This is a genomic window from Coprococcus aceti (assembly GCF_025567285.1).
Lineage (GTDB): Bacteria > Bacillota > Clostridia > Lachnospirales > Lachnospiraceae > Coprococcus > Coprococcus aceti.
In genome coordinates this window covers 57,672-519,044 of sequence record NZ_JAOQJT010000001.1, presented here as the reverse complement: position 1 = coordinate 519,044, position 461,373 = coordinate 57,672, and the positions used below count along the sequence as shown (strand labels likewise).

Genomic DNA, 461,373 nt, shown 5'->3' with positions numbered 1-461,373 from the left:
TTCTATGCCTGTCGCGTCTCATACAGAATTCATTGCACACAAGCAGTTCGATTATATTTCTCATAACACAATTGGCGCATCCGGGTCCCTCTGGGACATATGGCGGTTCCTCGTACGAAGCTTCACCTGCCGAAGCCATTCCTGCATAACAATCCTCCGATATCTGCCCACTTTCGCTCAGATCATCGTACACCCTTCGCGCAACACGGCGCATCTCTTCTCTGTCAGGATATTGAACAAGCATCGGACTGCCCTCATACTCGAGCTTGTCACACTCCTCCTCCACGGCCATGCTGACCTTTCGGAGTTCTTCCGGGTACATCTCCTTCATGTACTCAATATCCCTCATCATTTCATCTGTTCCATCATCACAGTCAGGAAGCATGATTCCTGTCGAACTCATACTGTATCCACCAGTCTCACCCATACCGGGTATCACAGGTGTCTTGATATTATAGACATTTCCATCCCTTATAAGCCCCCTGAGGTTTTCATCGTCCGGGCTGTAAGGAATATACTTAAATTCTTCACTCATACAAATCTCCCTATCTGCATTGTTGTATGTCTATTACATAGATATGCAAATGGGGAGAATGTGTGAATATCTCTGTTACTTTTTTCAGAGCTTACTTTATCTGTCTCCGAATGAGATTCCAAGTGTTCTTGCCTCGCTGATGATGTCGTCATCAGGAGATACGTATTTGAGCTTTCCTGCACTCTCTGAGAGTGGGATAGCTGTAACCTTGTTGTCAAGGAATACAACAAGCTTTCCAAAATCCTTTGCCTTTATGAGCTCTGCTGCCTTTGCTCCAAATCTTGATGATATGACTCTGTCATATGCATCCGGACTTCCACCTCTCTGGGTATGTCCAGGTATTGCTATTCTTATATCCTGTGTTGTGTACGCCTTGAGCTTATCAGCCAGCTCATACGCAACTGATGGATATGGATTGTTGGCTATCGCTTCTTTTCTCTTCTTCTTTGGAAGCTCTGCGATCTCCTTCGGAATAGCACCTTCGGCAACTGCAACTATCGTGAAGCCCTTGTTGTCCTTTGTTCTCTTGTCTATAGCCTTATATACCTTATCGATATCGTATGGGATCTCCGGGAGCAGGATCACATCTGCGCCACCGGCGATTCCGGCGTGGAGAGTTATCCAGCCAACCTTGTGGCCCATAATCTCAACGATAAAGATTCTGTTATGCGATGCAGCGGTTGTGTGGATACAGTCTATTGTCTGGGTCGCTATATCAACAGCACTCTGGAAACCAAATGTCATGTCAGTTCCCCACAGATCATTGTCTATGGTCTTTGGCAGACCGATGACATTGAGTCCCTCCTCACTGAGGAGATTTGCGGTCTTCTGTGAACCATTTCCACCTAAAACGCACAGGCAATCCAGCTTCAGCTTCTTATAGGTATCCTTCATGGACTTTACCTTGTCAAGACCATCCTCAGTTGGCTCTCCCATGAGCTTGAATGGCTGTCTTGAACTGCCGAGGATCGTTCCACCCTTGTTGATAATACCTGAGAAATCAGCCGGCTTCATCTTGATATAGTTGCCTCTAATGAGTCCCTTGTAACCCTCAAGGAATCCATAGATCTCAACCTCGTCAAACAATTCATACAAACCCTTTGCGATTCCGCGCATAGTTGCATTTAATGCCTGACAGTCACCACCACTAGTCAAAAAGCCTACTCTTAACATACTCTGCACCTCTTTCTTTTATTTTTCTTATGTACACAGACTGTCTGTATACATTATAAGTATACTCTTCCCTCAAGAGCCCTCAGAAGCGTAACCTCATCTATACACTCCAGATCTCCGCCTACAGGCACACCGCTTGCTATACGGCTGACCTTGATACCGGCCGGCTTCACAAGCTTTGATATATACATCGCAGTCGCCTCACCCTCCGGGCCTGAACCTGTAGCGATTATGAGCTCATCCACATCTTCATTCTGAAGCCTTCTCATGAGCTCGGATATCCTGATATCCGCCGGGCCGATACCCAGGGCAGGATTTATAACTCCGTGGAGCACATGATAAACGCCATCAAACTGTCCTGTTCTCTCATATGCCGCCAGATCCCTCGGGGTCTCCACCACCATTATCACCTTGTGATTCCTATTTGGTGAACTGCATATAGGACATACCTCCCTGTCAGTTATCGTATAGCAACAACTGCAGTATTTTATGTTCTTCTTTGCATTCACAATGGCATCGGATAACGCCAGCGCCCTCTCCTCAGGCATACTGATTATGTGAAACGCCAGTCTCTGAGCCGTCTTGGAGCCTATTCCCGGGAGTCTTCCCAGCTCTTCTATAAGTCTGTTTACTTCTCCTCCATAAACTTCCATTAGAACGGCAATCCTCCAAGTCCCATTCCACCTGAGATCTTGCCCATACTGCTATTGTAGTCATCCTCCTGTGCTCTCAGTGCCTCGTTCACAGCCGATATGATAAGATCCTCAAGTGTCTCTATATCATCAGGATCAACAACCTCAGGATCAAGCTTGATCTCCATGAGTTCCTTCTTACCTGACACCTTTGCAGTGACAACTCCTCCACCTACAGATGACTCATACACCTTATCCTCAAGTGTCTTAGTTGTCTCCTCCATCTGCTTCTGCATCTTCTGTGCCTGCTTCATAAGATTGTTCATATTACCAGGCATCATACCTCCTGGGAAACCGCCTCTCTTAGCCATTACAATAGTCCTCCTTATTCTGATTAAATAATTTATAATATGATATCATCATTTCTTATCTATTGGAAAGTTGATCTTGTTCAGGTTCAGTATATTCTCCGTCTCAAGCCTTCCATTATCACTGTGGGAATTCCTTGTACAAAGTATCTCAAATTCAATCTCTCTTCCAAGATATTCCTCGATCACACTCTTCACATGCTCCACATTCTCAGGCTTGTCAAAGTATAACTTCGGCATATCGTCATCCGTCAGCGGGATCATGAGCAGAAGTCTTCTGTGATCATCGGACAGTATGAGCTTCGTCCTTATGGCCGGATCAGCATCATTTCTCTTGAGATATCTTCTCGCAGGAACCGACAGCTTCTCCAGTATATCATTCCAGTTCTCCGCAGCTCTCTGCAGATCCTCGAACTCTGCCTTTGGAAGCTCCATTGCCAGCTTGTCCTGATATTCCTTCATGCCCTTCTGATCTATCACATCGTCAGCCGGGCTTACGGGGGCAGCACTTTGAACCGGCGCAGCCTGTATGCCATTTGCCTCAAGGTCATCAAGCTTCTTCTCAAGCATCCTTACCCTCTCAATCAGACTTGTGGTATCAACCTCCATCTGTGGTCTGCACAGCTTTATGACAGCCATCTCAAGCACTATCCTCTTCTGTGAGGAATACTTGATGCTGGCGGCTGTATCCGAGAACACGTTTATATATCTTACTATGGTGCTCTCCTCCATATGACCGGATATCTCTCTTATGCGTTCCAAATTCTCCTTGGTCATATCCAATCTGTCGCCCTCCGCCGAGGACAGCTTGACAACGAGTATGTTCCTGAGAAACCATGTAAATTCATTTACGAAACGGCCAAGCTCACGTCCCTGCCACACAACTTCGTCAACCACATCTATTGCATGTTCAACATCAGATTCCAGCACGCACTCCAGAAGTCTTGCAAATGTATCTATGTCCACAGCTCCTATGGTCTCAAGCACATTATCATATGTAAGCTTCTGTCCGAGATTGAATGCAACGCACTGATCCAGAATAGATAAGGCATCTCTCATGGAACCATCGCCGGATTTTGCGATATAATCTATCGCCTTCTTATCCGCATCAAGTCCCTCCCTGTTCATAAGCTCCTCCAGTCGATCCGAGATGACATCCACCGGGATACGTCTGAAGTCGTACTTCTGACACCTTGACGATATGGTTATAGGTATCTTGTGGGACTCCGTGGTAGCCAGTATGAATATTACATATGATGGCGGCTCCTCGAGAGTCTTTAACAGAGCGTTGAACGCTCCCGGAGACAACATATGAACCTCATCTATGATGTATACCTTATACTTGCCCTCAGTAGGAGGATATGCTACCTCCTCCCTTATCTGCCTTATATTGTCAACACCATTGTTGGAGGCCGCATCTATCTCAATGACATTAAGCGATGATCCATCCGATATGGCTCTGCAGCTTGCACATTCATTACATGGGCTTCCGTCCACCGGATGCTCACAGTTACATGCCTTGGCAAATATCTTGGCGATCGAAGTCTTACCTGTTCCTCTTGTACCGCAAAATAAAAAGGCATGACCAAGTCTATCATTCTTAATCTGGTTTCTAAGAGTGGTAACTATATGATCCTGCCCCTTTACCTCGTCAAAAGTATCAGGTCTCCATTTTCTATATAAAGCTACATACGACATCACCAATACCTACCTTTGTATCATAAAACTCACACAGACTATTATATCTGAATTTACATTTTATATCAATCAGATAAGCAATATTTGAATATGGTATTGCCTGGTGCCTATACACAGAACATCTCTGTCCGCAAGCTGCCAGCTCCTGCCCGCCGGAAGCCTGATCCCATTTATGACAGTTCCATTTGTGGAATCAAGATCTTCGACATAGATCTTCTCTGCATCCTCGTATATCCTTATGTGCCTTCTACTGACGCTGATATCCTCTATAACCTGATCCGCCTGTCGTCTGTCCCGCCCCAATACAACTCCCTCCGGCGTCACCGGGAATTCAGTAGCCACAATGCCTCCGTCTTCGATCAGTCTCACAGACAGTCTCTGCTCCTGTGCGGACTCTCTGCCATCGAGATTATGCTGTGTAAGCAGGGTTGTACAGTCATCCTCCGAGCCAAGCACCGTGGTATCGCCAGGTATTTCGTCAGCCAGACTTACATGTTCCAATGCATCAACATTCTGTTTTTTAGGTCTTCTGTTTTCATCTTCCTCCGCATATCGCAGCTCTGAGCACTCCACGCCCTCCTGTCCCCGCCGTTCATCCTCAGCAGCAGACAGCTTCCTCTTCATCTCCACATAGACAAATAACTCCACGGACAGCACGATGAGTGCCAGCATTATAAATCTCACATCCGCCGCATGCCCCTGTATATAAAATTGAACAGCCGCTATTCCCGTAAATGCCACCACAGTAAATCCTATGAGTATGAAAAATATCCTATCATATTTGTTTTTCTCCATTGTCGGTATCGTCAACGCCGCCGCACTGCTTTGATCCGTTCCGAACACCTCATCCATCAAAAGCTCCTGCTCACGGGCCGCAGCCAAAGATTCCACATTTCTTTTTCTATTGCCGGAGCAGCATTTTTCCTGCTCACGGGCAGAAACCTCATCCACATATTTCTGCATCCGCTCCATGTCATAATTTGCCGACACCACCATGTCATATATCTCATACATAAAATCCACAAGCTCAGTGTCCCTGTGATCTACCCTCTTTATGATCTTCTCCACAAGATTCTTTATTCCCATTCTGACATCCGTTCCCTGTCCCGGCACATACACGTATCTGAAACTCTTCTCTGCATCCGAGTAAAATATCTTGTCGGATTCTATCAGAAGATTGTCCGGCTCAAGCATGTATTCTCCCGTCTCCATGACCACACTGCACAACGATCTTATGAGAGCAACAGCCTGCTCCATGGACATTATCCCCCTGTCAGATATATCGTCCAGGCTCTTCATGCCATTTATTTTGCAGTATATGAACATATCTCCGTTGATGGCCCTGAATTCCGGCTGTATTATTCCCTCGACAAAATTATTGTACAGCATGTCCGTCTCATAGGAATTTATGGCCGCTGCACTGACCTCCACCACAAAAAAAGTGTTAATTCCCTCTACCTGGCAATAACTTACCATATTCCTGCCACCTCCTAAGTTCATTTCCTACATCCCTTATCTCCTGTCTGGCCGCAGTCTTTCTGTCACATCTGCCGTCATCTATCAATATCTGTATCCCCGGAAATGACTCTCTGTAAGTTATCTCCGCAACCAGATTCTTCCCATTCATGGCCATTTCCGCATTCACACCATCGGCACATATCACGGTCTCGGATACATTTGTGGACATCGCTTTCTCTGCACTGTCCGTATCCCCCTCACCACTCTCATTGATCCTGTATTCCTCTCGGTTGTACAGTACCAGATATGCCTCCCCCGATGCCGCCGCATGGTTAAACGCTATAAACAACATGTTCATCACCACAAACACGGCACACACAAGTATCGGTGTTATCAGGCACATCTCCAGAACTATAGATCCATTGTCATCCATATATCTGACTCCTCCTGTCTTTTCTTCTCTTCTCCTATCTTTTCCCGCACTCAGAGCACTGAGGAAGTCCCCCGCACTCTGACTTTTTCTTTCTGTATATCGTCCGCTTCAAGCCGGAGCAGCCCAGCGAATAGTGATATTTGTCTCCCTGTTCAGTGACATAGATCACACCATTGCTTTTATATCTTCCACAGATCCTGCACGCCGAAAGCCCGGAATATCTGTCATCCAGAACCTCCCCACTCACGCTTCTCACAGATATCCTGATATGGTAACAGCTCCGCGAGTTGTGGTACACCGAACCATTCTCAGCCACATACACATACTCATCATCATCGTCATCATCCTGCGACCTGTCATATCCCAGGTACGCCCTCTGTCTTATCCTGTCCACGCACCCCACGGTGGATCCTCCGGCAAATGGCAGATTGATCTTCAGCATATATCTGACCTTGAGGCACACAAATCCGTCATCCGACAGCTCTGCATTTATCACCTTAACCCCGGACATTCCGCCGTCGACATATGTGTTCACCGTGCCTTTGTCATCTATGTACTCCCTGATCTTCCTGTTCGCCAGCACGAGCGACACACCATCTGCCATACCTTCAGCATACGGCCCCATGTCCGCGCCCTTTTCGGCTAGCTCATACGCATAGCTGTATTCCGCAAGATACGCAGCCGTCTCATGTAAGCCCTCATATATCACAGTCCGTGTCCGTATACATCCGGCCATGGCAAACACAGTCAGCATGGCAAATATAAACACTGGCAGCACCAGCGATGCCTCCACACTGGCACTACCACGGTCACATCCCAAAGGAGCTGTCTTATATATTCTCCTGCCATACCTGATCCGAACAAAATCTATAGTAATATGCGCTTGGAGAGGCGATTTATCTTTCATATATTTACTTTTCAACATACAACAAGAGAACATATAACACCCCCCTTCAGGATATTTTCATATCTCAATAACTCACACACTGCCTGAAGCTGTACCTGTACAGTCCGTCATCTATCTTCGATACGCCCTCGTGATCTTCTATAAACGATGCAAATTTCCTGTCCTGACTGACCTCAACATCAAATGTCAGAGAATACATCATATTCTTCATCTCAAACGACTCATCCGTCTGTCTGAAATTAAGCTGTATAAGATCCGCCATCCTGTAATACATGCCTCCTTTATTCTCTATCAGAAGTATCGCCAGATAATCCCTGTAGCTCACAGCATCCACGCCTTCATAGTCCACGGAATCCAGATTCATCAGCTTGTCAAGATTGTTGATGTCCGTCACCCAGTATTCGTCTGTCTTCATAAACTGAACGCTTTTGCCGTCAAGCAGCAGCCTTATATCAACAATTGTCTCAGCATAAGCCCAGCATCCGAGCAGCAGATATTTCGCCGCCCCATAGGTGACCCCCGGCACAAGAGCCAGCACCGCAGCTATGGATGACACCTCGGCCATCTTTGCGCTGTCTGAGAGCAGATATGCCAGATTGAGCGGCAGTCTGTGAAGCACTATCCTGTTCACGACCCCCTGCAGATTGTCATGGTCATTATCCTTTCCGGCGATAATGTATTCCACCTCACACTCAAATGGTCTGTCCTGTTTCCTGTCGGTAAATGTATTGAAATTCGCCAATGCATACCCGACACCATATATGTCATCCACTATTCCGGTCTGTGATCTCTCTCCATCCGCCATGAGCTGCCTCTGGAATTTATCCAGATCGTCAAATTCTATGTCCTCCCACTGTCTCGTATCCTCCGCCTGTCCGTCTGACGGAAAGCCATCCAGATCGTATGCCTGATCTGACACCACCCGCCCGGATGGCGTGACAACATTCAGAAGTCCACCTGTCAGGATGCTTTTCAGCGCTTTTCTAGGATCCGTACCGCTCCAACTGCTCTCATCCTGATTCGACTCATTCTTACCATTTTCCACAGCTCCAGAAGCATCCTCCATGGCCTTATCACCGGATGTTATCATCTCAAGAATGTCTTCTATTCCCTTCTCCTCCATGTACACCTTCATATGGTCGGTTATCTGCAGCTTCATATTCTCGCAGTCATTCTCCAGAAGTCCCCTGCACTCTGCCAGCGCTACATCTTCAACGCTCATATTGTCGCCCTGACCATTTTCCAGAGTATATTCCAGATAATCCTGCGCCATCTGCTCAAGCTTTCCCTCACCGTGTCCGCCAAATGTGCTGTCGACCGCCAGCAGATGATACTCCTCAAACAACTCCTTGTCGTACGCCGCCTTCACATCACAGGCTGCGCCCTCGGCCGCCATTGCGGCCTTGGCACTACCCATTCTTATCCGCGCCATCTCAAGCACGGAGAGCCCCAGAAGCAGCATGGAGATCAGGATTATACTCAGAAAAACCGTTACATGTCCCTGATTTCTCATACAGCTCCCCCTTAATATATCTTCTTTGCACTCTTGTTGATCGAGTTCCATATGTTGTTCACCAGAGAAGTTATCTGCTGCTTGAATATGACGCACATCGCGATCAAGACCACCATTATAAGGATTATTTCGACCACTCCCATACCTGACTCATCTTCCATAAAATCTTCCCATCTCTTCATACATTTTTCCTCCTTAAAAACTTATTATCTTAAAAATTTATTATTGCGGGCAGCATGACTATTACCATGACCACTCCCAGCAGAACCACCATCGGAAGAAGCAGCTTTGTCCCGGCTTCCTCCCCCTTTCTCTTCGCCATCTCCTTTCTGGTCTGCATTGCGTTCTGCTCCTCGCCCGCCATCATGATCAATATATCTCTCGTGCCTTTCTTCACATTCTGTGACAAAAGCGACATGAGCTTTATATACATCGGCAGATTTATCCTGTGCCCCATGTTGTAGTAAGCCTCACTCTCGGATACTCCTGCCTGGATCTCATTTAGCGTATAAATCAGTTCCCTGGTCAGGACACTCCCGCCCTGATCCGTACCGGCACAATCTTCCCTGCCACTCTTCACTATCCTTGCAAATGCACCTCTGACCGTGACTCCTGCTCCAAGATAGAGCGTCAGCTTATCCACAAGCTCCGGGTACTCCGACATGAGCTCATCGGATCTCTTTTTTTCCATTCCCCGGATCTTCGACCTGTTTCCACCCCATATACAAATGGCTGCGAAACCACCGAGAAACAGTATCATAAGACCACTTCCGCCTCCCGAGGTGGGCCTGACCGCATATCCGTTTATCTGCTCCGGCAGCGCCACCTCGCTCGAATCTCCACTTCCCGCCTGTATCTCCCTGATGCCTTCCCTTATATCCTTCAGAGCCTTTTCCCTGCCTGTCTCTTCCCTTCCGCACACGCGTATCTGATATGTTCTCTCCGCGCTCAGCTCCCTGTATGTAAGAACAGCCGTGATGGACACTATTCTGCCTTCTCCCTCCGCTATATCGCCGATACGTCCATCGGACGACACCAGCTCGTTGTCCTCGCTTATCCACTGCACATCGAGTCCGAGCGCATCCAGGTGATCCACAAGCTCCAGATCATATATCACTTCGTCGGGGGATTCATTTTCCCCAAGATACAAGGTCTTCAATCTCACCAAATCCCTGCTCAAACACAGCTTCCATATCGTCAGGATCATATTCCAGCGGCATGACATCCACATCAAAATCAGTCTTTTCTCCATCTATGTCAGTCTCCAGAGTGACGGTGGACACATCCCCTCCGTACCCATCTCTGGTGAGCACCACCTGATGAGGCGCAAATGCTTCCTTTGCCACAAGGATCACCGCCAGAATACATGTCACCAAAAGCGCCAGCAGGATCTTCGCAATAATGTCTGTGTACATCTCCGCACATTTATCCCTCGCCGCGGCATCCGTACATATGTATACCCTCTTTATCTTCGTGAGCATCTTGTCATTGTCCATATGCGGTTCTATCCAACCGTATATTTTTCCCGCAGCCCTTTTCAGCATATCCATCCTCCTTTCACATATGTATATCTGTGATCTTTCTGCCCCATATCACCGTCGCCGCCGTGATCACCAGACACGCACTCATGGCAGCTATCCCCAGAGCATTGCCATACAGCGCATCCATATATCCAGGATTACACACCCTCAGATACAGAATGATGACAAATGGCATGGCAGACATGATATTCTGCTCCAGCCGTTTTGACGTTATCATCGTGTCTATCTCTTCCTCCACTTCCAGACGCCTGTCAATATTTTCAACCATCTTCTTCATCATCCTGATGAGATTTCCCCCGGAGCCCTTTGCAACTGCGACCACATGAGCAAATTCCTTCACATCCTGAAGTCCTGACCTGTCCGCCATATCCCTCAAAAGACTTTCAACATCAGAGCTCATCTCAAGGCCGTTTATTATGAGCAGCATTTCCTGTCTGATATAAGATTTCCCCTGATACATTCCTTCCAACTCGTGACAAGCTGGAACAAACGCTTTTTCCAATGAATATCCCGCCGCCATATTTGCGGACAGGGACAGTAGCATTTCCTTAAATTCATTATTAAGTTTATTCTTTCTCTGCCGGCATTTACCATCGGCAATTTTCCTGAGAAATACCAGAATCCCCGGCGTGAACACCAGGCACGGTATAAGACTGTCAAAGAAGAGCACCGACACCATCACCGCTATGACTGAATACACAGCGATACCGGTTACGTTTTCCCTGACACTTAGTTTATAAGAATCATAATCTATACCCTGTCTCAGCACACATCCCTCCTTGAATCACTGCTCTCATTAACGCTTATAAGTCCAGCCGCCACGAGCTTTGATGTGTTGTGAAGATCATTTATCTTTCTAAGCATTCCTTCCACTCGCCCCCTGTCCTTTCCCATATTGCTCTCATGAAATTCATACAATTTATTCATGACAAATTCACCTCCTTCCAGCCCTGTGACCTCGCTTATCTCTATACATCTTCGGGATCTGTCCCTCAGTCTTCCAAGCTGGACAACTATGTCCACCGCCGACGCTATCTGCTGCCTTATCGCCAGAACAGGCATATCCGCACCCATCAGAACCATGGTCTCAAGCCTCGTCAGCATGTCCCGGGCAGAGTTTGCATGTCCTGTTGACAGGCTTCCATCGTGTCCTGTGTTCATGGCAGTAAGCATATCTATCGCCGCCGCATCCCTGACCTCACCCACTATTATCCGTGAAGGTCTCATTCTGAGGCTCGTCTTGATAAGATCCCTTATGCTCACCGCATTTTCGCCCTCGACATTTGCACTTCTCGCCTCAAGGCTCACCAGATTGTCGATGCCCGCAAGCTGAAGCTCCGCCGAATCCTCTATCGTGACAATTCTCTCATCCGCCGGTATATACCCTGACAGGGCATTCAGAAATGTCGTCTTGCCCGCGCCGGTTCCTCCCGAGATGATTATGTTGTAGCCCGCCACGACCAGATTCTTCAGGAAATCAGCAACCTCCATGGTGACTGATCCGATCTCCACCAGCTTGTCCATGGTCATCTTGTCCTTCGGAAACTTTCTTATGGTCATCACGCTGCCGCTCAGGCTCACCGGCGGCAGCACCACATTCACTCTCGAACCATCCTTAAGCCTTGCATCCACTATCGGCGATGCCTCATTTACTATCCTGTTGCACTCCGCTACGATGCTCTGGATTATGGTCTTGAGCCGTTCCTCGCTCTCAAATGCCTTGTCATACCTGTACATCCTTCCTGCCCGCTCGACAAATATATTGCTGCAGCCATTTATCATTATCTCAGTCACCGCTTCATCGTCGAGAAGCTCTGACAATATATCAAGCCTCCTCAGACTGTTGAACAGTTCCTTCTTCAGCGCAAGCTTATCCCTCACGCTCAGCACATTCCCGGACTCAGATTCGAGAATACACCTGTCGATCATATCGCTGACCTGCTCATCTCCTATGTCACCCGACATATCTATACTCTGCATGACCTTGCTTCGTATCAACTGTCTGTCATCCTGTTTCATCTTCTGCTTCCTATTTCACTTTCTATAAATCTCAGCATCTCCGCACTTCCCGGAACCGCCAGCGGCACGTTCAACCTGTGCAGCCTCCGAGCAATCTTGCCGAGCTCCCTTCTCTCCAGAACCCTCTCGAACATCCCAAGCTTGTCCTGGGACAATTCATCCTTAAGCTCAGGAACCATTATCTCGTCAAATGCCCCAAGTATCGCCAGATCCTTGAGAACCGCCTGTCCCATATCAAACACAACCGTTGTATATCTGCCCCATCTGCGGAACTCGTCTATGAGCCACACCATATCCTCCGTGTCCAGCTCCAGTGCATCTATGTACGATCCCAGATATCCAAGCACGCTGTATTCCTCAAGCTCCACGATATTTTGCTCCATATATCCGGTCAGATCCGGTGACCTCTGTTTCACCAGATATATCACATTCGCCAGAACGTCCTCATGGTCGTGAAATGCACTGTACTCCTCCATGCCCACATACAGGCCGCCCCGCACCTCATCATTCATGCACAGGCTGACCGCAAGGTTTGTCTTACCACACCTCCCTATGGGTGATATAACTGCATACGACCTGAACAGCTTTCTTCTGCGGTCCGTATCGTCTATATTCATATATCTGAGGATCTCTGAAGAAATGTTCCGTACCCTGGAATATTTGAATATCCTGTTATGGCTGATCTCTTCTGATCCATCGACTCTATCCCTCGTCATAAATATCATCCGGCAGGCCACCGGCACTTTGCTCTCATCCAGAGGAATATTCTCATCCATCAGCAGAACATCCAGAGTCTTAGTCTCAAGATACCCATACAGTTCTCCCTCCGATGAAAATGCAAGCGCAAACAGCGGATTGTCCCTGTCCGAATTGATATGGTTCATAAGACTTATCATGTAAGCCCTGTCACCATCCAGTATTCCAATCTTGTACTGCTGAATTTTGTCACCTCCACTCTATAGTGCACACGTAATACATGACTCCGCCCATTATGGCAGCAGAGAAATGTACCCTGGACTTCATCAGATTCCTATAAAATTGTTTTGTTGAAATTTCTTTACGATTCGTAACTGACATTAAAACTTCTTTTAAAAGAAAAAATAAAGATATAACTCCTCCGGCCAAAAAGGAGTAAACAATCACCCGGATCACATCGGTTCCTACAAATGTGCCAGCCGTCGCCAGCAGCTTGATATCACCTGCCCCCAAGGCTTTTTTATGAAATAATACAAACAAGATCACCACAGGAATAACACAGCCTGCCACACTGCTCAGAAGTCCATCACACGGTCCTCTGACAACTGCCGACATCAGGAATCCCTGTATCATGCCAACTGCGATAAGCCTGTTCGGAATCCTCCAGTCTCTGAAGTCCGATACCACCGCCATGCTCACAGTTGCGATCAATGGTATTACATAATATATGATCTCTGTCCTCCCTTCTCTCTGAGTTGTAAGCACACCTTACACCCTCTCTCAGCCTTTGTAAAGGGGGGATTTCATAAAGAAAATTTTATAAATTGCGACTATATACAGGCTGTATATTGCCCAATTTCAATATACAAAAAGCCCGTCCTGTTACGAACGGGCTTCTGATTTTACAGCATGTATATATAATTTTTTTTACTAAAATTGTCCATTTCCCATGTTCTGATTGTTATTTGGGTTCTGGTTATAGTTCTGGTTAGGACTCTGATTAGGATTCATATCAGCCTGCTTCCTTGCCGCCATGGCATTATCAATGTTCTGTATCTCGCTCCTGCTTATGGCTATACTGTCCTGAAGAACCTTTACATTGTTGAAATACTGGAGCAGCTCCTGAGGTGGATTCTCCTTGTTCCGCTCGTAGAAATACTTGCCAATCTCAACCATGTTCCTGTCGATCATCTGCACCTCATTTGATATCTTGTTGTTGAGCTTTGCCTTCTGCGCTGCGTCCTTCGTCTCATCCACCGCATTATTTGCAAACTTCTTGGTCTTGTTGAACACATCCTGGAAAAAATCTGACATATCATATACCTCCATGTAATATAGATCTTTCTTTATCTGCCTTAATATATCCATGTAAAACTAAAAAAACCGGGAATATGGGTGTTGATTCCATAATCCCCGATTTTTTATTTGACTTTGTTTCTCACTATGTCATGTATACTTATGACCTTTCACATCAGTCGTCTATGTACTTATTCAGTGTATCAACCACATCATTGAGATTATAAGGCTTTGCGATATAATCATCAAGCTGGTTCTCAAGGATCCTCTCCTTGTCACCGAACATGGCTCTCGCCGTAACCGCAATGATCGGAAGTCTCTTTCTCTTCTCCTTGCGCTCTATCTCCCTGATCTCCTGTGTAGCTGCTATACCATCCATAACTGGCATCTGTACGTCAAACAGTGCCGCATCGTATATCTTGGTCTTGAACAGCTCAACAGCCTTCTGACCATTCTCAGCTATATCGTATGAGAATCCTGCCATACCGAGAAGCTTACCGATAACCTGCTGGTTGACCGGCTCATCCTCTGCAACAAGTATCCTTGCCTTGCTGTGTGCATTGATGGAGAATACTGCAGGCTCCTCCTTCTCTTTGAGGAACTCATCTGCTGCATCTGCCGCTTTGATAACCTTGAGTGGTATCTCGACGATGAATGTTGAACCTATATCTTCCTTACTCTGAACTGTTATGTTACCACCCATCAGCTCAACGATCTGCTTGGTGATGACAAGTCCCAGACCTGAACCACCGTACTTTCTTGTATCTGATGCATCTACCTGGCTGAATCTTATGAACAGCTTGCTCATGTTAGCCTCTGAGATACCTATACCGGTATCTGCAACTGCCATTCTGATCTTAATCTTGTTGTCCCCATCATCCATGGATGCTATCTTGACTCTTACGCTTCCCTCGGATGTAAACTTGATAGCATTTGAAAGCAGGCAGTTGAGAACCTGCTGGATTCTCTGTCCATCACCGCGGACAAGCTTTGGAATATTGCTTCCAAATGAACAGTCGAGCTGCAGTCCCTTGTTGGTTGCGATCGGAACCTGTGCAGCAACTGTGTCCTCAATGGCAGTCCTGATGTCAAATGTCTCTTCCTTGATCTTGTACTTACCAGCCTCAAGCTTGCTTATATCAAGAATATCATTGATAAGTCTGAGCAGTGTGTCTGCACAGTTCTTAGCTGTGATAAGGTTATCTCTGTAATCAGCCTGAAGATCCTCAGCCATAAGTGTGAGCTGGAGCATACCGAGAATACCGTTTATAGGTGTTCTTATCTCGTGGCTCATGTTTGCAAGGAACTCGGCCTGTGTCTTGTATGCTGCATTCGCATCCACGATGGCCTTGCTGAGCTTCTCCTCAGTCTCCTTCTGCTTGGTCACATCTATGACTACCATGTTGATGTAATCAGCCTCAGACTTATACATAACCGTGTTGAACACCTTCTGAAGTGACTCCATGGTGATCTCAACATCCATCAGATCTCCCTCTTTGGTGCCGGAGTTGTTATAAGCTGTGAACCATGCATTGATATCCTGAAGTACCTCTATCTTGCTCTCCTTCAGTATCTTGTCCTTGTAGTCAGACACATCGAGCTTGAAATACTCCCCAAATATCTCATTGGCGTCTACTATCTCGTAGTTTGTTCCGTTGACAGGATCATTAACGATCCTCGCCTGTGCAAATCCTATAGGAAGGTTCATGAAAAGTTTCTTATACTTATCAGACTTTCCTGCTGATCCCATGTTGCCATCTCCGAATACCAGTAATACCAGAACAGCAACGACCGCTGCCAGGACGCCACATATAATAGCTCCCACACCTATACCGGCGACTCCCAGCACTCCCGCCAGCAAAGCCAGAACAGCCATGGCCAGTGCAAGCGGCTTAATCCCAATTTCCTTAATTTTGTCCATTAATGCACCTCTGTTTCTATAAATATTGCGTTTGCCACATAGACACTCCTATGCATATCCACATGGATACATTATATTATAAATAATTATTAAGGTCAACGCTCATATAGTTTTTTATGCTGAATAATGTACAAATTTTCTCTGTTATTTTGTACATATTGGACTACTTTTTATGGTCTCCCAGCCATTCTACCTCGTTATTATGCATATTTTATCTATCAACAGATCTGCATTACTCTATCGCTGCTTCATCATCTGTCCGATCCTCATCCTCTGGCTTCCCCTTTTTGCTGCCGCGCTTCTCCTTGATGGTCTTCGCATTCATAAGCAGTGCAAACACAAGCCATCCGGCAAATGTGAATATCAGGCCGCTCTTGAGTCCTCTAGGGAAATACTTGAACTCTATCACATGGTCTCCCTTCTCAAGATCCAGTGCGATAAATGCTCCCGCAACAGTCTGTATATCGGTCTTTCTGCCATCAACATAGGCAGTCCAGCCCGAATCATATGGTATGGATGTGAACATCAGGCCAGCCTCATCGACTGATATATGTCCCTTCACATATCCATCCTCAAATTTGTTGATATTTAACTGATTGTCAGCCCATCCCTCATACGCCTGGTCAAATGCAGCACCGTTGAGAGTGGCTATCGTAAGTCTTGCAGATGTATTGTCAGGTACACCCGCAGAGAAATAATACTCGACCTCCACGTTGGTTCCCTTTATCAGATGTCCCACATGGTATGTCTGGTACTGAAGTCTCTCGTAATTCTGCTCCTCACCGTTCACATATATCCTTATCTTGGTGATTCCATTGCAGTTCGCTATGATGTACAGATCATTCTGTTCCTCTGTTATGTCAAAGCTGAGTCCAAAGCTCACGATACCCGGTGTGATATCGGAAAGTCCAAAGTATTCACTGTACGGATTGTCATGTGTTATCGTGATGTCATTTGAAGAGCCAGTTACCTCCGGATATATCTGGCTGAACGTACCAGCCACCCCAGTCGACTTTTCCACGAAATTATTTATACTGTCAAACATATTCGATGCGTCAGAAGTCCAGTCTTTCAGCTCGTTATTCACCATGAAGCCCAGCTTGAGCGCCCGGCTGTTCTGGTATACATCAACGCCATCCACTGTATCCACATAGTCCATATCGTAGGACATATGCTCATCCTGTCTCCTGAACAAATATCTTATGCCCAGAACCGAACTTGACACCGGATTTGCTCCGTCAAACAGGAACTCATTGGCACCTGTGTAGAAACCAAGTCCGTGCATGGCATTCACAAGGTCATTTGAAACCGTCGAACCAAACAGGCTGACTCCCTGCATATTGTAATAGGTAGATTCATCCACCACCTTTGTGTTGTTGAGCTCCGTTCTATACGGAAAATGGCCTGTCTTAACAGAATCTATAGCGGCCTGCACACTAGCAGCATCGCCATAGTAATCCGGTATGTTCACCGTTCCGTTGCTCTCGTATCCCTTTGCCGCGCTGAACACGATCTCAGTCAGACACAACACTGAAAGTATAGCTGCCACTGCGAATCTGCCTTTGCCGCGGACAAGTCCCAGCACCAGGATTCCCGCCGAGTACACAGCAAACAGCACCCATGTGAGGATAATTACCGTCCTGTCCATATCAATATTCTTGTCTGCATAAACCAGGAAACCGAACGCCACGATGATTCCCAGGGCTATTCCCGGTATCTGCTTCTTGTCTGTATTTGCAATGGCCTCGTATCCCATGCTCAGCAGAATGAAGATGAACAGGAATGAAAATCTGTTCGGGATTCCGTACTGATCATGGAAGCCGTGCCATATATAGTTGAGCAGCGTATTGTTGAAGCTCATCATGAGAAATACGATCAGTATCACATTCTTAAGCTTCTCGTACCATTTGATCTTTGTATTGAAAATATATATTCCTATCAGCAGTATGGCAAATGTACCGCAGTACAGGTTCACACCGCCGTCAAACTGCTGGCTCTTTATCGGCTCAGTCAAGACAAACATCTGCTTTATCATATCCCATATGCTTCCGTACCACTCCCATTTAGGAAAATGTCTGGTGGCAGACGCCGTGGTGTTAAGCCCGATATAAGCTGGGATCAGCAGAAACGCAGACATAGCCGCAGCCATGACAGATGTTCCCGCAAATCTCAAAGTGTCCTCTGCGCCCTTGTATATGTTCTTGTGATTGGTGAGTATAAACTGGAGAACCAGGAACACACATATCATGAAACATATATAGTAGTTACACAGAAGTCCATAGAACAGACTGAGTGTGTACAGTCTGTAGTTGCTGCCGTCCTCCATCATCTGCTCGAAGCCCTGCATGATAAGCGGAAGTATCAGTATACAGTCCATCCACATGAGATTCCATGAATATCCTATGACATAGTTGCTGAGTGCATATGCCACAGCAAATGGAATGATTAGCAGGTTGTTCTTGTTCCTGCACTTGTATCCAAGATAGCTCGCCATGGTCATACCGGACAGAGCTATCTTGATACTTATGAGCAGGCACATCGCTATGTACAGATGCTCCCTACTGAACAGCACGATTATAAAGTTCAGAGGACAAGCCATATAGTAGGCGATTATGTCAAGCAGATTGCTTCCCATGCCTATGTCCCATGTATAGAACAGGCTTCCCTCGTTCACCAGTTTGTCATGATAATCAGAGAAGAATGGCAGATACTGGTGAAGACTGTCCACCATGGTAAGGCTGTGTCCGCCAAATGGTCCTATCTCCGCCACCACCCACAGCACGAACATAAATATAGCCGGGATGATAAAAGCGATTATCATGATATAGTTGTCAGCCAATATATCCTTTACAGGCTTTTTATCCTTCTTAAATACGAAGCATTTGCTGAATATATAGTTTATTACAAGTACAACTACCTGAATTATTATCTTTGATATAAACTCATTGTATCTGAAGGAGTCGCACAGCAGGTTGGTTCCAACGACCTCCACCACCATGGCAAACAGACGCATGCCCACAAATGATATGAACTCCCTTATGATCCGGCCTACACTCTTCCTCTGCTCCGACCTGAACACGTAAAATCCATTTGCAAAGTAGGCAAATAATATGGCAAGCATTATCGCTATGATATTCGCCGCACTTCGCGACAGATCCGTCACAAGTCTCAACACAAAGAATGATACAAGATTCACAGCCGTGGTCATTCCTCCGGCTATAACATATCTGACCATCTCTTTCTCCATAAGCTTTTTTATTTTGTCTACATATTCATTCATATTTCCATACCGATTCCTTACATGATATTCAATAGTTATATCAAATATGATGTACTAATTATAGTTACATATTCTTAAATATTTGCTACTTGAAGTTCGCAAGAAGATATACAAGAGGTGAATTCCAGTAGATCGTTACCTCATTACATGAATAACTCTGTGCGTTGTCGACATAGCATCTCTCCTTTGGAATCTTTGCAAGAACAGCCTTCGCATATGGATCCTCAAGGTTTCCATCGGCACCGCCCACAAGCATTCCAGGCATTGCCTTGCCCAGTGCCTCTGAAGGTCTGTGGTGTGGATTCTCAGGAGTCTGTGAACCATATCCTGTCACATAACAGTAGCTGACTGCATTTCTTCCAAGTATATAGTTGAGCTGGTCTGCCGCATAGTCCACATATGAATCGTCGCCCAGAACCTTTGATGCCATGAGCAGAAGGATTCCGTTATCCGCAACGACCATGTTGCTTCCCCATACATAAGAGCCGCCTGTTGTTGAACCGAAGCCGCTGCCGGCATAGTTATCTACAAGCTTGTCAGCACCCTTCTTAAGTATCTCCTTCTCTGCTGCGCAGTCCTTTACATTTACACAGTAGTCATATATTCCATAATATCCGACATCCGCCCATCCAAGGCCGTACTTAACGCTTCCCTCGATGGCTGTCTTCACATAATCATTGTAGCTCTCATCACCTGTTGCGATATACAGCTCCGCTGCTGCCCACAGGTACTCATCGCTGTCATTGCTGTCAGGATACTCACCTGTAACTATGCTTCCAACGTTCTTAAAGCCTGCATCTCCCTGATGCTGCTCAAGATACTTCCATGCCTTCTGAGCTGCAGCAAGACATGAATCTGCAAATGCTGCATCGTACTTTCTGTATACAACTGAAGCCTTTGCCATAACAGCCGCAAAATCGCCTGTTGCTGTGTTGGATATAGGTGAGAGTATCATCTGTGCAGTCTCCTCAACAGCAGCCACCATCTCAGGGAACACCTCTCCGGTAACCTTGTGATAAACTCCGCCGCTGGTCTCATCCTGCATCTTGAGCATCCAGTCAAGCTCGTATCTGACCTCATCCAGAACGTCAGGAACACCGTTGCCGCTCTCAGGTATTCCGATAGCGTCGTCCTTTGCCGCATACTCTGAATCCTCATATGTAAGGAGCAGATCCTGTACCGCCTTTGCGCCCGGAACAACATATCTTCCGTAGTCTCCGGCATCATGCCATCCGCCGGTCACATCCTTTGCAACATCTGAGCCGTACACTATGGCAGTTCCCGTGTGACATGCAGCGTGTGCAAAATCACCGGCTATGGCTGAATCAAGCTCTGTTCCACATCTCTGGTCATAGAACATGAGCACTGACGCCTTGTATATATCGTCATACACGCCATCCCCAACAGGGAACTCGTATGATTCTGCTCCGGTGTCGAGAACTATCTTGTATGTACCCTGATCCTTGACATCAGAGAAATCTATAACCGCACATTTGTCGCCCACAGCAGGATCGTAATCCCAGCCAGATACGTCACCCTTGCTGACTACCTTGTCATCAGCGACGCTCTTTACCTCGTAGCTCTTGGCGTCTCTGTCAGTCACTGTGGCAAGCTTCTTCGCATCCTTGCCGTAACCCATCTGGTTGATGCCAACCAGCTTTGGATCAGGAATACCCTCAACGCTCTGTGCGCTTGAGGCGTCAACTACAGTGAGCTTGATATTGTCAAAGTATACCTTGTGAGGCACGCTGTCATCACCAACGCCCTCGAAATGTCCCAGATTCATACACATTCTAGGTGCCGGATCCGATGCCTCGCTCATGGTGAACTGGTTGGATATGTGCTGTGTCTCAGTGCCTATCGTTATGTCATCCATCACATAAGCGTGGTAATCACCGCCATTTATCTGAAGTCTGTACTGAATTCCTCTCTCAATGGTGCTGTGCACGTCAAATGACAGCTCATACACACAGTCCTGGTTGAGCTCAAATCCGTCATAGTATATCTGGTTCGCATAATCTAGGCTTCCTGTTCCGGTTATATCCAGACACAGTTCTCCGTTCTCTGCTCCGAGTACGGCCTGTCCGCCATTTGAATATGTATGGCACTCGTCCGTGTCATTGTCATCAAAGTTCAGGTCTATCAGGACATCCCCTGCCTTGACCTCTGTCTTCTCCTGTTCAGCCTCCTCCGAAGCAGCCTCCTCTGTCTTCTCCTCCGAGGTCGCAGCCTCGCTGGTCTCCGCCTGGCTTGTCGCCTCTGTCACATCGTCCTTGCCCTGACCTCCGCAGCCAGCCAGCATGGACATACCCATAGCCGCAGCCATCGCAATGGCCAGTACCTTCTTCATCTTTGCCATGTTAACCCTCCATAAACCTTATAATCTCCTGAAACGCCATATGTCCCCCAAAGATATCCAGTGCACTCCCTATGGTCACGTCTATCCTGTTCCTTCCGAGACTTCTGAGCTGTTCCAGATCGTCAAATGATGCCACACCTCCGGCATATGTCATCGGCAGCTTTCCCCATCTTCCAAGCATGTCCGCAACATGGGTCTCTATGCCTGACGCCTTGCCCTCCACATCCACCGCATGAACGAGATACTCGTCGCAGTATTCTGAGAGCCGGTCAAGCGTTGCCTCCTCCACCTTTACATTTGTAAATTTCTGCCATCTGTCAGTGACAATATAATACTCTCCGTCCCTCTTCCGGCAGGACAGATCCAGCACCAGATGTTCTCTGCCCACAGCCTTCTCAAGTGCCTTCAGGTTGTCGTAGTTGATCTCTCCATCCCTGAACACAAATGATGTGGCTATGACATGTGACGCACCCATATCTATGAACCGCTGTGCATTGTCAGCATTTATTCCCCCGCCTATCTGCAGTCCTCCCGGATATGCAGCCAGAGCGAGCTGTGCCTGTCTTACATCGGCGTCATAGTATTCGCTGGACGCAGGATTGAGAAGTATGATATGACCACCCTTAAGTCCATAGCTTTTGTACAGTTCAGCAAAGAAGTCTCCGTCCTTCTGTGATACAAAGTTTTCATCTGCTCTGTCACCCTCATCACAGAGACTGCCTCCAACTATCTGCTTTACCTGTCCATTGTGTATGTCTATGCATGGTCTGAATCTCATATCGTCTGTCTCCTGTCGCGTTTGTCACCTTTTGGTGTAAATTTTGCTCATATAACTGCTATTTTATCATACAAAATACAAATATGACACAATAAATGGATTAACCAGGCAAAACTTTATTTGATTACATGGGCCAAAGGCTTTACAATAGATACAATTATGTGCTTTATGGAAAGGATGGGGAACAACTTATGAATTACTCACTAAAAGCCGAACTGGACAACTGCTATTCCTATGCCGATTCGCTGGACAACGACGGCTACGGTGCGCGCCAGAAGACAGGACTCAAGACAAGAGAGATGCTTCAGTTTGACCTGCTTCAGTTTCTTGCATATCTGTCCAGCTCCGACCAGGCAGAACTTACCCTGGAGATAAAATTTGTCCGCGAATACCTGAACCAGCACTTTACAACAGACAAATTCCGCACATTCAAATATGAGAGAACAACCGGGGATTTTGCCGTGACACCACCTAGATCCCTTACATATTTTGTACAGGGCGATCTGGCCCGGGCAAAGGTAAATCCCAGATCAGTATACCGTTCCAGAGATTACGTCAGAATGTTCAAGCTCATGGGTCAGGAATTCATCGCCTGCAACAACATGACTGACGACAACGAGATAGCAAGGCTCACAGGCTACTGCCTCATGCTCGACAAATATCTCAAGTCCATGAACCTGTACGCCATAGATCCAAGCCCACTGCTCGACAAGTACAACGCACTCCCAAAGAGTGCTTCCCCAGTCTCACAGACTCCGGCTAAGTCGACAGCTTCCGAAAGGGCTGAACCCGTCAAGGATGTGGACACTCTTCTCGAGGAACTGAATTCCATGACCGGACTCGAGAGCGTGAAGAAGGACATCACCAACCTCGTAAACCTTCTGAAGATCAAGAAGCTCCGCGAGGAAAACGGCATGAAACAACCGTCCGTATCTCTCCACCTTGTATTCTCCGGCAATCCGGGAACAGGAAAGACCACGGTAGCAAGACTTCTTGCAAATGTCTATAAGGGTCTGGGCATACTGTCAAGAGGACAGCTTGTCGAGGTCGACAGAGGCGGACTTGTTGTGGGATATATTGGTCAGACAGCCGTCAAGACAACCGAGGTCATAGAATCAGCCCTCGGCGGGATCTTATTTATAGATGAGGCTTATACTCTCACCGCAGGCAAAGGTGAGAATGATTTCGGCCAGGAGGCAGTGGACACGCTGCTCAAAGCTATGGAGGATCACAGAGATGATCTCATAGTCATAGTTGCCGGCTACCCGGATCTCATGGAACGGTTCCTGAGCTCCAACCCGGGACTTCGTTCCAGATTCAACAAATTCATCACATTTGAGGATTACACCGGGGACGAGCTTATGTCCATCTTCGAGAGCATGTGTTCCAAGCAGGAATACAAGCTGGACGATGATGCCCGCGCATACGCCTCAGAATACTGGCACGACAAAGCCGCACATCACGACGATACATTTGCCAACGCCCGTGAAGTCCGTAACTTTATGGAATCCGCCATATCCAGGCAGGCCACCAGAATAGTTTCCATGGACAACATTGACGTAGCCACACTTGAGACCCTTACAAAGGAAGATCTGATGGCTTAGGCTTGTAATATTTTTTGGATAAAGAAAGAGAGGTATTTTATTTTGAACAGATCATTATCGACAGATAATCCTATCATGTATTTTCTAACCATAGTGTGCGATATAGTAATATTGCATTTTCTGTGGCTGCTGACTTCCTTGCCAATCCTCACGATAGGTGCATCGACCACAGCACTCTACTACACCACCATGAAATGCATCAGAAACGGTCAGGGCGGCGTGGTCAAGCTGTTCTTCAAGAGCTTCAGGGAGAATTTCAAACAGGCCACAGGGATAGGAGTTCTGGCTCTGCTTGCCGGTGTCCTGTGTGCATTTGACATGTGGTTCGCCGTGAGCAGGAACATCAAGAGTATGCTGGTCATATTCACCATCATGTCACTTATCTACCTGTTCACTGTACTGTATGTATTCCCACTTCAGGCGCAGTTTGAGAACACAGTCAAAGCGACCATCAAGAACGCATTCCTCATGTCCATCAAGAATCTTCCATGGACACTTCTCATGGTTGCGATAACGGCAGCGATCGCAGCGGGATGCTATTTCAGCTCCACCGTGCTCGGTCTTATGCTCATATGTGTCGCAGGACTTCACGCTTATCTGTGCTCACTGGTATTTGTACACATCTTCAACGAGTACATGCCGGAGGAGGAAGAGAAGAGCGACGAGGACTTCCATATAGTTGACGATACAGACGAGGACTAACACCCCTTGCCAACACATACAGATGAATAATATACATGGCGTGCGCCGGCTTTCTTCAGAAGGCCGGCGCACACGTCTATGGTGACACCGGTTGTATATATGTCATCCACAAGCAGGATATTTCTGTACTCCGGGTACACTCTGCCTATGTCCATGGATGTCTTTATGTTGTTTGCCCTCTCCAGGTTGTCCAATTTCTTCTGCGGTGTGGTGTACTTTCTTCTCACCAGCATATCCTCACAGAATGGAAGCCCCAGTTCATCAGCGACAACCTTCGCCAGTACAGCCGCCTGATTGTAGCCGCGCTGTCTCTGCTTTCTCCTGTGCAAAGGTACACAGGTGACCGCATCTATTCCATACCTTCTGACATACGGGCGCACCTTCTCCGCCATCTGAGCTCCGTAGAAATCACAATATTCTTTTTTGTTATGGTATTTTATCGCCAGAACACTGGCTTTGACGGGTTCCATGTAATTAAATACGGGGAAACCTCTTTCGAAATTTCTTGAATGTTTTTCACAGTCCAGACAGAGCTCCCGCTCTTCACTGTCGACCTCCTTGCCGCACACCATACATGACGGAGGCTTCACATAGGGAAGGCTGTTATGCCCTCTGCATATCAGCCCTTCTCCCATCGGAAGCACCTCGTCACATATCGCACACCGGCGGGGATACAGGAGATCCGTGAGCAGTCGTCCGAACCCGAACTTATCTGCGCATCGTTTCATCTTCTCTCCATCTCCCTGAGTCTCAGTGCAAATGAGGTGTATCTCTTCTGTTCATCCTCATTGTCTATCATCGTATTTACCAGTCCTATATTGCCCACTATGACCACGCTTCTTCTGGCTCTCGTCACCGCCGTATACAGCAGGTTTCTGTTCAAAAGCTTAGGTGGGCATCTGAGAAGCGGGATCACAACCACGGGATACTCACTTCCCTGCGACTTATGTATGGTTATCGCAAATGCATGCTCAAGCTCCTCAAGCTGGTTGTATGGATACTCAGTCTGTCTTCCATCGTCAAATTCCACCACGATCCTCTGCTCGTAGTCGTCAACAGCCTTTACAAATCCAATATCGCCGTTGAACACTCCGACTCCTTCCTCCTTGGCAAATCTGCCCGACGGATCCAGTATCTTCCACTCCTGCTTGTAATTGTTCTTGACCTGCATGACCTTATCGCCCTGTCTGAACACCACATCGCCCCGGTCATGCTCGGGTTTTCCATGTCCCTCCGGATTGAGGACATCCTGAAGCTGCTTGTTGAGGTTCTCAACACCCATATCATACTTACGCATAGGTGTCAGCACCTGTATATCCGATTTATCCACACCAAAATATGATGGAAGCTGCTTTGTCAGAAGCACCTTGAGCTCTGCCACGATCTCATTGTAGCCATTCCTTGGAACAAAGAAGAAATCCCTGCTCTTGTTCTTGATCTCCACATGCTCTCCATCCTTTATCCTGTGGGCATTGCCTATGATATCGCTGTCCTCGCCCTGTCTGTATATCCTGTCCAGCACCGACACGCTGAACACACCGGACGCTATGATATCCTTGAGCACATTTCCCGGGCCAACTGACGGAAGCTGATCCGAATCACCCACAAGCACAAGTCTTGTGCCCGGAGCCACAGCCTTGAGCAGACTGTAGAAAATGCTGCTGTCAACCATGGACATCTCATCTATTATGATAACATCGGCCTCAAGTGGATTGCTCTCATTCCGCATAAATGTATACGCAGAAGTCTCTTCTCCTTCCACTCCGCCCGTAAGCTCGAGCATTCTGTGTATGGTCTGTGCTCCGTATCCTGTGGCCTCTGTTATCCTCTTGGCTGCACGTCCTGTAGGCGCAGCGAGAACTATCTTCATCCTGAAGCTCTCGTATATCTTGATAAGTACATTTATGATCGTTGTCTTTCCGGTTCCAGGGCCTCCGGTTATGACCGCAACGCCGTGATCCACGGCATTTCTTATGGCAAGTCTCTGGGCATCAGCCAGCTTCATATTCTCTGACTTTTCTACCGTCTCAACAACCTTGTCTATCTTGAGCTTTGCCTTTGAGAAATCTATGTTGAGCTCACACAGAAGTCTTGCCGAATTGAGCTCCATATAATAATTAGGTGCTGCATACACGGCATTTGTCACGTTTGACTCTGACTCCGTATCCAGCAAATCCATGTCTATGTCAGCCACCGGATCATCAAGGCTCACATCTGGGAGCTCCCCTGAATCTGGATCGTCCTTCAACTCCTTTATGATTATCTTGCCGGCAACGCTGAGCTCAAGTATCTGATTGCATATAGACATCTCAAGCTCCGGATCATATGGCATGTACTCATTCATCAGCAATGAATATGTCTTGTCTACCAGCATCTTCTGGGGAATATACATATGGCCAAGTCCATTTGCACCGGATAGGGCATACATAATAGCGGCTCTTACCCTGAAATCCGAATCTCTTCCGATACCAAGTCTGTCCGCAATCTCGTCCGCTGTCCTGAATCCAACGCCCGTTATATCCTCTGCTATCTTATAGGGATTTGTCCTCACTATGTCGTACACTTCGTCACCGTATTCATTGTAGATCTTTACAGCGAGGTTCACCGGGATATTGAGACCGGTCAGGAACATGAGCGCATCCTGCATCTCTTTCTTCTCGTTGTATGACACGGCAATGTCTCTGGCCTTCCTCTCTGATATTCCACGTATCTCCGCAAGGCGCTCCGGCTCTTCCTCGATTATCCTGAGTGAGTCCATGCGAAACTTCTTCACTATACGTTTTGCCAGAGCCTCTCCGACACCCTTTATGATGCCCGAACCGAGGTACTTCTCAATACTGAGCACATCATCCGGCATCTTGATCTCACATGAGGTGAATTTGAACTGCAAATCATAAGTTGGATGCTCTACATAATCCCCCTCCGCCGATACATAGATTCCCTCTGCAACGCCGTGAAGATTCCCCACAAAAATATCTTCGCCGTCCTCGCCCTCAACGGCGAAGACGGCGTACCCATTGTCTTCATTCTTATATATAACTTTCTCTACGTAACCTTCTCTTACCAAGTTTTCTCTCCTCTGAAGACTGAGTCCTCAGCTCCTGTCTTAATTGTTCTTCTCGCTGAGAAGCTCGATGTACTTTCCTGTACCAATGGCCACCGCTCTGAGTGGATCCTCCGCTGTCATGGTGGTTATTCCTGTCTTCTCCTCAAGCAGCTCCTCAAGTCCGTGGAGCAGCGCACCACCACCAGTCAGAACTATACCACGATCTGCAATATCAGCAGCAAGCTCAGGAGGAGTTCTCTCCAGAACTGAATGAACAGCTTCACATATCTGGGACGCAGGCTCACGAAGTGCCTCCTCCGTCTCATCCGATGTGACCGTAACAGTCTTCGGAAGACCGGTTACAAGGTTTCTGCCTCGTATATCCAACGTTATATTCTCAGGTCTTCTGTAACATGTACCTATCTTGATCTTGATCTCCTCGGCGGTTCTCTCTCCTATGAGAAGGTTATGCTTCTTTCTCATGAATCTGACAACTGCCTCATCAAAATCATCTCCGGCCACCTTAATGGATGCACTGACAACAGGACCTCCGAGAGAGATGACTGCTATATCGGCAGTTCCACCACCTATATCAACTATCATGTTACCACATGGTCTGTATATATCTATTCCTGCGCCAATGGCTGCTGCCACAGGCTCCTCAATTATGGACACATCCCTGGCACCGGCCGCATAAGTTGCATCCTCAACTGCCTTCTTCTCAACCTCTGTAACCTGAGAAGGTACACATACGCTGATCCTAGGTCGTCTTCCAAAATAACTCCTTCCGACAGCCTTCTGTATGAAATACTTGAGCATCTTCTCTGTTATCGTATAATCAGAGATTACGCCCTGCCTGAGAGGTCTGATGGCCACTATATTACCCGGAGTTCTTCCAAGCATAAGTCTCGCCTCTTCACCAATAGCCACTATCTTATTAGTATCCCTGTCGTATGCAACTACTGAAGGCTCCTTGAGTACGACTCCTTTGCCTTTCACATACACCAGTATACTGGCTGTACCTAAATCTATACCAATATCTGCGCTTGCCATCACAAGTCTCCCTTCTATTCGTTCACGTCCCTTAATATTACAAGAGATGCATTGCTGCCGTCAAGCCATTTCATGCTAACTTCAGTCAAATCCATGATCTTGTCGAGACTTCTTATATAGCTTCTCCAGTTGACCTCCTTGCTGTCCGTAGCCAGATGCTGATCCGGACCTCCCATGAGCTTGTACTTATCTCTGAGATTCTCTATAAGGAGCTTACTGTCCTTGTCTGTAAAATCATATCCAAGCATATCGTTCAGAGTCCTGTTCGAGAACAGCACTCTTCCAGTATCAACTTCTCTAATAAATATACCCTCATCAATATAGTTATATGTATCGAGGAGAACACTGTTTATGCGTTTAACACTGTCATCGCTCTCTATCTTCTCAAGGGCACTTCTGAGTACATCACCTGTCTGCTTTACAAATTCAATCTCCTCTGTGGTCCACAATTTGTTGATAGAGGTATTCGCCAGCACAAATACCGCTCCATAATTGCCATTGACATACACAGGAACTGCGGTAAAGCTCTTAACAGGCCCCCCTGACATGATCTTCTTAGCTGCTTCATCCATATGCTTTGCATCTATCACAAGGTATCCCTTGTCCACCAGCTTGCCCGAGCCCTGACCATTCTGCCATGATCTGAACTTCATGTTGGCGCGCTGCCACTCTGTCACATACTCCTCCGCAGACATGCTCTGATTCTTGGACCAGATATACTGGCAATCCAGATCTCCCTGCTTGTCCTTCACATACAGGGCTGCCACGTCAGCATTTAAGACCTCGCCCACCTGTGCTATCACGTCATTGATAACCTGCTGGGAGCTCTTATCTGAAGTGTTCAGGGCATCAAGCAGAATCTTCTGCCACTGCAGCTTGTTCTCCATTATGACCTCCTCTGATTTGGCACGGATCGCCTCCTTTGCCAGGATCTGAGAGCTGAATGCGTATTCGGAGAAAATGCGTCCAAGCTGCCACTGCACCTTGTATACACTCTCCATTTTCTTCGCATCCTCGTCATCATATGAGCAGCATATCCATGTTGCCACATGCTTGCCATCTATCATGATCGGTGCACCACAGATCATACTTCCCGTGATGTCATCGTCCATCTCCATCATAACCGGAACATTGTTCCTGAGAACTACCTCATTTAACTTCATATATATCTGCTTATACTGAGGCTTCTCAAACATATCATAGAAATAACCCATATGCTTCTGAGGGCCGGCCGGCTCAACCATCTTCTTGCCCACAGGATCTATGATAGTTGTATAAAGTCCTGTGAGTGCAGAGAACGCCTTCGTTATCAGAGTCCACTTCTCGGTATCTATCTGATTCCTTTCCTCATCCGACTGGGTATTTGTCTTCATAATGTATGAGAGCTTGTCATCGAACTCCTTCTTAGCGCGCTCAACACTGTTCTCAAGAGCCTTCTTGTCCGTAATATCAGATATAAAATACTCAACCGTGTATGTGTTATCAGCCGCCTGTGTCACAGAGCTCTGGGACTTCACCCAGATAACCTCGCCTCTGTCGTTGACTATCCTGAACTCTTCCTCGTAGTCCTTGTCCTCGCGCTTCGTGGCGTTTCTGACATTCGCCATAACCCTGCTTCTGTCCTTCGGATGGATATAATCCTCTATGAGTCTGTCACCAAGCTTGATGGCATCCACATTTATTCCCATCTGCTTGGCGTTCGGGGTTATATACTTGAAGATCGGTCTGCCATTCTCGTACTGCTGTACCATGACAAAGCTCTTGATCTTAGACATGGCAGATAATATATACGCCGCCTGATCCTCATTGTATCCGGTCTCCTTGTCCTTTATGAACAGGAGCTCTATTCCATCCATGTCGCCATCTGTGGTTCTCACGATGTGACACTTAAGTCTCATCTTATTTATATCTCTGTGAGCTGATACGATCCTAGTCTCCATCTCAAAATCATCCACTCCGGTATTCTGAACCTTGTAGAGCTGTCCGATCAGAAGGTCATAATCACTCTTAGGGAGCAGGTCGCTGAGTCCCACCAGCCCACTGTAGAAATTGCCATCTGTATATCCATACTCAGATATGTTCTTAGATACGTATCTCGTTCTCCATACACCCTCCGGCTTATACAGATACAGAGCTATAACGCCTATATGGTTTATGATCCTCTCAAGACTCACGCTTCCTATCGTAACGTCTGATCGAAGCTCAAACAATACCATATACGCCTTCTTGTCACCATATTCAAACTGGTTGACAAATCCACTGACTACATATCTGTCCTTGTCGTTAACTATAAGTCCAAGTCTGTGCCATATGATAGCCTTCTTGTCGTCAAGTGTCGGCCAGAACTCATCGCTGACCATAAACTTATCCGGCTCCATGGCAATGGATTCAACATCCGAACCCACGATCTTAACTGCGGCATTGTTTATGCTGAGGACTTCACCATCCTCGCAGAACACAACCGCAGGATATTCAACTATTCCCAGAAAATCTGAATAACCACTAAGTCTGTTTATCTCCATAAATATCTCTCCATATATCCACTGCACAAGTGCAGTTTTATCCCATTATTATACACCCCGTATATTATTTACCCCTTAATGCACATAAAACTTTCCTATGTCCCATCACATAGAAAAGTTTCATGTTACCATATATCATATATTACTACTGTGCATCCTCAGCATCACTAACCATAGCAGTTGCCTCGCTCTTCAGTCCGGTAAATGCCTTGTCGGCAACATCCTTTGTTGAAGCACATGCAGAAATAACATTGTCCAGTGATGACAGAAGATCTGACATATATCTGCTTACGCTCTCGCACTCCTTCTTCACATTGTTGCGAAGTCTGGTTGCATCATCTGTGGCTGCATTTCTTGTATTGGCAGCATCCTTCTGAGCTTCCTCTCTCATAACCTTGCACTCGTAATCTGTCTTTGCCGACAGAGCCTCTGCATCTGCGTGAGATTTATTTCTTGTCTTCTCTGCCTCTGAGTATGCCTCATCCTTCATGCTGTTGCACTTTGCCTCGGTCTGATCATACATCTGCTGGCACTGTATCTCTGTATCTGTCTGGAGCTTTGTGCATCTCTCCTTGACATCTGTCTCGTATGCCTCGAGCTCTGCAGTTATAGTATTCTTCTTGTCTGTGCACTCCTTCTCAGTCTGTGCGATCAGTGCGTCTGCGCTCTCACGGGCCTCAAGAAGTGTTCTTGATATTGACTCGTATCTTCCTGCATTCTCAAGCTCTCTCTGCTTGTATGCATTGATCTGCTCCTTGAGTGACTCTATCTCGCTCTCCTGCTCTGAATTGGTCTTCTTGAGAGTCTCTATGGTCTTGGAAGACTCTGTCATATTGACCTCTCTCATGGTCTTGAGACTCAGAACAGCCTCGCTGAGCTTGTTGACGTTCGCCTTAAGCTCCTCTACTTCTTTATTGTGCTTTTCCTTAAGTTCATCAATATAGTAATCAACGGATGCCTTATCATATCCACCAAACTTCACTGTCTTCAGTGATTCTACTCTATCGTCAGTTACAACATCTTCTACCTGTTTTGCCATGACCTTACCTCCGAAAAACTAATCCTATTGTAGATACTCCGTAATTATAGCACACATAATTCTGTAAGCAAAGTATTTTTACCTTTTATGATTACAAACCACTTTTTTTATGCTATATTGTAACTGCTCATTGAATTTAAATTTTACGGAGGATCATATAGATGAAACACCATTCAAAACTTGTCATATTAGGTCTCGCGGCAACCCTCGTGATGACATCACTCACAGGCTGTCTTCACCGCAAGAAGACCACCTATCAGACATACATGCAGAACATTCTCGACGTCAACTACAAAGGAAGCTTTGACGGATACGTGAAGGACAACGACGGCTCCGAGGAGGACGCCTCAGCCATGTACAGCGACAGCATAGATTATCTGGCCGGCCAGCTCATCAATCATTACTCACTGAACAACGCAGAGACAGACGAGGTGGATGCTATATTTGACGAGACCGCAAAGGTCATCTACTCCAAGGCCAAATACGAGGTGTCAAGAGCCTATAAGAGCGGAAGCGACTACTATGTGGACGTGACCGTATATCCTATGGACATTCTCAATCAGGCATTTGACGATGTGTTCGCATATATCGATGACTATAACAAGAAGATCAGCGCCGGCGATTTCAACAACACCACAAAGGAAGATTACGAGAAAGAATTTGCCCAGGGCGTGTCGGATATCCTTCAGAATAAAGCCGCAGACATGGATTACCGCAGTCCTGTTGTGGTCTCTGTGAAGATAACCGATGACGGCGACTATTACTGTGCTGACCCGGCGGGGCTGTCCCAGGTTGATGCATCCATGCTTGCAATAGAGGGTTCCCAGCAGAGCTCAGGCTCTGACAGCTCTGACAGCTCAAGCGAGGACAGTTCAGACGAAGGCGATATCTCCTCGGGTGGCGAGACCGCCGAGTAACTATATACATTAAGAATGTGTCTTAAGAATATACATTAAGAAAAGCTCAGCCTGTGTGATTTCTACTGAATCCATCACACAGGCTGAGCTTTATATATATGTTATCTCCGGCTACTTTCTCACCCTGACTGACTTTGTCTTGCTCCATGCTGAGTAGCATCTTGTGCCAAACTTGTTCGAAAAGCTTCTAACCCTTACATAATATGTTTTTCCGCCTTTAATCCGCTGCTTTGCTCCAAGACTCGCAGTCGTCTTGCTTCCACCGCTTAACACCGTGAATGCATATGTACCCTTTTTAAAGTTTGATGTTGTTGAATACTGGATCTGATAGCCATCTGCGCAGCTTATCTTTCCCCACTTTAATCTTACAGACTTAGCCGATGGGCTCTTTATCTGGCTTATACCTGGTATCTTCGGGCTGACAGTAACAGGTATTATCTTCTTCACCTTCACATGATTCGAATCTCCAGCATATACGGTGATGTTTGCCTTGCCTATATACCGGGCTGCGATCGTTATTGTTCCAGCAGAGTCTACCTTTACAGCTTTTTTATCCGAGCTGTAGCTGAGCTTTCCGGCACGTGCGCTCACGCTCTGTGAAATAGATATTCTCTTCGAGCTGGTTGACATCTCTATTCTGTAGCTGCGCTTTTTCAGCGTTATGCTGTTCGGCGCCTTTTTGATCGTAAAATTGATCGTCTTCTGTCCCTGATATGTGCCAGCGCCTATAATTACAGCCTCTGCTGTTCCGGCTGCTTTGTTCTTATTGTATGAAACCGTATAATCTGTATCCTTCTCCAGCGTTTTGTCGCCAAGCTTTACTGTTACAGCCGGCTTCTTCGAATTACCATCATATGTATATTCTGTCTTGTTAAGTGTAACCTTTGCTGACGATATGCTCTTACGCGTGAGCTTTGAGCCATACGCATAGCTAGTCTCACCCTTTTCTCCACAGTATACACATGCATAGTAATACTCTGCCGGAGAATCATAATCTGCTGCCTTCTTCAGATATCGTGCAGTTGTTTTCTTTGCTGTGTAGCTGTGATCGACTGGGTCTGTTGCTGTACCGGTTTCAAAAATCTCACCACACATGCTGCAGACAACATCTCCTGTATATCCGCCGCCCATACAAGTAGCTTTCTTCTCTCCTACAAGCGTTCTATCATGGTCTGTCTTTGGAAGAATCTCAGTAGTCCTGCTGAGTTCTGCCTTGCACATGGTGCAGTATATAACCTTGTCTCGGCTGCCTTCAGCCTGACATGTAGCCAGATTTACATTCTCATACACAGCCTTTCCCTGGGTATGTCCGAGTGGCTCTGTCTTCTCATCCTTTGTCTTTTGGCATCGCTCACATGTGTATCTGATCAGACCTTCTGCTGCACACAAAGCTTTTTTCTTAACCACGCCTGAATCCCATCTATGTCCCAATGCACCAATGGCTATCTTCTTGGTACTCTGATAACTCTTGCCATTCAGCGTGCATTTTGCTGTACACACCTTTGCACCATCGTTCTCGCAGGATGCCTGCGTTATCTTGCTTGTTACAGTCATCGGTTCACTGATCACATGACTCGAATCTCTGGTACAGGTGAGAACCAGCTTGCAAGTGTTGCCATTTGCTGACCACTCATACTTTGGGGCGTAATCATGCCCCAGGCTATCCCCGTGTATAAATGTCTTTTTGCGATTCACTCTTCCACAGTTATCACAGGAATAATAATATTTCGCAGCAGTTGTACAGGTCGCAGCCTGTGCAAGAGTTTCATCATTTACTATTTCCGCAGTGTATGAATGTCCGCCTATCTCTGTTATATCAAGTTCATACTCAGCCTTCACCCACGGATTATATTTACTGGCAACCGTAATCGTTACAACGCCGTTGCCGATTGCCGAAAGTGATGCCGCAGTCCTAGACACTTCATTCACCTTTACAACAGTCTCATCCGACGATGTAACCGCATACTCATGTATGTCCGCTCTCGTTGGCCAATCCATTATATTTATACTCAGTTCCGCTCCAATTTCATACTCACTTGGTGAAGTAGTCCTGTTATCGCTGTCCTTCTCCTGCCAATACACATATCTGATACTGGTAGGAAGTGACACGATCTTCTCATATCCGCACTTTGAACACGTCTCTACTGTCTGGCTTTCACCCTCATCTGCCTCTGATATGACATACTCATGTCCCCCCTGATCTGCCACATTGAACGTGTATTCCTGACAAATTGAGCTGTCATATTTATGAACTATTCTTATGGTTACATCACCTGTTCCGACCGCCGTAAGCTTAGCATCATATCTTCTATAAGAAGATTCCGGATCACTCACTTTTACAATACCTTCATCCGATGATGTAACTATAAACTCAGAGTTGTCGACCTTCGTTGGTGCATAATCTACTTCCAGATTGATCTCATCACCTACTTCCACATCAGCAGGCTTGTAATATCCATTACTATCACTCCACCATACAGTACGTGTTATCGCCGTCGGGATTGTCACCGTTTTTGTCGTCCCGCACTTTGAACAAATTTTTTCTGTCTCTCCAGATCCCGGTTCTGCCTGACTTATTACATAGTCATGACCACCCACATCTGTTACCGACACAGTGATTACCCTCTTCATATCCGGATTCACGACCGGATATACAGTCACCGTTGTCTCTCCTATCTTGTTCATATGGAATGTTCCAGCATAGTTAGACGAAGGGGTATACGAAATAATAGACGGGTCTGCTATATCAAACACGAATTTGTCATCGGATTTGCTATCTGATGCCGTTGAGAAAGATATGTATGTCTCTATATCCTTTCCTACTTCGAACTCCTGATCATATGTGGCTGATGAAGCAGTTTCCGATAATCTCCAGTACACGTACATCGTCTTTGGTCCTGTTACTTTACATCTCGTACATACGCCATCTGTAAAGCTATGCCCAAGAGCCGGAACCTCATCCTCTATCTTTTTGTAGCCACATTTAGCGCATGTGTATACTGTTCCACCTGTCTCTGTACATGTGGCCTCTTTTTTCACACCTTCACCATACACATGCTCCGTGCATGCATCATACCGCTGTCCAAGCAGCTTATCCAGCTTGGCCTGCGCTGCATCCACCTTTTTCTGCCACTTCTCCGGATCTACAGTCTCATAATATTCATCAAACAGCTTCTCAAATTCAGCTATTGTGTACACCTCATATTTGCTAGTATAGTTTGAAAGCTTGCTTGCATTGAAGCATGAAGTATTGCCATACCTGCCATAGAGTGTGAATCCGACTCCCATCACCTGATCTGCTGCCCAGAACATATTGGTATAATGTCCAACCGTGACTCCCTCCGAATCCGCCTTTTGTTCAACAGCTGTAAGCTGACTCTGCGAAGTTATGGATGAATATCCCAGCTCATCCCTTATCTTGTTAAAAGATGCCTTCTCACTGTTCCATCCTGCCGCCGGATCAGTATATCCAAACGCCAGATTCTCACATGACACCTGAAGAAGTGAATGATTTGTGAGTCCTGCACCTCTGTCCGCGCCTGACTGTGCCACCGCCATGAAATAGAAATTAGTCTTAGCCGCATTCCTCTTCATTGCCCCGACATAGTTTTCGTCTGTGTCCCTTAACGAATTAATTTTATTCAATACCGCAAATGTCGCCTTTGTGTTTTCAAGCGATATGGCGTCTTTCTTATCTCCGGTAACAACAACCTTGTTATTTCTCGATTCCGGAAGACCTGTATTATTTCCTCCCGCCCACTTGGAGAAATCTTCCTCACATGCCTCCTGCAGGACAGTCTTGGCCCGATTCAGATCATATTTCTGTTTTGTTGTCAGGTTGCTTTTCGCAAGCATCCAGTCTACAAAACCTATAGAGCCCTGATCATATACGGTCATCACTTCACTCTGATCTTTCTTCACCTGTTCCAACCCACTCTGAGCCTCTTCTATCTGCTGGTCAAGGGTACTGGCCTTAACAGTCTGAATACCTGTCGTCTGAATACCTGCCGTCAGCATCAGCACTGCACACATTACCACTGTTGCTGCTTTTTTACACAGTGTCCTTCCCGATAAGCTTCCTTTTCTTTTCATAATCTTTGATACTCCCCCTTTTTTCACATTCTATTTATATTACCCCTTTACCCACATGTACTCCGGCGCGCCTATGCAGGGGATTTATTATAAAATAAGGAGACTCATTATAATAATAAACAAGTCTCCTTATCCAGTATAATATACTATTTTATTTCTCCTTGAAGGTGAACTCCTCGTTCGCAAGCTTGAATCTGATACCATCTATGAGCATCATATCCGTTCCGCTGCTTATGATCTTGCCACCAAGGTAAGTGTGGTTGGTCGACTTGTTATCTCTCAGATAGTACACGCCGTTGACATTGATAATGTAAGCATGGCGGCGGCTGACTGAATTGTTGTCAGTTACCTGATAGTCAACTCCCTGTGTAGACTTACCGATACAGAATATCGGCTTGTCAATCCTTATCCTCTCACCTGTTCTGGTTCTTATGATGACAGGGCCGCTCTTGCCACGGTTGTTGGCTGTGAGAACTGTTGTCGAACCGTCATCGTTGTCATCAAATCCAATATCATTTGATGAGAAATCCTTAACTTCCTTTGCAAGCTTGAATGAAGAAGTTGTAACATGAGGAGTCTCAGGAACCTCTACCTTAGCCACATTGACCGGGCTGACTCCCGCTGACTTCATAAGCTCCTGCTCATCCTCAGGATGTGCTATATTGTCATTCTTCAGGTCTGTTATAAACTTATAAAATTCTGACAGATAAAATGTAGGATTGTGATCAAAGTATTTGATAAGCTCATATCCGGCATCGGATGCCTTCTTATTCGCAAACTTCATATTGCCCATAAGATCCCTTATAAACTTCTCCATATTACATCTGTCCATAGGCTTATCTATAGGCAGGAATATGAGCTGAACAGCCATATTCTGGAAGTCTATATACATATATCCCTTATTCAGTATAACCTTTCCAATGGACAGATCATTCGCCTTGAGATACATGAGCTGATCTGCAATACTGAATATCAGATCAACCAGCTCATCCTTGTGTATCTTCTTCTCAAGGAACTGATTCATGGTAGTCATGGCTGGAATAGAATATGTCAGAGCTCTCTGACCATCTATATATTCCTCATGGCAGAACGCATTATTGCCCACAAACTGAGCATTGTACAGCTCTACCTCATTGTGAAGAACCTCTACATCGTCTTCAATCTTAAAGTACAATTTGTACTCATCACACAAATACATCTTATCACTCATATAAAACCCTCCGATATTTATCGCACGATATCCATGTAAGTCCCGGAGTCAATTATTCTACTGTAACTGACTTTGCCAGATTACGTGGCTTATCTACGTCCAACCCCTTTGCATCGGACGTGTAATACGCTATAAGCTGCAGGATGACAGCAGCCGAAAATACCGTGAACAATCCATCCTGCTTTGGTATGGATATGTGTTTGTCACATACATCTTTATCATTGTACTCTTCATCCATGCTGACAAGAATGACGTATGCGCCTCTTGCCTTAACCTCGCGTATATTGGAAATCATCTTTCCGTATACAGATTCCTGTGTAGCCAAAGCTATGACCGGAACGTTCTCAGTTATGAGTGCTATCGTTCCATGTTTTAACTCCCCTGCCGCATAAGCCTCAGCGTGAACATAAGAAATCTCTTTCAGCTTCAGTGCACCTTCCAGTGACAGTGTATAATCCAGTCCTCTTCCTATGAAGAATGCATCCGGAGCCATCTTTATATAGTTTGCAACTGTCTTTACTTCATCTGCCTGCTTGAGTGTCTCCTCTATCACCGGGATAACGCCCTGAAGCTGTCTGATGAATGCCTTTGCCCTGTCCTCAGAGTATATACCCTTGACATAGCCAAGTCTGCATCCAATGAGATACATTGCAGCCATCTGTACCGAATATGCCTTGGTACTTGCAACTGCGATCTCAGGACCGGCATGTGTATAAAGGACGTAATCGCTCTCTCTGGCGATGGTCGATCCCTTTACATTGACTATGGACAGAACCTTTGATCCACATCTCTTGGCAAGTCTGAGTGCCTCGAGTGTGTCAATAGTCTCTCCTGACTGTGATGTAACTATTACGAGAGTCTTTTCATTTATGAGTGGTTCCTTGTATCTGAATTCTGATGCTATCTCAACATTAACAGGAATCTTTAACTCCTTCTCAATCATGGCCTTGCCGACTATTCCGGCGTGCATAGCTGTTCCGCATGCAACCACTGTGATGTTCTCAAGATTCTTAAACACCTCATCATCGATGCCGTCCTCAGTGAAATCAGGAAGCTCATTCACTATACGAGGAGTTATCGTGTTTCTCAGTGCCTCTGGCTGCTCATAGATCTCCTTCAGCATAAAGTGCGGATATCCACCCTTCTGAGCTGCCGTTATGTCCCATGTTATCTTGAGCATCTCCGGCTCTACCATGTTCCCCTTCATGTCTTCTACTTTGATGCCTGTGCTTGAGAGTGTCAGTATATGATACTCCGGCACAACAAAGTATTCCTTTGAAAATGATATTATCGCTGTGAGGTCTGATGCAATGATCGATCCCTCATCTGTGTATGAAGCGATCATCGGACTTACATTTCTCACTGCGTATATCTTGCCCGGTCTGTCTGCAAACATAATGCAGAGTGCAAATGAACCGGCTATAGCCTTAACAGCCTTTCTGATAGTCTCGATGGGATTGCCATCGTACAGTGTGTCCAGAAGTGCTGCTACTACCTCTGTGTCCGTCTCGGATACCAACCTGTCGGCCAGTCCGTATTCTCTCACAATGTCGTTATAGTTCTCTATAATTCCATTATGTATAAGTGCCACATCTCCGCACCTATGTGGATGTGCATTCACATCCGTAACTCCGCCGTGAGTAGCCCATCTCGTATGGCCTATTCCACAGGTTGATCTGTACACAGGACTGTCGTCGCTGCACATCTCCCTGAGGTCTTCCACTCTGCCGGCTTTCTTCTTGATCGTCAGTGTATCATCATCATTAAGCAGTGCTATTCCCGCACTGTCATATCCCCTGTACTCGAGCTTTGCCAGTCCGTCAATAAGAATGTCCTTGGCTGGTTTCTTTCCTACATATCCTATGATTCCACACATATTAAATTAATCTCCTTTCGGCTTATAACCACGCTGTATACTGATAATATTATAATATGGCGCACTTAAAAAAGGTGAAGCCACCATACATAACAGCTATGGGTGTCCGGTCATGATTCTTTGTTTTGGAGTTACCCCCATATTTGGATATCATGTGCGCATCCAGACTCTGCGTGAAGGCATCCGCCGAATATTCGATAACCTTCAACCTCGTTATCCCTGAAAGCCAAAGCCCAGGGGTCATGGCGCTAAGATTTCTAAATCTTTCCAAAGGCACACTCCTCCTGTCCGTGCACCTAACAAAATTCTATCATGAAACATCTAATAAATCAATGCAGAAAGGCCTCTGCGTATAATCTTTGTAACATAAAATTTACTTCAGCTTTATAAATAAAAACAGGGAAACACCACGGATCCCGGCCGTGTGCCCAGCCTGTGATGCTTCCCTCATTATATCCACTATTTTATATCTTAGCTTATAAAGCATCCACCTGGGAAGTCCTTCTCGGTGGTCAGGAGTGACAGATTACCCTCAGGATCCTCTGCGCACAGAAGCATACCCTCTGATACGACTCCGGCAAGCTTGCATGGCTTGAGGTTTACTATAGCCACAACCTTCTTGCCAACCATATCCTCAGCGGAATATGTACCCTTGATTCCGGACACAATCTGCTTCACATTGTTCTTGCCAAAGCTTACCTGTGAACAGAGAAGCTTTCTGGAGTTTGGAACCTCCTCACAGGAAACGATCTCGCCGATCATGAGCTGCATCTTCTGGAACTCCTCAATGCTTATCTCCTGCTTGTCAACTACATCAGGATTGGCCTTGAGTGCCTGAACCTTTGCCTCTGCGATCTTGATCTTCTTGGTCTCAGCAGAATTCTCCTTCTCTTCCTTCTGCTTCTTGGCCTGCTCGTACATGGACTCCTTCTCCACTGGAGCGAACTCGGCAACCTTAGCCATAACTTCCTTCACGTCAAGACGTGCGAATAGGATCTCAGGCTGCTCTGTTACCTTTGTTCCTGACTTGTACAGACCAAACTTTCCAAGCTCTGTGACCTTTCTCTTCTCGGTATTGAGCTGTGCCATGATCTTCTCAGTTGTCTCAGGCATATATGGCTCAAGGAGTGTTGCACCTATAACGATGCTCTCGACAAGGTTGTACAGAACTGTGTTCAGTCTGTCCTTCTTGTCCTCCTCCTTTGCGAGTGCCCAAGGCATTGTCTCATCTATGTACTTGTTGCATCTCTTGAACAGTGCAAATATCTCTGTGATCGCATCTGCAACCTTGAGCTTATCCATGCACTCTGCAACCTTGTATCTGCAGTCCATAACGACCTTCTTAAGATCCTCATCGACAGGCTCTGTGACGTTGGTATTTGTCACAATGCCACCGAAATACTTGTTTGACATCGATATGGTTCTGTTGACCAGGTTGCCAAGTGTATTCGCCAGCTCTGAGTTAAGTCTCTCAACCATGAGCTCCCATGAGATAACTCCATCATTCTCAAATGGCATCTCGTGAAGAACAAAGAATCTGACAGCATCCACGCCAAATATATTGACCATATCGTCAGCGTACATTACGTTGCCCTTCGACTTACTCATCTTGCCATCACTCTGGAGGAGCCAAGGATGACCGAATACCTGCTTTGGAAGCGGAAGTCCGAGTGCCATCAGCATGATAGGCCAGTAAATGGTATGGAATCTCAGGATATCCTTGCCGATCAAGTGAAGATCTGCCGGCCAGTATTTATAAAACTTCTCATCGCTCTTTCCATCTACGTCATATCCAAGTCCAGTTATGTAGTTTGAAAGCGCATCAACCCATACATATACAACATGTTTTGGATCAAAGTCTACCGGAATTCCCCACTTGAATGATGTTCTTGAAACACACAGATCCTGAAGTCCCGGCTTTAAGAAGTTGTTGACCATCTCGTTACGTCTTGACTCAGGCTGTATAAACTCAGGATGCTGCTCTATATGCTTCATGAGCTTGTCCTGATACTTGCTCATCTTGAAGAAGTATGCCTCCTCCTTGGCCTCCTGAACAGGTCTTCCACAGTCCGGGCACTTGCCATCTATGAGCTGTCCATCTGTAAAGAACGACTCACATGGTGTACAGTATTTTCCTACATAATGTCCCTTATATATATCACCCTGATCGTACAGCTTCTTAAATATCTTCTGTACCTGCTTCTCATGGTAATCGTCTGTTGTACGGATAAACTTGTCATATGAAGTATTCATGAGATCCCATATTCTCTTGATCTCACCTGATGTCTCATCAACGAATTCCTTTGGGGTCTGCATGTTCTCAAAAGCCTTGTTCTCGATCTTCTGTCCATGCTCATCTGTTCCTGTCATGAATCTTACATCATAACCTGCGAATCTCTTGTACCTTGCAATGCTGTCAGCCAACACGATCTCGTAGGTGTTGCCTATATGAGGTTTACCTGATGCATATGCAATGGCGGTTGTAATATAATACGGTTTTTTTGCCATTTCAAAAACCCTCCCTGAAAAAATACTACAAGCACAAATGAAATGCTTGTGCAACTTTACCGAAAAACTCCTCGGTAATTGTAAATTATATGCCTTTTTATTATTTATTGTCAAGAAGATGGGATATTAAATAAGTCTGTTACGATAGTCATTCTATAACACTGCCAATAAACTTGTCATCGTCTCTCTCTCAAAAGCGCATCACATTCCTGAGAACGGCAAACATCACCGCCCCGGCAATACATATAAATATAAGTATATTGTCAAATCGCGATAATTTTCTGTTTCCATATCTTACGAATACATAATCGTTTTTTACAATTATGTATGCCAACGCCGGAAGAGCTATAAACATAAATTGATTATAAGCAAATGCCTTTGCAAGATCCAGCCTTACGGCCGCAAGGATAGCCCGTGTTATCCCGCATCCTGGGCATAAAAATCCGGTTATCTTTCTGAATATACATGGTATGGCAAGTCCTGTCACTCTTATGAATATATAATAGAGGATGCCTATCCCCACGAGGATGGCATCCCTTTTAATTATCGCATTTCTTCTTGATTTCTGTATCTGATCCATGCTCTGTATTTCTTTGTCTCCGCCGACTACTGCTGGCTGTTATCACTGCCTGAAGCATCTGCTGATGTGTTAATATTCTGATCTGACTGCTGGCCAAATGTATTCTGGTCTAAACCGGCCTGCTGACCATATCCCTGCTGATTGTATGTATTCTGATCATATCCCTGCTGGCTGTATGGCTGCTGTCCGTATGCCTGCTGGTTATATGCATTCTGGTCATATCCCTGCTGACCATATGGCTGCTGTCCGTATGGCTGCTGTCCGTATGGCTGCTGTCCGTATGCATTCTGATTATACTGCTGCTGACCATACGCATTCTGGTTGTATGCGTTCTGATCATATCCCTGCTGACCATACGCATTCTGGTTATACTGCTGCTGGCCGTATGCATTCTGATCATATCCCTGCTGCTGACCATACGCATTCTGGTTGTATGTGTTCTGATTATAACCCTGCTGACCATATCCTGTATTCATCTGAGGTATAGCCTCTGCATATTTGTTTGCAGTGTCCTGCATAAGCGCATATGCAATAATTCCAAGTCCAAATACCTGAAGAAGGACGTATAAGATGCCTGAGTTGCTTGATGGTACACCGTTCTTATTCTTTATGATATCAACTTTCTCACCCATCTTATATGCCCAGAACCATCCATAGATGTTACATGTAACGATAGTGAGCAAAAGCGACATTCCACCACTTGTTGCATCTGTCTCTCCTGACTCCTGATTGATATCGTCTGTCAGCACAACAAACCAATACAATCCATATATTCCGCATGTCACAATTGAAAGCAGAATACATATTCCAATATTCCTCTGTTTGATCATAATTGATGATCCTCCTTAAACTTAAATCCTTAATTGAATTATGTAGGACTTGTGTATGACTGCAATTATTCCACTCATATGTAAACCACTGCATAACTGCAATAAAAATAACAGAATAGCCCCGCAGACACAACTCAGTCTACGGGACTATTTTCTCATACATTTTGTCTGTATGCAACTGCATCTATACATTTTTCAATGTATATTTGTATGCAATTTGATTCATTACGCATTTTTATTGATGGTATCCTGCATAATAGCATATGATACAATTCCAAGTCCACATAACTGGAGCAGAAGGAAAAGTATGCTTGAATTTCCTGCTGACTGACCATTCTTTGTCTTTATTGCGTCAATCTTCTCGCCCATCTTGTATGCCCAGAACCATCCATAGATATTACATGTAACGATAGTAAGCAACAATGCTACCCCACCGCTTGTTGCATCTGTCTGTCCAGATTCCTGATTAGCATCGTTTGTAAGGCAAACGAACCAATACAGTGCATAAATTCCAAATGTAATGATTGAAAATACTATGCACAAAGCAATGTTCCTCTGTTTGATCATAAAATGTCCTCCCTTGATTAATTATAAATTTTTTATAAAAATTTTATAAAATATATAAAACCATATCTATACATCTTTGTCAATAAAAATCAAAAAATTAAGCTGTTTTTTGCTTTATTATCTATATTTTATTATCTATATTTTTTTATAATCAGGCATAAATCTTCAAATATTTACATTCATAATTTATGTGATGTCGTAAACTGTTTTACTTTTGAAACCATGTGCTATATAATAAAATTTCAGGCAGACATATCTCAACACCCGTATCCTAAATATATTGCCAGGATTCACAGATTATGTTTGTCCGTATTGCAAACAATTTATAATTCTAGAGAAAAGAGGACATTTGTTATGAAAAACATGCTTAACTTCAAGAATTTCACAGCTGATGAGCTGATGGATATTCTCAATCTGGCACTTGACATGAAGAAGAACCCTGATAAGTACGCTCACGCTCTTGAGGGCAAGAAACTCTACACTCTTTTTGAGAAGACTTCCACAAGAACATTTCTTTCATTTACAACAGGTATAACTGAGCTCGGCGGCACATATTACAACCAGCTCTGGAAGGATTCCAACTTTACACTCGGTGAGCCTGTATCAGAGATTAAGTATGTATGCAGGAATGTAGATATCATCATGGCACGTCTTGTAAAGAATGAGACAGTCGAGCTGTTCGGCAACAATGTTACCGTTCCATTTATCAACGGATGTGACAGTTCTTATCATCCATGCCAGATCCTGGCAGATGCCCTCACTATTATAGAAAAGTTTGGCAGTCTCGATGTAAAACTTATGTACATCGGTGCCAAGAATAATGTATTCAACTCTCTTGTTGAGTTCTTCGCAAAGATGAAGAAGGGAACTATCTACGGACTCACGCCACTTGTGAACAACACCGTATGCGGCGATGACTTCTTTGAGGCAGCAAAGGCTACAGGTCACTATATTGAGCTCGATCCTACCATGAGCATGGAGGAGGCCAAGAAGTACGCCAAGGACATGGATATCCTCTACACAGATACATGGGTAGACATGGAGTTCTTCAACAACCCTGCATACAAGCAGCAGAAGGAGGAGACTCTTGCAAAGATGATGCCTTACCAGCTCAACGAGGAGTTCACAGAGGGCAGCAAGGCTATAGTATTCCACGACATGCCTATGCACCAGGGATTTGAGATCTCACAGGGCGTTATCGACAAGAACCTCAACCACATTTTGGATGAGGCTGAGAACAGACGTCACGCTGAGAAGGCTGTTATGTATACCCTTCTTAATTCTTAAAATATTCATTCTGATAACCTAAGGAGGATCATGTCAAATGAGACATTTAATAGACCCAATGGACCTGTCAGTTGAGGAGGTTGACCACCTTCTCGTGCTGGCACAGGACATCATCGACAATAAAGAGAAATACAGCGAAGTCTGTAAGGGCAAAAAGCTTGCAACTCTGTTCTTTGAACCAAGCACACGCACAAGACTTAGCTTCGAGGCTGCCATGATGGAACTTGGCGGAAACGTTCTCGGATTTTCATCTGCGAGCTCCTCATCTTCAACAAAAGGTGAGAGTGTGGGCGATACCGTCAAGATCGTCAGCTGTTATGCCGATATTATAGCTATGAGACATTATAAAGAGGGTGCCCCGATGCTGGCTTCCATGAAATCAGATGTTCCTATTATTAATGCTGGTGACGGCGGTCACAATCACCCTACGCAGACATTGGCCGATCTTCTCACAATAAAGAGAGAGAAGGGCAGACTAAACAATATGACCATAGGTTTCTGCGGAGATCTTATGTTTGGTCGTACGGTTCATTCACTTATAAAGGCCATGTCACGATACGAAGGCATAAAATTTATTCTCATATCACCGGATGAATTAAAATTACCTGATTATATAAGAACAGAAGTCATCGAAAAGAATAATATACCATATGAGGAGATTTCCTCTCTTGAGGATGCTATCGGATCTCTGGACGTTCTCTATATGACAAGAGTCCAGAAAGAACGTTTCTTCAACGAGGCGGACTACATAAGACTGAAAGATACCTATATTCTTGACAAGTCAAAGCTGGCTCTCGCTAGGCCTGACCTGTCGATCCTTCACCCGCTTCCTCGTGTAAATGAGATATCTGTTGAGGTGGATGACGATCCGAGAGCATGTTATTTCCGACAAGCACTCAACGGCAAATATGTCCGAATGGCACTCATCATGGACCTTCTCGGACTCGACAAGGATTTTAAGGCATAGGAGGAATGATCATGAATATTGACAGTATTCAGAATGGTATTGTACTTGACCATATAACAGCAGGCAAAGCCCTGCAGATATACAACGATCTTCATCTTGATAAGCTGGATTGCTCCGTTGCTATAATCAAGAATGTTAAAAGCGAGAAGATGGGAAGAAAGGACATTCTTAAGATAGATCAGGATATCGACATAAACCTTGATGTTCTGGGGTATATCGACCCGGATATATCCGTCAACATCATCAAGGACGGCAAGCTCGTTGAAAAACGTAAGATCGAACTGCCTGAGAGACTGGTTGGAATAAAGAAATGTACCAATCCAAGATGCATTACGACCACAGAGCAGGGAATAACCCATATATTCAAACTCACAGACAGAGAAAAGCGAATTTACAGATGTATATACTGTGAAGCAGACAAGTAACTGTTTACTTTTCAGTTTTATGTGCTATAATCTATAAAGTTGCGATAATCCGAGAATTATCTAAGAGGTGAAATATGGAACAGTATGTTATCAAGGGAGGTCGTCCTCTGGAGGGCGAAGTTACCATTGCGGGTGCTAAGAATGCCGCACTTGGAATACTTGCCGCTGCAGTCATGACCGACCAGGAAGTCACAATAGAAAACGTACCGAACGTCAGAGATACAAGAGTCCTTCTTCAGGCCATTCAGGGTATCGGCGCAAGGGTCCGTTACATAGACGAGCACACGGTTGCTATATGTGGTGGAACCATCAATCCGAATACCGATCTCTGTGTCGACGACGAATATATCAGAAAGATCAGAGCATCCTACTATCTGCTCGGCGCACTGCTTGGCAAATATAACCATTCACAGGTCGCTCTTCCAGGCGGATGCGACATCGGAGCCCGTCCGATAGATCTGCACATAAAAGGTTTTGAAGCACTTGGAGCCCACGTTGATATAGCAAACGGTATGATATCCGTTGAGGCTGATGAGCTGATCGGAAGCCACATTTACATGGATGTGATCTCAGTAGGTGCCACCATCAATGTCATGATGGCCGCCGTAATGGCAAACGGCAAGACTACCATAGAGAACGCAGCCAAGGAGCCACATATCGTTGATGTTGCCAATTTCCTCAACAGTATGGGTGCTAACATCAAGGGTGCCGGAACTGATGTCATCCGTATCCGTGGCGTAAAGTCACTTCACGGAACTACATATTCCATCATTCCGGATCAGATCGAGGCAGGAACCTTCATGGTTGCAGCAGCAGCCACCAGAGGCAACGTCCTCATCAAGAACGTAATTCCTAAGCATCTTGAGGCTATAACCTCAAAGCTTACAGATATAGGTGCCACTGTCATCGAGTACGATGATTCAGTGAGAGTAATGTGCAACAAGAGACTCAAAGCTACCAACATCAAGACTCTGCCATATCCGGGATTCCCGACAGATATGCAGCCACAGATGGCGGTTACACTTGCACTGTCCAACGGAACAAGCATCGTCACCGAGAGCATATTTGAGAACAGATTCAAGTATGTCGCAGAGCTTTCAAGAATGGGCGCACACATCAGAGTCGAGGGCAACACCGCTATTCTCGATGGTGTGGAGACATTCACCGGTGCAAATGTTGCAGCACCTGACCTGAGAGCAGGCGCAGCACTTGTAATTGCGGCACTTGTGGCCAACGACTTCTCTACTGTATGTGATATCAAGTATATCCAGAGAGGCTACGAGAAGTTCGACGAAAAGCTTCGCGGACTTGGTGCTCTCATCGAGAAGGTAGAGACGGACAAAGAGATCCAGAAATTCAAGCTCAAAGTAGGTTAATATATACGACATAAGGCGAAAAGCTTTTGCCGGTCAGCACTTGTCTGACCGGCAAAAGCTTTTTTATTGCAATTTTATTACTTTTTTATAACTTTTTTCACAAAAATGGTGCTCATTTGCAATAATTATGGTAAACTTAGACTGATGTAATTTTGTCATAAATACTATTTTATATATAGATTTGTTTTATGAAAAATGGAGGTTACTATGGATATCAATACTAAACGAACCCGGACTACTATTTCTATCGTAATGCTTATTTGGGCGGTCGTCTGCATCGCGGTGACCGGACTGTATGTGGGAAACAATCACGCAGAAGCCGCGACCACGGGAACTCTCACGTCTGACTACGTGTATTTCCGCAAATCACCAAACGGCACGCCTATAAAATATAACGGCTCGGCCATACTCCTAAGGAAGGGTCAGAAGATGACCGTACTGAGCACTTCCAACAAGACATGGTACAAGGTCAAGCTTACATACAAGAAGAAGAGCTACACCGGTTATGTGTACTCCGCATTTATCAAGGTAACAAGGACAACCTCCAAGAAGGCTCACCTTCGAAAAAATGAAAACTATGTATATTTCCGAAAAACGCCAAACGGCACGCCGCTGAAGTATAACGGATCGCCGATCATGCTCATGGGCGGTCAGAGCATGACCGTACTGAGCACTTCCAACAAGACATGGTACAAGGTCAAGCTTACATATAAGAAGAAGCGCTACACCGGTTATGTATATTCCAAGTTCATCGTGATCGACTCCACTTCAGCCACAACAAAGGCCACGACCAAGGCTACTACACAGCAGCCTACCACAGCGGCTCAGGCAGCCAAGAGCGGTTACGTGAATGAAGACTATGTATACTTCCGCCAGACGGCAGCGGGTACACCTATAACCTACAACGGAAGCGCGATCATGCTCATGAAGGGACAGGCACTCTCCGTGACTGATACATCCAACAAGTCATGGTACAAGGTCAACCTCACATACAGCAGCAAGAAGTATACAGGATTTATCTCCTCATCGCTCATCACAATGGGAACATACAAGGAACCTGACGGTAACCAGACATCGGATGCAGCATTTGAAAAGCAATTATCCGCCCAGAACTTCCCTGAGAGCTACAAGGTGCTTCTCAGAAAGCTCCATGCGGAGCACCCAAACTGGATATTCAAGGCGGTACACACCAACCTTAACTGGAACGACGTGGTCAAGAACGAGGTCAACGTACAGGGACGTGTCAACAACCTTGTAAACTGTACATCTTACAGTCCTAACTACGGCTGGAGATCACAGACCGTTGGATACAACTACAAGACAGACTCCTACTCATCATATGATGGTTCAACATGGTTTGCAGCCTCGGACGATCTTGTAAAGTATTACCTCGATCCGAGAACATATATGTCATCCGCAAGCTCCATGTTCGCATTTGAAAAGCTGTCATACGACTCATCACAGACAAAGTCAGGAGTTGAGGCTATATTATCTGGTTCGTTTATGCACAATGCGCACCCAACCGGTTCGACCACCACATATTCGTCCATGATAATCACCGCAGCACAGAAATCCGGCGTCAGCCCTTACCACATTGCTTCACGTATCAAGCAGGAGGTCGGAGGCTCGATAACCTCGGGAACAAACGGTAAGAATGCCACATATCCCGGCATATATAACTTCTACAATATCGGTGCATTTGAGAGTGCATCGGGTAACGCTATAACAAACGGTCTGAGATGGGCTTCATCGGGCACATCGTACAACAGGCCATGGACAACACCTGCCAAATCAATAATCGGCGGTGCGATGTATATCGGAGAGTCCTACATCAACAAGGGTCAGAACACTCTGTATACTCAGAAGTTCAACGTAACCTACACAGACTGCCTGTACTGGCATCAGTACATGGGAAATGTACAGGCCCCTACAACAGAGGCATGGAAGGTATATGATGCCTACAAGTCTTCAGGAGCACTCAACAAGGCCATAACATTTGCCATACCTGTTTACAAGAATATGCCAAGCACAGCAATGAAGATGCCTGCGGCTAATCCGGGCAACCAGAACAACTACCTGAAAACACTCTCTGTAAGCGGCAAGAAGCTGTCACCTACATTTGCAATAAACAGCACTACACAGTACACGGTAAATGTGCGCTCATCTGTATCAAGTGTGAAAATAAACGCTTCACCTGTAAGCAGCTACTCCACAGTGAGCGGAAAGGGAACAAAAACCCTGAAATCAGGAAAGAATACATTTAAGATAGTATGTAAATCCCAGAGTAAAGCTACACGTACTTACACCATAATAATTAACAGAGGATAAGGAGGACTCGGTGGATAACCGTATATGAATATTATGAGGACTACAAGATTTAGCTTTAGAACGTTTATGACAGAAGTTGCATGTGTGTTGACTATGATGCTTTTCATGCTTCATACCACTTATGCCGCTACAGTCGCATTTAGTGTTGAGGTTCCATCCACCACGGTCGTTGTTGGCGATACCGTGGAGATCAAGGTAAGTATAAACGCAGCCGATCAGGCTTTATCAAGCTACAGCTACAATATCACATATGATTCCACATTGCTCAAGGCTGTGAGCGGCGGCACCGTGGAATCTGAGGGCACCGTAAGCTACTCCCAGGCAAATGTAAAGCCTGGAGATGCAATGACAGCAACATTTACATTTACCGCCATTGCAAGCGGAACTGCCAGCATAGAGACATCAGCAGTTGAGGTCATCTCCGACACAGAAGAGTCGATAGACATGACACCGTCATACAACTCGGTAACCATCAGCGACAAGTCAGCCGCCGCTTCCACCGAAGCAGCTTCATCTACTGTCAGCGATACCGGTTCAGAAGCCGAGCCTGCAACACCTCTTGCATTGATCGACAGCGAGACCAAGCCTGTTGTTACTGAGGATGAGGTAGGAACACTCACAGAGGCAGATCAGAACGCATCCGCACCTGCAGATACCCTTGTAAGCGTTCACTCAAACAACAACACTTATAACATCATTCCAAAGCCTAATTCAGTCTCAGTGCCAACCGGATATCTTCCAGTGAAGATCAACCTGAACGACACGGACATCAGAGCTTATATGAAGGGAAGCAGTTCCAACACCGTTCTCCTCTACGCAGCAACAAACGACGGACACCAGGGCTGGTATTTCTTCAATCCAAATGAAGGAACTTTCCTTGACGCAACGGATCTCATCGAGGAGACGGATTCGCTGTCCAGCTTCATAGACAAGCACAAGTTCGTAATAATGCTCATAGCCATCATAGTTCTTGTGATACTGGTCGTTGTCATCATCATCCTTGCTGTCTCACTCAAGGGTCTCATCGCTGATTACGAGGCTCAGATAGACAAGCTGAAGAAGGACAACGAGGAGAAGGAAAGCACAGCAAATGAAACATCAGAAGCTGCCGAGCCTTCCGCAAAAGCCGCTGAACACGTCAGAATGCCTCACCACGACAATAGCGAGGTGCCCACCATCAACAACAAGGCGCTCTTCCCTGGGGACGACGAGGTTATCCACGAGAGTTACGCAGACTCCGATTACGACAATCAGGTATCTCCTGATGAGGACGATGTCATCCACACTGACGACTATGACGACACTGCATTTGAGGATGTCGCCGATGACAGCGAGCCTATAGATTCAGCATTTGACGTCAAAGAGGATACGGAGAGTACGGAGAGCAAGATCCAGGCATCCCTCGACGAGATAGATGCGGCACTTGAATCCGCAAAGAAATACAAAGATTAATACTCACGGAATAACGTGATATACAAAAAGCACATGTATCAGTTTCAATCTGATACATGTGCTTTTATATTTGTCTGAATTTTTTTAATCTGCTTATAAGTATGCTTTCAGCACATCCACCTTGTCCAGCTTCTCCCATGGGAGATCAAGATCTGTTCTTCCGAAGTGTCCGTAAGCTGCTGTCTGCTTGTAGATAGGTCTTCTGAGGTCAAGCATCTTGATGATACCTGCTGGTCTTAAGTCAAAGTGCTCTCTAATGATCTCGACAAGCTTATCATCTGAAAGCTTTCCTGTGCCAAATGTGTCTACCATGATGGATGTAGGTCTTGCAACACCGATAGCGTATGAGAGCTGTATCTCACACTTGTCAGCCAGACCTGCTGCAACTATGTTTTTAGCCACGTAGCGGGCCGCATAAGCCGCTGAACGGTCTACCTTGGTACAATCCTTGCCTGAGAAGGCTCCGCCGCCGTGACGGGCATATCCGCCGTATGTGTCAACGATGATCTTACGTCCTGTGAGACCACTGTCACCATTTGGTCCACCTATTACGAATCTTCCTGTTGGATTGATGAAGAACTTGGTCTTCTCATCGATGAGCTCCTGTGGAAGAACCTCGTCGAATATATACTTCTTAACGTCAGCGTGGATCTGCTCCTGGCTGACTTCCTCTCCGTGCTGTGTTGAGAGAACGACTGCATCAAGTCTTACAGGCTTGTCATTCTCATCGTACTCAACTGTTACCTGTGTCTTACCGTCCGGTCTTAAGTATGGGAGTGTTCCGTTCTTTCTTACCTCTGTGAGCTTTCTTGCAAGCTTGTGGGCAAGTGCTATTGGATATGGCATGTACTCAGGTGTCTCATTTGTTGCAAATCCAAACATCATACCCTGATCTCCGGCACCGATCGCCTCGATATCATCCTCGCTCATGAGGTGTTCCTTTGCCTCGAGTGCCTTGTCAACTCCCATGGCAATATCTGATGACTGCTCGTCTATGGCTGTGATAACGCCGCATGTATCGCAGTCAAATCCGTACTTTGCTCTGTCGTATCCGATCTCTCTGATCGTCTCACGAACGATCTTCTGAATATCCACATAAGCGTTGGTTGTGATCTCTCCCATGACAAGCACAAGACCTGTCGTGATGGATGTCTCACATGCCACACGGCTCATTGGATCCTGCTCCATCAGCGCGTCAAGCACTGCATCTGATATCTGGTCACAGATTTTGTCAGGATGTCCTTCTGTTACTGATTCCGATGTAAATAATCTTCTTTCCATACTACTTCCTTTCCTTTTTGTACATAAGAAAAACCGCTTCGTATGAGCGGTTTGATCGTGTCTGTCAAGCCTCTCATTGTTCGAGCACAGGTCTTGTATCACCTACATATCTGCGTCGCTCAGGTCGGCACCTTCCGAATCTGACATCGGGGTTGCCATGGCTTCTTCGTCCCTTCTGACTCCACCATTCTGAATAAGAGCGTTTTTCTAATATCTATAAATGCAATCATTACTCTATAGCATTGAGAGTTATTAGTCAACATATTTTTGGGGGAAATGATGCTTAATGAGTTTTTTTATATATAATGGGCAAAGGAGATGTGGCTATCCCCTTTGCCCATACCAATAACTTAGTTATTATCCTTCTTTTTCTTTCTTACAAGGAATATAACTATTCCCGCAATAATCAATACCACAATAACTATGATCAGTATAATGATCCATGAGATGCTGCCAGCCTCAGCCATAGCCGTCTGAATAGCATTACTCGATACAGTAAATGTTATTTCTGAACCATTATCCGATGCGCCATTACCTGCTGCATCAAAACATTCCACAACTATTGTGTGCTTCTTTGCAGATGCCTTTATATCGTCAAGCTTAACCTCTCCGCCGAGCTTCTCAATGTCCTTAGCTTCATATCTCGTCTTGACTCCGTCAACCGTGATGTCCACATATCCCAGCGCAAGATTATCATGGAATGAAACCGATGCACTTACAGAATCCGTATTCTCATACACAGCACCATTTTCAACACCAGCTACATGATACTCCGGTGCTGTTCTATCTATACAGAACTTAACCGCAGCATTCTTTACTTCATTATCTGTTTCTTTTCCCGCTGCATCCTTGGTATGGATAACTATACTGTACACACCCTCGTCCTTGAAGGTATCAGCAGGAATTGTAAATGAACGCTTGTTCCATCCATTTGACGGCTTGTCTTCCTTGACTGTATACTCATTGCTCTCAAGGTTTACTACCTTGTCGCCAACTGTATAGTACACATCAGAATCCGCAAAACCGGCAACATTATACTCATCTATAACTATGTCACCATCGCTCAGATTCGTATAATATCTGTCGACGCTTGCCTTTGCAGCCTTTCCAAGTACGAAATAAGATCCAAATCTATCTACCTTAAATCCTATTTCCTGACTTGTTTCATTTCCAGCCATATCCTTAGCAGTCACAACCAGAGTATAATTGTCATCAACATTCTCGCTCTGTTTAAAGTTAGAATATGAATATTTCTCACCATTTGAAACCGTCTCGGCGCTGTATGCCACATCATCACTGCCAGCTTCGCCTCTTGTGCCGGTCACACTTATTGATATGCCATCCTTGTTATAGTTTGTATCCGTTACAGATATAACCGGCGATACCTCATCTGTGTATACTCCATCCTTTTCTACCTGCGATATGCTAATCTCAGGAGCAGTCATATCAATGGTAAATGAATCATCAACTGTATTTGATGCAGTATTTCCCGCACTGTCTGTTGCGCTTACCCTTATACGGAACTTTCCATCTGCAGAGAAATTGACTGTCGCAACGTGCGTATCACCATTTGATGTAAATCCACTTGCTCCCGGAGCTGCGGATGTTCCATCCTCCGATGTTACAGCTATATTAACTCGTGAAGCATCAAAGTTATGCTCCTCAACCCTTATTGTAGCCGTTCTGGATGCATTGTAATATGTGCCATTCTGAGCACTGTTATTATCGTACGAAACCTCCAATACAGGTGCTGTCGCATCCACTGTGAACTTTCCTGACGAATAATCATTTGCCTTATTATCAGCCTTATCTCGACATGTAACTGTAAGAATATAATCTGCATCGTCTGAGAATACATAGTCCATTACATATGTATTACCATCCTTACTGAAGTTATTCTTAAGCTTAGTCACAACACCATTCTTAGACACTGACACAGTAACCTTTTCAGGATCAAAATTCACTTCATCAATTCTGATATGTGCCGTTCTTGCCCTGTTGTAGAAGTTTGAGTCATTATTTGAATCATATGTACAGCTTATAACTGGAGCTATGGTATCAATCACATATCTGCGATATACACCAGATGTAATTACGTTTCCCGCATTATCAGTGAGCGTTGCCATCACACGGTGCTCTCCCTCGTTTTCTTCTGCGGAACCTATCGTGTATGATCCACTGAACTTTGTCTTAATGGATGTTTTATCAGTATTATCACATAGAGTCTGAACGTTTCCATTGTCCTTAAGCACAACATTCTTTATTCCCGAGAAATCATCATTTGCCTTTATTGACAGGCTTACATTCTCATCCTTGCCATAATAATATACGTTACCATATTTTGTTGCAATTGAACTGTTCTCAGTGATATCCACAGATGACGTTCTCTCATGAAGATTACTGTCCTCTCTGACTACACCAAAATACTTTGTCACATCCTCTTTGCTCTGATATGCCTTATTGCCTGCAACATCATATACAGTTATGTTTATTTTACCCTTAAAGTTCTTGTCTATAAGCTTGGTAAACGCCTTAGTTAGCTTCTCTCCTGATCCGCATGTCCATACCTCAGAATCAATTGTGTCACTGTTCTTTTTATCTGCCGATTCAAAATCAATGACAACCTTTCCTACTCCACTGACATCATCATTTGCACTGAATGATAACTGGATTGCTCCATTGGAGAAGGACTTATAATCCTCGTATTTTGTATCGTCAGACATCGGCTTAACAGAAAAACCGGATATATTGGCTGATGTCTTGTCATAATAAAATCTCATAGACAGCCTGCATATGTTACCCACAACATCTTCAGCCTTAAGATTTACTGTATACTTTGCCTCAGCAGGAATCTTGCAGCTTCCGGTACTGTATGTGCCATCATTGTTCTTGACAAACTGTGTGGCCTGACCCGGATATGTAAATGTATCTGTTACGATCTTCTTGATATCCTCTGCGCTCTTTGATGAGTCGCCAACATTAGCAATATCAACGCTCTCTACACTTATACTTTTAAGATTGTTCTCAACAGCCTTTACTCCCCATGCGCTATTACTTGATGCGTTAAGATATGTATAGCTGCTGTCTCCAAACTCCTTGTTCGCAGTCAGTACAGGAGCAGTGTTATCTACTGTAAAATGTGCATGAAGCATATTATCCAGCTTATTTCCTGCAGCATCCTGAACATCCATATACACATCGTATACGCCATCAGCATCACTACCCTTAGGTATATCAAATGTTCCTGTTACGTCATATGCTCCCTGCTCTGTATTTTCTGATACACTTATATTATCTATTGCAATCTTGTTGTTCTGATTTCCAGCCTTAACGTAATAGAACTTGATATAAGCTGTATCTGAGCCATACTCCTTATCCACATCTGTTTCATATATTCCAAATGAACCATTTACTGTGAAATAAACACTGTTTCCAGCCTTTGTAAAACCATCCTTAAGCTCATTTTTATACTTGACTGCGCCACCCTTTATCTGTGGAAGTGCACCAATATCACAGGTGATCATAGTACAGTTTCCGGATTTGTCAAATGTATAGAAATAATACGTATTCCGAGCGTCATTGCTTGGATTCTTATCTGCAGTAACTGTAAGCTCTGCTCTTCCTGAATTGACGGATATTGTCTGATTACTGTACTTACTCAATATCTTATTTACACTGTCCGTAGTCGTATTATTTACATCGATATCTGTCAGCTCGTGATCCGAATACACAACCTTGTCAACAAGGCCTGACTCTGGATCGGATATGTCAAGTGTCACAACCTTCTTATATGCCTCAGGTATTTTCTCAGATGCATTGTCTATCTGAATTTCTGTTGAGTTCTTTGCATAAAATTTCATGTATGAAACCTTTGCTTCAGGAGCATTGAGATCAACATATACAGGGACTTCATCCTTCTTATACTTGAAATTATTCTTATCCGTAGAGGAATCCTGATTTTTGTTATCACCTATTGCTTTGGTTGTAATATTTACTTTAGTTTCCTTTTCAAAATAGCTGTTACTGTCGTCTGCATATATATCTTTCTGAGATGAGTCTCCTATTGATGTATATGCGCCATCATTTACCTTATAGGATACAACCTTATCAGTATCAAAGCCCAGTCGGAGGAATACCGGCCTATTCATCCACACATAGCTGTTGTCAACCATTGTCGGGTAAGTGGTGTTGTTTTTATCTACATATACATAATTGAAATTGTCAAACTGACCATACTTCACCGTTCCCTTGATAGAAACCGTCTTCTCAGTATCACATATTTTGTATGTTGCCTTAATCTCAAATGTAGAATTCTCCTGAGCATCCTCCGCAATTGTGAATACTCCGGTTTTTGCATTGATCGACTCTATTGCAGCAGAGTCAGAGCTAAATTTCACGCTATACTCATCTATTGCATTCTCCGGTTTCACGTTTCTCGTTGTGAAAAATGCAGTATATTTATATGTAGGATAGAACTCGTTACTCTTTATATTCTTTGCAAAGGACAATACTCCCTCGCCCTGTGCATCGGAAGTCTCAATCTGAACTTCATGATTATTTCCATCAAAAGCTATATCTACGCTCGTCTGAGAATACACCGTGCTGTCAGATTTGCCAGAAGCTGTTGAAGTAAATGCCAGGTTATTTCCATTGTCAGTTATACTGCTTATAATTGGCTTTGGTGAATTTGCCTTTATTTTTAATGTTATCTTCTGATTTTTTAAAAGAGTATATCTGCCATCTATAGCTGTCTGGTCATTTTTTCCGCTGACAGCTAAAATCTCTACATTGTCAGGATACTTAACCGTAAGATATGTCGAATTCGTCACAACTTTTGTAGTTACCTCTGCCAATGCGTTTCCATAAGCATCTATACCGGATACTTTCACATAGAAATTCTTTTCCGAGATATTCTTTACAATTGAACTGAGCTCTATTTCACTTGTTCCATCTGATGTAACAAGCTCATATGGCTGTCCCGCAAGAGACTTTCCATCATCTGTTCCAATTATATCTACACTGTATTTTCTTTTGCCCTCAAAGCTTGTGTTTATATTAAGCTTATAGCTGCCGTTATCCTCAGATACATATGCTCTGTCAATTCCATGTATTATATTTATATCTGAATCAACATTGCCGGTCCATGCAGTAAAATCACCCTGAAACGGATAGAATCTGACACTCAGCTCATCCCCGGCTTTCAACTGGGAACCCAATAAATCAAAATCATAATATTCTTCATCCACATAATCTTTAGTGTGAATACAGCTTGCACATATAGACCCTATCCAGAACTCCACCTTATCAACACTATTCTTGAATTCTTCTCCATTGTCTATGGCTACCCTCAAGCCCGTTGTAACCTGTCCAAGCCCGCTTTTGATCTCATTCTGTATAAATGTGATATCACCGACTCCTGCCGGTTTTTTAAATTCTTCTGAAGCAGGCTCTTTGAGCTGATCCTTCTGGCTCTGCCCATCCTGTCCGTCCTGAGATACAGGTGTGCTCTCTACTGCTCTTGATGTAAGTACACTTCCTGCATTTGCGGTTATCATAATCACAACCAGTGTCCATGCCATCAACGCTTTAAAAAACCTTGATTTTCTCATTTCTCTTTGCTCCTCTCTTATACTTATATGATTTCTTCTGTATTAATCAGAATTATCTGCTGCGTTATATTGAACACACTGCTTCTTGTTGACTTCTCCGGCTTTGCTTTGGCAACCAGAACATCAGTCGCCCCTGCACCACCGCCATTGTTTGATAACAATACAGTGTTTTCAGAATTTGCCAGCTTGACAGTCGAATCAATGTTACTCGAATTCTGCCCCGCCAGCATTGTCGTCTGCATTTGTCCGGCATTCATCTGGTATGCACTATTCTGCTGAACACCAGGTGGCTCAGGCTGTACAGTTTTTCTTTTCTGTACCGACTTATGCCGTGCAGTCTGTGCCTCTGTTCCGACATTCTCCGTGATCTCCTTGATCTGGCGTTTTCTCTCAATACCTGTGAGGTTCATGAACACCCTTGGAATACGAAACACAATAAACAATACAACCGCTGCAACAAGAAATACACATGCCGCTATCATACACACAAGCCACGCTGTATGATATGTATTCATGGTACGTTCTATCTCATCTACACTAAGTGACATTACTTCTCACCCCCAGTCTTACCTGATCCGGTGACTGCACTGTTCACCTTTCCCCGCGCTGTATCTATAAGGCTGTCAAATACTCCATCATAGCTGTTACCGACAACCTCCACCAAAGCACCCTTTACCTGTGTCTCTATGTTGTCTATCATTTCATACATTTGGGACGCATCTATATAACCGTTATATTCCCTTGCCTTTGCAACAATCTGGTTAAGAATAAGCTGATATGTATACGCTTTGAATTTATCATCAGTATAATTGTCATCCTGTGATATCGTGAGGTCATACAAGCTTACCAGATCATCCCACTCGGCAGAATAATCTACATCCTCATCAAATATATCCACTCCGCTTCCACCTGAAGAATTCACATATCCTCCAAGCCTTATGAAAAGTTTTGCATTTGACGCATTCTTATTGTTGTTTTTATTTCCATCCGAATATGGTTCAACCTTGCTAAACCACGCTATTGCGTCGGAGCTTCCGTTATTCATATATGCCCACAAATTAAGTCCGAGATTGTAACAGAAATTGTAATATTCAAGAGGATCTGCTTTTTTGAAATTATCCAGATGTCCATCCTTTTCAATCAGTTCCTTTATACTGTTGAGCTCATTGAATGTTATCGATTTATCCCCAGAACCCTGAGGCTGTCCATTCTCAAAATATTCAAGATACTTAGTACGTATAAGATCATATGTCTCAGGTGAAGTATCATCCAGGCTTAAAGCATTGCTAACCATGTCTTTAAACTCCGATTCCGATGTCGCCGTACCCGCATATGTATAATACGTATCAAAGTTCTGACTCTTGTAAGATTTCTCTTTGTAATTCATATATCCTGCTGTACCAAAGAGCGCCGCCGACAACACAACCGCCGTTGCGAATCCGAACATTTTTCTTTTCTGTGATTTCTTATATGTAATGTCCAGCTCGTTGTAATGCTCCAACGCATACATCAATTCACTACATGACTGATATCTATCATCAGGGTTCTTTCTGGTACATTTTAGAATTATCTCTTCAAGTCCTGATGAAAGCTTCGGATTCCACTGTCTTATCGGATACATCTCATATGGAGGTTTAGCCGGATTATGACCAGTAACCAGATGATACATAGTTGCTCCCAGGCAATAAATATCCGTTCTGGCATCAGTCTGACCATGCCCTCCAAACTGCTCCGGAGCCGCATATCCCTGAGTTCCAAGACAGGTTGTATCCTCCACCATGTTCTTATTTTTGTATTCTCTGGCAGTACCAAAATCAATAAGCATAACATTGCCGTCAGGCTTTAGCATTACATTGGACGGCTTCATATCTCGATAAATAATAGCCGGTGTTCTGCTGTGAAGATATCCAAGCACATCACACAACTGTTTTGCCCAATCGATCACGTCCTCCTGCGACTGGGCTCCCTGTTCATTGACCAGAACATTTAAAGGATTACCTTCGATATAATCCATAACTATAAGGAAGGTACCATCTCCATCTATAACATCGACTATACTCGGCAAATGCGGATGCTTTAGCCTTTTAAGCATGTCCGTCTCTACAACAAGCCCCTGCCGTATTACGTCAAAGTCCTTCTTGCCATCTTTTCGGACCTCCTTAATCGCCCACTGCTTATTTGCCTTCTCGTTCATGGCAAGGTATACAACACTCATACCGCCCTGTCCGATTTTGTTCAGGATCTTATATTTTCCATCTACAAGAGAACCTATCTCAAGCATAGCGCTCCCCTCCTATGATACTATTCTCGCCATTGCAACTGATATATTGTCCGTCTCTGCCCTGTATTTATTGAGCTCTGTGAGATATTCCATATTATTCTTCATTCTCACCTCATCCGGAGTCATTCCGGCGTTCAGGTATTTATATATCTCGTTCATGCCTATTTTGTGTCTGAAACCGTCGGAGCACAGAACAAAGCTGTCACCAGGACTGGTAGTTCCTGAAAAGAAATCGGGAAATATATCATCCGAAGCACCTATACACTGCAATATTACGCTTCGCTGAGGACTTACCTCTGCTTCCGCCTCTGTCATTCTTCCCGCATCTATCTCTCTCTGAACATATGAATGGTCTTTTGTTATAAGCTCTATTCCATTGCTCAATCTGTATGCTCTGGAATCCCCCAGATTGCATATGATATACCGGTTACCGTAAAATAATGCAGCCACAATCGTAGTACCCAGACTTATTCCATTTACTGCTCCATATGCTTTTATTATTTCATTCTGTTTTTTTAACAGATCATTCCATTCCCTGCGCACACCGTCATCGCTGAATCCGCTGCCAACCAGATAGGTTAATCTGTTGGCAAACCAGTCATTTAAGGCTCTTATAACCGTGGCAGATGCCAATTCTCCTTTAGCAAATCCACCCATTCCATCACATACGGCAATCAGTGAAATTTCACCCATATCCGTATCAGCCTTAACAGCGAGAACCGAATCCTGATTGGTACTCTTTTTTATTCCGATATCACTATGTACAACTAATAAGCAACTCATAAACCCTCTCCTCCATTTCGGCAGATTTAGTCGTATCTAAGTTCAAATTCCTCATCGCCCAGCTTCACTCTTGAACCTACACGAACCATTGTTTTACAGTTACTTGTTATCTGCTGATCATCAACAAATGTTCCATTTGTTGAATTAAGATCCTCTATGTAGCAGGCATCATCAACTCTATAGAAAATTGCATGACATCTGCTGATCGCCGGATTTCCATCTATGCATATGTCTACAACCTCTCTATTTTTACCGATTCTGTTTGTTTTCTTATCTAAGTATATCTTTCGGCCATTCTTGACCTGATACAAATATGGATGTCTCTCAACCTTTGTTGCCGCATTGAGCACCGTTGTTCCAGCATCATCCGTATTACCAGTATTTTTTATAAGCGTTGTCTGATCATAGTCATCCTGCATTCCGCCCATCTCTGGCATCTGTGGTGCCGGATATGGATTGTTCATAACTGGTGCCTGTGGCTGTGCCGGTGCTGTCTGATATGGACTGTTCATAGCCGGTGCCTGTGGCTGTGCTGGCGCCGCCTGATATGGATTTGCCATTGCTGGTGCCTGTGGCTGTACCGGCGCTGTCTGATATGGATTTGCCATTGCTGGTGCCTGTGGCTGTGCCGGCGCCGCCTGATATGGATTTGCCATTGCTGGTGCCTGTGGCTGTACCGGTGCTGCCTGATATGGGTTATTCATTACTGGTGCCTGTGGCTGTGCTGGCGCCGCCTGATATGGATTGCTGACAGGCGGTTGCTGAACTGCTGATGCTGCCATCGGCTTGATCACTGACGCCTGCTTCTTAGCAACAGGAGCCTCTGTAGCTGTGTTCCCTGACTTCTTTCTCTCCTTTGCCGCTTTATATTTTTCTTTATTTTCTTTGCTGTAATGCTGCATCAGATAAAACAATGAGATGTCATCCTCTGATGAACCGCTATTCTTCTTTCCCTTAGAAGCTTTCTTTGCCGGCACTGCAGGTGCTGCTGCTTTCGGCTTACTTGCGTACTGGTTTGTACTCATACCTGGAACTGCAAATCCCATATCAACATTCTCCGGTGCTATAGGATTCTTTGCCATCTCTCTGGCTCTTTCTTCTTCCTGCTGTTTGAGCATTTCCTCTCTTTTTGCCAGTTTTATATCCTTTGCACTCGCCCCAGAGGATACATATACATTCTGTATAGCAGGTTCCTGGCCAATATCTGTCGGTCTGTTCTGTGGCTGTACAGGTGGAACCGGCTGCTGCATAACAGCAGGTTTCATATTCATCTGCGGCTGTGCCGGAGCTCCCGCAGGAGTCTGCTGATAAGGATTGTTCTGCGTGTAAGGAGCACCCATGGCAGGCTGTACATTCTGCATACCGACCGCAGGCTGCTCTGACATAAGCCCCTCAAGCATCTTCTTGAAATCCTGAAGCTGGAAGAGCTCAACACTATTCAAATAAGCAAGTATCCTTGCCACATAGTCTCCGTTCTCATTTGCCGCAAAGCTGACAGAGAAAATAATGTTTTTAAAGAATTCCCTCTCATCTATAGGAGCAAACTCATCTACAACAGGCACGCATATCATAGATACGTCTGATGTCGACGCATCCACATATATGTAGTCTCTGTCCAGCATGATTGTTCTTCTATCGAGCATATACGCATCAAGCATCTGCATTGCATCCACAATATTGACGAATGTCTTAAGGAGACGCATCTTGCGGACATCTCCCATAAAGAGCTTACTGAGCGTTACATGTGACGACACATTGTACTTGATGAATTTCTGATTATCTATCTCTGTATATATAGCCGGAGCAAACCCCTTTATCTTATTGTTGGTCAGCATACCAAGAGCCATTGTATCTATCGGTCTGTCGTCAAACTGATATACAAGATATGTATTCTGTCCCTGATTTTCATAAGTAAATCCCTGCATGTGTGTTCTCTCCTTTACTAATTCTCGTATCTAAGCAGTTTTATCATCTGCCATGTTCCACAGTCCTCTACAAGGGCGTTTCCTGCATCATTAAAGTCTCTGGCATCACTAAATATATTTTCAATGACCATTTCATCATTTTTATCTATATAGCCCCATTTACCATTTTTCTTTACTGCTGCCACTCCATTTGCAAAGCTTCTGGCATCCTCATATTCAGGTTCAATTACCTGTTTTCCAGAGGCATCAACAAAGCCCCATTTGCCATTGATCATGACTGCGGCATAATCGCTTCCCGGATTAAATAATCTTGCATTATCAAACACACCATCACCAATAACATTTCCATCTATGTCATACATACGATATTTGCCATTTTGCTTTGCAAAATAACTATTTCTATATGCTATGCCTTTATCGTCAACAACTATATCTGTATATACCTGATCAGTTACACCTTCCCCTTTCTCATTTATGAGTTGCCATGAATTACCTTTCCTAACTGCTGCATAGCCATTTGCCATGGCCATAGCTTCGTCATAGCCCTCGCATATAAGTTTCTGATCATCTGTATAATAAGCCCACACTTCTCCGTTAAAAACCGGAATAGCGTCACACACATATCCAATACCTTTTACATTGTCTAGTTTATTAAGTACCTTTTTCTTATTTCCTTCCATATCAATGAAATACCAGATATTGTTTACAGTCTCTACAGGTGCAATATCATTGATAAATGGACCAGCATATTTGTATTTACAATCTATTACCTTTTTTCCTGTACTATTTATATATCCCCATGTACCATCACCATCTTCCCCCATGGTGATCGCACACAAACCATTTGCAAAGGTATCAACCTCTCCATACTGATTTCCGAGTTCATACAACCACTCTATATCCGAATATATTTCCTCTAAACCCTCATCGTAGAGCTCTTTGTTCTTATATTTCTTATAAAGTGTATATATCTCTGAATATTCCTCATAATTCATATATATCTGCGCACTCAAGGTATATGCCTGACCCTCATATGGAAATGTATTCACCATAGTTTTAGCTATATCCTGTGCCTCATTTTCCTTATTATCAGCCATATAAACTTCTGCCAGCTCATTGTATATTTCAAGGCTTTTATTCATCTTTAAGGCTTCAAGATAATCCGCTTCAGCATCTACATATATTTCATAAGCCGCTGCATCTCGCGCCTGTTTTATATAATCGTTATACTTGTTATCTGATTCCGTATTATTTTTCATTGTTGAAAACACAGATATTATCAATAATCCTGTTAATGCCGGTGGAAACAATGCTCTATATTTCATAATTATCCTCTCCTGTGTTAATTAGATTCCTGTCAAAAATATTGACAAATAAGTTCCTATTAAAATTGCCGGTGCAAATGGGATATTATCCTTTCTCTTCACCTTTTTAGTTATCAATGAAAATACCGCAATAAAGAACGATACTACCAATGCACAGAATATTGCTGTCCAAATTCCCTCTAAACCAAGGTATAGCGCCATAACACCAAAAAGCTTAACATCCCCCATTCCTATTGCCCCTTTAACAATCAGGCAACACAGAATACAGGCCACTAGCACAGCAACAGTTGCAATCAACATAGAAAACAATCTATGTGCCACATTACCAAGAAGTATAAGCTCTGGCACAAGGATAATCGCTCTGGCTATCAACATAATTTTTAAAATGTCATTAGGAATTTTCTTCTTTTTAAAATCGATATATGCAATCGGCCACATCATAGACACGAGAATCATAAGTTTAACATTTATAACAACCGATCCACTATAAATATAGATAATTAGATTAGCCAGTAAAATATTCATCATAAACATGGCAACTACAAATGCCTTATTTACTGAATGTTCCACCTTCTCTTTCTTTTCATCTTTACTGTGCTCATATCTAAACAGATATAGATTTAGAATATTTACCAATATTGTGATTATATTGATCAATACATAAGAACTAATTTTCATAACAATTTCCCCTACTCATCTTTCTTGGATCCAATTCCAGTATTACTTCTTCTTCCATTAGTCCAAAGATATGAGATAGTTCCACTGTGGAATTGAAATTTCACATCAACGTTTAGAAGTTTTATTACATTAACTTCATAATAAACCCCGGCTACCAGAACATCATTTCCTGTTACCACGGCATGTACTGTTGGTTCTCCATCCATTTTTAGCCACTTTGCCAGTCCGCTTGAGCTTCCATTTTTAGACAATTTAAATTCTCGTTCAAAAAGATTTTTTATTGCCAGCGTTGATACCGTATTACTTATGATTCCAGATAAACTTGTCTGTCCAATCATCTCAGACATTTCACTAAGTGTTGAATTATTAACTCCCCATTCCTTCATAGCATCATTTAATTCCGTACTAATTTGTTGAGCAGTAGCAGACGATTTACCACCAGTTGGGCTTCCAGTTTCTGCAATTCCCCCAGCATATGCAACATATGTCATTTCAGAAAATTGTCTTACTGCAGAATTAAGTGCAACCTGAACCTTAGCTTGCGCATAACATATATTCACTATTGATAAAATTGTGAATATTACAAAAACATATACCGGCAATGCAATAGATGCCTCAACAACTATTGCTCCTTTATCTCTGTTGTTCCTCATAACCTCAACCCTCTCTTTATTTTTAGAGTTATAAACTCTATTTCATTTTAGTTTTTGTGTCATATTTTGTCAACAATTAAACCTTTAAATATATTAATAACATTCTTAGAGTTATTTGCTCTACGACAATGCTAAATAAAAGGATGCTATTAAAACCATCCTTCTCTAACCCTGTCAGCATTATTTTGCTGCTATAAAATCAGATACGGCATTTGAACCAAATACATCCTCCAATGTTCCATACGTTATTGGCACATAGCTTATAGTCACATCTTGAATATTTACCCTCAATGAGCCCGCACCCGAATCACTGGTCTCTGAAACAATTATTACAATTCCATAGTCTTCAAACTGCCAGCCAATATAAGTACTATATGCAGTCACTGATCCAATCCCATAATTCTCAGGGTCTTCCATTCGATTCACGTATTCCTCTGCATCATATATTGCACCAGTTCTCGTATTATTGTCATCACTACAAAAACAGCCAATATAATTTGGTGTACCCAACAAGTAATATAATTTGTCCATCAACAAATAGATTTATTTCTAAAAAAGGCTTATATTTCTCATTATCTGTAACACTTTTTCGAAATATCCACGCCTCTTCATCATTTCCCTTTTTGTCTTTTTCAGAATCATCAACAGGTTATGGCGAACCGCAACCGATCTCCTTTGTTAAATCGGAGTAGCTTATTCCACAACCTGTAAATAGCATAACCGATATAACAAACATGCATGTTAATACTCTCTTTTTCATTAGTTTCCCCCCATTTCTCAATAATGCACTAGAGTATGTTATTGAAAAAGGATGGCTTAAGTTAAGCCATCCTAAAAACCAAATAAATCTTACGTATTACTTAGCCGCCAGAAAATCAGATATTGCATTTGTACCAAACACATCCTCCAATGTTCCATAGGTTGACGGCACATAGCTTATACTCACATCATGAACATTTGCTCTCAATGTTCCTGAACTTGAGTTACTTGTCTCTGAAACATATATTGCAATTCCATAATCAGCAAACTGCCAACCAATATAAGTACTATACGCTGTTACTGAGTCACTTCCATAATTCTCAGGATTTCTCATATTACCAATATATTCTTTTGCATCATATGTTTCTCCTGGTCTTGTCTGATTATCCTCATCGCAAAACCAGCCAATATAGTTTGGAGTTCCAAGCATATCATATAACTTATCCATCAACAGATATTTGCCATCTTCGTCTGGATTGTCATTACACATATTGTTATATTCATCCTCTGTAAGTCCCAGAGTATCATAATACATAGCCGAAGGTCCTAACATCCAATTACCATCAGAAATAGCCTGCTTGATATTTGTCTCATTGCTGTCATCTTCTTTGCCCAATAACAGATCCGGCATATACGAGTATATTGTGCCTGTCTTATCTAATATCATAAAATCCAAGCTTGTAAAACTATCTGTATAACTATCAACTATAGATGAAAGAGTTCCCTGATCTACTCCACCAGCTAATACCTGATAGTCCATAAGGCTATCTATATTGATTGGTAATGTCAGTTTATCTGGAAACAGTGCAGCACCAGATGGTTCATCTAACACGGCTTTATCTGTAACCTCTTTTCTGAGCACCCAGGCTCCAGTACTATCATCTGAAACAATATTTTTTTCCTCCGTTGCATTCTCATCAGAGGATTCTGTTTCCTGAACAGTGCTCTGTTCTTTTGTACTCTGAGTATCTCCACTACCAACTGTATCCTTTCCACATCCTACAAGCATTGCTGAAAGTGCAACGCACATCGCTCCACAAACTAACTTTTTACGCATAATAATCCTCCTAGCAACTAGTTATTTTTCTACATTTTAACTTATCTAATACCCTCTAGTGACTTCTATAGTATACCTGTTCCAACTGCCATCCGCAAGGGAATCTTTATAATCACTCGCAAGAGGTTGATCCATCATAAGTGGTGACACATCTATCTCAGATGTCAACGTAAATAATGTCTTTGACTGCTTTAACGAAAATTGTGGATGATCTTTATCAACCTTTTGCATATTTGCTTCTATCAAGCGGCCTAATCTGCAATACGCTTTATTCGTTTTATCATCACCGCTTTGGAACATTGAATACAGGAATATAAACAAATAGTCACTGTATTGCATGCAAATACCTTCTCCCTTCTTTGGACTTTTGGGATCAGATATCCCTACATCATCTTTTGAATCCCCTTTCTTATTTATACTGTACGACCACTGCTCATCGCTAACCTTATATACCTCCAGTGGGATTCCCTTATTCAGTATCTTCATATCCTGTATACTTTCAAGGGCTGCAAGCAACGCTATAAGCACGGCCTTTGTAACTGGAGCAGGAATAATGTGCCTGGTTATTTCCGCTATCAAGTCTGCCGCACCATTTATTACATCGGCAGTTGTATTCTTTCCGGCAGACCAGAAATTCAAGTATCCAGATGCAAGATTAAGCGCCAGCCTTATCTCATATATGTTTGCATATGCCGACTTAAGATTTTCTTCATTTGTTGAACCATATAATACGTACTCAACCTCTGCATTGAATGCAGCATTATTTGCATTATTTATCATATGGTTGGTGAGGGATTTATTGTATGTATACGTCGCCTTCTCATCAGCCCAATTTGAGCTCACTGTTTTATATTTCTCTTCACAATTCTCATATGTTATTTCATCACCGTAACTATCCGTATAATCATCATACTTCCCCTCATACACGTATGTTCTATAGCTAAACATATTCATGGTATATAAAGTAGCATAAAGAGAATCTCTAACATTGGGACCCTTCTGATTCGCAAAATTCTCTATAGTCTGAGCAAACCCTTTAAGTAATGTTCCCGCACCAAATTTCGATCCTTCATACTCTCCAACATTGACATTAGAAGAATTCTTTATCTCATCTGAACCACTCTTATCCTTCTTGGTATCTTCGGAATTCTCTGCATCCTCTTTCTGTTTCTTAAAATCATCTATTTTTCCATCTTTTTCATCCACATCTTTTTTCAAGTCCTTAAGACTCTTGCCATCACTCTCATATCCCCGGGTAAGCAGGAAGTCATAATATGTATCATCGCCTTTTTCCAGTATCAATTTACACTCAGGGACAGGAATAAGCGCCTCCGTTTTCTGAGGTGTAAGCAGTTTATAATAGATATCATGACCATCTATATCTATCCTTGAATTTCTTATAGGTTCTGTCGGATTTGTAAACTTGTTCTTAAACTGTGAATAAAATGTATCAAAATTCTTTATATCTGTCAGTTTTTTGCTGCCATACTTAATCGAATCTATCGCATCAACTATAGATTGGAGTGCCTCACGTTCTTTTATGAGCTTGTTTTTAAACTCTACAACATCATCACCATCTACATCTCTCTTCTCTTTTTCATATGTGCCAACTTCTGTCCTCTGCTCAGTTCCCAGAGATGTTTTACTTTCTGTCGCATTTCCTTTCCAGTCATTATAATCACTGTAGTATTCCCACACCAGATCACTCAGTTCATCAAGGCTTAAAAGCTCATGTTTTTTCGTGATTTTATGCTTATTACCATCGCCCTCTATCACCAGACTCAGGGCATCTATATACGACTGTATTTTTTCCCTATAAGCTGCCAAATTTGTTGCAATGTCATTCAACTTACTTGAAACGCCGGAAGTATCATATTCCGAAAGAACTCCGCCATTATATATGTCCACCAGCGCATTTTTTACAGTCATGTATTTCCCACCATGTCCATTAAGCCCACTATCAGGAAAATCGCCATTAAATATGGTATGAACATCTGCTTTGATTTCATCGCTGTAAGCTCGCTCGTCTTTTTTCCAATCAGATGGAAATGTCGAATCATCCGGATCAGCTTCACAGTCAAGCATAGCCGTATACGTTACCCACGCCTTTGCCAGAGCATCTCCCTTACTATTAACATCTTTTATGCTGTCCTTTGCTGCGTTATATGCAAAATAATACCACTGTGCCTTATTCGCCTGATCATCACCTGTACCATAATTCTTATCTGCATATTTTGAGACTGCTTTATCAGCGTTATCTAATGCCGTTTCAAGCTCGGCAAGCTTATTCGCAACCTCTTGTTTTTGGTTTTCAACTTTTGACCATTTTATATAATACTTCTTGTCTTTTTCGAAGCTTTTTACATCTTTGGCAACTTTTTTCTCGTTGTATCCGCCTGTTCCAGTTGCAAGATTTTTAACAATACCATCATTCCCCTCGGTACTGGATAAACCGATATAATATTTATTCACCGATGATGGTTTTCCTGCTTTTGATATCCACAGCTTTCCAACAGTCGTTTTCGTTATATCCTCATAATCCTTTATCGATTGTTCCACATACTGTCTTATCTCAGTAATTTCATTTTTTGATGGTCCACTACTATTTTCACTTCCATCGCCTCTCGCATACTGCTGATAATAGTAATAAGTATAAAATTCTGCTTTACTGAGTGCTCCCTCTGTCTCAGAAAAATCTTCTCTGGACTGAGCCAGCTCGCTATCTTCAGAAGAATTTTTCAAATCATTCTTCAACGTATCTCCGTCCTTTACCAGCTTGTCATATATTGACTCTACTGCCATCTCAGGCGCACGGTATTTCATAAACTCCACAACACCTTCTTTGACCAGAGCTGGATTCTCGCCAATACCTGATCCTGCTACAGCATACAAATTTTCAGTTCCTGATACCAACTGCCCTTGCAACAGATCACTGTAATCTCCGCCACCCTGTATTTGTGAAAATACCCATGACACAATCTCGTTACTTTGGCTATCTGATACACCATTTGCCTCAAGAGTCTTTTTAAAGAATTCCTTACTCTTGTCGCAAAAATCGTCAATATTCTGAACCGAAGCAACCAAGCCATAATAATCGCTAAGAACCGTATCATAATTAGCCATAAGCGAATTAAGTGTTGTATCCGCTGTTGATTCTACCGAACTCTTGGACAACTCTATCCTGCTCAAATCCACATACAAAAAACATAAAACAAGGCATGGAACCAATATTATAATTAGGAAAACCGATATAGCTCCGCCTGGCCTAAACAACTTCATCATAACTTTTTACCCCCATCAATTTGCAAATTGTCTGAATTTTGTTATATACTCACTGGCTTTTTCCATTACTCCACTGGCTGTTTCATTCCTATCTATAATATCTCTAACCATGTTAACATTTCTCACTATCTCTGAACCCTCCATAGCCGGGACTTCTATATACTCCTGAAATTCCACTTTAGATGCTTCTTCCTGTCCCAAAAGCTTTACAGGCATTGTAATACTGTAACTCATCTCTGCTTCAACCTTTGCATACACACCATAAGTTTTATAATCAACGGACACCGCTGTATTCTGTACTCCCATGCCGGAAAATAAGCCAGTACCCATATTTTTCAATCCTTTTTTTATTTCTCCTTCTACCTTTGCAGTTCCGGTATCTCCCCAGAAATTCAGATACCTGTATGGTTTAAAATCATTTCCTGAACTTAACGAAACTACTGCACCATCATCTATGTATTTTGCCAGCATGGGATTACTCTCCTTTGCCGCATATTCAATAACCGATTCCGTAAAAACTGCCTGTGCCTTACTTCTCTGATAATACAGATTCCCCACAAACAACAAAAATATAACAACCAGAAATGTCACAGGAAACACGATAGTTGCTTCAACTATCAACGATCCTCTTTCGTCTTTCATTCTCTTCTTCATAAAGTCACCATTCCCTTTATACATCTGTCAAACCGCCATTATTTACTTATACATAAATAATGACGGTTCTCTCAGAAACTGTTCTCCCCAGATCAAGTCGACTGTGAATGACAATTATTATTTCATCGCCTCATTTGACTTTGTCTCTATATTCTTAAGAAGATTTGTTACTATTGTTGTAATCTGTGTCTTAAACAGAAGTGCAAGCACAACTGCTATACCTATAAGGATTACGATAGATACAACATTTACATCTCCATCTTCTTTCGTAACAAAGTCAACAAACTTCTCCTTTGCCTTGAATCCGAGATACTTTGCCTTTGCTATAGCCATGCCAGCCACATCGTCAATTCTCTCTATCATCCCGTTTTCCTCCTTCCTTCCCATTTTTCATTAGTTATTGTATTTACACACCAATATTCGCAAATATCGGTATTAATACCATGATCAATATTCCTGCAAACATTATCATCATCGGAATAAGCAGCTTACTGGATGCTTTTTCTCCATCTCTCATAGCTATATTCTTCTTGAGATTCCAGGACTCCTGTGACTGCTCACTGAGCATTTTTACAAGCTCCTTATTTCCTTTTTCCATACCCTGTATCATGGTCGATACAGCCTTTTTTACCTCTGCCAGAACGCATCTGGTACCAAAACTATGAAATGCCTCTACTTCCGACACTCCATTATGCATGTCCTCCACAGATCTTTGCATTTCCTTATAAATTGTTGTGTCTCCATTAAAAGCAACTTTTTCCCATGCCTCTCTGAGTATCATTCCTGCATTTGTAAGAAGCGCAAGTTTTGAAATAACCTCAGAAAAATCACGAAGCATCTCATCCTCTCTCTTACTTATTTTTTCAAGCATTAGTGTTCCGAAGTAGTAATATGCAGTAAACGAGAATATACCAAATACCAGAAGTATTCCCATCTCAGATGTAAATCCATAAAGAATAAATCCCACCAAAAGCAAAGTGAACGACAGAGATATCTTCTGTGCATATGCAAGTCTTACATAATACTCAGCGTATTTTTTCTCATACAATATTGCTGCACTCTGTCTGAGTTTTCTATCGGACTTGCTTTTGTACTGATAATGAAAAGTTTCCATCATTCCATAGCCTATAAAATATATATCCTTCAGCGGATACTCTTTCTCATCAAGGCCATCAAACAGTTCCGCATATTTCTTCCCCTTAAAATAGAAAAACAACCATGCAATGAGTAATAATCCTGATATGGAAAACACTATAATGTTAGCTGTTGTCAGCATACCTTTACCCTCCTATAATTTGATATCCAGTATTTTTCGTCCCACATAATATGCAGCCACAAAACATACAATACCGAGAGTAGTTGCTATTACACCTGCAGCCGTTGCATAGTTATCTCCGAAATCGGGACTCATCATCTTGATTACGCCTATAAGTCCCACCGGCATAACTATCATCAGATTCTGTTCCATCTTATTCGATGCAACCATGGTCTCTATCTCCTCCATGATCTCCATCTTGTCACTTATGATGGAGTGGGTGTTGTTGATTACATCTCGGAGATTTCCACCCTTTCTGTAACATATCTCGTACACACTGGCGAAACTCTTGATATCATCTATTCCGCTTCTCTCACCGAAGTCCTTCAGCACAGTTTCTATATCTATATTGTTTCTGTTTGAAACCAATATGACATTCAGCTCTTTCAATATGAAAGCATCCTCCTCATACTGAACACGGAGATCTCTGTACGCTGATTCAAATGAATCTATGGCATTATTTCCTGCACCGAGTGAGGTGTTTACAGCTTCAAGCATACTTCTGAACTGCTCTTTGAGCTTTCTCTGATTTTTGTCTATGATGCTCTTTGTTCTGATTGGAACAAACATCCTACCTGCTATGATTCCAACCACCAGCATTATCACTATATTGCTGATCCAGGTAGCTGTTGTGGCATTTCCATATTCATCCTTAAACAAGCCTCCATAGAACAGATATGCCACTGCCGCTCCTATCACAAACGCCAGCATAAATGTAAGTATTTTTTCCACTTTACCCATGTGATATACCTTATAATTCATGACCGGCATCTGCACTCTGGACATATAATACTGTGGTTCTTCAGGTTTCTTTTCCTTTTTACTTATTCCTAACATACCTATATCTCTTCCCTTATTCCCGTAAGCTGCAGTTTGAATACATTCTGCATCTTATTATCTGTTCTCTTTAATCTTCCAGACACTCTGTCGAGCGTTGAATTCTCATCCTCTTCAAATACATACAATGGATTTAACTGTATCTCTCCATCCTTCATACCCAGAACCTCCGTTATCTCCATCGTCTTTCTGGATTTGTCACGAAGTCTGGACAAATGTATTATTATGTCTATAGCCGATGCTATCTGCTGTCTTATAGCCTCAAGAGGTAATCCCTCTGCCCCCTGAAGAACCATTGTCTCCAAACGGGAGAGCATATCATGAGTTGAGTTAGCATGTCCTGTAGATAAGCTTCCATCATGACCTGTATTCATGGCCTGCAGCATATCAAGTGCCTCACCACCACGAACCTCTCCAACTACTATTCTTTCAGGTCTCATTCGGAGTGAGGATTTGATAAGATCCCTTATAGTTATTGCTCCAGCTCCTGACGCATTTGCATTTCTGGTCTCCAGACTTACAAGATTATCTACTCCGACTATCTGAAGCTCTGCTGAATCCTCAATGGTAATTACTCGCTCGTCCTTCGGTATGTAATTTGACAAAGCGTTGAGGAACGTTGTCTTACCAGAACCAGTACCTCCACATATAAATATGTTGTATTTTGCCCTTACCAGAAGCTCAAGCTTATGCGCTATCTCCTCAGTTATTGAACCGTATTTTATAAGCTTCTCTATTGTCATTGGTTCCTTTGAGAACTTTCGAATAGTTACCGTTGGTCCACACAGGGCTATAGGTGGAAGCACGACATTAACTCGAGAGCCATCCTGAAGTCTTGTATCAACAATAGGATTAGCCTGATTGACCTCTCTACCTGCCATTCCAACAATTCGCTGAATTATATCTTCCAGTCGCCTGTCCGTCTCAAAAAACTTGTCCAGTCGTTTTACTCGTCCATTCTGCTCTATGAATATATTGTCTTTTCCATTTATCATGACCTCTGTTATGGTATCGTCTGTCATGATACTGTCCAGCAGTCCCAGCCCACGGATTGAGCTGTATACCTGTTTTACTATGGACAATCTCTGTTCAACTGTGCAATACTGACCATCCAGCTTACTGTTAACAACATTTTCTATCTCTTCCTCGAGGTCCTCATCACTCAGTCTATTAAGTTCCAGATTATTGGACACATAGAATTTGGCTGCCGCCACAAATTCCTGTTCTTCATCAAATGTCATAATTCACACCCTAATATAATTTCAAAAATTCCTGATTGTTAGCAAGTATATCTACTATCTGCCTGAATGTTGTTCCCTGAACAGCACCGGACTTTGTTATAACTTTGCACGTAGACCAATCAAACTTTGCAGCTTCTTCTTTGTTAATAATGAAGCTTGCTGTCCTGATGAAATCTTCATTGTTGACAAATACCTTCATAAGTTCATTCATTCTGTCAACCTTATGTGCGGATCTCTCATCGTCATTCACAACTATCACTGTCTTATCTGAACAATCTATAATCTTTTTGAATGTTGGAGTGATATTGAAATCAGCATCGATTACTATGAAATCATAAAGTCCCATGGACTTGAGCTCTGATATAAGCAATTCCACATCCTCATCATTCATTTCATGAAGATCCATCGGATTCTTAGGCGCAGCAAAATAGTCTACATTTGCTGAATCTGTAATGGCAAAGCTTTCAAGCTTCATTGAAAGATTTGACCTCTTACTCTTCACTGCATACACCACGTCAGTAAGTGTATATTTTCCTTCACCATCAAAAATAATATCTGTAGTCGGAATATTCTCCATACTCAGATACAATGCACTTTTATTATTAAGGGAACAATTTAAGGCGAATGCCGCTGCCATGGATGTCACTCCGCTGCCGCATGCCGGTGAGGTAAAAGTGATGACTTCTGCAAGCTCACCACTTCTCTTGCGCTTGGTAATTCTAGAACTGTACTCAGAGTATAACGCAAGTATATCCTTATATATAAGCTCTACTTTCTGGAACTTACATATCGCTTTTTTTCCTTCTATCTTGTCTATGTCAGGAGACTCTACAAAATATGCCATGCAACAATTTCTGTATTCGTTCACCTGTAACGTCTCATCCACTATAACTATGTCAAGCCTTTGATTTTCAACGCTTTCATTGGCCACTTTAACATCCGTGTATGAATAAATTTCAAGCTTATCACTATAATATCTGTTAAGGGTTGACACCAGTCTTTCTATATATATTTTATCCGAAATAATAAAACCCACACGTATTTTCATAAACTCCACCTCCCTCGCTGTCTTAGAGTTTATAACTCTACATTAGCATTTTTATTTTAGAGTTTATGGCTCTTTTTGTCAATATATAAATTTTCTCAAATTATACTAATCGTAAACTAAAGGAGGTATGCTAATGCGCTATAACGAAAGGATACGTGAGATCAGGGAAGACAACTCTTTGACACAGCAAAAAGTTGCCGATTTGTTACATGTAGGTCAACGTACCTACGCTGATTATGAAAGCGGTAAAACACGGATTCCTGTTGACAGTCTCCTTATTCTTGCTAGGTATTACAATGTATCTGTCGACTATATCAGCGGGGCAAGTAACGTAAAGACAAAATATCCACAAAAGTAAAAAAGAGGAATGTAGATTTTCGACATCTACATTCCTTTTACGATTTCCCATATAAGCAGCAAATGCAGGGGATAAAACAGGTAGAAAAAATACTTGAGCTTCATCCTTCCTCTCTCTCCGCTGTACATATTCACAGGTATCATCGCCAGCAGAGCGTATAGCTGATTCATGCCCAGGCAGAGAATGTATACCAGCGAACTGAGCACTACGATCTCAATGTTCTGCTTCTTATTGAAATATGCCAGAGTATAAGCATCCGCTCCACTCCGCTCCTTCTCGATCAGATAGAACATGACTATGATTCCCACTCCCGCCATGCCGTAGTCGAATCTCAGGAACTCCGCCAGAAGTGCTGCGGCCAGTGCGATCTCGACCTTCCATCTTCCGATTGGCCCCCGGCTATCCATGGCGTATATGGCAAACAGTCCGGCTGTCAGGGTGAAGAATATGTTCTGAGCCCCCGGATACCAGATCGTATCGTGCATTGCCAGATCAAATGGTATCTCTGACACCACCGCAAATATTCCAAGTCTCAGAAGATACCTCCTCACGTCGGATGTACGCAGAAGCCCCTGTACAAGCAGGAATGCAAATACAGGAAATGCCAGACGCCCCACAGCGCGCATTATGTAGTTGTTATCCATGAATACTATGCCTATGTGATCTACGGCCATACACACACAGGCTGTCAGCTTGAGCGCATTTGACGACAGCCGCCTCAGCCCTCTTTCCTCAGTTTCTTCATTATACTCCATATACAGTCCTTTCCTACCGCCTGCTCTTTCTATCAGTAACACCGTAACAGAAAAACAGCACATGACTTATGTTCATCATGTGCTGCTCTTCTCACAAAACCTTATATATCTATCTTCAATCGTCTAGATTCTCTTTCTGAGAGCCTTAGACAATGCTGACAGCTCCTCTGTATCAGCCTTACCCGGTATCCAGGTCATAGTCACGTTGTCCTTGATGTATCTTGGAACAAGGTGCATATGGAAGTGGAATACAGTCTGACCTGCTGCCTCGCCGTTGTTCTGAAGGATATTCAGTCCGTCCGGATTCAGCTCAGCCTTCTGTGCCTTTGCCACCTCTGTAGCTATAGTAAATATCTTGGCTGCTGTCTCAGCATCCATGCTGTATATATTGTCAAAATGTTCTTTCGGGATAATAAGCGCATGGCCCTTGTTAGCAGGATTCACATCAAGTATTACTCTGCAGATACTATCCTCATAAACTGTCGCTGATGGAATCTCACCGTTGGCTATCTTACAAAAAATGCAATCGTCCTTATTCATATAAGTTTTACCTCCTCATTGCCTCTATCCATTGTAAACCATCTGACAAAATATTACAAGCACCAAAGAGAACACCAGTTTTATACACCAGTCAAATAATTCTATAATATTGACATGTAAAATTCATTTTTCCTGTCCCTGCCCTGCGGAAATGTCTTTCTGGCACCGGCTATGACCGCAGGATCCAGCTCCGCAACGAGCAGTCTGTCGCTCACCCTCTCCGCCATCTCGTTGCCGTAGACATCATATATATGTGAGCTCGGGACATATCTCTCCCTTTTACCCATGCCCACTCTGTTCACGCCTATCACATATGCCTGATTCTCAATGGCCCTCGCCCTGAGCAGCGCTTCCCACTGGGCAACTCTCTCCTCAGGCCAGTTGGCTATCACAAGTATGGCATCGTAAGAATCCCTCGCCGCCGAAAATATCTCCGGGAATCTGAGATCATAGCATATGTATCCGCCCAGCCTCAGATCCTTGACATTCGCCTGACAAATGCGGCTGCCTGCCCGGTACACCCTGTCCTCACCGCTGAACGAAAAAGGATGTATCTTTGCGTAATCCATGATCACCTCATCACCGCTGACGATCGCCAGCTTATTTTCAAATACCTTTCTTCTGCTCTCATCAAACTCGCCGCTTCCATCAGCCATGAAAGCTTCTATATAACCAAATGCCATGGCCATATCGTATTTCCTGCTGTTCTCCATGAAAAACGAAACGCTCTCCGGTATCTCACCATTCCTGTACGCCTCCCACATGCAAGCGGGCATCATGGTAAATCCCGTCAGCGTCATCTCAGGAAACACCAAGAGCTCAACGCCATTCTCATATGCCTCCTGCATGACCTCAAGACAGTGCTCCCTGGCATACTCCTTATCCTCGTATCCAATATCGATCTCCGTGATTCCGACCTTTATCATATCCCGCCTCCTGTGTATACACTCTGTATATCGTTCGAATTCTATATTAAGTATTTTACACAATAACGTGTGTTTTGCAAATGTTAACCTGTGTTTAAAATTTATGGTTGACATTCCTCCCATGTGTATATATAATGTCAACCATAGCCCTTGTGTATAGGTTAACAAATCCAGGCAGTATTCGTCATCAGCCCGTCGAAACTACCTGGATTTGTTGTGAATAAGCTGTACACAGGCATTACAATCATTGGAGGATTATTACAAATGAAAAAAGCATTTACCACTGTAGAGCTGGTCATGATGGCCATGTTCACTGCAATTCTGTGTGCATCCGCTTACCTGAGCATTCCAACACCGCTCCCTAACGCAGCACACATCACATTACTCAACTTTATGATAATTCTGATAGCTCTCGTATTTGAGCTCAGAGACTCAACGATCATAATAGCACTTTGGATGATCATGGGTGCCATCGGCGTTCCTGTATTCATCGGCGGAGGCGCAGGCCTTGGATATCTGTTCGGAGTATTCGGTGGATACACCTTCTCATTCATCATTGCATCAATCGTAGTCGGTCTCATCAAAGGCAAAAAGTACAAGAGACTTAAGTATACCATCGTTGCGATCATAGGTGTCGTGATCATTGATATCGTGGGAATGATCTGGTGGAAGTTCAACGGTAACCTCACATGGAAGGTTGCATTCTTATCAGGTTTCGTGGCATTCATTCCACTCGACCTCGTTAAGGCTGTCATCGCCGCACAGCTCGTTCCACTGTTCAAGAGACTTCTCCCTGAGAAGGACGACAAAGAGGCCAATGAACAGGCAAAAGAAGCCTGATTAATGGAAATACACAAACTTAAGTGCAATTATAGCTGTCGGCTATGATTGCACTTTTTTGTTACCATCTCGTTTAGTAAACATATTTACTAAAATTAAAAGGGTCACAAACCCGTATGTTATCATTTTTGCGGGTGATCGAATGCAGTATATGGAATTTAGCAAGGATAAAAAGTATATAGAAAGAATCCGTGGACTGCGGGAAGATCATGACTTTACACAACAATATGTTGCCCGCTATCTGAACACCTCACAAACCATGTACGCACGTTATGAAAGGGGCGCAAGCGCGCTGCCAATCCATCACCTTATATATCTCACCGAGTTATATAACGTGTCATCCGATTACATTCTTGGAATCACCAACAACCCTGTTCCATACGAAGAATATTACAGAGAAGCCGCTGTCACCGACCAGGATCCCAGATCACCGGGAAAATACGATATACACTGGAAGGGCAACAGCTAATTCTTTCCCGCACATTTGACCACTATCAACCTGTCACCGGCTTTCACGTCATCCCCCTCAAGTCTGTTGAGCTTTCTTATGGAATCAAGACTGGAATAATACTGTTTTGCGATCGACCATATGCTGTCACCGTCACGCACAACATAGCCCACTATACCTGGCGCCACCGCTTTCTTCTTCATATCGACCGGAGCCACCGTCATGTCATCGATAAGCTCTATCTCTTTCCGGGTAAATATGGTCATTCCCATATCCACTATGGCTTTTATCTCCACCTCGTCATTGCCCGGCAGCGCCGCCGTGATCTGATTGAGTGCAGGGGTAATCCTGATGGAATCCTGAGTTCTGAGCGGAACAGTCTCCACCCTGTATGAAAATGGAGCTACCACCTCCATCTGACACAGAGGTCTGCTGTCATCCGATGACACATAAAGAACTGCCGCCTTCACAGCACCCTCGACGACCACGGCGTCATCCGCCGGCCTGACATCGTCTATATCCACACTGCCCGTCACATTTACGATCTGGAGAATGGACGGCTGGCTGCTCTTGAGCCTCTCCTTCTTCACGACCCTCGTCTTTGCATTGTTTCTCATGAGAAGGTTCTCGTAGCTGAATCTGCTCCTGACGGGATCGACCTGCGCAGAATATGAGAACATATCCTTGAGAAGGTCTGCCTCCACGTCCTCGTACACCTTGATGTCCACATTGAGGCTGCTCTCCACCTGGAGTATCCTGTCCTCACCGCCGTCATTTGCACGCACGGACACCGAACCGCGGGATGCGGTTATCATATCGTCCAGTATCATATCCTCGTCTATTCCATCGCAGTTCACAGTGTCCTGGAACTCCCTCGTGGCGCTGACATACTGCACCGGAGCCACCTCGTCATCCGGCTTGTATATGACAAATATGTCCATCTTGCCGCTTATATGTACCCCCACGTCCGTGGCACGGCTCTCTATCTCCGAGAAGTTCACCTGATCCCACAGCACACGTCCGATATTCGGCTTATTTGCCGGGATCTCTATGTCCTCCTTTATCTTCATTATGTCTCTGGAAGACGCCGCAAGATTTGTAAAGCTTACCTTCTCCGTCATGCACTCTATACCAGAGCCGTTTGCTATGCCCACGGCGCCCTCTGCGGTGATCTGCTGGCACGCCCAGAGCTTCACGCCCACAAGCCCTCTCACCTCGTATTTTCTGGAATTTATCACGGTCACGTACAGATCCTCCAGCACACCCTGTACGGAAACCTTATCTCCCAGCGACAGTTCATCCGCATTTATCGTCTCCTCAAATGGCAGTTCTCCGTCATGGCTCTCAAATGAATCCCCCTCCCGGTCAGTCTGGTATAGGATGGCGTAGCTCACAGTTCCTGTGATGCGCGCCTTGCCCTCCATGACGTCTATGTTTTCTATCGTCACCTGTCCTTTGCTGGCTATCTGTCTGTCTATATCCCCCTTCACATCAGGGACATTGAAATCGTCATCCACGGTAAACTCAACGTATTTTGCCGCCTTAAGATTCGTCGTTGTGATTCTGTTCTTAGTAAGCTCCATATTTTCCCCACCTTATTTTTTATGATATACCGTTCTACTTGAATACAACCGGAAGATCCATCTTCACTATCCTGACCACCATATAAGGAAATGATACATTGTCCCCCTTCACGCCATCCGTCGGAGTCGCCACCTGCCTTAAAACTCCCTTGATGTAAATGGCATTGTCGTCCTTGTACATCTCCTCCAGAGTCACCCCAACGTCATCCCTCTCCTGCATGCCCGCAGCGATGACTATATATGTATATGTGCTGTTTGAATATACGAGATTAAATGGGTTTTCCTTCTTTTTGTCTATGATGGTAACCAGTTCATCCGGCAGCATGGTCTCATCGCACACGTCATAGAGCAGCGGCTCACCACTGTCCGACACCTCAAACCTTGCACATCCAACGCAGAATATCATGAGCTCCAGTGCAACCACCAGCAGGAAGGTAAGTCTGCCCCACATTCTCCCTCTTAGAAACTCTTTTTCATTTTCCACATGTATCACCTCCGCCATTTGCTTTTTAAGGTGTCTGGCTGTCATTTTAAGCCACTTAACACACTTTGGTATAGTATATGTACCCCATTTGCTCTTTATGTCTGTAAACGCAAAAAAGAGGCGGGATATCCTGTTTGATATCCCGCCTCCGTATCAGAAGCTCGTCCTTCTGTATATTATTCTGTCATTCTACTCTGCGTCTGCAGGTGCGCTCTTCTCAGCCTCGATCTCGGCCTCAGCCTCTGGTGTGACCTCGATTCCAAGCTCAGCGAGCTGCTTGTCGTCTACATAGTCAGGCGCATTTGTCATGAGACATGATGCATCCTTTACCTTAGGGAATGCGATTACGTCACGGATAGAATCCTGCTTTGCCATGAGCATGACCAGACGGTCAAGACCATAGGCAAGTCCTGCGTGAGGTGGTACTCCGTACTTGAACGCATCCAGAAGGAATCCGAATCTCTCGTGAGCCTCGGCCTTTGTAAAGCCAAGGCACTCGAACATCTTCTCCTGAATGTCATCCTGATGGATTCTGACTGAACCTCCACCGATCTCATTTCCGTTTAATACTATATCATAAGCCTTTGCACGAACCCTGCCCGGATCAGAATCGATGTACTGAAGATCCTCCTCCATAGGCATGGTAAATGGATGGTGCATAGCTGTGAATCTGTTCTCCTCGTCTGACCACTCAAGAAGTGGGAACTCTGTGATCCACACGAATCTGTATACATTCTTGTCCACAAGTCCCATGAGCTCTGCCAGATGGCATCTCAGTGCGCCGAGGACTGTCCATACGATCTTTGTCTTGTCCGCTGCGAACAGAAGCAGGTCGCCAGGCTTTCCATCCATGGCTGCCACAAGGGCGTTCATCTGCTCCTCTGTCATGAACTTGGCAAATGATGACTTGTAGCTTCCATCCTCGTTGATAACTATATATGCAAGTCCCTTTGCGCCGTATGTCTTTGCATACTCAATAAGGGCATCTATCTTCTTTCTAGGCATGCTTCCCTGTCCCTCGGCATTGATACCGCGGACTGTTCCGCCATTTGCAAGGGCACCTGTGAATACTCCGAACTCACAGTCCTTGACAACATCGCTGACATCCTTGAGCTCGAGTCCAAATCTGAGGTCAGGCTTATCTGAACCAAATCTGTCCATTGCCTCCTGCCATGTCATTCTCTGAATTGGAAGCTGGATGTCGAGATCAAGTATCTCCTTGAAGAGCTTTGCAAGAAGACGCTCATTTACATCGATTACATCGTCAACGTCAACAAATGAGAGCTCCATATCCATCTGGGTGAACTCCGGCTGTCTGTCTGCACGGAGATCCTCGTCACGGAAGCATCTTGCGATCTGGAAATATCTGTCGTAACCAGAGCACATAAGAAGCTGCTTGAAGAGCTGTGGTGACTGTGGCAGAGCGTAGAATGTACCAGGGTGTACACGGCTTGGCACAAGGTAATCTCTTGCTCCCTCTGGTGTTGACTTGGTCAGCATAGGTGTCTCTATCTCAAGGAATCCCTCATCTGCCATGAACTGTCTGGCGATGGTGGCTACCTTACTCTTCATGATAAGATTTCTCTGGAGATCAGGACGTCTGAGGTCGAGATATCTGTACTTGAGCCTTATCTCCTCCTTGGTCTTGCTGTTCTCCTCTATAGGGAATGGAGGTGTCTCTGCCTCTGACAGTATACGGAGGCTGCTTGCAACGACCTCGATGTCTCCTGTTGCAAGGTTCTCATTCACTGCACCCGCACGCTTGCACACTGTTCCCTCGATGGCTGCAACGAACTCTGAACGGAGCTTTCCTGCCTTCTCGAAGCACTCTGCGCCACACTGTGACTCCTCAAATATAACCTGTAATATTCCACTTCTATCTCGAAGATCTACAAAGATTATTCCACCTTTATTTCTGCTCTTCTGAACCCAGCCCATCACGGTAACTTTCTCACCTATGTTGGCACTGCTAACCTCTGTACATCTGTGGCTTCTCTTAAGCCCCTGCATAGATTCTGCCATCTTACGCTATCCTCCTAAAATTAAAAACTTTCCTTATGTCACTATACACTTTTTTCATTTTTCGTCAAGACCTGGAATATCGCCGTGAAGCACCTGATCCACCCTGCTCATGATGTCTGTGGTGTTGATCAGCCGCTGGAACGCCAGGAACGCCCTCATGTCGAAGTGTCTCACCTCATCTATCACCATTCCAAATGCCGTATCCGCGTCAAATGCCTTCCTGTATGGTCTGTCGCTGACCAGTGCACTGAACACATCGCACACTCTGATAAGTCTTGCGCCGAGTGGTATCTCCTCGCCCCGCATCCTGTACGGATATCCCGAGCCGTCATAGTTCTCATGGTGATAGTGCACCATATCCACTATGTCCTGATCGTAGCCCTCACGCTTAAGTATCTCCGCGCCAAGCTTGGCATGCAGCCTGACGTATCTCATCTCCTCGATCTTCATCGCACCCTGCCGCCGTCCATATATGTAAGGACTCACCTGCAGCTTGCCCACATCGTGCAGCATTCCCGCCACGGCAACCTTGTGTATGAATTCCTCATCACAGCCCAGCTCCCTCGCCAGCTCAGATGCCAGTACACTCACACACATTCCATGGCGCACCGCATCATTCATATCAACTGAATAGCATTCTTCTGCATCCTTCTCCAATGCTAATCCCATATAAATCCCGCTTTCTTACGCTCGATCATCTCATCTATTCGAGCTATATAATCGTCTACACTCTTACAATTCTCTATTCTGTCTATACGTGTCCCCTCTGTCACTCCGTCATGTCCTGGTCTCACCACAAGCTTCGATGAACTTCCGGCACCGAGACCGATGATGTCAGTCCTCTCCTCCATGATGAGTATATTGTACAGGCACTCAAGCCCCGGCTTCGAGTAACCCACGTTCTCCAGATTGCCGGTCATGTTCTTCTGTCTGTACAGATAGTATGGATCAAGCCCCATCTCAGCCGCCGCCCTCGTAACAGCACCGAGCTGGCTGTCTATATCCGACTTCAGGGTGTCACGGTATTTGTCCATCTCTATGTTCAGATTCGCCGCCCTCTTGATGGCAAGGGTGTGAACCGTCAGGCTTTCAGGGGAAAGCTCCTTCACCTGTCTCAGCGTGTTCTCCACACTGTCCGTGTCCTCTCCCGGAAGTCCCACTATCAGATCCATGTTGATGTTGTCAAAGCCCGCTCTCCGGGCATTCTCCATGGCTATGACCGTCTGCTCCGGCGTATGTGCCCTGCCTATGGTCCTTAATGTCTCCTCGTTCATGGTCTGTGGATTTATGCTTATACGCGTCACTCCGTGGCGCTTCATGACCTCAAGCTTGTCAAATGTGGTACTGTCCGGTCTGCCCGCTTCTATGGTGAACTCCCTCACCTGTGACAGGTCAAATGACTTCTCTATCATGCTGCAGAGTCTGTCCATATGCTCCGCAGATATGGATGACGGCGTTCCGCCTCCCACATATATTGATATGAGCCGTTTTCCGGAATATGCCTCCGCAACGTATGCCATCTCTTTTTCGACTGCGTCCAGATATGCATCCACCTTATTCTTATATACCGCGATCGGATATGAGGTAAATGAACAGTACAAACATCTTGTCGGACAGAACGGTATGCCTATATACAGACAGTATTCGTCCTCCTCCGCCACAGAGTCTATGATTTTCTTCTCCCTGTCAGCCACCGCCACTGCCAGCTCGGCTTTCTCACGGGAGGTTCCATATATCTCCTGGTAGTTTCCTATTATATCCTCTGAGGTCATCCCGGCTTCCATATAAGACACAGCTATCTTCGTAGGTCTGATACCCGTCAGTGAGCCCCACGGAAGTCTGCGGTCTGTATACTCCGAAAGCATGTTGTATATCGCCAGCTTTAACGGATTCCTCACGGTACTCTTATCCCGGCAGTCGCCATCCACAGGGATCTGTGTGCTGCACGCCAAAGTCCGCTCTCCTCCGTCTGCTACAGAATACAGCTCTATATTTATTCTATTGTCATCTATATCCGCCACAAGCTCCTTGTCTATCTCCGCCTTAAGCTCCGGCTTTTTGTCAAATATCTCCGGGACCACTATTCTTTCACCGCCGTAGAAGGCCTGGAGACTCACCCGGAGATCATTGTTGTAATCTTCTATATTCTGTATCAGTAATATCATATTTCCACCATGATCCGCCCATCAGAAGAACGGATTCATCTTCTTCTCTTTTCTTATAAGTGTTGTCTCCCCGTGTCCAGGGTACACCACGGTATCATCAGGAAGCACAAACAGCTTCTCTCTTATGTTCTCGAGCAGCGCATGCTCATCACCTGTAGGGAAATCCGATCTTCCCACACTGTATTTGAACAGCGTATCCCCTGAGAACAGTATATTCTCTGACTCGAAGTAATAGCACATTCCGCCTCTGGTATGTCCCGGCACACTGATGCAGCTCATCTCAGTGCCAAGCAGCTTCTTCACACTGCCGTCGCTCAGATAGTGATCCGTCTCAGTCTCTATCACCTTTTCAAATACACTGGTCATCATCGCCGACAGGTTCACCCTGCTGTTGCCGAGAACTTCCTTCTCGTCCTCCGAAGCATATGTATCCGCGCCTGTGAGCTTCTTCAGATCTCCCATCGCCGCCATGTGATCCACATGACCGTGGGTGAGATAAATGCCAACGCAGGTATACTCATTATTCTTCAGTGTGTTGTATATATAATTCGCATTCCATGAAGGATCAATGACTATCGCCTCCCCGGTCTGCTCATTTGCCACTATATAACAATTCGTCTGGAATCCTCCCAGCTCACTTCTGATAACTTTTAATTCCGCCATATAAACCTTTCCGGCCATCAGCCCGTAGTTCTCTCTATATCAATTATATTATCAACATTCCTTATCTTGGCAATTATCGTATTCAACTGTTCCTTCGACTTGATCGCAAATGAGATCGTGATCGTAGCCTTGCCCTGCTTGCTTGTACGGCTGTTGATACTGTTTACGTTTATATTTGCCTCGCTGAGGATCTTGGTTATGTCAAATAATATGCCGTTTCTGTCATCTGCATATATATTTATCTCGGTCATGTATGTGTTCGATGCAACAGCGTCATCCTTCCACTCAGCCTCGATGACTCTGGCTCTGTCCGCCTCGCTCATGCACAACACATTTACACAGTCGGTACGGTGTATGGACACACCTCGTCCTCTGGTGATAAATCCTATGATCTCATCCCCCGGAACAGGTGAACAGCACTTGGAGAATCTCACGGCAACGTCATCTATGCCGTTTACGATTATTCCACCCTTGCCGGTATGGTTGCCATGGTTCTTCTTCACCGAATACTCGTCCAGAACCTCAGCGTTCGTGGCAGACTGTGGCTTGTGCTCCTTGTTGTACTCATCAATCAGACGGTTTACTATCTGACCTTCCTTGATTCCGCCATGTCCAACGGCGGCAACTATGGAGTCCCAATCCTGGAAATTGTACTTCTTGTATATCTTCTCCTGATACTCAGGCTTTGAGTACATGGAGTAGTCTATTCCCTTTGATTTGCAGTAGTTCAGTATGAGCTCTCTTCCGCGGCTGATATTCTCATCCTTGAGCTGATGCTTAAACCACTGGTTGATCTTTGTCCTCGCCTGTGTACTCTTGACTATATTCAGCCAGTCACGGCTTGGTCCTGTGGAGTTCTGTGAGGTTATGATCTCCACACGATCTCCGTTGTTAAGCTTGGTATCTATAGGAACCTGTCGTCCGTTGATCCTTGCACCGACCATCTTGTTGCCCACCGCCGTGTGAATGGCATAGGCAAAATCTATAGGTGTGGATCCGCTAGGAAGGTTCTTAACATCTCCGGCAGGAGTAAAGCAGTATACCTGTTCAGCAAAGAGATCAAGGTCAGTCTTGACAAAGCTCATGAACTCCTTGTTGTCATCGGTATCCCTCTGCCACTCAAGGATCTGACGGAGCCAGGAGAGCTTTTCCTCCTCCTTCTGCATGACCGTACCGGTTATGTTCTCCTTGTACTTCCAGTGTGCAGCGATACCATACTCAGCCGTTCTGTGCATCTCGTAGGTTCTTATCTGTATCTCAAATGGCTGTCCCTCAGGTCCGATCAGTGTGGTGTGAAGGGACTGGTACATGTTGGACTTAGGCATGGCTATGTAGTCCTTGAATCTTCCCGGAATAGGCTTGTACATCTCATGAATGATACCCAGTGCTGAGTAACAGTCCCTGACCGTATTCACCTTGATACGTACCGCAAATATATCGTATATCTGATCCAGAGTCTTGTTCTGGTTCTTCATCTTCTTATATATACTGAAGAAATGCTTTACTCTTCCGTCTATCTCAGCCTCAAGTCCGGCATTATCGATATGCTTCTTGACATCGGCAACGACCCTCTTGATATAAGCATCCCTCTCGGTAAGCTTCTCATCTATCTGCGCCTTGAGATCCTTGTACACATCCGGCATGAGGTACATCATGGACAGGTCATCCAGCTCGACCTTGATCTTGCTGATACCAAGTCTGTGTGCGATAGGCGCATATATATCCATGGTCTCCCTGGCCTTCTCTATCTGCTTCTCCGGTGACTGATACTGGAGGGTTCTCAGATTGTGGAGTCTGTCCGCCAGCTTTATCAGTATGACTCTGATATCCTTCGCCATGGAGAGGAACATCTTACGCAGATTCTCCGCCTGAACCTCTATCTTGTCCGTGGTCATCTTGAGCTGTGTCAGCTTCGTAACTCCATCCACAAGGAAAGCAACCTCCTCGGAGAACTCCGCTGCTATCTCCTCAGATGTCATGACTGTATCCTCAACGACATCGTGAAGTATTCCAGCCACTATCGTCTCCTTGTCAAGCTCGAGCTCTGCCAGGATTATGGCCACATTCAGAGGGTGCATGATATAAGGCTCCCCGGACTTTCTGAGCTGTCCCTTGTGGGCAGCGTCCGCCACCTTATATGCCTTCTCTATCATAGTGATGTCGGCAGATGGGTGATATGTGAGTATCCTTGAGATAAGCTCCTTATACAATTCCTCCGGCGGTGTAAAATCTGCCGGTGTGGACAGATCTATCTCTCTCTTCGCCTTCATCTGCTTATTCGCCTGCTCCTCCAGCTTTATAAGTTCATTCTGAGGAACATTCTTGCCAGACGCAAGAGCCTTCTCGATGGCTGCTATTCCATCCTTCGTGGCCTGCTCCGAGGTGATAACACCTGCTTCCGCAGCCCTCTTTGTCTCCTGAGCTATTATATTGTCCTGTGTCTTATCCAATGTCTCTCCCATATGCTCACCACACTTCCTGTTTTATTCTGCCCTGATCATTCGCCCTCAAACTGTACTACTGAAGCCACGTCATATTTGGAAAGTCTCTCTCTTCCCTTCAGGTCTGTCAGCTCTATGAGGAATACCATCTTGACTACTATTCCGCCAAGGCTCTCTATAAGCTTAGCCGCAGCCTCTATGGTTCCACCTGTTGCAATAAGATCATCCACCAGCACAACCTTCTCACCCGGCTTGATGGAATCCTTATGTATCTCTATAGTAGCCTGTCCATACTCAAGATCGTAAGACATCTCCACGGTCTCTCTTGGAAGCTTGCCCTTCTTTCTCACGAGAACAAGTCCTTTGCCGTTCTTGTAGGCCAGCGGTGCTCCAAATATAAATCCTCTGGACTCTGCTCCGGCGATGACATCGTAATCTACTCCCTCCAGCAGCTTATCCATCTCATCGATGGCCAGCTTCATGCCCTCAGGATCCTCAGTTACACTTGTCACATCCCTGAATATGATTCCCGGCTGTGGAAAATCAGGAATACTCTTGATATACTTTTCTACCTCACTCATCTTACGTCCTCCTGTATGATATATATTACAAATGTACTTAATAATATTCTCATCAAAGTCAGCTTATATTCCCTTGTTATAGGCCTCCATCTTCATCTGGAGTGAACGTCTTCCCATATATTCATTGATGGTCGGATAGTATGCTACATCTATCACTACGGCGTTCGGCTGACCATTTAACATTTTAACACATTCATCCTCTCCAAACCACTGTTTTATGTTATTCACAAATGTATCCGGATCAAAATCTATGGCATCCACGCACCTTCCGTACCCGGTATCAAGCTGGAGCTTCAGAAGATTTTTGTTTCTTCCAAGTATCTGCGCCCTTCGCACCGGTACTGCCGCCTGTGCAAACAGCGGTTTCCTGTTACCCTTTCCGTATGGTTCAAGCCTCTCGATCTGTTCCGTCAGCTCTATGCTGTTGTACGCCAGCGGCATGGCCACATCTATCATCAGCTTAGGTGTTATATCTTCATCCGTCAGCACCGCCGCTTCATTGAGCTTCCGCCTCAGCTCGTCAAGCCTCTCCTTCTCTATGGAAAAGCCCGCCGCCATGGCATGTCCGCCAAATGCAGTGAACATCTCCCGGAACCGGTTCAGCTCCTCGAACATGTTGTAGCTGTCTATGGATCTTCCCGATCCTTTCAGTATCCCCGGCGTCTCTGCGTCCGTGAACACCATCGCAGGTCTTGTGTATGCCTCCTTGAGCCTGCTGGCGATTATTCCCACAACGCTCTCATGTACAGCCGGTATATACACCACAAGCACCTTGTCAGCAAGGGTAGCCGCCTGTCCGAACTCTCCGTTCACAGTGGCTGTCTCAAGCATATCTGTGATATGCCGGGCTCCGGCCTCCGTCATGCTCTTTCTCTCATTGTTGACAGCCAGCAGTTCCCTAGCCCTTGCCTCGGCGACATTTGGATCTCTCTCAAGCAAGAACTCAAGGCTCTGTTTCGCATCCCCCAGTCTTCCCGCCGCATTGATGCACGGCCCTATCAGAAATCCCAGATCATACGTTGATATCTTCTTCTCATTTCTGCCGCTGAGCCTCATGAGGGCATTCAGACCCGGATTGCGGCTGTCCTTCAGACTTTCAAGGGCATATTTTACATAGATTCTGTTCTCATCCACCAGATCCATCATGTCACAGTTGGTAGCCAGCCCCAGGATCTCCATGAATTCATTTACCTCGCTCTCGGCTATCCCGCATATCCTGTACATGTACTGGATGAGCTTGAACGCAACGCCGGCCCCGCACAGCCCCTTGAATGGATATTCACAGTCCTGCCTCTGATTGTCTATGACCGCATCCGCCCGGGGCAGCATATATACCCGCTCGCCGCCATCACTCTCCTCAAATGGGATCTGATGGTGATCCGTGACGATGACCGTAAGCCCGCGCTCCTTCGCATATCTCACCTGTTCTATCGCCGCTATTCCATTGTCGCAGGTTATGATAGTATCAACACCATCCGCTATGGCGGCATCTATAAGTCTTTTATTTATTCCGTATCCATCATGCACTCGATGTGGAATGTCGTAATCCACCACGGTGCAGTCATCAGCGCAGCTTCCGTGCAGCGCCGCCCATGTTCTCCGAAGACCGAGAAGCAATATATAATTGGAGGTAACTCCGTCCACGTCGTAGTCCGAGATTATCCTTATCCTCCTGTTATCGCTGAGCTTTTCCTTTATTATCTCACCGGCTTCCACCATATCCTTCATCAGTGCCGGATCGTGCATGGAATCCCAGTCGCCATCAAGGTACATAGCTATGGCTTTCTCCCCGGTGACTCCTCTGTTCGTGATAACCCTCGCCACAACAGGACTCACACCGAACCTCTCGCCTATGGCATTAAAGTCCGCTCTTTTGCCCGCCACTCTCCACTCTGGCTTCTTCACATATTTATCTATTATATCCTTCTGCTCCGGTGTCAATGTCATCTTCTGTTCTCCGTATCATTTTAATCGCAGGGACATATCCGCATCCCTGCTGTATCCATCCACATATTTTAGCAGACGCATTATGGTATTACCAGTGTAAATGCCACCATTTTGCCTGTAAATGTTGACATTTCACCTGTTATGTCTATTTGCTTTTTATTGTACAAATGTTATAATAAATATACATTTTTAATATATCTTTTGTGCATTTTGATGGCAGTATCTGGAAGTTCTATCACAAATGCGCAGTGCAAAGGAGGAGATATTTTTATGGCAAACAGATTCGTACTCAATGAAACCTCTTACCACGGAGCGGGTGCCATCGCTGAGATCGCCACAGAGGCAGTCGGCAGAGGCTTCGCCAAGGCTCTTGTGTGCTCAGATCCTGATCTGATCAAGTTCGGTGTGACCAAGAAGGTCACCGATGTTCTGAACGGTGCAGGACTTGCATACGAGATCTATTCCAACATCAAGCCAAACCCTACTATAGAGAACGTGCAGCAGGGTGTGGCCGCATTTAAGGCTGCTGAGGCAGATTACATCATCGCCATAGGCGGCGGATCATCCATGGACACTGCCAAGGGTATCGGCATAGTTATTGCCAACCCTGATTTTGCAGACATCAGAAGTCTGGAGGGTGTTGCACCTACAAAGAATAAATCAGTTCCTATATTTGCAGTTCCAACTACAGCCGGAACCGCAGCAGAGGTAACTATCAACTACGTCATCACAGATGTTGAGAAGAACCGCAAGATGGTATGTGTTGATCCTAAGGACATTCCTGTTGTGGCATTTGTCGATCCTGAGATGATGAGCTCCATGCCAAAGGGACTCACAGCAGCCACAGGTATGGATGCATTGACACACGCAATCGAGGGTTACATCACCGCAGCCGCATGGGAGCTGTCAGACATGTTCCACCTCAAGGCAATCGAGATCATCAGCCGTTCGCTCAGAGGGGCTGTTGCCAATACACCTGAGGGCCGTGCAGATATGGCTCTTGGCCAGTATGTTGCAGGCATGGGCTTCTCAAATGTAGGTCTTGGAATCGTTCATTCCATGGCTCATCCACTGGGAGCTCTGTATGACACACCTCACGGTGTTGCCAACGCGATTATCCTGCCTACTGTAATGGAATACAATGCAGAAGCAACAGGAGAAAAGTATCGTGAGATAGCAAGAGCCATGGGCGTCAAGGGCGTAGACGACATGACCCAGGAAGAATACAGAAAAGCTGCAGTTGACGCAGTACGCCAGTTGTCCATCGATGTAGGCATTCCTACAGACCTTAAAGACATTGTAAAGCCAGAGGATATTCCATTCCTGGCACAGTCAGCCTACGATGACGCATGTCGTCCGGGCAATCCAAAGGAGACTAGCGTGGAGGATATCACCAAGCTCTACGAGTCATTGATCTAACTGACCCATTAGATCAAAATATGTCAGTCCTTTGCCGGGACTTACATATTATATATGGGACCTCACCAGTCCCCTTAAACCCCTAAAAACTAACTAAAAGAACTCCTGTTACAGAGATTTTGCTCTCTCTGCATCAGGAGTCCTTTTTTTGTTCGTCGGATCCATCTGTCATGCTCTGATGGACTCAAGAATATACTCTTGAAACTCATTCATATTCTTAAATATAAAATCTGCCTTATCCCTCATCTCATCATCCGGCTGCACGAGGTCCGGGATCATGGCAATCTTCATCCCTGCCGCATATGCTGCTCTGACTCCGTTGTATGAGTCCTCCACCGCCCATGCACTCTCCGACTCAACTCCAAGCTCTTCACAGGCCTTCAGGAATATATCCGGTGCGGGTTTGCTCCGATCTACCATGTCTCCACATACAAGCTTGTCGAAGTAATCTATCACCCCGAGGTTGATGAGCTCCATGGTGACTACCTCTTTTCTGGTGGATGTGGCAAGGGCACATGGTATGCAATTATCCCTGAGCATCTTCAGCATGTCCGTAACTCCCGGCTTCAGCACAAGCTCTCCCTCTGCCGCTGCCCGGTGGAATTCCGCCGCCATCTCACCCTTGAGGCTCTCATATCTCTCCTCATCCAATGTATCCTGTCCTTCACCACATCTTCCTTTGTACATCTGCACGAACAGCTTCTTCGCCGCCTCACGGTTGAGTCCAAGGGCAGCCATACAGAAGCTCTCTATGTCCTCTATGCCATATTTGTCCGCTGTCTTCTGCCAGCTCTTGACAACCAATTGTTCTGAATCGAGGATGACTCCATCCATATCAAACACAACTGCTTTACAATTCATATCTCTTCCATCTCCCAATAATACAACAGGCTTCCACAGCATCTCTGCCATGGAAGCCTGTTATCATCTGTCATCTGACATCCGTCCGATAACTTTATTCTATTAAGCATCTTTTTCTGTCTTACCAAGCTTTGTCTTCATGTAGTACCAGAGTGGTCCTGTGATACATACTGAAGAGTAAGCACCGATAACTACACCAGCCATAAGTGTGAGAGCGAACTCCTTGATAGAAGCTACACCCATGATATACAGAACGAATATTGTCACAAATGTTGTGAGTGATGTATATATTGTTCTGCTGAAGGTCTGGTTGATACTCAGGTTGACTATATCCTTGTATGTGGCCTTCTTAGGCTTCATAACACCTATATTCTCTCTTACACGGTCGAATATGATGATAGTCGCATTGATCGAGTAACCCACTATGGTAAGCAGACATGCGATACATGTGTTACCAACTGTAAGTCTCAGTATAATATACAGACAGAATACCATCGCAACATCGTGGAGAAGTGCGATAACTGCACTTGCACCAAACTTCACATCATGGAATCTGATAGCAATGTATATAAGCATCAGGATAGCTGCAAGGATGACTGAAAATATAGCGTTCTTGGACATCTCGCTGCTGACTGATCCACTTATTACGTTTGCCTCCTTGACATCTGCGCCAAGCTTGTCTGTGAGTGCGCTGCGCACCTTGGACATCTGTGAGTCATCTGTTCCGTCATCTGAAAGCTCAGGCATCTTGAACACGATCTCATTTGTACCTGATACTGTCTGTACTGATATTCCCGCTTCACCGATACCGGCTGCCTCTGCAATGACAGGAACTATATCTTTCTCAGCCTCGCTAAGTGAGTACTCTTTGTCAAAACCTACTGTAAGGCTTGTACCGCCTGCAAACTCAACACTGAAGTTAAGTGGTGAACCCTTTGACTTATTATTAACAGGCATCATACAGAAGCATGCGATGATCACAATGAGTGATCCGAGCATACAGAACTTACCTGCCTTCACGAAGTTTGTCTTCTTTGGCTCTCTTGCAACGCCGAAATACTTGGCATCTGTAACGCCGAGATTTACAAGCGCTGTGAGCAGTGACTGGCTGACTGCCAGAGCTGTGAATACTGAAAGAACAACACCGATAGCCAGTGTGATCGCAAATCCCTTGATAGTACCTGTTCCGAATATTCCAAGTACAAGAGCTGCTATAAGTGTTGTAACGTTACCATCTATGATGGCTGACAGGGCATTGTGGAAACCACCCTTTACAGCCTGCTTTACGGACTTGCCATCCGCCAGCTCCTCTTTGATACGCGTGAATATGATTACGTTGGCATCGACCGCCATACCTACTGACAGGATAACACCAGCTATACCAGGAAGTGTCAGTGTTACGTTGAACAGATTGAGTACCAGCAGATCAAGTATTGTGTAGAATGCCAGAGCAAATGATGCCACAAGACCTGGGATCCTGAATACTATGATCATGATAAGAAATACAAGTGCAATACCGATCGCACCTGCCTTAAGGCTTGTGCTGATGGCATCTGATCCAAGTGTAGCACCTACTATATTGGAACGAACCTGCTTAAGTGTAAGAGGAAGTGCACCGATACGGATAGTAGTAGCAAGCTGCTCGGCCTCCTCGTAGCTTCCGATCTTGTTGATTTCTGCGCTTCCGCCTGTTATGGCTGACTGTACTGTTGGTGCACTTACGACCTTGTTGTCATATATAATGTATACTATATTTCCAACATTTGCCGCGGTAACATCAGCGAACTTCTGAGCTCCCTCATCGGTGAATGCAAGCTGTACCACATTGTCATTGCCGTTATCTGAGTCAATTCCGGCTGTGGCATTCTTGATGTCATCTCCTGTAAGAGCAGCCTCATACTCCTGTCCCTGTGACCACTTTGTATAATTGTCCGGATCAAGAAACTCAAGCTTTCCCTCAATATTCAGAGCATTAAGTATCTCATCTGCATTTGTTACACCCGGGATCTCTGCTGTGATCTTCTTGTCTCCATCTTCATAGACTGAGTACTCATTGGTGTAGGCCTCTACACGCTGCTCAATCTTATACTTGGTATCCTCGAGATCCTTGTCGCTGTAATCATCCTCCTGAATCTCGTAAGTTACACTCAGACCACCCTTAAGGTCAAGTCCAAGCTTGATGTACTCGACTTTACCTCTGTCTGCAACACCGAATATTGCTGTATATATAGCAACACCCAGTATAAGCAGAAAGGCAATGATGACGAGCACAGCGTTTCTCTTTGTCTTCTTCATCGTCTTCTCCTTTTACCCTTTTTATTCCTCTTCTGCCTCATCGGCCATAGCCGCCTTCAGCATGATTGCACATTCTATACGCTTCTTCTGAAGCTCACAACCTATGTCATATGCATCAAGTATATTGCCGTGGAACTTGTATGAGTTGGCCGCACAGCCACCGCTGCAATAGAATCTTGCAAAGCAGTCCTTACACTTATCCTTGGCATATACATTGCACAGCTTGAATTCATTGACTATATCCTGATTCTTGATTCCATCGAATACATTTCCTATACAGAAATCATCCTCACCAACAAACTGATGGCAAGGATAAAGGTCTCCCCAAGGAGTGACCGCCATGTACTCTGTACCTGAACCACAACCGGAAAGTCTCTTGGCTACGCAAGGTCCACCCTCAAGATCTATCATGAAGTGGAAGAAATTGAAGCCTCTTCCCTCCTTATGTCTCTTGATCATCTCCTTAGCCAGGATATCGTACTGCTCAAGCAGTACCGGTATATCCTCTTCCTTTATAGCATATGGCTCGTCCGGAAGTGATACAACAGGCTCAACGGATATCTGGTCAAATCCCAGATCCGCCATATGAAGCACGTCCTGTGAGAAATCAAGATTGTTATGAGTGTAAGTACCTCTTACGTAGTAGCTCTTGCCTGCTCTCTTCTTGGCAAATTCCTGGAACTTGGATAGTATCACATCATAACTTCCCTTGCCATTCCTGGTAGGTCTCATGTAGTCGTGAACTTCCTTCCTTCCATCTATGCTGAGCACCACGTTCGCCATCTCTCTGTTGGCAAATTCCATGATCTCGTCATTCAGAAGCACTCCGTTGGTAGTAAGTGTGAATCTGAACTTCTTGTCATACTTCTCCTCAAGGCTTCTTCCGTATTCCACAGTCTTCTTGACTACATCCCAGTTCATAAGCGGCTCACCGCCGAAGAAATCCACCTCGAGATTTCTTCTTAAACCGGAATTCGCAACCAGAAAATCCAGGGATTTCTTTGCCACCTCAAGTGACATAAGCGCCCTGTCTCCCTTATATTCTCCCTCACCGGCAAAGCAGTATCTGCAGGCAAGGTTACAGTCATGGGCGATATGCAGACACAACGCCTTGACAACTGTCTTTCTCTTCTTGAAATCTATAATATAATCTTTGTATACGTCATCTGTAAATAATGTTCCGTCCTCTACCAGTTGGGCTACCTCGTCATAAGCCTCGGAAACATCTGCGCTGTCATACTGTGACAGTGCCTTTATAATCTGCTCTTTATCATTCTCCTCATATAAAGAAATAATATCATAGACAAGATCGTCTACGACATGTACAGAACCACTACAGACATCAAGCACTATATTATAACCATTGTTCTTGTACTGATGAACCATAATTCTCCTTCAATATATTCCATCGGATCTATCCGTGAAATTCTAATTCAAGGCGCCACACACGGCACCCTTATACACGCACTAAAGAGGACTGTCATCATAAACGACGGTCCCCTTTAGCTGATCAAATACAAACCTGTTACAAATTACTTGTTGTTAACATTCTCACAGCTCTGATTACCAACTGTGCATGATGTCTTACAAGCTGACTGGCATGATGTCTGGCACTCGCCACATCCACCCTTGACCATTGTATTCTTCATAGTCCTGTTTGTGAGTGTTTTAATTCTCTTCATTCTGGATACACCTCTCTTTTTATGTCATATATCGGGATTATAACACAAAGATATATAAAGTAAAAGTTTTTTTTAACTGAGCATAGCCCCCAGCATCCCGCCTGCAACGCACATAATACACTTGGTTATAACTGCTATTCCCTCTCTGTCGCCTGAACCTGTAAACAGCACCGACACGGTCAATGCGACCGATATGTAAGTCAGGCCATACACCATCCCCCACAGGAAACGCTTCTCCCTGACTTTTCTGCCCGTAACAAAGCCCCCGGCAAATGTGGCCACTATGTATATCACAACAACCAGTATACCGAGCACCTTATCGCTTATCCCCACTTTGTATACGACCACCGCCGTTATAAACAGCATGATTATCGTGAGCAGATAGGACAGGATCAGTCCCTTTACAACTCCCATAAATTTCTGACTTGCAGACATACTACCACCATATTCTTTACTCTTTACATTATTATGATGTTCCTCCTCATTTTATTAATAAAAATACAGCCTGTTTACTCAAACAGGCTGCATATATCTTCTATATCATAAAAGGTTTTGTATGCACGCTCGCGCGTGATACCATTTGGTTTTATCAGATCCACCACCATGACCGTACATAGCCCTGCCCGGCTGGCAGATATGATACCATTCACAGAGTCCTCAACGGCCACCGCTTCGTCCGGGTTTACGCCCAGCTTCCCGCAGGCCTTCAGATATATATCAGGCTCCGGCTTTCCGTGGGTGATCTCGTCTCCGCATACCTTTTCATCGAAGTATCCGGCTATTCCAACGCTATCAAGTCTCTGCTGCGCCCTCGTCCTCGCAGTGGAGGTTGCAAGTGCTATCTTCACGCCGTGTTCTTTTAAGAATCTCAGCGTGTCCTCGACATGTGGCTTTATGTCTATTCCATACTTTTCCACATGATCATCGAACAGATCCATTGTTCTCTGTCTGAACGCAAGATAATCAAAATCTTCGCCCATTATTTCCTTAAATACCCGGGCGTTGGAGGTCTTGTTGCCTCCAGCCACCCGGTCACATACATTTTCCATCTGTGCCTCAGGAATCCCTATGCTCATGCCGTTTTCCTTCCAGCACTTCCTGTATATCTTCTCCGTGTCTACCAACACGCCGTCCATATCAAATACAACTGCCCTGTACATAGCACTTTCTCCTACATTAAGCAGCGGCGTTTTTCTTTCTTCTTCTGCCAGCTATGATGATGAATGCAAGCAATGCAAGAAGCAGGATCGCTGCGATTATTATTATGATCAGCACAACCGGTGACATCTTTTCGCTGAGCTTGAAGGTGAATACCTCTCCGGTCTCTCTGTCATATGTTGTCGCTATATTACCGGCCTTATCCTGGGCTGTTACCTCAACCGTGTATGTATCATACTGATCTACCTGCATCTCATACTTGTTATCTGCCTGATAGCTTGCAGGATCTATGGTATTGCCATTTATAACGATGGATGTGATCTCGTCTTCCTCATTCTCAAGACCTATCGTCATGTTGAATGGCTCTCTGAGAGTCTCTCCATCCTCAACACCTGTTATGATGATTCGTGGTGCAGTACCATCATACGTATAATCAAATTCCTGTGTTGCCGTGTGTCCAACCTTGTCAGTTACTGTAAGTGTTATCTTGTGATATCCGTCTGTCATATCTGAGAAATCGATAAGATTTACTCCGTCTATCTTGGCGTCAACCGAGAAGTCTGAAGTATCACTTACATCCCACAGTGCTTCGTAGCCCTTGTCTCGTATATCAGCAAAATCTGATGCATTGAGAAGCAGTGTTCCGTCATCGCTTGCAATGCTCTTGCTCATGAATCCGGCAAGTGTCGATGTAGCCTTGAGCTCAGGTGGTGTGTTATCGACTGTGAATACCAGGCTGTAATCATCAGCCTTATTTCCCAGTTCATCCTGCGCTGTTATTGACACCTCGTATACACCATCCTCAGAGAATCTCTGGCTTCCTGTGCTGAGCTCTGAAGAATTGCTGTAATTTGTAAAGTATGATGATGACACATCCTTGCTGTCCTTCTTCACGGTTATCTTCACATCATCTGTCGAGAAGAATGACTCCTGAACGCTCAGTGACATATCAACATAGTTCGGTGCGGAAGAATCCATACTTCCTATTGGGTCGTAATTCTTTACTTCCTTGTTGTTCTTATCCACTGCGCTCACCTTTACAACAGGTGCCTTTGAGTCAACCTTGAAGGTCTTGGTCTGGCTGGCTGCCACATTTCCTGCAAGATCTCTTGCATTTGCTGTGATCGTGTACTCGCCATCCTCTGTAAAGTTGTAAGTTGCGGTATGTGGATTGCTTCCTGAGAAGCTGCTTGTTCCCAGCGTAGCGATATTCGATGCCGCTGTTCCGTCCGTCTTTCTAGTTATTGTCACGTTAAATGCATCTGCGGCAAGATTGTTGTTCTCATATGCAAATGAGAATGCCTCATCTATGCTGATGGTTGCATTTACCGCCGTTGTCTGTCTGTCGTTCATTCCTGAAATCGATATAACCGGTGCAGTCTTATCGATTCTGAACTTCACTATTCTGGTCACAGCCTTGTTGCCCGCCTTATCCTCTGCGGACACGGTGACTGTGTAATCGCCCTGGGCGTCAAATGTCACACCGCTGAGTACCTCTCTGACTGTGCTGACTCCATCGCCCTTTGTTCCCCAGGTAACATTCTTTCTGATATCTCTGTTCTCTACAACAGATCCACCCTCATTTGTTCTGACTACATGAATGGTGTACTTTCCACCTCTCATGTTATCTGTAAGTGTTACAGGGACTGTCACATCGCTGTTGTTTATAGTGTTGACATTTCCAAGCTGTATCTCAGGCTTGTGCTTGTCTATGTAGAAATGGGTTCCTGTTGTTCCTTCATTTCCACACTTGTCGGTAACGGTCATGGTGAGATCATACTCACCTTCCTTATCATATGTGTACTTCTTGCCCCATGTTCCGCCGTTACTCTTTATATAGAAGTATTGCGGATTCTCATCCACTGCTACATTTCCATCATTCTCTGTGATAATAGTGTTCTGAAGCGACTTGAACTGTTCCTCCACACCAACTCTGAATGATATTGAAGTCTTGAAGTAATTGTTATTATCCAGTCTGTACTCAGGATCATCGTCCACATACACAAGTGGCTCTGTGGTGTCGACGTAATAATTCTTTGTCTTGAGAGCACTTGTGCCCTCCTGAACACCGAACGCCTCGTCTGATGCCGGCTTCAGTGCATTGCCGGAATTATCGGCTCCCTCAACTGTGAAATAATATACAGTTGCCTTGCCGCCCTTGGCTGTCATCTTATATGCTGCAGTGGTCTTGCCATCTGCTGTCTGGAACGGAACTGTGGTCTCTGACCAGTTTGAATCACTGTAGGTCTTGTAGTACACCTTAAGCGTCGCATTCTGTGTATCCATTCCATAATCGTCTTCTATGCCAAATGTAATAGTTCTGCTCCTGTTAAGGAATCTGCTGCTTCCACCGGACACAACTGATATCTCAGGGCTCTTCTTATCTATTACAAATGAAGTTGTTGCCTTACCCGACTCATTGCCAACCTCATCGACAGCAACGATCGTGATATTATAAAGTCCAGGCTCTCTGAATGTTGTGGACTTTGCTGCATTTGCAGTGTAATCCGCATCCAGCTCATACTTGCTTATGCTCTTGCCATCGCGTGTTCCTGTCACAACGAACTTCTCCACGAAGTAATTGTCAGTTCCCCTTGCTGTTATGGTCACATTGCTGTTATTCCAGTAATTTATCAGCTTTCCGCCGGCAGTTCCATCTATTGACACTGATGGCTTGACGGTATCAACTATCAGGTGTATCTCCTGACTGGCCTTGCTCTCGTTTCCTGCTCTGTCCTTCAGCTTAACAGTCATCGTGTACTCTGTATTTTCATCTGTTATGCCAAGGGCCTTTGCATCCAGTGTCTTTTCTATATCATTTCCTGATACATTAATGCTTCCTGTAATGTCCTGTGATCCGGCTGTGCTGCTTCTGCCTACTGTATATGTAACCTTGCCATTGCTGTCATCGTTATCGGAACCAGAGACCTTGATCTTCACGTCACTCTTTGATCTGTAATAGAATGTCGATCCTGATTTGTATTTCTGGTTTGCACACTCCAGCTTCACATTTGCCGGTGCAGTCTTATCATAGTAAACCTTTATGCTCTGTACTTCTTTGAACTTCGTGTCAGCATTGTTCGGATCGTGTATTCTCGCCATGAGTGAGATCTCGTACACACCCTCATCTGGAAGCTCGTAGGATATGTTGACCGTATTCTTGTCATATGCAGCGGCAACTGTACCCTTTACCTCAACTGCCTTATCCTTCTTTCCTGCAAATGATGTTCTGGTGATCACCAGCTTTGCGTCATCTGCTGCAAGCTGGAAGCCTGATACTGCACCCTCTACAGTCAGAGTATCATCATTTCTCCAGAATATAGCGCCGTTGTCAGCATCTGTACCGTTCGCAGATAACTTCTCTCCTGAAAGGCCATCCACATTGACATACACATATGTGTTCGTCTCTGTCTTATTTCCAGCCTCGTCAGTTACCACAACTGTCAGGACATAACTTCCTGAACCATCTATGCTTATCTCTTTTCCGCTCTGCAGGCCATTGTCACCTGTAGATGTTGAATACCAGTTCTTGACTGATGTATATGATCCATTTGCATCTGCCTTCTTGAGTGAAGCGACCGCCGATGCAACACCTGATGTGGCATCGCTGTACTTTATATTAAGAACAGCTTCCTTTGCGTCTGTGACCGTGTACTGCTGATCATTGTTTGTCCTGTCTGTTCCGGCGTTGTCCGTAACCTTTACAACAGGTGCTGTATTATCCACCTTGACTACAGTCTCTATCCTGCCATCTATTCCGGCGAAGTCCTTTGCCGCAAATGTGATGGTATGCTCTCCATCAGCCAGATATATGTCTGACTTTGTTGAATCCTGTACATCTCCACCGCTCACACGGACATCGCTGCTGTATGTGAACTTGTTTCCTTTTTCAAGGATCGTTTCCTTCTTGCCATCCACGCTGTATGACACGGTGTCTATGTAAGAATACTCTCCAGTTGCCTTCACTGTCAGCTTTGTGGATTTCACATAGCTTGTGGAACCGCCTGTAACTGTGAGTTCAGGCTTTCCTTCCTTTACAAATACAATGTCGCCATCCTCATCTGCGCCGACTGAGTTATTGCCAAACTCGTTCTCCTTGGCGTAAATGACAAGCTTCTTTGCATTGTCTGCATTGTCCTTCTTGAACCACTGTGCACTTATCTCGAATTCATATTCATATCCGCCGGACACAGCCTTTTTGCCTGTGCACTCCACCGCTGAAGCTGCACCCGTAAGCTTGTAGTACAGGCTCACGTCATCTATCTCAGTGTTATCACTGCCGGCTGTAACCTTCTTCACCTGTACAGTGAACTTATAAGCATCATCTACCTTGAGCTGAGGGAATCTGTAATCCACTCCGTTCTTCTGTATGATCTCAGGGGTAACACTTGTTATGACAGGAGCTTCGTTGAGCTTCTTGACGATAACACTGGTCTCCTCTGACTTGTTTCCTGCAACATCGACCGCTCTGAACTTGTATGTTCCACTCTTATCAGGTGCAACAAACTGGGATGTGCTCTCAGTCTTGCTCCAGGTCTTTCCATTGTCTGATGAATACTCCACATAGTCTATTCCTGTGGCATTTTCCTCTGCTGCATCTGTGGTATCCTTGGCGTCTATCACAAATGTTCTGTCGGCATCACTGCTTGTGAGGTTCAGGAGATAATAGCCATCGCTCACCTTGTTGTGAAGATTGTAGTTATCATCAGCCTCAACCGATATTGTAGGTGCCTGCTTATCCACGGCAACCTTTATGGTTCCAAGCAGCTCGAAATCACCGCTCTCATCAGTACCTGTATAATAGTAAATAGCTATCTTCTGTACTGCTGTGTCATTCTTCAGCTCATACACATTATCAAATGTGACAAGCTTTCCTGCTGCATCTGTGGCTGTAGCGATCTTATCGTCCGCTGTAGCTCCTTTGTAAACAGCCACTCCCAACTTGCTGCTGTCGATTCCGTCAACTTTGTCGGACTTGATCTTGAACTTTATTGCCTTGTCAAAATCCTTGAAGCCATACACCATATCCGCCTTATCGCCCTTTACAATGGCCGTTACATCTATGGTCTGTGTATCTTCCTCCTCCGCAAACAAATGAAAATGTGAATCGATCGCCACAAGAGTGAGTGTCATAACTACCGCCATCGTAAGCGCGATCAGTCGATGCAAAAGTGATTTATTCTGCATAACCTTTTTCATGTCCCTCTCCTCCTATATCTCTTCATCGGAATGTACTATAATTACATTCTTTATCATTCTTACCGAGCTCGCTGCGCGTCCTCCCTGAAGAACGGCTGTGGAATCATCTGCGTCATCGCTTCTAAGTACGTCCGTTGCTTCCTCGTCTGCGTCATCGCTTCTGAGTATGTCCGTTGCTTCCTCGTCCGCCTCATCACTTCTGAGTATGTCCGTTGCTTCCTCGTCCGCCTCATCACTTCTGAGTATGTCCGTTGCTTCCTCGTCTGCCTCGTCATTTCTGAGTACATCCGTTGCTTCCTCATCCGCATCTTCTCTGAGGATGTCTGTCGCCTCCTCAAAGCTGCTGCCATTGATGTCAAGATTCTCTTCGTCTTCCCTCAGAATATCTGTTGCCTCCTCGGCATCATCGCGGAGAATATCAGTTGCAGTCTCGCCTTCATCCTCCAGTCTCTTTTTCCCGAGATCAGCTATCGCTTTCTCGTAATTTGCCATTCCCTTCTCAGAATGTTTTTCGGCTGCAGTTGACTTTACATCCCTTACCGAAATTCTGGATGTATGGTTCTTGATCGCCTCCTGTTTGGAGGCACCGCCTCCCTGTACACTCTCATAGCCCTTCTCCTTGATCTCATCGATCTTCTTACGGGCTGTTGAGCCTGTGGCAATTCCCACCGCCTTCGGTATCTTTAACACGAAGAACAGTACCACCGCCACAATAGCGAATACGATCGCAAGTGCCAGGCCGCCATATAACATTACATTATAAACTGTTGCCATAACCTTTCACTCCTCCCTTACTCGCTCGTTGACCTTGAACTGCCATTTACTATGCTCTTAACTGTCAGGTCATTGGATAACGACTGCCATCCCTGCTTAAGACCATTTGCAAGTGCCGGAACTTTGTTACCGTTCTCGTACACTTTCCTCACAGCCCTTGTGGCACTGGCATTCCATGCTGCCGAATCGCTTCCAAATTTATTCGAATATCTATCGACCAGATAACTCAGATGGCTTACGTACACGACCGCTGCGTTGTCATCGGTTCCAAGTGTAGTCTCAGCGTTGCCATATATTCTCTCTGCCTCATCATAGTAGCTGTCATCGCCGCTGTTCTCTGCCATCTTGATATAAGTCTCAGCCTCGTTCACCGAGTATTCTGAATATGCTTTCTTGGATGTCTCTGTCGCATTCTCGCCCTCTATATCCAGACTGTTCAGATAAAGCGCTGCACTGTTCGCCGCAGAGTTGTAATAATGTAACTGCTGGCCCGCATCATCCGCATTCTCGGCAAGTTCTGTGTATACCGAGTACATAACTCCTGAATACTGGCCATTGTAGTATTTTACGCCTCTGTCCGCCGGGAACTGGCTGTTCAACACCTCTGCGTTGTCGTCCAGGTTCTTCATCGCCTCATCCATCAGCACCTCTATTCTGTTCGCAAGCTCCAGATTATTGGATATCTCGCCAAGATATATGTAAGCTATGTTGAGGTAATTGGTGTATTTGTCAGGATTGGTGTCATCTATGTTGTCACTGTTGTAATCCTGGAATGCAAATATATTTTCCTTGTTCGTATCAAAGCTTGCAGACTTGTTTATCTTGCTGTCACATATCGCAGCGTAATACTTTGCCTGCTTTGCCTGATCCGGGAAGTCCTTGCTCTCATCAACCATATTGAAATATTTCTTGGCCGCACTGTAGTCCTTGACCTCGTCGTAATACAACATGGCTATCTTGAACTTTACGTCGTCCTTTATCTCGTCCTTGTTCTTAAGCGCAAGTCTTATTCCCTTTTCTGCCGCCGTCTCGGTGTTGGCCGAAGTGTTTCCATCGTCCTCTGTATAATAGTAAGCATATGTCTCCATGTAGCCTATATAGGCATCCGATGCGGTTGGGTCTATGTCGACAGCCGCCTTATAGCACTCAAATGCCTTGTTGTAATCGCCCTCGTCGACTGCATCCCTCGCCTCGTTGACCTTGTTGTTGTAATCAAGATCCTTGAGCTGGCCTTTCTTTACTCCACCTATCACAGCACAACACGCCGAGAGTATCGATAATCCCGCAACCACTGAGAACGCTGCTATCTTATGCTTTGCCTTTGCCTTGTATGCATCGTCTAGCTCGTTGTAGTGATCCAGCGCATACAGCAGTTCTGAACAAGACTGATATCTGTCCTCAGGACTCGGCTGACAGCACGTCTGTATAATTCTCTCAAATCCTGATGAGAGCATCGGATTCCACTGTCTGATAGGCTTTATCTCGTAAGGAGGCTCACATGGATTCTTGCCGGTAACAAGGTGATAGAGCGTTGCTCCCAGATTGTAAATATCTGTTCTTGCATCCGTGTTGTAGATTCCATGTCCCTGCGCATCACCGAACTGCTCCGGTGCCGCATAGCCTCTTGTTCCAAGAGCCGTGGTATCCGCATTGTTCTCCACTATGTATTCCTTAGCCGTTCCAAAGTCGATAAGCTTTACCGAGCCATCCGGCTTCAGCATGACATTTGAAGGCTTCATATCTCTGTATATGATCGGCGGATTCATGGAATGCAGGTAGTCAAGTGCACTGGCAAGCGCCCTGCCCCATTCGATTACCTTTTCCTGTGGCTGTGCTCCCTCCGCCTTGAGCACATCGCTGAGTGGACGTCCTTCTACGAAGTCCATGACAACGTAGATCGTGCCATTCTCATTGATGATATCAACGATTCGTGGCAGTACCGGATGATCCACATCCTTGAGGATATTTGCTTCTCGCTCCAATCCCTTTAAGAGTGTGGCTGTACTCTTGGAGCCATCATTCTTGATCTCCTTTACAGCCCACTGTTTATTAAGTCGGTTATCCATGGCAAGATAAACTATTGACATACCACCCTGGCCGACTTTTTTAAGTATTTCGTATTTTCCGTCTAATACCGTTCCTAACTCTGTCATATATCGATCCCCATTACTCCGATTTAATAAGCACTACTGTTACATTATCCGTTTCTTTTCTGTACTTCACAAGCTCTGTGAGGAACTCACAGCCCTCCTTCATCTTCGCCTCGTCGACGCATGTTCCCGGGCCAAGTCTCTCTATCATCTCCTGAGGCGTTATCTTATGTCTGAATCCATCAGAACACAGCATGTAATGCGCTCCGGGAGCTGCCTGCCCAACTACGAAATCCGGTTCCACCACAGGTGAAGCTCCGATACACTGGAGAAGCACGCTTCGTCTGCTGTCCGTCTCCGCCTGCTCCGGTGTAAGTCTTCCCGCTGCGATCTCCCTTGCAACAAGCGTCTGATCTGCGGTGAGCTGCCTTATCACTGAAGTGATCTCATACACTCGGCTGTCTCCAACATGGAGAATGTAGTACATTTCTCTGTATATGAGGATCGCAGAAATGGTCGTACCAAGCATAAATCCATTCTGCTCGCCATACGCCTTAATCTTCTCATTCTGCTCCACGGCAAGTCTTATCCACTGGTATCTCAGCAGCTCTTCACTAAAGCTGTTGTTGTCAACCATCTCAACAAACTGTGTGTCAAACCAGTTGCAGAAAGCTGTTATGACTTCCTTGCTGGCAACCTCTCCCTTTGCCAGACCTCCCATGCCATCACATACGAGGGAGAACACGACCTGTCCATTTGGAGTATCCGCTATCTTGATCGCCAGCGAATCCTGATTTGTCTTTTTCTTTATTCCTACGTCTGTATTGTATACTGCGCTAAACCCCATATACATTCCTCCCAATATTTATGTCTCAACTCTCGTTGCGGATATTCTATCTAATGTGATAGACAAGCTCCTCGTCCCCGAGTATAACGATCGCATTGTTCGTCAGGAACTTTTCTTCGCCCGCCTTCAATTCCTCTCCGTTCACAAATGTACCATTTGTAGACTTGTTATCGCTGATGAAGCACACGCCATTTCTCTTGGTGATAACACAATGAACTCTGCTTATAGCTGAATTGTCAGTAATCGCATAGTCCACAAGTCTTGCCTTATGTCCGATCTTGAACTCTGCCTTGTCCAAGCTTATTCTCTCGCCCGTCTTCACCCTAAGGAAATATGGTGCCGGTGCTCCATCAAATGGATTGCCCTGCACTGGCTGTGCCTGTGGCATCGGCGGTGTCTGTGGCATTGGTGGTACCGGCTGCATCTGTGGCATTGGCGGTACCGGCTGCATCTGTGGGTTCTGCGGCATCTCTGGCATCTGGTGTGCCTGTGGCATTGGTGGCATTGGCGGAATCGGTCTTCCTCCAAATGGGTTGCCCTGCATTGGAGGTATTGGCTTTATCTCCTGTGGCTGTGTTTCAACCGGCTCTGCTGGCTCAGGCTTGACATCCTGTGCTTCTGTCTCAGCCGGCTCTACTGCCTCTGGCTTGACATCCTGCGGCTCTGCCTCAACAGGAGGCTCTACAATCTCCGGCTTGGCATCCTGTGCTTCTGCTTCAACCGTCTCAACATTCTCCGGTTTATCCCCCTGCGGCTGTGCTCCAGCCATCTCAGGCTTAACCGGCTCCTCCATCGGCGGCACGCCTACCGGTGGCATTCCATTTGATCCCATTGGACCGTTTGGTATTGGGCCATTCGGTCCCATTGGCGGCATGCCCATCGGTGGCATTCCGTTTGGTGCCTGGCCATTCGGTCCCATTGGCGGCATGCCCATCGGTGGCATTCCGTTTGGCACCTGGCCATTCGGTCCCATTGGCGGCATGCCCATCGGTGGCATTCCGTTCGGAACCTGGCCATTCGGCATCTGACCATTTGATCCCATCGGGCCGTTCGGTCCCATCGGTGGCATTCCCATCGGTGGCATTCCGTTTGGCATCTGGCCGTTTGATCCCATCGGGCCGTTCGGTCCCATCGGTGGCATGCCCATCGATGGCATTCCGTTTGGCATCTGGCCGTTTGGTCCCATCGGCTGTGCATATCCATTCATTCTCGCATTATTTCTCATAACCTCGAGTCTGCTCACCTTAGGTGACTCACCTCGAAGTATGTGGCTGTTGCCACCCTTTGGAGCATTTGTGGAAAGCTCCTTCATCCTGTCTATCTCAGCAGCGTCTATGCCTGCTTCTGCAAGCATCGCCTTAACCTCGTTCTTCATGTCCGAGTTTGAAAATGTACCTCTCATATTCGCACAGTTTATAAGGCGTGCTACGTAATTGTCATTGTCATTCTCTGAGTATCTCGCATCAACTATCACCGACTTCACAAATGCTCTGACATCGTTGAGATCTGTCACTTCCTTCTGTACCGGAGCGACAATAAAGCAGACATCGTATGTCTCAGGCGATACAAACACACACTGCTCGTCCCTTGCAACATAGCTGAGCGAAACCATATTCTTACCAAACATCTCCAGTGCATGCAGAATGTTGTACAGAAGTGTGAGTATCTCCTTCTTGTTCATCTCCTGTCTCAGTATCTCCGCAAGAGGCTTCTTGTCATCGATCTGATAATTGAACACCCTGACTCCGGCATTCTCCTGCATGTCACACGGTGCCATCTCAGGCATAGATCCGCTTCTGCTCATATCATACACTTTAGCATCTATCACATCACTGATATCCAGACTGTAACTCACTCTGTAAGTTTCCCCCGCCGGAACTACAACAACCTTTTCTCTGTTCATTTTTTCAATCCCTTTCGTCTAAATCCGCATATTTTCCGTCAAAAATTATTTCTTCATTCAAACACCAAAAGCAGGTATTGCTACCTGCTCTTGTCCCACATCGTGGGTGGTGTATATTAACTTAATTTGAAGATAAAGTCCTCTCCACCGATGCTTATCATGGCATCGTTTGAAAGCTTCTGCTCTGCATTCTCATCCAGGCGCGCTCCGTTGAGATATGTGCCATTTGTCGCCTTGTTATCCTTCAGATAACATCCATCCTCTCTCTGGTAGATGATGACATGTACCTTGCTGATGGCCCCATTACCACCGACATGGTAATCAACACCTCTTGCCGCCTTTCCTATCTTGAACACAGCCTTGTTGACCATAACTCGCTCGCCTGTGTTGACACGGACTATATATGGCATAGCCTTTGGAGCGTTCCTGTTAACCGCTGCCTTCTCAGGTTCGGTATCCTTAACTACGTTCATTCCTCCGGTCAGCTCAACAGTGCTTCCTGTGCCCTTCTGCTCAGGCTCCTCTGCCTTCTCCTTCACCGGATCCATATTCGTCTCAGGCTCCGGCTGGTCACCGTCCATGAACTGTGGTGCAACTATCTGTTCTGTAGGGTTATCTATCTGAGCTTCCTCTGTCTCAGCAACCGCCTTCTGTATGATCTTCGCACGGTTGATCTTGATATTCTTAACAACAGGTGGATTATCCATAAGCTCGTCCGTAGATATCAGAACCGGCTTCTGCTCATCCTTCTTGTCAAGCTCAACCTCCGTAACTCCATCGGCAGCCTTTGCAACCTCTGTAAGTCCTGATGGCTCATGTACTGCCATATCTGATGTGAGAGCCTCTGTCATGCCCTCCTCGTCATCCTCTTCTTCCTCATCAAGGCTCTCATCTAACTCGAGCTCCTCAAGAACGCTGTCATCAAATACCGACATATCTATCTCGCTTGATACATTCTCTTTCTTCGTCTCATCCGAATCAAGATCAAGATCCTTGAATATCGCATTCGCTGCGGCCGCCTCGTCACTGATCTCCTCTACCTCATCAAGCTCGTCTTCCTCATCATCGCCAAATGACACGTCCTCAAACTCAGGCAGATCATCCATACTTGTATCAGATGCCGCCGTGTCAACTGAAGACTGTGAAACCGACATATCTGAGCCTATATCAACGAAGTTCTCCTCCACCTGCATTCCTGCAGACTCCATAAGCTCTGTGAGCTGTGCATAGAAGTTTCTCACTGTGAACTTATCCGCATTCAACAGATTGAGAAGCTTTGCCACATAGTTGCAATCCTCACTGTCATCATAAATAACGCTCGTCAGCAAGTCCTTTGCGAACATCCTGAATTCGGCATTGATATTGGCTTCTGACTCAACTGGAACACATAACATTCCAACATCGTATGTAACCGGATTAACATATGTAAACTCCTTGTGAAGAACCACATATGATGCCGGTATTCCAAGATCACGTAAATTAACTATACCAGAAGCTACCCCTCTGATTATCCCCAATATCTTCTCAGCATTTACCGTATTCGAAAGGAGTGCGTCAACCGTTGTCCTGCCTGTAACGTTATATGTAAGATAATCGTTCTCATCATCCTCTTCATAAATGATATCAATGAGCTCAGGAATCCGGTTCTCCTCCAGATAATCCAATAACTCCTCGTCAAACTCACAATCATCATTCAGAATATATGACAAATATTTCTCAGAGCCGATATTTCTTACCTTGAAACTTATTTTCCTCATCAAATATTCCTCCTATCGCACCTCCATAAGCGCATAACTAGATGCATAAAAACCCAAAAGGGTACATACTCCTTTATTATATATAAAAAGTCTATATATCGCAAGCAGTTTATACCCTTTTAGATAATTTTCGCTATATAATTTTGTCTATATTTTTTTACTCTGAATCAGTGCTTTCATCGGAGCCATCTTCTGATCCATCACCCTCTGCAGCTTCCTTTTCCGCCTTGGCTGCATCAGCCTTTTCTATGTCAGCAAGATGTCCCTCGTATGTCTTATTAAAGATACATGCTCCCTGGCTCTCATCTGATGTCAGGTAGTAGTAGTAATCATGCTTAACCGCATTCAGGACACCCTCTATGGATGCCTCGCCCGGATTACATATAGGGCCGACAGGAAGTCCTGTGTACTTGTAGGTATTGTACGGTGAATCAACCTCCAGATCATCATATGACAGTTCTGCCTGATTGTACTGACCGTCAGTCACAACATAGAGAACAGATGGATCTACCTGAAGAGGCATGTCATCATTCAATCTGTTGATAAATACTCCCGCAACCATCGCTCTGTCTGAATCCAGCTTACACTCCTTCTCAACTATGGAAGCCATGGTGAGAACCTCAAAATCTGTATATCCAAGCTCCTCTGCCTTCTTCCTGAAGTCATCTGTGTAAATGCTGTTAAACTTGTCTATCATGTCCTGTATGAGCTCCTTTGGAGTCATATCTGCATATATGTCGTAAGTAGCAGGGAACAGGAAGCCCTGTAATGCGTACTTGACTTCCGATGAAGGTATCTCAAACGGATACTCAAACTCTCCCGACTTGCACGCCTCAAGAAACTCCTTTGCAGAGCAGAAGCCCAGCTCCTCGCATCTGTCAGCGATCTGTTCAACCGTAAATCCCTCAGGAACTGTCAGTGTATATTTTACCTCTCTGGTCGACTCCACGTAACACAGAGTCTTTATCATATCCAATGTCGACATACCTGTTGTGAGTGTGTAAGTACCCGGCTGAAGACTGTGGCTGTACTGCGAGCCGGTCATTCTGAGCTGGAATGCAAGCTTATACTTTATAAGCCCCGCATCTTTAAGTATAGATGCTGCCTCCTTGACAGATGTATCCTCAGGTATGGTAACCTCGATCTTCTCTCCGCCGCCGGCACTGTAGGTGCCCTCATATTCCTGCATAAATCCGGTATACGTCTCCTTAACCTTGTATACCCCGAACAGCACCAGACATACCGCCAGCGCTATTATAATAACGGGTCTTGCTATGTTTCTCCAATCCATCTCTTTCTCCTTCTGTATCTGCAAATTTCATTTGCCTGTTCTGTTAACTGATGTTATCATTACCCTATCTTATACCAAGAAAGGAATGATATACATGGCAAATCCAATAGTTACTATCACTATGGAAAATGGCGATGTCATGAAAGCAGAACTCTATCCTGACATTGCTCCAAACACTGTAAACAACTTCATCTCACTGATCAAGAAAGGCTTCTATGACGGAATAATCTTCCATCGTGTAATAAAAGGCTTCATGATACAGGGTGGAGACCCTCAGGGAATCGGCATCGGCGGTCCTGGATACTCAATCAAAGGTGAATTCTCACAGAACGGATTCAAGAACGATCTGGCCCACACTCCCGGAGTGCTGTCAATGGCCCGTTCCATGATGCCTGACTCAGCAGGTTCACAGTTCTTTATCATGCATAAGACATCTCCTCATCTGGACGGTGCTTACGCTGCCTTCGGTAAGGTTATCGAGGGACTTGACATCGTAGACAAGATTGCAAATGTGCCAACTGACTACAATGACAAGCCTCGTCAGGAACAGAAGATGAAGACTGTAACAGTCGAGACCTTCGGTGTTGATTATCCTGAACCTGTAAAGGCTTAATCGAAAGTATTATAACCCATATAGCAGTTTTTGAAAACACTTATAATTCTTCTTACAAAAAAATAAACATCTGCCCTGCGATCCCAGGTATACAGGAGTTCGCAGCAGATGTTTTTTTATGTTCATTTATTGTACTATCCTTCCATCCTTCATCTCATATATCTCATCGCACAGATATTCCAGCTCCTCCCTGTCGTGGCAGGCAGTGATTATAAGACTTCCTCCATCACGCAGCTTCAGCAGCTCCTTCTTTATGTTATCTACAGACTCTTCATCAAGTGCGTTGATAGGTTCATCCAGCACTATGACATCCGGCTCTCCCATGATTGCATTTGCTATGCCAAGCTTCTGCTTCATTCCAAGGGAATACTTTCTGTATACCCTCTTATCATCCGGATCAAGACCTGTCCTCTCTATGGCATATCTGACATCGTCATCACTGATCCCTCCCATGAGCTTTGCCAGAAGCCTGAGGTTCCTGAAGCCTGTGTACTGAGGCAGAAATGACGGATTCTCTATCAGAGCACCTATACTCCGTGGAAACTTTATGTCCCTGTGGAGCTCCTCATCATCTATATATATGTGTCCTCCATCAGGTATGAGCAGACCACATATAGCTCTCATAAGCATTGTCTTGCCACAGCCATTCTTTCCACGGAGTCCATATATCCTGCCCGGAGTCATGGTCAGACTGATATCATTAAGTATAACTGAACCCTTTATCTTCTTATTCAGATTTTCTATCCTTATCTCGCTCATATGTATTCTCCTTTTTTCTCAAATGATATCTCGTCCATCAAAATAGATTCTGCCCACTATATATGATATTGCAATTATAGTAATAGAAAATATAATACCTCCAACAGGATACACCCCGTTTTCGTCTACATACGAGCTTCGTATCCACATCGTATAGCTTCCACACAAATACCACACTGTATAATAAGCTGATATAACATATACCGAACACGTAACTGCGAAACTTATCACAGGATCGATCAAAAAACTCAGCATCATCTGCATTGCTGCCGATGCTAATGTCACAATAAATGGCAGTATAAATAACACCAATATAATATCCGCATGTGTCATACTAAAAACATTAGGACTGAACTGTGCTGTTACGAATTCCTGAGTAACCGCAAACATCATACTTGCACCTTTCAGCCACGCCATCACCACCACACTTATATAAGCCACCACAAAATAAAAAAGTACCATGATGTTACACCATAAACACTTGGCCAGCCACCATGATTTTCTTTCTCCTAGCGCAACAAATACAGCCCTACCATTTTTCTTAAAATCATCAAATGCATAATATGCAACAATATAAAATGCACCCATCTGAAATATAAACCAATATATTGGAATAGAGAAATACTCTGTCGGATTAAATTTATACACGCTCATTCCCTGCATAGCAAACATAATATAATCAATCACAGTTCCGTATGTGTACATTTGCCCATCATCTATCATGCTGTCTATAATCGAAGCACACTGAATACCACGGCACACGCCAAAAGCAATTGGTAAAAATACTAAATACCATTTTGTCAATGCTCCTGATCTTATATCTCTTATCAACAGTCTACCAATTTTCACTATTAACTCCTCCGGTCTTCACCACTACGAGCTTACAATATATCTCTCTTTTTTGAGTAAATTATGGTTATTATTACGCTCACCATTATAACTGCCATAAATACCAGGATCGGCTGATACCATAACACCAAAGCATTCTGTATGGGATTGACAATTCCATATAGAGACCAACCACCTAAATCCTGCTCAGAAAGCACGACGCCAACCACCACATACAATACGAAAGGTACCATAATTGCTGAAAATCTGCTGTCCACCCATCTTGATATACATACCGCCACCATCCCCAACAGTCCACCCATAATTCCATCTATCAATATGTAAATCAGACAATATATAACAGGATGACATTGGAATAAATATGGGAACATATTACAGTCTATTACCCCTGCAACCATAAAAGTCAGTCTCTCGGGACTGTTATCAGGATAAAAACCAGCCGCCAAAAACAGATTAAACAAGAGTGGAACTGTAACTGCTATAAATGACGAAAGATATACAGCTATCATTTTTGAACACATATATTGGATTCTGGTTGACCGTATACATATATTTTTGTCATAACCATTATTCATATCCGAATAATATGTTCCTGCATACGGCATACAGGCAATAATCGGAAACAATATATAAAACAATGAATTATAAGCAAATTTATAATCCGTCCCTATCCAGGCCTGTATAAGACTTGATGTACCATCCGTTTTATAAATGCTGTGAAATAAACAAAGATCTAAGGTTCCTATAAACACACCTATTAAAATACTAATATAAATCCATATGCTTCTCATTGCTCTTTCTATCTCGAATCGGATACTTTTCACGTCCATCAATCCTCCACCAAATCTAATTTCACCTTTATTTTATCTGGAGTTATACAAAAGACATAATAATAATCCATGTCATATATATTTTTCCATGTTTTTTCTTTAAAAGACGCCTCAGTCATCACCGTTCCAAACCATATCTCCTGTCTTTGCCCAGCCTTGAACAATTCAGAATCAAAAATATTCATTTGTCTTTCCACTGATGGACTTATTGAGCTTGCCCATGTATCCGTCTGAAATCCACAATTGAACAGTTCCATAACCTCATCCCAACCAATATCAGCTCCTGTGTTATTCGTAACAGTAAAACCTGCACACAACACTCTGACACTTTCTATATACGGAATCTCAGCATTAAACCTTTGCTCAAATTCCTTCTTACCATAAATATGTGCCTCTTTCAAAACCAATTTATAACCTTGAAATTCTATCTCATCATAGTTATATGTAATGTCAGTCTTTCGCTGCATGAGATTTACACTATATATTCGTCCACTCCAAAACACAATTATACAGGCAGCTATTACACAGACTATTCTTTTTATCATACTTGAAAGCCTCCATCTGACTGCTGTTTATTTCATCGTTCTCTCGGTATATTGTCAAGCTTCACAAGATCCGGGTATGAATCAGGATCAAATAATTCATCAGTTAATGGCGGCTCTCCAATATACAGAGTTACGCTTCCGTTATAACTGTCACTAACCTCAAACCCTAATGTGCACTCCAGAACCTCCGCAGGCTCAAGCGTTCTTAAGAAAAACCAGTCTGCCCTGTCATCTCCTACCATATGAATTGATTTATCAAAATACACCTGGTTGTCTACATTCCACATCTGCGATTTATTTGACAAAACAAATTGCGTATAAAAGCTTAGAACCTTATCTACAGCTTCCTCATTTTCATTCGTTATCCTGCATTTAACAAAATAATATCTGGTCTTCGGATGTATATACTTTGTATTTTCTTCCAGCAAATCCTTGTACTTTTCCTGCATTTCACGGAGCTTATTCATATCATCTTCATTTTCCACTGGAGAATTATATAATTTTTCATAATCGGGAGCCTGCTCAAATACGGCTTCCATATCTGTAATTTTTTCAATAAAATCTGGATCCGGTAATTCACCAGTCTTAAAACATTCTGCAGAATACTTTGTCTGTTTCACAATATCAGTATCCTCAACCACATCAACAGACAGACATTCTACTTTTACTCCGTCACTATTAAATATATTATCTCCCGCAGTATTCTTCCAATTCTTTTCTTCATCGTTATTCCCAACATCTCCTGAAACGATAGATATCTTTTTAGATTCTTCGGTTGTTGGTTCGCTATCAGTCTGATCATCAGTTTCAGATATAGTTTCACTTGTATCACTATTTTCTGTATTTCTTTCATATGGTTTTTTCTTATTTTTTTCAAGATTGTTATTGACAAAAGCCAACCCCAGCAAGACAATACAGATTCCTGCTGCAACCAGCACTGTTTTTTTACTATTCATACACATTACCTCTAATCAAGCTGTGCCTGTAGCAACAGGCACAGCCAACACATTTTTTCTCATCTATTTAGGATATACTGTATATACCTTCGTAGAATCTGGACTCCACCATCCCGATGTAATTTTACCTGTTACTGTTGATCTTCTCGTCATGCGAAGTCTGGCGTAATTCTCGTCGTTTTCATATACATAATTCGTTACACTTGCCTCTACGCCTCTTGGTATGGTCACGTATGCAGATCTATAATTAGCCGTGCCTGTAACTCCAGCCTTTCCCTGTACTCTATAGTCCACTACAGGCCCTGTAGTCGGATATATATATACCTTTGTGGCATTTTCTTTATCTCTCCATCTGCTTATTCCAGCTGGCGAATTACTGTTATATTTAAACTCATCATTTGTTGTATTACCCGCCTTAGCCGGTGCTGCAATTCCCACTGTTCCTGACACCGCCATTGCGCCTGCGACAGCAAACATCGCAAGCTTTGTTTTCATTGACTTCTTCATAACCTTTTGTCCCTCCTAATTAATTATCTACGGTATTTACTCCACTTTTGCCACTTTTAACAATTTTGCTATTGTACTTTTCTGTGTCTGATAGTACAATCCGCTTATCAAGATTTTTCCAGCAAATGATTGTCTTGATATTTCTAATATCCTGAAGCTCAACTCTTCAGGATATTTTACTTTTTCTCTTTCTGCGAATCGATATTCCTGAGACACTCTGGGAGTTCTATCTCTCCCCAATGATTCTGGCATCCAGTCAATTTAATTATGTCTCCAGCCAAATCTTCTAGTATGTCACCAAGCACTGCTCTTACCTTGCTACCAGACATTTTTCTCGCCTCCCTTCTTAATATCTGGCAATATTGATTTCTTACATACAACCAAGATTGCCTCTATTATCTCAAGCAGCAAAATACATGTTATCGTACTGCTATAAGATTTCATAATTACGCTCAAAACAGCCGAGACCATCAATCCAGCTATACATCTTATTTTTATATTTATACGTTTCTTCCCTATATATTTGGGACGTTGTTCTGATGGTAACGGTGCATATAAAATAACCATAAGCACACATAACAAAATACTTGCACTCTGCATAAGTAAACTGAAATGAAATATTTTTCCGCCTATTATCGCTAAAGAATACACCATAGTTGTCATCATCGTACATCCAAACCAGGTTGTCATATGCATTCCACCCATAAATTTCCTTGTTAAAGATATTACCAACATACAAACCAGAGCTTCTTTGGTTGTATCAAATATTATTGATATCAGAATAATGATAAGAAACTTTTCTATATCATCTATTATTTTCTGTAACGAATATCCTATCTTTGCTGTCCTGTCGGACTCGGAATCGTACTCATCGCCTTCAATTGCCTTTACCAAATACCTGCTCAATCTTTTATTTAGATTCTCTATTCGACCACCTCCACTTTTCTTTTATCATACAACTACTTAGATTGCAATATATTTTACTTAATTTGTCATAAACGGTATCTATCATGTCATAAACGACAATTGACTAAGCTTTTTTACTCTCATATAATGTTTTAAAATCTCTTATTATTTGCGGGAAAGCGAGCGTGAAAATATGCCTGACATAATTATTGAACAGCTTTGTTTTTTGTTAGAACTTATTTGTTATCTTACTCTTATATCCTCTCTCTCAGGTATACCAATAAAGAAAATGCGTCATCCCTTTATTGCTCTATCCAGTAATTTTTTTATATGCTCTGTGCTCTCATATATTTTTTCTAACGCCTTAGGCTGGATTATTCTGTGTTTATGCTGCTTTATCACTTTTTCTTACATACTACATGTATCATTTTTCAAATCATCAATAGCATATGTTTTATCCTATGCCTTGCTTAGCCTTATTCAGGATATAGTTGTTATGGCTTTTAACCGATTCAGCATTCAGGATAAGGCTTTTTCATCTTTTCTTGGATCTGCAATATCTACTATTTTAATTTTAATATTGTGTCGTTTCATCAATCTGAATAAATGGTTTTTACTGTTAATGGAAGGATCTCTGTACCCTAAATATCTCATATTGCATTTATATGTTCTCTATATGGTAGAAATAGGACTGTCAAAGTACAGTGCAATTAATATCAATGCACTTATCCCCCTCATCTCATTTTTCACCGTGATAGTCCTCATCACCGACATAGTAATCCTCAGCCAGCAACAGATCATCAGCAAGCAGCAGCACGATCTGGCAAATTACAACGTCTATCAGCCTATGATGGATGATCTGATTGAGGACGTCACGGGAAGGCAGCATGACTTTGACAATATATTGACCGGTATTCGAATGCTTCCATATACACACACCGACTACAGTTCATTAAAGGAGGCTCTTATCAGCAGTTCAGATGAGGTTATATCCGAATACAGAACCACCGAGCTTCTGAAAATCAACATGTTCGTGATCGCCGGGTTTATATACAGCAAACAAAAGCAGGCAGAAAAGGCGCACAAAAAGCTGAATATTGTCGTTCACAGCTATCTGCTCGAGAGCCGGATGCCTGAATATGAGCTGGTCAGGGTTCTGGGAATACTCATCGACAATGCACTGGAGGCCATATCTGAGCACGATAGTATGACTCTGCACCTAGATAGCCGGGACGGCAGGATCATCATCACCACTCTGAACAAAGGTCCTCTGCTAACACCCGAGATCAGAGCAAAGCTTTTCACGGCAGGCTATACCACCAAGACCTGTGATCGTCAGAAGCACGGTCTTGGTCTTTACAATCTCAGGCGTCTGGTATTTAAATATAATGGAAAAATATATCTGGAAAACGATTATCTTCTGGATGATACTCTGGTGCGTTTTGAAGTAATGGTTTAAAATACAACACATAGAAGGAAGGAGTCTTTTATAATGAGAGCTTTGGTAGTTGAAGACAATGTGGCACAATTAAATGGTCTGGCAGAAATAATAGAAGAAAGCTTCCCCGACATAGAATGTCTGAAGGCCGCCTGTTATGATGATGCTCTGGCTCTGGCAGATTCGCACAGCATCCAGCTTTTTCTGCTGGATATACAGCTTGGCGCCGACCCGGATAAGGACGGAATAACGCTGGGAGAACAATTGCGGAGGAATCCGCGTTATCAGACAACTCCTATTTTGTACGTGACAGCTCTTGTAAACGAAGCTCCCAGAGCGATCCACAAGACCAACTGCTACGATTATCTGGTCAAGCCCTACTCACAGCAGGATCTGATAGAATCTGTCTCCAAGCTCCTGAACCTTTCTCTGATCAGGGAGGAACCAATAGAGCTTACCGACAGAGATGGTGTACTTGCCAGGATCAGACCAGACAATATACTATACATTAAATCCGAGCTGCGAAACATGCATGTCCACACAACCACCGGACTATTTATATCCACAGGAACACGACTCTCTGTATTTGCGGACTCTCTTCCATCGTATTTTGCGCGCTGCCACAAGAGCTTTATCGTAAACCTTCATCATGTGGATACCTACGACAAGGTTACCGCCATGGTATCGCTTGACACACCGGACTATCAATGGATACCGGTTGGCCGCAAATATGCCACAGAGTTTGGTCACAGACTTAAGGCTTCCACAACTGCGCACAAACACGTTGAACAGGCTTAGCAATGATAAGGAGTATTTGAAATGCCGAATTCTATAATTGATCTCCTATGCTTTACATTGGAAACAATGAAGGATGTTATTTTTATATCTGCCCTCATCGGAAGAAAATTCCGGGATATGCGCCACCCAATTATTGGAATGGCTGCTTACCTTATACTCGGGAATGCAGTTTCCTTAATTTTCCCAAATGCATTTGGATGGCTGGCATTATGCCTGCTGTCCTATCTCATGCTGTTGTATATTATGAAGACCAGATATTTTTATGTATTGATGGCGTATATTCTTGAATATCTGTATGCGGCTTTTCTTGAGGATATCATCATCATGGGTATGACACGTCTGGGTGTGAACAAAGAGATATACCTGTCCATTTCCTGTGCTGTATTTTCATTTCTGATCTCAGTGGCTCTGTGCAGATATGCGCCTATGAACCGTGTGTTCCAAACCTTCATGGGCGGCAGTGGAATTATCAAATTCCTGTCTATTCATTTGTATGTTGTGTATATGATCGAGACCGGGCTATACAAATTCAGTTTCATCGACACTTCGGTGTATATACCTGTGATATCATGCTTTGCGGTTGTGGTCATTCTCTCGGATATCATCATTCTGGGACAGCAGCGAACCATAGGAAAGCAGCAGCACGACCTGGAATGCTTTAAAACCTATCAGCCTATGATGGCTGATCTGATAAAGGATCTGCGAAGCAAACAGCACGACTTTGATAACCATCTGACGGCAGTCAGAATGCTTCCATACACCTATAGGGATTATGAGTCTCTGAAAAATGCCCTGATAAACTATTCGGACAATATGGTATCTGAATACCGTGAGTCTGAGCTGCTTCGCATCAATCTGTCTGTTGTCGCCGGTTTTATATATAGCAAGATGATCAATGCCGAAAAGAACGGAAAGACTCTGAATGTGATAGTCAGACAGCATACGTTGAAAAGCTGTATGCCCGAATATGAGATTATACGTATACTTGGAATATTAATAGACAATGCTCTGGAGGCTGTAGATGCTCCGGGATCTGCCACCCTGTCTCTTGACAGCAGTCAGAACCAGATCATCATAAGCACCATGAACAAAGGTCCTGTGTTGAGCTCTGATCTTAGAAGAAATATGTTTACCTACGGCTACACAACCAAGACCATCGACAAGCAGCATCACGGATATGGTCTTCCGAACATGAAAAAGCTTGTGGATGAATATGAGGGAAAGATATGTCTGGATAACCGAACCATATCCGGACAGAATTATATTTGCTTCGAGGTGACAGTGTAACGCAGCTCATGCACATAGAAAACCGGCAGTATACAGTTGGACTTCAACTCATATACTGCCGGTTTTCTATGCTTATCTATGGTCTGCCTGTTACAGCTCTACATTCCAGAAATCCTTGATGGTTGCGAAGTAATCCTCAGGTGTCTCTGCACGGCGGATAAGCTTAAATGAGCCGTCCGGTCTGAGCAGAACCTCTGCTGACTTCAGCTTGCCGTTGTAGTTGTAGCCCATGGCAAAGCCGTGTGCTCCTGTGTCGTGGATGACAAGGATATCTCCCATGTCGATCTTTGGAAGCATTCTGTCTATAGCGAACTTATCATTGTTCTCGCACAACGAGCCTGTCACATCATACTTGTGATCGCATGGCTCATTCTCCTTGCCGAGAACTGTGATATGATGGTATGCACCGTACATGGCAGGTCTCATGAGGTTGACTGCACATGCGTCCACTCCGATGTACTCCTTGTGTGTGTGCTTCTCATGAATGGCTGTTGTAACCAGGTGCCCGTAAGGTGCCAGCATGAAACGTCCGAGCTCTGTGAAGATAGCTACATCACCCATGCCTGCCGGTACAAGCACTTCCTCATATACCTTTCTGACACCCTCGCCGATGACCATGATGTCATTTGGCTCTTTGTCCGGTGTATATGGGATTCCAACTCCGCCTGACAGGTTGATGAAGTCAAGCTTCACTCCGGTCTTCTCCTTGATCTCAACTGCTGTCTCAAACAGAATCTTTGCAAGTGTTGGATAATATTCATTTGTCACTGTATTGCTGGCAAGGAATGCATGCATTCCGAATCTCTTCACGCCCTTTGCCTTGAGGATCTTGTATGCCTCGATGATCTGATCCTTTGTCATACCATACTTTGCATCACCAGGGTTGTCCATGATGGTGGTTGATATGGAGAACTTTCCGCCCGGATTGAATCTACAGCAGATCTTCTCTGGAATTCCTGCTGCCTTCTCCAGGAAATCAATGTGTGTGAAATCGTCAAGATTGATGGTTGCGTTCAGCTTCTTTGCAAGCACGAATTCTTCGGCAGGGGTGTCATTGGACGAGAACATGATCTCATCGCCCTTAAATCCCATCTTGTCTGACATCATAAGCTCTGTCAGTGATGAACAGTCTGTTCCGCAGCCCTCTTCCTTGAGGATCTTGAGTATTGTTGGGTTCGGAGTAGCCTTTACAGCGAAATACTCCTTGAATCCTTTATTCCATGAAAACGCCTTGTAAAGCTTTCGCGCATTCTCTCTGATTCCTTCTTCATCGTAAATGTGAAATGGTGTAGGGATCTCCTTGATGATCTCTTCTGCCTTTGCCTTTGTAATAAATGGTGTCTTCATCTTTTTTGTCCTTTCTGTGCTGTATTACGGCAAGTATCTCACTATGCGTTGTTTTCTGCCGCTACCAGGTTCTCACTATTGTGCATCTTACGGAGAAGTGGCTTTTCTATCTTACCTGTAGCATTTCTCGGAACGTGCTCAAATATGATCTTCCTTGGTCTCTTATATCTTGGAAGTTCTTTACAGAACTCGTTGATCTCTTCCTCTGTACAGGTCATGCCATCCTTTACCTCTATGATAGCCGCTGTGATCTCTCCGAGACGGGCATCTGCGATACCGATGACCGCAACGTCCTTGATCTTCTCGTATTTGCTGAGGAAGTTCTCTATCTGTACAGGGTAGATATTCTCTCCACCACTGATTATAACATCTTTCTTTCTATCTACAAGATAAATAAATCCATCTTCGTCCTGCATAGCCATATCTCCTGTGTACAGCCAGCCGTCCTTCAGGCACTCCTCTGTCGCCTTCGGATTCTTGTAGTAGCAGGTCATGACACCAGGTCCCTTGAGGATAAGCTCGCCGACTGCGCCTTGCTCAACCTCTGTTCCGTCCTCATTCACGATCTTTGCCTGCCAGCCGTAGCCCGGCACACCGATGGCTCCGACCTTATGTATGTTCTCTACTCCCAGATGTACAGCACCCGGTCCGATGGACTCTGAAAGTCCATAGTTCGTGTCGTACTGATGGTTAGGGAATATCTCTTTCCATTTCTTTATAAGACTCTGTGGCACTGGCTGTGCTCCGATGTGCATCAGTCTCCACTGTGACAGCTCGTAATCCTCCAGATGTACATCTCCGTTCTCTATGGCAAGCAGTATGTCCTGAGCCCATGGCACCAGAAGCCATACTATAGTACACTTCTCGTCGCTTACAGTCTGAAGTATAGTCTTGGCGCTTACTCCCTTGAGCAGAACTGCCTTTCCGCCCACTATCAGACTTCCAAACCAGTGCATCTTGGCACCTGTGTGGTACAGTGGCGGAATACACAGGAACACATCATCCTTTGTCTGTCCGTGATGTACATTCTCGACCTTTGCCGCATGCATCAGGCTCTCATGGTTGTGCAGAATAGCCTTTGGGAATCCTGTTGTTCCAGATGAGAAATATATAGCCGCATCATCACTGTCCTTGATGTCTCTCTTCTCGAACACGCTTGAGCAGTTGGATGTCAGCTTGTCATAGTCCTCTGCAAATGTAGGACAATTGCCGCCCACATAGAAGAGGATTCTCTTCTCAGCTATCTCGTCAACGACAGCCTCTATACGTCCGATGAACTCAGGGCCAAATACAAGCACGTCAACATCTGCAAGCTCTACACAGTATTTGATCTCCTCCGCATCGTATCTGAAGTTGAACGGAACCACTATGGCTCCCGTCTTCAACACTCCGAAATATATTGGAAGCCACTCAAGGCAGTTCATCATGAGGATACCTACCTTGTCTCCCTTCTGGATTCCACGTGACACCAGAAGATTGGCAAATCTGTTTGCCTTCTCGTTGAACACGCTCCATGTTATCTCTCTTCTGTACTGACATGTAGGATTAGACTCTATGAGTTCATACTCTCTCCATGTAACCCTTCTCGTCTCCTGCACATCAGGATTTATCTCTACCAGAGCGACATCATTTCCATATTCTCTGGCATTTCTCTCTAAGTAATCTGTGATTGGCATAATCGTAACTCCTAACCTCTCTTAATAATTGCTCTTCTTTCTCAATTAAAAGCTTTAACGCGTTAAATTGCACGCTCTTTACAGTATATCCCTCACATGGAAAATATACAATAGGCAATTACATTTGAATACTATCATAAAAAATAGTGCTGATGTATAAGTTTTTTATCACTTATACACCAGCACTATTTCTTTTTCATGGATTCATCACTCTACGCGTAGAATGATGCCTTGATCATATTGATATAGCTGTTCATCATCTGTGATCCCACAAATGTCGCAATCATCAGGCCAACGCTGAGCGCCGGGCCAAATGCGAAATGATCGTCCTTGCCTTTCTTACGCCTTGCAAGAAGTATCACGCCCTGGCATCCACCAATGATAAGTCCGATGAAGAATGCTATGACGGTTGCCTTCCAGCCAAGGAAGAATCCTGCGGCAAACATGAGCTTGATATCTCCTCCGCCAAATCCATCCGGAATGACCAGCACTATCAGGAACAGTGGAAGACTCACACATATCATTCCTATGAGCCTGCTCACAAGTGAGAGATCACCGCCTGTCAGAGAAAATCCGCCTCTTGTAAAGATGGATGCAACTCCAAGCACCAGTATGCATACATTCAGCACAAATGGTATCTCCATGGTGTCCGCGTCTATGAATGTGATGATAGTCAGCAGTCCAAAGAACAGGAATACCGTGACCGCCTCAAGGCTCACATCAAACTGCCACACCATAAGCACTCCGAACACTCCACCAAGGATCTGTATGAACAGACATCTCGGAGAAAACTTCTCAAAACTCTTCGGCTTTCCCTTGAAGATATTCTCATTGTTCGGCAGTTTGAGTATGATCTCATTCGCCAGAGTGAAAAGCACCACCCCAAGTAAAAACGCAACTATACAAGCTGCTATATTGATTGAATTCATAAATATAATATCCCTTCTAAAAATATCACTGCTCACGATGGTCGATGACACGCTGTGTCTTCTTCTCACTTCTAGGCAGTGTTCCAACAGGGACAACAGTGATCTTCGGTGTAACTCCGATCCTTGACTTGAACAGATCTCTGATCTGACGTCCTGTCTGCTCAAAATCTACACGTCCCTCGGCCTCAACTGTAACCAGCATGATATCCTTATTGGCAGGCTCATCATGGGCTATATTTATGGTGTACTCACTTGGAACTCCATCCACGAGTGCAAGCAGCTCCTCAACCTGACTTGGGAACATATTTACGCCGTGTACCTTGAACATATCGTCACTTCTGCCCTTGATGATATCCAGTCTGGGATGCTTTCTTCCGCATGGACACTCACCCGGAATGATCCTTGATATATCGTGTGTCCTGAAACGGATGAGCGGAGCTCCCTCCTTCACCAGAGTAGTGATGACGATCTCACCCTCCTCGCCGTCCGGAAGAGTCTTGCCGGTCTTCGGATCTATTATCTCTATATAAACATAGTCATCCCAATAGTGCATTCCATTCTGGGCATCACAGCTTATTCCGATACCAGGTCCATAGATCTCTGTAAGTCCATATATATCATACAGCTCTATTCCAAGCTTCTCTTTTATATACTTTCTCTTCTTCTCACTCCAGCGCTCCGAGCCAAATACACCCTTCTTCAAATGTATCTTATCCTTAAGCCCTCTCTTATCTATCTCCTCGGCAAGAAGAAGTGCGTATGATGATGTTGCTGTGAGAACTGTACTTTCAAGATCGATCATCATCTGTAACTGTTTGTCAGTATTTCCAGGGCCCATAGGAATCACCATGGCACCAAGCTTCTCCGCGCCTGCCTGAAATCCTATTCCGGCTGTCCACAGACCATATCCCGGAGTGATATGTACTCGGTCTTTCTTTGTCACTCCGGCTGTCTCGTAGCATCTTGCGAACATGATCGCCCAATCATCGACATCCTTTGCTGTGTAAGGTATGATGACCGGCTTTCCTGTTGTTCCTGAAGATGAATGGATACGTACCACTTCCTCATCCGGAACAGCCTGTATTCCCAGCGGGTAAGCATTTCTCAGGTCATCCTTGCTTGAAAACGGAAGCTCCTCAAACGCCTCCTGACTTGCCACCTCTGTTATACCAAGCTCTCTGTACTTCTTACCATAATAGCTGTCAGTCTTTACAAGTCTCTTTATCTGAGCATCCACCTGACTGAGCTGTGTGTCATTTAACTTCATAATTTTTACTCTCCTTTTCCCTTTTGTCAGCCCATCGCCAACTACATCTTCATCGCATATTCAAATACTTTCTTGTTCACCTCTACAAACTTCGGATTCACTCCATTCTCAATGGCTGATATGATGTCTGCCTCGTCTAGTCCCAGTCTGCCGCTGGCTGCTGCAACTCCAAGAAGTGCTATGTTGTAGAACTTTGCCGAACCAAATTCACGGCTTATCGCCGCGCCATCCATGACTATGCAGTCACATTTGTCCTTCAGGTAGTCAAGCATCGGCTGTGCCTCGTAGCCTGAATTCATGAGCGAGTCAGTCGCCGGCTTCACCGGGACGTTGTTGGTGATGACGATTCCTCCCTTTTTCAGATAAGCCAGATTGCGCACCGCCTCTGCAGGCTCAAACGCAAGTATAATGTCAGCACCGCCCTGGGCTATCAGTGGTGAATACGCCTCACCAATCCTCACATGGCTCGTGACACTTCCGCCTCTCTGTGCCATACCTATAGTCTCCGCCGAATGTACCGTCTCGCCCTTTGCCATATACGCCGATGCGATGAGCTTGGACGCAAGAACCGTTCCCTGTCCGCCTACACCGCAGACCAGAATATCCTTATTCATTGCTAGCACCTCCTATCGCACCCACCGGACAGATCTGTGAGCACAGACCGCATCCCGTACACAGGCTTTCATCTATCGCCACCTTGCCATCCTTCAGGATGATTGCAGGACAGCCTATCTCTCTGATACATTTCTTACACTGTATGCACTTTTCGGATATCTCCATCTTGCCCGACGGCTTGGTGATGGCTATACAAGGCGACTTGAAAATGATCGCCTTAACTCCTCTGATATCCGCACACTCTTTGACTGCTGCCACGCTGGCCTCAAAATCAAGCGGATCAACAGTGACTATCTTCTTCACTCCGATTCCCTCAAGTACCTTCTGTATGCTCACCTTGTCCACGAACTGGCCCATCATATTGCGTCCTGTTCCCGGATGTGGCTGGTGTCCCGTCATGGCTGTGGTCGAGTTGTCGAGCACACACAGGATCATATTCGCATCATTGTAAACTGCATTTACCACTCCTGTCATACCTGATGCAAAGAATGTGGAATCTCCCACAAATGCAAAGCACACGCCGTCTTCATCCACCCAGTGGAAGCCCTGCGCCATGGTGATTCCGGCTCCCATGCACAGACAGGTATCCACCATGTCAAGCGGCATGGCATTTCCAAGTGTATAGCATCCTATATCTCCGCAGAAGTAGCTCTTTCTGCCAGCCATCGCTTTCTTTACCGCGTAAAATGACGCTCTGTGAGGGCATCCTGCACACAGCACCGGAGGTCTCACAGGAAGCTCTGGTGCATCTGACACATCCACCTGGGAAGTCTTCTCAAGGTCAAGGAAATCGCACAGGATATCCGCAGCCTTGTTGGTAGAAAGCTCTCCGCTCGCCGGCACATCCCCGGTCTGCTTGCCTCTGACATCTATATCCATATGATATTTGCCTGCAAGGCGTAATATCTGATTCTCTATGTATGGGCTGAGCTCTTCAAGACACATGACCTCCGTCACTCCGTCCAGCACATTCTTCACGAACTGCTCAGGGAACGGATGTGGAGTTGCTATACGGACCAGCTTCACATCAGGCACATTCTTTAGTGTCTCCTTTGCATAGCAGTAGCTGATTCCCGATGCGAATACCGCCTTGCTGCCGCTGCCCTCCACCGTGTTCATGGAGTAGCTGCCGAAGTCGTCCCCAATCTCTACATTTCTTTTTTCTATCATGGCATGATTGGCAAATGACAATCTCGGGAAGATGACCCATTTCTTTGAATCCTTTACAAATCCCTCATATTCCTTTGCCTTCCACTCGTCTTTTACCTCTATGGATGCGTATGCATGACACACTCTTGTTGTCGGTCTGAACAGAACCGGTGTCTTGTATTTCTCCGAGTAGTCAAATGCATCCTGTATCATCTGATATGCCTCCTCAGGAGTCGACGGGTCAAATACCGGGATCCTGCAGAAGTCTGCAAACATCCTTGTATCCTGCTCCGTCTGTGACGATATCGGTCCCGGATCGTCCGCAGACACGATGACCATTCCGCCCTTTATCCCGACATACGCCAGCGACATAAGCGGATCCGATGCCACATTGAGACCCACCTGTTTCATGGTCACAAGTGTCCTCGCTCCACTGTATGATGCACTGGCGGCAACCTCCATAGCCGCTTTCTCATTTACCGACCACTCCACATGGACTCCGTCATGCGGGTATTTTGCTACTGTCTCCAGTATCTCCGAAGACGGGGTTCCCGGATATCCCGCCACAAGGTTCAGACCCGCCGCAAGTGCACCGAGGGCTATGGCCCCGTTACCCATAACATATTCTTTTCTCATAACAATACTACCTTCCAAGTCATTTATAAATTCTCTTATATTTCGATATTATACCCTCCACGGCTTTCAATGACAACAAATATTCGGGACAGCACCACTTTACTGTTATAAAGTGGTGCTGTCCCGAATATTTTCTGCTATATATCTCTATACAATTTGCATGCACTGTATGAGCAGCAGCCACGCAAGTCCATAGTATGTGATAACCGCCACAAGATCATTTACCGTGGTGATGAGCGGGCCGGATGCCACTGCCGGATCAACCTTGATCTTGTGAAAGAACATAGGTACAAGGGTTCCAACCAGACTTGATATTACCATTGCCACTAGCAGTGATACACCAACACAGCCAGATATCATAAACGCTTTTCCCATAGTGAAACCTTTGAACACACCGATATATACCCCAAGGAAGATCAATGACAACGCTCCTAGGATCAGGCCGTTTCCAAATCCAACTCTCATCTCCTTGACCACGAGCGACATTTTTTCCTTTCCTGTCAGATTCTCATCCATGAGCACACGGATCGTCACCGCAAGGGACTGTGTGCCGACATTGCCCGCCATATCCAGAATCAGAGACTGAAAACACATGACGATCGGCAACACCGCCACCACACCTTCAAATGCTCCGACAACCGTGGACACTCCCATGCCCAGAAACAGCAGTATGATGAGCCACGGCATGCGCTTTTTCATGCTTTCAAATGTTGTCTCCTTCAGATCTTCCTCCGCAGTCAGACCTGCCAGCTTGGCATAGTCATCACCCATTTCATCGTCCACTGCCTCTATGACATCCTGTGCAGTAAGGATACCGATTATCTTTTTTTCGCCGTTCAGCACAGGGAGGGAATCCTCCGCATAATCTTTGATATCTTCTATGCACTCCGATATCTTCTCATGATCTATCAGATACGGATAGGAATCAATGATTATATCGTCCAGCTCATCATGCTCTCTGGCAATTATGAGATCCTTCAGATCTATGGCGCCGCAGAACCTTCCCTCGTCGTCAACCACGTAGAGTGTTGATATATTGTCTTTTTCTCCCGCCTGCTGTACAAGCTCGTGCATGGCCTGACGTATGGTCAGATTTCTCGATATGCTTATATAATTGTTGGTTATAAGACTTCCTATCTCATCATCATCGTAGGAATTTATGAGACGGATATCCGCCTTCAGATCCTCGTCAAGTATCGGACGCAGCTGATTCTTGACTTTCTCATCCACATCCTCCAGAAGATCGACAGCGTCGTCCGAATCCATCTCATTTATGACTTCTGCCAGCCTGCCTATACCCAGCTCCTGTATATACTCCTCCGGTTCCTCTATATATGAAAAAATGTTGGATATCCATTCCGGATCAAGACTGTCATACAGGGATTTTCTCTCCTCATTTGTCAGCAGCTCCAGACTCTGTGCAATGTCCTTCTCGTGGTAATCCTTCAGCCTGTCAACAAGCTGTTCCCGGTCATAACCACTTCTTATTATCGTTACGATATCCTGCGCAAATGTTGATTCCTTTAATATCTCTTTCGTCATTCTAAGCCTCCATTCTCCCTAAAAAGGGCATAAAAAACCATCGTAGCAAATGCTACGCAAACTCTACTGCTTTGTTGCGACATTCTTTAACGATGGACAGACTTAGACCATATATAAAAAGCGCTTATACAGACACCTGAAGATAATCCGGGTCTGTTTCATCGTTATATGTACTTCGACCATGACTATCACAACTGTCCATATTTTTCGCCTCCTTTGTTTTTTCCTTTTAGGTATAATAACATGACACCAAACAGAAATAAACATAAGCTTTGTAAAATATATATTCTGCGTGGCTTTTGACAACATCATAACACACATGTTGACTCATTCAACAAATAAAAATATAATTACATGGTTACTATAATTTGACAGTTGTAAAACAGGAGAATAACTATGAATAACAGACCATTTGCAGGAAGAACTGCAGCCGTTATAGATCTGGCAAAGCTCAGGAGCAATATTGCCAACATAAAATCAAGACTGAAACCGGGTGTTGAATTTATCGCAGTCATGAAGGGCGATGGATACCGCCACGGCATTGCAGGACTTTACCCGACACTCAAGGAATGTGGCATAGACAGCTACGCCGTTGCCATCTGGGAAGAGGGAAAGATGCTCAGGGACGCGGGGGCCACAGAGTCTATCCTTATCCTCGGCGATACAGCAGATGACATGCTGGACGAGGCCGCAAAGTACGACCTTGATCTCACTGTCTTTTCAATGGAGGGTGCTGAGAACATGGCTGCCGCTGCAAGAAGAGCCGGCAAGAAACAGAATGTCCAGATAAAGCTGAACACCGGTATGAACCGAATAGGATTCCCGGTATGTCAGGAATCATTTGACACTATAAAGAAAATCTGCGAGATGGACGACCTGAACGTAACAGGTATATTTACACATTTTGCAAGGGCAGATGAGGGGGATCACACAAGTGCAAGAAAGCAACTTGACCTATACCTCCACGCCGTAAATGAACTTGAGAAAATGGGGGTTGTCATACCAAAGCACCACGTAGCCAACAGCCCTGCCATACTGATGTTGCCTGAGGCACAGCTCGACGCAGTCAGATGCGGTGATATCCTCTATGGTCTCACTCCTTCTGATGATTTTGACTGGAAGAATTCAGGACTTCAGGAGATCCTCAGCTGGTACACATACGTTGCCATGGTGAAGGAGGTTCCTGCCGGATCTGAGATTGGATACGGCGGAACTTTTGTCACTGAAAGACCTACAAAGATCGCCACACTTCCGGTAGGATTTGCAGACGGCTACAGCCGTTACCTGTCCAACAAGGGCAAGGTCATCATAAATGGTCATGAGGCGCCGATCATCGGACGCGTATGTATGGATCAGTGCATGGCGGACGTCACAGACATCCCGGATGTACAGCGCGGCGACACTGTAACCCTTCTCGGTGAGGGCATGTCCATCGAGGACATGGCAAATATGCTTGACACGAATGTGGATGTGATCGTGTGCAACATATCGGTAAGGGTTCCGAGGGTGTATATAAATGGGGATATCTGATCGGCAGTATTGGGGAAAGGGAGATTTGTAAATGTTTCATTTGAACGACATATTAATATTTTTATTTTTCGGTATAGTCGCATTTGTTATACCCGGAACTTTAACAGTCTGGAATATTTACAATTGTTTTTCTGCCAAACCAAAAAAGGAAAAGCTTATCTCAACCGTAACCGTTCTGGTTGGCGGCCTGTTATATCTGATGCTGTTTGCGATAACGTATGATACAGCCGGCGACTGGTATGAACAGGTTAATACTATGCAATTTCACTATGTGATTTCTTCCGGGTATTGGGGAATTTCCTGGGTTGCTTTATTAGGATTTGCTGCATATTTTGTGTTGTTATACATAAATGCAGACCGACTGCCGCCATTAGTATCCGCGGCTGCAATTTCCTTTATTATCCTGCTTAATATATTGCAGATTACGTTTGCTGTTCAGTTATCTAAAAATATCAATAATCCCTTAGAATTGTCATTTTATGTTTATCATTTCAACATATTGCTGTTATCTGCAAGAGCAATTCAGAGGCATATGCTGCAACAGGTAGAAATCTTTAAAAACAGAGCAGCAGCACAGGATAACAATATACGTTTCAAGAAATTTTACGATATCATTAACAGCTTATCCAGGTACACCTTTGTAATTTTTGTTGCACTGTTTCTGGTTGTGGCAATTATCGAGATTATATTTGTCCTAATTGGTCAGGGACTGGATGCTCCGATTAAGGCATTTACAGATACTGCAGATTGGACATTTTCAAAGCAGACACCACCACCGCCATCAGATTACGAAGGACATTATCTTTGTACGGTAGCCGCCGGTGGGCACAAAAAAGTTGTGAAACCGCTTAGATTTGGAAGCAGGAGAGGTGCAACGATCATTGTAAACAGGCAATTATGTATTGCCAACGCATTTGAAGAAGTGATTCAGATAAAATTTCCAAGTTTTCACAGGATGGTTCGCCACATATATGATACATACGGCTATCCGCTGTCGAAACTCATAACAAATCCTCTTAGAGCGGATGTTGTTTATATTATAATGAAACCATTGGAATGGATATTTTTATTATTCTTATATCTGGTTGATGTCAGACCGGAACAGAGAATAAGAAACCAGTATGTTTTACAATTCAAAAGATAAGGTGTGAATATGGGGAGTGTTATTTCCATCATGTCTATTATTATCTCCATCATTTATTGATAAAATGATGGAGATAAATCTGAAATGAAGGAGATTTTTAAGCAAGAAGTGTCAGGTACAGATAATCTTTTGTTTATCCGCACCTGACACCAATCTACCTCCGTTTTCTATTTCATCACCGCATTATACACATCCCTCTTAGGGACTCCGCGGTCTACAGCTGCCTGCTTGATCGCATCCTTCTTGGACATACCCTGATCAACGTACATCTGGACATGTTCCTCCACGGACATAGCCTCGAACGAGCTCTTCTTCTCCTCCTCAAGCTTCTTCACATCAAGCCCTTCTATCACTATGACGAATTCTCCTCTCGGATCTTCCCCCTCGTAACGAGCTATCGCCTGAGAGAGCATCATAGGCTCTATGGTTTCATGTTTCTTGGTGATCTCTCTGGCAAGCGTGATATGCCTGTCACCTAGTGTCTCCATGAGTTCCACCAAAGTCTTCTTAAGCTTGTGGGGCGCCTCATACATCACCATGGTCCTAGTCTCTCGCTTCATCTCCTCAAGAACCCTCGCCCTGTCCTTCTTGTCATACGGCAGAAACGCCTCAAATGCAAATCTTCTGGTCGAAAGTCCTGAGCTGATGAGCGCCGATATACATGCACACGCCCCCGGCACCGGTGTAACCTCAAGCCCTGCGGCAAGAGCCTGTCTCACAAGCTCCTCCCCGGGATCAGATATACCCGGAGTTCCGGCATCAGTGATAACTGCAACGCTTTGTCCCTGCTGCATCTTCTCAACGAGAACCTTCGCCTTATCGTATTTGTTGTATTCATGATAGCTTGTCATCGGAGTCTTGATCTCGAAATGATTGAGCAGCTTGATACTGTTTCTTGTATCCTCAGCCGCTATCACATCCACCTCTTCAAGAACCCTGACAGCCCTGTATGTCATATCCTCAAGATTACCTATAGGTGTCGCCACCAGATATAATTTGCCTGCCATATATAAACCTCACTATCTGTAATATGTACATTAGGGTGTTTACAACATTTTTCACTTTCATGCTGCAGCCGTTGCCTGTTACCGCTTTGCACTGCCTTCATACGTCGCCAGCAGCTGCTCCGTATACACTCCCGGAGCCTTGTAGACTATCATAGGCGGATCGATCTTGATCATGGAATTGCCACCCTTCACAGCCTCAACTATCACCATGTTCGGCTCCTTATCTATGTATGGGTGTACGAGCTGCATCCTCTTCGGCTCAAGCCTGTGCTCATGCAGACATTCAAATATCTCAGCAAGCCTGAACGGCTTGTGTATCATATAGAAGCTTCCGCCGGGTTTAAGGGCATACTCTGCCGCCGCCACCACCTGATTCAATGTCACATGTACCTCATGTCTCGCTATGTTCTTAGGTGCATCCGGATTCTCCAGACCGTGACTGCCCTTTATGTATGGCGGATTTGAGGTCACTATGTCAAAGGAGGCCTTCTTGTAGTTACAAGAGACCTCCTTTATATCTCCGTTATCTATTCGCACTAAACCGTCAAGCCCATTGAGGCTCACGCTCCTTGCCGCCATGTCCGCACATGCAGGCTGAAGCTCTATGCCTATAAACCGTGCTCCATCTGCCATTTTACCGCTAGGCTGCTGATCCACCCCTGCATCCGAATTAGTAACTCCATCTACGGCAATACAATCATGTGAGGATCTACAAGCATCAGCATTCAAACCAGCAAGTCTCTCTTCACGGGTAAGAGCGCCTTCCCCATACTCCTTTGCAGCAAGAAGTATAGGTATGATACCTGTTCCCGTTCCGAGATCCAGATATCTGCCACCGCGCTTAAATCTCACATAGTTTGCCAGCAGCACAGCATCCATCCCAAAGCAGAACATTCCGCTGTTCTGTATGATCTGATAACCCTTGCACTGCAGGTCATCTATCCTCTCACAGGATTTTATAACCACTTCCGGTCTAATCGTCAAATTTGGACTTTCCACCCTTGTCCTCCAATGCCTCAAGTGCCTTGTACTCCTCAGCACTGAGTCTTTCTGAATTCTTTCTTCTCTTAGGCTTGAACTTGAGTTCAGCCACAGGATACTCCATAACTTCCTTGTTGTCATCCTTGTCTGTCACCACGATCTTAACCTTCTGTCGGAGAACGTTCACTGACATGACCTCGCCCTTGTTGCCATCTATGGTCCTGACGAAATCTCCTACATTCGGAAGCTTCTCATTCAGATACTCGTAAGTGTCCTGCTCATGCTTCAGACAGCACATAAGTCTTCCGCACACACCGGATATCTTAGTAGGATTCAGTGACAGGTTCTGCTCCTTTGCCATCTTGATTGATACTGGAACGAACTCCGACAAATGCTTGTTACAGCAGAGCTCCCTTCCACATATGCCGATTCCGCCAACCATCTTGGTCTCATCGCGGACACCGATCTGTCTGAGCTCTATTCTTGTCTTGAACACAGATGCCAGATCCTTTACCAGCTCTCGGAAATCGATTCTCCTGTCTGCTGTGAAGTAGAACAGCACCTTATTGTTGTCAAATGTATACTCAGCCTCGATGAGCTTCATGTCCAGCTTATGCTTTGCGATCTTCTCAAGACATATGCCAAATGCTCTCTTGCTCTTCTTCTTGTTATCCTCGTATCTTCTGGTGTCATCCTCTGTGGCAATTCTTATGATCGGCTTGAGTGACGCCGTTATCTTGCCCTCTTCTACCTCTCGTCTTCCCAGAACCACTTTGCCGTACTCCACACCCCTTGCGGTCTCGACAATGACAAAACTGCCGGCCTCGACCTCAAAGTTCTGTGGATCAAAATAATATATCTTACCGTTTGGTCTGAAACGAACTCCTATAATCTCTTTCATTAACAATTCTCCTTCATGGTTAGGAGCATAAGCTCCATGACAATGTCAAAGCTGACATTCGCCTCAAGTCTGACCTTGGCCTTGTCCATAGACTTGAGTACCTTTTCTATACCCTCATAGCTGATGTGTGAGGACTGCTTTCTTATATCAGAATAATACTCCTTGAACATCAACCGGCCCGGGTTATTTGACACCTTAAGCATAAGAATGTCCCTGTACCACATCATCATCAGATCGATGTAGTCACTTACCTTGAGCTTGTACAGCTCCATATTCTTAATGGCAAATATCATGTCATCAACCGACATATCACTTATATGTCTCATGAACTTCACCACATTTTCCTTGATCTCCTTGTACTCATCACTAGTTGCAAGCCTGATGGCCTTTCCCAGATTGCCCTGGGCAAAATCCATACAGAAGTCAGCCTTCTGCTTGTCCAGCTTGAGCTCGTTCATGAGATAATCAAGTATATCATGTTCTCTGACAGGCTTCACATTCAGCACTATACATCTGGACTGTATAGTCTGAAGCATCTTATCAAGATTGTTGGTGAGCAGTATGATTATTGCATAGGACGGAGCTTCCTCGATCGTCTTTAACAAAGCGTTCTGTGCATTCACATTCAGAAGCTGTGCATCCTCTATAACATATATCTTATATCTGCTGCTATAAGGCTTGATATCAATATCAGAATTCACCTGATCACGTATCTCTTCAACCGAGATCACATTTGGCTTGTCGTGGGTCACCCACACGATATCAGGCTGATTTCCCGTCTCACACTGAAGACATGACTTACAATGATTACATGGCTCTGTACCGCCCTCCTCACACTGGAGAGTCTTGACCAGCGCCCTGGTAAGGGTCTTTTTTCCACTTCCTGTCTCGCCATTGATGATGTAGCCCTGGGATATCTTACCCAGCTCAATGCTACTCTTGAAGTGGCGTATTATGTCCTCATGTCCGATTATGTCTGTGAAATCTATCATATATACCAACCCCCTTACAATTAATTGTTTCTGTATGTCTATTCTGACCTTCTCCAAAATCAAAATATATTAAAGATTAAGTTTCTTCTCTACATACCCTACTATTATACCATGAATCTCATCAATAGGTAAAGTAGCGTCTATCTTCACTATTCTCTCAGTGTGCATATCCGCAAGCATGCGGTATCCATCCACGACCTTCTGATGGAACTCCATTTTTTCATTCTCCATTCTGTCAAGTTCAGCCTGGTTCTTCTTTCTGGATATTCCCTCCTGGGCGTCAAGATCCATGAGGAATGTCATATCCGGCATGATTCCCTGAAGTGCAAATTCATTTACCTTATACACCGTGTCAACTCCGAGTCCTCTTCCGATTCCCTGATACACAGCGGATGAGTCCACAAATCTGTCTGCAATCACCGCCTGACCGGCATCCAGTGCAGGCTTGATATTCTCTTTCACAAGCTGGGCTCTCGCCGAAGCATACAGAAGCAGCTCAGTCATATATCCCATCTCTGTAAAATCCTTGTTCAATATAACCTCGCGGATCGCCTCACTTATGGGATTTCCCCCCGGATCTCTGGTTATCAGCACGTCATAGCCTTTCTTCTCCAGATATTCCTTAAGCAGCTCCCTCTGTGTGGTCTTGCCCGCTCCGTCCGGGCCCTCTATAGTTATAAATATTCCTTTCATATCCTAACCCTGCCATATGCTGTTCCTGCACATGTACACCTTTCATATTTATATTGTGATTCTTATCAAACCTTCCAGATCATAATGCTACATATCATTCTCCGCACAGCACTTTGATATAACCGTCATTGACTCCTGCCACATTAAGTCCGCTGTCTATCATGGACTTTATTCCGTTCACCGCCTGCCGGTCAACGACCTCTCCCGGCGCCAGCACAGGTATTCCCGGCGGATATGCATATACAAATGCCCCCGACACCTTTCCAGCCGCACCCTCAATCGGCACGCTCTCCACTGGTCTGTCCCACGCGGTTCCCGGCGGCATAGCTGACCTTCTGCCGGATATGATATCCAGCTCCTGCCGGTCTGTTTTATCCGGCTCATAGCCAAGGTTCCCGTCTATCTCAGCCACCGCATTAAATAGTATATCATAACTGTCTGCACTGTCCACAACAGATGATATACAAATGACATAACTCACCGATGCCATCTCAACAATCAACCCATACCTGTCCGCCAGAATTTCAGCAAGCATAACCCCTGTAAATTTCTGTCCCGACTCGTCTACAGTTCCCGATCTCACGACAAATACCAGCCTGCCCTCATCACGGTCGAACACTTTACACGCATTACAGATTTCATCATTTTTCACTGAGAAAGCATCAGGTCTGAACAGCCGTATATTTCTGAGCCCATCACATTTCCCGGCAAATGCCTCAAGCCTCCGCCCATACCTGGCAAATCCATCTCTGTTATTTGCGCCAAATGCAACTGCCTTCTCCATGCTCTGCATAAATATATATGAAGGCGAAGATGTCTGGAATATCTGCAGATATCTTCTAACCCTCTCATCAAGCTCAGGATTCATCACATGAAGAAGTGATGTCTGTGTGAGTGCCGGCATGGTCTTGTGCAGGCTCTCGATGACAATATCCGCGCCCTGCTGCATGGCGGTCTCATGTCCTTCCATGAAGTTCAGATGTGCTCCCTGTGCCTCGTCCACAATGAGATATATTCCATACCTGTGTACTATCCCGGCTATGGTCCTTATATCAGATATGACACCCTCATATGTCGGCGATGTGATTATCACCGCTCTTGGCTTTCTACCATCTGCTACCAATTCCTTAAGAGCAAGCTCCAGCTTATCCGGCGATATGTCACCCAGTATGTCTGTCCTCTCTGACATTTCACGATCATCTTCATCGCCTGGAACCATCATTTCCGATATTTCGCAGTCATCTTCTCCATCATCTGACATTCCATTCGATATTGCTCCGACTTCATTCTGACCCACACCGTCAGGCCAGCTCATACTCACATAATCCGGCACTATATACTCGGGCTCAAGCTCCAACATACAGATAGCGTTGTACACCGCCTTATGGCAGTTTCTTGCCGCAAGTATCACGTCTCCCCTGTGACAGGTGGCGTGTATAGCTGTCATAAGTCCGGATGTGGAACCGTTCACCAGCATATATGTTGCAAATGTTCCATACACATTCTTCATCTCGGCAATACTGTCCGCTATGAACAACTCCGGCTCATGCATGTCGTCAAGATCTTTAGCCTCAGTGAAATCATGTGCATACACCCCATTCCAGAAGTTGGCCGGCTCTTCTAGCGGCTGTCTCTTATGTCCCGGCATGTGCCACGGGTATGTACCCTTCTCTATATATTTTTCAAGTGCTTCATTTATATATTCCTTCACCAGTTTTTCTCCGTAACATAGATTCTGTGTGATATAATACCATACTTTTATGTATTTGTAACAGCACAGACTTCTCCCAACGTCTGCACAGATATAAAAAACAGGAGAAGCTCTATCCGGCTTCTCCTGCGAGGGGGTATAAAAAAAGTTTTGCCTATTTTATGATCTTTCAAATGCTGCAACGGCATCCTCGATCTTCTGTAATTCGTCATCGGTCATGACTGTATGTGCCTGCTTTTCAACAGCCTTGAGATTGCTGATGATCTGCTCAGGCTTTGAAGCACCGATCAGCACTGTTGTGACCTCCGGCTTGTTCAGCAGCCATGCGATGGCAAGCTCTGATAGCTTCATATCATATCCGGCTGCGATCTCATTTAACTGGTTGAGGAGAGGTCTAGTTTCAAGCACCTGATCCTCATGAAGGAATCTTCCGTCCTTCACTGCCCTGCTGTCCGCCGGCATATCCTTCAGATATCTGTCTGTCAGCATTCCCTGTGCCAGAGGCGAGAAGCATATGAGTCCCTTGCCTGATGCGTATGTCTGCTTCAGAAGCCCATTGTTCTCGACAGATCTGTCCAGTATGCTGTATCTGTTCTGATTTATCACAAATGGCACATGAAGCTCATCAAGTATGCGCTCCGCCTTTGCCATGGTAGGTCCGTCATAGTTGGAGAGTCCGACATAAAGTGCCTTTCCACTCTTCACTATCTGCGCCAATGCTCCCATGGTCTCCTCGAGTGGAGTGTTCGGATCCATTCTGTGATGATAGAATATATCCACATATGGGATGCCAAGTCTTTTAAGGCTCTGGTCAAGACTTGCTATGAGATATTTTCTGCTGCCCCAGTTGCCGTAAGGGCCTTCCCACATATCGAATCCGGCCTTAGTGCTGATTATCAGCTCATCCCTGTACGCACCCAGTTCCTCTCTGAGTATCTTTCCAAAGTTCTCCTCTGCACTTCCATACACCGGGCCATAGTTGTTTGCTATATCAAAATGTGTTATTCCGTTGTCAAATGCGGTAAAGCACATCTTCTTCATATTCTCGTAATCGTCATTTGTTCCAAAGTTGTGCCAGAGTCCAAGTGCCAGAGGCGGCATCATAAGACCGCTCTTGCCGCAATGTCTGTAAAATCCTGTTCCCTCAACATTCTTATATCTATTCTCTGCTGCCTTATAATCTCCCATATTGATACCTCTCTTAAAATTATCCTTACGATGTTTTCTTTTTATATATGCAAGTTATCACTACATTTTGAAGTATATCATACCTATTACATCAAAAAAATATGAATATTTTTTATTATATATGAAATTTTTATTATAATTTTTATAAATGTTCTGTCTAAATTATCCTGGACATTTTTACTATCCTCTATATGCCTGTTACACATTTACTGGGAGCTTATCTCCACCGAAAAAAGATCATACTGATTCTCATAGAGCATTTCCTCTGCCTGTATGCCATCACAGGCGCAGCTCACATTCATCTCACTTGCCTCAACTCCTGTGAAATAGTCAGCCACAATACATCTGAAACATATGTCCAAAAGGCGACATCCCCTGTCATCATATTAACATGATATACAGACGATGTCGCCTTTCTGTGTCCTTTATTCTGCTTTTACAGCCCATCTCATCTTCGTCGATCTTGCTCTCGGATTGCGGGCGCACTCCTCCGCTGACGGTCTGATGACATCCTTGCTGACTTCGCTGTAAACACCAGCCTTCGCTCCCGCCTTGAACGCTCTCTTTACCAGTCTGTCCTCACCTGAATGGAATGTCAGTATCGCCACTTTTCCACCAGGTCTGAGCGCATCCGGCAGCTTGTCAAGGAAATCATACAAAACCTCAAACTCACTGTTCACATCTATTCGCAGAGCCTGAAAACACCTCTGACAGGATTTCTTTACAGCCTCTTTTCTGTCCTTCTCCGGCACAAATGCCAATGCCTCCTCGATGGCATCCTTCATCTGCGTGGTGGTCTCCACATAATTCTTAGTTCGGTTTCTCTTCATGATGACCGTGGCGATCTCCTCCGCATAAGGCTCGTCCGAGTTCTCCTGGAACATCCCAACGAGTTCCTCATACGAAACCTCTCGTAGACGCTCCGCCGCCGACTCACCCTTCTCCGGATCAAGCCTCAGATCAAGTGGTCCATCAAACTTGTATGTGAATCCCCTGTCTGGATTGTCTATCTGCATGGAAGACACTCCAAGATCCGCAAGGATAAAATCAAATCCCCCGGCCTCCTCTGCCACCTGGTCGATATTCCTGAAATTTGTCTGCTTTATCGTGAGTATATCCTCACCGTAGCCGGCCTCCGCCAGTCTCTGCTTCGTCTTCACTATCTCTATAGGATCAACATCCAGTGCATACATATGACCTTTTCCTTGAAGCTTCTCAAGCATACGCCTTGTGTGACCACCATAGCCCAGTGTCGCATCAAGCCCCTGCTGTCCCGGCTGTATCTGAAGGAAATCCAGTATCTCATTTACACATATTGAAATGTGCATCCCTGCCGGGGTACTTCCCTTGCTTATGACTTTCTCTATCGTATCCGCATATTTTTCAGGATCGTGCTCCTTGTATTTCTCCTCAAACCTCTTCGGATGGGTGCCACTGTAGTGCACTCTCCTCTTGTGTATCTTTTCTTCCATATATTCTTATCTCCTTAGCCGCCGTCTGCCATACAAGGTCCCGGAACATTTATGTCATAATACCATATATCTGCGAAACAAGCCACACAACACTAAAAAAATGGAAGCCACGGCATTCATCCGTGACTTCCAGAATAATAGCATCATATAATTATTATTATTTACCAGCTATAATGTGATGTATCATGGTGAGCTGGCTCCTGAGTGCATCCACAGATATCTGTCCAGGGGCGGAAGGTATGCCCGCTGTGGCAAATGATATCGTATTGCCATACATCTCTCCTGTGGTTCTTGTCTCCACACCAACTTCACCCATGGATATAACTATGAGAGGGGTCTGATTTCCACTATCCTGCAGTTCCTTTGCAGCCTGCATCATATCTACGACCTGCGATCCCTCCTCAGGCATCATGGCTATCTTGGCTATATCTGCACCTGTGAATATGATGGACTTAAATCTGTCAACTATCTGTTCCATAGGTATAGTAGTCTTGAAATCGTGATTGGACACTATGACATACACGCCCTTGGAATGAGCCTCCGCTATGACTTCATCCACAATCTCCATGTCGGAGAAATATTCTATATCCACGATGTCTATATATCCACTGTCTATAGCGTCAATAAGAAGGTCGTGATACTGGCTGAGTGTTGCCTCCATGCAGCCACCCTCGCCCTTTGTTCGGAATGTAAATATAATAGGGAACTGCCCCAGCTTATCATGGATCTTAGCCAGAGTCTTCATAAGTGCCTCTCTGTCAAAGCACTTCTCGTACATATCCGCTCTGAATTCCACCATGTCTGGTTCCGACTTCGCTATGATCCTCAACTGATAGTCCACATCATAATCCGTCGGAGCTACCAGAGGTACACAGATCTTAGTCATTCCCTCTCCTATCGCCACATTCTTCACATTAACGACCTTCATCACTGCCTCCTGCCTTTTTCACATTTTCTCTGCACGCTGTACAGCTATTACTTTATCTCAATTGCATCCATGAATGTCTCACACAGCTTCTGCGCGTCAACCTTGTCGACCTTATCCCAGTAGCTGATAGAACATGTAACTACATCCTCGCCTGTAGGATATACCAACAGCACCTCTGTTCTGTCCATATCATATGATGTGAGCTGTATCACAAGATATGTTACCTCTGTGCCATCCTTTGCCTTCACTGTGCCATCTGTCATCTCGTTGACCTTGGAGTTCTCATCGTTGTAATACTCTGTGTAAGTATCCTTCATGTTCTTCACAAGATCACTTGCTGAATAGTGTGTATATGTAGAATAGCTTGCATATACATCGCCCTTCTCATCATTATAAGATATGGTATACTCTGAAGCATAGCTTCTCTCGTATCCCTTTGGATCATTGATCTTTACTGACTTATCGCCAAGGCTTAATGTAACCTTTGAAAGGTCTTCCTCCTCTGTGCTGTCATTTGACTTCTCTGTGGTTGCTTCCTCTGTTGTAGCTGCCTCTGTTGTCTCAGGCTCTTCCTCCTCAGTATCCTTTGAGTCGGTGCCGAACTTTCCGTCAAGTCTGCTGTCAACACTTACTGAGTCAAATATCTCGCTCCATGCTGATACGATCTTTTCCATCTTATCCATGTTGATGTACTGATCTACATCATCACTGTTGAGAACTGAGTAATCAACCACATCTCCTGCTGCAGGAGCCTCTATCTTGTTGTCCTTCTCTGCTACCTTGAGATTTCCTGAGCACTGAAGAACATCCTCGCCTGATACTGTAACTGTGAGCTTTGCATCATTTATGCTGAATGACTCGCCCTTCTTGACATCTGCAAGGACACCCTCAAATGCAGCCTGAGCAGTCTCACCCTGTACATCAACAGATATGCTTCCACTCATCTTACCGCTGTTCTTGTCATAGTCTGATGTCACATTTCCTGTGAACTCCTGGCTCTCTCCGCCGCTCATTGCTGATAATGTGTACTTCTTGTCAGTTGATATCTTATCTCCTGATGTGTCAGTCTTTGACTCACTCTTGAGCTCTATATTTACATCTGAACCGTATGTAAGTGCTATCTTTGTTACAGCATCTGATGTGACATTTCCGTCACCCATGTAATCTGCTGTGAATGAAATCTTAACGCCTGCTGCTGCAAGATCATAATCCCAGTCAACACGGATCACCTTGTCGTTTTCTACGTATACATTTGCAACGGCATCCTTTGTCATTACTGCGCTGACCAGAGATGGAATAGTGCCGATGGACTGCTTGAGCTGATCCTTTGTAACACCCATCTGATCCATCATATCATCTGACAGATTGCTGTCCATGTACTTGTTCAGACAGTCAACCAGTGCCTGTGAGAACTCATCTATAGCGTCTGTTGTGATTGTCACTGTGTAGTGGTCTGCCTTGATAGTCTTGCCATTTGCATTTGTAAACTCATCCTTGCCGACCTTCTCATATGTTATGGACTCTGCAAGCTTATCTGCAGCCGGCTTGAGATCCTCATCTATGATCTTCTGAAGAGCCTCGCTGTCAACTGAACCGCCGGCTCCCGCATCCTTGCTGTCGAGCTCTGCCATAACACTGTTCATGTCAAATGAAAATGTCTTGGTAAAGAGATCAGGACATGACATATAGAGCGTCTGACCGATCATTACAACATCCGCACTGACTGTCTCGCCTGCCAGTGTCATGGAAGAATCAAGCTTGAAGCTGTTCTGTCCGTCGCTCTTGGCTGTGCTTGCGTCAAATGTAAATGTTGAACCGTCGAGCTTACCATCTCCGGCAACCTTGTCGATGGTAAAATCTGACTGAACGTCCAGCTTGTCGACATCTATGTCATCTGCTCCGACGATACCCACAATATTATTGTTCTCAAGTTCCTTTGCTGTGTTCTCCATCGCGTCCTTAACCGCATCCTTAGGACTCTTCTTGATGAACACGAAGAATACAACAACAAATGCTGCTATGATAACAAGCGCTGCCACAACTGCTATTATGGCTATCTTGATACCCTTTCTCTTCTTTGGAGACTCAGGCTTGTGCGCCTGATCACCATACATGTTCACGGTCTGATCATATACACTCTGCTGTGCATTCATCTGCTGACCGTATTGATCTGCAAACTGCTGATTTGCATCGTACTGCTGCTGGCCATACTGTCCTGCATACTGCTGCTGGCCGTACTGTCCTGCGTACTGCTGGTTTGCTCCATACTGCTGCTGGCCGTACTGTCCTGCGTACTGCTGGTTTGCTCCATACTGCTGCTGGCCGTACTGTCCTGCATACTGCTGATTCGCTGCGTACTGCTGGTTTGCTCCGTACTGCTGCTGGCCGTACTGTCCTGCATACTGCTGATTCGCTGCGTACTGCTGGTTTGCTCCGTACTGCTGCTGACCATACTGTCCTGCATACTGCTGGTCTGCGCTATACTGCTGACCCGCATCACCCTGCTGATTCTGTGATGGCTGTGGACCATCGGCGCCGTTAGGATTCATTCCGTCCGGCATCTGATTCATGTTATTATCACTCATAATATCTCCCTTTCTGTGTGAATAACCATTATCCTTCCTCTGTAAATTTACACAAATACTTATAAAATGTAAACATTTTTTATTATCTCTTCATATTATGTAAGCAATGTGAAATGGCACGTTAACGCCTGATACGCCACATTGCCGGCACTAAAAATCAGCTTCATCGTCGAAACTGAGTCCAAGTTTTCCAAGTATTGACTTTGGAACATAAGCTTCTATAAATATGCCATCGTCCAGATATTCCTCTGTCTGGATCTCACCGTATTTGTGTATAAGTCCTGTGAGCCCTGCTTCAGAATATGCAAATGTATGCCTTATATATGACTTCTGATTTCTAAGTATTTCCTCTATCGCACTGGCAAGCTCCGGGAGTCCCTGTCCCGTGGCAGCCGAGATATACAGAGTCTTGTCCGCTCTCAGATCGCGCACACCCACCAGGTCATCCTTCGATATTCTGTCTATCTTGTTGAATACAGTTATCACAGGTTTTCCCGAATTCTCATCTATCTTGAGCTGCTTTAATGTGCTGTACACCGTCTCTATGTTCTTATCCCAGTTTTCATCCGATGCGTCCACAACATGAAGGATGACATCACAGTATTTTGCCTCCTCCAGAGTGGAGCCAAAGGCCTCGACCAGATGATGCGGCAGCTTCCTTATAAAACCGACCGTATCGGTGAGCAGTATGTTCTGTCCCCCCGGCAGCTTGTATCCTCTTGTCGTAGGATCAAGGGTCGCAAATAATTTGTCTTCCTGTAATACTCCTGCCCCCGTGAGTGCATTCAGCAGGGTCGACTTGCCCGCATTTGTGTATCCGACTATGCCCACAACCGGCACAGCGCTCCTCTGTCTCTGCTTTCTCTGCTGGCTTCTCTGGGATTCAACGTTCCTGAGCTCCGCCTTCAGTCTGGAGATCCTGTCCCTTATGACTCGTCTGTCTATCTCCAGCTTCTTCTCTCCCGGTCCTCTCGTTCCGATTCCACCGCCAAGTCTCGACAACGAATCTCTCATACCAACGAGTCTGGTGGCTCTGAACTTAAGCTGTGCAAGTTCCACCTGCAGCTTGCCCTCGTAGCTTCCAGCATGTGCTGCAAATATATCGAGAATGACCATTGTCCTGTCCATAACCTTTATGTCCAGTGCGTCCTGAAGGTTCATCAACTGTGCCGGTGACAGCTCGTCATCACAGCACACTCCTGTGGCGCCCAGCTCATATATCATCTCCCTGAGCTCCTCAACCTTTCCTCTTCCCAGATACAAGTCATTTGCAATGCGGTCCCTGTTCTGCACCAGCCGTCCCACGACCTCGGCTCCGGCTGTGTCTATGAGCTCCGTGAGCTCGTCCAGGGATGCCTGAATCTCCAAGGAGACCTCTTTCTGTGTATATCCACCTGTATCGGCGGCAAATATGATTATCTTTTCTTTTATCTTCTCTGCTTCGAGATCATAAATTGTACTTTTCCTGTCTGCCATGATCCACCTCTACTTTTCAACGATGACTGTGACTGTGTGATAGGATGATCTGTTGCCGCTGCTGTCCTGCGCACAGCACACAACTGTATAGCTGCCCGCCTTGGACTCCATTTTGTTAACAGCCACACATATAACGTCCTGTCCAAGACTTGTGAGTGCCTGTCCATCCAGAGTCTTGCCATTGCCATCTGTGGCCACTCCTGTCCTTATCAGTGTATCACCATCCTGTGCGTTCACATAAGATGCAACAAGATCTGCAAGCTCATCAGCCTGTCCATTGTAACTCTCCAGCTTTATCTCCACAGGAACCCTTGTTATAACAGGAGCTTCATCATCCTCCACTGTTATCTCGATACTCTTACATATCTTACTGCCCTGATCTGTAAAGCTGTACTTTACTGTATATTTTCCCAGCTTCATATTGTCCACGGTTCCCTCAACCTTCAACTGATCCGTTACATCCTCACGCTGTGAATTGAAGGCCCATATTCCCGCCATTGTGTCATAGTTCTCGCCCTGGTTTATGCTGTGGCTCTCCGCACCGTATATCACGGCTGTTCCTGCGGTCGGATTCTCCTCAACCATGTCTGTCGGATCCCATCCGGTCTCATCAGTGTTATCCAGTCTGGTCACCGGCACAGGTCTTCCCAGCGGGCCATAATAGTCACTGTCAAATATATCAACATATGTTCCAGACTCGCAGTTCTCATATATCCATTTGGTATCTGCAACGCACAGTCTGACGCATCCCAGTGATGCCCCGGTTCCAAGCTTGTTGAATTCCCATGTCTCAAGCGAATCCTTTGTGGTGTCCAGATAAGGCACGGAATGGAACAGGGTGTCGCCATCTATCTGTGACACATACTGGCCATAACAGTTGTCAAACAGTGCAAGCCAGTCCCACTTGAGCTGTATGTTGAACAGTCCGACAGGAGTCTCTCCCACCGGTGATACCGAACAGCGCATTGCCTTTACCGGAACAGTGTAATATCCAGCAGCGTCCAGCTTGTATATAGTAACTATATTTTCCTGTCTGTTTATCTTGATGGCGTATGGACAGCCATTGTCCGCCAGATCCTCGCCATTATAATTCTCTTCCTGCTCAGTCGCCGGAACCGCTATGTCCGTACATTCCACAGTTCCCTGAACCTTGAGTTCCGCAACCTTTTCTGTTGTTGCTGCTGAGGCATCGCCATTCGTATTATCACTGTCCGCCGATGTTCCTGTGGCAACCGAGTCCTTTTCATTATGATTATCCAGTTTGCTCTTAAGTCTATAGTTTTTCACAGCAAGGCCTATGACCAGTCCAAGCAGAATGACGCCCACTGCGTATAACACAATTCTCTCGAGCTCCGCATGTCTCTTCCTATTACGCTTATTTTTTTGTCTGTTATTCTTTTCCATATTTTCCATTTCTTTCTATAATATATGTCAAATGTTAGTATGCACAATCAAGCCATTTTTAATCGTTACACTTTAACATAACATTTTATATAACAAAATAAAACATTTTTCTTTAAAATTAAGCAAAAACCACATTGACTTTATCGCGAACTGTTGTACAATCGAATATCAGGCGCAAAAATTAAGGAGGTTTATTATATATGAAAGATCTAACAGTCGGAAAGCCAATGAAAGTCATATGGTTATTTGCTGTTCCTATGATACTGGGACAGATCGCACAGCAGTTATACAGTTTTACAGACTCAGCCATCGTGGGCAACTACGTAAGCTCACAGGCACTCGCCGCGGTTGGCGCAACCTCAGTCATTTCGAATATGATAATAGGCTTCCTCAACAGCGGAACCATGGGACTTGCCATCCCTATAGCCAAATACTATGGTGCAAAGGACTATCACAATATGAGAAGATGTATCGGTGCATCGGCCATCATGACACTGCTGGCATCCATTGTCCTGACCGTTCTGAGTCTCATATTTATAAGGCCTATCCTGGTACTTCTCAAAACACCAGACGACATACTGGATATGGCAGCAAGCTACGTTATAATCATAATCGTTGGAATCATATTCTGTTCATTATATAATCTGTGCGCCAACATACTGCGTGCAGTCGGAGACAGCAAGACGCCTCTTATATTCCTCGGTATATCAGTTGTCCTCAATATCGTTCTGGATCTTATGTTTATAAGGGCATTTGACATGGGAGTACGGGGTGCAGCCATCGCCACCGATATATCACAGGCGCTGGCGGGCATACTTGCCCTGATCTATATACTTGTGAAGGCCAAGCATCTGATTCCGGAGAAGGATGAATACTCCGTAGAGAAGAGTGACCGGTCAGACCTCATACAGTCCGCACTTGCCATGGGATTTATGAGCTGTATAGTGAACATCGGAACGGTCATACTCCAGAGAGCCATCAATGGACTCGGAACTGATATAGTAACCGCCCACACAGCGGCAAGAAAGATATTTGATATCCTCATGTTCATGTTATATATAGTAGGAAATGCCGTGACGACATATGTAAGCCAGAATATGGGCGCAGGCAGATACGACCGGGTACATCAGGGTGTGAGGGCTGCGATCATCATAAACACGATCATAACCACTGTCATGATAATATTCGGCTGGCTGCTCAGCCCGGCACTTATAAAGCTGGTTGCAGGTACATCTGCCAGTGCCATCATAGATCCGGCCGTGAGATATGTAAGGATCGGCGTGACGTGCTTCTATGTACTTGGTCCTCTGTTCGTCCTGAGATGTGCAATGCAGGGAATGGGCAGGAAGATCGTTCCGGTCATGTCATCCACTATAGAGCTGATCGGCAAGGTACTTGCGGTTATGATACTCACTCCAAGACTTGGATATCTGGGTGTTACCATCACAGAGCCTATCATCTGGTTCTGCTGTACGCTGATGCTCTCTATAATGTATCTCACAACCCCTGTAGAGAAGCTTGTTGAGAAGAGACGTGCTGCAAACTGATATTGCATACAAATATAAACCAACAAATAAAGCCCCACTGCCGGTGGTCTTCATCACCGCCGACAGTGGGGCTCTTTGTATGGCTAAAATGAGTATTACTTCTTATCCTTTTTGATAACGATATAGCCTGCACCAGCCATGATAAGTGATGCTATCATTATCGCAAACATTACGTCTACAGGTGACTTATCTCCTGTATTTACCACGTTCTGTCCATTTCCACCTGTGCTTCCATCCGTTGTTGCTGCTGTGGTAGCCTCAGTTGTCTTGTCGTCATTGCTAGGCTTCTCAGTTGTTGGAGCCTCGGTAGTCTGATCCTCTGTGGTTGGGTTCTCAGTTGTGGCATCGTTCTTGCCTGGATCCTCTGTATTTGAATCATCCTTGCCAGAATCTGCCGCATCCTTCTTAACCAGTGACTTGTCTGTTATGATAAGTCCATTCTTGTCCACTGGATTCTTCTTGAGCATATCATCTGTGAGCTTCACTGCCTGGATTCCATCAAAGTAGATAGTTGAGTCAACTGTCCACTTGCCAGTGTGATCCTCCGGCACGATCGAGTTGCACCATACAGCAAATTTGACTATATCCGATGCATCGAGTGTACCACCCTTCTTACCCTTGAATGAGCTGAATGGAATAGTAACATACTGTGCCTTTGTTCCCTTTACGAAATCTGTGAGGTATACCTCAAATTCCTCGCCGCTTCCATCTGTGATCTGGATCACAAGTTTCTGTCCCATACCGTCCGGCTGTACCCACATCTCAAGCGCATTATACTTTGAGAAATCATTGTTTGTAAGCTCTGACTTAATCCTTCCTGTCCACACCTCTGATCCATTTGTCTCAAGCTTATACTTGAACGCACCGCCGTATGTGCCACCGTTCTTATGTGTCTTGTTAAGAACAAAGCTTGAGCTGCATCCTGCGGCTGAGTTAGATGTGTATGTGGAATCCAGAAGTCCGTCGCTTCCTGAATAGTACTCGAAGTCCTCGATGACATTTGCAGGAGCCTTATCCTTGGCCTTTCCAAGGCTTATGTGTGACAGCTGTGCGAGCTGCTCGCCATCTGCCAAGAGTGTGATGGTTGCTGTATCTGTCTTTCCAAGCTTGCTGAGATTCTTCTCTGTAAGATCAGCCGTGTAAAGTGTTGGCTCTGATCCTGCAGCGGCAATCTCGGCTCCAGCCTCAGCGTTGAGTGTAAGCTTAACATCTGTATCAGGATTGTTGATAATGAACTGAACCTTTGATGCATTCTTAACACCAGCCTTGAGTGTTGTCGCCTTGAGGATGGTATCTCTGTCAAATGGATATACCATGTAACCCATCTGGCCCGTGTATGTATTTGCAGATACTCCTGCAAGGGTTCCCATGTTGTTGTAGAATCCTGTGTCTCCACCAAATATTGATGAGTCGTCGTTATAATACTTTATGAAGTCATTGATAAGCTCCTGTCCATGTGTAGCATCATACTTGTATGGTACATAGAAGTTGCTGTCTCCGAAGTTTGCCCATACAAGGTAGTATGGCATGTTGTTCTTCTTCGCAATGTCGTTGACTTCCTGATACCAGTTCTTTCCTGAAGCCTCTGTTCCAACCGGATTACCCTTTACGAGAAGTCCCTCGTTGTCTGAACCGTCCTTCTTCATGACTCTGACACCGCACTCAGCGATGGCTGGTATCTTGCCTCTCTTTGCAGCTATTGATGACACGATATTACATGTTGTATCAAGACTGTCAAAGAAAGAGTTGTCTGCTGCTGCAGGGTACGAATTGTAATCGTTGTAATAGTCAAATGCAAGGATATCTACATACTCATCGCCTGGATAGTATGACACGTAAGCTGCCTCTGATGTGACAGGTCCGTTTGGCGAGTATACCCAGAGAAGGTTGTGTACACCGCTCTGCTCCATGTAATCCTTGGTATATCTGTAGAGAGACTTGTATGTCTCAGCTGTGTTCATTGATCCCCACCAGAACCAGCTTCCTGTATTCTCGTGGAATGGTCTGATCATGATAGGTATTCCGGCAGCCTGAAGCTGTGATGCGTAGTCTGCGATCACATCGAGGTAAGCTGTAAATACCTCATTGTACTCTCCACCTGGGAGAATCTGCTTTACTATGTCATTTGACAGATCCTTGGACTCTGAGAAATCACATCCGTAGAAACTGTATGTTCCATCCGAGTTCTTCACTATCTTGGAGCTGGAGAAGTTTGGCATATGCATTGACAATGACACGATCGCACCATTTGCCGCTGCAGTCTTGCTGTATGCCACTGAGTTTGCCAGTGCCGAAGCCGCGTCTGAACCGCCTGCCTCCGAGCCTGTAACTGCCAGTGAGTCGATTCCGAACACACCGCTGACCTGTCCAGTCACATCATATACATCACCGAGTGACGCCTGTGGATTTACGCTTCTGCTCACATCATTCTGATGTCCGAACAGAACCTGATCACTATTCATGAGCGTATTCAGGTATGCCGCAAGTGCCTTTGCACTGTCTGCTGCATTCGCATCGCTCACTCTAACTGATGATGGCATCTGTGAAAGATCCGCTGGTGAACCAGCACCAGGAGTCTCTGTTATCTCGACAAAATCCTTTGTTGTATCTGCCTGTGACAGAACAAGATTATCAAGATATACATTTCCCTTAAAGCTTGTGCTGCTTCCTATGATTCCTATTGTCACATCTCTGAGTGGTTTATCTGTAGGAGTAAATCCCATAGTAACTGTAACCTTCTTTAATCCATCTCCGATATCCTCTGCATCATCGTCGATGGTTGTATCTTTATTTATTATTCCATCTGCAAAAAACTTGATCTTGCTTCCCTTGAGCTTTGCCGGGTAGATTATATCCACACTGAGCTGGTTGTACTGGCTCACATCCATAGCCTCTGTAGGAACACACTTAACCTTTGCCTCACTCCATGAGGAAGTTGAATCTGCTGAGTAGTCAACAGAAACCTTAAGTCTCTCATTTGCACTGTCATATGATATGTCAGGTGTGGCATTACCGGCCTTGTTGGCTGCATCGCCGTGCTTGTATGCATATCCGGCCTCTGTGCTCCACTTGTCATAATCCTCAGCCGATGAGAGATCTGAGATCACAGCAGGATCTCTCTGCTCAAGTCCGCCGCTGCTCTCCTTAACATCAAGTACCTTAACGTTGCTTATTGTGATCTTGCCAGCATATGCTGAGTTGGAATTGTACTGGAATACGATCTCCTGTACATTTCCCACCTCTGATACATCAAATGCAAATGATATATCGCACTTGCCATCGACAAAGTTCTCAGCCTTGATGAACGGATAGTCGCCTGACTTGGCGTAATCCCAGCTGTCGCCTGTCTTCATGGCACATGCAAGCTGGATCGCATTGTATGATCCGTCTGATGCCTCAGCGCCGTCAAGGCCTGATATATCGCCATCAAGTGAAACCGTAGCTGTGAGCTTTGCCTTTGCTCCAACTTTGACATTGTCTACTGTAGGAAGATCTGTATAGCTTTCTGTATCATTGCTGGCAAATGCCTTGTCTGTCCACTTTGCATCGCTCGCTGTGTCAAATACAAGGCTTGCATCTGCGAAGTTTCCAGCCTCTGTCTCAGTTGTAGTCGGCTTCTTGCCACTCTCTACCTTGTCAACTGCAACGCCGCCGATGAGAACCTTTCCTGTAAATGCTGAGTTTGCATTGTACTGGAATACGATCTCCTGAACATCGCCTGCTTCCACTTCGTTAAAGTTAAATTCCACGCTGCATTTGCCGTCTGTAAAGTTCTCAGCCTTAAGGAATGGATAATCGTCTGACTTCGCATACTTCCAACTATCTCCTGTCTTGATAGCGCATGCAAGCTGGATCGCATTGTATGTACCATCTGAAGCCTCTGCTCCGTCAAGGGCAGATAAATCTCCATCAATTGATACAACTGCTGTAAGCTTTACCTTCTCTCCAACTGTTGCACCTTCTATTCTTGCCATGTCAGCATATGTAGCAGAGTCATTGCTGGCATAAGTCTTATCCTTCCATGTCTTATCTGAAGTAGCATCAAATGCGAGAACTGCATCTGAACTGCTCCATACAGTATTATCTGTGATCGATGGTGCTGCCACACCTGTCACATTTCCTGTTGCTGATGATCCGCCGCCTGGCTCTTCTCCACCATCAGGCTCCTCTCCTGAATCATCACTCTGAACCTCCACATCAGATATTGCTATTGTTCCAGTATATGCAGAGTTGGAATTGTACTGGAATATTATCTCAGACACAGCTCCTGTATCCTTCACATCAAATGCAAATGATACCTGTGTCTTGCCATCTGTAAAATTTTCCGCTTTAAGGAATGGATAATCATCAGACTTGGTGTATGTCCATCCATCGCCAGTCTTGATTGCACAGGAAAGCTGGATCGCATTATACGTTCCGTCAGCAGCCTCCGCACCATCCAATCCTGAAAAATCTCCATTAAGTGTTACATTTGCCGTGAGCACAGCCTTTTTACCCACAGACACATCATCGATCCTGCCTAACTCTGGGTATGTACCTTCATCATTGCTGGCATAAATTTTATCTGTCCACTTGGCATCTGCGCCAGTGTCAAATACCAGTTTGTCTGTAGTGATGCTCCACGCCATTTCCGCAGACGGCTCTGCTGCATCAGCTGAGACTATTGCCCCTGCACTTCCCCAGAATGAGCCAACCATTGCAACTGCACATGTCACAGCAACAAGTCTTGTTCTAAATCTCACCATATTTCCTTACCCTTTCTTTTTTGTGATATTCCTCCACTTTACTCACCACGAACAGCCTAATTCGTGATTAATATTTATACATATACTTATATTAACTCATTTTTTAATTGTTGAACATGTCATTAATTACCGAATATTTAAGTTGTTTTTTATTGCTTTTGCACGCCATATTAGTCAATAATTTAAGTTATTTGCAATTAATATTAGTTTCTTGTTGCCGCACGGATTGTTATAGCTCGCAGAGCGGGCAATCAGTGGTTTAACACACGTTGTAATTAATACATAAAAAAGCCAGCTGGCATAATACCAACTGGCTTTATATTAGTTTATTCATTTTTCAAATATTGAAGTATCTAATCAAAATATCTGAATGCTTCCACACATGCCATTGATTCTTCCACTATATTATAAATATCTATGAAAAAATTCGTTGTGCCTAGAGATTAAACTTACCGGAATATAAACTATCAGGGTACGAATTGCATCTACTCATAACATGCACTGCATGAACTTGTATATGTACCAACCTCTTATAAGCACTGGTCTTGCGGTATGTGATATGACCTGATGCCCTTGAAACACCACTCATATCTTGTGTTTTGAACAATCACGATGGATCAAATCTGGTATCAAATACCTGCGTCCTGGCACTTCAATCATGCTATATACAGCATCTACATGTGGACTGATTCAAGATTTATCTTAAAGGCATCTCGTGTGGAAACAACTTCCCAGTTCTGAGTTACCATCATGATAAAAATGTTCTTCAATTGTCTCCAACGGAACCTCCTCCTTTCGTGAACTTGTACCACGGATCTCTGTTTCCTGCGCACCATGTGTAAAGCCTTGTCTGTGAGATTCTATCAATCTCTGTGAACACTTCGTACATGTTATGTGTCACGGGTGACAATCTATGGTGTGCCATCTGTATCTTTTCAAATGGCCGTTCTTTAATGTAACTTTATTATACATGATAAGGGCTAAATCGTCAACATATTTTTTGACAATTTATTAATTTTATTGTCATTGTTGTTGCGTTTTATCATCAAATTGTCTTTTATGTATATAATTGTGCGAATATTATACACATTTTATCTGTCCATCTTCTATCCTTACGATACGATCGGCCTGATCTGCTATATTTCCATCGTGAGTAACCATAATTATAGTCTGTCCATCTTCACTCTGCAGTTCTCTAAGCAGTCTCAGGACCTCTTTTCCTGATTGAGAGTCCAGATTTCCGGTAGGTTCATCACAAAGCAATACTTTTGGTTTGTGTATGAGCGCTCTGGCTATCGCAACCCTCTGCTGCTGTCCACCGGACAACTGTGACGGATAATGTGTCAGTCTCTCTGAAATTCCAAGTTTTTCAGTAAGCTTATCAAAGTACTCCTCATCTACCTTAACCTTATCTATCATCATTGGCAGGAATATATTTTCCTTTGCAGTCAGCTCTGGCACCAGATTGAAGAACTGGAATACGAAACCTATATTTTTTCTGCGGAATTTTGCAAGCTGTGCATCTGAATATCTGAGTATATCTTCATCATCATAGAATATCTCTCCTTCTGCTTTTGTGTCCAGTCCGCCCATCAGATGCAGCAATGTTGACTTTCCGCTGCCTGATGTTCCTATAATCGCTGTAAATTTTCCATACTCAAATTCCACGTTACAGTTGCGAAGTGCATGAACAGTATTTGTTCCTTCACCATACGTCTTATTTAAATCCTTTATCTGAATCATATGCATCGTCCCCCTTACTCTTTTTCAGCCAGATCATCAATTATCTCTTCCGATTTCTTCCTATGAATGACCAGCACCGTAATAATCGTCGAAATCACAACAAGGAATGTTCCTATCAATATCAATGCTCTTCCCACAGGGACAACAAATATCTCGCTGTCAAATAAAAATACATGCTGGAGTCTCGTTACCTCTTTTATAACATCTGCATCTACATTCCATAAATCTGTCTCCGGCCAGTTGAACATGTTTAGCGCCTGTTCGTACTTGTAGCGCAAAAGCCATCTCATACCATACACCATACCGGATCCGACAGCACATGATACCAGGGCATTTCTTATGTTATGCCATACAAACGTCATGTTCCATGAGCGCTTCTCCATTCCAAGTGCCCGCATGATCGCCACGTTCCGCCTGCCATTCTGGTAACGCATGGTGACAAGTCCCCAATATCCCCATGCCGCCATGATAAGAAGAATAAAGAACAGGCATATGGTACTCGCATACTGTGATATATATGCCTCACGATACTCCTTATCACACTCATCTATCGTCCGTATCCTGAGTTCCATTGAAGAGTCCAATATATCAGCAAACCTGGATACAACTTTATCAATATCTCCCCTGTTGCTTAGAGATATATATGTAACGTCATAACATGTCTTAAACATCCCAATACTGACTGCTGTGTCCTGTGAGGCCACTATTGCATATCCATACTGTGAAGCTCTGCCAAGACCTGCGTACAATACCGGATCGCTCTCCTTTGTGGTCTCTGGAATCACGATTATCGCATCCACGATTTCAACAGTCTCCTTGTATTCACCTTTTCCGTTCACAGTCATTGTATGCATTACATCGCCTATCTTATATGGCGACTCCGCAGTCATTCCGTCATATTCATATTCAACACACGCCACACCATTTTCATGGGTACCTATTGCCCCCTCTTTTACATATTTATCCAGCTTTCTCATTCCGTTATCATCCAGCCATATCGCCGGAACGTTGAAATAAAATCTGTCATCCGCACGATAGAATTCGTCTGCGTCTTCCGGAAACTGGACCTCAGCCTGCCACAATCCATCCGGAATGTTCTCGTCATTTCTATCATAAAATATATCATAGCCATCATTTGTGGAGAAACTCTCTATTGACTTTACTTCATTCATATCCGCAATGCTCTTGCGCCCATCCTCAGTAAGTCCTGTATCCGTAAGCAATACTCCACCAGTAATCCCTGACCCCTGATCATAGAGGCATATATCTACATCACTGGTTTCCATATCCAATTGTCCATATGTATAATATGTGTCTCTGTCCAGATCATCATTGTGAAAATATCCTTTCCCCTTGCCGTCCATAGAGCAGAATGCGTAGCACATAACCGCCGCAAACAGGATCAAGGCAACAGACAACATCTGCATTATATTTGCAAATGGAATACCGGAAACCACCGACTTGATTCTCCCGAATGATCTCACACGATCTCTTCTTATAAGCCTTCTTCTTGATTTTATATGAAGATATATATAAAAAAGTAAATATCCAAGGGTAAATGTACCTGTTGCACACACAACAGAGATTACAAACGGATTTTCCGTAATCTGCTGTACACACCACTCCACTGTATAACCGCGCAATTTAGGCAACCCCAGAAAACGACTTTGAATCTCAAGTATGACTTCATATACAGTGATTCCAACGACTCCGCCGCATACCACTCCAGAAACCAACAGGATTCCCCATTCCAATATATGTATCCAAGCCACTTTCATCCGGCTGGCTCCTATATCTCTCACGATATCCAGGGATTTCTGTCTCTCGCTCATAACAGTTATCATCACGCCAAACAGGGATATAGCCGACAAGATCACAGCAATGACACTGAAATATAGTATCCCCTGGACAGAGTCCGACAGATAACTTTCGCTGTTGAGCTTCTCGTTTCCAAGGGTAATGTTGCAGATATCTTCTGCAGCCGATCTGCTGCGGCCGGATCTTGGCCATATTCCAGTTTTGTCATAATAATCCTGCGCAAACTCTTCCATAGCGCTCTCCGACTGCTCTGTTATCTCGTCATCACCATACAGGGAGACAGCAGTATATACGAATGTACTCTCGTCCAAATCACAGTCATCCCGCCATAGATATATAGTTGGCATCTGTACTTCCGAAAGGTCTGATCCCCAGTCTACTCTGTTCTCCTTAAGATCTCTTCTGCTGTCTGTACACAATACACCTGTGATAGTAAACGTAATCTGTCCCACATGCCTACCCGTTCTCACCAGATATGTATCATCCAATTCGTAACTGTCAAATGTTACTTCCTTTCCAACATATGAGTCGGGATCAACAGTAAAAAACATATCCTCCAACACATAATCGTACACTGCTGCCTCCCCGGTTTTTTCAGGGAATCTTCCCGACGAAAGCTTTACATACTCAAGCTCCTCTGCCGTATCGTCAATATATGTACCATATGTATACTGTGTTTTGTCATTTCCCAGCTTTCCACATATAGCCGTACGCCCGATCATGCTGACCCTTTTGTCTTGTGACATCTCCTCATATGCATCACTGCCAAGATTGCTATACAGGTAAAATGTCTTACTACTTCCCCGCAGCTTGTCATCATACTGCCGTCTACATTCTGTTCTCTCCATCAAAAGTGCAATCAACAGGAAAGCCGTTAATATCACTATCGAGGTAAGCATGCTCGCAAACTGCTTTTTATGATATCTCCAGTATTTTGTTATCAGAAATAAGTTTGTTTTCATATGTCCCCCCTATCTTAAATTATCCCCCATGTTGTCCCTGCTTTTATAATAAACTTATATACATATATTCCGCAATATATGGGAATCTTAAATCTTCTTCAAAAAAATAACAGGAGCCCTACATATGAGACTCCTGTTATTTGACATTTTATATTAGTGCCTGATATTTTACTGGTGATAATAACTCAGGAAATCAGCCAGCTTTGCTGTTGCTGCCTTGAGTATCTCCATATTCGGAAGATATACTATTCTGAAGTGATCCGGATCCTTCCAGTTAAATCCCGTTCCACATGTGACGAGGATGTGCTTATCCCTCAAAAGATCAAGAGCGAACTGTTCATCATTTGTGATGTTGAACTTCTCCTTGTCAAGTTTCGGGAATATGTAGAACGCTGCCTCCGGCTTAACCACACTTATTCCCGGTATATCGCAGAGTGCTTTGTATATATACTCCCTTTGATCATAGATCCTTCCTCCCGGCAAGAGCAGCTCATCTGCACTCTGATATCCGCCAAGGCAGGTCTGAACTATACTCTGAGCAGGAACATTCGAGCAAAGTCTCATGGATGACAGGAGGTTAAGTCCCTCTATGTATCCCTTCACATTGCTCTTGTTTCCGCACAGACACATCCAGCCAACTCTGTAACCTGCAACTCGGTGTGACTTACTCAGTCCGTTAAAACTTATCGTGAAAAGGTCAGGTGCCAGTGAAGCCAGAGCCACATGCTCTTTATCATCCATGACGAGCCTGTCATATATCTCATCGGCAAAAAGGATAAGTTCATTCTCCCTTGCAACCTGAACTATCTGCTCAAGAACCTCCTTTGGATAGAGAGCTCCTGTAGGGTTGTTAGGGTTGATGACTACGATTCCTTTTGTTCTTGAGGTTATTTTCTTCTTGATATCTTCTATATCCGGATACCAGTTGGACTGCTCATCACAAAGATAATGAACCGCTGTTCCTCCTGCCAGGTTAACAGAAGCCGTCCACAACGGATAGTCAGGCATCGGGACAAGTATCTCATCTCCCGAATCAAGCAGTCCCTGCATGGACATGGTGATAAGTTCGCTGACTCCATTTCCTGTATATATGTCATCGATTCCCACATTTGGAATATTCTTCAGCTGGCAATACTGCATGATCGCCTTTCTTGCAGAAAAAAGTCCCTTTGAATCCGAATATCCCTCGGTATCTCTGAGGTTATATGCCATATCCCTTACAACTTCATCAGGTGCCATAAGTCCGTGCGGTGCAGGATTTCCTATGTTCAGTTTAAGGACATTTACCCCTTCAGCCACCATTCTGTTTGCCTCGTCCATAACAGGACCTCTTATGTCGTAACACACATTGTCAAGCTTTGATGATTTTTCGAATTTTCTCATGATACACACTCCTTTATATCTCTTGATCCCTTGTTGTCTGTGTTTGCTGATTGTTGGTTTTAACTTGCGTTTTCTTCGAGATTACTCCGCATCTGCCGATGCCCGCGAGCAAGCTCGCGCATCGCAGCCGCTTGTCACCCTGAAAACGCAAAATAAAAGCCCTAAGCATACTTATAATATGCTTAGGGCGAACTTTCTTGTCCGTGTTACCACCTAAATTCAGGAACTTATTCCTGCTCTCAGCCGACAGCCATCACTATCGTTGTTCCTATAACGTGGAACCTTCCGTTGACCACTACCCGGAAAACTTTCGCGGTCACAGCTCGGGGACTGCTTCCTTAAGGTGTCCTATAGGCTCGCACCAAACGCCTACTCTCTGAAGTGACAGTGACTTAAGTACTCCTTCCTGTCTTTGCCTTTATCTGATTTTTAGGATAGCATTCTGATGTCGTGTTGTCAAACAGTTTTTTTATTTCATAAATGCACACTCATCCTCGTTACAGAGTATTCCCTCTGGATTGTACATATTCATATGGAATATATGGCCGCTGTCAGGATTGTTCTGTCCATACGCTTTTGTGATATGTGCAACTCCAACTTTGTTCAGCACCTCATCCACCGCTTTTGTATGTGATGCCAGATCATCATTTACACTGTACATGAGGTACGCCTCCGGGAAATCAGTATTTATATAATCAAGCTGATCCATAAACAACTTATACTGTTCCTCCGTCACAGCATATGCCTGGCTTATTTTCTTACTTTCACATTTTTCAGCTTTGTCGTGTGAACTTGTTTTTCCGTCACTATTCTGATCATCATCCACATCATTTCTCAGATACCATGCGGATATATTGTCATTTCTCTCTGCCATCTTGTATGCACCACAGTTAAGGCATACCTTCTTAGGCAGTAGATCATATGTGAAGAAATCAAGCTTTGCCCTGTAATCGCTGTTTGATGCTATGATGCAATAATTTGCCGTGAGCTGTGCCCCCGCCGAGTCACCGACCATATAGAAATTATCCATGTCTATTCCAAGTGTCTGCGCATTCTCATGGATATACCGAATGAGATACGCCACATCCTCTATGGCCGCAGGATATTTGTTCTGCGGTGACAATCTATAGTTAAAGTTCACCACCACGTACCCGTGCTCCGCAAGAAGGCAGCAATAGTGGCTGTACAGTTCCTTGTCACCATAGAACCAACCTCCGCCATGCACGCTCACTATCACCGGATATTTTCTGTTTTCATCTGTCATATACGATATTGGAACGCAGATATCCATGTAGCTGTTGGATGTATAGCTTGCAGAATCCACGTCTGCGGCATCCCCGGAATCGGCAAAGAATATAATGTTCCTCTCTACACCTTTGTCCCATGTTTCAATCAGCTCATTGAAACGGACCTCATCAAGCTCCTTTTTGTAATCCAGATTCTTTATCTGTACAACATTTGCCGGATATTCAAGCCCTCTGTCTCTCGCCGCATCACTTGCTTTCCAGGCGTGGCGCATATTTACCCATGCCGGAAGATTCTTCTCCACCGCACCGCGGCTGAATATCTCTGCTACGTTCTTCATCATTCTTTCTCTGTCCATAATTTCCTCCATTATTTTAATCTCTGTGCTGTATCCTGAAATAGTCCAGGTACTTTTTAAACTTATCCTGCGCAGTAAGGCAGGTATCCAGCAGATATCCTCTTTCTCTATTCCATTCTGAAAGTCCTCTATAATAATACCATTTGAGATCTTCATCTATGATAAATGGAATTATATCATATTTCAGACACTCCTTGAACAATATCAGCCTGCCAACCCTGCCATTGCCATCTTGAAACGGATGAATACTTTCAAATTCATGGTGAAAATCCAGAATATCATCTAGTGTCTTTTCATTGAGCTTGCGGTATCTTGCAAGGAGATTTTTCATTTTCTCTGGAACTTCTTCCGGCAAAGCCGTATCATGACCGCCCACCTCATTCGGAACTTTCTTGTAATCTCCCACCGCAAACCATTCTTTTCGTGAGTCCTGAGTTCCATTCTTGAGAATCAAATGCAATTCCTTTATCATTTTCTCACTTAATAAGTTCTTTGCATCATCGATCACCAGATCTATACACCTGAAATGATTGGTCGTCTCGACTATATCGTCAACATTTATCGCCTGATCACTCACGCCTATAGTATTTGTCTCATATATATACCGTGTCTGATCATGACTGAGCCTGCTGCCCTCTATATGATTGGAATTGTAAGTGAGATCCACCTGTATCTTATGATAAATGCCACCTTTAATTCCATTTTTTTCTCTTCTCTCAGCACAGTCAGCAGATCCCGGTTCTCTTCTCCCGCAGATTGACGCATTGGTTTCTGCGCAGAATCCGGTATATTCCACGTCTTTCCCGTCAGAAAAGCCCCAGGAATCTTATCATGAGCGCAGTAATTTCTAACGGTTCGTTCTGACACATTCCATTTTTTTGCAGTCTCTGCAACTGAAATATAACCCATGAAAATCCCTCCTTTTACGCAATGGGCTTTTATCATCTGCACAGTGTTTTGTATATAGATAGTATATGCCGTTACCGGCAAGAAATCAACTTTTTCAAGATTTGAAGCCGTTCATTTCTTGCCGATAACGGCATATCTTACATTACTCATATATAGGTTCAAAGTCGTCTGCTCCGTGTCCACACAGAGGACATACATAATCTGCCGGGAGCTCACTTCCTTCATATACATAGTTACATATCTTGCAGCGCCATCCCACTATCTTCTTATCTGTCTTAGGAGGTTTGTCTGCCTTTGGCTTTACATGTGCCTGATAATCAGCATATGTGAGAGGCGCCTTGTCTGACAATGTCTTTGCGTCTACCACCTCCGCGATGAACAACGTGTGTGTTCCAAGGTCATGACGCTCAACCACCCTGCCACTGATGACCGCGCAGGCATACCAGCCCATGTATGGGATTCCGTTGATATCCTCCGGCATCTTTATTCCTTCGAATTTGTCCACGTCTCTTCCCGACTGGAAACCGAAGTGCTTTATCGAGTCAAATGTACACTGCTCGTCAAGTACACTAAGGGCAAACACACCACTCTCCTTGAGCAGATCACATGTGTAATTCGTGTTGAGAACCGATATCGCAACCCGCGTTGGATTGTTCGCCACCTGTATACAGGTGTTGATGATGCAGCCATTTGCCTTGTCGCCCAGCTTTGTGGACAACATGAAAATCCCGTATGATAAACTGTAGATCGCCTTTTTATCCATGATAATAACCTCCTTGTCAATCATAATTAATCAGTTATATAGATTTATTCTCAATAAGATATTTCTATAATACCACATTATCATGCAAAAAGCTCCCCCTGTTTATCACAGGGAGAGCTTTTATTTAGTGAATAAATCTATCTCTCAACAGATATTATGTCATTTATGCCGTTGTCTGATTCCTGATAAAATACTTTTATTTTATCCCCGCTCTGTATAAATATCAGTTCCTCGTTCTCTGAGAAATCCTGCTTGTATACATTGCCATTTTCATCCGTGATATACACATATGTCGTCTCATCCATGTTGATATATTTGATATCAGCTACCGTGATCTGTCTGTTTGGTATATCGTCCGTCATGCTCTGCGTACTCTTAAGTCCGTTCTCTGCCAGCAGCTTGTTGTATGCCGCAAGTGCGTCCTTCTGGGTAGTGCCTGTAGCTACAATATTGTACTTCTCCACATCGACAAGTGCATACATCTTTACCAGGCCACCGTTGTCCTTTAAGACCATGATGTAGGTTGGTATTCCGCTGATATTGATGAGTGATGGGAAGGATGCCTTATAACCAAGATGCTGTACCTGTCCCTCTGCCGATGACATGGCTGAGTATTCCTCTGCACCTGCCACCTTATAATATTTGCTCTCTCCTGTCCGGAGATTCATCAGAGCAAATCCTATGTTGGACTCGTCACCATTTACCGATGTGACACCTGTATATACCCACACATCGCCGTCCATAACCTTGTAACCATAATCATCCGTAGTCCTCTTGCAGCCCTTATTGCCAAATACGCTGTTCCAGTAGCCGCCTGAGAGTTCGCCGTACCAGTCGTATTTCTGGCACACCAGGTCGCCATCATATACACGGTCCACCCAGTGTGGAACATCACTGACTTCATGATACTCTGTATCGCCCGTACACGGATCGCATATAACCACGCCCTTTACATCCTTTGCACCGAAGAGTCCTGCATGCGACTCAAGAACCGGACAGATGTAATATGGATTGCCATCGTCACTGAGCTCCAGATAGAAACCTTCAAATATATATGTCGGATAAGCCATCTGGACATGTCTGTACAGGTTCTTGTTGAAATACGCTGAAGGTGAATACACTATAGGCTTTTCAGTCTGTATATAGTGTGCCTCATTCTTTACCGGATCGACAAGAACATAACCCGGGATTCCGTTCTTCCTGTTGTTCATATATTTGATGAAGCCCGCATAATTGAGTGCTGCGACTTTCATCGGCGCGCCATTATAATCTATAGTGCTGTAATTGCCGCTGACCTCGTACTGGCTGACCACATCCGAGAGTGAACCGACGGCTCTCTCACCTATGATCCTCGCTGTGCTTGTATCCATCAGCGCAATGTCATTTATCTGCCTGCTCTCCGGGATATCTGTCTGGAAATCTCCATCCTCTATATTGATGAGACTTGCATACTTTGATGCACAAAACAGTTTGGATGACGCCGCCACCATAATGAGTCCGACCGCTATCATTATTACTACTATCCATGCTGCCGGTTTCGTTGCTTTCGTTGCGACACTTCTGGTATCATTACTCTCCACCGTGAAATCAAGCGTACAAAAGCCAACAAGCGCAACTGAAATGACCATCCATACCCAGAAACTTGTACTCTGTATATTGATCGCCGGTGTTGCCGCATAATAGTATATAAGCTCTCCCACAACAAGCACTGCAAATGCTATCGCATTCCATTTGCCGAGCCTTCCTGGGGGCTTTGCAAATATCTCCTTTGCTGCTCCTGTGCTTTTCTTTTTCTTTGTCTGTTTACCCATGTTGCCCTTCTTTCCAGCTTACCACGATCTGATTTTTCGCTGCATATACTTACCGGATCGTGTCTGCCATTAATCTATCTACTCCATATGTCTGCCCCATATATTATCATCTATTCCGATAAAAATATATATCTATCCGGTATATGTTATGCCTCGTATCGTTCTGCCAGTGAACGATTGTATATATGTGCTCTCCTGTGCTTTTTGTTATCCTTTTGCCTTCTCTATCCACTTCACAGCCTTCGCCAGCCTCTTCCCGGAATCGGCAAAATGCCCACCTGGATTTATCTCATATATCACATCGTTGTCCTTCTTCAGCAGGTCGCAAATCTCCTTTGTCCGATCCGCAACAGTTGACATCAGCCTGTCGGATGTCCGCGATTCCTTGCCGCCGAGGCTGATGTATATTTGTTTATTCGCTAGTGTTGGCTGGCTGTTTACATATTCCACAAATCCCGGATACCACATTGAACCTGAACATGTGGCACACCCGGCAAATATATCAGTCTGATACATTGCCCAAAGTGCAAAAAGCCCGGCAAGCGAATATCCCATAATATAAAGAGGTCTGTTCGCCCGGCTTTGAATATCCAACTGCGGTATGACCTGATGTTCTATATAATCCAGTGTCCGTCCCGCCTCTCCGGCAAATGATCCATCGACCTCATCCGATCTCCACGGTGAGAGATCCCTGTTCCAGTCATCTATCTGTATCGCAACAAGTGTAAACAGTTCTTCTCCCACCAGTTCTCTGATAGAATCCGCTGTGTGCTCCAGTTCATCTCCCCTGTGTGGGTACATGACCCAGAGGATGATCGGACCATTTTCCGAAGATATAAGTGTGTGTACCTGCATGTTTTTCATCTCCTATAGTGTGTCGGCTATCTTCTGGACTTCCTCCACTGATATGTTCAGTTTCTCATTTGTTTCCGTTAGCCTGAGCCTATTCAAATCTCTCATCCTGCGTCAATACGCTCATGAGTTTTAACACCTCGTCCTTATCTGTACAAATATCACATCAAGACCAATAATGCAATTGAAAACGATATGAATCGAAAATAACCCACTTGCTCAATTGAATTTCACAAGTGGGTTATGCATAACTTTAAATGATATTTTATTCTAAATCAAAAGATAAATCTGACTCATATCCCTGACATTTCGACCTAAATTCCTCAACCTTATTTCCTGCATCATCATAATTACCTGTTGGACTTAAACAGAACTCATAGAAACTGTTTGCCTCAACATAGTATTCTTTTAATTTTGAATAATATGACGCTGACTCTGGTATATTCTTTATACTGTTCTTTGCATCATCCAGCATCTTACTTATATCATCATATGTTCCATCGTTTTTACGACACTCTATATAACAATTAACAACATTTGAAAATGAGTCTACTCTTACACGATATAATCCATCAAATCCTTGCCTAACCTCAAAAAAGTTATTTTTGTTATTTATATCAATAAATGTTTGAGTATCTACCCCTAACTTGGCACATAAATCATTTATGAATACCTCCCCATTTCCCTCACCATCATCAGCATCATAAATACCATAATACCAAACAGTTATAATACCATCTGCCACATCGGTACTCTTTTCTACAGCATCATTCAACTCTTTATACACAGTTTTTGCTTCATCCTTATTTTCTTGTACTGTAGCCTGAGTAGCGGATTTTGCATCATTACCGCTATTGCTACCTCCACATCCGACTACCCCCACTGCCATACATAAGGTAGCCATAATTATACATTGCTTTTTTATAAATCTTCTCATTTGTGATTCCTCCTATTATTTTTCTTTAAATGGATTCGGGTAATTAACCGGTATATGATATGGTGAACCCTTTTTGTCCTGAGTTATCCGTGGATCATTTGTATTTCTACAAAAGTCTTGAACTCGTCTTTGGGTTACTCCCCATAATTCTGCTGCAACTTTGGTTCCCATTTCAGACATATTCTCCCCTCCTTAAAAGTATATTATTTTCGCTTTCGTTTTATCCTACCTTATCATACTTTATCCTACTTTTCAATATAAAGTACACCTCAATGCTATATTACAAAAAAGGCAGGTGATTGAATGAAACCATTAAAGAATAAAGTAAGTATTACTCTCGATGAAGATCTAGTAGAAAGAATAAAACAACTGGCCGAAAATGATGACAGATCTTTCAGCCAATATATAAATCTGGTATTAAAAGATTATGTAAACAAAGTTGATGCGACCCATCCAAAATAAATGTTTTTAGTTATAAAATGGCTGATACTCACATCATCAGCCTTTTTGTAACTGCATTTCTATTTTTCTCAAATAGTATTTCTTTCAAAAACCATTTTACCAAATGTAAAATCACCCCCATTTTTCCTCGATAATTCCACTCTGAGCGTCATTTTTGCGCTTTATAAGCGCATTTGCCTAAATCTATTGACTTCCTGTTTTTATTGCTATAAAGTGTGCCTACCGGCCGGAACAATCTTACACAGGAGGAAGTATATGCCTAAAAATAACAATGACTACGATGATATTTTCAAGACTCTAAAATACAATCACAAGCGTCTGTTTATATCACTGATCAACAAAGCATTTAACAAATCATATCCATTGAATATTGTTCCAACAATCTTACCTACTGACAGTTATATCGAAAACCCAGATACTGACAAAATCGAGGAACGTGAATCCGATCTATTGATGAGTATTTGTGGTGATACCTACCTGATTGAATGCCAGAGCTATGAAGATGGCACCATGGCGATCAGAATTGCCGAATATGCTTTTCTGTCTGCTCGGAATAATGCCGTTTGGGAAAACGGAAGGGTTATTCTAAATATGCCTGCATATGTAGTTGTATATATTAAGAGCAGTGAACATACTCCTTTATATACAGAGATCTCATTGAAATTTCCAAATGGGGAATCCGTAAATTATGATTGTAAAAATATCTTGCTAAAGGACATTTCCAAGGAAGACATGATTTCTGATAGACTGTTTCCTTATATTCCATTTTACATAACGAGATATGAGAATGAAATCTGCAATAAGGGCAATATCGATTCTGCATTATCTGATCTGTTATATTTTAGAACCGAACTTACAAAACTTTACCAGAATAATGAATTGTCACCGGAAGAACTTTTGGATATAATGAATTATATAAACAGGATCATTAAACATATTGCGGATGGCAATGAATATGAGGAAAGGATGGTGAGTATCATGGGTGGTACAGTGGAAGAAACCCCATCTCAAAAACTCAAAAGACTGGAAGATGAGAAAAATATACTCAGTCTTTTTTCAAATGGAGCAGATTTTGAATTGATCAGAAAGTCTTTTTCCGAAAAAATCATTTCAAATGAACGATTATTGGAACTGCAAAAATCAGCTACACAAAAATAAAATTTCACAAGATATAAGGATCATCTGTGGGTAATCAACTTGCTCACGGATGATTTTTATTTATACGGCGATTTCTCATAGTTGACTTATCGCGGAATCTGTATTATATATTATAATACAGGTAATACAAGAAGGAGGGCCACCACATGATCATAGAGCTTGACATGAGTAGTGACACACCCATATACGTACAGCTGCGCAATCAGATAGTAAAGGGAATCGGCAAAGGCGAGATACAGCCAGGCGAAAAGCTTCCCACTGTAAGACAGCTTGCGGCGGATGCCGGCGTGAACACAATGACTGTGAATAAGACATACCAGATACTAAAAAATGAGGGATATATCAGAACTGACAGAAGGCTTGGAGCATTTGTATCAGAAAATATCAATATGAACGCCGAGTTCCGTGACAAGCTGGAGTCAGAGTTGGAACTTCTGTCCGCCGAGGCAAGCATAACCGGGATGAACCGGGAAGATTTTCTCAAGTTATGCGATGAAGTATATTCCAAAATGAAGTCTTCTCCAATCCAAATATCCACTTAAATTACTAGAAAGGAGCAACATATGAGCATAGCATTATTTATCATCTTCCTGTTTATGAACTTCTTCATACTGCTCATAATGAAGTTCGTATATACAAGTAATTATTCGTATACCGAGGGAATGCTCCTGGGTGTCCACATTCCAAAGGAACACATTGAAGACGAAACCATCCTGAATATTGTTGCTGCTGCCAGACGTAAGATGAACCGGATTATCTGGATAAATCTCATCCTTGGAACAGCCCTGTGCTTTGTCGTATTCTGGGAGATCATTATATTCATACTGGCATACACTGTCTGGATGATCGCATTCTGTTTCCTTATAACATATGCAAACAACTCTGCGCACAGGAAAATGTATGCCCTAAAGATGAAAAATGACTGGGTGGTCCCTGATCAAAGAAGAAAACGTTACATTGATACAAATGTGTCAACCCAGATCGGCAAAAGTGAGATCAGTTTCAATTATCATGGAATAATAATCCTTGTAGAGCTCATTTGCCTAGTACCATTTGCGATAGGGAAAAGTGCGGTCATATCAACCACAATGATAATAATGGGACTCTGCTCCGTCCTGATGTCACTTACATCCATGATATTCCACATATATGTAAACCGACACGAGCGAACTGTGTACAGCTCGGATACCCAGCTCAACCAGACCGTCAATAGAACCATGAAGATATACAAGGGACTTGCAATGCTGATTCTTTCGGCAACAAATGCTGTCGCATGGGTATATATCACTATTGACACCCTGATTCATTGCATATCATCAGCCAGTAAGTCCCGGCAAATTTCGCTTTCTGATATCCTAAATTTCAAGGGTGCGCTTGTAGATGTCTCGCTGTGCAGCTCCGCACTCTATGTCTATATATTTGTCCAGACTCTTGCTGCCATCGGATTGTTTGCACCTCTCCTCATGGCACAAAGCAGAAAACGTGAACTCTTGACCGCCGACACCCAGCCTCTCTACGTGGATGACGACGAATACTGGAAAACCGGATATTACTACAATCCTTCCGACCCGCATGTGCTGGTTCAGAACAGATTGCAAAGTGGAAATTATACATTTAACTATGCCACCAGGAGCGCAAAGATTTTTACAGGACTTACATATATCCTTATCACCGCCTGCATTGTCTGGACGATAGGCGTGCTTGTGCCATTCATAAACGTGCATATTGACACTCATCTTGACTCCAACAAACTCACTGTGTCTGCTGCCATATACTCATCGGAGATATATTTTGATGACATCGAGGAGGTTCAGCTTCTGGATGAACTGCCAGACGATGATTTTGTCCGTATCAACGGAGGTGCCACCGATGAATACCTGATCGGCCATTTCAAGAGCAGCACCTACGGCAAATGTGAGCTGTATGTATACGCAGACAGTTATCCCATCATCATGATAAAGACAAGGGATGAAGTGATATTTATGAACACCAGGGATTCTGATGATACTTATTCTATCTTCGAATCCATACATTCATGAGATAACGCCAAAACAGGCACAATAGATAAGACCATCATGCATTTTAACACTAAATACATGATGGTCTTTTGATCTGTTCACACATAGCCATTCCGTCTATGCTATCATTTTCTTAAGAAATGCTCCCTGTTCGGATACTCCTGCCTGAATGCCGCCAGTGCTGCGCTCTGAAGTATGGCAAATTCCTTGTCCATGTGCAGCATATGCGGCGCGTCAAATGCGATGGAGCTTATCTGATCTGCGATCTTCTTCGCCACGCCCTCATCCGAGAGCTGCCCCATACCAAATGCTATGGATGTGAAACCTCTGCCGCCTCTGCTCACCTCGATGAACTTGAGAAACGCATTCTTGAGTTCATATAGCAATATCTCCTGTTCCTCGGCACTTCTCCTGTCTGCGTCGAACAGGCAGAGCTTGCTTATAATCTCCACTGCCTGTTTCTTTTTCTGACCTCCGATGTCAACAGAACCGCCCTCCGATATGTATTTGAGCTCCATAAGGCAGCCCACAAATGCATCATTCTTCGGCTTTCTCTTGCCATATCTCGCCGTCCACAATCTCTGACGGAAGGCAGTAGACGAACCGGCGCTGTCACCATCCATATCCGTGCTGTTATTTTCCAGCAGTTCAAGTCTCTTATCCGCATCCGTCTCTCCGTAAAATTCTTCTATCCAGCTATTTTCCATATGCATCCTTCCCGAATATATAATTGGATCTGTATCTCTACATTAGTTCTTGATAATTTTTCCAGACAGATCTTATCCAATTATATATGCTTTTAATTCACGATTCTTTATTCATGTATCAGTCGGTTACCCTTATCTGTGCAGGAAATCATCCACGCTGTCAACATCGACCTTCCAGTAAGGCGACACGTAATATTTGCCCTCGTCAAGATTATGACCATCAATGCTGTTTCCCTTGAAGAGATCAACTGCCAACCGCGCTATCTCTCCCGCCTGGGCCTCCTTGTCATTGTAAACTGTTCCCTGCATGTTTCCCTGCTTTATCGCCTGGAGAGCATCATCAAGTCCGTCTATTCCAAAGATCACAGGCCATTTGTCCCGGCTTATACTTGAGTTATCGTACGCCTCAACTGCGCCCAGTGCCATCTCATCATTGTTGGATATGACAAGCTCTATCTGACTGCCATACTGACTTATAAGCTGAGTCATTCTGTTCTCCGCCTGACCTCTGTTCCAGTCTGCAAACTGATAACTGAGCTTCTCAAGATCCACTCCCTTATCCATGATGGTCTTCACCGAACAGTCGGTTCTGCTTATGGCATCCTGATGTCCGGCCTCCCCCTCCAGAAGAACATACTGTATCTTGCCATCACCGTTGCGATCCACTTCGCTGTGCTTCTTTATATAATTTGCCGCAATCTCCCCCTGCATATCACCGGATTCTTTTGCGTCACAGCCAACATAGTAGAGCTTTTCCCACTGCATCAGGTCATCACGCACCGGCTCTCTGTTGAAAAAGATCACTGGTATATCACTCTGCCTTGCTGACTTGATAATATTTGCCGGTGCGGTTCTGTCTACAAGATTTACACACAGCACATCGCAGCCTGCATCTATCATCTCATCAACTATCTCATCCTGCTCACGCTGATCATTATCACCACTTCTCACCGATACTATCACATTCATGTTTGTGGTCTCCATAGTCTTAAGCTGAGATTTCACCTTTTCAATCATGGCATTTATGAATGGATCATCTGCTGTATAAGTGACCACCCCGACTCTCATGGTTTTGTTTGATTTTTTATTGCTGCTGCCGCAGCCCATAAGCGAGACTATCATCGCAGCTGCCAGCAAAAGCACATATATTTTTCTTCGTTTCTGTCTACTCATATGAATATAAAAACCTCTCTACATCATCGGAGAACAAATCGTCACTGTATATTATCTTTATGCCCTCCTCCCGACTCTTCATCGTATACAATCTGCTGTTCAGACCCTTTACTACCTCTGTCACACTGGCATAGCCAACACCGTATCCATCCGGAATAACAAGGCACTTTATCTTGCCCGCATCAAGCAGCGCCACAGATTTTACGCTGGTCCCCATTCCATATATCTGGGCGCCATTGTACATACCGTTATCCGCATTCTCTCCTATCTCATCGATCGCATATGTGTCCATCACAACCATGTAGTCCACCTTTCCCAGAATATCCACAATGTCACATATGTTCTGATTGCCACATCGGCTGTACACCCAGCTCACCTCGCATCCGGTTCCTTCTATCGCATCCATAAGTCCTGCTTTTCCGCTCACACTTCCCTCTGTCTGGGAATATCCGGTTATAATGCCTATGCTTTTGCCACGGAGTCCGTCCGCATCATTTGCCCTGATCTGTTCTCCAAGGGTATATCCTATCTTGTAGTTATCAGGTTTTATCGTGACAAATCCCGAGGCGCCATCTTCACTGTATGCATCCTGGGTTATAAGTACAAATGGTACATCGCCAAGCTGTCCCAGCATATCCGATGTATCCTCGCCCGGTGCAGGACAAATTATGAATGCATCTACATCATTTTCAAGCTGTTCATCTATGAGTTCCTTCTCATCCTGGGCTGACTCGATATCATCGGTGTTGCATATGATAAGATGGACATCATTGACATTTGCTGATTGTTTTAGTCCATTTATAAGTCCATCCCACCTCTTATCACCGGAATTTGAAAGTATGACCGCTACTCTTTTCTGAGGCACATTTTCCCGGAATATCTGGTGTATAAAGAATCCGGCTATAACCACCAGAAACAGCTCCGCGATCAGAAAGGTTATCTTACTCTTCTTCATCTGTCACCATCCCCCTTCCAAAATCCTGCCTCTCAAGTCTCTCTCTGTTCTCCTCCGTGTAAGGAATGGCTGGAATGTGAATGACAACCTTTGTTCCCTCGTCCGGCTCACTGTAAACCTTTAATCCATATTCGCTGCCAAACATCAGCTTTATCCTGGAGTGAACATTGATAACACCCACTCCGGAGCCATGCTTTGGCACCTTATTGTTGTCCACAAGGATGTTCCGGACAACATCCTCCGACATACCCATGCCATTATCCTCAACTGAAATGTAGATGTCATTGCCCTTCTTCTCACCGCGGACAGTTATCTTGCCGCCATCGTCCTCATCCATGTTGCCCACACCGTAGTATATTGCATTTTCCAGGATCGGCTGCACGATAAGTTTAACTGTACAATAATCATTTATCTCTTCGTCTATGATAAATTCTGTAGCAAATCTTTCTTTATATCTTACCTTCTGTATGTTCATGTAACTCGTGCTGTGCTGGATCTCGTCCGCTATCCTTATGACAGTTCTGCCCTTTGACAGACTTATCCTCAGCAGCTTTGCAAGCTCAGATATCATAAATACTGCATCTGTATTTCTGTTCGCCTCCACCATCCATGTTATGGACTCCAGTGTATTATATAGGAAATGCGGATTGATCTGACTCTGGAGCGCATCCATCTCACTCTTTCTCCGCTCATTCTGCTGTCTGATTATCTCCTGCATCAGAATCTCTATCTGCTCATAGGATTTCTTGACCGAATATCCCAGATGTCTTATCTCGGAAGATCCTCCAATATATATATCCGTGGTTCCACCTGTCTCATATGACTTTACTGATTCATTCAGCTTAAGTATAGGCTTTGAGATTTTCTTTGTTATGATCCTGTTCACCCACAAGAGCATCATAAGCAATATCACAACCGTAGTTATGATGTAATATCTGTACTGATTGATGCTGGCAGTCTGAACACTTTCCGGGACAACTCCTATGATCTTCCATCCAGTGTAGGCTATACTGCTGACAACAACATTTTCTGTGCCACCCGTCATCTTGATCTCATATGTACCGTCATCGTATACCGCTGCCTCTGTACTTTCCTCTGTGAAAAAGCCTCTGTCTATCTCTGCTCTTCGCGGATGGTATATGATATCTCCGTCACGGTTGCACAGATAATAATAAGTCTCACTTGAAGAATCATTGATCCTTGAAAGAGCCTCCTCGATCACGGAATACTTCATATCTATCAGAAGCACGCCGTTTACCGGCTTATCTCCATCATTGATATCAACAGAACGGCTGAGGGATATGACCCAATAATACCTGTTGGCGCCATCTTGAAACAGATCTTGTATATGAGGTGTAGAAAAGTGCATATTCTCTATATCTTCAGATGCATTCTTGTACCATTCCTGTTCCTCGACATTAACCTTATCCTTCTGCACTGCAACCGGCTCCGCAGCAACAAGCTTACCGGAATTGTCGTACAACGCCATACTCTGCACTTTGTCAACATTCACCTCATATAAAAGGCTGAACTGTCTGCTGAACTCCTGACTGGAGATGTCATATTCCTGGATAATGTTATAATTCACTCCATTAGATATCTGTCTAATGCCTGCCAGGTCTGTATCCACTTTATCCACAGTACTCTCTATCATGCTTTCTGCATTTGACACTGCAGTCTGCTTTATCGCAAGCTTGAATCTATTGTAAATAAGAAATCCCATAACAACAGTTGTGGTTATCGTCAGTCCTGTGAGCACCGCCATTATTATTGACTGTATGTCAAATCCTATAAATCTGCCATGATGAAACCAGCCTCGCAGCCTCGTGCGCAGAGAATATTTATTTTTCTGCATTTTGCCCTGAGCATCCTTTTTCTCTCTAATCTTCAAAACAATTCTACTCCCCTTATACTTTCTCTGCTCTACTTATTCCCCGTATGTTCAGTTCTGTACTTTGATGGCGACATTCCAAATCTCTTCTTGAACACGTAGCTGAAGTAATTTGCATCCTGATATCCCACCTGCTCTGCTATCTTATAGCTTTTCTCATTTGTCTCAAGTATGAGATTGGCTGCGTGATCCATCCTGTAATCCGTCAGATACGAGATAAATGACTTGCCTGTCTCCTTCTTGAACACCGATGAAAAATACGAATTGGACACACCAAGCTCTGAGCACACCGTATCCAGCGACAGATCGGGCTCCATATACCTGCCAACTATCATATTCTGGGCATCCGTTACCATTCTTCTGGATGTGTTATTTCTGGCATTTTTCAATTCCTCGCTGATCGCCATAGATGTGTCTATGAGCCATGCTGTGAGTGTGACTTCATCCATCTCCGGAACCTTCTCATATGGGTTACTGATTCCACCTGAAAAATTGTCAAAATCTATAAAATTATTTGCGCAGAATCTGTAGAATGTTCCTACCATCTCCATGAGCGTCAGCTTGTACCTGTTCATGGTCTGTGCAGATCTGTGCAGCTTCTCTATCTCATCATGTACTGCGCCCTCAATGGCATCTCTTTTGCCAAGATATATTGACTTGATAAGCTCATGCATATTTGCATCTTCATACTGTACTGCTGCCTTCTGCTCCTTCGGTGCGATCTCAGCAATATTTATAGCCCTCTGGGTTCCGTATAAAACCCTGTATGATACAGCTTCCCTGGCACCCTCATACGAATTGTTGATATTCAGAAGACTGTCGCACACTCTGCCAATACCGGCAGTCACCACGGCGCCCATGACTCGGTAAGCCCATCTGCAGAATCTGTCACAGGCATCCGTCAGCTCTGACATGGCATCCTCCGAGGCTATCTCGATGATTAGCACTGTGTTGCCCAAGTATGTAAACACCTGGCATGTCCATGTATCAGCAATTCTGTCCTTGATCTGCTGTTCCACCGACATTGACAACAGAAGTGGGTTCATTCCATCTGGAACGTGATGCTCCGATGTATGAAAAACCGCGCAGCAATAAAGCGGTCCCTTCATATCGATCTGGTATGCTGCAAGGAATTTCTCATAATCCGACTCGCTCACTCTGCCCTCTATCAGGGATACAAACAGATTTGTCTGAAGAACAGGCAGAGATGCATTGAAATAATTTGCAAGCTTTTCCACATTCAGCTTTTCCTCCCTCTCCTTGTCCAGAGAGTTCTTGACCCTCTTCAGGCAGTCTGAAAGTTCTAAGGCATTTATAGGCTTGAGCATGTACTCCTCTATCTCAAGGTGCACTGCCTCCTTGGCATACTCAAACTCATCAAATCCTGTAAATATGATGATGTGTATATTCTGATAATCATTGTTAAGTCTCCTGGACAGTTCGAGGCCGTCCATGTATGGCATCTTGATGTCCGTTATGACCACATCCGGCTGCAGCTTCTCCACCAGTTCAAGAGCCTTAACACCGTTGTTGGCACTGCCCACAACATCAAATCCGAGCATATCCCAGTGGATCTTTCTCTCTATAACATCTATAACCTCTTCCTCGTCATCGACAAGGATAACCTTGTATTTATCCATCTAACAGAAATCCTTTCTATATATCAAATGCCACCCGGTTCACCGGTCTTTTCCAGCAGTGTAATTATATCAAATACCGCAGAGAATATCTGTACTTTTATTATTATTTCTTCATCTATACCGTCAAGAAATTTTCCTCACCTGTCCGTGACTCGAAACCTTGCCTGTTTCCAGCTGAGGATCCAGCTTGTTTCCGGCTGAACATCTTGCCCTCCCGTAATCTGGAATATTTTCTCTATCTCCAACAAAATAGCTGCTGTAGGATAAAATTGTAACTCCCCCCCACATATAACCCTTGCAGGAAAATAGAGCGAAGGAAGCGGAACACTGGCCCAAGATTTTACAATATATAAATATCTCCACAGCCCAGCCTTCCTTGCATGCGCCTGCCACTTTTATGCATGCCACCTAATCGATAGCTAGACGCGACTGATAATTTCTTCTCCTTCCACCACGAACAGCTGTATCTGCCCGGCTGCATGCATGGCTGCATTTATATACTGCGACATCGATAGTGAACACGACTGAGCTTCAGCGCTTTTTGCCACTGCGGAGACCGCATTGCCCTTATCGCGGTCAAAGCAGTGTGCAGATAAAAGCAAGCTGAAGTGAGGGAAGGGGAACGTGATGCCACAGTATATAAATGCAGCCATCATCAGCCGGGCAGATACAGCTTCCGTTAGCACAGCCGCACAGAAGGCGTCCGCCAATCCACATGCCTTGCGTCATGCGTGCACTTCGTGCACTTCACAAGGAATCCTCCCGCTTATGCGGGCCCCTCCTTATGAAAAAAACCGCTCAATCCATCCTGTAGACGATCCGAGCGGCTTTTTATATAAAGGTTTTGTGAGAGTTAAATTTGTTGTTCCTTACTTCTTCTGTACATACTTGAGACAGTCAAGAGTTACAGCGGCAAGGATGATGATACCTTCGAATATGAACTGAAGGTTTGTATCAATACCAAGAATGGTAAGTGAGTAGGTAAGTGATGTGAAGATAAGAACACCAGTTACAACACCGGAGATCTTACCGATACCACCTGTGAATGAAACACCACCAACAACGCAGGCTGCTATGGCGTCCATATCCCAGCCCTGTCCATAAGCTGCACTACCTGAACCAACCATTCTGTTACACTCAAGCCATGATCCGAATCCGTAAAGGATACCGGCAAGGATGAATGCGCCAAGTGTTACCTTGAAAACTGATATACCTGAAACTGCTGCTGCCTCTGGGTTTCCACCTACAGCGTACAGATTCTTACCAAATGTAGTCTTGTTCCAGATGAACCATACTACTACGATTGCAACTACTGCCCAAATGATAATAGTTGGGAAGTTTCCTATTGTTGGGATGAACATATTTGGTATTGCTGAATCAATAGCACCAAACGAAACACCCTTTGTCGCATATGTTACAAGTCCGAAGATGATCAGCATGTTCGCCATTGTTGAAATGAACGGATGCATCTTGTACTTCGCCATGAAGAAACCTGCAATACTTGAAAATACTGTTGTGAGGATAATACATGCAACAAGTGCAAATAGTGCTTTTCCTACAACCGGCATACTTGAGAAATCAAATATGTGTCCAAACACACCACCTGTATTTGCACCATTGTGCATGATAATGGTAGCTGTAACCATACCCATACCAACCATACGTCCAATCGAAAGATCGGTACCGGTCAGGAGGATAAGTCCCGCAACGCCGAGTGCCAGGAACATTCTAGGTGATGCCTGCTGAAGTATGTTCAGTATATTGGTAACTGTGAGGAGCTGTGTGTTCTTCACAATTGGAGTGATGATACAAAGTGCAATGAATATCAACACGATTACTATATACAGACCGTTCTTGTAAAGGAACTGTGTTGTGTTGAATGTGTACTTGTAATTCTCAAATTTCTGTGCTCTGCTCTGCATGAATGTGTACTTGGACATTCTAAGGAGATCTATCAGATGATACTTGTGTGAAAATGCATCATGCTTTCTGTCCTTAATCTCCTGAAGTCTTGACTCATGTGTCATCTGTGCATCAAAGAGCTTGTTCTTGTATACATATTTCTCGTCCTTGATCTCCTCCGGATCAGAGAGTTTTGCAAGTGTCTGCTCATGCTCTGTCTTGAGTGTTGCCTTTACTCTCTCATAGGACTCATTTTCTGCTGCCTTCTCAGTCTCGCAGCTTGCCACTACTTTGCTGTAGTACTCGCTGTCATAATGCTCCTTAAGGTATCCCTCTGCGTCAGCGATAAGCTTTGCAACCTTATCCTTATTGGCTGCCTCAACTGCCTTTGCCTTCTCCAGGGCTGCCTTATCCTTTGCGATTATGCTATCCTTTTCTTCCTTTGATAAATTCTTATCTTCCTTTGCGATAGCTATATGGTTCTTCAAACTACGAACCTTGTCAGATCCATCAACTCGAAGTTCATCGATCTGAGCCTGTATCTTTCCAACATATTCATCAATCGGCTTGAGGAGTTTTTCCTCTGCATCAGCCGAAAGGATCATATTTTTATCTGCCATATCCATGCTCCTCTCTATTACAAATATTTAGCACTAAGTCTTAACAATTCTTCCTGATTAGTCTCCTTGGTATTTACAATTCCGGCAAGGTGTCCATTTGACATAACACCTATACGGTTTGTGATACCCAGGATCTCCGGCATCTCAGAGGAGACAACTATGATAGTCTTGCCCTGCTTTGCCATGTTGATTATAAGTTCATATATTTCATACTTGGCTCCTACATCGATACCTCTTGTAGGATCATCCATCATGAATACATTTGGTGAACGCTCAAGCCATTTTCCGAAGATAACCTTCTGCTGATTACCACCGGACAGGTTGGCGATCATATCGTCAGGTCCCATACACTTGGTGTGCATGACCTTGATCTCCTCAGCTGTGGCACGAACCATGCTGTCATGTGACAGTGCCACGCCGCTCTTGTAGTGGTTCATATTTGCAATGGTGGTATTGAAGGTGATATCTGCCTTGAGGAAGAGACCATTTGCCTTTCTCTCCTCAGTGATGAGGGCAAATCCGTGATCCATAGCATCCTTTGGACCGGTGAAGTTCATGATCTTGCCACCATACATTACATTTCCTGCTGCTCTTGTACGAATACCAAATATAGTTTCCAGGAGCTCTGTACGACCTGCGCCAACCAGACCATAGAGACCGAATATCTCACCCTTCTTCACATCAAATGTGATGTTCTGGAGCTTCGGTGCATACTTTGTGGAGAGTCCCTGTACTGAGAGGATCGTCTCACCCGGCGTATTGTCGACCGGTGGGAATCTGTTATCAAGTGAACGACCAACCATGGCTGATATAAGCTCATTCATGTTGGTGTCCTTGCTGTCCTTTGTCATGACCAGACTACCGTCTCGGAGAACTGATATCTGATCACAGATCTCGAATATCTCATCCATCTTATGTGAGATGTAGATCAGGGAAATTCCCTGCTCCTTGAGCTGTCTCATCATCTTGAAAAGCTTTGCAACCTCAGGTGCTGTCAGTGATGATGTAGGCTCATCAAGTACGATTACCTTGGAATTGTACGAGATAGCCTTTGCGATCTCACACATCTGTCTCTGGGAAACTGACATTCTCTTCATCGGCTGTGTAAGATTGACCGTTATACCCAGCTTTCTGAACAAGTCTGAAGCTTCCTTCTTCATACGGCCCTCATCGATGACTCCAAGAGAGTTCTTTGGATAACGTCCAAGGAACAGGTTGTCAACAACGCTTCTCTCAAGACACTGATTTAATTCCTGATGAACCATCGCAACTCCATTCTCGAGTGCATCCTTAGGGCCAGAGAAATTTACTTCTTTTCCATCTAATATTATTGTGCCTTCGTCCTTCTGATAGGTTCCGAAGAGACACTTCATCATTGTCGATTTACCGGCACCATTCTCACCCATAAGTCCCATGATCGAACCAGGTTTAACATTCAAATTAATATGGTTAAGGACCTTGTTTCTGCCGAATGATTTGCTCATGCCTTGAATCGATAAGATGTATTTATTCTTATCTTCTGCCATATCTCTACTTCCTTTCATTGAACATCAGCCCATTAATAGTCGCCTTCGGCGAGGGCTGATGCTACATATCAAGTTTTCATAGAAAACTTGATACATGCTCTTAGTAAAAGAAGGGTATCAAATGTTTAGTCTGACACCCCTCTGAGTTAAATCATTTCCTATTGATCAATCATCCAGGTAACTTATATTACTTAGAGAGAATTGATGTGTATGATGCTGCATTGTCTGTCTTAACCATGTTGATTGCAAATGCATCGTACTCGCCTGGGTTACCAAGACGGTTTGTGATGTTAGACTCTGTCTGTCCATCACCACCGATGTAATCTACATTCAGGTTAAGAAGGTCATCGTAGTTCTGAAGAAGTGGCTGGTATGTTGAGCTCAGGAAGTTATCTGAAGCGTTGTAGATGTCAAGCCATACCTTCTTGCTTGGACTCTTGCTTGAGTCAAGCTGCTTTGAAACCTTGTCATAAACCTTTGTTGAATCTGTGAAATCCTGATAGTTGTCTGCTGTTACTGCCACGTTCAGTGCGTAGTATGATCTCTCGTCTGCGCTGTATCTGTAGTCAACACCTTCCTCAAGCTGGTTTCCAGCCTCGTCTGCTGTACCGATACCAGTATCAACATCTACACCATCAAGTGCGTTACGGAGAACTCTCAGTGTCAGGTAAGCCTGAACATCTGCATGCTGTGAAATTGTTCCGCCGTAGCCCTCTGCAATTGCTGCAACTGCATCGCTGTTAGCATCGTATCCAAATGTAGGAACCTTGTTGTCCTTTGCCCAGGCATTGAACATTGACATTCCCATACCATCGTTATTTGAAACAACTACATCGATCTGATCACCAAATGATGCTGTCCATGTTCCTATTGCATTACCAGCTGTAGCTGCATCCCATGTAGCTCCTGCTGAGTTCTTCATCTCCTGTGATGCAAGCTCTCTGATCGTATATGTCTTGCCATCAACATCAAGCTTAGCATCCTGTACTACTGTTGCCTTACCATCTACGTTTGTTCCGGCTGGTGTTGAATCAACTGCTCCGTTTGCATCAACTCCTGTGCCAAGTGCTGAACGAACACCTCTTGTACGTGCGATTGAATCATTGTGTCCGATATCACCGATTGCAAGTACATATCCGATGACTCCATCACCGTTACGATCGATCGTTGCTGCATTTGCCTTGATGTAATCAAGAACCATCTGGCCCTGGAGCTCAGCACCCTGATTAGCATCAAATCCTACATAATATGTGTCCTTGTTGTAGCTAAGAGCGTCCTTGTCAAGCTCTCCTGTTGAACTGTTAGATGGCTGACGGTTGAACCAGCAAAGTGGCTTGTCCTTGTTGGCTACTCCACTGCTTGAGCTTCCGCCACTTGAGCTTCCGCCTGATCCACATCCTACCATTGATAAAGCAAGTGTTGCAGCTGCTGCTACAGCTAAAATTCTTCTTTTTCTCATATTACATTCCCTCCTGTTCTTTGAACATCAGCCCATTTGTAATTGCCTTCGGCAAGGGCTGATGCTGCATGTTAAGTTTTCTGAAACTTAACACATCCTTTGGCTTTGTGTGTTTTATTTTTTCGTCTTGCCTCATTGACTGTACTCATTATAAGTTGATACGGGATTTGAAAGAATAGAATATTTTTGGATTAATTAGCAAAATTTTGTGATTTATTGATTTTTTTATAGATATTTTTACCAATTCACACTGGTTAATAGTTATATGTCAGGTGTATTTTTTGCTTAACACGGGTAAAATTGCATATTGAGTTGGGCAGTTTTGACTCATTCTCGGCATTTTAGTTTTAGTGGAATCTTCTATAACGGCTTGTTTTTATCTTTTTGTTGTTGTTTCGTAGGTTTGTGCATAAAATTATCTCCTTTTTGCTAGAGCGTGGGTTCGACTCACCCACGCTCTTTTTCAAGCTTACATATTCACATTCAAGTAATTTCCACAATAAGGACATTTGCTGGAATATCCAGTCGCTGCACGGAAACTCGAACCACAATTCGGGCATCTGACCGCCACAAGTCTCAGCTTATCCGGCGCCACCGGCTTGTCGTCCATGAGCTCTTCTTCACCTGGAAGCCTCTCATCCCTTACTGAATCCGGATCATAGCCGTATTTGCCGTTGTACTCGAATATATCTATCGTCAGACCTATCGGGTACATGCCGGCACCCCTTGTGAATCCAGTTGGTATTATAGCCTCCCGCTCGACATGGTAGCTGTCAAAGTAATGCACGATCGTGTCCATCATATATGTATTGTTCACCTTAACAGAAGTATTCTCTGTGTATCCATATATCTTTGCAGGATACTTCACACCTTTTTTTACTATCATCTTCTTGTTGTGGACCAATATCGCCACCACTATATCCATGCTCCCACCGATCAGTAAGAAACCTCCCGGAAGGCTCAACATAGCCAGGGGGAATTTTCCCGGCTCCGCCACAATTGCAAATATAATTCCCACGAAAACGCCGACAGCAAGGAATATACTGCCAACCAAAACCACTATCTTATGAGCCGCATTCATACTATTTCTTCCTTTCTCAAATATCTGCAAAACCCACCGATTCTCTGCTCATACCATGTCTACATCACCATCTGCCAGATTATGTACAATACAAGCAAGTGTCCCGGATAAAATGCATAACAGAAGTATTTAAACCACTTCTTATGGTATCCCAATTTTCCATTGTATAGCCATATCACTGGCAATGCGATTAGCGCAAACGCCTGCTGCGGGAATTCAAAGCTATGTCCCGCTATACTAAATGTATAACAATATCCACTAAGCAGCTGTGCATTGATATAATACATACACACGAGCTGTGCTATCAATTTCCATGGTTCCTTGCCCCGGAACAGATAGAACATTATAACCATGACAACTCCCGCTCCATAGAAATCAACCATGGTGATCGTTCCTATCACATATCCCACAAGAGTCACAACAATCGCAACCGGGATCCACAGCCATACCTTGCCCGTTTTCCTCACCTTGTCTATCAATGCTATCAGCAGCAATCCTATGAGAAATGTCCAAAGTACATTCTGATGAAACAGATACAGGACACTGTCTCCGGACACAAGATCAAACGGAACTTCAGATATCACCGCAAATATCAGCATTCTGCACAGATATCTGCGGAAATTACTGGTGTGATAAAATCCCTCAACTATCATGAAGGCAAATATCGGAAATGCTATTCTTCCTATGCACGTAAGTATATCCACATACGGAAACAACGTTGCCCACATGTGATCACTGAGCATGCATGCCATCGCAATGATATGCAGCATACAGGAGCTGAATACTCCCGCCTTTATATTCCAGGACTGTTTCCCCGGATCAACCATTTTACCATTCTGTATATCCGTCATATTGATTCCTCCTTTTTATATGACTTCGTCATATTGGTTCCTAATATGTGCCGCCAACTCCTTCGCCCTTGTTAAATCCGAATATGGCGCAGCATATCAGATCTATGATAAACAATACCGACAATGTGATACATATAATGTTCTGCACTTTTTTGCTCTTGGAATTCAGAAATTCACTGAGCTTCGGTGCCGCTATATACACTCCAAACAGGCTGCCCAAACCAAATGCAAGAAGTCCCACCAGACATATTCTTCCATTTACATTAAGAAACTCGTTCTTGTAGTCCCAATACTGTGAATTAAAGAAGAAATCCAGTGCCCAGCTTGCTATGAATTCTATGATTCCACATACCACCATCGCCATAGCGAACAGCTTCGCCTTATCTGCCTTGAAGCGGTCAAGCAGGAATATAATAGCAACGCCGCCGACTCCGTACACAGGCAGCCACGGTCCATACATGGTTCCACGGTTTACAAGAACATGATCCATAACTATATAGAGTACGACCTCCCACAGCCATCCTATAAAACAGAACACAAAGAAGAAGAAAATGAAGTCCCTGAGACTGTATTCACTCTTCACCTTCATTCCCTCAGGCACCTCGACCGCGACATCCTGGAGAATATAGGCCGGTTTAGTCCATACCTCAGCAACTCCCGCGTCTCCTGCCGACTGATAAGCAGCCTCGATAGCCTTTTTGTTATATGGTGCAGCATTGAATGCTTCCTCGACAAAATTTTCCACACCTATATTCTGTCTGAACCAGAAGTACATCTCCACATCAAGCTCCATCTGAAACGGTAATGCTACCAGAAGTCCTGCAACCGGTATAGCCTTGATCATCCACACGTGGATGCACGACAGATCCGTCAGGAACATTTTCCACTTATAGCCTCTCGTCATCTCCCTTGACATGTTCTTCGCATCTCTCCACTTGAGTCTTGGATTCTCCGCCAGGAGATATGGAACCATCCTATACTGATAATACTTGTACACACCACCGATTATCGTGAGCCACCAGAGTGTCATAACAACATTGTAACAGAACATGACCCACATAAGTCTGAGTAAATAATGTCTGTGGAAAGGTGCAAACATCCGGTTGACGGACACCTTGTCACTGTATCTGCACTCCATGGCATAACGGCATTTGCCCACTATCGCCGCACTCTGTATAAAGAAATGGACAACAGCCATGATAAGAGCAGATATCAGGAGCATCACTATGACCTCGCCGGGATTTCTCTCCACATATGCCGTGTTGGCGCCTAAAAGCTTGATGATCCAGGTCTGCTTCGCCGTCACCGAGTCTATCGCACGGGCTACTGTCTCGGCTTTTTTCTCCGACATATGCTCAATCATCGGCATATTCTTTACATACTCCTTGAGTATGGTCACATTGTCAGCCTCATGCTCGGTCTCCTGTCCAAGCACCTGATCTATTCCCTTCACGAATTTTGTCTGGGAAGAATCATCTACCCCAAGATAAGAGAAAATAAAACACACAGCGACCATAGCCATCCAAGCCATAAGTCCACGTTTAAATACCGTGTTCCACGCTCCCTTTTTAAGCTGTTTCCTGTTCCAAGTCATTATAATACATTCTCCCTTATAGAATTTTAAATGTTATCATCTTACGTCTATATCCCGCATTTTTAATGTCACATCACTCAGGCAAACTGTGAAACTCATAACCTGAATCCCCCTAGATGAAGTCGAAGGTTGCCTGCTCATAGGAAAGTTCCTGATATTCCAGTTCTTCCTGATCCGTCTTACTGGTGTAGTCCACCACTACCGTCTGCTGCTTTCCGCCCACCATCTGCTGTCCCAGGATATAGTTCACATCAAAGCGTCCTGTGATGGCCGGTGTCGCGCCACGGGCAGGTACGATGAGCTGCACATGGTTGGCTGCCAGCATGGCAAATATAGGCTCCCATATGTATATATCCTTCGCCGCACCAAACGGGTTGTCAATAAATATTGTTTTAGACTGTACCGACTCCTCCGGTGCCAGGCTGTACATTCCTGCAATGTAGTTGATGACAGCAACCAGAAACTGAATGTAGATTCCCTGAGACTGTCCCGTACTTCCAACAGCCTCCTCATACCTGAGATACCGGCTCTGCTCCTTTATCCTCTCCCTCTTGTAGAGATTGAGTCTGATGGCATTCATATCTGTGACCATGACACCGAACAGCTTCTTGAGTCCCAGACAGTCACGGATGTACTTGATCCTCTTTCGTTCATCCTCGTAGGCATCCGCACCCTTCACTATATCATCTATATAATCAGACATCCTCTGCTTTACAAATTCATCCTTCACGTAAGGTATGGTGAGATCGACCATCTTGATCACATCATCGCCCACCGTGATACGTGACAGCTTTGGAAGCTTCTCAAGCTCAGTCTTCACATCCATACATCTCTGTACACACTGATTCTCGAAGTTCTCCTTGATGGCAACCATATCCTCGATACCCTTCTCAACGCGCTCCTTCTCCAGCTTGATGAACTCAATAATCTGAAGAAGATTTGCCAGAAGTTCCTTTGCCTGACTGTAGGTATCCGGAACCTGCACATCCTGTCTGATCGTATTGGCCATCTCGAATACACCCATCTCCACTAGTGTATCCGCCGTCTGTCCCTTGAATCTCATGATTTCATTCTTCGCGCGGTCAAGGGCTTTCATGCTCCTGTCGTACTTCATGAGACTTGTCTCAAATAACTGTCTGAGGGTATCCATGTCTTCATCCAGTACATTTCCACCGGACACATCTATGTCATTTGTATCGACTATTCTCTTTACATCCTTGTACAGATCCACCATGAAACCATACTGCTTATAGTAATCGCTGTACGCCTTCTCAGCTTCTTTGAATATGCGGTTCATATCCGCAAGCACCGCATCGCCATTGGCTATGGCTGTATCTGCATCGGCTGCAGATATCTCCTCACGTACATAGCTGCTATCGCCGTATGTGCGGTTGATGTTCTCTATCGCATACTCTATGCTTCCCTCAAGCTTGCTATACGCCTTCTGGTCAGCCTTCTGCTGCTGCATCAGCGACGCCTCTATCAACGTGAGCCTTGCCAGCTCATCGTCCATCTCCCTGAGATTGTCCTCAGACGTCGGATAGAGCTCTCCTGCCTCGGCAAATACCGCCATGTCAAAGCCTCTCTTCTCTATGGTCTTCTGTATTCTGTCCATTGACTTCTTCAGCGCATCCATGAGCTTCTTCTTGTCCTCAAGATCCGGCGCATGCTCCTTTGAAACCGCCAGCATAGCCATAAATTCCTGTTCAAGCCGTTCATCTGAAATGTCCAAAGTCTCCTTGTATTCCTCCGGTATTCCGTCCTGCCATGCCGCAGCAGCCACGCCTACACCATCTGTATTTTCAGCAACTCCCGCATTCTCAGACTTCGGCAGATACGGTTCGAAATACTCCGTCCACTTGTACTGGATATCCTCTATATTCCTTGTAAGCCCCGCAAGCTTTGACTCAGTCTCTCCAACCGTCGTCGACCACTTCAGCACATCGCTCTGAAGTCCTGACAGCTTTGCCACAAGGTCAGACTTCCTCTGCTTATACTCGGCAAGTCTCTGCTCCTCCGGTCTTGCAAGATCCGACAGCTGCTCTATCATGACAAATGTCTGTCTTCTGTCAGATTCCTTCTGCTGACTCTGCTGCAGGTCTCCATATCTCTCAGTGTTATTATTAAGCTCCGTCTCTGTAACCTTGATCGATGTCTTAAGCTCCTCAAGCTCATCCTTCTTATCGAGCAGTGCCTGGTTCAGCTCTCTCTCCCTGTCCTCGGCACCTGTATATCTCGCATCCACAAGCCTTGTGACAAATGCAAGATCCTCCTGATAAGTCGCAAGCTTCTCATTTATCAGACTGATCTCCTCCGTGAGACCTGCTATTTTATCAGCATTTGCCTTTCTGGCGTCCTCTATGGAGTCCTTAGACATGAAATATTTCCTGTCTCTTCCTATGATAAGCATGTTCTCGGCGGGAACTATCGCTGAGTCTGAAAGCTTATCCATATCGTACACCATTACACATTCGCTGCCGGTGTCTATCGAACCGAGATTTATATCGTCCTCCAGACTATCAAATCCCTTTGTCACAACACTGTACGGCAGGTATGGATTTGCCTGAAGCAGCTCCTCTTTTGTATCACCCGGGAGTGCCGACAGATAATCCGCACCATGCATGGCCATGAGCCCATGTCTGGTGGAGATGTAGTTTATCACAGTCTCAGCACCCTCCGACGGCGGAAATGGTCTGCCATCCTCATAGCATTTCGCAAGCTTTGTCAGTCTGTCGATCTCCTGCTGGCGCTTGATCGTCTCTGTTATGGTGCCCCTAATCCTGTCATTTATAACACCTGTTATATCCTGTGGATTCTCCACAGAGTATACTGCCATGATGCTGTCGAGCTGGCTTCCCGACTGCCTGTACGCCTCGGCGTCAAGCCTTGCATCCTCGCAGCTTCTCTCCAGCGCATCATACTCAGCCTGCACAGTCGTCAGTCTGTATCTGTCATCGTACAGCTTTGTCCTGCCATCTGCTATGGATATCTCCAACTCTGTCATCTCAGCAAGTATCCTGTCAGACTCCTCCTGAGCCTTGTTCATCATATCCTTCACATCACCCACTACGAGCAGGTTGACCGATGCAGCCAGCTCACTTATGCGGGCACTTATCTCATCAATCTTGGCTGTGGCATCAGCGATATTGTTCTCCGCCACCGCCTGGGCGATCTCGCCCTCCCTCATGACCTTTCTGCAGTACTCAGCCTCCTCAAGTGCGTGATCATAGCTGGTCTGGGCCTCTTCCCTTGCCGCCATGAGCTCTGCAAGCTTCTTCTCATCACGGATGCGTCTGTTGTACGCATACACCGCCATCTTCTCACTGGATGATCCGATGTTGTTTCTTATATTGTCGACTATCAGTCTGCTCTCTTCGTACTGTCGCTTGTTCTCCCTGTATACAAGGTAGTCATTTGCACTCTCCTTGTAGCCGATCTGGTTTTTCAGCTCCGCAAGCTTCTTCTCATTGTCCTCTATCTGCGTGGCAGTGTCATCCATCTTGCGGTTCATGTCCTCAAGGCGCAGATAATCCCTGGTGACCCTGAGATTTGCCAGACGCTTGTTCTGCTGTTCCATCTGCTCCCCGGCGTCAGCCTTTGCCTTCGCCAGCTCCTCCATATGGGTGTCGCCCTCCTGTGTACACGCCCTTCCTGTGGCATACACATCGGCCAGGCCCTTACATATCCTGTCGTTGTCCTCGTAGAGACCTATGCATGAGTTCACCTTGCCCTCGAGCACATTTATCAATTCTATCTGGTGGTCATAGTTGGCTATGTCACGCTTTCTCTGTGCCAGAACGTTCAGCTTGTCCTTGATGTCGAGAAGAGTCTCTGCCATGGTGTCTTCCTCACCGTTTCGTCCTGTCTTTGTGGCAAATGCCTTCTCTATGATCTCCTCTATAAGCAGATCCTCCACGACCTTCCTTGTGGTCCTGTAATTTGTCTCAAAATACGTTCTTACGTGCCCCTCTGTCTTGTTGATTCCGCGTATGATTTCCCAGTGGCTCTCGTGGAGACCATAGCCACTTATAAATCTCTGGTACTCGCCCTTCTTGTCAAATACCCTGACCTCCAGACTCATATCCCTGTGTCCGAGATCCTTGAGATATGTCTTTAAACCGTTGAATGTAATCCTCTCATTACCCTCCGACAAAGGAAGGTTCACTATGTCATTCTTGTTATATTCCCTGTAGAAAATGCAGTAATTAAAATACTCTATGGATGCAGTGTCCTTCTGTACCTCCCCGGCATCCGCAGCATCCTTCGCCTTTCTGGCACAGAATCCAGTGGTCATGTATCTGTAGCCATCCTTTATATCCGCCTCGTCAAGCTTCCACTCGATCAGCGAATGGATGACTGTGTTGCCGCCGCCCGCACGGAAAAGCTTCTCCACAGGCTGCTTCTCATCCAGAGTACAGTTCGGTATCAGGTTCTGAAGGAGCAGAAGCATGAGAATACTCTTTCCTCCTCCATTTGCCAGATCATACAGCGTGTTCTTGCCATACATTCTCATGGTGAAGTCATCGTACTGCTGTGTACCAAAGTTATATTTTACATTATTGACCCTTATCCTGTTGATACTAGGCATCCTCTTCTTCACCTCCAAGCAGCTGATACAGCCGTCCTCTGTATTCCTCAAAATAGTTCTCCGACAAAGCCTTCATCCTGTCTGTCGGATAGTACCTGTCCGCATTCTCCACAAATAACCGCTGGGCCGACATGAAGTTGAACACCAACTTCACATAACCCGCCCGGGATGCCTTGGACGCCCTGGCGCTGTCGCCCTCCTGATTGCCCGTCACCGCCGGGAGCTCATCCCACAGAAGCGCTATCGCCTTGAAGCTGTCCTGCTCCACCTCATCAGTTGACAGAACATCAAGCTTCTTCGTTATGTCCGCAAGATATTTGCTTGTCTCATCTATAATGTTCTCTGACTTCACATACTCCCTGAACTGATAGCTGGATGAATCCTTGTAAAAATAGAGAAGTGTCATATACATAATGAAGTAACACAGATAGAGCTCCTTGTTCAGACGAAGTCCCAGAAGCTTCTTCATGTCGTCATTCGTATAGCCAAATACCCTGTTGCCCTCTCCGGCTGTTATATACAAGCTGTCATTGTACTCGTACAGTGACAGGTTCATCTTCTTCATCATATTCATGACGATGTCGTACACCTCGGCATTGCCGTAGAATTCATCGTACAGCGGGCCGTTGTCGGGATGCTTCTTGCAGATCTCCTCACCTGATATTAACTTGGAATATATCTCTATCGCCTTGTCCAGATTCTTACTTTCCATCTTTTTCTCCTATTCTCCGTACAATCACTCTCAGCTGGTTTTGTTAAACTGAATTCCCGTAACGTACATGTCCTCGCCAATCTGTATCTCTTCGTCTGGATGGAATTCCAGTGTAAATGTCATGCCTCTGAACGCATCCAGTGTGAGTTCCGGTGCATACATCTCACGGGAGAGACCAGAACCGCCATGCCCCATATCACCATCGGTCTGATTCTGCAAAATAGCAATACCTTTGCCAGTTTTTATTCTCTCTATGTGATCTACCAGCATTCCCTCCAGCATAGTGTCCGGCTTTGCCAGTATCTCATCCACGCTGTACCTGTCCTTCTGAGCTAGGTGTGTGAGGAAGGAATAGTAATCTTTGTTGTCATAGATTTCTTTTCCAAACTTAACTTCAAGTATTCCATTGAATTCCTTGAGACTCAGGTGTCCCCATTTGTTCAGCTGGTCAAGAAGCTCGTGGAACAGCTTTGTGAAGTTGGCACTTATCTGTTCATCGAGCAGTTCATCTTCGTAACGGAAGCTCGGATCAAGCTGCTCCTTCTTCACCTTTGTGGTCTTCGCATTGTCCTCGGACTTCAGCGTGAGCATGTGATCTATGGATGTCATGCTGAACGTTTTCACGATCCTCGGAGCGAAGAGAGGCGCAAGTATGGTGAGTATCTTATCCGGTCTGTCCTCTTTTATGATACTCTGAAGCTGTCCTGCAAAGTCAAATGCAGGTCTAAGCTTCTGCAGCTTTGCCTTGTGTATGATATTGTCTGATATGTTCTGCAGCTCCATTGTGCTGCTTATCAGACTTCCGTGCTTGATGATGGTCCTCTTGAGTTCAAGCTCAAGCTGGCTTATCTCCTCCATAGCTTTCAGGTTGCCCTTGCCCATATTATCATAGCTCGCCTTAGTGATCGCTTTGTCCACCAGAGCTTTGTTCTTGGCAAAGAGCTTCTGCTCGTCAGCGAACCATTTGCCGACGGTCTTCATATAATTCTCGTACTCCTCCGCGCCCTTGAACACGTCGATGGACAGAAGATTTACTATCTCATCCTTCTCGCGGATCAGCCTGTTCACCTCGCTATTGATCCTGCGCACGACCTCGATACCGCCACGGAAGTTCTCTCCAACGATCATCTTTTCCAGAAGAAGCTGCTGCACGTTGATCTTGCTCTCGTCCTTGATCTCCTTGGTGTCCAGATAGAATTCGATTCCATCCGCAGTGATGAAATACAGAACCTTGCCATCCACTATATGGCTGTCTATCAGCTTCACTCGTCCCGTCTTGCGCTGCTTCTTTCCCGGATCATAGAACGTGAATTCAAATGCTCTTCCGTCGTTCTTGATCTTGTCAAATATATACATTATCAGGTCAGCCCTGTCATCTCCCGCAATCTCCACATCGAAATCACGGTCAAGGAGCTGCCCCATGAATTCCTCATATTCATCGTATGACACTTCACGCTCATTGAAGCTGTTCTCCTGAATAAAAAAACGCAGAATCGCCATGGTTATATAACCCATGTCCAGCTGTGCATAACGACCTTCCTTATACTGCGCAAATGTGGTCTCAGCCAGAACAAAAAACGGGTAATATTTCCTCAGATTCTGCATTCTTGCATTATGTTCTTCAATTATGTCATTTATCATCACGTATTTGAGTGCCATGTTTTCTCTATCTCTGTACTTTCCTGATTATAATAGATCTTATACCATATACTTTTCCTGATATATCTGCCCATATTCTGAGACACATATCTTCTCTATCCGCATATGGATATACAGATTTAGTATACCATGACACATTTGTTCACACAACGATATTTATCTTCCGTACTTCAGCTCATTTATCGATCTTCCACACACTGTCAACATGAATTCCGTGGCACTCTCACTGTTCTGTCCCACATCATTCAGCCCGACATATCCCGGCTGATAGCCCTCGCAGTCACCCTCTATCTGAAACTGGACTGTGACCGTCACCTGCTGCCCCTTATATGTGGCATTCCCTTCAAACTGCACTATCTGACTTCCGTCCGTCGCGACAAATGCCTGCCAGTGTTCATCGCTGCAATAGGCATCCAGACCATCCCCATAGGTTGTGTCTCCATCCGGGAATATCTTCTGTTCCTTTATATAATCTATCCTCTTATCCGGAAGATCGGCTGCATCTTTGCCGATCCCCGCCTCACCGATACCTGTCACGCACATGGACAATGTGAGTATGACTGCCAAAAGCTTGCAGAATTTGTTCTCCCTAAACTTCTCCCACCGCTTGATATTCAGTGCAAATGCAAGGATTCCTCCCACGATCGCACCACCCACATGCGCATAGATATCTATATTCTTCTCATTTGTATACAGAGCATATATGACCACAACAACTATGGATACCATCATATCTTTTCTGCTTGCTTTCCTGTTGCCCATGAATGTCAGGAACACAGCAGCACATATGATTCCGAACACCGCCCCTGATGCTCCTATAGAGAAATGCATTCTGTCAGGATCAGTCATATGATACACATTCATGGATATGATCCCGGCAACAATTCCTGATACAAAGTATATGATAGTCGTCCTCAGGGAGCCAAGTTTTCTCTCCACCGTGGAGCCAAACATATATAGTGCAAACATATTGCCAAAGAGATGATCAAAGCCAGAATGCAGGAACATCGCCGATATAAGTCGTCCATACTCGCCATTCAGCTTCACGTACTGATAGTTGAGTCCACCGGTTCTGGAGTAATTGTCCACACCGATACACATGATGCCAGCTATGACATTTGCCACTATCAATGCAATCGTAACTATAGGGATCGTCCTCTTTATCTGTGGCTGCGGGGAAGCTCCACCGCCCATCTGCTCAGGTCTGATCACATAAGCTGTGTCCTGGTCAATATCCTGCTCAAATCTCCCATAGTCATCATGTTCAAAGCCATAGCCGAAATTGTTTTCTTCCATATAATACTCTCCTGACAATGCCCTCCACGGCTGGCATCCACATACTGTTCATTGTTTTACACGATACACTGTTTTTCCACCTTGCAGTACCATTCTTCACACCTTTTTTCTTAGTCGAATACTCTCTTAAGTACCTCGTCCTCATACAGAACCTTCTTGGCAAGTTCTCTGTACTTCTCCTCATGAAGGTATGTGTGTCTGTGAGGCTTTATCTGTGGTGCCATGTCTATCGCCTTTGCGAAATCTTCTCTCTTGAGATCAAGTGTAGCTACATAATCCCAGAAACCGGTCTTCTCAAATATAGCATTTACCCTGACATATCTGTGATCCTGGACAACCGCCATGATATATGTGGCAATTCCCACCTGGATTCCATGGAGCTGTGGCTGTTCAAGCATCTTGTCAAGTGCATGTGAGATCAGGTGTTCACTTCCGGATGTCGGTGTGCTTCCGCCTGCAATCTCATTAGCAACACCGCTCATGGCAAGGGAATCGAGAAGCTCCTTCAGGAAGAGGTCATCCTTGATCGTCTCAAATGGTGTTCTGACGAAGCTGTTCACCGCCTTCTTCGCTATCATAACTGCAAAATCGTTCATCTCAGAGTATCCCAGTTCAGACTCGAAGAGCCAGTCATAGAGGGATGTGATCTTGGATACCATATCTCCGATTCCCGAGTAAAGGAATCTCTCTGGAGCAGACTTGATGATCTCCGTGTCAGCTATGATTCCATATGCCATTCTTGCCGGCACCGATGTACGCCGTCCATTTACCATAAGTGATGCGCTGGCGCTTGAGAAACCATCCGATGATGCCGATGTCGGAATACTTATAAAAGGAAGCTTTCTGAGATATGCCGCATACTTTGCCACATCAATAACCTTTCCTCCGCCGATACCCACGATCACCTGGGCCTTCGCATCTATATCAAATGCCAGCTTGATTATATCCTCTATATTGGTGGAATCCAGCTCTCTGTACTCCACAACTGTCACATTTTCCTTCTTCAGAGAATCCATGACCTGCTGTCCAAACATGTCTATGAGTCCATTTCCAAAATAAATAACAGCATTCTTCATCCCGGAAGCACTTATATATTTGCCCAGATCATTCAGGGTTCCCTTTCCGATCTTAAGAATGGTTGGTATTGCTATATGACTTCCTGCCATCTGTTTATCCTCCTAAATACATTTCTACCATTATACATTATATAATCAGCAAAAATAAACAGGACAATACACATTTTGTCTCATACCTTTACTTACCTTTCTAATTTCTAGCCATGTCTGCCTTATGCTGTTTTTATATCCTTTAAATTTCTTACAGCATCTTCATATTTTTACCCGAAAAACACATTTTCTACACAACTTCTCCAAAATTAGAACACATTTTCTCAGTATATTATTAAATGTAAACAGCGAGAGCGTAAGCGAGTTGTTTACATCCCCTTTTTCATAAACGACTGCAACACCCTCCCCTCACATAATGTAGTTGCAGTCACTCCCTTTTAATACAAAAAGAAGAGGCTGCCAGAGATGGCAGCCTTTTCTTTTTGTATTCAGATAATTTATAATTACTCACTTCTGAGCGCTATAACAGGATCCTTCTTGGCAGCAAGTCTCGATGGGATAAGTCCTCCGATCAATGTCAGTATAACGCTGATGATTACCAGCATCACTCCACCCCTCCAAGGAAGCGCCGATACACCAGCAACGTTGATATAACTCTCTATCACCTTACTGATCGGTATATTGATCAGCATCGTCACGCCGATTCCTATGAGTCCTGAGAAGAGACCTATGATAAATGTCTCCGCATTGAACACTCTTGAGATATCCTTCTTTGAAGCTCCTATGCTTCGCAGAATACCGATCTCCTTCGTTCTCTCAAGAACTGAGATATATGTGATGATTCCGATCATGATTGATGAAACTATCAATGATATAGCCACAAATGCTATGAGCACGTAGGTTATCGCATTGATGATCTTTGTCACCGATGACAGCATGATTCCAATATAATCAGTGTATGTGATCTCCTTGTCAGGATAATCCTCGTTGTACTTGTCTATAAGCTTTGTTATCTCGTCCTTATCCGCAAATTCTGCACAGTAGAGGTTGATGGAAGCCGGCTTTGCAAGCTCTGCATATCCAAGCTTTGACATGTTATCCTCATAAGTAGATGTTGACTCCTGGAAGAAACCGTAACCCTTGAGCATATCGAAGAGCTGATCCTTGGTCATGGACGCCATCTGTGCCTGCATGTCCTCAGTAACCTGACCTGAAGCCATAAGCTGCTGCATAACAGAATCCATATCCACATCATCCGCTGTCAGTTCCTTGCCATCTGAAAATGGCATTCCTGTAAATATGTCAGTATCAGGATTATCCATCTGAGCCTTAAGCACATCTGTCTTCTCGTTCTCTGAAACTATGTAATTGGCAAGCTCCGATGTGTAACCTATATATCCCGGCTGCATGGTAGTTGCATACGCTTTATCCGAAGCCCTGATTACTGCCGACACCTTTACTTCAAGGCCCCTGGCCACGGCAGACTTCAGAAAATCAGCATCAGAACTCATATCTGTGTATGTTCCATCATCATTCTTCTTGTACAGATCGCCCGGAAGCACAACCTTAAACTTGAGATTAAGAAGGTCATCGTATGTAAACACCATCTGCTCAAGCTCCGGTGCCTCTCCGCCAGCAAGTATGGTTGAAACCATATCGCTCAGTTCCTTTGAATCCCTAAGTCCAAGAGTATACAGTGTAAAATCACTTATCTCATTGTTCTTGTCGACGACAAGCACAACCTCGTTCTTATTCTCAGGCCAGTGTCCTGCCAGCACATCGTACTGCTGCTTGAGCAGAGTGTCGTTGTCAAGCATCTGTGTCCACATGTCCATTGACGATGAACCGTAGCTAAATGCCGACATGAAATCTGCCGTTGACTCCTGTGCCTCCGCCATACCTCCAAATCCCATATCTGTCATTGTGGTGCTTGGATTTACCTGGGCAACACCGCCATTTGCACTGTTCCCGTTAAACACATATAATGGTGTATCATATGTGTATGTTATATCACTTGTATACTTAGTGAAGCCGTTTGCATCGTCTTCTATATAATTCTTAAATGACTCAAGGTCGTTCTCCTTCACATCTGACACCATGGACACGAGCATGTCTCCCATGATATCTCCCGAATATACCTTGTCCTCGCCAGCGTGATTGTGATCTGAATCCTCCTCGTTGTTACCTACCATCTTTGAAAGCAACTCATCGTAATCCATCGCTTTCTTCGTTATCTGCACCGGATACGTGGCAAGCGTCTCCTCCTGCACATCGTTGATATACTTCTGAAATCCGGATGAAAGCGACAAGATAAGCGCTATTCCTATGATTCCTATACTTCCGGCAAATGCTGTTAAGAATGTCCTTCCTTTCTTGGTCATGAGGTTGTTCAGACTCAGCGAGAACGCTGTGAACATACTCATGGATGTCTTTCTAGGTTCATAACTTCCGTCATCCTCCTTTGCTTCATCCTCATCTGAGAATGGATTGGAGTCATCTATTATATTTCCATCGAGGAGCTTTACGATTCTTGTTGAATACTGCTGTGCCAACTCCGGGTTGTGCGTGACCATAATAACCAGCTTGTCCTTGGCTATCTCCTTGAGCAGTTCCATGATCTGAACACTTGTCTCTGTGTCAAGTGCACCCGTTGGCTCATCCGCCAACAGAATATCCGGATCGTTTATGAGTGCTCTGGCGATGGCAACTCTCTGCATCTGTCCACCGGACATCTGGTTTGGTTTCTTGTGAATCTGATTTTCCAGACCGACCTTCTCCAGAACCTCCTTCGCTCTCTTTCTTCTCTCTGCCTTTGATACTCCTGACAAAGTGAGCGCAAGCTCTACATTTGACAGTACCGACTGATGCGGTATCAGATTGTAGCTCTGGAATACAAATCCGACTGAATTGTTTCTATATGAATCCCAGTCTCTTGACTTGAAATCCTTTGTCGACTTGCCATTGATAACCAGATCTCCACTGGTGTACTGATCCAGTCCGCCCACTATGTTCAGAAGCGTTGTCTTTCCACAACCCGACTGGCCAAGTATGGACACGAACTCATTTCTCCTAAAGTTCACAGATACACCCTTAAGTGCCTGAACAACTTCATCACCAGTGTGATAATCCTTCACGATATTCTTAAGCTGAAGCATTACGTCCTCCCTTTTTAAGATTATATTGTGCAAAAGCATAGTAAGGTGCTTTGCGCCACGTCTGTGTGCATACACATAACGTATTATGTTCTATATGCATTACTCTTTTATATATTTGTCAGTATTACTGGCAAATCATAGCATTTAATTTTTTTCAATGCAATTAAGGCGGACTATTCTTTATAAATGTTTTATTTTTTTCATTTCTATCGATAAGTTCAAACTAACTATATGTTGAACTTTTGGCTAAAAATTCTTTTATTTTCTTATTATATGGGGTATAATCAGCGTAAGTGGGTACATTGTATCCAAATATAATTTTACGGAGGATTTTACAAATGTTAGTTTCAGCAACAGAAATGTTAAAGAAAGCTAAGGCTGGTCACTACGCAGTAGGTCAGTTCAACATCAACAACCTTGAGTGGACAAAGGCTGTTCTCCTCACAGCTCAGGAGCTTCAGTCACCTGTTATCCTTGGTGTTTCAGAGGGCGCTGGAAAGTATATGACAGGATTTGAGACAGTTGCAGCAATGGTTAAGGCTATGGATGAGTCACTTGGAATCACAGTTCCTGTAGCTCTTCACCTTGATCACGGAACATACGAAGGATGCTACAAGTGTGTTAAGGCTGGATTTACTTCAATCATGTTCGATGGTTCACACTATCCATTCGAGGAGAACCTTGCTAAGTCAACAGAGCTCGTTAACGTAGCTCATCAGCTTGGCCTCTCAATCGAGTGTGAGGTTGGTTCTATCGGTGGTGAGGAAGACGGAGTTATTGGTATGGGCGAGTGCGCTGATCCAGCGGAGTGCAAGACTATCGCTGATCTTGGTGTAGATATGCTTGCAGCTGGTATCGGTAACATCCATGGTAAGTACCCAGCTAACTGGAAGGGACTTAGCTTTGAGACACTTGATGCTATCCAGCAGAAGACAGGCGTTATGCCATTAGTTCTTCACGGTGGTACAGGTATCCCAGCTGACATGATCAAGAAGGCTATTTCACTTGGCGTTTCAAAGATCAACGTTAACACAGAGTGCCAGTTATCATTCGCAGATGCTACAAGAAAGTACATCGAGGCTGGTAAGGATCTTGAGGGCAAGGGATTTGATCCTAGAAAGCTTCTCGCTCCTGGTTTCGAGGCTATCAAGGCTACTGTTAAGGAGAAGATGGAACTCTTCGGATCAGTTGGTAAGGCTAACGACTAATTAACAGATCTTTAACAGAACAATTAACAAATGTAACGATAAACTGTTCGACAGCTTTCGGACAAGTATCGCTCACGTAAACTTAAAGGAACCCCATCACAGCTTGCACAAGCCATGATGGGGTTCTTATTCTTACTTATTTTTCTTTTATATTATTTTTTATCTTCACTAATATAAATTTCTAAATTCTAATCTTGCTTCTCTGCCTTATCCTTTTTTCTGCTGATTGTCCACCATATAGGAACTGATATCAGCATGAAAAGTGCCGCTGCCACGCTGATCCATGCACCGACTCCGAGTCTTGCATTTGCCGCTGCATCTAGCTTTCCAAGATCTATCAATGACAGAACAAATTCAAATATCAATATTCCGCCAACAACTATAGATATAACAAGGTCTGCTATATAACAGCCTGCCTTGTTGATAAATGCACAGATCACGTCTGCTATGATAACTACCGCCACAACAAGCATTGACAGTACATTTATCCCAAACACTCCAACTATGCTTCTGGCATCTGTCCCCATATAAGCATAAGGAATAAATACTGATACAACAGCCATGATAATGCCGATCAGGTTTAACATATTAGGTACATGTGTGGATCCCTTCTTCACATCATCAGGTATGTTCTGCCTGTTCTCATATCCCATATAACCCATAGGGTTGTTGTATGGCGTTGGCTGTACCGGCTGGCCGTACTGCGACTGTGGCTGGTATGGCTGCTGGGTTGGCTGGCCATACTGCGACTGTGGCTGGTATGGCTGCTGGGTTGGCTGGCCATACTGCGGCATCTGCTGGTATGGTGTCTGCATTGGCTGTGCTCCCTGGCTATACTGTGACTGTGGCTGATATGGCTGCTGGGCTGGCTGACCGTACTGCGACTGTGGCTGGTATGGCTGCTGCACCGGCTGGCCATACTGTGGCATATGCTGATACAGTGACTGAGCTGGCTGTGCTACCTGACTATATGGTGCTTGAACTGACTGCACACCCTGACCATTCTGTGCCTGACTATTCTCAGCCATCATAGCCTTTTCCTGCTCCAGATTCTGCTCAGAAGTCGACCCGCCATCAACTCTGTCAATATCTTCTACTCTATTCTGTTCATCCATGTTCGTCATCTACCTCCGATGTAATTATTCTACACATCCCTTACATATCGAGATACCTCTTCAGATACTGTCCTGTATAGGACTGAGGTATCTTCGCAACTTCCTCAGGAGTTCCTCTGGCAATGACCGTTCCACCGCCAGCACCTCCTTCAGGTCCCATGTCAATAATATAATCTGCGGTCTTGATAACGTCAAGATTATGTTCGATAACCACAACTGTGTTGCCGCCCTCGCTGAGCCTTCTGAGTATATCCACAAGTCTGTGCACATCAGCAAAATGAAGTCCCGTGGTTGGCTCATCAAGCACATATATCGTCTTTCCTGTTCCTCGTCTCGAAAGCTCTGTTGCAAGCTTGATTCTCTGCGCCTCTCCGCCCGACAGAGTAGTGGATGGCTGACCCAGCTTGATATATCCGAGTCCCACATCGCGGAGAGTATCTATCTTCCTCAGTATCCTTGGAACATTTGCAAAGAACTCGCACGCCTCATCAACTGTCATATCGAGAACTTCATTGATACTCTTGCCCTTGTACTTGACCTCCAAAGTCTCTCTGTTGTATCTCTTTCCTCCACACACCTCACATGGCACATATATATCTGGCAGGAAATGCATCTCTATCTTGATTATTCCGTCTCCACGACATGCCTCGCATCGTCCTCCGGATACATTGAAGCTGAATCTTCCCTTGCCGTAACCTCTTGCCTTGGCATCCTTGGTTCCAGCAAACAAATCCCTTATCAGATCAAATGTACCTGTATAAGTAGCCGGATTGGATCTCGGCGTTCTACCTATAGGTGACTGGTCTATATTGATAATCTTATCCAAAGCATCATAGCCAATGATATGGTCGTGCTTTCCTGCTTTAATCCTGCTCTTGTTGAGTCTTCTCGCCAGCTTCTTGTACAAGATCTCATTTACCAGAGAACTCTTTCCTGAACCAGACACACCCGTCACACATGTCATGATTCCAAGTGGTATGTCCACATCTATATGCTTGAGATTGTTCTCATAAGCATTCTTGACAGTGAGCCATCCGGTTGGCTTTCTCCTCACATCCGGAACCTCTATCTTCTTCCTGCCACTTAAGTAGTCACCGGTGATAGAATTCTCACATTTCATAATGTCTTCAGCCGTACCCTCAGCTACCACATATCCACCATTTGCACCGGCTCCCGGTCCTATATCTATGATGTGATCCGCCGCCCTCATGGTATCCTCGTCGTGCTCTACAACTATCAGTGTATTTCCAAGGTCTCTCAGATTCTTGAGCGCTGCGATCAACTTGTCATTGTCTCTCTGATGAAGTCCGATACTTGGCTCATCCAGAATATATGCAACTCCGACCAGACCTGAACCTATCTGCGTGGCAAGTCTTATTCTCTGTGCCTCTCCACCTGAGAGCGTGCTTGTACCTCTACTCAGACACAGATAGTCAAGTCCCACATCAATAAGAAAATGCAGTCTCGACCTTATCTCCTTGAGTATGGCCGCACCTATCATCTTCTGTCTGTCAGTGAGCTCCAGATCTTTCATGAACTTTGCAAGTTCTGTGATAGGTAGTTCTGTAAGTTCAGCAATATTCTTATCTCCAACCGTCACCGCAAGGGCTGTAGGCTTAAGTCTCTTGCCACCACAGACCTCACAAGGAGTTATCGTCATGAATGTCTCATACTCAGCCTTTGTGGACTCCGCAGATGTCTCCCTGTATCTTCTGGCAACACTCTTTATGAGTCCCTCAAATGTTATATCATACACTCCCTCCCCGCGCTGTCCTTTATAATGCACCTTAACCGGTCGTGAGTTCTTTCCATATAATAAGAGATCCTTGATATCCTGTGGATAATCCTGAAATGGCGTATCAAGAGAGAATCCATACTCCGCACTGAGTGCCCTGAGTATGGCATTGGAATAGCTCTTGCCATCATTGCACGACTGCCATCCCAGAACCACAATTGCTCCATCATTTATCGACAAACTCTGATCGGGTATCATAAGATCCGGATCAAATTCCATCTTGAAGCCAAGACCTGCACATGTCGGGCATGCGCCAAATGGATTGTTGAACGAAAAGCTTCTCGGCTCTATCTCATCTATGCTGATTCCGCAATCCGGGCATGAAAAGCTGTCTGAGAAATTGATAATGGTATTCTCCTTCTGAACACCATTCTCATCCCTCTCCCCGATCACCTCAATCTTCATAAGCCCCTCTGCAAGCTGAAGTGCGGTCTCTATGGAATCTGTGAGTCGCCTCTCCACATCCTGTCTTACAACCAGACGATCGACAACTATATCTATACTGTGCTTCTTGTTCTTATCGAGCTTTATCTCCTCCGACAGCTCATACATGCTGCCATCGACAACCACTCTGACAAATCCGCTCTTCTTTGCCTTCTCCAGCAGCTTTACATGCTCTCCCTTTCGGCCTCTGACCACAGGCGCAAGCACCATGAACTTTGTCCTCTCAGGTAGCTTCATGATCTCATCCACCATCTGGTCAACCGTCTGTCTGCTTATGACCTTACCACAGTTCGGGCAGTGTGGTATTCCCACTCTGGCATAGAGAAGTCTGAAATAGTCGTATATCTCAGTGACAGTGCCAACTGTGGATCGAGGATTTCTGTTTGTTGACTTCTGATCTATGGAGATTGCAGGGGAAAGTCCCTCTATCTTATCCACGTCCGGCTTCTCAGCCTGTCCAAGGAACTGTCTCGCATAGGAGGACAGCGACTCCATGTATCGTCTCTGTCCCTCCGCATATATCGTGTCAAATGCCAGTGAAGACTTACCTGATCCCGAAAGTCCTGTCACGACAACAAATTTGTCCCTTGGAATCTTGACATTGATATTCTTCAGATTATTTTCACGTGCGCCCTCAATAGTAATATACTTCCTGTCAATATTCCTGCTGGCGTTGAAATAATCATCATCTTTCATGCTCGCATCCGTTATATTCTCCAGATGCTCACCACGTTCATAATTCTTATTGTCTTCCATCTTGATCTAACCTTTTCTCTTTATTATTTATATTTCAGTCCTTATCATAATCTCTCAGTGCCGCCTTATACACCTTGAGCTGATCCCTGATCTCTGCCGCCACCTCAAAGTTGAGGTCTGCTGCCGCCATATTCATCTTCTTGGTCAGCTTGGCGATAACCTTCTGAAGCTCCTTCTTCGTCATGGACTCAGCGTCCTTATCCTCCTCTGGAAGTTCCTCCTTCTTCACCTCTATGGTTATGAGATCCCTTATGCTCTTCTCTATAGTCTTAGGGGTTATTCCATGTTCCTCATTATACTTCTGCTGTATCTCACGACGTCTGCTCGTCTCATCGAGGGCATACTTCATAGAACCCGTGATAGTATCCGCATACATGATGACATGTCCATCCACATTTCGGGCTGCTCTTCCTATGGTCTGGATGAGTGATGTCTCCGATCGCAGGAAACCTTCCTTATCAGCGTCAAGTATGGCTACCAGTGTGATCTCCGGTATATCAAGACCCTCTCTCAGAAGGTTGATTCCAACAAGCACATCAAATACTCCAAGGCGGAGATCTCTCACTATCTCAACTCTCTCCATGGTGTCTATATCCGAGTGCAGATATTTTACCTTTATATCATTGTCCCTCATATAGCTGGTGAGATCTTCAGCCATACGCTTGGTAAGTGTTGTCACAAGTACCTTGTGTCCCTGCTCGGTCTCCTTGCGAACCTCTTTCAGCAGATCATCTATCTGACCTTCCACCGGTCTGACCTCAACCGGCGGATCAAGAAGTCCTGTAGGTCTGATGATCTGTTCAGCCATAAGCATCTGGTGCTCCTCCTCGTATTTGCCCGGTGTGGCTGATACAAACATGACCTGATCAAGCTTCTGCTCAAATTCCGAGAAGTTGAGCGGCCTGTTGTCAAGTGCAGATGGAAGCCTGAATCCATAGTCAACCAGATTCATCTTACGGGATCGGTCTCCCGAATACATCGCACCGACCTGAGGCACCGTCATATGTGACTCATCTATAATAAGAAGAAAGTCATCATCAAAGAAATCCAGCAGTGTGCTCGGCGTCTCTCCGGCTGATCTTCCAGCCAGCGGACCGGAATAGTTCTCTATACCAGAGCAAAATCCAGTCTCTCTCATCATCTCCATATCAAAGTTAGTTCTCTCCTCGATACGCTGTGCCTCGATGAGTTTATCCTTTGACTTGAAGTAAGCAACTCTGTCCTTGAGCTCCGCCTCTATCCTCTTCAGCGCCTTCTCCATCTTCTCCTGTCCAACCACATAGTGAGATGCCGGAAACAGGCATGTATATGTCAGATCTCTCTTTCCCTCTCCGGTGAGCGGATCAAACTCTGTGATCCTGTCTATCTCATCCCCGAAGAATTCTATCCTTATTCCATCGTCAAATGTTGACACAGGAATTATCTCAAGTACATCCCCACGCACTCTGAATGTGCCTCTCTGCAGATCCATGTCATTCCTGTCATACTGTATATCTGTCAGTTCATCGATGACCTGATCTCTGTCCTTTATCATGCCAACTCTGAACGACAACATCTGATTCCTGTACTCGTCCGGATCACCGATGCCATATATACACGATACAGATGCAACCACTATGACATCTTTTCTGTCTATGAGTGCTGCTGTGGCGCTATGTCTCATCCGGTCAATATCGTCATTAATAGACGAATCCTTTGCAATATAGGTATCCGTAGACGCCACATATGCTTCCGGCTGATAATAATCGTAGTATGATACAAAATACTCCACCGCATTGTTCGGGAAAAATTCTTTCATCTCCCCATAAAGCTGCGCCGCCAGAGTCTTGTTATGTGCTAGTATCAGTGTTGGCTTATTAAGCTGCTGTATAACATTCGCCATGGTAAATGTCTTACCAGATCCGGTTACACCGAGCAGCGTCTCGAACTGATTGCCTTCCTGAAAACCCTTTACCAATTTTTCTATTGCCTCCGGCTGATCTCCGGTGGGCTTGTATTCCGATACCAATTCAAAATGATCCATAAAAGTCTCCTACTCTAGGCTAAAACCTGCATCTATTATATCGAACATTAGTTCCCATATCAAGTAAAAACACGGCAGTTGCTCAAGTTTATTTATGCCCTGAACAACTGCCACTATACTTCATCTGTTTGCTCACAACACCTTCTATACCGCTAGTTCATCCCTACCCAGGCTTATCTCATAGCAGCCTTTCTCATCGACAGTCACCACGACTCTCTCAAATCCTGTGTAAAATCTTAATATATACAGATCATCTGCCCTTGAGATAACCACCTCAGCATTCATCTCCGCAAGATCTGTCATATTGTCTTTCAGCACACCCTCGCTGACTCTGATGATCTGTCTCTCCTTCTCCACCTGTCTCTTCTCCTGAAGCTCCTTATAATAAAGGAAGAGATTCTCCTCCAACGCCTTTGATCTGCAGCTGCATCTGTGAAAATAGCTGCCGATGATCATGTAAAGCATGTATGCTGTCTCCTGCTGTCTGTGTGATGTCTTTTCTGTAAATGAATATCTCATAATCGTTACCTCCATAATGAAAAAATAAACCTAAAATAAATCTACAAAATGTTGTCAATGTGTTATCTGAAGCTTCACCAGCTCACACCTCCATGGTGCCTGCTCCTCGGTCTGTCATTTTTCAGCCGACGACAGTCGCTGTGTCCGTATTCTTTGCTGCCCCGGATACCGGGCAGATGCATATTCAGTTTTCATTTGAAATCTGCCCCATGCCCAAAAGGCAACAAAAAAAGAGTCATGATCGCAGACTTGTAGCACTTGCTACTCATCATGTTTTCAAACTCTTCTACTTAAAATATGATTTATTCAATTTTCATTATGGATATCAGCAATCGCTGATGTATATGTTATATCAAAAACTAACTGAGGTGTCAACATATTTATAAATATATCTATAAAACACAAGAGAGCCAGATTTCTCCGACTCTCTTAAATATGCATCCACAAATGCATACCCCAATTAGTATCTATAATTTCCTACCTTATCGCATCCTTCATGCTCTTCACATAATCTCTCACATAAGGCACACAGTCCTTGCCGTACTGGGCACACAGCTTGACGATGGCTGAACCGACAATGACACCATCTGACTTTTCCGCCATCTGCTTTGCCTGCTCAGGTGTGGATATTCCGAAACCTACAGCGCAAGGGATGTCCTTCGCCTTCTTCACCAGATCGACCATTGCTCCTATGTCTGTGGTAATCTTGGTTCTGGTTCCGGTTACACCGAGTGATGACACGCAGTATACAAATCCACTCGCATCATTTGCGATCATGGATATTCTCTCATGGGATGTAGGTGCGATGAGTGAAATGAGATCCACATCATACTGCTTACAGATTCCATCAAACTCGTCCTTCTCCTCGTAAGGAATGTCAGGAAGGATCAGACCGTCTATGCCAATCTCCCTGCATGTGCTGATGAATCTCTCCGAACCGTACGAGAACACGACATTTGCATATGTCATGAACACCATAGGTATTGTCACTTTCTTGCGTAGCTTTCTCACAAGGTCAAATACCTTGTCTGTCGTCACGCCGCCTGCAAGCGCTCTTATATTTGCGCCCTGAATGACCGGACCCTCGGCTGTCGGGTCTGAGAATGGGATTCCCAGCTCTATAAGGTCTGCACCGGCCTCCACCATTGCGTATACTACCTCCTCTGTCACATCCAGCGACGGATCGCCACATGTCACAAATGGTATAAATGCTTTTCCATGCTCAAATGCTTTTGATATATTACTCATGAAGATCCTCCCCTCTGTATCTTGCGATGGCTGCAACGTCCTTGTCACCACGTCCTGATACATTGATCACTATTATTTTATCCTTGTCCATTGTAGGTGCCAGCTTCATGGCGTAAGCCACAGCGTGTGCGCTCTCTATCGCAGGGATGATTCCCTCGATCCTTGACAGATACTCAAATGCATCCACAGCCTCGTCATCTGTGATCGCCACATACTCTGCACGTCCGATGTCGTGAAGGTATGCATGCTCAGGTCCGATTCCCGGGTAGTCAAGTCCCGCTGAGATCGAATGTACAGGTGCGATCTGACCAAATTCATCCTGACAGAAGTAGGACTTCATGCCGTGGAATATACCAAGCTTTCCGGTTGCGATGGTTGCCGCTGTCTCAAATGTATCAACACCTCTGCCTGCTGCCTCACAGCCGATCAATCTGACGCTCTCGTCAGGTATGAAATCATAGAAAGCTCCGATGGCATTTGAACCGCCGCCCACACATGCCATGACGACATCAGGAAGTCTTCCCTCCTTCTCCATGAGCTGTGCCTTGATCTCTTTACTGATCACAGCCTGGAAATCACGAACGATCTCAGGGAAAGGATATGGTCCCATGACTGAGCCGAGTACATAGTGTGTGTCATCGATCCTGCTTGTCCACTCACGAAATGCCTCGGATACAGCATCCTTCAGTGTGGCTGTTCCTGTCTTTACCGGATGAACCTTTGCACCCAGAAGTCTCATTCTGTACACGTTGAGAGCCTGTCTGATCGTGTCCTCCTCGCCCATGTATATCTCACACTCCATGCCCATCATGGCTGCAACTGTAGCTGTTGCAACACCGTGCTGTCCGGCACCGGTCTCCGCGATAACTCTTGTCTTGCCCATTCTCTTGGCAAGGAGCATCTGTCCGATTACGTTGTTGATCTTGTGCGCTCCTGTGTGGTTCAGATCCTCTCTCTTGAGGTAGATCTTTGCACCGCCCAGATCCTTTGTCATTCTCTCCGCATAGTAAAGTCTGCTAGGTCTTCCCGCATACTCGTTGAGCATCTCTGTGAGTTCTCTGTTGAACTCCGGATCATCCTTATATTTCTTGTATGCCTCTTCCAGCTCCAGCATCGCATTCATCAGAGTCTCTGGAATATACTGGCCGCCGTGAACGCCAAATCTGCCTTTTGACATATGTTTTTCCTCCTGTTTTTGTCTTCTCAGATATATTTTCAAATGTAATTTCTACACTTTTGTATTGTGTTTCTTCTATATAATATGTTACTCGCCTCTAAGTTCCGCAAACAACTTCTTCTTGTCGGGACTTCTCATAAATGTCTCACCTATGAGCACCGCATCAGTTCCATTTGCCTTGAGCCTGTCTATGTCCTCTTTTGCCTTGATTCCACTCTCAGACACATACACCATCTTCTGGGGTGCTAAAGTGTCAGCCGCAGCTCCTGTATCAGTGACAGGTACCTCCGTCCCCATATGGGTGGCTGGCACCGTATCCGGTATCAGCTTTCTAAGACGAACGCTGTTCATGATGTCCACCGTAAATGTTCTGAGATCTCTGTTGTTCACTCCGATGATGCCGGCTCCGCAGGCTATCGCCCGTCTGACCTCATCCTCATCGTGAGCCTCAACCAGAGCCGACATCCCAAGTTCATGCGCAAGCTGCAGGTATAATCCAAGCTGCTCGTCATCCAGTATTGCGCAAATCAAAAGCACCGCCGAGGCTCCTATGACCTTTGCCTCATATATCATATACTCGTCAACTGTAAAATCCTTCCTCAGCAGCGGTATATTTACCTCCTTCTTTATATCCATCAGGAACTGATTGCTTCCCTGGAAATAAAACGGCTCAGTGAGCACCGATATGGCTGAAGCACCAGCCGCCTCATATTCCTTTGCGATCTCAACATAGGGAAAGTCCGGTGCGATAAGCCCCTTGGAAGGCGATGCCTTCTTGACCTCACAGATAAACGATATTCCATCCGCTGCCAGATTATCCCTAAATGGGAACTTACTATATGGGCTGCTGCCGTTATCCGTCTCTCTGGCAACTATATCAAGTGCCTGTCTCTTCATCTCCTCAAGAGGAACTTTTTTCTTCTGCTCCGCCACACGTTCCTTTGTCTTTGCATCTATCTCATCTAATATCATCTCTTACCTCTCTATACAACTTTCTATCATAGTCTGCGATAAAACTTATCTACTCATTTGTCAGTCTTACAAATGCATCAAGCGTCTCAGCAGCCTTGCCACTGTCGATCACGTCCTCTGCAACCTTGATTCCATCCGCTATGGAATCTGCCTTGCCTGCGATGTAGATACAAGCTGCTGCGTTCAGTACAACTGCATTTCTCTTGGCTCCTTTGATCTTGCCTGACAGGATATCGCGGGTAATCTGCGCGTTTTCCTCAGGATCGCCGCCCACCAGATCCTCCTTGCTGCATCTCTCAAATCCGAAATTCTCTGGCTTGATCTCGTACTTTGTGATCTCGCCATCTTTGATCTCTGCAACTGTTGTAGGTGCGCTCATGGATATCTCATCCAGACAATCCTGTCCGTATACGACAAGTCCCCGTTTTACGCCAAGACCAACAAGTACAGGAGCCATCTGATCAACAAGCTCCTCCTTGTATACTCCCATGATCTGCATCTGAGCCTTTGCCGGGTTGGTAAGAGGACCAAGGATATTGAATACTGTCGGTATTCCAAGTGCCTTTCTGACCGGACCTGCATATTTCATCGCCTTATGATATACCTGGGCAAACATAAAGCTCATGTTGCACTCAGCGAGAACCTTGCCCATCTTTTCAGGTGATATGGAGATATTTACACCAAGAGCCTCAAGTACATCCGCTGCGCCACTCTTGCTCGATACGCTTCTGTTGCCGTGCTTTGCAATCGGTACTCCGGCCGCTGCTGCAACTATACCACTCGTTGTCGATATATTAAATGAATTCGCACAATCTCCGCCTGTTCCCACGATCTCAAGAACATCTATTCCGTCATGTGGAAGAGACTCCGCATGGTCTCTCATTCCATTTGCACTGGCTGTTATCTCGTCAAGCGTCTCGCCCTTCATGTGAAGCGCTGTGAGATATCCCGCCGTTGTCTCTCCCGGCACCTGTCCACTGAATATCTCATCCATGCTGGCATATGCCTCATCGTATGTAAGATCCTGTCCTGCTGCTACCTTCTTAAGAGTTTCCTGTATCATCGCCATATCCTCCTTATTTTATATCTCTAAAAAATTTCTGAGCATTATCTTGCCCTTCGGTGTCAATATCGACTCCGGATGGAACTGAACTCCATATACCTCATAATTCCTGTGTTTTACTGCCATGATCTCTCCATCCTCCGTCCTGGCTGTGACCTCCAGACATTCAGGGAAATTCTCATCTGCTGCTGCCAGTGAATGATATCTTGCAACCTGTATCTTGCTCTGAAGTCCTCTGAACAATCTGCAGTTCAGATCCACATCAACCAGCGACATCTTTCCATGCATAAGTTTCTTTGCATATGTGACTGTCGCACCATATGTCTCACAAATCGCCTGATGTCCGAGACACACACCGAGGATTGGTACTTTTCCTGCAAAATATCTCACCGCTTCCTCACACATTCCCGCATCCGAAGGTCTTCCGGGTCCCGGTGAGATGATTATGTGATCCGGATTCATCGCCTCGATCTCCTCACAGGTGAACTCATCATTTCTTATAACCTTTATATCCGGATTTATTGCCCCCACAAGCTGATACAGGTTGTAGGAGAAGCTATCATAATTATCTATAAGTATTGTCATTTATTTTGTCCTCCTTATATGTATTGTGCATGCGCATGAAAGGCGCTCATTGTGAGTGCTGTCGTAACTGCCTTTGCCTTGTTGATACATTCCTGGAACTCATTTTCCGGAACACTGTCTGCGACGATTCCCGCTCCCGATCTGACAAATACTTTGTCGCCTTTTTTGTATGCGATCCTTATGGCTATACATGTATCAAGATTTCCTGTGAAATCTATGTATCCTATGGCACCGCCATATATTCCTCTCTTGTTGTCCTCCAGCTCATTGATGATCTGACACGCTCTGATCTTCGGTGCTCCTGAGAGGGTTCCGGCCGGAAGTACCGCATCCACGGCTGACAGCTCATCGTATCTGCTGTCGTCGATCTCCCCCCTGACTGTTGAACCTATATGCATTACATGTGAGTACCTCTGAACCTTCATGTACTGCTCAACCTCAACAGTTCCGAACTTGCTTATCTTACCAAGATCATTTCTTCCGAGATCCACCAGCATGTTGTGCTCCGCCAGCTCCTTCTCATCCGCCATAAGTCCGGCCTCAAGTCTCATATCCTCTTCCTTTGTCTTTCCCCTCGGTCTCGTTCCAGCAAGAGGAAATGTGTGAAGCATGCCATTTTCAAGCTTTACCAGTGTCTCAGGCGATGCGCCCGCAACCTCTATCTGGTCGCCGCTGAAGTAGAACATATACGGAGAAGGATTTGTGCTTCTGAGAACCCTGTATGTATTGAACAGTGAACCCTCCATCTCAGCCTCAAGTCTGTTGGACAGAACCACCTGGAAGATATCTCCCTCGAATATGTACTTCTTTGCCCTCTCGACCATGCTGCAATATTTTTCTTTATTGAACAGAGGCTTGAAATCACTCTTCATCTTAACTGGCTCTATCTCAGCCATCTCTCCGTCGAGGATTAGCTTCTTCATATCTTCTATGTCAGCAAGTGCCTTTGCATATCCGGCTTCTATATCGGACGTGTCAGCATTTGCAATGAGGATCAGCTTTGACTTGAAATTGTCAAATGCTATGACCTTGTCAAAGAGCATGAGATCCAGATCCTGAAATCCCTCATCGTCATCGGCATCGATCACAAGCTTCTTCTCACTGTACTTTATATAATCATATGAGAAGTAACCGACAAACCCGCCTGTAAATGTTGGAAGTCCTTCTATTTTCGGACTCTTGTAATCCTTGAGAATCTCTCTTATGAATACCTCAGGATGAATGTCATCCGCTTTCTTTATCACATTTCCATCTATATCCTTGAGCTGTATGTGCCCATTCATGCATGTGACATCAAGCTTTGGATTATAACCAAGAAATGTGTAGCGTCCCCACACCTCCTGATTCTCCACGCTCTCAAGTATGTAACAGTGCTCATTCGCCGCTTTCAGCTTTCTGAGTAAGTTGATAGGTGTGATCACATCCGATAACATCTCGCAGCACACCGGAACCATCCTGTATCCGCCCGCCGCATATTTCTTTGCCTCACTAAGTTCTGGTCTTATCATGTCTCATCCTCCTTGTTTTTGAACACTATCATGCATTCAATAAATTTCCCTGTGCTCATCTCTTTCATATATGTCTATCAGGCTATCGTCAAAGGATCTATCAAATGTCACATGTCTTTCTGCAAACTAAAAAAGCACCACAGGACATAAAAAAATTCCTTATCCTACAAACATTAGGACAAGAAATCTAATCTCCTGCGGTGCCACCTAATTTCATCAATAAATAAAAAAAAATATATATAAATAATTTATATATATTTATATATATCGATGCCCTCGACCATATACAATCATATATGTACCTTCTATAACGGTAGGTCTCCGTCTCCCCTACTTGAATCTCAAATCTTTCGGTTTGCCCTCACAAGTCCATTCACCTGCACTCCCATCGCTGCAATCACACCACCTGCAACTCTCTGAACATGTTATATGCCGCTACTCCTCTTGATCAACGGTTTATCTTATATTTGTAACCATAATGCGCTTTCCTAGTAAATTTGTCAAGATTAATTTTTCAAGTTTCTGTCATATTTTCACTTGTTTTTTACTGTTTACCGCATATTTACTGGACTTTTTCCACTTATCATTTATTTTATACTTTCTTAATTATTTCCTGATTGACTTCTTCACCCAACTGAAATATCCTAGGGGACGGATGGGACAGGTACCTCCGTCCCCACGATGAACGACGGAGTTTTCATCGGATTTTATAAAGTTATCAACATTAAGGAGTAGTTATGAACACAAGTACAATTTCTTCAAATTCCGAAGAGAGGATGGGCACGGCGCCGATATTTAAACTTATGCTCTCCATGGGCATTCCAACATTTGTGGCGCAGCTCATCAATCTCTTATACAACATAGTGGACAGAATATACATAGGACATATCCCCGAGGTAGGCGCAGCATCCCTCACCGGAATCGGACTGTGTCTCCCGATCATCACCCTTGTAAGTGCATTCAGCGTGTTCGTGGGCGCGGGCGGAGCACCTCTGGCTTCCATTGCTCTCGGTAAAGACGACAGGGACAAGGCACAGCGCATCCTGTCAAATGGCGTAACCCTGCTCATCATATTTACAGTTATTGTTATGGCTGTCATCTACACATTGAAGAAACCGCTTCTGTATTTCTTCGGTGCCAGCGATGCCACCTATCCACATGCCGATGACTATCTGAGCATTTACCTTATAGGCACTATATTTGTCATGATCACCACCGGACTGAACACATTTATCACAGCCCAGGGACAGTCAAAGACCGCCATGTTTTCTGTGCTCATAGGAGCCATATTCAACATCATCCTCGATCCGATATTCATATTTGCACTGAACCTCGGAATCAAGGGTGCGGCCATAGCGACCGTCATATCCCAGGCGATAAGTGCGGCATGGGTTATCAGATTTCTGACATCCGACAAGGCTAGTCTTCGCATATCAGCGCAGATGATGCGTCCACAAGGCAAGCTGATCCTGTCAATTGCAGCTCTCGGTGTGTCACCATTTATCATGCAGGTCACGGAGAGCCTTATAACCATCGTGTTCACTCACGGGCTCCAGAAGTACGGCGATGACCTGTACGTGGGATCATTCACCATACTCCAAAGTATCATGCAGATTATATTTATCCCGATGAGCGGTTTCTCCCAGGGAGTCCAGCCCATCATCGGCTACAACTACGGCAAGGGCAACGTGGACAGAGTGAAGAAGACATGTACCATACTGATAACCATGTCCATCATAGTGTCATTTGTCCTGGCTGGGGCCGCATTCCTGTTTCCGTCCGTGGCTGCCGGAATATTTACATCAGATGAAGCACTCAAGGCACTCTGTGCAAAAGTTCTTCCGATATACATATTCGGAATGATGTTCTTTGGCATACAGAACGGATGTCAGCAGTCCTTCATATCCATGGGACAAGCAGGCAAATCCCTTATATTTGCACTGCTGAGAAAGGTCATACTGATAATCCCACTCGCGATCATCCTGCCATACTGCACGCACTCAGTCATGAGTATTTACTACGCCGAGCCTATCAGCGACATAGTGTCCGCATTCTCATGCGGCGCAACATTCATGCTGACATTTAAGTCAATGATGAAAGGTGCAGGGAAGAAGTAACCCTCCTCATTTTCCTTCTCAGCAACACCATGCCCACCACGCACGACACGATCTCCGTGATCGGGAATGCCCACCATATCAGTGATACATCCGCCTGACCGCCTCTGACCAGAGCCGCAAATGCTCCGGCAAGCGGCAGGATGATTATCAACTGTCTGAGCAGCGATATCACAAGCGATTCCACACCGCCTTCAAGGGCCTGATATATTCCCTGAAATGCAACATTTACCCCGGCAAATACGAAACTTAGGGAGATTATCCTCATGGCGTCTATAAAATACACTCTGGACTGTCCCGCATTAAAAAGTCCGGCAAATGCAGCTGGAAACAGCTCTGTCACAGCCATTCCAAACACCATCAGCACTATTGTGTAGATTATTCCATACTTAATCGCATCATTTATCCTCTTTCTGTCACCCATTCCATAGCTGTATGCCGTGATCGGGGTGATCGCATCCCTGAGTCCAAATGCGAGAAACAGCACAAACTGCTGAACCTTGTAGAACAGACCATATGCAGTCTGCGCCGACTGGTTAAACTTGAGAATGAGATTCAGCGCGTATACCATGATGGACATAAGTGCCTGGGCTATGATGGCCGGGAGTCCTATGGCATATATTCCCCGGATGATTCTCCAGTCAGGCTTCATGTATGCACATCCATGTTCAAATTCCTTATTAAGTCTCAGATGGAACACGCACAGCAGAACCGCAGACGCTATCTGACCTATAATAGTCGCATAGGCGGCTCCTCTGACACCCATCTCAGGAAATGGTCCCACTCCGTATATGAGAAGCGGATCAAGTATGATGTTTATGACAGCTCCCATCACCTGACCTATCGTTGAATACATGGATCTGCCAGTTGCCTGAAGCAGCTTCTCAAACATCGAGAAGAATATTATTCCAAATGAATACACACAGCATATTCTTAGATAATCCACAGCCATCTCTGTGACCTGCGTGTCCATAGTCTGTGAGACTATATAAGTCCTCACTCCCAATATTCCAAATAACAAACACACCACATATATTACAGCACCGAGAAACAGACTGTTGCCAGCCACCTTGGCAGCTCTTTCCTTATCACCCTGACCAAGGGTTCTGGCAATAAACGCATTTGTGCCGACTCCCGTGCCTATGCCCAGAGCAACCATGAGCATCTGCACCGGAAATACCAGCGTGAGGGCATTTAACGCGGCCTCACTTCCCACCTTCATATTTCCCACAAATGCGCTGTCTACGATGTTGTACACCGCCTGAAGCGCCATGGAAAGAATCATAGGAATACCCATCTGGATCATCAGCTTTCCAACTGGCATATCTTTCATCTTATTTCTCTCTCTGTTTTCCTCTTTGTTCTTATCCATTTCTTCCACTCTTCAAACTCCTTTCCCTGAACAAAAAAAGCAGCTACCGCCTAAGTTAGTTGGACTTACGCTGAATAGCTACACACTAGAAAATTATTATATATACACATAAAAAGCGAGTGACAAAACTGGATTTACGCAATCTTTGCCACTCGCTTTCGATGTGTATTATACTTTTTGTTTTTGAAAAAGTAAAGTTGTAAAATTTATAATGGACTGAACATGTTATCCAGAATATCCTGATAATTTCTGTCACCAAGTGTCTCTATAGCTATTATCATCGTATACTTTCCGTCATCTGATCTTACTATTACATTTGTCAGAGAGTACTCAGTTCCAGACATATCAGCCGTTGCTGTACATATGTAGTGCTCTTCGCCAAATACTGTACACTTGGAATAATCAGTCTCAATATTGCTTGCTTCAGCGCCAATTCTACTTGCTGTAGATGTAATAACAGTATCCATCTGAGCAACAGTTGCCTTTGCTACTGTATTCTCATCAGCCCACACATCATAACCGTAATTTCCACCACCCTTAGGGGACTTTATTTTGAGCAGAATATAGTGTGTACCATCATTTGCACAGAATGCATAATCGTTTCCTACCGTAAAGCTATTGTCCAGATTATCCAATGCCCTCTGTACAGTCTCATCGCTATTGGAATCCTCCACAACCTCAGAGATATCGGTGGCAGTCAGTAATGAACCTCTTGTCTGAATTCCATAGCTTCCTTCAAGGTTGATCTTAAATCCAAAATACGAATTCTCATAACCATTCTTGGTGTATACACCTACTATTGAAGGATCAGCTTCTGCCTCTTCACTGTCCTCTGTATCTTCCTCTGTGTCCTCCTCATCAATGGCGACCGAACTGTCCTCAGTATCATCTGCAGTGTCCTGTGTTTCAGTATCCTGCTCCTCTGTTGCTGCTTCTGTCTCAGCTTCAGTTGTAGCCTTAGTTACAGAATTGTCATTGCCCCCACAGCCTGTCAGCATCAATCCCATCATCATTGCAGCCACTACAATATAACTTGTTCCCTTTTTCATATTGTTCATTTCCTCCTAAATGTATAAAATTAGCAACATCTCTATTATAAGGTAACTATTATATTATGCAAGATATTTATGATTGCAAACTATACAAACCTGACGGCTGTCCACTATAGCTATGAACTTTTCTTTATTATATACGTCCACCATATACAGGAAAACCACTGCTCGCTCCATAGCTCTCGATCTTCTTGAAATTCTTAAGAGCCTCCATATCCTCTGCACTTATCTCGAAATCGACCTCTGTATTGCTCTTCATGTGCTCTGGATTGGCCGTCTTTGGCAGTGAAATTGTTCCGAGCTGGATAGTATATCTGATGCAGAGCTGTGGAACAGTCACACCATACTTGTCCGCCATAGCCTTGATCTCAGGCTGATTGAGTATCTCACCATGTGCGATAGGTGAATAAGCCTCAACAAGTATATCGTTCTTCTGACAGTAATCCACCAGTTCTATCGGAGTATTGCTGATGTGAAGAAGTATCTGGTTGACCATAGGCTTGATCTCAGCAGTCTCCATAAGGCTCTCGATATCACCGATCTGGAAATTGGATATACCAATAGCCTTGAGCTTGCCTTCCTTGTATGCCTCCTCAAGTGCTCTCCATGCTGCTCTGTTGCCCTCCACGTATCTGTCATCGCTCTGATTTACCTTTACCCAAGGCTGTGGGCTGTGAATGATCATCATATCGAGATAGTCAAGTCCCATCTTCTCAAGCGTTCCATCGATTCCCGCCTTGGCCTCCTCATATGTCTTGTGCTCAGCCGCAACCTTTGAGACTACGAACAGTTCTTCTCTTGGAATACCACAGGTTCTAACTCCTTCGCCTACTCCGCGCTCATTGCCGTATGCCTGTGCAGTGTCAATATGTCTGTAACCTATCTTTATGGCCTCCCTCACGGCATCTGCTACCTTGTCATCGTCGATGAACCATGTTCCAAGTCCAAGCTTTGGAATTGCTACTCCATTGTTAAGTGTGTAAGTTTCTTTTAACATTTTTATATCCTCCTGTTTCTTTTTATTTCAATTTCAAATTATTTCCAGCTATGTTTATTACATCTGTTCAGTTACTTATCTGACACATTACTGTCCAAGGCCGAGCCCGCTTATCCAGTCGGCCACATCCTGCTGTGTCACACCCGACGAGAATCTCTGACCATCCTTCCAGTCTCCGCTTCCTGCCTCAGAAGCCAGATCATCTGCACTGCTTCCCAGTCCTGAGCTCGCCGATGTGCAGAACGGATATACAGTCTTGCCAGTGAAGTCATTTGCCTTGACAAATGAATCTACCGGCCATGCAGACGTTCCCCACCATATAGGATAACCTACAAATACCGTATCATACGATTCCCAGCCAGGAACTTCAGTGGTGGTAAGCTCCACATCCCTGAGGCTTTCGTCATTGTGTTCCTTTGATACCCTGCTGCTGTCATCATTGTAGTTCAGATCATCCGATGTATACTCCTGGGCCGGGGTGATCTCAAATATATCTGCTCCTGTCTCTGCCGCTATATATTCTGCAGCATCTTTTGTATTTCCAGTTGCTGAAAAATAGATCACCAGAGTCTTACCTGTCTCTGTGTCAACATTGTCTGTCTCATCAGCGCTGCTTTCCTCGCTGGTCTGTTCCTCTGATACCGTAGAGTCAGCGTTGTCGTTGCTTGTATCGGCCTCATTGACCGCATCCGTAACAACCTCTGTCTGGGTTTCTGCCTGTGTGGTACTTTTACTTTCTGTGCTGTCACCACTTCCGCATCCAACAAGTCCAAAAGCCATAACAGCACACACTAAAAATGCTCCTAATTTCTTCATTAAAGCGTCCTCCTGTCTGTTTTAACTACCATATTTTCGAAAAACGTCAGGAACTGTTTCTCTGACATATCTAATAATACTCTTTGGAGTTCACTTCAAGGCAAGGACTTTTTTTGTATTCTTGATTTTTCTATCGTCTGCTCATTTTTGCTGTATTTTCACTCCACAAATCAAGCACCATATATTTTGTATCTTTTTCCTTCTGAATCACCCATTTTAGGAAAATATTATCTCCTTTTCCATATAAAAAGGCCCGAAAGACACAAAATCTGTAAATTTGTATCTTTCGAGCCAATTTCAATCTTATTTGCGAAAATATTGTATCTTTTCTGTTGTAATCTGCCTGATGGAAACAATTTTGAGATAATTTTCTTCCACCGGATTTCAGCCAATCTTTATGATAAAGTCATATCTCCATCCTTAACCCAGCCGAGTTTTCTCACCACCATGTTGATGAGCGGGCAGAGAACTGCAGGAAGTACAAATGAGATTAGGATCAGACCAACCCAGTCCATAGCTGTGACCGCTGTCTTGCTTCCCGCCTCGATATCATTCATCCAGCCTGTGTATACTCCGATCTGTCCAACCAGACCACATGTACCCATACCTGATGATACAGGAGTTCCATTCATCTGAAGCTTGAACAGACATGTTGCAAGAGGACCTGTGATCGCAGAGGTAACTATAGGTGCGATCCAGATTCTCGGATTCTTGATGATGTTACCCATCTGGAGCATTGATGTTCCGATTCCCTGTGAAACAAGGCCACCCCATTTATTCTCTCTGAATGACATAACTGCAAATCCAACCATCTGCGCACAACATCCCGCCACAGCAGCACCGCCGGCCAGACCTGTAAGTCCGAATGCCGCACATATCGCAGCGGATGATATCGGAAGTGTAAGTGCCACACCGACGAGAACTGATACCGCAATACCCATCCAGAACGGCTGAAGGTTTGTAGCCAGCATGATGAGATCTCCGACCTTCATGGCTATGGCACCGAGTGTAGGTGCAAGAAGTGCAGACACAGCCACACCACTTCCGATGGTAACCAGAGGTGTCACCAGTATGTCAATCTTTGTCTCCTTTGAGACAACCTTTCCAAGTTCAGTTGCAATAACTGCAATAAAATAAACTGCCAGCGGGCCTCCTGCGCCGCCCAAGGCATTTGCCGCAAATCCAACTGTTATCAGTGAGAACAATACGAGCTGTGGTGCCTTAAGAGCATATCCTATAGCCACCGCCATCGCAGGTCCTGCCATAGCAGATGCGAGACCTCCAACTGTATAATCTGTCCCATTCACGGTCGCAACAACCGCTTTAAGAAATGGCACACCAAACTGATTGCCAAGTGTGTTCAGGATAGTTCCGATAAGCAGAGTACAGAACAATCCCTGTGCCATGGCACCCAGGGCATCTATTCCGTATCTCTTGACACTGAACACAATGTCCTTCTTCTTCAAGAATCCTTTTACCTTTTCCATCATTCTTCTCCTTATTGGAATTATATTGCTGTCAATTACTTCAATTTCTCAAGTATACCCAGTGTATACCTCCATGTTCTCTGTACACTGGCAACATCCATAGACTCTCTGCTTGTATGGATATTCTTCATATCCGGGCCAAATGATACACAGTCCAGACCCGGCATCTTGCCAGCGAAAAGTCCACACTCCACTCCGGCGTGAATCGCCTGTATAACAGGCTTTCTTCCATACTGCTCTTCAAACACATCCACCATAATATCTCTGAGAGGAGAATCATGTCTGTACTCCCATGCAGGATAATCCCCCTGCACTTCCAGACTTCCACCAGCCGAGACAGATACACATCGGAGCTGATCTATCAGATTTTCCTTTTCAGACTGTACACTGCTTCTTACTGAAAAGCTTGCTGTGACCTCATCCTCAGTTGTATTCAATATTCCAAGATTCAGCGATGTCTGCACAAGCCCTTCTATATCATTGCTCATCTTCTGAATTCCATTTGGCATCATCATAAGACTCCTGATAACTATATCCGATGACTTTTCTGTCATAACTCTGTTGATCATGGTTCTACCATACATATCGTTCTGCACATCATCCGCGTTATTATATGAACCCAGATCATCTGACAGATCCGTTTCTACTTTCACTACAAGCTCTGGATCAGTATTTCCAAATTCATGCCTCAGAATATTCTCATTCTTTTCCGCAGATTTTACAAAGTTATCCACATCCTCCGGATCAATACCCACATATGCCTCCGCCTTGTTAGGTATTGCATTGTCCTTAAGACCGCCCTGTATAGATATCAGTCTGTATGGAACATCCCTTCCTATATTATATAGAAGTCTTGCAAGCTGCTTGTCGGCATTTGCCCTCTGTTTTATGATCTCCACGCCGGAATGTCCACCGGTAAGACCCTCTACAATAATTTTCACAACTAAATGATCATCTTCTGCATTCTCATATTCAACCGGAATATGGCACGTAGCACACGCACCTCCGGCACATGACACCAGCAGATACCCCTCATCCTCAGAATCCAGATTGAGCATGATCCGTGACTTAAGTGGACTACAGTCAATCGCCGCAGCTCCCAGCATTCCTATCTCCTCATCAACCGTAAATACACACTCAATCGGTGGATGTGGTATATCATCGGCATCCAGTATAGCCAGTGCAAATGCCACAGCTATCCCGTCATCTCCGCCAAGGGTGGTTCCATCAGCGGATATCACTCCGTCCTCAAGCACTAGTCTCAGTCCGTCCCGCTCAAAATCAATATCACAGTCAACATCTTTCTCACATACCATATCCATATGTCCCTGTAGCATGACAGGGGCACTGTCCTCATACCCGGCAGTTCCGTCCTTGAATATGATCACATTGTTGCTCTCATCCTGTATATATCTCAGATTTTTGTCTATGGCAAACTTCACCAGATAATCACTTATCTTCTTTGTATCCGACGATCCGTGTGGAATCCCGCATATCTCCTCAAAGAAACGAAAAACTCCATATGGCTCGATATTTGATAAAACTCCCATGCTATATTCTCCTTTTTATAGTATTTTTCATGCCCAATTACTTTATTAGAATACTTTCTATCAGGTATTTCATTTCAACTCTACAATCCGTATACTATCATGTCTCTGATTATATATTTGACACCCGTCAATTTCAACTCACCTCTCAAATTTCATAGTACCTGCATTCGTTGACTTTGTAACCTCTTAATGATATATATTAATCAAATGCGTAACTTAGCATACAACACAGATTGCACAGACATCCATGTGCAGTAGATTGGAGAGTATCATGTCAGAGAATTGTACACACAACTGCAGTACCTGTGGTCAGAGCTGTTCCAGCAGAACAGAACCACAGAGTCTTATCATAGAGCCACATCCAGGTTCACATATAAAACATATTATTGCCGTGGTCAGCGGCAAAGGAGGAGTCGGCAAATCCTCAGTAACCTGTCAGCTCGCCGTTCTCATGCAGCGCATGGGTTACAAGACAGCCATACTTGACGCAGATATCACAGGACCTTCTATTCCAAAGGCATTTGGCGTACATAAGACACCAGAGGCAGAAGGAGATTTCCTGTATCCCGATGAGACGGAAACAGGAATCAAGATCATGTCTGTGAATCTTCTTCTGGACGACGAGACAACACCTGTCCTCTGGAGAGGACCTATCATAGCGGGAACAGTCAAGCAGTTCTACTCAGACATCATCTGGGGAGACATAGACTATATGTTCATCGACTGTCCTCCTGGAACCGGTGACGTGCCACTTACCATATTCCAGTCCATCCCTATAGATGGAGTTGTGGTAGTTACCACCCCTCAGGATCTCGTATCTGTCATCGTTGGAAAGGCTGTTCACATGGCAGACAGCATGAATATCCCTGTCATTGGTATGATAGAGAATATGTCATATTTCATTTGTCCTGACTGCAATAACAAGCACTATATATTTGGCAAGAGCCAGCTTGAGCAGGTCATAAGAGACCTGTATATAGGCCACGCGATCCGTCTGCCTATCAATCCTTCCCTTGCGGGGCTTATGGATAGGGGTGAGATAGAGCACATGGAAGCAAATGCTGATCTTCAGGAATTTGCTGATCTCATAAGCACATTTGACCCTGACAAATACTAATTCACCTATCAGTTAATAACAATTATCATCTATTTTGGAGGTAAATAATATGGATATCCGGCACATCCTGAACAACTGCATATTGTGTCCAAGAAAATGCGGTGTAGACCGTACATCCGGTCACACAGGTGCCTGCCATATGACAGACACAGTCAGGGTGAGCCGTGCAGCACTCCACATGTGGGAAGAGCCATGTATATCCGGAGAGAACGGTTCAGGTGCCGTATTCTTCTCCGGATGTGCACTTGGATGCTGCTTCTGCCAGAATAAAGCCATATCCGGAGGCAAGGCTGGCAAGGATATATCCATATCAAGGCTGTGCAACATTTTCTTTGAGCTTCAGGATAAGGGTGCCAACAACATCAATCTTGTCACACCGGATCACTATATACCACAGATCATATCAGCTATAGACATGGCGAGATCACGGAACTTCAAGCTTCCATTTGTATATAACTGCAGTGGTTATGAAACGGCCGAGATGATACAGCTACTTGATGGCTATATAGACGTGTATCTTCCTGATTTCAAATTCATGTCACCGGATCTGTCCGCAAAATACAGTAATGCTCCAGACTATCCTGAACATGCCAAAGCCTCCATATCTGAGATGGTCAGACAATGCGGAGGAGACCAGACCCGCTTTGATGACGACGGAATTATGCAGAGAGGTGTTATCGTCCGTCATCTGCAGCTTCCTGATCATCTGGATGATTCCAAGTCAATAATCACATATCTATATAACACATACAAAGATTCAATATATATAAGCATCATGAACCAGTACACCCCTATGCCGGGAATTGAGAATAGATTTCCAGAGCTTGGCAGAACTATAACTTCTTCTGAATACGATGAGCTTGTGGATTATGCCATTGATATCGGCGTTGAAAATGGATTTATACAGGAGGGTGAGACAGCAAAAGAGAGCTTCATTCCAGCATTCGATAACGAAGGCGTGTAACCCACACATCTTCAAATAAGGAAATAAATAAAAGACCATGGATTTTTGCACAAAAAAATGGACCAGCCACAACATATTGCAGTCAATCCATCTTGTAGTGGGCCGCCGGGGGCTCGAACCCCGCACACCCTGATTAAGAGTCAGGTGCTCTACCAAATGAGCTAGCGGCCCGTATTTATTTGTTATGTTCGTCACAACAGAATAGATTATATATCAGTTCTGAGAATAATGCAAGTGTTTTTCTCATTTTTTTCAACTTTTCTGACATCCAGCAAATGATTTCAAACTGAGTGACAAAAAAATGGACCAGCCACAATTATATTGCAGTCAATCCACCTTGTAGTGGGCCGCCGGGGGCTCGAACCCCGCACACCCTGATTAAGAGTCAGGTGCTCTACCAAATGAGCTAGCGGCCCGTATTTATCATGTTGTGTTCGTCACAACAGATTAGAGTATACATTAGTTCTTTTTATAATGCAAGTGTTTTTTTCAACTTTTTTCATTTTTATTTGTTCGGTATTACTCTGCTCCTATCCCATACCAAAATTACCAGTTATATATATTGTTTGAATATCATTTTCGCCTATGTTATTATTATAAGGTATGACTTTTTCAATAAAAAGAAGATTTTTACAATAAATAGATGGAGATTACTATGAGACTGAGAAATGTAAAAGGATCAAGAGAGACTATCGCAGCAAATGACTATGTAGTGCACAATGAAACAGGCATGAAGGGGCATTGGCATGAGTTATTTGACAATGATAACCCTATACATATTGAGATAGGCATGGGCAAGGGACAGTTTATCATGGAGCTTGCAAGACGCAATCCTGATATCAATTACATAGGCATAGAGAAGTATTCAAGTGTCCTGGTGCGTGCCCTTGAGAAAAGAGAGCTTGGACCTGAGATGACGAATCTCTACTTTATAAGAATGGATGCCGAATATATAACTGACGTATTCGATACAAATGAAGTAGATAGAATATATCTCAATTTCTCGGACCCATGGCCAAAGGACAGGCATGCCAAGAGACGTCTCACATCTACACATTTTCTTGGTCTGTATGATCAGCTCCTCGCCCCTGAGGGAAGAGTTATATTTAAGACTGATAACAGAGGTCTCTTTGATTTCTCTCTGGAACAGGTTCCCGAGGCAGGATGGATCCTTGAGAACTACACATATGACCTTCACAATTCAGAATACAACGAAGGCAACATCATGACCGAGTATGAGACCAAATTCTCAGCAATGGGAACACCTATCAACAGACTCGTCGCATACAGAGAAAAGAAATAAACGTTGATTTTGCATTTGTTGACACACAGTTTTTGGTATACTACAATGAAGATTACAGCAAATTTATGGAAAGGAGTTTCATCATGGATACATCTTCTATAGAAAGTCTCAAATTGGTGCGCAAGACCAATCAGGATCTGTTGAATTTCTTCAATGATTCATATATCAGCAAGCTTGAGCAGGTTCAGTCACTCAAAACTGAAGATTTTGAACTCAAGGCAAAAATAGACCAGCTTATAAAGACATTAGATGTATACTCCTTCAAGACAAGCACTGGTCACAATGTATTTTCACCATTCTCAGTAGACACCACCTCACAGCAGGAAAAGGCTACTCAGATAGAGCTTCAGTTAAAAGAGCTTCAGGATATGCAGCAGACTCTTCATCTTCAGATCAAAGAGGACGAAGAAGAAACCGCATTGCTTAAGAAGCGTATAACTGATTTATCCACCTCCAACAGACATATAGATGATCTTCTGACGGAGGTGACTGAGGAAGTATCTACTATTAATAATGAAGATACAACAGAAACAGGCGGACCAGATACTGATTCCCTGACAGCAGCGGATCACGGAAAAAATATCCTCAGATTGTACCAATATGAGAAAAAACAGCTTGCGGACAGGATTCAATCCGACATCACAGATGTTCTTGACTCCAATTCACACAAGCTGGATGTACTGTCCTGGCTTATAAGATCAGATATCAACAGAGCTAAGGTCACACTCGAAGAGCTCACCTCATCAACGGCAAAACTTGCCGACCATGTAGATGAACTTGCCAATTCTCTCTCTGGAGAATCAGACAGCGAAGAGCCTGTATGGAATCATCTTGAGAAACTTTTCCAGGGTTACAGGGATGAACATCCTGAATGTGGCATATCATACGACATCAACTGTGCTGATTATGCCATGAATATTCCAGGTATTGTAGCTACATATCTTTTATCAATAACTAAAGATATTATGGACAACATATTTGTTCATTCAAATGCCAACAAGGTTTCAATCAAGATATATCTGAGCAGTAAGCTCATAGATGTATATATCAACGACAATGGCGTGGGTATAGACAACAATTATGATACCAACAGTCCATGGTACAGCAGTCTCCACAGAATCAAGGAGATCATATATCTGTTAAATGGAACTCTGAAGATCGATGGAGATTCAAAAACCGGAACAAATGTAAGATTTACTATTCCACTTGAATAATAACGTATCTGTTGAAAGACATATATTACTTAGTTTACAGGTTTGATATCTTAAAGTAACAAAGTGTTATATTGTGTATATGTTGTTTTATCAACACATATATATTTCGAATAAAATAAACATAAAAGGAACATTATCATGAAAGAAAAAATTGCACAGCTTATCTCAAATAACGTAGAAGGAATCGAAATGTCAGATATCATTGCTTCAATCGAGATTCCACCACGCCCTGATATGGGTGATTTTGCATTTCCTTGCTTCAGACTGGCAAAGGTGCTCAGAAAAGCCCCAAATATGATTGCAGCCGATATAAAGGAAGCCATAGGAGATGTAGATTTCATCGAGAAGATCGATGTAGCAGGTGCATACCTGAACTTCTATATCAAGAAAGATGTATTTGTAAAGACAATGATAGAGGCAGCCAACACAGATGACTTCGGCAAATCCGATATAGGCGAGGGACAGACCATATGTATTGACTACTCATCTCCTAACGTTGCAAAGAATTTCCACGTTGGCCATCTCAGAACTACAATAATCGGTAACTCTCTTTACAAGATTCATTCCAAGCTTGGATACAATGTTGTAAGAATAAATCACCTTGGCGATTGGGGCACACAGTTTGGTAAGCTTATCGTAGCTTACAAGGCATGGGGTTCAAAGGAAGCTGTTGAGAAGGATGGAATCTCAGAGCTCATGAAGCTGTATGTGAAGTTCCATGAAGAGGCTGACAAGAATCCAGAGCTTGTTGACGAGGCAAGAGCATGGTTCAACAAGATGGAAAATGGAGACGAGGAAGCACTCAGCATATGGCAGTGGTTCAAGGATATAAGTCTTGTTGAATACAAGAGAACATACAACCTCCTCGGAATGGATTTCGACTACTATCTTGGAGAGAGTTTCTATAGAGACAAGTGCCAGGCTGTTGTGGACAAGGTTAAGGCTGCCGGTCTTCTGAAGGAGAGCGAAGGTGCTATGATCGTTGATCTCTCAGATTACGATATGGCTCCATGTATCATAACCAAGAAAGACGGAAGCTCAATATACGCAACAAGAGATCTTGCTGCTATATTCTATAGAAAAGACACATATCACTTCTCAAAGTGCTTATATGTAACCGGTCAGGAGCAGAAACTTCATTTTGCACAGGTATTCAAGGTAGTTGAGCTTCTTGGAAACGAATGGGCAAAGGATCAGCTTGTTCACATTCCTTATGGTCTTGTAAGTCTTGAGGGAGCAAAGCTTTCTACCAGAAGCGGTAATATCATATACGCAGAGGATATTCTGAAGGATGCCATTGCAAAGAGCCTTGAGATAATCACCGAAAAGAGCCCAAATCTTCCAAACAAGGAGGATGTAGCCAAGAAAGTTGGTGTTGGTGCTGTTCTTTTCAATGACTTATATAATCAGAGAATCAAGGATGTATCATTTAGCTGGGATAAGGTTCTCAACTTTGATGGTGAGACAGGTCCTTATGTTCAGTATACACATGCAAGATGCTGCAGCGTTGTAAGACTTGCTGAGTCATTCGATCCATCAAAACCGGTTAACTACAGTCTCATTACAGAGCAGGATGCCATAGAGTTATTAAAAGAGATCAACAGATTCCCATCTGTGATCAAGGATGCTGCTGATAAGTATGAGCCATCTGTTGTAGCAAGATATGCAGTTGATGTTGCTCAGGCATTTAACAAGTTCTATAACTCAACAAGAATCAATGTAGATGATGTTGAGCTCAAGAATGCAAGAGTTATGCTCACATATCTCACTAAGAATACAATATCTGAGGCACTTAACCTCCTTGGAATCGAAGCTCCAGAGGCAATGTAATCAGTGTTTCTTCTATATTAATATATGACCAAATAACCTGGTTAAAGAAAAAGAGAATGTTTCACGTGAAACATTCTCTTTTTCTCATATATCTCCAGGAACCATTTTAAATTATATTGTCATAGATATTATTGTTTTTGATACTTTTCTCTAAATAATATTACTCATGATATTTCTGTTCTGAATATTCTTATCTGGCTGTCATTATTCGGAATATTATTGTTCTAAGTATTATCGTTCTGAGTATTATCGTTCTGAATATTCCATTCTGAATATTTCATTCTGAATATTGTCTTCTAAACACTATCTTCCAGACATCATTGTTTCGAAATTATTATCCTAGATAATTTTGTTCTGAATATCTTTACTTCAGGTATTTTTTCTTATATCTGAATATTTTTAGGTATTCTTCTCTTGTTTTTCTAAGTTTTACAATTTCTTTGTGAAGAAATTGTTTATTACAATAACAAAATCATATTTCTAACCATATTACGTATTATATAATCTCTTCTGTTCTATTCCTTTATATACTTCTATATTCTACATTGCGTTTTTATGAATACAGAATCTTTAAAGCTGTTAATTAATAAATTATATGGTGATTTAAATAATTTCAATAAATAGATCATTTGTATATTTAATTTTGCTTTAATATTATATATATTTGAATGTTTCACGTGAAACTTTATGATAAACGTATTTCAACTCAAACTTCAGATATCGCATACATTTGTTTTCTACACTTATAAATCTTTTACATCTTGTTTGTTGTTTCTGCTACCTTATTATTCATTTACATTATTACAAAGTATTTTACAACTCAATTATCACTCCATGAACTACTTTTCTGATTTATTTGATAATATTCATGTTTCACGTGAAACATTTTCATCATTACATATAATATTTATATGTCTAAGTAATCCACATATAATAATTGTACTTTCTTGTCTATTATTCTGATTTTTCAAAGAATTTCCAGAACTTTCAAGCATAGTCAATACTTTACTTGCCTTTTTAACCATTAATTCAATTATAAAATGTTTCACGTGAAACTTTACCCATATAACGAATACAAAACATGCACCCACTATTTATCAGATTTTACACAGTTTAATTGCCACTTTGTATACGATATTATCCATTCATTAGATAATAGAATGTTTCACGTGAAACATTTTATTAAACATCATATTTTTTCTGTATTTTGTAGAATTAGCACTTTATAAGTGCTATAATAGACAAGCACTATTTATAACATAAAATATCATCATATTTTATCTATATTAAATAAGCAAACAACAATGTTTCACGTGAAACATTCTTTTTTTGAATGAAAAGGAGACAAAATGGGCAGAATTATAGCGATTGCTAACCAGAAAGGTGGCGTTGGCAAGACAACAACAGCCATAAACCTTGCCGCATGTCTGGCAGCAAAGGGTAAAAAGGTTCTGGCCGTTGATATGGATCCACAGGGCAATATGACAAGTGGATTAGGTGTAGACAGGGATTCTCTTGAATACACAGTCTATGATATGTTGAGAAATGAGTGCAACATAGGAGAATGTATGCTCATAAACGTATATCCTGGTCTTAATCTCATTCCTGCCAACAGAGAACTGGCAGGTGCTGAGGTTGAATTTGTCGGAATGGAGGATATGCAGCACATTCTTAAGACACATATCAAGAAGGTAAAGAACAAATTTGATTACGTTATCATTGATTGTCCTCCTGCACTTGGAATGCTTACTGTAAATGCTCTTACAGCAGCAAATACGGTACTTGTACCTATTCAATGTGAATTTTTCGCACTGGATGGTCTCTCACAGTTGGTATACACTATTGAACTGATAAGAAAAAATCTGAACAGACTTCTTACTATAGAAGGTGTTGTATTTACAATGTTTGACTCAAGAACCAATTTATCAGTTCAGGTTGTTGAAAATGTAAAAGAAAACCTCAAACAACACATATACAACACAGTTATACCAAGAAATGTCAGACTTGCTGAAGCGCCAAGTTACGGAATGCCAATAATTGAGTATGATCCAAGATCAGCCGGAGCTGAGCATTATATGATGTTGGCAGATGAAGTTATAGAAAATGACTACTATAGATAATGGAGGGCTAATATGGCACAGAAAAAAGGTTTAGGAAGAGGTTTGAACGACCTTTTAGGCACTTCAGAGGCTTCAAAGCCGTCCCGAAGTAGAAATAATCAGCAAAACTCCTCTGAAAACACAAGTAAAGAGGTAAAAACAGTTACCAAAGAGGTTGTGAAGGAAGTTGTAAAAGAGGTTGAACAGAAGATTAAGATCAATCTCATTGAGCCAAATAAGTCACAGCCAAGAAAGCAGTTTGATGAAGAGGCATTACAGGAATTATCTGATTCCATTAAGAAATATGGTGTTCTTGAGCCTCTGATTGTCACTAAAAAAGGCGATTATTATGAGATAATTGCAGGTGAAAGACGTTGGAGAGCTGCCAGAATGGCAGGAATAAAGGAAGTTCCTGTAGTTATACGTGATTATACTGACAAAGAAATAATGGAGATTTCTCTTATAGAGAATATTCAGAGAGAAGATCTGAATCCAATTGAAGAAGCTGAGGCTTACGAAGCTCTTATATCGGAATATAATCTCAAGCAGGAAGAAGTTGCAGAGAGAGTATCAAAAAGCAGATCAACAATAACCAATTCTCTCCGACTTCTGAAGCTTTGCGAGGATGTAAGACAGATGGTCATGTATAATATGATATCAACAGGACATGCCAGAGCACTTATTCCTATAGAAGATCCTAAATTACAGTACGAAACGGCTGCAATTGTATACGATCAGAAGCTCAGTGTTAGAGAAACAGAGGCATATGTAAAGGCAATTCTGGAGAAAAAGCCGGAAAAAGAGGAAAAACAGAAGCCTCAAAAGGATTTATCCGTCTTCTATTCTGATATAGAGAACAAATTAAAGTCAATTTTAGGTGCAAAGATAGCTATCAAGGCATCTAATAACGACAAAGGCAAAATTGAGATAAACTACTATTCTCAGGACGAGCTTGACCGAATAACAGAGATGCTTTACTCAATCAATAAAGAAATGATGTAGTAACCATCTGCATCATACATATGCACAATCAAGGAAGGACAATATTATAATGGAAAGTTCCATATTACAAAAAATAGGTATTGATCCTGCCTACATACTAATTGGTATGCTGGTTCTCATAATAGCCTTGTTTGTACTATTATTCATATTGATTGGCAATATTAAAAATAGAAACAAACAGATAAAAAGGCTGTTGAGCGGAACTCAGGCAGGTGATCTTGAAGATATTATCATGAAAAGATTCGCTGAGATGGATGCTGTAAAAAACAATTCCAAGCGACTCACAAAGGAACATAAGGAAATACAGAGTCATCTTTCAGCATGTGTCAGTAAAATTGGTCTTGTAAAGTATAATGCATTTGAAGGAATGGGTGGTAATCTAAGTTTTGCACTTGCTCTTCTGGATACAGAGAACAATGGTGTCGTACTCAACTGTATGCATACCAGAGAAGGCTGTTTTAACTATGCAAAAGAGATCATAGGTGGTGAAGCATATGTTGCACTGTCAGAAGAGGAAAAAGAGGCTATTGAACGAGCTAAAACCCTCGAGGATGAAATAGCTGAAAACAAACTAAAATAACCATATTTCAAAAAAATATTATACAAAACATGCAACGTACAAATGTGTATGAAACACATAAAATAGAAAAGCGTATAAAGCACAAAAGTATATAAAATACAAAAGCGTATAAAACAAAAAAGCGTATAAAACGTAAAATCGCTAAAACGATAAGAACAAGATTTATAAAATAAACAAGAAAATAAAAAGAAACAAAAACATGAAAATATATTATGTAGCTACATTATTATAATATATTTTCAAATAAATTTATATATTTAATAGGAGGATATCATGATTGATATTAAATTCTTAAGAGAAAACCCAGACGTAGTAAAACAGAATATAAAGAATAAATTCCAGAATGACAAACTTCCACTTGTCGATGAAGTAATAGAGCTTGACAAACAGGCTCGCGCTGCTCAGCAGGAAGCTGATACACTCAGAGCAAACAAGAATGCAATAGCAAAGCAGATCGGTGCTCTTATGGCTCAGGGAAATAAGGAAGAGGCTGAGGAAGTTAAGAAGCAGGTTGCTGAGACATCAGCAAGACTCAAGGAGCTTGAAGCTTTAGAGCCTGAGCTCAAGGAGAAGGTTAAGAAGATCATGATGATAATTCCTAACATCATTGATCCATCAGTTCCTATAGGAAAGGATGACTCAGAGAATGTAGAGGTTCAGAAGTATGGTGAGCCTGTTGTTCCTGACTTTGAGATTCCTTATCATGCAGATATCATGGAGGCACTTGGAGGAATTGACCTCGATTCAGCAAGAAAAGTTGCAGGAAACGGCTTCTACTATCTCATGGGCGACATAGCAAGACTTCACTCTGCTATTATCTCATACGCAAGAGATTTCATGATAGACAGAGGATTCACATATTGTATTCCACCTTTCATGATCAGAAGCAACGTTGTCACAGGTGTTATGAGCTTTGCTGAGATGGATGCCATGATGTATAAGATTGAGGGTGAGGATCTGTATCTCATCGGAACTTCAGAGCACTCAATGATCGGTAAGTTCATCGACACTATCATTCCTGAGGATGAGCTTCCAAAGACTCTTACAAGCTACTCACCTTGCTTCAGAAAAGAGAAGGGTGCTCACGGAATTGAGGAGAGAGGTGTATACAGAATCCATCAGTTTGAGAAGCAGGAAATGATCGTTGTATGTAAGCCTGAGGACAGCAAGATGTGGTTTGACAAGCTGTGGCAGAACACAGTTGATCTCTTCAGATCAATGGATATCCCTGTAAGAACACTTGAGTGTTGTTCTGGAGATCTTGCAGATCTCAAGGTTAAGTCTGTAGATGTTGAGGCATGGTCACCTCGTCAGAAGAAATACTTCGAGGTTGGAAGCTGTTCAAACCTTGGCGATGCACAGGCAAGAAGACTTCAGATCAGAGTAAAGGGCGAGGATGGCAAGAAGTATCTCGCTCATACACTCAACAATACAGTTGTTGCTCCACCAAGAATGCTTATCGCTTTCCTTGAGAACAATCTCCAGGCTGACGGAAGAGTCAGAATTCCAGAGAAGCTTCGTCCATACATGGGTGGAAAAGAGTATCTTGAGAAGACAGGAAAGTAATAATATAAATAAAAACATACAACAAGGGAGGTGTCGGAATGCATAGTTTTCTTCCATCTATAGGCTTTACTAACATAAAAAACAGACAGCAGCTTGAACCTATATACAGGCAGATTCTTGAATCGCCTGACAGGAAATTTATATCAACTATAAGTGCTGACACCTGTCTTGTACAATTCAGCAAAGACTTTGGGGAGAGATTTGGAATATCGCTTGTAGGTGAAATGTCAAAGGATGGCTCAATATCCATTGAGTATTATTTTCCTTACGTCACATCAAAGCTTTTGACCGATGACGAAAATATATACGTTGAGAAATATTCTGACAAGAGAGCATATGCCGGTGTTAGCAGTGATTTCAGTCTTGGAATGACTCTTATTTTCTTCATAACCAACATAGCAGACTATGAAAAATCATTGTGGATGAACAGATCAAACAAGTACTTTTCAAAGGCGTATTTTTCCGGTCTGTCAGTAAATGGTATGATCATTCTTGATGTGGATGATCACAGTGATAAAAATACATCCTACGGCAATGCAAAGAGAAGTAAACTCATCGAGGCTGCAAAGAAGGGTGATCCGGACGCAATAGAAAGTCTTACTCTTGAAGATATGGACACCTATAACACCATTGGAAGAAGGACTCACAAAGAGGATGTTCTGTCCATAGTGAAATCAAGCTTCATGCCTGTCGGTATTGAGACTGATCACTACGCAGTTATAGGAACTATCACATCATATATCGAGACAACCAACAGCTATACAAATGAATCGATATATCTGATTGATGTAGAAAGCAATGATCTGACATTTACCGTAGCGATCAACAAAAACCATCTTCTGGGTGAACCTGCTCCGGGAAGAAGATTCAAGGGTGATGTGTGGCTTCAGGGGCATATAGTTAATCCTTGACTATAAACTCTATAAATGTTACACTTATAATTGATGTGCATCTGTAGCTCAGCAGGATAGAGCGTCCGCCTCCTAAGCGGAAGGTCGTGGGTTCGAATCCCGTCAGGTGCACTATTTTTCACTAATAAATTTTCTAAAGGGACATGACTATGAATTATATTGTTATGGATCTTGAATGGAATCAAAGCTACAATGGGCATATGGGTGAACATCCACGTATGCCTTTTGAAATTATAGAGATTGGTGCCGTTAAGGTAGATAAGAATCTCAACATCATTGACGAATACTCAAGTCTTATCAAACCAAAAATTTATAAGAAATTACATTCAAAGATCAGAACAATTCTGAACTATGATGAGGATGACCTGAGTCTCGGAAGAGGATTCAAGGAAGTCTGTTCAGAATTTCTTGACTGGTGTGGAAAAGATTACATATTCTGCACATGGGGACCTATGGACCTCACAGAGCTTCAGACTAATATGGACTTTTATTATATGGACAAGCTTCCTAGGCCACTTAAGTTTCTGAATCTCCAAAGTATATATGCAAGCGTTACGAATACCTCAGGAATACCTCAGAGTATGAGTAAACTTGAAAAAGCGGTCAGTGAGATGAATATTCCGGAAAATGAACCATTTCACACAGCTCTCAACGATGCAAGATACACCGCACTTGTTATGAAAGAGATGAAAGCCAAGAATATAAATCAGCTTTACAGCTTTGATCTCTATATAACACCTAAGAATAAAGAAGAAGAGATTGAAGTATCTCATAATAACCAGTACGAATATATCTCAAGGGGTTTCAGAAATAAACATGCAGCACTGGATGATGAAAAAGTAACTCAGATTCGTTGTTACAAATGCAGCAAGAAGGTCAAGACACATATTGACTGGTTTGCAAATAGTCCATCATCGTACATGTGTGTTGGAAAATGCTGGATGCATGGTTATTTTTGTGGCAAGATAAAATTCAAATCTGTAAACAATAACTATTATGTTCACAAGACAATAAAACCTATCGACAAACAGGGTATAGAGGCAATTAAACAAAAACAGGAAGATATTCGTGAAAAAAGAAAAGAAAAAAGACATATGAAATCTTCAAACTAAAAAATAAAACAGCCATTTGAGGCTGTTTTATTTTTTTATGCTATTGGCTTTTTAGCAGCTCCCGCTTTTCTCGGGTACTTGTTGTCTGTATTTGCAATCTTCTTTACAAACACAAAGCTTCTCTGGTTATTGGTCTCCGGTATATTCGTATTAAATATGTTCTCGACCTGTCCCCCAAGAATCCTGATTGCTTTCTTTCCATCCCGCATCTCTTCCGGCAAAGCATTTGACTTATAAGATACAAAATATCCACCCGGCTTGACAAATGGAATACACCATTCCGACAGAGTTGCAAGATTGGCAACTGCCCTGGATACAGCCAGATCATATTTTTCTCTATGCATCTCATCTCTGCCTCCATCCTCTGCTCTTGAATGAACAGTGTGGATATCCTGCAGTCCAAGTTCATCTATAACTTCATCGAGGAACTTTAATCTCTTATTCAACGAATCCATAAGTGTTATATTCAGCTCTGGAAAAGCAATCTTCAGAGGAATTCCCGGAAATCCTGCACCTGTACCAACATCTATAACGTCAATATTCTCATGAAGATCTTTATACTTTGAAAGAAGCAGACTGTCAGCAAAATGCTTTATTATTACATCTTCCTTTTCAGTTATGGCTGTAAGATTCATTACCTTATTCCACTCAACCAGAATATCATAATATTTTGAAAATTGTTCTATCTGCTTATCACTCAATTCCAGACCAAACTGTTTTGTTATGGAATTTAATCTGTCCATATTGTTCTCCTTCAACAAATTATTCTGAATAACTTCTATACCAGTTTAGTCTCTACCCTTCATCTTGAGATACACCAGCAATACTGATATATCAGCCGGAGAAACTCCTGATATTCTTGACGCCTGTCCAATATTTTCAGGTCTGATGAGAGACAGCTTCTGTCTGGCCTCGATTCTGAGATTTGATATATCATTATAGTCAATATCTGCCGGCAGCTTTTTCTTCTCCAGCTTCTTAAACTGATTTACCTGCTGATTCTGTCTGTCTATATATCCCTGATATTTTATGGTTATATTTATCTGTTCTATAACATCATCCGGAAGTTTGGTTCTTCCCTCATCTATTGGATCAATCGCCTCATATGACAGTTCCGGTCTTCTTATAAGTTCTGCAAGAGATGCAGCAGTCTTAAGTCCTGTACTTCCAAGATTCTCAAGGAACTTCTGTATGGTTGAATTTGCTCCAACCATGGTGCTCTCAAGTCTCTGTATCTCATCCATTATCTGTTGTCTCTTCTTTGTAAATGCAGCATATCTCTTGTCATCTATAAGACCGATCTCATGTCCGATCTCCGTGAGTCTCAGATCAGCGTTATCCTGTCTGAGAAGAAGTCTGTACTCAGCTCTGGATGTCATCATTCTGTATGGCTCCGATGTCTCTTTTGTGACAAGATCATCTATAAGAACTCCTATATATGCCTGTGATCTGTCAAGAACCACCGCTTCTTTGCCCTGTACTTTTCTGGCAGCATTGATTCCTGCCATTATACCCTGGGCTGCAGCCTCCTCATATCCTGAACTTCCATTTATCTGGCCGGCACCAAAAAGTCCTGATACACTCTTAAACTCCAGAGAAGGTTTTAAGTTAATGGCATTTATACAATCATACTCGATGGCATAAGCATTCCTTATTATCTTTGCATTCTCCAGTCCCTTCATGCTGTGTATCATCTCATACTGAACGTCCTCAGGAAGAGAGCTGCTCATTCCACCCATATACATCTCATTCGTATATTCACCCTCAGGCTCAATAAATATCTGATGTCTGGTCTTATCAGGGAATTTCGTAACCTTATCCTCAATGGAAGGGCAGTATCTTGGTCCTGTACCCTCGATCACGCCTGAAAACAGAGGTGATCTGTCTATATTATCTCTGATTATCTCATGTGTCTTCTCATTTGTGTAACAGAGCCAGCATGATATTTGATCACGTCTTATATCCGCCTCAGTATTTGTAAATGAGAATGGAACTATCTTCTCATCGCCCTTCTGTTCCTCCATCTGAGAAAAATCTATCGTTCTTTTATCCAGTCTGGCAGGGGTTCCCGTCTTAAATCTTCTTATCTCTATCCCTGCATTCTTCATGGAATCTGACAAATAATTAGCTGCCATAAGTCCATTAGGTCCGGTGTGATATACGACATCTCCGTATATACATCTCGCCTTGAGGTATGTTCCTGTACACAGAACCACAGCCTTTGCAAAATAAGTTGCTCCCGAATATGTCTTTACACCCTTAACCACATTATCCTCGATAATAATTTCCGACACCTCTGCCTGTCTCAATGTGAGATTATCCGTATTCTCAAGGGTGTGCTTCATGGTTCTGGAATAATTTGCCTTGTCTGCCTGGGCACGAAGAGAGTGAACCGCCGGACCCTTAGACGCATTGAGCATCTTTGACTGAATATACGTCTTGTCTATATTCTTGCCCATCTCTCCGCCAAGTGCATCTATTTCCCTTACCAGATGTCCCTTAGAGCTTCCTCCTACATTCGGATTACATGGCATCATGGCCACACTGTCCATACTCACCGTAAAAATAATAGTATTCAGACCAAGTCTTGCACTTGCAAGAGCTGCCTCACATCCTGCATGTCCTGCCCCCACAACTACCACATCATATTCTTCATTCAAAACAGGCATACAAATGTCCTCCTTCCAGTACCTTATATCCTGCAATCTATTTTCCCATACAGAATTCCTTAAATATCTTATCAGCCAGATCATCTCTGGCAGTTTCACCTATTATCAAACCGAGATGTTCATACGCATCCATGAGATCAATGGAGAAAAAGTCTTCCTCCATTCCCATATCTATGCTTTCTTTAACCTTTAACAGTGCATTTTTGGTGCACACAAGTTCATTTTTGTGCCGGGTATTAGTGATATAAAGCTGATCATTATATGTCAGTGTACCCTCAAAAAACATCCTGTTCAGAAGCTCATACAATTCTTCACTGCCATCACCGGTCAGTGCTGACAACTGAATTATATCTGCATCTATATATTTCTTAATATTCGATTCGTCTATCTTCTTTTCCAGATCAGATTTGTTGAGTATCACAACAACATTCTTATCCTGTATTCTGGACATGATCCTGTGATCGTTCTCATCCAGGTCAATTGAACTGTCTACCACATAGAGCACAAGATCAGCTTTATCCACAGACTCTAATGCCTTATCCACACCTATCTTCTCAACTACATCATCTGTATCTCTTATTCCCGCAGTGTCAACTATGTTCAGAGTTATACCTCTTACATTTATCACTTCACTGAGCGTATCCCTGGTTGTGCCGGCCATATCTGTTACAATCGCCCTTTCTTCGCCCACAAACATATTCATCAGCGAAGACTTACCCGCATTCGGTTTACCAACAATAACCGTATTTATTCCCTCAGACAACACTTTTCCATTGTCAAATGTTGTCAAAAGGTTATCCACACTATCTACAAGGTTATCCACAATTATTTCTAACTTTTGTGGAAAACCATCCAGACTGTAGTGTTCAGGATCATCCAAAGCAGATTCAATAAACGCCACATTGTACAGAATCTGTTCTCTCATATCAATGATCTTATCCCTAAGTCTTCCCTGAAGCTGCTCCACAGACGTTCTGGCTGCAAAGTCATTCTTTGCATTTATTATATCCATGACGGATTCTGCCTGTGACAGATCTATCCTTCCACCGAGGAATGCTCTCTTTGTAAATTCTCCAGGTTCGGCTGCCCTTGCACCACATTTTATTACCAGATCAAGTATCTTTCGGAGAACTACTATACCTCCGTGACACTGAAGTTCACACACATCCTCACATGTGTACGTATGGGGAGCCTTCATGACCAGAAGTATAGCCTCATCTATCATTCTGTCATCCTCATACACACCACCAAATGCAGCAGTGTAAGATTTCATATTTACCGCTTTTTTGTTTTTATTTGCAGCGCGGAACAACATGTCTGTTATCTCACATGCCCTGTCTCCGCTGATCCTTATTATTCCAACTCCGGCATTACTCATACCGGTGGTTATAGCTGCAATGGTATCTTCCTTGAACATATCTGTCTTACACTTTTCCTTTCACCGTGATTAAACAACCTATCTATGTAGTGTACAACATTACCAATTCATTTTCCATATAAAAAGACTAAACTGCAACAAAAAAGAGACCATTTTCTCAAATGATCTCTTTCCTGTCACCATAAAATATTGCGATGATCTTTACACGCATCAGCGTGACTATTATTTCTTCTTGAGATATACAATAACCTTACGATATGGCTCCTCGCCCTCGCTTCTGGTTGCTACATACTTGTCGTTCTGAAGAGTAGCATGGATTATTCTTCTCTCATAAGGATTCATTGGCTCAAGAGCAAATGATCTCTTTGATCTCTTAACCTTGAATGCTATATTCTTGGCAAGATTCTCAAGTGTCTCTTTTCTTCTTGCTCTGTAGTTCTCTGTATCGAGCTTAACTCTGATACGTGACTCGCTCTTCTTATTGATAGCAAGTGTTATAATATACTGAAGAGCATCTAGAGTCTGTCCACGCTTTCCAATCAAAATTCCCATCTCTGGTCCCTCAAGATTGATAGACAGAACATTCTCTTCCTCATCAAAATCCATCTGGATCTCTGTCTGGATATCCATAGCCTTGAACAGGCTGTCAAGGTACTCCTTAACATCGTCCAGGAATGTCTTCTTTTTTCTTGCCTTTATGATACAAGGCTTTGAACCTATACCAAGAAATCCCTTTGTCTCTTCGCTGATAACTTCATACTCAAGATCTGTACTAGGGACTCCAAGTTCAACACTGGCCTGCATAAGGGCTTCATCTTTGGTCTTACCTTTGAATTCTAAGAATTCCATTATTTATTTCCTCCCTTATCGTTGCTATTGTTCTGGTACTTAAGCATTATATTCGCCTTAGCTCCTATACTGCCTGGTTTATAGTTTACATTTTCTCTGCGGGTTACATCATCACTGTCAACATTCACTGAATGTGCAGGATTAACATAACTCTTAAGTCTTGAAGAAGCCATCTTATTTATATTCTCTGACTGACTGTTCTCTGTTGGAACGTTACCATTCTGAGCATCCATCATTCTCTCATAGAAAGATTTCTTGTCAGGGTTCTTCTTCTTTGCCTGCTTCTTGGCAGCCTTCTCGGCACATTTTGCAAGCAGCTCATCCTTGTCCTGATGATTATAATAAGCATCAACTATAAGCTGAGATATTATCATAATAACAGAACCAACTATCCAGTAAAGACCGATAGCTATAGGAAGAGTTATACAGAATATAAGTGACATGATAGGCATGTAGTACATCATACCCTTCATCATGTTGTTGGCTGTCTGCTGATTGCTATCCATGTTGTTATTCTGTGATGACTTCATGGATATCTTTGTCTGTAAGAACTGCAGGAGAGCAGAAACGATAGGAACCACCAAAGCTATTGAAAGCTTCCATCCCGGTGCATCTGCAATATTCAGTCCAAACAGGAACTGATTCATGTTGTGGAACTGGTCAACATAGCTTGTGAGAGTAGCATTGCCTGCAAGATCAAGATTACTTATCAATTTATCCCAGTCGCTCTTGGCAAACTTGTCAAGAACATCAATGATCTGGTTTCTTGTAGGATCATCTCCCATCTGCTTAAGAGCCATTGTCACAGTGCTGACCTTTGACTCTCCGGCTACATCACTTATAGCTTTGATATAATCAGTCTTTGTACTCAATATGTCCACGATCTCGCTGTACTTCTTGGTCATTGAAGGAACATACGCAGGTATGTTCTGGATAACCCTGTACAGACCATAGAATATAGGCAGCTGTATAAGCGAAGTCAGACATCCTGATGCCATGCTGACACCATATTTTTTCTGGATCTTCTGAGTTTCCTGCTGCTGCTTCATCATTGAGTCCTGATCAGTCTTGCCTTTATATTTCTTTGTTGCCTTGGCAATTTCAGGCTGGATGAAACTCATGATCTTGGTAGATCTCTGCTGTTTGAAATATAATGGGAACAGTGCACCTCTCAGTACAAATGTGAACAATATAACACACACGCTTAAATTGACATATGTGATTCCCATATGATTTCCGATAAATCCAACGAACATATATATCCAGTTGAATATCTTACCGAGAACCCAACAAACTGGTCCGAGTATCATACCATCTTCTCTAGTTAGAAACATAATTTTCTCCTTTATGGAACTGGATCATATCCTCCTTTTGAAAAAGGATTGCATCTAAGTATCCTCCATACTGCAAGGAGACCACCTTTTAAAACTCCATACTTTTCGATAGCCTCAATTGCATACTGCGAACAAGTAGGAAAATACTTGCAGGTAGCATGTCCCTTAAGCGGTGACAAATACTTCCTGTAAAATTTGATTAAACCAATAAATATTTTTTTCATTTTTTTACCCTATGTGGCTTATCTTCTTTAACCCACACAAATGCATCAAAGCACTCTCAATGTCCTGACATTTCTTGTCCTTTGATGACGGTCTGGCTACTATCACTATGTCATAGCCAACATCAATATTTGCTCTGTTTAATCGGTAAGCTTCTCTAATCAATCTGGTTACCCTGTGTCTTACCACACTGTTACCAACTTTCTTACTAACAGAGATTCCGAGTCTGTTGTAATCCAAGCCGTTGCTTCTCAGATACATAACTAAATATTTATTGGCTACCGAATTCTTTGTGCTGTACACACTGCCAAACTCTCTGCTGTTTTTTAATGTAATCATCTTACTCATTGTGTAACCACCGAAACTTTGATTATTAGAAAAACTGTCGCTGTGACCCTATAAAAAAAGGTCACAACCATGTGACCTTACGCTGATAATTTCTTTCTTCCCTTAGCTCTTCTAGCGGCCAGTACCTTTCTGCCATTAGCAGTACTCATTCTCTTTCTAAAGCCATGAACCTTAGATCTCTGTCTCTTCTTAGGCTGGAATGTCATCTTCATTACAAAACACCTCCTTCTTTACAAATTTACTTGCCTATTATAAATAAATAGGTAATGTGAGTCAAGCCTTTTTTGCCGTTTTTCCTATATTTTATAAGGATTTCAGCCACTATTTGATAAAGGTGACGAATCGTTCTGGATTAATTAGGTGGATACATTAATATTAATCACAAAATGTTGTGGTTTCATAGATTAATCACATTTTTGTAAGCATTTAATTTTTGTTACCAGTCGCTTTACATAATGTTATCCACAATTTGTTGGTAACTTGTTGATAACTTTTTACTTTTGTGGGTTTAATTCTAAAAAACCCAGTATTTATCGCTGTTTGTGATGTTCACAAATATAAAACAGTCATTTTTTTATATTTACATAAGTTTGAAAATAATAATTATTATGAAACTTATGTAACAAAGTTATCAACATTCCATGTGGATTATACACAAATAAGATTTTTTATTAACTTTTTCATTTTTTGCCCCTTATTCTCGTTTATTTTGATTTTACCCCCAAATACGTGTACCTAACCGTATAAGCATGTAAAATCAAAATAAAGGCAATTTATCTTGTTTTTGACCTTAATATGCTTGAAATAGGGGTGCATTTATTATAAAATGTAATAGTGTTATTAATAATAGGAAGAATTATTTTTTTGAGGAAGGTTTTTTACGATGAAGGACTTAATATTAGCCAAGTGGAATGACATTTTGAATATACTTGAAAATGAACATGGAATTTCCCATATCATGATCCATACATGGATCGAACCTCTCAAGATATATTCAGTTGAGGATAACAAGGTCTATTTCACTCTGGACGAGGATTACGGACAGAGAGGCGTAGAATTTCTCAAGAGAAAATTATTTGATATATATCTTGAAACAGTTCTCAGAGAGCTCTTTCAGGACGATTCAATTCAGGTTATATTCACACTCGAGAGTCAGATGAGAAAGGATGAAAAGTCCCCTACATATTCAGAGGACTACAACGATGCCATTGCCAAGAGCAATCTCAGACCTGACTACACATTTGAGAACTTTATTGTTGGTGAGAGTAACAAGCACGCTCACGCAACATGTCTGGCAGTTGCCGATTCACCTGGACAGGACAAGTTCAATCCACTTTTCCTGTATGGAGGATCAGGACTGGGCAAGACTCATCTTATGCAGTCCATAGCCCACTATATACTCCAGCACAATAGTAATATGAAGGTTCTCTATGTGCCATCGAACAAATTCACGAATGAGATCATAGAAGCAATCTCCAAGAATAAAACTGAAGAATTCAGAAACAAATACAGAACAGTGGATGTTCTTCTGATCGATGATATCCAGTACCTGATTGGTAAGGCAAGTACGCAGCAGGAATTCTTTGACACCTTCAACGCTCTTCATGACGAAGGTAAGCAGATAATCCTGTCGTCGGATAAGCCACCAAAGGAGATCAAGACTCTGGATGAGAGATTCAGATCAAGATTTGAGTGGGGTGTTCCTATCGACATCCACGCTCCTGATTATGAGACACGTATGGCTATCCTCAAGAACAAGGCTGAGATAAAGGGACTTACCGATATCATCAGCGAAGAGATATTTGAGTATATTGCCAACAATATAACCTACAACGTACGTGAGCTTGAGGGTGCGCTCAACAAGCTCAGCGTATATTCAGAGCTCGGAGATATCAAGATCACTGAGGAACTTGCCAAGAACGTCCTCAAGGATTTCATATCCAAGGATTCCAAGGTTACCATAACACCTGAGCTCATTATCAACACGGTTTCAGAACATACTAATATATCAGTCAGTGACATTGTATCCACGAAGAGAAGCCAGGATATAGCCACTGCCCGTCAGATATCCATGTACCTGTGCAGAAAGTACACGGACAAGGGTCTGAAGAGTATAGGAGATGCATTTGGAGGAAAGGATCACTCCACCGTGCACAGCAATATACAGAAGGTTGAAGATAAGATTGAGAAGGATCCGGAATTTGCTGAGATGGTTGACGTCATAATCAAGAAGCTTAATCCACAAAAATAGCAAGTTATCCACATTTTTATCTTATAAACTCACTTATTTGTTTATAACCTTACAAACATAACTTGATTGTATATTGTTATTTGATGTTTGTTACATGTTGTTATGTGTTTGAGAATTGTTCTTACTCCTGATGAACAGGATTTTGCCATGTTGGTAAATGGTCAGTTTATGAACAGGTTAAAATTGATTAGTAACATGGACACATAATTCTCTAAGCCTTGATTTGTAAGGGCTTGATACACTTTCAACATTATCAAAAGCACTACTACTGATACTACTAATTATCTTAATATATTTATAGTTAAGCGCTCGCACTGTTTGTTGTTATTTGAAGTTATACACACATATCATATTTTGATGATCATTATATTTGGACATGAAAGGAGATCACACTTAAAATGAAAATTTCCATAAGAAAATCTAACTTACTTCAGGGTATAAATATCGTATCAAAGGCTGTCTCCAACAAGACGACCCATCCGATACTGTCTTGTATCCTGGTTGAAGCTGCAGGCGGTGTTATTAAGCTCACAGCTAATGACATGGAGATAGGAATAGAAAGTTATGTTGACGGTACTGTTATAGAGGACGGAAAGGTTGCACTCGAGGCAAAGCTTTTCTCAGATTTCATAAGAAAGCTTCCTGACAGCGACATAACTATAGAGAGTGATAAGGACAGCAAGACACTTATCAAGTGTGAGAGACTTGAGTTCAACATACCTGGAAAGTCAGGAGAGGATTTCTCCAATCTTCCTGTTGTATCAAAGGATAAGTTCATAACCATATCTCAGTTTGCGCTGAGAGAGGTTATCAATCAGACAATATTCTCTATATCAGATAATGAGAACAATAAGCTTATGACCGGTGAGTTATTTGAGGTATCAAACAATAAGCTCAGCGTGGTTTCTCTGGATGGACACAGAATATCCATCAGATATATAGAGCTCAAGGGAGATAATTCAGACATTAAGGTTGTAGTTCCAGGAAAATCCCTCAGCGACATAAGTAAGATCATGAACGGTGGAGTTGATGATCCTGTAAATATTTATTTCACGGACAACAATATATTATTTGAGTTTGACAATACAAAGGTTGTTTCAAGACTGATAGAGGGCGAGTATTTCAGAATAAGCCATATGCTCTCAGTTGATTATCAGATCAAGATGAAGATAAACAAGAGAGAGTTTCTTGACAGTTTGGACAGAGCAACTCTTCTTATAAAGGATTCAGACAAGAAGCCTATCAGACTCAGCATTGATGACAGAACGCTCGGTCTCAAGATCAGTTCTCTCATCGGTTCTCTGAATGAGGAGATAGATATCGAGAAGGAAGGTAACAATCTTGTCATTGGATTTAATCCAAAGCTTATAATAGATGCACTCAGAGTAATTGACGATGAGAATGTAACTATTTATTTCAACAATACAAAATCTCCATGTGTTATCAAGGATGATGCAGAGACATATATCTACCTTATCCTTCCTATGGGAATCAACGAAGAGTAAGAAGGGGTGAGAATATGGAGATAATCAAGTTAAGAGATGAGTTCATAAAGCTTGGACAGGCGCTTAAGGCTGCCGGTCTGGTGGAGTCAGGAGTTGACGCAAAGGAGGTCATAGTTCAGGGACTGGTTGTGGTTAACGGTGAGATAGAGACCAGACGTGGAAGAAAGCTTTATGATGGTGATGAAGTAGAATTTGATGGTGATAAGATAAGTATTCAGAAATAATTGTGGTCGCCATCTTGCAGATGGTGAAGGTTATGTATATAGAGTCGATAGAGCTGAGTAATTACAGAAATTACAGTAATGTGAAAGTAGAATTTGGAAAAAATACGAATATCCTGTACGGCGATAACGCCCAGGGCAAGACAAATATACTTGAATCCATATACATGGCAGCGACTACGAAGTCACACAGAAAAAATACGCAGGATAAAGATATCATAAAGATAGGTGAAGATGAGAGCCATATAAGATTATTTGTCAACAAGAAAGACATATCGCACAAGATAGATATGCATCTTCGAAAGAGCAAAAATAAGGGAGTGGCGATCGATGGCATACCCATAAGGAGGGCCACGGAATTATATGGTCTTCTCAATGTCATATTCTTTTCACCTGAAGATCTGACTATCATTAAAAATGGACCAGCCGAGAGGAGAAGGTTCATGGATCTTGAATTGTGTCAGATAAGCAGATTGTATTATCAGAATCTGGCATCATATAACAGGATACTCAATCAGCGAAATAATCTGTTAAAGCAGATTTATCATAACAGAAGTCTCATAGATACACTGGATGTGTGGAATATGCAGCTTGTGGACTATGGGTCGAGGATAATAAAAGAGAGAAGAAATTTTATCGACATGATGAATGAGATAATTGGGGAGATCCACAGTCATCTCACATCGGGCAAGGAAAAGCTAGAGATAGTGTATGAGTGCAATGTCGATGAAGATAAATTCGATGAGACACTTCAGGAAAAGACTGAGATGGATATCAGATATTCAAGTACACAATCTGGTCCACACAGAGATGATATAAGTTTTCTCATAAATGGAATAGACGCTAGAAAATATGGTTCACAGGGACAGCAGAGAACAGTTGCCCTGTCACTCAAGATGGCGGAGATAAAACTTGTAAAAAGGATAATCAATGATAATCCGATATTGCTTCTGGACGATGTCATGAGCGAGCTGGACACCAGCAGACGTGATGCATTGATAGAAGAGATAAAAGATATACAGACTATCATAACCTGTACGGGATATGATGATTTTGTTAAAGAGCAGGTAATAATCAACAATGTTTATAGAGTGGTAGAGGGAACGGCCACCAGAGTAAGAACGGAGGAAGCATGACAATGGAAAATGATAATTATGGAGCTGAACAGATACAGGTTCTGGAGGGACTGGAAGCAGTCAGAAAGAGACCTGGTATGTACATAGGAAGTACATCCTCCACTGGACTTCACCATCTTGTATACGAGATAGTTGATAATTCTGTAGATGAGGCTCTGGCAGGATATTGTACCCACATTCAGGTGTATATAAATGAGGATAACTCCATCACCGTAGTGGATGATGGACGAGGAATTCCTGTTGGAATACATAAAAAGCAGGGAATACCTGCTGTTGAGGTGGTATTTACCATACTTCATGCCGGCGGAAAGTTCGGCGGTGGAGGATATAAGGTATCCGGAGGACTTCACGGTGTTGGAGCATCAGTTGTAAATGCACTTTCAACATGGCTTGAAGTCGAGATTACCAGAGATGGCAAGGTGTACAAGCAGAGATATGAGAAGGGCAAGGTTATGTACAAGCTTCAGGTTATAGGTGAAGCACCTGAGGGAGTATCAGGAACAAAGGTTACATTCCTGCCGGATCATACAATATTTGAAGATAACATATACGATTACGATATACTGAGAAACAGACTTCGTGAGATGGCATTCCTTACAAAGGGCCTGAAGATAAGTCTTACAGATAAGAGACTTATTCCTGAGAAGGTAAGATCATTCCACTATGAGGGTGGTATAAAGGAGTTTGTAACATATCTGAACAGACACAGAGATCCTCTGTACAATGAGGTAATCTACTGTGAGGGAGTCAGAGATGGAATAAGTGTTGAGGTGGCACTTCAGCACAATGATTCATACAATGAATCCACATACAGCTTTGTAAATAACATCAACACACCTGAGGGTGGAACACATCTGACAGGATTTAAGTCAGCCATAACAAAGGTGTTCAATGATTATGCAAGAAAGAATAATATTATCAAGGAGAAGGATGACAATCTCTCGGGTGATGATCTGAGAGAGGGACTTGCAGCCATTGTATCTATCAAGATAAGTGATCCTCAGTTCGAGGGTCAGACAAAGCAGAAGCTTGGTAATTCAGAGGCAAGACCTGCAGTTGAGAGTGTTGTAACTGAGCAGCTTACATATTATCTTGAGCAGAATCCGCAGATTGCTAAGATAATTGTGAATAAAGCGGCTGTTGCACAGAGAGCCAGAATAGCTGCAAGAAAGGCAAGGGATGTTGCAAGAAAGGCAAATCTTTCAGACAACATGGCACTTCCTGGAAAGCTTGCGGATTGTTCAGACAAGGATCCAAAGAACTGTGAGATCTACATAGTCGAGGGAGATTCCGCCGGTGGTTCAGCTAAGACAGCGAGATCAAGAGCAACACAGGCCATACTTCCACTCAGAGGTAAGATCCTTAATGTTGAGAAGGCAAGAATAGACAGAATCCTTGGAAATGAAGAGATCAAAGCCATGATCACCGCATTTGGAACAGGTATCCATGAGAACTTCAATATAGAGAAGCTTAGATATAACAAGATCATCATCATGACCGATGCCGATGTGGATGGAGCTCATATAGCAACTCTTCTCCTCACATTCTTCTACAGATTCATGCCTGATCTTATTAGAAAGGGACATGTATATCTGGCACAGCCACCACTTTACAAGCTGGAGAAGAACAAGAAGGTATGGTATGCGTACAGTGATGATGAGCTGAACAGTATACTTGATGAAGTCGGAAGAGATCAGAACAACAAGATACAGCGATACAAGGGACTTGGAGAGATGGATGCAGAACAGCTCTGGGAGACAACCATGGATCCAGAAAAACGAATTCTTCTCAGAGTGGCAATTGATGATGACGATGAGTCAGAAATCGATATGACATTCAATGTACTCATGGGAGATAAGGTTGAACCACGTCGTGAGTTTATAGAGACAAATGCCAAGTATGTAAAGAATCTCGATATATAGTATATTGATTAAATAAATGTGATAGAACATAACCAATATCGAGAGAAAGGAAATCAAAAAATGGATGACGATAAGATTTTTGATAAAATAGATGAAGTTGGTCTGAAAAAAACAATGGAGCGTTCATATATAGATTATGCCATGAGCGTTATCGCTGCCAGAGCTCTTCCTGATGTAAGAGATGGTCTTAAACCTGTTCAGCGAAGAATACTTCATTCTATGATAGAACTTAACAATGGACCTGATAAGCCACACCGTAAATGTGCCCGTATCGTCGGTGATACAATGGGTAAATATCATCCACATGGAGACAGTTCAATATACGAGGCACTTGTAAAGCTGGCTCAGGAGTGGAATACCAGATATCCACTTGTGGATGGACATGGAAACTTTGGATCGGTCGACGGTGACCATGCCGCTGCCATGCGATATACAGAGGCAAGACTTTCCAAGATATCCATGGAGATGATGGCAGATATAAACAAAGATACAGTTGATTTCACACCTAACTTTGATGGTACAGAGAAAGAACCTGTGGTACTACCATCACGTTATCCCAACCTATTGGTAAATGGTACATCAGGTATCGCAGTAGGTATGGCTACCAATATTCCACCACATAATTTAAAGGAAACTATCAATGCAGCCATAAAGATCATCGATAACAGAGTGGAAGAAGGACGTGAGACAGAGATAGATGAGATCATGGACATAGTAAAGGGTCCGGATTTTCCTACAGGCGCACAGATACTGGGCAGACAGGGAATAAACGATGCATATAGAACAGGTCGAGGCAAGATAAAAGTACGTGCAATCACAGAAATCGAAACAATGAACAACGGAAAGCACCGTATTGTTGTAACCGAACTACCATATATGGTAAATAAATCACTTCTTATAAAGAATATGGTCGATCTTGTCAAGAACAAGAGAATCGATGGAATCACAGATATAAGAGATGAGTCTTCAAGAGAGGGAATGAGAGTTGTCATTGAGCTTAGAAAGGATGTCAATGCCAACGTAATACTCAACCAGCTCTTCAAACACACACAGCTCCAGGATACATTTGGATGTATCATGCTGGCTCTGGTGGATGGAGTACCTAAGATACTCAACATCAAGGACATGCTCACATACTACCTGAAGCATCAGGAGGATGTTGTCACAAGAAGAACAAAGTATGATCTGAACAAGGCTGAGGAGAGAGCCCACATATTACAGGGTTATCTCATAGCACTGGACAACATAGATGAGGTCATCACGATCATCAGAAATTCAAAGAATGTTGGAGAGGCTAAGGCAAAGCTGATCGAAAGATTTGGACTTTCCGAGGCACAGGCCGGAGCAATCGTTGATATGAGACTCCGTGCTCTGACAGGTCTGGAAAGAGAGAAGATCGAGAACGAGTACAATGAGCTTATTGCGAAGATAGCTGAGTACAAGGAGATACTTGCAGATGAGAATAAGCTTCTTGGAGTTATCAAGACTGAGCTTGCAGCGATAGCTGACAAGTACGGTGATGAGAGAAGAACATCCATAACTGCATATTCAGATGATATAACAGATGAAGAGCTTATCAAGAGAGAAGAGATAGTTATCTCCATGACAAAGCTCGGATATATCAAGAGAATGCCAAAGGATACCTTCAAGGTACAGAACAGAGGCGGCAAGGGTATCAAGGGAATGAACACCATCGACAACGATATAATCGATGAGATATTCCTTACTAATACCCACAACTTCATAATGTTCTTCACCAATATGGGAAGAGTATACAGAATGAAGGGATACGAGATACCTGAGTCGGGACGTAATGCAAGGGGTGTTGCGATAGTCAACCTTCTTCAGCTTCTTCCTGGTGAGAAGGTAACAGCCATAATCCCTATAGCCGGATTTGACAAGAAGTATCTCATGATGGCTACAAAGAATGGTATTGTAAAGAAGACCAAGATAGAGGCATTTGAGAATATAAGAAAGACCGGTCTGGCAGCCATAACACTGAATGAGGGAGATGAACTCATAGAGGTTAAGGCAACGAGCGGTGAGAATGATGTATTTCTTGTAACTGCCAAGGGTATGTGTATCAGATTCAATGAGGAATGTGTCCGTGATACAGGACGTACATCCATGGGTGTACGTGGAATAAGATGCGACAAGGGCGATGAAGTTATAGCAATGCAGCTTGATGTTCAGGGCGACGAGATGCTCTTCGTAACCACAAAGGGTATGGGTAAGAGAACTGAACTGTCAGAATTTGCCCCTCAGATGAGAGGCGGTAAGGGTGTCAAATGTTACAGGATAACCGAGAAGACCGGTGACATCGTCAGCGCAAAGGCCGTGACAAATGACCATGACATTATGATGATGACCAATGAGGGAATCATGATCAGAATGCATTGTTCAGATATAACTGTAATAGGAAGAATAACCTCAGGTGTCAAGCTTATGAATATCGGCAAGGATGGCAACACATTTGTGGCATCTGTTGCAAAGCTTGCAAGAAGTGATGAAGATGAAGAGGCAGAGGACTCAGAGAATCCAGAATCAGCAGAAAATGAAGTATCAGAGAATGTAGAGAACGATACGGAGAATGATGCCGAGAGTAATTCAGAGGAGTAATTATAATCACAAATAAAGATAGATGTACTGTGTTGTAATATGCAAGACAGTACATCTTTTTTTATGTCCATGGATGTTTACAGATTGTGTGCAAATAGCCGTTATGATATACTTATCTTGGATTACACATTGGGAGAAAATAATCCTGAACGCAGGATTTTGAAGGTTATTATAAAGAGATTGGAATTATGGGAAAATACAACAAAATTATTGGGGGTAAAAGGCATGACGGCGAATGTGATACAGGTGGTGGCATCGGCAGCTACAACGGCTGCATCTACAGTTACAGAGGCAACAACGGAAGGAAAACTGGACAAGATATTCCAGAGTTCCGAGAAGGCGTCTGAACTTTCTTACAGTATAATGAACATCATATATATATTGGCGGCGATGATCATAGTTGTTGCGATATTTACAGTGGTGTTATACATATACAAATTCATCATGAACAGGAGAGATCCAAACTACAAAAAGAACGATGATACGTTCCTGGATGATTAAAACAAATTTATAAAATGGCGGTGAAGAGATGAGAGTTATTGCAGCAGAAGAGATTACCAGAAATGTAAGGGAGATGTGCATCGAAGCAAATGTAAATCTGTCTGAGGATATGGAGAAGGCGGTCAGGGATTCAGTAGAATCTGAGGACAGTCCACTCGGAAAGCAGATACTTGGACAGTTGTGTGAGAATCTGGATATAGCAAAGGAGAATGATATTCCTATCTGTCAGGATACGGGAATGGCTGTTTTCTTTGTGAATGTTGGACAGGATGTACATATAGAAGGAATGAACATAACTGATGCCATAAACGAAGGTGTGAGACAGGGATACACTGACGGATACCTGAGAAAATCAGTGGTAAAGGATCCTCTTATCAGAGAAAATACAAAGGATAATACCCCGGCGATTATACATTATGATATAGTTCCGGGAGATAAAATAGAGATAACTATAGCTCCAAAGGGATTTGGAAGCGAGAATATGAGCAAGGTGTACATGCTCAAGCCGGCAGATGGAGAAGAGGGCGTGAAGGCTGCTGTTCTTCAGGCTGTAAAGGATGCCGGACCAAATGCATGTCCTCCCGTATTCGTAGGTGTGGGTCTTGGAGGAGACTTTGAGCTTGCTGCGAAGCTTGCAAAGAGGGCTCTTACAAGAAAGGTAGGAGTTCACTCAGACAGAGAGCATATAGCAAGGATAGAGAGTGAGCTTCTGGAGATGATCAACAACACTGGAATAGGACCTGGCGGTCTTGGAGGAAAGACCACGGCACTGGCTGTGAACATAGAGACATATGCCACTCACATAGCCGGAATGCCATTGGCAGTTAATATGTGCTGTCATGTGAACAGACACGTTACGAGAGTATTATAGGAGGAGGTTAGGTTCATCATGGATAGACATATAAAGGCACCATTTGACAGAGAAGAGGTAAAGACCCTCAAGGCAGGGGATTATGTATATATAGATGGAATAGTGTACAGTGCCAGGGATGCCGCACACAAGAGAATGTATGATGCCATCATGGAATCAGGATGCGTGGACGCCAGTGGAACTGAGTTATACGAGAAGGGCATAGTTCCTATAGACCTTAACGGCAATGTGATATATTATCTCGGACCGACACCGGCAAAACCTGGACAGGTCATAGGCTCGGCGGGACCGACAACCAGCAGCAGAATGGACAAATACACTCCACTCATTCTCAGCAAGGGTCTGTGTGGAATGATAGGAAAGGGAAAGAGAAGCCAGGAGGTTATACAGGCAATAATAGACAACAAGGCTGTGTATCTGGCAGCCGTTGGCGGTGCAGGAGCGCTTCTCTCCAAATGTATCAAGAAATCCGAGGTGATCGCGTACGATGATCTCGGAACAGAGGCTATAAGGAAGATGACAGTGGAGAATTTCCCAGCTATTGTGGTTATAGATTCAGAGGGACACAACCTGTATGAAACAGCGGTAAAGGATTATCTTGAGCAGAATAAATAATACAGGAATAAAATAAAAAGTATACAGAATCTCAACAATGAATTAGCAAAAATGCACAAAATAATTGTTGAATATTACAGTCACAATAATGTTGACTAAAATATATTAAACTTGTAAAATTTTAATATGAGTTAGTCTCATATTAAATTAATTGTTGTATTAACAAGGGAAAGAAGAAAAAGGAGAGATTTAATGAGAAGAGAAAAAGTTTTCAACAGATCGTTATTGATCCTTGCAATCATGTCAATCATGCTCTTTGCAATGACAATAACAGCATCGGCAGCATCAGGAAGAGCAGTAACAAATCTTCAGCAGACAGATGATACCAAGACAGGTGTCACAGTTCAGTGGAGCGGTAATTATGGAGAGGAATACTTAGTGTATTTATCCCAGGATAGATCTTCAGGATATCAGGCATTAAGTTCTTATACTTCAACATCAAATAAGAAGTATATTTACAATCTTCAGGCCGGCAGAGCATACTATGTAATAGTTCAGACATATGTCAACAAGCAGCTTGTTGGACAGTCAGATCCTCTTCAGGTCATAACAACTCCTGAGAGCGTAGATTACAAGTCAATAAAGCAGACTTCAGGCACAAAGAATAAGATCGGTTTACAGTGGAACAGAGTTTCAGGTGTAACAGGATATGTAGTTGCCAAGATCAGCGGTTCAAAGGTTGAGGCTCAGTATAATGTTACTACAAACAAGGCAACTGTACCTGCAAAGGCCGGAACACATTATAGTGGATATTATGTATATTCATATAAGAGATCAGAGTCAAACTACATAGCACTTGGTTATGGACAGTCAACAGGTACACTCTACTCAGCACCTGTTAACCCACAGTATGTTGCCGATGCAAAGGCAGGAACTCTTATATGGAGTCCAGCTAAGAGTGGAAATGTAATAACAATCGGATGGAAGGCAAATCCAAACTATGACTATCCTACAGGATATCAGGTTCAGATCTACTCTCTCAACGGAAAGACCAGATTATACACAACAAAGGCTACAACAAAGACCAGAGTTAAGATCAACAACGCAAAGGTTCGTAAGGCAATCAACAACAAGGGATTCAAGGTAAGAATCCGTGCATACAAAGAGGCAAATGGTGGTGCTAAGTGCTGGAGCGATTGGTCAGCATTCAAGACAATCATACCTCAGGCATGTGTAAAGAAGAGTAATGTAACTTCTGTAAGCAGCACTGCTGCAAAGGTTAAATGGAAGAAAGTAGCAAATACAAAGTATTATCTTGTATACTATACAAAGAATCCATACGCTTCAAATGCAAAATGGATAAAGAAAAAGGTAAGTGCTAAGAGCAGCTCTTATACAATAAGAGGTCTTAAGGCATATTCTACATTTGGAGTATATGTTATCCCTGTTGTCAAGGTAAGAGGAAAGACCTACAGAGGACAGGCTTGTGAGTATATAAGATGCAGTTACTACTATAGATAAGATAGTAAGAAACATCTACAAAACGATAAGAGGGCGGATACAAAAAAGTATCCGCCTTTTTGTCGATTTTTGGCTTATTATTTTCTTGTAAAAACTCCTTGACATTCACTGCCAGGTTTGGTATTATAAACAAGCGTCAAAAATTAAATACTCTTTGGTAGGAGATTTTTATTTAGGCATTTTGCAGAAGTACTCAAGTGGCTGAAGAGGCGCCCCTGCTAAGGGTGTAGGCCGTTTGCGCGGCGCGAGGGTTCAAATCCCTCCTTCTGCGTTTCCTTTTTGGAGATGCTTATGACGTTATTCCTCGATAGCTCAATGGTAGAGCACTCGGCTGTTAACCGAGGGGTTGTAGGTTCGAGCCCTACTCGGGGAGTTTTAATTAAATAATATGGTGCGATAGCCAAGTGGTAAGGCCCCGGTCTGCAACACCGTCATCGCCGGTTCAAATCCGGCTCGCACCTCTCAAGCGGAAGATATATGTAATATATATCTTCCTTTTTTTGTAACCTTGAATATGCTTTTTTTGTCTGTTATACTGTAGAGGTATATTGGCTATTGAAATAGTAGGAGGTGGGGTATGACTCAAATTTTAAAAGATTCAATAAAAATTGAATACAAACTTGATCAGGTTACTCCTATTAGCAAATATGAAATGAATGCCTATAATGTGCCTTTTGCAGGCAACACAAGCATGTGCAGGGAAGTGTTTGTTAAGGGGGAAAGAAAACTCGAATTCTCAATAGATGGGGATATGAGTCTTAGTAAGATAATGCAGAAACCGGTTTTCAGGGATGAACTGGTGGAATACATATTCAGCATAAGCAAGCAGCTTGTGTCAGTCATACAGAATGGACTAGCACCCGAGAAGGTAGTGTGGGATACGAATTATATGTATGTGAGATTTAGTGACTTCTCCATACAGCTTCTGTATCTTCCATTTGAAAGCAAATTTGACAAGAAGGACATTGGGGAGTTCGTGAAGAGCATCTTGTCAGGATTTGTCTATGCACACACACCAGCCATAGAATGTGCTAACCAGATAGTTGATTATTTCAACGATCACAGGGAGTTTGATGCATTTCATTTCAATGAATTCGTGTCAGATCTCAGAGCATCAAGTCAGCTCCTTATAATACAGGGTGAAAAGGGCAAGAGTAAGGTACTCACTTCAAATGACAATAATAAAGAGCTTGCAATCCACAAAGCCGAGGAGGCAGCCAGAAAGGCTGAAGAGGCAAGAATGCAGGCCGAGAATGAGGTAAAGAGACAGATAGAGGAAGCAAAGTATCAGGCGGAAGTTGCCAGACAGGCAGAGGAGACCCGTATGAAGGCCGAGGCGGCAAGGGTCGAAGCCGAGATATGGAGACAGAAGGTCACTGCTGAGGCAAAGGATTATGAGCAGACAGCGGTACTCACAGCTCAGGATATGTACTCATATCAGGGCAATTCCGATGACAGTGAGAGGCTTAAGGCTGAAGAAATGTTCAGGAATGCCGAGGAGGAGCGAATCAGGGCAGAGAAGGTTTCATCGCAGTATGCAGATGAGATAAGACGTGCCAGAGAGCAGGAGATGCATGCTGAGGAGGCTAGAATGCAGGCAGAATTTGCAGCCCGCAAGAATGCTGAGGAGGCTAAGAGACAGGCAGGCCTTGCAAAGCTCAAGGCGGAGGAAGCCAAGAGACTCAGCGAGCAGCCGGATGAGGAGCCACCTACAACACTGTTCAGCAACAGAACACTTGTCACAGGCAGCAAGCCGACCCTCACCAGAAAGACTACGGGTGAGAGCGTTCAGATTAATAAACAGGTATTCTGTATTGGCAAGGCTGATCAGGGTGTTGACTATAAGGTAACAGGAAACAAGTCTATAAGTAGAAGACATGCCTATATCACCAGTATCAATGGAACACATTATCTGAGAGATAACAACTCAACAAACCATACATTCCTGAACGGAACTCAGGTGTACAGCAATGTTGATGTGGCTATCCCTGATAACAGTGTGATAAGGCTTTCAAATGAGGAGTTCATATTCAGGATAAATTCTTAAATATGGAGTTCGATAAATGTAATAAATCAGGTTGATCCGTAAGGATGGAGGAAGAGATATGTATTGTGATAATTGTGGTTGTGAATTGGGGGAGAACGTAAGAAAGTGTCCTGTCTGTGGAAAAGAATTTCCTTTGATAGAGCCGGAAGTTGACGACAGCACAACTGTGCTTACAAGTGAGCCGGATGTCGATGAGGACGATGACAGCACAACTGTCCTGACAGGCGGAACACAGGGCATGCCTCAGATGATGCAGCAGCCACAGGGTAATCCTGTGCCACCGCAGCAGCCTCAGATGGGAATGCCACAACCTCAGAAAATGCCACAGGAAGGCGCCGATATAATGATAAAGAAAAAGGGCGAGAAGAAGGGTATGAGCAAGGGTGCAAAGGCCGCACTCATAGCTATACCAGTGGTTATCGTCATCGCTATAGGCGTCTTTGCATTTATATTTGTTCCAAAGTTTAGAAAGTATAACGAGGCCAACGACCTCATGGACCAGGGAAAGGTTGAAGAGGCCGTGACACTGTATAAGGATCTTGGAAAATTCAAGGATTCCTATACAAAGGCAAACGGAGACGCTTATTATGAGTATGCCGAGGGTCTTGAAAAAGAAGGCAAGAACCTTGAGGCGGCTGAATATTATAAGAAGTCAGGCAACAGCAGAAAGGCTGCAGAGAACTACAGCAAGTCATCTGACGGTGACGAGGAGAGTTTCAGCAGCGATGACGCATTTGATAAGGCTTATCAGTGTTATTACAATGCGGGAATGGATCAGATGAATGCGGCATCCTACGATGCAGCCATAGATGCATTCAACAACGCAGGCTCATACAAGGATGCATCGGACAAGGTTATCGAGTGTACATATAAGAAAGCGGAGGCACTTATAACAGCCAAGAAGTACGATGACGCCATCAGTATTCTGTCAACCATAGAGGAGTACAGCGATTCCCAGACTCTTCTTGCAAAGTGCTATTACAACAAGGCATCAGAGCTGCTCGACGGCGGCAAATATGACGATGCGTATGATATGTACATGAAGTCAGAATTTGATGACTACAAGAACAAGGCCAGTGAGTGTACATACAAGAAGGCAGAGCAGTATTACAAGAACAAGGATTACGAGAATGCCATCAAGAGCTATGATAAGGTGGACAAGGATTACAAGGACTGTGTAGCTGAGAAAGACAAGTGTTATCAGGCCCTTGGAGCCCAGGCATACAAGGACAAGGAATACAAGAAGTCAGTTGATTACTATGAGAAGGTAGTCAAGACTGATGTGTCCAAGAAGATAGCAAATGGAAAGCTTGCATTTGCAAATGCAAATAAGAACGCAGCCAATGAGACTACAATGACATATCTCGGAGAACTCAGATACGACGGCAACGAGAAGGCTCAGAAGCTGTATTCAGAGCTTGTGAAGTGGAATATAGAATCATTTGTAAACAGCAGTGAAAAAGATCTTGATAAGGGATCTAACAGCATCAAGACAAAGGATGGATCAGATATATATATTCATACGTCATTTGGATTTGACGGTGATGACTCTATGAAGATATCGGGATACGTTGTGTATGCGGATGGAAACAAGTCTGACGTCATAACATTCTCAGATCCTGTGGTTGACGGCTGGTCAACATGGGTCAAGATATCAGGTGACAGTGCACCTAAGGGTGTAACATATCTGTATCTTCAGAACGAGACGACCAAGAAGATCATAGAGGTATATCCGTTCACAATAAAGTAAAGAGACAGGGTGATATATGTGATAAACAGACCTGAATTGCTGGCTCTGGAATTCTACAAGTCGCGGCCTTTTAAGGGCAGTGACAAGGGTATCCGTTACATGATACAGAAGGATGTTGTGGAGATTGAGCCGGAGGGTGAAAAAGATCAGACAGAGGAAGATGCACCGAAGGAGACAAAGACTGTACTCACGGCATTTATATGGCCGGAGCCATTCTGTTTTGAGGTCACACCGGATGAACAGAAGGGATCGAAGCAGTTTGATTTTTCCGAGGAAGGATTGTGTGAGGCCATAGCCTGGTTGAATGAAAATCATGATACATATGCACAAAAAAAACAATAGTAAACTACTTAAAAGAATAATTGGAATAACAGCGACTGTCATCATTCTGATGGCAGCAGTTGTTGCAATTATTTTTTTTCATCTTATGAGAAAACCTCAGATAAAGCTTGTGGAGGCCATGGTAAATACCATCAATTCTTCCAGAGAGTCGGAGATGAATCAGCAGTATGGCACATTTGACATGGGTATGAACATGATAAATGGCAGTCAGAGCTTTTCATTTGAGGATAATTCTGATCACAGCGTTGACATATCGCTGAAGAGAAGTGCTTCGGATCACAATTTTCTTGCGGAGGCAGGAGTTGATGACAAGACATTCAAGCTCTATGCAAATAAGAGGACTTCTCTCATATATATAGATGATATGGCAATCAGAATACAGTACGCTGACAATCTCATCACGAACATGAGCAATTCTCAGGTGGTATCACTGCTTGGGATAGACAGCGACACAGTGTACTCATTTGGCACTGCCTATGAGAACTGTATGAGGATGGCTGCAAATAATTATGCGGACATCAACGGTGACGATATCCAGACAGATATTATCCAGAAGACACTTAAGTATTTCTTCAATATGGAGGGTACGAGTGAGGGAAAACAGACTGTGGTTACTGGGGATAGTACACAGGACTGCAAGGTGTACTCGGTCATCTTCAATGTGGATGATTTCTATAGTTATCTGGATGAATGTTTTGGCACACATGATATAGATCTTCAGGAAGTGTATGACATGTTTGGCAAATACATACCGGAGATAGATACCATTGACAATACGGCAGAATTGGTACATGATATAAAGCAATTTGTGGATGAAATGTTAGACGGCAGGGATATCACGCTCTATTTTGCTGTGAACAGTAAAAATGAGCTGGTCAAGCTGTATGCGGATCATGTGTCCGACAGGGATATGAGCATGTCGCTGACATTTTACGGAGACAAATATACAGCACAGTCGTATGAGTTCACTGTTACTGACAATTCTGACAACCATCTTGTGATAAAAAAGAGGGATGTGAGCAGTGACGGAGAGACAGGAGTGGTGTTTGATGTGGATATATCGGCAGCCGATCTCATGGATTCCATGAAGCCTGTCAGTATAAGTGCATCGCTGGAGCTTAGATTGTCTGGAAGTGATGCAATTCTTGGTATACAGGTTGGAGATGCCGTGTTCAGAAAAAATGCGGAGATCACCGGATATGATAAGGGTAACAGCATTGATCTTGCGTGGAGCGGGGACAGTGATGGAAGCATGCATATCGGCTGTGATTCAGGAGCGATAGAGAAACCGGAATACAGGGACAGCCTGGATATATTTGACACAGATGTGATAAGTGCGTATAAATTTATAAAAGAGATAATGAACAGATAGATGGAGATTTGTATATGAGTGATACATCAGTTGTGGATAACTCCACGGGCAAAGAAAAAAGCAGATATACATCGGGAACCATATATAAGATGATAATTGCTATAACGTTCCTTCTGGCATTTGGACTGATAATGATATTCAGCGCATCCAGTTACGGCACGGCTGCCAGCAATTTCAGAAGCCAGTTGGTGTTTATCGTTTTCGGAGCATTGGCAATATGGGGATTGGCGTTTTTCCCATACGGTCTGTATAAGAAGCTTACATGGCCTGCATATTTTCTGTCATTGATACTGACATTTTTGCTTCTCACGCCATTGGGAGTAAATGTAAATGGTGCGACGAGATGGATCCAGATCCCTCACATACCATTCAGAATCCAGATCGCTGATATAGTGAAGACTCTCATGATCATATTCATAGCTTCATTTATAAGCAGCAAATGGAGAGAGATGCACAAGTGGCAGACTGTCATAATACTGTGGGTGCTTGTGGGACTCCAGGCGGGACTTTTGCTCGTCATATCCACAAACCTGAGTTCGTGTCTGGTCGTTCTTGGAATATGTTACTGTTCAACATTTATAGCCAGCAAGAACTGGAAACTGCATTTGGGAATATTGCTGATAGCTGTGGTGGTGGCGGTGGTCTATGTGAAGGTAGCCACGAGCTACCTGCCTACGGAGGAAGAACTTCTGTCAAATGACAACTTCCGTGCAAAGCGAATCCTGGGATGGCTGTACACAGAGAAATATGAGAAGAGTGCAGGATATCAGGTCATACAGTCGCTGTATGCCATAGGAAGCGGATCTTTCTTCGGCAAGGGACTTGGAAATGGAACACAGAAGCTTTCGGCTATACCGGAGGCCCAGAATGATATGATCTTCGCGATAATCTGCGAGGAGCTTGGTGTGGCAGGAGCAATCATGTTATTTCTTCTGTATGGCTATCTGTTATACCAGATGTATGTTATAGTTAAAGAGTCATCGAACGTATTTGGAAGCATGATGGTCATAGGTGTGATGGTACACCTTGTATGCCAGATAGTGATCAACGTAAGCGTTGCGACAAATGTAATTCCGAATACAGGTGTCACTCTTCCTTTCATAAGCTCGGGAGGTTCCGCACTTCTCATGACAATGGTCGAGTGTGGTATGTGTATAGGAATCAGAAGGCAGCAGACGAGAAGAGTGTATCAGAAGCATTTGAATGAATAAAATCCATGTGAGGAATAAGAGAGGTAGTATATGGTAAAGTTTAGAAAAATTGCGTTTTTGACAATGGCAGCAGTATTGTTGTCAACTTGTGCGACAGGAATCTCAAATCTGTCAGAAAGCAGGGTCGGCGGACAGTACACGGTGTACGCTGCGGAGGCTCAGGCTGATGTCGGAGAGAGTGTTGCGACATTGACGGATGCAACTGCCACTGTGAAGAATAAGAAGGGCTGGTATACCAAGAACGGTAAGACATATTATTACGATGAGAACGGCAAGGCGTTAAAGAGCAAGTTCCTTACATACAAGGGCGACAAATATTATTTTAACAGATATGGCCGCATGGTGAGAGGTCTTAACAAAATCCAGAATAATTACTATTACTTCAGAACAAATGGCAAGGCACTGGTGAATACCTGGAAGAAAATAAAGGGTAAGAAGTATTACTTTGGTTCTGATGGAAAAGCCTATAAGGGTGCACATAAGGTAAAGAATAGCAAGTATTACTATAATTTCTCAAGTAATGGTTATCTTGCGGAGGGTGTCAGAAAGATAAATGGCGTGACATACAGATTTGGTTCCAATGGAAAGCCATATACAGGATGGTATACTACAAAGCTTGGAAACAGACAGTATTACAGCGCTTCAGGTGTTGCATACAAAGGACCTAAGAAGGTAAATGGCAAGCTGTATCTGTTCGACAAGAATGGTGCACTGGTGAAGGGCAGAGGCTGGAAATATTACAACGGCAGGCGTTACTTCGTAAGCGTCAAGGGAACATTACTCACCGGATACAGATATGTGGATGGAGCATACTATTACTTCAGTAAGAGCGGTGCCATGTACAGAAGCAAGTGGGCATATGCGAATGGATATAAGTTCTATTTCAACAGAGGTGGCAAGAGACTCACAGATGTTGATAAGATCCTCGGAAAACAGGATTCCTATGAGATAAAGGTCAACAAGACCACAAATGTTGTGACTGTATATGCAAAGGATGGCAACAAGGGATATATCATTCCGGTAAAGGCATTTGTATGTTCAGGCGGTGACACAACACCTCTTGGAACATTCTGTACCCCGGCAAAGGGAAGATGGTGGACACTGATGGGGCCATGCTATGGACAGTGGGATACACTTATAACAGGTGATATACTTTTCCACTCTGTGTATTACGGAGAGGAGGATCCTACCACATTATCAGTCAGCGCTTATAACATGCTCGGAACGACATGCTCACACGGATGTATAAGACTTAAGGCAGGAGATGCAAAGTGGATATATGATAACTGCGATCTTGGAACAAAGGTAACTATATTCGAGAGCAATAAGAGCGGCCCGTTCCCTAAGCCTACATCAGTTCAGCTTGATTACAGCCATACATGGGATCCTACAGATCCAACCATGGCATACAAGTGTAGAGAGAACGGATGTCATAAGGGAATAGCATGGTAATATCGTGTTCAATGTGGAGAGAATAGATATATGAAAAAAGCGTCGTGGATGGACATGGGCAGAAAATATATATTATTTATGATTGCGGTCATCTGTTTTGCAGGTATCTGCATGGGATGCGGGAAGGTGGATGACGGTCAGGAGGAGAGTACCGGTATCCAGATAAAGAGCGGTGATGTTGAATCCGCGGAGGATATGACTCAGATAGGAGTGTATCTCGATGTGGATAAGAACAGTTCCGAGATAACGGATGTGAAGTACAAGATATCCGGTGACATAGGTATCGTGAGTTTCAGGTACAGCGGAGTGAAGGTTGAACTCAGAGGCTCCTGCAAATACGAGATGTACGATCTGGCGGGCGTTGAGAACACCAGCAATGGTGACATGATAACCGGCAACATCCAGGGATACAGTGCTACTTATTACACTCTGACTCCCGGACGTATAGCTTTCTGGAGCGATGGAACAATTAACTATTCGCTATATATATACGTCACAGCCAGTGATGAGGTACTCAATGAAGTGCTGTCACATATAGTATTTGAGAACAGATATACGGACAGAGCTGATGTCCAGCAGCAGATAGAGACGGACAGCAGAGCATTTGCTGAGAAGATCGTGAAGGTGTTCAATGATGAAGATCTTGAGACCATGAAGGATATGGTTTTATATCCTCAGGAGACAAGTGGTGGACAGTCCATAGCAAATGAAAATGAGCTGTTGAATGTTGATAAGAAGGCGCTGTTCACTGACATTCTTATGAAGGCTCTGAACGATGAGAATGCACTGGATAATCTGAGAAAAACCAACGACGGCTCCGAATATGTAATTGGAACAAACTATAAAAATGTACATTTCAGACTGAACGATGATGGACAATTTGTCATCACGAAAATAAATAACTGATATTTATCCCCTGCACATAAGGACAAACTGATATGTGCAGGGGATTTTTCTGTTTAAAAATACTGAAAAAGTTCTATTTGCCACGGATAAGTTCAGAATGTGATAAGTATGGGAGTATAGTGGGAAAATTTAGAGGACGATTCGCGTTGAGACTGTGTATTAAAGTCCTTAGAATTGTATCAGGACAGGAAATAACTTAAGACAGGACCTGATCTGAGACAAGGAGGAGATATACACGATGACAGAGAGAGTTTACAGTATAAGTGAGGCAGCAGCCAAGGTTGAGGTTGAGTCACATGTGCTTAGGTATTGGGAGGAAGAGCTTGAGATCGATATCAAGAGAAATGACATGGGTCACAGGTGCTACAGTGAGAAGGATGTAAAGATACTTCAGAGGGTTAAGACTTTGAAGGATAAGGGGATACAGCTCAAGGCGATAAAGGATATGGTTCACAGAATGTATGAACTTCTTGACGAGGGAGAGAGCACAGAGGAAAAAAATGCGGATGATGCGGTGGCGGAGCTTATCGCAGAGAGAGAAAATACAGAGAAGAAGACCATAGAAACCATAAGGGTGAGCAGCGATGTGGGGGATGATTCAAGAATAGTTGATTTCAAGATGGCACAATTCCAGAATATCATGGACAAGATAATCAGCAACTCCATAAAGGACAACCTTAAGGTGATAACACAGTCAGTGTCCGCTGCGGTGTCCGATGACGTGGTAAAACAGATGGATGTGCTGATGAAGGAGAAGGAGGATCAGGAGGAAGCGAGATACAGAAAGCTTGACGCCACCATAAGAGAACTTCAGCAGACCAGACAGGAGGTTGCGGCAACGGAGATAAAGAGAAAGAAAAAGGGCATTTTCAGAAGAAAACAGAGAGAGAGTTTATAAAAACTTCACACACTAACAATAGGGATTAATGCTATAATTAGCGCTAGTAAGATGGGAGTTAACACGAATGAAGATTACTAAGAAAGTTAAGATAGCGATAATTTTTATATGGATAGCAGCGATATTGTCCATGGTTATAGGTACGGCTATCATAGGGCGATATTTTATCACTGGAACTTATGGCCGTAATCACTCACTGCAGCTTTTATATTCGGAGGACGATCCGGTCAATGATGTGTACAAATCTCTGTCCACATTGCGTGAGGAAGTTATAAGCAAGGTGAAGAAGGATCCTTCATACTATACAACCCAGGATAATGCAGATGCCCTGGATGAAAAGAGCTCGGTATTAAATACTCATATAGCAGTTAAGAAGGATGGAGAGTACATATATAGTTCCGTTGATCCTTTTTCTGAGAGCCTGAAGGAGCAGTTAAAGAGAAATGATAACAGTTCGAATATCAATGCGATAGATGGTGATTCGATTGATACCGGAAATAACAGTGATATAAAGGTTCAGGAATATCTCATAACCCAGCCGTCATTCTATCTGTGCAACCAGGTATCATATGTGCTGGATGGAAGTCAGGTAGATATTTACATGCTCACATACTATGGTAATTATATGGCGAAGTTCAGGGGAACCATCATGGGTTATTCCATACTGATGGTTCTAATGATGATGCTCCTGAGCGGTGTCGTGGCATTCCTTGTATACCAGCAGTTTGTGAATCCTCTTGTCAAGCTCAAGGAGGCAGCAGAGCGTATGGGCTCAGGCAACCTTGACGAGAAGATAGACTTTGGCGATAACAGAGTCGATGAGGTTGGTGAGCTCTGTGAGTCATTTGAGGATATGAGACAGAAACTGTCAGACTTTACCAAGGCGAAGATGAGATATGAGGAAGAGAACAGGCAGCTCATAAGCAATATATCACACGATCTCCGTACTCCTATCACGACCATCAAGGGTTATGTGGAGGGAATCATGGATGGAGTTGCAGATACCCCTGAGAAGCAGGAGAGATATCTGAAGATGATATACAGCAAGGCAAATGAGATGGACAGCCTCATCAATGAGCTTTCACTGTATACGAATATCAACAACAACGCCATACCATATGAGTTCCACAGGGTATCGGTGAAGGATTATTTTGATGACTGTATGGAGGAGGTATATACGACGCTCCTTTCCAAGAACATGACGCTCACATACAAGAACTATTGTGATGACGATGTGAAGGTCATAGTTGATCCTGACCAGCTCAAGAGGGTCATCAACAACATAATTACAAATGCTATCAAGTATACCGATAAGGAATATGGACAGATAGATATCAACATATATGACAATGACGCGGAGGTTAAGGTATCCATAAGCGACAATGGCCGTGGAATAGATTCAGAGAGCCTGCCTCATATATTTGACAGAATGTACAGAGCTGACAGCGCAAGACAGTCAAGAGGCGGAAGTGGTCTTGGACTTGCTATATGCAAGAAGATCGTTGAGGAGCACGGCGGCAACATATATGCCACAAGCCAGCTTGGTGTCGGAACAACGATAGTATTTACCCTGAAGAAGTATATTCCAAAGGTTGAGGAGATCGAGGGTGATACTTCTGACGCCAGCGGTGAACAGCAGGCAAATGTAAAAAAGAATACACAGAAAAAAGATGATCAGAGAAAAGGATCATTGCAGATCATAAATTCACTAAAGAAAAGGAGAGATACAGATGAGTAAGATATTGATCATAGAAGATGAGCTTAGTATTGCAGAGCTTGAGAGAGATTATCTGGAGCTCAATGATTTCGAGGTAGAGATAGAGACAAATGGACTTAAGGGTCTTGAGAAGGCATTGGATGAGGAATACAGTCTTATCCTTCTGGATCTCATGCTCCCTGAGGTGGATGGATTTGAGATATGCCGACAGATAAGGGAGAAGAAGGATATTCCGATCATCATGGTAACAGCCAAGAAGAATGATATAGACAAGATCAGAGGTCTTGGTCTGGGAGTTGACGACTATGTCACAAAGCCATTCAGTCCAAGTGAGCTGGTGGCAAGAGTCAAGGCGCACATATCCAGATACGAGAGACTTGTTGGTTCAACGGCACTCAAGAATGACGTCATCGAGATCAGAGGTCTTAAGATAGACAAGACGGACAGAAGAGTGTATGTTGATAACGAGGAGAAGGTATTTACGAATAAGGAGTTCGATATACTGTGCTTCCTTGCCAGCAACCCAAACAAGGTATTTTCCAAGGATGAGCTGTTCAGCAAGATATGGAATATGGACAGCATAGGAGATATAGCCACGGTTACTGTTCATATCAAGAAGATCAGAGAGAAGATTGAATTTGACACATCGAATCCACAGTACATAGAGACTGTGTGGGGCGTGGGCTATAGGTTTAGGATGTGATAAGAAAGCCCCAGACGGCGAACATGCAGCGTTCATGCTTGCATGAAACGCTGCATGTTCATCGGATGGGCAGATATTCATGAGCATGTATGCCGATAGGCAGGAATGCGAATGAATGTGCGATTACGAGAGCCACGAAGTGGCGAAGTAATCGTAAGGCTTTCTTATCACAATTATAATAAGCCCCAGACGGCGAATGAGGAGAAAACAAATGAAATTAAACATTTTACATGAGGATAATGATATAATCGTGGCTGTAAAGCCATGTGGTGTGCCAACTCAGCCGGACAAGACCAATTCAGAGAGCATGGTGAGTATGCTCAAGCTCAGGATATACGAGAAGGAGAACAGAAAAGAGGAGCCATATCTTGTGCCTATTCACAGACTGGACAGGCCTGTAGGCGGAGTTATGGTATTTGCCAAGACTCCTGAGGCGGCTGCAAATCTCTCAAAGCAGAGCGAGGATGGTTCTATGATGAAGTATTATCAGGCGATCCTCACTGGTGAGCTTCCAAATGACCAGGGAGTTTTGAAGGATTATCTTCTTCACGATACTAAGGACAATGTGACAAAGGTCGTGGACAAGGACACACCTGGAGCAAAGTATTCTGAGCTTGAGTATGAGGTACTTGACGTTATGGATACAGACGAGGGAACTCTCACATACGTGCTGGTGGAGCTTATCACAGGCAGACATCATCAGATCAGGGCACAGTTTGCAAAGAGAAAGTGTGGAATCTGGGGTGACACAAAGTACAATCCTAAATTTCAGAAGACAAAGAAGAAGTACAAGGAGATAGGACTTCACGCGTCCAGATTGGAATTTGACCATCCGACAACAGGGGAACACATGGTGTTCAAGCATGAGCCGGAGGGCGGAGCATTTGCCATTCTGGATCTGGATGAGTTTTAGTTAAAATGGTATTTACAGGGCGGATGTTGGCATGTTTCGTGTTGACATACGTCCTGAAATTTTGTAGATTAAAGAGTGTATGCATTAGGTAGTTCAGCTATGCAGCAGATATAGAATGTTTTAGAATTAAGGAGATAAATAAGATGGCAAACGATAAGAAGATGGTTGAAGCTATTACTTCCATGGATGAAGATTTTGCACAGTGGTATACTGACGTTGTCCTCAAGGCAGGACTTATCGCATATACCAACGTGAAGGGATGTATGGCTATCAAGCCCGCAGGATATGCAATCTGGGAGCTTATACAGAAGCAGCTTGATGAGAGATTCAAGGCTACAGGTGTGGAGAATGTGTACATGCCAATGCTTATTCCAGAGAGCCTTCTTGAGAAGGAGAAGGATCACGTTGAGGGATTTGCACCGGAGGTAGCATGGGTTACATATGGTGGACTCAATCCTCTTACAGAGCGTATGTGTGTAAGACCTACATCAGAGACTCTGTTCTGCGATTTCTACAAGAATGATATCCAGTCATATCGTGATCTGCCAAGGGTATATAATCAGTGGTGTTCAGTAATGCGTTGGGAGAAGGAGACAAGACCTTTCCTTCGTTCAAGAGAATTCCTGTGGCAGGAGGGTCACACAGCTCATGCAACAGCTGAGGAGGCTGAGGCAAGAACAATACAGATGCTGAATCTGTATGCAGACTTCTGTGAGGATGTACTGGCTATGCCTGTTATCCGTGGACAGAAGACAGAGAAGGAGAAGTTCGCAGGAGCAGAGGCAACATACACAATAGAGGCACTTATGCACGATGGCAAGGCGCTCCAGTCAGGAACAAGCCATAACTTCGGAGACGGATTTGCCAAGGCATTTGGAATACAGTTTACAGACAAGGACAACAAGCTCAAGTATGTTCATCAGACATCATGGGGTATGACAACAAGACTTATCGGAGCCATCATCATGGTTCACGGAGACAATTCAGGTCTTGTACTTCCTCCAAAGGTTGCTCCAACTCAGGTCATGATCATTCCTATCATGCAGAAGAAAGCAGGAGTGCTTGAGAAGGCAGCAGAGCTCCGTGAGAAGCTTGGAGCATTCAGAGTAAAGGTCGATGACAGCGACAAGAGCCCAGGCTGGAAGTTCTCAGAGCAGGAGATGAGAGGTATTCCTATCAGAGTTGAGATCGGACCAAAGGATATCGAGGCCAATCAGGCAGTTCTGGTACGCCGTGACACAAGAGAGAAGATCACAGTATCACTTGATGAGATAGATACAAAGGTTGGAGAGCTTCTTGAGACTATCCAGAAGGATATGTTCGAGAGAGCAAAGGCTCACAGAGATTCACATACACATGCAGCGCTTAACTGGGATGAGTTCAAGAATATCATCGACAACGAGCAGGGCTTTGTAAAGGCTATGTGGTGTGGCGAGACAGCTTGTGAGGAGGCTATCAAGGATGAGACAGGAGCATCCACAAGATGTATGCCATTTGCACAGGAGCATCTTTCAGATGTATGTGTACACTGCGGCAAGCCGGCCAAGAAGATGGTATACTTCGGAAGAGCATACTAAAATATAGATAATAATCATGTATAATAACTTCTTCAGCATTTTGCTGGAGAAGTTATTATTTTACAGATATAAAGATGCGGAGAGAAGATATATGAGAATAGACATTCCAGAGGGAGCAAATAAAGTTATAGAGGGTCTTGAGGCAGCAGGCTATGAGGCCTATATAGTCGGCGGCTGCGTGAGAGACAGCATACTCGGAAGAGAGCCGGGGGACTGGGATATCACCACATCTGCCAGACCTGAGCAGGTCAAGGAGATATTCAGGCGAACCGTAGATACAGGAATAGAGCATGGAACCGTAACAGTCATGATGGGCAAGGAAGGCTATGAGGTCACGACGTACAGGATAGATGGAGAGTACAGTGATCACAGGAGACCGGATCAGGTGGAGTTCACAGCCAGCCTTGAGGAGGATCTGAAGAGAAGAGATTTCACCATAAATGCCATGGCGTACAGCCACAGCAAGGGCATAATAGATATGTTTGGCGGTGTGCAGGATCTGAATGACAAGGTTATAAGAGCTGTCGGTGTGGCAAGGGACAGATTCGATGAGGATGCACTTAGGATACTCAGAGCCATAAGATTTGCGGGACAGCTTGGATTTGACATAGAGAGGGATACCCGAAAGGCCATGATCATCCAGGCACAGTACCTCAAGGATATAAGTGCGGAGAGGATCAGGGTGGAGCTCACAAAGCTCCTTGTATCAGATCACCCGGACAAGCTGCTCGAGGCCTATGTTACAGGGATCACTGCATATATCCTTCCTGAATTTGACAAGATGATGGAGCAGCCACAGAACAACCAGTATCACAGATACAATGTGGGTGTACACTCCATTGAGGCGGTTAAGAATATAAGAGCTGACGTCACCATGAGATGGGCGGCGCTTCTCCACGATATAGGCAAGCCATCCACACACACTGTGGACGAGAATGGAACAGATCACTTTTACGACCACCAGATCGCGGGAGTTCCACTGGCGGAGGCGGTTCTCAGAAGACTGAAGTTTGACAACAATACCATCAAGGACGTGTGCAAGCTGGTGAGATGGCATGACTTTGGCATGGGCTGCGTTCCGAAGAAGAATACCATCAGGAAGCTTCTCGGAGAGGTTGGAAAGGATTTCTTCCCATATATAATCGAGATCAAGAAAGCCGATATGGCTGCCCAGAGCGATTACAAGCTGGAGGAGAGACAGAGCCAGCTTGCGGAGCTTGAGAAGAAATATGAAGAGATCGTGGCAGATGCTGACTGCGTCAGGATCAAGGACCTCAAGGTAAATGGCGGAGACCTCATAAAGCTGGGAATAAAGCCGGGACCTCAGATGGGCGAGATACTTCAGAAACTGCTGGATATGGTTATAGAAGACCCGGAGAAGAACGACAGGGAATATCTTATTGAACAGGTCAAAATGATGTAAGGAGTATGTATTTCCCATATCATATAAAAAAGAATTATTGGATGATGCGATAACAGTCGTAAAAAAATCCGGTAAAATATAATAACTTAAGAATGAATCTTAACATCCCCTCATACAATAATTTAGCAGGTTATTATTGCTATAAAGTGAGCGACAGTTGTAGGAGGGGGTTTTTATTTGGCTGAAAAAATGGGTGAAGTGTATGAAGCATACGATATGGAAGTACAGGGAACGGGCAGAGGCAGAGGTGCTGTGATCCTGATGACGGACAAGGGGGTCAGACAGGTGTCATCCCTGAATGGAACTGACGAGAGGCTTCAGCAGGAGAAGGAATTCAAGGATAAGATATATGAAAAGGGCTTCTGTAATATAGACCGGGTCGTGGCCAACAGAGAAGACGAGCTGGTGACCTGCGACAGGTATGGAAATCCATTTGTGTGCAGGGAATATTTCCAAGGGCGGGAGTGTAATGCATCAAGCATAAGGGATCTTGAGAAAGCAGTTATAAATCTGGCGTGGTTTCACAGAGCCGGAAGGGAACTGTACATGGAGGAGAATACGTCATACACAAAAAAAACTCCGGGAAATCTGGACAGAAAGGTAAATGAGCTTCGCAGGATAAGAAATTTTGTCAGCAGGAGAACCCTGAAGAATGACTTTGAGATGCTGTACATAAAGACATTTGATTATTTTTACAGCCAGGCAGAGAAGTGCCTGTCGCTGTTTCAGGATAATTTCACATACAACGACAAATGGCTTGGCTATTGTCACGGCTCGTATAATTATCACAGCGTGATGTTCTGTGATGGGTACATAGCAACCATAAATTTTGACCGGTTCCATGTGGGATACCAGCTCATGGATTTGTACCAGTTTCTCCGCAAAGCCATGGAGAAGAACAGGTATGATATCGCCATGGCGAAGGACATTCTGAGTGCGTACAGTCAGATCAATTATCTTGAACATGAGGATTATGAATTCATATATCTTATGTACAGTTTCCCGGAGAAGTTCTGGAAGATAAGTAACCGGTATATGAACACCAGAAAGAGCTACATATCCCCGGTTTTGATGGAAAAACTCCAAAAAGTTATCGAAGATGACCAAGAAAAGCTCAAAATTTTGAGTGAAATTAACGATACCTATGGACTTCACAAGCTGACAAATTAAGAGTATAATGTTGGGGCGTGGATAATAATCGAGTTAGACACGTGATACTGAATTGTGATGTATTTTACAGATGGTTTTTTCGTGTGTGTGTTTTCCATTTGTAGGATGCTCTATGGGTAACATAAAGCAATAGATTTCACAGGAGGCAAAATGATGAGCGATTATAATTACAAGGACGTGTATGAGCAGTGGGTGAACAATCCTTTGTTTGGTCAGGAAACCAAGGATGAGCTCTTAGCGATCAAGGACGACGAGAAAGAGATAGAAGAAAGATTCTATTGTGATCTTGTATTTGGAACAGCTGGACTTCGAGGCATCATCGGAGCTGGTACTAACAGAATGAACATATATGTAGTGCGCAAGGCTACACAGGGACTTGCAAACTACATCATCAAGGCGGGCAAGCAGGACAAAGGTGTGGCAATAGCTTATGATTCAAGAAGAATGTCACCTGAGTTCTCTATGGAGGCAGCTCTCTGCCTGGCAGCAAATGGCATAAAGGCTTACAGATTCGAGTCACTTAGACCGACACCTGAGCTCTCATTTGCAGTGAGATATCTGGACTGTGTAGCTGGTATCAATGTAACAGCATCACACAACCCACCAGAGTACAATGGATATAAGGTATACTGGGAGGATGGCGCACAGATTACACCACCTCATGACCAGGGAATCATGGCCGAGGTAAAGGCCATCACAGATTTCGCAGATACAAAGACCATGGACATGGTAGAGGCAAAGAAGAAGGGGCTTCTTGTAACTATCGGTTCAGAGGTTGATGACGCATACATAGGCGAGCTCAAGAAGCTCATCCTCAATCAGGATGCAATTGACAAGTATGGCAAGGATATCAAGATCGTGTACACACCACTTCACGGAACAGGCAACATCCCTGTAAGAAGGATTCTCAAGGAGATCGGATTTGAGAATGTGTACGTGGTTCCTGAGCAGGAGCTTCCGGATGGAGAGTTCCCAACAGTTGAGTATCCAAACCCAGAGGCAAAGGAAGCATTTGCACTGGCACTCAAGCTGGCAAAGGAGGTCGATGCAGATCTCGTTCTGGCAACAGACCCTGATGCCGACAGACTCGGATGCTACGCCAAGGATTCCAAGACAGGTGAGTACAAGGTATTCACAGGTAACATGTCAGGAAGCTTACTCTGCGAGTATGAGGTAAGCCAGATGAAGGAGAAGAATGGCAGCCTTCCAGCAGACGGAGCAATCATCAAGACTATCGTTACTACCAACATGGTAGATGCTATAGCAAAGTATTATGGAACAGATCTCATCGAGTGTTTCACAGGTTTCAAGAACATTGGCCGTGAGATCCTCAGATTTGAGCAGACAGGCAAGGGAACATACCTCTTCGGATTCGAGGAGAGCTACGGATGCCTGATCGGAACCCACGCAAGAGACAAGGATGCCGTTGTTGCAACTATGGCTCTCTGTGAGGCAGCAGCTTACTACAGAGGTCAGGGCAAGACTCTCTGGGATGCGATGATGGATATGTACGAGAAGTACGGATATTATGTAGATGATATCAAGACCGTAACACTCAAGGGTGTTGAGGGATCAAAGAAGATCGGACACATCATGAATATCCTCCGTGCAAATGTACCTGAGGAAGTAGCAGGATACAAGACCAGAGTGGTACGTGATTATCGTCTTGAGTATATAAGGAATATCGAGACAGGTGAGGTTAAGCCTACCGGATTCCCGAATGCCAATGTACTCTACTACGAGCTTGAGAACGATGCATGGCTTGCGGTAAGACCATCAGGAACTGAGCCAAAGATCAAGTTCTACTACGGAATCAAGGGTTCATCATACGATGAGGCACAGAAGGAGTCAGCAGCATTTGGTGACAAGGTCATGGATCTTATCTACGATATACTTGAAAAGTAATAAAGAAAAATAATCATAAACAAACGGATTGTTACAGTGACGTATAATATACGGTCACAATGTAGCAGTCCGTTTTTTATTTTAAAATAAATTAAGTATACAAAGGAGGTAAACTGCTCTTATTATATGGGCAAAGACAGTGGGAGAATAGATTATGACAGAGAGTGTAAAGAAAAATAAAGAAATCAGGACAAATCGGTATTTCTGGATCGCATGCATAGTGCTGGTGTTACTGCAGTATGGACTGTGCATCCACTACGGGCTTAAGAGACAGTATCTGTTTTGCGATGAGGTGTACAGCTATGGCCTTGCAAACTCCACGGACAAGACTTTTCTCCATCCGGGAGAGGACAACACGCCACTTGATGAGTGGGTGACGGGGTCATATTTTGAGAACTATATGAATTATAACGATGATTCATTCAACTACAGTGCGGCATACAGAAATCAGGAAAATGATGTCCACCCGCCGGTATATTATATGCTGCTGCATACGGTGTGCTACTTTTTCAAAGGAGCGGGATACAGTGCAGTTCCGGGAATAGTGCTCAACCTCATACTCCTGATATTTGTGGATATTCTTCTGTTGTATGTGGCGGCATATCTGCTTGGAAACAGATGGTATGGACTGATGGCGGCAGCTCTGTGGGGCGTATCATCGGTGGGCATAAGCAACTGTATGCTCATACGGATGTATCTTCTTCAGACCTTGAATGTATTGCTGCTGACGGCGGTTCATGTATATATACTGAGACATAAAAAGAAGATGACCGTGCCGTATTTTATATTGCTGGCACTGGCGGTCATGTTCGGCGGACTCACACACTATTATTTCTACTTCTATGTTGCCGGACTTGGATTGTGTGTATGTATATACCTGCTGTATATGCGAAAGGTAAAGCAGATGTTTGCGTATGGCTTTAGTCTTGTTGCTGGACTTGGTGCGGCAATAGCGGTATTTCCCGCGACGATAAAGCACATATTTGGTTACAGGGGAAGCTATGCTACCGATAATCTGATAGGACTTTCCGGTCACAAATTCTTATATTATATCAGTTATATAAACAGGTCGTATTTTGCAGGACTGCTTCCGCTGATCGTGCTTGTGGCACTGGTGCTCATCGTGGCAAGGATAGTGCTTTCATTTGTGGATATAAAGATATCCTTGGTCAGGGAAAATGATGGATTATCCTACAGAGTATGTATACACAGGAGAGATATAGATGCGGACAGAACAGGAAGGATAGAGTCACGCTCACTGTTATTGGCGGGGGTTATCGTGGCTGACGCCGTTCTTGCATTTGTGGGAATACAGGGGTCCGAGCTTGTAAATGCAAGATATATTTACTCGGCACTTCCTATAGTGGCTGTGTTTATGATATGGTGTATGATGAAGCTGGTTCCAGTAATAACCAGGAAGAGATGTGCAGTTGTAACCGCTGTCATATGCCTGGTATTATGTGCAGGCAGTATAGCTGTAAAGGGTATAGACTGGCAGTACATGGGCTACAGCGACTGGAGCACAGCCTTGGAGGAGATGAAGGGACAGGACTGTATCATACTGTGTCACGGAGATGGCAAATGGAACAACGTGTACGCGGGAATGAACGTATTTTCCCAGATGGGAAGATGCCGGTATGTGTACGAGGATGATATAGACAGCATCGCTGATCTGGTGAAGGACTGCGGCGATGAGATATATGTGGCGGTCATCAATGATCCAAAATTTGAAGAGAAAAAGATACACAAGATGACTGAGAAAATAGCAGAGATAACAAAGTATACAAAGAAATCTATAGAATACAGATTTTCAGGAATACGAATTTATAAATTTAAAGCAGGTGAAACAAAATGAAAAAAGTTAGTTTGATAATTCCATGCTATAACGAAGAGCAGGCTCTTCCGATATTTGCAGGGGAGCTGGACAAGGTGAGACAGGAACTCAGACAGTATGATTTTGAGGTTCTTATGGTAAATGATGGTTCGTCGGATAAGACTCTTGAGACCATGAAAAAGATCTCAGAGGAATACGATTATTTCAAGTATTTGTCATTTTCCAGAAACTTTGGTAAGGAGGCTGCAATGTATGCGGGCTTCTGCAATGCAGATGGGGATTACGTGGCGGTGATGGATGCCGACATGCAGGATCCGCCAAGTCTGCTCCCGGAGATGCTCGGTATACTTGAGCAGGGAGAATATGACAGTGTGGCGACCAGAAGAGTCACCAGAAAGGGCGAGCCGCCGATAAGATCTTGGTTTGCGCGGATGTTCTACAAGATCATCAACAAGATATCCGACGCCGATGTCGTGGATGGCGCCAGGGATTTCAGGCTTATGAAGGCAGAGATGAAGGATGCCATCGTGTCGATGTGCGAGTACAACAGATTTTCCAAGGGAATATTTGGCTGGATCGGGTTCAGGACAAAATGGCTGGAATACGAGAATGTGGAGAGAGTTGCGGGCGAGACGAAGTGGAACTTCTGGAAGCTTTTCAAATACGCACTGGACGGAATAATCAACTTCTCCGAGGCGCCGATGAGTATAGCTTCAGGATTTGGAATATTTTGTACATTTGTCGCATTCGTCATGATGCTGTTCTTCTTCATAAGAAAGCTGGTGTGGGGAGACCCTGTTGCGGGATGGCCGTCACTTGTGTGCATCATACTGTTTGTATCAGGACTCCAGTTCCTGTGCATAGGAATAATGGGTAAATATATCGCCAAGACATATATGGAGACCAAGGGAAGACCACATTATATAATTTCCGACACCAATAAAGACGACGTGAATAAGATAAATTGATAACATTATGAAGCTGTATTGTGATGGAATGGTTATGATACAGCTTTATTTGGATGATAAGACGTTTTATGTAATATTTACATCCGTTACAGGTACATATAGTTGTAATTTGACTACTTGATAGCTTATAATTTAGATGATACTGTTTTAGTCAAATGGGGCTTATGTTTGGTAGACATGGGGGTAACATGCAATGAATCTTACAGTAAAATGTCCATCCTGCGGCGGTGTTGTGGTACTGAATCCCGAGACGAGGCAGCTGCAGTGTACGCAGTGTGATTCGGTGATCAGCAGAGGCATAGGAGAAGAAAACTCTGCCATGGTCAGGAATGAGGATGGAGAGCTTGTAGATAAGAGAAGCTATAAGGCAATTCAGAAGATTGCCAGAATAAAAAGATACATAACTGATGCCACGGATACGATATACACATTGGATGAGATCAATATTGGAAAGGATGATGAATCACCAAGGTATATGGATATGAATCTATATGAATGTACATCCTGTGGTGCAAGACTTATGGTGAAATCCACGGAAACTTCCAGTTTCTGTGCGTATTGCGGGCAGCCGATGATATTGGTTGACAGAGTTAAGGATGAACTGGAGCCGGACCTTATTATTCCATTTGGAATTTCTCAGAAGAGAGCAGAACAGCTTATACGTGACAGGTTCTGTAAGGGGTGGTTTGTTCCGGATGAGATAAAGAAATTTGAGATTGATAAGATACGAGGAATATATATACCATATTGGCTGGCATCTTATCATGTTAGAAAAAAGCTCAAGTATGTATTTCAGGAGAATGAAAAAGGCGAGCGCGTTAGTAATTATGAAAAATGCTTTGGTTCTATAGCAGCAGTTGCACAGAAAACTGCAGACAAAACAGTCACACACAATTGTATGAGAGATTGTGAGTGTACAGTTCCAAGGGTACCTGGTGATGCAACAAGAAGATTGAATGATCACATTTCGGCAAGACTGGAGCCTTATGATTTAGAGAAGGCTTTGACGTTTTCTCCAGAATATCTGTCCGGATTTTACACGGACAGGTACGATGTACCAGCTGCCGAGATCGCAGCCGTTGCAAAGAGAAAGAGCAATGATGCGGTGAAGGAAGAGATGATGAGCGATGTTCCGAAAAACGCCCGGATTACTGAGGAAAAAACGGATATAAAGATGACAGATATCGAGTATGCATTGCTGCCAGCGTGGTTCATGACTTTTCGTTATCAGGGAATACTCTATACCGTGGCGGTGAATGGGCAGACCGGCAAGGTCGTGGGAAATGTCCCATCCAACAGATTTAAGGTTGGGGCATACATAGCAATACTTATGACAGTGATGGTTGTGCTGTGTACATATGTATCTGTATTTGTTGGGGGACTTATGACGGATCTGTATAGGATAAGTGCAGATGTGGGTGATTCAAGTGGAGCTTTTATGGTATTTTCCGCGTATGTGGCCGGAGTTATATATAGTTTGGTGAGCTTCTGGCGTGCGATCAACAAGCTTCACAGATCTAGAATAGATATTCACAGATTCAGAAGCTATGGCACTATAGAATACGTTAAGGAAAGGCAGGATAAGACATGGGTTCGATAGTATTTTTGTATGTTGCAATAGGTATCGTGTGCGGGATATGCTTAACGGTATCCATAGTGATTTCTGCTCTTGTAAGATCCAACAATATTGGACAGAATGAGGAGAAAAAAGCGGAATATGTTGATTATGCCACATTTGTGTATCATGCAAAGTATGACAGCCACAGCCCGATTAACTATTTCGATGGCTATTATAAGGATTGAGTCAGATCCTTCAATATCGCATAGAAGTTTATAGAGCAATGATATGATGACAAAACCAGGGGAATTTGGTATCATATTTTTGATATATTTTCACACAGGGAAAGGAATTGGAGGTAACAGGAATGAACGAGAATCAGGATCAGCAGTTTGGTCAGCCACAGGGAGAACAGCAGGTGGCAGATCAGGCACAGACAAATCAGCAGGCGGCGGAGAACAGCCAGCCACAGGCAGATCAGCAGGCAGCGGCTTACAGCCAGCCGCAGATGAGTCAGCAGGGAGTGTACAATCAGCAAGGCTATGGCCAGCAGATGAACCAGCAGGGTGCATACAATCAACAGGGTTACGGCCAGCAGATGAACCAGCAGGGTGCATACAACCAGCAGGGCTACGGTCAGCAGATGAACCAGCAGATGTATAATCAGCAGGGTTATGGCCAGCAGATGAACCAGGGAGCATACAATCAGCAGGGCTACGGTCAGCAGATGAACCAGCAGATGTATGGTCAGCAGGGCTACGGCCAGCCACAGATGAACCAGCAGATGTACGGCCAGCAGGGCTATGTACAGCCACAGCCGAAGAAGCCATCAGCAGCGGGCAATATGATAAATGATCTTCTCAAGAATGTGATAGGTCTTTTCAAGAGCCCTGCAGATACAGCGGGTGAGATGGTTCAGAGTGACAACATGGTTCCTGGCGGAATACTTGCAGGAGTAAATGCCATCCTCTCACTTATATTTGTAACTGTCGGATTCCTCATAATGGGATTTGACTTTGGCGATTCAATAGCAAAGGGATTCTACATGTTCTTCTTCACTATAATCGCAGCAGTCATCATGACAGCAGCGGTATTTATCGCCGGAGGAATTATATTCAAGGGTGGAATCACATTTGGAAAAGCACTTAACGCCGTTGGTGTATTTGCACTTTATGAGGCAATAGCAATGGTTGCAGGAATCATATTTGAGATCATCTCAGCACTCTTCCACAAGGTTGATTTCCTCAGCGGAATCATCGGAGGCTTTGGATACATACTCTTCCTCGGAATAAGCCTTTGCGGAATCGTGATCGCAGCTCATGCGTTATTCGATAACCTTGAGACAAATGACAACTCAAAGATATTTGCAGTTATCGCTGCTATAGTTATCTCAGTATTCCTCATCACTGTTATAGATAACATCGCAGAAAAGATATTCAGTGACAGCGCAACATGTGCAGAGCAGGTACTCAGCTACTTCAAGAACGCTGCAACAGTATTTGGTTACCGTCACTGGTAAGACATAATTTATAGATATTTTACAGGAAGCAGACAGATCTGAAAATTGACAGGTTTGTCTGCTTTTGTTAAAATATAAAGGTGTTTTTGGTGTTAACTTATATAAAAGGGTGGCAAAGATATGGTAAAGGAAAGGACGGGTTATGGTAAGAAAGGTTGGTTTAACTGACAGTGTTGGTTTTGCTTGTCTGGAAGATCTACAGTTGTCGAACTCCTATATGTGGGGTACCGCAATCAGTCTGGACTATTGTGGCAGAGAGGATTGTATAAAAGGCTGGAAGTTTGGTCCATACGTCAGAGAATCATATGTTATCCATATGGTAAAGAAGGGCAAGGGTACATTTACAATTGCGGGGAAGACTTATGAACTGGGACCTGGACAGGCGTTTATCATCAGACCTGGTGAGGAGACTACTTACAGGGCTGACGATGATGATCCATGGAGCTACATGTGGGTTGGATTTCATGGCTACAGAGCTGAAGATTTTATTGAGGCGATGGGGTATGTAAAGGGCTCACCTATCATCAAGATAGAGCAGATGGATACGTGTGCAGAATGTATCAACAAGATGCTCGAATATTCCCAGATCACACGTATAAACGAGGTGAAGAGAATGAGTGCACTGATGCTTCTCTTTGCAACCATTATGGAGGATAATGCCTCCGATGCGCAGGAATCTGATAACATTGAGTATCCAAGTAAGATATATGTAAAGGCTGCTGTCGACTTCATAACAGAGAAGTACATGAACAAGATCAAGATCGATGACATTGCGGATTTCATAGGAATCAGCAGAAGTCATCTGACAGGAAGCTTCAAGAAGGAGATGGGTGTATCTCCTCAGGAGTATCTTATCAACTTCAGATTGGAGAAAGCTGCAAGTCTTCTCCGGTCATCAAAGGAACAGATCAATATAATCGCATATCAGTGTGGTTATGAGGATTCTCTTTCTTTCTCTAAAGCATTCAAGCAGAAGTTTGGAATGAGTCCTAAGTCATTCAGGAATCTTGAGGTTGAGCTTGAGACGAATGATGCCAAGTTTGGACATGAGGCTTCGAAGCTTTAAGATATAATTGAATCAAAAAATTTGAATTAAGCAAAAGGCGGGTGTGCGATTTGTCGCACATCCGCCTTTGCTGTATTTACGATATACGGTAAAAACTACTGTCTGCCATGATATGAATTGTCAACGATAAGCTTCTTGGTCACCTTTGTGGATTCAGGATTATCCTCATCTGATTCAGATGTCTGGTCATCGCTGTGCATCCATGAAGCAGGATCGTCGTCCGTGTACTTCTTTGTGACCTCATCCAGATATGGGGTGAATGCCTTCAAAAACATGAATGATGATACATATGCTATAAGGCCAAAGCCACATACTATGAACACGAATATACCTACCATGAATACCTGAGTGCTGGATAGCAGAACATATGCAGGCAGAGTGTAGAGAACCATGATCACTATTGTAAATATGAAGTTCTTGGCTGCCAGGTAAATGGACTGCAAGAGAAGGTTCTTCAATGTGTTCTTAAAGGCACTTATGACAGGGAACAGGTAAATTGCGATGAAGCATGTCAATATCATAAGCACGACACTGGTGTAGTACATGAGCTTGTTCTCCTGTGGACCACCCTTGCCAAAAAGGTTGAAATCCAGAGTGAATATAAATGATATAAGAAGGAATAGCAGCCATGAAATCGTTGACTGTTTGAAATTATCCTTGAAGCCTTTGAAGAATAATTTCACTACACCTCCATTTTCGCCTGTCCTCTGCTTCTTTAACAGAGTGAAATACATTGCGCTCATGGAAGCTCCCATGGTGACTATGGGAATACTACACAATATAAATAGAATGTTCACTATTATAATATCGCCGAGCGTTCCAAAAAATCTGGAAAACCAGCCGTCACTGCTGAAAATGTTCATAAAATTCCTCCTGATGTAAAAAGTGATAATATCGTTTGTTTAACTATAGCACAAAAATGTATGCCAATATATAGCGAATTTTACAATTTACCATATGTATTCTACATTTTACCATAAAATAGCACAAAAACAGCGAACTTAACTACTTAAAAATATACATTTGTGACAAAACCCCATGATATTTTGACATTTTTCCATGTAAAAATCTTCACCAAAATTTTATAATTCAATCATAGAAAGCACACAGAACGCCGTAAGGCGAACCGGCAGAACAGGACGCAGAATTCAGGGTATGAAAGAGAATGTGGGTGTCGTAAATCCTGCCGGTGATGTAAAAAGGAGGAAGGTTTTATGAGAAGAACAATGAAGAAAGCTGTAGCAGTAGGGCTTGCAGCAGCAACAGCATTTTCACTGTGCGCATGTGGCGGCGGTGATGGAAGCAAGGGTAGCAGTAAGGATGCACTTGAGGTGGTTATCTGGGATAACAATCAGCAGAAGGGTCTGCAGCAGATATGTGATCTCTTCACAGAAGAGACAGGAATCAAGGTTGATGTACAGGTTAAGGAGTGGGATTCATACTGGACACTTCTTGAGGCTGGAGCATCAGGTGGAGATATGCCGGATGTATTCTGGATGCACTCCAACAACTCACAGATGTACATGAAGAACAACAAGCTCTTAAAGCTCGATGACTACATTGAGAAGAGCGATAAGGTTGATATGAGCAACTACATGTCAGAGATCACAGAGCTCTACACATATGATGGCTCATATTACGCAGTACCAAAGGATTACGATACAATCGCTCTCTGGTACAACAAGAAGATGTTTGATGATGCAGGACTTTCTTATCCAGATGAGACATGGACATGGGATGACCTCTATGATGCAGCTAAGAAGCTTACTAATGGCGATCAGTACGGTTTCTGTATGAACACATCAAACGATCAGGACACATACTACAACATGGTTTACTCAATGGGCGGTTACATCGTAAATGACGATCACACAAAGTCAGGATATGACGATGCCAACACTATCAAGGCTATGGATTATGTAGGAAAGCTCCTCAAGGATTGCTGCCCACCGGCAACAACAATGTCAGAGACAGGTACAGACGTTATGTTCCAGTCAGGTACAGTAGCAATGATCACACAGGGTTCATGGATGACAGCAGGATTCCTTGACAACGAGTATCTCGTTGAGAACTGTGACGTAGCAATTCTTCCATACGACAAGACAACAGGTATGAGAACTTCTATCTGTAACGGACTTGGATGGGCTGCATCAGCAGACACAAAGAGACCAGATGACTGTTGGAAGCTTATCGAGTGGTTAGGTTCAAAGGAAATGCAGGAGAAGCAGGCTGAGCTCGGTGTAACAATGTCAGCTTACAACAACACATCAGATAAGTGGGTTAACTGCACAGACAAGTTCAACCTCAACGCTTACCTTGATATCACAAAGGATTCAACAGTTTCAGGTGTTACAAATGAGCTCGTGCTCAGACCTTACACATACAATTCAACAGTATGGTCACAGGCAGCACAGACATTCTTCGCAGATGCATGGGCAGATCCATCAAAGATGGAGCAGTCATGTAAGGACTTCGCAGTTCAGATGAACCAGTACATCGATGAGGAAGACAAGTAATCCTACAGAGCATTTATAAGATAACATAACAGTGGGTAGGATGAAGGTCCTGCCCATTGCTTACCAGAAACAATGGGGTGTTAATTACAGTATAAATGATAAGAGGAGGGATTTTATGTCAGATAACAACAAGAAAGTTGAAGAAAAAGCGGCTGAGATAATTCAGGCTACAGAGACACAGACAGTTAAGCCGGCAGCAGCAGAAGATAAAGAGTTCAAGAAAAAGAAGTCAACAACATGGGAAAGAAACCAGCGCAAATGGGGCTGGGCATTCATCCTCCCAACAATGATAGGAATCATCGTACTTAACTTATGGCCTATAGTACAGACAATATATCAGTCATTCTGCAAGGTCGGTTCATTCGGAGATTCATCATTTGCAGGATTTGCAAATTACAAGAAGATGTTTGCTGACCCTGAGGTATGGCAGTCACTTCTCAATACATTCAAGTATGCGATCATTGAGGTTCCATTCTCAATCGCCATCGCACTTATACTTGCGGTATTCCTGAATCGCAAGATGCACGGAAGAACAATATACAGAGCAATATTCTTCCTGCCAATGGTAGTTGCACCTGCAGCTGTAGCCATGGTATGGAGATGGTTATACAATTCACAGTTCGGTCTGTTAAACCACATCCTCGGTACAAAGATCGAGTGGATATCCAATCCAAAGATCGCATGGATCTCAGTTGCGATCATCGGTGTATGGTCGATCATTGGTTACAACATGGTTCTGTTCCTTGCAGGACTTCAGGAGATACCTAAGGATTACTACGAGGCAGCGGATATTGACGGAGCATCAGGAGTAAGAGCATTCTTCAAGATTACTCTTCCACTTCTCTCCCCTACAGTATTCTTCGTACTCGTAACAAGAGTAATCGGAGCACTTCAGGTATTCGACCTTGTATACATGGTAATGGATATTTCCAATCCGGCCCTCAAGAAGACAGAGTCCATCGTATATCTGTTCTACCAGTACTCATTCCAGAATGGTAACAAGGGTTATGGATCAGCAATAGTAGTTCTTCTTCTCGCAGTCATCATGGTACTTACAGTATTCCAGATGATCGGTCAGAAGAAGTGGGTTCATTATAACTAGGAAGGGGGAATCGATATGACAAGAGGCGTACAGTTTAAGAGAAGAATGCAGAGATTATTGATTCACCTCATTCTGATCATATTCTCAATCATTATGATAGTGCCATTTGTATGGATGACACTCACAGCATTTAAGACAGTAACAGAGGCAACTTCGGTAAGTCCATTCGTAATATTCCCATCACAGTGGCGTACAGACGCGTTCACTACTGTTTGGAATAACATGAACTTCCTTGTTCTCTACAAGAACACATTACTGCTCATATTCTTCAGAGTTGTGTGTGCATGTCTCACAGCAACACTCGCAGGATATGCATTTGCAAGACTTAAGTTCAAGGGCAGAGACTTTATGTTCTCCCTGATACTTTTCCAGATGATGATTCCTTCACAGATATTCATCATCCCACAGTTCCTGATGATCAGTAAGATGGGCATGACAAATACAATGTTTGCTCTGGTATTCCCGGGAATTGTAACAGCGTTCGGTACTTTCCTGCTCAAGCAGGCTTACATGGGACTTCCTGGAGATCTCGAGGAGGCAGCGAGACTTGACGGATGTAACATTCCAAAGACATTCGTGTTTGTCATGGCTCCGCTTGCAAGATCATCGATGGTTGCCCTCGGTATATTCACAGCAGTGTTCGCATTCAAGGATCTGATGTGGCCACTGGTTGTAAACAGCAGTGCAAACAAGATGCCGCTCTCAGCAGCTCTTGCAACAATGCAGGGACAGTATCAGTCCAATTATCCACAGCTGATGGCTGCATCTCTTATATCATGTATACCAATGATCGTTATATACCTGATATTCCAGAAGCAGTTCGTAGAAGGTATCGCAACATCAGGTGGAAAGCTCTAAAGAAAGTTAAAGAAGATATTATATATGACCACAGGGTGACGTCAGTTACTGACGCCACCCTTGTGAAATATATCGTAAATACGAAGTATTTACGATGCTGCAGACGCCGCGCGAAGCGCCTCTCATGCGTCTGTTCCAAAATATATCGTAAATACGAAGTATTTACTATGCCGTGGACGCCGCGCGAAGCGCCTCTCACGCGTCCACTCAACACAGAAACAAAAGGAGGACGTCTATGAGAAAGCCGATAATCACGGAAGAAGAAAAACAGAAGATCAAAGAGATGGACTCCACCCGCAAAAAAATAGGATATATCTGGGATTATTACAAGCTTTGGATAATCGGTGCGGTCGTTCTCGTGGGACTTGTAGTGTATTTCACTGTTGTGTTTGCAACGAGGGAGGACAAGCCGATACTGGATGTCGTCCTTGTGAACAACTACGATGATGTTTCAGAGGACTGCAGGCTGACACAGGGATTTGTGTCGTATGTAGGGGAAGAAAATCTCCCGGGAAGGGTTACGTTTGACAACAATGCATTTTTTAATCTGGCAAATAACTCAGATTATAAGAACAGTTACTATATGAAGGTGCTGGCATACCTTGAGGCGGACACTGCTCAGGCAGTCTTGTGCCAGTATGACAATCTCATAGGTCTGGCGAAGAGCGGCAGACTTGCAGACCTGTCGGATGAGAAGGTCGGCGATATATATGATAAGTATAAGGATAGGATAATTTATTACGAGGATGAAGAGGGGAAGAAGATACCTGTCGGAATAGATGTATCTGAAGGATACAAGGCGGCAGGACTTACTGAGTACACAGATGGCAAGGCATATATTGGATTGTCAGCATATGCGGCGGATTATGGATATGTGGAGAAATTTGTGGACTACATGGTGGAACTTGGAATACAATCCGGCGGAGCTGGTTGTAGATAAATTATGAGGAAAGACCAGTCAAATGAAATTTGGCTGTAGAGAAACTGGAGATCACGAAAAGGAGGACTTGGGCATGGCAATATTGATAAATGAAGAGAAAAAGCTTTTCACATTGAACACCAAAAATACTACATATCAGATGAAGGTGATCGACTATGGGTATCTGGCTCATCTGTATTATGGCAAGAAAATGGACGGGGATATGTCATATGTCATAACTCATTACGATAGAGGATTCTCAGGCAATCCTTATGAAGCACAGGAGCACAGAGAATTCTCTCTGGACAACATTCCACTGGAATATAGCTGCTACGGCAACGGAGATTTCAGGACTCCGGCATTCAACATAAAGGACATAGAGGGAATACATGGATGTGATCTCAGATATGTTTCATATGAGGTGATGGACAGTAAGTATAGTCTCAAGGGACTTCCTGCTGCTTACACAAATGACGGCGAGAAGGGTGAGACCCTTAAGATCGTTCTTCAGGATCCTCAGGTGGGAGTGGAGGTTGATCTTCTGTATGGAATTATAGAGGATAAGGATCTGATCACAAGATCAGCTATAATCAGAAATATAAGCGATGCGGATATATTTGTGGCAAAGGCATCAAGTGTGAGCCTGGATTTTGTGACAGGTGATTATGATCTCATCCACTTCCACGGAAGACATGCTATGGAGCGCATGTATGAGAGAGAAGCTATAAATCATGGTGTGAAGAAGATCGGAAGCACAAGGGGTACATCAAGCCATCAGCACAGCCCATTTGTGGTTATAGCAGGCAAGGATGCGAATGAGGATGCAGGTGACTGCTATGGAATCTCACTTCTCTACAGCGGAAGCTTCAACTGTGAGGTTGAGAAGGATCAGACAGATCAGGTGAGACTCAATATGGGTGTTCAGGATGAGATGTTTGAGTATGTGCTCTATCCTGAGAGCGAGTTTGTGGCACCTGAGGTAGTTATGGTTTATTCACCTGATGGATTTGCCGACATGTCACACAAGATGCATGATGTTGTGAGATACAATATCTGCCGCGGTGAGTACAAGACAAAGAGAAGACCTATTCTCATCAACAGTTGGGAGGCAGTATACTTCGACTTCAACGGTGATGATATAGTTAATATAGCAAAGCAGGCTTCAGAGCTCGGCGTTGAGATGCTGGTTCTGGATGACGGCTGGTTCGGTGTGAGAAATGATGACAAGTCAGGTCTCGGCGACTGGTTTGTAAATGAGGATAAGATGGGCGGCCCTATGGCTGATGTTGTCAAGAGGGTTAAGGATCTCGGCATGAAGTTCGGTATCTGGATCGAGCCTGAGATGGTATCTGAGAAGAGTAACCTGTTCAAGGAGCATCCGGATTATGCTTTTGTGATCCCTGGAAGAAAGCCTGTCATGGGAAGAAGCCAGCTCAATCTGGACTTCTCAAGAAAAGAGGTCGTAAACTGCATATTTGACCAGATGACAGCAGTGCTGGACAAGATAGATGTTGATTACATAAAGATGGATATGAACAGAAGTATACTGAACGTATACTCCATGACCGAAGGAATCCAGAACAATGGAACTATCCTCTACAAGTATGTACTCGGTGTATATGACTTCATGGAGAGACTTCAGGCAAGATATCCAAAGATGTTCATCGAGGGCTGCAGCGGTGGCGGCGGAAGATTTGATGCCGGAATGATGTATTACACACCACAGATCTGGTGCAGTGATGATACAGATGCCATCTGCAGACTTGACATACAGTATGGAACTTCATTTGGCTATCCTATATCGGTGGTTGGTTCACACGTATCAGCGGTTCCAAATCATCAGACAGGCAGGACAACTCCATTCAATACAAGAGCCGTTGTTGCCATGGCAGGAAGCTTTGGCTACGAGCTTGATCTGAACAAGGTCAGCGATGAGGAGAAGGAAGAGGTAAAGGCTCAGGTAGAAAACTACAAGAAGTACTGGGATCTTCTTCATAATGGACTTTACTACAGACTGACGGATGCGGATAAGAGCAAAGGTGTAGCTGCATGGTCATTTGTCGCAAGGGACAAGTCAGAGACCCTTGTCAATATCGTGACGGTGGAGAGCTTCTGCAATGCCCCTGTACCTTTTGTCAGAGTAAAGGGACTTGATGTGGATGCCACATACGTTGACGAGGAGACCGGAGCAGAGTACAGCGGACAGGGACTTGACCAGATAGGACTTCCTGTACCACTCAAGTTCGGCGAGTACAATGCTTACCAGATCCATCTGGTTAGAAAGTAAAATTGCATAAGTGATATTGTGTTATTTATACATAATTATTAATTATATTGTATTAAATTACAGCTTCATGATAATATGAGGCTGTAATTTTTTGTGCTTATATATTCGGCATAAATGTGCTGAATATGTATGGGAGAAAAAGGGAGGTTACATATGAAATTGAAGGGGATAATGGCTGCGGCTGTAACTGTAGCCATGGTGTCGTCGTGCATTCATATACCGATGACGACTGCACAGGCACAGACTTTGCTGTCAAATATGACAGCGTATGCCGTACAGATGAATGAAGCTGAGATATCAGCAGCTACAGAGGATATTTCAGAGCTTGAGGGTGACTATGGGGTTGTGAACATAGTTAATGGCAAGGAGAGTAAAATATCATTTGTCACGGATGAGACAGGATATTATGAGATAATATTGCAGGGAAGCCAGTCACGGCTGATGCTTCAGGAGACCTTGTATAACAGTAAGAGTAAGCGCCTTGCTACAGGTAAAAAGGATGGCAGTGGATGCTGCAGGCTGGTATACAAGTGCACTGCGGGGGAGAAATACATTCTTGGGTCTAAGTATGCCCGTTCTTATACAGTTTCCGAAAGTGCAAATATAAGCGTGAGAAAGCTTCCGGATGTGGCGGCAATAAAAATGGTGCCGGATAATACAACGATACTGGAGGGAACACCAGACTCCATAACATCGGCGTACGCAACGGTAACCTATTCCGGTGGAAAGGTGCGCAGTTCAGGTATCAGCGGCTCAGACTGTAAGATAGATGGAGTTACATACAGTCTGTGGGTGAAGGATTCCAAGGGAAGTTATTATTATGAGGGCGATGAAGGGGATATGGTATCGTATGCGGATGCGGAAAAACTTCCGGCCGGTACGTATACTGTTCAGCTTACAGATAAAATGGATAGTGAGCCGAACCAGTCGACCAAGATATACGATTCGTACACTGCAAAGGTGCAGACTCCTGCTGAATATTTTGTAGGAAAAAGGAATATCAGTGAGACGGATACCTACGCATATGATACCAGGGTGGACGGTTACGAGTATTACAGATTTATACCATCTGCAACTGCTGACTTTGTGTTTGAAGTAGATAAATCATCAACTGCATTTATAGATGTATATGATTCGGACATGGCGGTGGTTGAGACCGATAATGACAGGTATTCATTTGTCAAGGGAAAGATCTATTATGTCAGACTTTCAGGAACAACGGATGATGACAATGAAACATTGAATGAGGTCAGGCTCAAGGCGAAGAAGTATGCGGCACCTTCAGGGGTGACATTGAAGCTGGCAAAGAGCGAATGGGCAGCAGGAACGCCGATAAGCTTCATGAATGGTGCGAGCAGTACAATAAAGTATAATGATAAGTCCACGGAAAGCATAGATCTGACCGGTGGAAGTGGATACAGTAATGGAAACAGATATACAGTATATTATTCGTCATCTGATGATAACTGGAAAGAGTACGAATATGAAAAAGGTGTAAATCTTTCAGAGGGCGAGTACAAAGTAGCTGTGGGATATGATGCGGCTGAGGAAGATCAGGAGCTGCTCGGCACGGCAGTGCTTAAGGTAGTGTCCATAGACAAGCTGAGCGCAGGACAGCTCTCCGAAGGTGACAACAATGTGAGTGTCGGAACGGATGAGTATGACAAGGCCTATTACAGTTTTGTCATGCCATTTGACGGAAGTGTGGTAATAGAAAGCGACAGTCCTTATTGTGTATATGAGTCCGGTGATGAGGGCCCGGTAGAGGTTACAGGAAAACTTACTGGAGGCAGCACTTATTACGTAGGCCTGTATAATGAGTTATCTACTTCCAAGACAAATGTGAGACTGAGCTTTATTCCGAAAGTGACAGATATGATTGCTGTTCCCGAGAACACAGATTTCATCAGAATGGGTAGCTACGATAAGGATATCAGCAGTTATGTAGATGGAACCAGAGTAAAGATCTCGTATGCTGACGGAAAAACAGAGGAGCTGGTGTTTGACGATTCGGACAGTGTGGAAACCTCCAGAGGAGACGAGGTACGTGCTGAGATAGTTACAGATATGGAAAATGAGTGCCCTGTCGGAGCGGCACAGATTAGGATATACACACTGTATAGTGAGGACTCTTATGCATATGACATAGAGATAAAGGATATAGAGGATGTTGCTGCCGGAAGTCTTGCGGAGGGCTCTAATCAGGTAAGCATGTCGGAGAATGGCAGTGCATACTATACGTTTAAGCCTTCGATATCTGCCAGGTATACATTTGCCCCAGTGGGCGGTATGGAGATCTACAGCAAGATCGACGCTGACGATGAGACAATGTATGATCTGAAGAAACTTAGTGTATCGGATGGCGAGGCTGCACTTGAGAGTGGCAATACATACTATATCTGTCTCGATGGCGGAGTAGAGGACAAGTGGGGAGATACGCAGACCAGTTGGAGCATGAATGTGACAAGGGGAGAAACTTTGTCAAATTCAAAGATCAGTTCATGGAAGCTGAGAGATAACAGAACCTATGAATTCCTTCCAGATATGAAATTATCAGGTATCAAAAACCTTCTGGATAGAGAGACTCTCCAGTTTGTATATGATGATGGCAGTGTAAAAGAGGCCAGTGTCGGTGACAGCGAGGATAATGAGCTGATCACGAGTACATGGTACAGATATAACGAGAAAACTGGAAAGTATGTCGAGATCGCAGGCTTTGGCAGCAGGGTTGATACTGGCAGATACATGGTTGAACTTGCAATCGCTGGTGCGGATGGCATGGATACGGTTGAGATACCATTTGCAGTGAAGACTGCACAGAGCATGAGCCTTGGAACATGGAACAGCTCAAAGACGCTTGATATTTCAGGCGACAGATATGTGCATATATATAAGGTAAGTGCCCAGGCGGGTTCGTATGTGGTATCCGCAGATGAGAAGATCGATGGCATCAGGATTTTGGATGCAAATGGAATAGAGATAACGACTAAAAACGTGGCTTATTCATCTGATGGATTTGGCAGTGCGGGATTTGACACAGCAGGCGGGGATCTGTATGTATGTGTGTATCCGGGAAAAAATGTAAATAAATGCGGCGTGACAATGAAGGAGATCGTCAAGGCTGTAAGCGTAAGCACAACCGTTTCTAAGACTGAATATCTGAGGGAATTTGATGAGCTTAAGGGTAGCATAAAAACCGTTGTCACATATTCTGATGGAAGCACCAGAACATTTGATGCGGATGACGATGATACAAGCTATACGATCACGAAAAACGGCAGGGTGAGCAGCTATTTAAGCATCGACACGATAACAGAACAGACCGGATCATATGAGATAATACCTTACATATGGGGAATGGCTGACGATTGTGAAGTTCAGGGAGCATCATTTGATGTCGTGGATCTGAATGTGGATGAGCTGGAGTACCTGATATCAGGTGAGCCTGCGGTGCTTTCAGGTGTTGAGAACACTGGGGATGTAAAGCTGTACAGATTTGATATTGCGTCAGATGGAGTGGTATCCCTTCAGAGACAGGGCTTTGAGCTTAAGGGTATATATACCATTGAGGATGATGGCAGCTTTTCAGATACATATAGCAGTGGAGATGCTTTCTCTCTGAAAAAGGGAAGCTATATTATAGCACTCTATGCGAGAGAGAAAGATGATCAGATAACATTTACATATCACGATTCGTATGTGACAGGTAATGGGAAAATAACACCGGGTCAGAAGACAACAGCGGATATAAGCTATGACGGAGAGGGCATCGAGTATGAATTTATCCCAACGGAGACCGGAGAGTACAGATTTACGGTGGACTGCGGAGATAATACAGTATACACCAGAATCTATGCTGATGGGGTTCTGGAAAAGACATACTCACGGAACGGCGGACAACTCATTATAGACAGGACATTTGAGGCGAACCGCAGTTATACATTCAGGATCAGCCTTGCGTCGCAGCAGACAGGAAGCGTGACGATCACTCCTGAGAAGGTGGAGGCAGAGGTAGAGAACGAGTACGATATCTCCGCTGTGAGCATATCAGGATGCAAGGTGAAGAAGACAGAGGACGGATACAGTGTAACCGGAGATATAGAGATAACATATGCAAATAATGAGAGCCAGAAGACACCATTTGTCAGCGGAAGATGGACTGATGCATATGGAAATATCATTCAGGGAATCATGTCTGTTGTGGAAAATGACACATACACAGATGTGACCCTGGATCTCAGATATAAGAATACGGGTTCATCAGAGTGGATATATGCTGAGTCAAAGACCCAGAAGTTTGGGGCTGGAGATGACGAGGGATGGATCATAACCAAGACTCCGACATGTACTGAGAACGGAGAGAAGACAAGGTACATTGAGGATGAGGATATATATGAGACCGAGGTGATCCCTGCTACAGGACACAGCTTCACAAAGTATGAGTCAGATGGAAATGCCACATGTTCGCAGAAGGGAACCAAGACGGCAAAGTGTGACAATAACTGCGGAGAAAAGGATACTATCATAGACGATGAGACCACAGTTCCTCACGATTATCAGACGGTGTGGACGGTTAAGAAAAAGGCATCACAGACCCGTGACGGATATAAGGTGCATGTGTGCAAAAACTGCAAGTCAGCCAGCAAGGAAACTCAGAGTATATACAGGATAAAGAGTATCAGGCTTGCATACAGCGCTGTTGAGTATGATGGTACAGCTAAGAAGCCTGCGGTAGAGGTCAAAGACTCAAAGGGCAGAAAGGTTGCCGCAGGAAATTACAGCGTTTCATATTCAAATAACAAGAATATCGGCAAGGCCAAAGTTGTCATCAAATTCAAGGGTGACTATGAAGGGGAGAAGACACTCACATTTGACATCAAGATGGGTGTGAGAAAAGTTGAGTCCATTGACAACACAGCAAATGGAATAAAGTTGAGCTGGAAGAAGTATAAAGCAGCATCGGGATATGTTGTTTACAGAGGAGTAAATGGAAAAGCATATACGATAGCAGGTGTTGTTCAGAATCCGGATACAACATCGTTCGTGGACGTCACAGCTAAAAATGTGGGTGTAAAGTATACATATAAGATAAGAACTTATAAGACATTTGGCGATGTGACATACAATTCGGCATTTGGCGGCGAGAAGACAGGAAGTTATGTACCTGCCGTGAAGCTGAAGAAATTCACAAGTGCATCGGCCGGAACAGCCAAGGTTACATATAATAAGGCAGCCAAGGCCACCGGATATCAGATACAGTATGCAGACAATGCATCGTTTAAATCTGCAAAGACGGCCAATGTAAACGGAGGTTCAGTTACAAGTAAGACCATCAAACGACTTACTAAGGGCAAGAGATATTATGTCAGAGTACGAAGCTTTAAGAAGATTGATGGTAAGGTTTACTATTCCGCATGGAGTGGAAAGAAATCGGTTGTAATAAAGAAGAGATAATATCAAAAGGAATAGAAGAATCCGCCATGGATACAATCTGTATCCGTGGCGGATTGTTTTTTATTCTGTGTGTTCATCATCATAACGCCTTTTATTACATAATAGCGAAAGAAAACAGGTAATAAAGTGTAAAAATTGAGGTAATGTGATGTTTTTGGTTGGACATGGCAGACATAAAATGCTACCATGATTCTATGGGAACATTATTGTTCCAGAGCAGCAAAAGGGATGAGCAGAATAAGGAGAGAAAGATGGACGAGAATAACGTAAATGGATTTAATGATATGGACGACGATGAGGACGAGGGAACTACTGTCCTCACGACTCCGGGAGTGAGCGCATTTTCTCCGGTGCAGAACAGTGCACAAGGGCAGCCGAACCCGGGTCAGCCACAGCAGAATCAGCAGCCGGGTGGATTTGGACAGCCGATGGGCGGACAGTATGGAGGATTTGGACAGCCACAGTATGGTCAGCCGCAGTACGGTCAGGGTCAGCAGTTTGGTGGAAATGTCCAGTCGACAGGTGGACAGTATGGAGGATTTGGACAGCCACAGTATGGTCAGCCGCAGTACGGTCAGGGTCAGCAGTTTGGTGGAAATGTCCAGCCGACAGGTGGACAGTATGGAGGATTTGGGCAGCCACAGTATGGGCAGCCACAGTACAGCCAGCAGCCGGGCATGACTCCGGGTGTTATGGAGCCGGGTAAAAAGGTGAACAAGAAGCTTATAGCAATAATAGGAGGAATCGCAGCGGCAGTCCTGATCGCGATAATAGTCGTTGTTCTGATCCTGGCGGGTGGTTCCGGTGAGAGAAGTGCCAAGAAGGTCGGAGACAAGCTGGTGACAGCCTATGAAAAAGGCGATGCCGATGCCATGGTTGATCTGATGGACAAGGAATATTACAAGCTGTATAACAGAATAAGAAGCTATACAGGCAGTGATGACTATGTCAAGGATACATTCAACGAGCAGGTCAGCGACATGGTAGATGAGGTAGGCAAGGTCAAGAGTATCAAGGTCGAGGACCGATCAGAGAAGGAATATGACGAGGATAAGCTTAAGGATGTAAATGATACATTTGACATGCTGGATGTCGACATGACGGTTGACAAGTGCTACGAGGTGGACCTTGATGTCAAGATAAAAGGATCTACTGACGAATCAGATGGCGAGATCATATACACAGTTATAAAGACTGGCGGTAAGTGGTATCTTGTAGACTATGATCTCTACGTATATTAGAAAATAAATCTCATGGATTGAGGATTGATTTCTCAGTTCATGAGATTTTTGTAAATATTAGATAAATACGAACGTGTTTTGTAGTAAATATGCATAAAAAACAAATTGTATTTGTATATGCATGGTGATAATATAAAAAACGTAAGAAATTTTTATATGTATCTTAATAATGGAGCTGGTGGATATATCGTATACAGAAAGGCTGGAAAGGGAAAGTACAGCAAGCTGGCCTATATAGACAAAAACACAATACTTAGCTATACAGATAAGTCAGCTAAAAATGGAACGGTATACACATATAAGATTGTTGCGTGCAAGACGGCAGGCAAGACAAGTTACAATGCGGCTGACAGCAATCAGAAAACCATTATGAGAATCACTTCGTCAAAGGTTACCAAGACCACGAACAAGGCAGGAAAGAAGATGACTGTTAAGTGGTCGGTAAATTCCAAGGTAGGAGGATATCAGATACAGTATTCTGTAAAGAGCAATTTTGCCAAGGCAAAGACTGTAAAAGTGACCGGAGCTAAAAAGTCAAATGTCACAATAGCAAAATTGGCTAAGAAGAAATATTATGTGAGAGTCAGAAGCTTCAAGAAGGTAGGAAAAACAACTTACTATTCTGCATGGAGCACAACAAAGAATGTGGTTATAAAGAAGTAGAATAGTAAATTATTTGCGCATATTGCGATTGACAAACCACAAATACTTGCTATACTAATGAATGGATAGGTTCAGAAATGGCTTATACAGGCGGGTTTCTGGATCATATAAGTTAAAAACGATGACAGAGACAGTACGGAGTCTGCGAGATCAGCAGCGAGCCGGGGGCGGTGCGAGCCCGGTGACAGTAGAGACTTTCGGAATATCACTCTGGAGTTGCAGACCAAAAGAGATTTGCTCAAGTAGGCTCTGACGTATTTCCTGCGTTAAGGGGAGCGCATATGTTAGTATGTAAGTAATAGGTGGTATAACGAACTCAAAGCCCTTCGTCCTGATTACGACGAAGGGCTTTTTTATATTTATCACAGAAAGGAAAGACGACATGTACGACAAGGTTTCGACTAAACTGGAATTCGTAAACAGAGAGCAGAAGGTATTGGACTTCTGGAAAGAAAATCAGGTATTTGAGAAGAGTGTTGAAGAGACAAAGGATCTGCCAACATACACATTCTATGATGGCCCTCCAACAGCAAATGGTAAGCCACATATCGGACACGTTCTCACACGTGTAATCAAGGATATGATCCCTAGATATCAGACAATGAAGGGACATAACGTAGTCAGAAAGGCCGGATGGGATACACACGGTCTGCCTGTTGAGCTCGAGGTTGAGAAGCTCTTGGGAATCGACGGCAAGGAGCAGATAGAGGAGTACGGACTGGAGCCATTTATCCAGAAATGTAAGGAGTCCGTATGGAAATATAAAGGCATGTGGGAAGAGTTCTCAGGCAAGGTTGGTTTCTGGGCTGATATGGACAACCCATATGTAACATACCATGATGACTTCATCGAGTCAGAGTGGTGGGCACTGAAGAAGATCTGGGATCAGGGACTTCTGTACAAAGGCTTCAAGATCGTGCCTTACTGCCCAAGATGTGGTACACCTCTTTCAAGCCATGAGGTTGCACAGGGATATAAGACAGTCAAGGAGCGTTCAGCAGTAGTAAGATTCAAGGTTATCGGAGAGGATGCATATTTCCTCGCATGGACAACAACACCTTGGACACTTCCTTCAAACGTAGCACTCTGTGTAAATCCAGATGAGACATACGTGAAGGTTAAGGCAGCAGACGGCTACACATATTATCTTGCACAGGCACTTGCAGACAAGGTTCTCGGCGGTCTTGCAAAGGAAGCAGCAGACGATCAGGCAGCAGTTCCTGCATACGAGGTTCTTGAGACATATGTCGGTAAGGATCTTGAGTACAAGGAGTATGAGCCACTCTATGAGTGCGTAAAGCCTGTATGTGAGAAGCAGCACAAGAAGGGCCACTTCATCACATGTGACACTTATGTAACTATGACAGATGGTACCGGTATCGTTCATATCGCACCTGCATTTGGTGAGGACGATGCAAATGTCGGAAGAAACTACGATCTTCCATTTGTACAGTTTGTAGATGGCAAGGGTGACCTCACTGAGGAGACTCCATTTGCCGGAATGTTCGTAAAGGATGCAGATCCTGAGGTACTCAAGGATCTGGACGCAAGAGGACTTCTCTTCGATGCGCCTAAGTTCGAGCATGAGTATCCACACTGCTGGAGATGTGACACACCACTTATCTATTACGCAAGAGATACATGGTTCATCAAGATGACAGCAGTCAGAGACAAGCTGGTTAAGAATAATGACACTGTAAACTGGATCCCGGAGAGCATCGGTAAGGGACGTTTTGGCGACTGGCTGAAGAATGTTCAGGACTGGGGACTTTCAAGAAATCGTTACTGGGGTACTCCGCTGAACATCTGGGAGTGTGAGTGCGGCTGCAGACATGCCATCGGATCAAAGGAAGAGCTCCGCTCAATGAGTGACAACTGCCCTGAGGACATCGAGCTTCACCGTCCGTTCATCGACGCTGTAACTATCAAGTGTCCTGAGTGTGGCAAGCAGATGCACAGAGTCACAGAGGTTATCGACTGCTGGTTCGATTCAGGATCAATGCCATTTGCACAGTGGCACTATCCATTTGAGAATCAGGATATATTTGAGAAGCACTTCCCTGCTGATTTCATCAGTGAGGCTGTTGACCAGACAAGAGGATGGTTCTACTCACTTATGGCGATCTCAACGCTGCTGTTCGACAAGGCTCCGTTTAAGAACGTAATCGTTCTCGGACATGTCCAGGATAAGGACGGACAGAAGATGAGTAAGTCCAAGGGAAATGCTGTAGATCCTATGGATGCTCTGAACAAGTACGGTGCAGATGCCATCAGATGGTACTTCTACAGCAATTCAGCACCATGGCTTCCTAACAGATTCCATGAGGATGCAGTTGTTGAGTGTCAGAGAAAGTTCATGGGTACACTGTGGAACACATATGCGTTCTATGTACTCTATGCAAATATAGACAACTTCAATCCACTTGAGCATGAGCTAGAGTACGACAAGCTGTCACTTATGGATAAGTGGCTTCTGTCCAAGCTGAACTCAACAGTCAAGGCAGTTGACGCAAACCTTGGCGCATACAAGATTCCTGAGACAACAAGAGTTCTCGAGGAGTTCGTGGATGACATGAGTAACTGGTATGTCCGTCGTGGACGTGAGAGATACTGGGCAAAGGGCATGGAGCAGGACAAGGTAAATGCTTACATGACACTTTACACAGCGCTCGTTACGATCGCACAGACAGTAGCTCCTATGCTCCCATTCATGGCAGAGGATATTTACCAGAATCTGGTTAGAAATATAGACAAGGATGCACCTCTCTCAGTTCATCTGTGCTCATTCCCTGAGGTGGATGAGAAGATGATCGATCCAGAGCTTGAGGTTGCTATGGACGAGATCCTGAAGATCGTAGTTCTGGGACGTGCAGCAAGAAATACAGCAAATATCAAGAACAGACAGCCAATCGGCAAGATGTATGTCAAGGCTGACAAGAAGCTTTTCGGCGAGGAGAAGGCTATCATCGAGGATGAGCTGAACGTGAAGAATGTTGAGTTCGATGATGATGTAAGCGCTTACACAACATACAGCTTCAAGCCACAGCTTCGTACAGTCGGACCTAAGTACGGCAAGCACCTTGGCAAGATCAAGGAGCATCTGTCAGCACTGGATGGCAACGCAGCCATGGCAGAGCTCAAGGCAGAGGGCGCTCTGAAGTTTGAGGCAGACGGAGAGGAGATCGTACTCACTGAGGCTGATCTTCTGATCGACATGGCTCAGATGGACGGTTTCGTATCTGAGGCAGACGGCGGTGTGACAGTAGTCATCGACACAAATCTGTCAGAGGAGCTTCTTGAGGAAGGATTTGTCCGTGAGATAGTATCCAAGGTTCAGACTATGAGAAAAGAGGCTGGATTCGAGGTTATGGACAAGATCACTGTATACGCAGACGGAAGCCAGAAGGCAAAAGACATCATTTCATCAAATGCAGATGCCATCATCGGCGACGTTATGGCAACAGAGATCATCACCGGTTCAGTTGATGGTTACTCTAAGGAGTGGAACATCAACGGCGAGAAGGTAACTCTCGGAGTGAAGAAGAACGACTAAGGGATATAATATTAGGGTTTAAAACAGGCATTTTGGAAAAAATTATCCCTGATCAAGAGAATACGGCCCGAAAGGTACAAATCTTAAAGATTTTGTATCTTTCGGGCTATTTTTATGTGATTTAGGAAAATTTTGTACTTTCTTTAAATATATTTGGATATTAGGGGATGACGGTGGAATTACGATTTATTAAGTTTGTGTATGTGTGGTGTTGGGAGTATATTATTGTATGAATAAATCGTACAAAGGACTGCCGTCAATATGTATATTGGCCAGTCAGAAAAACAAAGGAGAAAAAAGATGATAGCAATTTTTATTGCGCCTTTTTACATAGCGTTAAATATATATTTGTTCTGGAGAATAAAGGGTTGGGTACAGGCATATTTCCCGAAACTCAAAGGCAAGAAGGGCTGGATAGTCCCGATAGTGCTATACGCATTTCTGGCGTCGGCGCTGGTGATCGCATTCTTCCTGCCACAGGGAAGGTTCAGACGTGGCATGAAGCTGGTGGGCAATTACTGGCTGGGCGTTCTGCTGTATATGATATTTTTCATAGTGATAGCTGAGCTTGGAAGATTCCTTCTGCTTCATGTATTCAGAGTGAGCAAAGATAAGATATGCGTGCCGAGGGTACGCAGGATAGTGGGCTGTGCGTGCGCAACACTTATCATGTGTATATCATTCTGGGGAGTGGTAAATGCGAGACTTGTGCGGGTGACGCCTTATGATGTGACCATCAATAAGGAAGCACAGGATGAGAATGGTCAGAAGATGGATTCCATGAAGATAGTGCTGGTTGCAGATCTTCATCTTGGATACAACATAGGCGTCAGGCAGGTTCAAAGAATAGTGAATTCTATAAATAAGCAGGACGCAGATCTGGTGCTGATAGCGGGTGATATATTTGACAACGAATGGGAAGCCGTTGACCAGCCGGAGAAGCTTGAGAAAATACTCCGGGGGATCAAATCAAAGTATGGAGTGTATGCCTGCTACGGCAACCATGATATACAGGAGCAGGTGCTTGCCGGATTTACATTTGGCGGACAGAAGGAGAAGACCAGCAGCCCTGAGATGGACGAGTTTATAGAGAAAGCGGGAATCACACTTCTTCGTGATGAGGGAGTGCTGATAAACGATTCCATATACATCTATGGCCGCCGCGATGCCCACAGACCGGGAAATGGAGTCACAGACAGAGTATCCGCAGACGAGATCACGAAAAATATGGACAAATCAAAACCTATCATAATCCTTGATCATGAGCCAAAGGAGCTGGAGGAGCTGTCGTCGGCAGGTGTGGATATGGATCTGTGTGGACACACCCATGACGGACAAATGTTCCCAGGCAACATCCTTGTGGCGATGATGTGGGAAAATTCCTGCGGTTACCTGAATGTTGACGGCATGCACAACATAGTGACATCCGGAGTCGGTGTGTTTGGCCCCGATATGAGAGTTGGAACCAAGGCGGAGATATGCCCGATAACGGTGAACTTTAAATGACCACCACACCGCATAATATTTCGCCAAGCGCCCGCATAACTTAATTAATAAAGGAAAATAACCATAACACCACAATACTCTGGACTTTGTGACAAAAATACAGTAAATTTACGGGTATATAAACTGATTCGGGACAAAAATGAGGGGAGTGCCGGGTCGGATGATATGGATAACCTGGAAAGAGGAGGCGGTTGTATGGAAAAGTTAAATGAGATCGTGTCGGCGGTGGATGGATTTGTCTGGGGACCGGTCATGCTGGTGCTTCTGGTTGGAACGGGAATATTTCTGACGATCAGAACAGGATTTCTTCCTTGGAGGAATCTCGGCTATGCGCTGAAGAGTACACTTAGCAAGGAGGCAAGGACAAAGAGCAGAGGAACCGGAGACGTGTCACCATTTTCGGCACTGACCACCGCGCTTGCTGCAACCATAGGAACGGGAAATATCGTTGGTGTTGCAACGGCCATGGTATCGGGAGGTCCGGGAGCACTGGTGTGGATGTGGATATCCGCAGCATTTGGTATGACATCCAAGTTCTCAGAGTGTATGCTTGCTATCAAGTATCGTGAGGTGAATGCCAAGGGCGAGATGAGCGGCGGTCCTATGTACACTATGAAGAAAGCATTCAAGCATAAGAAGTTCGGCGCAGTGCTGGGCTGGCTGTTCGCACTCTTTGCAGTCATCGCCTCATTTGGAATAGGAAATATGACACAGGCCAATTCCATATCTGAATCTCTTAGCAGTACATTCAGCGTGCCTACATATGTTACAGGAATCATACTTACGGTTTTTGCCCTTCTTATAATAGTTGGAGGAATCAAGACTATATCTAAGGTGTCATCAGTTGTTGTTCCTTTGATGGCGATATTCTATGTTGTAGCCGGACTTATTGTAATAATCATCAATATCCAGAATCTTCCGTCAGGAGTTGCCATGATATTCAAGATGGCATTCTCAGTCAAGGCAGTCGGTGGCGGTCTGTGTGGTACGATCACAGCAGCTATGATGAACGCCATGAGATTCGGTGTTGCCAGAGGAGTATTCTCAAATGAAGCTGGAATGGGCTCTGCGGCCATCACGGCGGCAGCTGCCACAACAGACAATCCTGTCCGTCAGGGTTACATCAATATGACAGGTACATTCTGGGATACCATAGTAGTCTGTACCATCACAGGTCTCTGTATTGCATCATCGGGTGTGCTTGGAATCACGGAGAACAGCACAAAGGGCAGCTATCAGGTGAGCGGAACGGAGGTTACTGTGGAGGCTGTTGATTCCGACAACAAGACTACCACAACGGATTATACATATGAATTCACAGATGACCAGCTCATTCTGACAGATACATCCAATTCGTCAAATACCCTGATGCTTTCAGTCCTTCCATCCGACGAACTCAACAAGGATGAGAATACAAAGCTTGCAAGTGAGCTTGCGGTGGAGGAGAGTCAGGCAGCCATAGGAAGTCTTACCGGTACATGGACTGATGCAGCCGGAAACCATTATACATTTGCTGAGGATGGAACATTTGCCTGCTCAACTGTTATAAAAGGTGCAGCTCTCACGATACTGTCATTTGGCTCTGCACTTGGCAAGGTGGGAGGCTGGCTCGTAACTATAGGAATTGTGCTCTTCGCATTCTCCACGATCCTTGGATGGGAGTATCACGGAGAGAAGGCATTTGAGTATCTGTTCAAGTCACACAAGTACAATATGATATACAGGATAGGGTTCTCGCTCGTTGTATACGTAGGCGCGACGATATCACTGGATCTTGTATGGAACTTCTCAGATATAGCGAATGCGCTCATGGCGATTCCGAACCTTATCTGTCTGCTGGCATTAAGCGGAGAGATCGCAAAGGATATGAAGGAATTCCAGGCGGTTATCAAGGCAGAGAAGGCATCAAAGTAGAATATTAAGTCCGGGGACGGAGGGGTCAGGTACCTCCGTCCTCTTTTTTTATACTCTCTTAACCTAACTTTATACTTACTTTATTTTTTGTCCAAATTATGTTCATAAGTGATGGTTATTATATACAATATATAGGGACGGAGGTGCCTGACCCCTCCGTCCCCATGAGTAGATTAGAATACCATTACAGAGAGGTTGACATATATGAGCAGAGTAGTAGGAATAGACCTGGGAACAACAAACAGCTGTGTGGCAGTGCTTGAGGGCGATCAGCCAACTGTCATACCGAATTCGGAGGGCGGCAGGACCACACCTTCCATAGTAGCCATCACAAAGAATGGAGAGAGACTGGTGGGTGAGGCTGCCAGGAGACAGATGACTGTGAATGTGGACAGAACTATCACATCCATCAAGAGAGCGATGGGAACAACATACAGAAAGAGGATAGACGGCAAGGACTATTCGCCGCAGGAGATATCCGCCATCATACTTGCAAAGCTGAAGAGCGATGCTGAGAGTTATCTGGGCGGACCGGTATCTGATGCAGTCATAACAGTTCCGGCTTACTTTGACGACAGCCAGAGACAGGCCACAAAGGACGCCGGAAGAATAGCGGGACTGAATGTGCTTCGAATCATAAATGAGCCTACATCGGCGGCTCTCGCCTATGGTCTTGACAATGGACAGGCGCAGAAGATACTTGTATACGATCTGGGCGGAGGAACATTTGACGTGTCTGTTATAGAGATAGGGGACAGCGTCATAGAGGTTCTTGCCACCGCGGGAGACAATCATCTAGGCGGAGATGATTTTGATGAGAGGCTGCTGGACTACGTCATCAAGACCTTTAAAAAGGAGACAAAGGTCAATCTGGCGAAGGATATCACAGCATCCCAGAGAGTGAGGGAAGCCTGTGAGAATGCCAAGAAGGAGCTCTCATTTGCGCAGACTGCACACATCAATCTGCCATTTATATCGACAGTGAAGAATCAGCCGGTGCATCTAGACATGACGATAACCAGGGAGCAGTTCAACGAGCTCACCTATGACCTGGTGGAGAGAACGGCGGGACCTGTAAACCAGGCATTATCCGATGCGGGCATAACGAGAAATCAGATAGACAAAGTGCTGCTGGTGGGTGGCTCCACCCGTATACCGGCGGTTGTGGATAAGGTTCGTGCCATAACCGGCAGGGAGCCATCCAAGAATATGAACCCGGACGAGTGCGTTGCCATGGGTGCGGCGGTCCAGGGAAGCAAGCTCAGCGGCGAGCTCACCGTGTCGAACAAGGTGAATGACATTCTCCTCATGGATGTGACACCTCTTTCGCTGTCCATTGAGACCCTTGGAGGTGTGGCAAATGTCATCATTCCGAGAAATTCAGCCATTCCGACCAGAGCATCAAAGATATTTACCACGGCGGGTAATTTCCAGAGGGATGTCGAGATCAAGGTGTACCAGGGCGAGAGACATTTCACAAGGGACAACAAGCTGCTAGGCAACTTCAGGCTCAGCGGTATCAAGAGAGCCATGGCGGGCGTTCCTCAGATCGAGGTCACATTTGACATGGATGCAAATGGTATCCTCAAGGTTTCAGCTAAGGATCTTGGCAGGGGCGTGGAACAGCAGATAGTGATCACATCCAGCACCAACCTTTCGGAGGAGGAGATCCGCAGAGCAAGGGAGGATGCGAAGAAGTACGAGGATGACGTGGCTGGAGCCAGGGAGTTCAAAGACATTATGAACGAGGCCGAGTCGTATGTATATAAGGTAGAGAATCTTCTTGAGACCAGGGGCGCACAGCTTGACAAGAAGGAGATGAAACGGATCAAGAGCGACTGCGAGTATCTGAAGAAGCTTGTGACACGAACTGACATGAATCATGTAGATGACGTGGAGATGGGCAGGATGAAGGAAGCCTACAGGCAGCTTCAGGAATCCGCAGAGAAGCTGGAGACAATGTAAGAATTTGCGAGGAGAATGGTGAATTATGAAAGACAAATTTATAAGATTTATGAGATCCAGGTACGGCAACGATCAGTTGTCATCATTCCTTACCTGGGGCGGATTGATTTTTATGGTGCTGGATGCATTTATCAAGACGGGGATATTTTATTTCCTTGGGCTTTTCATGTTCGCTTATGGATATGTCAGGATCATGTCCAAGAACTATGACAAGCGCGCGGCTCAGAACAGATGGTTTATGGAGCACACCGCGGGCGTGAGAAATATATTCAAGCGTGCGAAGAAACAGAAGGAAGCCGGCAAGGAATACAAGATATTTGTCTGCAGCAAATGCCAGCAGATGATCAGAGTTCCAAGGGGAAAGGGCAAGATAGAGATCAGATGCCCTAAGTGCGGCAACAGATTTGTGAAGAAGTCTTAGTGATGATGCGGACTTTAGATATTTTGAGTTGAAATACGGTATGGAGATTGAGAGATGTTTGGATATATAGTGGTGAACCAGCCTGAGCTTAAGATGAAAGAATACGATGAATACCGTAGGTATTACTGTGGCCTGTGCAAATCGCTGAAGGACAGATACGGTGCGAGAGGACAGATAAGTCTCAGCTATGATATGACATTTCTGGTCCTTCTTCTGACGGGACTGTACGAACCGGAGAAGCACTCGGGCAGCAGAAGATGTATCGCACACCCGACATCGAAGCATACTTATGTACAGAACGAGTACACAGATTATGTTGCTGATATGAACGTGATCCTTACCTATTATAAATGTATAGATGACTGGGATGATGAGCATATGTTTACCCGAAAGCTGTATGCGGATGTGCTGCTCGCTGGGAAAAATGGCAGGAGGCTCAAGGAAGATTATCCACAGAAGATCCAGGTTATTGCGGAGAACCTCAAGGCGATAAGTGAGCTGGAGGAGGTGGGATCCGATGACATGGATGCATTGTCGGGGCATTTTGGCAATATAATGGCAGAGATATGTGCCCCGAAACATGATGAGTGGGAATCATATCTCCGCACCATAGGCTATTATCTGGGCAAATTTGTCTACATAATGGACGCGTATGACGATATAGAGAAGGATATAGGTGCCGGAAATTACAATCCATTCGTGTGCAGGCTTGCGCATGAGCTGGGTGTTGAGGTACAATCAGTGGGTGTGGATAAAACCATAGAACAGGACAAATGGCAGGAGCTTGCAGAGTGGACGAAGGATGTTCTGATGATGATGGTGGCACCACTTGCTAAAGAGTATGAGATGCTTCCTATTATTGAAAATGTAGGTATACTCAGGAACATAATATACTCAGGAATATGGGAAGCATATTATTCGACTACAAATAGAAGATGCGGCGATGAGGAATAAATTATGAAAGATCCTTACGAGGTGCTGGGACTCAAAAGAGGTGCCAGCGAAGAAGAAGTAAAAAAAGCATATAGAAGGCTGAGCCGGAAGTATCATCCGGATGCGAATATCAACAATCCTCACAAGGATGAGGCTGAGGAAAAGTTCAAGGAGATACAGCAGGCTTACAAGTCCATAGTGAGCGGTGAGGCTGACCGTGCAAGTTACGGTGGTGCTGGTGGGTATGGAACTGGAAGCTCGCAGGGCTACGGCGGCGGTTATGGATCTGGCGGTTCATATGGTCCGTATGGTGGAAGTTCTTACGGCGGTTCGTCAGGAGGCTACGGACAGTATGATGATCCATTTGGCGGTTTCGGAGGATTTGGCCCATTTGGTTTCGGTGGCTATCAGAGACAGAATGACTACGATCCGAATGATAAAGATTCCAGATATTTTCAGGCCGCGAAGAACTATATGAACAGCGGAAGCTATGAGGAGGCGAAGAACGTCCTCAATCAGATAGAGAATCACGATGCCAAGTGGCACTATTACAGTGGCGTGTGCAACGCCGGACTTGGCAATCAGATAAGAGCCATGGAGATGCTGAAGCGTGCAATGGAGCTTGAGCCGGGCAATCAGGAATACCGTCAGGCATATGAGTCCATCAAGAGCGGCCGTCAGTGGTACATGGACAGAGGTGCCGGGTATGGAATGGATATGCCGACCGGCGGAAAGTTTTGCAACAACCTTTGTACCATATGTGCTCTCATGTCGTGCTGCATGGGCGGTATGCCTTGCGTGTGCTGCATGCCGAGTGGATACGGACGAAGTTAGATAACGATCCCCCTGGGAGTTGCCTCTCCCAGGGGTTTTATATCGTATACGTGGTGCATTTACAATATTCTGGTAATCATTGAAAACGCAAGAACCCCCAATTAATCTAGATATTATCAGACATTTATCGCCTTTTATGTAAAAAAAACTGCAAATTCTATTTGACTATAGTCTAATTTTATAGTGTTATTTAACAAATTTTTTCTCATGTATTGTTTAAAAAAAAGGTTGATGATAGAATGAAACAGTGAAAATGGAAAAAATTATATCTATTTATCCAAGGAGGGAATGAATCAGATGAAGATGTTAGCAGATTTCGATAAGGAAGGCTTCAAGAAGGAAGTCATTACTAATGTAAAGACCCTTTTCCGCAAGCCTATCGAGGAGGCTACTCCACAGCAGGTATTCCAGGCAGTCAGCTACGCAGTAAAGGACGACATCATTGACAGATGGATTGCTACACACAAGGAGTATGAGAAGAAGAACGTCAAGACAGTTTATTATCTGTCTATGGAGTTCCTTATGGGTAGAGCACTCGGTAACAATCTTATCAACTTGACTTACTACGATGCAGTTAAGGAAGCACTTGACGAGTTAGGATTTGACCTGAACTTTATAGAGGATCAGGAGCCTGATGCCGCTCTGGGTAATGGCGGTCTCGGACGTCTTGCAGCTTGTTTCCTTGATTCATTGGCAACACTTGGTTATCCTGCATACGGTTGTGGTATCAGATACAAGTATGGTATGTTCAAGCAGGGTATCAAGGATGGATATCAGGTTGAGATGCCGGATGACTGGCTCAAGGATGGCAACCCATTCGAGGTTAAGCGTTCAGAGTACGCTGTTGAAGTTAAGTTCGGTGGATATGTCAGAGTTGAGAACAAGAATGGCAGAAACTACTTTATACAGGATGGATATCAGTCAGTTCGTGCCGTACCTTATGACCTTCCAGTCATCGGTTATGGCAACAACGTTGTAAATACACTTAGAATCTGGGATGCTGAGGCAATCCAGGAGTTCTGCCTTGACTCATTTGACAAGGGTGAGTATGAGAAGGCAGTAGAGCAGCAGAACCTTGCAAAGACTATCGTTGAGGTTCTCTATCCAAATGACAATCACTACGCAGGTAAGGAGCTCAGACTGAGACAGCAGTATTTCTTCATCTCAGCTTCAGTTCAGAGAGCAATCCTCAAGTTCAAGGAGCTCAACAAGGACATCCACAAGCTGCCAGAGAAGGTAACATTCCAGATGAATGATACACATCCAACAGTAGCAGTTGCCGAGCTCATGAGAATCCTCATGGATGAGGAAGGCCTTGAGTGGGATGACGCATGGGATATTACAACAAGAACATGTGCATACACCAACCATACGATCATGGCAGAGGCACTTGAGAAGTGGCCTATCGAGCTGTTCTCAAGACTGCTTCCACGTATCTACCAGATCGTTGAGGAGATCAACAGAAGATTCGTTCTCAAGATCCAGGAGATGTATCCAGGCAACCAGGATAAGGTTAAGAATATGGCAGTTCTGTACGATGGCCAGGTTAAGATGGCTCATCTTGCAATTGCAGGTTCTTACTCAGTAAACGGTGTTGCAGCTCTTCATACCAAGATCCTTGAGGAGAGAGAGCTTAAGGACTTCTATGAGATGAGACCAGAGCAGTTCAACAACAAGACAAATGGTATCACTCAGAGACGTTTCCTGCTTCATGCTAACCCACTTCTTGCAAACTGGATCACAGACAAGATCGGTGACGAGTGGATAACCAATCTTTCACACCTTAAGAAGCTTAAGGTATATGTGAACGATGAGAAGTGCCAGCATGAGTTTATGAACATCAAGTACCAGAACAAGATCCGTCTTGCAAAGTACATCAAGGAGCACAACAATGTGGATGTAGATCCTCGTTCAATCTTCGATGTACAGGTTAAGAGGCTTCATGAGTACAAGAGACAGCTTCTGAACATCCTTCATGTTATGCATCTGTATAACAGACTGAAGACAGAGCCAGAATTCGATATGTACCCAAGAACATTCATCTTTGGAGCAAAGGCATCAGCAGGATATAAGAGAGCTAAGCTTATCATCAAGCTCATCAACTCAGTTGCAGATGTTGTCAACAACGATGCTTCAATCGAAGGCAAGATCAAGGTTGTATTTATAGAGAACTACAGAGTATCCAATGCCGAGATCATCTTCGCAGCAGCAGATGTATCAGAGCAGATCTCAACAGCTTCAAGAGAGGCTTCAGGTACAGGTAACATGAAGTTCATGCTGAACGGTGCACCTACACTTGGAACCATGGATGGAGCAAATGTAGAGATCGTTGAGGAAGTTGGCATCGAGAACGCATTTATCTTCGGACTTTCAGCAGAAGAGGTTATGAAGTATGAGCGCGAGGGCGGCTACAACCCAATGGATATCTACAATAACAACCAGGCTGTAAGAAGAGTTCTCACACAGCTTATCGATGGTACTTATGCACCGGATGATCCGGACAGATTCAGAGATCTCTATGATTCTCTTACAAAGGAAGATGTATACTTCATCCTTAAGGACTTCGATTCATATGCAGAGGCTCAGCAGAAGGTTGATAAGGCATACCAGGATGAGAAGGGCTGGGCAAAGATGGCTATGCTCAACACAGCATGTGCTGGAAAGTTCTCATCAGACAGAACTATCGAGGAGTATGCAAAGGAGATCTGGAAGCTTAAGAAGGTTAAGGTTTCCCTTGATAAGTAATTATCAGATAGAATGAAATAACAAAATAAAGGACGGACATCATATGGTAAGGATCGTATGGTGTCCGTTTTTATTTTGCATCTGTTAATACATCCGCGCCTATGTTATGATATATATATGTTACGTTGTGATGAAAAGGGGGTTATAAACATATGAAAGGTAGAAAATTGAGACACAGACTCACGGCTCTGCTGCTCGCATTTGCAATGATATTTACAGCGGTTGCCGTACAGCCGAACTGTGATGCATTTGCAGCTACGAAGGTAAAGACGCCGGTGGCGACACATGGAAGACTGTCTGTGAAGGGGGCAGATCTGGTGGATGCCAAAGGCAAGAAATTCCAGCTCAGGGGAATCAGCACACACGGTATCAACTGGGATGTGGGATATCCTTATGTGAACAAGGCGGCGTTCAAGACTCTGAGAGACGACTGGGGAGTTAATGCGGTAAGACTTGCCATGTATACATCTGAATACAACGGCTATTGCGCGGGCGGCAGCAAAGCGGCACTTCGAAATCAGATATACAAGGGCGTGAAATATGCGACCGACCTCGGCATGTATGTGATCATCGACTGGCACATACTCAACGACGGGAATCCTATGACACAGGTTGCAGAGGCAAGAAGATTCTTTGCAACTATGGCGAAGAAGTATAAGAAACAGAAAAATATCATTTATGAGATATGCAATGAGCCAAATGGCTGCGACTGGAAGACTGTCAAGCGATATGCGTCCCAGGTCATAAAGGTCATAAGAAAGTATGACAAGAAGGCGATCATCGTAGTGGGAACGCCGACATGGTCCCAGCTCGGTTCGGATGGCACACACAATGAGGTTGCGGATAACCCTATCAAGGGCTACAAGAATATAATGTACTCACTCCATTTCTATGCAAATGAGTGGAGCCACAACCAGTATCTTCCTGCGAAGCTTGCATACGCAAGGAAGAAGGGGATAGCGGTCATAGTCACAGAGTTCGGAATGTCCGCGGCAAGCGGCGATGGAGGCATAAGCAAAGCCTACACCGGCAAATGGCTGACCAGACTCAACAAGGCGAATGTCAGCTATTTCTGCTGGAGTCTCAGCAACAAGAATGAGTCGTGTTCATTGCTTTCGTCTAAGACGAAGAAAACAAGCAGGTGGAAGACTACAGAGCTGTCTGCAGCTGGCAGATACATAAGAGCGAAATACAGAGCCCGCAAGAAGGCTCTCGGAAGCAGGGCGTAACGGGAAGCCGTGAGGAAACCGTGATATTAACAAGCAATAAAAAACAGGCGCTATATAGATCAAAGATCTGTATAGCGCCTGTTCTTGTGTTAATGGTTATATGTGAATTAAGCTACAACTGTTACGTTAGTTGCTCTCTCCTTAGAAGCGTCCTTAGGATCAGCCTCTACGTCAAATGTAACCTTCTGTCCCTCGTTAAGAGTCTTATATCCATCAGAGTTGATTGCTGAAAAATGAACAAATACGTCCTTTCCTGTCTCATCATCTGAGATGAATCCATAACCCTTTTCTCCGTTGAACCACTTAACTGTACCGTTCTTCATCACGAGTACCTCCTAAAAATGAAAATTTGTACTCAATGAAAACACTACAATATACCTTATAGAGAATACTCCAAAGAAAAGCTTACCTTATATAGCAATCGAACCGTTAATCTTGAATACGCTATTATCATATTATGTCATGTTGCATTTGTCAATAAACGATACGACTAAAATTTGCGTTAAGATTTCTCAGTAAAAAGGGTATATGAGCAGTGTAAAAACGATATATATATAAGAGGTATAAAAATGCGGGAGGGTGAAATGAGGAATGCAAAGACGATCATTATAGGGATTGCGTGTGCTATGGCACTTGCTTACATAATATCAGGAATATACGACAAGGCGGTTGGGGGAGATAACACTGACGGATCGGCAAAAAGCGGACGCAATGTGTGTATTTATGATAATGGGGAGTATTCCCTCGTGGATGTGGAAGAGTATACAGCATCGACGCTGGCGGGAATGATGAGTGACAAATGGAGCGATGAAATGCTCAAGGCGGTCGCAGTTGTGGTTAGGACCGGAATCTATTACCAGATGGATGAAAATGACAGAAATTCCGCCACACAGGGGCAGACAAAGAATCTTATAAATGAGTCCCAGCTCCGGGAGATAAGATATACGGAATCGCAGCTCAAGAAGAAATGGGGAGGCGAGTGCTCCGGGATAATGAGAAGGGCGGAGAAGGCGGTGTATGCGACCGGTGGACAGGTTATGAAATACGGTGGAGAGGTAATACTTCCGGCGTATCATATGATAAGTACAGGGCATACTGTGAGTGCACAGGAAATATATGGGCATGACATACCGTATCTCAGGCAGGTGGCAAGTGATGTGGATCAGATGGCGGAGGACTTTTCGACCACTGAGATATACAACGGGGACAGGCTTCAGAAGATATTCAGAAAATGGATAGACGCTGACAATATGACGGATGAGGTCAAGGTTATGACAGCCACAGAATCTGGATTTGCACAGACCATAAATGTATTTGGGAGCGAGCTGGAGGCTGATGTTTTCAAAGAACAACTGGGACTTGCCTCGACGAATATACACATAGATAAGGTTAAGGATGGATACAGGATCATAACGGTGGGCGTTGGAGATTCTCTGGGAATGTCACTGTATGGGGCGTCTGTATTGGCGGAAAATGGAGAGAAGTATGATCAGATCCTCAGGTATTATTATACTGGAATAGAGATTGCAAAATAAAGGTTGATAAAAAATATTTACACATTCAAATCATCTGTATATAAGTGCCAATAAGTGGACATGATACAGATGAGGTGATGAATATGAAGAAATTTTTGGGCGGCATAAAGAAGAATATATTTTATATCTCGCTCATCACAGGCATGGCAGTGCTTGTGACAGTGCTCGGACTTTATAACGCACAGACCAATTCAAATGAGAAGACCATAACAATAGGACAGAATACGCCGAATGACAGTACGACGGAAGCCGATGCGAAGGAAGCTTTGAACGATAAGAAAAATGATAAGAACAGCGGAGTGTCGGATGAAGGTACATCAGAGCAGAAAGATATTGAGACGGATAATACCATAGAGAATTCCACTGCATCCACAGCGGAGAGTGAGAGTGCTGAGACTGGAGCTTCAGGAGTTTCAAATGACAGCCTGCATTACGATCCAAAGGATAGCATATCATGGCCTATAAATGGCAATGTGATAATTCCTTACAGCATGGATACGACAGTGTATTTTGAGACACTCAAGGAATACAAGTGCAGCCCTGCAATGGTAATTGAGGCGCAGACGGGCGATGAGGTCAAGGCTGTATATGAGAGTAAGGTAGCGGAGGTCTCAAGCAACCCAGAGCTGGGCAATTACGTCAAGCTTGAGCTTGGAGACGGCTACACCGTGACACTTGGACAGCTTCAGGATGTGAAGGTTGCACTTGGCGAGCATCTGGATGCCGGCCAGGTAGTGGGAACCGTTGGCGAGCCAAGCAGATTCTACAGCGAGGAAGGAAGCAATCTCTATTTTGCAGTCGAGAAGGACGGCAATCCTGTGGATCCGATGCTGCTTATACAGTAGAGGTAGGGTTGGACAGGTTGCTAATTTGTATCTTTTACGAGGACAACACAGCGTTTTGCGACAATCCCGTGGCGGGATGAAGAAGATAGGCCATATAAACAAAAAAGCCCCACAATATCTAAAATAGATATTGTGGGGCTTTTGCACTATATACTTACGTATATTTTCTTAAATGTGCTTTATAATCCACGGTCTATATTAGCCCATTACAACCTCTACTGAGTGAGTCTTGCCATCGCCAAATGCTGGGATAACGTTGCCCTCGATAGCGTTGCCATCAACGAGTACGCTCTTAACGCCCTTGTTGATGTGAGCTGGGTTAGAAACCTTGATGTCGTATGTAGCACCACGGAACTGACGTGTAGCTGTCATTCCATCCCATGCAGCAGGAATTGATGGATCGATCTTCAGACCATCGAAGTCTGCTGAGATACCAAGGATGTACTGTGATATAGCTACCATGTTCCAAGCAGCAGTACCAGTCAGCCATGAGTTCTTACCCTGACCGAAGTGGTTGCCCGGCTTGCCGATATCAGATCCGGCATCCTTACCACCGATCATCTGGCCGTATACATATGGCTCAGTCTTGTGTATATCTGATGTCTCCTCAGTGAAAGCTGGAGCTATCTCTGAGTAGTACTTAAATGCCTGATCACCGGCACCTGCGTAAGCAGCAGCACAGATGATCCATGCATTGTTATGTGTGAAGATTCCGGCATTCTCCTTGTATCCACCTGGGTATGTAGAAATCTCACCATACTGGATGTAATACTTTGTAAATGCTGGGTTGTTGAGTACAAGTCCGTGCTGTGTATTAAGTCTCTCATCGATTGCAGCAAGAGTCTTCTTGTCGCAGCCCTGATCCTTACCGATGTCTGACATGATAGCGAATCCCTGTGGCTCGATGAAGATCTGACCTTCCTCGCACTCCTTGGATCCCATCTTCTCACCGTTTGCATCGTAAGCTCTGAGGAACCAGTCGCCGTCCCATGCTGACTCCATGATGTTGGCCTTCATCTTGTCAATCTCAGCCTGAGCAGCATCAGCCTCAGCGTCCATTCCAAGGTGCTTAAGGATAGCAACGTAGTTAGGACCTGCATATGTGAAGAGTGTAGCAACCATAACTGACTCAGCAACCTTTGAGTATCCACCCTCAGCAGCGAACTTAGGGTTGGTGTATGTCTGGAAGCTCTCACCTGGTGTATCTGAGAAGCATGAAAGGTTGATACAATCGTTCCAGTCAGCTCTCATTGCAAGTGGAAGTCCGTGTGGTCCAAGGTTGTTCACGATCTTGTAGAATGAAACCTTGAGGTGGTCAAGCATAGGCTTTGCAATTGACATATCGTTGTCATATGGAACCATCTCGTCAAGGATGCCCCAGTCGCCAGTCTCCTTGATATAAGCTGAAACTGAAAGGATCAGCCATAATGGATCATCTGAGAAGTCTCCACCGATATCTGCGTTACCCTTCTTGGTAAGTGGCTGGTACTGATGGTAGCATCCACCGTCTGGGAACTGTGTTGAAGCTATATCGATGATTCTCTCTCTTGCACGATCAGGGATCTGATGAACAAATCCAAGCACATCCTGGTTGGAATCACGGAATCCCATACCACGGCCGATACCTGACTCGAAGTATGAAGCTGAACGTGAAAGGTTGAATGTAACCATACACTGATACTGATTCCAGATGTTGACCATACGGTTAACCTTGTCATCAGGTGTGTTGACGTTGAGAATGCTCAACAGTCTGTTCCAGTGCTCCTTGAGCTCCTCAAGACCTGCAGCAACCTTCTCAGGAGTGTTGTACTTCTCGATCATCTCGAGAGCCTTTACCTTATTGATAGTCTTGCCGTCTGCCTCGAACTTCTGGTCAACAGGCATCTCAACATATCCAAGTATAAATACAAGAGTCTTTGTCTCGCCTGGAGCAAGAGTGATCTTCTTGTAGTGTGAAGCGATAGGCGACCATCCATCAGCAAATGAATCATTTGACTTGCCAGCCTCAACAGCCTGTGGGTTGTGGAAGCCGTTGTAAAGTCCGATGAATGAATCTCTGTCTGTATCGTAACCATCGATCTCGTCATTCACTGTGTAGAATGCGAAGTGGTCACGTCTGTCTCTGTACTCTGTCTTGTGGTAGATAGTTGATCCGACAACCTCTACACGACCTGTACTGAAGTTTCTCTGGAAGTTGGTGCAGTCATCCTGTGCATCCCAGAGACACCACTCCTCAAATGAGAAGAATGAGAATGTCTTCTCCTCTGAGCCTTCATTTGTAAGAACGACCTGCTGAACCTCTCCAGCGTAGTTCTGAGGAACAAAGAAAGTAACCTCAGCCTTAAGGTCATTCTTCTTACCTGTGATGATTGTATATCCCATACCATGACGGCACTGATACTCGTCAAGCTCTGTCTTTACCGGTGACCATCCCGGATTCCATATTGTACCATTGTCGTTGATATAGAAATAACGTCCGCCCATATCTATAGGCACGTTGTTATAACGATATCTTGTGATTCTACGAAGACGAGCGTCCTTGTAGAAGCTGTAACCTCCTGCAGTGTTGGAGATCAGTGAAAAGAAATCCTGTGTTCCAAGGTAGTTGATCCAAGGATAAGGAGTTCTAGGAGATGTGATGACATACTCCTTGTTGGCATCATCAAAATAACCAAATTTCATGTAGCATATACCTTCCTTCCAATGTTTTGTGAAGGCTTCCAGATGGCTATGCCAGCCCCCCTGAAGCCGCTTTTGTATCGACTTGTGCTAAATTCTCCCTTAAAGTCAGCCATACACTCTGATTATATAATAAAAGACTTTAAAACACAACAAAGTTATAGTGAAAATTGCACAATTACTAAATGTATTAATTCCTGTATTTGAGTAATTAATTGATGCTTATGCTGTGTTATACTGTGTAATATCAAAACAGTATAGGAGTTATTTACTATGGGAAAAAATGAAACTAAGAATTATGTAGGCGGAAGCGGAATGGATGATATGGAGCTGGACGAGCGTGATATACAGCTTATGGAGGAGAGCAGAAAAGAAGGCAAAAAGAAGCTGTTTATAGCACTTGGTGCGATCGTGTTAGCAGTGATAGTAGTGGTGATATACATAGTTGTCAGAAAAAATATGACCGGAAAATCAGAGAGCGAGGATCTGATAAAGACCTACATGGAGGGCCTTGAGGAAGCGGATCTTGACAAGGTGGAGAGTGTTATGGATCCTGATACCATAGACAGCGATTCGTCAAAGGATCTGGTCACTGTGTTCCAGACTTATAAGGAAAATAATATAGAATATACAGTCAGCTATACCATGGGTGATGGGCATGTGGCAGAGTCCAGCGATCTGGCGGCAGTCAGCAGCACTGTATATGGAAAGACCCAGAAGGAAGCAGGTATATCAAAGGGTTATGTCATTCCGGTTACCGGAAAGATAATGATGACATTCCAGGGTCAGACTTCACCGTATGATCTGGACATGGATATCATTTGTTATGAGAAGGATGGAGAGTGGTATCTCGGCGGAACAGTTATGACTACGGGAGATACGACTACAGATGATACGACAGAGTAGTCACGAGAAGGACAACTGCTGGATACAGATATTGAATACAGAAACTGAATATATGGACATGGATACATGAACAGACGACAAATGGTGCGGATATTAAATGTAATATTCGCACCATTTGCTGTCTTCTGCCAGTGTGCAGCTATCTCTCTTGATGAGCTTGCACTGGAGCTCAATTCTTGCTACTCCCTTGTGACCGCCCTTGAGTCTGTCCATTAGAAGCTGCAGGGCGAAATGCCCCATGTCCGTCTTGGATATCTCCACTGTGGTCAGCATCGGAGTTGTGTACTGGGCTTCCTCGATACCGTCGCTGGATATGATGGAAGGAGTGTAATACCTGTTCTTGCATTTGGCAAGGTACTTCAGCATCCCTATGGCCGTTATGTCATTGGCACAGTATATTCCGGTTGGGCTCTTGTCGGACTTCATGAAGTGTTCCATGGCCTCAAATCCTTCAACCTCGCTGAGCTTTGTGTTGATGACGTAGTCCGTGTCGATATCAAGTCCATGATCGTGAAGAGTTTCAAGATATCCTTTGTAGCGGGCCTCGTTATTGCAGTTTCCCACATATCCGATATTCTCATGTCCAAGAGATATGAGGTATTCAACCGCTGTTCTGGCAATCTGGCTACCGTTGCAGATGACCTCATCCACCTCGCCATTTGCGGAATCCCTGTTGACATACACTGTGCTGCGATAGCGCTGGCTGAGCTTCTTCAGGGCTGCGCGGTTGCATTTGCCGATGACGATGAGCCCATCGTTGTGGCCATCCGCTTCCTCGCACATCCTGCGGATTACAGAATCCACGTTCTCATACCTGCATCTCCTGTCGTCGGAGAAGATGGACCGATACCATACCTTGGACAGGTTGCATCCGTTCTTGTGAATCTCACTCTCTATGACATGCAGCAGTTCTGTAAAGAATGGGTCCGACGTGGCAGAGTCCATTCTGGTCATGAGCACATTTATATAGTAGGTTTTCTCCACAGTCGCGCCTTTTCCATTCTTGAGCAGGCGGGCAGACTGGTTTGGCGTGTAGTTGAGCTTCATAGCTGCGTTCCAGATCTTATCCCTGAGCCATGCGCGGAGCTCCTTTCTGACCTTTGCATCTATAGCGGCAAATGGCTCATCGAGAAGCAGGAGCTGTGGCTGGGTGGCAAGAGCTCTGGCAAATGCGACCCTCTGACGCTGGCCTCCCGACAACTGCCTTGGGTATCGTTTCTCAAGGCCCTTCAGTCCAACCAGTTCTATCAGCTCCGTTACTCTGTCGCGGATCTCTGACTTTGGGTATTTCTGTATCTTCATTCCAAATGCGATATTGTCATACACTGTCTTGTATCTGAACAGCGCGTAATTCTGGAATACGAAGCCAATCTCCCTCTTGCTGGCGGGAATGTCATTTACTTTTTTGCCATCTATGTATATGTCCCCTGAGTCCGCGGTCTCGAGTTCTGCAAGTATGCGGAGGATAGTGGCCTTGCCGCTTCCACTTGGACCCAGAAGTCCGATGAGCTTTCCTTTCTCAATGGAGAAGCTGACATCATCGGATGCCCTGTAATCTCCAAATGTTTTATTGATGTTTCTGAGCTCTACGTATGAATGTGTATCTGCAGGTGTATTCATATCATATACCTCCCTCTTTATTTCCTCTGTGTTCAAGTATGTTTCTAAGTATCAGTATGATGACTGCCATGATGACCAGTATGGACGACATGGCAAAGGCTCCTGTGAAGTCAAATGCCTGGTATAGCAGCTCGATATAGAGTGGCATGGTGTTGGTGAGTCCTCTGAGATGTCCCGAGAGAACTGACACAGCTCCAAATTCACCCATGGCCCTTGCGGAGCACAGTACAATTCCGTACAGCAGAGCCCAGCGTATGTGGGGGAGTGTGATCTGTGAGAATATCTGTATCCCGAGCTTTTCAAGGTATGGATACAGGAAGCTCTGCCTGCCAAATGTAAGTACGAATATAAGGCCCGCGATGATCGGGGATATGGTAAGCGGCAGATCGATGAGCGTTGATATGATCTTTTTGCCCCGGAAGGTGAATTTGGTTATGAGCCACGCGGCATAAAGTCCGAAAATTGTGTTGACCACCACCGTGATGACCACGACCTTCAAGGTGAGAAGTATTGACTTCACTGCGTAGGTGTCGGATATGGCGGTGACATACTCATTCCATCCGTCCCGGAGCGCCGTCACTATGACATACACCAGTGGGAGCACAAGTGCCACGATGAGGAATATGGCGCACAGACCGATGAGGAGCCATTTGATTATGCCACGGTCGTTTCTTATGTTCATGTTGTTACCTCCCTTCAGTCTATGCCGCTGACTATTCTTGATGTGCGGCTCTGGATAAATGCGTTGACAAGCAGTATGACAAATGCTATCGCAAGCATCACAAGTGCTATCGAGGTTGCACTTGCGTAGTCGTATTCCTGCAACTCTGACATGATGAGCAGAGGGGTTATCTCAGTCTCATATGGAGTGTTGCCCGCTATGAACACGACGCTTCCGTATTCCCCCAGGCTTCTGGCAAATGCCATGGTGAAACCTGCGATCAGTGCCGGAAGTATCTCGGGCAGGATGACACGGAAGAATATCTGGATACGGGAGGCTCCGAACATGGCGGCTGCTTCCTCGTATTCCCTGTCAACCTTTTCGAGAACCGGCTGGACACTTCTCACGACGAATGGTATTCCAATGAACACCAAAGCTATGGTTATACCTATCCGTGTATACGCGATATCTATACCGAATCTGGCAAATATCCTTCCTACCCAGCCGTTCTGTACCGTGAGATGGGTGAGAGCTATGCCTGCAACCGCTGTGGGAAGGGCAAATGGCAGCTCGATGATGCCGTCCATGATTCTCTTTCCCGGGAATTTGTATCTGACAAGAACCCACGCAAGGATGAGCCCCATCACCGCATTTATCAGTGATGCGATAAATGCAGTGGACAAGCTCACGGCGTAGCTTGACAGAACTCTCGGTCTGGTGATGGTCTGCCAGAATTCGGATAGTGACAGTCTGGCTGAGAATACCACCAGAGAGCACAGGGGGATCACCACTATAATTCCGAGGATTGCCATTACTATTCCAAATGACAAACCGAATCCCGGTATGATGCTTTTACTTTTCTTTTTTGCGTGTGTGTGCCGATGTGTCATGTCTCAGTCATTCCTTTCCTGTATGTATTATCTGGATTTCCCGCCAGACTGCCATTTCAAATTAATTCTTTTCCTCGTATATGGAGTCAAAGAGCCCTCCGTCCGCGAAATGCTTTTTGCTGGCCTCTGTCCAGCCTCCGAAGTGTGATATGTCTGTGAGGTCAACATTTGTTATGATCCATTTGCCGTCCTGTGGCAGCTCCGATATGGTGTTGCTCTGTCCCTGATATTCGAACTGCTTCAGGATATCCTGATCTGATGGTCTGTAGTACCACTCTGCCTCAAGCTTCTGTGCCTCGTCGGAATATAGGTAGTTCAGATATTCGGTTGCGACATCCCTTGTGCCTCTCTTGTCAACCACCTCGTCGACTACTGAGACTGTAGGCTGGCACAGTATAGATACGGAAGGAACCACGATCTCGTACTCACCAGGATGCTCATCCAGTGAGAGGAACGCCTCGTTCTCCCATGCGAGAAGCACATCGGCCTGAAGTCCATTTGCCACCTCAAGCGCCTGCTTTCCTGAACCACCGTGTGACTGAACAACTGATACGTCCTGTCCCTTTTCCTCTTTCCAGTGCTTTGCAAATAAATCGTTGTACGCTGCGTATAGCTCTCTGGTTGGGTCGTAGGATACGTTCGTTATCTCAATAGCGCCCGCTGAGTCAGATGAGCTGCCGGTTGAGTTAGATGCTGCGCTCACACCGCATCCTGACAGAACTCCAATTCCAAGTGCTGTGACTGCGAGTAATGTTGCCAATTGTTTCTTCATAATCTTCTTCCTCTCTTTCTTTAATTTCCCGTTTTCATATCGGGTATGTATGCAATATATGCTTGTAAATGCTGGAAATCAAAAGAAAAGAGTGAAAACGTTGTCACATGGAAAAACATAGAAAAACAGCACGTCAGGTTGTCCTGGCGTGCTGCCTTATTGAACTTTTCGGTATTATTTCTTCTTCATACCTGAAATTATGATTATCACAAACGAGATTAGAATGGTCGCAAGCACTGTTATAAGGATTATGAGCTGAAGGTTATGTACCTTACTCTTACTCTTATCAGTGGAAGCGTAGCTGCCCACGGTGAGTGTGCTCTTTTCTGTTGTGACCTCAGTGGTTGTCTCGGTTGTGGTACGCTCTATCGTGGATATCTCAGTTGTGGTCGCCTCGGTCGTCACAGGGGTAAATGTATTTCTATACTCTGTGGTGACCTCGGTCGTACTTGCCGTTGTCGCCTCGGTTGTGGCTCTGGTAGTTGTCTGTGTGGTTGCGGAAGTCTCCTTCTTGGACACTGTAAATGTTGTCACAGCATCTCCGGTCTTGGATCTGATGGTTATGGTGTGGCTTCCGACCGAGAGGGATTCAAGATAGCTCGTCTTGAGCTCGATTATGATGCTTCCCTCTTTCTTGTTGTAATATGAAGGGTCAAGTTCCTTGTCATCTATGAGGACACAGACAAAGTCAGCGTACTCAGCGTTCGATCTGAACTTGATAGTGTTCTTGCTGGCCTTGCTCCATTTGCTTCCCTTGCCGCCGATGATCTCGGGTGCTGCCTTGTCGATGACTGTGTCAGCCTTGCTTATCTCCTTTGTACAGCCCTTGTTGCTGAAATATTTCTTGCAGGCTGAGCAATACCAGTATTCTATATTGCCCTTGCTGGAGGTGGTTGCTGCTACATAATCAGTCTTCTTAAGGTCTGTGTGGTTCGTTGTGCTGAGTTTGCCGTAGCTCTTGCCGCACACAGAGCACACTGCCTTCTTCTGGCAGGTTGCGGTTCCGCCGGAGCAGTCCTGGATGACCTTATATCCACAGCCCTTGTTCTTGCACTTGCGGGAATGGGTTTTGCCGTTGCCATCACTTGTCCAGTTGCCGAGGTCGTGGCTGCTCTTGCCCTCTACGACGATCTCACCGCAGTAGCGGCATTTCTGAGGTGTCGTGCAGTCACCGTCGTCGGTTTCTGCGGTGTGTTTCTTGTTTACTGTTACAGTCAATTTGGTTTCATTTCCCGCCTTGTCGGATACGATGATGGTCTGCTCACCATCTGTGGCTTCCAGAGCAAGTGAGTGATCGTCGTCAAGGGATTTCTCCTCGCCGTTCACTGTGACCTTTGCCAGATGGGATTCCTTCACGGTCATCACGGCTGACAGGCAGTAAGTCTCTCCGTCGGCGATTCCTGTGACCTTTGGCGCGTGTGTGTCGATGATGAAGCCATCTGTGGATAAGTATGTTGTTTTGCCGTCCTCTGATGAAAGCTTTGCGTATACAACATATTTGCCCTCGTCCTTTATGGAAAATGCTTTCTTATACTCGGTAAATGTTGCTGCACCCAGATCGTCCGATGACAGAGCTGAGTCGCTTATCAGGTAGCCGACTGTGATGGAAGGGTCGGAGTTGTTGTCACAGGTGATGGTAACCTTCTGGGTCTTGTTGTAATACTGCTCAAATGATGATACATCCTGGAGACCGTTCCAGTTCTTATCGCCCATGCTGATGGTGCCTGTAGGAGCAGAGTCTGATTTCCACATCGCATAAAATACCAGGTTTCTTTTAGCCGATGAGTCATCAGTATCGGAATACTCATATCCGTTATCTGCCGCCTTCTCAAAGGAAGAGGTGTATATGATGTTCACGGTCTTGCCTGATCCGTCGGACTTCGTGTTCCAGCCCTTGAACTCATAGTCCTCACGGGTCGGTGGGTAGTCGTTCAGTGCCACGCCATATCCTGATCCTGCTACATCAAAGTCATATGTTCCGCTGTCCGCATCTCCGAGCTTGCCTCCATTTGCATTCAGTGTGAAGGTGAGCCCTGAACCGGAGAAGCTGTCCTTGGTGTACATCGCTGTCAGCTTTATACGGTTTGTAGACTGGAAGTATGATGTGTCAATGCTGGTGACCTTTGTCTTGTCATTGTACCATCCTGTGAATGTAAAGCCGTCTTTCTCCGGCTTGTACTTTGACAGGTCAACAGTCGTAAATTCTGCTGATGGGCTGCTTATCACAGTGGAAGTCTCCCCTGATAACTGTCCTCCTGCTGCATCCAACTCCAGATAGTATGTGTCTGGATCGTCGGTATCTTCTGCAAATGCTGTGAAGCATGTCATACAGAACATTGCCGCGAAAACCAGTAAAAATCTAAGTATTTTTTTCATAGAATCCCTCCTTGCATATGGTATTATAATAATTTTATTATACTGGGGGGAGAAAAACAACGAGACAGGGGAAAAATTAATAATATGAAAGAACGGCCTCCGCCGAGAGACCGTTCCATAGAAAATGTCATGTTTTATGCCATTGTGAATATTCTTTCTTTTACTGTCTTGGACTCGCCTGGAGCAAGCTCTGTGTAGCCTGTGATCTCCGGTGCTCCTGAGAGATTTGGAGCGTCAATATTCCAGCTCATTGGCTCAGGACAGAAGTAACCCTTGTCGCCGTGATCGTTCCACATGATCCAGAACTTCATTGTGTCGTCAACCTCATAGCAGACCTTCTTGCCTGTGGCAACATCAGTTGCGTATACTCCGTAGAAAGGCTTGCCGTCCAGCTCGTTCATCTCCGCTGTGTAGAGATCGTTGTCGATGTCCTTCAGAACAGGTACCATGGTTCCGTTCTTGTACTGGAGATCGTAATCTGTTATAGGAAGGTTCTTCTCTGTAGGGATAGCGTGCTCATCAAGCTCCCATTTGTCTCCAACAGGTACACAGAGACGTACATCCTCGCCCTTTCCTGTGCTTGTGAAAGGCCCCTTGAATGCAACGTGGTTACATACGCCGTATGGCATCTGCTTGTCGGAGAGGTTGGTGAGTGTGAACTCGTAGTGCATACCGTCCGGAGCAAGAGTGAATGTGAAGTCTGCTCTAAAGCTCACAGGGTATGTAGTGAAAAACTCATCCTTCTCATCATATACATATGAAGTCTTGCCGATGGCCTTGTCTCCATCCACTGACACGCTCTCTATGCTGTGGTTTCTGAGATGAAGGAAACCGTGGAGATGGTTGCCGAGAGGATCATTGCATGGGAAATGATACATGGCATCGGAGGTTCTTAAGTTGCCGTGTGACAGTCTGTTAGGGAGATACAGGGTAGGCATTCCGTAGATCTCTGCTGCTGCTTTGAGCTGTGCAGGAGTCAGGGAAGGATCGTTCCTGAATATATCAATATCCAGAGCTGTGTTCTCCATCTTCATAATGTTGCTCCCGTTAAATGGTGCGATCAGTGCACGGTAATCGCCTGATATAAGTTCAATACAAGTCTCGCCCTTGTAGTCTATTGTACGTGCTGTAGTGTTCATCGTGTTCTCCTCTTCTATAAATATGTTGTGTTTGAGTTGTATGCTGAAATCCGCAAAAACATTGAACTTTCCTATGTGAAATAGTAACACGGAAAAAATTGTATGGCAACAATGAGGTTCACAAAACGCGGCGTTCTTGATTATTTTATCATTAATTGCTATACTATCATAGGATATTTTGCGAAAGACATGAAAGTTAGTTAATTCGGAGGTCGAAGGTGACTAAGAATAATAACACTGATTATAGAAAAAAGATATACAGACAGCGGCATCACCGCAGAATGAAACTCGTCGAGAGCGGAATAGGAGTGGTCGTCGCAGTCATAATGATATTTGCGCTTGGACAGGGCAACCTGAAAAAGAATGTGAACGGCCAGGAGGAGTTCCAGCCTGAGAGCGGAACATCGGCAGATATAAGTGAGAGCAGCACTCAGGATATGTCATACAGTGACACGGAGGGGGCTGCACAGCAGTATCTGGCAACTGCGGAGGATGCGGCCATTCCGGATCAGCGAAATGGTCAGTATGTACAATTTGTCAATTACACCAACCCTGATGTGAGCGGCAAGGGAGCGGACAAATATGACAGCAATATATACATGCCGGCGAATGCCACGGATGACCAGTATTTCTCGACATCTCTGCTCATAGGTGATTCCAGAGCCGAGGCGCTGGGACTGTACAGCGGTGTAGACAACTGGGATATGTGTGTGGCGAAGAATCTGGACATAGAGAAGGTCGCTAATACCAAGATGTTCACCTGCGATTCAGGAGAACAGTGTACGGTTGTCGAGATGCTTGGCATGAAGAGCTATGAGAATATATACATTTCATTTGGGCTTGAGGAGCTTTCGTGGTATAACGAGCGGTACATGTTGGCCTACAAGACTTTACTGGATCAGATCTCCCAGTTACAGCCTGCGGCAAATGTATATGTGATGTCAGTACTTCCTGTATCGGCGGAGCTTTCATCAAAAGACCAGGTGTATAACAACCCGGGTGTGGACAAGCTCAATTCTCTCATGCAGGAGATGTGTGGCAGCTACGACCAGGTGATCTATCTCGATGTGGCTCACAGCGTGTCTGTGGATGGTGTTCTGCCGGAGGATGCGGGAATAGATGGCAAACATTGTAATAAGAAATATTGTCTCAAGATGATGGACTACATCAGAAAGAACGTGTATGTCAGAAGATAGTGGAGACGGAGGCATATGATAAAAAGAATAATATATTTGTTTGCATGCTGTCTGGTGATCTGTTCGCTTGCGGGATGCGCAGGAAATGGAGACGACGAGGCAGATATGCCGGATGTGCACTCTCTGGCTGATATGCTCATGCAGAACGTGAAGTTTGAGGATTCCGTGGAGGAGGTCTCCTCTGAGACGGCGCTCAGATATTATGGTATAGACAGCGTTCAGGTGCAGGACAGTGCAGTGTACATGTCAACGGGAGCCACCGCCGAGGAGCTCGCAGTATTTCAGGCGTCGTCAACGGTCGATGCCCAGGGCATACTGGCGGACATGAAGAAAAGACGCGACTCACAGTTGCAGATGTACCTTGATTACAAATCGTCGGAGACCGCCAGACTTGATGATGCGGTTCTGTATGTGCATGATACATTTGTGGTATACATGGTGTCCGATGACAGCGAAACGGCACAGGGAATAATAAGTGATTATCTGGAATGATCTTCCGGGTGATCATTTTTTTTGTCTGCATTTCCTTGTGTAACACCGGGACAGATCATTCATATTATAGTAATAAATCCGCTGTCAATAAAATAAGATAAATAAAGAGCGCTGTATGCGGTTGTAATTTTATGCACTGGCATGTATTATTATGTATAATGTATACAATATACAAAATACGAACAATTGACAGCTTGAGATATCAGCACTGTGGTGCGTTGCGCCACAGTGACTGAAAGTGGCTGAAAATGAGTTGAAGGTCAATAGAGAAAGAGGTATAGACATGGCAAAACAGAATTGGAAACCAGGAAATATGTTGTATCCGGTTCCGGCAGTTATGGTGAGCTGCCAGAGACCGGGAGAGAAGCCAAACATAGTGACGATAGCGTGGGCCGGTACCATATGCAGCGATCCTGCAATGGTGTCCATATCGGTGCGTCCGGAGAGATATTCCTACGACATAATCAAGGAGACAGGAGAATTTACCATAAATCTCGTCACCGAGAAACTGGCATTTGCAACTGATTATTGTGGTGTGAAGTCAGGAAGAGACGTGGATAAATTCAAGGAGATGAACCTCCATGCATGTGACGGCGTGAATGTGTCATGCCCGGCTATAGAGGAGAGTCCGGTGAACGTAGAGTGCAAGGTAAAGCAGGTAGTTGAGCTTGGATCCCACCACATGTTTATCGCTGAGGTGGTCGGAGTCCAGATAAGTGATGAATACATGGATAAGACCGGCAAATTCAACCTCAACAGCACGGGACTTGTCGCATATTCACATGGAGAGTATTTTGCACTTGGCGACAAACTCGGCAAATTTGGATATTCTGTTAGAAAAAAGTGATCGCAGGCTGAAAAGCTGCAGAGGAAATGTCACGGACAGGAGAGAAAATGGAAATATCATTAAAGGCATATGGAAAGATAAACCTCGGTCTCGACGTGGTCAGGAGACGCGAGGATGGATATCATGAGGTGAAAATGATCATGCAGACGGTCGATCTGTGGGATGAACTGACATTTTGCGATGTCACCACAGACGAGATCGTTATAACATCGGATTCGTCGGAGCTGCCGGATGTGAAGGATAACATCATATACAAGGCGTGCCGGATGATGAAGGATATATATGGAATAGACAAGGGCGTTCATGTAACCGTGGATAAACACATACCGGTTGCAGCCGGAATGGCAGGGGGAAGCGCTGATGCAGCGGCAGCCCTCAAGGCGATGAATATGCTGTTTGGACTGAACCTTTCCGATGAACAGCTCATGGAACATGGAGTGAAGCTCGGCGCAGATGTGCCTTACTGTATCATGCAGGGTACGGCACTCTCGGAGGGAATAGGAGAGATCCTTACACCACTTCCACCTATGCCGGACTGCCTGATCGTCATAGCGAAGCCGGCGATCGGAGTGTCCACAAAATGGGTATACCAGAACCTGAAGGTGGATCTGCTGGAGGAGCATCCAGATATCGATGGCATGGCGGATGCACTCAAGACCGGAGATCTGAAGGGAATAACAGACAGAATGGCAAATGTGCTCGAGACGGTTACGATACCTGCAAATCCTGTGATAGATTCAGTCAAGAAGCTCATAGCGGAGAACGACTCCATGGGAGTGCTCATGAGTGGCAGTGGGCCGACAGTGTTCGGAATATATGACAACAGGGATAAAGAACTGGCACAAAGGGTAGTAGATATGCTGCGTGAAAAGGACGAGATACAGGCTGCGTATGCCGTCAGCCCGTATAACATAAGAAGAGGTATGTGATGGATCTTAGATTGAATATGGATGAGTACCTGCCCCTTCGAGAGGTAGTGTTTAAGACTTTGAGGAATGCTATAGTTCACGGTGAGTTTGAGCCGGGGGAGAGACTTATGGAGGTCACTCTTGCGAAGAGGCTTGGCGTAAGCCGTACCCCTGTCAGGGAGGCCATGAGAATGCTTGAGCTTGAAGGGCTTGTGGTCATGATCCCGAGAAGGGGAGCAGAGGTTGCCAGGATAACGGCAAAGGATCTGAGCGATGCGCTTGAGATCAGGATGGCGCTTGAGGATCTTGCGGCAGGGCTTGCCTGCAAAAGGATAGACGACGAGGGAAAAGAGCGGTTGAAGCAGTCCTATGCCGACTTCAAGAAAGCGGTAAGCTCCAAGATAATCCCGGAGATAGTAGATGCGGATGTTGCATTTCACAATACTATAATGGACATGACGAACAATCCGAGACTGATCAGCATGTCCCAGAGTCTTCGTGAGCAGGTGTACAGATACCGCGTGGAGTATGTAAAGGATTTCAGCTATCACGACAAGCTTATAGCGGAGCATGAGGCTCTCATGAATGCGATAATAGCCAGGGATGAAGAGAAAGCCAAGGAGATAACCCGTATACATATATACGATCAGGAACAGATCGTGATCACAAATGTTGTCAAAGCACAGAAATAACAATATGCATAATAATAAATACCTGTATAAGAGGCGGAATGCGTGAAAACGTGTTCTGCCTTTTTACGTGTATGTCTGAATAAAAACTCATCCGTTGGACAAGATAGATTACAGAAGATAAACGGTATGTTGGAGGTGTTTACGGCGGACGATGGCTTCAATCAGTAAAAAAATAGACGAAAACATCACACAAATTGAGACAATATTCGGTAACTGGAGCGATATCGTGGAGCGAAGGTTTGATCTGGACCGCTGTGCCTGGGGAGATGATCCGGCAATATACGTGGTGTATATAGATGGACTGTGCGATCATGAGTTGATTGAGAACACATTAATAAAACCAATAACCTGGGAATGGCGGAATAAAGACACGGCAGATCTGTGGGAGCATATAATCTCCTGCGAGGGTCAGACGGCGGATTATACCCAGGAAAGTGACATTGACAACGTTGTCAGGGCGGTTCTCAGGGGGGATACGGCTATATTTGTATCCGGGAGCGATCAGGCAATAGTAGTGTCATCGAAACATTTCCCTGTGAGAGGTATAGAGGAAAGCTCCACCGAGGGAGGAATGAGAGGGCCGAGGGACAGCTTCAATGAGAACTTTAGGACATCCACAGCTCTGATAAGGAGAAGGATCAAGGACGTACATCTGAAGCTGGAACAGGGGACAATGGGCGTCAGATCCAGAACAGAGTACGGGATATTCTATATGGAAGATATAGCGGAGCCTGAGCTGGTACAGCAGATAAGGGACACCATCGATAAGTATGAGATAGATGCGGTGTTTGACAGCGGTATGGCAGAACATCTGATGGAGAAGAAATGGCAGGAGATATTTCCGATATACCAGGCGACCACAAGACCTGACAAGGCGGCCGCGGCTCTGGTGGAGGGCAGGGTTGTCGTTGTGTTTGACAATTCCCCTGAGGTCATAATTGCTCCAGCCACCATCAACACTCTGTTTCAGACGGCGGACGATTATTATAACAGATGGCCGGTGGCGACATTTGCCAGAATGATAAGGTATGTGGCAGCGTTCATTGCGGTGGGACTACCGGGACTTTATATTGCGATCACCTGTTATCACAGGGAGCTGATACCCGACAAGCTTCTGTATGCGATAGCCGATGCGAGAAGCCAGCTATCGTTCCCCGTTGTAGTTGAAGTGCTGATAATGGAGCTTTTGTTTGAATTGCTCCGGGAGGCCGGGATACGACTGCCGAGCCAGCTTGGAAATACGATAGGAGTGGTTGGCGGTCTGATAGTTGGTCAGTCAGCCGTGGAGGCGGGGATAGTCAGCACCATGGTTGTGATAGTTGTGGCACTCACGGCTATAGCTTCATTTGCTATTCCGAATGAGGCGTTTGCGTCTGTTTTCAGATTGCTTAAGTTTGTAATTATAATCACCAGCGCACTTTATGGAATACTTGGATTTATCCTTGCGATGCTGGTTCTCGTGTTTCATCTTGCATCCCTGGACAGCTTTGGCGTGCCGTATATGTCCCCTGTCGTGACCTGTGGATACACTGGCGAGGGATATAAGGACTTTGTTGTCCGCGTGCCTATAAAGAAAATGATCAACAGACCTAAATGGAGCAATCCTGACGAGCGGTGCAGGTTGGTCAGAAAGAGAAAATAGATATGAATGATAAATATAATGTGACGTTTTCTGCCTTTTTTAAGATGGCTTTGCTTGTTTTGCCAGGGATGATAACTTTTGTAGCTACATTAATACCCTCATATTTTGGAAGAAATTGCCTGATTTTGTCACTTTTTTTGACGCTATGCATGGCTTTTGCTTACGTGATAGCACTATATATTGTATACATGAAGATTGATGAGAGAGGGAACAGCGAAAGCGGTAAAGTCAAAAATAGGACTATTGAATTGATTTATGGGGCGAGAACTGCCGTTAGGATGGGCTTGCTGCTGTTTGTCCTTGCCGAGTGTTCCAGGCAGTTGATGTTGAAAAGATACACGGTAATTGCTATCTCAATCCCCTTGTTGTTTGCATGTCTGTATATGGGTAGCCGTGGCACAAGGGGGATGGTCAGGTTTGCGGAGTCCGTGTTCTGGTTCGCTGTCGCGGCGGGGGCTGTGGTCATTCTGTCTTCTGTGAGTAACCTTGATCTGTCAGTGCTTAAGACTGTGACTGAGATAGGAGACGAGGGCGGGGCGAATCTCACCATAAGCCGTGTCATGGCTAGGGGAGGACTGCTTTTTCTTGGATTCTCGGCTATGGAGACGGTGGTGCTGGTGTATATACACGTCATTCGGAGGCGAAGAGGAATGTTGTGTGCAGCCGTAGGCACAAGTACCATAATAGGCATTATGTGTTCGATAATTGTGATATGTACACTGGGCACGGGTGCGCTCATGGCTAAGGAGAAAAATATACTATATATAGTGGGAGCCATGGAACTGCCTGGCGGAGTGAAGCTCAGGCCGCTCATGCTGGTGTGTTACCTTGTCATCGTGTTCGGTGTGATGGCACTGGTTCCAAATGTCATAGGTGGATGGGGCGCTGTGGACAGACTGGGTGTTCGGCACAGATGGCTGTGGAAGACATTGTGGGCAGTCCTTGCATTTGCCGTATGCCTGTGGGCCGGGATGCTGCCCGGACAGCAGGACCGTATAAAGATCATCTCCGGATATCTTATTCTGGTGGATGTACCCCTATCGATAATATTGCCGGCGGCATCACTTGCCGGGAAATGGCCTGTAAAAAAATCTGCCGGACTGGCGGCGGTGTTATTGACGGCGTGTATATTGAGTGGGTGTGAATACAAGCCGGTGGAGGATGTGGACTATGTGAATGCGGTCATCATAGAGCGCAGCACGGAGGAGCCTGCCGGCGGCGGGCTGAGATACAGTCTGGTCATAACAGGACTGGACGACGATGAGGATTCCCTGACCGAGGAGGGGGTGTACCAGGTGGACGCCGGTTCATTTGCCGATGCTTGCAGAAGTTATAATGAGAGTCATGCGAAGTCCCTCGATACGAGTCATGTGGAGTATATAGTAGCGGAGGATACCCAGGTAATGAACGAGGCTGCAGCCGAACTTGAGAAGGAATTTGCTACAAGCTATGTGACTGTGGTGATAGAACAGAATATACTGGAGAAATCCGGGGATAACAATACAAATGAATATCTTAAGACACACTATGAAGGCCAGTGTCTGGCGACATACGCGAGAGATGGGATAGGTGAATAGAGACTTAGATGATCAGGAGGTATTGTTTATGTGGAGAATGTTCAGGGCGGCCATACTGGGTGTCCTCATAGGAATTGTCGGCGGTGTGATATTTGGACAGGTTTCTTATGTGAAGAAATATAAGGATAAGGTGTCGAGGGAGATAATGGCGGATGCGGTCATGTACAACAATTCACTGGATGACAGTGGAAGGGTCATAAGGCTTAAGGTCGATTATGATGGCGATATGAAGTCTGAGGATGAGAGAGATGAGCTTGAGAGCTATGTGGGCAACACAGTCATGAAGCAGATCGGCATGTGGCTTGGGAACGACTACAATGAGAATCTGAGTTATATACAGATGCGCCACAATCTTGTCATGGCGATGGAGGATATAAATGACATTGCCCAGAGCGCGGCAAATGCGTGGGGCGTGGATGCCGATGCAAACTCCGGATTTTCTTATGAGTATTTTGGCGATTCCGGGGAGGACTGTCCGCCCGGAATGTATGAGACATTATGTATAGATCTGGGGGATAAGTGACGTTGAAAAGTTGATTCCCAGGTGTTATACTTTGACCTGTGGTGTGCCCCGGGTGCACCGCGGATTAAAGTATAAGGAGCACATGTCATGGCTAAGGAAAATTTGGTTGTAATATTTGGAGGAAGATCATCAGAGCATGAGGTTTCATGTATATCGGTACAGACAGTTGCCAAGGGGGTTGATCTTGAAAAGTATAATATGACATTGGTTGGCATTACCAAGGATGGAAGATGGTTAAAGGCAGATAATATAGAGAGTATAGCGGATGGAAGCTGGTATGACAGCAAGGTCACAGCAGTGATCTCACCGGACACCAGAAGAGAGCTTATAGTTTTCTCCGATGCAGGTGTGGAGCGCCAGAAGGTGGACGTCATATTCCCTGTACTTCACGGTATGTATGGCGAGGATGGAACTATACAGGGATTGTTCGAAATGGCAGATATTCCATATGTTGGATGTGGCGTTCTGGCATCGGCAGCATCCATGGATAAATTCTATACGAAGATAATCGTTGATCACATCGGTGTTTCACAGGCGAGATTTGTACCTGTGCTTGCAGAGGATTTCAGCGACATAGACAGTGCTATGGACAGAGTTGAGGCTGAGCTTGATTACCCTGTATTTGTAAAGCCTTCAAAGGCCGGATCATCAAAGGGTGTAAATAAGGCGACTGACAGAGCAAGCCTTCTGTATGCGCTGAATGAGGCCGTAAAGCACGACAACAAGATCCTCGTTGAGGAGACGATAGTTGGACGTGAGCTTGAGTGCGGAGTCCTCGGTTACAAGGACAATACCAAGGCTTCGGGAGTTGGCGAGATACTTGCCGCTGCTGAGTTCTACGATTTCGATGCAAAGTACAACAATGCTGAGTCGAGAACGGTTATCGGCGCCGACATCCCTAAGGAAGCAGAGAACGAGATAAGGGAAGACGCTGTGAAGATATTCAAAGCACTTGACGGCTTCGGACTCTCCAGAGTGGATTTCTTCCTTGAGAATGGAACAAACAGAGTTGTATTCAATGAGATCAACACACTTCCTGGATTTACAGGAATAAGCATGTATCCAATGCTGTGGAATGCTCAGGGATACGATATAAAGACTCTCGTCACAACGCTTATTGAGATGGCAAAAGAGAGATAATTTTATAAAATTACATAGATTGGAAGTTTATATGGTAAAGAATGTTACTGTGACAGTAGTTGGAGAGCAGAGGACGAGCAGGGAAGAGAACAATGTTGAACCCATAGAGCTTGTTACCAGGGGAAGCCTTCATGAGAAGGACGGGGTATTTTACCTGAAATACGATGAGTATTATGAGGATCTTGAGAAACCGGCGAGAAATCTGCTGAAGTTTGACAAATTAGGACTTGACCTGACAAAGAAGGGCGAAGTCAGTGCTGCCATGTCGTTCAGATCGGGAGAGACCAGAGAGGCATTTTATTCTACTCCGGTTGGTATGATGAATATAAGCATACTCACTGAAGGCTATCAGCTCGTGGAGACGGAAAAGGGGCTTGGTCTGGTCGTGGTGTATGTGATGGATTATGGCAATGAATGTGTATCGTTTAACGTACTCAGGATAACCGTGGAGTGAGGATAGCTATATGGATGACGAGAAGGCGTTTGATGATTTTTTGTCTATAGATACGACGCTGTGTATAGGTGCGGAGCAGCCCACCGAGGAGAATAATATATATCAGGCGACTTACTACAGGGATCTTGTGACCCTGTTCAATGCCGTGTCCATGGAGCCGGAGGATACACTTGTTGATTTTGGCTGCGGACTGGGGCGTGTGTTGTTTTATGGCAACTCAAGGCATTACTGCCGCGCCACGGGTATAGAGGCAGATGCTGACATATACGAGAAGCTTCTGGAAAATGCCGCGGGTTATCAGAGCAGATTTTATGATCAGGAAGACAGGATGAACTTCTATAACATTCCGGCGCAGGAGTATGAGGTTGCAGATGAAGATAATTATTTCTATTTCTTCAATCCATTTTCCCCGGAGGTGTTCAAGAAGGTCATAGACAATATAATAGATTCCGTGCGCAGGGCACCGAGAAATATATATCTGATGCTGTACTACCCGACATTTGAATATCAGAGAGTCATGAGGGACAGCAGGTATTTTGTGTTGAAGAATATCATCAAGTTGTCAGGATACGAAGAGGATCCCGATGAAAAAGTGTATGTGTATCACATGTCAAGATACTTTGTGTGATTTGCCACTTCGGCGCAGCAGCAGATATAGGGCGATGAAACCTGCGGTTGACGTGATACCAGTTGCAAGTATACAGCCTGTATGTGGCAGTGCAAATGGCAGCATCCCGGTGAAATAAGAAGATACGTTGATCGTTATGTGAAGAAGGATCGATGGCAGCAGGGAAGACGTCCATGTGGCGAGCAGCGCGAGAAGGATTCCCATGGGAAGGGCGTAGCAGAACTGGACTAAATTGCCGTGATAAAGGGCGAACAGCAGCGCTGACAGCAGGATGGCGATGGCATCTGAATGTCTGCATGTAAATGCACGTCTGGAAGAACTCAGAGAGATCCCTCTGAACACAAGCTCCTCACAGACCGGTGCAAGCAGCATGACTGTTGTAACTCTGAAGATACCGTTGTTTAGAGAGAATGATGAACGAACCATGTCTCTGTAACTGCCGAGAAGCTCTGGACGATGGAGCTCAATGGCGTTCAGTATTCCGGTCGAAAATAACTGCAGGCTGAGGCCTGTTATGACAATAAGTATAAAAATACAAAAATAGAACAGGAATGAGAGTGATCTCGTTCCTGTTCTGTTTTTATTGTTACGGTTATCTCCTGTGGTGAATACCCAAGGATATACATGGTGTATACATCCGCAGAGAATAATTATTATAACACATGATACCAGAGATGATGGAATAAGCCCATGGACAAAAGTTATGCATATCGGTGCGAGTAAAGCTATTCCAAGTTCGCGGAGGTTAATATGACATTTCTTCATATTGGGAATCTCCTTTCAAGCTGTTACATCTTCTGGATCTTTTTAGCTCTCTCTTTTTCTTCCTTGGCCTTAGCCTTGGCTGCGGCCTTCTGATCCTTGCTGAGCTTTGACTCGGCTACATCCTTGTCGTACATATCCTGATACTTTCTCTGCTTTGCACGAAGCTTCTCACCAAAGGTCTTCTTGCCCTTCTTCTCCTCGATCTTACCACGAACATTCTTGACGCTCATGATATAGATACCGCTGACCATAGCCTTTACCTCTCCGCGGACAGGCATCTGATCATATATACCGTCATCACAGATAAGATTCATGATCTGAGGTCCGATCTTGGCCTTTACTATAGGCATCTTGGCCTTCTGGTAACGCTTTGGTGTCTGTTCCATTACCATCTTAGGCAATCCGGCATCCTTCATAGGGAGCATCTTCTTGTCGATGACAAGCATCGTCACAGGCTGTGCCTGTTCCTTCATCATTTCCTTCTGTGCAGACTGCTTTTTCTGAAGCTTATTGCCCACTATGTATAATGCAATAAGACCTCCGATAAGTATAACTGCAACTATTATCAACCATACCCACCATGCCATGTTTAGTTCCTCCTGATTATATTTAGTTATTGGTGTTTTGTCTTGCCGTGATCAGATTATTATAGTCTGATCACTTTTTTGTTGCAAGGGGAAGATTCTTAACCCTTGCTTCCTGAATGAGCCCTGGAATGGTTTCAAGAACCTCCTTGCGCTCCTTTGGTTTCATTCCGTTTATGTCTATAGGGTCAAGAAATTCGATGACCACCTTGTGACTTCTGATAAAGTTGTGCTTGTTGGCCTCCATGATATTGTCTGTTCCGCATATGGATACAGGTACGATAGGACATCCGGCCTTCTGTGCGATCTTGTATGCTCCGTCCTTGAAAGGAAGAAGTTCTTCGCCGTTATTTCTGTGTCCTTCAGGAAATACCATCATGGAATGTCCGGATTTTACGATATCAGCCGACTGCATGATAGTCTCCAGTCCCTTCTTCAGGTCGGATCTGTCAAGGAATGTACATCCTATGTCCTTCATATACCATGGAAGGATAGGAACCTTCAGGATTCCGTCCTTGGACATAAATCCCAGAGGCCTGTCCAGTGCGTTGTGACAGCACAGTATATCGAAGAAGCTTCTGTGGTTGCCGACAAACAGAATAGGCTGATCTTTGGGCACCCGTTCCAGACCTATGACAGTGCACTTGGCACCGCATATGAACATGACTATTCCAAAGAAGCCTTTGACCAGCTTCTGGGCATGGCGGTACGCCTTTTCCTGATCCTTCTTAGCCAGAAGGTACAGATACAGGTGATACGGAGTACACAGGATGATGCCCAGAAAGGCAAATAAATATGCAAATATTGTTCTCAATATTATAATTCTCCTTATGCTATTTTAAATGTTCCAGCATTGATTCGACTCGTCGTATGATTACTTCTCCTCAGAATCCTTCTTCTCCGGTATTGGAGTATATCTTCCATAGAGCTTTGATGTCTCAAGAAGCCTGTCTGACAACTGCTTGCTCAGGTCTGAGGCTTTGAATCTCCATGCCCAGTTGCCCTCTCCAACGCCTGGCGTGTTCATACGTGCCCATGAATCGAGCTTTAGCACGTCCTGCATAGGAACGATGGCCATGTTGGCAACAGAAGAGAAGCATGCTCTTATCATAACCCAGCAGATATCACTCGCATCAGTGCTGTAGTATCTTCTGAGCTTATCCTTTGAAGCCTCATAAGCCTGCGTATACCATCCAAGGGTGGTGTCGTTGTCGTGTGTTCCTGTATAGCATACACAATTAGGTGTATAGTTATGTGGAAGGAAGTCGTTCTCGTTTGGATTTTCAAATGCAAACTGAAGGATCTTCATTCCAGGAAGTCCGAATTTGTCTCTGAGTTCTATGACTGAATCATCTATCTCGCCGAGATCCTCGGCGATGATAGGAAGATGGTAGCCGAGATTAGCTTCGAGCTGTGTGAAGAAGTTCAGCCCTGGAGCTGGCTTCCACTCGCCGTTGATGGCGGTCTCCTCACCGTAAGGCACTGCCCAGTAACGGTCAAATCCTCTGAAGTGATCTATCCTGAGGAAATCTGTTACTGTGAGCTGATATTTGATTCTCTCTATCCACCATGCATAGCCTGTCTCGGTATGCTTTTTCCAGTTGTACAGAGGGTTGCCCCAGAGCTGGCCGGTAGCTGAGAAATAATCTGGTGGAACACCTGCAACTTCGATAGGGTATCCTTTTGAATCCAGCAGGAACAGTTCCTGATTGGACCATACGTCTGCGCTGTCCCATGCGAGGAATATAGGTGTGTCACCTACTATACTGATTCCGAGATCATTTGCATATGTCTTGAGGGCCTGCCACTGCTCTGTAAAAAGGAACTGGAGGAAGTTGTAGTAGCCGATGCCGTCTGCAAGCTTCTTCTTCCATGCGGTCTTCTGCCTTGCGGTAGGCTTCTTCAGTGAATCCTCCCACATGTACCAAGGCATTCCCTCGTGTGCGTCCTTGCCTGCCATGAACAGAGAGTAGTCAGCAAGCCATGATGTATTCTTGACAAATGCATCGAACTTTGTCATGAGATCCTCGTCTCCTGACATATCATCTGCATAGTCAGCGTCGATAAATCTCTCGTACGCTTTCTTCAGAAGGCCTGTCTTGAATTCTATAAGTGTTCCATAGTCGATCTTCTCAGGATCCCAGTCAGGCATAGCTGAGAAATCCTCGTCGATAAGTAACTTTTTCTTCCTGAGGTAGTCGATATCAATGATAAGTGGCTGACCGGCAAATGCTGAGAATGGCTGATAAGGTGAATCGCCAAAGCCAGTATGACCAAGTGGAAGTACCTGCCACAGATTTAATCCTGAAGCTGCAAGAAAGTCGATGAACTGATAGGCGCCCGGACCAAGATCGCCGATTCCGTAAGGACTTGGGAATGATGTCGGGTGAGCCAGAATACCAGCGTACTTCTTAGGCTTTTTTCCGTTGTTCTGCTCTAACATAATCTATCCTCTTTTCATAATGTATACACAGAGCCATGCCACCTCACAGTCTCTTCGAGCCTGTTCGAAGTGTACGACTCCGCTGTGTTCAGAGCCATGCCACCTCACAGTCTCTTACGAGCCTGTTCGGCTGGTGTACGACTCTGCCGTGTTCAGAGCCATGCCACCTCACAGTCTCTTACGAGCCTGTTCGAAGTGTACGACTCTGCTGTGTTCAGAGCCATGCCACCTCACAGTCTCTTCGAGCCTGTTCGGTGCGGCGTATCCGCCGTATAGCACAATATAAGAAATGCCTTGTTCATGCAAGCATGACAAGCCACTTCTTATATTGTGCTGCATGGCTCTGAACGGTAACATTATACAATACTATGTGTGATAGTTGCAAGGTAATAGTGCTTGACAGCGGGCTGTGTGCTAACTTATTATAAGTGGAAGTATTTGAACTTGCGTATACTTCCGTATTTCCGTGATATATGGCGGTTAAGCCGTATGTGTGGAGCGGATAAAAAGAGAAAGAAGAGTATAAAAATGGAAAGAATAATCACAAGCCTGCTTGAAACGGATATGTACAAGTTTAGTATGGGACAGGCGATTTACCATCAGTTCAGTGACTATAAGACAACATGGTCATTCAAGTGCAGGAATACTGACGTGTTCTTCACAAAGGAGATGGTTGATGAGATCAAGAGACAGATACAGCTCTACTGTGATCTGAGATTTACAGAGGAGGAGCTTGAGTATCTGCACAATATCAAGTGGATAAAGGGTTCTTATGTTGATTTCCTGAGACTCTGGAAGGCAAGATATGAGGACTTTGAGATATCAGATGACGCTGAGTGTGGACTGAAGATAGAGGCGAGAGGCACTTGGCTCAATACTTCCATGTATGAGATACCTACTCTGGCTATAGTGAATGAGGTCTACTTCAGAATGAACGATGACTATGATAAGCTGCTTGCATCATTCAGGGAGAAGCTTGATGAGAAGGTCCGAAAAGTCGAGACCGGAGAGTATAACCTTGGAGCTTTCAGTGAGTTTGGACTCAGAAGAAGACTTTCGGCTGAAGCTCAGGAGCTTGCAGTCAAGGAACTCAGCAAGCGCAAGTATCCGGGTTCAACATTTGTCGGAACAAGTAATGTATATCTGGCAAGGAAGTATAATCTGGTTCCGGTTGGAACTATGGCGCATGAGTGGATCATGTGTGTTGGACAGGGTAATCATAAGCACAATCCTGCATATTCCAACTGGTATGCATTGGATGCATGGGTTAAGGAGTATGGAGTGCTGAACGGAACAGCTCTCACTGATGCCATCACAACAGATTGCTTCCTAAAGGATTTCCAGCTCACATATGCGACACTTTTCAGTGGGGTGAGACACGACAGTGGCGATCCTTATGAGTGGGGCGACAAGATGGTTCATCATTATGAGAAGCTTGGACTTGATCCAAAGACCAAGACACTTCTGTTCAGCGACAGCCTTGATTTCGAGAAAGCGGACAAACTCAACAGCTATTTTAAGGACAAGATCAAGGTTGCATTTGGAATAGGAACATATATATCCAACGATACGTGCGATGAACCGCTCAACATAGTTATGAAGACTACAGCATGTAACGGCATGGATGTTGCCAAGATATCTGATGATAAGGGCAAGGGTATGTGCAAGAACCCTGATTATGTTCATTATCTCAACAGATGTATCAAGTGGCGTATGGAGAATGATAAGTAACTTTTCGTAAGGAGGTGGCGCACTGGGTGCGCCGTCACTAAGCTGGGCTTAGTGACATCTTATGAAGCACGCAGACGCCGCGCGCAGCGCATTTTCATGCGTCTGCTCATTAGCAAAAAATGGAGTTTTGTGAATTATGGGAAAAATTATTATAATGACAGATTCTGCCAGTGACATTTCAGAGAATGAGGAGAAGGAGCTTGGAATCAAGATTCTTCCTTTCCCGGTCGTAATAGGTGGCAAGTCTTATCTGAGCAGAGTCGATTTTGACAATGAGGGCTTCTACAAGCTCATGGCAGAGAATGATGATCTTCCAAAGACATCACAGATCACAGCGTACCAGTTCGGCGAGGTGTATAAGGAGCTGGTGGAGCAGGGTTACACGGATATTATATATGTAAGCATCAACAAGGATGGTTCTGCCTCATATGCAAATGCAAAGCAGGCCGCAGATCAATTTGAGGAGGAATATCCTGAGTGTGCCGGGAAGTGCAGTATATATGTATTTGACGGAATAGGATATAGCGGACAGTATGGGTATCCTGTCATTGTGGCAGCGCGGATGGTGCAGGAAGGCAAGGATGCCAAGGACATCGTGTGGTACCTGAAGGATGAACTCCCAAAGAGAAGGATATACTTTGGAATATATGGACTCAAGTATGCGGCCAAGTCAGGAAGAATCCCAAGCGCTGCAGCTCTGGTTGGAGATGCACTTGGCGTGAAGCCTATCATGAAGATCTGGGCAAATGAGATCGTGACAGCAATCAAGTGCCGCGGTGAGAAGAAACTCATGGCAAAGATGGTGGATGTCACAGTAGAAGAGATGGAGCCAGGTTCAGAGTACCAGGTAGTATACGGAAATGATGAGACCGTCAGAGATGAGCTGACAACCCGTATGACGGAGAAGGTTGGATATGGCCCATCAGACTATTTCCAGATCGGGGCAGCAGTTGCATCCAATGCAGGACCAAAGGTTGTTGGAACTGTCTTCAATGTGAAGAAGGAACTGAGATAGAAGATAAATATGAGATGTAATTAAAAGTGGCAGATGTCTGTATATATGACGCCTGTCACTTTTTCTTTGAACAGATTATTAATTATACGTAAGATAAACTGCCCTCTGAAGGAAGAACTTTCAAGGCAGTTGAGTGTACAAATGCGCACTACTATGACGGTAGCAAGGTTTGTATCCCAGGCGTCAAATAAGAATAATGGATGGGCGAAGGCCACATGGATGAACACCTCTAAGTAACCAAGCCTTTGCCCGGCTCTAATCCGGTGATCCCATACCTGTCATAGATCTTGTCCAGGGCATCCCGGATCTTTAAAATCAGCCCTGAAAAATCAAATTCCTGCGCCGCCGGATCATACCACTCATCTGCCATCACCCTTAGTTCGACAACTGAGCCACATAACACTGCAAGACAGAGTTTAAAGTCTGTTTTTTCAAACTCTCTTCTCTCAATTATCCTGACACTGAGGTTTTCAATTTCACCACTCAGCCCTTTCACTACTGCATCCTTCAATTCCTCATAGAAATCATACTCTGTAACCATGTATACCATCCTTTCTGCCACTACTTTTTGTGACTTGCAATTATTTCCTGGCATTGAAATGCCTTTATATGATATACAGACGTAAAATTCTCCCCTTTTGTTCCCTGGCTTTTGCATTTTTTAGTCGCTCTCCTGAACCCGCGATATCCCGGTCCCAGGGCTGATACTCCCCTGTTTAATATATCAGATTGTTTACACATATTGATTTAAGTGGGAAATTAATCAGGGCAGAACCACCCTCATCCCCATCTAAAAAAAATAAGACCAATGCTGTTACACACTGGTCCTATCTCTTCGTTGCGCTTTCAGGCTAAGTATTACTGCTGAAATACCTCGGCATAGTACTCCTCTGCATCCTCTTCGGTAATATTGAACTTTTTCATAGTCCTGTCTATTATCGTTTCCTTGGATGCACTATTTTCCAAATACGCAGTGATATACATTATTATTTCTCTTTTTTCCGCATATCTTTCAATCTTCTCACACATGCTCTCCAGCTCCTCTACTCTTTGGTAAACCATATGATTTATCTTATCATACATTTCCTCATAAACAAATAAATTATAGTGTAAAAACTTGCTGTAAAAATCCCAGGAGGTCAAAAGAGATTTCCTTGAGTTTAATATGTCTAAACATTTACACATATTGATTTAAGAAGGGGAATTAACCAGGGGCTTCGCCGCCAGGGGAGATTTCAGAGAACAAGTGAATATAGAACAGATGCAAATACGAATGCACAAAAAAAGAATCCCGATGTTTTCACATCAGGATTCCTTGTATCAACTACTGCCATGCGCCGCAGGTGCTACATTTTCTGCCTACGAGTACCTTTTCCTTCTGGATCTCGTACTCGGCAGGGTGGTGGATGGTGTCTACCTTGACGGGTTTGATTATCTCGCTTGAACCAGAGTAAATCTCCTCTCCAAGAGCCTCGGAATAATACTTCTTTCCACATTCAAAAATATGGTCAGGATTTCCGTCTATGTTCTTTCCACAGTATGAGCAAAATGACTGATTCTCGTACACGTCCTCATCCCAAGCCTCAGATATGCAGACCTTCTTCTCCTGAGTCTCGTATACATCCTTCCAGGTATGTACATGCTCAGTGGTCGTTGGCTCCGGCTTTGGTCTCTCGGTTGTAGCAGCCGTGGTAGGTCTCTCAGTTGGTGTCTCGGTTGTAACTGTCTGGTTGGTCGTTACCTTACCATTATCTCCACCCGATGTCTTAGCCTCAGTCGTTGCCTGGTTGCCCGGTTTCTTCGTTGCAGACTCTGTAGTTGTAGCCGTGGTTTTCTTACCCTTATCCGTGGTAGCAGCCTTGGTGGTCTTTTCAGACTTGGTTGCCTTCTCGGTTGTAGCCTTGGTGGTCGTCTTGACCTCCGCTTTCTTCTCTGTTGTGCTCTCGGTTATCTTTTCAGTGAAGGTATTGCCCTCATGGACACCCTCCTTGGTGTCATCCCTGAAAAGAATGATGGCACTTACAATGATCGCTGCAAGAATTACCCCTATGATAACACCTATTAACAGGATCTTTTTCTTTTTCTTGTCGTTCATAATTGTTTCGCCCCTTTCTGTTTAAGTAAAGTATAAATCAGAATATGGCAAATTACACTAAATATTTACAGTAAAAAATAAACCAGCCGTCGTTACAAAATGTAGCAGCAGCTGGTTTATTTATTTTGGTGGTTAGTATATCTACTCTTCCGATACTAATTCCTCAAGCTCGTGATAAACTCTGGCAAGCGGCAATCCAACAACATTGTTGTAGTCGCCCTCAATTCTCTTTACGAACAGGCCGCCCTTGCCCTGAATACCATAACTGCCCGCCTTGTCAAATGGCTCATTTGTCGCAAGGTACTGGATGATCTCGTTGTGGGATACAGGATAGAAGGTCACGTCCGTCTTTTCGAAGAAAGAACTCGAAGTCTTTGCCCTTCCCTCCACATATATCAGGCATACACCGGTGTATACCTGATGCGTCTGGTCTGACAGACTGTTCAAGGTGTTGTATGCATCGTCATAATCATACGGTTTTCCGAGAATCCTGCCGTTCAGTGAAACGACGGTGTCTGCGCCGAGAACAACAAAGCGTTCAGGAAGCTTCTTAACCCGCCTTCCCACATCCTCGGCGATGAGCCTGTTGCACACTTCATCTGCCTTCATCTTGGCAAGGAGCATCACATATTCTGATGGAGCCATCACCTCAAGATCTTCCTCAGATAGGCTTGGACATACATCGAAGTCATATCCCGCCTGAGCCAGAAGTTCCTTCCTTCTTGGCGATCCGGAGGCGAGAATTATTTTTATGTTAGTCATATGTTATATCTCTATACTTTCCTAAAATAATTTTGTATAAACAAGATTAGTGCCAATAATATCTATACTGATAAGACATGATATTGATATAGAAACTCATACACAGATCATTATTTACACATCTTAATAGCCTTCTCAAACAGTGGCAGAGAACGCTCAACCATATCTGTTGTAGTACAGTAAGCCAGTCTCATATGTCCTGGACACATAAAGCTGTCGCCAGGAACAAGGATCAGATCAAGCTCATGGGCAGTCATGTTACAGAACTCATTTGCATCTGCGATAGGAGTCTTAGGGAACATATAGAAGGTTCCGCCTGGCTCAACACACTCATATCCCATAGCTGTGAGCTCCTTGTACAGGATGTTCTTGTTCTTTTCGTAGATAGACAGATCAGATGTCTCATCAAGCACCTTTGCAACTCCGAGCTGTATCAGAGATGAAGGACAGTTGTGTCCTGTGAAACGTGATACCTGTCCGCACATGTTGATGATGAGCTCGGCATCCTTGCACTTAGGGTTTACAGCCACGTATCCGATACGCTCTCCAGGCAGTGACAGAGACTTGCTGAATGAGTAGCAGCAGATGGTGTTGTCGTAGAACTTTGAGATGAATGGCGAATCAGTTCCCTCAAATACGATCTCTCTGTAAGGCTCGTCTGATATAAGGTAAATGTCATGTCCGTACTCCTCCTGTTTCTCTGTGAGGATCTGGGCAAGATGTGTTATAGTCTCGGTTGAGTAGACGATTCCGGATGGGTTGTTTGGCGAGTTGATGAGGATTGCCTGAACATTTGGGTTCATCATCTCGAGGAATGCGTCAAAGTTGATCTGGAATGAAGTTATGTCCGCGGGAACGACCTTGAGAACAGCACCGGTTCCGTCAACGTATGGTACATACTCAGGGAAGTAAGGCGCAAATGTGATAACCTCGTCGCCCGGCTCTGTGACACATCTGATGGCGTGGGCCAGGGCTCCGGCAGCACCTGATGTCATGAAAATGTCCTCAGGAACATACTCCATGCCGAAACGGCGGTTCAGAGAATCTGCGACAGCCTTTCTTACAGAATAAATAGTGAGTGTTGGGCTGTAACCATGGAGTGTCAGTGAATCCTCATTCTGGATAAGGTCGATAAGTCCCTTGTTGAAGTCATCCGTGGTAGGCACAGATGGATTGCCTATAGTATAGTTGAACACATTCTCAGCACCGATCTCAGCGGCACGCTTTGAAGCATACTGTGCAAATTCCCTGATGATGGAAGTGTTGTTTAACATTGATGAATATTTCTTTGAAATCATGAAAGTCCTCCTGTTATGTAAAATGTTATGATAAATATACATATAAAATCAATGCAATATGACACATGTAATGTGGACACATATTATACGTTGATGTAATCTATGTGTACATATATACATCTATACATCACAATAAATATACAGTTTTGGACACAAAAAAACAAGAGGTAACAGAACGGGGAAGATCTGCTGCCTCTTGCAAAAAAATGAGGGGAGAGAGGATTCAAATAAATGAAAAACTCTTTACGTTTGTTAGTATATCCAGGATTTGTGAAAAAAATGTGTTTAAAGATTAATCTATTTATAAAGATTAATAACTAATCATAAACAAATAATTAAACGTTCACAAAGTGCGGGTATTTCTGTATAATACAGCGTGACGGATACGATATTGCGGTACTATAAACAATGCATTAGTACCATAAGAGAGGTTTGAGATATGATATTTGAGACACATGGTCATTATGACGATACTCAGTTTGATGAGGACAGAGAACAGTTAATTGCAGAATTCCTTGAGAAAGATATAGACAAAGTCATGAACGTCGGAGCGGATATGCAGTCGTCGAGGAATTCGGTGGAGCTTGCCGCAAAATATCCGCATTTTTATGCGGCAGTCGGCGTACATCCGAGTGAGGTCGGTGAGCTGACGGAGACGGATATACAGGAGCTTAAGAGTATGGTGCTGGATAATCCAAAGGTGAGAGCCATAGGAGAGATAGGTCTTGATTATCATTTCGACGATGATCCTCCGAGGGATGTTCAGAAGAAATGGTTTCTCAGGCAGCTTGAGCTTGCGCAGGAGCTCACCATGCCGATCATTATACACAGCCGTGATGCGGCATCAGACACTATGGAGATGCTTAAAAGAATGGATGGCGGCAGAAATGGCGGTGTGATACACTGTTATTCATACAGCGTAGAACAGGCAAGAGAATATATTAAGATGGGATTTAACATAGGGGTTGGCGGAGTAGTCACCTTCAAGAACAGCCGGAAGCTTCAGGAGGTCGTGGAGGATATCCCTCTTGAGAAGATCGTCCTTGAGACCGATTCCCCATACATGGCTCCGGTTCCGTTCAGAGGAACAAGGAACTCTGCCCTCAACATACCTTATATAGCTGAGAAGATAGCCGAGATCAAGGGCATTCCGGTTCAGAAAGTGTATGACCAGACATACGCGAATGCCCTGAAAATGTACAAGATGTAATAAAAACGTAGATTACAGGCAATGGAGGTTTCGCAATGTGAATTGAGACCAGGACTTTGTGGTATTCCCCAGGCAGGCATACCACAAAGTCCTGGTCGTGACACAAATCTTGATGAAACCGCCATTGTCTGGACGCAGGAAAGGACAAAGCATGGAGAAGTTAAGCAATCCACAGGTTACGATAGAGACGATAAAGAAATACGAATTTGCATTTCAGAAGAAGTTCGGTCAGAATTTCCTCATAGATGCCCATGTCATAAATAAGATAATCAGCGCAGCGGACATCACGAAGGACGACTGCGTGCTGGAGATAGGTCCGGGAATAGGAACCATGACCCAGTATCTTGCGGAGAGTGCCGGACAGGTTGTGGCGGTGGAGATAGACAAGAATCTTCTCCCTATTCTGGACGAGACCCTTGCGGAGTACGACAATGTGACCATCATCAACGATGACATACTGAAGGTGGATATCAACAAGATCGTGGAGGAGAGAAATGGCGGCAGGCCTATCAAGGTGGTTGCGAATCTCCCATACTATATAACCACACCGATCATCATGGGACTTTTCGAGAAGCATGTGCCGCTTCTCTCAGTGACGGTCATGGTGCAGAAGGAGGTTGCGGACCGCATGCAGGTGGGCCCGGGAACCAAGGATTACGGAGCACTGTCCCTGGCAGTTCAGTATTATGCCGAGCCGTATATAGTGGCAAATGTTCCGCCAAACTGCTTTATACCGAGACCGGGTGTGGGCTCAGCGGTCATCAGACTGAACAGATACCAGGAGCCGCCGGTCAAGGTGAAGGACGAGCAGCTCATGTTCCGGCTGATAAGAGCATCATTTAACCAGAGAAGAAAGACTCTCCAGAATGGTATAGCCAACAGCGGAGAGCTGTCATTTGCCAAGGAGCAGATCGCAAAGGCTTTGGAATCCCTTGGAATATCAGCAAATATCCGTGGAGAAAGTTTGAGCCTGGCGGAATTTGCAGCTTTGAGCGACATTCTCACGGACAAATAATGTCATAGGTGGTGAGACAGAATCATAGATAATTGATAAAGCCCCCGGAAAAGGACGCATAATTCCGGAAGGGAGAGGAGGATTATCTATGGTGTACTGGAACCGATTTATATCGTATATTTACAGGTATCACGACGGATACAAATGTGAAAATTCAGGATTTGCCAAGGTGGCAAAGGTGGGGAGAACGGGAAGACTCACGGTTGGACTGAGAAACGGAATGAACAGCAGAGAGGAAATCTATGGCGTGTTCATTTACAGGGAGACGCTGGCCGACGAAGGCGCAGTGGGCGGTGAACAGACAAATGAACCCGTGATGATCCCTCTGCCGGTGCTCGTCGGTAAGATGAGACTCAGAAATGGACACGGTGAGGAGTGCTTCTCATTCTGCTGGGATGATGTCATGGAGAGCGGACGGCCTGTGACTGCATTTGCCGGTATCGTCATAAGGCGTATACAGCCGGATGGAAATATGGGGCAGGAGTATTACGACAGCGATATATTCTGTTCGTCCTGGACGGACAGTGTGATAGATTATTCCAGAATGTGGGATGCGAAACGTGCGGGCCGCGATGCTGAGGAACTGAGCGAGGCGGTGAGAGAGGCCTCCATAACAGATACGGTCACGGCAGAGTTGGAGCTTGAGAGCTGTGCTGCACCGGCGGAGCCTGTATGTTCTGATGAGGTCGAGACCTCCGAGACCGGAACGGCGATAGACAAAATGTTTGAGAACTATGAACGTCTGCCACTTCTTCCGGGAAGCTCCCTGGATGACGGGCTGGACAGCGTCATAGAGAGCGTGAAGATATCCCCGAATGACATAGGTCTGCTGGACATGTGCAACTGGAAGCTCGGGGTGAACAGCTTCCTGACACACGGGTATTACAGCTACAAATACCTGATGTTTGGCAAAGTCATATTTTCCCCAGATGATGACCGCGTCAGTTACATACTTGGAGTTCCGGGGGTGTATTCCTCGAGGGAGAAATACCTTGCCGGGATATTTGGATTTGACAGATTCGTGCCGGAGAAGGAGACACATATCAAGACCGGCAGCTTCGGCTACTGGATAGTGGATATAAGATAGGAAGAAGAGGATAAAGAGAATGGAAGATACCAATATAGATGAGCTGACGCCGGAGGAGCGGCGTATCCATGAGAAGTATATGGATAAAGCCATCGCCCAGGCAAAGAGGGCTTATGCAAATGGCGATGTTCCGATAGGCTGTGTCATAGTCCACGATGACAGGATAATCGCAAGGGGCTTCAACAAGAGAAATCTGAAAAAGACCACACTTGCACATGCGGAGATACTGGCCATAGAACAGGCGTCAAAGAAGCTCGGCGACTGGCGGCTGGAGGAGTGCACAATGTATGTGACCCTTGAACCGTGCCAGATGTGTGCCGGGGCCATAGTGCAGGCCCGTATCCCAAATGTGGTGATAGGATGTATGAATCCCAAGGCCGGATGTGCGGGCTCCATAATAAACCTGCTGGACATGAAACAGTTCAATCATCAGGTTGAGGTTATACGTGGTGTGCGGCAGGATGAATGCAGTGAGATGATGAAGAGCTTTTTTCGCGACCTGAGACAGGGAAAAGCGAAGAATGCTTGACGGCGGGCGGCATGTCAGATATAATGTAGCCTGCGGTGCATCTTGTGCACAGTCAATTAAATATGTTTTAAAGTTTCCATGCAACCGGGGAGGTAGCGGCGCCCTGTACCTGCAATCCGCTATAGCAGGGGTGATGGTCTTCCTGAGGGGTGGCCGCTGTAGGGCTGCCCTCAGTAAGTGATGTTGATGTCTGGGTCTCGCGCAACAGGAATCTTCGAACCGTGTCAGGTCGGAGACGAAGCAGCACTAAGGGGAATCTCCTGTGTGCCGTGAGGGTGCCTGGGCTGAGTTAACTGCTGAGGTAACGTCTATGGTGACGCTTCGAAGGAAGATCGCATGGATTTTTTTATTTTTAACATTATTTATTAAAAATTTAAAAAAATATAGCAAAATCCCACAAAAGATGTTATCATCAAGTATGATACTTTTGCAGTGTTATTATGCGCTGCAGAATAGTGATTTCCAAGGGGCGAAACGGATATGAATTACGCTGAAGTAATTGATTTTGTAAAGGAACAGACAGCCGTTAATGGTAGGCCGCCTAATTATCCATTCAGGAGCAGATTTGAACATACTATGCGGGTGTATAGATGGGCGATAAAGCTTCAGTCGAAGTTAGGTGGAGATCTGGATATAATAGTTCTCGCGGCACTTCTTCATGATGTGGGCTGGGATGACGAGAGACCACATGGGGAGGTCGGAGCAGAGATAGCTGTCAATTATCTTGACAGTCTGGGAGTCGATCCACAGAAGATAGCCAAGATAGGCGAGATAATCATGATCCATGAGGAGAAGGATACTGATGCAGATCTGTCACTTGAGTGCAGGATAGTTATGGATGCAGACCTGCTGGATGAAGTGGGAGCGATCAGTGTTCTGTGGGATTCCATGGCTACGGCTATAGAGGACGAGGCAAGCTATAAGCGCGCATATTACAGAATCAAGAATTTTTATAAGATCAATAAACCAAAGATCAAGAGATGTAAGACGGAGGCTGGACGACTTGAGTACAGCAAACGCATGCAGCTCCTTGAGGATTTCATATTCCAGCTTGAGAAAGAACTGTTCTAGTATCGATTGATGAATTTGATTGTGGATAGGAGAGATAATTATGAAGACATTTGTTAAGATCCTTGTAGCCATTATTGTGGTAGCAGCTATCTGTGGCGGTGTGTATCTGGTTCTTCCTGAGACAGCTCAGATATTTGTAAAGGGTAATATTCAGTATCGTACTAACGATGAGGCAAAGGACAAGATAGACAGCCTTAAGAAGAATGAGATCGTCTATACAGATGTACAGAGCAACGGAACAGAGAAGAAGGTTCCTACAGGTGTTACGTATGGAGACGCTCTTGATAAGAAGGCCAAGACAACAGTATGGTATTATGAGGACACAACAAACGGTGGATTCAGAATCACATATTATGGAACAAAGGTCAGCATGGATCTTGCAAAGTATGGTTCAGATGGAACATATATAGACAAGACACTGAAGGCAGTATTTGATTTCCCTGCAGGCGGAAAGAGTACAGTTACATTGTACATAGGAGATGAGCAGTGTGACGATGCGATGAAGGCTGCTGTACTTCAGGCTCTGGCTAACTAATAATAGTTAATATACAATAAAACTCCACACCGACTATGATATGTACCCTCTTTACTGGACAACCAGTAAGGAGGGTATTTTTATGCGTTATAGTTATGAGTTTAAAATGATGTGTGTTGAATTGTATCATTCGGGTTCGTATCCTGACATCCCAGAGGGGCTGAATCCCAATACTCTCAAAAGGCATATACGAGAATGGTCCAGATTGGTTGATTTACATGGTCCAGAAGTTTTAAAACATAAGGTGTTTAATAAGGTATGGACACCCGAAGAAAAACTTGAACTGATTTCAAAGGTTATTGCAGGCACACCAAGAACGAAAGTTGCCATAGAAGCAGGCATTAATGCAGGACTGCTTTATCAATGGGTACACAAATATAAATTACAAGGATATAATGGATTGGTAGAAAGTAAAAAAGGACGACCAACAAAGGAACCGAGAATGAAAAAATCAACAAATCCATTACCTTTAACAGAATCGGAACGAGAAGAACTGATACGCTTGAGAACTGAAAATGAATATATCAAAGCCGAGAATGAAGTAATAAAAAAACGGATCGCCTTGAGGCAAGAAAAATGGGTTGCGCAACTCAAGGCGAAAAAGCAGCAATCATCAAAGAACTCAGAGAAAAAGGATATCAACTAAAGTATCTCCTAAAAGCAATGCATATGGCTAAATCTACTTACTATTTTGAGATTAACAGAAACGATATTGTTGCCGAACGCAATCAAGAAGTACTAGAAGAAATAAAAAATATTTTTGAGGAGAACAAACGCAGATATGGCGTAAGAAGGGTTCACCAGGAACTTATTAATCGCGGGTATCAGGTGAACCATAAGAGAGTTCAGCGTCTTATGCATGAATCAGGATTAGCCGGCAAACGACCAAAGGAGAAATATCATTCCTATAAGGGACAAGTTGGTAAGATTGCTGATAATATAATAGGCAGAGATTTCAGCACAACTTCGCCTTTACAAAAATGGACCACAGATGTGTCTCAATTCAATTTTTCATGGGGAAAGTGTTATATATCGCCAGTGTTAGATATGAATACAAACGAAATCATTTCATATGATTTATCTAGGACTCCTAATCTTGGCCAGATAGAAAGAATGCTAAATAAAGCTTTTGAAAAATTTCCTTCTGTCGAAGGATTAATATTTCATTCTGATCAGGGGTGGCAGTATCAGCATGTCAATTTTAGAAATGCCTTACAAGAACATGGCATTGTACAATCCATGTCACGGAAAGGTAATTGCTATGACAATTGTATTATGGAGACATTCTTTGGAAGATTGAAAAATGAGATGTATTATGGTTATGAGAAAGACTATTCTTCCTTCGAAGAATTCTCACAAGCGGTTGAAGAATATATAGATTATTATAATAACAAAAGAATTCAGGCAAAAACAAAATGGATGCCACCTGTACAATACAGGATAGCATCCATGTGTTCAGCCTAGTTCATAAATATGTGTCCAGGATTCTGGGTACATATCACTATGATTTAGACGGTGTGGAGTTTTATTTTGCCTTTTTATAATTGCTTTTGCAGATCTTATGCAGATCAGTCGTGGCTGTTTACGAGATCCTCTATCATGTTGATGATGATTCCCGTTGAGTCGGTCAGGTTGCTGGACTCCATAGCCTGGATATATTTCTCTTTGTTGTTGTACACTTCATTTATTCCGGCGAACAGAGACTCTGTGTTAAGCTCTTCCTCCTGGATCACATAGCTGTATCCGCTCTTCTCAAATGACTGGGCGTTGAGAATCTGATCACCTCTTGATGCAGCCTTTGACAGTGGTATGAGGATGTTCGGTTTTCTGAGTGCGAGAAGCTCACAGATGGCATTGGCTCCTGCACGTGAGATGATGATATCGCACAGTGCAAGCATGCCTGCAAGTTCCTTCTTTACATATTCGTACTGGACATAGCCCTTCTTATCCTTGAGGGATTCATCCAGATTGTCCTTGCCGCACAGGTGGATGACGTTGAAGGTCTCCAGAAGACGGTCGATATTGTCTCTTATTGCGTTGTTGATTATGACGCTTCCTGAACTTCCGCCCACGATAAGGAGAACAGGCTTGTTGTCAGTGAAACCGCAGTAGTTATATGCAAATGCGGAATCGCCGCGGAAAAGTTCCTCTCTGATAGGGGTTCCGGTTACGACTGCCTTGCCCTCAGGGAAGAGATCCTTTGTCTCAGGGAAGTTACAGCATACCTTTGTCGCCTTTGGAAGGGCGAGCTTATTTGCAAGGCCGGGAGTCATATCTGATTCGTGTATCACCACAGGGATACCTGCTGAGTGTGCGGCAAATACCACAGGGACTGTGACAAATCCTCCCTTTGAGAATACTACATCAGGCTTGAGCTCTTTCATGAGCTTCTTTGCTTCAGATATTCCTTTAAGTACCTTGAACGGATCTGAGAAGTTCTTCATTGAGAAGTATCTTCTGAGCTTTCCTGAAGCTATGCCGTGATAAGGGATGCCCATATCTTCTATAAGCTTTTTTTCCATGCCGTCATATGAACCGATGTACTGGATGTCATATCCGTGCTTCTTCAGCTCCGGCATAAGTGCCATGTTTGGTGTGACATGACCTGCTGTACCGCCGCCTGTCAATATAATTCTCTTCATAATGATTGTTAATCCTCCTGTTACTGTGCTGAAGCCAGATACTGCTTGAGTGCCTGAGCCAGTTGATCCGGGCATGAAGTCGGCTTGAAACCGCAGGTTGTGCCCTCAAGTCTGGCGATGACGTCCTCTGGCTTCATGCCTTCTACGAGAGCTCCGATACCCTTGAGGTTACCATTGCAACCTCCGGTGAACTTTACATCATGCAGCCTGCCATCGATGACGTCAAAGTTGATCTCGACAGAGCAGGTTCCTTTAGTCTTATAAACCATAACAATACCTCTTTTCTATTGTACTTAACCAATCATTTTAATATTCGCTGATACATTCTAAGATGTATGTATCCTGCTTTTTTCATCTTGAAGTATATCAAAAGAGCATGCAAAAGACAAACATTTGTCGAGCGAAAATAATTGTATACCCCGGAATGTCGCTCATATAATACTACCATCCGGACCGGCCAAACGGATGTGGGGTTAAGCCCTGACAGGATATGATCGAATAATTGAAAAGAGAGGGAAAACTATGTTTGAAATTTTGTTGAATCAGAATGTGTGTATGTATGTGATGATAGTGTGTGGGTGTATAGGGCTGACAGGACGGGCTGTGATGAGCAGTTATCTTGCAAGACTGGCAAAGGCGGCTGAGCGCATGGGAACGACGCGGAAAAAACAATTGATGGAGATGCGCAGGCGGTATGAGGATATAACATCGCTGGATGTGAACATACATGACACTGCCGCATTTGTGGACAAGTACATAGACAGGCTGAAGATAGGTTTTATACCGATAAATGTGTGGAATGGATTTGTGAAAAATATGGGAGTGGCCGCAGCTGGGACAGGCATATTTGCAGCGGCGTATCAATATTATGTAGTAGGCGATGGCGTGGAGACATTGAAGATGCTGGGGTGTGGACTGGCAGCCTGCATAGTGCTGGTGGCTGCTCATAACCAGTGGAATTGTGAATGGCATATGAGGACTCTGCGTGACAGCGCCAGAAATTATCTGGGCAACAGCCTGGCAAACAGATTGAAAAAGGAAGAAGAGAAACAGACGACGAAGCAGGATACTGTTGAGGCCATGGCAGCATGCAGTGAGACAGATAAAAATGACAGGATAAAAAGAAAGGCGAAGCCTGCGCGGAAAGCACAGCGGAGTGATAAGTCAGATTATGATGCTCTGCTTGACGGGATCATGAAGAAGATGCTGGCGGATGGATAACCGGCGAGTGGACATGTGCAGGTGGGCTGCAGATGAAATGCGGGTGAGAACAGCCTGCAGAAGCCAATAAATTCAGGATGGTAGATGGTGAGAAAGCTGTACTTGATAGCAGGACTGTATGCTGCCTGCGTGATCGGAGCCGTGCTCAGCGGATGCTCCATATATGACAAGGAGGATCTGTCCAAGATGGTGGCGACTCCGGGGGACGCAGAGTGTCAGGCGGACGGTGCGAAGAATGGGGAAGGTGATGCGGAAGGAAAAGAAAAATCGGGAGACAAGACGGAAGATGTGGAGAGTAACACGGACACAGACGGGGAGAGTCGGGGTGAGGATATGACCAGACTCAGGGATTACAGCCAGATATCGACAAAGAAATATTCATGGTACATAGTGCGGGACAAAAATCATGGAATGAGTGGCTGTGACAACAGCTTTCCGCTGGAGCAGTACGATGCGTTCTACGTGGACAGAGTGTGTGCTGAGAAGAATGAAAAGGTGATGTATCTGACATTTGACTGTGGGTACGAGAACGGATATACAGAGCAGATGCTGGATGTGCTTAAAAAGCACAATGCAAAGGGCTGCTTCTTCGTGACGATGACTTACATAAGGGACAATCCGGATATAGTAAAGAGGATGAAGGAGGAGGGACATCAGGTGGGAAACCACACGGTGCATCATCCGTGCATGCCGGAGAAGAGTGTGGAGGAGCAGAAAAGTGAGTTAAAGGAGTGCTCAGACTTTATGAGGAATGAAACTGGGTATGAAATGGATATGTATTTCAGACCGCCGAGCGGTGAGTACAGTGAACAGGTTCTGCAGCTGGCTAAGGATATGGGGTATAAGACCATATTCTGGAGTATGGCTTACCTTGATTATGATGTGAACAATCAGCCGGGGACGGACTATGTCATTGATCATTTTGCGAAATATCATCATCCGGGAGCCATTCCTCTCATACACAATGTGTCGTCGTCCAATGCGCAGGCACTTGATACGGTTCTCACAAACCTGGAGAAGGAGGGATATGAGTTCAGGTCTTTGAATGAGATGAAAATTGAATAGTGGTATCAGAAACAGAAGCTCTCTGTGCGGATCATGCCGATCCGAACGGAGAGCTTTTGTGTATTGGCAGTGCGATCTGTGTGATATAAGCATCTTTATTTGCTCCGTGGGTTGGAGGACCCTCCATAAATGAATTGCGAAAATAACCACAAGTAGCAAGATTGTTTTCTTTTGCATAGTCCAATAGTTTCTTCTGGACAGTGTCGAAATTTTCATATGGACCACGGTGGTATATACAGATAGCTGCAGTCTGTGGAAGTTTTTTTATGTGTTCGTCATTGGTGTCAGGATCTGCTGCGACAGGTATGACATATCTTCCTTCGGATGTTGATTCGATAAAAACCTCTGTACACATTTTGCCTGTGGTGTCCAGTTGATATTTTTTTGTTGCCTCGATAAAGGTCTTGCGCAGATCTTCAGTTTTTCTGGCCAGATCAGAGTCTTTGAACTCCTGACAAAATGCAGTGAATGAGGGAAGAGTGATAAAACGGATCTCCGGTTCTGATGTCTGGGACTGACGCAGCTGAAGCTGGGCTATGCACAGATCCAGCTGGGAACGGAGCGTAGTCATACGTTCAATGACATCCTCAAGCTTTTCGGTATTATTGAAGTACTTGTTAATCTCGGATAGCGATAATCCTAGTCCCTGAAGAACTTTTATAATTCGTATATGTACGATGTTATCGGCAGAGTAGTAGCGGAAACCGCTGCTCTCATTTTTGTATGCGGGTGTCAGAAGCCCCAGGTCTTCGTAGTTTAACAGCATTCTTCTTGTCACTCCAAGCATTTTGGTGACTTCGCCAATTTGATATAGATTTTTATTTGCGTGATTCATATGATCCCCCTCCCCTTAAAAATAGACAAAAAAATTGTGAATATTGCATAAATACCGCAAAAATATTGTTGACTTGAACATTGATGTACGAATTATAATTATCATAAATTGTTAAAGGGAAAGAGTCAAGAATTAACAGGAGGTAGTGGTTGCAGAGAGAAAACATTAACGGACACACGAAAAAGAGGTTTTATTGAGAAAGAGAGGGAAGTGTATGAAAGAAAGAATTCTATGCAGAAAAGTTATGGCATGGCTCATGACAGCTTTCATGGTCATAACGTGTTTGATTTCGATAGGTTGTAAGAATACTGCCTACGCAGCGGCTATGGAGAATATCAAGGTAACAGACGTGGATATAAGCACAGATGGACATATGAGAGGTCTCAAGTGGGGGTGGACAACCAGCGGTTATGCCAGCGCGAGCTGCAAGCTTGGCATTCAGTCTGAGAAGTTCACGACTGGAGATCTCACAAACTTTGGTGATTATCTGAGCAGCCATAGGTACAGTGGATGGGCGAGTGCCGAGTCACCTGAAGGCTGCGGATTTAAAGGCTGGATAACAGAGAACTCGTTCTCAAGGAGTTCAGGTACATATGACAGAACGGATACCATTTCCGGAGAGGGAATAGATATGGGTACCACGGGTGTGTATTATCTGTATACGTGGACATATTATAATGGTTATGTATTCCCTGATATTTACATAGGAAGTATTGATCTGAATGCTGGCAAGATCGTGGACGCCAGCGGCAATGAAATAACATTTCAGATCGGTGGCTTTTCAGGCGGAGGCAATACAGATCCTTCGGAGGAAGAAGTTGTATTCATGAACAATGGATATCCATATGGCAAGAATATGACGAATAGTTCAATCACTCTCGTTATGGACGTGACAGGGGAAGCTGCAACATATCAGTGGCAGAGCGCAACCAGTAAGCGTGGACCATTTACAGATATTGAAGGTGCAAATGGAAGTACATATACGTTCACCCCGACTCATGGATACTGGTACAGGTGCGTGGTGGATGGTACAGCCAGCAGAGCGGTAAAGGCAGTTATCCCTACCAGTGACAATGGAAATACGTGGACAAAGCCAAATACTTGCTGGTATATAAGCAATGGAGTTATGGCCTATATGGCCAATGGCAATGGGTTTGATATTGTTGGCTTGTATACCAAGGACGGAAAGAACTATATGCTTGGAACAAGCTACGACAAAGTATGGAGATTGTACAGCAGAAGCGATTCAGAGCCTTCAGCTGAAACGGCTACATCACAAGTATCTGTGGCTTCGCTTGCAGCTCTAAGATTGTCGTTTGATCCTATGAATACTCACGATCTGATTTTTGATGCTGAACTTGGTGAGGGACAGCATTCATTTGCAATAGGAGCGGATGCGAACATTGGAAATAGTATTACAAGCTCTGACAGTGCAGATGAAGCGGTGCTTGCTGCCACTGTCAAGAATGGTGAATTACAGCAGATAGCGATGATGGGAGTTGCTAAAGCGGCGGATGCGGCAGATGATACTCCATCATTTGTTCTTGCCCCTATAACACAGGCAAGTAATTACTGGATCGGGGGCTATGATTCCAGAAGAATATTTGAGTACAATACAGGTTCATCAAGCTACATAAAGGAAACTGCTGAAATAAATGGTCAGAATGCTGCATCCCTGGTTGAAGGAATAGATTCGGGATTGACAATGTCATGGACAAATGTTGAAGATGGCGGACATATAGGTTTCAAATTCAGCGTTGGAGCGGTGGCTGATGTAGGAGCAGTTACAGGACAGGTTGATTATATAACAGAAAATCTGACAGAGCTTGATGGCGATACATCATATATCATCACTGTTGATGGCGAGTCATATGACATTGTGAGTGATATGTATGGTGATATAGCTCTTGAGGGAACAGATGATAACGACGTATCATATAGTTTGTTTGGTAAAAATATAAGTATCCGCAAGAAAGACAGTCAGGATACACCTGCTGATATAACTGTTGCAGCAAGACCGGAGGCACCATCTGCACCGAAGACTCTTGCAGACATACAGAATCCAACACCAGCCGATATGGAAAGTGCTGCAGACGGCGAAGGCGTTGAGATAGTAAGCGTGACTGGCGATTCTGTGACTGTAAGCCCGCTTGGCGGACAGCAGTATCAGTATTCGACGGATGGAGCGACCTGGACAGTTCTCGATGATCTGAATGTGTCAGATAATTATGTTATCTCAGGACTTGAAGAGAATCAGAGGGTATATGTTCGCACAAGATACGTGGCTAATACGACAAAACCAGCTTCATTGTGGTCAGATGCCAAGGCAGTCTCACGTGACCTGATCGCCGGAGTAACTGCAGAAGATACAACCTGCACTTACGATGGATTGATACATAGCCCATCTGTTACAATTGCAGATGGCCTGGATGGAGCTTCTATCCGTTATTCGCTGGCTGCAGATGAGCCGTACACACAGGCGGTTCATGAGCTTAAAAATGCAGGAACATATAAGGTGTATTACCTTGTTACAGCAGATGAGTGTTCACCGGTATTTGGCGATGTGACTGTGACTATCGAAAAGAAAACGATCACAGCGGATAAGGTAATTGTTGATGAAAATGCATATATACAGGGAATCCAGTTCTCAGGATTGCTGGATGGAGATGAACTTGTATATGACGAGGATTATACTGTAGTACTGTGGGACGTTACACTAGGAATAGAGAAGGTTGTAACTACATACAGATTTGGGCTTGCAACTACGGAAAATGCAGCCAATTACATGCTTCAGAACAAGTCATGGGATATGGTTCATTATCATGACTGGACGTATGAGATAAAAGAAGGCCACAGTAACAAGATAATTGCATATTGCAATGAAACTGAGGATCCGGCACACTGCGCATATCAGGGCAGAAACGAGGCGGTCAGTTGTACTGTGACAGCAGAAAGCAGAGCGTATGATGGCACAGAATATGCAGGTGCAGTTGTTAATAACTGGATAACAGAGAAGACCGGAGATGCAGCTGTTACATATTATGAGGGAACAGGTGATACCGATTATCCGGAAAATGAGAATGCGCCGGTAAATGCAGGTACTTATAAGTTTGTTGTGAAGATAGCTGATGTTACGGCTTATGCAGAATTTGAAATACAGAGACTTGATCAGAATGTTGAATTTGATGTAATCGATTACACATTTGGCGACAGTGTAGAGGCTCCAGCGGTTACAGGAGCACAAGAGGATCCTGTTATAGAGTATTACTACACAACAGAGAACAGCAACACGGATGGAACATTGTGGGAGAACTCCAGATCGGCAGATCCGGGCACATATTATATGTATGCCAAGGTTTGTGCTACAACCAATTACAATGAGTATGTAACACAACCGGTTCAGTTCACAGTTGCAAAGAGAGAAGCTCCGACAGACATAACAGCGGCAGATATTGTAAAGACATATGACGGCAAGTCATATGGAATAACAGTTACAGGTGATATTCCAGAGGATGCGGTTGTGACGTATGGAACTTCTGAGGATGCATGCGATAAGACTGTAAGTCCGAAGTACAGTCAGGCTTCAGATGAACCATACACTGTATATTATAAGGTTGCAGCAAGGGGATATGACACGATATCCGGACATGCAACTATCACCATCAACAGAAGACCACTTGCTGTATCGGGAATCAAAGCTACATCAAAGGCTTACGATGGACAGACAGAGGCAAAGCTTGACTATTCAGGCGTTGTTCTGAATGGTAAGGTCAGCGCAGATGTGATTGCAGTTACAGCTACAGGAACATTTGACAGTGCAGATGTGGGAACAGGCAAAACTGTAAGCATCACAGATATAAAGATCAGCGGAAAGACCGCTTCAAACTATATACTTACAGAAGATGCCCAGCAGCAGACAGCAAAGGCAGATATCACTCCTGCGGGAACAACTCTTACTGTAGGAAAGGTTGGAGCTAAGACATATGGAGGTGCAAAGTTTGCCCTCAATGTGAAGTGCAGTAGAAATGACAAGAAAACATTTACAAGCAGCAATACAAAGGTTGTCAAGGTGGATGGCACAGGCAAGGTAACTATAGTTGGTGCAGGCAAGGCGGTTGTGACAGTATCCGTTGCGGCAAATCAGAACTATAAGGCAGCTGCTACAAAGGTTGCGATCACGGTAAACAAAAAAGCCATCAGAGTAACTGCAAATGACGCATCTAAGTATGAAGGCAAGGCGGATCCGAAGTTTACATTTACAGCGGAGGGACTTGTTGGCAAGGATAAGCTTACAGGAATTGTTCTCAAGAGAGCTGCTGGTGAGAAGTCCGGAACATACACGATCACAGCAAGCCAGAAGAAGGGTGCAAATCCAAACTACAATATAACATTTGCCATTGGCCGTCTTGTTATAAAGAAATCTCCAAATGTTGAACCTAGTGGAACAGAACTCTATAAGAAGACACTTCCGTTCTTCCTTATGAAAGGAAAGGGAACAGGAACAAGAATAGATCTGACATGGGATAAGGTCAAAGGTGCAACAGGATATGATGTATACTGGTCATATTGTAATGGAAAGAACAACTTCAATAAGCTTGCTAATGTACCGAAGTCCCAGAAATATGCCGATAAGAACCTCAATAATAAGAGAGAATACAAGTATTTTACAGTCGCATACAAGATGTCGGGTGGCAAGAAGGTATATCTCGGCAGGACAAATACAGTCCATGTTGCAATGCCTCAAGCATCAAAGACAAATGTCCTGAAAGTTACTGTGAACAAGACCAAGGTTAACCTTGCAAAAGGTAAAACATTTAAGATCACCAAGAAGGTTAAGCTTGAGAATCCAAAGAAGAAGGCGTTAAACCATCTTACGAAGAAGGAAAGGTTCATAACATCCAATGCAAAGGTGGCAACTGTTTCATCTGCAGGAGTTATAAAGGCAGTGCGTAAGGGCACATGTACGGTTTATGTAATGTCTGAAAATGGTGTTTGTGCAAAGATCAAAGTGACGGTTAAGTAGTGCTTTAGACATGGTTATAATTGAAAACTCCTCCAAACCGGTTGTGGTTTTGGGGGAGTTTTTTGAGATTAATAGTTGATTATGGTATACCTATTTGCTAAAATTGATTCAATGTGAAAAATTTAATACAAGTAAGGAGAGAAAACAAATGGCACAGACAGTAAGTTTCGATTTTAAGAATGCAAAAGCCATGGCTACAGACGCTGATATCGCAGCAATCAAGGATCAGGTAGTAGCTGCAAAGGCAACACTTGTAAACAAGACCGGTGAGGGAAATGATTTCCTTGGATGGATCGACCTTCCAGTAGACTATGACAAGGAAGAGTTTGCGAGAATCAAGAAGGCAGCAGCTAAGATCCAGGCAGATTCAGACGTGCTTGTAGTAATCGGTATCGGTGGTTCTTACCTGGGTGCAAGAGCAGCCATCGAAGCTTTAAGACACAGCTTTTATAATTCAGTTGACAAGTCAATCCGTAAGACTCCTGAGATCTACTATGCAGGATCAAACATCAGCAGCACATACATGGCTCATCTGCTTCAGGTGATCGGTGACAGAGATTTCTCTATCAACATCATCTCCAAGTCGGGTACAACAACAGAGCCTGGTATCGCTTCAAGAATCTTCAAGAAGAAGCTTGTTGAGAAGTATGGCAAGGAGGGCGCAGCAAAGAGAATCTACGCCACAACGGACAAGGCAAAGGGAGCTCTCAAGACACTTGCAACAGAGGAAGGCTATGAGACATTTGTAGTTCCTGATGATGTAGGAGGACGTTTTTCAGTTCTCACAGCAGTTGGTCTTCTGCCAATAGCAGTAAGCGGTGCTGATATAGATAAGCTTATGGAAGGCGCAGCTTCAGCAAGAAAGGATTGTCTTGCACAGGACTTCGACGATTCAGATGCTATGAAGTACGCAGCAGTAAGAAATGTACTGTACAACAAGGGTAAGTCAATCGAGATCCTTGCTAACTTTGAGCCAGCACTTCACTATGTATCAGAGTGGTGGAAGCAGCTCTACGGCGAGAGCGAGGGTAAGGATGGCAAGGGACTTTTCCCAACAGCTACGGACTTTACAACAGACCTTCATTCACTTGGACAGTTCATCCAGCAGGGTTCACAGAACCATTTCGAGACAGTTATCAATGTTGTTAACCCAACATGTGAGATTGTTATGGAGGAAGAGGACTCAGATCTTGATGGACTTAACTATCTTGCAGGCAAGACAGTTGATTTTGCAAATAAGAGTGCTATGAACGGAACTATCCTTGCACACGCAGATGGTGGAATTCCTATCATCCAGATCAACATCGACAAGATTGATGAGTTCACTCTCGGTGAGCTGTTCTACACATTTGAGTTTGCATGTGGTGTGAGTGGATACACACTTGGTGTAAATCCATTCAATCAGCCAGGTGTTGAGAGCTACAAGAAGAACATGTTCGCTCTTCTCGGCAAGCCGGGCAACGAGGAGCTTGGCAAGAAGCTTCTTGCAAGAATCAACGGTTAATAGATCTTTACAGATTAATATATAAGAGATGCAGGTGTGTTTTGCCACACCTGCATTTTTTTGCAATTCTATATTTCTTGTAATCAGAATCGCACAATGTTATACTTATGAAGTGTATAGGCTCAGAATTGAGCCTGATCATTTGCATTGTGAATGGAAGGATAAGAAGGGCAGTGACATATGAATGAAAAGAGAGATGTAGAGGGGCTGTACAACCGATATAGACAGGTTCCATTGTATCTGATAGGAATGTTTTGTCTGATGACAGTGTTCATGTATTTTGTCGGAATAGGAGCCGGCGTTATAGCCACCATTTTTACGGCAGTATACGGAGCGGTGAGCATTGTTGTTTTCCTGAGGATGAATGCTTTGTCCCGCGACAGATATGTGGAATTTGCCATGGAGCACGGCAAGATGCAGAAGGAGCTCATAAAGGAGTTCCCGGTTCCGTACGCATTGCTTGACGAGGATGGAAAAGTTGTGTGGGTGAACGACGAGTTCTCAGGTATAACGGAGACCAGTAAGAGAAAGCTCATGAAGCTGAATATAGTTCAGGTATTTGAGGAGGTTACCGAGGAGAGTCTTCCTTATCAGGAGGATGTCACCGAGGGAGAGATAGCATTTAACGGAAGAGAATACCGTTATGAGATCAGACGTGTACAGGTGAATAAGGTTGAGCCTGCTATGGAAGAGACGGATGCCCAGCCGGGTGAGGCCGGCACAGACGGAGATGGGGCTGATGAGCAGAAGAAAGAGACGAAGTCTTCGCACGGTGGTTCAAGACACCACGGCAAGACGGACACCTTCCTTGCGTTCTACATGTTTGATGTGACAGTGGTGAATCAGCTCGCTCAGGAGAACCATGACCAGAAGCTGGTTGCGGGTCTCATATATATTGATAACTACGATGAGATATTTGAGTCGCTTGAGGAAGTACGACACTCTCTTCTTGTTGCCCTGGTCGACAGAAAGATTAACAAATACATGGCAAATGTCGACGCCATAGTCAAGAGCCTTGAGAAGGACAAGTACATGTTCGTGATGCCACAGAAGTATCTGGATCAGCTCAAGGAGAACAAATTTGCCCTGCTCGATGAGGTCAAGGCTATAAATATCGGAAATGATCTTCCGCTTACACTCAGTATAAGTCTTGGTACTGATTACAAGAGCTTTATAGAAAACTTTGAGGCAGCGCGTTCCGCCATGGAGCTTGCTCTGGGCCGAGGCGGCGATCAGGCGGTTATCAAGTCCGCCGACAGGATCACCTACTTTGGTGGTAAGAGTCAGGGAACGGAGAAGTCCACGAGAGTTAAGGCGAGGGTTAAGACTCTTGCGTTCAAGGAGCTTCTTGAGACCAAGGAGAAGGTTATAATCATGGCCCACAAGAATCCGGACATGGATGCTTTTGGTTCAGGTATAGGAATATACAAGATGGTGACTGCGCTGGGCAAGACGGCGCATATAGTTGTAAATGAGGTGTCATCGGCCATAAGTCCGATATACGGCAATTTCACTTCGAGCAATTCCTACCCGGCAGATATGATAATCAACAACGATCAGGCGCTCAGTCTGGTCGATGACGACACGGTCGTAGTTGTGACGGATGTGAATAATCCTACGCTCACGGAGTGTGAGGAACTGCTGGCATATGCGAAGAGCATAGTGGTATTCGATCACCACAGGCAGACAAAGGATGTCATTGCAAATGCGACACTGTCGTATATAGAGCCATTTGCGTCATCTGCATGTGAGATGATCGCAGAGATGCTCCAGTACATGGATGAGAAGATAAAGCTCAGGCCTACAGAGGCGGACGCCATGTATGCCGGAATACTCATTGACACCGACAACTTCCTGAGCAAGACCGGTGTCAGAACCTTTGAGGCAGCCGCGTTCCTGAAGAGAAGCGGTGCGGATGTCATGCGAGTAAGGAAGATGTTCAGAACTGACATAGAGACCTACAGACAGAAGGCGGAGGGTGTCAGCCACGCAGAGATGGTGCTTGATGCATTTGCCATATCAATCATTACACCTGGGGATGGCCCTGAGTCGCCGGTGGTACTCACCGCCAAGATTGCAAATGAGATGCTGAACATCGCAGGTGTCAGAGCTTCATTTGTAATAGCGCAGATGGGTGCGGATGTCAAGATAAGTGCAAGAGCCATTGACGATGTCAATGTCCAGATAATCATGGAGAGAATGGGTGGCGGCGGTCATGCAAATATCGCGGCAGCTCAGTTTGAAAATGCGAAAGCAGAGGATATAAAGAAGGAGCTTGTTGGGCTCCTGAATGAGATGTATAAGGAAGGAGATATTTAGGATATGAAGGTCATATTATTACAGGATGTTAAAAGCCTTGGAAAGAAAGGCGCAATGGTAGAGGTAAATGAGGGTTACGCAAGAAATTTCATCATTCCTAAGAAGCTCGGCATGGAGGCAACTCCAAAGAATATGAATGATTTCAAGCTCCGCAAGGCCCATGAGGAGAAGGTGGCAGCAGAGAATCTTGCTGATGCCAAGGCACTTGCGGCAGAGCTTGAGAAGGCTTCAGTAACTGTTAAGATCAAGGTTGGAGAGGGCGGAAGAACATTTGGCTCAGTATCCACAAAGGAGATCTCAGATGCCATCAAGAGCCAGCTCGGCAAGGATATAGACAAGAAGAAGATCGTTATGAAGGACTCTATCAAGGCGTTAGGAAGCTTTTCAGTGAAGGTCAAGCTTCACCCTGAGGTTCAGGCAGAGCTTGCTGTAAAGGTCGAGGAAGCATAAGGAGTATAGATAAAACATGGAAGATGCATTTGCAAGGAAAAAGCTTCCCTACAATCTGGATGCCGAGAAGTCTGTTATAGGTTCCATGCTCATGGACAGAGATGCCATAGTGGAGGCGTCCGATATGCTGACCAAGGAGGATTTCTACTACGGTCAGTACGGAATATTGTTCGAGAATATGGTAGAACTGTTCAAGGAGGGTAAGGCGGTCGATCTGGTAACCCTGAAGAACAAGCTTGAGGAGAACAATGTACCTGATGAGGTCATAAGCACCAAATCCATAGCGGAGATATTGGAGACGGTTCCGACATCGGTGAATGCCAAGCATTACGCAGAGATCGTGGCGGACAAATCCATACTCAGGAAGATGATAAAGCTGTGCGAGGAAGTGGAGAAGGATTGTTATCTTGATTCGGAGGGAGTTGAACAGCTTCTTGAACAGGCCGAGAGTGGTGTGTTCAATCTGATAAAGGAGAGGAACGGCTCCAGCAAATTTGTGGGGATCGACAGGATCGTCATGAACGTTATCGAGCAGATAGAGGAGGCTTCCAGAAAGAACACAAGAGTAACAGGTATCCCTACGGGATTCATAGATCTGGACAATATGCTTACCGGTCTCCATGGATCGGAGTTTATACTGGTGGCTGCTAGACCTGCCATGGGTAAGACGGCATTTGTCCTTAATATTGCCCACCATGTTGCCGTGCGCAAGGGAATTGCCACTGCGATATTCAACCTGGAGATGAGCAAGGAGCAGCTTGTAACGCGTATGATAGCCATGGATTCCTTGGTTGATTCCCAGAAGGTACAGACGGGACAATTGGCTGAGGACGACTGGGATCAGGTGCTTGCCAGTGCGGAGAGTATAGCTGCCGCACCGCTGTACATAGAGGATAGTTCAGCACTCACCATATCTGAGCTGAGATCAAAATGCAGACAGCTCAAGAGCAAGAACAATCTTGGACTCATCATCATCGACTACCTGCAGCTTATGAGCACGACGGGACGAGTTGAGTCGCGACAGCAGTTCGTATCTGATATGTCGAGATCGTTGAAGATGCTTGCCAGGGAGCTGGATGTGCCTATCATAGCGCTGTCACAGCTTAACCGAGAGGTTGATAAGAGACCGGATCACAAGCCTGTGCTTGCGGATCTCCGAGAGTCGGGATCTATCGAGCAGGATGCCGATGTGGTTATGTTCATATACAGAGATGATTATTACAATCCTGATACCGACAAGAAGGGTATCTCGGAGATAATCATAGCTAAACAGAGAAAAGGTGCCACCGGATCTGTGGATCTGGTATGGCTGCAGGAATACACGAAGTTTGCCAACAAAGAGCACTAAATATATTATGTTTTATAAGGAGAATTGAAAATGGTAGTTGAACCAAGAGTTAAAGATTTTATTTGTACAACAGCTCACCCGGTGGGATGCGCACAGAATGTAAAGAATCAAATCGAGTATGTCAAGTCAAAGGGAGCAGTTAAGAGCGATAACGCACCTAAGAAGGTTCTGGTGATCGGAGCGTCAACAGGATACGGACTTGCATCACGTATCGCAGTTGCATTTGGCTATGGCGCAGATACCCTCGGCGTTATGTTTGAGAAGGAGTCGAATGGACGCCGTACAGCAACCGCTGGCTTCTACAACAACAGAGCATTTGAGGAGGAGGCTCACAAGGCCGGACTCTATGCAAAGTCCATCAATGGCGACGCGTTCTCAGTCGAGATTAAGGAGCAGGTTATCGAGACCATCAAGGCAGATATGGGCAAGATTGATATGATCGTATACAGTCTGGCAGCGCCTAGAAGAACAACTCCGGATGGAACAAAGTACACATCTGTACTCAAGACGGTTGGTGAGGAGTACACCAACAAGACACTTGTACTCAAGGACAACACCATCACAGATGCACATATAACAGCGGCAAATGATGACGAGATCAATGCCACCATCAAGGTGATGGGCGGTGAGGACTGGATCGACTGGATGCAGGCACTCTCAGATGCCGGAGTTCTGGCAGATAACGTGATCACAGTTGCATACTCATACATAGGACCAAAGATCACATTCCCTATCTACGCTGAGGGATCGATCGGACAGGCAAAGAAGGATCTGTACAAGTCAGCAGACATTATAAATGAAAAGTTCCCTAACATAAAGGCGAAGATAGCCATCAACAAGGCTCTTGTCACACAGTCAAGTGCAGCTATCCCTATCGTACCTCTGTATATCACACTTCTCTACAAAGTTATGAAAGAGAAGGGACTCCACGAGGGATGCATAGAGCAGATGCAGAGACTGTTCATGGATAAGATCCTGGATGACACCCAGGTGGACGACAACGGATTCATCCGTATGGACGACTGGGAGATGAGAGATGATGTTCAGGAAGTTGTTGCTGAGCACTGGGATACAGTCAACAATGACAATGTCAAGGATATAGCAGACATCGATGGATACTGGGAGGATTTCTACAACATGTTCGGTTTCAAGATCGACGGTGTGGATTACTCAGCAGATGTTGATATCATGTAATATTCATGGGTAGTTTCAATATATAAATACTACAAATGCCCCACAGATTCATAGAATTTGCGGGGCATTTCGGTAAGCGCTTTTTTGGTGTGCCTGACCCATTATTTTCGCAAGGAGGAAGACGGTATATGTACAAATATTTATTATTTGATCTTGATGGAACCATCACCAAGTCTGAGGAAGGAATATTCAACTGTATAAAATACGCTCTTGACTGGGCTGGAATTCCATATCCTGAATACAGAGTATTCAGAAGCTTTATAGGACCATCACTTTATGATTCTTTCGTGAGGGAATTCGGCATGGACGACGCAAAAGCGAAAGAGATGGTTGCGAAGTACAGAGAGAGATACAACGTGGTAGGTCTCTTCGAGGCTGAGGTGTACGACGGAGTGGCAGACACCCTGCGTGCCCTTAAGGAGAAGGGCTGCATACTCTCAGTTGCAACCAGCAAGCCGACAGAGCCGACACTCCGTATCCTTGAGAAGTTCGGTGTGGGAAAATATTTTGACGTTGTAGTTGGAAGTAATCCCGACGGAACAGGATCAGACAAGAAGCACATCATATCCCAGGTCCTTGAAAGCCTCAAGAAAGATCACGGACTGACAGAAGATATGATAAAATCAAACCAGGTTGTGATGATAGGCGACAGACGCTACGACATAGAAGGTGGCAAAGCTTGCGGCCTCCAGACCATAGGAGTCCTCTACGGCTACGGCAGCAGAGAAGAATTCGAAGCAGCCGGCGCCGACAACATAGTAGAGACACCGGAGGAAATCCTGAAATTGTAGATTGCAGAGCAATCTGAAGAAAAAAGATGGCGGCATGTTTTGAGAAAAGATTACGCTTAATTTGAGAAAATCAGTATGTATAATAAAAATTCTTATCGAAATATGTCAGGAGAATGATCTGAAAAGTATATATCCAACAAGATCAGGATGACATACTCTCCAGGGATATAAAAATTGGGTCTCTATATATGTAATCGGTAGCGAAGACGCCTGAACTTTGCTGCTTATTGCTAAGGCGGAGCTCGCAACGCCCTTATAGCGAGCGGGAGCCGCGTGCAGATATAAGCAAAGCAAAGTGAGGTAAGTCGAGCGTGATTACATATATAGAGACCCAATTTCTGTCCCTGGAGAGTATGTCATCCGTCCGTTCGTCAGATCATCTCCTGACATTTGAGATATACCCGAAGAACGCTCCGATAATCCCCCCGATAATGTGGGTGAGATTCGACACATTGTCCTTCACAAACACTCCGTCAGCCACCTGTCCGCCGATATAAAGCACTGCAACAAGTATGAAGGTGAGCGGTATGGAGCCGTCCTTTATACATGCAAAAGAAGACAGAAGAATGTATGCGAATACCACTCCGCTGGCGCCGAGCAATGCTGTACCAGGGAAGAATATAAAATGCACGATTCCTGTCACCAGTGCGGTGGTGATGGTTACGATGAGCAGATCCTTTGAGCCGTATTTTTCCTCAAGTAGTGGACCGATCACAAGCAGCAGAGTCATGTTGTTGATAAGGTGACTCCAGCTTGCGTGACCAAACACATGGGCAAACATGCGGACGTAGGTTAAAGGATCGGTGAGAGGAGCTCTGTATACTTCAAATAGAAGAAAGTTACTTTTGCCGCCTGTGAGGATATTCAGGAGATAAGCTCCCAGACAAATGAGTGCAAATGTAAGTACCACAGGTGAGTTAAAGGATATTCTTAATATGGTTTTGGATTTTGTCTTTGACATGGATCGGTTCCCCTCTTATTCATATAGTATAGAAAAATATTACCAGCGGTCATCCGCTGGTAATATTTTTTTAAGCGTCATAATCTGGCATATCGTTAAAGTACATCTTGTAGAAGTTGGTACTCTGTTCGAGAACCCTCATGGTTGATGGAAGCGGTACGGCGATGAGGTCGTTGAACTCATACTCTCCGGCTGCTGAATCAATCACATGTCCCATCTGAGTCTCATTATGTGTGTAATCGGCGTTGAAACCGCCGTATTTATTGCCACGGGCATCAAGACGTATCCACTTCTTGAGATCCGGGTGATATACCGCATTAAGTGCATGCATAGCCATAAGTCCGCCCTTGTGCTTGATACGGATATAGCAGAATCCTGTATATAAGTTGTTGGCACGAAGCAGTGCTGCCAGCAAATTGGCCTTTGAATAGCTGATGCCCGTGCTGGCTTCCAGTACATCGGAAGCGCTGATAGTTATTACTGAAAAGTTGCTGTCATATGTGTGAGAAATCCTATCCCGGACAAAATAGTAACATGCCTGTATGATCTCATCACTGCTCTTGCAATCTGCAGCAAGTTCCTTTGCCTTTGCAGCGACGATAGGATTGTCATAATTTACATACTTGTCGTATTGCAAATATGCTGAATCCTTATTTCTCTGAATTAGTTGCATTGTGTCATCTCTCCTTTATTACTTGGAATATGTAGAACTTCAGATAATAAGATTCATCTGCAGCCCATAATATTGGGTGATCAGGAGCCTGTGTGCGGAACTCTACCTGGCGAAGTCTTACATGTGAATTCATGGCGGCCTGTTTTATGGTCTTGGTAAATAACTCGAAATCCATAAAATGTGAACATGAACAAGTTGCAAGGAATCCACCATCCCTTACGAGTTTCATAGCACGCAGATTAATCTCGCGATAGCCTTTGACTGCGTTCTTTATTGAATTTCTTGATTTTGTGAATGCCGGCGGGTCAAGTATGACAACGTCAAACTGTTCGCCTTTTGATTCCAGTTCAGGAAGAAGATCAAATACATCTCTGCACTCAAAAGAGACAGTGCTCTCCAATCCGTTGAGCGCTGCATTTTCTCTGGCCTGGGCAATAGCAAGTTCTGAAGCGTCTACTCCCAAAACGCTGGAAGCACCGGCTATGCCTGCGTTTAGAGCAAAGGAGCCTGTGTGTGTAAAGCAATCAAGAACCTTTGCATCTTTACATATTCTCTGAATAGCAAGACGATTATACTTCTGATCCAGAAAGAATCCGGTCTTCTGACCGTCTTTCACATCAACAATATATCGAACGCCATTTTCATTTATATGAACCTTTGTGTTAAATTCGTCACCAATAAACCCTTTATAGGTATCCATCCCCTCGTGTTTTCTGACTTTTGCATCGCTTCGTTCATAAACACCCTCGATTATTATACCATCATTTTTAAGTATATTTTTTAAAATATTTATTAACAAATTTTTAACTTTGTCGATGCCGAGTGCCAGTGATTCGACAACAAGCACGTTTTCAAACTTGTCAATGACGATTCCCGGCAGAAAATCAGCCTCGCCAAATACGACACGGCAGCTACTGGTGTCGACGGTTTTCTTGCGGTAATCCCATGCATCCTGAAGTCTCTTTGTGAAGAATGCCTCGTCGATCTCGGTGTCCACATGTCTTGTGAGCATGCGGATGAAGATCTTGGAGTTGGTATTTATGAATCCTTTGCCGAGTGGATAACCGTCGAAGTCCTTTACTATGACGATGTCGCCGTTCTCAAAGCTGCCGACTATGGTGTCGACCTCATTGTCAAATATCCATGCTCCTCCGGACTTCAGAAGTCGTCCCTCTCCCTTTTTTAATGTAACAATAGCTCCCATAATATATGTATCCTTTCTCTGTACTGCCGTTGGCAGACATTTTTCGTTGTCTATTTTTGAATTTTGCGGATTTATTTTACCATATGTAGACAAATAATCCAAGATGGGGCAGCTTAACACATTTGTAACAAAAAACTTGTAAAAAAGTTATACTTGTAAAAAATATGTAACACGTGTATACTACGAGCGTAGCAGAATGCACACAAACATCAGATTCCCTGCGGAAACTGATGCTTAATAAAAAGGAGGACAGTAAAGATGTCTACAATGAAGACTAATATTGCAAAGAGAGAAAAGAGCCTGATGGCGGCAAAAGTTATAGGCAGTCTTATGGCGATTGCTGTATTGGCTATTGTGATTTTTTCTACAAATGTGGTGACACAGGCAGATGAGATGGGAGCTGACGGCACGGCAGTTCTGGCCACAGCATCAGATGTAGTTCAGAGTGGAGTGATACAGGATGAGGATGGTTACTTCAGATATTATGTTAATGGTGAAGTGCAGAAAACTGCAGGCTGGATAGATGCCGATGATGGCACCAGATATCTTATAGATGAAAATGGCGTGGCAGCTATGAAGTTTACACGTTCTGGCGATACCATCAAGATATACAGATTCAGCGCTGATTCAAAGGACTGGACGATCTGCAAGAACGAGTGGCAGACAGTGGATAACGTTCTCTATTATCTGAACAATTCCGGACTGTGTGAAAAGATATACGATAATAGCAGCAAGAAGGCAAAGTCACTGAGCAGCGGCAAGCTTGTCCAGGTGAAGAACCAGATGCTTATTCTCAACGATGGCAGAACATATTATTTCAATTCAAATGGTGACAAGGTCACAAAGGGCGGTTGGTATCATATAAATTATGACAATATGGTATTTGTAACAGGCGGTGGATCCCACTATGTAAAGGAGAGGATCTACAAGGCATCAGGCATTTTCAGAAAGTATTCATTTAACGATTCAAAGAAGAGCTGGGATATGAACAAGAACCTGTGGAAGAATACAGGCAGAAAGCTGATGTATTTTGATGGATCAGGCACATGTACCATTCTGTATGATCAGGCATCGAATATATTGTACAGATACATATCAAGCAGCAAGTCATACAAGAGAGTCTCAAATGTGATCGACAAGCTCAACGGAAGCAGATACTACTTCTATGATGCAAATGGAAACAGACGTACATCATCAGGATGGAAGAAGGTAAATGGAAGTACCGCTTACTACGTATGTGACGGCGGATATGTTACCTCAAGATATACAGATCAGAAGGGTACAAAGAAGGTATACGACTTTGATTACTCGAAGAACACATGGGTGCAGAAGAAAAATATGTGGAAGACTGTCTACCGCAGCAGATATTATTTCGGCTCTAAAGGCGTAGCCACAATGAGCTATAACAACAGCACCAAGAAGGCATACAAGTTTACAGGCAGAAAGTGGAAGCCTGCAAAGAAGCTCATAATGAAGATCGGAAATGCCAATTACTATTTCAACAGCGCTGCAAAGCGAGTTGTAAAGGCTGGAAAGTATAAGACAGCCGATGGCTACATAGCATATGTCAACAGAAGAGGCGTTGTATATAAGAGAGAGTACGATCTCTCGGTCAAGAGATATTACACTATCGATCTTGGTAAGGGCAGAAAGACAAGAGTATATGGATATTATGATATAGGCGCGGCAAACAGGCTGAGTAAGATGGTCAACCAGCATCGTGCAGAAAATGGACTTTCAAGCCTTAAGGTGTCAACATCTCTGACAGAGACCGCTACCACAAGAGCAAAGGAGATAAGCAACAAGTACAGCCATTACAGACCAAATGGAACACTGTGTCTCAACTCCATGTACGAGTTGTACGGAGAGAATCTTGCATGTGGTTTCAGTGGTGGAGATCTCGTATTCAGAGCATGGTCCAAGTCGACCGCACATGACAGCAATATGCTGAATACTACATACAAGACCATGGGCGTTGCAGTATTTGTGGCTCTCAAAAATGATAAACAGGGATATAAGAGATATTATGTCCTTACATTTGGCAAGTAATTTTAATTAGGAAATTAGTGGAAAATAAGACTGTTAAATCCCTCAAATTAAATTGAATTATATGGAGAAATAGAGTACCATACATAGTATAAGGCAAATAGTCGGATATAGAATTTGGCTAGTTTGGGAATGGAGATTGTGTGTGGGTTTCATATATTCGTCTTTAAATAGAGGTGCCGGCGAGAGTGTGGCACTATTTGACAATAGAATAGCCAGGATGCTTCCTTTTGTCACGGGAAAGGCATATTTTGACCTCAGAAATTATGATGCCCAGACTGGAGAATTCGGAGTATATATTGAATGGGATGGTGAGCTTGAGGCAGTGCTTGGATATTCACTGCCGGCGGGAGGATATTTCGTCAAAGCAACCACACCGCAGGCGTACAGATTCCACAGGCTCGACAGTGGATTGCCGGTATATATGAAGTTGATAGCGCAGAATGGCAGACTGTATCCTTACAGGACATATGTCATGATGGACGGCAGACCTTTCAGTGTGGAATTCGGCGGTGGAGTTCTGATCCCTTTTGAGGACAGATACGAAGAGCTTGGATGCGAAGCTGCGAAACAGACTGTGGATACTGGAAGCCAGAAGCTTTTGATGGGAAGTCAGAGTGGAATGACAGGAAGCCAGCGTTTTCAGTGGAATGGCAGCCGGATGAGACAGTTATTCGGTAGTCAGGGAGGCTTCAGATACCTGGCGGGTAGCCAGTATAGAATGATAGGAAGTCAGCGGTTCCGGTGGAATGGCAGTCAGATGAGACTGCTGTTTGGAAGTCAGGGAGGCTTCAGATACCTGGCGGGAAGCCAGTACAGAGTGTTTGGCAGCCAGCGGATAAAAAATATGCCGATGGTGCTTGAAAGTGACACACAGCAGCCACAGGACAGTATGGATTCAATCAGAACAAGCCAGGAGCTGATGGTTGAGTTCCCTCAGGAGTGGCAGCTTATCAACAGAAGCAGAAGACCGACCAGCCGGATTGGTGGCAATGCTAAGTTTGGATATGGACTGGATCTGATCTAGTACATGACCGGATCTTGGAGGATATATGAAGGATATAGAGGGATTCCACATATTGTGGACTGCTCCTTATTTTGAGAAAAGTAAAGATGACACTTACAGCATGCAGGATTATGAGCTTTTGACCATGATCCTGTCTGCTCTTATGTGGAGAAAAATGAATGGCCCTATCACACTTTACGGTGATGCAAGGGCCATTGATTATGTTGAGGGACAGGGATTGTCGCATATATGGAATGGCGGTATAAAAGAGATACAGGTTCCTGACAGCATATCCCCGGGAGTGTTCTGGGCTGCGGGCAAGCTGTATGCGCTTAAGGCGGCGCATATGCCGGCGGTCATGGTGGATCTGGACCTTATAGTGTGGAAGAATATAGGGGAATACATAGCGGGGACGGATATTTGTGCAATACACAGAGAAGGAATATATCCGGATGTATATCCCGGCAGGGACTTCTTCAATATGGACAGTTCGTACAGCTTTGATCCCCTGTGGAGCTGGGATGTTCCGCCGGTAAATACCTGTATGCTATATATGGCTAAGGAGCAATTTAAGAACTATTATGTGGACAGCTCCATACAATTTATGGAGAATTGTAGGGAGACTGAGGAAAATCTGTGCCACATGGTATTTGCGGAGCAGAGACTGCTTGCGATGTGTGCTGCGAGAAAGGGAAAGATCATTGCTTCATTTTTTCCTGAGGCGGCGGATATAGAGAGACAGGATGTGTTCACACATTTGTGGGGATATAAGAATATTCTGAAGTTTAACTATGGGAAAAGGGTTGAGTTTAACGGACGTCTCTGCGAGCGGATAGAGCGGGAGTTTCCGGAAGAGGCGGATGTTATAAGGGAGTTACATGTTTGTAGATAAAGTGCTGAAGAAGATACCCAGGGAGATATACATATATATACTGTGGGGAATTGTCGTGGGAGCGGTAAATCTTGGCTCCGCCTGGATATTTATGTACAAATGCGGGATAGAACCTGTCAGGGCCAACTTCCTGGCATGGATACTGTACAATTTTGTGTCATTCATAACAAATAGAAAATCGGTGTTCCACACTGTCGCAGAGACTGCGTGGGAGTTCATAAAAGAACTGGTGTCATTCTACGTGAGCAGGGTGTTCACACTGGTGGTGGAGGAGGGCCTGATTTATATACTGGTTGACAGGCTTCACCTGTGGGCGATGGGCATAAAGACGTTCACATCAGTGCTGGTGATATTCCTCAATTATTATATAAGCAAGAAGTTTATATTCAGAAAGATAAAGGAAAAACTGTAAGAGATATGTATAAATGCGAATGTTTATCGAAATTTTATAGAAAAACATGGACACAATTACTTCCAAACATTTGACAGTTGGAGTATAATTGAATGGTTAAATATGTATAAAAAGCAGAATAAGTAATGCAAGGAGATAAGTATGAAGAAGAGAGTAGTAATAACAGGCATAGGAGCCATAACTCCAGTCGGCAATACAGTTGACGAGTATTGGGATTCACTTAAGGAAGGAAAGCATGGCTTCGGACCTATTACACAGTTTGACGCTTCAGCATACAAGTGCAAGCTTGTCGGCGAGGTTAAGAACTTTGTAGCAAAGGACTACATTGATCCAAAGTCTGCAAGACGTATGGCTAGATTCACACAGTTTGCTGTGAAGGCAACCCAGGAGGCTATGGCAGATTCAGGACTTGATATGACAAAGGAAGATGCTTACAGAGTTGGTACATGTATTGGTTCAGGTGTTGGTTCACTTCAGGAGCTTGAGAACGCATATGGAACCATACTTACAAAGGGACCACTTCGTGTAAGTCCATTCGTAGTTCCTATGATGATCAGCAACATCGCAGCAGGTAACGTTGCGATCCAGTTTGGTCTCAAGGGCAAGAGTATAGATGTTGTAACAGCATGTGCTTCAGGAACAAACAGTATCGGTGAGGCATTCAGAACGATCCAGTACGGAGACACTGATGTCATGGTAGCCGGCGGATGTGAGGCAGCAGTTACACCTATCGGTATATCAACATTTGATTCACTTACAGCACTTACATCATCAACAGATCCAGACAGATGTTCTATTCCATTTGATAAGGACAGAAGCGGATTCGTTCTCGGTGAGGGTGCAGGTATTGTTATTCTTGAGGAGCTTGAGCACGCAAAGGCAAGAGGTGCAAAGATCTACGCAGAGCTTTCAGGTTACGGATGTTCAAGTGATGCACACCACATCACAGCACCTGAGGAGTCAGGTGAGGGACCAGCAGTTGCCATGACCAATGCGGTTAAGGATGCAGGACTTCCACTTGATGCGGTTCAGTACATCAATGCTCATGGTACAAGCACACATCTGAACGATCTTGTTGAGACACGTGCTATCAAGAAGGCATTTGGCGATCACGCAAAGGACATCAAGATCAATTCAACAAAGTCTATGACAGGACATCTTCTCGGTGCAGCAGGAGCCATCGAGTGTATTGCCTGTGTCAAGAGTATAGAGGAAGGTTATATCCACAGAACAAGAGGCCTTGTGGAGAGCGAGGAGGAGCTTGATCTGGATTATTGTAAGGAGCCATGCGAGATGGACGTTGATGTTGCGATCAGCAACTCACTTGGATTTGGCGGACACAATGCATGTATCGTCTTACAGAAGTATAAGGAGCAGTAAATATTATGTTATTTATCAAAAAAAAGGCAAAGGATGCCGAGATAATTGCAGCAAAGGCTGCAGAGGAGGCAAAGGCTGCTGAGGGAATTCAGGAAGCACCAAAGGTGGAGCTTGTAAAGTGCCCTAAGTGCGGAAGAGAAGTTGAGAAGGAAAGAGTGAAGAACGCAAAGTACATTTGTTATGAGTGCGGTTCTTACTTCAGAGTTAAGACCAAGAACAGAATAAGAATGGTCACAGATCCAAAGTCATTTGAGCCATGGTTTGAGGATATGCCAAGCTCAAATCCTCTTGGAACAGAGGGCTATGAGGATAAGGTTGCGGCTGCACAGGCCAAGACAAACCTCAAGGAGGCTGTTACTATAGGAAAGGCAACCATCAATGGTGAGCCTGCTGTAGTTGGTGTATGTGATGCAAGATTCCTCATGAGCAGCATGGGATATGTTGTGGGTGAGAAGATTGCCAGAGCTGTCGAGAAGGCTACAGAGGAGAAGCTTCCGGTATTCATGTTCTGCTGTTCAGGCGGTGCACGTATGCAGGAGGGAATCATTTCTCTGATGCAGATGGCCAAGACATCCGCTGCATTCAAGAAACATTCTGATGCAGGACTTCTGTATGTATCTATTCTTACAGATCCTACAACAGGTGGTGTTACAGCCAGCTTTGCAATGCTTGGAGATATTATCCTTGGAGAGCCAGGTGCGCTCGTAGGATTTGCAGGACCACGAGTTATCAAGCAGACTATTGGTCAGGAGCTTCCAGAGGGCTTCCAGAGATCAGAGTTCCTTGTTGAGCATGGTATCATAGATGGCATAATCACAAGAGACAAGATGAAGGACACAATGTATGATCTCATCGTCACACATAAGCAGAGACAGGGCTATGCTAACTTTGACAGTGCTGTTGAAGATGAGAAATTTGACATAAGCGAGATCCTCAAGGAGAGACTCAAGGATGACGAGCCTAAGACTCCGTGGGAGAAGCTCAGAGGTGCTCGTCAGATGAGCAGACCTTCAGGTTTCGACTATGTGAAGTATATATGCGATGATTTCCGTGAGATCCACGGAGATAGAACCATGAATGATGACAGAGCCATTGTGGGTGGTATCGGTCATATAGATGGACAGCCTGTAACAGTTATATCACAGGTCAAGGGAGCTTCCATGGCAGAGTGCATGGAGAGAAACTTTGGTATGCCTCTTCCTGATGGCTACAGAAAGGCTCTTCGTCTGATGAAGCAGGCTGAGAAGTTCGGCAGACCTATCATTACATTTGTAAATACACCGGGTGCGTTCTGTGGACTTGAGGCTGAGGAGCGAGGAATGGGTGAAGCCATAGCGAGAAATCTCTATGAGATGTCATCACTCAAGGTTCCTGTACTCTGTATCCTTATCGGAGAAGGCGGAAGCGGTGGAGCACTTGCCCTTGCAGTCGGCAATGAGGTATGGATGCTTGAGAATGCGACATACTCAATCCTTTCACCTGAGGGATATGCGTCTATCCTCTGGAAGGACAGCAACAGAGCTGAGGAGGCTGCAGAAGTTATGCAGATTACAGCGCAGGATCTCAAGAGACTGAACGTTATCGAGCAGGTCGTACCTGAGTACGGCGGAGCAGATGAGCAGTCAGTTCCATATATAGGCAAGTACCTTAAGATGAACATTAAGGAATTCCTCAAGAAGTATTCAGACAAGACTCCTGAGGAGATCGCACAGGACAGATACGACAGATTCAGAAATCTGTAGATCACAGATATACTATAGATGAAAGGCATTTCTCAAGTGAGAAATTTATCTCACGGGGAATGCCTTTTATTCATGCATATGTTGAAGTGATGGTGTTTTTTTGGTAAACTTTATGTATATGGCTGAAGATACAGCTTGAATTGGAGGAGCGTTTATGAAGAAACAGATAAAGGTTACTTTGATAGTTATCGTGGCCGCCATCATTGCGGCAGCAATCATATGGTACGTGATGTACCTGCGGGGCAAGGAGCAGGATTTGCTGACACCTGTGGGAACACGTGCAGAATTTATCGGTGATACAGACAAATATCCTACCATGCTTACAGCGAAGGGGACTCAGATCCTGAATGCAGACGGAGAACAGGTTGTTCTCAAGGGTGTGATGGTTCCAGAGTCGCGCAGTCTGTATGAGGAGAAGAAGTTTAATGAGGATTTCTACAAGGATGTATTTGCCAAGGGTGGTAATGCCATAAGGGTGCCAATAAGCCCTGTGGAGTACAAGAATGACGATTACTATATGTGGAGATATCTTGACCGCATAGTTACCTGGGCCGGAGAGAACGATAACTATGTTATTCTCGACTGGGATTATACAGGTAACCCGATAGATGGTTCCGGGGATGAGATGCCGGATCTCGACGAGAATCCGCTGGATTATTCTGCTGAATTCTGGAAGAACATTGCGGATTATTTCAAGAACACTCCAAATGTTATATTTGAGATATACAATGAGCCGGTTGGCATGAGTGATTCAGAGTGGAAGAGATGCGCGGAGAGCCTTATAGGAGTTATAAGGGATGCCGGCGCAAAGCAGCTTATAATCGTTGGAAGTCCGGATTACTGTTATGATCTCGGATGGCTTGACGAGCTCGGCGTGAAGAATGACAATACTGCGTTCTCTGTTCATGTTTATCCGGACAAGGTGTTCTGGCAGAAGTTCCTGTCGGGCTATGTGACAAGTTATCCTCTTATAGTGACAGAGTGGGGATATGCAGACGATGATATCGAGGTCAAGAATGAGAAGCTGAAGGGCACCAGAAATGTATTTGGAATAAAATTTACCAGATATCTGGAAAAGCATGATATAGGATGGATTGCAGTTGGATATGACGATACGGTGGAGCCATCCATGTTTACTAAGGGATATAAGAAACTCACAAAATGGGGCGAGTATGTGACTGAGCTGCTTGGAGACAAGGAAGAATAAAGAGAATAACGGATAAAAGGGAGAAAATATATAATGGCAATCAGAATATTAGGAACAGGAAGCTGCCTTGCGGAGAAAGAGGTATCAAATGATGAGCTTGCAAAGTATGTTGATACATCTGATGAGTGGATATCTTCAAGAACAGGTATAAAGAACAGAAGAATAGCTGTTAAGGAGACGACGACGAGCATGGCTGCTGAGGCTGCTGAGAGGGCACTTGAGATGGCAGGGAAGTCCGCAGAGAATGTGGAGCTTATAGTGCTTGCCACAGTCACTCCGGATTATTACACACCAAGCGGGGCGTGTCAGGTTCAGGCGGCTATAGGTGCGGATAAGGCGATTGCGTTTGATGTGAATGCGGCATGCTCGGGCTTTGTATTTGCCCTCAATGTTGCAAAGATGTATATAGAGACAGGGTTTGTGAAGAATGCTCTTGTAATAGGTTCGGAGACGCTGTCAAAGATACTTGACTGGAATGACAGAGGTACATGCGTATTGTTTGGAGATGGCGCAGGTGCCGCTTATATAGAGGAGTCTGACAAGGGAATCATAAGCATTGTCCAGGGTTCAATCGGCAAGAAGGGTATGGTGCTAAACTGCGAGAGCAGAAAGACCAACAATATATTTGTAAAAGATGAGATCAATCATGACTATCTGTATATGGATGGACAGGAGGTGTACAAGTTTGCGGTGAGACAGTGTCCTAAGTGCCTCCAGGAGGCTCTTGACAAGGCTGGAATGACCGTCGACGATGTGGATTACTTCGTACTCCACCAGGCAAATGTAAGAATTATTGAATCTGTTGCCAAGAGACTTAAGGCACCGCTTGAGAAGTTCCCTACGACTCTCGACTACACAGGAAATATGTCTGCGGCGAGTGTACCTGTACTTCTCGACCAGCTCGTGAGGGAGCACGGCCTGAAGCGCGGCGACAAGATCGCCATGTCGGCATTCGGCGCAGGGCTCACATACGGCGCTGTGGTTATGGAGTGGTAGAGGCTTTAACACCTGTAATTTTTGAGGGCGGAACGGAGCTCCTTGTAGTTTGGGAGTATTTTTTCTACCTCGGCCCAGAAAAGTGCGGAGTGGTTCATCTGCTTTCTGTGACACAGCTCGTGGACTACCACGTAGTCTATGATTTCGGGAGTGGTGTTCATCAGTGCACAGTTGAAATTCAGGTTACCGGAGGAGCTGCAGCTTCCCCAGCGGGTCTTCTGATGCCTGATGGTGATCCTTCCGTAGGTCACGCCTATTATCTGAGCAAAATGTTCTACACGTGAAGGAATATATATCCGAGCCTGTTCTGACAGTGCCTTTATATCGGCATCTGTCAGGGCAGTGCTTGGATTTTTTTCGTCTGACATATTGGAAATTCTTTTCTGCATGATTTCCAGATGGCTGCGGATCCAGTTTTGTCTGGAATCCACAAAGCTTTGGATCTGACTGTCGGTCATTCTGAGGGGCGCACGAACCTTTATGTTGAGGTCTCTGTCTATCTCGATACAGATAGATTTGCGCCTGCTCCTGACGACAGAATATTCGAATTTATCAGAATTGTTCATGGCATATTACCTGTCTTTGATAGGTACGTAGTCCTTAGGCTCTACAAGACTTGGATAAGCCGGACGCATTATCTTGTAGCTGTTGATCAGCTCCTCCATACGATGCGCACTCCATCCAACCACTCGGCCAATGGCAAATAGTGGTGTGTAGAGGGCGTAAGGGATCTTGAGCATCTTGTATAACAATCCGCAATAGTAATCTATGTTGATGCACACACCCTTGTAGATCTTGCGCTCCTCGGCAATGACCTCAGGTGCGATGCGCTCTATGAGCTCGTATAATTTGAATTCGTCCTTCTCGTGCTTCTCCTCGGCGAGCTTTTCTACATACTCCTTGATAATGACAGCTCTTGGATCTGACAGAGAGTATACAGGCTGGCCCATTCCGTATACCACGCCCGATTTGTCAAATGCTTCGCCGCGCACGATCTTCCTGATGTACTCACGGATCTGCTCCTCGTCCGTAATATCCTCGACATTGCAGTGTATGTTCTTCATCATCTCCATGACCTTGAGGTCTCCACCGCCGTTGAGCGGTCCTTTGAGTGAGCAGAGTGCTGCTGCGACTGTGGCGTATGTATCTGAGCCAGATGATGTAACAACACGTGTTGTAAACGTAGAGTTGCTTCCGCCTCCGTGTTCCATGTGGAGAACAAGGGCAAGATCGAGAACCTTTGCCTCAAGCTGTGTGTACTTTCTGTCTGAACGGAGCATGCTCAGGATATTCTCTGCAAATGAAAGCTCAGGATCCGGCTTGTGTATATAACAGCTCTTGCCAAGCTCATAATGTCTGTATCCCTGGAAAGAATATACAGCGAGTCTTGGGAATACACTTATTATCATAAGACACTGCTGAAGAACGTTGTCCAGAGATATATCCGTCTCAGACTTATCGTATGATCCGAGGGCAAGGATACTCTTGGTCATATTTGAAATGATATCCTTGGTAGGGTTCTTCATTATGACATCTTGTATAAAGTTGTGTGGAAGGTCGTATGCAAGGTTGAGGACCTGTTTGAACTTGGCAAGCTCATTCTCGTCCGGAAGCTTTCCAAACAGTAACAGATATGTACACTCCTCGAAACCGAATCGTCCTTCCTTTGTAAATCCGTCTATCAACTGGCGGATCTCGTAACCTCTGTAATATAATTCACCGTCAGCAGGAGTATGCTTTCCGTCCTCCATTGTATACGCCCGGCTTAGTGAAATGTTGGTGATGCCGGCATTTATTCCTATTCCATTCAGATCACGAAGTCCACGCTTTACGCCGTATTCCTCGTAGAGGTTGTTATCTATGGTATCGTTCTCAATACAGAGACCAAGACGCTCCTTCGTAAATGAACTAAGATTATTGATTGACATATATAATACTCCTTTCAGGTAAGTCTTCATTGAATTATCTCACTTATTTACAACTATTGCAATCCGAAATGATTGTATGGGTGTAAAATATTATGTATAATGTACTGAGAATAAAGTTAAGACAAATGTTTTAGGAGGTAATATAAATTGGCAGACAGACAGGATATGGGGCAGAATAAAGGGAGCGCAGGAGCTCATAAGGGAACTGTGAGCCGTGCAACAACGAGCAGTGTGAAAAAGACACAGCCGGGCAAGGGAGTAGCGTCAGGCAGTCGGTCAGCATCAGGCAGCCGTCCTGTGTCGGGAAATCGTCCGGCATCGGGCAGCCACTTATCATCGGCGAGTCGTCCGAAAAGTGCAACTGCGCAGGACAAAAGGCGCACAAGTACGGGACGTCCACTTGAAAAGTCGGTGAAGTCCGTGTCTTCAGGAAGCAAGACCAGGAGACCGGCGAATAGCAGATCGTCAACAGGTTCCGGTAAAAAATCCGCGCAGAGCAGAAATAAAAAGAAGCGATATGAGCTGAATACGAAAATGATGGTCGTGGCGGCTCTGGTGGTTGGAATAGTGCTTGCACTTGTGATCACGATGATCATGAGATCCAGCATGCTCAGGGTCAAGCAGATCCAGACGGATTATAATATGGGTGATATATTTGATATAACAAACTATATTGAGCCGGACAGCAATGATGCCAGGCTGGAATATGACAACTCAGAATTTGCACCGGATAAGCTTGGTAAGTACACCATCAAATATAAGATCAGACGTGGAAAGTTAAGCAAGACAAAAAAGGCTGTGATAAATGTTGTTGACGAGGTAAATCCATACATAGACGGCCCGGACGAGATAGACGTTTCTATGGGAACGGATATAAACTGGAGTGATTATTACAATGTCACAGATGAGGATCCGGATGTGCAGGATTCGCTTAAAGCTTCTCAGGATGTGGACACAAGCAAGGAGAGAACCGTAACAGTGACTCTCACAGCGGAGGACTGGGCAGGCAACAAGGCGTCCAGACAGATCACCGTAAATGTACTCAAGAGTAACTTTGATGAGTAGGGTGTGAACGAAATAAAATATATTGAAAAATGACAGAAAAAAGCTCAATGCTGACGGGGATGAAATCCGAAAGCATTGAGCTTTTTGATTTTAGTATTTTATGAGATAGGCGGCTTTCTCAGCTCTGCATCCAGCTCTGAGTTGTCAACCACTGTTGTCTTGGTCTTTTTAACCTTTTCCTTTTTCTTCTTCGATCTGCTCTTGTGTATGTTCTTGATGAGCATTACCACCAGAAGCAGGATAAGACCTATGCTTATGAGGACTACGGATAAACCGTATTTGTCCAGTATCTTGTCGATTATGTTGTAGCTTGACTTCTCCCACAGTCCATCCGCTTCAAGATCTGCCTGAACCTTTGAGAGGCAGTACTTTGTTCCGGTACACTTTGGTATACCCGGAAGTCTTGATGTGATGGCTGTAAGGTTGCTTGCCTGTTCGTCGGTTACATTGAAGTATGTATATGACAATGCCTCCTTACCTGTTGTGGTTATAGGATCGTCCAGACCGAGATTGATGAGATACCACTCTCCGCCGAGATAAACGGCATTCCATGCACAGTTGTTGATGTAACTCTCTTCTTTGAGCTGCTTCTGTGTGTCCATCGAGTCGTCCAGAAGATCTGAATTCTGTCCCTCAATGTACAGACATGGCACACCAACGTAATCCATAATGGCCTTGAAAGCCTTTGCATATCCGTAGGTGACTGCCGACTGATACTTGGAGTTGAACACGCCGTCTGCGGTGTATGCGTATATGTTGTCCTTGCTCTTAGATGTTGCATCTGAGGCATAATAAACTTTGTTGATGATCGAATTATGTATAAGATATACCTTCTCGTAATCCTTTGCGCTCTCATCCAGAGAAGCTGCATAATTCTTGACGGTCAGGTCAAAGTTGTTCTTGTATATGGAACGTGTATCTCCGTTGGCATACAGTGAATAGCACTCGATGGTGAGAGCTGTATATCTGAGTTCTCCCGAGGATTCCTGCTTGCACTGATAGCTGTCGGACATCCAGAAATACTCAGGATGATCGGCGAGCACAGCGTTGACGATCTGATCCATTCCATCGTTGCCGATAACTTCCCAGTCTTTGTTGCTGACCGACAATGTAAATGCTGTGTAATATCCGCCGTCCTGATAAGAAGCATTGGATGTCGACTCGTTGAATTTCTGAGCTGCATCGTTGATCTGCTTGTAGACGGTTCTGTACGCACTGTTGTCAAACTGGTCATAGAAATAAGTTCTGCCATCTATGGTATCGGTTTTGTTACTGCTGTCCTTATCATCTGTATCCGCCGCCTTTGCGACATATGGAGAAGATGATAATATCATGGTAAGCGTAAGCAGCAGTACAAGAAATTTTTTCTTCATAACTGGAACACACTCCTTCTTTTGCTTATGCAAAGCCCCTTTATATACTTCCTTCAATAATAACACATTATGGTTATTATTGCCAGAGAAAATGGGTTAAAGCGGTTGGATTTTGCTTCGCATATGTGTATAATAGTAAAAACCTGATGGTTAACGGATGGAAGGAGGAAACACATGGCTTCCAGTTGCGATATGTGTGCACACTATGTGTACGATGAAGAAGATGATTTTTATGAGTGCCTGGTGAATATGGATGAGGATGACTTTGCCAGATTTGTGGCAAGAGGCTACGACAATTGTCCGTATTTTCAGTTGGATGATGAATACAGGATAGTGAGACATCAGATGTGACGATTGAAGAAAAACGGGAGATGTGCAGCAGCGCGTCTCCCGTTTTTCTGGCAAATGATCAATGTGATCAGTTCTTTTCAAATGACTCCGCCAGCTCCGTGAGATACACATACCTCTCCAGAAGCTGATCCAGCTCTGATTCAAGCTGTTCCTTTTTCTGCGTGAGTTCGTTAAGCTTCACGAAATCTGATACAGAGTTGTTGATATCGGTCTCCGTCTGCTCTATCTCAGCTTCTTTCCGGGCGATGGTGTCCTCTATGGTGTCATATTCCCTCTGCTCATTGAAGGAGAACTTTTTCTTCACGGATGGATTCTGCGTTTTCTTTTTCTGGGCAGGTTCCTTGTCCGCTGTGCTGACACGCTCCGGCTTTGTCTGGGTATTTGCCCCTGCCGATGCGCTGTTGGCAAATGAACCGTGGGTCAGATAATAATCGGTATAACCGCCCTCAAACTGTGAGATCCCGCCGCAGCCGTCAAACACCAGAAGCTTTCTTATGACTCTGTCCAGAAAATATCTGTCGTGTGATACGACTATCAATATGCCCTGGAAGGAATCGAGATAGTCCTCAAGTATACACAGTGTGGAAATGTCCAGATCGTTGGTCGGCTCGTCAAGGATCAGTACATTTGGCGATGATACGAGAACCTTCAACAAATACAGTCTTCGCTTCTCGCCTCCTGAGAGCTTCTCTATGCGCTGGTGCTGCAGAGTGCCGTCAAATAAAAATCTCTCACACATGGTGGATGCTGACATGAGACCTTCGGTGGTCTGGATATACTCTGCGGTTTCTTTGACGTAGTCGAGTACCTTCATGTTGGGATCCAAGGCTTCATTTTCCTGAGAGAAATATCCTATCCTTACGGTGTCTCCGATCTCTATGGTTCCGCTGTCCGGCTTGGTGACACCGGTTATGAGCTTCATGAGCGTTGTCTTGCCACAGCCGTTTGGGCCAACAACACCTATCCTGTCAGTCCTCAGGAAGTTGTATGAGAAGTCCGTTATGACCGGACTTGGTCTGCCCGGCCAGGTCTTGGCTATATGGGAGAGCTCTATTGTTTTGTTTCCCAGCCGGCTCGCGATTGAGCTCATGGTAACCGACTGAGTTTCCTTTATAAGCTCCTCACTTGCAAGCTTCTCATATCTCTGGATATGGGCTTTCTGCTTTGTGCTTCTGGCTCTAGCACCTCTCTGCATCCATGCGATCTCCTTGCGCAGGATATTCTGATGTTTGTTCTGAGTGGCAAGTGCGATGTTCTCACGCTCTGCCTTCAGCATGAGATAGCCTTCGTAGTTGGTATTGTAGCTGTAGGTTTTGCCTTTGTCGATCTCTACTATGCGGTTGCACACCTTGTCAAGAAAGTATCTGTCGTGGGTGACCATGACCAGAGCGCCCTTGTAGTTGTTAAGGTAATCCTCCAGATATTCTGTCATATCGTTGTCGAGGTGGTTGGTGGGCTCGTCCAGAACAAGAATGTCACATCTTGACAGCAGTGCCGCAGCCAGAGCGACCTTTTTTCGCTGACCTCCTGAAAGTGTGCTCACCATGAGGCTGGTGTCGTCAAATCCGAGACGGTGAAGAAATGCCTTGGCATCACCCTCTATGCTCCATTTGTTCTCCTCGTCGACATTTGCAGTGATGACATAGTCGTATATGCTGACCTTCTCTGCGAAGTCGGGGGTTTGTGGAAGATATTTTATGACCACGTTGTTTCCCTTTGACAACTGTCCTGAATCACATTCGTCTATGCCGGCTATGATCTTGAGGAGTGTTGATTTACCCGTGCCGTTTACGCCTATGACACCGATCTTTTCTCCTGAATTTACTGAAAAGTCTGCGTCATCGAACAGAATCTTGTCAGTGTATGCTTTTGAAAATCCTTTTATTGTAAGTAGGTTCATATATGTTCTTATGGGGCTTTGTGCCCGCCCTTTCGTCAAAATGAGCCGTGAAAACGGCTTTGCATGTAAGTATTATTGTAATTGGGGAGAATTGACGAGTCAAGAAGCATATCATAATAGAAATACCATTTGAGAATAATTAAAAATAGACGAAAATATATAAGACCATGATCTCCACCCGACAGTATATTTGTAAAAAAACATTCCTGAATTTATACAACATGACTAAAAAATAACCTGAAAAGGCGCTTTAGGTTAATAAAAACAAGCCATTTGCACAAATTGGTTTACAAAATTACAATTTTGTAATTTGCAAATTATTCCAAAAAGTAGTATAAATTGAACATTGATTACGGACAGGAATGGAGGTAATTATCATGGAATCAACAAATATCAGGGTTAAGCTCAATTCAGTAGAGCAGGTAAGACAGTTTGTAGAGACAATGAGAAAATATGATGGAGACGTTGATGTATATTCATCCAACAGGAATTATCTTGTAGATGGCAAATCAATACTGGGAGTTTTTAGTCTTGGACTTGATCAGGAACTCACAGTAAAGTTCTATAACGGAGCGACAGAGTCGTTTATAAATACATTACAGCCATTTATGCTGGCTGCATAAGGAGTATTTATTACAATAATTTTCATAGCTAATTCGTGGTCTGTATGCATTGACACATTCGTTGATGGAGTGTTAGAATGTCCTTATAAATATTAAGAGATATTAGGGGGCGCAGCCAATGCAGATTACAGAGATGAAAGCTAAAGTTAACACTATGGATGACATCAAGAAGTTTGTTGCATACCTGAATCAGTTTCCAAATGATGTTGACGTTTCATCAGCTCAGTACGTCGTAGATGGAAAGTCAATCTTAGGTGTGTTCAGTTTAAATCTTGAGAAGCCACTTACAGTGAAATTTCATGGAGAAGTTGCACCAGAGCTTCAGGCAAAGCTTGATGAGTTTAAGTGCTAATTCTATAGGATACATAAGAAAGCTTAGAAAAGCAGGCTGCAGATTTTCTGCAAGCCTGCTTTTCCTATGCTGTGAGACAAGTGTCAGGAGGGATGATTATGATATACGAAGCGGATCAGGGGTTGGAATACCATATAAAGGTAAATGAGGATATGATAGGCCAGTATGTTATCATGCCGGGGGATCCTAAGAGATGTAAGGCGATAGCAGCGTATCTCGAAGATGCGGAGCTGGTGGCGGACAGCAGGGAATTTGTCACGTATACAGGCTATCTGGATGGAGAGAAGGTCAGTGTCACGTCCACAGGTATAGGCGGCCCGTCGGCGGCCATAGCCATGCAGGAGCTGGTGCACGCCGGTGCCCACACTTTTATCAGGGTTGGAACCTGTGGCGGTATGCAGACTGAGATCGTCGGCGGAGACGTGGTGATCGCCACGGGAGCTGTCAGGATGGAGGGCACGTCAAGAGAGTATGCGCCTATAGAGTACCCTGCGGTTGCGGATATAGATGTGGTGAATGCGCTCAGAGAGTCAGCAGGAGCACTTGGAGTGACGGCACACACAGGTGTGGTTCAGAGCAAGGACTCATTTTATGGACAGCATTCGCCGGGAATCATGCCGGTTGGATATGAGCTTATGAACAAATGGGAAGCGTGGAAGAAGATGGGCTGCAAGGCCTCTGAGATGGAATCTGCTGCATTGTTAATAGTTGGAGCGTTCCTGCGGGTCAGGGTCGGTGCGTGCTTCCTTGTGGTGGCGAATCAGGAGAGGGCTGCAGCCGGTCTCCCGAATCCTGAGGTACACGACACCGATAAAGCCATACGTGTGGCTATTGAAGCTGTGAAGAAGCTTATCAGAACTTGAATACACGACCTATGTCTGTCTTGTAGCTTTCAAGATAGTCAAGGATCTCATCTGAATTATCCATGACGGTATATATCTCGTTGGTCGCAGGCGTCATAAAGCCTTTGTCCGACGTCTCTTTGAGCATGGACAGAAGATGATCGTAGAATCCGTTCTGATTGAAAATTACGATTGCTTTGCCGTGGCGTCCGAGCTGCTTGAGCGTGAGGATCTCAAAGAATTCCTCGAGAGTGCCAATTCCGCCGGGCGTTACGATGAAAGCGTCTGCCTTATCTTCCATGATCTGTTTGCGCTCTCTCATGGTCTCAGTGGTTATCAGCTCGGAGACATTCTCAAACAGTATTCCGTCAACATTAAAGAATGAAGGAGTGACGCCTATTATGGTGCCATTTTCCTCGTATACACCCCTTGCCACTGCGCCCATGAGCCCATTTGCTCCAGCGCCGTACACAAGAGTGTGGCCTCTTTTGGCGATTTCCCTTCCTAAATATTCTGTTTCTTCTATATAAGATCTGTCAATGTCGTTGCTTGACGCGCCGTATACACATATATTCATAAAAACCTCCAATGTGACAATGCCAGGTATTCCTGAACTGCCGAAAAACCATTTATTAAACAGTATATAGAAGTAAATGATAATTTGGAAGAAATTATTTATAAAATAATGTAAAATCGCAAAAAAATGCGGAGCAGCCATAGGACTGCCCCGCAAAGGGAAAACATGAAAAGAATGATATGAGATTACAGAAGCTCAACAACTTTGCCCAGAACTGCGATCTCTTTTTCTTTTGCACCCATAAGGTACTTCTCAAATCTGTCCATACAGTCAACCTTGCCTGTGATGGAAGTCTTGATGAGAAGGTTTCTGGCGGTGAGCATGGTGTTCTCAACCTCCATATAATCATTCAGGATATCACCGTTGAATTCGATATATCCGTGATCCATCATGTACTTGAGTCTCTCCATCATGAGAACCTTGTGGTCATACAGGATGTGAAGAGCACGTATATCAAAGTCTGGATCCTCTGCTGAAAGCTGCTTGCCGATCTGCTTCAGAACCGCATCGTAGACATCAACCCCAAATACTGTGTCCTTAAAACGATTCCTCATCATACGGAAGTGATTCTTGGTATCCTTTGACTCAAGGTACTCGATGATGGTATCCTTGATATACTGTGTGTCGAGTTCGTAGTATGTATCAGCCAGATTCTTCTGGATCACGTATATTCCACGGCGTCCCTTGTAGTCGTCCTTGAAAATATGATCCTCCTGGGCTGTGATTGTGTCGTAGCCGTTTCTCACATCTGAGTATGATACTTTTGAGTAGGAATAATGCTCGCCAAATGTGAAATCTCCAACATAGAACTGCTGCTCCTCGTCGTCATATCCGTAGATGAAGAGCTCGTGTGGGAATTTGTAGTCGGCACCGGAATCGCAGAGGATCTTAGCCTCGTCAAATACTCCGTATACATATCCGCCCAGATTGATGGTCTTCTTGATGAAAGTGAGAATATCTCCGCAGTAGCTCTCTACCTGCTCCTTTGTCATGAGAGAGAAGAGAAGATAAGGACATTCCTTAAGTGAACTGCTTCCCGGCATCATATCTGCAAGAAGCATCTCATCTCCTGTGAAGATCTCTTCGATGTTGTAACATCTTAACTGTATATAATTGCTGAATATCCAATTCTTGGCTTTCTCGTCGTCCCCTATGATCGAGAAAAGTGTGGCATGCCACTGCCAGGATGTTATCATTGGATAGCTTATTGGCAAAATCTTTTTGCTCATGTGCTTATTACCTCCATTTCATATTAAGATTACGTGATGTTAGCTGACCTTGGCTGCTACAGCCTTGACTACATCGTTCATGTCATAGTAGAGACCAAGTGCAAGCTCAGAATCATCAAATTCAATGTTAAAAGCCTGCTCAAGTCCGACGATGAACTGAATGATGGAAACGGAATTCACGCCATATTCGGTGGTGAGTTCTGCAGTCATGTCCAGCTTGCCCGCATCTATGTCTGGAAGAATATCAGAAAAAACCTCCAATACTTTTTTTGTTAATGTGTCTTTGTCCATTTCAAACCTCCCATTCGTTTTGATATGTTACCAATGCACGTTACTTATATTTTAATGTGTTTGACAGTATTTTTCAATAAAATTATTCAATCCGTACAGAAATATTTGTGCATTTTTGTGTTAAATGTTAAAATTACCGTGAAGTATATGGTGTAAAATATGGTATAGTTGAATAAAATATTATAATTTTTTTAAAAAAATCAGACAGTTGATGTAAAATATAGAACAACAATATACGATAAGGCAGGGTGATGGACATGAAGATAGTTGTTCTGGATGGATGTGCGGCGAATTCCGGCGATATTAGCTGGGACAGTATTGGCAAGTATGGCGAGCTGACGGTGTATGACAGAACCGACAGGTCAGAGGTGGTCTCAAGGATAGGCGATGCGGAGATCATAACAACGAACAAGACGGTGATAGACAGGGCTGTGATCGAGGCCTGTCCGAACCTCAGATATATAGGTGTGCTTGCCACCGGCTACAATGTGGTCGATGTGGAGGCGGCACATGAGCACGGCATAGTGGTTACAAATGTTCCGGCATACAGTACGGATGCTGTGGCGCAGTTTACATTTGCACTGCTTCTGGAACTGGCAAACAGGGTCGGGGCGCATGATGCGTCAGTGAAGGACGGTGGCTGGGTGAGAAGTAAGGATTTCTCCTACAGTGTGATGCCGACCATGGAGCTTGCGGGCAAGACTATGGGTATCATAGGCTATGGCAGTATAGGTATGAAGGTGGCAGAGATCGCACATGCATTTGGCATGAGGGTGCTGGTGAACAGCCGGACGAGGAAAGCCCTGCCGGATGGCGATTGGATAAGCTGGGCTGAGAGGGATGAACTGTTCGCACAGTCGGATGTGATAAGCATACACTGTCCTCTGTTCCCTGAGACGGAGGGAATGATAGACAGGAGTGCGATAGGCCGGATGAAGAAGACTACATTCATCATAAACACTGCCAGAGGCGGCTGCATAGTGGAGAAGGATCTGGCAGATGCCCTGAACGAGGAACGTATAGCTGGAGCCGCGGTGGATGTCATAGCACAGGAGCCTATGGCGGCGGACAATCCGCTTCTCACGGCAAAGAATGTGATCATAACACCACATATCGCCTGGGCACCGAAGGAGGTCAGGGAGAGACTTCTCAATATAGCGGGTGGCAATATAGAGGCGTTTCTCAATGGAAAGCCTGTAAATACAGTATAAAAAGAATAAGATTAGCCATAGAGCAGAAATTTAGCTGTAAGAAGAAAGGATAGATCAGGAAGATGGAGAGCAGTTCTTTTGAGGATGTGAACAGACTGGTTAGGTCTGAACTGTATGAGCACATGGATCCGGAATTTGGCAAATATCTGGCCATGAACCTTCCGGGCTGTGGCAATATAATAGGTGTGAGGCTGGATGACCTGAAGGAGATAGCCAGACAGATAGCCGACATAAACTGGAAGGAGTATCTGAAGCATGCGCCGGATGATACGCTGGAGGATGTGGTCATTCAGGGGCTTGTCCTTGGATTCGCACAGGGCAAGCTGGAGGAGATACTTGCATATGCCGATGAATTTGTTCCCAAGATAGACAACTGGTGGGTGTGTGACTCGTTCTGCAGTACATTTGTGGCGGCATCCATGTACCCGGAGATAGTGTGGGAATTCATCATGAAGTATATGGGAGATTCCGAGCTGAATCCTGCGTGGAGAAAGAAGGAGGAGGCAGAGATTCCAGAGGGACAGGGAGGCATCGCAGTAGGAACCTGGCAGGATATGTCCGATGACTTCAGACTCAGGTTCGTGGCTATCATGCTGAAGTGCTACTTTGTGAATGACAAGTATATCGACAAATGCCTTTATGCATTTGAACATATGCAGGATGGCGGCTACTGTGCAAAGGACGGTGTAGCCTTTGGCCTGGCGGAGAGCTATTTCGTGTTCCCGGACAAGACGATTGAGTACATAAAAGGTGCACAGTTTGACAGGCAGATTCTGGAGATGACTAAGAACAAGATAGAGAAGATATACAGGCTGCCGGAAGCGGATGTGAACAGGTTTGCGGAAGTTATAAATGAATATTAAAATTAAGAGAAGGACATTATATTTGCAGGAGGAATTCTTATGAGAAATTTGAATGCGGATATGGATGTCCTTTTTGCTTTGACTGGGATCAATAATATTGAAAATGAGTTTATGGTGGCAATGGTGCTGGTGATTGTCTGTTTGGCGGCTGCGGTATGTCTGACCGTATGGATAAGAAAATACGTCAGGGGAAATGCCTCAGGCAGTCTGGAAGATAGTCAGGATGAGCGGGAGGACAGGGAGTATTCAGCGGAGGATAACTACATTGATGGTGATGCTGTAGCCATTGCCATTGCTGGAGCTTTGGGAGGAACAGCAAATATTTACAGTCTGAGGAGCAGTGATACAAGACTTAGAGTTACGGTGAACAACGGGGCGCTGGTGGACAGGAGAAAACTGAAAGCCACAGGAGCTCTGGGAATACTGGCAAAGGGCAGGCAGGTGCAGGTATTCTATGAGGATCAGGTGGAAAGGATATGCCGAGAGCTTGGAAGATATATAGATGGACACAGGAAAGATAATATTGAACAGGAGGCTGAGATCGATTATGAAAGAGTGCTTAAGAAGGTGTATGTGCCTGTTGAAGGTGATGTTGTGCGCGTATCTGATATACATTGCCTACAGAACCTGGGAGACGGGAGTGTCGGCTTGTGTGCGATTCGAGCCACACGGGGAGAGATCAGAGCGCCGTTTGACTGCAAGGCTGGATATAGTAAAGCCGGAGAAGGTCAGATAGAGTGTACATCTGAGGAAGGATACGTGGTCAGGATATATCTGATATCAGAGATCGACACCGGATGGCAGAGGACACAGAGCTATGTAGATATAAGACTTACATGTGGTGATGGTGAGAAGGTGCGAAAAGGAAGGCTGCTTGCAGAGTATCCATATGAGACGCTTGCTGGCAGAGGCGAAACTGTATATGCTGTGCTGGAGGTACATTCCGATGAAAATGCTGATACAGGTCATTCTGGTGGCATAGATAAAGGATATCAGCTTAAGATAAACCGGAGAGAGAAAGTGAATTATGAATATGTGGCATGCGAGCTTGTCGTCTGAAAAGCTCACATGCCATTTATTTACGCTCTGGTTGCCCTGTCTATGATCCCAGCAAGGGTATCTATGACCATAGCGGCATCCTGATCTTTGTATTTCAGGAAAGTATAAGCACAGCCTTGTACGAACATTGACACCTCAACATTCTTGGCAAGGTCATCTCTGAACTCGGGACGGGCGTCATATATCTTCTCCTTGATGAGGGCGTCGAGCTTGTTGGTCAGGACTCCGTAGCTTCTGTTGTCATCAGGAAAGAGTATGGAGAACAAATGTCCCTGGTTGATAAATGCGTTGCATAACTGCCTGCTTGCTTCTGCAGGATTGGTAAGCATATATTCTGGATTTGGAATGTCACCGATGAGGGACAGAAGAGCATCATTTTCGAGGTATTCCGACAGATCATATATATCCTGAAAATGCAGATAGAAAGTCTGCTTGCTGATATTGGCCTTTTCTGTGAGTTCCTTCACTGTGATCTTCTCCACAGGTTTGGTGGCACGCAGTTCGATAAATGCGCTGAATAAGCTGTTGCGTGTACGCTGAATCCTTCTGTCCATAAAAGCTCCTTTCTGATCATACAAAAGCTGTACGCGGGTAATGATTATAAATGGCTGTAAGCGCCCTGATGATGCTCTATGCATTATAATATAGAATACAACAAAAGAAAGATATAGTCAAAAAAACGTATATACATATTAAATCTAATTGTCAATAATTGTCTGGAGTAAATTATTTTACTTTTATCAAAAAACGAATATTCATATAGCGGATGTGCAACGGTATACTGAAGGTAATTTACTACAGTCAAGAAATGACTGAGAGGGCTTGGATGATGGAACTTGAACACTAACTTTGTATGGAGGAAAAGTTATGGATTTGTATGAGTTTTATTCGGGAAGGTGCTTTGATGCCTACAATGAGCTCGGCGCACACGTTGTGAAGGAGAACGTGGGCAAGAGCAGGAGGAAAGCAGTGACAGGAGTGGACTTTGTGACGTATGCACCGAATGCGGAGTCGGTGACGGTTACAGGTGAGTTCAATTCATGGGGAGAGACTGCCATGGAGAGGTGTTACGATGGCAGCTTTTTCAAGTGTTTTGTGCCGGGGGCAAAGGCCGGACAGATGTATAAATATAAGATATACCAGAGAGATGGATATTGTGTGGATCACTGTGATCCGTATGGATTCGGCATGGAGCTGAGACCGGCATTTGCATCTATAATAAGAGATATGGATGAGTATACATTTGGCGATGCAAGATGGATGAGGACACGGAATGAGTGCAAGGGTGGTCCGCTCAATGTGTATGAGATGCATATGGGGTCATGGCACTGCAAACCGGTGTATGATGAGAATGGAAAACAGCTGACACCGGAAGAAGTCATTGAGACTGACCGAGTTGCTGAGGGCTGGTATACATACAGAGAGATAGCACCGATGCTTGTGGAATATCTGAAAGAGCAGGGCTACAATTATGTGGAGTTTATGCCGCTTTCGGAGCATCCATGTGATGAGTCATGGGGCTACCAGAATACCGGATTCTTCAGTCCGACGGCTAGATACGGAACGGCGGATGACCTGAAGTTCCTCATCGATACGCTTCACAAGAACGGCATAGGTGCCATCATGGACTATGTGCCTGTGCATTTTGCACTGGATGGATATGGACTTGCAAAGTATGACGGAACCAATCTGTATGAGCATCCGACCGATGATGTGGGCTACAGCGAGTGGGGTAGTAAGAATTTCATCCATTCCAAGGGAGAAGTTCAGACATTTCTCAAGAGTGCGGCGAATTACTGGCTCACAGAGTATCATTTTGATGGCCTAAGAATGGATGCCATCAGCAGGATAATCTACTGGATGGGCGACGAGTCTAGAGGTGTAAATGACAGGGCGGTTGAGTTTATAAAGGGGCTTAACCAGGGACTTAAGGACAGACACCCGTCATGTATTCTCTGCGCCGAGGATTCCACGGACTACAAGGGAACCACCAAGGAAGTCGGATACGGCGGACTGGGATTTGACTACAAATGGGATATGGGTTGGATGAATGACACATTGAATTTCTTCAGAACTCTGCCGTTTTGCAGAGGCGACCAGTATCACAAGCTGACATTCTCCATGATGTATTTTTATAATGAGAGATACATGCTGCCACTCTCGCATGACGAGGTTGTACATGGCAAGGCAACCATAGCCCAGAAGATGGCGGGATCATATGAAGAGAAATTCCCAAATGCAAAGGCGCTCTACGCCTACATGTATGCGCATCCGGGCAAGAAGCTTAACTTCATGGGTAACGAGATAGCCCAGCTAAGAGAGTGGGACGAGAAGCGTGAGCAGGACTGGGATATACTGAAATACCCGAACCACGATTCATTTAACAGATTTATAAAAGATTTGAATAAGCTCTATCTGAAAGAGCCTGCGCTGTCAGGGTGGGACGACGACCCACACGGCTTTGACTGGATACTCTGTGGCAAAGAGCAGGATGTTGTATATATATTCCAGAGAGTTATTGAGGAAAATAAGATAGTAGTAGTCATGAACCTATCAGGAAATACATACAGGGATTATCATTTCAGATACGGCGAGGGCAATTCCATGAAAGTTCTCATGAACACGGACTGGAATAAATACGGTGGAAACACTAAAGACACCGTGAAGAGTATCAAGGGCGTATGCGGTGACTTCGGCTTTGATCTTCCGGCTCTGTCTGTAATGTATTTAAAGCCGGTGGATTAGTAAAAAGGAGAGATTATGATATTAGATGTAAGCAACCTTAGCCATGGATTTGGTGACAGGGCAATATTTGAAAATGTGTCATTCAGACTTCTGGCAGGTGAGCATATAGGGCTTGTCGGCGCAAATGGTGAAGGTAAATCAACCTTCATGAATATAGTGACGGGCAGTCTCATGCCGGATGAGGGTACAGTGACCTGGGCGAAGAATGTGAAGGTCGGATATCTGGATCAGCACACGGTCCTTGAGCCGGGCATGACCATAGGCGGAGTGCTGAGGGATGCGTTCTCCAGACTTTTCGATATGGAGAAGAGGATAAATGAGATATGTGACAAGCTGGCGGAGGTCACTGACGAGGATGAGATGAACACTCTTCTTGAGGAGATGGGACTTCTTCAGGATCTTCTGGACAGCCATGACTTCTATATAATAGATTCGAAGGTTGAGGAGGTTGCCAGAGCATTTGACCTGTTGCAGCTTGGACTGGACAAGGATGTAACTGAGCTGTCGGGCGGACAGAGAACCAAGGTTCTGCTGGCGAAGCTTCTGCTTGAAAAGCCGGAGATACTTCTGCTCGACGAGCCTACAAATTATCTTGATGCACACCATATAGAGTGGCTCAAGAGATACCTTCAGGAATACGAGAATGCGTTTATTCTTATATCCCATGACATTCCGTTCCTGAATTCAGTTGTAAATATCATATACCATATGGAGAATTGTCAGCTGGGCAGATATGTCGGCGATTATGACAAGTTCCAGGAGGTGTATGCGGTGAAGAAATCCCAGCTTGAGGCTGCGTACAGAAAGCAGCAGCAGGAGATATCTGAGCTGAAGGATTTTGTGGCGAGAAATAAAGCCCGGGTTGCCACAAGAAATATGGCTATGTCCAGACAGAAGAAACTTGACAAGATGGATGTCATTCAGCTTGAGCGTGAGAAACCGAAGCCTGAGTTCAACTTCAAGGAAGCGAGAACCTCTGGTAAGGTCATATTCGAGACTGATGATCTGGTGATAGGTTACAGCAAGGACAAGCCGCTTTCCAAACCGATGAGTCTCCGCATGGAGCGCAGTGACAAGATAGCCATCACAGGAACGAATGGTATAGGAAAGACGACATTCCTGAAGAGTGTGCTTGGACTTATCCCGGCTATATCCGGCAAGGCGCAGCTTGGCGACTATCTGCACATTGGATACTTTGAGCAGGAGGTCAAGCCGGGCGAGAATACATGCCTGCAGGAAATCTGGGAGGAATTCCCGGGATATACCCAGTATGAGGTACGTGCGGCTCTTGCCAAATGCGGACTTACCACCAAGCATATCGAGAGCAAGGTGAAGGTCCTCTCGGGTGGCGAGCAGGCGAAGGTGAGACTTTGCAAGTTAATCAACACTGATACAAATGTGCTTCTGCTTGACGAGCCGACAAACCATCTTGACGTTGATGCCAAGGATGAATTGAAGCGTGCTCTTTCCGAGTATAAGGGGTCTATACTTCTGGTATGTCATGAGCCTGAATTTTATGATGGTCTTGTGACAGACGTGTGGAATCTGGAGCAGTACACGCTGCTCCAGTGATCAGATATTATAAAACTGTCAGGTTCAAATAGATTTTTTGAACCTGGCAATTTTTTAGCGTAAATTTGACTAATCGCAATTCCTATATTATTCTATATAGGACAGTTTAATATGGTAAAGTGCTAAAGATAAATGCGCACTCAGCGCAGAAATAGATACATCTGCTCAAAAAGTACTGTATAATCGTACGGATATAGACGCATGTGAAAAATAATATTAGGATGGAGATGTTAGATGAATATACTTGAGAGTTTAAAAGATAAATTACTTGTTGCAGACGGGGCATTTGGAACCTGTTATGTGGGAATGTACGGAGAGCAGGGAACTGTCGCTCCTGAGCTTGCAAACATGCGCCACCCGGAGCGGGTACTTGAAATCCATAAAGAGTATGTGAAGGCGGGAGCCGGGCTTATAAGGACAAATACATTTGCGGCAAATACAGCGAGCCTTGATGCTGACATGGATTATGTCATTTCAAATGTGCGTGCGGCGGTAAAGCTTGCGAAGCAGGCTGCGGACGGCGAAGCTGGAACGGATCACAAAAAGGTATACATTGCCGGAGATATAGGCCCAATACCTGCGGATGCCGGTCTCACACTGAATGAAAGGGTGTCACAGTACAAGCTGCTGGGTGAGGCGATGCAGGACATGGGAGTGGATATCATCTGGTTTGAGACATTTCCTGAGTTCAATGTGCTCGAGCCTGTGGTGAAGCACCTGAAGGCAAGAAAGGACACGCCGGTCATGGTGTCGTTCTGCGTGAACCAGTTTGGGTACAGCAACTGTGGATTTTCGGCAAGAGCATTGCTCTCCCAGGTGGCAGGAAATCAGTACGTGGACTGTGTTGGATTCAACTGCGGAGTTGGTCCGTACCATATGCTTCAGCTTCTGAAAAAGCTGGATATAGACTGCGGAAAGCCTGTATCAGTCATGCCGAATGCGGGATACCCGAAGTTTACACAGAGCAGACTGGTGTTCAATGACAACAAAGAGGGATTCATAGATAAGATCCAGGACATAGCGGCGCTTGGTGCAGATATCATAGGAGGATGCTGCGGAACAAATCCTGAATACATACATCAGATCATGGAGCGGGTGAAAACCGGAGATATTGCAAAGGCTGCCAAGGTTCATGTGGAAAAGGTACAGGCTGACAGTGCTGTAAAGGACAATTTCCTCAAAGGACGTCTGGAGCGTGGCGGGGCAGCCACAAAAAATGCCGACGGACACAAGCATAAGCTGATTGCTGTGGAGCTGGCGCCTCCGGTGGATGTCAACGATCAGAAGCTGCTTGATGCAGCCCATATACTTAAGCAGTCACATGTGGATGTGGTGACATTCCCTGATTCGCCATCGGGAAGAACCAGAGCGGATTCCATACTCATGGCGGAGAAAGTGCATAAGGAGACAGGACTCAGGGTCATGCCGCATCTGTGCTGCCGTGATAAGAATGCCATAGCCATAAGGGGAAGCGTGCTCGGTGCACAGCTTAATGGCATAAAGGATTTCCTTGTCATAACAGGTGATCCGGTTCCGGTCATGTTCAGACAGACGACCAGGAGCGTGTTCAACTTTGATTCAGTCGGAATGATGAAGCTGCTGCAGTCTATGAACGAAGAGGTGTTCAGCGGGGATAAGATCACCTACGGCGGAGCGATCAACCAGAACAGACTTAACACAAAGTTTGAGATAGACAGAATAAAGAGAAAGATGGAAGCCGGGGCTGAATTCTTTCTGACACAGCCGGTGTTCTCCAGAGAGCAGGCACAGATCCTCAGAGACATGAAGGCTGAGACCGGCGCGACAATACTTGTGGGAATCATGCCGCTTGTCAGCAGGAGAAATGCCTTGTTCATGAAAAATGAGATGGCGGGCATAGAGATCCCGGACGAGATTATAGAGAGATACAGTGGAAATGCCACAAGGCAGGAAGGCGAGGAGTGCGGCATACAGATCGCCAGAGATATACTTGAGTACACTTCGGATTTTGCAGATGGATATTACTTCTCGTTCCCATTCAACAGAGTACATATGCTGGCACATATCGTTGACTAAAATGTGAGCCAAGGTTATTATGGAATAAGCGGTGTTGCCGGGGAAAACAGGGATTCCGGAGCAGCGCTATATAGGAGAGGCGCTGTTATATATACAGTAGATAAAATACAGGATGCGCGGGTGCGCAGAAAGGAACAGACATGGATTACAATAGTTTAAGTCTTAAGATGCATGAGGAGCACAAGGGTAAGGTAGAGGTAGTGTCCAAGGTGGCAGTGAAGAACAGAGACGATCTGAGCACGGCTTACACACCGGGCGTTGCAGAGCCTTGCAGAAAGATCCGTGACAATAAGGCTGACGTATACAAATATACATGCAAGGGCAACATGGTTGCCGTGGTATCAGACGGAACAGCGGTTCTCGGCCTGGGAGATATAGGACCTGAGGCAGCTATACCTGTAATGGAAGGAAAGTCCATACTCTTCAAGGAGTTCGGCGGAGTTGACGCATTCCCTATCTGCCTTGACACAAAGGATGTGGATGAGATCGTTGAGACAGTAAAGCGCATTGCACCTGTATTTGGCGGAATCAATCTGGAGGATATATCAGCTCCAAGATGCTTCGAGATAGAGAAAAGACTTAAGGAAGAACTTGACATTCCTGTATTCCATGACGATCAGCATGGTACAGCTATCGTTGTGTCAGCAGGACTCATCAATGCGTTAAAGCTTGTCGGCAAGCCGTTTGACGAGGCAAATGTGGTTATCAACGGAGCAGGTTCTGCAGGTATATCAATATGTAAGCTTCTGCTTCAGCTCGGTATAGGCAATGTGGTTCTCGTGGACAGGCAGGGTGCTCTGTGTCCTGGACAGGACTGGATGAATCCGGCACAGGCAGAGATGGCAGAGATTACAAACAAGGACAGACAGACAGGTTCTCTTGCCGAGATAATGAAGGGTAAGGATGTATTTGTCGGAGTTTCAGCTCCAAATATCGTGACAGCAGAGATGGTTGCATCTATGGCAGCAGATCCTATAGTATTTGCCATGGCAAACCCTACACCTGAGATCATGCCTGAGGAAGCGGCAAAGGGCGGAGTAAGAGTAATGGCGACGGGCCGTTCGGATTATCCAAACCAGATCAATAACGTTCTAGTATTCCCGGGAATATTCAGAGGTGCCCTGGACGCCAAGGCAACAGGCATAACTGAAGAGATGAAGATGGCAGCAGCCAAGGCTATCGCATCCATTGTAACAGATGATGAGCTCAAGGAGGATTACATCATTCCTGGAGCATTTGACGAGAGAGTTGCTAAGGTGGTTGCCAAGGCTGTAGCTGACGAGGCAATAAAGCTTGGAATTACAAAATAAGAATAAAAATAAAGTTTTTCGAAATATTTAGTAAATAAGTGTACTAAAAATCGCATCTTATGTGGAAAGTCCGCATGGGATGCGGTTTTTTATTTTGCGATTTTATTGTAAAGTAATATTGTTGTCCGCGGGGACGGATAGGGAGGAGAAAAAATTGAACAGTGTTATTATTGGGCAGAGAATAAAGGATGCCCGCAAGTCTATGAACCTCACACAGAAGGAGCTGGGGTATCTTATCTATGCAGATGGCAAATATATAAGCCGTCTTGAAAATGGCGGAAGTCTGCCGAGCCTGAAGCGGCTGGTGCTGTTGTCGAGGGTGCTTAACCGCACATGTGATTATTTCATATGGGATATCGATGTGATGGAGGAGGATGTGACTCCGAGGGAGGAAATCGTTATCCGGGATGAACAGGAGCGGAAGCTTCTGCAGCTTTGGAGGGAGATATGCTGAAGATTGCTGTGTACAGTGAGGAGAAAGTAATGAGCCCGTTGTTGCAGGAGTACATGGGTATATGGCAGAGAGATGCGGGATGTGTGTGCGCTGTGAGATATTATGACAATGTGCATGCGATCATGGTCGACATGGATCTTGAAGGAATTTACGATGTAGTGGTGGTGTATCGTTCCTGGGATGTGGCCGATGTCTTGAAAAAAGACCGCAGGGTAGGTAGTCTCGTGATGATAGCAGCAGGAATAAACCGGAGATTGTATGATATCCAACCGTGTTATATTCTGTATGAACCTGTTAATGCGGCAAATTTCAAAAAGGTGATGACGATGGCGGTTGAGGGGAGCCGGGATGAGAGAAGATTCACATTTGTATCCGGAAGGGTGAGATACAGTGTAGATAGCCGGAGCATAATGTATTTTGAAAGCGAACTGCGTCGCATAAATCTGGTCACAACGGAACAAAAATATGTTTTTTATGGAAGTATTGGCGAGATGGAAAAACGCATGAAGGTGGGCTACGGGGGATTTATCAGACCACATGAATCCTATCTTGTAAATCCGGATCATGTGAGCAGATGCACGGCTCATGAAATGATACTGACAAATGGTAAAAGTATACACATCAGCGCAACAAGACGCGCTGATGTGAAAAGATACTACAATGAACTGATCAATTGCTAGTTGTTAGAAGATCAAATATATCTGAGTAATTCTATGTTCAGTCTGCCCTTCCGGGTTGCGCTGCCTGTCTCGACAAATTCATATTTGCCATATCCACGTATTGAAAATACGTCGCCCGGTTTTAACTGGTGGCTGCTGTTTTCGTACAACCTGTTGTTTAGTGAAAATTTCTTTTCCCTGAACAACAGGGATGTGCTGCTTCTTGAAAGGCCTGTTATTGTGGCGGTCACTGCGTCAGCTCTTGCAGATGCTGCGATTATGTGCAGAGGTTCCTTTTTTATCTGTATCTCATCAGTATCCTGGGTGCTGCAAAAAGTACATTTTACATTTGTGTGCCTTATCTTTGTCAGATTTTCTGCGATATAATCGGCAACAGTGTCCACACAGAATATATAGGCATTGTTGTGTTTGTCAGAATGAGTGGATTCGGTGACCAGTATATCGCCCACCATCTCCCTCTCAATGCCAAGATTCATAAGTGCCCCAAGGAAATCCCTATGGTTCAGATCATCTGAGAATTTGTCCGAAACAGCGGAAACCTTCATGGTGCAGATGGGAAAAGCCGGTGCGTAGCCGCAGTCGGCTTCATTTCCAAAGGCGATCATAACGCGGTCGCAGAATTCCCTGCCTCCAAAGATGGTATATCCTGCAAATGACAACTGTTCAAGATTGCTGTAAAATACTTCCATGTCTGCAGCACTCAGAAAATTAGTATATGTATATCTGTTCTGGCGGAAGGCGGCATTTGCCAGATCCTTTAACCGCCCCTTTAGAATATCGTTTTCATTCATAGCATGTCCTCCGAGATGATTGACTTCTTACTATTATATTACAACACTCCGATCTTCGCCAACAGTCAAACGAATTTGACAGCTTTGCACGATAATCTGAAATTTATTGTTGCGAAAAGTGATCATAATGAACAATAAACCGTTCAAACGTGAAAAAAACAATCATTTTGCATTCAAAAATCTTCTAAAAACTATTGAAATGCGCAACTGTTGATAAATTACCACAAAAAAAAGCCTTCGTTTTATAAATTTTTGCGTATTTACAATTTCAAAGTGTTTTGATAGTATATGGGCATAACAAGGAGATGAGTTGTGATCAACAAGCCTTCTGGTTATAAAAAAGACAATCACTTATATTTTGATAGACGGAGGGTTCCCTTAGCACGAAATTCGTAGAAATCCCTTTATACGATGTAATGTAACCCCATAACCCCAAACCCCAAAACATAGGAATCCTCCACTCCCCCCTTCTTAACAGCCTGTCGCATAAGCGACGGGCTGTTTTTATGTTCTGAAAAACAGGGGGATTTAGAGTTTCATATTGGATGCGCTTATGGCGTTACCGAGTTCTGTGAGACTTTCCACGAAGGCTGCGTATTTGCATATGTCAGTCATCTTAGATTTTCTTTTGCTATTTCCGAGAATGCTATAGATATAATCTCTTGACTGTTCGATTATATATGTTGGCGTTGTGTCGTGCTCGTTGTTGAATAACATGGATTTGAAGTTCTGAAAAAAAGAATAAATTTCATAATCTATAGAATTGTCATTCCGCTGCATGTATTCGAGAAGCATATCGATATAGCGCAAAGCTGAGTGTACGTACAGGATAGAGTTTTCGTTTATGTACAGTACGGTTTCCGGCACAAAGAAAGATGGATGTGCGAAACCTTTTATGCTGTGCAGGGCTTCCATTTTCTGGGTGGCTGACTGGTTGAACGAGTAACGGTTTTTGTATTGTTCAATGATAGAGAGCGTGTCCGCTGAATTATTTTTTGCTATTACGCGCCGTCTCTCGTTGATGTACAGTTTTAACTCCAATAGAAGAAAATATATATCCGGGGATGAAAAACGCTGCGAGTTTTTGATATACGGAAATGAACCTGTCATTCTTCTGAAAAATGAGTCTGCTGTGGCATAATTGTTTATTATGCTGATGGCTGCATCTACATTGAAATTCTGGACAAATTCCCTGGTTGCGGGCTGATACACTGTCTCGTTGTCAATGCGGGATACATAGGAACTAAGAAAGATTATCTTCTCTTCTGCGGTGAGTTCGTATCCGTTGAGGTTACAATAATTGATGGCGGAACAGGGGGCATCGGTTTGTGTTTCGGCATTGTTTAAGTCTGTCATAATGATCTCCTTTGTTTTTGTATGGATAAAAATGTAGCACTTTAACGCGATAAGTGGTAGGATATTTATGGATACAAAATTGTACAATATGTATAATTTTATAATGTATGAATAGCTAGAAGAATCAAGGGTTTATGCTGTGTACGACAATTGTGAGAGAGCCTTTAGGGGCAATTTAGGGGCAAAAAAATAAAAGATGACCATTCAGTGTGAAAACTGAGTGGTCATTTTTTTTAGTTGATAATTGATATTGTGTCGACAGCCGCATTGTCTTTTTGCTTCATTTTTTTAGTGATATGAATGTAAATAGCTTTTGTTATTTTGTCGTCATGGTGGCCTAGACGACGTGATATCTGTTCTGCTGACATAGTTTCTGCCAGAATGGAAGCGTGTGTGTGCCGCAGCTTGTGCGGAGTTATCTCTCTGCCAAGAACTTCAGAGGCGGCTGTTTTCAAGTGTAGGTTATAGGTTCCATAGGATAAATAGCCGCCTGTCTTCAAGTGCGGCATAAAAAGTGTGCTTTTAATTCCATTTTCAAACATTGTTTCTTTTCGCCAAAGTCTGAGTTTTTTTATAAGTAAGAGAAGCTCAGGCTGTATATGAAGATTTCTGATTGAATCACTTGTTTTGGCTGACGTTGCGTATTTGGTTGCAGGGTAGTAAGTCTTGGTAACACGAATAGTTTTAGATGTAATATCCACATCTGAATCTTCAAGTGCCACAAGCTCCCCAATCCTCATGCCTGTAAGAATCAGAAAATAGGATATGTAGTAGTCCTGCCAGTGATTATTGTCTATAAAGTAATTAAGTAATTTTGTTATTTCATCATGTTCCAGATATTCATTGCTGATGTCATATACCTCTGGTATTCCGTCGGAGCTCTCTTCACTGATATAGTCGAGTTTTAATAGTATATCATGATTTGAGTGATAGTCGTTTTTCACCCCCCATTTTAGAGCGAATTTCAGATATTTTATATAGCTGTTTATTGTGCTGATTTTTTTACCGGTAGCAAGAAGTTGATCATATATATAGCGGGGAGAAAGTTTGTCAACGAGTACATCATTACCAATTGTGCTTACACAACGATATATATATGATTTCTCAGTTACAATTGTACTTTCTTTCCTCTTGCACTGCCGTAATGATGCTATATAAGCATCAGCCAGCTCCCCTAGCGTTGTATCAGATCGGACAGGAGAGGAAGTCTCGGCTTTCTCAATCTTCCCGGCAAGGATCCTTGCCGCCTTGTTTCTGTTCTGAGGTGATGCCTTAGGCATCGTCACGGTGACCTTCTTCACCTTCTCTGTGAGCGGATCTGTGTACCTCTCACAATACTTTACGGTTCCATTTTTTTGTATTTCTGACCACATAATATCAACTCCTATCTAAAAATAGGCATAAAAAATAAGCCTACTAAAATGAGAAGGCTTATGATATAATGTAGCTTGATCAGAGCGTTATTCATAAGCCTTCGGTTTGTGGGTAACTTCCCTCAGGTGTTCCACCACCTGGGGGATTTAATAACAAGTCCTTAGCAACGTCCTCCCGCTATGAGGGAAGTGACAACGCTCTGGACTTTTATTTATTTTTATCAATCATCTTCTTAACAGCTTTATCAAAGTCTGACTCTATTTTTTGGTTTTTGTTGAACAACGAATATTCTTTCTCTGCTTTAGCTTTTGCAGCCTTTGAGGATATATATCCCTTGTCAGGCAGAATATTATATCTTCTGAATGTAAGAAACTCATTTACACTATTGGCAAACTCTTCCATGGTAAATGTGTTCTCACGTTCTATAAGGTCTTCAATATAATCAAAATATCCGGTAACAGTACGTTCAAGCTGACGAATTTGCTTTTCGTCAAGATAGTTCTTTGCTATAGAGACATCGGATTTTAAAACTCTGCCATCTGGGGCGTTTTTCCATGTAACAAGTCCCATGTGCTCTTTTGTGTGATCGGCAGAGGTATATACTTTTTCAGCAGCAGTTTGTCCAGTGATTGCATAATGAAATTTATTTTGTACCATTGCGTAAAAGTCATGAGTGATCTGTGAATTTTTATCATAATCTATACTGCACTCTGCGAATATATCTGTAATCTGTTGCCATATTCTGCGTTCGCTGGCTCTGATCGAACGAACTCTTTCAAGAAGTTCTCTAAAGTAATCTTTGCCAAATGCGGTTTTGCCCTGTTTAAGACGTTCATCATCCAATACAAAGCCCTTTGTTATATATTCTTTTAAAATGTTGGTTGCCCATATTCTAAAGTGTGTAGCTCGTATGGAGTTGATTCTATATCCTACCGATATTATGGCATCCAGATTGTAAAACATAGTCTCTTTTGATTGGGTTTTGCCGTCTAATGCTCCATGTGGAGTGGTTGTTTCCATTTTGGAAATAACCACTTCCTTGTTTAATTCGCCATCGGCAAATATGTGAGACAAATGCTTATTGATGGCTGGAATCTGGACACCAAATAACTCAGCCATACCTTTTTGTGTGAGCCATATGGTATCGTCCTTTATCAAAGCATTAACAGATACATCCTCTTGTTCTGTTTTATATAAGAGAAATTGAAATTCTTGCATAAGTATATCCCTTCATTTGTTAATTATTTTTGCAACCCATGTGCATAAGCCTCAATAGAATCTGCAGACTCCTTGTGAAAGTCATCCCGATCTATATGTCTGCAAGCATGGATATATGCCTCATTCAATTGTTCTGTTGTGAAGCGTGTATTAAGAAACACAGTATATGAACCATCTTCATTACACGTCACAGTTTCTTTTACTTTAGTTGCTTTCATATCAAGATACTGAACATATATATCATCCGTCATTGCTATCCCCTCCTTATTTGATTATTTACGCAATATATATCAAAAACAGTGGGATGTTTTTTGCACAGCATTATTTATTATCTTTATTTTTGAGAGCCAAGAGCATACTCTGTACTATCTCTAAATCTTCGGGTTTGGCATCCCTTGCGGCATCGAAGAGAAGAGAGAGCTGCTTGTTCTCAAAGATCTCTTGTGCTTTTTTTGCGGTCTCAGCGTCTAAATAATACTCAGTATCCGAGTTATCCTCGATAAGATCTGATTTGTTTATACCAAAATAGTCAGCAAGAAGTTGAACCTTGCCCATTCTAGGCAGAGCTTGTGCCAAGCACCAAGTATTAAATGTAGTAGGAATAACTCCAATTGCCTGAGCAACCTCTTTTTGGGTTTTTCCACTTCTTTCTAAATATTTATTTAAATTTCTTGCAAACACTTCTTTTTGTTTCTCGTCTGACATAAGGTGCACCCCCTTTTAAAACTTATTAATATAATACAACAATATTGAATAATTGACAACAAAAAGTTCAATTAAAATGAATTTTAGTATTGACATCCAATTAAAATGGATATACAATGTGAACATGATACAGAAAGGAAGTGAGAGCAAAATTGAAAACACAGAAAAAGATCCAGATTAGTTTAGCGGCAGCAAGAGTAAATGCAGGAATGACACAGGAAGAAGTAGCAAAACATATGGCAGTAGGTAAGCAGACTATTGTTAGTTGGGAAAAAGGTACATCAGAACCTAAAATCTCACAGGCTAAGGAATTGTCAAGACTGTATGATATGCCGTTAGACTATATTTTTTTACCATCTAAATCCAATTAAAATGGATAAGAGAAAGGAGAATAATGCAGATTCAATTTGTAGAGGGGCTTAGAGACCCCAAGCAGATAATCGCAGGAATAGTGATTATCTGGGCGATAGGTCTCATATGTTCCATAGCCACATGGATTGCCACAAAGGAAAAAGAAACAACTGCTGCGCTTTTGATTTACAACATCATTGTTTGCGGTTCGTTTACGGCATTTCTTGTATGGTATGGATGGTTTTCATGAAAGGAGGGAAGAAATGCTCAAGAAGATATACACAGAGCTTGTACAGATAAGAAAAGAGCTCCAGACAATCAGAAAACTGCTGGAGTATAAGCCTATCGACACACTCATAATTCAGAAAGAATACAGATGAGAGGTAAAGAAAAGATGTTGACCACGATCATTGGCATAGCCATTGGGACATTTGTCGGAAGGTTGATTTTCGACATTTGGAAATCAAGAAGGAAAGGAGATGGGAACGATGAAGACAAAGAAACTTAAGAAAGAAGTGGACAAGACAATAAAGTACCTGTGCAAGAAGGTTAGAGACGATAACTATATGTGTGACTACAAGGATTCCATGGCACGGACTCTTGACTCCATGATGAAAACAAGAGCCCGGCTTGGTAAGTCAAAAAAGACTAAGTAAGAGATTATCTAAGCTTTACGTTTACATTACAAGCTTTAATAGCTCTTTTAGATATGTTGTCATACAAAGCTACGATCTCTTCAATGGTCTTGTCTGATAAGTCCTGATTCTGAAGGTAAAGCAGTGTCAGTGCATCAGCCTTAGTAGCAGGAAATGTCTTGAAAGTTTCCATAGTTGTGCTCCTTTCTATGTATTTGGTTATAAACATATGTTCATACCAGTATATATATCGTATCTAAATACAAGGAGGTAGTCAAGTGGACAAAAGTGAAATATTACAGGCCGTTGAGAGAGAAAGAATCAGACAGGGCATGTCAAAGCGTAAATTGGCTGAAAAGGCAGGATTTACCGACAGGAGCTTGTACATGTGGGAATCAGATAAGAGAGGAATGACATTGACCAATGCTGACAGCTTACTAAAAGCGGTTGGGCTGAGGCTGGTCATAGAGAAAGGAGAGTGAGAGTGATGAGCAGAGCGGTCAAAGACATACAGGTAATAGGTGTCAGGGAGATTGGCCGGTTGCCGTACATAAGCAAGGCGAAAATGATGAAGATATTTGAGATGTCATTATCTACAGCAACCAGACGTATAGCAGATCTTGACAGATATGTCCAGTCTGGCAGATATGGACCATACACCATACTGGATGGTGCCGGAGTAACAAGGGTCAATGTGCTTGCCTTGGTGGATTATCTGAAGTACAAGAAACAGCTTGACGCTGGCAGACGAGTGCCGCCGTTCGACATAAATAAGGTAGCAAAAGAAGCCGTCATAAACTGGGATGAATTAGATCCCTGACAATAAAAAAGCACCTTTGGAATAGCAGTTCCGCCGGTGCATAGAAAAATACTCAAGAAAATCATAGCAGAAAAGGGAGAAGAAAGCAAATGAAGAGGAGAAACATGGACACAAAGGTTATAAGTGCATCATGCCTAGTTGCCATGGCTGCGGTACTTGTAAGACTCATATATAAAATGGCGACAGACTTTAGGTGGTTTATGACCATATCAACAGGAATGCTCATCTTGTACATAATCGGTACTATGGCGATAGAGATCGGTTTGTACTACATAGTCCTTGCCATGAAGGGCATAGACGATGCAAGGGAAGCCATGGAGGATAGGCTGAATGGTTGAGATGCAGATACTTGGAAGCCACGAAGAATGGCTTAAGGCAAGAACCAAGATAGGCGGTTCTGATGCCTCGGCCATCTTTGGGATGAGCCCATACAAGACAAACGTGGAACTGTTTAAAGAGAAAGCATACGGCATAGAGCCGGAGGACATATCAGATAAGCCTTATGTCAAGTATGGAACAGAGGCAGAAAAGCATCTGAGGGAGTTATTCAAGTTGGATTATCCACAGTATCAAGTTGGATATGTGGAAAACAACATGTTCACGAATGATAAGTACCCATGGGCGCATGCAAGCCTTGACGGATGGCTTATGGACCGGGATGGACGCAATGGTGTGCTTGAGATCAAGACCACAGAGATCCTGCAGTCAAGTCAGAAGAAAAAATGGGATAACAGAGTGCCAGATAACTATTACATACAGGTGCTTCATTACTTGATGGTGACAGAGTTTGAATATGCGGTACTCAAGGCACAGCTCAAGTTTGAAATTGATGGAGAGGTATATTTGCAGACCAAACACTATCCGATAGAGCGGTCGGAGGTAGAGAATGACATCCAGTATCTTATTGATGCTGAGAGAGAGTTCTGGGAGAGCGTACAGGCAAAGAAAGAGCCGCCGCTGATACTCCCGGAGATATGAAAGGAAATGGCATGTATTACAACGAATGTCCACAGTGCGGTGCTTGCCTGGACCCGGGCGAACACTGTGACTGCGAGGAAGAGAGACAGCGACAGACAGCACGCATTATGGCAATGGTGCGAGAGAACAAGGAGAGTCACCAGATGGAGCTGGTGCTGAATTAGGAGGTTAAAAATGGAATTAAGAGTTAATGAGGTAGCGATACCAGAGAAGATTGATTTTAACTATGAGGAGCTCAAGGCTGAGCTTACATCTAAGGTCTCATTTTATGAGACGCTTGTCTACACAGATGACCAGATCAAGGATGCAAAGGCAGACAAGGCCAATCTGAACAAGCTGAAGAGAGCCCTCAATGATGAGCGCATCAGAAGAGAGAAAGAATACATGCAGCCGTTTAATGTGTTTAAGGCTCAGATCAACGAGATCATAGGCATTATAGACAAGCCTATAGCGGTGATAGATGAACAGGTCAAGGCATACGATGAGAAACGCAAAGCTGAAAAGCAGAAAGCCATTGAAGATCTGTTCTCTCAGATAGGTTTCCAGAACTTTGTCACGTTGGAAAAGATCTGGGATCCTAAGTGGTTGAATGCATCGGTATCGATGAAGAGTATAGAAGATCAAATGAAGTCAAGAATGTATGAGATCGGCAATGGAGTGCTTACACTCAGTCAGCTCCCGGAGTTTGGCTTTGAGGCTACAGAGGTATTTAAGGAGACATTAGACATTAACAAGGCCATTTCTGAGGCTAAGAGAATGTCAGAGATTGCCAAGGCAAAGGCAGAAGCTGAGGCAAGGAGAAAGGCTGAGGAAGAGTCACGAAAAGCAGCAGAAGAGGCAAGACGAAAGGCTGAGGAAGAGCGCAAGGCACAGGAAAAGGTTGCCGAGGAGCAGAGAGCCGCAATGGCAAAGGCTATGACACCACCAGAGGAGGTACAGCCGACACCAGTACAGGAGTCACAGCCGGAACCACAGAAGATGGTAGTCAAGTTTGAGGTAGAACTTACAACAGAAGATGCAACGGCTCTGAGAGAGTTCTTCCAGAGCAGAAATATAACATTTAGAGCGATTAAGTAGGAGGTAACAAGATGATTAAGTCAGAAATGGGATCAGTATCAATGAGAGGGAATACTCCGGTGCTAGTAATGGAGTTAGCACTTGCAATGAAGAGTTTAAGGGAGTCACTTGCTAAAAGATATGGAGAGGTTGCTACAGAAGAGTTGATAAGTAGAGCCATGGAAGCGTCCAAAGCTGAGGGAGACATTAACGAGATTATGAGTGACCTCATAGATGATGTCTTATTTAAGATATTGCCAAAAGCCAATATAAACAAGGACAACATAAGGGAAATGCCACAGGCTCTGAAAGAGGTACTGCGCAAGATGTTAGAAGATATGATTATGCATTAGGAGGTAACACATGGCAGCATCAGTGCAGATCACGTTAATTATATGCATAACAATAATCGTTTTAGTTTTCATAGGAGGTAAGAAGAAATAATGGCAGTAAATAACAGTTTAGTAGCAAAAAGTAAAGCACAGCAGAATCTGGGAATTACAGAGTATCTTACAAAAGATGCAATCAAGAATCAGATCAACAAGGTGGTTGGTGGCAAGAATGGACAGAGGTTCATATCTGCTATCGTATCAGCATATAACACCAACCCTACACTTCAGGAGTGCACGAATCAGTCGATTCTTTCAGCTGCACTTCTTGGTGAGAGCTTACAGCTTTCGCCATCTCCACAGCTCGGACATTATTACATGGTCCCATTCAACAATACAAAGACTGGCGTCAAGGAAGCTCAGTTCCAGATGGGATATAAGGGATATATTCAGCTTGCGATCCGTTCCGGTCAGTATAAGAGACTGAATGTTGTCGCAATCAAGGAAGGGGAGTTGGAATACTTCGACCCACTCAACGAGGATATCAAGGTCAATCTCATGGTTGATGACTGGGACAAGCGTGAAGAGGCTGAGACCATCGGCTACTATGCAATGTTTGAGCTTGTGAACGGATTCAGAAAGACAATGTATTGGAGTAAGGCTCAGATGCTTGCTCATGCGGACAAGTATGCACCGGCATTCTACAAGGACGCTGGAAAGGTCAAGACAAAGTACGGAGAGAAGCAGAGAGTATCATATGCTGACTATGAGGCTGGCAATTATGATCCGAGAGATTCATGGATGTATTCATCATTCTGGTACAAGAATTTTGATGGAATGGCTTACAAGACAATGCTCCGTCAGCTAATCAGTAAGTGGGGAGTAATGAGCATAGATCTCCAGAAAGCATTTGAGGGTGACATGGCAACCTTGGACGCTGAGGGACATCCTACATACGTTGAGAATGACAATGATGAGTATGTGGAAGCCACAGCAACAGAGATGAATGAACCAGAAGCACAGGCTCCACAGGCAGAGCCACAGGATACTCAGAATACACAGAACAGTGTTCAGGATCCACAGCCAGCACCGGCAGAAAATCCACAGCCAGAGATGAACGCTGCCGAGGCGGCACTGTTTGGAAGTTTCAAGTAGGTTACATTGACATTACATAATACATCACAACACGCAGCGTAATGTCTTAGCATATATCCCTGTTGCTTTTATTTGAGGGTGACAGGGGGAAAGGAGCATCGATGGCTCGGAACAGGTCAAGAGCCAAGTACGGCAACAGGAAAGCTGTAATAGACGGCATCACATTTGACAGCGAAAGAGAAGCACACAGATACACAGAGTTAAAGATCCTTGAGAAAGCGGGCAAGATAACAGGCTTGCAGCTTCAACGAGAATTTGAACTGATACCAGCTCAGAGAGAACACACGAATGAGATATATGAAAAAGGACCCAACAAGGGCAGATTCAAACCGGGAAAGCTCCTGGAGTGTAAGTGCTCATATGTGGCTGATTTTGTTTATTGGGACTTAGAAAACAACTGCATGGTTGTTGAAGATGCGAAGGGCATGAGAACAAAGGAATACATTATAAAGCGCAAGTTGATGCTCCACATATATGGAATCAGAATCAAGGAGGTGTGAGCCACATGGGAAATAAAGGGAGCTTTGTCTTTTATACCGAATACAGAGAGCATTTGTCGATGCTGCCGCCGGAGCAGGTTGGTGAGTTGATGTTTGCTCTGATGGACTACCAGGAGACAGGCGAAGTTCCAGATCTTCCAAAAGGTAGTGCGCTTGCCATGTGCTTCTCGTTCATCAAGAAACGGATGGACAAGGACAACTCCAAGTATGAGGAGCGGTGTGAGCGCAACAGGTCCAACGGCAAAAAGGGCGGCAGACCTACAAAGGAAACGGAAATTTCCAAAACCGAGGAAAACCCAAATAAACCGAATGGTTTTATTGAAAACCGAACGGTTATTTCTGAAACCGAGGAAAACCCAACCGAACCCCAAAAAGCCGATAATGATAATGAATATGATAATGATAGTGATAATGAGGAGTATATACATACTCCTACTAAGGCACGTGCGTGCGCACATGCGGAGGTGGGTAAGCCACGCAAGAAGTCTGAACCGGTCAAGTATAGCGATGATCCAGAGCTTAATGATGCCATTGTAGAGTTCATAAAGTTCCGGAAAGGTATCAAGAAGCCTATGAGTGACAGGGCTATAACGCTGATGATGAACAAGCTGGAGTCGTTATCTCACGATAAGCATGAACAGGTACAGATTCTCAATCAGTCGATAATGCAGGGATGGACAGGCCTATATGCGCTTAAGGATGACGGTAAGAGCCGAGGGCAGCCACGGAACGTGAATCCAAATGGATTTGCAAACTTCAAACAGACAGATCATTCTGAGCAGCTTGGACAGCTTGAGAAGATGCTGGCTGATGAGCTGAATAAATAACACACGAAAGGAGCCGAACCTCCGGCCGGGGTAATGCTATAGCGGGTTCCTGAGAAGTGAATGACATACAGAGAGTTTTTAGAGAGCAAGATAGAGCTTGCTACTGACAGCGGCTTTGAGGTCGATAAGAGCCGCATAAATAAAGCCCTAAAGCCACATCAGAGTGATGCGGTGGCATGGGCGCTGAAGGGTGGACGTAGAGCCTTGTTTGAGTCGTTTGGGCTTGGCAAGACTGCACAGGAAATAGAGTTTTGCCACCTTGCAGCAGAACATACCGGCGGTAGAGCGTTGATTGTATTACCGCTTGGAGTTAAGCAGGAGTTCACAAGGGATGCTGTAGAGCTCCTGGGCTATGAGAAACCTGAATATTGCCGAACCATGGAAGAGGTTGAGACAAGCACAAGTCAGATCGTTCTGACGAACTATGAGAGAGTGAGAGACGGAGATATAGATCCATCGTATTTTGCGGCAACCTCACTTGATGAAGCATCCGTGCTTAGATCATTTGGATCTAAGACATACCAGACGTTCCTTGACAAGTTCAAAAATGTACCTTACAAGCTCGTAGCGACCGCTACACCATCACCGAACAAGTACAAGGAGCTTATACACTATGCTGGATATCTTGAGGTAATGGACACAGGACAGGCACTTACAAGATTTTTCCAGAGGGATTCAACAAAGGCAAATAACCTGACACTGTACCCAAACATGGAAGATGAGTTCTGGCTGTGGGTTTCCAGTTGGGCATTGTTCATCACAAAGCCATCGGATCTCAATCCAGATTATTCCGATGACGGCTATGTGCTCCCTCCACTGGATGTGAGGTGGCACGAGATACCAATACACTACGGAGATTCAGTTGACAGGGACGGCCAGATGGAGCTTTTCACTCAGGCTAGTACAGGACTTAAAGAAGCCGCAAAGATCAAGCGTGAGAGCATAGATGCCAGAGTCGAGAAGATGAAGGAGATAGTTGATAGCTCTCCGGAGGATCATTTCATTCTGTGGCATGACCAGGAAGCAGAAAGGCACGCTATCAAGAAAGCCCTGCCGGAGACAGTGGACATATACGGATCCATGGACTATGACCTTAGGGAGCAGAGAGTCATAGACTTCAGCAATGGCAAGACAAGGCTATTTGCCACCAAAAAGTCAATCAGTGGTTCAGGCTGTAACTTCCAGCGATTCTGCCACCGGGAGATATTTGTTGGCATTGACTATGAGTTCAATGACTTCATACAGGCGGTGCACAGGTGTTACAGGTTCCTGCAGCAGGACACAGTAGTAATAGACATCATCTACATGGAGAATGAGCGGGAGATCAAGGACGCACTGATCGAGAAATGGAAGAATCATAATCACATGGTCAAGAAGATGATCGAGATCGTGAAGAAATATGGCCTTGATTCGGCAAACAAGACGGAGAGATTGGAAAGGAAGATGGGTGTGGAAGGTACAAGAGAAGAGAGAACGGTAAGAGGCAAGCATTATGAGGCTGTGTATGGCGACTGTGTGGAAGAGACAAGGGCAATGGAGAGCAACAGCGTTGATTTGATACATACGTCGATACCGTTCGGCAATCACTACGAGTACAGCGCAAATTATAACGACTTCGGACACAATCAGGATACAGAGCGGTTCTTTGAACAGATGGACTACCTGACGCCGGAGCTTCTGAGGGTGCTGAAGCCGGGAAGAGTGGCGGCCATCCACGTTAAGGATAGAGTGCTGTTTGGAAATGCAACAGGCACAGGCATGCCGACTGTTGAGCCATTCCACGCTGACTGTATAGAACACTATATGCGTTATGGTTTTATGTATTTCGGCATGATCACTGTTGTGACGGATGTTGTACGAGAAAATAACCAGACGTATCGCCTTGGATGGACTGAGCAGTGCAAGGACGGCACCAAGATGGGCGTGGGATGTCCGGAATACATTTTGTTGTTCCGCAAGCTGCCAACGGACCACAGCAAGGCATACGCTGATGAGCCTGTCACAAAGTCCAAAGACGAATACACAAGGGCACAGTGGCAGATAGATGCTCACGGATACTGGAGAAGTTCAGGAGACAGGCTGATAAGCAAAGAGGAGCTTGAGGGTGTATCTGTGGATAACTTACAAAGAGTGTACAGACAGTACAGCAGAGAGCACGTATACAACTATGAGGAGCATGTGGCACTTGCAAAGTACCTGGATACAGATGGCAGGCTTCCAGCTACATTCATGGTTGTAGCGCCGGGATCCTGGAATCAGCTTGAGGTATGGGACGACATCAACAGGATGCGGACGCTCAACACGACACAGAGCAGACGAAGGGCAACGATGCACGTGTGCCCGTTGCAGCTTGATATTGTTGAGAGAATCATCAACAGATACAGCAATCCGGGCGATGTGGTATATGATCCGTTCGGCGGTCTTATGACTGTACCAATGATGGCGGTCAAGATGCACAGATTTGGCAAGGGATGTGAGCTCAATCCGGATTACTTCAGAGATGGTGTTGGCTATCTGCAGTCCGAGGAGAATGAGGTTGACTCACCGACGTTGTTTGACTTTATAGATGGAGGTATGGAATGAACGATTTGAAGATATTTGAGAATAAAGAATTTGGAGAGATCAGAACAGCGGTTGTGGAAGATGAACCGATGTTTTGTTTAACAGATGTATGCAGAGCTCTTGGAATTACACATATAACTGATGTTAAAAGCAGATTAAGGAAAGATGGGGTCGGTACTAGCGAGGTCATCGACAGTTTAGGAAGAAAACAGACTGCAATATTTGTCAATGAATCAAATTTGTACAAGGTTATTTTCCAGAGCAGAAAAGAGGCGGCTGAGAGATTTACAGACTGGGTGACAAGTGAGGTGCTTCCATCCATCCGCAAGAACGGCGGGTATATAGCCGGACAGGAAATCATGTCAGATGATGAGCTCATGGCCAGAGCCTTACAGGTAGCCCAGAACAAGATACTTGAGAGGGACAAGCAGATAGAGACAATGAAGCCAAAGGCGATATTTGCTGATGCGGTTGCAGCAAGCCACACATCAATACTGATCGGAGACCTTGCAAAACTGATTAGCCAGAATGGTGTGAACATCGGCCAGAAGCGTTTGTTTAAGTGGTTACGTGATAACGGCTACCTCATCAAGCGTGAGGGCTCAGATCGGAATATGCCAACTCAGAGGAGCATGGAGATGAAGCTGTTTGAGGTGAAGGAAAGCACCATAAGCAATCCAGACGGCTCAGTCAGGATCACTAGGACACCAAAGGTTACAGGCAAGGGACAGCAGTATTTTGTGAATAAGTTCCTTGCTATCTGAAAGGAGAGACTACATGACAGAATTTGAGATAGATGCAGCATTTAACACCATCTGCCGACCTGGGCAGGTGGTGAGAATACTCACGAAGAACGGAAAAGAGGAGAATGTCCCGGTGAGAGTTTGGAAGCGCTGGACAATCATCAAGGTATATGAGCACCATGTACTGATGCAGAGCGAAAAGGGCTACCATGAGAGCTTCAGCAACACAGACATAAGAGAGATGATCAGGAAGGGAGATATACGATGGAGATAGTACCAGAGAGAGCAGGAGGCTGCGAAAACTGCAAATACAGAGCCATGGACGAGACACAGGAGCCATGCGCACACTGTACCAAGAATGCGACGGATAACTATGAGCCGATGACCAACGGCGACTACATCCGGTCGCTTGGTGATGCGGATCTTGCGCCGATAATCATGTGTCCGAATGAGATAGGGTTTGATGGCAATAAATGCACAGGGCATTGTTGTGAGTGTACCCGCAGATGGCTTGAGGCGGAAAGGAAGGTTGAGGAGTGATGAGGTTAATTAGTCAGAAAGGCTGGGGCTATATAGATATTGAGTATGAAAATGGAACTATCACTATGGATTATACGAGTGAAGGAACAAGAATAATATACAGTTGGAATGACGATTCAGGAGAATGTGTAATTATGGCTGAATATAGTTCTAGGGAAAAGGCAGAAAAGGTACTGGAAGATATGACGAAGGTGTATGGAAGTTACATATCGTGTAATGGTGGCCCTGGAATCCTACAGGGTAGTGGCTATCAGCAGGCATTCTGTTTCACACCACCGAAGGTGTTCCGGTTTCCGGCAGATGATGAAGTGGAGGTGTAAGGATGGCACAGATTCCAAATGAGATCAAACAGGATCCGAACTGGGCAAGAGCAGTTGCAATCTCAAAACAGTATGCTGTAAGCACATACCCAGCTACCTGGGTGCTTAAATTCATAAACGAGTGGAATGCGGCCGTGGCAAGGTTGAGAAGATAGGAGTGTGGAATATGGAAGAGAGAGAAGCAATAGCTAAATTAAAGGCAACAACAGATTATAGATATTCACATTATGCCTATACGAACGATACCGGAAAGGCATTTGATATGGCGATAAAGGCACTTGAAGAACAGGCATCAGAGAAACGTAAGTCAGAGAAATCAATGAGAATTGAGGCAAAAAAACTTATTGAGGAGCATCCAACAGTCTACGATGTGGACAAGGTTGTGGAGCAGTTGGAAACAGAGGGTAGCAAAATAGAAATACAGTACGAAAACAACTACGAAAAAGGGCTATTAGATGGGATTGGGAAAGCAATCGAAATTGTAAAGGAAGGTGGAACAGATGGAAGATAGATATTTATTCAAAGCAAAGAGAGCCGATAACGGAGAATGGGTAATTGGCAATCTAATTACAAATGTGTTCTTTAGATTAGGTCAAAGCATTCCATACATTTTATGCCCAGATAAAGCAGAATATGATTGCTTTGAGGATTTTACAGAGGAAAATGGAATTTTTGAAGTGCGACCAGATACAATCTGTCAATGTACCGGCTTAAGGGATAAGAACGGCAAGCTGATATGGGAAGGTGACATTATTTTGTTCCAACGAGATAATGATGATTGTCCATTCCCGAACAAAGATACAAAGAAAAGACTTGGAAAAGTATTTTATAAAGATTTTAGGACAACTTTTGCTATCGAAATGGGAAAGAGTGGAAGTGGGTCTTTGAATGATGATTTATGGAAATATGTTCAAAACGGAAATCGAGTTGAAGTTATTGGCAACATATTTGATAATCCAGAATTGATAAAGGAGAGGTGATACATAATGGCATACGCAGGCAAATGCGATAGATGTGGCGGGTTCTACGACCTGCCGTTTGAACACGGAGCCCCGATAAGGGCAAGGATGGTTGATGTGTTCGATGATCCAGTAGAGACAAAGGATCTATGCCCAGACTGTCTAGAAGAACTACGAGATTTCCTTGATGGGGCACAGCTCAATGATCCGCTTGAAGAAAGACAGATAGGGTTTAAGACACAGGCAGATCCATATAATCACTTGATGAAAAGATTTACCCGGAAGGAGTGAGAGGATGGCAAAATCAGATAGAAAGCTACACGAAGCAAGAATGGCGGGGGCTGCATGGCTGATGAATGTCATCAAGACACAGGGCATGGAAGCAGCAGAGAAAGAACTCAAGGTCAGAGGAGCCATGTTTGTTCCGCTTGAGGTCAACCAGAAGCAGCTTGACGAAGCTGTGTATAAAATCAAACTGAATACAATAGATTGTATTTTGATAATGAGTTGCATGGTACTTCGAGATGAATTTGATTTTGGACAGAAGAGGCTTGAGAGATTCTGCGAAAGATTTAATTTAAAGACTGATGCGCTGTGTGATGAAGAAATTATCTGGGATGATCTGATACAGACACTAAAGGAAGAAACAGGCTTGGATTTCACCATCCGGGAGAACAAGTAGGAGGTGAGGCGGTGAAAGCGAAAGAGTATCTAAATCAGGTCAAAATGCTTGAGGATTACATGGACAGGTTAAGCAATGAATATTTCAAGATGAAAGAACTTGCAATGAATCCGGGGGGATTTGACTATTCAAAGGAAAGGGTACAGTCCAGTGCCGTGGCAGATACTATGAGTCGTACAGTTGGCAGATATGTTGACCTTGAAACTGAGATGAATGAATGCAGAAAAACATTTGAAGATTTCCGGAATAAAGCAGTTCACCAGATGTGTCAGTTGCGTAATACGAAGTATACGGAGATATTGTATCAGAAGTACATAAACTATAAGTCATTAAAGGATATTGCAGAGGAGATGGAATATTCATACGACTGGGTAAGACATGCTCATGGCTGGGCTCTGCAGGAGTTCCAGCGAACATGGGGCGATTATCTAAAATCTGACACATTTATAGCACACTAAAAGCATTGTGCAAACACATGGTTGTGCTGTAAGATAGACCATGAAATATTGATTCATAAGGGACATGACTGTTTGCCATTTCGGTTGTGTCCCTTTTCTTATGCCCAGTGGTTGTAAACTTCCCCTTGTGAAAAGTGAACGCTGATCTCTCCCCACTGGGCTATTTTGTTTGAGGTGTGAGATATGAGTAAGATTAAAAGATTCGAGGTTGTGAGACCTGAATATAGTTTTGAATACATACATCCGATACTTGGCAGGCTGGCTTTACCAATAGCCATGTTAAGGGTGATGGTTAAATGCACTAAGATATATAAACTTCAGCCAGCTATAAAAGGGTTTGATAGAGGAGCAAAGAGTGTATGTAAGCCGTTTTACATGATTGTAATTCCGAAGAGAGTGAGAAAGAAAGTATAGCTTCGAACCTATACCGAAGCTAGGAAGAGGCAGATATGCAGATTGAGTATGTTGATATTGATAAGTTAATACCATATGCCAAGAATGCAAAGAAGCATCCACAGGAACAGGTTGAGCAGATAAAGCAGTCTATCAGTGAGTTTGGCTTCAATGATCCGCTTGCAATAGACGAGGGCAACGTCCTGATAGAGGGACATGGTAGGCTCTTGGCAGCCAAGAAGCTTGGATATACCGAACTGCCTTGTATAAGGCTTACAGAGCTCACAGAGCAGCAGAAGAAAGCATATATCCTGGCACACAACAAGTTGACCATGAACAGTGGTTTTGACTTGGATTTACTCAACCAGGAGCTTACAGCCATAGAGGATTTTGACATGGCTGACTTTGGTTTTGATGTTCCAGATCTGCTTGAGGATGATGAGGATGACGGATACTACGGCGATGAACGAGAGCGAACATACGAGGAATACAACCTTGATGATTTTGACGGAGCAAGGGCAGAGGGATTTTACCAGATGCCGATTATCGAGGCGCAGAACGCAGAGCCAGATGAGCTGATATCATTCAATTATGTTCTATCCACCAAGAAGCGTAAATGTGGAGTGCATTTTTATATTGACGACTACCAGTTTGAACGTATCTGGAACAGCCCGCAACAGTACATGGACAAGCTGAGAGAGTTTGACTGTGTATTTACTCCAGACTTCAGCCTGTACATGGACATGCCAATGCCTATGAAGATATGGAACGTGTACAGAAGCCGCCTCATCGGTCAGATGATGCAGGACGTTGGTATCACTGTTATACCAACTCTTTCATGGGCTGAGAAAGAAACATATACATTCTGTTTTGACGGTATACAGCAGGGTGGAACTGTTTCAGTGTCAACTATTGGAGTCAAGCTGGATGACGAAAATAAGCAGATGTGGTATAATGGAATGACAGAAGCACTCAAGCGCATCAGGCCAAAGAGAGTGCTTGTATATGGCGGTGATATAGGTTATAAATTCCCTGACAGTATTCAGGTGAAATATTATGACAATAAAGCATTTAAGAGAGGTTAGGTGGGAGATATGCTTAAGGACACATTTTTACACCATATGAAGAAAGCTCAGGCATTCAGGATTGGAGATTATTTTATATATTATAGTCCGGCATCAATCGTTAATTATGATACGGATGAGGAGATAACATTCAAGAATATAGATGACCTCTATGAGAATGGAATGCTTGGAGATAAAAAACTTAAAGAGTTTTGGGAATCTGAGGAGGATGCATTTAACAATCCTTTATGTATGTGCGTGAATGACGACAGCAGTTTGTGGTTCCCGATAGAGGAAGAATAGATATTACATAGTTATAGTATGTTAGGACACTTCATTGTGAAGTGTCCTTTTTTCGTGGAGGTAAAGCAATTGGGTGGCAGAGGAGCAAACGCATTCAGGACAAAGCAAGGAGATAGAGGGCTATCATTTTCGAACGGAAGAGGCAAACCATCTGAGAAGTTGTTTCCTGCCTGGATGAATGGTTCAAAGAATACAGGAAGTATAGACAGGGTTATCAAGAATTTTAATGATAAGCACACCAAGAGTGGTCGAGAATGGGGAGTCCAAGTGGATGATAATGGATATGTGACACATTATTATAAGGGTTCCAGAGGTAGTGTGAGTTATGATGCATTTGAAAGCGAAGGTAAGCACTTTATACACAATCATCCAGCGAATGGATGGGGCAATTTTAGTGGGGCAGACCTTGAGACATGGGCAGGTAGTGGACAAAAGGCGGTAACAGCAAGTAGCAGAAACGCATTGCCGCCTAGAGGTATAGATCCTAAGCTATACAGCAAAAGAAGAGCGGGAACGTATACGATTAAAAAGAAACCACATTTTAAGGCTACGGAGTTCAACAAAGCCATTCATAGCGTCAAGGTAAGTAGTGACAACTATGATGCGGATCTCAGTAAGTGGCTCAGCAGAAACGCAAAGAAGTATGGATATGAATATTCATATAAGCCAGCGAAGAATAAGGTGTAAATAGATAAGAAAGGTAAAATAATGGGCGGACGTGGTGCGAGTAGCGGAATAAGTGGTAAAGGTAAAAAGTATGGTTCTCAATACAAATCATTACTCACAGTTGGAAATGTGAAGTTTATAAAAAAGACCAATAGGCAATCAGAACCACTAATGGAGACAATGACAAAAGGAAGAGTGTATGCGATTGTTGGAAAAGATGGCCCCACAGATATCACCTATTTTGACAGTGATGGAAAACGCACCAAAACAATACATTTAGATCATCCACATAAGGGATTAAAGCCACATACACATCATGGTTATTTTCATAGTGAGAATGATTCAGATAAGGGGGCAGCACGATTGACCAGCAAGGAAAAAGCGTTGGTTGAAATGGTAAATAGAGCATGGTATGATAATAATAGTAATAGAAGATAGTTTAGGCTGGCAGAACGTGTTGATGTATGGCAGTAGCCACTGACGAGGCATCGGTTCAATTCCGGTTGACTATTACTATATTTGGAGCTTTTGCTATAACAGCAAGGCTCCATTTTTTGTACTTTTTTAGATTATATGAAAGGCAGGTGAAACGGATGGGAAAGAGCTTTAAGGACATGACAAAAGAAGAGCTTCAGGAAGCAGGCAAGAAAGGCGGCGTCAAATCAGGTAAGACAAGAGCTGCAAAGAAGCAGATGAAAGATACCTTTGAGACTATCCTGTCCATGAGCCTGCATAAAGGCGCTGTGGTCAATATCGACAAGATAAAGAACATAGCAGATATAAAGGGCAAGAATATCACAGTCCAGGACGCTATACTCATAGCCCAAGTTCAGAAAGCCCTCAAAGGTTCAATTGCCAGTGCTGAGTTCATCAGGGATACAGTGGGGCAGAGACCGGAGGATATTATCAATCTGAATACCGAGGGCGAAGATATGACATTGAATATAAATGTGTCGTATGGTGATGAAACACCTCTGGATAATTCAGAAGTGGAGGATATGGCAGACGATGAACATTAAAGTTGAGCTTAATCCTGCATTTAAGGAAGTGAACAGGAGCAAGAGAAGATATATAGTTATGAAAGGCTCGGCTGGATCCGGGAAAAGTGTTGACACAGCCACAAACTATATACTCAGGCTCCTTCAGGATCCAGGCAGGAATTTATTATGTGTAAGAAAATCAGATATAACAAACAGAGATAGCACTTTTGCAGAATTGCAGGGTGCTATTTTTCGTATGTTCGGTGATAAATATGAGAAATACTGGATCATCAAGCAGAACCCGCTCATGATCGAATGCAAGGCAAATTGTAACCAGATCATATTCAGAGGGGTAAATGATGATAAGCAGCGTGAAAAGCTGAAATCTATCACATTTAAGCGTGGAAAGCTCACGGATGTATGGATAGAAGAGGCTACGGAGCTTATGCAGAGTGATTTTGAGATTATAGATGACCGTCTCAGAGGTAAGCTGCCACCAGGGCAGTTCTATCAGATTAAGATGACATTTAACCCTGTATCAGCTACCCACTGGATAAAGAAAAACTTCTTTGATATTGAGGACGAGAATGTACTGACACATTCAAGCAACTATGTCAACAACAGATTTATTGATGCGGCATACAGGGCAAGAATGGAGAGACGTAAGAAGGTGGATCCTGAGGGATATAGGGTCTATGGACTTGGGGAGTGGGGCGAAGTTGGTGGCCTTATCCTTACAAACTATGTTGTTGAGGATTTTAACACAGATCACAGCAACTTCGATTATGTAGTGAATGCACAGGATTTTGGATTCAATCATGCCAATGCTTTGCTTGAGGTGGCTTTCAAGGATGGTGAATTGTACATCTGCAAAGAACTCTATGTGTACGAGAAAGACACGAACGAGATCATACAGATGGCAGCTGAAAAGCAGTTTGATAAAAAGCTAAATATGTACTGTGATTCAGCAGAGCCAGACAGAATCAAGATGTGGCAGAAAGCCGGATATAAGAGAGCCAGAGGAGTCCTAAAGGAGCCGGGAAGCGTACATGCACAGATAGATTATCTGAAGCAGATACCAAAGATACATATACATTATAGCTGCACAAACACATATGACGAGATCAGACAGTGGAAATGGCAGCTTGACCAGAAGACAAACGAGTACACCGATGAGCCTGTGCCGTTCTTTGACGATGCCATGGCGGCTCTCAGGTACTCAATAGAGGATATACGAAGAAACAGCCGTGTTAAGTCAAGGAAGAGACCGAAGGGATTATAAACACATGGCAGAAAGGATATATGCACGATGGCAATATACATAGATCCGGCAATGGTGCCGGACTTAGACAACATAGATTCAAGGGTTTTCAAATACCTCATACAGAAGCATAAAGGGCAGCTTGCCAGATGGGCTAAGTGTAAGGATTACTACGAGGGTAGACATGATATTCTTGCACACAAAGTGGATGACGATGATGATGTTGTAAGGTTCAATGTCAACTATGCTAAATATGTGGTTGATGTCGGCCTTGGCTATTATCTCGGTGAACCGGTCAAGTACAACAGCGACAAAGCGGATAAAGCGGATAAACAGCGCAAGGAGCTTGAAGGTGGTGTGAAAGCATCTATCAAGAATGGAAGCGTGAAGCTGTATGATCCTGACTTGTCCCAGAAACTTGATATAAGCCGCATACAGGACGTATACGACAATGAGACTATATCAGAGATAGATTCCAAGATAGGTAAGGCTATAGGCATATATGGCGAAGCCTATGAACAGCTTTATGCCAACAGCGATGAAAATCCAGAGCCACGAAGTACAGTAGTGAACCCTATGAACTGTATCATGGTCAGAGACAATACAGTGGAGCACAATAAGTTATTTGCGATTATTTATGAGATACAGGAAGATCTGAATGAATCAAAGTATTATTCAATCACTGTATGCAATGATCACAACACCAAAGAATACAGGAGTCGTGACCTTGATAACTTTGAATTTTACCTTGTTGAGGGCAGCGAACAGGAGCATTACTTTGGTGAGGTTCCTGTGGTGGAGTACCAGAACAACGATGAGAGACAGGGTGACTTTGAACAGATCATTCCTATGCAGGATGCACTCAACGAGCTTTTCAGCGACCGAGTGACAGACAAGAAGAAGTTCGTCAATTCAATCCTTGCCATGTTCGGTATGACATTAGATGACGATGACGAGAAAGAACTGAAGAAGAACCGCTTCATTGATGGCTTGCCACTGGATGGAAAGATAGAGTACATACAGAAAGCATTTGATGAAAACAGTGTTTCAGTGCTCTGTAATGATATTATCCGAGAAATCCACAAGATGACCCTTACAGTTGATATGACAGATGAGAACTTTGCAGGAAACAGCTCAGGACAGGCCCTCATGCTCAAGTTGATGGTTATGAATATGCTTGTGAAGAACAAGATGAGGAGCCTTGAGAAAGGGCTCAAGAAGAGATTCGAGATGTACAACCACTGGCTTAATGTCAAGGGTGAAATGTCTCTCATAGACAAGAAAGAGCTTGATGTTGTATTCACAGTTGCAATGCCAATAGATAAGCCAACAATCATCAATATGGTAACTCAGCTCAGGGGCATAGTGGGTGATAAGACACTTCTTTCACAGCTCTGGTTTATCAAAGATGTTGATGAGGTCATAGAGAATGTGAAGAAGCAGAAAGCCGAGGAACAGCAGCAGTACCTTGCCACGTTTGGCAGTCAGCATGCACAGGATATGGAGACACCTATCAAGGATGATGAAGAAAAGGATCCTGAGAAAGAGTAGGTGATCTATGAGCGACAACAACTATTGGGAGAAGAGAGCTGTAGATCTTGAGAAGCTCTCCCAGGACAGAGCCGATGTTGATATTATGCATGTAAACAAGCTCTTTGATGGCGCTGTGGATATCGTAGAGAAGCAGATAGAGGAGATATTTGGTAAGTATGCACGTGATTCAGGAATAAGCCAGGATGCCGCCTTGAGGCTTCTTAATGAAAAACAGACGGAGACTATGCGCCGCAATCTTATGATCACACTTGCACAGTGTCAGGAGGAGATAGCCAGGCAGGCTATACTTGCAAGGCTCAATGCTCCGGCTTATGCGGCGAGAATATCAAGGCTGGAAGCTCTGAAAGATTTGGTATACTCACAGGCTTATATGGTTGGTGCCGATGCACACAGAAGGCTTGAAAACAGGCTCATAGATACATATAGCGAGAGCTACTACCGAAGCATATATGATATGCAGCGCAGAACTGAGACTGGCTTTGATTTTACAAAGCTGGCTGACAGGGATGTACAGGCAGCCATAGAGACTGAATGGGCAGGGTTCAACTATTCTAAAAGAATATGGAAGAACACAGATAAGTTGGCAAAGAGCCTCGAGCAGGTTATAACGCAGGGACTTATGACCGGGCAGAGTATCAGAGATATGGATCTTGCGCTGGAGGCAAAGATAGATGGCGGCAGGTACAACATAAACAGAGTAATCCGCACCGAGGTAAACAACTGCTGTAACCAGGGAACATTGAAGTCGTACAAGGCGGCAGGGGTGTTAAGATACATATACCTTGCTACACTGGACTTGCGGACATCATCCATCTGCAGAAAGCTGGATAAAGAGGTTTTCTTTGTGTCAAAGGCAGAACAGGGTGTAAACTTCCCGCCTATGCATCCTCATTGCAGATCTACAACAATGGGATATAGAGAGGACCTGCCAAAGGAAAGAATCGCAAGAGATCCGAAGACTGGTAAGAATATTCATGTGCCGTTTGAAATGAGTTATGCACAGTGGTACAGGAAGTATGTGTTGGAGAAGAAAGATGTTGATAATACAAAAAATGGTGATAATATAAGAGATATAATGTTTAAAGCGTCAAAGTCGGATGTAAACATTATTCGAGATGAAAAAGCTGTTGTTGACGCATACTCACAGTTGCCAGATAAAGTGCAGAAAGCAATGGCTGATGTAACCTTTAATATGGGGCAGAATGGCAGTAGTTGTGATGTAAAAAAAGGCATTATCAACATTGCCAAAGGCGCTGAGAAAGAGGATATAGATCATGAATTTGGACACCTGATAGAAGAACGCATGATGGATCCTAAAATTGTGGAAAAGTATAAGAAATACTTAACTGAGGGATTAAGCGATGCAGATATTACTTCGGAAATATATGAAAATGATTCAGGTGAAAAATTCAATATTTATATATTGCATGGTGATAAGTTTATAAGCGAATATCAAGGTAGATTATATATTAATAGCGTAACTGAGGCTATCACCCCAGATGGTAATTTAAATACAGAATTTATGTGGGAGGCTATTTCAGAGCTTTTCAGAGTGTATCAAAAGGACAAAACAATGCTCAATGAGTACGAGATCAAATTGATAGAGGAGGCATTAAGATGACTTTAAAAGAAGAGTTTTTAAGTATTACATCATATGAGGAATATGATAAGCAGAGAGAAAAATTTAGGTCATTGCCTAGAGATTCGGAGGTTAGAGCACATTTGGACAAACTGTATGGTCCAGGATATGTAGGCGGAGATATAGCCAATGGAGTTATAGAAGAACTATATAAGCCCGGAAAAAGGCATATAGGAGAAGAGTAGAAAAGAATGCTAGATGTGATTACAAGCACTGTACAGAGATGTATGGTGTTTTTTTAATGCAAAAAATAGGAGGATAAGTAATGATAGTAACAGGAATGAAACACTTTGAGAATGTATGTCGCAAGAAGTTGACTGAATGGTATCGTAAGAATCACCCAGATATACAGATAGATGAGGGCGACATATATATTGTCTGGTCATGCAAGACATTACAGAATTATAAATGCCTTGCGTCAACAAATATCAGTGGTGATGGGATATATGCTGAGTATACCTACAATGGCAATAAACAGGAACTGTATGAGGATGTATACCATAAGTTGACAAATACGTGTTATACAGAGGAATAAGAACAGAATAGTAGCTAATTTAGATCATGGTAAAAACATGGTCTTTTTTATTGTCAAGGAAAAGACATTAAAACCTCAACAGCAAGGCATGAACTTGCTGGGGACGTATCAATAGACTACTGGCAGGCATGAACTGACAGGCACACAGAAAGGAATGTAAAGTTATGGCAGACACACAGCAGATAACACAGACACAGGCACAGATTGGTGAGGCAACAACACAGCCTGGTACACAGACACAGGGAGCGCAGCAGAACCAGGCAACAAGCACAGCATCACTTGAAGATGTGCTTAAGACTATGACAGTCGAGGAGATTCTGGCAAGACCAGAGTTCAAAAAGGCTGTTCAGTCAGCTTCGGACGCAAGAGTCACACAGGCACTTGCTACAGCCAAGGAGAAGTGGGACAAGGAAGCTATTGAAAACCTTGACGAGGCTAAGAAGCTGGAGAAGATGACAGCGGAGCAGAGAGCAAAATATCAGTTTGATAAGGATAAGGCCGCCTTTGACGCTGAGAAGAAAGCATTTGAGAGACAGCAGCTTGTACTTGCAACAGGCAAGGAGCTGATCAAGAGAGGACTGGACGCTTCATTTGCTGAAGTTCTGACAGGCGACACAGCAGAGGAGACAGCGGCTAAGATAGATAAGTTTGAAGAGACTTTTAGAAACGCTGTTTCAAATTCAATCAGTAACAAGATGAGAGGCACAGCACCAAGGGATAAGACCCAGGGCACAACAATAACAATGGACAGCATAAAGTCCATGAGTGTTGAAGAGATCAACGCACACTGGGATGAGGTGCAGAATGTGCTCAAACAGAATAAGTAAGAAGGGAAGATGATATATGTCAGTTAAGAATTTTATTCCACAGATATGGAGTGCAAGACTTCTTGCACATCTTGACAAGATCCATGTGTATGCAGGCCTTGTCAACAGAGATTATGAGGGTGAGATCACGCAGTATGGTGATACTGTAAAGATCAACCAGATCGGTGACATCACGATCAAGAAGTATACAGGAGCAAAGATTGATGATCCGGATGAGCTTACAGGTGAGCAGAATACACTTGTTATTGATCAGGCAAATTACTTCAACTTTGCCATCAAGGATGTGGACAATGCTCAGACTAACCCAAAGCTCATGAACGAGGCCATGGCAAGAGCTGCATATGGTCTGAATGATACTGTTGATTCACTGCTTGCAGGAATCATGGTAGCCGGTGCTGCCGGAGCAATCGGAAGTGATGAGTCTCCAATTGTTCCAACTAAGGATGATGCATATGACTTGCTTGTAGATCTTGGAACGGAGCTCACAGAGAAGAATGTTCCACTTGTAGGTCGTTGGGTAGTTGTGCCACCATTCTATCATGGATTTCTTCAGAAGGATTCAAGATTCGTGGGCAATGGTACAGATGTCAACATGGCAATCCTTCAGGGCGGACACATCGGAGCTGCCGCAGGCTTCCAGATCTATGTATCAAACAATGTACCGAATACAGAGGGCGCAAAGTACAAGATACTTGCCGGTACAAATGCTGGCACTTCATTTGCTGAGCAGATCACTGAGACAGAGGGTTACAGACCAGAGAGCAACTTCTCAGATGCTGTAAAGGGACTTCACCTCTGTGGTGCAAAGGTACTGCAGAAGGATGCACTTGCAACTCTCACAGTGAACAAGAAGTAGGAGGACAGATATGGCTATTATAAAGAATATTATCACAGGACACAGCTTCACTTGCCGGAATGAGCGTGTTGTAGAGCATTGCCGCAAGGACATAAAGACCTTTGTTATAGAGGATGAACCTGTCATTGCGGCGTCGGCAGAGGAAGAGCCGGTGGAGGATGCGAAAGCAGAAGAAGAAGAGTCGGTGGAGGAAGAGGTAAAGCCTCAGAAGAAAACAAAGGTAACCACAAAGACAGCCACAAAGACAGCCACAAAGACAGCCACAAAAGCGACCGACTGAGAGGTGATACATGATGGATTCACTGGCAAGGCTTAAGAGGAAGATAGGCTCTGATAAGGATATAAGCGATGAGATCCTTACCGATTATCTGGAAGAGGCGAAGGATGAGATAGTTCTGTTTCTGAATGTGAAGCAGTTTGATGAAGCCTTTGCCTCAAAGGCGGTCGAGATCGCAGCTATACTCTATGAGAGAGACCAGGCTGACAAGCACATAAAGTCTGAGAGCTATTCAGAGGGCGTTGTGTCCGAGAATACTACATATCTCACAGGAGAGAGCTTTGATACACAGGTTGATAAGGTCCTGGACAGCCTCAAGAGATACAGGAGGGTATATGTCAAGCATAAGAAGAAAGATAGCACAGAAGAGACAGAATAGCGGGATATATCGCTATTCTGTACGTGAGGGTAGGTATGGTAACGAAACATATGTATATGAGACGGAGCCATCTGGAATACTTGAGGGAATCCTGTGGAGTCCTATATCTTCAGAGGTTGAAGTAGCTGAGTATGGTGAGCGTGTCAATGAGATGCTTCAGGGATGCGTGTTCGATGATGATATCAGCCTGAAAGAAAAAGACCGGGTGAAGGTGGGCGATAACATGTACAACGTGGAATCCATCAAACCTTATCCCTCTTATCGCCTTGTCATCATAGAAAGGGTGAAGTAGATATGCCTATTGAAATCAAAGGACTGGATACGCTCATAAGTGCCCTGGATAAACTTTCTAATGGGATAGATGGCAATGTGAAACAGATTGTGGAGCAGGAAGCCGACCGCATAGCAGGAGAAGCTAGATCACTTGCCCCTGTTGATGGTGGATATCTCAGAGAGAAGATACAGACAAGGGTAACTGAGACAGAAGATAAGATTGCTGGTGAGGTATACAACAATGCGAGTTATGCAGCATATGTGGAGTTTGGGACCGGACCTGTTGGACAGGCGGCAGGCCTTAAGGTTGAGGGTATAGACCTCAGATACAGGCAGACACCATGGATGATACCTGTTGACAAGATAGATAAGGCTCAGGCTGAGAAGTATCACTTCATACCTATAAAGAAGGATGGTGAGGTTATAGGATATCTTACCAGAGGACAGGAACCACAGCCATACCTTTACCCGGCAATGAAGAACAATGAGGAGCACATAGTAGAAAGACTGAAATCGGCAGTAAGAATGGAGAGTAAGATCACCAGATGATAGATGCAAGAGGACAGATCCGAGAGTTGCTTGAGAGTATAGATCACGATGGACTTAAGGTGAAAATGAGCTACCCCAAGTCCATTGGAGATGTTCCATTGATCACATTTATACAGATAACCAATACTGGCACAGGTATGCACAGCGTTGTTGATAATCTGGGTTTTCAGATAGACATATGGGCAACCACTCTGGATGAATGTATAGATATCATGCTGAAGGTTGATGAGAAGATGGTGGATCTTGGATTCAACAGGGACTACGAAAGTCCAGATGACGATGGAGATAATGTTGATGCCAGCGGATATTGCAGAAAGACTCTCAGATATAGCAGCAAAGTAGACACAAGAACAAACAGGCTTATTTCATAAGCAGAAAGGATGGTATAAAACAATGGCAGATACACCAAAGCAGGGACTTGCCTCAATAGGTCTTGATATCAAGATAGGCAAGACAGCCCTTAATTATGCAACAAAGATAGGAGACATTGGAGGAACACCTTCATCACTTGATGCTACATGCTTCAAGGATAAGTCAAAGAAAAGTGTTCCAGGTGTGCAGGAGAACGATAGCTGGGAGGTAGAGTATCTCTATGACAATGGAGCAACAACCTCAGACTATCGTATACTCAAGGGCCTTGAGGATGCTGGGGCTATAGTTGATGTTGAGGTCACATTCCCTGACAAGACAGTATTCAAGAATAAGGGATATGTTACAACGACAGTTACCGGTGCCGAGGTCAACAACCTCATTAAGGCAAAGGCAGTTGTAAACCTTCAGGGTGAGTGGGAGGTTACGGATCCGGTAGAAGCATAATCCATTTTTGTAATACAACAATATGAAATAATACATCACAGGCAGGGGGCATGGTCTCCCTGCCTTTTTAGGAGGTAAAGCAGATATGCAGACATTGGAAATCAAACTCAAGGTAGATGGAGCAGAGAAGAAGTTTCACTTGAGACTTACAGCAGGTGGTCAGAAGATTCTCAAGGAGAAGTACGAAGAGAACATGCTGGCAACTCTTATGGGTGCAGTAGATGATATAGACAGAGCGGTTGATATTCTTGGCATAGCTCTGGGTTACAAGGACAATGACAACGAGATCACAGATGGAGAGGAGTTTTACGATCTGCTTGTTGAGAACGGCAGAAGCGGAGCTGAGGACTTTGCAAAGGTCCTTACCGACATTGCAGTCAATTCTGGAATCATCAAGAAGGATCAGGCAAACAGTGTTGTGAACAGCATCAATACAACATATAAGACTATGTTTGACAGCCTTGAGGAAAGGGTAGAGAAGCTGCAGAAGGATAATGGACAGACCCCAACGGCGGGCGATTCCGAAGATAAGTCAGACAGCACTCCCTTATGATATAGATAGGCTTCTCTTTGAAGCAAGGATAGCCGGTGTGGGCCTCTTTGAGGCATTGGATTATACCTGGGGTGAGCTTGTTGAAATGATAAAGGTTTACAACGAGCGGGAACGCAGGAAGCACCAGCACGAAGCCAACATAGCATTCAGGCAGGCTGAGCTTATATCCATGTGGGTATGGAAGAATGATGGAGATATAAATGTATCAGATATATTCCCATACTGGAACGAGGAAGAAAAGAGACAGGCAGAGCTTGAGAAGTACAAGGCAATAATGTACAGGCATGTGGATAAGAGCAAAAAATAAATCATGAAGAAATACGAAAAGGAAGGAGGTGGGACAGAATATGACAATAGAGGAGATATCCGTCAAGTTTACTGCTGACACCAATGAGCTGAAGAAAGCTCTTTCAGATATTACCGAAACTCTCAAGGGAACTGAAGCACAGACCATGGACATAGCAAGTGCCTTGGATGAGATAACGCAGCCTATCAAGGATATGTCAAAAGACCTCAGGACGCTCACAGAGCAGAGTGCTGCATATAACAAGCAGATGTCAGAGGTTACGAAGACTGTTAGCGGAACAGGCAAGGCGGTTGGTGAGATAAATTCCAAGATGCAGACTGTATCAAAGCAGAGCACTGCTGAAACGGCCAAAATAACGACCGGATGGAAAAAAGTCAAAGAAACTATGCAGGATGTATTCAACTCAAGGCCAACAGCTAATTGGGGTGGGAATACAAACAATGGCGGTGAGACGAGATCGTATAAGGTTTCGAGAAATCCCGGTGATGCAACACAGGAAAAGGCACAGAAAGCTCTTGATGCGGAACAGGCCAAGCTCCAGAAGTTGCAGAATACCCTCAATGGGTACAGGATAAAGCTGGACGCAGTGAATCAGAAGTACGATATACAGAATCAGAAGGTTCAGAAAACCAGTAATGATATACAGGCACAGCAAACAAGACTTGATGGTTTAAAAAGAGATTATGAGGCGATGTCCTCAATAATGTCTGAGCTGAATATTGACGACAGCATAAATGCAGAGATGGTCAGACTCAAGACTACACTTGATGAAAATAAAATATCAGCCAACGAGTTATTCAATGCCATGGAGAGACTCAAGCAGTCTCCTTATGACATCATAGATGTTGGTAATTCGTTCATGTCCATGGAAGACATGACTAAAAAGATGAATGAACTGGATACATCAAGTGAACAGGCATGGGGAAGACTTGAGAAGTTGGAAACAGCCATGGAAGGAGTCAGTGCCGAAAGCAGAAACTTTGGAAGCACACAGGGGCTTCAGAGAATGAACTCTATTATTACTCAGCAGGAGAATAAACTGAGATCACTTCAGAACGCATATAGTACGGCATCGGCACAGTCAGCAAGTTTAAGCGGTAAGCAGGAAATGCTTCAGGCAAATATGCAGCAGACAAGGGATTCTATACAGCAGGCACAGGAACGCATATCACAGCTCAGTGCCGCTTTGCAGAATACATCTCAGAATACATCTACTGGCTTTTTTGGCAGACTTGCATCTACTGTCAAGAATGTCGGTAATGCTACTGCATCACTGATTCATAGGTTCCAAAATGGTGTGTCCCACATAAGAAACTTTGGAACTGCGGCGGGCAATGCTGGGCACAGACTGCTCTCTCTTTATGAGAATACAACACTGATAGGAAGAGGATTATCATCACTTAAAGATAAGCTGTCAGGATTAAGCTCTAAGTTTACACAGACTGCCAGAATGGTGAAGTCTATGGTGCTCTCAATGCTGTTTATGCAGCTTATGAGTGGCATGGGTGAGACCTTGCAGAGCTTTGCGAAGCAATCGGCAGTTGTGAACAATGATCTGTCACTGCTGGCATCATCATTTACCTATCTGAAAAGTAGCATATTATCAGCATTTCAGCCGCTACTCAGCTATATAACACCAATACTTACAAGTATAGTGAACACTGTGGCTGATGCATTCAACAAGCTAGCTGAGTTCTTTGCATACCTTACAGGTCAAACAACATTTGAAAAGGCTGTATATACTCAGAAAGATTATTCGGCAAGCCTTGACCAGTCGGCGGCAAGTGCAAAGAAACTGCAGAATGTGCTGCTGGGGTTTGACGAGATCACCAAGCTGGATGATAACAGTGGAAGCTCCGGAAGCGGCAGCTCCGGAAACGGACTGAATACAGGCAACTGGAAAACCACAAAGGTTGATATATCAAGCAGCCTTGCAGATTCTATCAAGAGTGGCAACTGGGAAGCTGTTGGAAAGGCCCTTGGAGACAAGATAAACAGTGCTTTAGGATCTATTGATTGGAGCAGTGTCCAGAAGAAGTGCAACAGCATAGCCGAGAAGATAGCCGACTTTTTAAATGGAGCAGTTGAGGAGACAGACTGGAATCTTGTAGGATCCACACTTGGTAATGGAATCAACACAATTCTGGGAGCAATCAATACATTCCAGAAGAAGTTTGATTTTAAGAAGTGGGGAGAGTCCCTTGCGGAAACACTAAACAGCACGCTGTCCACTACAGATTGGTCGCTGGCTGGAGATACGCTTGGTACAGCGGTTCAGAATGTCATAGATACAGGCTTTGGCTTTGCCAAGACGTTTGATTGGAAGAAAGCCGGGGAGAGTGCAAGCAAGACAGTTAATAACTTCTTTGGAGCGATAGACTTTAAGGAGGGTGGTAAGACCTTCGGTGAGGGTGTAAAGGGTGTACTGAACAGTATATCGACATTCTTCGATGAAGTGGACTGGGATTCTATTGGTACAGATCTTGTCGATGCAATAACATCGGTAGACTGGATAGGAATCATTACAGGTGCTATCAAGGCTGTCATCAGTGTTGCAGGCGCATTTTACAAATTGGTACTTGCTATCTGGGATGCTATTATCAATCAGATCAAGAGCACAGACTGGTCAGATCAGGCACAGAAGATATGGGAAGGTATCAAAGATGTATGGGCTAAACTCAAGGATACAGCACTTGAGGTTGGTCTCAAGTTGAAGAATACTTTGTCAGATATTTGGGAATCGATAAAGAGCCTGTGGGGAGACTCAGAAAACAAGTCACTGCCTATAGCAGCAAAGTTGTCAGCGGCGCTTGATGAGGAAACTGTTGGTAAGATAAAAGGCTGGGCAACAGATAAGCTGCAGGACTGGAAAGATAAAACCGCTATATTGACTGCCACTGTAGCAACTACACCAGCGGCTATAAGACAATGGTGGAAGGACAGGGCGGATCAGTGGAAGGATAAGATATCAAAGTTTAGCGTTAATTCCGTGACAACGATTCAGAACATAAAAACGTGGTGGAACAATAGATCGGCACAGTGGAAAAATAAGATATCAAAGTTTAGCGTTAATTCCGTGACAACGATTCAGAGCATAAAAACGTGGTGGAACAATAGAGCGGCACAGTGGAAGAATAAGACTGTAAGGTTCACAATCGTAGCAGCTACTTCTGCGCAGGCACTAAAAAACGGTTTCAGATCAGCCATAAATACGGTTATTGGATGGATAAATACTTACATTATCGACAATCTTAACAAGCTGAGTTGGAAGATTAATCCTATCCGTTATTATGATATTATTCACGGAAAATATAAGACATTATTCGATGGAACTACAATTGGTTTTAATGTTGGACATATATCCACATTTGCGACTGGCGGTTTCCCGGAGGACGGCTTGTTCATGGCGAACCACGGAGAGCTTGTTGGTAAGTTCAGCAATGGTAAGACAGCGGTTGCGAATAATGCTCAGATAGTCGAAGGTATTGAAGCTGGTGTATACAGGGCGGTCACAGCGGCGAACAGCGGTGGCGGCAAGTCAGGTGGAAACACACCTGTGATAAATGTATATGTCGGCGGCAAACAGGTTACAGATGTTGTTATAAAGGACATCAACGACAGGACCATCCAGACAGGCAAGAATCCAATATTGGTATAGGAAAGGAGTGAGACTGTGGCAGCAGAGCTTGTTATAAATGGAGTGGACATGCCAGATCCAGCGATCAATGGTGGTCTCACTTATGCGCCAGAGAAGATCTGGAGCAAGAACACTGGGCGAGTCTCGGATGGAGAAATGTTCGGTGATATCGTGGCCAGAAAGATGACATTGAAGATTAAGTGGAATTACCTCACAGAATCACAGATAGCACTTATAGAGAGTGCAATCTATGATTCTTTTTTTGATGTTAAATTCAAGGATCCACGAACAAAGCAATATGTAACAAAGAGGATGTATGCAGGCACTCCGACATACCCGGTATATGACATACGTGATGGAATGTACAGGTATACAGGGGTTGGAGTTGACCTGATAGAGAAGTAGGAGATATCGGATGTACACGAAAGTATCAGATAACTTTGGCAATAGAATAATGGGCGATGGCAGAACCTTCAGAGCACGTATAACATGTGATGACACTGTCATAGAATCCGGTTTTGTCAGTGTTGATATGAAGTGTATAGCCGGAACTGGAACAAGCACCTTAGAGATAGGGTGCGCCAGTTCCACGCAGCTTGATATCACAATGATACAGCCGGATATAAGTCTGACCGGCAAGGAATTTCTGCTTGAGATAGGCCTCATGCTTGATGATGACAGTATAGAGTATGTCAAGATGGGATACTTCATGGCCCAGAAACCTACTGTTGATGATGGCAGGATCACATTCACGGCATACGACAGGATGGCTTACAAGATGTCAGGATATTATCTGTCTAATCTCTTATATCCTTGTGATATATCGGAGGTATGTGCAGAGATAGAGACATTGACAGGCATCAGAATGAAGAATGCTCCGTCAGGAATCAACATATCAAAAAACTTTGATGGCTACACATACAGACAGGCAGTTGGGTTCATAGCCGGCCTTACTGGTAAGTTTGCGACATTTGACAGGAACGGAGTGCTTGATTTCAGGTGGTACACGACAACGGATTATTCGGTAGGGCTTAACAGGTCGTTTGATGATGTTGTTGTGCAAGAGAACATGTTTCAGGTTGGGTATATCTCATGTGCTGTTGATGAGAACAGCACAATAAAATCAGGACAGGGGCTTACAGGAATAGCAACAAGCAACTTCCTGATGACACAGGAGATTCTTGACGGCCTGTATGCAAAGCTGAAGGATATGAGCTATCATCCAACGACATGCAGTTTTGCGGGTGATATGAGACTTGAGCTTGGAGATATAGTACAGGTATTGAGCAGAGATGGCAAAGCATATCCGGTGCCGGTCATGAGCTTGGATTTCAGTTATGACGGCGGGCTTATAACGGCTATCGGATCATATGGCAGTACAGAACTCAGTGAAGCGACATATGTAAGCCCAACCGAGAACTATGTGCAGCAGGTATACAGGCGTTTGTACGCAGATAAGCTGGATGCGAAAGATGCGGCTATCAAGTATGCACAGATAGATTTTGCAAATATAGGTAAGGCAGCTCTGGAGCAGTTTTTCGCCAAGTCGGGATTGATTGAAGATGTTGTGGTCGGTGATCAGAAGGTCACAGGAACACTCGTTGGTGTGACTATCCTGGGAGACAGTATCAAGGGTGGTACAGTCATAGCGGATAAGCTCGTCATCAAGGGTGAAGATGGTCTGTATTACAAACTGAATACTGATGGTAACACAGTAGAGAAAGAGCAGACGGATTACAACAGCCTTGATGGCGGTGTGATCAGAGCCAAGTCTATCACGGCAACTAAGATAGCTGTTGATGATCTTGTGGCATTTGGAGCAACAATAGGCGGCTGGCACATAGCGGATGGTGGTTTATACTCTGGCGCAAAAGAGAGTATGAGTAATACATCCCGGGGAACATATCTCGGAAGTGATGGCCAGATAAACATTGGTGATTCTGACAATTTCATAATGTTCTATGTGGATAATAAGGGAGAATCACATCTTGCTATATCAGCAGATAAATTCACCCTTGGCAAACAGAACATAGAAAACGTTATAAGTGACATAAAACAGGATGTTGATAATGTCAGAGATGAGATAACCACACTCCTGAGGATAGAATCATCAAGAGGAACCGTATTTAAAAATAATGCAGTATCAACAGTCTTGTCTGTGGTGATATACCACGGAAAAGACAGGATAACAGAAATAGATAAGTTACATGAAGTGTATGGAAGTTCAGCCTACATCCAGTGGAAATGGCAGAAACTTGATGAAGAAGAATATGGAATAATATCATCCGCCGATTCAAGAATGGGTAACGACGGATTTTCTTTTACCCTTTCACCAGATGACGTGGACACAAAAGTAACTTTCATGTGTGAACTTATAACAGATTAAGGAGGATTATATATATGGCAACAATAAAAGCAGCAGATCAGGTTACTGTACTTGATGTATCAGATGCTTACAACGTAGTGTTGTCAAGCGAAGCATACACATTCCTTGGGGACACGCAGGGAGCTGCGGCCGGTTCTAAATGCACAACAGATGCGGCAGCATATTGTGGTAATAACATGTGTTCCGTTGTTACAGTAGATGCCAAGGCAATAGTTTGCCCAACAGGAGTGACAGCTGCGGTAAGTAACAGTGGAACTTCAAAAGTCACAATCACATTTACTCTGACGGCGAAGCTGACAACTGCATGCGAGGCAACTATCCCAGTTGTTGTTGATGGGGTAACGATCAACAAGAAGTTCTCGTTTGCCGTAGCGAAGACAGGAGCAACAGGAGCTAAAGGCGATAAAGGTGATCAGGGAGTACAGGGACCTCAGGGCCCGCAGGGGGTATCACCAACTGTATCTGTCACAAAGGCTAATGGTGTAACAACAATCACTATCACTGATAAGGACGGCACACATACTCAGACTGTTAAGGATGGCACAAATGGCACTCCGGGAACTCCAGGAACAAACGGCAAGACACCATATTTTCATGTGAAGTATTCAAACGATGGAGGTAAGACATTCACATCCAACTCAGGAGAAGATGTTGGAATGTATATCGGCACATGCACTGATTATAACCCAGCAGACCCGGCAACAGTAGGGGCTTATACATGGGCAAGAATCAAAGGCGAAACGGGCGCCAAGGGTGATAAAGGCGCAACTGGAGAAACTGGCCCTCAGGGTGAGAAAGGCGCAACAGGAGCAACAGGCCCACAGGGCCCTCAGGGCAATGCAGGAGCGGATGCACTGACATTAACAATTACATCAAGTGCCGGAATCATCTTTAAGAATAACACCGGTTCTACGGTACTTACAGCACATGTATTCAAGGGCAGTGCTGAACAAACTATTTCTTCAACAGGAGTAGTATCTGGGATAGGTACAGTCAAGTGGTATGCAGGCGGAGTATACCAGAAGTCTTCAAATACTTATGCGGTGGGTGCAGGAGATGTACCTAACTCACTGGCTATAACATGTCAGCTTGAAGCGTAAGGGGGTGTTTCTATGGCTACAATCAAAGCCAAGGCAGAAATAACCATATTTAATGTCAAGGATGTCAAGAGTGTAACAAGATATTATCTACTTCAGTCATCCACGGCTACAGCACCAGCTAAGCCAACGGCAAATCCTCCCGGTGGGAAATGGGTTACAACTGAGCCAAGCTACACCAGTGGATCTACCAATACTTTGTACTTTGTAGATCAGACAATATTGAGTGATGGTTCTGTGTCATATTCAGATGTATCTAAGTCAAGCAGCTATGAAGCGGCAAAGGCAGCTTACAACAAGGCTCTGTCAGTTGAGAAGTCAGGGAATGAATTGAAGCTATTCTGGGAGAAACTTATAAACGTTGACGAAGCGGATCCGGACAACTATTCAAAGTATATAACATTCAAGGATGGCAACATCATTGTAGGTATCGCTGGACTGAAGCAGCAGCTTGTGATCGGAAGCGATGGTATATACATAACGAATGACAGTTCGGTGAGCGCAGCTAAGGCAGGCGTGGTATGGCTTGGAAAGAATACTATCATCGGTGATAACTCTGGCGAGTCGTCACTGACAGTCAGAGGAGATGTGGGAGCGTCACTTTTTAAGGTAATAGACTCAATCTTAGCATCCACTTGGCTGACCGCAAGGGATAATGCGGTATTTAATGCTGGCGATACCATTCTTGACAACAACTATTACCCGCTCATATCGCTTCCAACCTTAAATTCGACCTGGGCAATAGCGGCATACAATAGTATGTATGGAAATGCTCTTGCGTTTACGAGGACAACAGATAGCGACTATTCAACCGGTACAAACAGGAAAACAGGTAGCTCATCTTATCTTGACAGCGGCATTGGAATGGCACTTGATGGCACAGGTATATCCGGTGCAATAACGGTTAACAGCACAAATGCATCTAATATAACAAACAGAAACCTCAGACGTATCGGCAATGTTGTGCAGATGTACATGTCATGTAAGGTCAAGAAGTCATACGCTGTTGGTAGGACCGGAACTGTAGGTGTTGCATCCGTCCCGACTGGTTTCAGGCCGGTATCGATCGTAGCTGTATCATCCGGTCAGCAGGGACCGCCGGTTACAGGAATCGTGGGGCCTGACGGAAACATCTGCATGATGGGTACTACAGTGAAACTTGCAGCAAATGATGAGATATCACTCTCTGGAACATGGCTGACAGGCGATAAATTGACATCTTAATTTAGGAGGATAGAAAGTATGAAAAATGCAATATGTACAACCGCCGGAGCAATAGGCGGTGTGATAGCATCCCTGTTTGGTGGATGGGATGCAGGGCTGGCAACACTGGTCATGTTCATGGCCATAGACTATGTGAGTGGCTTGGTGGTGGCTGGAGTTTTTCACAACAGTAAGAAAACAACGTCAGGAGCCTTAGAGAGCAAGGCAGGATGGAAGGGATTATGTCGTAAGGGCATGTCCCTTTTGTTTGTATTGATAGCCTATAGGCTCGATCTGGCGATAGGGTCAAACTATATCCGGGATGCGGTGATAATAGGATTTATTGTAAATGAGACGATCAGTATTGTGGAGAACGCTGGTCTCATGGGTGTACCGCTTCCTAAGGTAATCAATAAAGCAATAGATATATTAACCTCAAAGAGCGAAGAGAAAGGTGGGGAATAATATGAATGGAATAGACATCAGTGCATGGCAGGGGGATGCTGGAATAGACCTTGCTAAAGTGCCATACGATTTTTGCATCGTTAAGGCAACCGAGGGAACAGACTATAAGAACAGATACTTTGCAGCGCATTGTGATAAAGTTTTGAGTAGAAAAAAACTTCTGGGAGTATACCACTATGCAAATGGCGGAGATCCACAGAAAGAGGCTGACCACTTCCTTGCGTATGTAAAGAAGTATATCGGCAAGGCGGTACTTATTCTGGATTGGGAAGCCAAGGACAACCATCTGTTTGGTGTCAAGGATCTGGAATGGTGCTTGCAGTGGTGCAGTTATGTGCAGAAAAAGACAGGCATTAAGCCACTGATATACATCCAGAAGAGCGCTATGGATGCAGTGAAGAAAACTGGTTTTGGCCTGTGGGTCGCTCAGTACCCAGATTATGTTGAGACTGGATACCAGGAGCACCCATGGAACGAAGGAAAATATAATTGCTTGATCAGGCAGTATACATCTGTTGGCAAGCTCTCAGGCTACAATGGCAACCTTGACCTCAACAAAGCATACATAAGTGCAGCATCATGGCACAAGCTGGCTACTAAGGCTGTGAAGATTGTCACTATTAAGCCGGTAAAGAAGAGCGTCAACACACTGGCTAAAGAGGTGCTGGCGGGCAAGTGGGGCAACGGTACTGATCGTAAGAATAGACTCACAAAGGCTGGATATGATTACAATAAGGTACAGGCAGCAGTCAACAAGCTCGTCAAGGCTTCACAGATGTCAGAGGACAAGATCATCAATGCAGTTGCTCATGAAGTCATCATAGGCAAGTGGGGCAACGGACAGGAGCGTATCAATAGGCTTAAGGCAGCGGGGTATAATCCAACTATAATCCAGAACAAAGTCAATGAGATTTTGAAGTAGAACAGAGAGCCCATCATAGCAATATGGTGGGCTTTTTTTAGGGGCAATTTAGGGGCAATTTAGGGGCAATTTAGGGGCAAAAAATTGATTTGCCATGATATGTTATTACACGAAGTACCTTCAAAAAGTAACGTATTTAAGCCATTTTGAGATATTTTGACATATCAATATATTAATTATAAAATAAACAATATGTATAAATGTATACAATGGAGGAGAGAGATGAATAGAAGGAGAACAAAAAAGGGGGCGTCGGATTCTACAGAAATGGTAGATACGATAGGCTTCAATATGCGGGATATCCGCAAAAACAGCAGATCTTCGAAGTATACGGTAAAGTATATGGTTGCGGAGATAAATGAGCTCCTGCCGGAGAATCATAAGATAACAGAAGGGATATATTACAAGTGGGAGAATGAGGAGAGGCTTCCGACAGCGCGGCACATTCCGGCTATAGCTAGTGTTCTCGGTGTGTCTGAGACTGCACTTTTTCACTGGCAGGGTATGAAGAATGGAACTGTCAACAGTAAATATAGTCAACTGGTTGAGAGCGTTAAAGCACTTGGAGATGACAAGACGGCTGATATAGCCTGGCTTGCATCGGGTTGGTCAGGTGACCTTAAAGCTCTGGTTGAATTTGACATGCTGTATGCAAGTCTGCCTGCGGAGGACAGACGGGATGTGGCATCTCTTGGAATAAGATTATATGATGTGTGCAGGAAAGAGGGCAGACTGAATCCGGATGTGCCATCTGTGGATTTCTCTTATTTGCAGCAGGCTCTCAGGGATCTGTGGGCATCAAAGTAAGATATAATTGCACAAATAAAAAAAATATCTTTGTTCTATTTGACAAAATATCCAACTTGACATGGTAAAAATCAAAAAAATCTTGACTTGTGCACAAAAAAAGCTATGATAATATCAAGGGCAACCGATTGCGCATGGAGCGTTGCGCAAATGCGGAGATATGTGCTGAACAAAAGGAGACTTGAACATGGAGACAAAAGAGTCAGGCCAGAAGATGACCATTTCTGATGTGGCTGAGGCGTTAAATATATCTAAGACTACAGTATCGAGAGCGATTTCCGGAAAGGGAAGGATCGGTGCCGAGACAAGGCGGAGAGTTCTCGAGTATATAGAGGAGCATAATTATAAGCCAAGCGTTATAGCGAAGGGGCTGGCACAGTCAAAATCCTATAATATAGGATGGGTCATGCCGAGCGACTACAGCGTGGTGGATCTGCCGTTCTTTCAGAAGTGCCTGATGGGATTGCTGGAGATGGCTGCGCCAGTGGATTATGATGTGCTTGTGTGTACAGTGTCACCGGATGATATGAGCCAGTTGGAGAGAATTGTTGAGAATCATAAGGTGGATGGGGTTGTACTTGGAAGAACTCTTGTGAATGATGCCCCGGCAGAATATCTCAAGGAAAAAAAGATACCATTTGTTGTGGTTGGAAGTATGGATGATGACAATGTTGTCCAGGTTGATCATGATCACAGAAGTGCATGCCGTGAGCTTACATCTATACTGCTTGCCAAAGGAATGACTAAGGTAGCCCTCATGGGTGGCAATAAGAATCATGTGGTAACCCTCAACAGGTATAGAGGATATCTTGATGCGATGGAGGATATGGAGGTACCGGTAGATAACAGCCTGGTATACTTTGATATAGATAATTCCGTATTATGTGAACATGCCATTGAAGAGATAATGAAGCAGAAAGCAGAATGCATACTGTGTATGGATGATGGAATATGCCAGAATGTACTTAATATACTGGATAAGAAGGGCATAAAGGTGCCAACTGATGTGAGAGTTGCGTCATTCTACAACAGCTCACTTCTGAACAATTACCAGCCTGCGATCACATCGCTCCAGTTTGATCCGCGTGAGCTTGGAATGGTGGCATGTAAACTGCTGGTGGATTTTATAGAGGGCAACGAAGTTAAGAAGAAGACACATCTGGGTTATGAACTCAGATTAAAAGAGTCAACGAAGTAATTCATAGTTATATATCCTTCCTAGAGGGGCGTCAGTGTTTGGCTGACGCCCTGTTTTTATGTGAAAAGGGCCAGAATATGCGCAATATGCGCAAAAAAATGATGCGCAACGGGCATGAAAATACACCATAGAATATTGCTGTTATAGCAATATTCTATGGTGTAACAAAGAGGAAAGTAATGAAAAACGGCCTAAATGAGTGTAATAATGGCTGGAAAAGGAAATGAAACATGAAAATCTCACATATGGGATTGCAGATGATTAACAAATATTACCATATATAGTATGCAACGCAAACGGGTGCGCAAAATATAACGAACATGGAAACGTTTCCGAATGAAGTGGCTTGTGCAAAATGTATATTTTTTTATTTTAAAAGTTATATGAATTAGTAGTTGACAACAATAAACAGAACTGATAATATATAACCATAAAGAACAACCGATTGCGCACGGGAAACAATAAGGGCAACTAATTTTCTTATTATTTATTTAAAGAGGAGGACATAAGAATGAGAAAGAAAGTTTTATCATTAACACTTGTTGCTGCGATGATGGCAGGATGCCTTGCGGGATGTGGCAACGCAGATTCAAAGGACGAAGGAACAACAGCAGCTGCTGGCGACAGCACAACACAGGCTGCAGCATCAGATGATGCGATTCAGAACTTAATTGATGCAACAACAGGAACTGTAGATCTTTCGGTATGGGCTTCTGAGGAAGATCAGGATCTCACAACACAGGTTATTGAAGAATTCAAGAAAAAGTATTCAGATGTTGACTTCAACATCACACTCGGAGCCGAGTCAGAGTCAAAGACAAAGGATGATATCCTGGTAGACGTTGAGGCTGCTCCTGATGTATTCGCATTTGCTGATGATCAGATCAATGAGCTGGTTAAGGCTGGAGCACTTCAGCCGGTACAGGCTACATATACTTTTGATGTTGCAAACGAGAATGTAGCAGCTTCTGTTGAGGCAGCTTCTGTTGATGGAACATTATATGCATATCCAATGACAGCAGATAACGGATACTTCATGTTCTATGATTCATCAGTATTCACAGAGGATGATGTTCAGTCACTGGATGCTATGATCGAGGCAGCAAAGAAGGCAAATAAGAAGATTGCTATGAACGTATCAGATGCCTGGTATGTATACTCATTCTTCCAGGGTGCAGGTCTTGACCTTACACTTAACGATGACGGACTTACAAATACATGTACTTGGAATCAGGCAGGCGGTACAGACGTAGCTCAGGCAATTCTTGATCTCTTTAAGACTGGCGCATTTGTAGATATGGATGATCCTACACAGGCAACAGCAATCGCTGAGGGTACGATCTGTGCAGCAGTTAACGGAACATGGAGAGCGGCAGACGCTCAGGCAGCATGGGGCGAGAACTATGCAGCAGCTAAGCTTCCTACATACACAGTTGCAGGCAAGCAGGTTCAGATGGCTTCATTCTCAGGATGCAAGCTTGTAGGTGTAAACCCACATTCAAAGAACGTAGGCTGGTCAATGCTTCTTGCTGAGTATCTTACATCAGAGGATACACAGGTTACAAGATTTAAGCAGAGAGGCCTTGGTCCTTCAAACATCAACGCTTCAGAGTCAGAAGAAGTTAAGGCTGATCCAGCTATATCAGCTCTTGCAGCTCAGGCAGCATATGCAACACCACAGCGTGTAGGCGGCAACTACTGGACACCAGCTGAGACACTTGGTTCAATCCTTGCCCAGGGTAATCCGGACGGAACAGATCTTCAGAAGCTTCTCGACAATGCTGTAGAAGGAATTGAAGCACCTGTATCACAGGAGTAATCTCAATTAAGAAGTACTTTGAATAATATTTATAGGTTATAATGAGAATGCCTCATATGTCATTCGTGGCATGTGGGGCATTTTAAAAAGAGAGGAGCTTTTTCATGAAGAAAATATCAGGATTCTTTAAAGCCATAGGAAGATACTTCAAGAATTTTGGTGTTGCTTTTGCAAAAGGTGATATATGGGTTAAGCTCTCAGCGGTTATCATGGGTGCAGGTTACTTCGCAAGAAAGCAGATCGTCAATGGTTTGATCATGCTCATCGTTGAGGCTGCGTTTGTGTTGATGTGCGTAGGCTATGCGGCACCAAACCTTGCCAAATTTGGAACTCTTGGAACTGTAAAGTTTGAGCAGGTATTTGATCCACTCACCATGCAGACAACCACTAATAATTACGACAATTCTTTCCAGATCCTTCTCAATTCGGTGGTTGCGTTGTTCATCATTCTTATATTCGTGCTTTTCTACATTCACAATATCAAGACAGTGTACAAGCTTCAGCAGATGAAGGAAAATGGAGAACATATAAATACATTCAAGGAAGATATGAAGTCACTCTTCAACGAGAAGTTCCACATAACACTTCTCACACTTCCTACAATTGGTGTAGTCATAATGAATATTCTGCCGATACTTATTCTTATAGCGGTGGCATTTACCAATTATGACCAGCAGCACCTTCCACCAAACTCACTGTTTACATGGGTGGGCTTCAAGAACTTCGCAAGCCTGTTCTCAAACAGCATGACAGTCACATTTGGATATTCATTCAGAAAGGTTCTTGGCTGGACACTTGTATGGGCGGTCATGGCAACATTTACCACATTCATAGGCGGTATCCTTCTTGCCAAGGCTATTAATTCCAAGACAACCAAGCTGCCAAAGATGTGGAGAACACTTTTCATCATATCAATAGCAGTTCCACAGTTCGTAACACTGCTTTTGGTTAGAAACTTCTTCGCTGATTCAGGTATTGTGAACACTATCTGTTCAAATATCGGTATCACAGACATGCTTAAGCATGCAGGGCTTGTCAGTGAGCATCTTACATATATACCGTTCCTGACTGATCCTCACTGGGCAAAGGTAATGATCATTCTCATCAATATCTGGGTCGGTGTTCCATACCAGATGCTGATCGCAACAGGTGTTCTGATGAATATACCTACAGATCAGATCGAGAGTGCAAAGATTGATGGAGCAACAAATTTCCAGGTGTTCTGGAAGATCACAATGCCATATATCCTGTTCATTCAGGGCCCGGCACTTATAACAGACTTTGTAAAGAATATCAACAACTTCAACGTAATCTACCTGCTCACACAGGATGTATTCGTCACACAGAATCAGGCGCTTGCCAATTCGCATGCAAAGGAAGTTGACCTTCTTGTTACATGGTTGTTCAGACTTACAAATGAATACTACGACTACAAGATGGCATCTGTTATCGGTATCATAGTATTTATCATATGTGCAGCATTTACACTTATATCATTCTCAAGAATGATCTCAGGAGATAAAGAGGAGGAGTACCAGTAATGAAGAAAACAATAGGTTCGATCGTTAAACATATCGTATTACTTGTCCTCGCAGTTATCTGGCTGGTTCCGATCATCTGGCTGGTTGTCACCTCATTCAGCGGATATAAGGGAATCAACACAGCGCATTTCTTCCCAACTAGCTGGTCTATGGACAACTTTGTTCAGCTGCTCACAAGACCTGACTCGGTTGTGCAGTATGTGTCATGGTTCAAGAATACACTTATCATTGCAGTATTTACATGTATCATCTCTACTATATTTGTAATTATGGTCAGCTATGCGATGAGTTGTATGAGATTCAATGGCAGAAAACAGATCATGAGTGCGTCGCTGATACTCAACATGTTCCCTGGCCCACTTCTCATGATAGCAATTTACTTTATCCTGAAGATGCTGGGACTTACAAACAGCCATTTCGGTATGATCATAGTTTACTCAGCGGGATCGGGACTTGGATTCCTCATCATGAAGGGATTCATGGACACAATACCAATGTCACTTAAGGAGGCTGCCAGACTTGAGGGCGCTTCGGAGGCAAAGATATTTATGAAGGTAATTCTTCCTCTGTGTAAGCCAATAGTAGTGTATCAGGTAATCAGTTCTTTCCTTATACCTTGGGGCGATTTTGTATTCGCAAAGCTTATGCTCAACTCAGGAGTTTCGAAGGACTGGACAGTAGCTATAGGTCTTTACAATATGCTTGAAAAATCACTTGTCAACAAATACTTCTCAGTATTCTGTGCCGGCGGTATCGTGGTAGCTATCCCTATCTCAATACTGTTCGTCATCATGCAGAAGTACTATGTAGAGGGTGTAACTGGCGGTTCTGTAAAGGGTTAAGGCGGACGGTCTGAGAGAAATGAGAAAATTTATTTTGGGCAGGTGTCTGCGTACCGGATGGACCACATATGGATGGTGGTGTGGATGCCTGCTATAATTAGCCCTAAAATAGGGCAGACAGGATGAAAAATGAGGATATTGTCGCTTATTTGGGGACAATTATCTTTAGATCAAAAGGTTACAACATATACGAAATAGGAGATTTAAGATATGGAGAATACATTTATTGTAAACATTATCCATCGTCCTGAGATGGTTCCTGAGTATGCCGAGAAGGTTACAGGCCATGGTCAGGCAGAGGATATCGGAAGAAAAGCTCTCCTCACAGAGTCACTGGACATATTCAAGTTCCAGCAGGAGACAGCTCACAAGAACGGACTCAAGACTACTATTCAGATGACATATGCCAGTCTTTTCAATGAGGAGGCTGTATCACTCGCCAAGGAGCATCATGAGAAGTATGGAGATGAGATAGCGCTCTCACTTCTTGGACTTCCTTGCACAGAGTTCAGAGAGAAGTACAAGACCAAGGACTTCTGTATCTGGATGTTCTCAATGGAGGACAAGAAGAATATCGTCGATGACGTATTTGGAAAGTTCCATGATATATTTGGTTTTTATCCAGTGTCTACAGGTTCATACTATATGGATGCTGAGCTCACAAACTACATCAAGGAGAAGTATCCATCAGTCAAGTGTGCAGTTGCAACATGCTGGGAGGAGGGCCCTAAGGCTTACCACACATGTAACAACTCATGGTACACACTGTTTGATGGCGGCCCATGGAATCCATGGATACCTTCAAAGCAGAACACACATGCACCTGCAGCAAATGAGGCTGAGGACAGCGGAATCGTCGCTATCCCTCATCTTTCAAGAGATCTGCTGGCATGTTACGATGGAAATGGTTCTAACTTTGGTACACATCCACAGAACGTTCTCCGTGGAATGATCTATGACAGCAAGACATGGGAGTACCCATATCTGTACAACCTTATCGACCAGTATCGTCATCTGGCTAAGTTCAACAATGGATATTCATACAACATGATGTTCGTTGGACCGGGCTGGCTGAATAAGATGGGACGCTGGGAGGCTCCATACGAGCTGCTCAAGAAGAGCTACGAGGATGGAATGAAGTATTATGGCGACCTGAAGAAGGAAGGCAAATGTATTGACATGACAATGGCTGAATTTGCTGACTTCTACAGAGAGAACAAGACATACGAGGAGCCTGAGTGTGCTCTTTGGAAGGATATACTGTACGGATCAGACAAGCAGATATTCTGGTACTGCGATCCATACATGAGAGCCCAGATCAACATGGATCAGGGCGGTGCGATCGTTGACCTCAGACCATACGCTGCAAAGCTCAACTGGCCTGTAGGTATCGGAACTCCACATGTTCAGGATGCTTCATATCCATTCCTGATCCAGGAGAAGTACAGAGCAGGATATTTCACACACTATGCTGGAGAGGGTACTGTAAGAAGTGCCAAGATCAGCTACAAGGGTGAGGAGGTCGACCTCTGTCTGTGCAGAACAAAGGCAACATTCTCGCAGGAGGGAAGCACAAGAATCCTTACACTTGACCCGGTTGACATCGAGTTCTACGATCTGACAGTTAAACTTCAGACAAAGATATATTTTGAGGAGGGTTCATCCAAGATAAGACATGAGAGAACTATCCTCGAGATGAGCAACCCTGATGCAGAGGTTGAGATCAATGAGTACATGGTGGCATGCTACGGTACAACAGAGTACCCAGAGGACATGACAGGAATCACTCTCACAGCAAAGAATGCTTCAGAGAGCAAGTCACTCACATATGAGTATAAGTGCAGAGAAGAGGATCTCGCAAGCGCCGATGAGGTGTCAGCAGTTATACCTGCGATCGAGACAAAGGCTGCCATGGGAGCATCTGGCAGCGATGCAACAGGATATTTCAAAGAGGGATATGCGTTCTCGCCAATGTTCACTCTTGGTTATACAAAGACACTTAAGGATAAGGAGGTATTTTCAACATGGCTCAGTCTGGAAAAGGCAAATTAAATTACAGATGTCCAATGTGTTTTATGAGAGATCTGGATATAGATATGTTCTATGATAAGGACAAGAAGGAATACTACTGTATCCGTTGTCAGTATGTTGGACCAGAGGAGGACGTTCTGGCAAAGAACGAGCTCATCAGAATAAAATATGGAAGAATGTATGACAGGATTACATTTGACGACTAGGTGACAGATGTCATCTTGATAGAAGGCCGCCGACAGATGAAGATGAACTGGTACATCAGGGGTATGCAGAACATTTTTCTTCGGCGGCTGTTCTTGGTTATAACAGGCAGTAAAATAAATGCAGGTGAAGGAGACAAAAATATGGCAGATTATATAAAGGGCGTGGATCTCTCCGCTGTTGCCGAGGTTGAAGAGCTGGGTGCGAAATATTATGACAATGGTGTGCAGGGAGATATATTTGACATACTTAAGAACTATGGTGTGAATTCTGTGAGACTTCGTCTGTGGAATGATCCGTACACGGAGGACGGCGTGCCTTATGGCGCGGGCACAAATGACCTTGAGGTATACAAGAAACTCGCGAAGCGCGCTATGGATCATGGAATGAGCATTCTGCTTGATTATCACTATAGTGATTTCTGGGCTGACCCGGGCAAGCAGAGGGTGCCAAAGGCGTGGAGAGGCATGGATGCGGATCAGCTTGAGCAGGCTGTGTACGACTACACAAGGGAGACTCTTTTAGAGATGAAAGATGCGGGCGTTTTACCTCAGCTTGTTCAGGTTGGAAACGAGCTTACAAACGGACTGATGTGGCCGCTGGGACAGAAGCCGGAGTATGACAATATCGCGAAGTTTGTGAGCGCAGGAATAAGGGCGGTCAGATCGGTTGACTCTGATATTCCGGTCATGATACATCTCGACAATGGCGGCAACAATCCTATGTATGTGGACTGGTTTGATAACTACATGGAAAGAGGAGAAAATTTTGATATAATTGGAATGTCGTATTATCCGTTCTGGCATGGAACCATGAAGGAGCTGGAGGCAAATATGCGGGATATGGCGGATAGATATGGCAAAAAGATAGTTATTGCTGAGGTTTCCATGGGATTTACCATGGAGGACTATGCTGACTATGAGAAACTGGGGCCTGACGATAGAAAGGGCTATGCCACAAAACCTTCACTGGTGGAGAATCTTGACTACTCTATGACACCTGAGGGACAGGCGGAATTTATGAACGACATAATGAAACTGATAGATGATGTTCCTGGTGGTGATGGCTTTTATTATTGGGAGGCAGGCTGGATACCAGTACCGGGAAGCGGCTGGGCTACGGAAGGTGCTCTGTCATATATAGAGGAGTCTGGACCATGCGGAAATGAATGGGCAAATCAGGCACTTTTTGATTATGACGGACATGCTCTGCCGGCACTTAAGACTATACGTGATTACAAGCCGCTGCACAGCGACTATCCACTTAAGTGAATTATGGGGACGGAGGTGTCTGTCCCCTCCGTCCCCGTGGTTTCTGATAGTAAAGTACATATTTTTGATACATTTGGATATGTTTTGGTTGGGCGGGTCTGTGTATAATATATACAGATGCGCCCTTTTAATATATTTGGCAAATTTACAGATGGGGGACAGGACGGGTTGTTCTGATTGATCAGGAGGTAAGGTATGAAAAAAGTAGCATTGTTCATGGATGGCTGGAAGAGGTATTTCACCTACGCCTGGCCGCTGGGATTTATGCAGAAGATAAAGGAGACCAGGGCTGATGTGAATTTGTACATATTCAACAGCAATGGCAATTGGAACAGGGACGACGGTTACAGCTATGGAGAATACAATATATATAATCTGCCGGAGCTGACAGACTTTGATGGGATCATAATATCTGTCAACAATATCAAATATCCGGAAGTCACGGCGGAACTGCTGGACAGGATAAGGAAGAGCGGAGTTCCGGCTATAAGCCTCGAGACTGCTTTTGACGGTCTGCATTTTGTGGGTATAGACAATTATGATGCCATGTATGACATGACTCGGCATATGATAGAGAAACACGGTGCGAAGAAGGTGTGGTATCTTGCCGGACCGAAGGACAACTATGAGGCTCAGGAGAGATGCCGGGCATTCAGGGACTGTATGGATGAATATGGCCTGACTGTGGATGATGAGAATGTCCTGTTTGGAGATTTTGGTTTCAATGACGGTGTGACGGGCTTTGAGGAGCTGCTCAGAGCACATGGACATACGTGTATAAAACACGAGAAGGATGGACCTGATTACGGCGGCCCTGCGGAGGTGTACGGTGAGATAACCAGTGGCAGTTTTGCGGATTCTGCTCCGAATGCCGAGACTTCGAATAATGATGAGATGGATGATAGAAGGCTGGAAGAACGGGAGATAGTGAAGAAGATCCTTCCAGATGCAATAATCTGTGCAAATGACAACCTGGCTGTGGGTGTGTGCAACAGAGCTGAAGCACTTGGACTTTCAGTGCCAAAGGATTTTAAGGTTACAGGATTCGACAACTTTGATAAAGCAGCGTACTATACGCCGCGCATAACAACGGTGAGCAGGATCCGTGAGAAGATCGGAGCTGCGGCTGCAGAGATCATGTTGAATATATGGGCGGGAAACAATCCGGATACCAGCTCCTATATAGATTATAATTGTATATTCACGGAGAGCTGTGGCTGCGGCGCGGATGCCATGCTGAACGGCAGACAGTACCTGAAGAATTATATAATGGGAGTTGTGGAACGCGAGGAGATAGATGAGAGCACGCTGGATTTCACGCATTTGCTCAGCAAATGTGGTGATTACAGTGGTCTTTATCCCTGTGTCCAGACGGCATATTCGCAGGCAGGGTGTAAGAAATGCGTTATGGTTGTCGACAGATCCCTTGTGGAGATGGGGG

The 461,373-nt window shown here is 44.2% G+C and carries 399 protein-coding genes, 6 tRNA genes, 1 other RNA gene, 2 pseudogenes, 1 riboswitch and 1 other annotated feature (2 of these 410 running past the window's edge); of the genes and pseudogenes, 206 read left to right on the top strand and 202 right to left on the bottom strand.

Annotation, left to right across the window (positions count from 1 at the left end):
* The 21 genes from OCV54_RS02275 to hisA all read right to left on the bottom strand — a co-directional run.
* On the bottom strand, window positions 1-535 hold the 5' portion of the coding sequence (locus tag OCV54_RS02275) for a hypothetical protein (RefSeq protein WP_015534283.1). It extends 23 nt beyond the left edge of the window; 535 of the gene's 558 nt are visible here — the first part of the coding sequence; it begins with the start codon at window positions 533-535; its stop codon lies beyond the left edge, outside the window.
* Window positions 536-631: 96 nt separating this feature from the next.
* Window positions 632-1,708, bottom strand: a complete 1,077-nt coding sequence (locus tag OCV54_RS02270) for a 6-phosphofructokinase (protein WP_015534284.1) — start codon at window positions 1,706-1,708, stop codon at window positions 632-634.
* 53 nt (window positions 1,709-1,761) lie between these two features.
* Window positions 1,762-2,361 (bottom strand): recombination mediator RecR, encoded by a 600-nt coding sequence (gene recR / locus OCV54_RS02265; protein WP_022217523.1) that lies wholly within the window; start codon window positions 2,359-2,361, stop codon window positions 1,762-1,764.
* Entirely contained in the window at window positions 2,361-2,711 is a 351-nt protein-coding gene (locus OCV54_RS02260; RefSeq protein ID WP_015534286.1) for a YbaB/EbfC family nucleoid-associated protein, read from the bottom strand. The genes recR and OCV54_RS02260 overlap by 1 nt, the downstream gene beginning before the upstream one ends.
* A gap of 48 nt (window positions 2,712-2,759) precedes the next feature.
* Entirely contained in the window at window positions 2,760-4,406 is a 1,647-nt protein-coding gene (gene dnaX / locus OCV54_RS02255) for a DNA polymerase III subunit gamma/tau (RefSeq protein ID WP_055222454.1), read from the bottom strand.
* A 69-nt stretch (window positions 4,407-4,475) separates the two neighbouring features.
* A complete protein-coding gene (locus OCV54_RS02250) occupies window positions 4,476-5,882 on the bottom strand; it encodes a DUF6382 domain-containing protein (protein ID WP_055222453.1) in 1,407 nt (468 codons plus the stop codon).
* Window positions 5,851-6,297, bottom strand: a complete 447-nt coding sequence (locus tag OCV54_RS02245) for a hypothetical protein (protein ID WP_015534289.1) — start codon at window positions 6,295-6,297, stop codon at window positions 5,851-5,853. The genes OCV54_RS02250 and OCV54_RS02245 overlap by 32 nt, the downstream gene beginning before the upstream one ends.
* Before the next feature lie 34 nt (window positions 6,298-6,331).
* Window positions 6,332-7,204: a TadE/TadG family type IV pilus assembly protein gene (locus OCV54_RS02240; protein WP_133300876.1), complete on the bottom strand. Its 873-nt coding sequence runs from the start codon at window positions 7,202-7,204 to the stop codon at window positions 6,332-6,334.
* A gap of 64 nt (window positions 7,205-7,268) precedes the next feature.
* On the bottom strand, window positions 7,269-8,717 hold the full coding sequence (locus tag OCV54_RS02235) for a DUF5702 domain-containing protein (protein ID WP_055222452.1): 1,449 nt from the start codon (window positions 8,715-8,717) through the stop codon (window positions 7,269-7,271).
* An 11-nt stretch (window positions 8,718-8,728) separates the two neighbouring features.
* A complete protein-coding gene (locus OCV54_RS02230; RefSeq protein ID WP_015534291.1) occupies window positions 8,729-8,899 on the bottom strand; it encodes a Flp1 family type IVb pilin in 171 nt (56 codons plus the stop codon).
* Window positions 8,900-8,928: 29 nt separating this feature from the next.
* A complete protein-coding gene (locus OCV54_RS02225) occupies window positions 8,929-9,882 on the bottom strand; it encodes a secretion system protein F (protein WP_242859620.1) in 954 nt (317 codons plus the stop codon).
* Window positions 9,848-10,261, bottom strand: a complete 414-nt coding sequence (locus tag OCV54_RS02220) for a hypothetical protein (protein ID WP_242859619.1) — start codon at window positions 10,259-10,261, stop codon at window positions 9,848-9,850. Before OCV54_RS02220 ends, OCV54_RS02225 begins: the two co-directional genes overlap by 35 nt.
* A 13-nt stretch (window positions 10,262-10,274) precedes the next feature.
* Window positions 10,275-11,027 carry a type II secretion system F family protein gene (locus OCV54_RS02215; protein ID WP_055146214.1) on the bottom strand — a complete coding sequence of 251 codons (753 nt, stop codon included), beginning with the start codon at window positions 11,025-11,027 and terminating at the stop codon, window positions 10,275-10,277.
* The gene (locus tag OCV54_RS02210; RefSeq protein WP_015534293.1) at window positions 11,021-12,277 is read right to left on the bottom strand and encodes a TadA family conjugal transfer-associated ATPase; all 1,257 of its coding nucleotides are present in this window, start codon (window positions 12,275-12,277) and stop codon (window positions 11,021-11,023) included. Before OCV54_RS02210 ends, OCV54_RS02215 begins: the two co-directional genes overlap by 7 nt.
* Window positions 12,274-13,161, bottom strand: a complete 888-nt coding sequence (locus tag OCV54_RS02205) for a P-loop NTPase family protein (RefSeq protein ID WP_242859098.1) — start codon at window positions 13,159-13,161, stop codon at window positions 12,274-12,276. Before OCV54_RS02205 ends, OCV54_RS02210 begins: the two co-directional genes overlap by 4 nt.
* A gap of 61 nt (window positions 13,162-13,222) precedes the next feature.
* The gene (locus OCV54_RS02200) at window positions 13,223-13,738 is read right to left on the bottom strand and encodes an A24 family peptidase (protein ID WP_055222450.1); all 516 of its coding nucleotides are present in this window, start codon (window positions 13,736-13,738) and stop codon (window positions 13,223-13,225) included.
* Between the two features lie 165 nt (window positions 13,739-13,903).
* Window positions 13,904-14,287, bottom strand: a complete 384-nt coding sequence (locus OCV54_RS02195) for a hypothetical protein (protein ID WP_055222489.1) — start codon at window positions 14,285-14,287, stop codon at window positions 13,904-13,906.
* Window positions 14,288-14,444: 157 nt separating this feature from the next.
* Window positions 14,445-16,190, bottom strand: a complete 1,746-nt coding sequence (locus OCV54_RS02190) for an ATP-binding protein (protein WP_015534296.1) — start codon at window positions 16,188-16,190, stop codon at window positions 14,445-14,447.
* A 232-nt stretch (window positions 16,191-16,422) separates the two neighbouring features.
* A complete protein-coding gene (locus OCV54_RS02185) occupies window positions 16,423-19,470 on the bottom strand; it encodes a GtrA family protein (RefSeq protein ID WP_055222449.1) in 3,048 nt (1,015 codons plus the stop codon).
* Between the two features lie 85 nt (window positions 19,471-19,555).
* On the bottom strand, window positions 19,556-21,829 hold the full coding sequence (locus OCV54_RS02180; protein WP_015534298.1) for a glycoside hydrolase family 9 protein: 2,274 nt from the start codon (window positions 21,827-21,829) through the stop codon (window positions 19,556-19,558).
* A 1-nt stretch (window position 21,830) separates the two neighbouring features.
* The gene (gene hisA, locus OCV54_RS02175; protein WP_055146208.1) at window positions 21,831-22,607 is read right to left on the bottom strand and encodes a phosphoribosylformimino-5-aminoimidazole carboxamide ribotide isomerase; all 777 of its coding nucleotides are present in this window, start codon (window positions 22,605-22,607) and stop codon (window positions 21,831-21,833) included.
* Window positions 22,608-22,798: 191 nt separating this feature from the next.
* Here hisA and OCV54_RS02170 point away from each other — a divergent pair, with 191 nt between their 5' ends.
* Window positions 22,799-24,211 carry an AAA family ATPase gene (locus tag OCV54_RS02170; RefSeq protein ID WP_055222448.1) on the top strand — a complete coding sequence of 471 codons (1,413 nt, stop codon included), beginning with the start codon at window positions 22,799-22,801 and terminating at the stop codon, window positions 24,209-24,211.
* Window positions 24,212-24,253: 42 nt separating this feature from the next.
* Window positions 24,254-24,913 (top strand): YesL family protein, encoded by a 660-nt coding sequence (locus OCV54_RS02165; protein WP_055222447.1) that lies wholly within the window; start codon window positions 24,254-24,256, stop codon window positions 24,911-24,913.
* Here the strand turns inward: OCV54_RS02165 and OCV54_RS02160 are convergent.
* From OCV54_RS02160 to OCV54_RS02140, 5 genes are all read right to left on the bottom strand, one after another.
* Window positions 24,910-25,641, bottom strand: a complete 732-nt coding sequence (locus tag OCV54_RS02160) for a ComFC family protein (protein ID WP_055222446.1) — start codon at window positions 25,639-25,641, stop codon at window positions 24,910-24,912. The two genes, OCV54_RS02165 and OCV54_RS02160, sit on opposite strands and share 4 nt — an antisense overlap.
* On the bottom strand, window positions 25,638-27,980 hold the full coding sequence (gene recD2, locus OCV54_RS02155; RefSeq protein WP_055146199.1) for an SF1B family DNA helicase RecD2: 2,343 nt from the start codon (window positions 27,978-27,980) through the stop codon (window positions 25,638-25,640). The genes OCV54_RS02160 and recD2 overlap by 4 nt, the downstream gene beginning before the upstream one ends.
* A gap of 39 nt (window positions 27,981-28,019) precedes the next feature.
* On the bottom strand, window positions 28,020-29,012 hold the full coding sequence (mreB, locus tag OCV54_RS02150; RefSeq protein WP_015534302.1) for a rod shape-determining protein: 993 nt from the start codon (window positions 29,010-29,012) through the stop codon (window positions 28,020-28,022).
* A gap of 14 nt (window positions 29,013-29,026) precedes the next feature.
* Window positions 29,027-31,534: a PAS domain-containing protein gene (locus OCV54_RS02145; RefSeq protein ID WP_055222445.1), complete on the bottom strand. Its 2,508-nt coding sequence runs from the start codon at window positions 31,532-31,534 to the stop codon at window positions 29,027-29,029.
* Between the two features lie 145 nt (window positions 31,535-31,679).
* Window positions 31,680-32,573 (bottom strand): coiled-coil domain-containing protein, encoded by an 894-nt coding sequence (locus tag OCV54_RS02140; RefSeq protein WP_015534304.1) that lies wholly within the window; start codon window positions 32,571-32,573, stop codon window positions 31,680-31,682.
* A gap of 161 nt (window positions 32,574-32,734) precedes the next feature.
* Here OCV54_RS02140 and OCV54_RS02135 point away from each other — a divergent pair, with 161 nt between their 5' ends.
* Window positions 32,735-33,490: a hypothetical protein gene (locus tag OCV54_RS02135; RefSeq protein ID WP_015534305.1), complete on the top strand. Its 756-nt coding sequence runs from the start codon at window positions 32,735-32,737 to the stop codon at window positions 33,488-33,490.
* A 111-nt stretch (window positions 33,491-33,601) separates the two neighbouring features.
* On the opposite strand, the gene OCV54_RS02130 is transcribed toward OCV54_RS02135, so the two are convergent.
* The 8 genes from OCV54_RS02130 to OCV54_RS02095 all read right to left on the bottom strand — a co-directional run bounded on the left by OCV54_RS02130 (window position 33,602) and on the right by OCV54_RS02095 (window position 45,153).
* Window positions 33,602-37,582: a hypothetical protein gene (locus tag OCV54_RS02130; protein WP_055222444.1), complete on the bottom strand. Its 3,981-nt coding sequence runs from the start codon at window positions 37,580-37,582 to the stop codon at window positions 33,602-33,604.
* 151 nt (window positions 37,583-37,733) lie between these two features.
* Window positions 37,734-38,792, bottom strand: coding sequence for a DUF6382 and FHA domain-containing protein (locus OCV54_RS02125; RefSeq protein ID WP_015534306.1), 1,059 nt, complete (start codon window positions 38,790-38,792; stop codon window positions 37,734-37,736).
* A gap of 52 nt (window positions 38,793-38,844) precedes the next feature.
* A complete protein-coding gene (glmS, locus tag OCV54_RS02120) occupies window positions 38,845-40,668 on the bottom strand; it encodes a glutamine--fructose-6-phosphate transaminase (isomerizing) (protein ID WP_022217506.1) in 1,824 nt (607 codons plus the stop codon).
* A 49-nt stretch (window positions 40,669-40,717) separates the two neighbouring features.
* Entirely contained in the window at window positions 40,718-40,939 is a 222-nt protein-coding gene (locus tag OCV54_RS02115; protein WP_055222443.1) for a hypothetical protein, read from the bottom strand.
* Between the two features lie 200 nt (window positions 40,940-41,139).
* On the bottom strand, window positions 41,140-43,176 hold the full coding sequence (metG, locus tag OCV54_RS02110) for a methionine--tRNA ligase (protein ID WP_055222442.1): 2,037 nt from the start codon (window positions 43,174-43,176) through the stop codon (window positions 41,140-41,142).
* A gap of 190 nt (window positions 43,177-43,366) precedes the next feature.
* On the bottom strand, window positions 43,367-43,756 hold the full coding sequence (locus OCV54_RS02105) for a DUF2752 domain-containing protein (protein WP_015534309.1): 390 nt from the start codon (window positions 43,754-43,756) through the stop codon (window positions 43,367-43,369).
* A gap of 26 nt (window positions 43,757-43,782) precedes the next feature.
* Window positions 43,783-44,586 (bottom strand): DUF4234 domain-containing protein, encoded by an 804-nt coding sequence (locus OCV54_RS02100; protein ID WP_055222441.1) that lies wholly within the window; start codon window positions 44,584-44,586, stop codon window positions 43,783-43,785.
* 225 nt (window positions 44,587-44,811) lie between these two features.
* Entirely contained in the window at window positions 44,812-45,153 is a 342-nt protein-coding gene (locus OCV54_RS02095) for a DUF4234 domain-containing protein (protein WP_004852487.1), read from the bottom strand.
* Between the two features lie 354 nt (window positions 45,154-45,507).
* Between OCV54_RS02095 and OCV54_RS02090 the strand changes: the two genes are divergently transcribed.
* From OCV54_RS02090 to OCV54_RS02065, 6 genes are all read left to right on the top strand, one after another.
* A complete protein-coding gene (locus tag OCV54_RS02090) occupies window positions 45,508-46,440 on the top strand; it encodes an ornithine carbamoyltransferase (protein WP_015534311.1) in 933 nt (310 codons plus the stop codon).
* A 37-nt stretch (window positions 46,441-46,477) separates the two neighbouring features.
* Window positions 46,478-47,407, top strand: a complete 930-nt coding sequence (gene pyrB / locus OCV54_RS02085) for an aspartate carbamoyltransferase (RefSeq protein WP_004852491.1) — start codon at window positions 46,478-46,480, stop codon at window positions 47,405-47,407.
* Between the two features lie 11 nt (window positions 47,408-47,418).
* A complete protein-coding gene (locus tag OCV54_RS02080; RefSeq protein WP_015534312.1) occupies window positions 47,419-47,832 on the top strand; it encodes an aspartate carbamoyltransferase regulatory subunit in 414 nt (137 codons plus the stop codon).
* Between the two features lie 74 nt (window positions 47,833-47,906).
* Entirely contained in the window at window positions 47,907-49,208 is a 1,302-nt protein-coding gene (locus tag OCV54_RS02075; RefSeq protein WP_015534313.1) for a UDP-N-acetylglucosamine 1-carboxyvinyltransferase, read from the top strand.
* Window positions 49,209-49,415: 207 nt separating this feature from the next.
* Window positions 49,416-51,536: a cadherin-like beta sandwich domain-containing protein gene (locus OCV54_RS02070; protein ID WP_022217501.1), complete on the top strand. Its 2,121-nt coding sequence runs from the start codon at window positions 49,416-49,418 to the stop codon at window positions 51,534-51,536.
* A 33-nt stretch (window positions 51,537-51,569) separates the two neighbouring features.
* Window positions 51,570-52,988, top strand: coding sequence for a cohesin domain-containing protein (locus tag OCV54_RS02065; protein WP_262563231.1), 1,419 nt, complete (start codon window positions 51,570-51,572; stop codon window positions 52,986-52,988).
* A gap of 93 nt (window positions 52,989-53,081) precedes the next feature.
* Here OCV54_RS02065 and metK read toward each other — a convergent pair whose 3' ends face one another.
* From metK to OCV54_RS01975, 18 genes are all read right to left on the bottom strand, one after another.
* Window positions 53,082-54,269 (bottom strand): methionine adenosyltransferase, encoded by a 1,188-nt coding sequence (gene metK / locus OCV54_RS02060; protein ID WP_055146176.1) that lies wholly within the window; start codon window positions 54,267-54,269, stop codon window positions 53,082-53,084.
* 70 nt (window positions 54,270-54,339) lie between these two features.
* Window positions 54,340-54,469, bottom strand: a riboswitch (SAM riboswitch).
* A gap of 150 nt (window positions 54,470-54,619) precedes the next feature.
* Window positions 54,620-59,878, bottom strand: coding sequence for an Ig-like domain-containing protein (locus tag OCV54_RS02055; RefSeq protein ID WP_055222438.1), 5,259 nt, complete (start codon window positions 59,876-59,878; stop codon window positions 54,620-54,622).
* Window positions 59,879-59,901: 23 nt separating this feature from the next.
* The gene (locus tag OCV54_RS02050) at window positions 59,902-60,426 is read right to left on the bottom strand and encodes a hypothetical protein (RefSeq protein WP_055222437.1); all 525 of its coding nucleotides are present in this window, start codon (window positions 60,424-60,426) and stop codon (window positions 59,902-59,904) included.
* Window positions 60,426-62,159: a serine/threonine protein kinase gene (locus OCV54_RS02045; protein WP_082431230.1), complete on the bottom strand. Its 1,734-nt coding sequence runs from the start codon at window positions 62,157-62,159 to the stop codon at window positions 60,426-60,428. The genes OCV54_RS02050 and OCV54_RS02045 overlap by 1 nt, the downstream gene beginning before the upstream one ends.
* 12 nt (window positions 62,160-62,171) lie before the next feature.
* Window positions 62,172-62,942: a PP2C family protein-serine/threonine phosphatase gene (locus OCV54_RS02040; RefSeq protein WP_055222436.1), complete on the bottom strand. Its 771-nt coding sequence runs from the start codon at window positions 62,940-62,942 to the stop codon at window positions 62,172-62,174.
* A gap of 26 nt (window positions 62,943-62,968) precedes the next feature.
* Window positions 62,969-64,867 carry a DUF6382 domain-containing protein gene (locus tag OCV54_RS02035; protein WP_055222435.1) on the bottom strand — a complete coding sequence of 633 codons (1,899 nt, stop codon included), beginning with the start codon at window positions 64,865-64,867 and terminating at the stop codon, window positions 62,969-62,971.
* A gap of 17 nt (window positions 64,868-64,884) precedes the next feature.
* Complete coding sequence (locus tag OCV54_RS02030) at window positions 64,885-66,126, bottom strand: WG repeat-containing protein (RefSeq protein ID WP_262563228.1); 1,242 nt, start codon at window positions 66,124-66,126, stop codon at window positions 64,885-64,887.
* An 87-nt stretch (window positions 66,127-66,213) separates the two neighbouring features.
* On the bottom strand, window positions 66,214-66,870 hold the full coding sequence (locus tag OCV54_RS02025) for a prepilin peptidase (protein ID WP_022217492.1): 657 nt from the start codon (window positions 66,868-66,870) through the stop codon (window positions 66,214-66,216).
* A gap of 11 nt (window positions 66,871-66,881) precedes the next feature.
* Window positions 66,882-67,523 (bottom strand): TadE/TadG family type IV pilus assembly protein, encoded by a 642-nt coding sequence (locus tag OCV54_RS02020; RefSeq protein WP_022217491.1) that lies wholly within the window; start codon window positions 67,521-67,523, stop codon window positions 66,882-66,884.
* A gap of 180 nt (window positions 67,524-67,703) precedes the next feature.
* Complete coding sequence (locus OCV54_RS02015) at window positions 67,704-68,054, bottom strand: hypothetical protein (RefSeq protein ID WP_022217490.1); 351 nt, start codon at window positions 68,052-68,054, stop codon at window positions 67,704-67,706.
* Between the two features lie 325 nt (window positions 68,055-68,379).
* On the bottom strand, window positions 68,380-69,339 hold the full coding sequence (locus OCV54_RS02010; protein ID WP_022217488.1) for a hypothetical protein: 960 nt from the start codon (window positions 69,337-69,339) through the stop codon (window positions 68,380-68,382).
* A gap of 45 nt (window positions 69,340-69,384) precedes the next feature.
* A complete protein-coding gene (locus OCV54_RS02005) occupies window positions 69,385-72,462 on the bottom strand; it encodes a DUF5702 domain-containing protein (RefSeq protein ID WP_262563227.1) in 3,078 nt (1,025 codons plus the stop codon).
* A 174-nt stretch (window positions 72,463-72,636) separates the two neighbouring features.
* Window positions 72,637-73,275 (bottom strand): TadE/TadG family type IV pilus assembly protein, encoded by a 639-nt coding sequence (locus tag OCV54_RS02000; protein WP_172676643.1) that lies wholly within the window; start codon window positions 73,273-73,275, stop codon window positions 72,637-72,639.
* 117 nt (window positions 73,276-73,392) lie between these two features.
* A complete protein-coding gene (locus tag OCV54_RS01995; protein ID WP_022217485.1) occupies window positions 73,393-73,638 on the bottom strand; it encodes a Flp1 family type IVb pilin in 246 nt (81 codons plus the stop codon).
* 43 nt (window positions 73,639-73,681) lie between these two features.
* On the bottom strand, window positions 73,682-74,551 hold the full coding sequence (locus OCV54_RS01990; RefSeq protein ID WP_022217484.1) for a type II secretion system F family protein: 870 nt from the start codon (window positions 74,549-74,551) through the stop codon (window positions 73,682-73,684).
* A 12-nt stretch (window positions 74,552-74,563) separates the two neighbouring features.
* A complete protein-coding gene (locus OCV54_RS01985) occupies window positions 74,564-75,427 on the bottom strand; it encodes a type II secretion system F family protein (protein ID WP_022217483.1) in 864 nt (287 codons plus the stop codon).
* A gap of 2 nt (window positions 75,428-75,429) precedes the next feature.
* Entirely contained in the window at window positions 75,430-76,668 is a 1,239-nt protein-coding gene (locus OCV54_RS01980; RefSeq protein ID WP_022217482.1) for a TadA family conjugal transfer-associated ATPase, read from the bottom strand.
* A 10-nt stretch (window positions 76,669-76,678) separates the two neighbouring features.
* A complete protein-coding gene (locus tag OCV54_RS01975; protein WP_022217481.1) occupies window positions 76,679-77,716 on the bottom strand; it encodes a P-loop NTPase family protein in 1,038 nt (345 codons plus the stop codon).
* A gap of 133 nt (window positions 77,717-77,849) precedes the next feature.
* On the opposite strand from OCV54_RS01975, the gene OCV54_RS01970 reads away from it, so the two are divergent.
* Window positions 77,850-78,074 carry a helix-turn-helix domain-containing protein gene (locus OCV54_RS01970; RefSeq protein ID WP_022217480.1) on the top strand — a complete coding sequence of 75 codons (225 nt, stop codon included), beginning with the start codon at window positions 77,850-77,852 and terminating at the stop codon, window positions 78,072-78,074.
* A gap of 26 nt (window positions 78,075-78,100) precedes the next feature.
* Here OCV54_RS01970 and OCV54_RS01965 read toward each other — a convergent pair whose 3' ends face one another.
* The 3 genes from OCV54_RS01965 to OCV54_RS01955 form a co-directional block, all read right to left on the bottom strand.
* Entirely contained in the window at window positions 78,101-78,871 is a 771-nt protein-coding gene (locus tag OCV54_RS01965; RefSeq protein WP_262563225.1) for a TraX family protein, read from the bottom strand.
* An 81-nt stretch (window positions 78,872-78,952) separates the two neighbouring features.
* The gene (locus OCV54_RS01960; protein ID WP_015534318.1) at window positions 78,953-79,369 is read right to left on the bottom strand and encodes an HIT family protein; all 417 of its coding nucleotides are present in this window, start codon (window positions 79,367-79,369) and stop codon (window positions 78,953-78,955) included.
* 101 nt (window positions 79,370-79,470) lie between these two features.
* A complete protein-coding gene (locus tag OCV54_RS01955; RefSeq protein ID WP_055222433.1) occupies window positions 79,471-80,295 on the bottom strand; it encodes a nitrilase-related carbon-nitrogen hydrolase in 825 nt (274 codons plus the stop codon).
* Between the two features lie 264 nt (window positions 80,296-80,559).
* Here OCV54_RS01955 and OCV54_RS01950 point away from each other — a divergent pair, with 264 nt between their 5' ends.
* Window positions 80,560-81,135, top strand: a complete 576-nt coding sequence (locus tag OCV54_RS01950; RefSeq protein ID WP_015534320.1) for a biotin transporter BioY — start codon at window positions 80,560-80,562, stop codon at window positions 81,133-81,135.
* 151 nt (window positions 81,136-81,286) lie between these two features.
* Window positions 81,287-81,604, top strand: a complete 318-nt coding sequence (locus OCV54_RS01945; protein WP_308936787.1) for a helix-turn-helix domain-containing protein — start codon at window positions 81,287-81,289, stop codon at window positions 81,602-81,604.
* On the opposite strand, the gene OCV54_RS01940 is transcribed toward OCV54_RS01945, so the two are convergent.
* The 9 genes from OCV54_RS01940 to recJ all read right to left on the bottom strand — a co-directional run bounded on the left by OCV54_RS01940 (window position 81,601) and on the right by recJ (window position 93,469).
* A complete protein-coding gene (locus OCV54_RS01940) occupies window positions 81,601-83,166 on the bottom strand; it encodes a DUF3794 and LysM peptidoglycan-binding domain-containing protein (protein WP_055222431.1) in 1,566 nt (521 codons plus the stop codon). The two genes, OCV54_RS01945 and OCV54_RS01940, sit on opposite strands and share 4 nt — an antisense overlap.
* Window positions 83,167-83,200: 34 nt before the next feature.
* Window positions 83,201-83,650 (bottom strand): protease complex subunit PrcB family protein, encoded by a 450-nt coding sequence (locus OCV54_RS01935; RefSeq protein WP_238051193.1) that lies wholly within the window; start codon window positions 83,648-83,650, stop codon window positions 83,201-83,203.
* Window positions 83,651-83,839: 189 nt separating this feature from the next.
* A complete protein-coding gene (gene aspS / locus OCV54_RS01930) occupies window positions 83,840-85,672 on the bottom strand; it encodes an aspartate--tRNA ligase (RefSeq protein WP_055146156.1) in 1,833 nt (610 codons plus the stop codon).
* A gap of 54 nt (window positions 85,673-85,726) precedes the next feature.
* Complete coding sequence (locus OCV54_RS01925; protein WP_055146154.1) at window positions 85,727-86,341, bottom strand: HD-GYP domain-containing protein; 615 nt, start codon at window positions 86,339-86,341, stop codon at window positions 85,727-85,729.
* A complete protein-coding gene (hemZ, locus tag OCV54_RS01920) occupies window positions 86,332-87,837 on the bottom strand; it encodes a coproporphyrinogen dehydrogenase HemZ (protein ID WP_055222429.1) in 1,506 nt (501 codons plus the stop codon). The genes OCV54_RS01925 and hemZ overlap by 10 nt, the downstream gene beginning before the upstream one ends.
* Window positions 87,838-87,858: 21 nt before the next feature.
* Window positions 87,859-88,500, bottom strand: a complete 642-nt coding sequence (locus OCV54_RS01915; protein ID WP_055222488.1) for an MBL fold metallo-hydrolase — start codon at window positions 88,498-88,500, stop codon at window positions 87,859-87,861.
* 17 nt (window positions 88,501-88,517) lie between these two features.
* Window positions 88,518-90,962: a RelA/SpoT family protein gene (locus OCV54_RS01910; protein ID WP_055222428.1), complete on the bottom strand. Its 2,445-nt coding sequence runs from the start codon at window positions 90,960-90,962 to the stop codon at window positions 88,518-88,520.
* Window positions 90,963-90,997: 35 nt separating this feature from the next.
* The gene (locus OCV54_RS01905) at window positions 90,998-91,522 is read right to left on the bottom strand and encodes an adenine phosphoribosyltransferase (RefSeq protein ID WP_015534328.1); all 525 of its coding nucleotides are present in this window, start codon (window positions 91,520-91,522) and stop codon (window positions 90,998-91,000) included.
* A 63-nt stretch (window positions 91,523-91,585) separates the two neighbouring features.
* Window positions 91,586-93,469, bottom strand: coding sequence for a single-stranded-DNA-specific exonuclease RecJ (gene recJ / locus OCV54_RS01900; protein WP_055222427.1), 1,884 nt, complete (start codon window positions 93,467-93,469; stop codon window positions 91,586-91,588).
* A 270-nt stretch (window positions 93,470-93,739) separates the two neighbouring features.
* Here recJ and fucO point away from each other — a divergent pair, with 270 nt between their 5' ends.
* Window positions 93,740-94,888, top strand: coding sequence for a lactaldehyde reductase (fucO, locus tag OCV54_RS01895; protein ID WP_055222426.1), 1,149 nt, complete (start codon window positions 93,740-93,742; stop codon window positions 94,886-94,888).
* Window positions 94,889-95,056: 168 nt separating this feature from the next.
* Here the strand turns inward: fucO and OCV54_RS01890 are convergent, their stop codons facing one another.
* From OCV54_RS01890 to mltG, 13 genes are all read right to left on the bottom strand, one after another.
* Window positions 95,057-95,749 carry an HAD family hydrolase gene (locus tag OCV54_RS01890; RefSeq protein WP_070097483.1) on the bottom strand — a complete coding sequence of 231 codons (693 nt, stop codon included), beginning with the start codon at window positions 95,747-95,749 and terminating at the stop codon, window positions 95,057-95,059.
* A gap of 102 nt (window positions 95,750-95,851) precedes the next feature.
* On the bottom strand, window positions 95,852-98,044 hold the full coding sequence (locus OCV54_RS01885) for a protein translocase subunit SecDF (RefSeq protein ID WP_015534332.1): 2,193 nt from the start codon (window positions 98,042-98,044) through the stop codon (window positions 95,852-95,854).
* A gap of 21 nt (window positions 98,045-98,065) precedes the next feature.
* Window positions 98,066-99,430: a thioether cross-link-forming SCIFF peptide maturase gene (gene scfB / locus OCV54_RS01880; protein ID WP_015534333.1), complete on the bottom strand. Its 1,365-nt coding sequence runs from the start codon at window positions 99,428-99,430 to the stop codon at window positions 98,066-98,068.
* Window positions 99,431-99,576: 146 nt separating this feature from the next.
* Window positions 99,577-99,726 carry a six-cysteine ranthipeptide SCIFF gene (gene scfA / locus OCV54_RS01875; protein WP_015534334.1) on the bottom strand — a complete coding sequence of 50 codons (150 nt, stop codon included), beginning with the start codon at window positions 99,724-99,726 and terminating at the stop codon, window positions 99,577-99,579.
* Window positions 99,727-99,798: 72 nt separating this feature from the next.
* A complete protein-coding gene (locus OCV54_RS01870; RefSeq protein WP_015534335.1) occupies window positions 99,799-100,161 on the bottom strand; it encodes a TIGR04086 family membrane protein in 363 nt (120 codons plus the stop codon).
* Between the two features lie 74 nt (window positions 100,162-100,235).
* Complete coding sequence (locus OCV54_RS01865) at window positions 100,236-100,886, bottom strand: HAD family hydrolase (RefSeq protein WP_055222424.1); 651 nt, start codon at window positions 100,884-100,886, stop codon at window positions 100,236-100,238.
* A gap of 16 nt (window positions 100,887-100,902) precedes the next feature.
* The gene (locus tag OCV54_RS01860; protein WP_055222423.1) at window positions 100,903-106,083 is read right to left on the bottom strand and encodes an Ig-like domain-containing protein; all 5,181 of its coding nucleotides are present in this window, start codon (window positions 106,081-106,083) and stop codon (window positions 100,903-100,905) included.
* A 12-nt stretch (window positions 106,084-106,095) separates the two neighbouring features.
* The gene (locus OCV54_RS01855) at window positions 106,096-106,857 is read right to left on the bottom strand and encodes a hypothetical protein (protein ID WP_015534338.1); all 762 of its coding nucleotides are present in this window, start codon (window positions 106,855-106,857) and stop codon (window positions 106,096-106,098) included.
* 17 nt (window positions 106,858-106,874) lie between these two features.
* The gene (locus tag OCV54_RS01850; protein WP_055222422.1) at window positions 106,875-109,010 is read right to left on the bottom strand and encodes a serine/threonine protein kinase; all 2,136 of its coding nucleotides are present in this window, start codon (window positions 109,008-109,010) and stop codon (window positions 106,875-106,877) included.
* 13 nt (window positions 109,011-109,023) lie between these two features.
* Window positions 109,024-109,794 carry a PP2C family protein-serine/threonine phosphatase gene (locus OCV54_RS01845; protein ID WP_055222421.1) on the bottom strand — a complete coding sequence of 257 codons (771 nt, stop codon included), beginning with the start codon at window positions 109,792-109,794 and terminating at the stop codon, window positions 109,024-109,026.
* A 46-nt stretch (window positions 109,795-109,840) separates the two neighbouring features.
* Window positions 109,841-111,697 (bottom strand): FHA domain-containing protein, encoded by a 1,857-nt coding sequence (locus OCV54_RS01840; RefSeq protein WP_055222420.1) that lies wholly within the window; start codon window positions 111,695-111,697, stop codon window positions 109,841-109,843.
* A 116-nt stretch (window positions 111,698-111,813) separates the two neighbouring features.
* Window positions 111,814-113,454 (bottom strand): DUF6382 and FHA domain-containing protein, encoded by a 1,641-nt coding sequence (locus OCV54_RS01835; protein WP_015534341.1) that lies wholly within the window; start codon window positions 113,452-113,454, stop codon window positions 111,814-111,816.
* Window positions 113,455-113,611: 157 nt separating this feature from the next.
* On the bottom strand, window positions 113,612-114,745 hold the full coding sequence (gene mltG / locus OCV54_RS01830) for an endolytic transglycosylase MltG (RefSeq protein WP_055146128.1): 1,134 nt from the start codon (window positions 114,743-114,745) through the stop codon (window positions 113,612-113,614).
* Between the two features lie 94 nt (window positions 114,746-114,839).
* Here mltG and OCV54_RS01825 point away from each other — a divergent pair, with 94 nt between their 5' ends.
* Window positions 114,840-115,358: a peptidylprolyl isomerase gene (locus OCV54_RS01825; RefSeq protein WP_015534342.1), complete on the top strand. Its 519-nt coding sequence runs from the start codon at window positions 114,840-114,842 to the stop codon at window positions 115,356-115,358.
* Window positions 115,359-115,484: 126 nt separating this feature from the next.
* On the opposite strand, the gene OCV54_RS01820 is transcribed toward OCV54_RS01825, so the two are convergent.
* The 9 genes from OCV54_RS01820 to OCV54_RS01780 form a co-directional block, all read right to left on the bottom strand.
* Window positions 115,485-116,117 carry an ABC transporter ATP-binding protein gene (locus OCV54_RS01820; RefSeq protein WP_055146125.1) on the bottom strand — a complete coding sequence of 211 codons (633 nt, stop codon included), beginning with the start codon at window positions 116,115-116,117 and terminating at the stop codon, window positions 115,485-115,487.
* 18 nt (window positions 116,118-116,135) lie between these two features.
* Window positions 116,136-116,966 (bottom strand): hypothetical protein, encoded by an 831-nt coding sequence (locus OCV54_RS01815; protein WP_055222419.1) that lies wholly within the window; start codon window positions 116,964-116,966, stop codon window positions 116,136-116,138.
* A 32-nt stretch (window positions 116,967-116,998) separates the two neighbouring features.
* Entirely contained in the window at window positions 116,999-117,796 is a 798-nt protein-coding gene (locus OCV54_RS01810; protein ID WP_055222418.1) for a hypothetical protein, read from the bottom strand.
* On the bottom strand, window positions 117,796-118,341 hold the full coding sequence (locus OCV54_RS01805; protein ID WP_055146116.1) for a hypothetical protein: 546 nt from the start codon (window positions 118,339-118,341) through the stop codon (window positions 117,796-117,798). Before OCV54_RS01805 ends, OCV54_RS01810 begins: the two co-directional genes overlap by 1 nt.
* A 32-nt stretch (window positions 118,342-118,373) precedes the next feature.
* Window positions 118,374-119,297 (bottom strand): hypothetical protein, encoded by a 924-nt coding sequence (locus tag OCV54_RS01800; protein ID WP_055222417.1) that lies wholly within the window; start codon window positions 119,295-119,297, stop codon window positions 118,374-118,376.
* 63 nt (window positions 119,298-119,360) lie between these two features.
* A complete protein-coding gene (locus OCV54_RS01795; protein WP_055146110.1) occupies window positions 119,361-119,804 on the bottom strand; it encodes a hypothetical protein in 444 nt (147 codons plus the stop codon).
* A gap of 36 nt (window positions 119,805-119,840) precedes the next feature.
* The gene (locus OCV54_RS01790; protein WP_156329433.1) at window positions 119,841-120,056 is read right to left on the bottom strand and encodes a hypothetical protein; all 216 of its coding nucleotides are present in this window, start codon (window positions 120,054-120,056) and stop codon (window positions 119,841-119,843) included.
* 66 nt (window positions 120,057-120,122) lie between these two features.
* A complete protein-coding gene (locus OCV54_RS01785; protein WP_055222416.1) occupies window positions 120,123-120,710 on the bottom strand; it encodes an accessory gene regulator B family protein in 588 nt (195 codons plus the stop codon).
* 519 nt (window positions 120,711-121,229) lie between these two features.
* Entirely contained in the window at window positions 121,230-121,364 is a 135-nt protein-coding gene (locus tag OCV54_RS01780) for a hypothetical protein (RefSeq protein ID WP_262563221.1), read from the bottom strand.
* Window positions 121,365-121,386: 22 nt separating this feature from the next.
* Between OCV54_RS01780 and OCV54_RS01775 the strand changes: the two genes are divergently transcribed.
* The 3 genes from OCV54_RS01775 to OCV54_RS01765 all read left to right on the top strand — a co-directional run bounded on the left by OCV54_RS01775 (window position 121,387) and on the right by OCV54_RS01765 (window position 124,233).
* Window positions 121,387-122,169: a sensor histidine kinase gene (locus tag OCV54_RS01775; protein ID WP_172674910.1), complete on the top strand. Its 783-nt coding sequence runs from the start codon at window positions 121,387-121,389 to the stop codon at window positions 122,167-122,169.
* A gap of 33 nt (window positions 122,170-122,202) precedes the next feature.
* On the top strand, window positions 122,203-122,946 hold the full coding sequence (locus tag OCV54_RS01770; RefSeq protein ID WP_022217447.1) for a LytR/AlgR family response regulator transcription factor: 744 nt from the start codon (window positions 122,203-122,205) through the stop codon (window positions 122,944-122,946).
* Between the two features lie 66 nt (window positions 122,947-123,012).
* On the top strand, window positions 123,013-124,233 hold the full coding sequence (locus tag OCV54_RS01765) for a sensor histidine kinase (RefSeq protein WP_262563220.1): 1,221 nt from the start codon (window positions 123,013-123,015) through the stop codon (window positions 124,231-124,233).
* 90 nt (window positions 124,234-124,323) lie between these two features.
* On the opposite strand, the gene OCV54_RS01760 is transcribed toward OCV54_RS01765, so the two are convergent.
* The 7 genes from OCV54_RS01760 to mgtE form a co-directional block, all read right to left on the bottom strand.
* The gene (locus OCV54_RS01760; RefSeq protein ID WP_055222413.1) at window positions 124,324-125,580 is read right to left on the bottom strand and encodes a diaminopimelate decarboxylase; all 1,257 of its coding nucleotides are present in this window, start codon (window positions 125,578-125,580) and stop codon (window positions 124,324-124,326) included.
* Between the two features lie 41 nt (window positions 125,581-125,621).
* Window positions 125,622-127,256: a class I adenylate-forming enzyme family protein gene (locus tag OCV54_RS01755; RefSeq protein WP_055146095.1), complete on the bottom strand. Its 1,635-nt coding sequence runs from the start codon at window positions 127,254-127,256 to the stop codon at window positions 125,622-125,624.
* A gap of 212 nt (window positions 127,257-127,468) precedes the next feature.
* Window positions 127,469-128,185, bottom strand: coding sequence for a prepilin peptidase (locus OCV54_RS01750; protein WP_055222412.1), 717 nt, complete (start codon window positions 128,183-128,185; stop codon window positions 127,469-127,471).
* A 25-nt stretch (window positions 128,186-128,210) separates the two neighbouring features.
* Window positions 128,211-129,452 (bottom strand): phenylacetate--CoA ligase family protein, encoded by a 1,242-nt coding sequence (locus tag OCV54_RS01745; RefSeq protein WP_055222411.1) that lies wholly within the window; start codon window positions 129,450-129,452, stop codon window positions 128,211-128,213.
* Between the two features lie 41 nt (window positions 129,453-129,493).
* The gene (locus OCV54_RS01740; RefSeq protein ID WP_055222410.1) at window positions 129,494-130,066 is read right to left on the bottom strand and encodes an indolepyruvate oxidoreductase subunit beta; all 573 of its coding nucleotides are present in this window, start codon (window positions 130,064-130,066) and stop codon (window positions 129,494-129,496) included.
* Window positions 130,059-131,852: an indolepyruvate ferredoxin oxidoreductase subunit alpha gene (gene iorA / locus OCV54_RS01735; protein WP_172678728.1), complete on the bottom strand. Its 1,794-nt coding sequence runs from the start codon at window positions 131,850-131,852 to the stop codon at window positions 130,059-130,061. Before iorA ends, OCV54_RS01740 begins: the two co-directional genes overlap by 8 nt.
* 147 nt (window positions 131,853-131,999) lie before the next feature.
* Complete coding sequence (gene mgtE, locus OCV54_RS01730) at window positions 132,000-133,394, bottom strand: magnesium transporter (RefSeq protein ID WP_022217442.1); 1,395 nt, start codon at window positions 133,392-133,394, stop codon at window positions 132,000-132,002.
* 396 nt (window positions 133,395-133,790) lie between these two features.
* Between mgtE and alr the strand changes: the two genes are divergently transcribed.
* Both alr and OCV54_RS01720 read left to right on the top strand, forming a co-directional pair.
* Window positions 133,791-134,924, top strand: a complete 1,134-nt coding sequence (alr, locus tag OCV54_RS01725) for an alanine racemase (RefSeq protein WP_022217441.1) — start codon at window positions 133,791-133,793, stop codon at window positions 134,922-134,924.
* A 31-nt stretch (window positions 134,925-134,955) separates the two neighbouring features.
* Complete coding sequence (locus OCV54_RS01720) at window positions 134,956-136,068, top strand: DUF6688 domain-containing protein (protein WP_015534364.1); 1,113 nt, start codon at window positions 134,956-134,958, stop codon at window positions 136,066-136,068.
* 167 nt (window positions 136,069-136,235) lie between these two features.
* Here the strand turns inward: OCV54_RS01720 and rsmI are convergent, their stop codons facing one another.
* The 13 genes from rsmI to OCV54_RS01655 form a co-directional block, all read right to left on the bottom strand.
* Window positions 136,236-137,075: a 16S rRNA (cytidine(1402)-2'-O)-methyltransferase gene (gene rsmI, locus OCV54_RS01715; protein ID WP_055222409.1), complete on the bottom strand. Its 840-nt coding sequence runs from the start codon at window positions 137,073-137,075 to the stop codon at window positions 136,236-136,238.
* A gap of 78 nt (window positions 137,076-137,153) precedes the next feature.
* Window positions 137,154-138,074, bottom strand: a complete 921-nt coding sequence (locus OCV54_RS01710; RefSeq protein ID WP_055222408.1) for a tRNA1(Val) (adenine(37)-N6)-methyltransferase — start codon at window positions 138,072-138,074, stop codon at window positions 137,154-137,156.
* A complete protein-coding gene (locus OCV54_RS01705; protein ID WP_015534368.1) occupies window positions 138,049-138,957 on the bottom strand; it encodes a PSP1 domain-containing protein in 909 nt (302 codons plus the stop codon). Before OCV54_RS01705 ends, OCV54_RS01710 begins: the two co-directional genes overlap by 26 nt.
* Window positions 138,957-139,949, bottom strand: a complete 993-nt coding sequence (locus tag OCV54_RS01700) for a DNA polymerase III subunit (protein ID WP_015534369.1) — start codon at window positions 139,947-139,949, stop codon at window positions 138,957-138,959. The genes OCV54_RS01705 and OCV54_RS01700 overlap by 1 nt, the downstream gene beginning before the upstream one ends.
* Before the next feature lie 69 nt (window positions 139,950-140,018).
* Window positions 140,019-140,642, bottom strand: a complete 624-nt coding sequence (gene tmk, locus OCV54_RS01695) for a dTMP kinase (protein ID WP_055146089.1) — start codon at window positions 140,640-140,642, stop codon at window positions 140,019-140,021.
* A 94-nt stretch (window positions 140,643-140,736) separates the two neighbouring features.
* On the bottom strand, window positions 140,737-142,353 hold the full coding sequence (locus OCV54_RS01690) for an aminotransferase class I/II-fold pyridoxal phosphate-dependent enzyme (RefSeq protein WP_055222407.1): 1,617 nt from the start codon (window positions 142,351-142,353) through the stop codon (window positions 140,737-140,739).
* Window positions 142,354-142,512: 159 nt separating this feature from the next.
* Window positions 142,513-143,541 (bottom strand): aldo/keto reductase, encoded by a 1,029-nt coding sequence (locus tag OCV54_RS01685; protein ID WP_022217435.1) that lies wholly within the window; start codon window positions 143,539-143,541, stop codon window positions 142,513-142,515.
* A 206-nt stretch (window positions 143,542-143,747) separates the two neighbouring features.
* Entirely contained in the window at window positions 143,748-143,903 is a 156-nt protein-coding gene (locus tag OCV54_RS01680; RefSeq protein ID WP_156327888.1) for a hypothetical protein, read from the bottom strand.
* Window positions 143,904-143,966: 63 nt separating this feature from the next.
* On the bottom strand, window positions 143,967-145,013 hold the full coding sequence (gene rsmH, locus OCV54_RS01675) for a 16S rRNA (cytosine(1402)-N(4))-methyltransferase RsmH (RefSeq protein ID WP_055222406.1): 1,047 nt from the start codon (window positions 145,011-145,013) through the stop codon (window positions 143,967-143,969).
* 157 nt (window positions 145,014-145,170) lie between these two features.
* On the bottom strand, window positions 145,171-145,941 hold the full coding sequence (gene aroD / locus OCV54_RS01670) for a type I 3-dehydroquinate dehydratase (protein WP_055222405.1): 771 nt from the start codon (window positions 145,939-145,941) through the stop codon (window positions 145,171-145,173).
* Between the two features lie 47 nt (window positions 145,942-145,988).
* A complete protein-coding gene (locus OCV54_RS01665; RefSeq protein ID WP_055222404.1) occupies window positions 145,989-148,526 on the bottom strand; it encodes a hypothetical protein in 2,538 nt (845 codons plus the stop codon).
* Between the two features lie 150 nt (window positions 148,527-148,676).
* Window positions 148,677-150,002, bottom strand: a complete 1,326-nt coding sequence (gene hflX, locus OCV54_RS01660; RefSeq protein WP_055222403.1) for a GTPase HflX — start codon at window positions 150,000-150,002, stop codon at window positions 148,677-148,679.
* A 9-nt stretch (window positions 150,003-150,011) separates the two neighbouring features.
* Window positions 150,012-151,406: a L,D-transpeptidase family protein gene (locus OCV54_RS01655; RefSeq protein WP_055222402.1), complete on the bottom strand. Its 1,395-nt coding sequence runs from the start codon at window positions 151,404-151,406 to the stop codon at window positions 150,012-150,014.
* Between the two features lie 200 nt (window positions 151,407-151,606).
* On the opposite strand from OCV54_RS01655, the gene OCV54_RS01650 reads away from it, so the two are divergent.
* Window positions 151,607-152,953, top strand: coding sequence for an MATE family efflux transporter (locus tag OCV54_RS01650; protein ID WP_015534375.1), 1,347 nt, complete (start codon window positions 151,607-151,609; stop codon window positions 152,951-152,953).
* A 95-nt stretch (window positions 152,954-153,048) separates the two neighbouring features.
* Here the strand turns inward: OCV54_RS01650 and OCV54_RS01645 are convergent, their stop codons facing one another.
* The 12 genes and pseudogenes from OCV54_RS01645 to OCV54_RS01590 all read right to left on the bottom strand — a co-directional run bounded on the left by OCV54_RS01645 (window position 153,049) and on the right by OCV54_RS01590 (window position 170,659).
* Window positions 153,049-157,698 carry a glycosyl hydrolase gene (locus OCV54_RS01645; RefSeq protein WP_055222401.1) on the bottom strand — a complete coding sequence of 1,550 codons (4,650 nt, stop codon included), beginning with the start codon at window positions 157,696-157,698 and terminating at the stop codon, window positions 153,049-153,051.
* A 766-nt stretch (window positions 157,699-158,464) separates the two neighbouring features.
* Window positions 158,465-158,587 (bottom strand): hypothetical protein, encoded by a 123-nt coding sequence (locus OCV54_RS01640; RefSeq protein WP_262563219.1) that lies wholly within the window; start codon window positions 158,585-158,587, stop codon window positions 158,465-158,467.
* Window positions 158,588-158,778: 191 nt separating this feature from the next.
* Window positions 158,779-159,447, bottom strand: a complete 669-nt coding sequence (locus tag OCV54_RS01635) for an ABC transporter ATP-binding protein (RefSeq protein WP_055222400.1) — start codon at window positions 159,445-159,447, stop codon at window positions 158,779-158,781.
* An 8-nt stretch (window positions 159,448-159,455) separates the two neighbouring features.
* Entirely contained in the window at window positions 159,456-162,221 is a 2,766-nt protein-coding gene (locus OCV54_RS01630; RefSeq protein ID WP_055222399.1) for an FtsX-like permease family protein, read from the bottom strand.
* A 168-nt stretch (window positions 162,222-162,389) separates the two neighbouring features.
* Window positions 162,390-163,604, bottom strand: coding sequence for an aminotransferase class I/II-fold pyridoxal phosphate-dependent enzyme (locus OCV54_RS01625; RefSeq protein ID WP_055146066.1), 1,215 nt, complete (start codon window positions 163,602-163,604; stop codon window positions 162,390-162,392).
* Between the two features lie 180 nt (window positions 163,605-163,784).
* Window positions 163,785-164,026, bottom strand: a binding site (T-box leader).
* 47 nt (window positions 164,027-164,073) lie between these two features.
* Window positions 164,074-165,207 (bottom strand): alpha/beta hydrolase, encoded by a 1,134-nt coding sequence (locus OCV54_RS01620; RefSeq protein WP_055222398.1) that lies wholly within the window; start codon window positions 165,205-165,207, stop codon window positions 164,074-164,076.
* A gap of 16 nt (window positions 165,208-165,223) precedes the next feature.
* Window positions 165,224-166,116, bottom strand: a pseudogene (locus tag OCV54_RS01615) (Fic family protein).
* Window positions 166,117-166,258: 142 nt separating this feature from the next.
* Window positions 166,259-166,879, bottom strand: coding sequence for a flavin reductase (locus tag OCV54_RS01610; protein WP_022217425.1), 621 nt, complete (start codon window positions 166,877-166,879; stop codon window positions 166,259-166,261).
* 137 nt (window positions 166,880-167,016) lie between these two features.
* The gene (locus OCV54_RS01605; RefSeq protein ID WP_022217424.1) at window positions 167,017-168,690 is read right to left on the bottom strand and encodes a hypothetical protein; all 1,674 of its coding nucleotides are present in this window, start codon (window positions 168,688-168,690) and stop codon (window positions 167,017-167,019) included.
* A 207-nt stretch (window positions 168,691-168,897) separates the two neighbouring features.
* On the bottom strand, window positions 168,898-169,545 hold the full coding sequence (locus OCV54_RS01600; protein ID WP_055222397.1) for an alpha/beta hydrolase: 648 nt from the start codon (window positions 169,543-169,545) through the stop codon (window positions 168,898-168,900).
* A gap of 262 nt (window positions 169,546-169,807) precedes the next feature.
* Complete coding sequence (locus OCV54_RS01595; protein ID WP_055222396.1) at window positions 169,808-170,479, bottom strand: hypothetical protein; 672 nt, start codon at window positions 170,477-170,479, stop codon at window positions 169,808-169,810.
* Between the two features lie 15 nt (window positions 170,480-170,494).
* Window positions 170,495-170,659, bottom strand: a complete 165-nt coding sequence (locus OCV54_RS01590; protein WP_118649502.1) for a helix-turn-helix domain-containing protein — start codon at window positions 170,657-170,659, stop codon at window positions 170,495-170,497.
* Between the two features lie 123 nt (window positions 170,660-170,782).
* Here OCV54_RS01590 and OCV54_RS01585 point away from each other — a divergent pair, with 123 nt between their 5' ends.
* From OCV54_RS01585 to OCV54_RS01570, 4 genes are all read left to right on the top strand, one after another.
* Complete coding sequence (locus tag OCV54_RS01585) at window positions 170,783-170,941, top strand: CopG family antitoxin (RefSeq protein ID WP_055222395.1); 159 nt, start codon at window positions 170,783-170,785, stop codon at window positions 170,939-170,941.
* A 255-nt stretch (window positions 170,942-171,196) separates the two neighbouring features.
* Entirely contained in the window at window positions 171,197-172,099 is a 903-nt protein-coding gene (locus tag OCV54_RS01580) for an RpnC/YadD family protein (protein ID WP_055222394.1), read from the top strand.
* 146 nt (window positions 172,100-172,245) lie between these two features.
* Window positions 172,246-172,641 (top strand): GntR family transcriptional regulator, encoded by a 396-nt coding sequence (locus tag OCV54_RS01575; protein ID WP_055222393.1) that lies wholly within the window; start codon window positions 172,246-172,248, stop codon window positions 172,639-172,641.
* Between the two features lie 21 nt (window positions 172,642-172,662).
* Window positions 172,663-174,138 carry a PH domain-containing protein gene (locus tag OCV54_RS01570; RefSeq protein ID WP_055222392.1) on the top strand — a complete coding sequence of 492 codons (1,476 nt, stop codon included), beginning with the start codon at window positions 172,663-172,665 and terminating at the stop codon, window positions 174,136-174,138.
* 104 nt (window positions 174,139-174,242) lie between these two features.
* Here the strand turns inward: OCV54_RS01570 and OCV54_RS01565 are convergent, their stop codons facing one another.
* From OCV54_RS01565 to OCV54_RS01480, 18 genes are all read right to left on the bottom strand, one after another.
* A complete protein-coding gene (locus OCV54_RS01565) occupies window positions 174,243-174,824 on the bottom strand; it encodes a DUF6553 family protein (protein WP_055222391.1) in 582 nt (193 codons plus the stop codon).
* A 132-nt stretch (window positions 174,825-174,956) separates the two neighbouring features.
* The gene (locus tag OCV54_RS01560) at window positions 174,957-175,997 is read right to left on the bottom strand and encodes a galactose ABC transporter substrate-binding protein (RefSeq protein ID WP_055222390.1); all 1,041 of its coding nucleotides are present in this window, start codon (window positions 175,995-175,997) and stop codon (window positions 174,957-174,959) included.
* Window positions 175,990-176,952: a substrate-binding domain-containing protein gene (locus tag OCV54_RS01555; RefSeq protein WP_015534391.1), complete on the bottom strand. Its 963-nt coding sequence runs from the start codon at window positions 176,950-176,952 to the stop codon at window positions 175,990-175,992. Before OCV54_RS01555 ends, OCV54_RS01560 begins: the two co-directional genes overlap by 8 nt.
* Complete coding sequence (locus tag OCV54_RS01550) at window positions 176,939-178,843, bottom strand: cache domain-containing sensor histidine kinase (protein ID WP_330377921.1); 1,905 nt, start codon at window positions 178,841-178,843, stop codon at window positions 176,939-176,941. Before OCV54_RS01550 ends, OCV54_RS01555 begins: the two co-directional genes overlap by 14 nt.
* A gap of 32 nt (window positions 178,844-178,875) precedes the next feature.
* Window positions 178,876-180,483: a response regulator gene (locus OCV54_RS01545; RefSeq protein ID WP_055222389.1), complete on the bottom strand. Its 1,608-nt coding sequence runs from the start codon at window positions 180,481-180,483 to the stop codon at window positions 178,876-178,878.
* A gap of 123 nt (window positions 180,484-180,606) precedes the next feature.
* Window positions 180,607-180,846 carry a hypothetical protein gene (locus tag OCV54_RS01540; protein WP_156327886.1) on the bottom strand — a complete coding sequence of 80 codons (240 nt, stop codon included), beginning with the start codon at window positions 180,844-180,846 and terminating at the stop codon, window positions 180,607-180,609.
* Between the two features lie 506 nt (window positions 180,847-181,352).
* Complete coding sequence (locus OCV54_RS01535) at window positions 181,353-183,005, bottom strand: galactose/methyl galactoside ABC transporter permease MglC (RefSeq protein ID WP_022217415.1); 1,653 nt, start codon at window positions 183,003-183,005, stop codon at window positions 181,353-181,355.
* Between the two features lie 17 nt (window positions 183,006-183,022).
* Window positions 183,023-184,531: a sugar ABC transporter ATP-binding protein gene (locus OCV54_RS01530; protein ID WP_015534393.1), complete on the bottom strand. Its 1,509-nt coding sequence runs from the start codon at window positions 184,529-184,531 to the stop codon at window positions 183,023-183,025.
* A gap of 187 nt (window positions 184,532-184,718) precedes the next feature.
* On the bottom strand, window positions 184,719-185,990 hold the full coding sequence (locus OCV54_RS01525; RefSeq protein WP_015534394.1) for a substrate-binding domain-containing protein: 1,272 nt from the start codon (window positions 185,988-185,990) through the stop codon (window positions 184,719-184,721).
* Window positions 185,991-186,459: 469 nt separating this feature from the next.
* Window positions 186,460-187,071, bottom strand: a complete 612-nt coding sequence (locus OCV54_RS01520) for a TFIIB-type zinc ribbon-containing protein (protein WP_055222387.1) — start codon at window positions 187,069-187,071, stop codon at window positions 186,460-186,462.
* A gap of 59 nt (window positions 187,072-187,130) precedes the next feature.
* A complete protein-coding gene (locus OCV54_RS01515; RefSeq protein ID WP_055222386.1) occupies window positions 187,131-187,922 on the bottom strand; it encodes a TraX family protein in 792 nt (263 codons plus the stop codon).
* 40 nt (window positions 187,923-187,962) lie between these two features.
* On the bottom strand, window positions 187,963-189,516 hold the full coding sequence (locus OCV54_RS01510) for a DUF975 family protein (RefSeq protein WP_015534398.1): 1,554 nt from the start codon (window positions 189,514-189,516) through the stop codon (window positions 187,963-187,965).
* A 112-nt stretch (window positions 189,517-189,628) separates the two neighbouring features.
* A complete protein-coding gene (locus tag OCV54_RS01505) occupies window positions 189,629-194,155 on the bottom strand; it encodes a coiled-coil domain-containing protein (RefSeq protein ID WP_242859618.1) in 4,527 nt (1,508 codons plus the stop codon).
* Window positions 194,097-194,816, bottom strand: a complete 720-nt coding sequence (locus OCV54_RS01500; RefSeq protein WP_004852816.1) for a DUF6063 family protein — start codon at window positions 194,814-194,816, stop codon at window positions 194,097-194,099. The genes OCV54_RS01505 and OCV54_RS01500 overlap by 59 nt, the downstream gene beginning before the upstream one ends.
* A gap of 30 nt (window positions 194,817-194,846) precedes the next feature.
* Window positions 194,847-196,475, bottom strand: a complete 1,629-nt coding sequence (locus OCV54_RS01495) for a hypothetical protein (protein WP_055222385.1) — start codon at window positions 196,473-196,475, stop codon at window positions 194,847-194,849.
* Between the two features lie 156 nt (window positions 196,476-196,631).
* A complete protein-coding gene (locus OCV54_RS01490; protein ID WP_015534401.1) occupies window positions 196,632-197,771 on the bottom strand; it encodes a rhomboid family intramembrane serine protease in 1,140 nt (379 codons plus the stop codon).
* Between the two features lie 110 nt (window positions 197,772-197,881).
* Window positions 197,882-198,937 carry an iron-containing alcohol dehydrogenase family protein gene (locus tag OCV54_RS01485; RefSeq protein WP_022217410.1) on the bottom strand — a complete coding sequence of 352 codons (1,056 nt, stop codon included), beginning with the start codon at window positions 198,935-198,937 and terminating at the stop codon, window positions 197,882-197,884.
* 404 nt (window positions 198,938-199,341) lie between these two features.
* On the bottom strand, window positions 199,342-201,993 hold the full coding sequence (locus tag OCV54_RS01480; protein ID WP_055222384.1) for an ABC transporter ATP-binding protein/permease: 2,652 nt from the start codon (window positions 201,991-201,993) through the stop codon (window positions 199,342-199,344).
* A gap of 338 nt (window positions 201,994-202,331) precedes the next feature.
* Here OCV54_RS01480 and fba point away from each other — a divergent pair, with 338 nt between their 5' ends.
* Window positions 202,332-203,201 (top strand): class II fructose-1,6-bisphosphate aldolase, encoded by an 870-nt coding sequence (gene fba / locus OCV54_RS01475; RefSeq protein WP_022058049.1) that lies wholly within the window; start codon window positions 202,332-202,334, stop codon window positions 203,199-203,201.
* 188 nt (window positions 203,202-203,389) lie between these two features.
* Here the strand turns inward: fba and OCV54_RS01470 are convergent, their stop codons facing one another.
* The 10 genes from OCV54_RS01470 to OCV54_RS01425 form a co-directional block, all read right to left on the bottom strand.
* Window positions 203,390-204,316, bottom strand: a complete 927-nt coding sequence (locus OCV54_RS01470) for a hypothetical protein (protein WP_055222383.1) — start codon at window positions 204,314-204,316, stop codon at window positions 203,390-203,392.
* Window positions 204,317-204,356: 40 nt separating this feature from the next.
* Window positions 204,357-207,251 (bottom strand): excinuclease ABC subunit UvrA, encoded by a 2,895-nt coding sequence (uvrA, locus tag OCV54_RS01465; protein ID WP_055222485.1) that lies wholly within the window; start codon window positions 207,249-207,251, stop codon window positions 204,357-204,359.
* A gap of 94 nt (window positions 207,252-207,345) precedes the next feature.
* The gene (gene uvrB / locus OCV54_RS01460) at window positions 207,346-209,334 is read right to left on the bottom strand and encodes an excinuclease ABC subunit UvrB (protein WP_055222382.1); all 1,989 of its coding nucleotides are present in this window, start codon (window positions 209,332-209,334) and stop codon (window positions 207,346-207,348) included.
* 144 nt (window positions 209,335-209,478) lie between these two features.
* Window positions 209,479-209,853, bottom strand: coding sequence for a hypothetical protein (locus tag OCV54_RS01455; protein ID WP_015534409.1), 375 nt, complete (start codon window positions 209,851-209,853; stop codon window positions 209,479-209,481).
* Between the two features lie 477 nt (window positions 209,854-210,330).
* A complete protein-coding gene (gene trpA, locus OCV54_RS01450; protein WP_055222381.1) occupies window positions 210,331-211,101 on the bottom strand; it encodes a tryptophan synthase subunit alpha in 771 nt (256 codons plus the stop codon).
* Window positions 211,094-212,278: a tryptophan synthase subunit beta gene (gene trpB, locus OCV54_RS01445; protein ID WP_055222380.1), complete on the bottom strand. Its 1,185-nt coding sequence runs from the start codon at window positions 212,276-212,278 to the stop codon at window positions 211,094-211,096. The genes trpA and trpB overlap by 8 nt, the downstream gene beginning before the upstream one ends.
* 87 nt (window positions 212,279-212,365) lie before the next feature.
* Entirely contained in the window at window positions 212,366-213,250 is an 885-nt protein-coding gene (gene trpC, locus OCV54_RS01440) for an indole-3-glycerol phosphate synthase TrpC (protein WP_082431226.1), read from the bottom strand.
* A 49-nt stretch (window positions 213,251-213,299) separates the two neighbouring features.
* The gene (gene trpD, locus OCV54_RS01435) at window positions 213,300-214,313 is read right to left on the bottom strand and encodes an anthranilate phosphoribosyltransferase (protein WP_015534413.1); all 1,014 of its coding nucleotides are present in this window, start codon (window positions 214,311-214,313) and stop codon (window positions 213,300-213,302) included.
* Window positions 214,314-214,331: 18 nt separating this feature from the next.
* Window positions 214,332-214,898, bottom strand: coding sequence for an anthranilate synthase component II (locus tag OCV54_RS01430; protein ID WP_055145999.1), 567 nt, complete (start codon window positions 214,896-214,898; stop codon window positions 214,332-214,334).
* Window positions 214,899-214,912: 14 nt separating this feature from the next.
* Window positions 214,913-216,406 carry an anthranilate synthase component I family protein gene (locus tag OCV54_RS01425; RefSeq protein WP_055222379.1) on the bottom strand — a complete coding sequence of 498 codons (1,494 nt, stop codon included), beginning with the start codon at window positions 216,404-216,406 and terminating at the stop codon, window positions 214,913-214,915.
* A 737-nt stretch (window positions 216,407-217,143) separates the two neighbouring features.
* On the opposite strand from OCV54_RS01425, the gene OCV54_RS01420 reads away from it, so the two are divergent.
* On the top strand, window positions 217,144-218,523 hold the full coding sequence (locus tag OCV54_RS01420) for an MATE family efflux transporter (protein WP_055222378.1): 1,380 nt from the start codon (window positions 217,144-217,146) through the stop codon (window positions 218,521-218,523).
* Here OCV54_RS01420 and OCV54_RS01415 read toward each other — a convergent pair.
* From OCV54_RS01415 to OCV54_RS01390, 6 genes are all read right to left on the bottom strand, one after another.
* Entirely contained in the window at window positions 218,489-219,892 is a 1,404-nt protein-coding gene (locus tag OCV54_RS01415) for an MATE family efflux transporter (RefSeq protein WP_055222483.1), read from the bottom strand. The two genes, OCV54_RS01420 and OCV54_RS01415, sit on opposite strands and share 35 nt — an antisense overlap.
* A gap of 206 nt (window positions 219,893-220,098) precedes the next feature.
* On the bottom strand, window positions 220,099-220,941 hold the full coding sequence (locus OCV54_RS01410; RefSeq protein ID WP_022217400.1) for a hypothetical protein: 843 nt from the start codon (window positions 220,939-220,941) through the stop codon (window positions 220,099-220,101).
* Between the two features lie 136 nt (window positions 220,942-221,077).
* Window positions 221,078-221,941 (bottom strand): aldo/keto reductase, encoded by an 864-nt coding sequence (locus tag OCV54_RS01405; RefSeq protein ID WP_055222377.1) that lies wholly within the window; start codon window positions 221,939-221,941, stop codon window positions 221,078-221,080.
* A gap of 87 nt (window positions 221,942-222,028) precedes the next feature.
* Window positions 222,029-222,757, bottom strand: a complete 729-nt coding sequence (locus OCV54_RS01400; RefSeq protein WP_015534419.1) for a flavodoxin — start codon at window positions 222,755-222,757, stop codon at window positions 222,029-222,031.
* Between the two features lie 395 nt (window positions 222,758-223,152).
* Window positions 223,153-224,244, bottom strand: a complete 1,092-nt coding sequence (locus OCV54_RS01395; protein WP_015534420.1) for a PTS sugar transporter subunit IIC — start codon at window positions 224,242-224,244, stop codon at window positions 223,153-223,155.
* Between the two features lie 35 nt (window positions 224,245-224,279).
* On the bottom strand, window positions 224,280-225,794 hold the full coding sequence (locus OCV54_RS01390) for an aminoacyl-histidine dipeptidase (protein ID WP_055222376.1): 1,515 nt from the start codon (window positions 225,792-225,794) through the stop codon (window positions 224,280-224,282).
* Window positions 225,795-226,065: 271 nt separating this feature from the next.
* On the opposite strand from OCV54_RS01390, the gene OCV54_RS01385 reads away from it, so the two are divergent.
* On the top strand, window positions 226,066-226,911 hold the full coding sequence (locus OCV54_RS01385; RefSeq protein WP_022217397.1) for an Mrp/NBP35 family ATP-binding protein: 846 nt from the start codon (window positions 226,066-226,068) through the stop codon (window positions 226,909-226,911).
* Between the two features lie 49 nt (window positions 226,912-226,960).
* Window positions 226,961-227,875, top strand: coding sequence for a radical SAM protein (locus tag OCV54_RS01380; RefSeq protein ID WP_022217396.1), 915 nt, complete (start codon window positions 226,961-226,963; stop codon window positions 227,873-227,875).
* Between the two features lie 98 nt (window positions 227,876-227,973).
* Here the strand turns inward: OCV54_RS01380 and OCV54_RS01375 are convergent.
* Window positions 227,974-228,046 (bottom strand) — tRNA-Lys (locus tag OCV54_RS01375).
* Window positions 228,047-228,218: 172 nt separating this feature from the next.
* Window positions 228,219-228,291, bottom strand: a tRNA-Lys gene (locus OCV54_RS01370).
* Between the two features lie 239 nt (window positions 228,292-228,530).
* On the opposite strand from OCV54_RS01370, the gene trmB reads away from it, so the two are divergent.
* The 10 genes from trmB (at window position 228,531) to OCV54_RS01320 (ending at window position 239,492) form a co-directional block, all read left to right on the top strand.
* Entirely contained in the window at window positions 228,531-229,178 is a 648-nt protein-coding gene (gene trmB, locus OCV54_RS01365; RefSeq protein WP_055222375.1) for a tRNA (guanosine(46)-N7)-methyltransferase TrmB, read from the top strand.
* Window positions 229,179-229,261: 83 nt separating this feature from the next.
* Complete coding sequence (locus OCV54_RS01360) at window positions 229,262-230,392, top strand: ATP-binding protein (protein ID WP_055222374.1); 1,131 nt, start codon at window positions 229,262-229,264, stop codon at window positions 230,390-230,392.
* A gap of 138 nt (window positions 230,393-230,530) precedes the next feature.
* Entirely contained in the window at window positions 230,531-232,222 is a 1,692-nt protein-coding gene (gene argS, locus OCV54_RS01355; RefSeq protein WP_055222373.1) for an arginine--tRNA ligase, read from the top strand.
* 1,349 nt (window positions 232,223-233,571) lie between these two features.
* Complete coding sequence (locus OCV54_RS01350; RefSeq protein WP_022217394.1) at window positions 233,572-234,342, top strand: ParA family protein; 771 nt, start codon at window positions 233,572-233,574, stop codon at window positions 234,340-234,342.
* Between the two features lie 12 nt (window positions 234,343-234,354).
* Entirely contained in the window at window positions 234,355-235,323 is a 969-nt protein-coding gene (locus OCV54_RS01345; protein WP_022217393.1) for a ParB/RepB/Spo0J family partition protein, read from the top strand.
* A 49-nt stretch (window positions 235,324-235,372) separates the two neighbouring features.
* The gene (locus OCV54_RS01340; protein WP_055222372.1) at window positions 235,373-235,903 is read left to right on the top strand and encodes a DUF4446 family protein; all 531 of its coding nucleotides are present in this window, start codon (window positions 235,373-235,375) and stop codon (window positions 235,901-235,903) included.
* Between the two features lie 273 nt (window positions 235,904-236,176).
* Complete coding sequence (gene serS / locus OCV54_RS01335; protein WP_022217391.1) at window positions 236,177-237,469, top strand: serine--tRNA ligase; 1,293 nt, start codon at window positions 236,177-236,179, stop codon at window positions 237,467-237,469.
* A 38-nt stretch (window positions 237,470-237,507) separates the two neighbouring features.
* Window positions 237,508-238,380 carry a DUF3881 family protein gene (locus OCV54_RS01330; RefSeq protein ID WP_015534425.1) on the top strand — a complete coding sequence of 291 codons (873 nt, stop codon included), beginning with the start codon at window positions 237,508-237,510 and terminating at the stop codon, window positions 238,378-238,380.
* A 37-nt stretch (window positions 238,381-238,417) separates the two neighbouring features.
* Window positions 238,418-238,491: transfer RNA gene (locus tag OCV54_RS01325), tRNA-Arg, on the top strand.
* Between the two features lie 38 nt (window positions 238,492-238,529).
* On the top strand, window positions 238,530-239,492 hold the full coding sequence (locus tag OCV54_RS01320; protein ID WP_022217390.1) for a 3'-5' exonuclease: 963 nt from the start codon (window positions 238,530-238,532) through the stop codon (window positions 239,490-239,492).
* Window positions 239,493-239,527: 35 nt separating this feature from the next.
* Here the strand turns inward: OCV54_RS01320 and rsmG are convergent, their stop codons facing one another.
* The 8 genes from rsmG to rpmH form a co-directional block, all read right to left on the bottom strand.
* Complete coding sequence (gene rsmG / locus OCV54_RS01315; protein ID WP_015534426.1) at window positions 239,528-240,235, bottom strand: 16S rRNA (guanine(527)-N(7))-methyltransferase RsmG; 708 nt, start codon at window positions 240,233-240,235, stop codon at window positions 239,528-239,530.
* 45 nt (window positions 240,236-240,280) lie between these two features.
* Window positions 240,281-242,161: a tRNA uridine-5-carboxymethylaminomethyl(34) synthesis enzyme MnmG gene (gene mnmG / locus OCV54_RS01310; RefSeq protein WP_022217389.1), complete on the bottom strand. Its 1,881-nt coding sequence runs from the start codon at window positions 242,159-242,161 to the stop codon at window positions 240,281-240,283.
* Between the two features lie 37 nt (window positions 242,162-242,198).
* Window positions 242,199-243,578: a tRNA uridine-5-carboxymethylaminomethyl(34) synthesis GTPase MnmE gene (mnmE, locus tag OCV54_RS01305; protein WP_022217388.1), complete on the bottom strand. Its 1,380-nt coding sequence runs from the start codon at window positions 243,576-243,578 to the stop codon at window positions 242,199-242,201.
* A 183-nt stretch (window positions 243,579-243,761) separates the two neighbouring features.
* Entirely contained in the window at window positions 243,762-244,388 is a 627-nt protein-coding gene (gene jag / locus OCV54_RS01300) for an RNA-binding cell elongation regulator Jag/EloR (protein ID WP_022217387.1), read from the bottom strand.
* Complete coding sequence (locus OCV54_RS01295; protein ID WP_022217386.1) at window positions 244,388-245,722, bottom strand: YidC/Oxa1 family membrane protein insertase; 1,335 nt, start codon at window positions 245,720-245,722, stop codon at window positions 244,388-244,390. Before OCV54_RS01295 ends, jag begins: the two co-directional genes overlap by 1 nt.
* A gap of 11 nt (window positions 245,723-245,733) precedes the next feature.
* Complete coding sequence (yidD, locus tag OCV54_RS01290) at window positions 245,734-245,946, bottom strand: membrane protein insertion efficiency factor YidD (RefSeq protein WP_022217385.1); 213 nt, start codon at window positions 245,944-245,946, stop codon at window positions 245,734-245,736.
* A 4-nt stretch (window positions 245,947-245,950) separates the two neighbouring features.
* Complete coding sequence (rnpA, locus tag OCV54_RS01285; RefSeq protein ID WP_022217384.1) at window positions 245,951-246,292, bottom strand: ribonuclease P protein component; 342 nt, start codon at window positions 246,290-246,292, stop codon at window positions 245,951-245,953.
* A gap of 77 nt (window positions 246,293-246,369) precedes the next feature.
* Window positions 246,370-246,504 (bottom strand): 50S ribosomal protein L34, encoded by a 135-nt coding sequence (gene rpmH / locus OCV54_RS01280; protein WP_004852723.1) that lies wholly within the window; start codon window positions 246,502-246,504, stop codon window positions 246,370-246,372.
* A 671-nt stretch (window positions 246,505-247,175) separates the two neighbouring features.
* On the opposite strand from rpmH, the gene dnaA reads away from it, so the two are divergent.
* From dnaA to OCV54_RS01110, 34 genes are all read left to right on the top strand, one after another.
* Window positions 247,176-248,543 carry a chromosomal replication initiator protein DnaA gene (gene dnaA, locus OCV54_RS01275; RefSeq protein WP_022217383.1) on the top strand — a complete coding sequence of 456 codons (1,368 nt, stop codon included), beginning with the start codon at window positions 247,176-247,178 and terminating at the stop codon, window positions 248,541-248,543.
* Between the two features lie 398 nt (window positions 248,544-248,941).
* Window positions 248,942-250,048 (top strand): DNA polymerase III subunit beta, encoded by a 1,107-nt coding sequence (gene dnaN, locus OCV54_RS01270; RefSeq protein ID WP_022217382.1) that lies wholly within the window; start codon window positions 248,942-248,944, stop codon window positions 250,046-250,048.
* A gap of 14 nt (window positions 250,049-250,062) precedes the next feature.
* Window positions 250,063-250,272 (top strand): RNA-binding S4 domain-containing protein, encoded by a 210-nt coding sequence (locus tag OCV54_RS01265; RefSeq protein ID WP_015534430.1) that lies wholly within the window; start codon window positions 250,063-250,065, stop codon window positions 250,270-250,272.
* 32 nt (window positions 250,273-250,304) lie between these two features.
* Window positions 250,305-251,405: a DNA replication/repair protein RecF gene (recF, locus tag OCV54_RS01260; protein ID WP_055222370.1), complete on the top strand. Its 1,101-nt coding sequence runs from the start codon at window positions 250,305-250,307 to the stop codon at window positions 251,403-251,405.
* 2 nt (window positions 251,406-251,407) lie between these two features.
* Window positions 251,408-253,327: a DNA topoisomerase (ATP-hydrolyzing) subunit B gene (gene gyrB, locus OCV54_RS01255; protein ID WP_015534431.1), complete on the top strand. Its 1,920-nt coding sequence runs from the start codon at window positions 251,408-251,410 to the stop codon at window positions 253,325-253,327.
* A 60-nt stretch (window positions 253,328-253,387) separates the two neighbouring features.
* Window positions 253,388-255,946 (top strand): DNA gyrase subunit A, encoded by a 2,559-nt coding sequence (gene gyrA / locus OCV54_RS01250; protein WP_022217380.1) that lies wholly within the window; start codon window positions 253,388-253,390, stop codon window positions 255,944-255,946.
* A 117-nt stretch (window positions 255,947-256,063) separates the two neighbouring features.
* On the top strand, window positions 256,064-256,447 hold the full coding sequence (locus OCV54_RS01245; protein WP_207641797.1) for a hypothetical protein: 384 nt from the start codon (window positions 256,064-256,066) through the stop codon (window positions 256,445-256,447).
* A gap of 28 nt (window positions 256,448-256,475) precedes the next feature.
* Window positions 256,476-257,318 (top strand): fumarate hydratase, encoded by an 843-nt coding sequence (locus OCV54_RS01240; RefSeq protein ID WP_015534434.1) that lies wholly within the window; start codon window positions 256,476-256,478, stop codon window positions 257,316-257,318.
* A gap of 18 nt (window positions 257,319-257,336) precedes the next feature.
* Window positions 257,337-257,933, top strand: a complete 597-nt coding sequence (locus OCV54_RS01235; RefSeq protein WP_015534435.1) for a Fe-S-containing hydro-lyase — start codon at window positions 257,337-257,339, stop codon at window positions 257,931-257,933.
* 192 nt (window positions 257,934-258,125) lie between these two features.
* Window positions 258,126-259,394 carry a fibronectin type III domain-containing protein gene (locus tag OCV54_RS01230; protein ID WP_015534436.1) on the top strand — a complete coding sequence of 423 codons (1,269 nt, stop codon included), beginning with the start codon at window positions 258,126-258,128 and terminating at the stop codon, window positions 259,392-259,394.
* 183 nt (window positions 259,395-259,577) lie between these two features.
* Window positions 259,578-259,665 (top strand) — tRNA-Ser (locus tag OCV54_RS01225).
* Between the two features lie 30 nt (window positions 259,666-259,695).
* Window positions 259,696-259,767, top strand: a tRNA-Asn gene (locus OCV54_RS01220).
* Between the two features lie 17 nt (window positions 259,768-259,784).
* Window positions 259,785-259,855, top strand: a tRNA-Cys gene (locus tag OCV54_RS01215).
* 116 nt (window positions 259,856-259,971) lie between these two features.
* Window positions 259,972-261,441: a DUF6382 and FHA domain-containing protein gene (locus OCV54_RS01210; RefSeq protein ID WP_055222369.1), complete on the top strand. Its 1,470-nt coding sequence runs from the start codon at window positions 259,972-259,974 to the stop codon at window positions 261,439-261,441.
* Window positions 261,442-261,499: 58 nt separating this feature from the next.
* The gene (locus tag OCV54_RS01205) at window positions 261,500-263,191 is read left to right on the top strand and encodes a hypothetical protein (protein ID WP_055222368.1); all 1,692 of its coding nucleotides are present in this window, start codon (window positions 261,500-261,502) and stop codon (window positions 263,189-263,191) included.
* A gap of 18 nt (window positions 263,192-263,209) precedes the next feature.
* The gene (locus OCV54_RS01200; protein WP_022217377.1) at window positions 263,210-263,533 is read left to right on the top strand and encodes a hypothetical protein; all 324 of its coding nucleotides are present in this window, start codon (window positions 263,210-263,212) and stop codon (window positions 263,531-263,533) included.
* 85 nt (window positions 263,534-263,618) lie between these two features.
* On the top strand, window positions 263,619-264,905 hold the full coding sequence (locus OCV54_RS01195; RefSeq protein WP_242849694.1) for a hypothetical protein: 1,287 nt from the start codon (window positions 263,619-263,621) through the stop codon (window positions 264,903-264,905).
* 14 nt (window positions 264,906-264,919) lie between these two features.
* Window positions 264,920-266,116 carry an FtsW/RodA/SpoVE family cell cycle protein gene (locus tag OCV54_RS01190; protein ID WP_015534440.1) on the top strand — a complete coding sequence of 399 codons (1,197 nt, stop codon included), beginning with the start codon at window positions 264,920-264,922 and terminating at the stop codon, window positions 266,114-266,116.
* Between the two features lie 63 nt (window positions 266,117-266,179).
* Window positions 266,180-267,568 (top strand): L,D-transpeptidase family protein, encoded by a 1,389-nt coding sequence (locus OCV54_RS01185; protein WP_262563207.1) that lies wholly within the window; start codon window positions 266,180-266,182, stop codon window positions 267,566-267,568.
* Window positions 267,569-267,622: 54 nt separating this feature from the next.
* Window positions 267,623-268,474 (top strand): hypothetical protein, encoded by an 852-nt coding sequence (locus OCV54_RS01180; RefSeq protein WP_022217375.1) that lies wholly within the window; start codon window positions 267,623-267,625, stop codon window positions 268,472-268,474.
* 238 nt (window positions 268,475-268,712) lie between these two features.
* Window positions 268,713-269,372 (top strand): helix-turn-helix domain-containing protein, encoded by a 660-nt coding sequence (locus tag OCV54_RS01175; protein ID WP_022217374.1) that lies wholly within the window; start codon window positions 268,713-268,715, stop codon window positions 269,370-269,372.
* 67 nt (window positions 269,373-269,439) lie between these two features.
* Complete coding sequence (locus OCV54_RS01170) at window positions 269,440-271,110, top strand: sensor histidine kinase (RefSeq protein WP_055222365.1); 1,671 nt, start codon at window positions 269,440-269,442, stop codon at window positions 271,108-271,110.
* Window positions 271,103-271,792: a response regulator transcription factor gene (locus OCV54_RS01165; RefSeq protein ID WP_022217373.1), complete on the top strand. Its 690-nt coding sequence runs from the start codon at window positions 271,103-271,105 to the stop codon at window positions 271,790-271,792. Before OCV54_RS01170 ends, OCV54_RS01165 begins: the two co-directional genes overlap by 8 nt.
* A gap of 211 nt (window positions 271,793-272,003) precedes the next feature.
* Window positions 272,004-272,705 carry an RluA family pseudouridine synthase gene (locus OCV54_RS01160; protein ID WP_015534445.1) on the top strand — a complete coding sequence of 234 codons (702 nt, stop codon included), beginning with the start codon at window positions 272,004-272,006 and terminating at the stop codon, window positions 272,703-272,705.
* Window positions 272,706-272,848: 143 nt separating this feature from the next.
* On the top strand, window positions 272,849-274,282 hold the full coding sequence (gene proS, locus OCV54_RS01155; protein WP_022217371.1) for a proline--tRNA ligase: 1,434 nt from the start codon (window positions 272,849-272,851) through the stop codon (window positions 274,280-274,282).
* Between the two features lie 91 nt (window positions 274,283-274,373).
* Window positions 274,374-275,705, top strand: a complete 1,332-nt coding sequence (locus OCV54_RS01150; RefSeq protein WP_022217370.1) for a CCA tRNA nucleotidyltransferase — start codon at window positions 274,374-274,376, stop codon at window positions 275,703-275,705.
* Window positions 275,706-275,882: 177 nt separating this feature from the next.
* Window positions 275,883-276,875 (top strand): protein kinase family protein, encoded by a 993-nt coding sequence (locus tag OCV54_RS01145; protein WP_022217369.1) that lies wholly within the window; start codon window positions 275,883-275,885, stop codon window positions 276,873-276,875.
* Between the two features lie 153 nt (window positions 276,876-277,028).
* The gene (locus OCV54_RS01140) at window positions 277,029-278,780 is read left to right on the top strand and encodes a phospho-sugar mutase (RefSeq protein WP_055222363.1); all 1,752 of its coding nucleotides are present in this window, start codon (window positions 277,029-277,031) and stop codon (window positions 278,778-278,780) included.
* Between the two features lie 154 nt (window positions 278,781-278,934).
* On the top strand, window positions 278,935-280,635 hold the full coding sequence (locus tag OCV54_RS01135; protein WP_055222362.1) for a hypothetical protein: 1,701 nt from the start codon (window positions 278,935-278,937) through the stop codon (window positions 280,633-280,635).
* On the top strand, window positions 280,632-281,582 hold the full coding sequence (locus OCV54_RS01130) for a glycosyltransferase family 2 protein (RefSeq protein WP_015534450.1): 951 nt from the start codon (window positions 280,632-280,634) through the stop codon (window positions 281,580-281,582). Before OCV54_RS01135 ends, OCV54_RS01130 begins: the two co-directional genes overlap by 4 nt.
* A gap of 193 nt (window positions 281,583-281,775) precedes the next feature.
* On the top strand, window positions 281,776-283,182 hold the full coding sequence (locus OCV54_RS01125; RefSeq protein WP_055222361.1) for a TFIIB-type zinc ribbon-containing protein: 1,407 nt from the start codon (window positions 281,776-281,778) through the stop codon (window positions 283,180-283,182).
* Complete coding sequence (locus tag OCV54_RS01120) at window positions 283,170-283,385, top strand: hypothetical protein (protein ID WP_055222360.1); 216 nt, start codon at window positions 283,170-283,172, stop codon at window positions 283,383-283,385. The genes OCV54_RS01125 and OCV54_RS01120 overlap by 13 nt, the downstream gene beginning before the upstream one ends.
* Window positions 283,386-283,507: 122 nt before the next feature.
* Complete coding sequence (locus OCV54_RS01115; protein ID WP_015534453.1) at window positions 283,508-284,659, top strand: YIP1 family protein; 1,152 nt, start codon at window positions 283,508-283,510, stop codon at window positions 284,657-284,659.
* A gap of 142 nt (window positions 284,660-284,801) precedes the next feature.
* Window positions 284,802-285,725, top strand: a complete 924-nt coding sequence (locus OCV54_RS01110; RefSeq protein WP_015534454.1) for an AraC family transcriptional regulator — start codon at window positions 284,802-284,804, stop codon at window positions 285,723-285,725.
* Between the two features lie 95 nt (window positions 285,726-285,820).
* Here OCV54_RS01110 and OCV54_RS01105 read toward each other — a convergent pair whose 3' ends face one another.
* Entirely contained in the window at window positions 285,821-286,588 is a 768-nt protein-coding gene (locus tag OCV54_RS01105; RefSeq protein WP_022217363.1) for a YesL family protein, read from the bottom strand.
* Between the two features lie 351 nt (window positions 286,589-286,939).
* Here OCV54_RS01105 and OCV54_RS01100 point away from each other — a divergent pair, with 351 nt between their 5' ends.
* The 17 genes from OCV54_RS01100 to OCV54_RS01020 all read left to right on the top strand — a co-directional run bounded on the left by OCV54_RS01100 (window position 286,940) and on the right by OCV54_RS01020 (window position 315,865).
* On the top strand, window positions 286,940-288,241 hold the full coding sequence (locus OCV54_RS01100) for an ABC transporter substrate-binding protein (RefSeq protein WP_242859617.1): 1,302 nt from the start codon (window positions 286,940-286,942) through the stop codon (window positions 288,239-288,241).
* 115 nt (window positions 288,242-288,356) lie between these two features.
* Window positions 288,357-289,343 (top strand): carbohydrate ABC transporter permease, encoded by a 987-nt coding sequence (locus tag OCV54_RS01095; RefSeq protein ID WP_015534456.1) that lies wholly within the window; start codon window positions 288,357-288,359, stop codon window positions 289,341-289,343.
* A gap of 15 nt (window positions 289,344-289,358) precedes the next feature.
* Complete coding sequence (locus OCV54_RS01090; RefSeq protein WP_004852646.1) at window positions 289,359-290,201, top strand: carbohydrate ABC transporter permease; 843 nt, start codon at window positions 289,359-289,361, stop codon at window positions 290,199-290,201.
* Window positions 290,202-290,436: 235 nt separating this feature from the next.
* On the top strand, window positions 290,437-291,141 hold the full coding sequence (locus OCV54_RS01085; protein WP_055145898.1) for a hypothetical protein: 705 nt from the start codon (window positions 290,437-290,439) through the stop codon (window positions 291,139-291,141).
* A 73-nt stretch (window positions 291,142-291,214) separates the two neighbouring features.
* Window positions 291,215-293,407 carry an alpha-galactosidase gene (locus tag OCV54_RS01080; RefSeq protein WP_055222359.1) on the top strand — a complete coding sequence of 731 codons (2,193 nt, stop codon included), beginning with the start codon at window positions 291,215-291,217 and terminating at the stop codon, window positions 293,405-293,407.
* A 153-nt stretch (window positions 293,408-293,560) separates the two neighbouring features.
* The gene (locus OCV54_RS01075) at window positions 293,561-298,861 is read left to right on the top strand and encodes a fibronectin type III domain-containing protein (RefSeq protein WP_055222358.1); all 5,301 of its coding nucleotides are present in this window, start codon (window positions 293,561-293,563) and stop codon (window positions 298,859-298,861) included.
* Between the two features lie 194 nt (window positions 298,862-299,055).
* A complete protein-coding gene (locus OCV54_RS01070) occupies window positions 299,056-300,102 on the top strand; it encodes an RNA polymerase sigma factor (protein ID WP_262563201.1) in 1,047 nt (348 codons plus the stop codon).
* Window positions 300,103-300,258: 156 nt separating this feature from the next.
* Window positions 300,259-300,765: a fibronectin type III domain-containing protein gene (locus OCV54_RS01065; RefSeq protein WP_055222356.1), complete on the top strand. Its 507-nt coding sequence runs from the start codon at window positions 300,259-300,261 to the stop codon at window positions 300,763-300,765.
* Between the two features lie 382 nt (window positions 300,766-301,147).
* Window positions 301,148-304,318: an isoleucine--tRNA ligase gene (ileS, locus tag OCV54_RS01060; protein ID WP_055222355.1), complete on the top strand. Its 3,171-nt coding sequence runs from the start codon at window positions 301,148-301,150 to the stop codon at window positions 304,316-304,318.
* Between the two features lie 300 nt (window positions 304,319-304,618).
* Window positions 304,619-305,824 (top strand): metallophosphoesterase, encoded by a 1,206-nt coding sequence (locus OCV54_RS01055; RefSeq protein WP_055222354.1) that lies wholly within the window; start codon window positions 304,619-304,621, stop codon window positions 305,822-305,824.
* A 195-nt stretch (window positions 305,825-306,019) separates the two neighbouring features.
* Window positions 306,020-307,738 (top strand): alanine/glycine:cation symporter family protein, encoded by a 1,719-nt coding sequence (locus tag OCV54_RS01050; RefSeq protein WP_055222353.1) that lies wholly within the window; start codon window positions 306,020-306,022, stop codon window positions 307,736-307,738.
* Between the two features lie 204 nt (window positions 307,739-307,942).
* Window positions 307,943-309,703, top strand: a complete 1,761-nt coding sequence (gene dnaK / locus OCV54_RS01045) for a molecular chaperone DnaK (protein WP_055222352.1) — start codon at window positions 307,943-307,945, stop codon at window positions 309,701-309,703.
* 25 nt (window positions 309,704-309,728) lie between these two features.
* Window positions 309,729-310,124, top strand: a complete 396-nt coding sequence (locus OCV54_RS01040) for a hypothetical protein (RefSeq protein ID WP_055222351.1) — start codon at window positions 309,729-309,731, stop codon at window positions 310,122-310,124.
* 54 nt (window positions 310,125-310,178) lie between these two features.
* On the top strand, window positions 310,179-311,078 hold the full coding sequence (locus OCV54_RS01035) for a DUF5685 family protein (protein ID WP_055222350.1): 900 nt from the start codon (window positions 310,179-310,181) through the stop codon (window positions 311,076-311,078).
* 3 nt (window positions 311,079-311,081) lie between these two features.
* Entirely contained in the window at window positions 311,082-311,891 is an 810-nt protein-coding gene (locus OCV54_RS01030) for a J domain-containing protein (protein WP_015534468.1), read from the top strand.
* 303 nt (window positions 311,892-312,194) lie between these two features.
* Window positions 312,195-314,636 carry a glycogen/starch/alpha-glucan phosphorylase gene (locus OCV54_RS01025; RefSeq protein ID WP_055222480.1) on the top strand — a complete coding sequence of 814 codons (2,442 nt, stop codon included), beginning with the start codon at window positions 312,195-312,197 and terminating at the stop codon, window positions 314,634-314,636.
* A 152-nt stretch (window positions 314,637-314,788) separates the two neighbouring features.
* A complete protein-coding gene (locus OCV54_RS01020) occupies window positions 314,789-315,865 on the top strand; it encodes a glycoside hydrolase family 5 protein (RefSeq protein ID WP_015534470.1) in 1,077 nt (358 codons plus the stop codon).
* Between the two features lie 107 nt (window positions 315,866-315,972).
* On the opposite strand, the gene OCV54_RS01015 is transcribed toward OCV54_RS01020, so the two are convergent.
* Window positions 315,973-316,188, bottom strand: coding sequence for a cold-shock protein (locus OCV54_RS01015; protein WP_015534471.1), 216 nt, complete (start codon window positions 316,186-316,188; stop codon window positions 315,973-315,975).
* Between the two features lie 261 nt (window positions 316,189-316,449).
* Between OCV54_RS01015 and OCV54_RS01010 the strand changes: the two genes are divergently transcribed.
* Together OCV54_RS01010 and OCV54_RS01005 are read left to right on the top strand one after the other, a co-directional pair.
* On the top strand, window positions 316,450-317,400 hold the full coding sequence (locus OCV54_RS01010; protein ID WP_238051646.1) for a SpoIID/LytB domain-containing protein: 951 nt from the start codon (window positions 316,450-316,452) through the stop codon (window positions 317,398-317,400).
* Between the two features lie 83 nt (window positions 317,401-317,483).
* Window positions 317,484-318,245, top strand: a complete 762-nt coding sequence (locus tag OCV54_RS01005; protein ID WP_055222348.1) for a M23 family metallopeptidase — start codon at window positions 317,484-317,486, stop codon at window positions 318,243-318,245.
* A gap of 198 nt (window positions 318,246-318,443) precedes the next feature.
* Here OCV54_RS01005 and OCV54_RS01000 read toward each other — a convergent pair whose 3' ends face one another.
* Entirely contained in the window at window positions 318,444-320,927 is a 2,484-nt protein-coding gene (locus OCV54_RS01000; protein WP_015534474.1) for a glycoside hydrolase family 94 protein, read from the bottom strand.
* Between the two features lie 270 nt (window positions 320,928-321,197).
* On the opposite strand from OCV54_RS01000, the gene OCV54_RS00995 reads away from it, so the two are divergent.
* Window positions 321,198-321,830, top strand: a complete 633-nt coding sequence (locus OCV54_RS00995) for a hypothetical protein (protein WP_015534475.1) — start codon at window positions 321,198-321,200, stop codon at window positions 321,828-321,830.
* Window positions 321,831-321,923: 93 nt separating this feature from the next.
* On the opposite strand, the gene OCV54_RS14790 is transcribed toward OCV54_RS00995, so the two are convergent.
* The 7 genes and pseudogenes from OCV54_RS14790 to OCV54_RS00960 form a co-directional block, all read right to left on the bottom strand.
* Window positions 321,924-322,877 (bottom strand): LacI family DNA-binding transcriptional regulator, encoded by a 954-nt coding sequence (locus tag OCV54_RS14790; protein ID WP_172678730.1) that lies wholly within the window; start codon window positions 322,875-322,877, stop codon window positions 321,924-321,926.
* A gap of 12 nt (window positions 322,878-322,889) precedes the next feature.
* Window positions 322,890-323,450: pseudogene (locus tag OCV54_RS14785) on the bottom strand (sulfate/molybdate ABC transporter ATP-binding protein); the annotation flags it as partial.
* 1 nt (window position 323,451) lies between these two features.
* Entirely contained in the window at window positions 323,452-324,132 is a 681-nt protein-coding gene (locus OCV54_RS00980; protein ID WP_055222347.1) for an ABC transporter permease family protein, read from the bottom strand.
* Window positions 324,133-324,146: 14 nt separating this feature from the next.
* Window positions 324,147-325,001 (bottom strand): sulfate ABC transporter permease subunit CysT, encoded by an 855-nt coding sequence (gene cysT / locus OCV54_RS00975; protein WP_055222346.1) that lies wholly within the window; start codon window positions 324,999-325,001, stop codon window positions 324,147-324,149.
* 61 nt (window positions 325,002-325,062) lie between these two features.
* Complete coding sequence (locus tag OCV54_RS00970; protein WP_015534478.1) at window positions 325,063-325,773, bottom strand: substrate-binding domain-containing protein; 711 nt, start codon at window positions 325,771-325,773, stop codon at window positions 325,063-325,065.
* A 174-nt stretch (window positions 325,774-325,947) separates the two neighbouring features.
* On the bottom strand, window positions 325,948-328,149 hold the full coding sequence (locus OCV54_RS00965; RefSeq protein ID WP_055222345.1) for an InlB B-repeat-containing protein: 2,202 nt from the start codon (window positions 328,147-328,149) through the stop codon (window positions 325,948-325,950).
* Window positions 328,150-328,283: 134 nt separating this feature from the next.
* Window positions 328,284-329,288, bottom strand: coding sequence for an aldose 1-epimerase (locus OCV54_RS00960; protein WP_055222344.1), 1,005 nt, complete (start codon window positions 329,286-329,288; stop codon window positions 328,284-328,286).
* 218 nt (window positions 329,289-329,506) lie between these two features.
* On the opposite strand from OCV54_RS00960, the gene OCV54_RS00955 reads away from it, so the two are divergent.
* The 11 genes from OCV54_RS00955 to OCV54_RS00905 all read left to right on the top strand — a co-directional run bounded on the left by OCV54_RS00955 (window position 329,507) and on the right by OCV54_RS00905 (window position 339,387).
* The gene (locus tag OCV54_RS00955; protein WP_055222343.1) at window positions 329,507-330,484 is read left to right on the top strand and encodes an SGNH/GDSL hydrolase family protein; all 978 of its coding nucleotides are present in this window, start codon (window positions 329,507-329,509) and stop codon (window positions 330,482-330,484) included.
* 15 nt (window positions 330,485-330,499) lie between these two features.
* Window positions 330,500-330,976: a DUF4358 domain-containing protein gene (locus tag OCV54_RS00950; protein ID WP_055222342.1), complete on the top strand. Its 477-nt coding sequence runs from the start codon at window positions 330,500-330,502 to the stop codon at window positions 330,974-330,976.
* 283 nt (window positions 330,977-331,259) lie between these two features.
* Window positions 331,260-331,823 (top strand): flavin reductase family protein, encoded by a 564-nt coding sequence (locus tag OCV54_RS00945; RefSeq protein WP_015534482.1) that lies wholly within the window; start codon window positions 331,260-331,262, stop codon window positions 331,821-331,823.
* A gap of 47 nt (window positions 331,824-331,870) precedes the next feature.
* The gene (gene ispE / locus OCV54_RS00940) at window positions 331,871-332,752 is read left to right on the top strand and encodes a 4-(cytidine 5'-diphospho)-2-C-methyl-D-erythritol kinase (RefSeq protein WP_022217339.1); all 882 of its coding nucleotides are present in this window, start codon (window positions 331,871-331,873) and stop codon (window positions 332,750-332,752) included.
* Entirely contained in the window at window positions 332,752-333,423 is a 672-nt protein-coding gene (locus tag OCV54_RS00935; RefSeq protein ID WP_055222341.1) for a GntR family transcriptional regulator, read from the top strand. Before ispE ends, OCV54_RS00935 begins: the two co-directional genes overlap by 1 nt.
* A 151-nt stretch (window positions 333,424-333,574) precedes the next feature.
* On the top strand, window positions 333,575-335,065 hold the full coding sequence (locus OCV54_RS00930; RefSeq protein ID WP_055222340.1) for a spore germination protein: 1,491 nt from the start codon (window positions 333,575-333,577) through the stop codon (window positions 335,063-335,065).
* A 188-nt stretch (window positions 335,066-335,253) separates the two neighbouring features.
* Complete coding sequence (locus OCV54_RS00925) at window positions 335,254-336,642, top strand: hypothetical protein (RefSeq protein WP_262563197.1); 1,389 nt, start codon at window positions 335,254-335,256, stop codon at window positions 336,640-336,642.
* 28 nt (window positions 336,643-336,670) lie between these two features.
* Entirely contained in the window at window positions 336,671-337,165 is a 495-nt protein-coding gene (locus OCV54_RS00920; protein WP_015534487.1) for a hypothetical protein, read from the top strand.
* Between the two features lie 87 nt (window positions 337,166-337,252).
* Complete coding sequence (locus OCV54_RS00915) at window positions 337,253-338,305, top strand: D-alanine--D-alanine ligase family protein (RefSeq protein WP_022217335.1); 1,053 nt, start codon at window positions 337,253-337,255, stop codon at window positions 338,303-338,305.
* 31 nt (window positions 338,306-338,336) lie between these two features.
* Window positions 338,337-338,759, top strand: a complete 423-nt coding sequence (locus OCV54_RS00910; protein WP_015534488.1) for a YwiB family protein — start codon at window positions 338,337-338,339, stop codon at window positions 338,757-338,759.
* A gap of 10 nt (window positions 338,760-338,769) precedes the next feature.
* The gene (locus OCV54_RS00905) at window positions 338,770-339,387 is read left to right on the top strand and encodes a class I SAM-dependent methyltransferase (protein ID WP_015534489.1); all 618 of its coding nucleotides are present in this window, start codon (window positions 338,770-338,772) and stop codon (window positions 339,385-339,387) included.
* Here the strand turns inward: OCV54_RS00905 and OCV54_RS00900 are convergent.
* The 4 genes from OCV54_RS00900 to malQ form a co-directional block, all read right to left on the bottom strand.
* A complete protein-coding gene (locus OCV54_RS00900; RefSeq protein WP_015534490.1) occupies window positions 339,370-340,152 on the bottom strand; it encodes a CPBP family intramembrane glutamic endopeptidase in 783 nt (260 codons plus the stop codon). The two genes, OCV54_RS00905 and OCV54_RS00900, sit on opposite strands and share 18 nt — an antisense overlap.
* 23 nt (window positions 340,153-340,175) lie before the next feature.
* Window positions 340,176-340,739 carry a hypothetical protein gene (locus tag OCV54_RS00895; RefSeq protein WP_055145819.1) on the bottom strand — a complete coding sequence of 188 codons (564 nt, stop codon included), beginning with the start codon at window positions 340,737-340,739 and terminating at the stop codon, window positions 340,176-340,178.
* A gap of 70 nt (window positions 340,740-340,809) precedes the next feature.
* Complete coding sequence (locus OCV54_RS00890) at window positions 340,810-341,550, bottom strand: lysophospholipid acyltransferase family protein (RefSeq protein ID WP_055145816.1); 741 nt, start codon at window positions 341,548-341,550, stop codon at window positions 340,810-340,812.
* Window positions 341,551-341,610: 60 nt separating this feature from the next.
* Window positions 341,611-343,179 carry a 4-alpha-glucanotransferase gene (gene malQ / locus OCV54_RS00885; RefSeq protein ID WP_055222339.1) on the bottom strand — a complete coding sequence of 523 codons (1,569 nt, stop codon included), beginning with the start codon at window positions 343,177-343,179 and terminating at the stop codon, window positions 341,611-341,613.
* Window positions 343,180-343,668: 489 nt separating this feature from the next.
* Here malQ and pncB point away from each other — a divergent pair, with 489 nt between their 5' ends.
* Both pncB and OCV54_RS00875 read left to right on the top strand, forming a co-directional pair.
* Window positions 343,669-344,910: a nicotinate phosphoribosyltransferase gene (gene pncB, locus OCV54_RS00880; protein ID WP_015534493.1), complete on the top strand. Its 1,242-nt coding sequence runs from the start codon at window positions 343,669-343,671 to the stop codon at window positions 344,908-344,910.
* Between the two features lie 136 nt (window positions 344,911-345,046).
* Window positions 345,047-345,925 carry a DegV family protein gene (locus OCV54_RS00875; RefSeq protein WP_022217329.1) on the top strand — a complete coding sequence of 293 codons (879 nt, stop codon included), beginning with the start codon at window positions 345,047-345,049 and terminating at the stop codon, window positions 345,923-345,925.
* Between the two features lie 229 nt (window positions 345,926-346,154).
* On the opposite strand, the gene OCV54_RS00870 is transcribed toward OCV54_RS00875, so the two are convergent.
* The 5 genes from OCV54_RS00870 to OCV54_RS00850 form a co-directional block, all read right to left on the bottom strand.
* Window positions 346,155-346,583: a hypothetical protein gene (locus OCV54_RS00870; RefSeq protein WP_055222338.1), complete on the bottom strand. Its 429-nt coding sequence runs from the start codon at window positions 346,581-346,583 to the stop codon at window positions 346,155-346,157.
* 200 nt (window positions 346,584-346,783) lie between these two features.
* Entirely contained in the window at window positions 346,784-347,110 is a 327-nt protein-coding gene (locus OCV54_RS00865) for a hypothetical protein (protein ID WP_262563195.1), read from the bottom strand.
* A 139-nt stretch (window positions 347,111-347,249) separates the two neighbouring features.
* Window positions 347,250-348,020 (bottom strand): hypothetical protein, encoded by a 771-nt coding sequence (locus OCV54_RS00860; protein WP_055222336.1) that lies wholly within the window; start codon window positions 348,018-348,020, stop codon window positions 347,250-347,252.
* A gap of 141 nt (window positions 348,021-348,161) precedes the next feature.
* On the bottom strand, window positions 348,162-348,782 hold the full coding sequence (locus OCV54_RS00855) for a Maf family protein (RefSeq protein ID WP_055222335.1): 621 nt from the start codon (window positions 348,780-348,782) through the stop codon (window positions 348,162-348,164).
* Window positions 348,783-348,892: 110 nt separating this feature from the next.
* Window positions 348,893-350,080, bottom strand: a complete 1,188-nt coding sequence (locus OCV54_RS00850; protein ID WP_055222334.1) for a pyridoxal phosphate-dependent aminotransferase — start codon at window positions 350,078-350,080, stop codon at window positions 348,893-348,895.
* Window positions 350,081-350,519: 439 nt separating this feature from the next.
* Here OCV54_RS00850 and OCV54_RS00845 point away from each other — a divergent pair, with 439 nt between their 5' ends.
* The 9 genes from OCV54_RS00845 (at window position 350,520) to OCV54_RS00805 (ending at window position 356,991) form a co-directional block, all read left to right on the top strand.
* Window positions 350,520-351,290 (top strand): TatD family hydrolase, encoded by a 771-nt coding sequence (locus tag OCV54_RS00845; RefSeq protein WP_055222333.1) that lies wholly within the window; start codon window positions 350,520-350,522, stop codon window positions 351,288-351,290.
* 151 nt (window positions 351,291-351,441) lie between these two features.
* Entirely contained in the window at window positions 351,442-352,305 is an 864-nt protein-coding gene (gene rsmA, locus OCV54_RS00840) for a 16S rRNA (adenine(1518)-N(6)/adenine(1519)-N(6))-dimethyltransferase RsmA (RefSeq protein ID WP_055145795.1), read from the top strand.
* Window positions 352,306-352,393: 88 nt separating this feature from the next.
* Window positions 352,394-353,392 (top strand): DUF6128 domain-containing protein, encoded by a 999-nt coding sequence (locus OCV54_RS00835; protein WP_055145792.1) that lies wholly within the window; start codon window positions 352,394-352,396, stop codon window positions 353,390-353,392.
* A 19-nt stretch (window positions 353,393-353,411) separates the two neighbouring features.
* Complete coding sequence (gene tadA / locus OCV54_RS00830; protein ID WP_015534501.1) at window positions 353,412-353,921, top strand: tRNA adenosine(34) deaminase TadA; 510 nt, start codon at window positions 353,412-353,414, stop codon at window positions 353,919-353,921.
* A gap of 76 nt (window positions 353,922-353,997) precedes the next feature.
* An RNA gene (ffs, locus tag OCV54_RS00825) (signal recognition particle sRNA large type) lies at window positions 353,998-354,261 on the top strand.
* 140 nt (window positions 354,262-354,401) lie between these two features.
* Window positions 354,402-354,992, top strand: a complete 591-nt coding sequence (locus tag OCV54_RS00820; RefSeq protein WP_015534503.1) for an HD domain-containing protein — start codon at window positions 354,402-354,404, stop codon at window positions 354,990-354,992.
* A 40-nt stretch (window positions 354,993-355,032) separates the two neighbouring features.
* Window positions 355,033-355,527: a hypothetical protein gene (locus tag OCV54_RS00815; RefSeq protein WP_015534504.1), complete on the top strand. Its 495-nt coding sequence runs from the start codon at window positions 355,033-355,035 to the stop codon at window positions 355,525-355,527.
* Between the two features lie 82 nt (window positions 355,528-355,609).
* Entirely contained in the window at window positions 355,610-356,173 is a 564-nt protein-coding gene (locus tag OCV54_RS00810; RefSeq protein WP_055147328.1) for a transposase, read from the top strand.
* Window positions 356,104-356,991: an IS3 family transposase gene (locus OCV54_RS00805; RefSeq protein ID WP_082418098.1), complete on the top strand. Its 888-nt coding sequence runs from the start codon at window positions 356,104-356,106 to the stop codon at window positions 356,989-356,991. Before OCV54_RS00810 ends, OCV54_RS00805 begins: the two co-directional genes overlap by 70 nt.
* 104 nt (window positions 356,992-357,095) lie before the next feature.
* Here OCV54_RS00805 and OCV54_RS00800 read toward each other — a convergent pair whose 3' ends face one another.
* The gene (locus OCV54_RS00800; protein WP_055222332.1) at window positions 357,096-358,169 is read right to left on the bottom strand and encodes an undecaprenyldiphospho-muramoylpentapeptide beta-N-acetylglucosaminyltransferase; all 1,074 of its coding nucleotides are present in this window, start codon (window positions 358,167-358,169) and stop codon (window positions 357,096-357,098) included.
* Between the two features lie 20 nt (window positions 358,170-358,189).
* On the bottom strand, window positions 358,190-358,438 hold the full coding sequence (locus tag OCV54_RS00795) for a TIGR03905 family TSCPD domain-containing protein (protein ID WP_015534506.1): 249 nt from the start codon (window positions 358,436-358,438) through the stop codon (window positions 358,190-358,192).
* A gap of 253 nt (window positions 358,439-358,691) precedes the next feature.
* Between OCV54_RS00795 and OCV54_RS00790 the strand changes: the two genes are divergently transcribed.
* Together OCV54_RS00790 and OCV54_RS00785 are read left to right on the top strand one after the other, a co-directional pair.
* On the top strand, window positions 358,692-359,390 hold the full coding sequence (locus tag OCV54_RS00790; protein ID WP_055222331.1) for a hypothetical protein: 699 nt from the start codon (window positions 358,692-358,694) through the stop codon (window positions 359,388-359,390).
* 84 nt (window positions 359,391-359,474) lie between these two features.
* Window positions 359,475-360,455, top strand: coding sequence for a polysaccharide deacetylase family protein (locus tag OCV54_RS00785; protein ID WP_242859616.1), 981 nt, complete (start codon window positions 359,475-359,477; stop codon window positions 360,453-360,455).
* Between the two features lie 31 nt (window positions 360,456-360,486).
* Here the strand turns inward: OCV54_RS00785 and OCV54_RS00780 are convergent, their stop codons facing one another.
* Window positions 360,487-361,290, bottom strand: coding sequence for a MerR family transcriptional regulator (locus tag OCV54_RS00780; protein ID WP_055222330.1), 804 nt, complete (start codon window positions 361,288-361,290; stop codon window positions 360,487-360,489).
* Window positions 361,291-361,504: 214 nt separating this feature from the next.
* Here OCV54_RS00780 and OCV54_RS00775 point away from each other — a divergent pair, with 214 nt between their 5' ends.
* The 7 genes from OCV54_RS00775 to OCV54_RS00745 all read left to right on the top strand — a co-directional run bounded on the left by OCV54_RS00775 (window position 361,505) and on the right by OCV54_RS00745 (window position 373,919).
* Window positions 361,505-366,313 carry a YDG domain-containing protein gene (locus OCV54_RS00775; RefSeq protein WP_055222329.1) on the top strand — a complete coding sequence of 1,603 codons (4,809 nt, stop codon included), beginning with the start codon at window positions 361,505-361,507 and terminating at the stop codon, window positions 366,311-366,313.
* Window positions 366,314-366,461: 148 nt separating this feature from the next.
* On the top strand, window positions 366,462-367,817 hold the full coding sequence (locus OCV54_RS00770) for a glucose-6-phosphate isomerase (protein ID WP_015534510.1): 1,356 nt from the start codon (window positions 366,462-366,464) through the stop codon (window positions 367,815-367,817).
* Window positions 367,818-367,997: 180 nt separating this feature from the next.
* On the top strand, window positions 367,998-370,136 hold the full coding sequence (locus tag OCV54_RS00765; protein WP_015534511.1) for a DHH family phosphoesterase: 2,139 nt from the start codon (window positions 367,998-368,000) through the stop codon (window positions 370,134-370,136).
* Window positions 370,137-370,139: 3 nt separating this feature from the next.
* A complete protein-coding gene (rplI, locus tag OCV54_RS00760; protein ID WP_015534512.1) occupies window positions 370,140-370,586 on the top strand; it encodes a 50S ribosomal protein L9 in 447 nt (148 codons plus the stop codon).
* Between the two features lie 16 nt (window positions 370,587-370,602).
* Window positions 370,603-371,934, top strand: a complete 1,332-nt coding sequence (gene dnaB / locus OCV54_RS00755) for a replicative DNA helicase (RefSeq protein ID WP_015534513.1) — start codon at window positions 370,603-370,605, stop codon at window positions 371,932-371,934.
* 30 nt (window positions 371,935-371,964) lie between these two features.
* The gene (gene fabV / locus OCV54_RS00750) at window positions 371,965-373,128 is read left to right on the top strand and encodes an enoyl-ACP reductase FabV (protein WP_055222328.1); all 1,164 of its coding nucleotides are present in this window, start codon (window positions 371,965-371,967) and stop codon (window positions 373,126-373,128) included.
* A 128-nt stretch (window positions 373,129-373,256) separates the two neighbouring features.
* Window positions 373,257-373,919: an HAD hydrolase-like protein gene (locus tag OCV54_RS00745; RefSeq protein WP_055222327.1), complete on the top strand. Its 663-nt coding sequence runs from the start codon at window positions 373,257-373,259 to the stop codon at window positions 373,917-373,919.
* A 376-nt stretch (window positions 373,920-374,295) separates the two neighbouring features.
* Here the strand turns inward: OCV54_RS00745 and OCV54_RS00740 are convergent, their stop codons facing one another.
* The 3 genes from OCV54_RS00740 to OCV54_RS00730 form a co-directional block, all read right to left on the bottom strand.
* Window positions 374,296-374,880 (bottom strand): rhomboid family intramembrane serine protease, encoded by a 585-nt coding sequence (locus OCV54_RS00740; protein WP_022215991.1) that lies wholly within the window; start codon window positions 374,878-374,880, stop codon window positions 374,296-374,298.
* Window positions 374,881-374,950: 70 nt separating this feature from the next.
* The gene (locus OCV54_RS00735; RefSeq protein ID WP_015534517.1) at window positions 374,951-375,553 is read right to left on the bottom strand and encodes a transglutaminase domain-containing protein; all 603 of its coding nucleotides are present in this window, start codon (window positions 375,551-375,553) and stop codon (window positions 374,951-374,953) included.
* Between the two features lie 4 nt (window positions 375,554-375,557).
* A complete protein-coding gene (locus OCV54_RS00730) occupies window positions 375,558-376,757 on the bottom strand; it encodes a class I SAM-dependent rRNA methyltransferase (protein WP_022215990.1) in 1,200 nt (399 codons plus the stop codon).
* 258 nt (window positions 376,758-377,015) lie between these two features.
* Between OCV54_RS00730 and OCV54_RS00725 the strand changes: the two genes are divergently transcribed.
* From OCV54_RS00725 to OCV54_RS00690, 8 genes are all read left to right on the top strand, one after another.
* Window positions 377,016-378,806 carry a CAP domain-containing protein gene (locus tag OCV54_RS00725; protein ID WP_055222326.1) on the top strand — a complete coding sequence of 597 codons (1,791 nt, stop codon included), beginning with the start codon at window positions 377,016-377,018 and terminating at the stop codon, window positions 378,804-378,806.
* 187 nt (window positions 378,807-378,993) lie between these two features.
* A complete protein-coding gene (locus tag OCV54_RS00720; protein WP_262563182.1) occupies window positions 378,994-379,830 on the top strand; it encodes a hypothetical protein in 837 nt (278 codons plus the stop codon).
* 25 nt (window positions 379,831-379,855) lie between these two features.
* Window positions 379,856-380,701 (top strand): DUF6734 family protein, encoded by an 846-nt coding sequence (locus OCV54_RS00715; RefSeq protein ID WP_015534520.1) that lies wholly within the window; start codon window positions 379,856-379,858, stop codon window positions 380,699-380,701.
* On the top strand, window positions 380,688-381,113 hold the full coding sequence (locus OCV54_RS00710) for a GtrA family protein (protein WP_015534521.1): 426 nt from the start codon (window positions 380,688-380,690) through the stop codon (window positions 381,111-381,113). Before OCV54_RS00715 ends, OCV54_RS00710 begins: the two co-directional genes overlap by 14 nt.
* Before the next feature lie 141 nt (window positions 381,114-381,254).
* Window positions 381,255-382,493: a beta-ketoacyl-ACP synthase II gene (gene fabF / locus OCV54_RS00705; protein WP_055222324.1), complete on the top strand. Its 1,239-nt coding sequence runs from the start codon at window positions 381,255-381,257 to the stop codon at window positions 382,491-382,493.
* A 5-nt stretch (window positions 382,494-382,498) separates the two neighbouring features.
* Window positions 382,499-384,235 (top strand): acetyl-CoA carboxylase carboxyl transferase subunit, encoded by a 1,737-nt coding sequence (locus OCV54_RS00700; RefSeq protein ID WP_015534523.1) that lies wholly within the window; start codon window positions 382,499-382,501, stop codon window positions 384,233-384,235.
* A 154-nt stretch (window positions 384,236-384,389) separates the two neighbouring features.
* Complete coding sequence (locus tag OCV54_RS00695) at window positions 384,390-385,442, top strand: glycoside hydrolase family 5 protein (RefSeq protein WP_055222323.1); 1,053 nt, start codon at window positions 384,390-384,392, stop codon at window positions 385,440-385,442.
* Window positions 385,443-385,475: 33 nt separating this feature from the next.
* Window positions 385,476-386,438: a beta-ketoacyl-ACP synthase III gene (locus tag OCV54_RS00690; protein WP_055222322.1), complete on the top strand. Its 963-nt coding sequence runs from the start codon at window positions 385,476-385,478 to the stop codon at window positions 386,436-386,438.
* Window positions 386,439-386,443: 5 nt separating this feature from the next.
* Here OCV54_RS00690 and OCV54_RS00685 read toward each other — a convergent pair whose 3' ends face one another.
* Both OCV54_RS00685 and OCV54_RS00680 read right to left on the bottom strand, forming a co-directional pair.
* On the bottom strand, window positions 386,444-387,004 hold the full coding sequence (locus OCV54_RS00685; RefSeq protein ID WP_055222321.1) for a M48 family metallopeptidase: 561 nt from the start codon (window positions 387,002-387,004) through the stop codon (window positions 386,444-386,446).
* A gap of 6 nt (window positions 387,005-387,010) precedes the next feature.
* Window positions 387,011-388,366 carry a citrate synthase gene (locus tag OCV54_RS00680; protein ID WP_055222320.1) on the bottom strand — a complete coding sequence of 452 codons (1,356 nt, stop codon included), beginning with the start codon at window positions 388,364-388,366 and terminating at the stop codon, window positions 387,011-387,013.
* 147 nt (window positions 388,367-388,513) lie between these two features.
* Between OCV54_RS00680 and OCV54_RS00675 the strand changes: the two genes are divergently transcribed.
* Window positions 388,514-389,431 (top strand): immunoglobulin-like domain-containing protein, encoded by a 918-nt coding sequence (locus OCV54_RS00675; protein ID WP_022215983.1) that lies wholly within the window; start codon window positions 388,514-388,516, stop codon window positions 389,429-389,431.
* 98 nt (window positions 389,432-389,529) lie between these two features.
* Here OCV54_RS00675 and OCV54_RS00670 read toward each other — a convergent pair whose 3' ends face one another.
* Window positions 389,530-390,804, bottom strand: a complete 1,275-nt coding sequence (locus OCV54_RS00670) for a transglutaminase domain-containing protein (RefSeq protein ID WP_022215982.1) — start codon at window positions 390,802-390,804, stop codon at window positions 389,530-389,532.
* Window positions 390,805-390,978: 174 nt separating this feature from the next.
* On the opposite strand from OCV54_RS00670, the gene OCV54_RS00665 reads away from it, so the two are divergent.
* Entirely contained in the window at window positions 390,979-391,155 is a 177-nt protein-coding gene (locus OCV54_RS00665; RefSeq protein ID WP_022215981.1) for a DUF6472 family protein, read from the top strand.
* A gap of 67 nt (window positions 391,156-391,222) precedes the next feature.
* Here OCV54_RS00665 and OCV54_RS00660 read toward each other — a convergent pair whose 3' ends face one another.
* On the bottom strand, window positions 391,223-393,055 hold the full coding sequence (locus OCV54_RS00660) for an ABC-F family ATP-binding cassette domain-containing protein (RefSeq protein WP_055222319.1): 1,833 nt from the start codon (window positions 393,053-393,055) through the stop codon (window positions 391,223-391,225).
* A 377-nt stretch (window positions 393,056-393,432) separates the two neighbouring features.
* On the opposite strand from OCV54_RS00660, the gene OCV54_RS00655 reads away from it, so the two are divergent.
* The 3 genes from OCV54_RS00655 (at window position 393,433) to udp (ending at window position 394,893) form a co-directional block, all read left to right on the top strand.
* A complete protein-coding gene (locus OCV54_RS00655; RefSeq protein ID WP_015534531.1) occupies window positions 393,433-393,678 on the top strand; it encodes an HPr family phosphocarrier protein in 246 nt (81 codons plus the stop codon).
* A 133-nt stretch (window positions 393,679-393,811) separates the two neighbouring features.
* Entirely contained in the window at window positions 393,812-394,030 is a 219-nt protein-coding gene (locus tag OCV54_RS00650; protein WP_242849666.1) for an HPr family phosphocarrier protein, read from the top strand.
* 98 nt (window positions 394,031-394,128) lie between these two features.
* A complete protein-coding gene (gene udp / locus OCV54_RS00645; protein WP_055222318.1) occupies window positions 394,129-394,893 on the top strand; it encodes a uridine phosphorylase in 765 nt (254 codons plus the stop codon).
* Here the strand turns inward: udp and OCV54_RS00640 are convergent.
* The 3 genes from OCV54_RS00640 to OCV54_RS00630 form a co-directional block, all read right to left on the bottom strand.
* Window positions 394,883-395,449, bottom strand: coding sequence for an LOG family protein (locus OCV54_RS00640; protein WP_015534534.1), 567 nt, complete (start codon window positions 395,447-395,449; stop codon window positions 394,883-394,885). The two genes, udp and OCV54_RS00640, sit on opposite strands and share 11 nt — an antisense overlap.
* Window positions 395,450-395,634: 185 nt before the next feature.
* Window positions 395,635-396,678 carry a hypothetical protein gene (locus tag OCV54_RS00635; RefSeq protein ID WP_015534535.1) on the bottom strand — a complete coding sequence of 348 codons (1,044 nt, stop codon included), beginning with the start codon at window positions 396,676-396,678 and terminating at the stop codon, window positions 395,635-395,637.
* Between the two features lie 39 nt (window positions 396,679-396,717).
* Complete coding sequence (locus OCV54_RS00630) at window positions 396,718-396,969, bottom strand: acyl carrier protein (protein ID WP_015534536.1); 252 nt, start codon at window positions 396,967-396,969, stop codon at window positions 396,718-396,720.
* 257 nt (window positions 396,970-397,226) lie between these two features.
* On the opposite strand from OCV54_RS00630, the gene OCV54_RS00625 reads away from it, so the two are divergent.
* From OCV54_RS00625 to OCV54_RS00615, 3 genes are all read left to right on the top strand, one after another.
* Window positions 397,227-398,180, top strand: coding sequence for a D-2-hydroxyacid dehydrogenase (locus OCV54_RS00625; protein ID WP_055147368.1), 954 nt, complete (start codon window positions 397,227-397,229; stop codon window positions 398,178-398,180).
* A gap of 62 nt (window positions 398,181-398,242) precedes the next feature.
* Entirely contained in the window at window positions 398,243-399,043 is an 801-nt protein-coding gene (locus tag OCV54_RS00620; protein WP_055222317.1) for a DNA alkylation repair protein, read from the top strand.
* A gap of 39 nt (window positions 399,044-399,082) precedes the next feature.
* Window positions 399,083-400,102 carry a PTS sugar transporter subunit IIB gene (locus tag OCV54_RS00615; RefSeq protein ID WP_055222316.1) on the top strand — a complete coding sequence of 340 codons (1,020 nt, stop codon included), beginning with the start codon at window positions 399,083-399,085 and terminating at the stop codon, window positions 400,100-400,102.
* 20 nt (window positions 400,103-400,122) lie between these two features.
* Here the strand turns inward: OCV54_RS00615 and OCV54_RS00610 are convergent, their stop codons facing one another.
* Window positions 400,123-400,656 (bottom strand): TetR/AcrR family transcriptional regulator, encoded by a 534-nt coding sequence (locus OCV54_RS00610; RefSeq protein ID WP_015534540.1) that lies wholly within the window; start codon window positions 400,654-400,656, stop codon window positions 400,123-400,125.
* 313 nt (window positions 400,657-400,969) lie between these two features.
* Here OCV54_RS00610 and glgB point away from each other — a divergent pair, with 313 nt between their 5' ends.
* The 6 genes from glgB to OCV54_RS00580 all read left to right on the top strand — a co-directional run bounded on the left by glgB (window position 400,970) and on the right by OCV54_RS00580 (window position 408,918).
* Window positions 400,970-402,847: a 1,4-alpha-glucan branching protein GlgB gene (gene glgB / locus OCV54_RS00605; protein WP_015534541.1), complete on the top strand. Its 1,878-nt coding sequence runs from the start codon at window positions 400,970-400,972 to the stop codon at window positions 402,845-402,847.
* A gap of 12 nt (window positions 402,848-402,859) precedes the next feature.
* Window positions 402,860-404,419: an ABC-F family ATP-binding cassette domain-containing protein gene (locus tag OCV54_RS00600; protein ID WP_055222315.1), complete on the top strand. Its 1,560-nt coding sequence runs from the start codon at window positions 402,860-402,862 to the stop codon at window positions 404,417-404,419.
* Between the two features lie 234 nt (window positions 404,420-404,653).
* Window positions 404,654-406,474, top strand: coding sequence for a bifunctional homocysteine S-methyltransferase/methylenetetrahydrofolate reductase (locus OCV54_RS00595; RefSeq protein ID WP_055222314.1), 1,821 nt, complete (start codon window positions 404,654-404,656; stop codon window positions 406,472-406,474).
* 140 nt (window positions 406,475-406,614) lie between these two features.
* Complete coding sequence (locus OCV54_RS00590; protein WP_022215972.1) at window positions 406,615-407,784, top strand: NAD(P)-dependent malic enzyme; 1,170 nt, start codon at window positions 406,615-406,617, stop codon at window positions 407,782-407,784.
* A gap of 154 nt (window positions 407,785-407,938) precedes the next feature.
* Window positions 407,939-408,238: a helix-turn-helix domain-containing protein gene (locus tag OCV54_RS00585; protein ID WP_022215971.1), complete on the top strand. Its 300-nt coding sequence runs from the start codon at window positions 407,939-407,941 to the stop codon at window positions 408,236-408,238.
* Window positions 408,232-408,918 carry a LytTR family transcriptional regulator DNA-binding domain-containing protein gene (locus tag OCV54_RS00580; RefSeq protein ID WP_055222313.1) on the top strand — a complete coding sequence of 229 codons (687 nt, stop codon included), beginning with the start codon at window positions 408,232-408,234 and terminating at the stop codon, window positions 408,916-408,918. Before OCV54_RS00585 ends, OCV54_RS00580 begins: the two co-directional genes overlap by 7 nt.
* 11 nt (window positions 408,919-408,929) lie before the next feature.
* Here the strand turns inward: OCV54_RS00580 and OCV54_RS00575 are convergent, their stop codons facing one another.
* The 6 genes from OCV54_RS00575 to OCV54_RS00550 all read right to left on the bottom strand — a co-directional run bounded on the left by OCV54_RS00575 (window position 408,930) and on the right by OCV54_RS00550 (window position 414,362).
* Window positions 408,930-409,709 carry a YlmH/Sll1252 family protein gene (locus tag OCV54_RS00575; protein ID WP_055222312.1) on the bottom strand — a complete coding sequence of 260 codons (780 nt, stop codon included), beginning with the start codon at window positions 409,707-409,709 and terminating at the stop codon, window positions 408,930-408,932.
* Window positions 409,710-410,237: 528 nt separating this feature from the next.
* Entirely contained in the window at window positions 410,238-411,065 is an 828-nt protein-coding gene (locus tag OCV54_RS00570; RefSeq protein ID WP_022215969.1) for a hypothetical protein, read from the bottom strand.
* Window positions 411,066-411,298: 233 nt separating this feature from the next.
* Window positions 411,299-412,438 carry a tyrosine-type recombinase/integrase gene (locus OCV54_RS00565; protein WP_055222311.1) on the bottom strand — a complete coding sequence of 380 codons (1,140 nt, stop codon included), beginning with the start codon at window positions 412,436-412,438 and terminating at the stop codon, window positions 411,299-411,301.
* Window positions 412,439-412,646: 208 nt separating this feature from the next.
* Window positions 412,647-413,657: a virulence RhuM family protein gene (locus tag OCV54_RS00560; protein ID WP_055222310.1), complete on the bottom strand. Its 1,011-nt coding sequence runs from the start codon at window positions 413,655-413,657 to the stop codon at window positions 412,647-412,649.
* Between the two features lie 23 nt (window positions 413,658-413,680).
* Complete coding sequence (locus OCV54_RS00555; RefSeq protein ID WP_055222309.1) at window positions 413,681-413,908, bottom strand: hypothetical protein; 228 nt, start codon at window positions 413,906-413,908, stop codon at window positions 413,681-413,683.
* Window positions 413,909-413,978: 70 nt separating this feature from the next.
* Window positions 413,979-414,362: a helix-turn-helix domain-containing protein gene (locus OCV54_RS00550; RefSeq protein ID WP_055222308.1), complete on the bottom strand. Its 384-nt coding sequence runs from the start codon at window positions 414,360-414,362 to the stop codon at window positions 413,979-413,981.
* Between the two features lie 140 nt (window positions 414,363-414,502).
* Here OCV54_RS00550 and OCV54_RS00545 point away from each other — a divergent pair, with 140 nt between their 5' ends.
* The 3 genes from OCV54_RS00545 (at window position 414,503) to OCV54_RS00535 (ending at window position 415,369) form a co-directional block, all read left to right on the top strand.
* Window positions 414,503-414,733 (top strand): helix-turn-helix transcriptional regulator, encoded by a 231-nt coding sequence (locus OCV54_RS00545; RefSeq protein ID WP_262563177.1) that lies wholly within the window; start codon window positions 414,503-414,505, stop codon window positions 414,731-414,733.
* A 23-nt stretch (window positions 414,734-414,756) separates the two neighbouring features.
* On the top strand, window positions 414,757-414,963 hold the full coding sequence (locus tag OCV54_RS00540; RefSeq protein WP_055222307.1) for a hypothetical protein: 207 nt from the start codon (window positions 414,757-414,759) through the stop codon (window positions 414,961-414,963).
* Between the two features lie 238 nt (window positions 414,964-415,201).
* The gene (locus OCV54_RS00535) at window positions 415,202-415,369 is read left to right on the top strand and encodes a hypothetical protein (protein WP_156327883.1); all 168 of its coding nucleotides are present in this window, start codon (window positions 415,202-415,204) and stop codon (window positions 415,367-415,369) included.
* A 4-nt stretch (window positions 415,370-415,373) separates the two neighbouring features.
* Here OCV54_RS00535 and OCV54_RS00530 read toward each other — a convergent pair whose 3' ends face one another.
* Window positions 415,374-415,541 (bottom strand): hypothetical protein, encoded by a 168-nt coding sequence (locus OCV54_RS00530; RefSeq protein WP_172678726.1) that lies wholly within the window; start codon window positions 415,539-415,541, stop codon window positions 415,374-415,376.
* A gap of 85 nt (window positions 415,542-415,626) precedes the next feature.
* Here OCV54_RS00530 and OCV54_RS00525 point away from each other — a divergent pair, with 85 nt between their 5' ends.
* From OCV54_RS00525 to OCV54_RS00240, 58 genes are all read left to right on the top strand, one after another.
* Entirely contained in the window at window positions 415,627-415,830 is a 204-nt protein-coding gene (locus OCV54_RS00525; protein WP_055222306.1) for a helix-turn-helix domain-containing protein, read from the top strand.
* Window positions 415,831-415,835: 5 nt separating this feature from the next.
* A complete protein-coding gene (locus tag OCV54_RS00520; protein ID WP_022215959.1) occupies window positions 415,836-416,168 on the top strand; it encodes a hypothetical protein in 333 nt (110 codons plus the stop codon).
* An 89-nt stretch (window positions 416,169-416,257) separates the two neighbouring features.
* Complete coding sequence (locus OCV54_RS00515; protein ID WP_055222305.1) at window positions 416,258-416,506, top strand: hypothetical protein; 249 nt, start codon at window positions 416,258-416,260, stop codon at window positions 416,504-416,506.
* Window positions 416,499-417,146, top strand: a complete 648-nt coding sequence (locus tag OCV54_RS00510) for a YqaJ viral recombinase family protein (RefSeq protein WP_055222304.1) — start codon at window positions 416,499-416,501, stop codon at window positions 417,144-417,146. Before OCV54_RS00515 ends, OCV54_RS00510 begins: the two co-directional genes overlap by 8 nt.
* Window positions 417,143-417,310 carry a hypothetical protein gene (locus OCV54_RS00505; RefSeq protein ID WP_156327882.1) on the top strand — a complete coding sequence of 56 codons (168 nt, stop codon included), beginning with the start codon at window positions 417,143-417,145 and terminating at the stop codon, window positions 417,308-417,310. Before OCV54_RS00510 ends, OCV54_RS00505 begins: the two co-directional genes overlap by 4 nt.
* A 10-nt stretch (window positions 417,311-417,320) precedes the next feature.
* On the top strand, window positions 417,321-418,223 hold the full coding sequence (locus OCV54_RS00500; protein WP_055222303.1) for a DUF1351 domain-containing protein: 903 nt from the start codon (window positions 417,321-417,323) through the stop codon (window positions 418,221-418,223).
* A gap of 11 nt (window positions 418,224-418,234) precedes the next feature.
* On the top strand, window positions 418,235-418,555 hold the full coding sequence (locus OCV54_RS00495) for a hypothetical protein (protein ID WP_055222302.1): 321 nt from the start codon (window positions 418,235-418,237) through the stop codon (window positions 418,553-418,555).
* Window positions 418,556-418,645: 90 nt separating this feature from the next.
* Window positions 418,646-419,686: a recombinase RecT gene (locus OCV54_RS00490; protein WP_070099053.1), complete on the top strand. Its 1,041-nt coding sequence runs from the start codon at window positions 418,646-418,648 to the stop codon at window positions 419,684-419,686.
* A 101-nt stretch (window positions 419,687-419,787) separates the two neighbouring features.
* Complete coding sequence (locus OCV54_RS00485) at window positions 419,788-420,186, top strand: DUF1064 domain-containing protein (RefSeq protein ID WP_055222301.1); 399 nt, start codon at window positions 419,788-419,790, stop codon at window positions 420,184-420,186.
* Between the two features lie 5 nt (window positions 420,187-420,191).
* Window positions 420,192-421,013, top strand: coding sequence for a DUF6291 domain-containing protein (locus OCV54_RS00480; RefSeq protein ID WP_055222300.1), 822 nt, complete (start codon window positions 420,192-420,194; stop codon window positions 421,011-421,013).
* A gap of 60 nt (window positions 421,014-421,073) precedes the next feature.
* Window positions 421,074-423,596, top strand: a complete 2,523-nt coding sequence (locus OCV54_RS00475) for a DNA methyltransferase (RefSeq protein WP_055222299.1) — start codon at window positions 421,074-421,076, stop codon at window positions 423,594-423,596.
* On the top strand, window positions 423,593-424,339 hold the full coding sequence (locus OCV54_RS00470; RefSeq protein WP_055222298.1) for a phage antirepressor KilAC domain-containing protein: 747 nt from the start codon (window positions 423,593-423,595) through the stop codon (window positions 424,337-424,339). Before OCV54_RS00475 ends, OCV54_RS00470 begins: the two co-directional genes overlap by 4 nt.
* Window positions 424,340-424,352: 13 nt before the next feature.
* Complete coding sequence (locus tag OCV54_RS00465) at window positions 424,353-424,592, top strand: hypothetical protein (protein ID WP_055222297.1); 240 nt, start codon at window positions 424,353-424,355, stop codon at window positions 424,590-424,592.
* The gene (locus OCV54_RS00460) at window positions 424,583-424,858 is read left to right on the top strand and encodes a hypothetical protein (RefSeq protein WP_055222296.1); all 276 of its coding nucleotides are present in this window, start codon (window positions 424,583-424,585) and stop codon (window positions 424,856-424,858) included. Before OCV54_RS00465 ends, OCV54_RS00460 begins: the two co-directional genes overlap by 10 nt.
* Window positions 424,858-425,178, top strand: coding sequence for a hypothetical protein (locus tag OCV54_RS00455; RefSeq protein ID WP_055222295.1), 321 nt, complete (start codon window positions 424,858-424,860; stop codon window positions 425,176-425,178). The genes OCV54_RS00460 and OCV54_RS00455 overlap by 1 nt, the downstream gene beginning before the upstream one ends.
* A gap of 2 nt (window positions 425,179-425,180) precedes the next feature.
* Window positions 425,181-425,333, top strand: coding sequence for a hypothetical protein (locus tag OCV54_RS00450; RefSeq protein WP_156327881.1), 153 nt, complete (start codon window positions 425,181-425,183; stop codon window positions 425,331-425,333).
* A gap of 11 nt (window positions 425,334-425,344) precedes the next feature.
* Window positions 425,345-425,689, top strand: coding sequence for a hypothetical protein (locus tag OCV54_RS00445; RefSeq protein ID WP_055222294.1), 345 nt, complete (start codon window positions 425,345-425,347; stop codon window positions 425,687-425,689).
* On the top strand, window positions 425,679-426,158 hold the full coding sequence (locus OCV54_RS00440; protein ID WP_055222293.1) for a YopX family protein: 480 nt from the start codon (window positions 425,679-425,681) through the stop codon (window positions 426,156-426,158). The genes OCV54_RS00445 and OCV54_RS00440 overlap by 11 nt, the downstream gene beginning before the upstream one ends.
* A 6-nt stretch (window positions 426,159-426,164) precedes the next feature.
* Window positions 426,165-426,428 (top strand): hypothetical protein, encoded by a 264-nt coding sequence (locus tag OCV54_RS00435; RefSeq protein ID WP_055222292.1) that lies wholly within the window; start codon window positions 426,165-426,167, stop codon window positions 426,426-426,428.
* 4 nt (window positions 426,429-426,432) lie between these two features.
* A complete protein-coding gene (locus OCV54_RS00430) occupies window positions 426,433-426,819 on the top strand; it encodes a hypothetical protein (RefSeq protein ID WP_055222291.1) in 387 nt (128 codons plus the stop codon).
* Window positions 426,820-426,830: 11 nt separating this feature from the next.
* Window positions 426,831-427,277 (top strand): hypothetical protein, encoded by a 447-nt coding sequence (locus OCV54_RS00425; protein WP_055222290.1) that lies wholly within the window; start codon window positions 426,831-426,833, stop codon window positions 427,275-427,277.
* A 183-nt stretch (window positions 427,278-427,460) separates the two neighbouring features.
* Window positions 427,461-427,691, top strand: a complete 231-nt coding sequence (locus OCV54_RS00420) for a hypothetical protein (protein ID WP_055222289.1) — start codon at window positions 427,461-427,463, stop codon at window positions 427,689-427,691.
* 35 nt (window positions 427,692-427,726) lie between these two features.
* Entirely contained in the window at window positions 427,727-428,755 is a 1,029-nt protein-coding gene (locus tag OCV54_RS00415) for a DUF4417 domain-containing protein (RefSeq protein WP_070099051.1), read from the top strand.
* Window positions 428,756-428,791: 36 nt separating this feature from the next.
* Window positions 428,792-429,037 carry a hypothetical protein gene (locus OCV54_RS00410; protein ID WP_262563169.1) on the top strand — a complete coding sequence of 82 codons (246 nt, stop codon included), beginning with the start codon at window positions 428,792-428,794 and terminating at the stop codon, window positions 429,035-429,037.
* 69 nt (window positions 429,038-429,106) lie between these two features.
* Window positions 429,107-429,724, top strand: a complete 618-nt coding sequence (locus OCV54_RS00405; RefSeq protein ID WP_055222287.1) for a hypothetical protein — start codon at window positions 429,107-429,109, stop codon at window positions 429,722-429,724.
* A gap of 21 nt (window positions 429,725-429,745) precedes the next feature.
* Window positions 429,746-430,141, top strand: a complete 396-nt coding sequence (locus OCV54_RS00400) for a hypothetical protein (protein ID WP_055222286.1) — start codon at window positions 429,746-429,748, stop codon at window positions 430,139-430,141.
* Between the two features lie 176 nt (window positions 430,142-430,317).
* Window positions 430,318-430,722 carry a hypothetical protein gene (locus tag OCV54_RS00395; RefSeq protein WP_262563168.1) on the top strand — a complete coding sequence of 135 codons (405 nt, stop codon included), beginning with the start codon at window positions 430,318-430,320 and terminating at the stop codon, window positions 430,720-430,722.
* Window positions 430,712-431,965 carry a PBSX family phage terminase large subunit gene (locus OCV54_RS00390; RefSeq protein ID WP_055222284.1) on the top strand — a complete coding sequence of 418 codons (1,254 nt, stop codon included), beginning with the start codon at window positions 430,712-430,714 and terminating at the stop codon, window positions 431,963-431,965. The genes OCV54_RS00395 and OCV54_RS00390 overlap by 11 nt, the downstream gene beginning before the upstream one ends.
* A gap of 27 nt (window positions 431,966-431,992) precedes the next feature.
* Window positions 431,993-433,495 (top strand): phage portal protein, encoded by a 1,503-nt coding sequence (locus OCV54_RS00385; protein ID WP_055222283.1) that lies wholly within the window; start codon window positions 431,993-431,995, stop codon window positions 433,493-433,495.
* Between the two features lie 7 nt (window positions 433,496-433,502).
* Entirely contained in the window at window positions 433,503-435,119 is a 1,617-nt protein-coding gene (locus tag OCV54_RS00380; protein ID WP_055222282.1) for a minor capsid protein, read from the top strand.
* Window positions 435,116-435,322 (top strand): hypothetical protein, encoded by a 207-nt coding sequence (locus OCV54_RS00375; protein WP_055222281.1) that lies wholly within the window; start codon window positions 435,116-435,118, stop codon window positions 435,320-435,322. Before OCV54_RS00380 ends, OCV54_RS00375 begins: the two co-directional genes overlap by 4 nt.
* 80 nt (window positions 435,323-435,402) lie before the next feature.
* The gene (locus tag OCV54_RS00370) at window positions 435,403-435,672 is read left to right on the top strand and encodes a DUF6275 family protein (RefSeq protein ID WP_055222280.1); all 270 of its coding nucleotides are present in this window, start codon (window positions 435,403-435,405) and stop codon (window positions 435,670-435,672) included.
* 164 nt (window positions 435,673-435,836) lie between these two features.
* Complete coding sequence (locus tag OCV54_RS00365; protein ID WP_055222279.1) at window positions 435,837-436,499, top strand: DUF4355 domain-containing protein; 663 nt, start codon at window positions 435,837-435,839, stop codon at window positions 436,497-436,499.
* 16 nt (window positions 436,500-436,515) lie between these two features.
* Entirely contained in the window at window positions 436,516-437,355 is an 840-nt protein-coding gene (locus OCV54_RS00360) for a major capsid protein (RefSeq protein WP_055222278.1), read from the top strand.
* Window positions 437,356-437,365: 10 nt separating this feature from the next.
* A complete protein-coding gene (locus OCV54_RS00355; RefSeq protein WP_055222277.1) occupies window positions 437,366-437,635 on the top strand; it encodes a hypothetical protein in 270 nt (89 codons plus the stop codon).
* Between the two features lie 10 nt (window positions 437,636-437,645).
* Entirely contained in the window at window positions 437,646-438,011 is a 366-nt protein-coding gene (locus tag OCV54_RS00350) for a phage head-tail connector protein (protein ID WP_055222276.1), read from the top strand.
* Window positions 437,968-438,303, top strand: coding sequence for a hypothetical protein (locus tag OCV54_RS00345; RefSeq protein ID WP_055222275.1), 336 nt, complete (start codon window positions 437,968-437,970; stop codon window positions 438,301-438,303). The genes OCV54_RS00350 and OCV54_RS00345 overlap by 44 nt, the downstream gene beginning before the upstream one ends.
* 2 nt (window positions 438,304-438,305) lie before the next feature.
* On the top strand, window positions 438,306-438,833 hold the full coding sequence (locus OCV54_RS00340; protein ID WP_055222274.1) for an HK97-gp10 family putative phage morphogenesis protein: 528 nt from the start codon (window positions 438,306-438,308) through the stop codon (window positions 438,831-438,833).
* Complete coding sequence (locus tag OCV54_RS00335) at window positions 438,830-439,204, top strand: hypothetical protein (RefSeq protein ID WP_055222273.1); 375 nt, start codon at window positions 438,830-438,832, stop codon at window positions 439,202-439,204. The genes OCV54_RS00340 and OCV54_RS00335 overlap by 4 nt, the downstream gene beginning before the upstream one ends.
* A gap of 22 nt (window positions 439,205-439,226) precedes the next feature.
* Complete coding sequence (locus tag OCV54_RS00330; protein WP_055222272.1) at window positions 439,227-439,649, top strand: phage tail tube protein; 423 nt, start codon at window positions 439,227-439,229, stop codon at window positions 439,647-439,649.
* Between the two features lie 85 nt (window positions 439,650-439,734).
* A complete protein-coding gene (locus OCV54_RS00325; RefSeq protein ID WP_055222271.1) occupies window positions 439,735-440,202 on the top strand; it encodes a hypothetical protein in 468 nt (155 codons plus the stop codon).
* Window positions 440,144-440,509: a hypothetical protein gene (locus OCV54_RS00320; protein ID WP_156327879.1), complete on the top strand. Its 366-nt coding sequence runs from the start codon at window positions 440,144-440,146 to the stop codon at window positions 440,507-440,509. Before OCV54_RS00325 ends, OCV54_RS00320 begins: the two co-directional genes overlap by 59 nt.
* Window positions 440,510-440,549: 40 nt before the next feature.
* Window positions 440,550-444,167, top strand: coding sequence for a coiled-coil domain-containing protein (locus tag OCV54_RS00315; protein WP_055222269.1), 3,618 nt, complete (start codon window positions 440,550-440,552; stop codon window positions 444,165-444,167).
* A 15-nt stretch (window positions 444,168-444,182) separates the two neighbouring features.
* The gene (locus OCV54_RS00310; RefSeq protein WP_055222268.1) at window positions 444,183-444,551 is read left to right on the top strand and encodes a DUF6711 family protein; all 369 of its coding nucleotides are present in this window, start codon (window positions 444,183-444,185) and stop codon (window positions 444,549-444,551) included.
* Window positions 444,552-444,561: 10 nt separating this feature from the next.
* On the top strand, window positions 444,562-446,532 hold the full coding sequence (locus OCV54_RS00305) for a hypothetical protein (RefSeq protein ID WP_055222267.1): 1,971 nt from the start codon (window positions 444,562-444,564) through the stop codon (window positions 446,530-446,532).
* 14 nt (window positions 446,533-446,546) lie between these two features.
* Complete coding sequence (locus OCV54_RS00300; RefSeq protein ID WP_055222266.1) at window positions 446,547-447,632, top strand: collagen-like domain-containing protein; 1,086 nt, start codon at window positions 446,547-446,549, stop codon at window positions 447,630-447,632.
* Window positions 447,633-447,644: 12 nt separating this feature from the next.
* Window positions 447,645-448,853 carry a hypothetical protein gene (locus tag OCV54_RS00295; RefSeq protein WP_055222265.1) on the top strand — a complete coding sequence of 403 codons (1,209 nt, stop codon included), beginning with the start codon at window positions 447,645-447,647 and terminating at the stop codon, window positions 448,851-448,853.
* A gap of 18 nt (window positions 448,854-448,871) precedes the next feature.
* On the top strand, window positions 448,872-449,297 hold the full coding sequence (locus tag OCV54_RS00290) for a phage holin family protein (RefSeq protein WP_055222264.1): 426 nt from the start codon (window positions 448,872-448,874) through the stop codon (window positions 449,295-449,297).
* A 1-nt stretch (window position 449,298) separates the two neighbouring features.
* Complete coding sequence (locus OCV54_RS00285; protein WP_055222263.1) at window positions 449,299-450,219, top strand: GH25 family lysozyme; 921 nt, start codon at window positions 449,299-449,301, stop codon at window positions 450,217-450,219.
* Window positions 450,220-450,441: 222 nt separating this feature from the next.
* Window positions 450,442-451,026: a transcriptional regulator gene (locus OCV54_RS00280; RefSeq protein WP_022217056.1), complete on the top strand. Its 585-nt coding sequence runs from the start codon at window positions 450,442-450,444 to the stop codon at window positions 451,024-451,026.
* Between the two features lie 187 nt (window positions 451,027-451,213).
* Window positions 451,214-452,224: a LacI family DNA-binding transcriptional regulator gene (locus OCV54_RS00275; RefSeq protein WP_022217055.1), complete on the top strand. Its 1,011-nt coding sequence runs from the start codon at window positions 451,214-451,216 to the stop codon at window positions 452,222-452,224.
* Between the two features lie 511 nt (window positions 452,225-452,735).
* Window positions 452,736-454,043 carry an extracellular solute-binding protein gene (locus OCV54_RS00270; RefSeq protein ID WP_015534549.1) on the top strand — a complete coding sequence of 436 codons (1,308 nt, stop codon included), beginning with the start codon at window positions 452,736-452,738 and terminating at the stop codon, window positions 454,041-454,043.
* 104 nt (window positions 454,044-454,147) lie between these two features.
* Complete coding sequence (locus OCV54_RS00265; protein ID WP_055222262.1) at window positions 454,148-455,584, top strand: carbohydrate ABC transporter permease; 1,437 nt, start codon at window positions 454,148-454,150, stop codon at window positions 455,582-455,584.
* Complete coding sequence (locus tag OCV54_RS00260; RefSeq protein WP_015534551.1) at window positions 455,584-456,426, top strand: sugar ABC transporter permease; 843 nt, start codon at window positions 455,584-455,586, stop codon at window positions 456,424-456,426. The genes OCV54_RS00265 and OCV54_RS00260 overlap by 1 nt, the downstream gene beginning before the upstream one ends.
* A 210-nt stretch (window positions 456,427-456,636) precedes the next feature.
* Entirely contained in the window at window positions 456,637-458,478 is a 1,842-nt protein-coding gene (locus tag OCV54_RS00255) for a hypothetical protein (protein WP_055222261.1), read from the top strand.
* Window positions 458,451-458,663, top strand: a complete 213-nt coding sequence (locus tag OCV54_RS00250) for a hypothetical protein (RefSeq protein WP_015534553.1) — start codon at window positions 458,451-458,453, stop codon at window positions 458,661-458,663. Before OCV54_RS00255 ends, OCV54_RS00250 begins: the two co-directional genes overlap by 28 nt.
* 141 nt (window positions 458,664-458,804) lie before the next feature.
* Window positions 458,805-459,932 carry a glycoside hydrolase family 53 protein gene (locus OCV54_RS00245; protein ID WP_055222476.1) on the top strand — a complete coding sequence of 376 codons (1,128 nt, stop codon included), beginning with the start codon at window positions 458,805-458,807 and terminating at the stop codon, window positions 459,930-459,932.
* A gap of 195 nt (window positions 459,933-460,127) precedes the next feature.
* A protein-coding gene (locus OCV54_RS00240; protein ID WP_055222260.1) for a diguanylate cyclase crosses the window boundary here: on the top strand, window positions 460,128-461,373 show its 5' portion. The gene runs 824 nt beyond the window's last position; the window shows 1,246 of its 2,070 coding nt (coding positions 1-1,246); the start codon lies at window positions 460,128-460,130; the stop codon falls past the right edge of the window.

What these genes read in the sequence shown, in the direction of transcription:
- OCV54_RS00680 (WP_055222320.1), bottom strand. Translation starts at nt 388,366, where the DNA reads ATGTCAATCAATAATCTTAGTTCATTTACGAAGGAGCGTCTTGGTCTC.
- OCV54_RS00260 (WP_015534551.1), top strand. Translation starts at nt 455,584, where the DNA reads ATGAAGAAAACAATAGGTTCGATCGTTAAACATATCGTATTACTTGTC.
- OCV54_RS00265 (WP_055222262.1), top strand. Translation starts at nt 454,148, where the DNA reads ATGAAGAAAATATCAGGATTCTTTAAAGCCATAGGAAGATACTTCAAG.
- OCV54_RS01925 (WP_055146154.1), bottom strand. Translation starts at nt 86,341, where the DNA reads ATGGGATTAGCATTGGAGAAGGATGCAGAAGAATGCTATTCAGTTGAT.
- OCV54_RS00320 (WP_156327879.1), top strand. Translation starts at nt 440,144, where the DNA reads ATGGACAGACCCCAACGGCGGGCGATTCCGAAGATAAGTCAGACAGCA.
- OCV54_RS01840 (WP_055222420.1), bottom strand. Translation starts at nt 111,697, where the DNA reads ATGAACAGAGAAAAGGTTGTTGTAGTTCCGGCGGGGGAAACTTACAGA.
- mltG (WP_055146128.1), bottom strand. Translation starts at nt 114,745, where the DNA reads ATGGATTGGAGAAACATAGCAAGACCCGTTATTATAATAGCGCTGGCG.
- OCV54_RS01020 (WP_015534470.1), top strand. Translation starts at nt 314,789, where the DNA reads ATGAAAGGTAGAAAATTGAGACACAGACTCACGGCTCTGCTGCTCGCA.
- OCV54_RS00455 (WP_055222295.1), top strand. Translation starts at nt 424,858, where the DNA reads ATGAGGTTAATTAGTCAGAAAGGCTGGGGCTATATAGATATTGAGTAT.
- OCV54_RS02195 (WP_055222489.1), bottom strand. Translation starts at nt 14,287, where the DNA reads ATGTCAGATTTTTTCCAGGATGTGTTCAACAAGACCAAGAAGTTTGCA.
- OCV54_RS00970 (WP_015534478.1), bottom strand. Translation starts at nt 325,773, where the DNA reads ATGAAGAAACAATTGGCAACATTACTCGCAGTCACAGCACTTGGAATT.
- OCV54_RS01105 (WP_022217363.1), bottom strand. Translation starts at nt 286,588, where the DNA reads ATGAACATTTTCAGCAGTGACGGCTGGTTTTCCAGATTTTTTGGAACG.
- OCV54_RS02245 (WP_015534289.1), bottom strand. Translation starts at nt 6,297, where the DNA reads ATGGATGACAATGGATCTATAGTTCTGGAGATGTGCCTGATAACACCG.
- OCV54_RS02140 (WP_015534304.1), bottom strand. Translation starts at nt 32,573, where the DNA reads ATGGCAAAACAGGTAGAAGATGTTGTAACTGACGATAGAGTAGAATCA.
- OCV54_RS02270 (WP_015534284.1), bottom strand. Translation starts at nt 1,708, where the DNA reads ATGTTAAGAGTAGGCTTTTTGACTAGTGGTGGTGACTGTCAGGCATTA.
- OCV54_RS01525 (WP_015534394.1), bottom strand. Translation starts at nt 185,990, where the DNA reads ATGAGAAAAAGAAGAATTTTAGCTGTAGCAGCAGCTGCAACACTTGCT.
- aroD (WP_055222405.1), bottom strand. Translation starts at nt 145,941, where the DNA reads ATGAAGGTCGTTAATGTGAAGAATGTGGCGATAGGAGAGGGAATGACT.
- OCV54_RS00665 (WP_022215981.1), top strand. Translation starts at nt 390,979, where the DNA reads ATGGCTTCCAGTTGCGATATGTGTGCACACTATGTGTACGATGAAGAA.
- OCV54_RS00375 (WP_055222281.1), top strand. Translation starts at nt 435,116, where the DNA reads ATGACTTTAAAAGAAGAGTTTTTAAGTATTACATCATATGAGGAATAT.
- OCV54_RS01110 (WP_015534454.1), top strand. Translation starts at nt 284,802, where the DNA reads ATGGTAAGAAAGGTTGGTTTAACTGACAGTGTTGGTTTTGCTTGTCTG.
- OCV54_RS02100 (WP_055222441.1), bottom strand. Translation starts at nt 44,586, where the DNA reads ATGATCAAACAGAGGAATATTGGAATATGTATTCTGCTTTCAATTGTG.
- OCV54_RS02205 (WP_242859098.1), bottom strand. Translation starts at nt 13,161, where the DNA reads ATGAACCATATCAATTCGGACAGGGACAATCCGCTGTTTGCGCTTGCA.
- OCV54_RS02250 (WP_055222453.1), bottom strand. Translation starts at nt 5,882, where the DNA reads ATGGTAAGTTATTGCCAGGTAGAGGGAATTAACACTTTTTTTGTGGTG.
- yidD (WP_022217385.1), bottom strand. Translation starts at nt 245,946, where the DNA reads ATGAAAAAAATATTTATTGGTTTAATCAAATTTTACAGGAAGTATTTG.
- OCV54_RS01140 (WP_055222363.1), top strand. Translation starts at nt 277,029, where the DNA reads ATGAGCGATTATAATTACAAGGACGTGTATGAGCAGTGGGTGAACAAT.
- trpC (WP_082431226.1), bottom strand. Translation starts at nt 213,250, where the DNA reads ATGATATTAGATGAGATAGATGCAAAGACAAAGGAACGTGTGGCGGAG.
- OCV54_RS01040 (WP_055222351.1), top strand. Translation starts at nt 309,729, where the DNA reads ATGAAAGACAAATTTATAAGATTTATGAGATCCAGGTACGGCAACGAT.
- OCV54_RS01590 (WP_118649502.1), bottom strand. Translation starts at nt 170,659, where the DNA reads ATGTCTGAAATGGGAACCAAAGTTGCAGCAGAATTATGGGGAGTAACC.
- OCV54_RS00935 (WP_055222341.1), top strand. Translation starts at nt 332,752, where the DNA reads ATGGATCTTAGATTGAATATGGATGAGTACCTGCCCCTTCGAGAGGTA.
- OCV54_RS00410 (WP_262563169.1), top strand. Translation starts at nt 428,792, where the DNA reads ATGAAGAAAGCTCAGGCATTCAGGATTGGAGATTATTTTATATATTAT.
- OCV54_RS01055 (WP_055222354.1), top strand. Translation starts at nt 304,619, where the DNA reads ATGATAGCAATTTTTATTGCGCCTTTTTACATAGCGTTAAATATATAT.
- OCV54_RS01610 (WP_022217425.1), bottom strand. Translation starts at nt 166,879, where the DNA reads ATGGATAAAAAGGCGATCTACAGTTTATCATACGGGATTTTCATGTTG.
- OCV54_RS01345 (WP_022217393.1), top strand. Translation starts at nt 234,355, where the DNA reads ATGGCACAGAAAAAAGGTTTAGGAAGAGGTTTGAACGACCTTTTAGGC.
- OCV54_RS00565 (WP_055222311.1), bottom strand. Translation starts at nt 412,438, where the DNA reads ATGTGGTCAGAAATACAAAAAAATGGAACCGTAAAGTATTGTGAGAGG.
- OCV54_RS01195 (WP_242849694.1), top strand. Translation starts at nt 263,619, where the DNA reads ATGAGAAAACCTCAGATAAAGCTTGTGGAGGCCATGGTAAATACCATC.
- OCV54_RS00945 (WP_015534482.1), top strand. Translation starts at nt 331,260, where the DNA reads ATGGCAAAACAGAATTGGAAACCAGGAAATATGTTGTATCCGGTTCCG.
- OCV54_RS00670 (WP_022215982.1), bottom strand. Translation starts at nt 390,804, where the DNA reads ATGAAGAAAAAATTTCTTGTACTGCTGCTTACGCTTACCATGATATTA.
- OCV54_RS00470 (WP_055222298.1), top strand. Translation starts at nt 423,593, where the DNA reads ATGAACGATTTGAAGATATTTGAGAATAAAGAATTTGGAGAGATCAGA.
- trpB (WP_055222380.1), bottom strand. Translation starts at nt 212,278, where the DNA reads ATGTCAAAAGGCAGATTTGGCGTTCACGGCGGCCAGTATATTCCAGAG.
- OCV54_RS00715 (WP_015534520.1), top strand. Translation starts at nt 379,856, where the DNA reads ATGAAGGATATAGAGGGATTCCACATATTGTGGACTGCTCCTTATTTT.
- gyrB (WP_015534431.1), top strand. Translation starts at nt 251,408, where the DNA reads ATGGAAAATGATAATTATGGAGCTGAACAGATACAGGTTCTGGAGGGA.
- OCV54_RS01205 (WP_055222368.1), top strand. Translation starts at nt 261,500, where the DNA reads ATGTATTGTGATAATTGTGGTTGTGAATTGGGGGAGAACGTAAGAAAG.
- iorA (WP_172678728.1), bottom strand. Translation starts at nt 131,852, where the DNA reads ATGAGAAAAGAATATGTTATGGGTAACGGGGCCATAGCCCTCGGTGCA.
- uvrB (WP_055222382.1), bottom strand. Translation starts at nt 209,334, where the DNA reads ATGGATCATTTTGAATTGGTATCGGAATACAAGCCCACCGGAGATCAG.
- OCV54_RS00735 (WP_015534517.1), bottom strand. Translation starts at nt 375,553, where the DNA reads ATGCAACTAATTCAGAGAAATAAGGATTCAGCATATTTGCAATACGAC.
- OCV54_RS00685 (WP_055222321.1), bottom strand. Translation starts at nt 387,004, where the DNA reads ATGAACAATTCTGATAAATTCGAATATTCTGTCGTCAGGAGCAGGCGC.
- OCV54_RS00745 (WP_055222327.1), top strand. Translation starts at nt 373,257, where the DNA reads ATGTACAAATATTTATTATTTGATCTTGATGGAACCATCACCAAGTCT.
- OCV54_RS01980 (WP_022217482.1), bottom strand. Translation starts at nt 76,668, where the DNA reads ATGACATTTGATGAAGAACAGGAATTTGTGGCGGCAGCCAAATTCTAT.
- OCV54_RS01835 (WP_015534341.1), bottom strand. Translation starts at nt 113,454, where the DNA reads ATGAGGAAAATAAGTTTCAAGGTAAGAAATATCGGCTCTGAGAAATAT.
- rplI (WP_015534512.1), top strand. Translation starts at nt 370,140, where the DNA reads ATGAAGGTCATATTATTACAGGATGTTAAAAGCCTTGGAAAGAAAGGC.
- OCV54_RS00965 (WP_055222345.1), bottom strand. Translation starts at nt 328,149, where the DNA reads ATGAAAAAAATACTTAGATTTTTACTGGTTTTCGCGGCAATGTTCTGT.
- OCV54_RS00360 (WP_055222278.1), top strand. Translation starts at nt 436,516, where the DNA reads ATGTCAGTTAAGAATTTTATTCCACAGATATGGAGTGCAAGACTTCTT.
- OCV54_RS02055 (WP_055222438.1), bottom strand. Translation starts at nt 59,878, where the DNA reads ATGAGAAAATCAAGGTTTTTTAAAGCGTTGATGGCATGGACACTGGTT.
- OCV54_RS01585 (WP_055222395.1), top strand. Translation starts at nt 170,783, where the DNA reads ATGAAACCATTAAAGAATAAAGTAAGTATTACTCTCGATGAAGATCTA.
- OCV54_RS01130 (WP_015534450.1), top strand. Translation starts at nt 280,632, where the DNA reads ATGAAAAAAGTTAGTTTGATAATTCCATGCTATAACGAAGAGCAGGCT.
- OCV54_RS01135 (WP_055222362.1), top strand. Translation starts at nt 278,935, where the DNA reads ATGACAGAGAGTGTAAAGAAAAATAAAGAAATCAGGACAAATCGGTAT.
- OCV54_RS02065 (WP_262563231.1), top strand. Translation starts at nt 51,570, where the DNA reads ATGAGGACTACAAGATTTAGCTTTAGAACGTTTATGACAGAAGTTGCA.
- OCV54_RS01805 (WP_055146116.1), bottom strand. Translation starts at nt 118,341, where the DNA reads ATGATAAAAAGAATAGTCTGTGTAATAGCTGCCTGTATAATTGTGTTT.
- OCV54_RS00465 (WP_055222297.1), top strand. Translation starts at nt 424,353, where the DNA reads ATGACAGAATTTGAGATAGATGCAGCATTTAACACCATCTGCCGACCT.
- OCV54_RS02210 (WP_015534293.1), bottom strand. Translation starts at nt 12,277, where the DNA reads ATGAAACAGGATGACAGACAGTTGATACGAAGCAAGGTCATGCAGAGT.
- OCV54_RS00460 (WP_055222296.1), top strand. Translation starts at nt 424,583, where the DNA reads ATGGAGATAGTACCAGAGAGAGCAGGAGGCTGCGAAAACTGCAAATAC.
- glmS (WP_022217506.1), bottom strand. Translation starts at nt 40,668, where the DNA reads ATGTGTGGAATCATAGGATATGTAGGAAAGAAACCAGCCAAGGACATT.
- OCV54_RS00795 (WP_015534506.1), bottom strand. Translation starts at nt 358,438, where the DNA reads ATGGTTTATAAGACTAAAGGAACCTGCTCTGTCGAGATCAACTTTGAC.
- OCV54_RS00390 (WP_055222284.1), top strand. Translation starts at nt 430,712, where the DNA reads ATGAACATTAAAGTTGAGCTTAATCCTGCATTTAAGGAAGTGAACAGG.
- OCV54_RS01385 (WP_022217397.1), top strand. Translation starts at nt 226,066, where the DNA reads ATGTCAGAGAATTGTACACACAACTGCAGTACCTGTGGTCAGAGCTGT.
- OCV54_RS01265 (WP_015534430.1), top strand. Translation starts at nt 250,063, where the DNA reads ATGGAGATAATCAAGTTAAGAGATGAGTTCATAAAGCTTGGACAGGCG.
- OCV54_RS02030 (WP_262563228.1), bottom strand. Translation starts at nt 66,126, where the DNA reads ATGAAAAATAATACGGAATCAGATAACAAGTATAACGATTATATAAAA.
- OCV54_RS00355 (WP_055222277.1), top strand. Translation starts at nt 437,366, where the DNA reads ATGGCTATTATAAAGAATATTATCACAGGACACAGCTTCACTTGCCGG.
- trpD (WP_015534413.1), bottom strand. Translation starts at nt 214,313, where the DNA reads ATGATACAGGAAACTCTTAAGAAGGTAGCAGCAGGACAGGATCTTACA.
- trpA (WP_055222381.1), bottom strand. Translation starts at nt 211,101, where the DNA reads ATGAGTAATATATCAAAAGCATTTGAGCATGGAAAAGCATTTATACCA.
- OCV54_RS01855 (WP_015534338.1), bottom strand. Translation starts at nt 106,857, where the DNA reads ATGGCAACAGTTTATAATGTAATGTTATATGGCGGCCTGGCACTTGCG.
- OCV54_RS01395 (WP_015534420.1), bottom strand. Translation starts at nt 224,244, where the DNA reads ATGGAAAAGGTAAAAGGATTCTTGAAGAAGAAGGACATTGTGTTCAGT.
- rsmA (WP_055145795.1), top strand. Translation starts at nt 351,442, where the DNA reads ATGGAGAAGTTAAGCAATCCACAGGTTACGATAGAGACGATAAAGAAA.
- OCV54_RS00835 (WP_055145792.1), top strand. Translation starts at nt 352,394, where the DNA reads ATGGTGTACTGGAACCGATTTATATCGTATATTTACAGGTATCACGAC.
- hisA (WP_055146208.1), bottom strand. Translation starts at nt 22,607, where the DNA reads ATGAGATTCAGACCATGCATAGACATACACAATGGACAGGTAAAGCAG.
- OCV54_RS02045 (WP_082431230.1), bottom strand. Translation starts at nt 62,159, where the DNA reads ATGCTTGAGATAGGTTCTCTTGTAGATGGAAAATATAAGATCCTGAAC.
- OCV54_RS00710 (WP_015534521.1), top strand. Translation starts at nt 380,688, where the DNA reads ATGTTTGTAGATAAAGTGCTGAAGAAGATACCCAGGGAGATATACATA.
- OCV54_RS01605 (WP_022217424.1), bottom strand. Translation starts at nt 168,690, where the DNA reads ATGGGTAAACAGACAAAGAAAAAGAAAAGCACAGGAGCAGCAAAGGAG.
- OCV54_RS01425 (WP_055222379.1), bottom strand. Translation starts at nt 216,406, where the DNA reads ATGATAAGACCAGAACTTAGTGAGGCAAAGAAATATGCGGCGGGCGGA.
- glgB (WP_015534541.1), top strand. Translation starts at nt 400,970, where the DNA reads ATGGATTTGTATGAGTTTTATTCGGGAAGGTGCTTTGATGCCTACAAT.
- OCV54_RS00300 (WP_055222266.1), top strand. Translation starts at nt 446,547, where the DNA reads ATGGCAACAATAAAAGCAGCAGATCAGGTTACTGTACTTGATGTATCA.
- OCV54_RS01175 (WP_022217374.1), top strand. Translation starts at nt 268,713, where the DNA reads ATGACAGAGAGAGTTTACAGTATAAGTGAGGCAGCAGCCAAGGTTGAG.
- OCV54_RS00255 (WP_055222261.1), top strand. Translation starts at nt 456,637, where the DNA reads ATGGAGAATACATTTATTGTAAACATTATCCATCGTCCTGAGATGGTT.
- OCV54_RS01765 (WP_262563220.1), top strand. Translation starts at nt 123,013, where the DNA reads ATGAAGGATGTTATTTTTATATCTGCCCTCATCGGAAGAAAATTCCGG.
- OCV54_RS01825 (WP_015534342.1), top strand. Translation starts at nt 114,840, where the DNA reads ATGGCAAATCCAATAGTTACTATCACTATGGAAAATGGCGATGTCATG.
- pyrB (WP_004852491.1), top strand. Translation starts at nt 46,478, where the DNA reads ATGAGACATTTAATAGACCCAATGGACCTGTCAGTTGAGGAGGTTGAC.
- OCV54_RS00910 (WP_015534488.1), top strand. Translation starts at nt 338,337, where the DNA reads ATGGTAAAGAATGTTACTGTGACAGTAGTTGGAGAGCAGAGGACGAGC.
- OCV54_RS00875 (WP_022217329.1), top strand. Translation starts at nt 345,047, where the DNA reads ATGGGAAAAATTATTATAATGACAGATTCTGCCAGTGACATTTCAGAG.
- rpmH (WP_004852723.1), bottom strand. Translation starts at nt 246,504, where the DNA reads ATGAAGATGACATTCCAGCCTAAGAAGAGACAGAGATCTAAGGTTCAT.
- OCV54_RS01165 (WP_022217373.1), top strand. Translation starts at nt 271,103, where the DNA reads ATGAGTAAGATATTGATCATAGAAGATGAGCTTAGTATTGCAGAGCTT.
- OCV54_RS01010 (WP_238051646.1), top strand. Translation starts at nt 316,450, where the DNA reads ATGAGGAATGCAAAGACGATCATTATAGGGATTGCGTGTGCTATGGCA.
- OCV54_RS01665 (WP_055222404.1), bottom strand. Translation starts at nt 148,526, where the DNA reads ATGAGTGATAATAACATGAATCAGATGCCGGACGGAATGAATCCTAAC.
- OCV54_RS01330 (WP_015534425.1), top strand. Translation starts at nt 237,508, where the DNA reads ATGCATAGTTTTCTTCCATCTATAGGCTTTACTAACATAAAAAACAGA.
- OCV54_RS02025 (WP_022217492.1), bottom strand. Translation starts at nt 66,870, where the DNA reads ATGAAAATTAGTTCTTATGTATTGATCAATATAATCACAATATTGGTA.
- OCV54_RS00920 (WP_015534487.1), top strand. Translation starts at nt 336,671, where the DNA reads ATGTGGAGAATGTTCAGGGCGGCCATACTGGGTGTCCTCATAGGAATT.
- OCV54_RS00555 (WP_055222309.1), bottom strand. Translation starts at nt 413,908, where the DNA reads ATGACGGATGATATATATGTTCAGTATCTTGATATGAAAGCAACTAAA.
- OCV54_RS00915 (WP_022217335.1), top strand. Translation starts at nt 337,253, where the DNA reads ATGGCTAAGGAAAATTTGGTTGTAATATTTGGAGGAAGATCATCAGAG.
- OCV54_RS01780 (WP_262563221.1), bottom strand. Translation starts at nt 121,364, where the DNA reads ATGAGATATTTAGGGTACAGAGATCCTTCCATTAACAGTAAAAACCAT.
- pncB (WP_015534493.1), top strand. Translation starts at nt 343,669, where the DNA reads ATGTGTGGAGCGGATAAAAAGAGAAAGAAGAGTATAAAAATGGAAAGA.
- OCV54_RS01650 (WP_015534375.1), top strand. Translation starts at nt 151,607, where the DNA reads ATGAAAGATCTAACAGTCGGAAAGCCAATGAAAGTCATATGGTTATTT.
- OCV54_RS00575 (WP_055222312.1), bottom strand. Translation starts at nt 409,709, where the DNA reads ATGAATGAAAACGATATTCTAAAGGGGCGGTTAAAGGATCTGGCAAAT.
- OCV54_RS00580 (WP_055222313.1), top strand. Translation starts at nt 408,232, where the DNA reads ATGCTGAAGATTGCTGTGTACAGTGAGGAGAAAGTAATGAGCCCGTTG.
- OCV54_RS00895 (WP_055145819.1), bottom strand. Translation starts at nt 340,739, where the DNA reads ATGGCATGGTGGGTATGGTTGATAATAGTTGCAGTTATACTTATCGGA.
- OCV54_RS01955 (WP_055222433.1), bottom strand. Translation starts at nt 80,295, where the DNA reads ATGATAAAGGTCGGAATCACGGAGATCGATATTGGATACGAGGATAAG.
- rsmH (WP_055222406.1), bottom strand. Translation starts at nt 145,013, where the DNA reads ATGGAAGAAAAGATACACAAGAGGAGAGTGCACTACAGTGGCACCCAT.
- OCV54_RS00315 (WP_055222269.1), top strand. Translation starts at nt 440,550, where the DNA reads ATGACAATAGAGGAGATATCCGTCAAGTTTACTGCTGACACCAATGAG.
- ileS (WP_055222355.1), top strand. Translation starts at nt 301,148, where the DNA reads ATGTACGACAAGGTTTCGACTAAACTGGAATTCGTAAACAGAGAGCAG.
- OCV54_RS01560 (WP_055222390.1), bottom strand. Translation starts at nt 175,997, where the DNA reads ATGAGTAGACAGAAACGAAGAAAAATATATGTGCTTTTGCTGGCAGCT.
- OCV54_RS00435 (WP_055222292.1), top strand. Translation starts at nt 426,165, where the DNA reads ATGGCATACGCAGGCAAATGCGATAGATGTGGCGGGTTCTACGACCTG.
- OCV54_RS00960 (WP_055222344.1), bottom strand. Translation starts at nt 329,288, where the DNA reads ATGAACACTACAGCACGTACAATAGACTACAAGGGCGAGACTTGTATT.
- OCV54_RS00495 (WP_055222302.1), top strand. Translation starts at nt 418,235, where the DNA reads ATGATTAAGTCAGAAATGGGATCAGTATCAATGAGAGGGAATACTCCG.
- OCV54_RS00810 (WP_055147328.1), top strand. Translation starts at nt 355,610, where the DNA reads ATGCGTTATAGTTATGAGTTTAAAATGATGTGTGTTGAATTGTATCAT.
- OCV54_RS02130 (WP_055222444.1), bottom strand. Translation starts at nt 37,582, where the DNA reads ATGAAAAGAAAAGGAAGCTTATCGGGAAGGACACTGTGTAAAAAAGCA.
- OCV54_RS01400 (WP_015534419.1), bottom strand. Translation starts at nt 222,757, where the DNA reads ATGAAGAAATTAGGAGCATTTTTAGTGTGTGCTGTTATGGCTTTTGGA.
- OCV54_RS00635 (WP_015534535.1), bottom strand. Translation starts at nt 396,678, where the DNA reads ATGAGCAAAAAGATTTTGCCAATAAGCTATCCAATGATAACATCCTGG.
- uvrA (WP_055222485.1), bottom strand. Translation starts at nt 207,251, where the DNA reads ATGAAAGATGATGATTATTTCAACGCCAGCAGGAATATTGACAGGAAG.
- OCV54_RS02180 (WP_015534298.1), bottom strand. Translation starts at nt 21,829, where the DNA reads ATGGCAAAGATGAAGAAGGTACTGGCCATTGCGATGGCTGCGGCTATG.
- OCV54_RS01705 (WP_015534368.1), bottom strand. Translation starts at nt 138,957, where the DNA reads ATGAAAGAGATTATAGGAGTTCGTTTCAGACCAAACGGTAAGATATAT.
- OCV54_RS01850 (WP_055222422.1), bottom strand. Translation starts at nt 109,010, where the DNA reads ATGACAGAGTTAGGAACGGTATTAGACGGAAAATACGAAATACTTAAA.
- OCV54_RS00770 (WP_015534510.1), top strand. Translation starts at nt 366,462, where the DNA reads ATGGCACAGACAGTAAGTTTCGATTTTAAGAATGCAAAAGCCATGGCT.
- OCV54_RS01150 (WP_022217370.1), top strand. Translation starts at nt 274,374, where the DNA reads ATGAGAATAGACATTCCAGAGGGAGCAAATAAAGTTATAGAGGGTCTT.
- OCV54_RS01090 (WP_004852646.1), top strand. Translation starts at nt 289,359, where the DNA reads ATGACAAGAGGCGTACAGTTTAAGAGAAGAATGCAGAGATTATTGATT.
- rsmG (WP_015534426.1), bottom strand. Translation starts at nt 240,235, where the DNA reads ATGGACAGATTAAATTCCATAACAAAACAGTTTGGTCTGGAATTGAGT.
- OCV54_RS02040 (WP_055222436.1), bottom strand. Translation starts at nt 62,942, where the DNA reads ATGAGTTGCTTATTAGTTGTACATAGTGATATCGGAATAAAAAAGAGT.
- OCV54_RS00980 (WP_055222347.1), bottom strand. Translation starts at nt 324,132, where the DNA reads ATGAACATAAGAAACGACCGTGGCATAATCAAATGGCTCCTCATCGGT.
- fucO (WP_055222426.1), top strand. Translation starts at nt 93,740, where the DNA reads ATGGCAAACAGATTCGTACTCAATGAAACCTCTTACCACGGAGCGGGT.
- OCV54_RS00275 (WP_022217055.1), top strand. Translation starts at nt 451,214, where the DNA reads ATGGAGACAAAAGAGTCAGGCCAGAAGATGACCATTTCTGATGTGGCT.
- serS (WP_022217391.1), top strand. Translation starts at nt 236,177, where the DNA reads ATGATTGATATTAAATTCTTAAGAGAAAACCCAGACGTAGTAAAACAG.
- scfA (WP_015534334.1), bottom strand. Translation starts at nt 99,726, where the DNA reads ATGAAGAGAATTAAAACACTCACAAACAGGACTATGAAGAATACAATG.
- OCV54_RS01470 (WP_055222383.1), bottom strand. Translation starts at nt 204,316, where the DNA reads ATGGATGAACAGAATAGAGTAGAAGATATTGACAGAGTTGATGGCGGG.
- OCV54_RS01630 (WP_055222399.1), bottom strand. Translation starts at nt 162,221, where the DNA reads ATGAAAACAAACTTATTTCTGATAACAAAATACTGGAGATATCATAAA.
- OCV54_RS01870 (WP_015534335.1), bottom strand. Translation starts at nt 100,161, where the DNA reads ATGTCTGCAAGTCAGAAATTTATGGGAGTTGTAAAGGGACTGATCCTG.
- OCV54_RS00500 (WP_055222303.1), top strand. Translation starts at nt 417,321, where the DNA reads ATGGAATTAAGAGTTAATGAGGTAGCGATACCAGAGAAGATTGATTTT.
- OCV54_RS01050 (WP_055222353.1), top strand. Translation starts at nt 306,020, where the DNA reads ATGGAAAAGTTAAATGAGATCGTGTCGGCGGTGGATGGATTTGTCTGG.
- OCV54_RS00615 (WP_055222316.1), top strand. Translation starts at nt 399,083, where the DNA reads ATGAGAAATTTGAATGCGGATATGGATGTCCTTTTTGCTTTGACTGGG.
- OCV54_RS00740 (WP_022215991.1), bottom strand. Translation starts at nt 374,880, where the DNA reads ATGTCAAAGACAAAATCCAAAACCATATTAAGAATATCCTTTAACTCA.
- OCV54_RS00505 (WP_156327882.1), top strand. Translation starts at nt 417,143, where the DNA reads ATGAAAGGAAATGGCATGTATTACAACGAATGTCCACAGTGCGGTGCT.
- OCV54_RS01180 (WP_022217375.1), top strand. Translation starts at nt 267,623, where the DNA reads ATGGGCAGAAAATATATATTATTTATGATTGCGGTCATCTGTTTTGCA.
- OCV54_RS01070 (WP_262563201.1), top strand. Translation starts at nt 299,056, where the DNA reads ATGGGAACATTATTGTTCCAGAGCAGCAAAAGGGATGAGCAGAATAAG.
- OCV54_RS01490 (WP_015534401.1), bottom strand. Translation starts at nt 197,771, where the DNA reads ATGGAAGAAAACAATTTCGGCTATGGCTTTGAACATGATGACTATGGG.
- OCV54_RS00515 (WP_055222305.1), top strand. Translation starts at nt 416,258, where the DNA reads ATGAAGAGGAGAAACATGGACACAAAGGTTATAAGTGCATCATGCCTA.
- OCV54_RS01755 (WP_055146095.1), bottom strand. Translation starts at nt 127,256, where the DNA reads ATGCCAATCACAGATTACTTAGAGAGAAATGCCAGAGAATATGGAAAT.
- OCV54_RS00725 (WP_055222326.1), top strand. Translation starts at nt 377,016, where the DNA reads ATGTCTACAATGAAGACTAATATTGCAAAGAGAGAAAAGAGCCTGATG.
- OCV54_RS01810 (WP_055222418.1), bottom strand. Translation starts at nt 117,796, where the DNA reads ATGGACGTGAAAAGTATCCGATTCGAGATAGAAAGAGCAATGAGAAGC.
- OCV54_RS01095 (WP_015534456.1), top strand. Translation starts at nt 288,357, where the DNA reads ATGTCAGATAACAACAAGAAAGTTGAAGAAAAAGCGGCTGAGATAATT.
- proS (WP_022217371.1), top strand. Translation starts at nt 272,849, where the DNA reads ATGGCAAACGATAAGAAGATGGTTGAAGCTATTACTTCCATGGATGAA.
- OCV54_RS01580 (WP_055222394.1), top strand. Translation starts at nt 171,197, where the DNA reads ATGCCTAAAAATAACAATGACTACGATGATATTTTCAAGACTCTAAAA.
- OCV54_RS01655 (WP_055222402.1), bottom strand. Translation starts at nt 151,406, where the DNA reads ATGGAAAAGAATAACAGACAAAAAAATAAGCGTAATAGGAAGAGACAT.
- OCV54_RS01995 (WP_022217485.1), bottom strand. Translation starts at nt 73,638, where the DNA reads ATGATAGAGAGAATTGACGATGTGGCTGGCATGGCTATAGCAAAGGCA.
- OCV54_RS00690 (WP_055222322.1), top strand. Translation starts at nt 385,476, where the DNA reads ATGGCAATCAGAATATTAGGAACAGGAAGCTGCCTTGCGGAGAAAGAG.
- OCV54_RS01240 (WP_015534434.1), top strand. Translation starts at nt 256,476, where the DNA reads ATGAGAGTTATTGCAGCAGAAGAGATTACCAGAAATGTAAGGGAGATG.
- OCV54_RS01865 (WP_055222424.1), bottom strand. Translation starts at nt 100,886, where the DNA reads ATGTACAGGGCAGTTGTATTTGATATGGACGGCGTGTTGGTAGACACG.
- OCV54_RS00335 (WP_055222273.1), top strand. Translation starts at nt 438,830, where the DNA reads ATGATAGATGCAAGAGGACAGATCCGAGAGTTGCTTGAGAGTATAGAT.
- OCV54_RS01905 (WP_015534328.1), bottom strand. Translation starts at nt 91,522, where the DNA reads ATGAGTGAGGTAGAAAAGTATATCAAGAGTATTCCTGATTTTCCACAG.
- OCV54_RS01990 (WP_022217484.1), bottom strand. Translation starts at nt 74,551, where the DNA reads ATGCTGACAACAGCTAACATTATAGTGTTTTCCATATCAGGATTATTA.
- OCV54_RS02190 (WP_015534296.1), bottom strand. Translation starts at nt 16,190, where the DNA reads ATGGACAAAATTAAGGAAATTGGGATTAAGCCGCTTGCACTGGCCATG.
- dnaB (WP_015534513.1), top strand. Translation starts at nt 370,603, where the DNA reads ATGGAAGATGCATTTGCAAGGAAAAAGCTTCCCTACAATCTGGATGCC.
- alr (WP_022217441.1), top strand. Translation starts at nt 133,791, where the DNA reads ATGAATAACAGACCATTTGCAGGAAGAACTGCAGCCGTTATAGATCTG.
- mgtE (WP_022217442.1), bottom strand. Translation starts at nt 133,394, where the DNA reads ATGACGAAAGAGATATTAAAGGAATCAACATTTGCGCAGGATATCGTA.
- OCV54_RS01320 (WP_022217390.1), top strand. Translation starts at nt 238,530, where the DNA reads ATGAATTATATTGTTATGGATCTTGAATGGAATCAAAGCTACAATGGG.
- OCV54_RS01190 (WP_015534440.1), top strand. Translation starts at nt 264,920, where the DNA reads ATGAGTGATACATCAGTTGTGGATAACTCCACGGGCAAAGAAAAAAGC.
- OCV54_RS00845 (WP_055222333.1), top strand. Translation starts at nt 350,520, where the DNA reads ATGATATTTGAGACACATGGTCATTATGACGATACTCAGTTTGATGAG.
- recR (WP_022217523.1), bottom strand. Translation starts at nt 2,361, where the DNA reads ATGGAAGTTTATGGAGGAGAAGTAAACAGACTTATAGAAGAGCTGGGA.
- OCV54_RS00245 (WP_055222476.1), top strand. Translation starts at nt 458,805, where the DNA reads ATGGCAGATTATATAAAGGGCGTGGATCTCTCCGCTGTTGCCGAGGTT.
- OCV54_RS02080 (WP_015534312.1), top strand. Translation starts at nt 47,419, where the DNA reads ATGAATATTGACAGTATTCAGAATGGTATTGTACTTGACCATATAACA.
- cysT (WP_055222346.1), bottom strand. Translation starts at nt 325,001, where the DNA reads ATGACACATCGGCACACACACGCAAAAAAGAAAAGTAAAAGCATCATA.
- OCV54_RS00400 (WP_055222286.1), top strand. Translation starts at nt 429,746, where the DNA reads ATGGGCGGACGTGGTGCGAGTAGCGGAATAAGTGGTAAAGGTAAAAAG.
- OCV54_RS01820 (WP_055146125.1), bottom strand. Translation starts at nt 116,117, where the DNA reads ATGAGCGAGATAAGGATAGAAAATCTGAATAAGAAGATAAAGGGTTCA.
- OCV54_RS01210 (WP_055222369.1), top strand. Translation starts at nt 259,972, where the DNA reads ATGACTCAAATTTTAAAAGATTCAATAAAAATTGAATACAAACTTGAT.
- OCV54_RS00305 (WP_055222267.1), top strand. Translation starts at nt 444,562, where the DNA reads ATGTACACGAAAGTATCAGATAACTTTGGCAATAGAATAATGGGCGAT.
- OCV54_RS01595 (WP_055222396.1), bottom strand. Translation starts at nt 170,479, where the DNA reads ATGAGAAGATTTATAAAAAAGCAATGTATAATTATGGCTACCTTATGT.
- OCV54_RS00440 (WP_055222293.1), top strand. Translation starts at nt 425,679, where the DNA reads ATGGAAGATAGATATTTATTCAAAGCAAAGAGAGCCGATAACGGAGAA.
- OCV54_RS00520 (WP_022215959.1), top strand. Translation starts at nt 415,836, where the DNA reads ATGAGCAGAGCGGTCAAAGACATACAGGTAATAGGTGTCAGGGAGATT.
- OCV54_RS01015 (WP_015534471.1), bottom strand. Translation starts at nt 316,188, where the DNA reads ATGAAGAACGGTACAGTTAAGTGGTTCAACGGAGAAAAGGGTTATGGA.
- OCV54_RS00655 (WP_015534531.1), top strand. Translation starts at nt 393,433, where the DNA reads ATGGAATCAACAAATATCAGGGTTAAGCTCAATTCAGTAGAGCAGGTA.
- OCV54_RS00250 (WP_015534553.1), top strand. Translation starts at nt 458,451, where the DNA reads ATGGCTCAGTCTGGAAAAGGCAAATTAAATTACAGATGTCCAATGTGT.
- OCV54_RS01570 (WP_055222392.1), top strand. Translation starts at nt 172,663, where the DNA reads ATGAGCATAGCATTATTTATCATCTTCCTGTTTATGAACTTCTTCATA.
- OCV54_RS01005 (WP_055222348.1), top strand. Translation starts at nt 317,484, where the DNA reads ATGAAGAAATTTTTGGGCGGCATAAAGAAGAATATATTTTATATCTCG.
- hflX (WP_055222403.1), bottom strand. Translation starts at nt 150,002, where the DNA reads ATGGCAGACAGGAAAAGTACAATTTATGATCTCGAAGCAGAGAAGATA.
- OCV54_RS01455 (WP_015534409.1), bottom strand. Translation starts at nt 209,853, where the DNA reads ATGAGATATTCATTTACAGAAAAGACATCACACAGACAGCAGGAGACA.
- OCV54_RS00625 (WP_055147368.1), top strand. Translation starts at nt 397,227, where the DNA reads ATGAAGATAGTTGTTCTGGATGGATGTGCGGCGAATTCCGGCGATATT.
- OCV54_RS02010 (WP_022217488.1), bottom strand. Translation starts at nt 69,339, where the DNA reads ATGCGTAAAAAGTTAGTTTGTGGAGCGATGTGCGTTGCACTTTCAGCA.
- OCV54_RS00420 (WP_055222289.1), top strand. Translation starts at nt 427,461, where the DNA reads ATGAGTAAGATTAAAAGATTCGAGGTTGTGAGACCTGAATATAGTTTT.
- OCV54_RS01915 (WP_055222488.1), bottom strand. Translation starts at nt 88,500, where the DNA reads ATGGCGGAATTAAAAGTTATCAGAAGTGAGCTGGGAGGATTCCAGACG.
- OCV54_RS01775 (WP_172674910.1), top strand. Translation starts at nt 121,387, where the DNA reads ATGGTAGAAATAGGACTGTCAAAGTACAGTGCAATTAATATCAATGCA.
- OCV54_RS01535 (WP_022217415.1), bottom strand. Translation starts at nt 183,005, where the DNA reads ATGGCAGATAAAAATATGATCCTTTCGGCTGATGCAGAGGAAAAACTC.
- OCV54_RS01760 (WP_055222413.1), bottom strand. Translation starts at nt 125,580, where the DNA reads ATGAAGACACCATTTATTACAAAGGCAAAGGCAGAAGAGATCATCAAG.
- udp (WP_055222318.1), top strand. Translation starts at nt 394,129, where the DNA reads ATGATATACGAAGCGGATCAGGGGTTGGAATACCATATAAAGGTAAAT.
- OCV54_RS02005 (WP_262563227.1), bottom strand. Translation starts at nt 72,462, where the DNA reads ATGGCTAATTATGATACGGTTCTTAGCGATTATTATGGCTTGGTTGCT.
- OCV54_RS00870 (WP_055222338.1), bottom strand. Translation starts at nt 346,583, where the DNA reads ATGCAAAAGCCAGGGAACAAAAGGGGAGAATTTTACGTCTGTATATCA.
- OCV54_RS00330 (WP_055222272.1), top strand. Translation starts at nt 439,227, where the DNA reads ATGGCAGATACACCAAAGCAGGGACTTGCCTCAATAGGTCTTGATATC.
- rnpA (WP_022217384.1), bottom strand. Translation starts at nt 246,292, where the DNA reads ATGAGTAAGATGATTACATTAAAAAACAGCAGAGAGTTTGGCAGTGTG.
- OCV54_RS01410 (WP_022217400.1), bottom strand. Translation starts at nt 220,941, where the DNA reads ATGAAAAAGGGAACAAGTTATATTGTAGTGGCTGCAATGATGATGGGA.
- OCV54_RS01795 (WP_055146110.1), bottom strand. Translation starts at nt 119,804, where the DNA reads ATGAAGAAGTCAATGAAAACAAAGCTTGCGATGTTTGCTGTCGCAGGC.
- OCV54_RS01625 (WP_055146066.1), bottom strand. Translation starts at nt 163,604, where the DNA reads ATGAGAAAATTCGAAAAATCATCAAAGCTTGACAATGTGTGTTACGAC.
- OCV54_RS00800 (WP_055222332.1), bottom strand. Translation starts at nt 358,169, where the DNA reads ATGAAGAGAATTATATTGACAGGCGGCGGTACAGCAGGTCATGTCACA.
- OCV54_RS02185 (WP_055222449.1), bottom strand. Translation starts at nt 19,470, where the DNA reads ATGAATGAATATGTAGACAAAATAAAAAAGCTTATGGAGAAAGAGATG.
- OCV54_RS01360 (WP_055222374.1), top strand. Translation starts at nt 229,262, where the DNA reads ATGGATACATCTTCTATAGAAAGTCTCAAATTGGTGCGCAAGACCAAT.
- OCV54_RS00805 (WP_082418098.1), top strand. Translation starts at nt 356,104, where the DNA reads ATGGGTTGCGCAACTCAAGGCGAAAAAGCAGCAATCATCAAAGAACTC.
- OCV54_RS01520 (WP_055222387.1), bottom strand. Translation starts at nt 187,071, where the DNA reads ATGAATGCGGCTCATAAGATAGTGGTTTTGGTTGGCAGTATATTCCTT.
- OCV54_RS00865 (WP_262563195.1), bottom strand. Translation starts at nt 347,110, where the DNA reads ATGTGTAAATGTTTAGACATATTAAACTCAAGGAAATCTCTTTTGACC.
- metG (WP_055222442.1), bottom strand. Translation starts at nt 43,176, where the DNA reads ATGGCAAAAAAACCGTATTATATTACAACCGCCATTGCATATGCATCA.
- OCV54_RS00550 (WP_055222308.1), bottom strand. Translation starts at nt 414,362, where the DNA reads ATGTCAGACGAGAAACAAAAAGAAGTGTTTGCAAGAAATTTAAATAAA.
- argS (WP_055222373.1), top strand. Translation starts at nt 230,531, where the DNA reads ATGAAAGAAAAAATTGCACAGCTTATCTCAAATAACGTAGAAGGAATC.
- OCV54_RS00270 (WP_015534549.1), top strand. Translation starts at nt 452,736, where the DNA reads ATGAGAAAGAAAGTTTTATCATTAACACTTGTTGCTGCGATGATGGCA.
- OCV54_RS00285 (WP_055222263.1), top strand. Translation starts at nt 449,299, where the DNA reads ATGAATGGAATAGACATCAGTGCATGGCAGGGGGATGCTGGAATAGAC.
- OCV54_RS00560 (WP_055222310.1), bottom strand. Translation starts at nt 413,657, where the DNA reads ATGCAAGAATTTCAATTTCTCTTATATAAAACAGAACAAGAGGATGTA.
- OCV54_RS00490 (WP_070099053.1), top strand. Translation starts at nt 418,646, where the DNA reads ATGGCAGTAAATAACAGTTTAGTAGCAAAAAGTAAAGCACAGCAGAAT.
- OCV54_RS01100 (WP_242859617.1), top strand. Translation starts at nt 286,940, where the DNA reads ATGAGAAGAACAATGAAGAAAGCTGTAGCAGTAGGGCTTGCAGCAGCA.
- OCV54_RS01510 (WP_015534398.1), bottom strand. Translation starts at nt 189,516, where the DNA reads ATGACTTGGAACAGGAAACAGCTTAAAAAGGGAGCGTGGAACACGGTA.
- OCV54_RS01170 (WP_055222365.1), top strand. Translation starts at nt 269,440, where the DNA reads ATGAAGATTACTAAGAAAGTTAAGATAGCGATAATTTTTATATGGATA.
- OCV54_RS01350 (WP_022217394.1), top strand. Translation starts at nt 233,572, where the DNA reads ATGGGCAGAATTATAGCGATTGCTAACCAGAAAGGTGGCGTTGGCAAG.
- OCV54_RS00820 (WP_015534503.1), top strand. Translation starts at nt 354,402, where the DNA reads ATGAATTACGCTGAAGTAATTGATTTTGTAAAGGAACAGACAGCCGTT.
- OCV54_RS00340 (WP_055222274.1), top strand. Translation starts at nt 438,306, where the DNA reads ATGCCTATTGAAATCAAAGGACTGGATACGCTCATAAGTGCCCTGGAT.
- OCV54_RS02035 (WP_055222435.1), bottom strand. Translation starts at nt 64,867, where the DNA reads ATGCAGGGATTTACTTATGAAAATCAGGGACAGAATACATATCTTGTA.
- OCV54_RS01640 (WP_262563219.1), bottom strand. Translation starts at nt 158,587, where the DNA reads ATGTACGAAGTGTTCACAGAGATTGATAGAATCTCACAGACAAGGCTT.
- OCV54_RS01975 (WP_022217481.1), bottom strand. Translation starts at nt 77,716, where the DNA reads ATGAAAATACGTGTGGGTTTTATTATTTCGGATAAAATATATATAGAA.
- OCV54_RS01000 (WP_015534474.1), bottom strand. Translation starts at nt 320,927, where the DNA reads ATGAAATTTGGTTATTTTGATGATGCCAACAAGGAGTATGTCATCACA.
- OCV54_RS00925 (WP_262563197.1), top strand. Translation starts at nt 335,254, where the DNA reads ATGAAGATTGATGAGAGAGGGAACAGCGAAAGCGGTAAAGTCAAAAAT.
- OCV54_RS00570 (WP_022215969.1), bottom strand. Translation starts at nt 411,065, where the DNA reads ATGACAGACTTAAACAATGCCGAAACACAAACCGATGCCCCCTGTTCC.
- fabV (WP_055222328.1), top strand. Translation starts at nt 371,965, where the DNA reads ATGGTAGTTGAACCAAGAGTTAAAGATTTTATTTGTACAACAGCTCAC.
- OCV54_RS00290 (WP_055222264.1), top strand. Translation starts at nt 448,872, where the DNA reads ATGAAAAATGCAATATGTACAACCGCCGGAGCAATAGGCGGTGTGATA.
- OCV54_RS01950 (WP_015534320.1), top strand. Translation starts at nt 80,560, where the DNA reads ATGAAAAAAGCATTTACCACTGTAGAGCTGGTCATGATGGCCATGTTC.
- OCV54_RS01770 (WP_022217447.1), top strand. Translation starts at nt 122,203, where the DNA reads ATGAGAGCTTTGGTAGTTGAAGACAATGTGGCACAATTAAATGGTCTG.
- dnaN (WP_022217382.1), top strand. Translation starts at nt 248,942, where the DNA reads ATGAAAATTTCCATAAGAAAATCTAACTTACTTCAGGGTATAAATATC.
- OCV54_RS00385 (WP_055222283.1), top strand. Translation starts at nt 431,993, where the DNA reads ATGGCAATATACATAGATCCGGCAATGGTGCCGGACTTAGACAACATA.
- OCV54_RS01420 (WP_055222378.1), top strand. Translation starts at nt 217,144, where the DNA reads ATGAACACAAGTACAATTTCTTCAAATTCCGAAGAGAGGATGGGCACG.
- OCV54_RS01885 (WP_015534332.1), bottom strand. Translation starts at nt 98,044, where the DNA reads ATGAAGAAGACAAAGAGAAACGCTGTGCTCGTCATCATTGCCTTTCTG.
- OCV54_RS01790 (WP_156329433.1), bottom strand. Translation starts at nt 120,056, where the DNA reads ATGCCAGAATCATTGGGGAGAGATAGAACTCCCAGAGTGTCTCAGGAA.
- OCV54_RS01340 (WP_055222372.1), top strand. Translation starts at nt 235,373, where the DNA reads ATGGAAAGTTCCATATTACAAAAAATAGGTATTGATCCTGCCTACATA.
- OCV54_RS01085 (WP_055145898.1), top strand. Translation starts at nt 290,437, where the DNA reads ATGAGAAAGCCGATAATCACGGAAGAAGAAAAACAGAAGATCAAAGAG.
- dnaX (WP_055222454.1), bottom strand. Translation starts at nt 4,406, where the DNA reads ATGTCGTATGTAGCTTTATATAGAAAATGGAGACCTGATACTTTTGAC.
- OCV54_RS01380 (WP_022217396.1), top strand. Translation starts at nt 226,961, where the DNA reads ATGGATATCCGGCACATCCTGAACAACTGCATATTGTGTCCAAGAAAA.
- ispE (WP_022217339.1), top strand. Translation starts at nt 331,871, where the DNA reads ATGGAAATATCATTAAAGGCATATGGAAAGATAAACCTCGGTCTCGAC.
- OCV54_RS01530 (WP_015534393.1), bottom strand. Translation starts at nt 184,531, where the DNA reads ATGGCAGAAGATAAGAATAAATACATCTTATCGATTCAAGGCATGAGC.
- OCV54_RS00695 (WP_055222323.1), top strand. Translation starts at nt 384,390, where the DNA reads ATGAAGAAACAGATAAAGGTTACTTTGATAGTTATCGTGGCCGCCATC.
- OCV54_RS01800 (WP_055222417.1), bottom strand. Translation starts at nt 119,297, where the DNA reads ATGAATAGTAAAAAAACAGTGCTGGTTGCAGCAGGAATCTGTATTGTC.
- OCV54_RS00610 (WP_015534540.1), bottom strand. Translation starts at nt 400,656, where the DNA reads ATGGACAGAAGGATTCAGCGTACACGCAACAGCTTATTCAGCGCATTT.
- OCV54_RS01860 (WP_055222423.1), bottom strand. Translation starts at nt 106,083, where the DNA reads ATGAAAAAGGTTATGCAGAATAAATCACTTTTGCATCGACTGATCGCG.
- OCV54_RS00365 (WP_055222279.1), top strand. Translation starts at nt 435,837, where the DNA reads ATGGCAGACACACAGCAGATAACACAGACACAGGCACAGATTGGTGAG.
- OCV54_RS00775 (WP_055222329.1), top strand. Translation starts at nt 361,505, where the DNA reads ATGAAAGAAAGAATTCTATGCAGAAAAGTTATGGCATGGCTCATGACA.
- OCV54_RS00730 (WP_022215990.1), bottom strand. Translation starts at nt 376,757, where the DNA reads ATGGGAGCTATTGTTACATTAAAAAAGGGAGAGGGACGACTTCTGAAG.
- OCV54_RS00380 (WP_055222282.1), top strand. Translation starts at nt 433,503, where the DNA reads ATGAGCGACAACAACTATTGGGAGAAGAGAGCTGTAGATCTTGAGAAG.
- OCV54_RS00280 (WP_022217056.1), top strand. Translation starts at nt 450,442, where the DNA reads ATGAATAGAAGGAGAACAAAAAAGGGGGCGTCGGATTCTACAGAAATG.
- OCV54_RS01415 (WP_055222483.1), bottom strand. Translation starts at nt 219,892, where the DNA reads ATGGATAAGAACAAAGAGGAAAACAGAGAGAGAAATAAGATGAAAGAT.
- OCV54_RS00950 (WP_055222342.1), top strand. Translation starts at nt 330,500, where the DNA reads ATGATAAAAAGAATAATATATTTGTTTGCATGCTGTCTGGTGATCTGT.
- OCV54_RS00900 (WP_015534490.1), bottom strand. Translation starts at nt 340,152, where the DNA reads ATGAAGAAATGTCATATTAACCTCCGCGAACTTGGAATAGCTTTACTC.
- OCV54_RS01685 (WP_022217435.1), bottom strand. Translation starts at nt 143,541, where the DNA reads ATGGGAGATTATAAGGCAGCAGAGAATAGATATAAGAATGTTGAGGGA.
- OCV54_RS00995 (WP_015534475.1), top strand. Translation starts at nt 321,198, where the DNA reads ATGGGAAAAAATGAAACTAAGAATTATGTAGGCGGAAGCGGAATGGAT.
- OCV54_RS00345 (WP_055222275.1), top strand. Translation starts at nt 437,968, where the DNA reads ATGTCAAGCATAAGAAGAAAGATAGCACAGAAGAGACAGAATAGCGGG.
- hemZ (WP_055222429.1), bottom strand. Translation starts at nt 87,837, where the DNA reads ATGATATTACTGATACAGAATATAGAAGATTACAACAATGATCTCCGG.
- OCV54_RS02125 (WP_015534306.1), bottom strand. Translation starts at nt 38,792, where the DNA reads ATGAGTGATAAGATGTATTTGTGTGATGAGTACAAATTGTACTTTAAG.
- OCV54_RS01945 (WP_308936787.1), top strand. Translation starts at nt 81,287, where the DNA reads ATGGAATTTAGCAAGGATAAAAAGTATATAGAAAGAATCCGTGGACTG.
- OCV54_RS01970 (WP_022217480.1), top strand. Translation starts at nt 77,850, where the DNA reads ATGCGCTATAACGAAAGGATACGTGAGATCAGGGAAGACAACTCTTTG.
- OCV54_RS00485 (WP_055222301.1), top strand. Translation starts at nt 419,788, where the DNA reads ATGGCTCGGAACAGGTCAAGAGCCAAGTACGGCAACAGGAAAGCTGTA.
- OCV54_RS00650 (WP_242849666.1), top strand. Translation starts at nt 393,812, where the DNA reads ATGAAAGCTAAAGTTAACACTATGGATGACATCAAGAAGTTTGTTGCA.
- OCV54_RS00780 (WP_055222330.1), bottom strand. Translation starts at nt 361,290, where the DNA reads ATGAATCACGCAAATAAAAATCTATATCAAATTGGCGAAGTCACCAAA.
- mreB (WP_015534302.1), bottom strand. Translation starts at nt 29,012, where the DNA reads ATGGCAAGCGCAGATATTGGTATAGATTTAGGTACAGCCAGTATACTG.
- OCV54_RS00350 (WP_055222276.1), top strand. Translation starts at nt 437,646, where the DNA reads ATGATGGATTCACTGGCAAGGCTTAAGAGGAAGATAGGCTCTGATAAG.
- OCV54_RS01890 (WP_070097483.1), bottom strand. Translation starts at nt 95,749, where the DNA reads ATGAATTGTAAAGCAGTTGTGTTTGATATGGATGGAGTCATCCTCGAT.
- recF (WP_055222370.1), top strand. Translation starts at nt 250,305, where the DNA reads ATGTATATAGAGTCGATAGAGCTGAGTAATTACAGAAATTACAGTAAT.
- OCV54_RS00930 (WP_055222340.1), top strand. Translation starts at nt 333,575, where the DNA reads ATGGCTTCAATCAGTAAAAAAATAGACGAAAACATCACACAAATTGAG.
- malQ (WP_055222339.1), bottom strand. Translation starts at nt 343,179, where the DNA reads ATGTTAGAGCAGAACAACGGAAAAAAGCCTAAGAAGTACGCTGGTATT.
- OCV54_RS00595 (WP_055222314.1), top strand. Translation starts at nt 404,654, where the DNA reads ATGAATATACTTGAGAGTTTAAAAGATAAATTACTTGTTGCAGACGGG.
- trmB (WP_055222375.1), top strand. Translation starts at nt 228,531, where the DNA reads ATGAGACTGAGAAATGTAAAAGGATCAAGAGAGACTATCGCAGCAAAT.
- OCV54_RS01575 (WP_055222393.1), top strand. Translation starts at nt 172,246, where the DNA reads ATGATCATAGAGCTTGACATGAGTAGTGACACACCCATATACGTACAG.
- OCV54_RS02160 (WP_055222446.1), bottom strand. Translation starts at nt 25,641, where the DNA reads ATGAAACGATGCGCAGATAAGTTCGGGTTCGGACGACTGCTCACGGAT.
- OCV54_RS00430 (WP_055222291.1), top strand. Translation starts at nt 426,433, where the DNA reads ATGGCAAAATCAGATAGAAAGCTACACGAAGCAAGAATGGCGGGGGCT.
- OCV54_RS00855 (WP_055222335.1), bottom strand. Translation starts at nt 348,782, where the DNA reads ATGACTAACATAAAAATAATTCTCGCCTCCGGATCGCCAAGAAGGAAG.
- OCV54_RS00640 (WP_015534534.1), bottom strand. Translation starts at nt 395,449, where the DNA reads ATGAATATATGTGTATACGGCGCGTCAAGCAACGACATTGACAGATCT.
- OCV54_RS00530 (WP_172678726.1), bottom strand. Translation starts at nt 415,541, where the DNA reads ATGGAAACTTTCAAGACATTTCCTGCTACTAAGGCTGATGCACTGACA.
- OCV54_RS00445 (WP_055222294.1), top strand. Translation starts at nt 425,345, where the DNA reads ATGGAAGAGAGAGAAGCAATAGCTAAATTAAAGGCAACAACAGATTAT.
- mnmE (WP_022217388.1), bottom strand. Translation starts at nt 243,578, where the DNA reads ATGTTCAAGGAAGATACCATTGCAGCTATAACCACCGGTATGAGTAAT.
- rsmI (WP_055222409.1), bottom strand. Translation starts at nt 137,075, where the DNA reads ATGGCAGGCAAATTATATCTGGTGGCGACACCTATAGGTAATCTTGAG.
- OCV54_RS00660 (WP_055222319.1), bottom strand. Translation starts at nt 393,055, where the DNA reads ATGAACCTACTTACAATAAAAGGATTTTCAAAAGCATACACTGACAAG.
- gyrA (WP_022217380.1), top strand. Translation starts at nt 253,388, where the DNA reads ATGGATGACGATAAGATTTTTGATAAAATAGATGAAGTTGGTCTGAAA.
- OCV54_RS01940 (WP_055222431.1), bottom strand. Translation starts at nt 83,166, where the DNA reads ATGGAGCTTACTAAGAACAGAATCACAACGACGAATCTTAAGGCGGCA.
- fabF (WP_055222324.1), top strand. Translation starts at nt 381,255, where the DNA reads ATGAAGAAGAGAGTAGTAATAACAGGCATAGGAGCCATAACTCCAGTC.
- OCV54_RS01515 (WP_055222386.1), bottom strand. Translation starts at nt 187,922, where the DNA reads ATGACGGATATACAGAATGGTAAAATGGTTGATCCGGGGAAACAGTCC.
- OCV54_RS00590 (WP_022215972.1), top strand. Translation starts at nt 406,615, where the DNA reads ATGGATTACAATAGTTTAAGTCTTAAGATGCATGAGGAGCACAAGGGT.
- OCV54_RS01565 (WP_055222391.1), bottom strand. Translation starts at nt 174,824, where the DNA reads ATGGAAAATAGCTGGATAGAAGAATTTTACGGAGAGACGGATGCGGAT.
- OCV54_RS01115 (WP_015534453.1), top strand. Translation starts at nt 283,508, where the DNA reads ATGAACGAGAATCAGGATCAGCAGTTTGGTCAGCCACAGGGAGAACAG.
- OCV54_RS01405 (WP_055222377.1), bottom strand. Translation starts at nt 221,941, where the DNA reads ATGTTAAAAGAAACTTACACACTTAACAATGGAGTAGCAATTCCAAAG.
- OCV54_RS02000 (WP_172676643.1), bottom strand. Translation starts at nt 73,275, where the DNA reads ATGAAGAAGAGAATGAAAGACGAAAGAGGATCGTTGATAGTTGAAGCA.
- OCV54_RS00450 (WP_156327881.1), top strand. Translation starts at nt 425,181, where the DNA reads ATGGCACAGATTCCAAATGAGATCAAACAGGATCCGAACTGGGCAAGA.
- OCV54_RS01555 (WP_015534391.1), bottom strand. Translation starts at nt 176,952, where the DNA reads ATGAAGAAGAGTAAGATAACCTTTCTGATCGCGGAGCTGTTTCTGGTG.
- OCV54_RS00630 (WP_015534536.1), bottom strand. Translation starts at nt 396,969, where the DNA reads ATGGACAAAGACACATTAACAAAAAAAGTATTGGAGGTTTTTTCTGAT.
- OCV54_RS01235 (WP_015534435.1), top strand. Translation starts at nt 257,337, where the DNA reads ATGGATAGACATATAAAGGCACCATTTGACAGAGAAGAGGTAAAGACC.
- OCV54_RS02170 (WP_055222448.1), top strand. Translation starts at nt 22,799, where the DNA reads ATGAATTACTCACTAAAAGCCGAACTGGACAACTGCTATTCCTATGCC.
- OCV54_RS00785 (WP_242859616.1), top strand. Translation starts at nt 359,475, where the DNA reads ATGGTGAGAAAGCTGTACTTGATAGCAGGACTGTATGCTGCCTGCGTG.
- OCV54_RS02220 (WP_242859619.1), bottom strand. Translation starts at nt 10,261, where the DNA reads ATGCTGAAAAGGGCTGCGGGAAAAATATACGGTTGGATAGAACCGCAT.
- OCV54_RS00765 (WP_015534511.1), top strand. Translation starts at nt 367,998, where the DNA reads ATGAATGAAAAGAGAGATGTAGAGGGGCTGTACAACCGATATAGACAG.
- OCV54_RS01495 (WP_055222385.1), bottom strand. Translation starts at nt 196,475, where the DNA reads ATGGCACTCAAATACGTGATGATAAATGACATAATTGAAGAACATAAT.
- fba (WP_022058049.1), top strand. Translation starts at nt 202,332, where the DNA reads ATGTTAGTTTCAGCAACAGAAATGTTAAAGAAAGCTAAGGCTGGTCAC.
- OCV54_RS02235 (WP_055222452.1), bottom strand. Translation starts at nt 8,717, where the DNA reads ATGAGAAATCAGGGACATGTAACGGTTTTTCTGAGTATAATCCTGATC.
- OCV54_RS01745 (WP_055222411.1), bottom strand. Translation starts at nt 129,452, where the DNA reads ATGAAGTTAAATGACACACAGCTCAGTCAGGTGGATGCTCAGATAAAG.
- tmk (WP_055146089.1), bottom strand. Translation starts at nt 140,642, where the DNA reads ATGAAAGGAATATTTATAACTATAGAGGGCCCGGACGGAGCGGGCAAG.
- OCV54_RS02075 (WP_015534313.1), top strand. Translation starts at nt 47,907, where the DNA reads ATGGAACAGTATGTTATCAAGGGAGGTCGTCCTCTGGAGGGCGAAGTT.
- scfB (WP_015534333.1), bottom strand. Translation starts at nt 99,430, where the DNA reads ATGGTTCATCAGTACAAGAACAATGGTTATAATATAGTGCTTGATGTC.
- OCV54_RS01960 (WP_015534318.1), bottom strand. Translation starts at nt 79,369, where the DNA reads ATGAATAAGGACGATTGCATTTTTTGTAAGATAGCCAACGGTGAGATT.
- OCV54_RS01620 (WP_055222398.1), bottom strand. Translation starts at nt 165,207, where the DNA reads ATGGACAGAGAAAGAATGATGAAGAACGTAGCAGAGATATTCAGCCGC.
- OCV54_RS02230 (WP_015534291.1), bottom strand. Translation starts at nt 8,899, where the DNA reads ATGAAGAGATGGGAAGATTTTATGGAAGATGAGTCAGGTATGGGAGTG.
- OCV54_RS00325 (WP_055222271.1), top strand. Translation starts at nt 439,735, where the DNA reads ATGCAGACATTGGAAATCAAACTCAAGGTAGATGGAGCAGAGAAGAAG.
- OCV54_RS01125 (WP_055222361.1), top strand. Translation starts at nt 281,776, where the DNA reads ATGAATCTTACAGTAAAATGTCCATCCTGCGGCGGTGTTGTGGTACTG.
- OCV54_RS01720 (WP_015534364.1), top strand. Translation starts at nt 134,956, where the DNA reads ATGTTTCATTTGAACGACATATTAATATTTTTATTTTTCGGTATAGTC.
- OCV54_RS01545 (WP_055222389.1), bottom strand. Translation starts at nt 180,483, where the DNA reads ATGGATAAATACAAGGTTATCCTTGTCGATGACGAGGAAGAGGTTATA.
- OCV54_RS00295 (WP_055222265.1), top strand. Translation starts at nt 447,645, where the DNA reads ATGGCTACAATCAAAGCCAAGGCAGAAATAACCATATTTAATGTCAAG.
- OCV54_RS01120 (WP_055222360.1), top strand. Translation starts at nt 283,170, where the DNA reads ATGGGTTCGATAGTATTTTTGTATGTTGCAATAGGTATCGTGTGCGGG.
- OCV54_RS01230 (WP_015534436.1), top strand. Translation starts at nt 258,126, where the DNA reads ATGAGAAGAGAAAAAGTTTTCAACAGATCGTTATTGATCCTTGCAATC.
- OCV54_RS01075 (WP_055222358.1), top strand. Translation starts at nt 293,561, where the DNA reads ATGAAATTGAAGGGGATAATGGCTGCGGCTGTAACTGTAGCCATGGTG.
- OCV54_RS01700 (WP_015534369.1), bottom strand. Translation starts at nt 139,949, where the DNA reads ATGATAGATTTCACAGACATAATCGGACATGAGGACATAATACGCCAC.
- OCV54_RS00480 (WP_055222300.1), top strand. Translation starts at nt 420,192, where the DNA reads ATGGGAAATAAAGGGAGCTTTGTCTTTTATACCGAATACAGAGAGCAT.
- OCV54_RS00790 (WP_055222331.1), top strand. Translation starts at nt 358,692, where the DNA reads ATGTTTGAAATTTTGTTGAATCAGAATGTGTGTATGTATGTGATGATA.
- OCV54_RS02050 (WP_055222437.1), bottom strand. Translation starts at nt 60,426, where the DNA reads ATGTCACTTAGTGTAGATGAGATAGAACGTACCATGAATACATATCAT.
- OCV54_RS02095 (WP_004852487.1), bottom strand. Translation starts at nt 45,153, where the DNA reads ATGATCAAACAGAGGAACATTGCTTTGTGCATAGTATTTTCAATCATT.
- OCV54_RS01635 (WP_055222400.1), bottom strand. Translation starts at nt 159,447, where the DNA reads ATGCATATGATTCAGATAAAGGATTTAAATAAGACGTATGGTGAAGGA.
- OCV54_RS02070 (WP_022217501.1), top strand. Translation starts at nt 49,416, where the DNA reads ATGGATATCAATACTAAACGAACCCGGACTACTATTTCTATCGTAATG.
- aspS (WP_055146156.1), bottom strand. Translation starts at nt 85,672, where the DNA reads ATGGCAGAATCTATGCAGGGGCTTAAGAGAAGCCACAGATGTACAGAG.
- OCV54_RS01480 (WP_055222384.1), bottom strand. Translation starts at nt 201,993, where the DNA reads ATGCTTCAGCTTAAGAATATCGTGAAGGATTATCACACTGGTGATGAA.
- jag (WP_022217387.1), bottom strand. Translation starts at nt 244,388, where the DNA reads ATGGAATTCTTAGAATTCAAAGGTAAGACCAAAGATGAAGCCCTTATG.
- OCV54_RS00395 (WP_262563168.1), top strand. Translation starts at nt 430,318, where the DNA reads ATGACAAAAGAAGAGCTTCAGGAAGCAGGCAAGAAAGGCGGCGTCAAA.
- metK (WP_055146176.1), bottom strand. Translation starts at nt 54,269, where the DNA reads ATGGAAAGAAGATTATTTACATCGGAATCAGTAACAGAAGGACATCCT.
- OCV54_RS01430 (WP_055145999.1), bottom strand. Translation starts at nt 214,898, where the DNA reads ATGACAATACTTATAGATAATTATGATAGCTTCTCCTACAACCTGTAT.
- OCV54_RS02105 (WP_015534309.1), bottom strand. Translation starts at nt 43,756, where the DNA reads ATGGATCAGATACAGAAATCAAGAAGAAATGCGATAATTAAAAGGGAT.
- mnmG (WP_022217389.1), bottom strand. Translation starts at nt 242,161, where the DNA reads ATGCCTGTTTTGAATGAAGAATATGATGTGGTAGTTGTGGGGGCAGGA.
- OCV54_RS01390 (WP_055222376.1), bottom strand. Translation starts at nt 225,794, where the DNA reads ATGGGAGTTTTATCAAATATCGAGCCATATGGAGTTTTTCGTTTCTTT.
- OCV54_RS02090 (WP_015534311.1), top strand. Translation starts at nt 45,508, where the DNA reads ATGAAAAACATGCTTAACTTCAAGAATTTCACAGCTGATGAGCTGATG.
- OCV54_RS00370 (WP_055222280.1), top strand. Translation starts at nt 435,403, where the DNA reads ATGATAGTAACAGGAATGAAACACTTTGAGAATGTATGTCGCAAGAAG.
- OCV54_RS01600 (WP_055222397.1), bottom strand. Translation starts at nt 169,545, where the DNA reads ATGCAGGTACACACACTTATATCTTCGGAAAATGGTCCGATCATCCTC.
- OCV54_RS01910 (WP_055222428.1), bottom strand. Translation starts at nt 90,962, where the DNA reads ATGGGAGAGACATTGGATAAGACACAGGACAATATAATAGCTCAGGAG.
- OCV54_RS02240 (WP_133300876.1), bottom strand. Translation starts at nt 7,204, where the DNA reads ATGAAAGATAAATCGCCTCTCCAAGCGCATATTACTATAGATTTTGTT.
- OCV54_RS02260 (WP_015534286.1), bottom strand. Translation starts at nt 2,711, where the DNA reads ATGGCTAAGAGAGGCGGTTTCCCAGGAGGTATGATGCCTGGTAATATG.
- OCV54_RS00860 (WP_055222336.1), bottom strand. Translation starts at nt 348,020, where the DNA reads ATGAACGACAAGAAAAAGAAAAAGATCCTGTTAATAGGTGTTATCATA.
- dnaK (WP_055222352.1), top strand. Translation starts at nt 307,943, where the DNA reads ATGAGCAGAGTAGTAGGAATAGACCTGGGAACAACAAACAGCTGTGTG.
- OCV54_RS02015 (WP_022217490.1), bottom strand. Translation starts at nt 68,054, where the DNA reads ATGGACAAATTATATTACTTGTTGGGTACACCAAATTATATTGGCTGT.
- OCV54_RS00475 (WP_055222299.1), top strand. Translation starts at nt 421,074, where the DNA reads ATGACATACAGAGAGTTTTTAGAGAGCAAGATAGAGCTTGCTACTGAC.
- OCV54_RS00415 (WP_070099051.1), top strand. Translation starts at nt 427,727, where the DNA reads ATGCAGATTGAGTATGTTGATATTGATAAGTTAATACCATATGCCAAG.
- OCV54_RS00620 (WP_055222317.1), top strand. Translation starts at nt 398,243, where the DNA reads ATGGAGAGCAGTTCTTTTGAGGATGTGAACAGACTGGTTAGGTCTGAA.
- OCV54_RS00815 (WP_015534504.1), top strand. Translation starts at nt 355,033, where the DNA reads ATGAAGACATTTGTTAAGATCCTTGTAGCCATTATTGTGGTAGCAGCT.
- OCV54_RS01485 (WP_022217410.1), bottom strand. Translation starts at nt 198,937, where the DNA reads ATGGCAGGAAGTCATATAGCAATACCAACCATTCTTAAGATCGGAAAG.
- OCV54_RS00905 (WP_015534489.1), top strand. Translation starts at nt 338,770, where the DNA reads ATGGATGACGAGAAGGCGTTTGATGATTTTTTGTCTATAGATACGACG.
- OCV54_RS01645 (WP_055222401.1), bottom strand. Translation starts at nt 157,698, where the DNA reads ATGGTGAGATTTAGAACAAGACTTGTTGCTGTGACATGTGCAGTTGCA.
- OCV54_RS01295 (WP_022217386.1), bottom strand. Translation starts at nt 245,722, where the DNA reads ATGTTTCTAACTAGAGAAGATGGTATGATACTCGGACCAGTTTGTTGG.
- OCV54_RS01025 (WP_055222480.1), top strand. Translation starts at nt 312,195, where the DNA reads ATGTTAGCAGATTTCGATAAGGAAGGCTTCAAGAAGGAAGTCATTACT.
- recJ (WP_055222427.1), bottom strand. Translation starts at nt 93,469, where the DNA reads ATGACATTGACACCGGAGCAGAAGGATATAATAGATAAATATGTGAAG.
- OCV54_RS01845 (WP_055222421.1), bottom strand. Translation starts at nt 109,794, where the DNA reads ATGGGGTTTAGCGCAGTATACAATACAGACGTAGGAATAAAGAAAAAG.
- OCV54_RS01740 (WP_055222410.1), bottom strand. Translation starts at nt 130,066, where the DNA reads ATGAATAAGGATATTCTGGTCTGCGGTGTAGGCGGACAGGGAACGGTT.
- tadA (WP_015534501.1), top strand. Translation starts at nt 353,412, where the DNA reads ATGGAAGATACCAATATAGATGAGCTGACGCCGGAGGAGCGGCGTATC.
- OCV54_RS02135 (WP_015534305.1), top strand. Translation starts at nt 32,735, where the DNA reads ATGAAACACCATTCAAAACTTGTCATATTAGGTCTCGCGGCAACCCTC.
- OCV54_RS01985 (WP_022217483.1), bottom strand. Translation starts at nt 75,427, where the DNA reads ATGTTAGGAATAAGTAAAAAGGAAAAGAAACCTGAAGAACCACAGTAT.
- dnaA (WP_022217383.1), top strand. Translation starts at nt 247,176, where the DNA reads ATGAAGGACTTAATATTAGCCAAGTGGAATGACATTTTGAATATACTT.
- OCV54_RS02145 (WP_055222445.1), bottom strand. Translation starts at nt 31,534, where the DNA reads ATGGAGATAAACAGACTTAGTGGTTATTCAGATTTTCTGGGAATAGTT.
- OCV54_RS00540 (WP_055222307.1), top strand. Translation starts at nt 414,757, where the DNA reads ATGCAGATTCAATTTGTAGAGGGGCTTAGAGACCCCAAGCAGATAATC.
- OCV54_RS00510 (WP_055222304.1), top strand. Translation starts at nt 416,499, where the DNA reads ATGGTTGAGATGCAGATACTTGGAAGCCACGAAGAATGGCTTAAGGCA.
- OCV54_RS14790 (WP_172678730.1), bottom strand. Translation starts at nt 322,877, where the DNA reads ATGAAGCTCAACTACACGCCAAACCAGTCTGCCCGCCTGCTCAAGAAT.
- OCV54_RS01185 (WP_262563207.1), top strand. Translation starts at nt 266,180, where the DNA reads ATGGCAGCAGTATTGTTGTCAACTTGTGCGACAGGAATCTCAAATCTG.
- OCV54_RS01065 (WP_055222356.1), top strand. Translation starts at nt 300,259, where the DNA reads ATGTATCTTAATAATGGAGCTGGTGGATATATCGTATACAGAAAGGCT.
- OCV54_RS02020 (WP_022217491.1), bottom strand. Translation starts at nt 67,523, where the DNA reads ATGAGGAACAACAGAGATAAAGGAGCAATAGTTGTTGAGGCATCTATT.
- OCV54_RS00535 (WP_156327883.1), top strand. Translation starts at nt 415,202, where the DNA reads ATGAAGACAAAGAAACTTAAGAAAGAAGTGGACAAGACAATAAAGTAC.
- OCV54_RS01030 (WP_015534468.1), top strand. Translation starts at nt 311,082, where the DNA reads ATGAAAGATCCTTACGAGGTGCTGGGACTCAAAAGAGGTGCCAGCGAA.
- OCV54_RS00700 (WP_015534523.1), top strand. Translation starts at nt 382,499, where the DNA reads ATGTTATTTATCAAAAAAAAGGCAAAGGATGCCGAGATAATTGCAGCA.
- OCV54_RS01080 (WP_055222359.1), top strand. Translation starts at nt 291,215, where the DNA reads ATGGCAATATTGATAAATGAAGAGAAAAAGCTTTTCACATTGAACACC.
- OCV54_RS01500 (WP_004852816.1), bottom strand. Translation starts at nt 194,816, where the DNA reads ATGGAAAGTAAGAATCTGGACAAGGCGATAGAGATATATTCCAAGTTA.
- OCV54_RS00850 (WP_055222334.1), bottom strand. Translation starts at nt 350,080, where the DNA reads ATGATTTCAAAGAAATATTCATCAATGTTAAACAACACTTCCATCATC.
- OCV54_RS01160 (WP_015534445.1), top strand. Translation starts at nt 272,004, where the DNA reads ATGAAATTAAACATTTTACATGAGGATAATGATATAATCGTGGCTGTA.
- OCV54_RS01035 (WP_055222350.1), top strand. Translation starts at nt 310,179, where the DNA reads ATGTTTGGATATATAGTGGTGAACCAGCCTGAGCTTAAGATGAAAGAA.
- OCV54_RS01750 (WP_055222412.1), bottom strand. Translation starts at nt 128,185, where the DNA reads ATGAATTCAATCAATATAGCAGCTTGTATAGTTGCGTTTTTACTTGGG.